Raw genomic sequence first — 461,373 nt, 5'->3', positions numbered from 1 at the left:
CTTATGGCATTGTTTAGAAATAGTTTTAAACAACTGCGTCTCTGCGCATGGACCATGCTCAACCCTTCGAAAACACCACATCTGACGGCTCGTTTCTGGACCCAATAATTAGATTGCTGGTTTCTCGTTAGCATGAAACAAGCCTGTGAAATTTGAGGGCGCATAGTGAGCGCTCTCGCCTTACCGGACGAAGTAAGAACCGATCCCAAGACCATCATGATTGAATCTCGGGCCTTTGATGCGCGACGCACCCAAACAAAACTCATTTTTTTGAACTGGAAAAATTGTGTTGTCATCATGGAGTGCCCGGCGGTTTCCTCGTCATCAGGCCCGTCCGCATCGTGTGTGCAGTTTGAATCGCTGGCAAAGGCGACACAGTATGAAATAGGAACATTCTGGACGCCAACCACGTTGTTCCGTCGTTCACGGCGAGTTTCTGGCTGTCAGAAACTGATCCCCTGGTTGATGCAAACTCATCGAAAACAATTGACATTAGGGCCGATCCGGTGCCGACAGACAAAGATGAGCCGGCCAAGACAATTGCCGAGTTCAATTAGTTCTCTTCGGAGGCAAAAGTCCCTGGCGCCACGCTACCCAACGTCCTGATCAAAGAACCGGGCCTATGGTCGCGATGACATTGTGCCAGATACGTCGACGCCGGGGCCAGTCCAGCACTTGCGACAAGACCACCGATGTTGATCGCGATACATAGTCCTGCTGCCGTTGGTAAATGGCCGCCGTGGTACCGCAGTCCTGAAGCAGAATGTTGTTTTCATAGTTCAAGTCAAAACTGCGCAGGTCGAGGTTCGACGATCCAATCAGACTGATCTTTCCGTCGATTGTCAGGGTTTTGGCATGTAGCAGGCCGCCATTGAACTCGTGGATCATACAGCCCGCTTCAAGCAGCTTGCGGTAGTAACTTCGGCTGGCCGCAGCCACGATCCAGCTGTCATTTACCTTTGGAAAGATCAATTCAACGCGCACGCCTCGATACGCAGCGGCGCACAACGCTTCCAACACCGTAGCGTCAGGCACGAAGTATGGCGTCGATAACGTGAGCTCGGCTTGCGCGCAGGCGATCAACGTTGAAAACAGTTGTGGGGTTGCCCCATGACGTTCTGTGGGGCCGTCCCCAACGACCTGCGCAGGAAATCCACCATCCACCCGATCAAAGCTTAGTTTGAAAGCGCTCAGATCTTCGCCTGTTGCTTGCATCCAGTCGCTGGCGAATAGCAATTGGTTTTGGGCAACGACCGGTCCTTCGAGCCTGAGCATAATATCAACCCAAGGAGCATATTTTGCTTTTATCAGGAACTCGGGATCAGCAGAGTTTCGACTGCCGCAATAGGTGACCTGACCATCAATGACCGTAATCTTGCGGTGATTTCGCAGGTCAAGCCTGCTGGTGAAGATCGTATGGATTGGCCGATCAAGCGGCAAAGCTACGGCAAGGTGGACCCCTGCGTCTTTCATGCGCTGCCAAAGGTCCGATTTAAGCAGCAACCGGGATCCTAGCCCGTCTGCCATTGCGCGGCACGTAACACCGCGCTGCGCCGCGCGGATCAAAGCTTCTGCGACCGCGGTGCCCGTATGGTCGGCAAGCCAGATGTAATAAAGTACATGGACATGATCGTTTGCAGCATCGATATCCGCGACAAGTCTTTCGCGTGTCTCGTTGGCGTCGGCCATAAGAATGGCCCGGTTTCCATCGACAGGATAAAACCCGTTGATCGAACTGGCATAGGAAAACCCGGAGTGAAAAATGGGATCGATCAATTGTGGAATAGCATCATTGTTCCCCATGTAATCCGATGCGTCACGGCGAATACTCTGAAAAATCTCTTTGTGGCTTTCGTCCGCGTGGCGACCCAGGTCAATTTCGCCAAACAAAAAGTAGATTGCGCTTCCGAAGCAGGGAACTATGACGATGACGATAAACCAAGCCAACCTGGCAGGCGGTGAAAAGTCGTCGCGCAGAAGAATGCGAATAGTGAACGTCAAGGCGAGGCCAATATGCAGCAGAAGGACCCAGGTCATTACGCGTGGTCCTTGTCGGGTCGGCCATCCGCGGCGGGATGCCGGGCATCGGAAACCTGAATTTCTTGGTCGAACAGATTGACGCCTCCCTTCACGCCAAAATCCAGTGTTGTAACGTTGTAGGCGAGCGAAATGGATTCCGCATCGAACCTGTCGTGAATGCGGACCACCGCATCGTTCATCGCCATTAAGTAATCTGTCTCACGAGTAAAGTTGATCCAGAACCGAACTTCGAAATTAAACGTCGAACTACCGATGCCGGTAAAGAAAAAATCGATCTTCTCGTCCTTCAGAAGACCTTCAACCTTTTGAATTTCGTTTAGCGTAACCTCTCGAACCTTGTGCAGATCATCACCGTATGAGACGCCTGATTTCAGGGTGACGCGCCGCTTTCCGTAGGTCGAGTAGTTTTTGAACGAGCCGGTATAGATCACCTGGTTCGGTATGAACACTAACTGACCGGACATCATCTTGATTTCGGTTGTGATTGGGCCGATGCGCTCGACCGTTCCGAAAGTACCATCAATTTCGACCCAATCTCCGATCCGAAAAGGGGCCTGAGTATTCAAAAGCAAACCCGCAAAACTATTGGCGGTAAGGTCCTTGACGGCAAAGCCGATCACGATTCCGACAACCCCGGCGCTGGCAAGCAGTTTTGTTAATGCGTCTTCCAATCCCAGAGCATCAATCGAAAGAAACGTTCCAAACAACAAGACGCCAATAAAGACAATTGTAGATATCACCGAGGCGAGATGCTGACGTCGTTTGGGTAGTTTCCGAAAAGAACGCAGGATTATGCGACGGCATATTGCAGCCAAAGCAAAAAAGGCAGCAAAGCACAAAACCCCTAGGATTAAATTTGGGGTAAAGGCGATCAGCGCCTTTTCCCACTGCTCGACCGTTTTCGACACAAAGTCGGCTATGTTCATTAATTTATTTCCTTGTCCCGTGCATTTTAGCCTAACAGACAATTAGGCCCTTGAATAACCAAGGCTGTGTTTACCCTCTGTTTTGGCGATTGGCAGAATGTGTCGGGCGATACTAACTTGAATTAGGGAAAAACCGTTGTCGCGCTGGCACTTAGATTCTCTTAACTGGCTAGACACCCTGCCGGAACGAGCGCAAGAGCAATTGCGGCAGCGAGCTTAGACAAGATGGTATGAGGATAAAGACACAATATTCAGTCCTGAGGTGGATCCTGAACAGGTTTACATTCTTGAAAAGGGTTTGACCCGCATTTTGCGTAACACCGCATCGGGTGGTGAATTTAAACCTGGTTTTGTCGAACCCAGAGAAGTTTTTGGAGAATTGCCAGTTCTCAACAACGCGTTTCGTGAAAGCTATGCCGTTGCAATCGGCAATTGTTGAGTTCTGAAACTACCAAGCCTTGTACTTAGAACTTATGAGCACGTTGCCGGATTTCAGCCTGGACGTGTCACGCCAACTTGGCAAACGATTGCAACGGATCGAAATCCGCGTCGAAGATTTGATATTCCGGAGTGCGGCATCCAGAAAAGCCCGCGTCATTGTCGTGACAACCACGCATTCCTGAAAAGTAGGTATCACTGATCCCAATCGCGCCAACGGCACCTCGGAACTTTGTTTCGCGTTCAGCGATTGCACTACGGTCTCTGCCAGTGTCGGTATTCCGGATGCGGGCGGAGACAAGGTTGCATATGCGCTCGACATCCTGATCGATCAAGCGGCGTCCTCTTTTGGGGGCTCTTTGGCACCGGTCATGAACGCCACGGCGTCGGACATCGTGTAGTCCTTGGGATCGATGGTGCAGAGCCTTTTACCCAGCCGGTGTACGTGAATACGGTCGGCAACCTCGAACACATGCGGCATGTTGTGGCTAATGAGTATGATCGGAATGCCACGCGCCCGCACATCTTGAATCAGCTCAAGCACCTTGCGACTTTCCTTGACCCCTAAAGCGGCCGTGGGTTCGTCCATGATGATGAACTTCGTTGCAAACGCAGCAGCGCGGGCAACGGCAACGCCTTGGCGCTGTCCGCCCGAGAGCGTCTCGACCGCCTGATTGATTGACTGGACGGTCATCAGGCCAAGCTCGGTCAGTTTTTCACGGGCGAACTTTTCCATTGCTGGCCTGTCGAGCTGGCGCAGGTACTTGCCCATGAAACCTTGTTTGCGGATCTCGCGACCCATGAACATGTTGTCCGCAATTGAAAGGGCAGGGGACATGGCAAGCTGCTGATAGACTATCTCAATCCCCATGTTCCGGGCGTCGATTGGAGAGGTGAAGTTGACCTTTTTGCCCTCGATCAGAATCTCGCCCTCATCCGGAATCGTAGCACCGCAGATCGCCTTGACTATTGAGGATTTGCCAGCGCCGTTATCTCCGATGACGGCAAGGATTTCCCCCTGTCTTAATTCAAAGTCGGAGTGGTCAATGGCGGTCACGTGGCCATAGCGTTTTACGATCCCGCGGCCCTTTACCACTGGTGTTGTGTCCGACATTAGCCCGATACCTTTCTGATCCACTGGTCGACCGCGACCGCAGCGATGATGAGAAGTCCGATAAGAAGGAAGGTCCATTGCGCGTCTGCGCCGAGCAACCTGAGTCCAAGAGTGAAAACACCGACGATCAGTGCACCAAAGAGCGATCCGAGAATGGATCCACGCCCGCCGAACAACGAAATACCTCCGATCACAACCGCAGTGATGCTTTCGATATTGGCCAATTGGCCAGAAGTCGGTGAAACAGATCCGATGCGACCGATCAGGGCCCAACCGGCAAATGCGCAAATCAGTCCGGACAACATATAGACGGACATGAGTGTCCGGTGAACGTTGACGCCGGAAAGCTCTGCAGCTTCAGGATCGTCGCCCACAGCATAGACATGCCGGCCCCAGGCGGTGTGCTTGAGCGCATAGGCCAACACAAAGATCAGAATGAGCATGAACATGACACCAACGGTAAAGGTCGCTCCGCCGATGCTGAATTTGGTGCCAAAAAATTGAAGAAACGGTGCGTTGGCCTCGATGTCTTGGCTGCGGATCGTCTCATTTGCAGAATACAGGAAGTTGGTAGCGAGAACGATCTGCCACATTCCAAGCGTGACAATGAACGGGGGCAGTTTAACCCGGCTGACAAGCCAACCGTTGAGTGCGCCGATCAGTGTACCGACTGCAAGACCGCACATCACGGCTATTGGGACCGGTATTCCATACCGGAATGAGAATTGACCCATGATGACCGAAGAAAAGACCATGATTGCGCCAACGCTCAGATCGATGCCAGCTGTCAGAATTACCAGGCTCTGCGCTGCAGCTACGATGCCGACGATCTGAACCTGTTGGAGGATCAGGGTCATTGCAAAAGGTGAGAAAAACTTTGAACCCAAAAGCAGACCAAAGATCAAAATCGCTCCGATAAGGACGATCAGTGGCACGAAGGACGGGTTTACATGGAGCAGGTGCTGCAAGTTTCCCAGCGCACCACGTCTGTTGTGCTCGAACTCTGCCACGGTCTCTGCTCGATTTGCAGCAGTTTCAAATTCCTGGGCATCTTGGTTTGCGTCAGACATATCTTCACCTTTTTCGCGACCAGATTCAGGGCCACGAGATCAGTTTACAGGAACTTTCGGTTCGTTTGCGAAAGGAATGGTGAGGCATCCAAAAACGCCTCACCCGACAAGTCTGAATTTAGCCCCAGCAGAGCTCCAGGCCTTCTGCGACTGAAATCGACTCAACACCGTCCACAGGTTGATCTGTGATGAGAGCGACACCTGTATCATAGAAATCTTTTCCAGGTGTGTTTTCAGGTTTCACGCCTTCTTCGGCCCATTTTTTCACTGCCTCCACACCCAGCGATGCCATCAAAAGAGGGTATTGCTGGCTTGTGGCGCCGATCACTCCGGCTTCTACATTCTGAACGCCAGGGCAGCCGCCATCGACGGATACGATAAGGACATCATTTTCACGGCCGATTGATTTCAAGGCTTCGTAGGCACCAGCTGCAGCTGGCTCATTGATCGTGTGAACGACGTTGATCGCTGAATCCTTGGCCAGAAGGTTCTCCATAGCACGGCGTCCACCTTCTTCGTTGCCGTCAGTTACATCACTGCCGACCAGACGTGCATCAGTTTCGTCGCCGATTACATTGGGGTCGGCAAGCTCCACCCCGAAACCATCCAAAAAGCCTTGGTTGCGCAGAACATCCACTGTCGGCTGGCTGACGTTCAGATCCAGCGTCGCGATTTTCGCATCCGCTGCCGCATCGCCCATTTTGGCTTTCGCCCATTGGCCGATCAACAAACCAGCCTTGTAGTTGTCAGTCGCAAAAGTCGCGTCCGCGGAATCGATCGGACTCAGCGGTGTGTCCAGCGCGATTACCAAAAGACCGGCGTCGCGTGCTTGCTGAACTGCTGGGACAATCGAACTTGTGTCAGAAGCGGTCAGAAGGATTCCCTTGGCTCCGTCGAGGATGCAAGTTTCGATGGCCTGAACCTGAGTTTCGTGGTCGCCATCAATTTTGCCGGCAAATGCCTTCAAAGTCATGCCAAGCTCTTCCGCTTTAGCAGTCGCGCCTTCTTTCATTTTTACAAAGAAGGGATTGGTGTCCGTTTTCGTGATCAGGCAGACAGTCTCACCGGCGGCCTGTGCAGAGGCCGCTGCCATCGTAAGCACGGTCGCGGATGCGGCAATCTTGAATAGATTTTTCATATTGTCCTCCCAAAATATTGTTGTTGCCTCGCGCGGTGTACCAGCGGGGCCTGCCTTCATCCTCCAACGAAGGTCTTGTTAAGGAAACTGTGATTCTGGTCTCGCTGTCAATAAATAAATAAAGTTTATTTATTAATTTGGTTGAGCACCTTTTCATAAGAAAACAAGGTGGTTATGTTCAGGTTTATGGAAAAAGAGGCGTTGAAAACACTGACCGGTGGAGTGAGTCAAAGCGGGGTTCGCGATCATAACGAACGTCTGATATTGACGGTTTTACAACGGCATGGACCAACCGCAGGCGCCGACGTCGCGCGTCTGACAGGCCTCTCTCCTCAGACGGTTTCAATTATTCTGCGCAAACTGGAAAAGGACGAGATTCTCAAGCGTGGTACTCCTTTGCGAGGGAAGGTGGGAAAGCCGTCAATTCCCATGGAGTTGAACCCGGAAGGCATCCTATCGGTAGGGATGAAGATCGGGCGGCGCAGCGCCGATCTGCTTTTAATCGACTTTCAAGGCAAGCCGCGTCACCAACTTTCCACAACCTATGACTACCCATTGCCAGAGGTAATTTTTGGCTTTCTTGAAACAGGTTTGGAAACGCTTCTTTCCCGCGAGCCTCAAAAGCTTCGCGACCGCGTATGCGGTATCGGGATCGGCACTCCGTTCGAGCTATGGAAATGGCACGACCTGTCCGGGCTCGCGGCCAGGAAATTCAGTTCGTGGAAGAACGTGAATTTTTTCTCCGAAGTTGCCAGGTTCAGCGATCTGCCGGTGTTTGTTGTTAACGACGCAACGGCGGCGTGTCATGCCGAGCACCTCTATGGTCGTGGGGCTGAATATCGCGACTATTTTTACTTCTTTATCGGTTCAATGATTGGTGGAGGCGTTGCATTGAATGGCACCGTTTTTGAGGGCAACCAAGGCAATGCGGGTGCCTTGGGCGCGATGCGCACAACTGGTCCATTGGGTGAAAGCCAGCAATTGATTGACACCGCCTCGCTGTTTTTGCTTGAAGACCGGTTGATCGAAGCAGGCGTCGATCCGGGTATTCTGTGGAATAAACCACAGGATTGGAGCAGTATTTCTCGATATGTCGAGCCGTGGATTGGTACTACAGCACAGGAACTGGCCAAGGCTGCCCTGTCTATTTGTGCGGTCATTGATTTTGAGGCCATCTTCATTGATGGAGCTTTTCCGCCGGACGTTCGGGAAGAACTGGTTTCAAGGGTTCGCCGTTATTTGGTCAATCAAGACAAACGCGGTCTGATCCCCCCTGTCGTTGAACCCGCTGCAGTTGGTGAGAACGCCCGCGGCATTGGGGCGGCAAGCAGCCCCATCTTCCGCCAGTTTCTGTTAAACACCAACGCAGGCCTTTCTGGGATGTAGCGAAAGCTCGGGGCGGAAGTCCGTCAAACTCTTTGCCAATCGCGTCCGTACCGAGAGAGCCTGCACTACCAACACCGCCATTGATGACGTCTTCGTAAAGGATCGGGTTTTCACCAGAGAGTGTGATCAGACCAATTTCGGTTGCATCGCAAACATTGAGTCGGATTGACGAGGCAGTTTGTTCTGGCATTCTCAAAAATTTGGGACAGGACCTGCAGAATAACTCCGCTAGACGTTGCATTCCAGATGGCTCATGCAGCGCTGAATGTAACTTCTTTCGCAGGTACTTTCGCACGCAGTTCACAAGGAACGGGAGGCAGCCGTTGATGCCTCCCGAGTGGTTCTTTTCTACTGTGACATTCCTCCTTCGGTCGAGATCTGTTCTTCGACGTGGGATTGGTTTGTTACGTCAGACCCCCTAGGAGGATATTCCTTGAATGTGGACAAGTGATTTTGGACGATTTTGGCGGCAGGGCCGAAAGCCCACATCTTGTTGCCCATCCACCTTGTATACATCCCGGACTCTTCCGCGGCTTTTTCGTACGGATCGCGGCGCAGGTTGAAGAGGAGCGGAGCGTTCAGCTCTTCTTTGGGGCCAGCCCAGCCTTCGGTTTGTATCGTGAAATGTGCTTTCCAGTCACCATGCCGTACAGCTTGCAGATCCGGACCTTCGTAGTAGATGATCTCGTCGCGGTTGCTGTCACCTTTGCCTGTTAGGAAAGACAACTGGTTGTAGCCATCCAGATGCACCTGATAGCCCTCATGGCCTTCAAGCAATGCGCCGGGCAAATCCTCGGGCCCACCAGCGGCAGCGACCAGTGTGGGCATCCAATCAAGCCCTGCAATGATCCCGTTGCTCACGGTTCCGGCGGGGATCTCACCAGGCCAGCGAATGATCGCGGGGACGCGAAAACCACCTTCCCAGGTTGTTCCCTTTTCACCGTGGAACGGTGTTGTTCCCCCATCGGGCCAAGTCATGGTTTCAGGGCCGTTATCGGATGTGAAGACAACAATTGTATTGTCAGAGACACCCAGCTCTTCCAACCGGGCCATGACTTTTCCCACGTTGTCGTCAAGTTCCTTCATTACAACGTCTTGCAGCCCGCGACCGTCGCCAAGCATAGCCTCGTATTCCGGGCTAAGGTGCGTCCAGACGTGCGCCCGTGCCGGCGCCATCCAGACAAAGAACGGCGTTTCGCTTTCAACGGCGCGGTCGATGAAATCCAGCGTATGTGCTGTAACTTCGTCATCCAGGGTCTTTTGCCGCTCGGGCGGGGCGGGGCCATCGTCGATGATGCGTTGCTTTCCGACCAAGCCCCAGCGCGGGTCTACGGTATTGTCCACTGTGTCGGTGGCGTAAGCGTGGATAATATTCCTTGGGCCAAAAGTGTTGTTGAATCTCTGATCGCTGGGCCAGTCCGGATCGGACGTGTATTCCATCGCATTCAGGTGATAGAGCCAGCCCCAATATTCGTCGAAACCCTTCACGGTCGGCAGAAACTTGTTCATGTCGCCCAGATGGTTTTTGCCGAATTGACCGGTTGTATAGCCAAGGGTCTTCAACATAATGGCCAAGGTCGGATCATCTTCGCTTAGACCCTTTTCTGGATCTCCGGGCAAGCCGACCGTATGCATCCCCGTACGAACCGGCAACTGACCCGTAATAAAGGCCGAACGCCCCGCTGTGCAGCTTGGTTGCGCATAATAGTCCGTCAGGCGCATGCCGTCGGCAGCCAATTGATCGAGGTTAGGGGTTTTGATGCTTTTGACACCCTGATGGTAACTGCCAAGGCTGGCCCACCCCACATCGTCGGCCATGATGACAAGGATATTGGGTTGGTCGGTTTCAGCCAAGGCAGGCGGAGCACAGACCGAAGTTGTGGCTACCGTGGCTGAAACCGCAATGGATCGAAGGTTGAACATTTTTACCTCTGCGGAAAAGAAGGACGACACCGGCAATGCGGCGAAGTGGGTAATGCTCAGGGATAGCGATCGAAACTTTGTTGCGGCAACAGTGCTTTACTAAGATTTCACATTATGAAAACTAAGGACCGAAACTTGAAATGATCTAGGTCGATTGATGAATGACAACGCCCTGACCGCCTTTCTGACATTGGCTGAAACAGGCAGTTTCCAAAATGCGGCCCGCGCGATGGGTGTGTCGAATGCCTCTTTGTCCCGCTACATCGGACAGGCTGAAGAACATACAGGGGTGGTATTGTTTCACCGAAGCCGCAACAGCAGTACGCTAACGCGGGCAGGTCAGGAGTTTCTGCCGATCGCCAGGGACTTGCAAGCAGACCAAAAGCGGTATGCGACCCGTGTGGCCAGCTTGCGTGAAAACGGCCCTGGCACATTGCGTATTGGGTGCGGGCCGCTAACGACAAGAGCTATGATCCTGCCAGTAATGCAATCCGTACGTGAACTTTTGCCTGATCTGCGTTTCAAAATTCTCGTAAGCGCGTATGCGCGTCCACTCGATTTATTGCAGGCGGGGCAGTTTGATGTTTTTGTAGGAGATCTGACCTACACACCTGAAGCCGACAATGTCGAAATCATGGTGATGGAAAAACAAGAGATCCAGTTCGTCGCACATAGAGATCATGAAATTCACAAAAGAGGTCCGAGCAATATAGCCCGGGTTTTCGAATATCCATTTGCCTCGCCACACCTGCACAAACATTGGAAGGCAACGCTAATTAGGTCATTGGGTGGCGACACCGAGGCTGCCAGCAGGGTCAATGCCTTGCCGGATGTCGAATGCGATGACTACAATTTCCTGACCGGATTGTTGGCGCAACCAGACTTCATCGTGGGAGGGATGCCGGATACTTTTGCGGAGCTGATAGACGCCAAGAAAGTAAAACCACTTTCTATGAAGCAGAACCTAACTTGGAACATCTGCGCGGCGCGCAAGTCCCAGAACACTTCGGCTGCTCTTGAAATCTGTTGGAATGAACTTGCTAAGCATCGGGCTTGAACGGTGACGTAAGGCCTGAAAAACGCCCAACCGAAATCCTTTTTTTTGGGGGGGGACACAGGGAGTCGCTTTGGTGACTAGGGTAGTTCTGCTGAAGTTCCGTTTTCCGCAGGTCGCAACATGCGGAAAACGTCCATTTGTAACGGACGCGGCGAGCATGCAAGCAATAACATGTGGGCCGCGAAAAATGGATGAGCGTGCTTCCTACACTCAAGTTTTGGCTTCGCTACCTCTTGCCCATCTGGTGGTTACCAATCCAGGCGCGCTGATCCCAGGTGGTGATTTCGCCTGTCATCCATCTCGTCACAGGTCCTTGGTCAGTCATGTTGGTTGTGAGGAAGTCGACGGTTTTCAGGATAGCGTTCTGCGCAAACTTGTACTCAAGAACCTTTAACTCGCCGCGCAGGACCTCTTGTTCCACCGAAACGACGGGTAACTCGCCCCAGCAAAGACCATCCATAACCAATGACTTTCTGGTGGTCGGGGTACTAGCGATCCAGATGTCCGGGCTGAACATGCGTTGATCCGTGCTTGACGGCTTTGAACTCTGTTCCACCACCTGGCGATATTGGGTCAGATCTTCCCGTCCCACGGTTGCCAACTTGGCCAACGGATGGCTGACATGACATACTGGCACGACCCTTTGAAAGCCGACGCCCAGACATTTGGAGTTGTGTGTATCTTTAGGTGCCCCACACATAAAAGCAGCGTCTGCATCGCCTGCCTTAAATGCCTCCAGAATAGAAGCTCTCGAAAGCTGCTCCACCCTGAGTTCGAGGCTAGGGAACGCATCATCTATGCCTAAAAGCAATCTTCGAACCCGATCCACCAACAAGCCATCTTCGATAACAAAGGAGAATTTGGGTTCGACTGACCCGCTCAGGACTTCGGCTTGCCCTTGAAGCATGTCCATGCTGTTTAGCACCGACTTTGCGTGTTTCAGCACTGAATCACCGGCTTCTGTCAACACGGGGCGATACCCATCCCTATGAAACAGGGACAGATCCAAGTCGATTTCCAGATTTGCGATCGTCGCACTGACGGCAGATTGTGCCTTGCCTAACTTTCGCGCGGCCGCCGAGAACGAACCACACTCAACTGGGGTTACAAAAGCGCGTAGTTGTTCGATTTCAGGCATTCGCAACTCCATCGGATTTTACTATGGAGTTTAACTTTCTATATCGGCTTTACCTCTTATTAAAGGTCGGCGGATCAACAGATAATTGTTTTGAGGACACACGATATGAAATCGCAATCACTACTGAGCTTGGCCTTGGCAATTTCATGCACGATTGCCGCCGGCGCAGCGACCTCGCAAACAACTGCTTGTGACACCGCTTTGGACATTGCCCTGCCAGCAATGTGTGAAGACGTAAGTGTCGGCCATCCAATTGAAGGGCTTGAGAACTTTCGTGAGCTGACAACCCCCGATGCGGGGGTTAAGCCCGGTGTGTTATTTCGGTCCGACCAGTTGGATGAGTTGTCGGATACCGCGATCGCAGAATTGAACGATCTCGGCATTGAGACGGTGGTCGATCTGCGGACCCCAGAAGAGTTGTATTCACATCCGAACGCGCAGATTCCTTCGGTGGATTTCACCGTTAGTCTGCCCATAGGGTCAGACCCGGCCGATATCGCCAAGATCATGCCTATCGAGATCGCAGCGCAGATCCGTCCGATGTGGTTTGACGGCAAGTTCAACGAAATCGATCAGCTGCTTGCGGAACACGATGTCGATCTGCGCCAGATCAGGATCGACCGCTACAGGGGCTTTGCGACCAAATTTGATCCACAGGTGTCGCGGTTCCTGCATCTGCTCACTGATGCGAACAACTTTCCGCTGCTCTTTCATTGCGCCGGAGGAAAGGACCGAACGGGATATATGGCCGCAGTCACAATGTTGATTTTGGGCTATTCTGAAGAGGATGTATTGCGCGACTACCTCACCACTAATGCCTTTACCTATGACGAATTGGAACAGCTTGTTGGAAATGGCCCACACTCCTTGCGCCCGGCTTTTGGGGCGCATCCCGAGCAAATCGAGGCGTCGCTACAGGCCGTCAAAGATGCGCACGGCTCTTTCGAAGCATACCGTCGCGATATTCTCGGTATCAGCGATGAAGAGGTCGAGGCGATCAGACAAAACCTGCTCGTTCAGAACTGAGAAACCCTTAAACCCCAGAAAAACCAAATTGAGGCCGCCGGTCCTCTGCCAAATCTGCAAGGACAAGGTCGGACGTGAGTTGTTTGGTCATTGTGCGCGTTGAGTCAGCCATGCAACGGGGCCTTCTGGGCTGGATCCGTTACTTTCGATTGCGGCAATGAATCCATTTGGCCAATGTGCCTTTGAGGCATACCTTGTGAAGGTAGTTCCCAAGTGAAGGTAAAGTTTCCATGAAGCCGCAGACGTTTGTTCTTGTTCACGGGCTTTGGCACGGCGGTTGGTGTTGGTCGCGTGTGGCCGAAATCCTGAGAAAACGGGGATATCGAGTGGAAACACCGACCAATACGGGGGTAGGGGAACGATCCCATTTGCTGACCAAGGATATCACGCTGGCAACATTCGTCGAGGATATCGTGCAACACGTGCATTTTGAGCAATTGCAGGATGTTGTTTTGGTTGGCCATAGCTTCGGAGGCGCGACCGTTACCGGCGTCGCTGACAGGATAGCAAACAAGATAGCAAAGCTGATCTACCTTGATGGTGCGATCCTTGAATCCGGTGAAACCTGGTTGGGTCTTTTGGCCCCTGAAATTGCGAAGGCGCGATCAGACATGGCGCAATCCAGCAGCGGTGGACTCACCCTGCCGCCTGCGAAACCAGGTGCTATGGGTGTGATCAAAGACGAAGACGTTGCGTTCATCAAAGACCGCCTCACGCCACATCCATTTGCCACGATGACAACCGCGTTGAGGCTTGACCGTCCTGCTGGCGATGGGATGGATGTTCACTACATCCAATGCGCTGATCCATCTTATCCACCCGCCAATCTTGCGCTCGTTCGGGCTCAGCAGAAAAACTGGCCAATTACGCAGATCGCAACCGGTCATGACGCAATGGTTCTTGCACCTTTGCTGGTGGCCGATGAGCTTGATCGGATTGCAAGTTCTGAAACGCAGCCTTCCTGTTCATAACTTGCCGTTCACTTGTCGGTGATGAAATTATTGCGCCCTGCCGAACTGCAGTCCGGCAGGGCGCTGAAGCAGGAAGTGAAATGTCAGGCCGCTTAATACCCTGCCGTGAAAGAAGCCCGTTCGAACCGCGCGTTCTGCGCTTCGTCCAGCAACGCGACAGCGAAATCCTCCATCGATATTTCCGAGTTGCCCTCTTCGTCGACCAAAAGGGTGTCGGCGCCGATCCTGTAGGTTCCACGGCGTTCGCCGGGCTGCAACAACGCTGAAGGGCTGGCATAGGTCCAATTCGCGTCGTCATTGCTGCGGCACAGCTCGGCCTGCGCGAACGAGGCACGCGCGGTGGGAACAACGCTTTCAGGCAGAAAATCCGGATCGGAAAGAACTGTATGCGGGCTTCCGCCAGGCAGGCGCAGGCGGGCTGCGCCGCCTACTATGATGATCCGGATACCTGCCCGAGAAGCGCCGTCCAAAATGCATTTTGTAAGGGAAACAACCTTGCCCTCGTGACCACTTGGGGACCGAAGAGAACTAATTGCAAGATCATGACCCGACATCGCGTCTGCAACGGCCGATGGGTCGCTGACGTTTACGATGTGCCCTTGTACGTTGTTGGGCAGCTTGGCGAGCCGCTCTTGATTTCTTACGGCGGCAGAGACCTGATGACCGCGTGCGACGGCCTCGGAGACAATGCGCGATCCGGCAGCGCCTGTTGCGCCAAAGACGATAATTTTCATTGGATTACCTTTGAGTTGCAAGAATTGAGACGGGGGGAGGGGATGATCGGGAAGAGGTTTGCCCCAGCGAGACGGCAGTCAAAACAATTCCTGCTCCAGCGATCTGCCAAATTGTAAGACTTTGGCCTAAAAGAACCCAACCGATCAGGACGGCGGACAATGGGCTGAGGAACCCAAGCGTCGAGACAGACGCCGGATTGATACGGGCAATACCGCGGAACCACAGGACGTACGTCAGAGCGGCCCCGATTATGCCCAGATAAGATACCCCGACGAGATTCCGTGCGCTCAGGACCGGCAATGGCGGCTCGAGCATTATTGCAAGCGGCAATAGCAACAGCCCTCCTGCTGTGAGTTGCCAGGCGGTAAATGTCAGCAGTTTGACCGGCGGTTGCCACTTCCGGGTCAATACCGTGCCAGCACCCATCGAAACTGCCCCGCCAATCCCGGCAGCCAGTCCAACGGGGTCCAGTGCTCCGCCACCGCCAAGTACCAGAAGGCCGACACCGGCAATACCCAACAACGCGGCAACGATTGCCGTGATCCCGATTTTGGAACCCAACAAAATCGACGCGAGAAAAACCACGAACAGCGGCTGCACTGCACCGACCGTTGCGGCGATGCCGCCGGGCAGCCGGTAGGCGGCCACAAACAGCAGAGACCAGAACAGGGTAAAGTTGAGCGCGCCAAGCACGAAAACACGGATCCACCAGACCCCATGCGGTAACTGGCGTGATAGGAACAGCAGCAACAGTCCGGCTGGTAAGGCCCGCAATGCGGCCATTGTGACCGGATAGCCTTCTGGCAGGAGCTCTGTCGTTACAAAATAGGTGCTGCCCCAGATTAGCGGTGCGATGGCCGTCAGCGCGACATCGAAACGGTGTTTCATGGCGAATCCTCATTTATCTTGACGTCAAGATAATAGTCAAAATCTTGACGTCAAGATAAAATCCGATTACCCATGAGACATGGATCATGTGGACCTTATCATTGCACAATGGAACAAGGCGCGACCGGACCTGGACGTCGGACCGATGGAAGCCATCGGCCGACTGGCACGCATTGCTGTGGACTTGCGAAGGGGGATGGAAAAGACTTGGAAGCTACACGGTCTAAACGCCGCCAGTTTCGACGTGCTTGCGACATTGCGGAGATCCGGAAAACCGGAAGGATTGTCCCCGGGCGAGCTGTTGGATCTGACGATGGTTACGTCCGGGACTATGACCAACCGGGTGGATCAGCTGGTCAAAGCAGGCTTGGTGGAGCGGGTTGTAAACCCAGAAGATGGGCGGGGGTTTCTCATTCGTCTCACCAAAAGCGGATTTGCGAGAATTGATGCCGCGGTCAGCGATCACGTAAAGACGCAACACCAATTGATGAGCGGTTTGTCTGAGGTGCAACGGGACGAGCTCAACCTACTCCTCAGAACGCTTTCTGCGGCATTGGAATAAAAGCTGGTTTGCGACATAATCCAGATCCGTCCTGACCTTAGTAAATTGGTCGCAATGATCGCGCTGTGAAAACCAAATTTAGTGCCGGATTTGGCCTTCCGCTCTACTTAATTTCAACCTGCAAAGTGCGGCCGGACCTTAAATCCCTGACGGCAGATTTCTCGGCGAAAGATGGACTGCCTAAGTGACATCCGGAGGGGTTTTCCAACCCGGCAAAAGCCCTCAATTTAGTGAAAGCTATTCCGTCCCTCGCTGAAATTGACTTCGCAGATGGATATCTGGTGATGGGAATGGAACTCTTTTGCTGAGGTGCTGCGGTACAAGAAGCACACCCATTAACGCCCAGAGAAAGTAGAGGAATGGAATTGTGTACACCACATTCCCAGCGATCATGATGAAATAGAGGTATGTCAGCAGCAAAATGAACAAGTGACGCTCGCCCACGCGTTTGACGGCGCTGAAAACGCACAGATATATGATCAACACACACCCGACCCATATGGGCATGAATAGTGCACCGCCCTCGACCATTACCGCCACCCAATCACTGTGTGCGGTTGCATCTTCGTTGTAAAAGGCGCGCACCCCCGCCATGTTTCTGGCTTGCCCGATGCCGGATCCGGTGAGGAAATGGTTTTGCATCCAATCCGAAATCAGCAACTCCCAATGCCGATAGCGCCAAAGTAGTGAATCGGTTGCCTCGACAGTTGAGGAAAAGGACGGGACCCACCCCAAGTAACTGAAAAGAGTGCGGAAAGAATCTAGTGCACGCAATACGATGCGTTCCGACATCAGAATCAACGGGCTGGCCAGTATCAAAACCGTTACAAAGAGGATCGCTCTGGGAACGATCTCACGCTTGGATGAAAGTACGTAATAAGCGCTTAGAATGGCCGCCAGAACCACGATGTTCTTCAAGGTCCCCGCCACGACCATTCCTGCGGCAATCAGCACCCCTGTTACCACAAGTTTTCGCCTACCGACCGAGTTGGGGATCAGTTGGACCCACAAGGCAACCCAACAAATCAATCCAAAACCAAGCAGATTTGACAGCACATTGGGTGTCAGCGCACCAGAGGCGCGGTCCTGTCCGTGGATATTTGCGGCGAGACCAAGATAAGACTGCCCAATTGCAATTGCTGCGTGTAACGCCGAGACAACTACAAAGCCGAACAAAAGGGAGGGCACATCGCGCTGTCCCATGGAATAGGCCATCACAAAAATGACGAACGAACCGGTAAACCGCAAAGCAGACTGAAAGGAGTCCTCAGAATGGTACTCTGTCAGCCCGCCTGTAAAGCTTGATATCCAGATCATCGCGATCCAAAGCGTCGCGGCAACAAAAGCCGTAAGGGACTTTGTGTTGAACCGAAGGCTACCTTCGAAGATCTTCACAAAGCTGACAACAAGGGCGGGCAACAGCAACAAAGCGCCCACTGCCAAGGGCAGCAGTCCTGTTGAACCTGCAAAGGCAATGATACCTATCAATCCTGCCCTATTGAGACTCATACTTAAACTGACTCCGATACGTTTCGATAAATCTTCAGAATACGCTCGGCCGCGTCCATTGGCCCGTTGGCGTGCGCCAGATATTGTGCACGCCGCTGTGCCCGATCAGCTTTCGGGTTGCGCACGATGTCTGCGATATGCGCGCAAAAGGCATCAACGTCAAATGGATCCAAAACTATGCTATCCGACACACCCTGGGTCTGCATGGGCACGTCACCAACGCGTGTTGATACCACTGGCAAACCGACCGCCAGGGCCTCCTTCACGGCGTTGGGCGAGCCTTCATGCTCGGAGGTGATAACTAACGCGTCCGCGGCATTGAAAAAGTAGGGCACCCGATCTCTGGGCTCATTACTTAGGTAAAGCGGTTCGCATTGGATGCCGTGCTCAGGCAGTTTGCCAACAATTTCTTCAAACCGGTCGAGGCGCTTTGCCGGTCTGTGGAGATTGTTGGCCGAGACGAAAAGAGGTCGGAAGGCAGACCCTTCGAGCCTTAGGACGTGGCGCGCTTGCCCTGCTTCGACGATCTGAAACTGTTCGGGATCAACGGCATTAGCAATCGTGACATCTTGCGGGCGGCGGATATCGGTGAAGCTGTCGTTTTTGAAGATGTTCACTGCAGTGCATCTGGACAGCAAACGTTCAAGGGTTTTCGAAAGACCCGTGGGGATGCGCAGGATGTTGGTTCCCCGCCCATTCAGGAAAGAGGTAACGTGCTTGTCGCGGCCAATTCCTGCGGCGACTGCAATCAGCCCGGTCAATACATGGTGCGTGTGAATGATGTCATACTGCCCCTTGAGCGAACGCAGTTTCGAAACCGCTTTAAGGTAGGCAGACTTCCCGCTGGATCCATCGATGACTTCCACGTCAATATCTGCCCCAAAGCCGCGTAGCGCTTCGATCTGTTCGCGAATAAATATCCCTTTTATCGGGTTATTTTCATTGGGCCAGGCATTGGTGACGTGCAAGATCTTCATGAAAGCCTCTTTGCAGTAGAAGGGTGGTTTTTCCGCGAGTGAACCACTGCGTAATCGGTGGCAAACAATGTGTTACTGATCATTGCTCTCAATCGTCCTGCCAATCTCCGGAGTTTAAGCTGTTCTTCAATCTCCAAAACCAGATCACCGCGATCGTGATGGCGTAGTGCAATGCAAGCCCCCAGGCAAAAATCTGGACCGTTTCCAGAACGCCCAACCCGGCCAGCGCACCTCCGGCCAATAAGCCTGAACTGACCATGGCGCGCTGCAAATGGATCTTAAGAATGGCCGCTTGACCGCCTGCGAAATTTAGAATGACCATTGCGGGATAGGTGATGAACTGGAAAAATAAGTAGACCGAAAGCGCCGAGGAAAGTTGTCCGGCAAGGCGCCATTCTTCGCCGAACACAAAACCGAAAGTGGGCTCGGCAAAAAACCACAAAAACACGGCACAGGGCGCGCCAACGGCGGCAGCGCGCAGCAGGACATATTTTATTGCCTTGACCGCCTCTTCCGAGCCACGGCGATCATGCCGAATAGAAGCCAACTCGGCATAAAGCACCCGACTAAGGCTTTGCCCAATCAAGTTAACCGGTAGCGAAAGACTCATGATAGCCAAGGATAACTGCCCTGCGGCAGCGGGTGTGTAGAGCGCCGAAACAAAAAGCACCGGTGCCTGTACACCGTAAGATGCCAGCAATTGCGCAGGCGTTCGGTAGACTAGATATGACTGGTAGCGCTTCATGGTTTTCCTGAGCCGTATCGGCGAGCGAAGCGCAGCGCGTAGATTTCTTCCGGCGCTGGAAAGGCGCCCAATATACCAAAGTCCCGCACAATAGCCCAAAAGCTGACCCAAGATCAGCCCGGGACCACTTGCAGTTAAAAAACCCAACGAGATTTTTGTACCTTCGCCAACCCCTGCCTTGGCAATCTGTGAGGTGGCGATCGAGTGATAGTCCTTGCGACGCAATGCCAGGAGCGTCAGAAGTTCGGTACACACAACGGCAATCACTAGACTGCCAGTTGCTATAGCCTCAAACCTCAACAATGGGTTTGAACTTCCGACGATCAGGAAAAATCCAAGCAGGCATAAACTGACGCTAACCACGGTCGAGATAAGCGAAACGGCCGCCAGTTCGAACGCGTGTTTCTCTGCTCGCGGAATGGGGATCGCTAAGTAAAAGCCCAAGCCCGCTGCGGGCGCTGCCGTCAGGCCGATCGCCAGGCACAGCGCCAGGATCCCATAGTCCTCGGGCGCGTAGATCCGTGTCAAAATGGGGAGGCTGAGCAGGCCGAGGACGCGCGCGCCCATCGCACCTGATGACATGCGGAGAATACCGCGACCAAGAGCGTTGACGTTCCCAATGCCCTGCCGCAGTGGCGGTTTTTTGCTGTTCATTGTTCCGATAAATGCAATTCCGATATCGGTTTGAAAGGCGGTGATGGGTCGGCCGAAACAGCGCTAGTCAATAATCTGGTTACTATGTCGAAGTTATTGCTGGCTGCTGTCAGTGTAGCTTTGCTTGCCAGTAGCTTGGAGCGATCAGCGACCGCCATTTCTGCGCTGACTTCCGGAGACAAGACAATGGCCTCTTCAAGATCAATCTTGCGATAGAAGCGGGCTGTTTTGATATGTGAAGGTGTCGACAAGACAGGGACTCCCATTGCCGAAGCGCAAATGCCGACGTGCAATTTGGTGGTCATCACAAGACCACACTCCTTTATACTGTCCAAAAAAGTGTCGAGGTTATCTTTGAAAACAACCGTTTCGTATTCTGACCCGACAATATCTTTGATAATCGGGATGCTGGCGCGTGCTTTTTCATTGTCGCAATCGATGAAAATCCGGTACCGCCAGTCGTTGCGTTTTTTTAGCTCTTTCAGCGTCTTAATAAAGAGGTCCTGACATTCAGGATCGGCAACTGCGTCTCCCATATGCACACCGATCAGATTGTCGTCGGATGAAATATGCTCGCGTTGCTGGGCTTCTGCAGAAAGGTGAGAAAACGCCAAGTCATCGCAGGTGTTTGCGAGCGATGCCTGACAATAGTCCTTAAAATACTCCAGAGATTCTGTATCGCGCAGCAAAGCCAATGAAACGTTCTGAGTAGGAATGGCGCGTACCGCGCGGGCCATCATCCCGTTTCCTAAGGGTCCAAAGCCGACGCCCAAAAAAATAACATTCTTACTCTTTGCGGCGGCTTTTAGGGCGCGGCGGTGCCGTTTGAAGTAGTTTCTGATATGCCATTTAAATTGGCCTTTGGCAGGGGGACAGAAATAGCCACCTCCAGCAAAGACTGTCAGGTCAGGCGTCTCTCCTCGCGCCAAAGGACGTGTCTCATTTTCTGGATCATAAACACTCTGCATTGCTTCGGGTAAGTTGGCCCGCAATACGTCACTGGAAGAAAATGAGTTTTTTATCAGGTTTAAAGTGATGCGCCACAGCAATACGTCGCCAAAATTTGGAGCAAAATAAGAAGCATGCAAAAGAATTTTTTTATGCCCGGTCAAGACGGTACCCCATAAAGAGCAGTTTGTTCGGGCCGGGATATAACGGCTTTCGTTCCCCTTGGACAGACGATTATCTTACAAAATTTCCGGTTTCGACGTTGGTTTAAACGCCCATAAATTTTCAGTTTGCACAACTTAGATTCAGGTCGTCACGACTTGCCTGTCGTATCATTGAAAAAGCAAAAGAATGCTGTTTAAAACAGTTTCTTTTTTAGCCAGTTCCGCGGTACCACCGAGTTAAGTTGGCCAAAGAATCCGTTCTGCGTTGGCTTCGCAGTTGCAATGCCGTGCCATCATAAACCTTGAGCCCTGCTGTCATTTGGGTATCACGCTGACGATAAGGCCGATGTCGCTGTTTGAGGCAATCAAAAAGGGCGAGAACTGCTAGCACTGCACCGCGATCCGGTTTTCGCTGCGGCACATGCCCTTAACGGATTCCAAGCAACTACAATTGAAGACGTCGATGACGTTCCGCGCTCGAATTTGCGCCCGTTCTCAAATGAGTCGGGCACAACGCCAAGCGATTGCCGTCGGTTCGTCCACTGCGAGATCGTTAAGAGCGTTCTATCCGCGTGCAACGCTCAGGTCAGCGATTTCAAACTTAAAGAACATCTCAGCTGCGCCGTTTCCGGTGCCGTTAAAGGGCGATCGATAATCCCATAAGAGTAGAGGCGCGCTCTACCCGGCAGCACCCTGTCGCCCGCGCCAATAGTCTGCGCGCCTTTGATTGTAATGCCAGTCTCATCTGCCCAATACTCCGTGGCATCCGAACTTAAATCTGGAAAACTAGTAACGAACTTATCTTCAACCTGATCATCCAAGAGATACCAGAGCGTACGCTCTCCAATTTCAGTGATGTCATATCGATTGCGACGGTTCTGGTATGGCGTTGCTACAGAGCCCAATTCGAGTTGTGCCTGCCCAAGGAGGATGCCCTTCACTCCATCACCCGTTACATCAACCCCCATATGTTCCCGGGGCTGAATCTGGAGGCTTTTGTCACCCGAACCGGTGCAGTTTAGTTGGGTTGAAACCCTGTACAATCCCCGACCGACGTCTTGTACAATTGGCGTACCCGAAAGAACCGCGCCCGTCGTCAAATCGACCTCAAAAGCACCGCGCGAGGCAGCAAAGCCACTCCCTCCGGTGAAATGAAGGATTGGATACTCAGCTGCAGCCGCAATAATAGAGAACGTAACTGTCTGCAATTCCTCGGCGGTCGTGGGTAGGTCAACAAATGTTAGACCATTTTGTCCTGCCCTTGCGGTCAGTTTAACCATCTCAAATTCTTTGGCTACTAAGGTACTGGCCGATAGAATTCCGGCATTCTCGTTCCACCCTTCGAAGGTCGGGGAATTGTCCAACAGGTTCCTGATCCCGCTCGCTGGGTGCCGCGCGAGTGTAGGTCGGTAGCCAGTATTTAAGCTTTGCACGGCATGGTGCCCAGCGATTTCACGTACTGAAAGATCCGCGATAGTGACATCAGCTGGACCAGACCGCCGTTTGATGCTGAGATACTCCACAGTAGTTTGTAGAAGGATACTGTGCCGACCAACAGTGACTGGCAATGAAGGGTTTCCGGGCATTCCGCTGATAGTCAAACTACCGAAGCCGTATGCCGCCACGGTGTATTCGACGATGTACCACTTTCCGATCGTTAGAACGTTTGCCTGCGCGACGTTTGAGTAAGAGCCATCAGGTGAATAGATGCGCACCCCTTTATCAACCAGGGCAGTGGAACCGTTTGTTGCCCAATGCGTCCCGCTCTCGCTGAAATCTCCGTCTGTAACGACATCCGGCCCGCGTACCAGGCTATCCGACTTATCCAACATCAAACCGACCCGCTGACCCGGGCCTGTTACCGGTGCGATGCCCGCACCATCTTGAAACAGAGTGCGCAAATCGGAGGGGTCGAACCACACCAACGGGTTCAGGCTACCAATCCCACGACGCGCACTGCGAACCGCCACGGATGGAATGGAGAAACCTATGTTAATCATTGTAACTGCCCATTTTAATTTCACTCATTGTTTGACACCTCGTTTCGTTGATTGAAGCCCGTTGCGCCCGGCTAAGGCCTATTGCGCGGGACATATCTTTAGGTTTCCAACATGTTGAGCATTGTAACTTCATTGCAGGAGTTTCCGCACTGCCATCAAACTTAGGGAGCAGCGTGATCAGAGATTTGGATCACACAGTTGCGCGCATTAGCTAGGTGTCGTGGCAGTTAGCCCTCGAAGTGCGGTTTCATTTCTTGGTTCCAGAGATGATTTCCGAACTTCGTTGCATTTCTGTTAGGCAATAGGTCTGTTTGGTTAGGAACAACGCAACATAGCTTGATAACAGATGCACTGCCGCCTGGGCCGAAATGAGCGAAACGCCGCGCGTGCCCTTTCTTCGCGTAGGTGATGGTCGGCTTGGTTGCCAAGCTTCGCGAGGAAAAGACCGTGACCATCGACGTGACCCAACTGACGGCACACAGGACCGCGACCAGCATGGCAGCGAAAAAGGGGGACACGACTGCCTGATTGGTAGACCCAGGGCGGCATGAACGCCAAACTGCATGTTGCCTGTGACAGCCAAGGCAAGCGCTAATGAATGCTTGCCAATGGCTTTTCAGCAGTTGCTCTCACTGAGATCGTCATCTGTTTGGTTAAGGTTTCTAACCTAAAAACTGTGACATCGACCGAAATTATCGCGGATTTGAACTAACCTTGGTAGTTTCATGGAGGTCGAACTGAAAACAGATGGACGCCAATCGCACTTTTATGAACATAAATTTCGATCAACTAGTAAGGGATCGGTTTGGGGCTATGTTTTGAAAGGAAAATTAGGCATTCAATCTTAAATTGAGTTCCTCTATTTCAGCCATTGATTTATATTCTGGCGTATCTCATCTGCTCGAAAAAAGCTGTCTTTCTCATATGGTGCAAATGAAAAAGTCTCCCATGACCGGTTTTGAAATAGCTTTGAAAGATCCTCGACGTCGAAACAGACCGGTGCATAGGAATTCTGGTGCAAAAACTGTGCGAGTTCGATTTGATGAGTATCTGCGCGTTCCAGATTTGGGACCGCGATGAAGGGAATTCGTTCCTCGAGCAAATAGTAAACCGTACCGGCACCGCAGTGCGTTATGAGAATGGCATCGCGATGACGGGACAAGAAATTTTTTTCTAGTGTGACCCAAGGATGATTGTGTGGCTGGTACGTCCCGGGACCAATTTGAGATAGAAACTCAAACTCCCCAAACCTATCGGCCAGTGTGTCCACTTTTTCAATCAAGCTATCAAAAGCGGTGGTTCCAACCGTAGTTACAAACTTCATAGCCGCCCCGAATAGCCGGCAGTGGGGAATAGTTCTAAAAGCGATTTATTTTGTACATAGAATAGGTTAGCGATCCGGTACATACACCTGCCGGTGGCCGATCTGCTGGAAAATCGGCTCCAAGTCTCCAAGTAAATCACTTTGCGCCCTCTAAGTCTGAAAACCAATGCAGGAACCACTGCAATACCTGGACCCGTTGATACAAGAACACGGCACTTAGAGGTGGCTGCTATATACAACAGTCGATTCAATGACCTGAAGGCCAAGGAAACGGATTGAAAGAACGATTTGGCTTCCTTTTCTCTCATTGGTTGTACCACGTGCTCAGCGGACGCGATGCCATTGGAAATACCAGAACGATCTACAATCGCAGTACAAAATGCTTCATCAAGCTCGAGCAACTTCACGAGGCGTGCCATTTGTTCCCTGTGCCCGCCTTCACCAAATACCAACAACACCTGATCGCCCTGACTATCTTCCTTTTTTCTTAGAAATCTTCTCACCGCCCTCAAATTCCTGACTTTTCTCAATCTTAATCAGAACTTTTTCGTCTTTAGTCAAAGTGAGGGATAGTGTCCATCGCATGCCGCAATGATCAGCCCCAATTCAGTGACCCAATTGGGGATTTTGCCTTTGGGGAAGTTGTTGTTTTTGAGGCTCAGCATGCCGCGTAGATCCCCGTTCAAACAACACCGTTTTCCCGGCGACATCGTATTTTACGCCATTCGTTGATAGCTGCGGTATCCGCTTTCCTACAGAGACGTTGTCGCTCCGCTGGCCGAACGTAGTGTCATGGTTGATCGCTCGATGGCGCATCGATGGGTGTGGACGTTTAGTCCGGAACTGACCAAGCACATCGACGTGCACCCGAAGCGTGCCAGCGACGATTGTCACGCGGATGCGCCTACATCCAGGTCTGCGGCACGTAGCAGTACTTACAGCGCCCTCAACGCGAAGCAAGTGATGGTGACCGAAGGCCTGCCGGACAACAAAACTATGTTTCTTGATGTTCCGGTTTGAATCGGTCCATTTCGGAAGACGATCCGGGCTGGTGTCCTAGTTGGCGTACTTTCCGGCCCGGAAACGCTCATCCCCTGGATAACCTTTCTTCCAGAGATGGTTCTTCACTAAACGGTCGATAACTTAGTCTGACGCAGGCAGTGCGGTGAAAAAAGTCAGACAAGTTGGCTATACTGTTGTTGATCCTGAGTTTTGGTTTTTTGGTCAGGGGCAATCTTGCTAGGTGATCCGGAAACATATACTTCCTCAATAGCGCGATCGTCTCCCATCATCTGCAAAACAAACAATTCCTCTTCAAGACTTCCAACGCGGTTCATGCGCAATTCCATGGCGGGGGTGCTGCGCGCGTTCAGAACGATGATATCTGCCTCGGTTCCGGGTTTCAGGTTCCCAATTTTGTCTTCCATCCCAAGAACGCAGGCATTTCCGAGTGTTGCCCAGTGGAAGGCCTGCAGTGGATGTAGGGCCAGCCCTTGCAATTGCAGGATCTTGTAACCCTCGTTGAGCGTCTGCAGCATCGAATAGCTGGTACCTGCACCCACATCCGTTGCAATTCCATTTGAGATACCACGCGCGTTCAGACCCCCGTGGTCAAAAAGGCCGCTTCCAAGGAACAGGTTTGATGTCGGACAAAACACAGGATGCGCGCCAGTTTCTGCCAGAGCGTCGATCTCACGTGGTTCCAGATGAATGGAGTGTCCTAGCAGTGTCTTTTGACCCAGCAAACCATAAGACTGGTAAACATCCAGATAGTCGCGCGCCTGCGGGTAAAGCTGCTTGGTAAAGGCGATCTCATCTTTGTTTTCTGATAGATGAGTCTGGATGTGACAATCCTTATGCTCCTTCGCCAGCGCCTGAGCCATTGCCATCTGATCCGGCGTGGACGTGATCGCAAACCGAGGGGTGATGACATAGCCGTTGCGACCCTTTCCATGCCAGTCGGCGATCAGGGCTTTGGTGTCATCGTACCCTGTTTGCGGTGTGTCCTGCAGCCCTTCGGGCGCATTGCGGTCCATCAGGACCTTGCCGCCGAGCATGCGCATGTTTCGTCTGGTTGCCTCGGTGAAAAAAGCATCCGCCGACGTCTTGTGGACCGAGCAATAGGCAACCGCCGTCGTCGTACCGTGGGTGACCAGCTGATCGAAGAACGCGCGCGCCATGAGCGCACTGTGTTCGTCTGAGGCAAAGCGGGTTTCTTCCGGGAAGGTGTAGTTGTTGAGCCAGTCCAAAAGCTGCGCGCCCCATGAAGCGATCACCTGTACTTGTGGGAAGTGGATATGCGTGTCGATGAAACCCGCCATCATCAGGTGGGGGCGATGGTCTGTCACCGGCGCGTCCCCGGCTTTCGCGCTGATCTCGGTAAAGGGACCGGTATCCTGGATGATCCCGTCCTGAATCAGCAGGGCACCGTCTTCGAGATACGTGTATGCGCCGGAATCTTCGCCGTTCTGGGGTTCGCGATGAAAGGTCAGCAGACGACCGCGAAGCAATCTCTGTGTCATGGAAGGTCTCATATGTTGGGGAGTGAAAACTAGGGGGCGGCTATTCGGCCGCCCCGCTATGGATCAGGCCTGTTGTGCAGGTGAGTCATCGTCGATCATATCGGGTTCATCCGGTACGATCACGCGATGCTGGATGTCCTCTTTGGGAGCGAACACCGGGTAGACGTAAAGGAATGCACCGATGATCAGATAGCCGATGGTGATCCCGTCGAATTGAGGCATCTGCAGCGTGTAGGAATGGATGATCCCAACCGAAGACATCAACGCGCCTGCAGCGGCAAACGCCCCTGCCATCCGGAAGCGGCCGTCAATCACGTCGGCCACGATTGCACCCCAGACCAGTCCTGTGATGATCGCACCCTGGCTCAAGGCAAGATGTCCCTCGTAGTGGGCACCTTCCATGAGAAGGGCTGCGGTCAGACCTTCATCGCCCAAGGAGGGCAGGCCTTCGACTCCGCTGCTGCGCAGTGCGTTCATCAGAGATCCCCACTTGACCATCAAGAAAGCCGAGATGTGGGGCAGGATCGCAAAGGATACGGCTGCCATGTGCATTGGTTTTACAGCCCAAGCCGTGTTGGTGATTAGGCTCACAGAAACAAAAACCAACACAGGTGCCGCAGCTGCAATCGGGATCAGGCCCGCGAGGAAGGACAGGAAGCCGAGGAAGGCGGCTGCTGCGATCACGAGGGCAACGCCAACGATATACCCTGCATGGGCATCCAGCCGTTTATAAGCGGGGTGACCGATGTAAACCGTCGTCGGGAAAGGCGAGCCAAAGAGAGCACCCAGCATTGTGCCCGCGCCATCCGTCACCTGGCACAGTCCAACAGGGTAATGATCCCCGGCAGCTTCGGCCGATTCCACGTTGTTCATCGTTTCGATGAAGTTGTAGATCTGCACCGGGATCAGCACCAGAAATAGCTCAGGGTTGGCGAACAGGTACTGAACACCGACGATAAGGTCACCGAAATAAGGAATTGGCGGGTAAAAGCCAATGCCGCTGACGTCGATTTTGGATTCACCAAGAATAATGGCAATTACTGTACCAGCAGCGATGGCGACAAGACCGGCAGGGATGTTGCCCGGCAGGCGGAAACGACCGATCAGACCCCAAAGGATAAACAGCAGCGAGGTAAAGCCGATGATGGGGTTCTCGAACACTTCGGCCAGCGGGACCGAACCGATGAAGACCAAGGCGATGCCGCAAAGCGTACCCAGCATACCTGCGCGTGGCGTGATCCGCTTGAGGTATGGGCCAACAATGGCACCCAATGCCGCAACGATGCCGCCCATGAAGCCAGCTCCGATGCCGACTTGCCAGGCAAGCATGGGGTCATTGGTTGCCCAATAGATAGGACCGATCACCCCAAACAGGTAGACGAACATAACCGGCGTCGAGATGCCATAGGGCAGGGCGGTTACATCTTTGCCCTGTTTGTAAGCCGCGTATTTGGCGAGATACGTATAAACTGTGACCCCCGCTAGGATCGCAATCGCGGCTCCAGGGACGATGCGGCCGAAAACAATGTCCGCGGGCATTTGGAAAACGAACTGGCAGACCCCAGACAGGATCAGCAAGTTGACAAGGTTGTCAGTAAACAGCGCCCAAAAAGCGCTGAAATCGCTGCGGGTAAACAGCTTGTATTCGTAGGTCCTCCCGTCCATGACGGTCTCCTCCTCTGATGTAACCGGAATGGCCCGACAGACGTCAGGCCGATCTCCCTTTCCGGTCGTGATAGTGGCCCTGCAGGGGCGCCTGGTTTGCCCCGGTCGGGGCGGTCGCGGCAGTTTCAGAGGTCAATTCAGCCATCACTTCGGCCACCACGAAGGTGGCAATGACGCTGGGCCGCTTGTCGCGGCTACCGCTAGCCCCGATGGGGCATTTCAAATGTTCGATAGACTGTCCGTCACAATGTTTGTGCGCCCAGTTCCGGAGTTTTACCCGCTTGGTGGCAGACCCGATCATCCCCACATACGCGGCGTCTTGACGCTCCAATGCTGCTGATGTCAGCAGGAAATCCAGCCCGTGATCGTGCGTCAGAACAATAAAGGCACTGCCAGCAGGCGCGCCCCAAACATCGGATTCCGGGATCGCGCTGACCCGGGTTTCGACACTTGCCGTGCAGAGTTCGATCTCTTCGGGTCGGGTGTCGACAAGGATGCAGCGCACCGGCAGGTGCTGAAGCTGAATGGCCAAAGCGCGTCCGACGTGGCCCGCGCCCATGACATAGACATGGGGCAATGCCTCTTCGCGCTGGGCGGCACGTTCAGTTGCGGCCCATTTGTCGGACGCGCGCATGCGGGTCAGTTTCAATTCGACCCGCCCACCGCAGCATTGTCCGATTTCCGGACCAAGCGGCACATCCAGATCCTGATGCAACACACCATCGCGCAGCATGTCCCGCGCGGCGTTGATGGCCATGAACTCAAGCTGGCCACCGCCGATGGTTCCCCACAACGCCCCTGGTGCCACGAACATCTCGGTCCCTTCGTTGCGCGGCGACGACCCGCGCACGCGGGTCAGCGCAACGCGGACCACGCTGTGCCGTGCGGACAGAAATTTGCTCAGGGAACCGGGGGCAGTCACGGCTCAGTGCCTTTCTTGCAGTCTTGCAACAGCCATCAGCACACGTTCGGGCGTGGCGGGCGCGTCAAGGCGCGGGCATTCGCGGTAATCGGCGACAGAGGCCACGGCCATCGACAGCGCTTCAAACACCGAAATGCCCAGCATGAACGGCGGTTCACCAACAGCCTTAGACCGTTTGATGGTGAGCTCGCGGTTTTCCGACCAGTCGGCGAGATTCACATTGAAGATGCGCGGGCGGTCTGATGCGAGCGGGATTTTGTATGTCGACGGAGCATGGGTGCGCAGACGGCCAGCATCGTCCCACCAAAGCTCTTCGGTGGTCAGCCATCCCATGCCCTGAATAAAGGCGCCTTCTACCTGACCCTTGTCGAGGACAGGATTCAGCGAGCGCCCGACGTCGTGCAGCACATCTGTACGTTCGACGCGGTACTCACCTGTCAGGGTGTCGATCGTCACTTCCGAGCACGACGCGCCATAGGCGTAGTAATAGAAAGGTCGCCCCTGACCCTTGGCCCGGTCCCAGTGGATTTTGGGGGTTTTGTAGAACCCGGCTGCCGACAGCTGTACACGCGCCAGATAGGCCTGCTTGATGAATGCATCGAAGGGCAGAACCTCTTGTCCGATGAACACCTGGTTAGCGTGAAAGGCCACTTCCTCTGGAGCAACGTTCCAGTTCTCGGCTGCGAACTTCACCAGACGCTCTTTGATCTGTTCCACCGCATTCAACGCGGCCATGCCGTTCAGATCGGTCCCGCTTGAGGCCGCAGTGGCCGAAGTGTTCGGAACTTTCTCGGTGGTTGTTTTGGTGATCTTGATCCGGCTGAAGTCAACCTGGAAGGCCTCGGCCACGACCTGCGCGACCTTGGTGTTGAGGCCTTGGCCCATTTCGGTGCCGCCGTGGTTCAGGTGGATCGAGCCGTCATTGTAGACATGCACCAGTGCGCCCGCCTGATTGTACCAAGTTGCGGTAAAGGAAATGCCGAACTTGACCGGTGTCAGCGCAATCCCCTTTTTCAGGATCGGCGAGGTCTTGTTGAACTCGATGATGTCCTGCCGACGCTGGCGATACTCGGACGTCTCTTCCAGCTCTCCGATCAGCCGGTCGAGAATGCTGTCTTCGACCTCCTGATGGTACGGGGTCACGTTGCGGTCTTCGGTGCCATAGAAGTTTACCTTGCGCACATCCAGCGGGTCCTGCCCGGTGGCATAGGCAATTTCTTCGATCATCCGCTCTGCCGCGATCACCCCCTGCGGCCCGCCAAATCCACGGAATGCAGTATTCGACACCGTGTTGGTTTTCATGGGACGGCTGTTCAGACGCACATTCGGATAGAAATAGGCGTTGTCCGCGTGGAAAAGTGCCCGGTCCGTAACGGGCCCCGAAAGATCGGCCGAGAACCCGCAGCGCGCGGCGAAGCTGCCTTCGACCGCCTGAATACGGCCAGAGTTGTCAAAGGCAACATCATAGTCGATTACGAAGTCATGGCGTTTGCCGGTGGCCGTCATGTCCTGATCCCGGTCAGGGCGGATTTTCACGGCGCGGTTCCATTTTTTGGCAGCCATGGCGGCAACAGCGCAGAAGAGGTTCATCTGGCTTTCTTTGCCGCCAAATCCGCCGCCCATGCGGCGCACATTGACCACAACGGCATTGGACGGCACCCCAAGAACATGGGCCACCATGTGCTGAGCCTCGGACGGGTGCTGCGTCGAACAATGCACGATCACGTCATCGTCTTCGCCCGGTATCGCAAATGCGATATGTCCTTCGAGGTACATATGGTCCTGACCGCCAACACTCATCCGGCCTTTGATCCGGTTCGGAGCCGCCGCCTGAGCTGGCGCGACGTCGCCGCGTTCCAACTTGAGGGGCGCCGTGACATGTGGATATCCAGCTTCCTGCGCGGCAATCGGGTCCAGCGCATGAGGCAGGGTCTCATATTCGATTTTTGCCAGCTCCGCTGCGCGGCGTGCGATGTCGCGGGTTTCGGCAACTACGGCGAACAATGGCTGCCCATGAAATTGAATCGCGTCGGTTGGAAATACCGGCTCATCGTTCAGATGCGTCGGGCTGATATCATTAGCCCCCGGCACGTCATCTGCGGTCAGCACACCGACGACCCCCGGCGCGGCCAGGACTTCGGTGAAATCGATGCCCAAGAGCTTGGCATGAGCGACGTCAGAGACGCCGAGATAGGCATGCAGCGCACCTTCCGGTAATGCAATGTCGTCGGTGTAATCGGCTTGCCCGGTGACGTGCTTGATCGCACTGTCGTGTTTGACGTTGGCGTGGGCCGATCCAATGATGGAAACGTTATCTTTCATTTTCGCCGCTCCTGATTAGGCACAAGCCAGTTGAACTGGGGTGTCTGTCTGCGTGTCATGTTCGAGGAAGAACCGACGCAACAGGTTTTGGGCGGTCAGCATTCGGTAGTCAGACGAGGCACGCCAATCGGTCAGAGGCGAGAAGTCCTGTGCCAGCGCCTCGGCGGCCGCTTCAAAGGTTTCGTGCGTCCAAAGTTGACCGTTCAACGCTGCTTCGGCAGTAGTGGCGCGCTTAGGCGTGGCAGCCATGCCGCCGAATGCGATGCGCGCATTGGTGATTTTACCGTCTGCAACCGTCATGTGGAGACCAGCGGCCACGGAGGAGATGTCCTCATCACGACGCTTTGAGATTTTGTAGGCTGCATTCAGATCGTCGGGCCCAGGCAGCGGCACACGGATACTTTCGACAAACTCATCGTGTTGGCGGTCCTGTTTGCCGTAGTCGATGAAGAAGTCAGCCAATGGCAGCGTCCGGCTTTCGGTGCCGCGCCGCAGCGTGATTTCCGCTCCAAGCGCAATAAGAACCGGTGGCGTGTCGCCGATAGGAGAGCCGTTGGCGATATTCCCGCCAACAGTTCCCATGTTCCGCACCTGCCACCCTGCGATGCGATCCCAGTAGGAGGACAGGTGTGGCAGGTGTACAGACAGGAGTTCTTGGCAATCGGTGTAGCTGGCGCCAGCACCAATCAGGAGGAGCGAACCCTGTCTTTCGACTGTTTTCAGATCTTCAAGATGACCGGTGAATATCGCAGGTCCAATGTTGCGCAGGAATTTGGTGACCCAAAGGCCGACATCGGTGGCTCCGGCTACGATTGTGGCTTTGGGATAGGTTTGCAGACATTCGGCAAGATCATCAACACTGCACGGAATAATGCTGAGGCTGTCCACTGGACCGGAGACGACGCGTCGCCCGTCCTTAAGGCCCGCCAGACGCGCGGTCATGGTTTCACGTTCGGTGTTCAGGTGATCTGATGCAGGTGTGCCATAGCGGCTGACGGCCACAGCGGCGCGGATGATTGGTTCATACCCGGTGCAGCGGCACAGGTTGCCTTGCAGCGCGGTTTCGACCTGCGCCTCGGTCGGCTCAGGTGTTTGCATCCATAGTGCATAAAGCGCCATGACGAAGCCCGGAGTGCAGAACCCGCACTGGCTGCCGTGGTGATCAATCATCGCCTGCTGAACCGGGTGCAAACGACCATCAGGGCCGGCCAGGTGTTCGACTGTTACGACATGACACCCGTCGACAGAAGCAAGAAATCGGATGCACGCATTCACCGGCATGTATACCAGACCGGCGTCACCAAGCCGTCCGACGAGTACGGTGCAAGCCCCGCAGTCACCTTCGGCGCAACCTTCCTTCGTACCTGTCAGGCGACGCTCCAGCCGCAGAAAATCCAGAAGTGTTTGATCTGCTGATACGTCTGGTACCGATACATCCTTACCATTGAGGATAAATTGGATGTCAGTGCGATGCGTCATGGAATTCTCCCTCTGCCCCTGCCTTCCGGTGGGTGGTCGAGGAAACCATAAAAGCAAAGATTGAGTCGGAAAATCGCCGCAAACGGCAAATACTTTCAACAGAACGTTGAAAAAGACTGCCCCATGACGCAATCTCTTTTCATCGGGAGGAATGAATGTCTTACATCGAAAGCCTGCGGGTCTTTGTCAGAGTAATGGAGCTCGGGAGCATCACGTCCGGTGGGCGCGATCTGCGGTTGACGCCGGCCGTCGCCAGCAAACGGTTGAAAGAGCTGGAAAACCATCTGGGCGTACGACTTTTCAACAGAACAACCCGTTCGATGACACCGACCGAAGTTGGAACCGTGTTTTATGATGAGGCCAAGGCCGTTCTGTTGGCGCTCGACCATGCCGAAGCGCGTGTCGCCAGCTTTTCGGACGCCCCGCGAGGCGCGATCCGCATCACCGCGCCGCTTGGGGTCGGGCGAAGAATCGTTGCACCGCTGGTTCCGGAATTCTCGGATCTCTATCCAGAAATCGAGATTCGCATGCGCTTGTCCGACCGAAAGGTGGATATCTTGGCCGACGGTCTGGATATCGCATTTTTTATTGGAGAGCCTGGTGATTCTACGATGAAACTGCGGAAGTTTGCGGATTGTGATCGTGTTCTGTGCGCTTCTCCCGAGTACTTATCCAAATTTGGTGTGCCCATCACACCCGATGACTTGTTGCACACACCGCACAACTGCCTCTTGTTGCGTTATCCAAGGTCGCCGGAATACTTTTGGACGCTTCGTACCGACATGGGGCCACGAAAGCTTGAGGTTCGCGGCAAGTATGATGCGGACGACGGTGATGTGCTGACGGATTGGGCCTTGGCCGGAAAGGGGGTCGTCAACAAGCCGCGCTTTGATGTGCGGGAGTATCTTGAGGATGGCCGGTTAGTCGAAGTCCTACCCGAGACGCCGCCGTTGGCAACGATTTTCGGGTGTCTGTATCCTCACAAAAAGCTTCAGGATCCGAAAGTACGTCTGTTTGTTGAGCATGTGGCGAAACACAGCAGAAGATTTTTCGCGTAACGCGTAGACACAAAAAAACTGGGCGAGAGAACCCAGTTATCTGTCAGATCTTTGATGAAAGGCGTCTATTGATCCCGAACTTCGCGCACCCACGCGATGATTTTCTGGCGCGCCTCGTCATCCATTTGAACCGCCGATGGCGGCGGCATTGCGTGGCTGATGCCGGCCTGCAAATAGATTTGGTCAGCCTGGCGGGCCACGTCACCCGGCGTTTCCAAGTAAACGTTCTTTGGTGCCCATTTCATTGTGCCGTAGACCGGCTCGCGTGCGTGGCACATTGAACAATTGCCCAGAACCGTGTCGTAGGCTTCGTCAAACCCCGCAGCTGACGCATATTTCTGCTCATATGGCGTCAGTTCGCGCGCTTCGGCATCTTCCCATGTTTCACCACTTCTGACCGAAGACAGCCAGGCGATGATGACCATCAGTAGGACCGTGACACCCCAAGTCCAGTGTGGGCCCTTCCCGGTTGCATGCATCGTGTTGAAATAGTGCCGGATAGTCACGCCTGTCAGAAAGATCAGGCTGGCGATGATCCACGAATACTCGGTGCCGAAGGCCAGCGGATAATGGTTCGACAGCATCAGGAAGACGACCGGCAAAGTCAGGTAGTTGTTATGTGTAGAGCGTACCTTGGCGATCTTCCCGTACTTGGCGTCCGGCGTACGTCCGGCCTTGAGATCTTCGACTACGATCCGCTGGTTCGGCATGATCTGAAAGAAGACGTTGGCCGTCATGATTGTCGCGGTGAAGGCACCAAGATGCAAAAGCGCGGCACGGCCCGTGAAGACTTGGTTATAGCCCCAGGACATGATCACCAGGATCACGAACAAAAGCAGCATCAGTACGGTCGGATGATCGCTCAACTTCGATTTACACATCTGGTCATAAAGCAGCCAGCCGATGGTCAGCGATCCGCCAGAGATCAGGATCCCCTGCCACAGCGCCAGATCCACCTTGGTCGGATCCAGAAGGAACAGCTCACCACCTACCCAGTAGATGATCATGAGCAACGCCGCACCCGAAAGCCACGTCGTATAACTCTGCCACTTGTGCCAGGTCAGATGCTCGGGCATCCGAGCAGGGGCCACCAGATATTTGACGGTATGATAAAACCCGCCCCCATGTACTTCCCATTCTTCGCCGTACGCCCCATCTGGCAGGGCGGGGTTCGGCTTCAGCATGAGGTCAAGCGCGATAAAGTAGAATGACGCACCAATCCACGCCATCGCTGTGATCACATGCAGCCAGCGGACGGAAAAGGCGATCCACTCCCAAATTACGGCCAGGTCATACATGGCTTAGCTCCTAAGATTCTTTAGTTCCGAGTACTCTATGCGAGACTGATTTATTCTGGTATTGCCGGTAAAGACCAAGCAGTATCAAAAAATGCAAAAAAATGTCCTACCTTGATAACATCAGAACTTTTGTCCGGGTCTACGAATTGGGCAGTATGTCCGCCGCAGGCCGGGACCTTCGGGTTTCACCGGCCGTAACCTCGGCACGAATATCGCAGCTGGAAGAGCATCTTGGCGTGCGCTTGTTTCAGCGCACGACCCGCAGCCTAACGCCGACTGAGCAGGGAAAGTCATTTTACCGTGGGGCGGCAGAGATACTTGAAGCGGTCGAAAGTGCCGAAGCTCAGATCGTCAACATTACGGAGAACTTGAAAGGGTCACTGTACGTCGCAGCGCCATTGGGTGTTGGACGACGATTAATAGCGCCGCAAGTGCCAAAGTTTCTCGCTGAGTATCCTGAGGTCAATGTCAGGTTGAGGCTGACGGACCGGAAGGTTGATCTGACCACTGAAGGTCTGGATCTTGCGTTCTTTCTTGGTCAGCCAGAGGACAGCAATTTGCGTATTCGCAAGATTGCTGATGTTGAAAGAGTGCTTTGTGCTTCTCCGAAATACATCAAAAAACATGGATTGCCTGAAAGCGGCGATGAAATTATCGCCGATCAGCATGAGTGTCTCAATTTGCGTTTTCCAGGTGCGACCGAATTTCAATGGCTTTTGCGAACCGATACGGGACCAAAACGATTCCGTGTCTCTGGTCGTTACGAGTCAGATGACGGTGATGTGCTGACGGATTGGGCGCTTGCCGGTCATGGTATTGCGTTGAAACCGATATTTGAGATTGCCCAGCATCTTAAGGCCGGAAATCTGGTCCCGGTCGCGGAAAAAACCCCGCCGGAACCGATTCAAATGGCGTGTCTCTTTACGCACCGCCGTATGCAAGACCCCAAAACGCGGCTTTTCATGGAGTTCATAATAGAGCGCATTGGATCTTCGATTGCCGCAACAAATACGTCCCGATAGGTCGCTCAGCTGCCGCGGTAGGTCGAGTACCCGAATGGCGAAAGAAGCAACGGCACGTGGTAATGCGAATGCTCGGACATGCCGAAACGGATCGGGACGACGTCGAGAAAACGCGGGCTCTCCGGCGGGGTGCCGGAGGCATCAAGGTATTCACCCGCATAGAAGATCAATTCGTATTCGCCTGTTGAAAACTCGGCCTCGGGCAGAATCTGTTCGTTGGTTCGGCCATCGTCGTTGGTGACAAGAGTTTTCAGCAACGTGCGGTTTGCGCCTACGATGCGAAATAGCTCGATTTTTAGCCCTTCGGCGGGGCACCCCCGTGCCGTATCCAGAACATGGGTTGTAAGGTAACCGGTCATTTGCGCTACTCCTTAAGTTATACGATTACTAATCTGTTTTCTTCCCAAGGGGCAAAGGCAGTCTAATCGAAGCTGCTTTCTGAATTTTTTGAAAAACATCTCAGATTATCTGGGGTATTGATCAAAAGAAGAAAAAGGAAATTGATGTGACGCGCTATCCACGAGACATGACCGGCTACGGTGGGCAAGTTCCAAAAGCCAACTGGCCCAACGAGGCCAAGATCGCGGTTCAGATTGTGCTGAATTATGAGGAAGGCGGCGAAAACAATGTCTTGCACGGCGATGCCGCGTCTGAGGCGTTCTTGTCGGAGATCACCGGTGCTGCCCCATGGTTAGGGCAAAGGCACTGGAATATGGAGTCGATTTACGAATATGGCAGCCGCGCCGGATTTTGGCGCGTGCATCACCTTTTACAGGATTTGCCAGTAACTGTTTATGGCGTTGCCACAGCATTGGCCCGGGCACCGGCGCAGGTCGCGGCGATGAAGCATGCCGGTTGGGAGATCGCCAGTCATGGCCTGAAGTGGATTGAACACAAGGATATGGACGCGGAAGAAGAGCGCGCCCAGATCCGAGAAGCAATTCGGCTGCACGCTGAGGTTACAGGCCAGCCGCCGCGTGGTTGGTACACAGGCCGTTGTTCGATGAATACGGTCGATCTGGCCGCTGAGGAAGGTGACTTTGCCTATATAGCCGACAGCTATTCGGACGATCTGCCGTTTTGGGTCAAAGCAGCGGGTAAAGATCAACTGATTATGCCCTACACGATGGATTGCAACGATATGCGTTTTGCGATCCAAGCCGGATACACAAACGGCGAACAGTTCGAAAGCTATCTGAAAGATAGCTTTGACATGCTCTATGCCGAGGGCGAAGCCGGCGCGCCGAAAATGCTTTCAATTGGACTGCACTGCCGTTTGATTGGTCGCCCAGGCCGCGCCATGGCTTTGAAACGTGCGCTGGACTACTTCAAGAAACATGACGGTGTCTGGTTTGCCACGCGCGAGCAGATCGCTGATCACTGGGCAAAAGAGCACCCGCCGAAGCAACGAATGACCCCGTCTGAAATGGACCAGTCAACTTTTGTGTCTGAATTTGGCGGAATGTTTGAGCACAGCCCGTGGATTGCCGAAGGGGCATATAACTTAGAGCTGGGGCCGACCCATGACAATGCCGCCGGTGTCCACAATGCGCTGGCGCGGGTGTTCCGTACAGCCACCTCCGAGCAACGTCTTGGAGTTCTGACAGCGCACCCGGATCTGGCAGGAAAGCTTGCCTCTGCTGGTCGCCTGACAAAGGAAAGCACGGCGGAACAAGCCGGTGCCGGTCTGGATATGTTGACCGACGAAGAACGCGCGACGTTCACGGCATTGAATGAGGCCTACACAACCAAATTTGGTTTCCCTTTTATCATTGCCGTTAAGGACAATACGAAAGCGAGCATTCTGGACGCGTTCCATCGCCGAATTGACAGCGATCGCGAAACTGAATTTGCCGAAGCCTGCCGGCAGGTTGAGCGGATTGCCGAACTGCGCCTGATTGAGAAGTTTTCAGAATGACGACCCCTCTGAAACTCCAACCATTGACGTCCGCGGCATTTGCACCGTTTGGCGATGTCATCGAAGTGGCAGGGCAAGCGGATAAATTCATCAACCAGGGCAAGTGCGCGCGGTATCACGACCGTGCGTCGCTGGATTTTCATGAAGGGCGCGCCGGAATCAGCGTGTTCCAGTCAGAGGCGTTCAGCCTGCCGATCAAATTAGAAATGGTTGAACGCCATCCAGATGGCAGCCAGGCGTTTTTGCCATTGTCGGAAAAGCCCTTTGTTGTCGTTGTGGCCCCAGACGAAGATGGAACTCCGGGGCAGCCAATCGCATTCAAAACAGCGCCCGGCCAGGGCGTGAACTATCATCGCAACACTTGGCATGGCGTGTTGACCCCACTTCATGCGCCCGGACTTTTTGCGGTGGTCGACCGAATTGGAGCCGGGCCCAACCTCGAAGAGCATTGGTTCGAGGAGGCTTTTGCAATCACGGAATGAGGTGCGTTTCCGGAAGAGGAGCCGACAACGTATCTCAAGGGAGGAAAGACCAAATGTCAGATGCATCCATCGGAACGCCGGAACAACTCCGCGATCCGAACTACAATCCGCCGCTGGTAAAGGCGGTGCCACTGGGAATTCAGCATGTGCTGGCGATGTTCGTGTCCAACGTAACGCCGGCCATTATCGTATGTGGCGCAGCCGGGTTCGGGTTCGGTTCAAACAGTCCCGATTTTCCGCAAATGATCTACATGATTCAGATGTCGATGTTCTTTGCAGGCGTCGCCACGCTGTTTCAATCCATTGGTGTGGGCCCCGTTGGTGCCCGGCTGCCTATCGTGCAGGGAACTTCGTTTGCCTTCATCCCGATCATGATTCCACTCGTGGTGGGAAAAGGCGTCGATGCCATTGCTGTTTTGATGGGCGGTGTTGTCGTCGGTGGTTTATTCCATGCTTTCCTCGGGCTGTTCATAGGCCGTATTCGCTTTGCGCTTCCGCCGCTGGTTACAGGTCTTGTGGTGACAATGATCGGTTTGGCGTTGGTAAAAGTGGGCGTTCAGTACGCTGCCGGCGGAGTACCTGCGATAGGAACTGAGGAATACGGCTCTGGTCTGAACTGGTTCATGGCGGGAATCGTGATCGTCGTAACCCTTGGTCTGAAGTTCTTTGCGCGGGGGATGCTGTCGGTGTCGGCCGTTCTGATTGGCTTGTTGGTCGGCTACGCAGTGGCCTTTGCTTTGGGTCAGGTCAACCTGGGCAACGTTGGTCGTGCAGCCTCGTTCGCCTTGCCGAACCCGCTGCACTTCGGAATTGAATTCTCGGTCGCCGCCATCATCGGTTTCTGTGCGATGTCCTTTGTCTCTGCGGTTGAAACTGTCGGCGATGTGTCAGGTATCACCAAAGGCGGTGCCGGACGCGAGGCAACGGACAAGGAGATTGAAGGAGCGACCTATGCTGATGGTATCGGCACCGCGATCTCTGGCCTTTTTGGTGCTTTGCCAAATACGTCGTTCAGTCAGAATGTTGGATTGATTGCTATGACCGGGGTCATGAGCCGTATGGTCGTTACCATCGGAGCAATCTTTCTTATTGTTTGCGGGCTGGTTCCAAAAATTGGCGCAATCATTTCGTCGATCCCGATCGAGGTTCTCGGCGGCGGTGTCATCGTTATGTTTGGAATGGTGGTTGCGGCAGGTGTTTCGATGCTGTCGGACGTGAACTGGAACCGCCGCAACATGGTGATCTTTGCGATTTCCTTGAGCCTTGGGTTGGGATTACAGCTGGAACCCGGTGCTCTTCAGTATCTGCCCGGTACATTTAAAGTCCTGGCGACTTCGGGTATTCTACCTGCTGCGGTCATCGCCATTATCCTGAACTTGGTGCTTCCCGAAGAGCTTTCTGACGAAGCCACGGAAGAGGTTTCAGGCGGTATGGCAGGACATGGCCTCGGCTCCATTGGAAAAGACGATCACGTCTGATGAAACGTGGCCGGTCCCTCGCAGGGGCCGCTGCAAAAAATTCAAAGCGGCGCGCTTTTGCGCGCCGCTTCTTTTTGTTACAGAACTTTTTCGCCGGGGTTTAATCTGCAGCCGTACGTATCGGTTCGAAACAGGCTGGGTTGTCACTGTTCTCCGTTAAAAATCGACCTTTATTGCGATCCCTTTTTGAACGGCAAGATCAACGACAGATGCAGCGACTGCGAGATCCTGAAGACCTACCCCCGTACCGTCGAACAGGGTGATCTGATCGCCCGATGTCCGACCCGGGTTTGTGCCGTTGATGACCGTGCCAAGCTGGGCAACATCGCTTTCTTTGATCAGGCCTTGCGCAACAGCGTGCTGTGCCTCACCGATGGTAACAGATTGAGCGACTTCGTCGGTAAACACCGCCGCTTTGACCAACAGAGCTGCCTCCACCTCTTGCTTGCCTGTGGTATCCGTTCCCATACAGGCGACATGAGTTCCGGGGCTGACATGTTCTGCCATCAGCGATGGCGCGAATGCCGAGGTGATCGAGATGATCACGTCTGCCTCGGACATGCCCTCAAGCTCGACGGCTTCAAATGGAACACCGGCTTCATTCGCCACTTTCTCGATATTCGGCAGCATCTCGGGGTGGTAATTCCAGCCTATGACCTTTTCAAACTTCCGTTGTTCCAGCGCCGCGCGGAGCTGAAAGGCTGCCTGGTGTCCTGCGCCGATCATACCGATGACCGTGGCGTCGGCACGGGCGAGGTGTTTGATCGATACCGAAGACGCGGCGGCGGTACGCAGGGCCGTTAGAAGGTTGCCGCCAACCATCGCCGAAGGCTTCCCCGTGTCGGGGTCGAAAAGAAACACCGTGGACTGGTGGTTGATCAGCCCGCGTTTTTCCAGATTGTTTGGCCAGTAGCCGCCCGCCTTCAGGCCAAGTGTCAGGCCGGCGCGGTCAAACCCACCTTTGAAACCATACAAAGCATCTTCATGCCCGATGGCTTCGCGCACGACGGGGAAGTTGTAGGCGTCGCCAGACGCCATTGCAGCAAAGACCTTTTCGACGGCGTCAAACGCCGCTTGGCGGGTCATCAGGTCAGCGATCTCGCGCTCGGGTACGATCAGCATATTTTTCTCCACTCAGAATTCGTGCGCCCGCGTGCTTTTCCCGAAGGGAGGGAAGGCACACGGGCGGCTATCAGGCTACATTCGAGCCAGATTTTCTTGCCTTGAATTTGCTCGGTTCAATAGGCGCGGCCGCGGGCAGACACGGGCCAGACGGCTTCGACCTTGCCGTTGCGAACGCCGACATACCAATCGTGTACGTTTGCGGTCGGGTCGCAGTGCCCCGGCACCAGCTTGAGCTTGTCGTTAACCTTGAGTGCACCGTTCGGGTCCATGACGACGCCATGTTCGTCCGAGCACTTGATGTACTCGACATCGTCGCGGCCAAAGACAACCGGTAGTCCACTGTCGACGGACTGGGCCTTGAGACCTGCATCGACGATGGCTTTGTCTGCCTTGGCATGGCTCATGACGCTGGTCAGGATGAAGAAAGCGTTTTCCCACTCGCCCTGATCAATCCGATTGCCGTCCTTGTCCAGAATACGGCCGTAATCAGCATCCATGAAAGCGTAAGACCCGCACTGCAGCTCGTTGTACACACCCGAGTTGGACTCGAAGTAGTAGGAACCAGTGCCGCCGCCCGAGACCAGTTCGCACTCAATGCCTTCTGCCTTGAGGCCCTCTACGGCGTCTTTCACCATCGCGATTGCGGTGTCGAGCTTCTCCTTGCGCGCCTCATAGGTGTCGAGGTGCTGCATTGCGCCCTGATAGGCTTGGATGCCTGCGAATTTCAGGTTTTCGGCAGCTTCAACCGCTTTGGCAATTTCGATCACTTCAGGCGTTGTAGTGACGCCGCACCGACCAGCACCGCAGTCGATTTCGATGAAGATCTCCAGTTGAGTTCCGTGATCGACGGCCGCTCCCGAAAGATCCGCGACGTTGTCCAGATCATCGACACAAACGATGATGCGGCTTCCCAGCTTTGGCAGGCTGGCCAGTCGGTCGATTTTGGCCGGGTCGCGCACCTGGTTCGAAACCAGAACGTCCTTGATGCCGCCGCGAACGAAAACTTCGGCCTCGGAAACCTTCTGACAGCAGACTCCGACAGCACCGCCGAGTTTCTCCTGCAGTTTGGCCACGTCTACCGACTTGTGCATTTTCCCGTGCACGCGGTGACGCATGCCGTGGGCCTTGGCATAATCGCCCATCTTCTTGATGTTGCGCTCAAGCGCATCGAGATCCAGCACCAGGCTAGGGGTCTGGATATCTGCTTCATCCATTCCGGGCTTGGCCGGAATGTCATAGCCTACTTCGAAATTGTCGAGATTGGTCATATCTTTCATTTCCGTATTCCTATGTCGGGATTGATGTCACGCGTTCAGCCAGGGCAGCTTGTCCAGATCGACGTTGCCCCCTGTTATGATCAGGCCGACACGCTTGCCTTTGAATGCGTCCGGGTTCTTCAGGATTGTGGCCAGCGGAACGGCCGAGGATGGTTCCATCACGATCCGCAGGTGTTTCCACGTCAGTTTCATCGCGTCGATGATCTCTTGCTCTGAGGCCGTGTAAATCTCGGATACGTGGTTCGACACAAAGTGCCACGTGAGGTCCTTCAGCGGCACCAGCAGCCCGTCGGCAATTGTCTTTGGTGCGTCATCCGCGATGATGTGCCCAGCCTTGAAGCTGCGAAAGGCATCGTCAGCCTGTTCCGGTTCAGCCGCAATAATCGCGGTTTCCGGGGCAAGGTTGGATAGGGTCAGGCAAGTGCCTGACACCATTCCACCGCCACCGATGGGTGCAACCACCGCGTCCAGGCCATCGGTTTGTTCGATGAACTCGCGCGAACATGTGCCTTGCCCGGCGATCACACGCGGATCGTTGTAGGGATGAACGAAATCGCCACCTGTGGCCGCCTGAACCTCGGCAAAGGTCGCTTCGCGCGACGAGGTGGAGGGCTCACATTCCGTGATCTTACCGCCATAGCGACGAACCGTATCTTTCTTTGCCTGTGGCGCAGTACGCGGCATGACCACGTTACAGGGAATGCCCCGTTTCATTGCAGCGTAGGACAGGCACGAGGCGTGGTTTCCCGAAGAATGTGTCGCGACGCCTTTCTTGGCCTGCTCGTCATCAAGGCCGAAGACCGCATTGGTCGCACCGCGTACCTTGAATGCGCCCGGTTCCTGAAAGTTCTCGCATTTGAAGAACAGTTGCGCCCCGGTCAGTTCGTTCAAATAGTCCGAGGTTCGGACCGGTGTGCGGCGGATGAAAGGTTCGATCCGATCATGCGCCGCGAGCATGTCCTCATACGTTGGGATGTACATGTTGTAATCCTTCATCATGCGGCGTCCTTCTGAACCGCCGCTGGATGACCACGATAGTATTCTTGCGCCGCGGCCACGCCCGAACCCAATTGAATGTTAAGGCCCAGATCGGCCATGCACATTTCAGCAGTGGCGATCCCGGACAGAGCCATAACGTCAGTCAGGCTGCCTAGGTGTCCGATGCGGAATACCTTGCCCGCAACCTCACCAAGGCCAACTCCGAACGCAACGCCGTATTTTTCGGCGGCATGGGTCACGATGTCCGTTGCGTTGAAGCCGTTCGGCGTGCGGATCGCGCTAACGGTATCAGAATACACCGACGGGTTGGCTGCACAAAGCTCCAGTCCCCAGGCGCCTACTGCCGCGCGAACACCTTCAGCAATACGGTTATGCCGGGCAAAAACGTTTTCCAGACCTTCACTCAGCAGCATATCACAGGCCTGATTGAGGCCGTTCATCAAGCCAACTGCAGGCGTGTAAGGATAGGCGTTATTGGCATAGCCCTTTGCCATGTCATGCACATCAAAGAAGGTGCGGGGAAGGGTGCCCGTTTTTGTTGCCTCCATTGCCTTCTGGCTGAAGCCGACAATGGCCAGACCCGCGGTCAGCATGAACCCTTTTTGCGAACCCGTAACGGCAACGTCGACACCCCATTCGTCAAAACGGAAGTCCATGGACGCGATTGACGAAACGCCATCAACGAACAGCATGGCCGGGTGTCCGGCAGCATTCAGTGCCTTGCGCACGGCCGCAATATCCGATTTCACACCGGTTGCCGTTTCGTTGTGTGTGGCAAGAACAACCTTGATCTCATGGTTTGTGTCGGCGCTTAGAATCTCTTCGTAACGATCGGCCGGCAGCCCTTCGCCCCAAGGGGTTTCGACAATCTCGACATTTAACCCGTGACGTTGGCACATGTCGATCCAGCGGTGGCTGAACATGCCATTGCGCGCGGCCAGAACCTTGTCGCCGGCGGAAAGGGTGTTGGTCAAAGCAGTTTCCCAGCCTCCGGTCCCAGTCGACGGGAAGATGAAGATTTCGGCGCTGTCGCTTTTCAGAATTTTCTGCACACCCGTGCGCGCGGGATGCAAGATCTGCCCGAACAGCGGCGAACGGTGGTCAATCGTGGGCATATCGCAAGCCTTGCGCAGGCTTTCAGGGATATTGGTCGGGCCCGGGATGAAAACGGGATTTTGAAAGCTCATGGGTGGTCTCCTTCCGTCGTTGACCACACAATAAACTCCTACCCATCAGCCCGATATATTTTTGAAAATTGCTTTCAAAACTCTCTAGCGAAGAATTAATTTATAGTTGTCAGTATTTTACATTTTTCATATGATGAATACGTCTTTCACTAAAGATTGGAGGGTTTTTATGGATTCTCAAGAAAATACTCGCGGAACCCGCCGCAAAGCCCGTGGGAGGCCACGGGGGTGGGACGATAAGACGGCGCAGAATACAATCAAATCCCTCGATCGGGCGATGGAAGTTTTTGAGTATCTGAGCGAGGAGCAGGGAAAGGCGTTGACCGCGCTGTCCGATGAAATGGGGCAGTCACCAGCCACTGTTTACCGAATACTCGTGACGCTTGAAGGCAGGGGGCTCGTCGAATTTGATCACGAAGAGCAAGTCTGGCACATCGGTCCGCGCGCGTTCGTAATTGGTTCACGTTTCCTGCGTCGAACCAGCCTTGTGGATCGGGCCAGACCAGTTATGCGAAAACTCATGGAGACCACTGGCGAGACCGCCAATCTAGGGGTGGAGAAAGAGGGCTTTGTGCTTTTTCTGAGTCAGGTGGAAACACATGCCAGCATTCGGGCGTTCTTTCCGCCTGGCACGTTGTCGCAAATGCACGCATCAGGGATCGGTAAAGCACTACTGGCCTTTATGGATGACGACAGGTTGAACCGGCTGTTAACCAACCTGGAACTGCAGGCTTTTACGGATAGATCGATTACTAATCCGGAAGCGTTGAAAAAGGATCTCGCGGCAGTAAGGGCGCAGGGCTTCTCAGTGGACAACGAAGAGAAGAATATGGGCATGCGATGTATTGCAGCGCCGGTCTTCGATATCAATCAAGAGGCGGTTGCAGGGATTTCAGTGTCCGGGCCGACAAGTCGCGTCAGCGAGAGTGAGATTGAAAGACTAAGCCGCCCCGTCATTGAGGCGGCTCAACAGTTGACGCTGGCGATCGGTGGAACGATTACTCCGCAGCAGCCCTGACGCGTCTGTGATGCGGGTAGGCGGCAGGCCCCGGTCGCAGTGCCATATGCCGATTCACATCTTTGTAAAGCAGATAACGGAACTTGCCCGGGCCACCTGCATAGCAAGCCTGTGGGCAGAACGCGCGCAGCCACATATAGTCACCTGCCTCTACCTCAACCCAGTCATTGTTCAGACGGTAGACCGCCTTGCCTTCCAGAACATATAGACCGTGTTCCATGACATGAGTTTCAAGAAAGGGGATGACGGCGCCGGGCTCAAACGTCACCACGGTCACATGCATATCGTGGCGCAAATCGCTGGGGTCTACAAATCGCGTTGTCGCCCACTTGCCATCTGTGCCTGGCATTGTTGTTGGAGCGATGTCGTTTTCGTTGAGAACAAGTACGTCGGGGGTATCGAGGCCCTCTACGGCTTCATAAGCCTTTCGGATCCAATGGAAACGCAGGATTTCGTCGCCTTGGTTTCGCAGGGTCCAGTCGCTCTCAGGTGGTAGATAGGCGTAGCCTCCTGGCGTCAGTTCATAGGTTGTGCCTTCCGCGACAAGTGTCGCGGTGCCTTCAACCACAAACAAAACACCTTCGGCCTCGGGATCGACCTCGGGGCGGTCAGAACCACCACCGGGTTGAACTTCCATGATGTATTGCGAAAAGGTTTCGGCAAACCCGCTGAGAGGACGCGAGATTACCCACAAACGTGTATCATCCCAAAACGGCAGAAAGCTGGTCACGATATCCCGCATCGTCCCCTTCGGGATCACGGCATAAGCCTCAGTAAAAACAGCGCGATCAGTCAACAGTTGTTCCTGACCAGGATGTCCACCGCTTGGTGCGAAATACTTGGTGCTCATGTATGCTCCTGAAGAAATACCATGCATTCAAAAATATGCGCCGGGCGGATTGTGTGGACCACCCGCAAAAATGCAGCAGCACTATTCGAAAAGATTTGAAAAATCCGCGTGGTCGAACGAATGGCACTACTCGGAGGTTCCAATCCGCAATCAGATGGTCGATGCCATGAATGCGCTAGTCTTCCAACCGGATCGACTGGCATCGCCGAGTGTGCATTAAGCATTCGGGGTGTGATAAGGTGGGGTGTCCAATTTATCTACCTTGCAGGTGCCGATGTCGAAAGTGCTTTGGCGGAAATTGGCGCCAGTGAGCAAGAGCTTCTCGACGAGTATTGAATATTGCCGCCGGTCCGCGATCTTACACTGGGCGCACAAAATCGCCGTAAGCAGACACAGTACCCTTCGGGTTCCGACACTTCCTAGGGCCCCAAATATGCCGGCAAGCGGAGCTCTGTGTCGGATCAAGACTGCCCGCGTATCAGGTTGGGCTGTCCATCAGTTCACTTTGATAACCGAAGAGTGCGGGCAATCCGCCTGTGTGCAGCAGAACGACCCTATCGCCCGGTTTGATTTTCCCGCCTTCAACCAAACTCAGCAAGCCAGCGAACGTTTTTGCAGAATATACCGGGTCGAGGAAGACCCCTTCGGAGCGGGCCATTTTCTTCAATGCAGAACGGGTTACTTCATTAACTTTGCCATACCCGGGCGGTAAGGCGTCATCAAATACTTCGATCTTTTCCTGAAGAAGTCCCGCGTCGATATTCAGCAGGTCCGCAAGTTTCTGTAGCACGATTTTCATTCGAGTCTGCTGCTTCTCACGATCCCTGCGCACGCATATCCCAAACACTGAAGCAGCGCAGTCTTCCAACGCTAACCCGGTCAGTAATCCCCCGTGTGTTGCTCCGCTGCCTGATGGGACAACGACCGCGTCGAAATCAGGCATTTGCTGATACAGTTCTTGTCCGGCAACGACATAGCCCAAGGCGCCCAAGGGCGGATGGCCCAGCCCCAGATGAATAACATACGGTTTGTGACCTTCGGTTTTCAGTTCATCTGCGCGCGCATGAAGGGCCGCATCCGCTCCGGCTTCGTCCTCACCTTCGGGGTAACTCATATGTTCGGCCCCCAAGATCTGAGCCAGGAGTACATTGCCGGACGAGTAGTACTCTGCGCCCATTTCAGGGACACGTTCTTCCAACTGCAGGACGGATTGCATACCCAGTTTGGCTGCCGCTGCGGCCGCAGATCGAACGAAGTTGGATTGAACGGCGCCAGTGATCAGAATGGTATCGGCACCTTGTTGACACGCATCTCCGAGATAGAATTCAAGCTGCCGTGTTTTGTTGCCACCAAAGCTAAGCCCAGTCAGATCATCACGTTTTAACCAGAGATCGATATCCAGTTCTGCCGACAAGTTGTCCAAACGCTCCAAAGGGGTTGGACCCGACATAAGTTTGGCACGTGGAAATCTGTGCAAATTGTTGTTTCGTGTCATCTTATGACCTTTAAGGTTAAGCCATTGAAAAAGCCCGATGGAACAGAACGCAGCAGGCAATTAAGGAAACCACGCGGATCACTGCGATGACGATCGGCTGTGGTAAGTAAGGGCCTGCTGCACGACCAATTACGCTGCCGATCAAAGTAATCGCAACGAACCCAATTAACTTCGGTTCATATGAGATTGCTTGGGCTTCGGACAAACTGTGCAACAAAAAAGCTATGCCGTATGCCACCAACGCTATCGGTTGAACCAGTTTCGCTACTTCCTTGGGGGAACGGCCTTTAGCAATCAGACCGAAAACCATAAGGGGGCCCGGTGTCGCCGCCCAAACCGTTGCAAGTCCGGACAGCCCAGTGACGACTGAAAACCCAGCGCCGCCAATTGAACTCCGCAATGGGAGCAGGGTCGCTATCAACCCGATCAGCAATAGGCAGGCCGTTAGCGCAAGAACAAAAGACTCGCTCAAAAGGGGATAAACGACGAGGCCAACGGCCACACCGACACAGCATCCGATGACCGCGGTGCGAATGAGCTGACGGTTGTTCCTGAGAATATGTCGGTCCGTCGCGACCACAGAAACAATAGTGTTCAGCAACAGCAAAACGGGAACTGCCGTCGCCGTGCCAAGCAAAATCATCATGGGCGGCCCCGCAATGATGCTGAAGCCGATCCCGACGCCGACTTGCAGCATTGCGCCAAGGCAGATGGCAATCATCAGGATGGACAGGTCAACGGGCACTCAAAACTCCTAAGGACCAAGGTAATGTTGCGCGGCCCCAGATATCCTGAGTTTCCGGCCATGGTCCATTCCATTCTCCTTCACTGAAGGTTCGGCGCCGTCAGCGCTGCCATGGCATCAGTCCGGAATATGGCGCTCGGGTCGTCACAGCGTGCGCCATTTGCGCCAGTGTGGTCAGGTCAAATACAGGGAACTTCAGTTCCTCCTGAAGACGAGATGCATAAGGCGGCAGGTCCGTGCATTCCAATACCAATGACCGAATGTTCGGAGCTTCAGAAACCAGACTACGAGCCGCATCCAAGACTTCGGCTTCGATCAGATCGGTATCCATTCGGGTCCGTGTGTTCCTTAAGATCACTTCGGCGAATTCTGAGGTGCCTTCCAATCCCTTCACCGCTACGGGGATACCCGCTGCGCCAACGCCTTCGAAGTGCCGAGCCGTCAATGCGGAGGCATCCGCAGTAAGCACGCCCACCGGCGCGCTGGCCCCGGTCATGTGAAACGCCAGCGGCACCTGGATCAGGCTAGAGGCAAAGACGGGTACCGAAACCGCAGCGGCCAGCTCTTTTTGAAACAAGGCCAAAAAACCGCAACTGCCGGTGATCGCCCGCACACCTTCGGCCTCAAGCCGCTTGGCGCCTTGGATGAACGGGGCCAGCAATTCGGGTGTAGGGTTGTTCAGCAATGTCGGGACAGTTACACCGTCGATCATTTCGTAAAGGACCGGGAATGGCAGGCTGGAAGGGTTCTTGATGTGACCTGGCGGTTTTGGGAAATAGCTTTCGAGGCACAGAACACCGATTGACGCCCCGCAAATGTTCTGACCACCGTTGTAGATTGGCATTGTCATCGGATCCTTCTGATTTGAAACTTTAAAACCGGGCCAGAGAAAACGGGGCCAGATCGATGTTTGGGCTGCGACCAGACACAATATCGGCGACAAGTTCGCCGGTCTTTGGGGCCATCATCAACCCGTAGTGAGAATGCCCGAACGCGGTAAAGAGCCCTTCCCTACCGTCAACTGGTCCAATCGCCGGTAAACTGTCTGGAAAGGATGGCCGCCGCCCCATCCAAAATTGTGCCTCTCCGGTATCAAGGCCCGGCACCATAGCTTTGGCCTGTTTGGTCAGTATTGCTTTCTTGCGCCGATCAGCAGGAGCATCGACGCTGGCAAATTCGGCTGTGCCAGCGACCCTCAGGCCACCCTGCATTGAACTTGCGACGACTTTTGCATCTACATCCATGACCGAATTGTTCAATTGGGTAGAGGGCGTCGGGAATTCGACATGGTAGCCCCGCTCGGCCACAAGCGGCACAGGCAATCCTAGTGGTTTCAGCAGGTCGGCAGACCAAACGCCAGCCGCGAGGATAACGTTAGCGGCACGCAGCGTGCCTTGCGAGGTTGCCAACTGCCAAGGGCCTTCTTCGGCCGCAGACAGACTGGTGATTTCTGTTCTGACAATTTCAGCGCCCTGTGCGCGCGCTTTTTCCGCCAGAACTGCCCCCACACGTCCCGGCGAAGTTACACGTGCCTGTCCTTTTATCACGATTGCGGCTTTGAACTCGTCTGACAGCGCAGGTTCGAGAAGACGCAACCCCGCACCATCGACAAGCTCCAGATCGCCTCCTTTTTCCTGACGGATCAGATATCCAAGCCCGTTCAGATCCGCCTGCTTCTGGTGACGAAAAGCGTGAATATAGTAGCTGTCGGTGATTAGGTTCTCGTGACCGGTGCCTTGAAGGTGACGACGATACAGGTCGATGGAAGGGCGGCACAAAAGCTCCATCGAGTCCGAGATTTCGCGCACTGACCTTTCGCCGGAGTTTCCCAGAAACCGCAGCCCCCAAGTGATCATTTTAGGCCAATAGCTGGGCCTGACCGAAAGCGCGCTTTTGGGGTCCAGCAGCATCCGGGGCAGTGATTTCCATATACCCGGCATCGCTTGAGGAATGATTGACCACGGCGAGACGACACCTGCATTGCCAAAGGATGTTTCCTGACCTGGTTCACCACGGTCAATCAACCGAACCGAAATGCCGCGTTCCTGTAACGACAAAGCGCAACAAATGCCGACGATCCCTGCGCCGATGATGGTCACTTTCTCTGTCATCGTTTCAGGCCGGTGAGTGACTGCGATTGCGGGCGATCAGTTGGGTGACAATGACCGGTGAGGCCACGGCCAGCGCGATCAGATCTGCCGTTAGACTAGGCGCAACAAAGATAATCCCCGCAATTGCCATCAGTATCCGCGACGCAATGTTCATGGGTTTCAGCCAATACCCCACAACTGCGGCCGATAGAGCAATGACACCGGCAATACAGCTTGTTGCGGTATAGGTGAATTCCCACAGGTTAAACCCGGTTGAGGACACAAACAGCAGAACTGGCGCGTAGACGAAGGCCATTGGGGCGATCACTTTACCTAGCCCAAGCGTAAAGGCCGACAATCCGGTTCGGAATGGGTTCGAGTTGGCAATGGCCGCCGCCGCATAAGCTGACGTACAAACCGGCGGCGTAATCTCGGACACCACGCCATAGTAGAGCACGAACAGATGGCTGGCGATTGGTGGAACGCCCAGTTGCGCCAAGGCAGGCTGCGCTACCGATACCAGCATGATATACAGCGCTGTGGTTGGTATGCCCGCACCCATCAGAATGCAGACGACGGCGATGAAGACCAGTGAGATGAACAATTGCAGGTCTTCCATCGCAAATAGCTGGAAGCTGCCGAACGAGATCATGTTGTACAGATCCGACGCCAGATTGCCTGCGCCCTGCGTCACCATGAACCCGATGCGGAACCCGATACCGGTCGTGTTGATCACACCCACCACGATACCTACCGCAGCAGCCGCAGCACCCACGGCCAGCGAGTACTTCACGCCCAGTTCGACCGCCTGCAGCATCTCGGGCACTTCGATCCGTTTCTGGGGGTTCAGTGTAGCGATCACTGACAGGCCGCAAAGAATGGCCGTCATGGTCAGATCGAATCCGCCATCAGAGAACTTCCAAAGCACGAACGCAAGGAACGCCGCAGCATAGATCAGTGTTGGCGGTTGCTTGATGCGCGACATGCCCGCAATCACGGCAAGCGAGATACCGCAAAAGGCGGACATGAACGGCGTGTAGCCCGTGAAAAGCACCACCAACAATCCGATCAAAGGAACAATATTGGCCCAACCCTCAGCCCAGACAGCCTTGAGCTGTGGTAGCTGCTCTTTCGCCAGACCTTTTAGGTTCAGCTTGCGCGCCATCAGGTGTACCACGGCGAAGACGCCGACATAGTGCAGGATGGCCGGGAAGATCGCCGCGATCACGATGGTGGTGTAGGGAACCTCGAGGAACTCGGCCATGATGAAGGCGGCCGCCCCCATTATCGGCGGAGTGATCTGCCCACCGGCCGACGACGCGGCCTCGACCCCGCCCGCAAAATGGCCGGGGTATCCAAGGCGCTTCATGTTGGGAATTGTCAGCGCGCCGGTCGAAACGGTGTTGGCCACCGAAGAGCCCGAGATCGTGCCGAAGAAGGCCGAGGATACCACCGACACTTTTGCCGGACCGCCGGTATAACGGCCCGCCAAAATCGTAGCGTTATCGATGAAAAGCTGTCCCAACCCCGTGCGCTGCGCGATCACGCCGAACAACACGAAGTGGAACACGATGGTCGAAACAACCCAAAGGGTGACGCCGTAGATGCCTTCTTGGGGGAAGTACATCGACGACACGAAAGTTTTGAAGTTTACGCCGGGATGCTGCAGCAGGCCAGGGAAGTACGGCCCGAGCAGGGCGTATGAGATAAAAACACAGATGATCAGAGGCAGCACCCAACCCAATGTGCGGCGCGCTATGTCCAGCACCAACAGGATGATGATCACGCCCAAAATCACGTCATAAGTGTTGGGGTTGCCCATGCGGAACGTCTGTTCCTCGATCCCCAGAAACGGAATGCCGCGCCACGCGACGCCTACATACAGGGCAGCCACGATCCCCAGCGCCATGAAGACTAGATCGTAAAGAGGGATGTTGCCTATGCGGAACCGGCTGACCTTAAGCGCATAGAGGCTTTTTGCACCGATAATCGGGATTGTCGCGTAGACCAGAATGAACAGCAGGGCCAGGTAGATGCCCATGTGCCAGTGATCAGCTGGAAGGCCAAATCCGGCCGTGAAGAATTCATAGAATGCAAAGATCAGGGCAACAACACGCAGAACCTTGCCGGTCGTCGGTGTAACCTGCCGGACGGCAGCACCTTCGTCGAATTGTTCTTCGATGGCAGCCAGTTCCTCGGCTGTCAGTTCGTGGTCATCAAGTTTCTGTGTCTCGGACATGATGGCCCCCCTGATTAAGCGTATTTAGAGTACCCGGTGCCCCAAAAGGGACACCGGACGTTTAAGCTGTTTAAGGCTGAATTACTGAAGAAGCCCGGCTTCTTTATAGAACTTTTCAGCGCCCGGATGCAGTGGAACACCCAGCGCCTCGACACCGTCCAGCGCTGTCTCAGCAGTGATCTGCTTGCCCTTAGCATGGCCGTTATCCAGCAGCTTGCGGGTGTTGTCATTCCACAGGGCTTTGGTCAGCTCATAGACCAGTTCGTCAGACAAATCTGAGGATACAACCAGCATCGCGCTGACCGCGGGGGTTTTGGTCTCGGCGTCGATGCCTTCATAGACACCGCCCGGAATGGCCGAGGGGATATAGGCTGGAATGATCTCGTTGATCTTCGCCAGATCTTCGTCGCTGAACGAATGCAGGTTCATACCTTTGGTCGAGGACAGTTGTACCATCGCGGCCACCGGCCAGCCTGCGGCATAGAAATAGGCGTCAAGCTGACCGTCGGCCAGACGCTCTGCGCTTTGGCTGTTGTTCAGTTCGGCCTCATCCATGTTGTCGCGGTTGACGCCCCAGGCGTCCAGCATTTGCAGAACCGCAACCTGCGTACCTGAACCCGCTTGTGCGATACCTACGCGCTTGCCTTCAAGGTCGCCCAGATTGCCAATTGTCTGGCCCGCTGGCAGCACCAGATGCAAGTCTTCGGGGAACAGATTAGCGACAATGCGCAGCTTTGGGTGGGGTTTGCCTTCGAACTTACCTTCACCCAGATACATTGAGCGGGTCACGTCGGCCGCGGCCAGACCGGCCTCAAGCTCTCCATTCTGAACGGCAGCATTGTTGAATACCGACGCAGTGGTGGATTGCGCAATCGCGATCAGGCCCGGAACCCCGCACTGGCCGCCTTCTTCGCAGGGGCGTGAGCCCGGAGGCGCGGAGATTCCATTTGCGATGGTTCCGCCGATGGGGAAGTAGGTGCCGCCAGCGCCACCGGTGCCAATACGGAAAAAAGTCGGGTTCTGCGCCAGCGCGGGTGCGGCCAACGCGCCCGCCAAGGCCAGACCAGCCAGGCATTTCACAAATTTCATTGTCATCTCCTTTGTTGGATCCTCGGATTTGGTTTGCCCAAACTTCGATCCTGCAAGCGTAGAGACAAATTACATAAATACAAATTTGTTATATTTCACAAAATTAAAGTTTTGCTTATGATCGGGATATGAACCTGACTCAGCTGACCGTATTTCGAGAGGTGATGGAAACCGGCTCCATCTCTCAAACCGCCAAAAAGCTAAACCGCACGCAGCCCGCGATTAGTCTTGCGTTGAAAAACCTTGAAAAGACTCTCGGCCTGACGTTGTTCGAACGTAAGGGACGGCGATTGGTACCTGTCCCCGAGGCGCATTATCTTTTAGCCGAAACTACGGGTATTCTGGACCGCCTTGCTACAATCTCGCACACGATGGAAGGGCTGATCAAAGGGCACGCCGGAAGCCTGAATATTGCAACGATGCCTGGCCCATCCGCCTTTTTGTTCCCACGTTTCATCAGCCAATCAGTAGGTGAAAACCCCGATATTCGTATCACACTTTCCACACGCAGTTCACCGCAGATCATGGAGCTTGCGGGGACTCAGAACATCGACTTCGGCTTTGCAGACTTCGAGCATTCGACCGGTAAAGAACCCCAGTATTCTGCCGAGTTAATCCGGGCGGATTGTTTTTGTGCGGTTGATCGCGAAAATCCTCTTTCGTCTTGCGATAGCCTGGCTCTATCGGATCTTGACGGTACGCCAATGGGTGGTCTGCATCCTTCACACCCGTTCCAACGCAAAGTTCGTCAGGTGTTTGAAGAGGTTGCTGCCGAATACAATCAGACCGTAACCTGCCAATACTTTCTGCCTCTCATCCCATTTGTCAGTTCGGGGCAGTGTTGCAGCATCGTTGATCCTCTGACAGTCGCGACCGAACGCGAACTTAATCTATCCAACGGAAAGCTCGTGTTTTTGCCCTTCGATAAACCGCTAAGATATGAGTATGCCATCCTCGAACCGGATCACCGGCCACCGTCCCAATTGGCCATACAGATAAAAGCAGGCTGGAAAGCCGAAGTGATGGGGAAATTGGAAGCGGTGAAAGCAAATCCGCGGGCGATCTGTGTTGACGAAGCGGCGGCCGAACAGAATTAAAACACTTATCTTAAGACCCGAAAGCTAAGGAAAGCGAGGGGGTCCTTTGACAACTTTACCGCAGGCCGACCAACGGGGGCTGTTGCGAAACTTTCAGGTCTTGGGATGACCAAAAGCTCGGTAATTGCCCGGCAAAGCGTTTCCATACTTGTTCATTATAATGTGACTGCGCCCCGGCCAATCGGACCATTCTGATTGTAAGTGCTTGTGCAGGCAGGGTGTCAACGCGAACAAGTTGCCCCTCGGCAAGCGAATTGGCTGCCAAAGAGTTAGGCAACCATGCGACGCCAATTCCATCCACGGCATATTGCAGCATCGCTAGCGTCAGCGCTGTCTCTGCTCGGGAGACGATTGTCGCCTTTTCAGGTAAGCGTGGCGCGACCAATCGGGAAAACACCTGCCCAAGGAAGACATCAGGCGGGTAGACGATCGCCGGAATGGTATCGCCTGCCATTTCCCAGCGCATTTCAGGGACGCAAACCGGGATCAGAGTATCAGTGCCTAGCGTCTTGGCCTCGAACGCATTTTCAAGGTCGTGCGCTCTGCCGTCCGAGATTGTGTACATGATCGCGAAGTCGACCTCTTTTGAGATCAGTTGCAACAGGCATTCGTCCTGATTTCCGGATCGCACCCGTACCGAGATATCGTTATTTGCGGTCAAAGCCCGGACAACTTTTGGTGAAACGGTTGTCGTGAGAGCATGTTGGCACACCAGGGACAGAGATTTGCTCGCCTGATCGCTCGCAGTTTTCATAGTATGTCGAAGTTTGTGCAGCCGCGTACTCAATTCACGCAGCTCAGGTTCCAAAGCCTGTACACCCGGCATCAGAGATACGGGTTTGCGGCGACGATCAAACAAGATCGCACCGATATTGTCTTCTATAAGCCGTATCCGACGGGTAAAGGCGGATTGGGTCAGTAACCGTTTGTCCGCAGCACGGGTCAGCGATCCGCTATCCAACACAGCCAGTATGTCATCGATCCATTCCAGACGCATAAGGGTCAGATACCTCAACTGTCAGCAATATGCAATTTCTGCAACATATGGCCCAAATTTCGAATTAGAAGCGCTGTATTTATGGGGGTAAGTTGTCGGAAATCAATATTAGGAGCCATGATATGCATCTCACCCGCTTCCCCCGCCTTCACCTCGCCCATCTCCCCACGCCCCTTGAACCGATGAAGCGGTTGTCAAAAGAACTGGGTGTGGAAATCTGGATCAAACGCGACGATTGCACCGGCATGTCAACCGGCGGCAACAAGACCCGCAAGCTGGAATTCCTGATGGCCGAGGCGGAAGCGCTGGGCGCGGACATGGTCATGACCCAAGGGGCCACTCAAACCAACCACGGTCGTCAAACTGCCGCTTTCGCCGCCAAGCTAGGACTTGATTGCCATATCCTGCTGGAAGACCGCACCGGCTATCAGGACGGAAACTACAACACCAACGGTAACGTTCTGCTGGACCATCTACACGGTGCGACAACCGAGAAGTTTCCCGGCGGTCACAACATGCCAGGCGAAATGGAGAAAGCCGCTGAGAAGAAGCGAGCCGAGGGCCGCAATGTCTATGTCATTCCCGGCGGCGGATCGAACCCGACCGGGGCGCTTGGCTATGTAAACGCGGCTTTCGAACTTTTGGGTCAAGCCAATGACAGTGGATTAAGAATAGATCGGCTGGTGCACGCAACCGGTTCGTCGGGGACGCAGGCCGGGTTGGTGACAGGAATGTGCGCTATGAACGCGCAGGTGCCGGTGCTGGGAATCGGAACAAGAGCACCTCAGCCAAAACAGGAACAAATGGTCTATGACCTCGCCTGTAAAACATCGGAAAAGCTGGGTTGCCCGGGGGTGGTAAAGCGTGAAGACGTGGTAGCCAATACCGACTATGTGGGCGAAGGCTATGGTCTGCCGACGGAAAGCGGCATCGAAGCGATCCAAATGTTTGCTGAATTGGAGGGTATTCTTTTGGACCCCTGTTACTCAGCAAAAGGTGCAGCAGGTCTGATAGATCTGGCGCGAAAGGGGGAATTCAAAGACCAGCGGGTTGTATTCCTCCACACTGGCGGCGCGGCGGCGCTGGGTGGGTATGACTTTGCATTCGATCACAAAAACCGATGGGTTAATATCTGAGCAATGACTTTGCGCCCAATCGGCATTCTTGGTGGGATGGGACCCGAGGCCACCATTCTCCTCCAGCGAAAGCTGTTAGAGGCGGTGCCGGTACGTGATGACCGCGATCACATCCCACTTTTGATTGATATGAATCCGCAGGTGCCATCGCGGATCGCTCATCTGATTGATGAGAGCGGAGAAGATCCGGGGCCAACGCTGGGCGCAATGGCCCGCCGCCTTCAAGGCGCCGGAGCTGCGGCACTGGCAATGCCCTGCAATACGGCACATCACTATGCCAATGCGATCACTGATGCTGTGAACATTCCCTTGCTAAATATGATTGAGTTGGCGGCGGATCACGCAGCTAGCCTGCTGGGATCAGGTGGTTGTGTCGGCATGCTTGCCTCACCCGCAGTTCGCCGTACATGCCTGTTCGAAACGGCTCTGCAAACGCGTGGGTTAACGGTCATCTGGCCTGTGGATGATCGCAAAGCGTTGGCAGCAATTCGCAAGATCAAAGTCGGCGGTCCGAGTAACGGGGCGCGCGAAATACTGCGAGCAGCCTCGAAAGAGTTGGTAAACGCAGGAGCTGATCTTCAACTTGTCGCCTGCTCGGAGTTTTCTCTTATTGCCGATAGCGTCGCGGACAAGAGCAAGGCCGTCGATACGATAGGTCTGTTGGTTGGCGCGATTGTTGAGTTTTCTCAAACGGGCCGACTTGGTGGGGTGGAATAGGAAGCCGCGCCTTCCTGAGCAGTGGGTTGCCAGGGATTTTCGCCGCTACAAACGCTCCCAAAGCTGATGTGCGGTCTGGTCAAAGGCGGCTGGATTGGAAAACGCCGAGATCGTCATTGTGGCGCACCACGCGTCGTCACCGATCGGTACCAGCAATCCCTGATCCAGTTCCGACGAAATCGCCGTCTCGGGCATCCAGGCAAATCCGCTGCCAGTCATCAAACGCCGCTTGATCGTTTCGACAAGACTATCGACATAGATCGTCTCGCTGTTTAGGGATTTCCGATCAATGGTGTTTTCAACGACCATCCCCAGAAACGAAGACCGGTCATAGGCCAGATACGGGATCGGCGGGCCATTCTGTCTGTTTAAATCCCACCCATTAGCGCGCGCCGGGTCAACAGCCGCAACAGGCACCAGACGGTCCTTTATTAGATCCTTCCGCTCAAATGCGGCCTCATCAATCATCGGCGAGACTGAATGATGATAATAACACAGCAGGATATCCACCGCTCCTTCGATCAGAAGATCACAACAGGTACTTAAGGAATCAGACAGGACACGCGTCCGCAGATCTGGGATTTGTTTCTGCAGCTCTTCTATGCGTGCTGCCAAAAAATTAACCGCGATGGTATGAAGCACCGAAAATCGGATGAACCGACTATCGCCTCGGTCTGCGTCCCGCAAGGATTGGCGGGATTCTGTCAGTTGAGAAATTGCCGTCAGGGCAACGGGCAGGAATTGTTTGCCGGCTTCAGTCAGTTGCACGGGGTATGTGGCTCGATTGACCAGAGGCAACCCAACCCAGCTTTCTAACGCCTTGATCCTACGGCTGAATGCGGATTGCGTGATATTCCGCTCGTCTGACGCGCGAGTGAAATTCAAGGTCCGGGCAAGACATTCGAAGTCACGTAGCCAATTCAGATCCAATGTGTGCTCCAACAAGTCAACAGACGCGCCACGTCAGCATACCGAAAACTATGCAAAGAAAGAATAGTTTGATGAAATGTTTGAATTGGCTCTCAGAAAAGCAATTGATCTAGACTTTTAGGCAGGGTCTGGCGGTTGGTCCTCTTTTTTTAGCCTTCCGTCCGAAGTTGCAGCCAACGGCACGTTGGCACGACCCTATTGCGCAATAGGAAAGTCGAACGACGGAAAAACGACGCCGAAATACGGCGCATTTCAACAGAGGAGAAGACCATGAGAACCAACCTAAAAACGCTCGGCATGGCGGCTGCGGTCAGCATTTATGCGATGCCGGCATTTGCGGCCGAAGAGGTCAAAATCGGTGTGCCATCCTGGACCGGAGCACAGGCCATCGCGCACGTGCTTGGCGCGGTCGTGGAAATGCGTATCGGTGGCAAAGTGGAATATGTGCCCGGCAACAACGCGACGATCTTTCAGGCGATGGATCAGGGTAAGGGCGATATCGACGTGCATCCCGATGTATGGCTGCCCAATCAGGAAAGTTTTACCAAGAAATACGTGGACGAAGCGGGCACGGTAACTTTGTCGTCGAACCCTTATGAGGGCAATCAGGGCTTCTGCGTCAGCAAGGATTTTGGTGAAGCCAACAACATCACCGACATCGCTGATCTTGGTCGCCCCGATGTTGCCGCACTGATGGACAGTGACGGCAATGGCAAAGGTGAGATGTGGATCGGTGCGCCTGGCTGGGCTTCGGCGAATGTGAACGAAGTCAAAACGCGCGACTATGGTCTGCTTGATTTTATCGAACCGGTACGTGCCGAGGAGAGCGTGAAAACTGCGCGGATCAAGGACAGCATCGCGAAAGGCGAAGGCTATGCCTTCTATTGCTACAAGCCACACGCGGTCTGGTTCATGTTTGACGTTCAGATGTTGAGCGAGCCGACTTTCGACCCGGAAAAATACGTGATGGTGCAGCCTTCAGACGATCCGGATTGGTACAATAAATCCAGTGTTGCCACCAAAGATGCTCTGAAGAATGTTCAGATTGCTTGGTCTAACACACTGCCAGATCGTTCCCCGGCGATTGCTGATTTCTTCGCAAATTTCGCCCTGACGGCGGATGATGTCAGCGGCTTTGCTTATGAAATCAGCGGCAAGGGCCGTGATCCGGCAGAGGTTGCACGCGAGTGGGTCGAGGCGAACCCTGATCGTGTCGACGCTTGGCTGGGCCTCTGATCAAGCTTCCAGAAACAGGGTGGCGGCATCTGTTGGCGCCGCCCAAAAGCAGATCTCTGGGGGACCTATGAGCGATACCGTTATTGAAATCTCGAATGTCTGGAAGATATTTGGGGGCAGGCCCGAGGTGGCGCTGCAGGCAATCCGTGACCGTGGATTGGACAAGGCCCAGGTTCTGGCCGAATACAACTGCGTTGTCGGCGTCGCTGATGTCAGCCTGTCGGTCAACCGGGGCGAGATTTTCTGCATCATGGGTTTGTCAGGCAGCGGGAAATCCACTCTGGTCCGCCATTTCAACAGGCTGTTGGAACCTACCGCCGGTAAGATCGAAATCGAGGGCACCGATGTAATGGCGCTGGGGCCGAAAGAGCTTCAGCAGTTTCGCAATAACAAGATTGGCATGGTGTTTCAGAACTTTGCGTTGATGCCGCATCGATCGGTATTGGACAATGTCGCAATGCCATTGGAAATCCGGCAGGTCAGCAAGAACGAACGCATGCGGCAAGCCGCTGCCATTCTCGACATCGTTGAACTGGGTGCCTGGGGATCAAAGTTCGCACATGAGCTGTCCGGTGGTATGCAGCAGCGCGTAGGCCTGGCTCGTGCACTGGCGGCCAACCCGGATGTGTTGTTGATGGACGAGCCGTTTTCGGCGCTGGACCCTTTGATCCGAAGGCAATTGCAGGATGAATTCATCCGCCTGAGCAAGATCCTGAAAAAGACCACGATCTTCATCACACACGATCTGGACGAGGCGGTTCGTATCGGCAATCGGATCGCGATCATGCGCGACGGTAAGGTGGTTCAGATCGGAACCGCTGAAGACATCGTCATGAACCCTGCCGATGACTATGTGGCCGACTTCGTTGCGGGTATATCGCGGCTCAAAGTTGTTCGCGCTCATGCGGTGATGCGGCCGATACCCGAACATGTTGCGGCGCATGGGCCGCTATCGGCAGATGCCCCTCGGGTGAATGAGGCCGAAAATTTAAGCACGCTGATCAATCTGGCGATCGACAACGGCAGCGCCATCCTGGTGGAGGACGGTGGCATTGATGTTGGTGTCATTACCCGTGCCGATCTGTTGCGCACCGTGATCGAAGGGACCGAAGTGTCATGAGTATCTCTGATGTGAACCCTCTGGAAGATACCGAAAGCGAAGCAGCCCAGGCCTATGCCGAAGAGCGGCGCGAAAACATCCGAACATTTGTGCGCACTAGTCCTGAATACTACATCCGCAACTTCGACAAGATTGGTGCATCGTCCCGCTTCACGCCGACCTTCAATTTGATGGCCGGGATATTTGGGCCGGTCTGGTTCGGGGCACGGGGTTTATGGTCATGGGCACTGCCGTTTCTGATCCTCGAAACAATCGCTTACGTGCAAATTGCGCGGGGAATGTTCGGCGACCTTGCCGCCGAGGCAATGGAGCGCATCGCATCGATTGAAGGGACGCTCGAGTTGCGACGTCAGCAGTTGGCTGCAGCCCTCGAAAGCAACTCGGACAAGATCGATGTCTATCAGCGAACAGTGGATTCGCTTGAAGAAAACATTGGCGGCATCCGGGCCGAAGCCGAGGCGATGGCCGCTGAAGGTCCTTACATCATTCTGACTGGTCTAGTCATTCTGATCATCGCCAAGCTGATACAGTCGCAGGTGGCAAATTGGGCGCTAGAGGCGCGGTTTTCCGATTGGCTGTCGGATCGTTCTATCCGCTCGGCTATGCCGGTGTCACAGATCGTATTCAGTGCGATATTCATGGCATTGATCGTTGCAGCAGCGATGATGCATTACAGTTTTCCGGGCCGCTTCTCGCTGCTTAGCCATTTCCCGACAGATCCCAATATTCGCCTGACCAGTATAAAATGGGTGGAAGATTTCATCGCTTGGTGCGTGCGTAATAGCGAGGCCTTCTTTGACGGGCTTACATTTGGTATCCGCACATTGCTGGATGCGCTAGAGGTCATACTGGTGCAGACGCCGTGGATCGTGATTGCAAGCCTTATTATTCTGTTGACCTGGCTGACTGCTGGCATCAGCACGGCGATTTATTCGGGTGCATTTCTGGCCTATATGGGCCTGCTGGGCTTCTGGGAAGGGGCCATGACTACGCTGGCCTTGCTGGGCACAGCGGCGTGCCTTTCGATTGTTATCGGTATTCCGCTGGGTATGTTCGCTGCTCGACGCCCTCGGTTTTATGCCTTTATCCAACCGATCATGGATTTCATGCAAACCATGCCGGCTTTTGTCTTCATGGTCCCCGTGATCGCGTTTTTCGGTGTTGGTAAGCCCGCGGCGGTTGTTGTCACAATGATCTTTGGCGGCACGCCAGTGGTGCGCCTGACCGTACTCGGGTTGCGTGGCGTTCCGGAAAGCGTGCGAGAGGCTGCGATCAGCTTTGGCGCCAACAAATGGTATCTGCTCACCAAAGTTGATCTGCCGCTGGCAAGCCCCTCTATTCGGGCAGGTATCAACCAGACAATCATGTTGTCACTGGCAATGGTTGTCGTCGCGTCGCTGATTGGGGCCAAAGGTCTGGGCGAGGACGTTCTGGAAGCGTTGCAGTATGCGAATGTTGGGCAAGGCATCCTTGCAGGGTTCTCAATCCTGTTCTGTGCCATGATCCTGGATCGCATCGTGCAGGGCGGCCGGAAATGACACCCGTTGTATTTGTCCATGGGTTCCTGGGCGGCAGTCGGCAATGGCAGGGACAGGTTGAGGCTATGGCGGCTTACAAGGTCATCACACTGGACCTGCCAGGCTTCGGTGAAAACGCGAAGCTTGATGCATTCTGCAGCATCTCAGGCTTTGCTGATTGGGTGCTGAACGAGTTGAAGATGCGCGGCATCGAAAAGTTCCACCTGGTTGGGCACTCGATGGGCGGAATGGTCGTGCAGGAAATGATTGCCAGAGTACCTGAGCGTGTTGACCGCTTAGTGCTATACGGCACCGGGTCGGTAGGCGTCTTGCCAGGGCGGTTTGAGACCATTGATACTTCAAAGACGCGCGCCCGTGAGGATGGACCACAAGCGACGGCGCGTCGGATTGCGGCAACCTGGTTTTTAGATCGCGAAAAGGCTGCGGCATATGAAGACTGCGCTGCGATTGCTGAGCAAAGCAGCCTGCAAACAATACTTACGGGTTTGGATGCTATGCATTGTTGGAGTGGCGTCGAACACCTGTCGGTTATTCCGACCAAGACGCTGGTTATCTGGGGGGATCGTGACCGGACCTACCCATGGAGCCAAACAGAAAAATTATGGCAGTCTATTCCAAACGCCAATCTTGCGGTAATCCCGGAATCCGCACATGCGACGCATCTGGAAAAAGCCGGGCTATTCAACAAAGTGCTGATTGATTTCCTTGATGCACAATGAATTGTTTTGTCAACGCAAGTACCTCAGCGGTTTTGGTGCCGTATGTGCCAGAATACATCGTATCTGGGGTTCGGAGAGTGAACTGCGAATTCAAAAAGGTTCTGGTTCCAATCTGTCCTGCAGGTCGATTTACAGGGCGAGATAGCCTATACCAGCAAACGCAACGAAACAGCCAAGCCACTGTCGTGGCACCATCTTTTCGCGCAAAATAGCCCATGCCAATACAACTGTCAGCAACCCAAAGACTGACGCCGCTACCGAGGCAAACTGTGCATTGGGCAGGCCGCCCGCTGCAGTCACGCTAAGGATGGCGATAGCATCCAAAACACCCATCACACATAGAAGAGGCAGGGCTTGCGGACCGGGCCAAATCGACCTTTTGGACGCCAAAGCGATCAAACCCAGGGCAAGGATTGCAGTCAGCCGAATGACCAAAGAGACCGAGTATTCGTTGCTTTGCTCTGTTGCATATTGTCCTAGCGCGAAGGCAGCGGCGAAACCAATTGCCGCAAGCAGCGACAATACCACCGTCGGGCCAGCTGCAGGGTAAGCCGTTGCGTCGCGTTCAGATTTGGCTGCCACAACGGAAACTCCAACACCGATCGCTATCACGGCAAGCCAGTGCAGCGGGCTGATGGTGGCACCGCGCCAGATCGCCAGTGAAACGGACAGAACCGGATAGCTCGCGACAAGTGGCGCAACCAGACGAACCGGACCACGCTGAAATGCTGCGTACATGCTTATGCCAGCCATAAGGTAACACCCACCTGCGGCGACCGCGCTGATCATTACGGTGCCGGAAATGGGATCAAGGCCTCCCAGCGTTGCGACCAGACCAAATTGCAGCACTGCACCTGAAATCAGCACAATCATAAGTGACGCAATTACGCTGACAGACTGACTGACATAGCGCACCGCCAGATCATGAATTCCCCAGCAAAGTGCCGCCAACAGGCCTAGGGCCAGAGCATTCATAGCGTCATCACCATCATCGGATTCATCTGAATCCGCCTCTGAACATGTCTACGTCAATATGTCACTGTTGATAAACTTATTTTCCTGTTATGCAATAATGTCGATGCCAAAGTTACAGAAAGGCAGCACATGAAACCCGCAATTGAGCAAATTGGTGGTGAGGCCCAACTGCGTGCTCTGGTCGAGCGATTTTATGACCGAATGGAAACGGATCCGGCGGTGCATTCGTTGCACAGGCTTCATTTCCGAGGGCATGGGCTGAACCACACCAGACAAGCTCAGTTCGAGTTTCTCAGTGGGTTTCTGGGTGGTCGGGCCTACTACCGCGAACGTTTCGGCCATATGGACCTGCGTGAAATCCATGCCCATGTTCCAATCCGGGAGGCCGACGCAGAGCTTTGGCTGGACACCTTCGATGCAGCTTTGGCGGATTGCGAGATGGCAGGTCCGGTTGTTGACAGAATGCGTGCGACGCTCCGCAGGGCCGCGCTGATGCTGGTCAACGACGTTCCCGACTGGCGGTTAGAAGCGGATGCCGGGCATGCGTGACAGACCTCTCGAGACGATCAAACAGGGTCGGGGTTTCCGATCAGAGTTGGCGTAAGGAAGCGTAGATTTTTGATGTCATTTTGAATTGATCGGCAGAGATATCGTCACTGTCACGTTCCATGACCAACGCCGTATTAGCAGATCCAAGCCAATCGACTGCGCATCGGTGATTGCCTTCATCATTCATCCATGCGCTGATCGTACCCTGGACGATTTCGGGATGAAACTGAACGCCCCAGGCAAGATCTCCGACACGTATCGCCTGCACCGGGCAACCTGTAGACTGTGCCAGGACAGTTGTTCCAGAAGGTAATTTTTCAGCGCCGACGCCGTGCCACTGAAGTACGCGGAACTGCCGGGGCAGGGCGGCGAATAAGGGATCTTGTTTGGCATTATTGGTCAGTTCGACAGGCAGTACACCGATTTCCGGGACTTGCATGCGGGTGCAGGTGCCACCAAGCGCATCTATCAACAGTTGATGTCCAAGACATATTCCGAAATACGGTCGGTTGAGATCACGTACCCATGTCCTGATGGCTTGCTTTTCAGAAACTAGCCAAGGGTAAGATTCAATTTCCCATACATCCATAGGACCACCCATCACGAGCAAGAGGTCAAAATCCTCCAGCTGCGGAATAGGTTGTCCATTATTAAGGTGTACGATCTGCATTTCGTCTTGGTGACCGACGATGTGATCGCAAAGCGCGCCGGGGCCCTCACCTGGTGAATGTTGAAATATGAGAACGTTCATAATTTGCCTCTTGAGGCTTGAAAAAGGGCCGCAGCTTGTGCCGCGGCCCAGAGATGCAGTACTTCACCCGGCTTAGATGTCCAATGTGTTGTCTTTTTCCCAACGTGAGAAATGCGACACGAAAGAATTCCACTCCTGATGTTTCATCTTAAGGAACGCGGATGAGAACTCGGCACCCATCATTGCCTTCAGTTCTTTGTCCTTGTCGTATTCACGCAACGCATCAAGCATGTTCAAAGGCAGTTTCGGAGCACCACGAACCTTATGACCTTCGGCATACATATCGATATCCCAGCGTTTGCCTGGATCTGCCTTGGACCGGATGCCGGATAGCCCAGCCGCGATGATGACGGCCTGTAGCAGATACGGGTTGGTTGCCCCGTCCGGTAGGCGCAGTTCGAACCGTCCGGGGCCGGGGACGCGGACCATGTGGGTTCGGTTGTTGCCCGTCCACGTCACAGTGTTGGGTGCCCAAGTTGCACCCGACATTGTCCTCGGTGCGTTGATGCGCTTGTAGCTGTTCACTGTGGGATTGGTGATCGCGGCCAGCGCCGAGGCGTGTTTCATAATGCCGCCCAGGAAGTGTTTGCCGCGTTCTCCCAGACCAACCTCTCCGGTTGGACCTTCGCCTTCGCCTGCAAACACGTTGGTTTTTGCGTCCGCGCCCGGCGCATCCCAGACCGAGATATGAGCGTGACAACCATTGCCAGTCAGGCCTTCGACCGGTTTCGGCATGAAGGTCGCCCGAAGCCCGTGCTTTTCGGCCACCGATTTGGTCATGAATTTGAAGAAGGAATGCTTGTCCGCCGTGCGAAGAACGTCGTCAAATTCCCAGTTCATCTCGAACTGGCCATTGGCGTCCTCGTGGTCGTTCTGATACGGTCCCCAACCCAGCTCCAACATGTAGTCGCAGATCTCGCGCACCACATCATAGCGACGCATAACTGCCTGCTGGTCGTAACAGGGCTTTTCGGCGGTATCGAACGGATCGCTGATTTGTTCGCCATCCGGGGTAAGCAGAAAGAACTCGGCCTCAATACCGGTTTTAACGTGCATTCCTTCGGCGGCGGCCTCGTCGATCAGGCGGCGCAGCACATTGCGCGGGGCTTGCGCGACATCGCTTCCTTCCATCACGCAGTTACCAGCAACCCAAGCCACTTCGGGCTTCCACGGTAGCTGAATGACCGAGGACGGATCAGGCACAGCAAGCATGTCAGGATGCGCTGGTGTCATGTCCAGCCACGTGGCAAAGCCGGCGAATCCCGCGCCGTCCTCCTGCATATCCGCGATAGCTTGCGCGGGCACGAGTTTGGCCCGTTGTCCACCGAACAAGTCGGTGAATGATATCATGAAGTATTTGACGCCTTTTTCTTTTGCGAAAGCTGCGAGATCTGTCGTCACGATTGCTTTCCTTTCCCTGTTGATTTTTTGTTTTTCAAAGTAAAATGCGGCCCCCATCAGGGAGCCGCGCAGCTTCGTTTCTAAAACCCTTCCTTACCCGGGTACCAACTGGTTCCTGCCAGTGGCACCCGCGCCATGGCGGCGGCCTCCATTGTCAGGGCACACAAATCTTCGGGCTCTAGGTTGTGCAGATGGTTGTGACCACAGGCGCGCGCGATCGTCTGCGCCTCAAGCGTCATAACCTTCAGATAGTTCCGCAGCCTGCGGCCCGCGTCGACTGGGTTCAGCCGTGCTGCCAAATCTGGGTCTTGCGTGGTGATACCCGCCGGGTCCTGGCCTTCATGCCAATCATCATATGCGCCGGTGGTGGTGCCTAGCTTCTGATACTCGGCCTCCCACTTGGGGTCGTTGTCGCCCAGAGCCACCAATGCGGCGGTGCCTATGGCGACCGCATCTGCGCCCAGTGCCAGCGCTTTAGCAACATCGGCACCGGTGCGGATACCGCCCGAGATGACCAGTTGTACCTCGCGGTGCACGCCCAGATCCTGCAGAGCCTGAACGGCGGGTCGGATACAGGACAGCGTCGGCAGCCCAACATGTTCGATGAACACGTCCTGCGTCGCGGCGGTGCCACCCTGCATGCCGTCCATCACCACAACATCTGCACCCGCCTTCACCGCCAAAGCAGTGTCGTAGTAGGGGCGTGTTGCACCGACCTTAACGTAGATCGGTACCTGCCAATCTGTGATTTCCCGCAACTCAAGGATCTTGATTTCAAGATCGTCCGGGCCGGTCCAGTCCGGATGGCGACAGGCGGAACGCTGGTCGATCCCCTTGGGCAGGGTGCGCATCTCGGCCACCCGGTCGCTGATCTTCTGCCCCAGCAGCATGCCGCCGCCGCCGGGCTTGGCACCCTGACCGACCACGATCTCGATCGCGTCCGCTTTGCGCAGGTCGTTGGGGTTCATGCCGTAGCGCGATGGCAGGTACTGATAAACCAGCTTGCTGGAATGACCACGTTCCTCAGGGGTCATGCCACCGTCTCCGGTGGTGGTCGATGTACCGGCTGCAGATGCACCACGGCCCAGAGCTTCCTTTGCCGGGCCGGACAAGGCACCAAAGCTCATCCCCGCGATAGTGATCGGAATATCTAGCTCAATCGGCTTTTTGGCAAAACGCGTGCCCAGCGTTACCGAGGTATCGCAGCGCTCTCGATAGCCTTCCAGCGGATAGCGCGACACTGACGCGCCCAGAAACAGAAGGTCGTCAAAGTGCGGCACCTTCCGCTTCGCTCCACCACCACGAATGTCATAGATGCCGGTCGCTGCAGCGCGACGGATTTCTGCATTGATCGGGTTGGAAAACGTCGCCGACTGAATCGGCAGGGTGCGGGGGATCTGATCGTCCATATCTTTCATACCCTTCTTCCTCAGTAGGCGGCGGAATTGTCGACGTCAAAGTTGTACAGCTGACGGGCAGAGCCGTAGCGTTTGAATTCTTCCGGCTTGGCATCGCTGCCTGCGCGAGCCAGTAAGTCCTTCAGGATGTCCAGATGCTCGGGCCGCATTTCCTTCTCGATGCAATCAGCGCCGAGGCTTTTGACCGCGCCACGTACGAACAGCCTTGCTTCGTAGAGTGAATCTCCCAGCGCATCACCTGCATCTCCGCAGACGACCAGGTTGCCGGCCTGTGCCATAAAGGCGGACATGTGGCCGATATTGCCATGTACGACAATGTCGATACCTTTCATCGAGATGCCGCAGCGCGAGCTGGCATTGCCCTTAATAACCAGTAAACCGCCGTGGCCCGTGGCCCCGGCATATTGGCTGGCATCGCCGTCTACTATTACTTGGCCGGACATCATGTTCTCGGCCACGCCCGGACCAACAGACCCCTCAACCTTGATGGTCGCCTGTTGATTCATCCCGGCGCAGTAATATCCGGTCGAACCTTTGACCGTCACTTCAATGGGTGCGTCCAGGCCGACAGCAATCGCATGACTGCCTTTGGGGTTCACGATTTCCCAGTTTGTTTGATTGGTCTCGGCGGATTGCGCTTGCAGGGACGAATTCAATCCGCGCAGCCCGTCTGCCTCTAGATCATAGGTCTGCATATCAGGCGGCCTTTTCGTGTGTTGTTGGGCTGTTGTTGTGGGACCAGAAATAAACAGTGGACGGTTCGGGCTCCCACACCCTCGCGTCTTCGATGCCGGGCAGGTTCACCAACGCTCGGTATTCGCTGCCAAAGGCCACGTACTGATCGGTTTCGGCCATCACAGCTGGCTTGCAGGCAATCGGGTCGCGCACGACGCCAAAGCCGTCTTTGGTGCCGACAACAAAGGTAAAGAAACCGTCAAGATCGTCGATGCTGGATTCCAGAGCTTCACCCAAAGTGGCGCCGTTCATCATTTTCCAAGTGAGGTATGCAGCACCAACTTCGGTGTCGTTCTCGGTCTGGATAACCACACCTTCGCGGCGCAGCTTTCGGCGCAACGAGTTGTGGTTGGATAGCGACCCGTTGTGGACCAGGCATTGATCGGATCCAGTATTGAAAGGGTGCGCGCCCATAGTTGTCACGGCAGATTCTGTTGCCATGCGGGTGTGGCCAATGCCATGGGTCCCGCTCATGCCGCTCAGATTGAAGCGGTCCGCAACATCCTTGGGCAAACCAACTTCCTTATAGATTTCGAGGCTGTCACCTCGGCTCATGATCCGAACCGAGGGGCGGATTTCGGCCAGCGCGGCGCGCGCGGCTTCGAACTGCCCGGCGGGAACTTCCAAAACAGTATGTGTATCGTTGTCTGTCTGACCAACCATCGAACCTAGGCTTTTGCCCAGCTCATCGGCCAAGCCGACAAAGTCGGTATCGGGGGTGGGGGACTGAACCGTTATCTTGGTTTTCCCATCCGTCTCTGCCCCGTAGATCGCAATACCGGCACTGTCGGGGCCACGATCTGTCATCGTGATTAGCATGTCTGTCAGCATATTGCCCAGTTGGGGCGCAAGAGACTGGTCTTTGAGGAATAATCCAACAATTCCGCACATGGCTGGCAGATCTCCTTGTGTGTTTCGTTATGATTCGACGGTACCAACAAATTTGCAGGACATCAATAATTGTAGGAAAGTTTTTTTCCTAAGAGGCAATGGGCGAGACCTCTGGTTTCTCGCCCATAGCAGGTTCTTTTAGAAGCTGGGTCAGTATCGCTCTAACTGGGCTTTCACTTTTTCTTCGTCACCAGTGTGGCGTGCCTTTTCCAGGTGTTCGCCTTCGCGGACAAACTGGATGCGATGCCAGCCAATCCAGAAAACGACACCTATGATGACCATCAGCACTTCGTAGCCTTGGAAGGGGTAGATAGGTCCAACCTCGGCAAGATCGACAGCCCAATTTGTATATCCGTTTGTAGACATGTCTCTCTCCTTTACTTCGCAGCCGCGCCTGCTCGGGCAGCCAGTTCCTGTTTGTCAGCTTCGATGATCGCGGCTTTTGCGTCCTCGTAGGCGTGGTGCTCGGCATAATCGAGGCCTTGCAGTTCAACTTCTTCCGGGATGCGCAGCACGCCCATGAAAGACTGAATCTTGGCCAGAGCCCATCCAGGCAGGAAGCCCAGAACAAAGAACATGATGACCGCGCCGGTGATCTGTCCGATCGGGTTGATCGTTGCATAACCTTCGTAAGGCGAAGACGGGACACCCCATAGGACAAACCCAGAGATCACCAGACCAACGAACCCGGCGTAACCGTGCACTGCAACGGCACCTACCGCGTCATCCAGCTTGAACCGACGTTCGACCCAATAGTGCAGCTTGTACACGATGACGACACCGATGGCGGCAATGATCATTGCCTGGATTGGGTGATACAGGTCGTTACCGGCCGAGGCGGTGATGATTCCGGCAAGCCCGCCCGAGAACGTCCAGAACGCATCACCTTTCGAGATCACATACGCTGCCATCAGACCGCCAGACAGCGACATGAGGAAGTTGAAGGTGATCGCCGACAGGGTCGTCGGAGCCAGATAGATGTTGGTTGCTGTCCAAGTTACGCCGGTGATTTGGCCGTCAATCGCCTCGGGCGAAATGGCAGGAACGTTGCAAGCGGCATAGAAGCCCCAGAACCCTGTATAGATCAGAAAGATTCCGATCGTCAGCAGCCACGGATTGTGCGGCGGGATGTCCCGCGGCGTGCCGTCCTTGGCAAATTTGCCAAGGCGCGGCCCCAGAACCATAATCACGCCAAGCGCGTAGCCCCCGGCAATGGCATGGATAACCCCAGAGGCGTAAGCATCATGGTAGCCTAGGATTCGTACCATCCAACCGCCATAGTGCCAGCCCCATGCGGCATCGATGATCCACCAGACCGATCCGATCATGACTGCATGAACCCAAAGGGCCGAAGATCTGATCCGTTCGATCACAGATCCCGAAACGATTGATGCGGCTGTCCATGAAAACAGTAGGAACGCTGCCCAGAAAACCCCTGTGATTCTGTCGCCGAGGTTTGTTGCCATCGTGTCGGCCCAGGGCAGGTTTGCAGCACCTGCTTCGGTGTCCAGCCCGCCCCAGAAGGGGAAGTTTGGGAACGCCCAATAGATCCACCATCCAAAGAAGAAAAACGTTACCGTTACCAGCGGGATGATCATGATGTTTTTCATCAATGTGTGCATGTGGTTACGGGCGCGGCTTGCCCCGACTTCGTACATGCAAAAGCCCACATGGATGAGGAACATGAAAACGACCGTTACCCAGTAGTAGAACTCGGTAAAGACCGTCGTGAGTGCATTTAGATTGCCATCCACTTCGTAGTCTCCCTGTTGTTGCAGCAGCAAGCCTCTCTCCGGAAACTTTCCTGCTGGGAAATATTGTCTACTCAGAGGACAATCTCGCGGGTCACCTGTCAATAGATATGTGGGGCAAACATCTTTAGAGCGGGCGTCGCAAGCGCAATTTTAAGGGTCGGTTTTGACCGCAAAACATTATAGACAAAAGGTTTTTTTGAGATCCTTTCTCCATCTTTAGGGTTCATTTTTTAAAGGCAAATATTCCCATCAGGAAAAAATTCTGCACACAAGTGTTGATTTTCAATCGGACATCGGCCTCAATATGGGCAACAAAAAAGCAATCAACGGGAGAGTTGCACCATGGCCATTCTTTGGAGGACGTCCGCCCTTGCGCAGCGCCACGCCGAAATCGGCGGCGAACTTGAGGACTGGAACGGTATGGGAACCGCATGGTTCTATGACCATAGCCCGGAACGTGCCAAAGCCGACTACGAAGCCATCCGAACCAAAGCTGGTCTCATGGATGTATCCGGCCTCAAAAAGGTCCACGTGGTCGGTGAAGATGCTGCCTATGTCATTGACCGCGTCACCACGCGCAATGTGGAAAAGATCATGCCGGGTCGGTCGACCTATGCCTCGATACTGAATGCCGAAGGCAAGTTCGTTGATGATTGCATCATTTATCGCTTATCGGTGAACACATGGCTTGTCGTGCATGGTACGGGGACAGGCATGGAGCAGCTGACATCGGTTGCGGCTGGAAAGAACTGCTCGGTCATTTTTGACGACGACATGCACGACATGTCGCTGCAGGGACCGGTGGCCGTTGATTTCCTGGCCAAGCACATTCCCGGAATTCGTGATCTGGCTTATTTTGGGATCATGCAAACCAAACTATACGGCTGTCCGGTCATGATTTCGCGGACCGGCTACACCGGTGAGCGTGGGTATGAGATTTTCTGTCAGGCCAAGCACGCCGTACACCTGTGGGACAACATTCTGGCCGAGGGCAAAGACATGGGCATCGTGCCGGTCCAGTTCTCGACGCTCGATCTGCTGCGCACCGAAAGCTATCTGCTGTTTTACCCCGGTGATAACTCGGAAACCTATCCGTTCGACGATGAAACATGCGGCGATACTCTTTGGGAACTGGGTTTGGAATTCACTGTGTCACCCGGGAAAACTGGCTTTATCGGAGCCGAGAACCACTATGCTTCGCAAGGCAAAGAACGGTTCAAGATCTACGGCGTCAAACTTGACGGCACGACCGCGGCAGATGAAGGCGCGGACCTGTTGCAAAACGGCGAAAAGGTCGGCGTTGTCACCTTCGGCATGTATTCCGAAATCAATGGGCACAATGTTGGTATCGCCCGTATGCCGGTCGCCTGTGCCTCACCCGGCACCCAGCTGACGGTCCGCAACGGTGATGGGACAGAAATAGCGGCGACTGCGGAAGAGATGCCGTTCTACGATCAGGACAAATCGATCAGAACCGCAAAGGGCTGAGTTTAAGGGGGCGCAACGGTCAAACCGAGGCGCCCTTTTCCTATTTGAGGGCACAATGTCAAAGTTCGAATTTCCCAAGTCAATCGCAAGCCGCCCGGTCTGGGGTACGCTAGAGGTTCGCTCAGGTGAACATCATCTCATAATCGCCGAGGCCGAAGGGGCCGAGGCGGTTCTTGGCATAGCGACACCCGATCTGATGGCTAAATCCCATCTGATCTTTCTTCCCAAAGGGTCGGATTTTTCTGAAAAACTACAAGCGCTGAACCCCGCTCAGTTCTACGAAGGTCCGTCCTATGAGGCCGCGCTGCCCCGTATTCGCCGTGTCCTGGAAGACGCGCATATGGGATTGCAGGTCTATTTGACTGGCACAGAGGGGATGATGGGCCAGGCCATGAACGAAGTGGTGGCTGTTGGACTTCCGCATACCGCAATTCAAACGGAACATCGCGGGTCGGTTGCGCGTCGGATGCAATGTGTGCATTGCAAGGGCATCACCGAAAACGTCGAAATTGATCCTTTTGTCTGCTCGCATTGCGGGCTGAACTTGTTTGTGCGCGACCACTATTCCCGCCGTCATGCCGCCTACCAAGGCGTCCGTGTCGATGCCGAGGATCATGGCAACGTGCCCGAGCCGAAAGGGATCTACGAATGAGCGGCGCCGAAAAAATCCAGGTCAAAGTGACTGAAATCACCCCGTTGAACGAACTGGTAACGCGATTCCGGTTTGAACGTGTTGACGGTGGACAATTGCCGACTTTTTCGGGCGGTGCGCATACCGTTGTCGAAATGCAGGACGGCGGTATCACCCGCTTGAATCCATATTCGCTGATGTCGGATCCGTTTGATCAGTCATCCTACACGATCTCTGTTCGCCGCGATGATAGTGGCAGGGGGGGATCGTTATTTATGCACCGTCAGGTCAAGCTCGGCGATGAAATGACTATCAGCTATCCGGTCAACCTGTTCTCGCTTGACCTTCGCGCCCGCAAACATCTGTTTCTGGCCGGTGGCATCGGGATCACTCCGTTTCTGGCCCAGATCAAACAGTTGGAATTGCTGCACGGTCATTGGGAATTGCACTATGCTTGCCGCAACCACGCACTGGCATCCTATGCGGATCAGCTTACAGACCGGCACCCGAATGAAACGCATCTGTATTACGACGATCAGAATCAGCAGATTGATCTGAAAAACCTGCTCAGCGGGCAACCTTTGGGCACGCATGTCTATGTCTGCGGCCCCAAGGGCATGATCGACCGGGTGCGCAATACTGCAGCCGCCGAAGGCTGGCCCGAGGACTGCGTGCATTACGAAGAGTTTCTGGCCCCACAGCCCGGCAAACCGTTCGAAGTGCGTCTGGCCGCGTCGGACAAGGTCGTGCATGTGGGCGAGAACGAAAGCCTTCTGGAAGCCATCGAACGCGAAGGTGTGGACGCGCCGTATCTGTGCCGCGGAGGGGCTTGTGGTCAGTGTGAAACCGTTGTGCTGGATCACGCTGGAAACTTTGTTCACCGCGATCACTGGCTGACTGACGAAGAAAAGGCAGCAGGCAAGAAAATCATGCCCTGCGTATCGCGTTTCGAGGGAAAGTCCCTCGTGCTGGACCGCTGAGAGGAGGCCCAACATGACCATTCAATTCAACGACGAATCCTTCCGCGACGACTATACGTTTCACAACTCGGAATGGGCGATCAAACGCTTTCCGTTCCCGTTCCACGAAGACAGCTACATGTATTCCGTCAACATGGAACAACATCGGGGTGGTCCCGAGGGCTCGGTCTATGAAATGCGGTTCGATGTTGATGAGCATTATGTCTCGGAAATGAAAGATCGGGCCATAGTTCTGGATCAGGACCCGCTGCGCTGTCAGTCGTTGCCGCATATGACATTGGCGGGTTGGGACTTGCTGGAACTGATCATGGTCAGCAAATCCGAGGACTACCCGGACCTGTTCGAGCTGCACCGCAACGGCAACCAGTGGCGCTGGATCAATAAGCCGCTGGGGATTGATCACAGCTTTACCTTCATGGACGAAACCACGCTGCCTTACGGGCCGATGGAATACATTACCCGTCAGGCACAGGGCGATTTCGCCGTGCTTGATCAGCGCGACGAGATGCTGTGGATGGACGCCGGAATGGTGACGACCCAAGCCGACTGGAGTCTGGATTTCGACATCGGTATGAACTTTTTTGAATGGCACGCGCCAGTTCCAAAAGCGCATGAGATGGGGATCTTTCAGCGCGCGCTGAAATTCCTGCTGAACATCCAACAGGGCGCACCGGCACGACGTCTGAACTGGACTATGACGGTAAACCCGTTGCTGGATACCAGCCCCGAGAACTATCACAAGTGGGGTATTCAAAAGACCACGCTGACGCCGGAAAACATTGCCCACAAGCAACATCTACGGGTCGAGTTGCAAACCTTTTTCCGCTTGCCGCGATCTAACGCGCTGGTGTTTCCGATCCGCTGCTATCTGTGCAGTTTTCAGGATCTGATGACCGTTCCCAAATGGGGTCGACGGCTGCACAGGGTCATTCGGGATCTTCCTGAAGAGTTAGCCACCTATAAGGGGTTTATCGACAACCGCCCGATGATGCTGGAATATCTCAGCCAGTATGATGACGGGCTGCCGACTTCTCCTGGAGTCTGGCCGGATTTGGAAACGGAACCGCCTCTGAAAAAGTAAGCTGGCCGAAGGAAATTTTCTAGCTGAAATGACTGACCCGGACAAAACGCCTTGGCTTATTTCGAGCGATGATGTTGCATTACATGACGCGCTTGCACTGCTTCGTGCGTCATTTCAGTATATGGATGGCAGGATAGACCCTCCGTCATCCATTCACCGTTTGTCCTTGGGTGCAATGCAGGCTCATTGTCAGGGCGATGGTGAAATCTGGGCTATCGGGCGGCCGCTTTATGCGTGCATGTTTCTAACACCCAAATCCAACAGCTTGTATCTGGGAAAGTTGGCCGTGAAAGAAGACATGCGGGGGCAGGGTATCTGCCGCGCGTTGGTTGATCATGCTGCATTCCGCGCGGCAGAGCTTGGTCTGCCAACTTTGGAGCTGGAAACGCGCGTGGAACTCTCTGAAAACCATCGTGTGTTTTCAAGGCTTGGATTTACGATCGTCGGTACAGGCAGTCACGAAGGCTACGAGAGACCAACGGATTTCTTGCTGCGAAAGCCAATCAGTTTGTCTGCGGATAACTAATCACCGAGATATAGCGCGCTGGTAGACTGACCAGCCGTTCCGGACCATGCGGTGCGTCGGCGTCAAAGAAAAGGGTATCCCCGGGCTTTAGTGGGTAAATCTGGTCGCCGTGGCGGTAATCCACCTCGCCTTCCAACATGTATATCGTTTCGATGCCTCCATGTTGGAAAGTTGGGAACACGTCGGACTCTGCAGTCAATGTGATCAGGTAGGGTTCGACAATCACACCTGATCCATTGGCACCGATATGTCCCAGTAGATTGTATTGGTGGTTGGCACGAGTGCCTTCGCGCTCCAGCTCAACGCCTTCACCTGCTTTTGTATGAACCGCCTCGCGACGTTCTTCAAATTGTCTGAAGAAGCTCGTCAAAGGAACCGAAAGCGCATCGGCGAGAGATTGCAGAGTCGTCAAGGAAGGAGACGTGTTTCCGTTTTCGATCTTTGATAGCATGCCAATCGACAATCCGGTCAGCTGGGCCAGTTCCGCGACTGTCACGTTTTGCTTTTTGCGAAATGCGCGAACTTCGCGGCCAATGGCAACTTCAAGAACTTTTTCTCTGCCACCCGAACGAACGGAATGTGGGTCCTGCGTCAGATTAACCGCCATTTCTTTGTCTTTTTTCTTCAATTTTACACTTTCAGTGTCTTGCTACACTTACCTTAACCGGTTCCGCAAGCAGGGGCGGCGCAGGCCCATTCCATTTCAGAAAATCGTAGTTCAATTTTTCCTGATAGTAAAATATTCATGCTGCCAGGGAAATGCCAGCGATAGAATTTACGCAGTTGGTGTTAACAACCCGCGTTTTGGATGGTGTGTTCTGTAGCTCCCTCAGGTCGACATCCTTGATGATCGCATTAAATCAAACATTGGAGATGGCGAGTGGATGATCGTGAGCAACTCGGGTGACACAGTGGCGGTTTTGGAAGACTCCGCAAAGGATCACGGCGCCCACTAATGACCTGCATGACCTGTCGGTATAACGGCTCGCGGCGCTGGATATTCCCAACTTTCTTTCAGATATAGACCCTGGAAAACTGGCCTATTTTGTAACGGCTACAGAAGCATAGTTCGGCTACGTGCGCCGAATCTCTAGAACCGGCAATTCGGGTGAGCGTGTGTACGTGATCTTTGCCGATGACGATGTGATACCCGACATCTGCAGCAAACTCGTCGAAGTCGGCGTCATGCGCTAGTCTTTCTCCGCGCTAGATAAAGCTATCATCGAAGCAGGTTCCATGCTCTTGCTCATGTCCGACCCGGTTCGCTTTCCTTGGTCCTGGATGCTTGATGACCTTCCGCTGCAGGCATTAGACACCGCTGACCGGGGGCGCTTTGCAGCGCCCGATGTCAGATCGACTCGGATGTGCTTTCGCTCGGAAGGTGCCGGTTCAGCAGGTGCAGGGCTACAAAGCTAATCACCGCACCAGACAGCAAATAGAGGCCGGCCGCCCAAAGGCCGAGCATCGCAGTCAGCCCTATAGCAACCAGCGGCGCAAAGGCCGCACCAATGATCCAGGACAGGTTAGTTGCCATTGCAGAGCCCGAGTAGCGATAGCGCGCCGGAAAACGTTTCGGTACGATGGCGCTTGCCTGCCCATATGCCAGACCCAGAACCATAAACCCGAAGATCAGAAATGCTGAAGGGTAGTGGGCCAGTAGACCGATCGTCAGGCTGAGTATAACAATCAGGACCGAGCTGAGCCGGATGACAAAGCGGCGGCTATAGCGATCCGCCAGCAAGCCCGAGACAAATACGGTCACGATCGCAAGGGCGCCGCCGATAAGCTGGACAGTCAACACCTCAGGGATTTCGTATCTTTCATAGATCGCAGCAAAGGCCAGCGGAAAAACGGTCATCATGTGAAACAGTGCATAGCTGGCTAACGGCAAGAACGCGCACAGCAGGATCGTGCGCCCCTCATTTCGAACCAGATCTCCAAGCGGCGCCGATTCAGTAACTTTCGGGTCAATGCCCAGATCGGAATTCAATAGCCGGACCCGCGCATAGAGTGAGACCACATTCACTGCCATTACCGCAAAGAACGCAAAGCGCCAGCCCCATTTGATGAATTCGTCTTCAGTCAGAAAGCCGGTCAGCACAAAAAAGATTGATGCCGCGACAACAAACCCGACGGGACCTCCCAATTGTGGAACCATAGCATATACACCCTTGCGATTGGCGGGTGCAGCATGTTGAAGCTGCAGGGTCAGACCGTCCCATGAACCGCCCAGCCCAAGCCCCTGCAGGATGCGCAACGCAGCCAACAGGACCGGCGCCAGCCAGCCGATTTTTTCATATCCGGGCAACAATCCGATCGCCACGGTTGAGGTTCCGAGCAACCCAAGCGCCAGTGTCACCTTTCCGGTCCGGCCGATCTTATACTGCAAGGTGCGTGCGGCAAGGCTGGCCACCGGGCGCGCCAGAAAGGCCAGCGAAAAGATTGCAAAGGATGCCAGCGTGCCGAACAGCGGGTCGAGCATTGGGAAAAAAAGCTTTGGAAAAACCAGCGCCGATGCAATGGCATAGACGAAGAACCCAAAGAAATCCGTCACCCGCGCCATGACGACGGTAGTGATTATTTCATCAACCGTCGCGGCATAGCGCGATGTGCTGTCAACGCTTGTCATGATATACTCCTGCACTGAGTATTCAGAAAACCCATCCTTGCCGAAACGCCGAAAAAAGGTAATTCTGTAAGTCATTATTTGTCGCATTGCAGCACGAGACGGAAAACAGCACAAGGGGCCTTGCAAGCAGAGGTAGTTGAAATGTCTCGCCAGCTTGAAGATTTTTCAGTCCATTACCGATCCGAGAGGGCCCGAATATGAAGCGCGCTTTCCCCGTGGCGATTGTGTTGTCGTTGGTTGCACTTGCAGGATGCGACATGGTCGTGCTGGACCCGTCCGGCGATGTCGCGACGCAGCAGGCCGACCTGATTATTTACTCCACGGTCCTGATGCTGATTGTGATCGTTCCGGTGATCGCACTGACTGTGTTCATCGGTTGGAAGTATCGCGAGTCGAACAAAGAGGCGAGCTACGAGCCGGATTGGGATCATTCCACCAGCCTAGAGATCATCATCTGGTCGGTTCCGCTGGCGATCATCATTTGTCTGGCCGGGCTGACCTTTGTGGCTACGCACAGGCTTGACCCATATCAGCCGTTACGCCGGATATCTGACGTCGAAAAGATTGATCCCGCTGTCGAGCCAATGGTGATCCAGGTTTCAGCGATGGATTGGAAGTGGCTGTTTATCTATCCCGAAGAAGGCATCGCAACAGTCAACGAGGTCGCCGCGGTAGTCGATCGCCCGATCAAGTTCGAGATCACCTCGACCACGGTTATGAACTCCTTTTTTGTGCCGGCGCTGGCAGGGCAGATTTATGCCATGTCCGGGATGCAGACTGAGTTGAATGCGGTGATCAACAAACCGGGTGTCTATGACGGGTTCTCGGCCAACTACAGCGGCGAAGGCTTCTCGCAGATGCGGTTCAAGTTCCACGGGCACGATCAGGTGGGGTTCGATGCTTGGGTCGAACAGGTGCGCGCGCAGGGTTCTGAACTGGATCGCGAAACACTTGCCAGCCTGAACCAACCCAGCATTTCCCACCCGGTGACGTACTACAATTCGGTTGAAACCGGACTTTGGGACAAGATCGTCAACCTGTGTATCGAGGACGACTCGCTTTGTCTCAACGACATGATGATGGTTGATGCACTGGGCGGTGGCGGCCTTGAGGGTCTTTGGAACCGTGAGATGTTCCGCGGCATCTGCTCAGCCGATGACCCCGGTGCTTTGATGGCGATGATCCGGCCAGAGATGCGTATCCGCGAAGATGAAATTATTGCTGCGATGACGCTGGTTCCTCCGGCGCCCGCAAACTGACCTGAAACGAATAAGAACTGGAAAGATAACGCTATGTCGCTATCTCACGAAGCCGCTGACGGTATCGCCCATGTTTCGGGTGTGGACCCATTCTGGGGCAAACTGTCTTGGGGCGTGTTTCCCTTCTACGAACCGATCGTGCTGGTCACGTTCATCGTTGTCTTGCTCGGCGGATTGGCCGTTGTCGGGGCTCTGACTTACTACCGCCTCTGGGGGTATCTCTGGAAAGAATGGTTCACCAGCATCGACCATAAGAAGATCGGGATCATGTATATGGTTCTGGGTCTGATCATGCTCCTTCGGGGCTTTGCCGATGCGTTGCTGATGCGGGGCCATCAGGCCATCGCAGCAAGCGGCGGAGAAGGGTATCTGAACGCGCACCACTATGACCAGATCTTTACCGCCCATGGCGTGATTATGATCTTTTTCGTGGCGATGCCTTTTGTCACCGGCTTTATGAATTACGTAATGCCGCTGCAGATTGGTGCCCGCGATGTGGCATTTCCATTCCTGAACAACCTGAGTTTCTGGCTGACCGTCTCGGGCGCAATCCTGATCATGCTGTCATTGTTCGTGGGCGAGTTCTCGACGGCGGGCTGGTTGGCCTATGCGCCGTTTTCGGGGCTGGAATACAGCCCCAGCGTTGGCATGGATTACTACCTCTGGTCGCTCAATATCGCCGGGATCGGCACAACGTTGTCGGGGATCAACCTTGTTGTGACGATCGTTAAGATGCGGGCACCGGGCATGACCTGGATGCGGATGCCGGTGTTTGTCTGGACGTCGTTGTGCACCAATATCCTGATAGTCGTGACCTTCCCGGTGCTGACGGCCACTTTGGCGCTGCTGACTGCCGACCGCTATCTGGGCACCCATTTCTTCACCAATGAACTGGGCGGCAATCCGATGATGTATGTGAATCTCATCTGGATTTGGGGTCACCCAGAGGTCTACATTCTGATCCTGCCGATTTTTGGAATATTCTCGGAAATCGTGCCGACCTTCACCGGCAAGCGGCTGTTTGGCTATACCTCGATGGTCTATGCGACCTGTGTGATCATGATCCTAAGCTATCTGGTCTGGCTGCACCACTTTTTCACCATGGGCGCAGGGGCCAATGTGAACGCCTTTTTCGGCATCACCACCATGATCATCTCGATCCCGACAGGGGCCAAGGTATTCAACTGGCTGTTCACCATGTACAAGGGTCGCATCCGGTTCGAGACACCAATGCTGTGGGTCATGGGCTTTATGCTGACCTTTGTGATCGGCGGTATGACCGGGGTACTGCTGGCGGTGCCGCCCGCCGATTACGTGCTGCATAATTCGCTGTTCCTGATTGCGCATTTCCACAATGTGATCATCGGGGGCGTGGTCTTTGGCATCTTTGCTGGCATCATCTACTGGTGGCCCAAAGCATTCGGTTTCAAGCTGGAGCCATTCTGGGGCAAGGTAAGTTTCTGGTGTTGGCTGATCGGGTTCTATCTGGCCTTCATGCCACTTTATGTGCTTGGCCTGATGGGCGTCACCCGCCGTCTGAGCCAGTTTGAAACCACCTTCTACTCGGTGTATTTTATCGTCGCTTTGATCGGTGCGCTGTTTGTAGCGGCCGGTATCGCGGCGTTTCTGGTCCAGATCTATGTCTCGATCCGCAACCGCGATGCGCTGCGCGATGTAACAGGCGATCCATGGGATGGGCGGACGCTGGAATGGTCGACGTCATCTCCGCCGCCCTATTACAATTTTGCTTTTACTCCACGGGTTCATGGCCTGGACGCCTTTACCCAGATGAAGCGTGAAGGTTTTGTTCGCCCGACCGAAGGTTTCGTACCGATTCACATGCCGCGCTATACCGCGACGGGTGTTGTCATGGCGGGTCTGATGACTGTCATGGGGTTCGCGCTGATTTGGCATATCTGGTGGCTGGCTGTCGTCAGTTTCGCCGCGACTTTGATCTATGGTATCGGGCACACCTACAACTATAATCGCGACTATTATGTTCCAGCCGACGAAGTGCGCGAGATCGAGGAACAGCGGACCCGGTTGCTGGCAGGAGCAGCAGAATAATGGCGCAGACAGACACCGAACAGTCGAATGAGTTCTTTGTCATAGAAGAGCCCCATCACGGGGACGATCACGAAGAGCATCACGAAACCGGAACCATGCTGGGGTTCTGGATCTACCTGATGAGCGATTGCCTGATCTTCGGCATCCTTTTCGCGACCTATGGGGTGCTGGGCCGTAACTATGCCGCCGGGCCGGCGCCTGCCGATCTGTTCGATATCCAGATGATACTGGTTGCGACCTTTGCGCTGCTGTTTTCCTCGATCACCTACGGGTTTGCAGTCTTGCGGATGGAAATGGACGATCTGCGCGGCACCGTGTTTTGGCTGATCGTCACCGTGCTATTCGGGGCCGGGTTTCTGTATCTGGAACTGCTGGAGTTCACCCACTTGTGGCACATCGGTGCGACCCCGATGGCCAGTGCCTTCCTTTCGTCGTTCTTCTTTCTGGTCGGGACCCACGGGTTGCATGTGCTGGGCGGAAGCATCTGGTTGATCGTTCTTTTGACGCAGCTTGGATTGCATGGGCTGACGCCCGAGAACCGGCGACGGGTGATGTGTCTGAGCCTGTTCTGGCATTTCCTCGACCTGATTTGGATCGGCGTCTTTTCCTTGGTTTACCTAACGGGAGTGCTGCTATGAGCGATCACGCAAAAGGGGCCGGGGGCACTTTCAAATCCTACGTTATAGGGTTTGGTTTGTCTGTTGTGCTGACGTTGATCCCGTTCTGGATCGTATTGGGCGATGTGGTGGAAAATACCGCCTGGGCGGTAGCGATCATCTTTGTCCTTGGTGCGACGCAGATGATGGTTCACATCCACTATTTCCTGCATGTGACGCTGAAGGTTGAGGCGGGGTGGCAGGTGATGTCACTGGGGCTGACACTTCTACTGCTGGTCATCGTGCTAGCCGGGTCAATCTGGGTCATGTTCAACCTTGAAGAAAACATGATGCCTGCCCATGAACAGATCGAGCGGGTGCGTAATCTGCCATGACCGATCAGGGCAGCGCTGGGCGGCCGCGCTGGCTTTCGGTCCTGTTACTGGTGCTTTGTGCGGCGTTGATCGTAGTGTTTGTCCTGCTGGGAAACTGGCAGATGCGACGCTTGGTGTGGAAACAGGATCTGATTGCGGCGGTCGAGACCCGCGCCTATGGCGCGCCCGTCACACCGCCGGTTACGTTTGACCCGGAACAGCATACCTATCTGCGCGTGGCGCTGCAGGGCAGCTATACCGACGACGAGGCTGTTCTGGTCAAAGCTGTGACCGAACTGGGTCCCGGTTACTGGGTGATGAACCCGATGCAGGGGCCGGCTGGTATCATTTGGGTCAATCGCGGCTTCGTGCCGCCTGGCCAGAAGGATCCGGCATTGTGGAGCGCTGCGCCTGAAACGATCTCGGGCCTGTTGCGCCCGACCGAACCGGATGGGACCTTGCTGGAACGCAATGATCCGGGTCTGGACCGTTGGGTATCGCGCGACACCGTGGCACTGTCCAACGCGCTGCAGCTTGGCCTTACGATGCCCTATTTCATCGATGCGGATCACACCGGTGCGCCCGAAGCCTGGCCCCGCGGGGGGTTGACGATTGTGCGGTTCCGGAACACGCATTTGGCGTATGCTTTGACCTGGTATGCGATGGCAGCGTTGTTTGCGATCGCGCTAGGTGGGATATTGTGGCAGGCCCACCGGGTGAGGCATGGTAGCTGACTGATGGCTGAGCGGCACACCCGCAATCCGGCACGCGAAAAAAGTTGGCTGGGCCTCTCTATAAATTCGCCTAATGTCCGGTGACGATTGCATCATCCGAACGCAGCTGCGCGCAATCTGGGTCAGGCGTATCTTTTTCGACCGGCGCTGAGACCGAGCAACCAATCCTCGACAATTAGCTGCTCTGGAAAAGCATTTTGAATAGGCCTTTTCAGCAAGTAGTACCCTGACTGAGTTCGCACTGATGCGCCCTGAACTGGTCTGACCAAAGCGCCGCTTTCAAGCAGAGGGTCAACCAGGTGAGCCCAGCCCAATGCAATTCCCAAACCATCCACCGCAGCCTGAATTGACAAAGGATAGGTGTTGAAGGCCACAGCCTGCTCCATGGATGACGTCGATACACCATTGCCGCTGAACCATGCGCGCCATGTCATCCATTCTGCGTGGGCGCTGGTGACTTCAATAAGGTCTAGTTCCGGCAACGCGGACAGATCCGCCGCATTTGGATTGCTTTTAAGGTATTCGGGGCTGCAAACCGGAAAAACGGTTTCTCCGAACAAAAGCTTTGCCTCGTATCCCGGCCAGTCCCCATCCCCACGCAGAATTGTCAGGTTCATTGAATCCGACAGGCATTCTGCGTCACTATCCGAAGACACCAGAGAGATACGGATACGGCCATTGGATTTGTTGAACTTGCGAAGTTGTGGCATCAGCCAAAGAGACGCAACAGAATTGGTCGCAGAGATCGAAACCGTATTGGCCTGATGTTTGGCCAGCATGTCACGGCTGACGTCCCGCATCATGTCCAGTGATTTTTCAACGGTTGCCAGCAAGATCGCCCCTTGCTGGGTAAGGGAAACAGAGCGATGCCCTCGTACAAACAACGGCACGTCATAGTGCTGTTCCAGCAAACGTACTTTGCGGCTGATTGCGGTTTCTGAGATGTTCAGAACCTTGCTTGCTTGCGCAAAACTCTGTGCCTTGGCCGCGGCCTCAAACGCTAACAAGTAGTCCAACGGCGGCAGAACTTTCCCGGTGACTTGCGCTTTTTTTGGCATTTGGGGGCAATTTCCCGAGCTGGACGAGGTTACGATCAAAAAAAGTTGCACGCATCTGTCGGCACTCGAACAGGCAACTGCCTGTTAAGATAGCAAAAAGTCAAATTAGCCTCAAGAAATTATGGTCAAGGCCCCTCAAATCTCTGTTCTGCGCCTTGGACGATCTTGGGCAGAATGCTCGAAGTCGGGGCCGGAAGAGTCCCTAACTTAAAATGAACGTCACTCAGGGAGCAAACATGAAACTTTCAAACCTACTTTCTGCTGCAACCTTGGCAGCAGTAGCGGGAACAGGTGCGATTGCTGAAGACAGCAGCGACCCAATCGTGATCCCAATTCACAACTGGTCCAGTCAGATCGTAATGTCCAACGTCGTTGGACTGATTTTCGAAGAGATGGGCAACAACGTCGAATATGTCACCACCGACAGTCAGGCGGTTTATGAATCAGTGCGTCTCGGGGATGTCGCGCTGGAAATGGAGGTCTGGGAAGGTGCTTTTGGTGCGTCTTATCGGGCTGCACTGGAAAAAGGTGGTCTGCATGACGCTGGCGATCACGACGCGGTCACGCGCGAGGATTGGTGGTATCCAATGTGGACCAAGGAATCCTGCCCCGGTCTGCCTGACTGGCAGGCACTGAACGATTGCGCACATCTTTTTGCCACGGCTGAAACCGGCGATAAAGGCCGCTATCTGGATGGGCCGGTCGACTGGTTGAAGCATGGTAAGGAACGCGCCGAAGCGCTGGATCTGAACTTTACCGTCATCAACGCGGGTTCCGCGGCGGCTCTTTGGGCTGAAATTGGCGCAGCTGAGGCCGACAAGAAACCGGTTCTCGTGTTTAACTGGACGCCAAACTTTGCCGAAGCTGTTTGGCCCGGTGAGTTTGTTGAATTCCCGGCATGGGAAGACGGATGCGACACAGACCCGGCCAAGGGACCCAACCCGGAGGCGCTGTATGACTGTGGCAACCCTGCTAAGGGTTACCTGAAAAAGGCTGCATGGGACGGGATGAAAGACAAATGGCCAGCCGCATATTGCACCCTGACCAAGATTTCTTTCACCAACCCTCAGATTGCTGAAATGGCGAAGCTGGTCGACACAGATGAGCTTGAGCCGGAAGAAGCGGCCGAGGAATGGCTGGACGCCAATCGCGACGTTGTTGATCCTTGGATCAGCGCCTGCAGCGCATAATCCGGTTACACAACCGAAACTGGCGCGGCCTTGTCTACCACATCGATGCAAGGCCGCGCTTAACAAGAAAGAAAGGCAGCCATGTCCGCCACCGCGCCCGTCATCTCAGCCAAAAATGTCTGGAAACTGTTTGGGCCCTCGCCAGAGAGCTATCTGAAATCCATACCCGCGGGTCGCAGCTTTGATGAGATCCGGTCAGATGGGTACATCGCCGGGGTCAAGGATGTCTCGATCGAAGTGGACCGGGGTGAGATGCTGGTCATCATGGGGTTGTCGGGATCGGGTAAATCGACGCTGGTGCGGTGCTTCTCACGCCTGCACGACATCACAGGTGGAACGATTGAGGTGGACGGTCAGGACATCATGAGCCTGAGCGAACGCGAGTTGATTGAACTGCGCCGCAACAAAATGGGCATGGTGTTCCAGTCCTTCGGATTGCTGCCGCATCGCACTGTTTTGGACAACGTGGCCTTCCCGCTGGAAATGCGTGGACAGGATCGCCACGACCGGCGCGAACGTGCGCTGGAAGTCATCAAACTGGTTGGCCTTGAAGGCCGGGAAGAATACTTCCCGCGCGAACTAAGTGGCGGCCAACAGCAACGGGTAGGTATCGCCCGATCCTTAGCTATCGAACCAGATATTTGGTTTCTTGATGAACCATTCTCGGCGCTTGATCCGCTGATCCGCCGTGAAATGCAGGATGAATTCCTGCGTCTGCAAGAGATGTTGGGCAAAACCATCGTCTTCATCACGCATGACTTTGACGAGGCGCTGCGCTTGGCCGACCGGATTGCCATCATGCGCAACGGAGCGGTCGAGCAATGTGACACCCCGGACCAGATCGTGATGAATCCCGCTACCGAATACGTGGCCAAGTTTACCGAGGACATCGACAAAGCCCGCGTCGTTCACGCGAAAGGGCTGGCAAAACCCGTAAACGGTCATGCGCTTGAAGGCGCCCCGATCAATGGTGCCTCAACCATTCACGAACTGGCGCGCGTATTGGTCAACGACGACAGGATCCTTTTGCCGGTCGCCAATGACAGAGGCGTTGTAACAGGCGTTCTGGACCGCAACACCGCGTTGAACGTTCTGCTTGGAGCCGAATGATGGCCACGCTGTCCACCGAAATACCGGACACATCCGATAGGACGTCTGGACGGACCAAAGTCCTTACGGCACTGCTTGTCACGGCCTTTGCGCTGATCCTTGCTAAGGCCGTGGGCATTCTGCCTGAATGGCTGAACCGAATTCCAGAAGCCGCAATACCGCCAACTGCACAGATTCTGGATGCAATCTTCAACTTCATTCAAAACGACCTCGGCCTGATCTATGTCACTCGCTTTATTGCAGAAGGCCCGTTGGAGTTCTTGCTGGATACGTCTGCGAACCTGCTGGAGGGCAAGCGGCGCTGGCCCTATCTGGGCCCGATCCCATGGTCCGCAATCGCCGCTGTGGCAGCAGTTGTCGGCTACGCTGTAGGTGGCTGGAGGCTCGCCGCGTTGGGGGCTGGAACCTTCATCTGGACCGCGGCAATCGGGCAATGGAAAATCGCCATGCAAACGATGTCCGTCATCGTGGTGGCGGCTCCTCTGGCATTTCTTCTGGGCTTGGTTCTGGGCATTGCCGCCTGGAAATACGGCTGGTTCGAACGGATGCTGAAGCCCATTCTGTCAGTGCTGCAAACCTTGCCTTTCTTCACGTACCTCTTGCCAGCGGTGATCTTCTTCAAGGTCGGACCAACAGCAGGGGCCGTCGCGACAATTACATTTGCCATCCCACCGATGATCCTGATGACCACTCTGGGCTTGAAGAAGGTCAGCCCCGAAGTGATTGAAGCCGGGCAGATGTCAGGCTGCACCCGTTGGCAGATGCTGCGCCACGTCTATGTTCCGGCTGCACGCACCGAGGTTCTGGTTGGCGTTAACCAAGTGATCATGTTGTGTCTGGCGATGGTGGTTTTGACCGCCTTTATCGGCATGCCCGGTCTTGGCGCCAAGCTGTTGGCAATGATGGGTAGCTTCAAACTCGGGCGGTCTTTTGAGATCGGTGTGACCATCGTGCTTCTGGCTGTAACCCTTGATCGGATGTCCAAGGCCTGGGTCGTCAAACAACCTGTTCATTTTGAACGTGGGACGCCGTGGTGGAAACGGCACCAAATCTCGCTGGTCGCTTTGGGTCTGTTCGTTGGGTTTACTTTGCTCGCGCAGATTTTCCCGATCCTGGCTGAAGTTGGCCGCAAGCAACATCTGAGCCAGGGCAAAGAAATCGACGTGGTGATCAAGTCCTTTCTGGCCATAGACGTAATCAAGGGAACAACCGAATGGTTGCGCTGGTTTCTGAACGTCAAGGTTCTGATCCCCTTCCGCAATACGCTGCTGGCTATACCCACACCCGCCTTTATCCTGTTGGTAGTTTCCTTCGCATATTGGGTTGGCGGGCGAAAACCTGGTATCTACGCTGCAATCTTCTTTACGATTGTCGCGTTCTCCGGCTGGTGGGATCGGTCGGTGATCACGCTGTACACAGTGATCTCGGCCGTCGCTCTGGCGACCCTGATCGGCATTCCGCTGGGTGTAGTCGCGGCTCGGTCACAACGTTGGTCCAAGAGCATCTTGTTGGCCTGCGACACCGCTCAAACTTTCCCAAGCTTCATCTACCTGATTCCGGCGATCATGCTGTTTGGCGTAAATGATGTGGCCGTTGTTTTCTCGATCCTGATCTTCGCAGCCGTGCCGCTGATCCGGTACACTATTATTGGCCTCAGCAGCGTGCCTCCAGAAATGACCGAGGCTGCTGATATGTCCGGCTCGACCCGGCGGCAAAAGCTGATGTCCGTGCAGTTCCCGCTGGCCCTGCCGACAATGGCGGTCGGGTTCAATCAGGCAATCATGTTCGCCTTTTTCATGGTCATCATCGCGGCCTTTATCGGCACACAGGACCTGGGACAGGAGCTGCAACGAACACTGGCGGGTACCGAACTTGGTAAGAACTTTGTTCTGGGCCTGAATGTCTCCCTAATGGCACTGACATTTGACATGGCGATCAGCAGTTGGGCCGAGAAACGTAAAAAGCGACTGGGGCTTGATTGAGATGACTAAGCGTCACAACACACGCACCGTTGCCCGTTTCGACGGCCCCGGATTTGTGCCGATGCGGATGGAAGGCCTGCCTGATGAACAGGTCTGGTGGAAGAATGTCAGCTTTGATGAGGAAACCGGGCAAGGAAGCTATCTGATGAAAATGGCTCCGGGTACCCGTTCAAATCCGCATATTCATCACGGGCCGGAAGAGTTCTTTGTGCTTGAAGGCGATCTGACTGATCACGATGGGTTTCGCTACCGCAGCGGGGATTTCGTCAGCCTGACAGCCGGGTCAAGCCACTATTCGCGAACCGATGCGGGATGCCTTTTGGTGGTCACGCATCGAGGTGCAACGGAATCCATTCAGGAAGGTGCATTATGAATGTGAAACCGGTATTCGAAGTTCCGTTCGAACGAAGCGGCGTTCTGGCCCCCGGCCTTCCGATCCTGCCGCACGGAACGGAACGTCACCCGGTCCCCGGAATGGGGTCGCGCGCTGTTCCGGTGTCCAAAGGGGATACAATCACGCTGCTGGACCGCGATGGAATGCAACCGGCCGAAATGGTCTTCTTTGCCCCTGACCGAAGTTCTGATGCAGCTATGCTGGGCACTGTGGGCCATGGGCGTCCCGACGGCTTGATAGCGACCTTGGCAAACGGTTCGCCCTCCGGCAAGAAAGTGTTGCGCGCCTTAGAAGTTGCCGGGTTCGATATTGGAAATGGCGATGCAATCCGGGCCTTTACGGACGGGTCGCGCCCCGGCGACATGGTGCATTTCGTTGCTGAAAATGATGGTCTTCTGATCGTCGCCGCACCGGGTGAGGCAATGCGCCCAGAAGGCAACAACCCACCCACAGATATCATCCTGTACATTCAACGTTCGGCGCCCGGTCTGGAAAAACCCGATGTGGGTCCGCCTGATCCGCTGGCCGATCCGCTAAAGGATATCAATATCCAGCCGGGCAACGCGAAGTCTTACGAGGTCAAGGCCGGAGAGTTCATTCAGATCGTGGATGTCCGTGGCCGCGAGTGCTCGGATTTTCAGGCGTTCAGCCGCCGCGCACTGGATCAGGGGATCGAGCGCGAGATCGACCCGACCACAACACGCAGCCTGATGGGCAGCCTCTATCCGCAACCGGGCATATTCTCGAAATACTGGTCGGTAGATCAGGAACCTCTGGTTGAGATCGTGCAGGATACGTGCGGGCGTCACGACACCTTTGGTCTCGCCTGCACCGCGCGATATTACGAAGATCTTGGTTATCCGGGCCATGTGAATTGCTCGGACAATATAAACAAGGATCTGGACCAGTATGGCATCAAGCCGCGCGGTGGTTGGCCTGCGATCAATTTCTTTTTCAACACGATGCTGGATGAAACCAACGCTATCGGAATGGACGATCCGTGGTCGCGACCGGGCGATTTCGTCCTGCTGCGCGCGCTGACCGATCTGGTCTGCGTCAGTACCGGTTGTCCATGCGACATTGACCCAGCAAATGGCTGGAACCCAACTGATATTCAGGTGCGAACCTACAAGGCGACCGAGGATTTCAAACGATCCTACGGCTACAGAAAATCTGCGGAGGCGGATGTGGAAGAAACCAAGAAAACAGCATTTCACGACTGCTTTGCGCGGCATACCCGTGATTTTGTCGAATACAACGGCTATTGGCTGCCCAACACGATGACCAATCATGGCGCCATTGCTGAATACTGGGCCTGCCGGGACAAGGTTGCCGTCATGGATCTTAGCCCATTGCGAAAATACGAGATCGTTGGACCTGACGCGGAAGAGTTGATGCAGCTCTGCGTGACCCGCAACATGAAGAAACTAAGCGTTGGTCAGGTCGTCTATACGGCCATGTGCTATGAACACGGCGGGATGATCGACGATGGCACAGTCTATCGGCTGGGTGAGACCAATTTCCGTTGGATTGGCGGCAATGACACCAGTGGCTTGTGGCTGCAGGAGCAAGCGCTCAAGCGAAACATGAACGTCTGGGTTCGCAATTCGACTGATCAATTGCACAACATTGCAGTACAGGGCCGACACAGCCGAGAAATCCTGTCAAAGATTTTCTGGACGCCGCCCCAGCAGCCCACGATCGAAGAACTGCCGTGGTTCCGGCTGACCGTTGCTCGGGTTGGTGATGTTCAGGGGACGTCAGTGGTTATTTCCCGGACTGGCTACTCTGGCGAGTTGGGATATGAGATCTTCTGTCACCCCAATGACGCGGTCGAGATATTTGATCGTGTCTGGGAGGTAGGTCAGGAGTATGGAGTTACTCCTCTAGGTCTTGCAGCGCTCGACATGCTGCGGATCGAAGGTGGTTTGATCTTTGCTGGGTCGGAATTCGATGACCAAACCGATCCTTTCGAGGCTGGTATCGGCTTTACGGTTCCGCTTAAGTCAAAGACCGATGATTTCATCGGTCGCACAGCGATTGAAGAACGCAAGGCTCATCCACACCGCAAGCTGGTTGGTTTTGAGGTCGAGGGCGGAACAATTCCGTCGCCGGGCGATTGTGTGCGTATCGGAAAGGCGCAGGTTGGTGAAATCACAAGTGCGATGAAATCGCCTGTTCTGGGCAAAGTTATCGCTTTGGGTCGGGTTGCGACTACGCACGCTATCGACGGCGGTGATATCGAAATCGGTCAGTTGGATGGGCAGCAAAAGCGGCTGAAAGCCAAAATCGTGCCGTTCCCTCATTTTGATCCGACAAAAGAGCGCGTGAAGGGCATCTACCATGAAACAAATGTCCCAGATGCAGCTGAGTGAAGTGCTGACCATTTACTTGGGGGCTACATCGGCAAATCGCGCCAAATGTCGAATACCTGTTCGAATAACCAACTGCGGGTGAACCGATGAATAGCGCGGCAGCGTTTATTGCTGGATCTTTAGTGGCGATGACGACGGCGCTTGCACCAACTATTGGTTTCACGGACGAATGTACCCGGGTTTCTTTGCTTGAAGATTACCTAACTACAGGTGCCGAGTCCGAAGGCGCAAATTGCGATACCTTTGTTGGCCTGAACAACTCCAAAGGCGTTTCCTGTTATTGGCAATTTCCCTTCCGGGACGTTGCCGCCTTAGCGGCCTTTGACGAGTTGTCGGGCGAAGTCACACATTGCAAAGGTGGTGACCAACTGCCCAGCGACACGCCTGTCAACCATCCGGATAGTTACATGTTGTTTGAACTGATCCATGCAGATGGAGTTTATCGAGTTGCTAAAAAAGACAAAAGTCAGCTGAACCGCACTTTGGTTTTTTTAAGCGCCGAATTCGGGTCCTGACGGCCTTGGTTGGTTTCGCTTAAAGCAATGTAAAAAGGTAAATTTTTGAAGATGCAGCCAAGGCCTGCTGTTCACGGAGGGGTCCATGGCCACAACGAACACTAGGCGAGTACCTCAGACACTTCATCTTTGACTTCTTTTTTGGGCGCTAGCATCAGGGCAATACTTGTCAGCCCGGTCAAAGTGATCATGACAGCGCCGCACAGAAATATTCCAACCTGAACAAAGATATGGCGTGCCTTAAAGGGCGCGACAACCATGTCGTCCCGTCCCGGCACGCTTAAAAATGCGATGGTGGCGATCAAACCGGCAGCGGTCAAAAATAGAAGGCTGCCCAGATCGGAACTAGTGTTCCCATCAAGTTGCTGCACCAGAAATGGCACCGACAGGGCGACTGTGAATACAGTGATCGCGATGACAAACCTGAGCAAAAGGCGATGAGCTTTAAACACAAACCAATTCATAGGCGGGAATAATTTGGGAAACCTGACTAACTAAGTCCTGCTCGTATCTTCGTCGCGTGACGTCAACAACAAAGCCAGGTGTCGTATCTTATCGCTTCGTTGAATCGCTTATCTCTTCTTCGAGAACCTCGCGCCAGAACCAAAAGAGATCAGTTAACAACTTAAGATTGCGTGCCGACAGGCATTCTACTATCGATAAGCCCATGAGCCGTTGCCTGCGATTGATTTACTTAACCAGCTTTTTACTAGTGCCTCACATGACAGTTGCTCTAGAGGCTACCGAAAATCCCGTTGAGATCGGCGAAAGCGGTGAAGCCTATCTGAAAGCGATAAGAATAAGCAGTGTCGATTCAGACGTAGCTTACTATGACCCCTCAAGACCACCGCCACCGATGCAGACGACACAGGAACCTCGTCCGCCGTCTGAGACAAATAGATGGTCAACAAAAGGCGGTGTGAATTTTCCGACAATGCTGATTTCCGCCGCGATCCTCATGGCAATCGCCTTTGTTTTTGTCCGCTACGGTAGCGGCTTTGCCGTTACACTGGGGCGCGAAGGCGAGAATACGGAAAGCGAGCGTGGGGGACGGTCACCGCATGCCGCGACAACGACGCCGTCAAGTCCGGGCAACTTGAATTTGATCCTGCGCATCGGGGATCGACGCGAAGCTTTGATCCAGTTGGCGCAAGCCGCCCTGAGTGCAGCGATTAAGGCCAATGGCGTGCTGCTGCAGCGCAGCTGGACCGCGCGCGACGCATTACGTCATCTTCCAAAGGACCAAAATTACCTCAGTGCGCTGCGCAATCTTGTTCTGGCAAGCGAAAGGGTGCATTTCGGAGGGCGTGATGTAAGTGAGGAAGATTTCCAGGCCCATGTTGCCGAGATCCGCCCGCTGTTGACTGAGATGCCCGAATGACGCATTCGGCCACCGAAGAAACACAACGTGGCTTCAGGAGTGAGACCCTGATTATTTTGGGTTTCGTGGCGCTGCTGCTGTTTACTGTCTTTTACGTCATATCCCAACGCCAGCAGGTTCTGAGAAGTTCTCCGTCGGGGTTTGACGGGCTGCGGATCTGGCTAAATTCAAATGAGGTAAGCGCGCAGAGTTTTCTGGGTGGGTGGCAGGTCGATCAGGAAACCGTTGGCCTGCTGGTGCTGCCGCTATTCGATACTTCCTTGGACGAAGACCGAGTTCATCCGCGCACTAAAGAGGAACTGCTGTTACAGCAGGATGAATACGATCTGCGGCTCGACGCTGTATTGGAAAAGGCTGTCCGGGTACCGACACTTCTGATCCTGCCGAAATGGCGCAGCGGGATGCGGCTGACCGGCCGGGCACATCCGGTTTTGCTAAGCCGGCAGCAGCAGATTGAAACCGTGCTAAAACAGTTGACCGGACAGAGGGACGCACAGATCGAATACGCGCGCGCGCCTTTCACGGATTTCGATTATTTTGACGCCGAAGACGTCCGGCATTCCGCTCAAATCTATGCGGCACAACTATTCACCAACGCCGACTGTTCTCCGCTGATTGGCAACTCAGACGCTATGCTTCTGGCCGAGTGCCCGCTGGCGAGAGGTGGCAGCGACGCGCGAGTGCTGGTGCTGTCGGACCCGGATTTGCTGAACAATCATGGGCTGCGCATTGGCGACAATGCAGCTATCGCGCACAATCTCCTGAGTTCTCTTGCGGCAGAACGCAACGTGATGATCGACTACAGCCGTGAAGTCTGGCTATCGGATCCCGCGGAGAGCGTGCGCTATGAACGCAGCTGGACCGATCTGAAGCAGTTTTTTGGACCGCCATTCCTGATGCTGTGGCTGGGTGGGGTCCTGGCGTTGGCGCTGTTTATCTGGCGTTCATGGCAACGCTATGGCCCGGTGCAGGCCGAGGATGACGACGATACAAGCGCAAAGTCGCTGGCAGTGCGCGCGCGGGCGCGCCTAATGCGGCTGTCAGATCAAGACGGAGCTTTGACCGGCGAATACGCAAAGGCACGGCTGGCGGCCTCAGCATCAGCCTTGTTTGGCCCGGCGCTTGCCCATCACTATGCCGAACCAAAGGTCTTTTTGGATTATGTAGCACGGCACAATCCGGATCTCTCTCGTAAGCTGGAAACGGTGTTGAAGACCATCCGGAACCTTCCACATCGGATTCCTGCGGCAGAGGCAATGCGCCATGTGGATGAACTTGAAGCGCTTTTGGAGCAGATAACGAATGACACTTGAAACATTACACGCGCGTTCTGAAGCTTTGCGTGCGGAGATCGGAAAAACGGTGCTAGGGCAGGAAGATGTGGTCGAACTGCTTCTGATCTCGCTTTTTGCGCGTGGTCATGTGCTGCTGGAAGGGCCGCCGGGCACTGCCAAAACTCTGTTGGCTCGCAGTTTTGCCGCAGCACTGGACTTGGAATTCGGGCGTATCCAATTCACCCCCGATTTGATGCCCGGTGATGTACTGGGCACCTCGATCTTCAATTTTCAGACCAATGATTTCGTCCTCACGCGGGGTCCAGTCTTTACTCAGGTGCTCCTTGCGGATGAGATTAACCGCGCTCCTCCCAAAACCCAGGCGGCGCTGTTGCAGGCAATGAACGAACGCACGGTTACCATTGATGGTAGCGATCATTCTTTGGGCAGCGAGTTCATTGTCGTGGCCACCCAGAATCCCATCGAGCAACAAGGCACCTATCCATTACCCGAGGCGCAGTTGGATCGGTTTCTTTTTAAGCTTGAAATCGACTTCCCTCCCGAAGCGATCGAGATCGCGATCCTGCGCCAGCATGCCAATGCCCCGATCGAAAGCGGTATGGAAACCGATGTACTGTCAAAGACCTTAGATGCAGCTGCTCTCGCGGAAAGCCGGGCGCTGATCGACAGTATCATTCTAGATGACGATATTCTCGCCTACATTCTGCGGCTGGTTCGGGCAACACGGGAAAGCGCTGAAATTGCTTTTGGCGCTTCTACCCGTGCTGCTGATGCATTGGCGGCGGCGACGCGGGCACAGGCCGGATTAAACGGGCGGGATTTCGCAATACCGGATGATGTCAAACGGCTTTTCGTACCGGCACTGCGCCATCGAGTGGTGTTGGGTGCCTCGGCCGAGATTGAAGGCCGGAGCTCTGCTATGGTTCTTGACAACATCCTCAACCAGATCGAGGCCCCCCGCTGATACGTCCGTCCACAAGATTGCTCAGTGCTGCCTGCGCCGCTCTTGTTCTGTCGGTTCTGAGTGTCGCAATTTTTGGCGGGCTACGCGAACTGGCGTTGGCACCATGGGTGCTGTTGGCACTGTTAATATCAGCGGATCTTCTGATGTCCTTTAGCCGTCGTAAGCAGTTGAATTTCGACATGCGGCCAGAAATCTTTGTCGGCGAATTGCAGGTGCTTAACTTGCATGTCCCTAACGCTCCGAAGGACCTGACGGCGCGGCTAAAATGGCCCAAAGGTTTGAGTGGTGCTGCCGAGGTCGAGTTCATGATCGGCCCGGATGGGACGGGATCAGCTGAGATTAACTGTCGTGGTGTACGGCGCGGTGTCTGGGCGTTTGAACATCTTTGGCTTCATTGGTCGTCACGCCTGAAGCTTTTTGATTTCGTGCCGCGATTGGAATTCACGCTAGAGGTCCGGGTGGTGCCCAATATTCGACTTATCCAGTCCGGCGAGATCGCCACGACTGTGCAGTCCACGCTTTATGGCGTGAAGGAAAACCGCGCCATCGGAGAAGGATCTGAATTTCACCAGCTTCGTGATTTCGTGCAAGGCATGGATGTGAAATCAATCGACTGGAAACGTTCGGCCAAGCGGCGGGGGCTTGTGGCCAAAGAGTTAAGGGCCGAGCGCAATCACCACGTCATCGTAGCGCTGGATAACGGTTACCTGATGCGCGAAGAGATTGCCGGTTTACCCAAGATCGACCACGCGATTACATCTGCTTTGGCCGTGGCTTGGGCGGCTGCAATCGGCGGCGATCTGGTAGGGTACTACGCCTATGACGTGCGCCCGCGATCCTTTGTGGCACCGCGGGCCGGGCGCCAGACCTTTGCACGCCTACGCAGTTGGACCAGCGAGCTGGACTATGTGGGCCATGAAACCAACCATACGCTGGCGCTGACTGAACTGAATGCCCGCACCCCAAAGCGCAGCCTGATCATTATTTTTACCGATTTCATCGACACGACCTCAGCAGAATTGCTGGTCGAGAACATCGCCATTCTGGCCAAGCGTCACTTGCTGATTTTCGTCACCATCCGTGATCCTGAGGTCGAAGCGTTGGTGGGGTCTGCACCCAAGGACTTGGATGGTGTTGCCACTCTGGTAGCGGCAAACCAGACCATCAGTGAACGTCGTCTGGTTCTGGAAAGATTGGCGAGGTTGGGGGTTACCGTGCTGGATGCGCGTCCGGATACGGTGACGGCCAAGTTGATCTCGACCTATCTGGAAATAAAAGCGCGGGAGTTGATCTGATGGCGGAAAGCGACCTCATCCGTTCGGCCCGGTTCCGAAAAGAGCGGGAAGCAGACTGGCAGCATTTAGAAACCTTGGTCGCCCAAGCTGAACGTGTGGGATTGCAGCGGATGGACTTCGCAGCCGCCCGCGATCTGGCCGCGCTTTACCGAAATGCGACCACATCGCTGGCGATTGCACGCGAAATCTCGTTGGACAAGGCGCTGCTGGACTATCTTGAGGCGCTGACTGCGCGCGCGTATCTGTCGGTTTATGCCCCTCAGGAACGTCTCGGCGGGCTTGTGCGCAAGTTTTTTGCAAGTGGGGCGCCGACTGCAGTGCGTCGGTCCTGGTTGTTCATCCTGATAGGTTTCTTGTGCATGGGGCTAGGGGTTTTAGCGGGGTATCAGCTGTTTCTGGAAAACCCGGCTTGGTATCATGTGTTCATGCCGCCGGAACTGGCCGGAGGTCGCGGACCCACATCGACCACTCAAGAACTGCGGCAAGTGATTTATGATCAGGATCCCAGCGCCACGGGACTTGGGGCCTTTGCCACGTTCCTTTTCTCGCACAACACGCGCATTGCGATCTTTGTGTTTGGGCTTGGGGTTTTCCTTTGTGTGCCGGCGGTCCTGCTGACCTTCTATAACGGGCTGTCGCTAGGGGCGTTTTACGCGTTGCACGTAGAGCGCGGACTGGGCAGCGATCTGGGCGGTTGGTTGTCTATCCACGGTGTGACCGAGCTGTCGGCGATCTGTATTGCCTGTGGCGGCGGCATTCAACTGGGCGCAGCTATCCTTTTTCCGGGGCAACGAAGCCGCCGCGCTGCTTTGCGCCATGCAGGGCGGGATGCGGTGAAGCTTGCGCTGGTGGCGGCTTTAATGCTGGTCGTCGCTGCCTTTGTCGAAGGGTTCGGCCGCCAGCTTATTCAGGACAAAAGCACCCGGTACGTGATTGGCTGGGGGTTGGGACTATGCTGGCTGGCTTGGTTCACCTTGGGCGGTAGGGCACGGAAATGAGGCTTTGGCGACGCAAACGTGAAACGGCGCCATCAGTGGGTGAGCTGATCCCACCTGAAGGCATACCTCTCTACCTAGAGGTAGCGGGGCTGGGGGTGCGGCTTGCTGCTCAGATCACGGATGTGGGCATCACGCTGATCGCCGCCGTCGCCGTGCTGGTTCTGTTTGTTTCTGTGGGGTATGGCGATCCGAGCACGCTGATCGCCATAGGCAGTCTGCTCTTTTTCATAATCAGGGTGCCCTATTACGTCATAGCCGAGTTGGCCTGGAATGGGCAGACTTTGGGCAAGCGTCTGATGAAGATCAAGGTTGTTTCACATGATGGCAAGTCGCTGAGCACCCATGCCCTGGTGCTTAGGAACCTGATGAAGGAGGCCGAGATCTTCCTTCCTGCAACCCTGCTGCTGACACTCGATGCCAAGTCTCCAGTTGCTACAGGGGGGGCTCTGGCCTGGATTCTGGGGGGGCTGCTTGTGCCGCTATTGAATCGACACAGACAGAGACTGGGCGACCTTATTGCGGGCACCCACGTGATCCATTTGCCGGTCCCGGTGTTGCTGACAGATCTGGCTCAGACGCCGGTCAAAGAGACGGCGTCAGCTAAAAGTTACACCTTTCTCGCTCATCAGCTTGATCACTATGGCGCATTCGAGTTGCAAGCCCTTGAAAAGCTCTTGCGGGCGCAGGAGAAGAACACCGTGTCGGTTCGGTCAAACAGCAACAGGGCCACCATAGAAAGCGTTGTCGAAAAGATCCGCCAAAAGATCAGTTACGCGAACAAAGTGCCCGAGGCGGAGCGGTTGAAGTTCCTAAGGGCTTTCTACAATGCGCAGCGTGAACACCTTGAAAAGCGCCAATTGTTCGGTGAGCGTCGCAAAGACAAACATTATGCGGCTGAAAACAACCGCCCGTGATTAAAACTGGCAACTGCCCTTTTTCTGACCAAAAATCGACTTGTAGTGGCCGTTTTCAAACTCAATTACGGGTGTCATAAGGATACTGCAGACAACTTTTAGACGATTTTCATGCAGTAGTAATACCACAAAAGAATAGTGAGGTTTCATAATGGCCAGCACGACAGAATACGGTGACAGAGAGTTTCTGGGCGTCGGAAGTATCGTGGGTGAGAGTTTTTCGATTCTCTTCAAGAATTTCATATCCGTCATCCTGTTGGCGCTGGTGCCAATGTTCTTGAGCTCACTTATTGCGGGCATGTTAGTAGGGGCGGATGTCGCCTTGGGTGTAGAAGAACCCGATTTCAGCACGTCTTCTAACGTGACGACCTGGGTGATGACGATTGTTCTACAAATTGTATTCTATGCCCTGACAACAGCCCTTCTGGTGCAACTGGCATATGATTCCAAACTCGGGCGTCCGCTACAGTTGGCACGCTATTTTTCGCCAGCTTTGCGTGCGGCTGTCCCCGTCGCGATCCTGACGACTGTCAGCAGTATTCTGGCCGGATTGGCGTCGATCGCTCTGATCATTCCCGGTTTATGGGTTTACGCAGTCTTTTCGGTGGTTGCGCCAGCCGTGGTGATCGAGGGGGCCGGGTTTGGCGGGCTTGGTCGCAGCGCGGCACTGACCAAAGGATATCGCTGGCCAATCTTCGGCGCTTTGCTGCTGATTGGTATTTGCGCCGGGATCGTCAATTTCCTCGCCGGTATTGGTGCTGGTCTGTTGGCTAGTGTCGGAAGCTGGGCAATGATGGTCGGGTTTTCGGTTATCGCAGCGCTTTCTGCGGGTTTGACCGGTATCTCGGTCGCTCTGATTTATGCCCGTCTGCGCGAGATCAAAGAAGGGGTGACCGTCGATCAGATTGCATCCGTGTTTGACTGACTTCCTGGATATCAGGGACGTCGAAAAGGATGCGATCACACTTTTTACGGCCGAAGGCACATACTTGCGCCTTCGGTCGCCCAAATCCAGAAAAGGCACAACCGCCTAGTTGCGACCCCCAGCCCGCATTTTTGCCCTATTCAAATGCTCGCACCGAACGTCTTCGATGACGGTCGGAACGCAAAGATAAGTTCCCAGATTTAGGTTCAGCCCAGAACACCATCGCTTTTGTGCAAATCTATTTTATGCGTCGATTTCTGTTCTAGAATTGAATTCGTGCCGCTCACGGGCACCCTCAAGTTAGAACAAACTGCACATTGAATGTAATTTTTCCAAGGATATTGGGGTTGTGAAAGCGCGCACTGGAACCGGGCCCGAAGGATGTTCGATCAAACCATTAATAAAACTACGGTGCCTGTGCGCGTTGGAAAAGACACGCCTATACATTGACGGCGACTCCCGCTAAGAGGCGGTCTTTAACCTTGGAAGATGCGTTGATTGCAATACCGCAAGGCTCGCATCCCCCGGCTGATACAAAGAACACCACCGTGAAACAGACCATCGCAGATGCGCTTGCCCGTAAGGGTTATGATACTTTGACACAAGTCCAGCAGGCCGTGACACAGCCCGGTCTGGAAGGACGCGATATGTTGGTGTCGGCGCAAACCGGATCGGGAAAGACAATCGGGTTCGGGTTGGCGATTGCACCACAGTTACTGGGCGAAGATGAGTCGTTCGGGGCTTCCGGCGCGCCGTTGGCTTTGGTCGTTGCGCCGACGCGTGAGTTGGCCATGCAGGTCAAGCGCGAGCTGAGCTGGCTGTACTCGGATGCTGGTGCGTTTCTGGCCTCGTGTGTTGGTGGCATGGATATGCGTGACGAGCGCCGCGCCCTGGCGCGCGGGGCGCATATTGTTGTCGCAACGCCGGGGCGGCTGCGCGATCATATCATGCGCGGTTCCATTGATCTGACCGCGATCCGGGCTGTGGTACTGGATGAAGCCGATGAAATGCTGGACCTTGGGTTTCGCGAGGATCTTGAATTCATTCTGGATGAAACCCCGGCCGAGCGACAAACGCTACTGTTCTCGGCCACTGTCCCGCGTGCCATTGCAAATCTGGCAACGCGCTATCAGCGCGACGCCGAACGCGTGAGTACGGTCAGTGAGAAAACGCAACATGCCGATATCGAATACCGTGCGATGATGGTTGCGCCGCGGGACGGCGATAACGCTATTATCAACGTGTTGCGGTATTATGAGGCACCCAACGCAATTGTTTTCTGTAATACACGCGCGATGGTGTCGCGACTAACGACGCGCCTTTCCAACCGCGGGTTTTCGGTGGTGGCTCTGTCTGGTGAGTTGACGCAGAGCGAACGATCTAATGCGCTGCAGTCGATGCGCGACGGGCGGGCCAGGGTTTGTGTGGCGACAGATGTCGCCGCGCGGGGGATCGATTTGCCAAACCTGGATTTGGTCGTCCATGCCGAATTGCCCAATAGTCACGAGACGCTTTTGCACCGCTCAGGGCGCACAGGTCGAGCTGGGCGAAAGGGCGTAAGTGCCCTGGTGGTAGAGCCATCTTCGCGAAAAAAGGCCGAGCGCATTCTGAAATTCGCAAAACTCACCGCTGATTGGGGTGTTGCACCGGCGGCAGACGACGTGAACGAACGTGATCAGGCGCGGATGTTCGCATCGGATGACTGGCAGGTCGAGATCACCGAGAGCGAGCGGGCGGCGGTTCAGCATCTGGTTGGGGAATTTACCGCCGAACAAATCGCGGCAGCGTATCTTCGTCAGTACAAATTGCGCCATTCAGCGCCGGAAGAGTTAGCCCCAGTGACGGCAGACCGCCCGAAACCGCGCGCCGCTTTTGGTCCCAGCGTTTGGTTCTCTTTATCTGAAGGCCGCAACCAAAACGCGTCGCCGCGTCATCTGTTGCCGATGATCTGCAAGGCGGGTGACCTGACCAAAGACGATATCGGGGCGATCCGTATTGCCGATGATGTGTCTTACGTCGAGATCCGCGAAGCTAGCGTTGCTGGCTTTCTGGCGGCTGTTGGCGCAGACATGAAAATAGAAGGCTCGAAAGACGTTGTTCGTTTAGATGGTGCGCCTGACGTGCCCGCGTTTGAACGTCCAAGGTCCAACCGAGCGCCGAAGGGAAAAACGCGTCCGCGCAAAGGGGACACCACCCCCGTAGATTGGAACGACGCGCCAGCGCCACGTAAACGGAAACCCATGCCCGAAGATCGCAAGCCGCATAAATCGGCGGAACACCGTTCCAAACCGAACCGATCGAAAGAACAGGGATCGGCACCGCGCAGGGACTCGTCTGCGTCCGGTTCAACGGGCGAGGTCGAAGCGAAATTCACCGCAACGAGCGCAAAGAAGAAATCCCACAAAGCGCCTGCAGGCAAAAGCAAAGACGCCAGCTTAAGGCCCGGCGGCAAAGCCACCAAAGGCCCGCCGCCGCCCAAGGGAAAACCCAGCAGCAAAAAAAATCGCGCGCGCGCTGCAGCGGCGAAATCGGGTAAAGGCGGAGACGCTCTACCGAAACGCCGTAAGACCTAGCGCCTTTGATGGTCCGGGTCGGCGTCAGCGGTCTAGCCCCGCTGACGCTCAGCCTTGATCGTCAACGATTTCGAGTATCCGGTTGCGCTGTATCTTGCCCGAAGGCCCCTTCGGCAGGTCCTGCAGAATGTGAACCTCGTCAGGGGATTTGAATCGACCCAGCTTGGTTTCACAAATCTCCAACAGAGTCAGTGATGTCAGCTCGGAACCATCCCGGATTTTGACTGCGGCCTCAACGGTTTCACCATAGCTGCGGCAGGGACGCGCGAAAGCTGCAGCTTCGACAACATCGGGATGGGAATACAGCGCCTCGTCAATCTCACGCGGGGCGATGTTTTCGCCGCCCTTTATGATCAACTCTTTCAAGCGGCCGGTGACATAGACGTATCCGTCCTCGTCCATACGCGCCAAATCACCGGTGCGTAGCCAACCATCCGTTGTGAAAGTGCCTGCGGTCGCATCGGCGTCTTTGAGGTATTCAAGCATCACATTTGGTCCGCGTATGACCAACTCACCTTCGGTTCCGTGCGGGACAGGCTGTTGGCTTGCGTCCAGAATTGCCGCGTCATTTCCGAATGCAACACCGGGCGAGCCGATCTTGCGCACGCCCGGTGGAAGCGGGTTCGACAGGATCTGCGCCGCGGTTTCCGTAAGCCCCATGGTTTCGACGATGGGAACCTCGAACCTCTCTTCAAATGCGCGTTGTACATCGGGTGCCAGCGCGGATGAGGCAGACCGCCCAAACCGCAACCTCTGGCGGGCTTGGGCATCCGGATTGGTGTCAGATTGCAGCAGATGAGAGATGATGGTCGGGACAACCGAAAACCATGTTGCCTGAGTTTTACCAAGATTGTCCCAGAACCGGCTGGTCGAAAACCGTTCGCACATGGCCAGGGAGCCGCCAGAGACGAGGGTTCCCATCACCGTCACGCAAAGCCCGTTGATGTGGTAGATCGGCAAGACGCAGAAACCGCGATCCGAATCTGTCAGTTCATGCGCGACAGCGGTGGTCCAGCCGCCCGCCAAAAGGCTGGAATGCGTATGAACGACACCTTTGGGCCGACCGGTTGTGCCCGAGGTGTACATAAGCAGGGCATGGTCTGCGGGCGCCAGATCATAAAGCTCGGTATCCGCGTTATCAGCTTCTTCGATCTGTAAAGGCGTAGTTACGGCAGAATCGGCTGTTCGGTTGAATAATTCCGCTTGATCCGGGTGCACGAATGCAAATCGCGCGCCGCTGTGTTCGAGGGCGTAGGCCACGGCACTGTCGCCCGCGACAAGATTGATCATAGTCGCCCGGAACCCACCGTAGAGAACGCCGAACAAAGCGATCAGCGCCTCGTGGCAATTGGGATAGATGAGTGCGACGCTTTCGCCCTTCTGCACGCCTAGGCGGGTCAACATGCTTGCCAAGTTTCGGGCCGAGTTGCGCAGCTCCGCCCAGTTCAGATCCTGAGTGCCATCGGGAAAAACGAACCCGGTTCCGCCCTGATCGGCCCTTAGGTCCAGCCAGTCGCGGACCGTTCCCTTTGGCGGTTCCATCATTGGCCGGCCTCCCTCCAATACGCGCCGAATACATCTTCGAGCGCGGGTTCGCGGGGGGGTATTTCACGCACAATTTTGGTGGTCTGGACGAAGTGCCGCCAATGCAGATTGGTATCAATGGAGTTTCCGCCCCAGCTGCCGCATCCCATCGAAAGAGAAAAGGGCATCCCATTATTGAAGCTACCACCGGTGGCAAAGGTATGCGCCTGATTGACGATCACCCGGCAGGTGGGTAGCTCGCGTCCCAGCTCAACGGCGCGCCCGTCGTCGCTGGTGTGGATACCGACCGAATGTCCGGTACCTTGATGGGCCAGAACGCGCCCTGCGGTGGCTTTCGCGGCGGCATAGTCCGAGGCCCGGTAGAGCGCCAGAACACGGCTCAGCTTCTCTCCGGAAAGGGGGTGATCAGGGCCGATTCCGTCGGTTTCTACTGCCAGAAATTTCGTACCTTCGGGGACTTTTCCTTCCATCCCCAATGCCTCAAGCATCTTGTCGGCATCCTGCGCGATAGCTGATCGGTTGAGGTGCCCGTCCGGCCAAAGACGCGCTATGATGCCATCGGCATCGGATGCAGGCACCAGAGCGCCGCCTTCTGCTGCCATTGCCGCAACAAAATCGTCGTAGACGGCGTCCACAACCACAACTGCGTTCTCGGACGAGCAGGAGGTTGCATTGTCAAAGCACTTTGAGGCTGTGATCTTTGTAGCGGCGGCTGCCAGATCGGCAGTTTCGTCGACGATCACAGTGACATTGCCCGCGCCGACCGCGACAGCGGGTGTGCCGCAGGACTGGGCCCGGTGGACATTGTTTTGGCTGCCAGTGCAGATCACCCGATCCGAGGTTTCCATCAGCCGTTGGGTTTTGGCCTTTGATCCTGGCCTTGGAATCATCTGGACCAGATCCCGGTCCAGCCCCAGCTTGTCAAATTCGGCGTGAATGAAACGTAGCAATAGTTCACAGGACGCCACACCCTTGGGCGAGGGGGCGACGACGATCGCGTTTCCCCCTTTCAGGGCATTGATGATGTTGTTGGCCGGGGTCGCGGCTGGATTGGTCGAAGGGACCACTGCGCCGATGACACCGATTGCACGAGCGATTTCAGTGATGCCTGTTTCGGGGTCATCGCTGATGATGCCATGTGTCTTTGCCCTTGCTATGTCGCGCAATAGGCCCAGGGTCTTACGGTGGTTTTTGGTGATCTTGTCGGGGACATTGCCCAGCCCGGTGGTTTCAACCGCCAACTCCGCCAGCGCCTGATTGCGTGCGGGTTCCATGATCGCCCAACCCGCTGCCAGTGCTGCTTTGTCATATAGCGCCTGACTGCCTGCTGCCTCGTAAGCTGCCTGAGCCTTGCGAGCCTGCGCCACGATCCGGTCAACTTCGGCATTTTCGGGGGTTATGTCGTTTGGAGCGTTCATTTTTGTCCTCGATTGGCTGCCCGGGGCGGGCGCAGCCCGCCCCGGTGGGGTCGTTCAGAGACCGGCAAGCAGTTCATTCAGCGTCTGTTGGCGCTGTGCCCACATCTCGATCACTTCCTCACGTGTCATGATGTGCATGGGCGAGCCGCCTGCCTCCATCTTCTTGGCAACGCGGGAATTGGCGAACATTTCGGGCACAGTTGCTGCCAGTTTCTCGATCACCTCAGGAGGTGTTCCCTTGGGCACCATCACACCCCGGAAGTTGACCGAGGAATTGTCGACGTCCAGCCCCTGTTCCATCATCGTCGGAACATCCGGCAGAAACGCGTTGCGTTCCAGATCAGCGACGCCGAGAATTTTCACATTGCCCGCCTCTTGCGCACGGAACGCATCGGACAAGTTGTTGATACCGCCCATGACTTCACCGGCGATGACGGCCTTCATGGCTGCTGCTCCACCGCCTTTGGTCGGGATATAGGCCATCTTGGTTCCGGCGGCCTTGTCGATCTGCAGCGCGGCAATATGGTGGCCCACAAACAGACCTGCGCCAGATACGGTCAGCTTGCCGGGGTTCTCTTTGGCAAAGGCCACGACATCGTCCATCGAGTTGAACTCGCTGTCGGCACCAACCACGAACACAGCCGGATCTGCACCCCAGTTTGCGATGGGTTCAAAGCTGTCCGCCGAATACTCGACACCACCCTTGATCGACTGAGCGATGAAGTGGGGCACGTTGTACGCGGCCAGTGTGTATCCGTCGGGGTCAGCTTGTGTGGCGAACCAGTTCCAACCGACGCGCCCGCCGGCACCAGGTTTGTTGATGATGGCAATCGGCATTCCCAGCGCATCCTCATTCCCGGCGGTCATGGTGACGATCCGCGCCTGAAAGTCGGTCGCCCCACCGGCGCCATAGCTGACCATCATCATCAGCGGTCGTTCGGGATATTCCTCGGCCATTGCCGCGCCAGTCAGGCCCGCCAGCGCCAGAGCTGCCCCTGCTATAAATCGTTTCATTTTGCGTTTCCTCCCTGATTAAGTTCACCCGCTTCCCATGCGGTCAGAACAGAATTTCTCTTGGTGTGTAGACGTTCAAAAGCATGGCAAAGAGCCCGTACATCACCGCCACAAAGACCGCGGTAATGGTCCCGCGTTTGACCCAGGTTTTGACCTCGGAATGGGGGGCGGGGTCATAGATCGACAGCAGGATAAAAAATGCGATGGTCGTCGCGGTGTAGAACCCCAGCGTTTTTGCCGCCCAGAACACATAGATCAGCATGATGATCAGACCGGGCAGCATGTTCACGAACATTGTTCGCGTCACGCCATTGCCGACCTTGGATAGTCCCATGACCGCTTTGCCAAAGGTCCATCCGGCCAACACTACAAAGACTGTTGCAATAAGGCGCGGAAACAGGAAAGCCTCAGCGGGTTGCTGCGTGTAGCTGACCCATGTGACCCAAAGACCAACTGCGAAGACCAGGCCTGACCCGAATATATGTTGCGACCGGTTCATGCCTGCGCCTCCTCTTTAGTGGTGTAGCGCCGGCTGCGCAGCTCCATCCAGACCGAGTAGGCGATTGAGGCCAGTACTACCGCGATCAGGAACAAGTTCAATCCACCGGTCATGAAGTACGACGCCTTGCCCACGGTCGCGTCAGCGATCATTCCGCCCTGGATAAAGTTGGCTTCGGCGATGGGGCCAAGGATCAGGCCAAGCACCAGCGGCGCAGCCGAGAAGCCAAAGCGCTCTAGGAAGAACATGCCGATGCCGAGGCACGCCATGACATAGACATCGCCCATTGAACCTTGGACCGAATAAGCGCCGAAAACCGAAAGCGCCAGAACGATTGCGGCCATGACAGATTGAGGAACCTGTGCGACTCGCGCCGCAAGACCCGCAACGTAAAGGCCGAAGATACACATCAGCACCTGCCCGATCAGCATGGAGTTAATGAAGGTCCAGGCGACATCGGGGTGATTGTCGAAAAGGTCCGAACCCGGGAAAATTCCGTGGATCAGCAACCCGCCCAACAACACAGCCGCGGTTGGGCTGCCGGGTATGGACAGCGTCAGCAGGGGCACAAGCGATGGGCCAACCATCGCGTTGTTGGCAGATTCCGCGGCGATTACGCCCTCGGAATGCCCCGTGCCGAACTTATCCTTTTCCGATGAAAACTTCTTTGTTTGATCATAGGCGACAAGGCCAGCTATCTGTCCTCCGACGCCAGGGATCAGGCCGATGATCGAGCCCGTCAGCGTCCCGATACTCAGCGCACGGGTGCGACTGAACAGTTCCTTGAACGCCGCCATGATTGAATGGCGTTGGACTTCGATCACTTCGGCACCAGTGTTGTGGCGGCCTTTGGCGAACATGGTCAGAACCTGCGGGATTGCAAACAGACCAATCAACGCGGCAATGATGTTGATGCCGCCGCCCAATGCGGGGTGAAAGATAAAGCGTTGTGCACCCATGATGTCGTCGAACCCAATTGTGGCCAGCCACAACCCGATACAGCCGGACAACAACCCTTTGACCACTGAAGCGGAATCCAGCGTCCCGATCACCGTGACCCCCAGAATAGCCAGCCAGAACAGGTGCGAGGGGCCAAACGCCAGCGCCCACTTTGCCAGAACCGGGGTCAGGAAAATCAGCAGAAGAACGCCGAAAATGCCGCCCACAGCCGAAGCTAGGAAGGACAGTTGCAACGCCCGCGCCCCCTGACCCTGTTTAGCCATCGTGTGGCCATCCAATGTGGTGGCGATATTCGCCGGTGCGCCAGGGATTTTTAGAAGGATAGCGCTGACGGCCCCACCGGCCACCGTCGAGGTATAAGCCGCCCCCAACAGGATCAGGCCCTGCGCGGCCTCAAGTTGGAAGGTGAACGGGATCAGCAGGGCCACCGCCATCGTTGGTGACAGGCCGGGGGTCGCGCCCAGAATTAGCCCTCCGATCGTGCCGCCTAAGAGCAGCAAAAACGATAGCGGCGTGAACACATCTCCGAAGTAGTAAATGAATTCCATTCAGGGCCTCCCAACCCGTCTGTTCGCACTTTCACTTTTGTTGACAAATCAGGTTAGGGGATGAAAATAGTATTGCAAATGTTTTCATAAATTCAGTCGGGAATGACGAAATTATGGCGAATTTTCAAAAAGATAAGGTGGACATAGTGGCTGTCGCAAAGGCTGCAAAGGTGTCACCGTCGACGGTTTCTCGCACCTTCAATCACCCCGATCTGGTGAACCCGACGACTCGCAAAAAGATCAACAAGGCAGTGCAGCGACTGGGCTATATCCGCAACCGCGCCGCACAAACAATGCATGGAAAACGGTCAGGGACAATTGGACTTGTTGTGCCCACAATCAACCACGCGATTTTTTCCGAGGTTATTCAGGCTTTCTCGGATTCGATCGACAAGGCAGGGTTCAGTCTTTTGCTGGCATCGCACGGTTATGATCTGGATCGGGAATACGCGATGGTCCGCAAGTTTCTTGAACATCGCGTGGACGGCGTGGCGCTGGTTGGGTTGGAACATTCCGATGCCACCAACCGGTTGATCAAGCAGCAAAAGATACCGGCGTTGGCAATCTGGAACTACGCACAGGACTCGCCCCTTCCTTGTGTGGGGGCGGACAACCATCTGGCCGGGCGCCTGGCAGCCGCGCATTTGTTGGAACTGGGGCACCGTGACATCGGATTGATCTTTCCGGAAACCCAAGGAAACGACCGCGCGCAGCACCGCCTTTCCGCCGTGCATGACGCGTTGGGCGAGCAGGGGGTTTCAGTGCCCGATGAACATGAAACCCAGGCGCCCTACAGTGTTTCTCAGGCCAAGCAAGCGGCGTTGGTGTTGTTGACGACGCCAAAACGACCTACGGCATTGTTGTGTGGGAATGACGTCATTGCACAGGGCGCACTGTTCGCTGCCCAAAAGCTTGGTTTGCGCGTGCCAGAGGATTTGTCGATAATAGGTATCGGAGATTTCAAGGGGTCAGCGGATGTTGAGCCCGGCCTTACGACCATCCGTATTCCTGCGGAAACCATCGGAGCGTTGGCAGGTGAGAAATTTACCGACTTCATTACGTCGGATAATCCCCAACATTTCAGCATCCGCTGCGAACTGGAATGTGTCGCCAGACAAACAACGCGTTTCCTGGCGACCTCATAGGCTAATGCAGAATAGCTGCGCCGTTAGGCGATGATCGCCTCAATCTTATCCAGTGTGGCCGCATTGACGGCAACGCCGTCGGTCTGTGCCTGACTCCGTTTGCTGCCGCGTCCATCCCCGGGCAGATGGGCGCCATTCTGAGCGCGGATCGCGCCAACCAACTCGCCGATCCCCGAAGCAAAAGCGTCACCAGAGGTTGCAGAAGGATCTATTGCGATGAAGAACTGCCCGGTTTTGGGTGGTCCGCCAGCGGTGCCGGAGAAGGGAGAGGCGTTAATGCCAAGGGTCGCTCCGGTCAAAGCCGCGGCCAGGACCTCGGTCAGCAGGGCAACACCGACACCTTTGTAACCGCCGGACGGCGCCATCGACCCCTTGAGGCCAACATTGGGGTCCGTGGTCGGGTTGCCATCCGCGTCCAGAGCCCAGCCAACCGGGATCGCCTTACCTTCGCGGGCGTGTTTCATGACCTCGCTTTTGGCAATCGTGCTGGCGCTTTGGTCGATCAGCAGTGCGGGCTGGCCGTCTGCGCCCGGTGCCGCGATCGAGAAAGGGTTGGTTCCGACGACGGGTTTCGCACCGCCCGAAGGCGCGATCGAGGCCGGAGCATTTGTGAACCCCAACCCCACCAAGCCGGCCTGCGCCAACCGGTATGTGTGGTATCCAAGGACACCGCAGTTGTAGCTGTTGCGGATAGACAGTGCCGCGATGCCCTGTTCCCGCGCGGCTGGGATAAGGGCCTCAAAACCCATATCAATTGCGGAATGGGCAAAACCGGTTGCTGCGTCCACGTTTACTGCGCCGGGGCGCGGACGCGACAGCTCTGGTTGGGCCGCGCCGTCCACTTTCCCACATTGCACGTGCTCACAATAGATCGGGATGTATGCCAGCCCGTGGCTTGCGACCCCATCCGCTTCGGTTGCCGCGGTCGCAACGGCCAATGGCCGGGCGTTGGCTTCTGAGGTTCCTGCGGCGACAAGCGCACGAAAGGCGAGATCTTCGATCTGCTCCAGGGTCAGGGTGCGGGTTTCAATCATAAGGGCCTCTTTAGTCGTTGTCGGATAAGCCCGCTCCGGCTCCGCGCAAGCGGGATTCCTCGGTGGCGGGGGCGTATGTACGATGGGCGAACCGGTTCAGCATGCGCCAATCAGTTGGATCAGGTTCCGCCCGTGTTCGATGGGGGACTGGTGCGGTCAGTTGGCCGCCCCTACGCACCGAAACCTGTTGTGGCCCATCCGAAAGTGGGACGTTCAGGGACAGGTCAAATCCGTCGGTTTCTACCTGTGCGCTGCCACAGTCAACACTCACGCAGGTCTGTAACACGCGCGCCGCATTTGCTGCGAATGGAAGCAGCAAGGCAGGCACAGCTACATTCTTTATTTCAATCGGGGCTGAGTTCAGTTGGTGCGCACAATCTGACAGCAATGCGCCAGTCACCAAAGGGCAAAGCTCGCTATCACTCTGCCATTCTCCGCTCAGATCGGCCGGGGAGTGTTGTTTAAGTGAGCGCGTCAATTCCAGTTGCAACACTCGAGCCAAAGCACCGGTACCGTTTTGGCCCCGTGCGCACAGCCAGCGCGTTGCTTTCGCGGCTTCCTCGGCCAACCCCCAGCTATATCCTGCACCACGCGCCGCGCGCTTTGCGGTGGCTTCGATCTCATTTAGCGAGACGTTCATGAAGATAGCTCCGGGTAAACCCACAAGTCTGCGGTGCTGGTATTCAGGTCTTCAGGATAGGGCGCGCCAGCGTACATGCAGATACGGACCCAGCGGTCCGAGCGCGGATCAAAATGTGTGGCACCGAAAAACGACAGCTTGGCCCGGAGCATATCTATGGGCATAACGTCGGCGCTTATCGTGTTGTCGCGAAGCTCGCCATACGGCGCTACAACGCCAATCTGCGCACGCCGCACCGTGTGGCGGTGCTCGGGATGGCGCAATAGGAACTCGGCTACGGGCTTGTCGTCTTGCCAACTCGCAAGGTCCGCGTAGGCCAGCGCGGCGTCTCTTGCCGGGGCGAGGGGCTGTTCATATTCGGCAATCGGTTCCTCGAACCGTTCACCAAGTCGCGGTTCCAGCTTTTCTTCGGACACGTACCAGGCGCGCGCGCAGTTCGCCTCGGCCGACCAGTCCATTTCCAGTGCCCAGCCAAAGCGATCGTGGATCGCGGCACGGAGTTGATCGACAGTCATGCCTCCATCAATAACCTGTGCCTGAGCATTCCCGTCAGCCATACAACCGGTCAAGCCATCCACCAGATCGCCATAGGGTTCCAGAATAAGCGACGCGAGAAGTTCCTGACCTTCTTCGCCAAGTGTGGTTTCTGACCAGCGGATGAGCCGATCCCACGGGCGGTCCTGCGTCAGATTATTTTGGTCCAGATAACCGGAAATGGCTGTTAGATCAGCATTCAGTGAGGCAATCTTTTCAATCTGGACCGGATGTTCGGATCGCCACCACGACATCGATAACTTGCTGCGGTCATAGATGTCCCGAAAGTGCCGCGTTTCGTCCTCTGATGCTGATTGCAGAGACCGAACACGAGCCAACGCCTCTTCGCGCGCCATGATCCAGTTGTTGAACAATACCGGGTGATTGACGATGAATGGAGCCATCCCCAATCCGGTTGAGTTTCCGATGCCCAGCCACTGTGCAATCTCGGGGTTCAGTTCCGCCGTCTGCATGCCGCCCTTGGCGAGGGCCATATGTTGCACCAGATCGCGGACAAATGTTCGCGTCAGGTAGACCGACAGCATTTCGGCCTGAAACGGTGCGTGCAGTTCTGGCCGGTTCGCTATCTTCTCGCGATCCGCGGCGCCGAACTTGCCCGATCCGTAAACGGCCGTCGTCCGCATCAGGTAGCCGACTTTATGGATTTGCTCCAAGTCGGGCTGTTGTCCGGCAGCCAACCTGTCTACCACGTGTTTCCACAAACGTACGGACCGGTTGGCGCGGGACAGTGACAGCTCGCTTTCGCTTACGCGCCCTGCTTCTTGCAAAGGAACGTTTTCTGACAGGCGTTGGATGTCCTGTTCCGTTGGGATGCCATCGAATAATGCGAAAGTAGCATCCCACGCCTCGGCGATCACCCGGTCCGACCGTTGTTCGGGTGGCAGGTCATGGGCAAACGCAACCAGTGAATAGGCACGGTCGGGGCCTTGCGCCGTATAGACTGCGTGGCCGACTCCGTTTTTGTCGATCTCAAAAACAGGACGCGTAAAGACCCAGTTCTCGCGCGCCATGCGCCGGGTCAGTTGTCGCATGAAGCTGAGTCTGCACTGATGCAGCGAGCCCAGCCGCGACAGGCGCATAACCTGCGCAGGATCGCGTCGCGGGATATCAGCACTGACGTGGTTCATGCGGTTTTTGGTCCAAAGTTCTGATCGAAAAAGCGGTACCAGTTTCCGCCCATGATGCCCGAGACTTCTTCGGCGTTCATGCCAATGTTGCGCAGCCCGGTTTCGATATTGCCGAAGTCGCGATTGTCCTCGAACCAGCTTGGCATCGGAGGAAAGCCTGGATTGCTGGCTGAACCTTCGCCGTAGTCGATTTCCTTGGTCCAGCGACCAACGCGCATCCACTCGACAATGCTGTCGGGTTGATCCTGACACAGGTCGGTGCCGATCCCCAGATTTTGTGCGCCGTATTTGTCAGCCGTACGGGCAATCATTTCGCAAAAGCTCTCCAGCGTGCAGTCGGACTTGTCCTTCAGGTGATGAGGGTAGACCGAAAAGCCCAACATCCCACCGTTTTCGGTCACAGCCCGGATCACCGCATCGCGCTTGTTGCGCAGGGCAGGGGACCATTCGTGCGGGTTGGCGTGCGTAATGGCGATGGGACGTTCGGAGATCTCGGCCGCTTCTATGGTCGAACGATCCGCCGAATGACTCATGTCCACGACAAGCCCAACGCGGTTCATCTCTTTGATGACCTGTTTGCCCATGCGGGTGATGCCGGTGTCTTCAGCTTCATAGCAGCCGGTCGCCAGCAGGGATTGGTTGTTATAAGTTAGCTGCATGAACCGCGCGCCCAGATCGTGCAGAATTTCCACCAGCCCGATATCGTCTTCTATGGGCGACGGGTTCTGGAAGCCAAAGAACACGGCCGTCCGCCCGGTTTCCCGAGCGATGTCGATGTCGCTGGCCCAACGGCCTTTCATGATCAGGTCTGGAAATTGCTCAAACCAGCGGTTCCACTTTTCAAAGTTCAGAACCGTTTCGCGAAAGTTCTCGTGGTACGAGATGGTGACGTGGATCGCGTCCACGCCTCCTTCGCGCAGTTGGCGGAAGATCTTCTCAGACCAATTGGCGTATTGCAGCCCGTCGATGCGCATCAGACCGGCGTTCCCGCGCTGATGTAAGCGGTTTTGACCGTGGTATAGAACTCAGCCGCTGCCTTGCCCTGTTCGCGTGGACCGTAAGAGCTGTCACCGCGGCCGCCGAAGGGCACGTGATAGTCGGTGCCCGCCGTCGGAAGGTTCACGGTCACGACGCCGGTGCGTGCGTTGCGGCGGAAGTGGGTCGCGCGGGCGAGGCTTTGCGTCACGATCCCCGACGTCAGCCCGAAATTGGTGTCGTTAACCACGCTCAGCGCTTCTTCATAGCTGCCAACTTTGATGACGCTTGTCAGCGGGGCAAACATCTCTTCGCGGTTGATACGCATATCGTTGTTGGTGTTCAGGAACACGCCGGGGGACATGTAGAAACCGTCATGCGGCATCTCAAGTCGCAGACCACCGCAGGCCAGCTCGGCACCTTCGGATTTACCCAGATCGACATAAGCCAAATTTTCGTTCAGTTGCTGTTCACTGACGACCGGCCCCATCTGAACGCCGTCTTCCAGCGCGTGGCCGACTTTCATGGCCTGCGCACCTGCGACAAGTTTTTCGACAAATGCATCGTGCACACCAGCATGAACAACCAGACGCGAGGATGCGGTACATTTTTGACCTGTCCCGCCAAAAGCCCCGCCCAATGCCAGCGTTACGGCCAGATCCAGATCAGCGTCATCCATAACGGCCAGTGCGTTCTTGGATCCCATCTCCATCTGAACCTTGGTCAGGTTCTGAATGGCAGCTGATGCGATGCCCTTTCCGACCGGAACCGAGCCGGTGAAGGATATCGCGTTGACCTTTGGGCTTTCTACCAGACGCTGCCCAATCGAACGGCCCGAGCCCATGACTAGGCTGAACAGACCTTTGGGGATGTCCTGCCGCTTGATGATTTCGGTCAAGGCCACAGCAGAGGCGGGCGTGATATTCGCCGGTTTCCAAACAACTGCGTTGCCGTAGCAAAGCGCCGGAGCAATCTTCCATGACGCGGTCGCGGTCGGAAAGTTCCACGGGCTGATGATGGCTACGACGCCTACGGCTTCGCGGCGCACGTCAATCTCGACGCCGGGACGTACGCTGTCGGCGTTCTCGCCGATCTGGCGCAGGCATTCGGCGGCGTAATAGGTGAAGAACTGACCAGCGCGATACACCTCGCCTTTGCCTTCGGCCAACGGCTTGCCCTCTTCGCGGGAAAGCAAGGTGCCCAGCTCTTCGGCGCGCGACATTAGTTCGTTGCCGATATTCATCAGGACGGCCTGCTTGCGCTCAGGCAGGTAGGCTTCCCATTCGGCTTGCGCAACGCGCGCCTGATCCAAAGTAGCCTCAAGCTGATCTGCACTGGCCTGTGCGAACATGCCGACCAGATCGCTCAGGTCCGAAGGGTTGCGGTTTTCAATCTCGGTTTCACCCGCCAGCCATTCGCCAGCGATCAGATTCAGTTTTGTCACGATGCGCCCCAGAGTCATAAAATTGGTCTGGCGCAGAATGGCTTTTTGAGTAGATATCAGTCAAACTCAAATAAATTGAGCAAACTTCAAAAAAGGTGAAGCTTGGCGATCAAGATTGAGACCTTGCGGTGTTTTTGCACCGTCGCCCAAACCGGCAACCTGATCGAGGCAGCCGACAGACTGGGGCGGACCCAGTCGGCGGTCTCGATGACCCTCAAGCAGTTTGAGGATCATCTTGGCAAAAAGCTCTTTGAAGGAGAGCGTAAGAATCAACTGTCGCCACTGGGTTTGCAAGTTTTCGAAGTGGCCCTGAAACAAGTTCGCCAGTTCGACCAGGCTGTCTTGGATATCTTGGCTGCGGCAAGTGCAGAACACGGCCTGCTGCGGATAGCAGCAGTTCCATCAGTCGCTGCGTTGGTCTTCCCAAAGGTACTGGCCTACATGACGCAACGCTTTCCCGGGGTGAAAGTCGAACTGCGCGATGCAGATACTCAGCAGGTTTTGGACGCGCTAATAGAAGGCAAGGCGGATATTGGTATCGCCTCAGGTCAGCACGCGCTAAACGGAGTTCGGTCGCTTCCGTTGTTCGAAGATCGGTTTGGGTTGGTTTGCGCCTCTGATCATCAGTTGATAAAACAGCCCATTACACCAACAATTGACGACGTTTTGGCGCTTCCATTTATCCGCAACGCGCTGTGTGATCTGATTCAATCACCCAAGTTCCGCGCCTCCGAAGCGCAGGCGGATGTTACTGTTCACAATACCCATTCCCTTATCACAATGGTCAAAACCGGAGATTGGGTGACGGTGTTGCCGCAATCGGTCGCCGATTTCATGCCCGAGGCGACAGCGTTTCGTGAAATTGCAGATCTGCCCGATCAGCGCCAGGTTTGTCTCTACGTTAATGAACACGCGCGGTTCAAGCATCTGACCGAAGAGGCCGTCGCTTACATTCTGGAACAGGGTGCTGCCTGACAGCCAGATAAAACTGCCCGGTTGTTTTTCGAAAAAACCGAAACATTTTTATGATAATCTCGAAAACGAATGCCTGGTGGACGCAACACTTGATGAGTGGCGCGTCTGCATGTTTGAATTTTTTTGCCGGGTCGGCGCATCGTGCCGCTGACCGAAAACTGGGGAAAGAACCGGCTTTTCGACTTTGTTTGCAAGGTGAAATACGGCCTTCGGGCACAGAACAATATCACCGCAGACGCCCAACATGGAGAAACAAATGAACAAACTAGCCACGTTACTGGGAGGCGCGTCCGCTGTGATCGCCGGACCCGCCCTTGCTGCTGATATTGTGATCGGCGTGCCAAACTGGCCTTCGGTGAATGCGACGGCACATATTTTGAAAGTTGCGATCGAACAGAACCTGGGCCTTGAAGTTGAACTTCAAAATGGCACAAACCCGATTGTGTTCGAAGCGATGGACTCAGGCGCCATGCACGTTCATCCCGAAGTGTGGATGCCGAACCAGCAAAACCTGCATGACACATACGTAAAAGATAAGGGGACCGTTACATTCAACGCGAATGGTGTCGAAGCCTTTCAGGGCATGTGCGTAGACAAGGCAACGGCCGAAGCACATGGCATCACGTCCATTGAGGACCTGACAAATCCCGACAATGCCGCGCTTTTCGACAGCAACGGTGACGGCCAGGGCGAACTTTGGATCGGCGCGCCAGGATGGGCGTCGACCAATGTCGAGAAAATTCGAGCAAAGTCCTATGGGTATGATCAGGTCTTTGAGCTGACAGAGATTGACGAGACAGTGGCTTATGCCAATCTCGACAACGCGATCAAGGCTGGCGACCCGTGGGTCGGCTTCTGTTACACGCCGCACTACGTGTTTGCCCTGCATGACATGCAGATCCTTGAAGAACCGGCTTATGATGCAGCCAAATGGAACGTGTTGCAGCCCACAGATGACCCGGACTGGCTGGAAAAATCCGAGGCCGGCGTTGCTTGGGACCTAGCGTATCTGCACTTGCACTTCGCAAAGTCGCTTGAGGACGAATACCCCGAAGTTGCAACCATGCTGGCCAATATGAAACTGGATACCGATACGGTTTCGGCAATGACATATGCATTGGTAATCGAAGGCAAAGAACCTTTGGCCTATGCCGAAGAATGGGTCGGTGCGAACGAAGATGCCGTTCTGGGTTGGATGTCAAATTGATTGACGCCGACCGGAACTGAAACTCTGGCAGGCCGTCGGGACAGCCCCGGCGGCCTGTTTTGCACCAAAGGGACAAAAATGACCGAAACAGTCGTTAAACTGACGGATGTCTGGAAAATCTTTGGCGCCCGCGCCGAAGAAGCCATGGAAGCCGTCCGGAACGAAGGCATTGGAAAGCCTGAAGTTCTAGAGAGATTCAATTGTGTCGTTGGCGTGCAGGGCGCGTCATTCGAAGTGCCAAGGGGCGAGATTTTTTGCATCATGGGGCTGTCAGGCTCTGGCAAATCAACGTTGGTACGGCACGTCAATCGCTTGATTGAACCGACCGCCGGAAAGATCGAAATCCTGGGGCAGGATGTGTCCAAGATTTCCGAGGCCGAGCTGCGTCGCATCCGTGCGATGCAAATTGGGATGGTGTTTCAACATATGGCGCTGATGCCGCACCGCTCGGTCCGCGATAATGTCGCCTACCCGCTGGAAATCCGCAAAGTGTCGAAATCGAAACGCTGGGCGGTTTCAGATCACGCCTTAGGATTGGTAGACCTGACAGGCTACGAAGATCGTCTTCCCAAAGAATTGTCGGGCGGCATGCAGCAACGTGTTGGGATTGCCCGCGCGCTGGCCTCGGACCCCGAGATCCTGCTGATGGATGAGCCGTTTTCAGCCCTTGATCCGCTGATCCGCCTGCAATTGCAGGACCAGTTCAAGGCACTGGTGGCACAATTGAAAAAGACGACGCTGTTCATCACGCACGATCTGGACGAGGCCATTCGCATAGGTCACCGCATTGCGATCATGAAAGACGGTGTCATTGTGCAGATCGGTACGCCGGAAGACATCGTCATGAACCCTGCAGACGACTACGTGCGAGAGTTCGTGCAGGGCATTTCCAAACTGAAACTGGTCAAGGCGCATTCAATCATGGAGCCGATCGAAAGTTACTCTGGCCCGACCGATGGTGCGCCGCGCGCGGATGAAGGGGCTGATCTGGATCAGTTAATCGACCTCGCCGTCAATACGGACTTGCCGGTCATCATCACCGATGCTGGCGCTGATGTAGGAGTGGTTACAAAACCGCGGCTACTGCGCGGAATTCAGGGGGGCAAAAATGACTGATGCAACCACAGAAGTAAAAGTCACGGCCGCCTCGGATATCGAAGTCGACCGCGAGGCGCTGGACCGCTCGATCCACGAATTTACCGGGCCAAACGGCGACTACTACGTCAACGCGTTTCATAAAATCCATGATGCGACCAGCGGTATTCCCAATACCTTCAACATCTGGGCGGCTGTTCTGGGGCCATTCTGGTCTGCGTCCCGCGCGATATGGGGAATGTTCTGGACGTTCCTGATCCTGGAAATCATAGCCTGGGTTCAGATTGGCCGCGGTGCCTGGGGCAACCCCGGCGCTGATTTGGCCGAACGGGCCGAGCGTCAGCAAGCTCGCGCGACCGAGCTGTTGGAACGCGCGGCTGCGGCGACCGAAAAGGCAGATATAGACCGGTTCAACAAACTGGCGGCTAATATCCAGAAGGCGGCGGATTCCAGTTTTGAAAAAGCCGCTGCCGCTCAGTCCGAAGCCGTGGGCATCATGGTCACGGGCCTGTTGATGCTTCTAGTCTTTAAGCTTGTTCAAGGGTTTTACGCGGACCGCGTGTACGAAAAACAGTACTCGAACTGGCGGATTGATCCGCTTAGCACCGAAAGCGGTCGTTCGGCCCGGAACACGGTTTTGGGCGCAGTTTTGGTGGCCGCAATTGGCCCGCTGATCGTGTACAAATTCACTGTAAACGCCTCACTTCCATTGTTGGACGCATTCCCCGAGCAGCAAGTTTCCGCAATGATATTGGGGGAAGGCAACGGAACGTTGTTCTCAAACCTTGCAAGCTGGATGGAGGCGCAGATTGATGCTGCTGCCGCAGCCGGAGGAGATGTTTTCGACGGCATCGTAGCCGGTGTACGATCGGTTTTGGATGCGTTGACTATTGCACTTATCGGCTCTCCATGGCCGGTTGTGATGCTGGTGATCTGCGTGACCGCGTGGCGCGCGGCTGGGCCGAGGGTGGCGATCTTCACCGCATCCTCGTTGGCATATATCGCGTTGCTTGGGTATTGGGACGTGGCAATGGAAACGGTGGCTCTTGTGGGCGCTGCCGTGTTGTTGTGTGTCGTGTTCGGTATTCCGCTGGGCATTTGGTTCGGCAAATCGAAGCGCGCCTATCGGGCAGCTGAGCCTGTTTTGGACCTGATGCAAACATTGCCTGCGTTTGTGTACCTGATCCCGATCATCGCTTTCTTTGGCACCGGCAATCCACCGGGCATTCTGGCAACGATCATCTTTGGGATGCCGCCGGTTATTCGTCTGACCGCGTTGGGAATGCGCGGGGTTCCGGACAGTATCAAAGAGGCCGCCGTGGCCTTTGGTGCCTCGAAATGGCAGCTACTCAAGGATGTCGAGATACCGCTAGCCTTGCCATCGATCATGACCGGCGTGAACCAGACCATTCTGATGTGCCTGTCGATGGTGGTGATTATCTCACTGATTGGTGGCGGTGGTCTGGGCAAGGAAATCCTCGAAGCATTGCAATACGCCGCCAAGGGTCCGGGACTGCTGGGTGGGTTTGCCATCCTCTTCCTGGCCATGGTCATGGACCGCATTGTGCAAGGTGCCTTCCGCCGAGAAGACGAAAAACTCTGAACGCACACGCCCCTGGTTCCACCGGGGGCGTTTTTCTTTGACCGGAGGCGCATATGACCGACCGCTATGAACAGTCCATGATGGACAATCTGTATTGGTGGGGAGTACCCACTTTGTTCCGATGCCCCAATCAGGGGCCGGATGGGCAGGACATCGCGTTGGTCGGGGTGCCACATTCAACCGGTAACGGCACAACCGAACGGGATCAGCATTTGGGTCCTCGTGCATTGCGGCATGTTTCGGCCGTACAGCGGCGGGTCCATTCGGTTTTTGAAATCGACCCGTGGAACAGTGCGCGAATTGCAGATGTTGGCGATGTTCCGTTTCCCCGCGCTAACGATAATGAAGACTGCATCGAACGTATCACCCGCTTTTATAAAGATATTGACGCGGCCGGTGCGCGCCCGGTGTCGATTGGCGGCGATCATTCCATCACCGGTGGCATCGTTCAGGCGCTGGGGGGTGGCAAACTGGCGGGAGGAGAGCCTGTCAGCTTCCTCCATCTGGATGCCCACACAGACGTATTCACCAAGGTTGATCATTTCTTGGGGGCCAAGAAATCAGCAGCCCATTGGGGCGCATATCTGGCCGATCAGGGACAGGTAGACCCCACGCGATCCATGCAGATCGGGCTGCGCGGCCACCCGCGCAGTCTGGACTGGCTGCAGCCGTCTTATGACTATGGCTACAACATCGTCACCATGCGCGAGTTCCGGCAGCGCGGGTTGGAGGATGTCGTGGCCCAGACCAAAGAGGTGCTGGGGGACCGCCCGGTCTATATCACCTTCGATCTGGATTGCCTCGACCCGACCGTTGCGCCCGCGGTGTCCAACTTGGAGCCGGGCGAAAAGGGGTTCGATATTGACGAGGCTGTCGGCATTCTGCGCGCGGCGCGCGGTCTGAACATCGTGGGTGGGGATGTCGTTTGTATGATGCCAACCAAGGACAGTCCGAACAACATCACCGCGCTGACGGCAGCGGCGGTGATGTTTGAAATGATCTCGATGATTGCCGAAAACGTCAGCTAGCGCCTTGCGTCCACGGCCTGCGCCAATACGCACAGCAATTCGAACATCAGTGAAATGCCCAGCCACGCGGTGCCTCCGTTCGGATCGAACGGGGGTGCAACCTCGACCAGATCAGCGCCAATCAGGTTAACACCGGACATCTGACGAATGACCTGTTGCGCCTGAAAGCTGTTTGGCCCGCCGATCTCGGGGGTTCCGGTGCCGGGCGCAAAGGTCGGGTCAACAAAGTCGATGTCATAGGTGCAATAGGTCGGTGCTTGCCCAACGATACCGCGCACCTCGGCCATCACATCCTTAATACCCCGGTCGAACAATTCCTCGATACGGATAATACGGATGCCCTGTGCCTCACCCCACTCGATGTCCTCGGTATTATAGGCGGTGCCCCGGATGCCCACCTGCACAAATCGCTTAGGATCGACCAAGCCTTCTTCGACGGCGCGCCGGAACGGAGTCCCGTGGGTAAACTTGTGGCCGCCAAAATAGCCGTCGAACAAGTCCGTGTGGCTGTCGAACTGGATCAGGCCAACAGGACCTTCAGAGGCAAGCGCGCGCAGAACGGGCAGGGTGGTCAGGTGATCCCCACCTGCGGTCAGCGGAACAATGCCTTTTGAGTGCAGGTCCACATAGAACTCTGTGACCCGGTTCAGAGTGTCGTGGATATCGACCGGATTGGGTGCCACGTCGCCAAGATCGGCGCAATTGACCATTGAGAACGGTGCGACGCCTGTGACCGGGTTCATTGCGCGGATCATTGTGGAAAAGTCCCGCAGTTGTCGCGGACCATGCCGCGCCCCGGGGCGATTAGTGGTGCCGCCATCCCATGGGATGCCGATCAGACCCACTTCGACGTCGGTTATGCGTTCGTGGTCCAGATTCAAGCTGGGAAGACGCATGAACGAAGGGATGCCGGCAAACCGGGCGAGTTCCATCGCCGATACCGGCTGAAAAAATGAATCAGTCATGGCGATATTCCTTGCGTGTTTCACGGCTGACCCTAGCGGCTGATTGCAGTGCTGGGAATGCCTTGTGGTTTTCAGATCAGAATGCGGAAACGTTTCCGGATTTCGGCTTCCTGTTCGGCGCTCAGATAATCTGGGTGATGACTGGCCAGAACCTCTTTGGCGTGGTGCCGGGCGAATGACCACGCGTCTTTGGCACCGTCGTTTTGCCACGTGCGAGGTTCCTGACGGTCCGCGAGTTCAGGGTAAAAGTAGTCGCGTTCCATGGCCGCATATGTCTGTTCGCTGCCCAGAAAGTGACCGTCGCCTAAAACCGAATGGCAGATGGCGTCGAAACCCAGGTTTTCTTTAGTTACCTCAATCCCGCGCAACGCGCGATAGGTGTGAGAGTGCATCTCGTTGTCCAGTACAAAGCCCTCGAAACTCGCGCCCAGTAGCGACGCGGTCATGCCCGAGCTTTCGTAGATCAGGTTTCCCCCGGCCAAGGCTGCCGCAAGGGATGTCATGCCTTTTTCAACGCCATATTGCGCGTCGATGGCCTTTGCGTCGGTCATAGATGCCGCCACGCCCGATGGCAGACCTAACCAGTTGGTAATCTGCGCCGAGGCCGCGTTCAAAACGGCGGTTTCCCCACTGCCGCCTGCAAACGACCCGGTTCTGAGGTCCACAATGAAGGGCCAGTTGGAAAACACCATCGGAAAGCCGGGCTTGATCGCGTTGACCATGACAAGACTGGCCAGTGTCTCGGCCAGTGACTGCGCCAAAAAACCGGCCAATGTAGCCGGAGCCGTGGCGCCCGCCTGCGCCGCCGTAATGCACGACATGGGGATGTTATGAGCGACGCATTCGTAGACTACGTCGACTGCATCCTCGCCGTAGCGCAGTGGTGAAATCACCGGGCTAATATGCGCTTTCAGAAAAGGGCGTTTGGCGAATTCACCCGGTCCCCCGGCGACGATGTCCAGCATCTCGACAATGGGTCTGACATGTTCAGCTAAGGTAAATGACGTCGCCACCGGTTTGGTGGTGTTGCGTACCAGTGCGTAGGCGGTGTTGACGTCCAGATCATATACATCGGGCACATCCGTTGCCACGCAACACCGTGTGAACCAGCTGACATTGGCCAGCGTGTCCTGCAATCGGGTGAAATCGTGTAGGTCCGCCAGAGTAGAGGGGCGATAAAGCCCACTGTCGATGTCCAGCGTCTGAACAGCCGCGCCGCCGGTGCCGAAATAAACGCGGTCGCCACCAACCTCAATCGAGCGATTTTCGTCCCGGCCATGAAACACAAAACTCTTAGGTGCTTCATCGATCGCGCGTTGAACCATTTCACGCGGGAACAGCAGCCGGTTCTGTTGCCCGTCCTTGGCACCTGCTGCCTTGAGGTCGGCAGCAAGCCTTTGTGGCACGTTTCCCATGCCCAAGTCTTCCAATAGCCGCAATGCGGTGTCGAATATCTGTTCGATTTCAGGTTGGCTCAGGGGTTTGTAAGTCCCACCCCTCTGGCCGGGCGGGCAGGGGTCGACGACGGGTTTGGCTGCCCGTTGGGCATGTCGCGCTTTTCGGCCGCTGCGTTTAGATCCGTCCGATGACATCCGGTCCCATCCCCTTGTTTGCTTTCCTGCACCGTAAGGGGCGGAACATCCCGGCATCAAAGTCGAATTGCCGTTTTCAGAATCCGAAATCGCAGTTTCGATTTTCCTGCACCCGCATCTGCACGGTTGTCGCACCAGTCTGTTCTTCCGCAAGACTTGGAGAGAACTAAACGGAGCAGAACGAATGAAGTCGCGTACCAAAGTTGTTGTGATCGGTGGTGGAATCGCGGGATGTTCCACCCTGTATCACCTTACGCAAGAGGGGTGGACCGATGTGGTTCTGGTCGAACGGAACGAACTAACCTCTGGTACGACATGGCATTCGGCCGCGCAGGTGACGAATTTTGGCATGAACCAGACGATGGTGGGGCTGAAATCTCATTCGATCCGCCTGTACAAAGAATTGGCCGACGATCCGGAATACCCGATCAATTATCACCATGGGGACGGTGGGATACGCCTGGCCAACACCGAAGGCCAGATGCAGGGTTACCACCACTTCGCATCCATGGCGCGTGGCATGGATGTGCATTTTGAGGTGATTGATGCCGAAGAATGCGCCCGCCGCCACCCTCTGATTTCGACCGACAATCTAATTGGTGGGCTGTGGGATCCGCTGGATGGCGATATCGACCCGGCTCAACTGTGTCAGGCTTTGGCGCGACGGGCTCGGAAGGCCGGTGCCGAAGTCTATCGGAATACGCCAGTTACAGGGCTGGTGCAGCACGGCGATGACACTTGGACTGTGCAGACCGAACATGGCGATATCGACTGTGATATCGTGGTCAATGCCTGTGGTTATCGGGTCAACGAGGTAGGGGCAATGATGGGTGTCCATCATCCGGTGTCTTCGATGGAGCACCAGTATTTCCTGACCGAAGAAATTTCTGCAATCCGCGATGCGGGCCATCGGATGCCTCTGCTGCGCTGCCCGATCAGCGACTATTACTGCCGACAGGAAAAGAACGGCCTGTTGCTTGGGTTTTATGAGCAGGACTGCAAGACCTGGGGTATGGATGGGATTGATCCGAACTTTGTAAACGCGCTTTGTCCCGACGATCTGGATCGTGTGACAGACGTGTTGGAAGGCGCATTCGCGCGGATGCCAGCATTGATGGAGGCCGGCATTCACACGGTCGTAAACGGGCCGATTACCTACACAATCGACGGGGCGCCGCTGGTGGGGCCTATCCCCGGCAAACGCAACGCGTTTTGCATCATCGGCCTTCGTGCGGGGCTGGGCGAAGGTGGCGGGCATGGGTGGTTGCTCGCCCAGCAAATTGTGCATGGTGAGGCGTGTTACGATACCTGGTGCCTCGACCCTCGTCGGTTTACAGGTCACGCCAATGTGGAATTGACAGCGCTGAAGGCCATCGAAGACTATCAAAACGAATTCCGGTTCCACTTTCCGCATGAACATCGTCCCGCGGGTCGCCTCGCCAAGACAACGCCTTTGACACCGGTGCTGGCGTCTGAAGGGGCTGAATTCACCGTGGTCAATGGTTGGGAGAGGGTGGATTACATCAAACCTTCGCCTGATTTTACGCCGACCCATAGTTTCGGTTTTGACGAAACTTTCGACGTGGTCGCCGCTGAGGTTAGAAACGTGCAAACGGGCGTTGGATTGGCCGAGGTGAACGGGTTCAATAGGATCGAAATCACAGGTGCAGACCGACATGCCTTTCTGGACAGGGTGTTCTGCGGGCCTGTCACCCGGCGCGAGGCGCGGGTAGGGCTGGGGTACCTGCTGAACCATCACGGTATGGTCAAGGCCGAGGCTACGGTCGCCAATCTTCCAGCCAGCGACCGGGGGCTGGCGCGTGTTTGGTATGGCTCGGCCGCGGCAAGTGAATTTCATGACATGGATTGGCTTCGTCAGAACATGCAAGGCGATGAAGATGTTCATCTGCGCAGCCTTACAAATGATCAAACCATACTTGTCCTCGCAGGCCCCAAAGCGCGGCTCGTTTTGTCAGCCTGCGCACGCGGCGATTGGTCGGCCGAGGTTTTCCCATGGCTCAATGTCCGGGAGTGCTTTGTTGGCATCGCCCCGGCCACGGTCATGAATCTCAGCTTTTCCGGTGAGTTGGCCTATGAGATCCATGTCCCCAACGCGTCGCTCTACGCGGCCTATCTTGCGTTGCGGCAGGCAGGAGAGGCGCACGGGATGAGACTGTTTGGCGCGCGGGCCGTGGAAACGATGCGGATGGAGAAAAGTTTCCTTCATTGGAAAGCCGACCTGATCACCGAATTCGATCCTTTTGAAACCGGCTTGGACAGGTTCGTCCGCTTAAACAAGGGCGATTTTGTCGGACGCGCAGCGTTGCTGAAAAGGCAATCGGATGGTCCACGAAAAAAGCTTGTTTCGCTTCAGATACTCTCAAAGTCCGGCCCTGCAAACCCCGGAGCTTCGCTGATGCAAGGGGATCAGGTTGTGGGCACCATCACGTCCGGCGAATGGGGGTACCGCACCGGGTTGAACCTTGCTCATGCATTTGTCGACCCCGCCTTCTCGGGTATCGGCCACGAAATGGAGTTGGACAGTTGCGGTCAGCGTGTGCGCGCAACTGTCATTCCGGCGTGCCCATATGATCCGGAATTTGCCCGGATGAAGGCATAAGCTTCACCCCGAGGTCAATTTCAGCATTGCCGTGGGGGCAAATCTTTGCTTGGCTAGTTTCGGACAAATCGAAACAATGATAGCTGCCAATGTCAAAATCGCTAAGCCTGAGATGGCTGGAAGTTTTCCAATTGATCGCCAAATCCGGGTCGATCCAACAGGTTGCGTCCGAAACAGGTCTGTCAATCAGCACAGTCTCGAACCACTTGCGCAGTTTGGAGAATGCGCTTGGCATTGAGTTGGTCGACCATGGGCGCAGACCCATGGGACTGACGCCCGCAGGCGAGGTCTTTTCGAGGTATGTCCGTGACGGTTTGACCGTTCTGAAACGCGGCGAGGCCGAAATCCGAACGGGCAATTGGCAACACGCAACCGATCTGCGGTTGGCGTTGATTGATGATTTCGACAACCAGATTGCCCCTGATATGGTTCGTTTTCTGGCGCAAGCTCTGCCGCGCTGCAATTTTCGCCACTTTACGCGTCCCAGCCACGAAATCCTTGCCAAGCTGCAGGAACATAAACTGGATGTGGGGGTTGCCACGCGACCACCGGGACGAACCGAAGGGTTGATCGAATACCCATTGATGCGCGATCCGTTCCTTGTCGTGCTTCCCAACAACTTTGACGGTTCGCCTGAAGAGTTGTTTCACCCGGACGCGGATTTACCCTTGCTGCGGTACTCCCGAGACTACGTCATCGGGAAACAAATTGAGATTCAATTGGCGCGTAGCAAGTTCAGTTTGCCGAACAGGTTCGAACTGGAGTGCAATCAGTCCATTATCGGTTTGGTGGCCCAGGGCAGTGGTTGGGCGATCACGACGGCTGCCTGTTTTCACCGGACCCAGCGGTTCCATAACAGCGTCAAGGCAATGCCATTTCCCGGCCGAAATTTCGTGCGAACCGTGTCCCTGTTCACGACCGAAGTTTATCCCGTGACGACCTCGGAACTGATCCAGAAGGTTATGGTGAAACTAATCCGCCAACATTTCACGCGACCGATGTGCGCAAAGCATCCTTGGTTGAAGGACGATTTTCGCACGATGGAGGGCGAAGCGGCTTAGCCGGAGACGGGCTTGCCAAGCGACGGTCGATTTACAACTCTCGTCGCCAGTTGTTCTCCCTCCCCGGCGGTTTGGTTTTCGACCATCTCAATCAATTGCAGGGCTGCTTTGTGTCCCATTTCACGGTGGGGGACATGCACTGTGGTCAGAGCTGGGGAGACGATCCGGGCCAGTTCGATATCATCGAAGCCCGTGATCGAAACATCGCCGGGTACATCAAGCCCCATTTTTTGCGCCTGCCGCAAAGCACCAACGGCTAACACGTCATTACCACATAGGATTGCTGTCGGCGGCGTGGTGGCGTTCATCAGGTCGCTAAAGGCTTTGGCGCCGTTTTCGATTTCATACGACGTTTCGATAACGGTCAGATTGCTGGCCTCAAGTCCACGATCGGCGACTGCTTCCCGGATGCCCTGAACCCTGAGACGGGCGCGGTCATTTCCGTCAACGCGAGCTGATATCACGCCAATCCGAGTGTGCCCCAACCCAATAACGTGACTGGCGAGGTCGAACATCGCCGCGCGATTGTCAAAACCGACCGAAGGCAGTTTGGAGTCCGGCAGATAAGACCAGGCGACCAAAGCGGGAATATTGCGCTGGTCCAGAAAGTCATAGATCTCGGGATCGCGGTCATGCCCGATTAGCAGCAACCCGTCAGCCCCACGCGCAATCAAGGTCCGGATTTGTTCTTCTTCGATTTCCGGTTTGTAGGCCGAACTTGAAACCAAAAGCGTATAGCCGCGCTGGTGCAGCTCCTCCTGAAAGGCCTGAAGGCCCCGCGCAAAAATCGCGTTTTCCATGGTTGGAATGATCGCGCCGATGGTGAACGACCGCTTGGCCGCCATTACGCGGGCTGCAAAGTTTGGCGTATACCCAAGCGCATCAACTGCGGACTGTACGCGTTCACGGGTCGCTTCGACCACCCGGTCCGGACTGTTGAGGCAACGCGACACAGTGGCCGTCGAAACACCTGCCATTTTTGCCACATCATCCAGTGTCGGCGCCGACCGGGGTTTCGCCATTTCCAAACTCGCAATTTGCTTTTGCTGATAACTCTAAACTCAACTGCGGTGAGAAGGAAGCAGATATGTAAGCGCTTGCATTTTGCATGTAAGCGCTTACAAATGACGTTGGGCCGAATCTGAAAAGGGAGTCCAAGAGATGTTTCTTGCTGCGTCCGCACTCGTGTTTGCCATCTATTTTGCGAACGTGGCGTTGGGGGCTTTTGCAAACAGCGCCTTTCTTGGTGACGTCGGAGAGATGTTGGTTCTGTTCGCGGCGTCGATCCTGTTCGTTGTCGCAATTCTAAAAAAGGAAGCCGCTCGCGACGCAAAAAGCGATGGCTGATTTTTTGCTTGGGAGGGCACTAAATGAAAAACGATAGAAATGAACTGGCGTCCGTCGAACGTCGTAACTTCCTGAAGCTCAGCGCTAGTGGTTCATTCACTGCTGCGCTGGTTGCAGGTGCCGGTGGCGTCCTGTGGTCGTCGGAAGCTGTGGCGCAGACAGCCAAAGAAGAAAGCGAGCGTGAAAAGGCCGCCGATCATGTAATGACGGTTGCAACCGCATATGTGTTGGGCGCTTCGCGCAGCTATCCGATCATGCAGCTTGACCTGAAAGAAAACATCCAGAACGCAACAAACGGCAAAGTATACGTCAAGCTTGCGCCTGGTGGCCAACTGGGTGCCGGTGGTGCTTTGGTGCAGAAGGTGCAGGGCGGGACGATTCAGGCGGCGCAGCATTCGCTGTCCAACTTCGCACCGTTCGCGTCGACCGTTGACCTTATCAACATGCCTTATCTGTGCGGTTCGAACCAGCGGTTCACCAACCTTGTGCATTCCGACACATGGCAGAACGAAGTTCACCCGAAAGTCGAGGCAGCCGGGTTCAAGGCACTGTTCTATGTGGTGATCGACCCGCGCGTCGTTGCCGTACGTCAGGGCGGTAACGCCATCATCACCCCCGGTGACATGAGCGGCGTGAAGTTCCGCGTTCCCGGCTCGAAAATGCTGCAGCAATACTACCGTATGGTCGGCGCGAACCCGACGCCTGTTGCATGGGGCGAGACGCCCTCGGCAATTAAACAAGGGGTTGCGGATGCGCTCGATCCGTCGGTCGGTGCACTGTACGTCTTTGGCTTCAAAGACATCCTCAGCCATGTGACCTTTACGCAGGCTGTGCCAGACAGTCAGGTCTATTCGTGTAACCTTGAATGGTTCAATTCGATGCCACCAGACGTTCAGGAAGGCATCATGTGGGGCTCGGAGATGACCAGCCACCAGAACCTCTCCAAAGTGCCGTCGGCCCGCGCCTATGCCATGGCCGAGCTTAATAAGGCCGGAGTGGAATTCCACTCGCTCAACGCAGATCAACTGGCCGAGTGGGAAAGTGTCGGCGGTTATCAAAACGCCGATTGGGATCCATTCAAGACAGAACTGGCCGGGTCGATGGACGCGTTTGAGAAACTGGTCGAGGCGGCCGGGACGCAAGGCAAGTACTACGTCCACGACGCCTGATCTTATCTGGTGGGCGTCTTTTGGGCGCCCGCAACCACTCAACAGCAGTCAGGCCTAAAAGGGCCCGAAGCAGAAGGCCACGCCTGACTGTTCTGTCGCCGAGGGAACCGATGACCTTACTAAAAAACATAGATCGCAACGCCGAGCGCTGGCTGCTGCTGGTGTTCTACGTGATGCTGGTCATCACCATGGCCATTGAGGTCCTTCGACGCGAAATCTTCGCTTATTCTTCGATCTGGGGCGAAGAGATCGTCCGGTACTCGTTCATCTATCTGGCCTGGATTGGTGCTGCGGCGGCGGTCAAGGAGCGGGCCCATATCCGCATTGATGTGGTGATGCACTACCTCGGGCCGCGACCGAAGGCCTTGCTCTATATCTTTGGCGACCTTGTGATGTTCGTGGTCGCTGTGATTGCGCTTTACTGGTCGTACGAGGCGGTTCACGTCTCGGCAAAGTTCGGATCAGTTACAGATGGCCTTCGGGTGTCGAAGGTCTGGTTCCTGATGGCTGTTCCGACCGGCTTTGCGCTGATGATCTGGCGCCTGATCCAATCGTTTTTACGCGATTTCAAATCCCTTCGCGACGGCACGCCCGTCTTCGAAGGCGACAAACTGTTTGACTGAGGGGAAACGGAATGCTCTGGAACTCTCTCAATCAAACGGTCGAGCTCGGCTGGGATTTTTACCTACCTGTCATCCTGTTCGTTGGCTTGATTGCCATGGCAGTTCCGGTCTGGGCCGCAATCGGTTCTGCCGCCATCGTCATGCTGATCATGTCCGGCGACCTTCCGCTGAGCCTTGTGGGCGAAAGCCTGTTTACCGGCATCGATGCTTTTGCCCTGACAGCTGTACCTTTGTTCATCCTGACCGGCGACGTGTTGGTCCGGACCGGCCTTTCGCGAAAGTTTCTTGATGTGGCCGAGGCGCTGACCTGCTTTACAAAAGGCGGGTTTGGCTCGGCTACCGTTCTTGTGTGCGGAATGTTCGCGGCCATTTCGGGTTCCGACGCCGCCGGTGCTGCTGCTGTGGGCCGTATGACCATCAATCGGTTGGTCGAAAGCGGCTATCCCCGTCCTTACGCCTGTGCGCTGGTTGCGGCTGGTGCCTGTACGGGCATCCTGATCCCGCCGTCCATTGCGTATATCATCATCGGCCTTGTGCTGGGTATATCCGCCTCGACCCTGTTTCTGGCAGCCCTGATACCCGGTCTTGCCATCCTGGTTTCAATCCTGATCACCAACCTCATAGTGAACCGCATTTATCACTATGAAGACGGCGGTATGATGACGTTGGGTGAGTGGCTGGCCAATCTGGGCAAGGCCCTGAAATCGGGCTGGTATGCGTTTATCGTGCCAGGGATTATCTTCTATGGCATCTTCTCAGGTCGTCTGACCCCGACCGAGGCTGGCGCCACCGCAGTGGTCGTGACCATCATCATGGGGTTCATTCTGCGTACGCTGACCCTGGCTGACTTTCCGTCGATGCTGGTCAGTTCGGCTAAGGTGAACGGCGTTATCCTTCCGATCATTGCCTTTTCGGCTCCGTTGGCCGAGGCGTTGGCGATCATGGGCGTGCCTCAAGGGTTTGTCGCCTCAATCACTTCGCTGACCGAAGATCCATACGTGTTGATCCTGCTGATGATCGGCATTCTGATCGCTGCTGGCTGCGTTATGGAAACGACGCCCAATATCGTGATCCTTGCTCCAATCCTGAAACCGCTGGCCGACAATATCGGCATGAACGAAATCCAGTTCTGCATCATGATGATCACCGCACTGGGCGTCGGCTTCATTACGCCGCCCCTTGGCCTTAACCTGTTCGTCGTATCTGGCATTACAGGTGAGTCCATTCTGAAGATTGCGGCCCGTGCGGTACCGTTCGTATTAACAATGCTGATCGTGGTTCTTCTGATAGCCTACGTTCCTGCGGTTTCGACCACATTGCTTCCTGAAATCTACCAATAGGACCTGTTGAATATGCCTCGCGACTATCTGAAAAAGGCGACCCTGACGGCTCAATCTCATGCCTCCGAAGTGCATGACACCGTGAAGACTATCCTTGCCGACATTGAGGTTGGTGGGGACGCTAAAGCGCTGGAATACGCAGTTAAATTCGACAAGTTTGATGGAAACGTGTTGATGACCGCAGACGAGATCGAGGCCGCCTGCGCGCTTGTCCCCGAAAGGCTCAAGGCGGATATTCGGTTTGCTCACGACAACGTTCGTCGATTTGCCGAAACCCAGAAAGCTACGGTGTCTGATGTTCAGATGGAGATCGTGCCGGGATTTGTCGCGGGCCAGAAGGCAATTCCCGTGGACGCGGCGGGCTGCTACGTGCCCGGTGGGCGTTACAGCCATATCGCCAGCGCCATTATGACCGTGACCACAGCCAAGGTTGCCGGGTGCCGCCACATCACGGCCTGTTCACCGCCACGCCCGGGCGAGGGTGTCGCGCCTGCGATTGTCTATGCGGCACATATCTGCGGAGCGGACAGTATTCTGGCGATGGGTGGCGTTCAGGGTGTCGCCGCCATGACCTATGGCCTGTTCGGTCTGCCGCGCGCCAACATCCTTGTCGGCCCGGGCAACCAGTTTGTGGCCGAGGCCAAGCGAATTCTATACGGCAAAGTTGGCATCGACATGATTGCCGGGCCGACAGACAGTTTGATCCTTGCAGACAAAACATCGGACCCGCACGTGGTTGCGACGGACTTGGTCAGCCAGGCAGAACATGGATACAACTCGCCGGTCTGGCTGGTGACGGATGATCGCGATCTTGCACTAAAGGTCATGGAATTGGTTCCGACACTGATCGATGATTTGCCCGAACTGAACCGGGAGAACGCCTTTGCTGCGTGGCGCGATTATGCGGAAGTCATCGTCTGCTCGGACCGCGAGGAAATGGCGGCCTGTTCGGACGAATACGCGCCTGAACACCTGACCGTACAGGCAGAGGATCTGGATTGGTGGCTGGGTCGTCTGACCTGCTATGGCTCGTTGTTTTTGGGTGAAGAAACCACGGTGTCTTATGGTGACAAGGCGACGGGTACGAACCACGTCCTGCCGACATCCGGGGCAGCCAGCTATACTGGTGGTTTGAGTGTTCACAAGTACATGAAGATCGTCACTTGGCAACGGGCAACGCGGGAAGGTTCGAAATCAATTGCTGAAGCAACTGCCCGTATTTCCCGACTGGAGGGCATGGAAGGGCACGCGCGGGCAGCAGACGTGCGCCTTGCCAAGTATTTCCCTGACGAACAGTTTGACCTGACAGCTGATGGATGATCCGCGCACGCTGTTTGACCTGACGGGACGGGTGGCGTGCGTGACTGGCGCAAGCTCGGGGCTGGGCCGTCGTGTGGCGCTGGTTCTGGCCTCTGCGGGCGCGCAAGTGGTCGGTGTCGCGCGTCGGCGTGAGGCTTTGGACAGTTTGCAGGCCGAAGGCGGTGATAGCGTGGCGACAGTCGTCGCGGACGTGGCGGATCGGTCGCGTGTTTCGACGCTTGCCAAAGAGATCGCAGCTGGTTTTGGGCCACCCGACATCATTGTGCATGCGGCTGGAATTAACACGCGTGAAGTAGCCGATGACGTCACCGGTGAGGGCTGGGACACAACCCTTGAGTTGAACCTGAGCGCTCCGTTCTTTCTGAGCCAGGCCTTGGTGCCCGCGATGAAGGAACGCGGATGGGGGCGGATCGTGAATTTCGCCTCGCTTCAGACGACGCGCGCTTTTCCCGGCGGTATCGCATATGGTGCCAGCAAAGCCGGGATCGGACAATTGACACGGGCTATGGCCGAGGCTTGGTCAGCTCACGGCATTACCGCAAACGCTATAGGGCCGGGGTTTTTTCCGACCGAGCTGACGCAGGCTGTGTTTGATGACGCCGACCGGGCAACTCGTAACGCGGCGCAAACCTGTATGAACCGGAACGGGCGGATGGAAGATATCGATGGTCCGATCCTGTTTTTATGCTCAAAGGCGTCCGATTACGTGACAGGACAAATTCTGATGGTCGACGGAGGATTTACGGCGAAATGAAAGCGCTTGTTTATCAAGGAGTTGAGCATCTTGTTTACGAGGATGTTCCGGATGCCGCACCCGATATCGGAGAGCAACTGATCCGGGTCGAAGCCGTGGGCATATGTGGCTCGGACATGCATGCCTATCTCGGCCACGATGCGCGCCGTCCGGCACCGCTTGTTCTTGGCCACGAAGCCGCAGGAACAATCGTCGGCGGATCCCGCGACGGAACACGTGTAACGATAAACCCGCTGGTGACGTGTGGTGTCTGTCTGGCGTGTGAAGCAGGCCGTGAAAACCTGTGCCCTAGTCGGCAGATCATCTCGATGCCACCGCGTGAAGGGGCCTTTGCCCAATATGTGGCGATGCCAGATGCAAATCTGGTTGAGGTACCGGACCACGTGACTTTTCAGCAAGCTGCCCTGGCTGAGCCATTGGCGGTTAGCTGGCACGCAGTTCGTCTGGGGCTTGAGGCGCTGCATCAGGGAATGGCGCGTGATGCACTGGTGATTGGCGGTGGCGCAATTGGGGTGGCCACAGCTTTGGCTCTGGCGTCTGGCGATTTCGACGATGTTGTCATTGTTGAGCCGAATGACGTGCGGCGCGCCTATTTGGAGAGTTTGGGCACTTTCAATGTCGTCGAATCCACTGATGATTTGTTTTCACTGGTCGTCGATGCAGTGGGGTATTCTGCAACTCGGGCCGCTGCGTCTCATCACGTGCAGCCGGGCGGCGTGATTGTGCATGTGGGGCTGGGCGAGGATGCGGGTGGTTTGGACATACGTCGTATGACCTTGCAGGAAATCACATTTATCGGCACCTATACATATACTGCCGAGGATTTTAGAAAAACCGCGCAGGCGATTTTCGACGGTCGTTTGGGTCTGTTGGACTGGGTCGAGGAAAGGGCCTTGTCTGATGCTGCCGACGCCTTTCGGGACTTGCGGAAGGGTGCGGTTGCAGCGCCCAAGATCATCCTCGCACCCTGGGACTAGACCAGGCAGAAACGGAGGTATTCATGTACAAAAAAATTCTCGTACCAATGGCGTTGGATCATGGGATTTCGCCGCACACCCTGGAAATCGCCAAAGCCTTGTCGGCAGAAGGGGCCGAGATTGTAGCCCTGCATGTCTACGAGATGCCTCAGGGTTCAGTTAGTGCCTATCTCGACAAGGATGTCGTTGCAGAAGGCTTTCGTGCGGCACGTAACTTGTTGCGGGAAAAAGTATCGGGGCTTGAAGGTGTTCAAGCTGAGATTGTCAAAGGTCACACCGCCCGAACGGTGATCGATTTTGCGACCCAAAACAAATTTGACTGCATCGTCATCGGTTCGCACCAACCAGGCGTCAGCGACTATTTTCTGGGATCGACCGCATCGCGCGTCGTCCGTCATGCGCCTTGCGCCGTGCATGTGCACCGCAGGCTTTAACCCGTAAATCGCGCCAAATGCGCCCTAAACAGGACGAACTATTCGGACATGAACATAGACAAAAAGATCACCGATGATCTGGTGGCCAACGACATTTCGTTTGTCACTACGGTCCCGTGCAAACAACTGGCCGGCGTCATTGACGAAATCGACGCACGTGAGGGTGTTTTTCACATCCCTTCGAACAAAGAAGATGAAGGTATGGGCCTGTGCGCTGGTGCCTGGATGGGCGGTAAGCGTCCTGCGATTATCATGCAGAACACGGCCATTGGCGTAACCATCAACACGTTAGCGACGTTGATCCAGTATTACCGGATGCCTTTGCCCATGCTGATCTCATACCGCGGAGAGTTGCGCGAACCCGTCGCCTGCCAGGTTGAAATGGCGGTCCATACCAAGGCGCTTTTGGCACAGATGAATATTCCGACCTACCACTTCCATCATCAATCGGATGTCGAGGAGCTGGATGCGATCCTGAAATACACCTTTATGTGCAACAAGCCGGTTGCGATCCTGACCGACGCCAATTTCTGGGGAGGCTATGGCGACCAATGATCCGTTCTGAGATTCTTAAAGAAATCGCCCCGATCCTGCGAGATCAACTGGTTGTCTGCAATATCGGCATACCCAGTCAAGAGCTGCACGCTATCGATGATCAACCCACCAATTTCTACATGCTGGGCACTATGGGTCTGGCTTCAAGCATTGGCCTGGGTCTGGCCTTGTCGCAGCCAAAACCGGTTATCGTGATCGATGGTGACGGGTCTATCCTGACTAATCTCGGTACCTTGCCGACCATTGCCAACAATGTGGCAGACAATTACATCTTGCTGATTGTCGACAACGGATCTTATGGATCGACTGGGGATCAGCCGACTTATGCGGGCAAGAAGACATCGCTGGCCGCTGTGGCGCAAGCTTGCGGCTGCGATAATGTGGTCGAGTGTCAGGCCGAGGAAACTGGCGCCGCGTTACAGGCAGCGCTAGACGGCGGCAAAATGACCATTATTGTCAGCAAGTGCGAAAGCGGTAATGCCAAAATGCCAGTTATCACGATGGACCCGGTAGTGATCCGCGACCGCTTTATGAAGGCTGTTCAGGCGTCCTAACTCAAACTGTCAACGCACGTTTCGCTTACGCCGTCCCTTCGGGGCGGCGTTTTTCGTGGCCGGTCGCCCTCCGTTTGATGCGGGTTCCTGAATGTGATGTGGCGCTACATAAAGTGCCTTTCAAACACATTTTAAGGAGTTTCATCGCAAGGGAGGAATTATGAAATTCAAAGTGTTTTCGCAACGCGCACTTATTGGCGCTGGCCTGTTGATGGTTGGCATAACATCGGCGCAGTCCCAGATCCGCGAGGAAAGTCAGGGCATGATTTTGCCGCGCAGTTTGCTGATCCTGACAACTATCATCTGCTACGACTCGTCAATCCGCAAACAATCCATTCGGTCACACTAGATGACATTCCACTGGACGCCAGTGATCAGGTACGCATTTTGTTGGTATAGACCCGAAAGCCAATGGCTCGATCCAGGCACGCGGGGATCTGGATCCGAATAGCCAAATGGCCTGGAACTGGGAGGTCGGCTACAAATTCGTTGTGATGGAAGGGGCCCTGCGCATCGGCGAGGAGGTTTATCCGCTGGTCTATCACGTGGGATTTTCGGAAAACGCGCGTGAGGTCGATATCCATTTGCCGCCGGATATCGGTGCCGAGGGCGATGTGGATCTGCACGTCAGTGTCGATGTTGCAAACCTGTTTGACGGGTCTTCGCAAATTGACATGCAAAGGCTCTCATCGGTCAAATTTAACCGCGAAGACGCTGCCAAGCTGGCCGACAATTACCCGACCATGCTGGCCCCGATATATCCGTAAGTTCGGATCAGCCAGAACGTGAAAGGTCCAAGAAGCCTCTCAGAACCGATAGGTTGCGCCGATCAGCGGGCCTGACTGTTCAAACGTGAAATCGTTGCCGTCAATTTCGTGATCGAAGGAGATATAGCGATAACCGCCGCGGATCACCCATCTGTCGTTGATTTCATAATCCGCAGTTAGCAAGACTTGCCACGTTTCGCTGTCGCTGCTGAAGCCGCCGTAGTCAAAAAAGCCTGTGCCGGACCACCTGTCGTTGAATGCGACGCGGGCTCTGACCCCGATGACAGGGTCTGTCCAGCTTTCATCAACATTGACGGACAGGCCGGGCGTCGTTCCCGGAAGAACGGTGAAATCGGTCTGTGTGCGAAACCAACGGAAGCCGCCGACCAAGTCCACATAGGAAGTATCTGTAGTATAAGCGCGGTACCCTACATAGCCGCTGAAAAATTGCGTTGTGAGAGAGGTTTCAAGACCAGAACTAGCCGGACCGGGTGTGTCATTGCTGAAAGAGACGTCCACATAGTTGTAATCGGCCAAAAGTGACCATCGCCCGTTCGATGCACCAAAGACGCCCATGAAGGCCAGATCGAGATTTTCTAGCGCGTCAGAGAAACTGAGCGTTCCATCGACAGTGCCCCGAGCTGTTTCTTGCGTAACCTCAGTTTCAGGCATGAACAGGTATATTGTCGCCTCATAAGACCAATCGGACTGCTGTGCCACAGTGGCCGTCGTCATTGGCATCCACGATGCCACGGCCATTGCGCTGATTGTTATTACCCTCTTAAAGTCCATTTGGTCCTCCGTTTGTTCCAATTCGGCAATCTGAATTGCTTGCTCATTTATTCAGCGGCTTCGCCGGACTGTTGCGCACGAGGCCCGACGCGGTTGATATCCGTTTCCGGAAAGAACTCGGACCAGACATGCCAGAAAACACCTGCTCGCAAGGTCTCGACGCGCTGTAACTTTCCCTGGTCGGACATCCCCCAGAAATCGCAGCGGGTGATGGGTTGACCTCTGTCATTGTACCAAACGCCCAGGCTTTCGTACTTTGGGTCCAGACTAACAACTACGTCGCGACCACCGACATTTGCGTTTATAATCCAATCGTTTTCGACTACGAAATCATCAGTCCAACAGGCGGCATCGTTACCGATTGTAATCCCCCAGACGTAGGTCTTGTTCGGCAACCGGTCGTCCGATCGGTCCATGTTGTCCATGACGGGCGCATCTTCCTGATGCTGGCGCGCTATCCCCCATCCAAATGTGATCTCGGTCACCATGTCCAGCAATCGCAAGAATGGGTTCGACGAAGGCTTGTTCAAATAGACTTCGCCATCGGGAAACGCTTTTTGAAATCCGCGGAACGTCATACGGTAAGTGGGCCAGGGTTGCATCCTTGCCTCAGGTCGCAGGGGGCAGGCGGGTCCGTCCGCGTCGGTATTGCGATCCGCCTCGCGAAACCCATAGATCTGCTGGATTGGCTCCCCGGTTTCATTGTCTCGCAGGATCAGGTTATTGCCATGTTGGGCCAGCACCTCGAGGTCCAACCGATTGCCATCGATGCGGGGGGTATATCCTTGCCCAAGATTGGCCATTGCGCAAAACGTCATGATGATATCTTGGCCACCCAGCCCGTCTGAATTGCCGGCCAGATGGGGCCGCATGATTTGCGCATCGGGATGCGCACGGGCGTGGCCGTTGTTTTCAATGACAATGACTGGGGCTGTTGGGCCGATGTATTTTCGCGCCTCTGCAATTGGAAAGAAGGCTGCGTCATTGAGTTGGTTCCTCAGCCCCAAATGGACCCACACATAAGGAAAGCCATACAGAACCAAGACCAGTAGTGCCGCGATAAACCACAGCCAGAACAGGCCGCCCCCCAGAATGAAGTGCGCAAGTGTTGCGACAGCAAAACCGCCCAAACCAACAGCGATCAGGCGGTATTCGTGGCGGATAAACCGAACCATGTTCTTGCGCTTAACCTTAAGCACCATTTGCGAAATGTCGCCAAGATCGCGGAAATAGATGAATCCGATACCCAGCGAGACAACCAGACCCAGAGCGAAAATAATGTTTCCTGCCATGTGGATATTCCAATAGTTCGAAGTTCAAAGCGCCTCGGGGGTTAATCTCCCGAACAAAGGGCGCTTATTTCTGCGCCGCGCCGCGCTTTATCATGAAGGCCTCGACGGCCTGCTGCGTTTCCGGGCGCAAATTGTCGATCCCTTCATAGGGCACGCCATAAGCGGGTGCCGTGTCGGGGAATTTCTCTTTGCGGGCCATATGGCGGCCAAGGATGCGTGCGAATTCCTGCCCTCCCCAGGCGCCAACCTCTGTCGAGACCGAGTATTCTTCGCGCGTGTCCCTGTAGAGGTCAAAGAACTTTGCAAGAATTGCGCTTTCCCCAGGTCCCGGCAGTTTCAACTTTAGCTGGTCTTTCACGACCGCCTCGGGCTTGTTCACCGAATAGACGATGACGTGATCGCGACGGGCCTTGGATTCGTCTGCAAACAATAGAGCGGCAGACTGGTCCACTCCATCTACCAGTCTATCCCGCGGAATGTACTGATCTGCTCCGGCAAAGCGGGACAACGTAGTGTAGAGGTCCGACACATGGATGATGCTGTTGAGCAATCCGTCCGCCTCGATCATACCGGGCCAGCGGATAAAGGCATCGACACGGATGCCGCCTTCGGTCGTGTCGCCCTTGCCACCTGCGTAGATCAGCGGAGTAAACCCGGATTGTGGTGCGTATTTTGTGAAATGACCATTGTCGCCCATGACGACGACCACGGTGTTTTCCGACATTCCCAGTTCATCGAGCCTGCCAAACAGATCGCCCAGCCATTGGTCCAGTAACTGCATTTTGTCCACGTAGAGACCGCCATTCACGCTTTCCGGGCCGGACCGTCCGGCGCGTGTGTTGTCCAGCGGGATCATCGGCCAGTATTGCAGGAAGAATGGGGCGTCCCCTCCTGCGAGACGTTCCAGTTCTTCTAGGGTCTTGTCCTGAAACGCCTGGTTCATCTCGTCATATTTTTCTGCGTTCCAGCGTTCGCCTGGCTCCATCCGAATTTCGCGGACTGGTCCATCGGTTTCGCCCTCAATCACGGTCATCATCGCAGCGGCATCAGGACGGAACCACCCATCGAGTGTATACTTGTCATCAAAGTCCCGGATCGCTACCGAGACCTGCTCTTTGATCGCGTCGTCATTGAAAATAGTCAGTTGCCCCTGCTGATGGATGGCGTGCTGAGCATAGTCGAACCCCTGATTCATGGCCCAGCTTTCCGAGATATCCCCCATGTGCCACTTACCCACATGGCTGGTGGCGTAGCCGGCTTGCTTCAGTACTTCGGCTAAGGTTACCTCATCCCCCGGCAAGCCAAAGCCGGCGATATCCACGGTCGTGTCGCCCATGCCCATACGCACCGGCAACCTGCCGGTCATTTGGGCTACGCGGGTCGGAGTGCACGAAGGTTCGGTATACATCCGAACCATTCTCATGGCCTGATCCGAAAAATCGTTGATGTTAGGCGTTTCGTAACCCCGCACTGCGTTCAACTCGGGGATTCCCATATCTCCAAAGCCCATATCATCGATCAATACGCTGACAATGTTCGGTGGTTTGCCGTTGTTCGTTTCCCGGAATGACGCGAGGGCGTCGTCGACGGCCGCATCATCCTTGGCCCATTGCGGGCCATGCTGTGCTTGAAGGATGTAAAACTCTGCATCGTGTTGAATGGGACTTTCCTGCGCAACAGCCGACGAGACAACGAGGCTAGTCACTACCACAATAAAACAATGCAAATTCATTTCTGTCCCCCCTGGTATGTCTACCGTACAGCGCGGTTCGACTATAATATTGAAACATTAGTATATTTGACGATGAAAAGCTACGCGCCGAAATCCGGGTAGTGACTGCCAATTAACTTTTTGCATGCGTCTTTATCGAGCCCGACGTTCACAGCACGTTTCTACCTCTTTCGGACCTACTCCTTTAGGTTTTGAAAAAGCATGCGGAATGAAAGAGCCCGGTGGCGTATTTGAGCTGAGTGTTTCGGTTGTCAGACATTCGGCCCGAATACTGACCATCCTGTCGCACGAACCAGTTCCTGAAATGCAATGCTGGCCAGATGCGAGTTACCCTTTGCATCCAGCCCGGGGCTCCAGGCTGTGACAGCGGCGATACCCGGAACAATACACAGAATACCACCTCCGACACCGCTTTTGGCGGGCAGCCCAACGCGGAATGCAAACTCGCCTGAAGCGTCGTAAGAACCGCACATCATCATCAGAGCAGTCACTCGGCGTGCGCGTTGTGCGGACAACACGGTTGACCCATCGGCCGGGTTCTGACCCGCAGCGGCCAAATAGCGGCCAGCCACCGCCAACTGACGACACGACATGGCAATGCTGCATTGGCGGAAATACAGCGACAGAACCTCTTCGACCGGCGATTTGAGGTTGCCCTCGGCTTCCATGAAATGTGCAAGTGCCCGATTTCTGGACCCTGTCCGCATCTCTGATTCTGCAACGGCCTTATCCACTTGGATCGACTCATCCTCGGCAAGCGTTCGGCACAGATTCAGTACGTCGTTCACCGCCTCATCTGCGCTTCGATCTTCAAGCAGAACGTCGGCCACGACAATGGCGCCGGGGTTGATGAACGGGTTTCTCGGGATCCCACGCTCATGTTCAAGCTGGACGATGGAATTGAACGGATCGCCTGAAGGCTCTCGGCCTACGCGCTGCCAAAGGGTCGCGCCTACACGTTGAAGGGCTTCTGTCAGCGAAAAGACCTTTGAGATGCTTTGTATCGAAAACAGCGTGTCCGCGTTTCCGGCCGATACAGGCACGCCGTTAATGGGCGCGACGGCGATGCCGAATTGGTTCAGGTCAACCGTGGCAAGCTCGGGAATGTACTGGGCAACCTTCCCGCGGTCAGACATACCTGCGACGCGGTCTGCGATGTCATCCAGAATGACCTGAAGCTCTCCGGTTTCAATTACGCTGGGGTTCGGCATGCGCCTCCTCCGTCCAGACCGAGTGATCTACGCCTTTGTCAAATTCAGGGAATTTGCTTGCCACAAACCGAGGTTCAAGGTTCTGCTTGCGCTGTGCGAAATAGTCCACGGTCAGTTTGTATACGGTGCCCGATAGCAGCACTATGGCGACGAGATTGATGGTTGCCATTATGCCCATGGCCGCGTCCGCAAAATTGAACACGGTGCTGACCGCTTGAACGGCGCCCCAGACAACCATGGCAAGACAGCCCAGACGTAAGGTATAGATGGGCACTTTGCCTTCCAGCTTCAGAAACGTCATTGCGTTTTCCGCGTACGAGTAGTTGCCCAGTATTGAGGTGAACCCAAAAAACACGATTGCAATCGCGATGAAATGGCGGCCAATTTCACCCAGATGGATTGCTGCCGCATCTTGAGTTAGCCGCATTCCAGTGGTGCCGTCAGGTTCGATGGCACCAGAGAGCAGGATCAACAAGGCGGTCGCCGTGGCGACCAGTATCGTATCCACGAAACAGCCAAACGCCTGCACAAAACCTTGGCTCGAAGGGTGGTGTGGTTCCGGTGTGGCAACAGCTGCGATGTTTGGAGCCGAGCCCATGCCCGCCTCGTTTGAAAACAACCCGCGTTTGATGCCGTTGAGTGCTGCAGCCATCACACCACCTGTGACACCACCTGCTGCTTCCTGAAGACCAAAAGCTCCGGCAACGATGGACCACAGCATTGCAGGCACCTGCGGCAGGTTCATTATGACAACGATACTGGCCAGCAACAGGTACAGCCCGGCCATGAGAGGCACGACGATTTCGGCAAATCGAGCGATGGTTCTGATACCGCCGAAGATCACCACAGCCGCCGCCGCCGCCAGTGCCAGACCTGCAATCAATTTGTTCAGCCCAAACGCACCTTCGAACGCCTCGGCGATCGAGTTGGATTGGACGGCGACAAAGACCAGGCCGAAACTGACGATCAGGCAGATCGAAAAGATCACACCAGCCCAAGGCGCATTCAGGGCGTTGGCCATGTAAAAAGCCGGACCACCACGGAACCGACCGTTTGAGGACGTAACCTTGTAGAGCTGTGCCAGTGTGCTTTCGGAATAGGCCGTGGCCATTCCGACGAGGGCCACAATCCACATCCAGAAGATTGCGCCGGGGCCGCCCAGGGTCAAAGCCACCGCGACACCGGCCAGGTTCCCGGTACCAACACGCGATGCAAGACTTACGGTTAGCGCCTGAAAAGGTGTAATTCCGCGTTTGTCAGTGGATTTGGACGAGGTCAGAACGCGGATCATTTCGCCGAAATGCAGAAACTGCAGCGCACCCAGACGAATGGTGAAAAATACGCCGACACCAAGCAGCCCGTAGATCAGGACGTAGTTCCAAAGAATAGAGTTAATGCCGTTAACAATTGCTTCCATCGTCCGCCTCCTAAGAACTCAGACCGTTCGAAAAAGCAGCTAAAATACGATGCTTATATCCTCATCATGCACGAAGGGAGGGATGTTGAGTCAAGCTTCAAGCCTGAAAATTGGAGAAACGGCGTGACATATATGATTGATTTAGCGATGAGAATTCGGGCGGATGACCGGTTGTGGCGCGACCTTGGCCACATGTTGGATTGTTTTCCTGAAGATCAGGAACATGCGGCGAAAAGGCTGTCGGGACGCAATTCGCCGCCGACAGCTGTTGTGTTAACCGCACCGGCATGTGGTGTGTATTACCTATTCGGCAGCCATCTGCGCCGAAGGGGTCGACATCGAAATCACACGCTCGTCTTGGGTCATGTCTTCCTCGATCCCATCAAACAGTGGTGTGGAAAGATAGCGCTCACCCGTGTCTGGCAACATCACCAGCAGAACCGAACCCTGCGGCGCTTGTTCGGCGACTTTCATAGCAACGGCAAACGTCGAGCCACCGGATATACCCGTGAAAATCCCTTCCTCTGATGCCAGCCGTCTGGACCATTCAATCCCCTCGGCACCAGGGACAGGGATCAATTCATCGTAGTAATCCTGATCGATCGCCTCTTGTAAAACCCATGGGATAAAATCTGGGGTCCAGCCCTGGATTGGGTGTGGTTCAAAATTCGGATGACTTTCAGTCGGCTGATGACCCTCATTGCGGGAGTTGACATAGCCGGACGACACAATCGCGGCGTTGGCAGGTTCTGTCAGGATGATATTCGTGCTGGGGCGCTCTTTTCGCAGAACCCGTGCGACACCCGATATTGTTCCGCCAGTTCCATAACCGGTGACCCAGTAGTCCAGCCGTTCACCATCGAAGTCTGCCATGATCTCGCGCGCGGTGGTGTTCTCGTGTATGTCGGCATTGGCCGACGTCTCGAATTGGCTCGCCAGAAACCATCCATTCTGTTCGGCCAGTTCCTTGGCTTTGACATACATGCCAAAGCCTTTTTGCGCCCGTGGCGTCAGCACGACCTTTGCCCCGAGAAAGCGCATCAGCTTACGACGCTCGACCGAGAAGCTGTCGGCCATTGTCACGACAAGCGGATAGCCTTTGGCTGCGCATACCATCGCAAGGCCGATCCCCGTGTTACCAGAAGTGGCCTCGACAACGGTTTGACCGGGTTTAAGTCGCCCGTCGCGTTCCGCCGCCTCGATAATGTTCAGCGCGAGACGATCCTTGACTGAACCCGCGGGATTGAAAGCCTCGAATTTCACATAGACCGTGACATGTGATGGGGCGATCCTGTTGATCCGGATACAGGGTGTGTCACCTACGGTTTCGAGAACACTATCATAAAGCCGATTGCGTCCTTCAGTTTGTCGAATTCCCATAGCGATACCCCTCTTTTGGTTGGTAACATCTGAGCCAGTTTATACTATTTTCGCGACTTCGGCGCTTTAAACATTTGGCTTGGGAATGAGCGACGGAGTCGCACGCTGGACCGTCAGTTCAGGATGCCTATAAGCTTCGGGATATGCCATGGGAACAAACGGGCCTGCGGGAATAACACCATTCCAGCTTCGGCCGAAGTACCCTTGTCGGCAGTGATCCAGTGAACTGCTGTTTGCCACCCCGGGCAGGTCATATACACGACAAAGCCAGCGCCAGAGATGCGGGTAGTCAAAGATCTTGGCGCCGTTCAGCTTCATTCGCACGTAGTAAACTGGGTCGTGGCGGTAGAGTGTCGGGAAAAGGCGCAGATCGGCTTCTGTAAATCGCTCCCCGGTTAGAAAAGGTCTGCCATCGCTGGCCAAGCGATCTTCCAGCTGCGCCAATGTCTTGAAGTAAGTCCCGAAACTGGTGGCATAGACGTCTTGATCAGACGAGAACCCGGCCTTGTATGCCCCGTTGTTGATTGCGACGTAGATTTGCTCGTTCAGTTCGTCAATTTCAGCCCGGTTCGCAGGATCATCCGGATATAGGTTGGGCCGGTTGGCTTCATTGCAGGAGCTGCCCAGCAGCGCCGCATTGCCATTCAGCATTCGAATGATCTCGGCGCTTTCATTGTTGACGATACGGCCGGCTATTTTGTCATACAGGATCGGAACTGAGCGTTCTTCTGATCCTTCAGCCCGATAGATTTCGCGAACCAACCTGAAACCTTGTCCCGTTGCGGTTTCCAAGGTGCATTCAGGCAACGTCGTCCCCGTTGCCGAAGCAACAAGCTCGGGGGCGAACTGCCAGTTGTTCGGACCCTCTGGGTCGTCTTCTGCGGTGCGATTGGGAAAGGCCACATCCATCGAAATGCTATCCCGCAGTCCCAATACGTTGCGGGCAAGCGTCACCCGATGGCACCACGGGCAATTGAGGACGACAAACAGGTGATATCGCCCAGGCTCGGCCGGAAACTCCGGGTCGCCGATCGCATGCCGAAAACCGCTGACGCCACGCACGAACTCTCCTTGTGCGCGGCGTTCTGCGGCATTCGCCTGATCTTCCTGTTTGGATTGATCGGTCATGCTTGGCCTTAACCTCTTAGCCGGTGGTGAAGGATGATTGGGACGGCAAGGTCTTCCTCATCGCTTAGGTGCCGTTTCAGAAAGGCCTCGATGGCCTGTGATGTATCGTGCAGGGTCCCGACCTCGGATCGGGCCTGAGCCTCATCCAGCTGAATGAGTTTGATCACACGATTGGCCGTCTTTGTGTATTGGTCAAGGACCAGATCGAGATCGGCATGGTCCTTCTCCAAAACCTCCAAACCGGCGTCAAAACGGGAATCCGCCTCAGAAAGTTCGGGGAAGTAGCTGTGATCCTCCCAACCGTGATGGCCGTGCAGGTTTGCGACAAGCGCGTTTCCATAATAAGACAGCCGCGCCGAATACTCTTCGGGGGACAGACCCTTTTCAAGATACTCCTCTGCATCGGTTCGCACTAGTCGGGCGAGGCGTCGAAACATCTGGTGAGCTGCAAGCCAATGACGGGTTTTCTCCGAGAAGCCGGGATGCGCTTCCCAATTGTCTCGAGGGTATTGGTCGAGCAAGATCTGCATCTCGCCCGGCATGTCGGCGGTTCGGATGTTGTATGTATCAAGCATGAGCTTACTCCTTTCCGCAAACATGTGTGGGCGGAAGGCGCATAGCGTTAGGCTCAGAAGTGCACAGTTGGTGTCTGTTACTGCACATCGGCTACTTTACGACGCGTCGGGTATTGGCTAGCGACCGGCGACCGATCGCACAATCTAAATGCCCGCGAATGGAGATAGCCATAGAGGGTTAGAGTTTTAGGGTGTCCGTGGCAGTTAACACATCTGGAAGCTGAACCGTGCCATCCAATTTTTTTGCTTGCGAACGGACCCCCTGCAATCGATGATTGCCCCTGTGGGCGAGGATTTTTGACTGGACAGTTTTTGACAATCTTGCTTGGTTGCGCTGCGCTGCACTCAATTTCCAGGAGGTTTCAATGCCCCAAGCATCCGACATCAACCGTCGCATAGTTCTTGCTGAACGCCCAAATGGTCAACCGGACAAAAACACGCTGCGGCTTGAAACCTCAGATATTCCGACGCCGGGCGACGGAGAGATGCTGGTGCGCACGGTGTACCTGTCGCTGGACCCTTACATGCGGGGTCGGATGAATGACGCAAAATCCTATGCTGAGCCCGTTGCGATCGGCGGCGTTATGACAGCCCAGGTTGTGGGGCAGGTTGTGACGTCAAACCTCGAAGGGTACGAAGCCGGCGACTACGTCCTGAACATGAGCGGTTGGCAGGACTATGCAACCTCAAATGGTGAGCAAGTCGTAAATCTGGGCAAGACGCCGGATAATCCGTCCTGGGCATTGGGTATTCTGGGGATGCCCGGCTACACGGCGTATGCGGGGTTGCTGAAGATCGGCGAGCCAAAGCCGGGCGAAACCGTTGTCGTGGCGGCCGCAGCTGGCCCGGTTGGGGCAACCGTGGGTCAGATCGCCAAGCTGAAAGGGTGTCGTGTAGTCGGTATCGCAGGTGGCCCGGAAAAATGCGAACACGTGGTAAAGAACCTTGGATTCGACGCATGTATAGACCACCGCGCGACTGATCTGGCAACGCAATTGCACGACGCTTGCCCTGATGGCATTGATGTCTATTTCGAGAATGTCGGCGGCAAAGTTTTGTATGCGGTCTTACCGCTTTTGAATCCTTTTGCGCGCGTTCCCGTCTGTGGCGTCGTTGCCTGGTACAACCTACCGGGCTTGCCGGATGGACCGGATATGAGCCCGGTGATCATGGGTACCTTGTTGCGGATGAAGGTCAAAATGCAGGGCTTCATCATTTTCGACAATTTCGGCCCCGAGGTGTATGCCGAGTTTGCTCGGGACATGTCAGGATGGCTGAAGGACGGATCAATTTCCTATAAAGAGCACGTGGTTGAAGGCCTTGAAAATGCTCCGGATGCATTCAACCAACTGCTGGCCGGGGACAATTTTGGCAAAATGGTTGTAAAGGTCGATTGAACCAGAGCGGAAGGTGGTGTTGATCCGGTCACGAGTGGTCCAAAGGCCTTGGGCCATTTGGGGTTATTTGAGCCGGGTCAGTTTTTTCAGGTCATTCGGAATGGGACTTCGCGCCGACTATCGAGGTCTTTGTGTGCCGGGGCGTGGGTGCGAGAAGCCAGATGGTACATTGGGTTGCTTTCGCTGCACAATTTGGTGGCGGCTGCAATTTCCAGCATGCCAAGCGAAGTATCAATCGCCTCGGGTGGCGACGTTGCTCAGCTACCATTCTTTGGACTGGACCAAACCATTTGCACCTGCTTCGGTTCAAAAAATGGTAACCTAACCCGGAAGCTCGCTGTCAGATTAGACTCGGCTCACTTTGTTTGAAACCGTACTTGCGTGCTGCTCTAAAGATCGATCGCATGGCGTTGATTGTTAGTTTGATCCGCGACATCTGACGCGCTGAGCGTTAGTTGGTTTCCGCTTCGAGTGCCCGAATGCGGTCTGTGATTTCTTCAACATGCGCCGGATCGCTAAAAATGCTTGTCAGCATCGCTTCCAAATTTGCATTTGGCCACGAATTTTTCAGTTCAGCGTACTTTCGAGCAGCATCCTTGGTCCGGCCCAAGGCGTGCAATGCCGCTGTTTGATATGCGAAGGACGGGGCGCTGATAGGATCGCCATATTCGGCTGCCTTGGCGAAAGAGTTCAGAGACTTTCGATAATTTCCAAGGTGGAAGTTTGCTGCACCGTAGATGTTTCGGTTCGCAAAACGTTGATTGCTTGGGCCAGAGTCTATGGCTCTCTCGGCGACCTCGGCAGCTTCTTCAAAATGCCCCGAGAACAATGCAATGGATCCATGGATGTCCAAAACATGTGCATCGTCGGGCGCAAGAATAACGGCTCTGCTGGAGATCCTCATCGCTTCGTCGAACTCATTGTTCGCGAATTTTACCCACGCGGCAGCAGACTGCGCCCAAGGATCCGATGGGGCCAGACGAAGTGCATCTGCCGCCATTGTATTAGCGCGTTCAAGAATTGCATCTTTATCTTTACCCGGCGGGGTTAATATTGCCAATGTGGCAAGGGCTTGCGCAGCTCCGGCGTAGCCGCCGAAATAGTCTGGTCCCAGTTCAATTGAACGGCGAAAGACTTCGACGACCAGCAATTGGCGGGGTCGGTCAAAGATCGGGAATATCATGTTTCTTGCCTGATCGGCCAAGTTCATCGCCTGCAAAGAAGAAGCTGACTGTTCGATAACCGCCTGACGTTGCAGCGACGCTAACGCCTGATCTTGCGGAAGGACTTCTTCTTGTTCTCCAAAATAATCCTTCAATGGACCAAATGCGACTGCAATGCCGATGCCCGTTCCCAGTATGAAAGACAGCGCTGCCCAGCCGACGGCACGACCGGAACGCGGTTTTTCTTCGGCCAGGGCAACTTCGACCCTTTCAAATCGCGGCCTGTAGCCGCCGGTATCAACGAAAATCCGCACCGGGTCCGAGCTTCCGACGGTGTCGTAATAGTGTTCAAGATTCTGTCGCAACCGCCGCGCATCCACGCGGACCACATTCTCGATATCTCCGGTTTCAGCAGGGTCGCGATCATATACATCCTGAGCGACTGTCTTACCCCGGATAAGATCACCGCGACCTTCGATTTCCTCCTTCACGATGTAACTCAGGAAGGCACAAAGGCGGTCCAAGTGAGAAAACAGCTCACTTTCGCAAACGGATCGTAGCGCTTTGGTTTTATCGATGTCACGGATATCTGGATCCATAAAAACCATTTACTTTGGCTGTCTTGCCATACGTATTCACACATTACTATGAACTCGAATTCGTTGTGAGTCACCCCTGTGTCACCGTGATTCCGTTACCAAAACGTAAAACCTTCGAAACACTGGCCTTGCATCGCAACCAATGCCGAAAGCACGTCGGCCGCAATTCCTTCGGCCCGGCAGTCGCGCTCGGCAAGCAAGGGAGTGCACGTTATGAATAAACACAAACGGTTACTGAAATACTCGGCATACTTGGTGGCTGGTATCACCTTTGGTATTTGGTTGGCCGCGCCGAATGGCGGCCTCAAGATCATTGGTGAAACCTTGGGCCCTTCGATGGCCTTGGCCCAGGAAGCGACACCCGAAGTGTCACCAGTCAAGGCGCGCGAGAGGGAGACGTACTACCCAAACAGTGAAGACCTGCAACCTGACGAAATGCGGGTCATTGCCTGCGGAACCGGGATGCCAACGACCCGAGCGGCGCAGGCAGCCGCGTGCTTCCTTGTCGAACTCGGGAATGGAGACAAGTTCCTTTTCGACATCGGATCGGGGTCCGCTGAACGCATTTCTTCTCTGCAAATCCCCTACAACTATCTCGACAAGGTTTTTATCGGGCACCTGCACACGGACCATTTCGGCGCTTTGCACGACCTGTTCATCGGTGGCGCGTTGATGGGGCGTAACGTTCCATTGCGGGTATGGGGTCCAAGCGGCGCTGTTCCAGAATTAGGAACAGCCTATGCGCTGGACCGCATGCAAGAGATGCTGTCCTGGGACCTCGCCGGTCGGGCCGGAAACATAGACTTTCGCGGCTACGTGATGGATGTGACCGAGTTTGATTACAAGCTTGAGAACGAGCCCATTTACGAAGAAAACGGCGTAGTCATTCGAACCTTTCCAGCGATCCATTCCATTGACGGTTCTGTAAGCTACGCATTGGAATGGAATGATCTGAAGTTTGTGTTTAGCTCGGACACGTACCCCAACAAGTGGTTCGTTGAATACGCCAAGGACGCTGATCTGGTGATCCATGAGTGTTTCATCGCTGTGCCGGAACTGGTCAGCAAGATGAAGTTCACACCGGAAGCGGCATTACAGGTGGGTACACAGGTTCACACTGCTCCTGAAGCCTTCGGCAAAGTCATGAGTGAGATCAAACCACGCATGGCGGTCGCTTATCATTTCTTCAATGACTTCGACACCGTCAACGGTGTTTATGAGCGTATACGGTCCACTTATGACGGCCCGCTCAGCTTGTCCGACGACTTCATGGTGTGGAATGTGACCAAGGACGACATTCGCGTACGGATGGCCGCTACCGAAGAGCGGACTTGGGCACCACCATTGGCAGCCCCGGCACAGCCGCCAAATGTGGATGACAAAACCGCAATGGCTGAAAAGCTTGGCGTAGAAACGCTGGACTTCAGTGACTTTGTCGCCGGTGGCGTTTGGGACGTCGAAGACGTTTTGCGACCGATCTACGAACAGGCCAGCGAAGCCTTGGGGCAGGACTTCCCGTACCCTGAGAAATCCGAACCCAAGTAGACACCCGCAACTCCACCGGCAGCGGTTAGTCTTGCTGTCCGGTCCCGGGCTCTGTGCTTCATGTTTACGGCATCCTCTTGGACCTTAATCCAGGAGCACAGAGCGCGACATGCTTCGGAGGATAATCCAATGACTTGGCTTAAGCGTTTGGCCTTCCTAGTAACGGCCACGGTTCTTCCTGTTACTTCGGCTGTTGCTGATTTGCTGCCTGCAAACAGTGCGGAGTCAGCGGCCAACTTTGCTGAAATCTCGGTCATGGACGATAGGGTGCGGGTCGCATTGGAAATCGACCTCTCGGATGTGCACGCGTTTTTGGCTGAAGCGCGTAAAGGCGAAGATCCGACGGCCAACCTTGCAGCGCGGACGGGCAAGGCATTCAAGGTTTCCGCTGACGGAACAGCGCTTGCTCCCGAAACACACACCCTCGAAATCCGGCCCAGAAATACACGAGTAACGGCGTTGAGACCCAGTTATGGTCGGACCAATCAGGATACTCGGTCAGCTAAGGTTCTCTACGTTGCCTTGGATTACCTTTTTGACCAAAAACCAAACGAAATTACGTTTACGCCCCCGCTCAACCAAGGCGAAATTCCATCCGCTTCAATCGGTGTGATCTTTGACCACCTAGGTGTGGCCGTGACTGACTATCGATACCTTTCACGGCCCGAGGTGTTCTATCCGGATTGGGACGACCCTTGGTACAGCCGGTTTGAAAACCCAAACCTGACGCGCCACCACAAATCCGCCCTGATGTCATTTGTAGCCGTTGAACCGCGCGAAGTTCGCCATGAGGTGATCTTTCGCCTGCGCGATCTGGAAGCGTGGACGAACCTTGATCTTGGCGAAGCGACCTCTTTGAACGGGGACGAGATGGCGCAGGTTTTTGAGCGCGCCATCGAACTGTTTGCTGACAGCAACCCAATGACCATTGATGGGAAACGCGTTCGTCCCGCTTCGGCAAAAGTCGAACAACTATCTGTCGGCGTTGAAGGTTTGAAGGTTCTTGAAAACCTTGAACATACCGACCGGGCGACTGCACTCATGGGGATAGTCCTGTCCTATCCGCAAGAGAAACTGCCCAATGAGCTCGCACTGGAATGGGAGCTGTTTACTGAAGACGTAACCACTATCCCGATTCAAGTCACCGATCCGGCGGGCGCTGTGCCCGGACAGGTGACCAGAGATTTCCCTGACATCGCTTGGAAGAACTATATTCTCAAATGGAATGAGCCTGAGGTCACGCCGGTAACGGTCGCATCTTTGAGATCCCTTCAGGTTCCAATTCCGGCCCTTGCTTTCATTGCGCTGGCCATCGCTCTTGCAGGCGTGGCGCTGAAATATCGTAACGGCCACTGGAAAAGTTGGGCGGTTGCCAGCCTGTCGTTTTGCCTTGTTTCGGTGGCTTTGAGTTCGGTGAGGTACGAGTTTTCCGTCCCGAACAAGACGATCTCCGATACAGCATCAGCAACCCAAATCACTGAGGCGTTGGTCTCAAACTTGGCGGTTGCCAGACTGGAAATAGACGACACGCGCTTAACAAACGCGCTGAATACAATCGTTACGCCCGAACAGATTGCGGACATCAAAACCGAAGCGCGCCGGGGATTGTCAGCCACCCTGCCGTCAGGGGCCGTTGCCAAAGTCGACGGGATTCAAAATCTGCTGGTCGAAACTGTTGAGCCGTTGTCAGAGGGCGGTGATCAAATCCTTGCCCGTTGGGACGCGGTCGTCAGCGGCGGTCACTGGGGGCACATGCATCAGCGGGTCATTTCTTATCGCGCGATGCTGGACGTCCAACACCATGACGGCGCGTGGTTGCTGTCGGGTTTAACAGTGCTCAGTGCCCGCATGAACGCTCAACCCGCATTCGCAGGAGGCAACTCATGAAACCTATTCTAATCCTGACAACATTGTTTGTTAGCTTGCTCAGCCAGCCAGCGCTTGCGCATTTTAAGTTGAACCAGAATGTGCGGATGCATCATGTGTTGCATTCAGAGGATGGGCTGGATGTCTATTTGCGTATGCCCATGTCTTATGTGGTAGCTGAATTGGTCGGGCCTGATGGGCCTGAGAAGTTGCCTGCTCCGGCGCCTTACACCTACAATCGGATCGAAGACGGTGCGCTGATGCACTATGTTGATCAAAAGGCGTTAAGCGCTGATCCACACGGGTTGGCGGCATTGGCCGCCGGTGATTTCCTTCTGTCAATCGATGGACAGATGCAACCCTCATCTGTCCTTGCTATGCGCCTACATCCTTTGGGGATTGAACCGGGATTTGCGACGTTGGCAGAGGCACAAAACGCACTGGCCAGCGGTGACGTGTTCGTCGCATCCAAGGAGACCTATGTCGGCGATGTGATGGTCGACCTGCACCTGCGGTATGCGATTGGACCAGTTGCAGCGTACAACCTTTCCCACATCGCCAATCCTGGCCTGACAGGGCAGGAGGACACCGCGAACCTGATCCTGGACTACAGAGGAGATACGGTCCGAACATATCGCGCTACAGGGCTGATGCATGAGTCCGTCAATGTGTCAGGGTCCGCGGCCGCGGCTGCCTCGACCTTTTTTGTCGAGGGCATTCGCCACATATTGGAAGGTCCAGATCATGTGCTGTTTGTGCTTTGTATGGTCATTGGGGCGCTCAATTTGCACAGCCTTCTGGCACGGGTCACCGGCTTCACCCTTGGTCATACAGTCACCCTGATCCTCGGCTTCTTCGGCTTTGCACCGACAGGTGCATGGTTTATCCCGACGGTCGAATTGGCGATTGCCCTATCCATCATCTATGCCGCCGTGATGGCCCTCAGACCGCCGGAACGCGGGCATGGAGACCTAAAAGCATTTGCCATAACCTCAGGCATTGGATTGCTGCACGGGTTTGGTTTTTCTTTTATGTTGCATCAGATATTGCGCGTCGATGCGCCGAATGTCTGGCACAGTCTGCTGGCCTTCAATGTCGGCGTGGAGGCTGGGCAAGTGATGATAGTGCTACTTGTCTGGCCTCTGGTGCTGTTTCTGCGCAAACAGCCAGGCCGCATATGGATCGGCTCACGCGCTGTGGTCGCCGTATGTGCCAGCCTGATCGCGATGGTCTGGGTGGTCGAGCGGGCAGAGTTCTTTCTGTGATGAAATTTACCGCGCACGATAGAGAATTTCAGAGAACAACGATCTTCGGAGCCACCGGCACATTGCGGATAGTCAGGACGAGGTGCTTAGCGAACGCAACTTCAAGGGAAAGACGATGAAGCGGATTCTATCCACTTCGGTCGAACCGCCGGCATTGAAATAGAGTTTGTTCAAGTCGCCCGGCGCACGTTTGGCGATTTCGTGTACGAACCGCGCAGCAGTCGAGTCGGTGTTGTTGAAGGGCGAGAAATTGGAAAGGCTCCGAGATTGCTCGGCCATTCCATCTCGCCGACCTGAGTGCACCACATGCCTCCCGGTCCACTGATTAAGCGTTCGCCTTTTTCGTTTACCACATGGATGCCGTTGGCGCTTTCGATAAAAGTGCGGTTGTTTTTGCCCAAAGCTTCCATCCCTTCCTACGGGTGCAGGAAGGGATCGTTGTCCCATTGTTTGGCGTTAAAGTTTTCCATGATGGGTCATGCTTTCTGCACTCATCACAATTGGGAATTCTTCGCGTACCTGAGCGTCCGAAGCGCCGAAATAGTTAGGGAAATGATTGTTTAGAATAGAATTGGCTTTGTCACGGGCACGGTCCAGCAGATCTGTTTTGCCTTCGTTTTCCCATGTGTCTGTACGCTCCCGATCCATAAGCCGCGGGTAGACGAACTCGCTGTTCATATAGTTTAGCGTGTGGGGGTTGCCGAGGAAATGACCAGGGTCGATGGCGCACTGGTGGATCACATCCACAGCCATGGTTTCATCCGTAACCTCTATCCCGCGTAACGATCGCAGGATCATTCCGCCCGCTTCATCATCGATGACCATACTTTCAAAGCTGCATCCCATGAGGCTGCCGATCATACCCCCGAACTCGCACAGGCGATTGGCGCCGGCATGAGCGGCAAGCGTGAATGTCAGCGCCTTTTCCAACCCGTATTGCGCGTCGGGTATTTTGGCATCGGTCATGCCTGCGCCAACGGACGTGGGAAGGCCATAGAAGTTGCCCATCTGAATGGCTGCCGCCCCGATGAGAGCCTGTTCGCCGCTGCCGCCGGTAAACGACCCGCTGCGCAAGTCAGTAATGAAGGGCCAGGCGGCAAAACAGACCGGACAGCCCGGCGTGATGAGGTTTACGATAGCGACACAGGCCAGCGTTTCGGCCACGGTTTGCACCAGCGTTCCCGCAAGCGTCGCGGGGGCTGTGGCCCCGGCTTGCGGAGGCACAGCCAGATCGACCGTCAGGCCAAGTTTGGCAGTATCAATCAGAATTTCCATGTTTTCCTTGCCAATCCGCAAGGGCGAAACCATGGGGCAGCCGCCAAAAATGACGCTTGGCTTCTTCATGAAAGCGCCTTCACCACCCTGAGCCAAATCAAACATTCGGATGGCATGCGGGATATGGCTGCGGTCGCGAAAGGTCAGACAGGCAGGCTTTTGGCTGCCTGCAAGCATTGCATATATAGTGTTCATATCGTGGGCGAAATCATCGGTCACATCAGTGGCCAAAACTGTGTCGCCCAGCATATGGATGTTGTCCAAACGGTCCACCAGGCGGGTGAAGTCATAGACATCGCGCAGGACCGAAGGGCGATAAGACTTCGTTTGTGAATCGAAGGTTGTGACGGCAGTGCCAGAGTTGGCGAAGTAAACGCTTTCTGCCGAGCAATGCATGTCGTCTTTGCCTTCTCGCTCTCCGCGGGCATGGACGTAAAACTCCTTGGCGGCGCCAGCCAGGATGTCTTCCATCAGGGCACGGGGGAAGCACAGCCGATTGAGGTCATTCATCACCGCGCCTTTGGGAAGCACCAGATCAAGCAGTTCTGGAAAATGGTCGGTAACGCCGGTGTTTTCCAGAACGGTTAAGGCCGCTTGGTGAATGTTCTCCATATCTGTTTGAGTTAGCGGTTTGTAGCGTCCGCCACTTAGACCCCCACGTACGGCCTCATTGCCCGTGGTTGCCTCTTGCACCTTTATGCGTGCGGCGCGCCCGCCGCCACCGCGACGGCGTGATTTTGCCTCAGCCATGACCGGCCATCCTTTGTTCTGGTTCCGGGCTGATCATGGTGAAATAGAAATCGTAAAAATCCTGGATCGAGGTTTCCATTTCGCCCAAGGGGCCCGGTTTGAAGTATTGAGAGTTTACGCCCGACTGGTTGTGGCGAATGATGCGCTCGTCATCCAAAGATGTGACATGCCAAAGCCAGGTCAGGTCTTCCTTGTTGTAATCCTGGGCTTCTTCAGCATCAGCGCGAACCAACCAGACCACCTGAATGTCGGTTTCCTGTAGGCCCCGCGGAATGAAGCGGTAGCCGACCATGTGATCCGAATAGATCAGGAACCAATTCAACGGGCCGACATCAAAGTCAGTTGCGCCACCGTCGAAACCTTTTAGGGTTCCAAGCAAAGGCGCAAGTGCTTCGCCCGTTTTGCTGCCAGTTTTATAGCCTTGATAGAGCGGGTAACGCCGATAGTACCCGCTCGTGAACGGGGTGGGCGCGGCCGCGCCGACAAGCGCCAATTCACCAGGTGTCAGGCCGACTTCCTCAGCCCTTGCTTTTAGCGGTTCGACCAATCCAGCCATGTCTTGCGGGGATTTCAGGCTATGAGAGCGAGAATACTCTTTGTGCGCTGGCCCGCAGTGATAGCACTCAAGATAATTCTCAACCGCCAGTTTCCAATTCGCGGGAACTGGAAAGGACGCCGTATGCGCCACTTTCAGATCGTTCAAGCCATAGGGTTCGACGAATGGTGAAAGCTGGCTGAGGACAGGATCAAGCGATGGCGTGTTTGCATCGGCACAGACAAAAATCAGGCCTTTGAAGACACTCACCTGAACGGGAAAGAGCCCGAATTTGGACGGGTCAAAGTGTTCCCCCATGTTGTGGCCTGCACGAAGTTTTCCCGATAGCTCATATGTCCAGGCGTGGTAGGGGCAAACAAGAACACGGGTGTTGCCGGACTGTTCGGTGCAAACGCGAGAACCCCGATGGCGACAGACATTCAAATGAGCGCGAATTTCGCCTTCGCGGTCGCGAACAACGATAATGCTCTCCGGGCCATAGTCGAACAGGAAGTAGTCACCGGGGTTTGGGATTTGGCTGACATGCCCGGCCCAAAGCCAGTTGCGGTTCCAGACTTGGGCAATGTCATAGTTATAGATGTCTTGCGAGGTATAAAAACCGCGCGGTAAGGCGTGGCCGTACTGGTGCGAGGCTATCAACGCATCCAACTCAAACGGTCGGCTGTTCATCACGTTTCCTCCAAATCGATTATCTCGCGGCGAAACCAGTCCTTGTCTGCTTCTGCCTTGGGGCGTTCAAAATCGCGAGCGGCGCGATGGCCCGCGAAAACTGCGTCGACGATCAGTCCAGGAGACGCGGCATCGCCAATAAGTTCGAGGGTCTTCAACCCGAGCCCACGCAAGCTGTTATAGAGCGCTGTTTCTCGATGGCGTTCGGTAACCAGAATTGTCGAGGCACTAGGAATACCTGTTTCGCGACCGGTAAAAGCACAACCGATGCGTGCCATGTCACCTTCAACCGCCGTCAGCACCTGATTGCAGCGAATGTCGATGCCTAGCTCGATCAGACGGGCCTGAATGCGAGGCTGCTCCAAAGTATTGACGGCGTAAGCTGAGACCAAACTCTCCGGCGTGACAAAGACCACCTGGTATCCTGCAGTCGCCAGCTTTTCGGCGATTACCCCTGCCAGATAAATGTGGTCATCATCATAGATCATCACCGGGCCATCCGGGGGCAAAAGGCCGTTCATGATGTCGTCAGGCGTCAGCACTTTGGCGGTTTGCTCGATCTGAGGCATATGGCGTTGCGTGCTACGGCCTATGCCGTCGGTGCGCCAATGGCTGCCGGTGGCCACAAAGACGTGTTCGACGCCAAGCTCTGCCACCTGATCGCCATCAAGTCTGCTGTTAGTGAACAATTGAACGTTGCCGCGCTGCTTTAGGTCATTCAGGCGATAGTCGACGACGCGGGACCAAGCTGCGAGGCCGGGAAGTTTGCTTTCCTTCGTAACCCGCCCGCCTAATTCGGCTGACGCCTCAGCCAAGGTCACCTGATATCCTCGCCTTGCCAACTGCGTAGCGCATTCAAGACCGGCAGGGCCACCGCCAATAACCAAAGTGTCCGCGTTGCTCTTCTTCGGCGCGATGATCTCGGGGTGCCAACCGCGTCGCCATTCCTCGCCCATCGTCGGGTTTTGAGTGCAGCGGATCGGGATGCCCAAATTGTCGGATGAGACGCAGATATTGCAGCCGATGCATTCGCGGATTTCGTCAATGCGGCCCTCTTCAATCTTTTTGGGAATGAACGGGTCCGCGATGGAAGGTCGCGCGGCTCCGATGAGGTCGACAATTCCCTTTTTGACCATCGACAGCATCATGTCGGGGGACGTCAGGCGACCGACACCAACCACAGGTTTGCGGGTGATCTGTTTGACGTGGGACAAAAACGCGTTCTGATATCCGTCTTCTGGCTGAAAACGGGTCGTCGCACTGTCATTGGACCAGTCGGCTACATTCACATCCCACAGGTCCGGGAGGTCAGACAAAAGTTCGACCACGGCGCGGCCTTCTTCCGCGGCCTGCATGCCGCTGACGCCCATCATCTCGTCAATGGCAAAACGGAACGCCACGGCGCAGCTGTCGCCCACCGCTTCGTGAGTATCCTCCAGCAGTTCGCGTGTCAGTCGCACCCGGTTTTCAAGAGACCCGCCGTATTCATCACAACGCTGGTTCATATGCGGCAGCATAAAATGCTGTGCCAGCGTCATGTTGTGGCCGGCATAGATGTAAATGATGTCGAACCCGGCGTCTTTCGCGCGCAAGGCGGCGTCGCGGTGCCAGCGGCGGAATTCGCGAATATCGGACTTATCCATGGCCTGCGCCTGCTTGGGATGCGTCGTGTCGACGGACATCTCGGAAGGTGCAAGAACCGGCGCGCGGGTAAGCAGGTTTTGTGCATGATTGCCATTGTGAACCAGCTGAATGGCCGCCAACGACCCATGCGCATGTACCGCATCCGTCATCAGCCGCAACGCGGGTACATCGCGCCCGTCCCATAGCCGCCCCTCGGCAAAAGGAGACAGGTCTGAGGTCGGGTGAATCTCGGTCTCCTGATTGGAAACCACCGCCCACCCGCCTTCGGCTTTCATCCCACGAACGGCGGCGTCCGCCCGCGGTCGGACATGCCCCAGCCCCGTGCAATGCGGCACCTGATAAAAGCGGTTTCTGGCTGTGACTGGCCCAATCTGAACCGGTTCAAAAAGCAGAGCATATGGGTTCGCGTTCGACATGTTCACGCGTTTTCCTGTATTTGGGATCCGGAGCCATAAGGCCCCGGAAATGTGGTTGTGTTAGAAGCCGGCTTTGATCCGTTCAAATTCGGCCAGCATTTTCGCCTCAAGCTCGGGGTTAACTGCGTCAAAGAACAAACTGCCTTCGAAGAAGCTCTTTGGATCCGAGAATCCATACGCTTCGATGTTGGCCTGATCGGCAACTTCGAACGCTTTTGCGTTGGAATGTGGGTAGCCCCAGTTGTCGATGATGTACTGACCGCTGGCAGGGTCAGTGAGCGCGTTCAACAGATCATAGACCTGATCGACAGGAGTTGTGGAAGACTTCAGATGCACGTAACCGCACGCCCAGGTCGCGATGCCCTTGTCGACATCACGCATCATAGCGGCAGGCACTTCGTTCCAGATCAGGTTCAGCTCGGACTGGTTCCAGGCCCAGCCCAACTCGATCTCACCACTGGTCATGGCCTGATCAAACTGACCCGCATCGGACCAGTAAAAGCGCATGTTTGGGTGGATCGAACGCAGGAAGTCTGATGCTTCCTTGAATTGCTCGTCGCTCAGATTGGTGTAATCGTCAGCATTTCCAGTAGCCAGCGCTGCCAGGGCATATGCAGACGACGCGGCATCCGGGATGGCGATCTTGCCAGCATAGGCTGGGTCCGCCAACAATTGCAGCGAGATGTCATCGCCTGAGATTTTGTCGGTGCGATATATAAGCCCTGTGTTTCCCCACTCGAACGGCAACATATAAAGCTGACCGTCCAAAACAATTGCGTCGACTTCTTTGATCTCGGGCAACACATCGGCCCAATTGGTCAGTTTGCTTTCGTCCAGAGGTTGGATCAAATCGGCCGCGACCCATTTTCTGACCGCGTCGGAACAAGGATGCGCCAGATCAGCCGTGAACCCCGAACTTAGTTTCGTAAAGGCTTCTTCCTGACTTCCGAAATAGGAATAGCTTGGCGCCTCATTCCCGTACTTTTCCATGTAGCTGGCAAAGAACCCGGGATCTTCATATCCCGACCAGTCAAAAACCGTTAAATCGGCGCCACCTGCTATGGCACTTCCCGTGCTTATTGCCGTCGCGCATGCGAAGGCCGCAATTCCCTGAAGTCTCATATTATCCTCCCACTGTATTATTTTGTGTCTGTACCAAGATCGATCACGCTTGCCCCCTGAAGCCCAAGCCAGACCGCGTCTCCGCGTTGGAAATCGACCGTGTGAAAATAGTTGGGAACCGATACCGAGATTGGTTTCTCAGTTCCCGCCACCTGAATGTGGTAGTGAATGTTCTCGCCATAGAAGGCCACGTTGCTGACAGTGCCCTGAACCGTTGATGGGTAGTCTTCGGGCCTTTGAGCAGTGATCTCCAATTGTTCCGGGCGAATACCGATGTTCATGTCTTTAGCGCTGGTTACAACGTTGGGATTTCTTTCGATCTCAATCCGCCCGAAGGCGGCTGCATCGATCGACAACATATCGCCGGATTCACCCAACAACTGGGCAGGCAGTATGTTCATTTCACCGATGAAACTGGCCACTTGCTGATCACAAGGACGGGCATAAAGCATTGTCGGTGTGTCTACCTGCTTGAGCCGTCCGTCGAACATCACACCGATGCGGTCGGACATGGTCATCGCCTCATATTGGTCGTGTGTGACCATCACGAAAGTGATGCCAAGGGATTGCTGCAGATTGCGCATTTCAAACTGCATCTGTTCGCGCAATTTCTTGTCGAGAGCGGACAAGGGCTCGTCCAGCAACAACACTTTGGGTCGCATGATCAGCGCGCGGGCAAGCGCCACCCTTTGCCGCTGCCCACCCGACAATTCACTTGCGCCGCGATCCTGAAGACCTCCAAGCTCGACCATTTCTAGGGCTTCGGCTACGCGTTGGTCGATCTCTGCTTTGGGGGCCTTGCCTCGTAATCCATAGGCCACGTTGTTCCCAACGTTCAGGTGCGGGAAAATGGCGTAACTTTGAAAGACCATGTTTGTTGGGCGGTTGTTGGCTGGGACACCTTCCATATCCTGACCATCGATCAGCACAGTGCCCTCGGTCGGTTCTTGGAAACCTGCGATCATCCGCAACACTGTGGTCTTGCCGCATCCCGATGGGCCGAGAAGCGAGAAAAACTCACCCTCTTTGAGGTCGAGATTGATATCGCTAGCCGCCAGGAACGTGCCATAGCGTTTCTCGACGCCCCTGAGTTCTATGATGTTACCGGTTGTCATTGGACCTCTGATGCGGATGAGCGGCGCCGGAAATACTCGGCCAGTACCAAAAGCAGAACCGATGTAAGCAGCAGGATAGAGCCCAAGGCCAAAACGTTTGGAAGCTTGGCCGGGAAACGAATTTGGCTCCAGATATAGACCGGCAGGGTTGGCTGGTTGCCGGACAGGAAAAAGGCCAGGACGAATTCGTCGAAGCTGACCGTAAATGTGACCAGCATGCTGGCTATGATACCGGGGGAAACAACCGGCAGTGTCACGCGGCGGAAGGTTTCGAACACGCCGACGCCCAGATCGTAAGATGCCTCTTCCAGCGACGCGTCAAAGTCATCAAAGGCAGACTTCAGGATCGAAACGGAAAACGGCAAGGCGAGGAACGTATGGCCCAGAACAACGGTCAGCAGAGATGGCTTGAGACCGAGAAACAGAAACAAAACCAGCATTGACGAAGCTACGATAATGCCCGGAATAACCAAAGGCAGCATCACCAGTCCTTCAGCTACACGCTGTCCCCGAAAACGATAGCGAACAAATGCACGAGCAGCAAAAAGCCCCATAGCGGTAGATAGAATTGCGACGACCGTGCCGACGCCCAGCGAATTCCAAAGGGCCTGGATCAGCGTATCCTGCTCGCCCAGTTTCCGATACCAGTCCAGCGTCCAACCCTTGATCGGAAAGGCAACGATTGTACCGCTGTTGAACGAGAACAAGGGTAGGAAAAGGACCGGCAAGTACAGAAAAACCAAATACAAGAAAGCGTAGGCTGTCAGGGTCGAAGGACGTCTCATCTGATCCGCCTCCCAAGCCGGGTCGCGGTAATGACAAACACAATTGCGACGAAGCCAACCGACAGCATTGCGATCAGCGACAACGTAGCTCCGAGAGGCCAATTGTTGGCGGCACCAAACTGCACCTGAATAAGATTGGCGATCATCTTCCCGTCCGATCCGCCGACGAGTGCGGGGGTCACATAGTCACCGACTGTGGGGATGAAGATGATCAGGCAAGCAGCAATGATCCCCGGTATCGTCAGCGGCAGCGTTACCCGCATAAAGCGTTGCAAAGGACTGTTGCCGAGGTCAGTCGCGGCCTCCAGCAGGCTTGGATCGATTTTCTGCAACGAGACATATATCGGCAGGATAGCAAAGGGTGCCCAGGCATGAGCGAGTGTCAGCACGACTGCGAATTCGTTGTAGAGCAGGAAGTCGAGTGGTTCGCTTATCAGACCAAGCGCCATAAGCGCGGAATTCATTACACCGTTGAACCCCAGAATGAGTTTCCAGGCAAACACGCGCAGCAGATAGCTGGACCAAAACGGAATGGTAATGAGCAGAAGCCAGATGGTCTTTTTCCGAGCTTTCATCGCGATGAAGTAAGCGATGGGATAGGCTAGTGCGACGGTGACTGCGGTAACGACACCGGCAATCCAGATTGACCTTAGCATCAGATGTCGAACCAGCGGATCAGCAAAAGCGTCGCGGTAGTTTCTCAGCGTCGGGGTCTTATCGAGCGTCACATAGGATTGGGTCCAGAAGGAATAAGCGATCAGAATCACCAATGGCGCCGCCACCAGAAAGCCTACGTAGGCTGTGGCTGGCGCGCTGAGGGTATAGCCCCGGGACGCTTCGCTACGAAAGATCACCCAACCTCCCTTCCCAAAAATTAAGAGCCATTAATGGACGATCGTCCATTAGATGTTGCGCCAGAAAGGTCTTTCGTGTCAATCTTCCAGTGAGCTGTCGCTGTGGGATTCTCGTAAGCCAATGGAAAAATTGAAAAAGTGCAAAACTCCAATGAAAAAAAACGTGGTTCTAAGCGGGATCCGGAAGCCAACAGGCAACTGCTGATCAACGCGACTCTGGACACGATTGCCGATATCGGAGTGACTGACACCTCGGTCAGCCGTATCTGTGAACGCTCCGGTCTGTCGCGCGGAATGATTCACTTGCATTTTGGCGGAAAGGACAAATTACTGACCGCGGCGGCCAAGTATTTCAGTGCTCAGTATTATGCCGAGATGGACAGATTGGCCGACCTAGGTTCGGATGCATCGCCCGAAGACCGAGTGATGGCTGTGATCGAGGCGGATCTGTCTGAAGTGCTACTCAATCCGCGGAGTACAAAAATCTGGCATGCATTCCGAGGCATCGCGAGCGCACACCCAGGCGTTGCCCGTTACAGCAGCACTCAGGATCACAGGCTTGTCGAGACATTGCAGCTTGCGTTCTCGGAGATAGCCCAAGAAAATGGGGGCGACGCAAACTTGGCAGACGATGCCACCAGCGGAACGTTGGCTTTGCTGGAAGGTATGTGGGTAATCTACCTTACCGATATGCAGGGATTTTCGCGACGTCGTTCTGTCAACCTGATAAGAAGATTCCTATGCGGACTTTTCCCGGGTAGGTTCAAATTGTGAGCCTCGAAGACGCTCAGATCTAAAATTAGAACAACCTCTTCTTGCCAAGCCGACCACTGTTATTCAAGAGTTCCCTGACCGGTGTCTCCGGCGGCTAGCAGCAACGTCTCGATGTCGCCCCATTACGCAACTACAGCGGCGTGCCTTATTTTCCGGGCATTTCTGTCGAAGCCGATCCGGAATAGAGTCTTTTCCAATCTTAAAACTTCGAAAATAATTTTCTTTTTTCAAACTGTCCGTATGGAACCCCAACTTCGTCCAGGTAGGCCGCGCTCTTGTCGCCCAAATTCGAGGCGATCGATACCGCTTTCCTACCGGTCGACCTTGCCCACCGCTGCCGTAGTGCGGCCCGTCTGAGGAGGCATTCGCTGCCGAGTAACATCTAGGTCGTACAAGTCAGAAAACGCGGAAAGCTGACTTTGCAAAGTTCAACCTAAGACGCAATTTCGATTATGATCAAGCAGTCAGTAAGCGGCGCTAAAACCCGAATTTTTGATGGATTTCTTTGTAGGCTGCCATCATATTTGTGACCCTAGGCATGTCCTAGGGTCACCGTTGGTTACACGAATACTATTCGGCTGGCATCGTTGATGTTTCTGGATCAATAGTTGATGCAACCCCGGCGGCCTCGCGGCGTCCATCGTTCCAGATCGCTTTGATCAACGCGATACACATCAGCGCCATCACGATAGAGAATGGTAGTGCGCCGATTACCATAGCGGTTTGGATTGCCCCGGTTCCGCCTGAGATCAGCAGACCACCAACCACCAATGCCAGCGCTGCACCCCAGAACATGATGTGCGGGCGTGCCTTGGGTCCTTCGTCACCGGCGGCGTTGATCGTGTTCACGATCAGAACGGCCGAGTCAGCAGAGGTTACAAGGAACGTCATCAGCAAGATCACGATGACAACCGCCATAGCCCAGGCAAGGAACTCTGCGATTGGCGCGAGCATGTACGTGGTCATGGCAAAGATCTTGTCGCCATTTGCCGCATCAAGGATCACACCATTTGCGCCGCCGTTCAGTTCCAAATCAATCGCTGTACCACCGGCCCAGGCGAACCAGACAAAGCACATCAGCGACGGCACGATCATCGCACCCAGCACGAACTCACGGATCGAGCGCCCGCGCGAGATGCGCGCAAGGAACAATCCGACGAAGGGTGCAAATGCGATCCACCAAGCCCAGTAAAACACCGGCCACCAGCCTTGCCATTGTGCCAACAGGAAGGATTCAGACCCTTCGACACCGTCCGACGCATAGACGTTGAAGCTGAGCCAAGGCAGAGCGACCAGATAGTCCCAAATGCCAACAAAGAATGCCTTAGCGCCAAAGAACGTAGCTCCAAACAGGATGAAGAATCCCAGCAAGAAGATCGACAACGCCATGTTGATGTTCGACAGCCATTTGATGCCTTTGCCAACACCGGACAACGCCGACAGCGTTGACGCACCCATGATGACCAGCAAGGCGACGATGATGCCCAACGTCGTAGCCGAGCCATCCGAATGTGCCAAACCGCCAATTCCGATACGCGTCAGGCCCGCCACGAATTGCTCAACACCAAAACCAAGCGTCTGTGCCACACCGAGGATAGTTGCAACGACAGCGACGATATCGATGAGGTGGCCGAGGTTGCCCGACAGCGCTTTGCCAAAGAGCGGCGTCAGAGACGAGCGGATCGTCAGGGGAAGCCCGCGGCGATAACTGAAGAACGCCAGCGCAAGGCCGGCAATCGCATAGCACGCCCAAGCGCCCAGACCCCAATGCAGATAGGACCAGACATAAGCCGTGCGCACATTGTCCGCGTCAAGGGCTGTTGTAACACCCTGAATAACTGACGGGTTGTTCTTGAAATGCGCGACGGGTTCCGCAACGGCCCATGTCAGCATCCCAACACCGATACCGGCACCGAACATCATCGAGAACCACGAGAAGTTCGAGAACTCGGGCTTTTCGCCCTGAACACCCAGGTTCAGACGTCCGGCCGCCGGCCAGATGGCCAAACCGATACAGACAATAACAAACCCGGTGACAACCCAGATGTACCACGCGGCAAACTGGGCCAGGATGGCTGCATTCCAGTCGCCCAGGATTCTGCCGGCCTGAGTTGGCCACACGATGCACCAGACAACTAACAAACTGATGATGATTTTACTTACAACTGTCACGTTTACGCTGAACCCCCGATAAAAACCGTTGTTAGCGGTCTTAATCGGAAGTTCTGAAAGAGGTGGCTTTATCGCCATAATCAACTTCTCCCTGACTTTGATATTCTTCTGGAACTGTCTGCTGGTTTTAGCCTGACCGCCCATATTGCCGGGAAACCACTGAGCCCAGCGATGCACACAAGTCGCATCACCGTTCTCACTGGGTCCGGGGATTCAAAAATTTGCTGAAATTCTCAGCTTTTAGCGCCAGCGTATGCATGCGAATTTCGTTAATCGCATGGCTGTCCGCTCTTATGGCCGCGGCCTTGTATTGTTATCATTGGCTCCCGTGTTTCTCTCACAGGGCTGCACTCGCGCCCATTGGCATAGTTTTTGGTATAAATTTTCTACCTTTTGCAGTAGCTGAGTAATTATGGATGACATTAACAGAGTTAATACCAATCTAAGCCGGAACCTTGTGGCGCTTTTTGCGTTCGAGATGGTCGCAAAACATGGAAACTTCACAAGTGCCGGAGACGCCCTCGGGCTGACCCAGTCCTCCATCTCGCAACGGATAAAAGGTCTGGAGGTTGATCTGGGCGTCGTCCTCTTCAAAAGAGAACACCGGGGCGTTTCACTGACCTACGAGGGTTTGAGGCTTTTGAATGTGGTCAGACCCGCAATGACGCAGATGAACTATGCGGTAAACTCTTTGCTGGAACGCAAAACTAAACCGAGTGTTCGAATCTCGGCTGACTTTGCGTTCTCAACATTCTGGCTGTTACCGCGTCTTGGTTATCTCCGAGAAGAGATCGGGGATGAAATTGAATTTCAGATTTTGGCCTCAAATGTGCCGCCCAGCCAGGATGATACCGATTGCGACATTCGTATCCATGTTGCGCCCAAAGACCGGATCAAACCTGATGAAATACTAGTCTTGGAAGAGATTGTCGCCGCTGTTTGCAGTCCTCAGCTATTAGAGAAGATTGGGCCAATCCAAAATCCCGCGGACTTGCTGGATGTTCAACTTTTGAGTCTGTCAAAACCTGCAACCGCAGAGTGGCAAACCTGGCAAGGATGGTTTGATAGTTTGGGCGTAACGGGCGAAAGAAAGAAAAATTATATCAGTTTCAACAACTATGACATGGTCACCCAGGCTGCTTTGTCTGGTGAAGGTGTCGCGTTGGGCTGGATTGGATTGATTGACGATCTGCTTAATAAGGGGTCACTGGTGACTGTTACGGACGATTTAGTCTTCAGCGACGCTGGTTATGTAATGTCACGAAGTCATACCAACTCGGGCAGGGGGCCCAGGCTTGTGTTCGACTGGATCGCGGATCAAGTTCTCGCAACATCTTCGAAATAGCGCGTCGTCGGATTGTTCGGTCAAACCTGCCGTTAAGTCAGGTCAATTCGAAAAACTACTGCAATTCTGCACGCCTCGAACCAGCATTGAAAACTCTTTCTTTTCGCGCTTTACGAAATTTCAAAAAATTGGTCGAGAATGTCGGTTACAGGCTGCGATGTGCCACAAACGCCCGACGCGGAGTACGGCAGTGTTGAGATCAATTTGGATAATGCTGTGCGAAAACATATCGGTAAGGCAATTCGATTGAATCATCTAAACCGATTTGGTTTCCAGCGGGAACAACCTGTCATATGCCAAAGTGAAAAAATAGGTATAGGCAACGACGAAAGACGTGACGACGATATCCGTCATTAGCGCTTCCAATAACCCAATGCCCAGCCACCAAGCGTAGATAGGAAGTGACGTTATTACCAACGAAACTTCAAACCCCATTGCATGCAGTATCCGCCCAACATGCGAGCGTTGACTGGCAACGCGCCCGGCACGGGCATCAATCCTGTCAAAAGCCCAGTTATAGATAAGATTTAGAGCCATGGCCTTGACTGCGAGGACCACTCCAAGCGCGCCGATTTCAGCAACCGGTTTGTCAAAAAAAGCTGCGCCGACAGGCACTAAGAAAGCCATCAACAACAGTTCAAAACTGATTGTATAGCGAAGACGATCCTTGCCCGTTCTTAAGGTGACTTTGTCCGACATTTCCAACTCCATTGTTGGATTGTGTTCTATTGAGGTTTTTAGATAATTATAGTTAACTACTATCTAAATATCAGATAGGTATACGATGCCGTCACCTGAGAGTTTGCAGGCCTTTGTACTGGCCGCAGAGCTTGGCTCCTTCTCTGCAGCCGCGCGGAAGATGAAGAAAGCCCAGTCTGCGGTATCAACTGCAATCGCCAACCTTGAAATTGATACGGATCTTCAGCTTTTTGACAGAAGCAGCAGGTCTCCGACGCTCACTCAGGCGGGCCAGTCGCTTTTACCATATGCCAGGGGCATTTTGCTCGGAAACCAGGAATTTCACGCCAAGGCGACATCGATGTCGGAAGGGATCGAGGACAATGTCAGCATTGCAGTCGAGCTGGGGGTCAACCTGATACCGATTTTGGATGTATTAAGCGATTTTTCAAATGAGTTTCCCGACGTCTCGCTTGAAATCCTGACCACTGGCCCAAACGATACGGCGACATTGCTAAAAGAGGGGCGTGCAACACTCGGCCTCATGACCGAACAGGAAAGTTACCCGACCGGTTTTCAGTTTCGAGGGGTCGGATATTCAGCATTGGTTCCGGTCTGTGGTACATCTCATCCGTTGGCAAAACTGGATCGTGTCGCTCACCGAGACCTCAGGCAATATCGGCAATTGGTTCTCAGAAGCCGTTCACGTGAAATCCCCGGCCAGGTCGGCGAAATCAAGAGCGCATCGATTTGGTATGCGGAAAACCCCCAAATGATCCTTGAGCTGGTTTTGCGTGGATTGGGATGGGCTGAATTGCCATTGCCAGTTGTCAGAGAATTGCTGAGATCGAACAAGCTGGCTCAAATGGAATACACGTTTCAGCAAAGCGATGCACTGGAAGGGATTGACCTTGTCTGGACAGAGCAACACGGTCTGGGCAAAGCAGGTCAGTGGGTGCAGAGCCAACTCGTTAATATTCCGCAAAACGTTTGGAAGGATTGAGCAAAAAGCGTTCCTCGCAATAGATCGGCCATTGAGGGCAAAGTTGCGCATCTGGGAAACTGTGAGGCTTGGTTCTGAAGGTCTGCTTCAGTCGTCGCTGCGGGTGCGAATTAGACGACCAACTGAACTCACATTACCCATCATCGGCACTCAAGTTTCAATCTTACTCATCGCGGAAAAAAGCGCGCATCGTATGCTTTCAATGTCGTCCGGGCGGCGAAAATTTTCAAAATGTAGCTTGTCGTGTTCCATCACCTCTTTCATTGCACGTTCGATGAGGTGTTCGCCTGTATCGGTTAGTTGCACAATCTTACTGCGACCATCGCTTGGGTTGGGGGCCCGTGTAACCAAACTTCTGCGCTCAAGGTCGACCAAAATATTGGCTGCACCACCTGTAGTCAGGAGCGCAGACTTACAGAGGTCTGATGGCGTAAGCTGGCGGGGTTTCGGCTGCGCCCGAAGCGCGACCAGAACTTCGAAAGCTGCGTGAGTGAGATCGAAACTGGCCAAGGCTTCCTCCGTGCGCGCCCGGATCAGTTCATTCAAACGGATCACCGAGAAAATAATGTCGGTTTCCGGCGAGGCTGCTTCAGGCCAGTTGAGCTTGATCCGCTCGAGAAGTGATCGAATTGGAACCTGGTCGGCCATGAGCATCCCCTTATTACGCCTTCAAGCGTAATTTACCTTTACAGAAAGGTAAACGATCATTATACCTTTATAGAAAGGTAAATGGGGGGCGTGTGAAATGTGCAATTTAGCGAACGCTTTGATCGATAATCTGCCCAAAGCAGAACTGCATGTTCATATCGAAGGAACCTTGGAACCCGAGATGATGCTGAAGTTGGCCCGTCGAAATAAGGTAACGCTGCCCTATGAGACGGTCGAGGACGTGCGAAGAGCTTACGAGTTCGACTGCCTCCAAGATTTTCTGGATCTGTACTACCTCGGAATGTCCGTGCTTGTTACTGAGCAGGACTTCTTTGACCTGACTTGGGCTTACCTGACCCGCGTGCATGCAGACCGTCTGACACATGTTGAACTGTTCTTTGACCCCCAGCCGCATATGGACAGAAACGTCGCCTTTGAAACTGTTGTCGAGGGGATCACACGCGCGCTTGAGGCAGGGGCAAGGGAGTTCGGTATTTCGTCCAAGCTGATCATGTGCATCGTGCGCCACCTGCCCGAAGAGCATGCTTTCACCGCTTTGGAAAGCGCGAAGAAGCATAAAGAGCACATCCACGGTTTCGGCATGGACAGCACAGAACGTGGCATCCCTCCTGCGACTTTTGAGCGTGTTTTCAAGGCGGCGCGGGAAGAGGGGTTTGTGCCCGTTGCCCATGTGGGCGAAGAAGGCACGTCGGAAAACGTCAAGGAAGCGCTCGACCTGCTCAGGATAGAGCGTGTGGATCATGGAAACCAAGCTCTGGATGATCCAGCGCTGGTGTCGCGCTTGGCTCGTCAGAAAACTCCGCTGACAATGTGCCCTATTTCCAACTGGCGGCTCAAAGTTATCCCGGATTTGACCAAGAGCCCGGTCAAAAAGGCGTTGGATGAAGGTCTTTTGGTAACAATCAACTCGGATGACCCGTCCTATTTCGGCGGCTATATCAATGACAATTATCGCGCCGTTCAGAAGAGCTTGAACCTCAGCGAAAAAGACGTCATCCAATTAGCCAAGAATTCCTTTGCTGCTTCGTTCTTGAACGCCTCCGAAAAACAGGCGCAGTTGGACAGGATCGACCATCAGGTCGAAACGCTGCAAAGAACCATGAGCTCATCCGGTTCATCGTCCAGACAATAGGGCATCACTTCGTGTCCGGTTTGATGTCGAGCAGCCTGGTCCCGTTCAGACAATCCATGCCCCTTACCTTGATGCGCCCGTCCGTGATCGCTTCGATCTGGACGCGCGCCGCTGCAATCGGGTTGGGGCGGTGAGGAGAGCGCAGTGCAAAGACGCCACGCGGGATGCTATCGCTCCGGCCGCCCCGATTCTGAATAAGCAGGTTCCTATCAACGCCTTCCAGCCAGTAAAGCACGAGGATAGTTTGCCCGGTTTCCAGGCCTAAAAGCCCTTGTGCAAACCGAGAACCCAAAACGATATCGCATCGTGGGCCATCGGCCTGCACATTGTTCGGGCAATCGCCCAACGACTGAAACGGTGTTTCGATATGGCCGATGAACGTCAGATCGAATGTCATTGTCCGCCCGTTCACTTCGAAGGTCTGTTTGCCAGCATGGTGTGAGTCAGCAGTGTCACAAGGATGACGCCCCCGCCTGCAAAACTGACCAGTGGCGGGATTTCCCCGAAGACCCCATAGGCGAAAAGCGGGGCCAGAACCGCCTCGGCCATTAGGATCATGCCCACCTCAGGTGCGGTGATGTATCGGGTGGCCACTTGCGACAGGACCCTCCCGAACGGCGCAGTGAACAATCCCATCACGGCCATGACCGCCCAAGTGCTTGCGCTATAGGTCGACGGTGTCGCCAGGAACACCATCACGATGGCAAGAAATAAACCGCCCATGCCGACACTCGCCATGCGGCTCACAGCCTGAAATCGACGCAAAAGCACCATGTTCAGCGAGACAAAGCTGACCGCGATCAGCGCCAGTGCATCTCCAAGAAGGTTACCTGATCCGAACGAACCGGACACGACGATGGCAATGCCGACCATCACCGCTGCAATGGCGATCCAGGTGGCGCGTCGTGTCACCTCACCCAGAAAGACCCAACTGAATAACGCGGCCAAGGCGGGGGATGTGCTGAGGATTACGATGGCATTGGCGACCGAAGTGTTCTTGAGGCTGAAGATCAAAGTAGTCGCGCTTCCCAGCATCAGTAGGCCTGAAACGATGACGGGCCAACCACTTGCCCTAAGTGTTCCGATCAGCCGCTTGTCCTCGCGCAGTTGAATGAAGATCGACATGGATAGGGCAGTGAACAGGCCAAATAGAAAGGCCGTGTCAAAGCCACTCACGCCGGACAGGCGAATGAAGATCGCGTCGAAACTCATCAGCGTGGCCCCGGCCAGAGCGATCAGGACGCCTGTCATCTGGGCACTACCGAATGGTGAGCGGATTGACGTGTCGGTCATGTTGCGGCTCCTAAAATCATACTGGCAAGTATGCATAATGATTCTTGAGGTGGAGTCAATATTGTCATACTTATTGGTATGATTACTTGAAGGGCCAGCTCATGGGCAAAATGGAAGCTAAACGAGAGCAAAAGCGCCACGCCATCCTTGAGGCTGCGGAACAAGCGTTTTTGACTGACGGGTTTTCAGACGCCAACATGGACGCTATTGCCGCGCAGGCCGGTGTGACCAAGCAAACGGTGTATCGCTATTATCCGTCCAAGGCTGACCTGTTCCGTGAAACCTTGAAAGCGATGGGTGCAAGGCATGATGACAACGCAAGCGATCATCTCGACCTTCCCGACACCCAGGAGGCGCTGCGCCGCTTTGCCGTCAGTTTCATGCAGGCCCACCTGACCAAAGAACACCTGTGCACCTTCCGTTTGCTTGTCTCGGAGAGTGCCCGTGCCCCTGAGATGATTCAGGCTTTCTTCTCGGTCGGCCCCGCCGGAACCGAAGAGCGATTGCGGCGGTTCTTTACTGAGCGGCTTCAAATCCATGATCCTGCCCACATGATCCGCTTATGGACCGCCATGTTGTTCGCATTTCAGGATGAGGCCCTGTTGGACGTGCGACATCCAACCAACGCGGAACTTGAGGATCATGCAACAAGGGCAACGCAAGTCTTCCTTTCTGGCATAACCACGCAATGATAAACCCGGAAGTAGAAGTGGGTTTTGTATCAGGTGCTGGAGGCCAGAATTATCCACATCTCGGAGTTTGCTAAGCTCGGCGATGAATGTCAGCTATGGATTGGTTCCTGACATCGGAAGCAGCGCGGCATCCTGCGGTATGAGGTCTGTGCCAACGTCGGGTTGTCGTTTTTGGTGGGCATGGCGGATCAGAGGATCAGTCATGGAAAATACCAAGTCTTCCTGCCATTCGCGCACTTCGGCCAGCCTGGAACAAGGGCCGCTTCGTAGGTCAGAAGCGGCCACTGAAACGTAAGCATGACTGGGCAATCTGGGTACGGTTTGAATTGGCAGAGAACTATCGCGACCTCGCGCTGTTCAACATGACAATCGATAGCAAGTTGCGGGGTCGCGACCTGGTAAAGATAAAGGTCGTTGATGTCATTGTATCTAGTCTAATGAAGGACCGGACTTCGGTCCTTCAGAGTGAGACGCAGAAACCTGTGCGCTTTGAGATAACCGAAGTGGCTGATCGGTGAATTTGCTATCCAAGCCCCAGAGCCTGCCCGTTTTCATCAAAAAAGTGTAGTTTGTCGGTTGGGAAGCGCAGACCAATCGTCGCCCCAGGCTTTAGGTCCGTATCTCCATTTAGGCGGACCGTAACTTTTTCTTCGCCGCCACTATCAACGATTAGGAAAGTATCTGCGCCCAAATACTCGATTACCTCAATGATACCATCGCTTTGGCCATCACCAGCTGCGACTACCTCAATATGCTCAGGCCGCACGCCGAGTTTGGTTGCGTTTCCTGATAGATCAAACCCACCACTACGACCGTGCTCCAGCTTGTAAGTGCCGCCTTCAATCGTGCAGGGCAGGATATTCATCTTTGGACTGCCGATGAATTGGGCCACGAACAGATTGGCAGGGCGCTCGTAAAGCTCTCGCGGAGTACCGACCTGCGCGATCTTCCCGTATTCCAGCACCACAATCCGGTCGGCGAGTGTCATGGCTTCTACCTGATCGTGCGTCACGTAGATCATTGTACGCTTGAGGCTTTGGTGAAGTTTGGCGATCTCATACCGCATCTCAACCCGAAGCGCTGCATCTAGGTTTGAAAGCGGCTCATCGAACAGGAACGCCGTCGGATCACGTACGATGGATCTTCCGATTGCCACCCGCTGCCGCTGACCGCCAGACAGGTCCTTTGGTCTGCGCTCAAGGAATGGTCCCAGCTTGAGAACCTCTGCGGCCCGGTTGACCTGTTCGGCTATCTCGGCCTTTGGAACACCGGCAACTTTCAGCGAGAACCCCATGTTCTCAGCAACCGTCAGGTGCGGGTACAGCGCATATGATTGGAACACCATCGTCAGCCCGCGTTTTGATGGCGGATGATCTGTAACGTCGCTGTCATTGATCAACAGAGACCCGCGCGAGATGTCTTCGAGCCCACCAATCATACGCAGCAAGGTAGACTTCCCGCAGCCGGACGGGCCGACGAAGACAATGAACTCACCCTCCTCGATCTTGAGATCTACGCCCTTGATGACCTGTGCCGAGCCGAACCATTTTTCGACTGATTTTAGTTCGATGCTACCCATCAGGCCCTCCCTGCCCAGTGAAGCCAGACAGCGGCTGTCCACGTGAATGCCTGGCCACCCGCAGGACTGCCGGTTTTTGGGTCGAAGTATTCTGCGAACCCATAACCGGATATCAGTTCGGCAGTTTTCTGGCGCAGCTGTTCTGCCTGTTGTGCATGCCCCATATCCGCCAGGCCAAACCCGATCATCATGTTCATGAAGGCCCAGGTCGGACCTCGCCAGTAACGACGTGCGTCGAATTTCGGCATATCCGGATCATAGCTTGGAACGGGGTAAGGCACAGTTTCCAGAACTGATTTCAATCCCTTAAGCATCCGATCAGACTCCATGCCAGCGTACCAACACAAGTATGACGCGTTGGAAATACTGTCGGCCATCTCCCCGGTATGCGCGTCACGGGAGTCGAAGCTCCCAAGGTCCTCGTTCCAAAGCGAGCGCGCGCCGGATTCCAGCGTTTCAATATCCTCACTCAGGCACTCGGCCTCCAGTCCGAGCTTCTCGCTGATCATCAGCAAGTCCCGTGCAGCACGAAGAGTGGTGAACGTCATAGTGGGATCGGCGACGCGGAACGGGTTCAGGGACAACAGGGCTTGCTGGTCCCATCCCGCATCTCTGCCGATCTGAACCAGCTTGATGTATCGGTCGTAATCGAACTTTGTAGGCCGGTCGTCGCTGTTCACGTGGCTGGTGTCGCGGCGCTGGTATTCCCCAACATCCGACGCATCCATGCGCGCCATGGAGTTGTCCCAATCAGGGGCGTTGTCGCGACCCGCCTCCCACGGATGGGTCGTGCACACGGCACCGAATTCATCAAGGCGCCATTTCATGATCCAACGATGCCACGCCAACAGTTTAGGGAATAGCTCCTTCATGCGAGTATCCCCAAACGCGGTATCCTGTTCCCAGATTTTACGAGCCATGGTCGCAGCAATGGGGGGTTGGATGATGCCCGAAGACGGGATCGGGCCATTGCATCCCCAAACATCGGGACCGGGGAAATACCCTTCATCCTGCTGGTGGAAAAGGATATGCGGAACCATGCCATCTGCCCATTGCCCGGTGAACAGCGTCTCGATCTCAGTCCAGGCGCGGTCGAGGTCGAACTGGGCAAAGCCAAGCGCGGCAATCGCGCTGTCCCAGTTCCACTGGTATGGGTACAGACCTTCGGTCGGGATGGTGTAGCCGCCGCGATCGTTGGCAATCAGGATATTGCGCGCCTCGCGGTCGGGGTTCGTATGTTGGTTCATCTGTGTCATCCTTTGACAGACCCCGCTGTGAGGCCCTTGGTCATGAAACGTTCAAGCCCCAGGAACAGCGCCATGATTGGAACGGTGGCGATCACCGCACCGGCCATCAGGTGCTGACGGGGAATTTCTGAGGAGTTCAGCATCGTGACCCCTCGGGTCAGAGTGAATTTCGACGGATCGTCCAGCAGCATGAAAGCCAGCAGGAATTCATTCCAAGCGATCATGAAGACATAAAGTGAAACCGACGCCAGCGCCGGCAAGCTAAGGGGCAGGGTGATCTTCCAGATCACCGCTAGACGCGACAGACCGTCCATCAGCCCGGCCTCTTCCACTTCGGTCGGAAGACCCCGGAAATATCCTTGCAGCATGTACAGTGCGACCGGGATTGTGGTGACCGGATAGATCATGACGATGCCGAGGATTGAGTTACGCAAGCCGGTCAGTGAGAAGGCGATATAGATCGGTAGCGCCAGAACGATCATCGGCACCATGTAGATCAACAGGATCGAACGCGAGAACGCCTTTTGACCCTGAAACCGGAATCGCGCCACCGCGTAAGCTCCGGGCACGCTGAACAGTAGCGTGATGAATACCGTCAGGACCGAGACGTAAAGAGACGTCCATAGGTAGGTCCCGAAATTGAAGTCACGGAACAGTTCGGTATAGCTGCGGAACAGGTCGGTGCCCTGGGACAGGTCGACCGAGAAGTCCAACGGGTTCTGCAACAATGCCTGTTGAGATTTCAGGCTGGTCATGACCATCACGTAGAACGGGATCACGACGATTGCCGTGAAGAAAATGTACCCGAACCCTGTGCAGAAGCGGATCACCGCCTCTTCGTATTCATGGCGCGTGAGCTCTCCGAATGGCGTTTCTTTCAGGATTGCCGCCAAGGAGAGGTGCATGACGACGGCCATGGCGATAACTGTGACCAAAACCGCCTGCAGGGATGTGTCCGAGCCGATCAGAACCGGGCCAAACCCGGTCAGCCCAGACAGGCCCAACAACGCCGATATGCCAAGGCGGGCCGGAGCACGCTGCGCGGGAAAGCGGACATATACCAAACCGGCGACCGCACCCCAGATCAGGCAGAGCAGAACTTGCGGGCGAAAAGCGGCCCCGGTTGAAAACGACATGGTGATGGCAACGGTGGTGGCGACCACTACTAGCCACAGCGCGCCCAAAACCGGAGCGGTAAGATACCCTTTGCGCATCACAGACCCTCCTCACGGCTGATGAAGCGGAAGAAGACAAAGCTGAAGGCGATCAGGCACATCAGGATCACGACGGCCACCGCCGCACCTGCACCGATGTTCGAGATCGCAAAGGCTTGTTCATAAACGTTCACGGTCAGCGTGCGGGTGCCCGCATTGCCGCCGGTCAGAAGGAAAATGTCGTCGAACTTGTTGAACGTCCAAATGAAGCGCAGCAGGAACAAGACCGACAGGATGCCCAGTAGTTGCGGGATGCTCAGCAGCCAGAATTTTTGGAACGGAGAGGCCCCGTCCATATCCGCCGCCTCATACATGCTGGAGTCGATTGACTGCATCCGGGCCAGAATGAACAGGAAGGACAGCGGGAAGTAGCGCCAGATCTCGAACACTGTGACCATGATCAGCGCCAGCGGGCGCTCACCGAAGAAATTAATCGGCTCGCTGCTCAGCCCCATCTGCACCAGCAAAGCGTTGGCCGATCCCGAGAAGGGATCGAAAAGCGTGACCCAGGTGAAAGCGACGGCGATGACAGGGGCGACATAGGGGAACAAGTAGAGGCCACGAATAAACCCCTGACCCCTAAAGCTTTTGTTCAACAGCAAAGCCGCGAACAAGCCCATGACCAAAGCGCCGATCGTGCCGAAGACCGTATAGAACAGCGTGACCCAGAGAACGCCCCAGAATTCCGAGCCGTCAAAGACGCGGGCAAAATTCTCGAGGCTGAATTCAAGGTTGGTCAGAACGTTTGGCCCGCTTCCGGTGAGGCGCGGTTCGGAGTCCTCGACGATTTCTTCGAATGCATCTGGATCGCCGTCGATTGTGACCGGGATGCGGACACGCTCACGTTGACCGCCATCTAAGGTTCCAAAATCACAGAACAAATCCTTCCCGTCCAGAACACAGGGTGCCGTGACCTCGCCCACAGCAACTCCGTCGGGCAGCACATCGGTCAGGGTCACGCCTTCGATGGCGAATTCCTGGCTGGAGTTCCTTAGACGGTATTCGATCCGCAGATCGTCACCAGAGCCGCGCAGGCTTTCACGGACAACCGGAGCAGGCGGGCGCAGGTCGGACAGGGTAAACGGCTTGAAGCTGATCCAGATGATCGCCAGCAAGGGCAGGATCACCACAAGCGACACGCTGATCACGGTCGGAGCCAGCAGCGCCCAGGCCAGACGCGCCTCGCGTTTGGCAAGAGCCCCGGTTCCGGTCGGTGGGGTGGCCGAAGACATGGGATACCTCGAAGGGTTGCGAGCAGCGGCGCGAACGCCGCTGCAGGTGCTGGTTGATTACTGAACTTTGGCCAGCTCTTCGTTCATGGCTGCAACTGCGGCAGCCGCGTCAATCTCATCATCGATATACTGCCGGACCACGCGGTTGATGGCCTGAGAGTTGATCATCTTCGACGCCAGCGCCAACTGACCCTCGGCCACGCCCCAGCGCTGTGCAACGTCCAGACCGCCCACGATCTCGTCGATCATCGCTTGGTCATAAAGCTCACCCAGGGGGGCCTTGCGGTCAACGCCTACAGGCAGCTCGGCCCATGCTTCGGAGAAGGCTGTCGGATTGTCGGCGTTGCCGCGACGAACAGGGAACTTGCCCTCTGGTGCAATCGCCAGAGTTTGGGTGTACCCGTCATCCATCGCGAATTTCACGAATTCCATCGCTGCATCAGTATCCGCATCGTTGGTAATGCCGAAATACCGCACGTCACCCCAGGCTGCGCCATCCGGGTTAGACGGACCAGAGAAATTGGTGACAATACCGGTCTTGCTCGCCAATTCGCTTGAGGTCGGATCGTCGCTAATTGTTGGCGGAGCGCTGTCACGCAATCCGGCCAGTTCATCCAGAATGAAGGGAGACCAAATGATCATTGCTGCCTTGCCGTCGAAATAGAGCTCTCGCGATTGCTTCCAGTACAGCTCACCCGGAGGCGACGCTTTTGAGATTGCTTTATAGAAATCGAGAACTTCAGTTGTCTTGGCCTCATCCAACGGCTGGAACCCATCAGTGCCAACCGGCGAGACGCCATTGGCGAGGAACACATGCTCCAGCACCTGGCTCATGAAGTTTTCATCGACTTTGGTCGCTGCAACGAAGCCATACATTTCAGGCGGGTTGTGCAGTTTCTCCAACGCCGCCAATACGCTGTCAAACGAGTTGGGCGCATCCAGCCCGGCTTCGTCAAACAGGTCTTTGCGGTAGACAACCATTTGCGTCCAACCATCGACAGGTACTGAGGCTGTTTCGCCATTAAAGGCCGCCATACCCAATGCGCCGGGTGCAAATGTGTCGGCGCCCAGCTCTTCGATCACCTCTGTCGCAGCTTCGGTGTCAAGGATACCTGCTTCGGCCCAGGGCAGCGCATATTGTAACGGATGATAGACGACATCAGGCAGATCTCCTGCTGCGAAGGCTGCGGTCGCTCGCGTGCCCAGATCGGTCTCGGTGACCGGGATCACCTCAACGGTGGTGCCGGTTTCCGCTTTGAATTGGTCCGCCATTTCCTGCTGCTTTGCGAGCCGCTCTGGTTGCTCCTCAGTTGTCCAGAAACGAATTGTGTCTGCCTGTGCCGACACGGCTGCCAGGGCCAGCGCCAGCGATGTGCCAAGCATCAGTCGAGATGCCTTTGGTGTAAGTTTCATGATCGGTCTCCTCCCCGATTTTCATTTTTGAATTGTGTAATTTTTCGCGCCAACTCTTCAGGTGTCAGGCGCGGTGGTCCATCGGATTCCCGTTCTAAAAGAACGGCTTCGCTCAGCTCACGAAGGCTTTCCGGTGCTTCTCCACGGGTTTGCCGTATGAGCATTTCAGCAAGGCGTTCGCCAGCCCGCTGTGAATCGACGCTGAATGTCGTAAGACCCGGGCTGACGTATTGGCTTTCGGGTATGCCGTCATACCCAAGGATCGAGACATCCTGACCGATTTGCAGGCCAAACTCGGCGCAAACAGTGTATGATCCCAATGCCGCCAGATCAGTCGCAAAGACGATCCCGGTCGGCGGACTCTCCAATTCCAGCAAAGCTCGCGCCTGGATTGCCCCTTCATCACGGGTGCGCGCGCCCTCGCGGATCAGTTCAGGATCGATAGGCAGGCCAGCGGCCCTCAGACCTTCGAGATAGCCATCGCGTCGAAGGTGGCTGTAGTTGAATTTCGGATCGCTGCCGACAAAGCCGATGCGACGATGGCCAAAGCCGCTCAAACGGCTGACGGCGCTACAGATTGCCGTCTCACCTGAGATATCAAACCAAGATGTATAGCTGTAAGTTTCCGCCTGCCCGTATCCTGTTCGACCATAGAGTATGAATGGAACATTCAACGCGCTTAGATACTTGATACGAGGGTCGTCGACTTCCGTCCTGGGCAGAATAAACCCATCCGCTTTGCGCTCTTCCACAAGGCGCCCCAGAACGTTGAGCATATCCTCTTCGGACTTGGCCGTTGAGATAGTCATCGTCCAATCGAATGCGCTGGCACCTTCGCAAGCGCCTGCCAGAAAGTCCTGCAGAAACGGATTATGCCGGTCCGGTTCCCCGCTGTTAATGACCATCGCAATTGCACGCACTTTCCCTGTGCGGATCGCCTGCGCGTGGCTAAGCGGGCGATAGCCCATCTTCCTTGCAGTAGTTTCGACCCGTTTTCTGGTGGAGTCTGAGATGTCGGAATACCCGTTCAAAGCGCGCGACACGGTGCTCTTTGAAAGACCGAGGTGATCAGCCAACTCGTCCAGCTTCACCCTTCGGGAGGAGGGATCGCGACGGAGCGAAGATTCGCGCTTCAGTAGACTGGGATTCGGTCTCATTTCACTATTTGTTCGCTCCGAAACCGGTTTCGGCAATGAAAAAAATCGAAAAACTCATCAGATTACTCTTTTGACCGCACTAAATGTCCGGTGCTCCGATGCTCACCTGTTCTCTAACAGTTCGAGGAATTTTACTTGTTTGATTGGCAAAGGATGCCCGCTGAACGTTTTCGAGGCGACCGGTCAGGTCAGGGATTATACCGGTTCGATGAAGCTCGTGTGCGCAATGTCTGCTTTTCACTGACCGGCTTGCTTCATTCGCAATTGCAGCGAACTTCCGCTTTTTGGCCAGGTGCCGATGTCTAAGCCACTAGGCCGCATGTGCCGCGTTGGTTTTTGGAAGTTTTCAAATCAGCCAAATGGGCCGAGAGCCCACCATCAAATCCGCTGAAAGTTGCGTTCTCGCCTGACAAAAGTTGGCATTCTAACCGGACAAGTTGCGATTCATACCGTACGGTAAAATTTCTGGAAAAGGTGGCTGTGCGGGCAGTTTCCAGCTATCCATTCTCCCCCAAATTTCCCTGAAAACAGGGAAGTTTACAGGGAAATGGTGTGTTTCAGGATTGTTCTGCGCCGCCATTTCTGGAGAAAGGCAGACATTTCAATTAGATGAAGGTGAATTCCCTAACTTGTGGAACAGGGAAATTCTTGATTTCGATCATGCGGGTTGTTTGGCTTTTAGGGGGAACTCGTGGGGATAAAGGAAGGCAGCCAGGTTTCAAAACTCAGCAGGGAAGAACTCTACAGTTTGGTCTGGCAAAAGCCTATCATTCGGTTAGCAGAGGAGTTCGGGCTTTCCGATCAGGGTCTGGCGAAAATCTGCAGAAAGTTTGAAATACCTCGGCCACCGCGCGGTTACTGGGCCAAACTTGAGGCGGGAAAGAAAGTCGAGCAAGCCCCTCTTCCAGCGCCCCCAGCCGGTTCCTCCAAGATTATCGTAATACGTTCAAGTGAACCGCAACCCGATGCCATCAAGGAGGCGCGCCAAGCGTCGAAGGCACTTGAGGAAAAGATTGAAGTTTTCCAGATCCCGGAAGATCTGCGGCGCTTGCACCCTGTTGTTGCCGGTTGGGTGGCGAAACACAAAGCGGATCAATCAAAACGACGCACAGAACGACGAAACTCGCGCAGTTCGTGGTACGTCCGGGATCCAATTTCAGATTTAACGGAGAAAGACAGCTACAGGTTCCGCGTTACCAATGCGTTTCTGAAGGCGGTTGAAAAGCATGGGTTTGCAGTCAAATCCAGCCACGTGAAAGGCTCAATCGAACTGGAGGTGTCAGGCGAGAAGCTCGAAGTAGCAATTGCACAAAAAATGATGCGCAAACTGAAGGCCGGTCCGGATGATGAGGGGTGGACGGCTTTTCCTGAACATCACCAAGCCGGGCTTTACCCGTCGGGTTTCCTACGGTTTTCCATAAAGGGCTGGGGTATTTCCCAAAAAGACTACATTGAGACCGAAAAACGCAAGGCGGATAAACTGCTGTTTAAACTCATCGCCCGCGTTTTGGCCGCCGAACCTGAGCTCCTAAAAAGACGGAAAGAGCACGAAGAGTGGCAACGAAAGTACGAACAAGAACGTGCAGAGCGCGCGGAGCGTGAGCGCTTAGAAAAGCTCGATGCCCAACGATCGGGCAGTTTGATTTCGAAAGCTCAGGACCGAAGCCTATCACGGCAAATCAGGAGCTTCATAGAAGAAGTTAGAGTTGCTTCGGCCAGCAGAGAGATTGTCGAAATTGACGGGAAATCTATTGACGAATGGCTGGAGTGGGCTGGGGCGAAAGCGGAAGAGTTGGATCCACTAAACAGCGTTGAGGACATTTTTGCACTTCCGAAGGATCCGTACAGCTTTGGTCGTTGGTAACGCGTGCAGAGCTCGGCACGATCGGTAAGCGCCATTATGTTGAATTCTGGTTGTGTGCTGCAGTAGGCCCAATCAGGCCCTGCAGAGGCGATGCGCGCGCTGCTCTATAGATAGCAAGATCGTCGAGACGAGCGATGAAAGTAAGTCGTGATGATCTCGTCCTGTGGCGTTCGGGCCGTCTACGTCTCCTGAGACCGGCGACAGCGTCACCGAAGACATTGAACAGGACGATATAGACGCCGGTTCAGCCTTTCGTTTTCCCGGTGAACCCTTGAAGACTTGGTTTGATGCAAAGCGACGATTGAACGAAGAGACCGGACTAAAACTGAACTTCAGCTACCAGACGCTTTGGCGCCTCATCGATTGGGGGCCAGACAGTATCCTTCTGATTGGACGTGACGGAGGCTGGATTGGGGGCGCTGGCGCAGAGGTGTGCTATGAAGCGCTGGTTTGGAGCAACGGACGAATCCTTACCTTGGGGCCGCCTCCAGAGACCCAGTAGGGCTATTGTGTTAAATCCCCCCGCTCGATTGGCGGTGTCTTAGACGAGGACGTACTCCGATCCTGATCACTGATCGCTGACTAGCGACAACAGGATGCATAACGGTTCCGGCTGCGGAAGTTTCAATCGCCCCGCTCCAAATTCCTGGATGAAACTGATCGCCTCAGTGCCATTTAGGCGTGCCATTTCAAGCGAGCGCTCGAGCGCGGAAATCTGGCCCTGCCAGAGTTCGATGGGCACGCCTTCAGGCTGCGAATTTCTGCGTCGTTGCAGTCTGAGCTCTCGGTTCCGGATTTCAATTTCGAATTGACTGGAAACGTGGGTGGCAAACTCTTCCAGCACCGGGAAGAGCTGTGCAACGCTATCGTGATAAAACTGATGCGCTTCAGCTCGTACGAGCTCCGACTGATTTGAGCGAAGTGCGGAGGCCACCTCAGGCTTTAGGAAGTTTGACATGGGCCTTCGGCCACGGGCCATCGCTTTGTCGGTAGACGCCGTAATTGGTTGAAGGCATTGGTCAACATCCTCAGCGTTCATGCGTTTCCACCCGTCTGAACTTCTTACAACCCCCTCTCGGATCAATCTTCCCGGAACTACAAGACGCACCCTGCGCTGTAGTGCGTGGAAAAGTGCTTGTAGAGCCTTCCGGTCTTCACGGAGCGAGCTTCTCTGTGCGTCAGTTGTCGCCCGGTCAAGAAGCGCCCTAGCTCCCGAAGACCAAAGGCCCGGCACCAGTTGATCTGGGAAAGGGTCAAGCGTCGAAACCGCTAGGAACGCAAGAGATCCGACTTTCCGAGCTGGGTGGCCTTCCGGAAGAATAACGCTCGTTTGCACAACCGGTGTATCGGGTCCGAACTGACTGCTGATGGCTTTTGCATATCCACTAAGCAAGGAATCATGGACAACGCTCCCATGGTCAAGGAAATGCAAGGGCCTGGCCGTTTCTTCGCCTTCATCCGTGAACACAGCCTTTCGTGGCGGAGTTCCAATATCTGAGCGCCGATATATGAAGGGAATATGATCGGACATCCAGTTATCACGGGAGGAAGCTGGCAGCTGAAATGGGCTGTCGCCCGCGCGTCCGGTGGCGACTTCACGATAGTACCACAACGTCCTGAAGCGATAGTCGTCTAACGTGTCACGGCGCGAACTCACGTCGAAATCATCAGATTTCCCAATGGCTTGAAGCCATGTCCCTAAGGCGCGTTCTTCTCTTCTGACGGGCGTGTCCTGCGGCCGCGCGATATCTTGCATCATAGCTGGAGCCGGGCAAGAAAGCGCTTGCCACTCAGAGAACGTTTTGACCGCCCGCTCTGTTGTATACGGATCTTGCTCTGTAAGTCGGGTCGCCAATCCGGTTTCGTTACCAGTAAGCCTCGCAATCGAACTGGGAACTTTTCGCGACTTTGCTGTTTTGCCCAGCAGGGCTTGAACCTGTTGCAGTTCGTCAGTGGAAAGTGGCGGCATCGGCGCATCAAACACGCCCAACGAAGCAACCATATCCGCAATTGCGGCTTCCTGCGAACCCTCGATAAGGATGCGCCATATATCGACAGTATTCTGCTTCCGGCTCCGCGATTTCGAGCCGCCAAGGCGGTCGATGCGGCCGATTAGCTGATCGATGCTGTCGATTTCCCAAGGCAGCGAGAAGAAAATGATACCCTGGGCGACGTGATGTAAATTCAGTCCGGCCTGCACCCAGTCACCCACAAGGAGCAGCCTGCTCTCGCCCGCGAGTAGCGGGGCGAGAGTTTCCTGAACCTCTCGAAGGTTAGCGACACCGTCGAGTTCACTTGTTGCAGGGCGCCGCATCACCGAAATCGCTCCTGCCAGATCAGGGAAATAACGAGGTAGTGTCGTGCGGAGCATATCGATCGTAGGGTTGTCGCCACAGACGACGATGAAGGCTCGGTCAGCTGCTGAATTCCATTGATCTGCAAGAATGTCGAGAAGTGCGTCGAGGCGGCTGTCCCCGGGGTCTTCGAGCGCGGCCAATCGCGCTCGTTCTGCCCTTTCGCCTAGATCTCCTTCCTGGATTGAAAGGTCCGTCAGAACGTTTCGCGCAGCCCTTGCGCTTCTCTGCAAAGCGCGTGCAGCAGTCCACAGCGGCCCCTGAAGACCTTTTTCCGGATCAGCGTCTTGCAGCAATCTGTCGGCAATTTCATACCGGGCCCGTTCAGACTCAATAGGTTGGATGCGTACCTCATGGTTACGGCGCCTAGGCAAGAACTCGCTCCATTGGTTCCGTCCGTTGCGGATCACTCTCCTGCCGGCAGCGGCTAGCAAGAAGCTTCGCGACCCTTGCTTTGTGTCGGCGCTATCTCCGATGAGCTCAATAGCGGCATTCTCGCGTTCCTCGAGAACATCACCGAGAGTACGGCCTTCCAATCCCGCCAACTGGCTGGCTTCCGGTTCAATCATCCGCAAGATCAATTCACGCCATGCCGGATCACCGAGGCGCGGAGTAGCAGAGAGTACGAGCGTTTGCCTGAAGTTGTCGGAGGCTTGTGACAACAGTTGGATCGTCTCGCGAGGCATGGTCTGCGGTTCGTCTACTACCAGCAGATCAAACAGAGTTGGGTCTGCAGAGATGGTGCGTGTGCCCTCACCCTGGCGGATCATCAGATCACGAGGCCTTGCAAGAGTAACAGCTGCCGTTTCGTCGGCGCTATTATCGATGGTGCCAGCAAGGGCAGGCATAATGTGCCCACGAACCCAGCATTCCTCCTGCCACTGCGACAAGAGGTTGTCGGGCGCAACGATCATCGTGCGATGCGTGGGATGCTGCCAGCGCAAAGCATTGACAATCATTAATGCCTGGACCGTTTTCCCGAGACCAACTTCATCTGACAAAAGGTATCTGACGTGGGTATCGCCGAGCACGCGCCGCACGGTTGAAAGCTGGTGAGGAAGAGGATCGGCGGCTACACCGAGAGCTCCGCAAAGGCCGATGCTTAGCGCCGAGGTCCTGCGGCGCAGTGCCTGAACTCCATTGACGAAACGAAGGTATTGATCTGTCACGCTGGCGCTCCATCGCGCATATCAAGGCGCGCTAACTTGTAACGGAGAGCAGTATAGCGAACGGCGCGGGCCGATCGCACATCTGACAAGGCTTTTGACAAAAGCCGTGGCCAGTCTTCCTCATATATTGTCGCTTCAGGTGACAGCCAAAATTGCACTAGGTTCCTCAGCTCAGCCCTGCCAATCCATCGCTGGCCAGGCCGACGGGATGCATCAACGTGGCACTCGTCAAGGAGGTCCACAAGATCGTTCTCGGTAAACTCGTCATAAGGTGCAATGGTCAGGGCTATCCAGCGTGAGTCCGGCAAGATGAACCGCCTGAACATCGGTAGTAGTGGCATTTCCTGTGCCTGCTTCAATGCCCTAAGCCAATCCTCTGCCGGGCGCGCCATATCGACTTCTTCGAACGCGTCGCGGTCGTTTTTCTCAAGATGAAGGCGAAGGTCTTCGTAGGCGTCGATCACGGCGAGATCCAAATCTCCGCCCACGTCTTCATCCCAGTGATGCACGGTTTCAGGTAATGTGGTCACTATTGCCCGAAAACGGTCAATCAGGCGGTCTCTGAAAAACATCCAGTCGGAATTGATTTCAATCCTCGGCAGGTCTTCACCTGTAAGGAGGCCCAAGGACTCCGCACATCGAAAGAGCGCTCCATGTTGAGACAAAATGGAAAGGTCTATTCCCGCCTCTGTTTTCCGCCAATCGGTACCGCAAAGCAATTCGATTACAGCCGCTTCGAGCTCGTCGAGAACGGAGAAGCGGCGCCAGTTGCTGATTAGGTGGTCCGCTTCGGCCAGTTGCCAAGCCAAAGTGGCCCGAGCAACATCGGTCAATCCTGCGCAGCCGTCACGGGAGGCGGCTTCACGCAACAGAGACGGCACATTGACCTTCTCTCCGGCCAGTTGTGCAAAGCTGAGCTGACGGTCGTCCGATACAACAATACCGGACCTCAGCGTCTCGTGCCGAGGGGAATCAGGCAAGAGCAGCCTCAGGTCGCCGCCTCCAGTAGCGTCAGCAAGGGGCAGTGGAGAGCCCGGGGTCGCAACGAGAGTCGAGAATGTTCTGTTTTCATTACTTTCGTCCAGCCAGAGCCCTGAAGCCGGGTCGTAGCGGAGGTCCTGGGGGGCGGGTGAAATAAGTGCATGGGCCGGGCGAAGACCTTGGACTTCCACGTTGAGGCGCAGGCCGCTCAAGGGCGCTTGATGCTCCAGCAATTGCGTCTTCAGGCGGCGCAGCGGTGGCGAACCTCCGGCAATGACGTGAGGTAGTCGCTCTATTGTGTCTTCGACTATGGAGATCTGCCGATCACCCGACGAAATGCGAAGGCAGACAGGCACCTGTTCCAATGCAACCGGCGAAGAGATTTTTATCTCCAGTCTGCCAAGTTCAAGGTCACGCAAAGTTGCCCTTGCCGGCTGAATACTGATGGATGCCGGTTCAATATCGGGAGGCTCAACGACCTCGAAAAGGATAGTGTCACCATCGTCGAGTTCGGGCGATGAGAACGTATGCTCTCCGGGAGAAGGCTGAAAAACAGCCCATTTCTTACCGCGCAGCTCGAGCCAATTCGCCGGATGCTTCTCGCCGTCGAGAAACGGAGTGAGGCCATGACTTCGTGCTGAAACAAGGATTGGAAACTGCGCAGAATAGCTTGGAGTAGCGCCAGGCATTGGAATACCGAGAACTAGTAGCTCTGGCTGCTTCGATAATAGCGTGAAACCATGCCGTCGCAGGTACTCAGCGTCGGCATCTGAATCGGTATCGAGACGACGAAACTCGGGCGAACCGGTTTGATCGGTGCGAATCCAATGTATGACGGTCGCACCTAGAGGAAGCACATCCCCCGGTACGACAGCGGTGGCAGTTTGCCCCTCTGACTCAACAAGAAAGAACGAAGCCTCGGCAGGCTGTAAATCTTCTAAGAGAGATTCTGCAGTTTCCTGTTGTGGGCGCAAGAAGGTGTCGCCTCGATACAAAGGAGACTCTGGCAAAAGGCCGAATGGACCCAACTCGATCTCACCGCCGGCAAGAAAGGAGCGCAATGAAATACTGTGTTCCGAGCCTGTTGCTCTTATTCGGTCTCCTTGAATCCGCAAACCTGCGACTACGTCTTCGCGCAGCCCTGCGCTCAGAACAGGTCCGCGAATTGCCAGATCTCGAGGTAAGCCGTCAGAAAGGCTTACTACGAACCGGGAAGATGGAATTCCTTTTGGACGTGAGATCCGTCGTGCGGTATTCCGCCGGGCTTCGGAAATTGCGCGGAACGATCGTGCGTCTTCATGGACATCCCTATCAATCCGTTGAAGAATACCAGCAGACATCCACCCCTCAGAATCGGGAATGAGCAGGCGCCGCATAACCTCGAGCGCGACATTTGTATTTCCAATCCAGTGCTCAAAGCGACGGCTGGCGTGTCCCGCGGCGAGCTTCTTGAGATACTCGATTGCACCTTCTGTATCTTCGAAAGAGATTCCTGCGCGAACAGCTCGCCGCAGTGCGTCTGTAATCTGGGGCTGAATCTCCAGGGGCACCAACGCGTTACCAATTGGCCACGCTATTAATGGAAAGTGTCGCTCCCACGGGCTGTCCCCAGGCCGAAACAGCTGAAAGCTCTTGGTGCCGAGTTCAAACAGCCGGGTGATCGCAGCCCGGAACTCTCCACCGGTCTCAACCGTCAGCTCCCGGGACAGCATCGGCCAGAAGTCCGTTCCTGTCCCACGGTAACGATAGCCAGTTTCGGCAGCCACCACTAACAATGGGAGGTAGCGCCAAGCCCATCTGGCCCCCCTCAATTGAGGGTCCTGCTCAATCTCAAGCGCCAGAGCAGCCCCGAGTTTCGAGAGAGCCTCTTGGTCCAGATCATGTTCTATGGCAAAAACCGGAAAGGCTCCGCGAACACTTGCCAGACCTGAGAAACGATCAGCAAGCGAAGCGTGGTGATCCTCCAGAGTTTTTTGGAACCACGTCATTCGCTCTCCTACACAAAAATCAAAAATTTTGCCGCTTCTTGCGGTTGAAAAATGGCGTAGCCTCGGCGAGAGTGTTCATCATTAAGTCTTTCTAGGTCAACGCCAATTTAGCAGAGAGCCCATTTAAAGCGTGAACACGGTCTCCCAGGAGTTTCGAGATTTGGTTGTGTCGGCAGATCTCGGGCCGACGGCCAGACGTATGATTGCCGACCTTTTACGCAGCATTGTTTATGCCCGGAAAGGCATCAGCCGGATCGCTGCTGTGGAGTGGGTGTCTCAGTTGATGAGCGTTGGTCCCTCCTCGGAAGCAATGTCTACAGTTGAGAGCGTGATCGATACATTGTGCAGCGTTCACGACATCGGCTTTGGGACAGTTCGTGGTGAAGCTGTCCTGGTATCGTTGCCCGAGCGGCGCATATCTCTGCCGGATGGCCGTACTATCACACTAGGGAGCCATGGTATCGGCGCCGGCAAGGGCCCTGATCTTCTTTTCCCGGTCGTAGAAGAGGGCGGAACAGAAACCCTGATCGACTTGCTGCGGGAGTTAGGCCGTAGCGACTTGCAGGGTGTCACCGAGTTGCTGCCATCGGAAGGCCGGTGGACGAAACCGGACCCTATGCCTGAGACTTTGAAGCTCGCGCTTCAACTGTGCGGTTCCTTCGACCCTGTGACGCAGGAGTGGTCGCTGAGCGAGCCGAATGCCAGGTTCCTGAACGAATGGTTCGGGATAGCGTTGTTGCCTGAGGATGCCGAAGGCACTCGGCCACACGATCCCAGCCAAGACAGAGTGATCAAAGCACCAGGCCAAGCCCGCCTCGTAGTCGAGGCAGGACCGGGGTCGGGTAAAACCCATGTTGCGTGTGAACGCGTAATTGCGCTTGTACAGGAGGAAGACCTTTCTCCCTCACGTATCCTGCTTCTGAGTTTCACGCGCATGGCGGTGGCAGAACTCAGAGAGCGGGTTTTGGTGCGGCTCGCTCAGGAGCCGAATGTAACCGCCGTTCAAATACGGACCTTCGACTCCTTCGCCTCACGTCTTCTTTCTGTCACAGGCGCCACGGGCGGGGCTACCTACGATGCCAACATAAGAGCCGCGGCCCAGCTGCTGCGTTCCGGTGATCCGCTGGTTGCAGATGCAATCGGCCAGCTTGAACACGTCATTATCGATGAGGCTCAGGACCTCGTGGGTGATAGAAAGGCGCTTTGCGATGCGCTGGTCGAACTGCTGCATCCGGAATGCGGTGTCACGATTCTTGGTGATTTTGCTCAGGCAATCTATGGCTACCAGGGCCGCAACAGGACTGAGTCCACTTTCCTCTCGGTGAAGGCAGATACAAATGCGTTCGAGACCTGTCGTCTGGAGCATGATCACCGGACCAGTAACAGCTCCCTGAAGCAGCTCTTTTCAGACGCTCGGGAGACACTGCGGAATGACCCTCGAGGTTCTCGTGATACGTACTTCGAGGTGCGCCGGAGAATACAGAACGCGGCTCTCGAGGCAGATGTAAAGAGCTTCACCACCCATCCGTCCACGACAAGCGGCCTGATCCTTACGCGGAGCCGCAACGCGCTCTTTACAGCGGCAGAGGCCCTGCGAGTGGAAGGCCGACAGTTTCGTATGCGCCTTCCCGATCGCCCTATTCGGATCGCGCCTTGGATCGGTGTGACACTTGGCGGACTTTCGGGGTCCGAGAGACTATCAAAAGATGCATTTGAGTTCCTACACAGTGCCGTTCATCCAGCAATTGACCAAGATTATGAGTCATGTTGGGAAATCCTTCTGGAGCTTGACGGAAGCGGTCGAGATAGCATCCTGATTGGCCATGTCGCGGAAGCGCTTGAGGATGCACCTTCGGAGCTACTTTGCGATTATGAAGGCAAACGTGGGCCATTGCTTTCAACGATCCACGCGGTAAAGGGTCGTGAAAATCAACGAGTGATGTTGCTTCTGACGCGTGCTCCATACGGCGACACGGTCGATTGGGGAGAGGAGGCGCGTACACTCTACGTCGGCTCGACACGTTCCTCTGCTGAACTGAGGACGTCATGGATCCATCCGGATAAGTATTATTCCACAGGCAAGCCCGAAAGGTACTGGGCGCCTCGCAAGGACAACAGATTGATTGAAATCGGTCTCGAGGGCGACCTAGAAAACTGGCAGGATTTTACTCGAGCAGTGCAGGTAAGTGATGCTCGGCTTGTGATCGAAGCGATCTGGCGGGCGGCGGCGGGCGGGGTTTCTGGTGAGACGTTCCTTGATTCCCAAGGCAGGTTGCTGGTTCGAGCTAAAGAAAACGATGCTGACGCAATTGGTTGCCTGTCTTCCGGTTTTATCGAAGCGCTGCGGTCCGTAAGTCAGACTAATTCGGATAGTCCAATGCCTGAGCGGATTTCTGGTTTTTCTGTTGTAGGAGCAACAACCGTTGTCGTTCCAGACCGCACGGGTAACGCACCATCTATTGGGTTGATGCCCCTGTTAGGCGGCTTTGCACAGGTGCCTCGCTGAAGCGAAAAAGATCTTGGAGAATGCGAATGAACGATGCCCGCGATACAATGCTTGAACGACTGAAAGTGGACCTCATCGGGCCGGAAGCAAACGACGAGGTAATCACCGACAGGCCGACGGATCGATATCTTACCGGCATTCTCTTTGCTCACAGAGCAACGATTTCTCCAGAAGAGGATGATGAGGCATCTGATGCCGACGACGCGGACTATGCCGGCACATCACTTGACGGGGTAAAGGCCGCATCAACTTTCAGGCCGAGCTCCATGGGCCTGTCGTTCGCGGTTCAGTCGCTGGGGAATGAGGCTTCATTGCGTGTCCGGGTTGAAGGAGCACGTTACCGAGCCGAGGAGCCTGCGAACGAGGATGAAGATACCCGCACTCGACGAGGAAAAGACTGGCGACGCGAGCCGCATGTAGCCGAGCTCGTTCTTCCACTCGACAAATTGCAATCTGGAGAAGTGCCGATAATCAGTCTGGCGGAACATGGGCTTTCTGGCGCAAGCCTTCATGTCCGTGCTGCACCCTGGTCAGATGTCCTTTTGATAACTCTGGCACTGACCAACGATACCAAGCCAGCGCGGGCAAAGAGCCGAGAGGCCAACGAAGAGGCCGCATTGTTTCAGGTTTCGCTGGCTGTTCAATGTGATCGGGAATGCCACCTTGTTCCAAAGCCAGATCGTCTGGTGGGAGCAAACCAAGAGGACGATGCAAAATCGGCGAGTCTGCTTTACAGGAATGTACAGCAGTGGGCTGTGGGGCACACGTGTTCCGCAACATGGAATGAGCCGGTCGACGGCACAATCCAGGAGATAAGAACCAGCTGGTTTCCGGAGGCGACGGTTCACGTTGTCAGCGCGGCGGGTGATGTCGAATTCAAAGGGGACAAAGTTCGTGCCGCGCTTAGTGCCCGCTGGCTCGCAACTCAGGACAGAATTGAGCTTTGCGGGTCCCTGAATGCGTTCGTGGATGCATATTCGGCATGGATTGCAAGGACCGCGGGTGGCGTTACCGGGCTTCCAGCGCAACTGGCTGAGCAAGGCGATCTTCACATGAGGCGTTGCCGTGCGGCAGAGGACCGTATGCGAAGAGGTATCTCACTTCTGGCCGAAGCGCCTGATGTTCTCGATGCCTTTCGCTTGGCCAATGCTGCACTTGCGCTTCAATACTCCTGGAGGGTCGAGCCCGACCCGCCTGACTTGTCATGGAGGCCTTTCCAGCTCGGTTTCGCGCTTCTGAGTTTGGAATCCCTTGCCAATGGCGCTTCGCCAGAGCGCGAGACAATGGACCTCCTCTGGTTCCCGACCGGAGGCGGGAAAACAGAAGCGTATTTGCTTCTCACAGCCTTTACTATATTCCTGCGGCGCCTCAGAGCCGCTGGTGATCCCAGTGGTGCGGGGGTGACCACTTTTATGAGGTACACACTTCGGCTCCTCACAATTCAGCAATTTGAAAGAGCCGCTGCGCTTATTTTGGCCTGCGAATTCATCCGGATCGGCAAGGCCGATGCAGGTATAAGTCAGATACCAAAGCACTTCGAAACTGATGCACCGATCTCTCTCGGTCTCTGGGTCGGAGAAGGGGCTACGCCAAACAGTGTGGCGGATGCCGAGAGAGCCCTTGCGAACAACGGCGAAAGCTCTCCCGCACAGTTGCGAACATGTCCTTGCTGTCACAAGCCTATGGAGTGGAAGCTTTCCGCCAATGGTGATCGGATCGAAGCACGTTGTAATTCGACGTCTTGCGAATTGGCCCAGTCGATAAGCCCAGTACCTGTCTGGACGGTTGACGAGGACGTGTATCGCGAGCAGCCGACGCTCATCATTGGAACGGTGGATAAATACGCACAGATTACGCGAAATCAGACATCGGGTCGTTTGTTCGGTATCGGAACTCCATCAGACCCACCGGAACTTATCATTCAGGATGAGTTGCATCTCATCTCAGGGCCCCTTGGAAGTCTCGCGGGCCTCTATGAAACCGCAATCGACGAACTGTGCCGGGGCACTTCAGGCTGTAGGCCAAAAATCATTGGGTCGACTGCAACAATCCGCCGTGCCGAAGCGCAGATCCGAGCGCTGTTTGATCGAAACTCCTTTCAGTTTCCCCCGCCGGGACTCGATCATACCAATTCCGGGTTTGCTGTTGAGGATCGCACTGTTCCGGGCCGCCGGTATGTTGGCATCTCTACGGTCGGACGCTCGGCCAAATTTACTCAGCAGGCGGTTGCTGCTTCGCTTTTGCAGGCGGCGACTGATCAAAGATTGGATGACAAGTCCCGCGACGGCTACTGGACGTTGGTGAACTATTTCAATTCGCTGCGAGAACTCGGAGGTGCTCTGGTTCTGATGCGAGACGACGCGGCACGAAGTATTCATGATTACGCTGCGCGCCATGGGAATGAGCCAGAGCGCGATGCTCAGACGCAAATCGAGTTGACGAGCCGTGTTCGCTCCAGTGAAATTCCTCGCTTCCTGAAAGACCTGGAGCGGCCATGGAATGATCCGGAGCATATCGATATCGTGTTGGCCAGCAACATGATCTCGGTTGGAATGGACGTCTCGCGTCTTGGCTTGATGTTGGTTAACGGACAACCGAAGACCATCGCAGAGTACATTCAGGCTACGAGCCGCGTTGGTCGCAGCAGCCGTGCCCCCGGCCTTGTGATTACCCTGTTCAACGCCGCAAAGTCTCGAGACCGCAGCCGGTATGAGACTTTCGCCAGCTGGCACCGCAGCCTTTATCGAGACGTCGAAGCAACAAGTGTCACACCCTTCGCCCCGCGCGCTCGAGACAGGGCACTTCATGCTCCGTATGTGGCGCTCGTTCGCCACCTCGTACAAGGGATGACAGACCCAGGAGCTATTGAGCAACATCAGAAAGACGCAGAGGACTTGCTTGAAAAAATCATTGATCGGATCGATCGAATCGATCCGTCCGAGGCTGAAGCTGCGCGACGGCAACTAGACACATTCCTAGACGACTGGTTCGACCATCAAGGTCTTAGCGAGTACTGGAGCGACCATAACGATGCGCTGTTAACCTCCGCGGAAGCTGCCGCTGAGCGCGGAAACAGAGCGCGCTTCAGCAAGCAAAAACCGACGCCAAATTCACTTCGGACGGTTGAGGCGTCGACACCATTCGTTCTCCTTAGCGGATCTCAAGACAGAGAGGCAAATCGATGAAACCTATTGGGAAGATTCGACGGAGCCAGGTTCTCTCTGGCAATGGCCCTGGGGCCATAATTGACTTTCGGGGTGAAGACGGAGCGCCAATTTCGGTGGTTGCAGCTGGTCTCGAGTCCTGGGATAAGCTCTCCACCAAACCAGGTCTGTTGAATGATCAGCGTATCAATCACGAGCCACTGCAGGCGCGTCTTCAAGTTCGGGGCTTCCGGTTGCCACCTGTAGGTGAGGAGCGGTTCGGCCAGTCCAAAAGGCCACGGCTTTTGCCAGCGTATCGTTTCCCCGACTGGCATGTATGCCCGAGTTGCAATCTTTTGCAGCGAAGCCGCTTTTGGGGCTCTGAGATCGAAAAGCCTGAACTCTACTGCACAAACTGCAGCACTGGCAGAGGGCGACGGATCAGAAAAGTCTACGCGGTGCCGGTAAGATTTGTCGTTACTTGCCCTGCCGGGCATCTCCAGGATTTTCCGTGGATGTCCTGGCCGAGACATCTGGAAAAGTGCTCAAGAAAGAAACCCTTAAAGCTTGTTGGCGATGGCGCCGGTCTGAAAGGCCTGAAAGTTCACTGTACTGAATGCAAACAGGAAAAAGATCTGGACGGGGCGCTGTCCCCGGGAGCGCTTGGAAAACTGCCCTGTGAAGGCAAGTCGCCATGGCTGAAATCTGAGGCAAAGGGCTGCAGTCATCAACCCGTCGCAATTCAGCGCGGTGCTTCCAATGCTTACTTTCCGGTCATTGCTTCGGCGTTGGATGTACCTCCTTTCGGCGGTTCATTCCGAGATATGCTTGAAGAATTCTGGGATGATTTGACATCCTTGGACGACCGCAATCAGCTTCCTCTGTATGTGAAGAAGAAGATCCACCCGGTTTGGCCTGATTCACAGGTTACTGCAGACGAACTCGCGGCAAAAATTCTGACTTTGCTCGTTTTGCTGGATGACCAAACCGGCGATCTTCGACCCAACGAGCATATGATGCTCTGTTCGGGGATGGCGGGTGATGAGCATTTCCCCGAGTTTCAAATAAGCCCACAGAGTCTGCCACCCGAGTTGACTGGTTATCTGAGTCACCTCGTGTCAGTCGAACGATTGCGCGAAGTCCGGGTGCTGCGAGGCTTTAGCCGGCTCAATGCTGTGGAGGCCAATGATAACAGTGCCTTTGTCGCCCCGCTTTCTGACACGAAACTGAACTGGCTTCCGGCAATTGAAGTTCGTGGAGAAGGAATCTTCCTAAACTTTGACGAGGAAGAGGTCTTACGTTGGGAGGCCCGGAAAGATGTTTCTGAACGGGCTAAAGAGGCGCACTCTGCGGCAGAAAGCGCGTGGCGCGAGCACAATGGAGACGATCGCCCGTTCCCTATGACGATCTCGCCACGATTCCTTTTGGCACACACGACCGCACATGCTCTTGCTGAGCAGCTGTCGCTGGACAGCGGGTATTCTACCGCTTCCATCAGAGAGCGTCTGTACGTTTCGTCTGGCCCTGGTGGAATGTGCGGCTTCCTTCTGTACACGTCGGCGCCGGATTCCGATGGCACACTTGGTGGGTTATCGCGAAAGGGGCGAACAAGTGAGTTGGGACCGCTTTTGGTTTCTGCCTTGCGTGATCTGGAATGGTGCTCATCTGATCCACTGTGCAGCAGCGGGATCCTGTCTTTATCGGAAGGCTCGGGTTCCGCGGCATGCCATTGCTGCACATTCCTTCCTGAAACTTCCTGCGAGCATTTCAATCGCCACCTTGATCGCGGCATGATTGTCGGCACCCCGGATCAGCCTGGAATCGGATTTTTCAGAAAACTTCTCGACGGGAGTGAGTGATTATGGCCCGCATGTATCCTTCTCAGCTTCCAAAACATGTTATCGAAAATCCAAAACTGTCTTCCGAAATTCGCGTTTACGAGAAGCTTCGCGATCTACTCGCAGGCGATTACAATATATATTACTCACGCTCATGGCATGAAGCGGACGCCGGCGGTGGCGAGTTTGATGGCGAGGCGGACTTCATCGTTGCGCATCGCGAGAATGGACTTCTTTTTCTTGAAGTTAAGGGTGGCCGCGTAAGCTGCCGCAAGGAAGATGGTCAATGGCTCAGTACTGATCGGGATGGATTCACGTTCAGAATCAAGAATCCGATTTCTCAGGCTCGGAGCAGTAAGCATCACTTTCTCAAGCGAATTAAGAAGCGTCTCGGCAGCCGTTTCCTACGAGTTCGTCATGGGGCAATCCTTCCGGGCAGCACTCGACCTTCACGGGCACTTGCTTCTGATGCACCGCTCGAAATCGTGGCCTTTGGTGACGACATAGAGAAACTCGATCGCTGGGTCGTGCGCCGAATGACAGAAGGGGCTGACGATCGAGAAGAGCCACTTGGCCTCGATGGGTTGAAGGCACTTGAAGAACTGCTGGCCAGCCACTTCGAACTTCATGCTCATATCGGTGGCAGTCTCGCGGACGACGCCAAGGAAATAGAACGCCTAACCGGCGAGCAGGCCTGGATACTTGACTCCCTGACTGACAACAATGAACTGGCGATTTCCGGCGGAGCAGGCAGTGGAAAGACCGTTCTGGCAATTGAAGCCGCCATCAGATTTGCAAAGGACGGACAGCGTACATTGTTGACCTGTTTCAACGCGCCACTGGCAAGCCATCTTCAAAACTCATGCAAAGATCAGGAGAACCTTGTAGTCGCCAGTTTCCACTCGCTATGTCGCAAGTTTGCTGAAGGGGCTTCCATTGAGTTGCCTGCGAACGCCGGGCAGGCATTGTTTGATACAATTCTGCCAGAAGCTTTGATGGAGGCAGTTGGTACTCGATCTGATCTCGGCTTCGATACAATCATTATTGATGAGGGTCAGGATTTCCGTGACTCTTGGTTAAACTCAATGCGCATGATCTTGAAAGATGCAGGGCAGCAGCGCTTCTATGTGTTTTTCGACGACAATCAGCGTCTTTTCTCGCAGGACGATAACTTCATCTCAGCTTTGCCGCAGTCGGCCATTCCACTTACGCGAAACCTCAGAAACACCCGGCGCATTCATGCACTTATTTCCAAGTGGTACGAGGGTCGGCGGTCAACGGCCATTGGCCCTGAAGGCGAACCGGTAGGCATAATGGAGTGTCGCTCAAGCGACGTCGCATTTTCCAAAGTGAATGAACGAATAGCTCGCTTGTTATCATCCTCCCAGGTTGGTGTTGGACAGATTGCCGTGCTCACGGGAAATTCGGCAGACTTGAGAGCGCCGCCTAGAAGAATTGCTGGCATCGAAACTTGCTCCGCGGATGGCCTGTTGCCTAACCATATAGTCTTCGACTCTGTCCGCAGATTCAAAGGTCTCTCCCGACCCTGCGTCTTTGTAATCGGCCTTGAAGAATTGCGAGATCCCGAGCTGATTTATGTCGCTACAAGCCGGGCCAATATTCTGCTTGAGCTGGCAGGGACGTCTGAGGACATCGCTCGAATAACCATGACTAAGGAAGATGAGGCTCGTAATACGGGTTAGTCTGCCTTTAGATATCCGCAGCGGGTCAGCCTTTCAATTTTTCAGCGCTGGCCTAGAGCGGTCGTTGAAACCATGTTTTGCCAACGGCCGCTTTCGGGCGTATCCCCAAACGATAAGGGCCGTTATGTTAAATTTGGAAGTAGCGCGTCTTTAAATGCATCGAATGGTTGTCCGTTAAGATGATCGAGCTGTGGTAGCAAATCTGACCCCTGTCAGATTGCTTGCAGCAATTTTAAGCAGGCGACTGTTTGTGAAATGGCAGCAACACTAGCCAAACTAAGAAACTCACCTGTATTGGTTCTTCAGGAGCCGTTTGAAACCGCACCAATCAATTCTTGGACGGTTGTGACGCTGCCCGTGTCGCCTCACTGACCGTGTATGTTCCAACTGGGTTGCTTTCTTTTGATTAATATCTCTTCGATTGCGCTCCTGGCTTCGTCAGGAATTACCTGAATTACGCTTACACCGATATCAGCGCTGTTTTCCAGGCATCCTCGCACTTTGTTGAGCTGGGCTCCTGTACTTTTGTGTTTTGAGAATAGATGCTGGCACAATCGCTCTCTTATGCTTTTTGATTTTCTTTGACCGATGTATTGAAGCCGCCAATCGTTGGTGCCTTGTGCTCTGGCCCAAAGAGCGTAGACGTTGCCACCCTCACTCAAAAGTTGCTTCAAAAAGGCCTCATTCGATCGTTGAGATGCCTTCATCCTCTCTGGCATGCTGCTGGTCAGGTTGTCTTTGTAGTCGATCTCGGCGACTCTTTTTTGATCGAAGAGAAAGTCTTCGGCTTTTGTGGCCGCAGCTTCCAGTACAGTTGTTAAGTCAATTTTCGTTTGGTCTCTTTCTGACATAGCCTCGAGCTTCATTACTGATGAGAACACAGTGTGGCCTGATCCGGTGGGTTCGTTTTGATTGTTAGTTGATGGCCGACTGAGATGTAACTCTGATCTTCGCAAGGCAATGTCGTGTGATCCTATGACGGACCATGTGTAAGGCCGTCATGTTGAGCAATCCTGATCGCGTATTGGTTTCAAGTTTTTTCCAAATCACCCGAAGCAGAGGTCTTTGCGACGAGTCGCGCTTTGCAGCTCCTATGCTTCGGCCAAAGTGGGTATAGAAAGCTCGAATCCGTTTACAAAAGGTGGTCGAAAAACTCGTTGAACTTCCCTGAGGTTGAAATCAATCCCCAGATTGCAAAAGTTATGTTTAAAAGCAGACTACTAATGGCCAGTGAACGTAAGCGCTGACTTGAAATATTTCTCATTTAATGCGTAATATACATATAATGTTACTGCTATTGTTGAAATCATTCGTAAATGTTTCTACATATCTCACGGGTGTAGCACTGCGGCGGAATGTTGAATGGTAGAACGCGATAAGAGAGCGAAGTTCGTGGAGCTCGCAGAGAACAGGGTCAATCGGGCGATCAAGGATTTACGACTTATCGGTAATCTCTCTAATCGCTCGGCCTACGAATTCACAGACGAGGATATCCGCAAGATCTTTCGAGCGCTTCAGAAAGAGCTCGACACTGCGAAGGGGCGATTTTCCCGAGGTGACAAGAGCGGCGACGATGGTTTTCGGATTGATTGAGGTGGGAGTAAAAAATGACTGAGGTTAGGCTGGAGTTTCTTGAGAACCAGGCAGGTGAGGTCGAAGGCTTGGGCCATGCCGGTATTGAGACATTCAGGGACACGCCATTCGTAAGCTGCAGTAAAGAAGCTGGACAGAACACACTGGACGCGGCTGATGGACGCCCTGTTCGCATGGTGCTGCGTGAGCATCAGGTCCCAGCCGGCGAAATCCCGGGAATCGACAAGCTCAGAGATACGATTTCTGTTTGTCTTAAGGCAGCCCGAGTATCCGGGAGTGATAAAGATCGCGACTTCTTCGAGAACGCCAATGAAGTAGTGTCAAACCTGTTCATACCAGTCTTGGAGATCGCTGACTATAACACAACCGGGCTGGAGGGGCCGCCTAACGACGCTTCGTCCAAGTTTCATGCGCTGGTCAAAAGCTCTGGCAAGAGCAATAAGTCTACTGAAACTTCCGGCGGTTCATTCGGGATCGGAAAAAACGCAACCTTTGCCGTTTCCGATCTCAGGACAGTTTTTTATTCCACGCTTTATGACACTCCAGATGGGGAAAAATTCGCATTACAAGGAAAAATCCAGCTGGTTTCACACAGGGATGCCGACGGTATTGAGCGGACTGCCAAGGGCTACTGGGGTCATCCGGAGCACTTTGAGGCGGTGGAAGATCCAAAACTGGTTCCGGCTTGGTTACGGCGCGACACAAAGGGAACCTCGGTTTTTTCCATCGGCTTCCGCGGGCGAGAAGGCTGGATTGACCGGATGACCGTTCCGCTACTGGCAAATTTCTTTGCTGCGGTTGAAGACGGCGACATTGAATTCGAGGTTGGGGACGGCACACGCATTGTGAATACCGAGACAGTGGCTGAATTGCTCGACGACCCGGTGATTGAAGAGGCTGGAGAAGAGGCTTCACATGGTGACGACATCCGACTCGCACGACAGCTATTCTGTTGTCGAAGATCAGAGGAATCAGTGAAAAAACGATTCCGCGTGGATGACCTCGGTGAATTCACAGCGAAAATCCTCGTTGAGGAAGGAATGCCGAAGCGTGTGGCGATCGTCCGCAACGGCATGCTTATCTCACAGTCGCTTGAACACTTCGGGGACAAATTTGCTCGGTTCCCCGGTGCGCGAGATTTCATAATGCTGGTCGAGCCTGCTGATAACGAAGCAAGTAAGGTTTTAAAGTCTTTAGAAAACCCGCAACATAACGCCTTTTCGGCTGGCCGCCTCGATGATCCCGCAAAGCAATCGAAAGTGACGCGGGCGATGAAACAACTCATCCATGAGATACGCAACCTGATCCGAGAGAATGCAGAAATCACCGGAGGTGAAGCGGTAAAGCTCGAGGAACTTGGAGAGTTCTTCGCTGACGCCGGCAGCGAAGAGGCGAAAGTGCCCTCTGCCGAAGACGATCCTGAAACTATAAGATTCACACCGGCAAAGCGCGTCCGTCCAAAGCCCAGAAAACCAGTTGCCAGGTATGTAGAAGGTGAAGAAGGAGGGGCCGGGCATGATGACGGAGCCGGAAGCATTGGAGCAGACGGCAAAGGTACTGGCTCGGGTGCTGGAGAAGGAGGAGAAGGGACGAGGGGACAGCAAAACGTCGTGCGACTCGCCACTGTTCGCAATGTCGAACAGAGCCCGCGGAGCAGAAAGATCTACTTTACTCCAGATGAGGCTGGAGACATCGAGCTCACGTTCCTCGCAACAGGTGTCTATGATGAGACGGAGCTCAGAATAGCTAACGCTTTCGGAATGGCAAATTGCTCAGCCAGAAGCGGGCGCGTTCAAGTAAGCGTTGATCAAGGCAGTCGCGTCGAGATCGAAGTGACATTTGATGACGACTACACTGGCCCGCTCGAGGTCTATGCGATCCGGAGCGCGAGCTGATGAAGATTGATCTGAACAGCCATTTTCCGCATCCTGTTTTGAGTGACGGAAACGACGATTTTCTGAGCGGAAGCTTTGATCTTCAGATCGCCGAGGTCCGCGAGTCTTCCGATGGCAACGTTGAAGTGGATTTTATCCCATTGCTCGGGGCATCCGACATAGAGAAGCTCATCGACAATGGGTCGGCACAAGTTGGTGCATTTATCCGCTGTCAGGATACGTTCTTTTCGGAATTGCGCGCGGCTGGCAATGCTCAGGGAACTTGGAGCTTTGATCGTGGTGCACTTCACGGCCGCGTCGAAGTAAAACCGGCAATCTGGCTAGTAAGACCAGTCAAGAACTGGTCGGCGAAAAGCCTCAATCCGGAATTTGGTGACGCCATCTCAATCCGTGGATCGGAGATCATCGGCCTCGCAAATGATATCGTATTTAGCATTGGCCGGGACAAGCTTCGCAAATTCGAGAGCATTTTTGAGCTTGTTCCATCCGATGACATTCCCAAAGGCCGTCTCAAACTCGACCTTTTGGCTGATTCAATTCGGATCCTTGCTCCTGTCGATCTGTTCAAGTCCATCGAACAGCTGCGAGGTAGCAAAGGAGGCAAATCGATACTGCTCAGTGCTGTATACATGCCAGTAGTCATGGAAGTTCTGGAGAGCATTCGCGGACAGGGAAACTCCGGATACGAAGACAGGCCCTGGTGCCGTGTATTTTCGGCGAAATGCGAGCACCTCGGTATCGACATTGAAAGGGCGCCTCTTCTGGAGAGCGCACAGCGGCTTCTGGGCTCTCCGGTAGATAAGCTAGGGGAATCATTCACGGAGATGATGGACAATGCCTAAACTAAAATACTTTGCTGACAGCACTCTTGCCGAGCTAAAAGCCAATGTTCCGTCCAACCTTGAAATATACCGTGACTCTGGTTTCGAAGATCAGGCTCATCTAAACGGATGGTCGATGGAACTATCCTCGGTTGAGGTGGATCCCGAAAAGTTGGGCAAGTTAGAGCTGTCGGGCGGCACCACAGCGGAGGCCAGAAACTCCCTGATCGTATTTGAGTCTTTCAAGGGGATGACGCCCGCGCTAGCGACTGAAGAGCGTGTCTGGGCGCGCCTTACGCATTTTGAATGCCTAGAATATGCCCGGAAACGGTGGCCCCTGAAAGACGAGCCAAAAGAGGCTGGTGGTTTGCTGGGCAGTCTGACTGGGGCGAAGCGGAAGGCGGCTGAACAGCGCAGAGAGGTGCATCATCAAAACGTCAGTCAGATTGAAACCCACTACTTTGCACGCGGCAGAACAGGGTATCGCGATGATCACGCAGTCTCGCGGCTGTGGTGGAACGCGTTCATCGCCTGGCGGGTTGATCCCGAGGATCAAATTGGTGTTTTGCAGGAGCTCCTACGTTTAGCTGACACAAGGCAGGCTCTTGTTGAACGTCCTATTCTAAGCAACAGGGTCGAGCTGCTGCGCGGTATTGTTAGGATTATGCGGATGCATCCCGATGTCTACGCAACAGGCAAGGCTTTTAACGAGTTCATGAAGGCGCTGAATTTGCGGGGCAGTGGGGTGCTATTTGAGACCCTCGCAGATCAGGATGCTGACAAGATACTCCTTAAGTGCCGTGATGACGCGCTTCGGAAATTGCAGAAAGCTAAGAAGGCGGCATAAGGAGCCTATCGCGAAATGTGGCTGGTACAAGTTGTTGTTATCAGCGCAGATCATTGGGTTCGTTGCTTAGTCCAGATAGCGTAGTCCAACTGTCGTTCAGACCATTTGCTTTCTTGTTCGGCTAGAATGGTTATCACGCCTAGCATCAGTGATCTGGCAAACTCTGGCGTGACCCGCACGGGTTTCAGATCGAGCGCCTTTGCGATGTAGCGCTGAACCATCCGGTCAGGTTTAATCAGGTTGTCGTTACCTGCGAGCATCCGAAAGTAGTCAAATGAAATACCGCTTCCCTGACCCGGAATGCAGCGGACCTGCTTTTCGACCGTTGTTAGCCGGTTATCGGTAATGTCCCAAAAATCTTCGATCCCGTTTGCCTGCAATGCTTCAGCATACTGGCGAACTGCTTCGGCCTTCAGAATGCCTGAGCGGGTGGACGTGCGCTGTCGATTGCCGAAGAGGTCAGCGGCCATCTGGTCCGGCGTCAGGCCATCAAACAGCGCCAGAAACTTACTGATGGTGTGCTCGCCGGTTGAGCGAGGCGCATCCGGCGCCAGCGACTTCGTCCAGCCCTGGCGTTCGCAAAACCGGGTCACCGTGTTTGCGGTAGAGGTGTATGTGACGCCAATCGAAAAAACCGCATCGATTACACAAAGGGGCAGGGAGGCGTAGAAGAACTCCGCGGGCAGGGGCAGCGGTTTCAACCCGGTTTCGATGATGTACTCAGCGAGCTGCTTTGTCTGTTTCTCAATGGTAGCGTCAGGTCTTCCCGCGGTTGTTTCTGAAATCAGCATATCAATTCCCTTGTCGTCGATCAGTGACATCGACAAATGCTCGCTGCAAGATGGAAGTCTACATAAAATGTCACTGATCGTCTGTAGACGGATCGGCGACATCCCGTGCCTTTGGGGGTCATGGATGTTCGTAACCGTCTCAGTGGAAACATGCGGCGTCTGCGCCGGTCGAAAGACTGGTCGCAGGAAGAGCTTGCGCATCAGTCCGGCATCCACAGAACCTACATCAGTGACCTCGAACGCGGAGCCAGAAATCCCACAATAGAAGTGGTGGACAAGATAGCTGTCGCGCTGGGCGTACCCTGCGGCGAGCTATTGGACTGAGCCTAAGCCGAATCACGTCAGGGTTGAGAGGCCGCGGTAGGGTCTCGAGTGAACCGTTTGCCCGGTGCGAAATCACGGCGAAACCGGCCTGAATGTCATTTTTTGTATAAGCCATTTATAATTCTGGCACCTCTACCAAAAAAAATTCTTGAATTTCCCACCGAACTTTCCTTTCTGGAGTTCAGTAAGACGCATCCACCGGGTGATCTTGCCTAACAACGGAAGCTGGCTGGTTTGCTGAACCTGTCGGATGTCGGGCTCAGACCCGGCAATTCCGTAAGCGCCTATGAGGCTGCTTACGCATCAACGGAGTTAAGCGGTGACTATCACCGCATGATATTTCGAAGTCGCCGGATGGTCCGGTGGCAAATGGTGTGTGAGGAGTAAAAGCCCATGCCTGATAAAACCGGGGAAAAAGAACCCCCTAACATGAGAGACCAAACTCTCGCAAAGGTAGACTGGTGCGATCCGGACTGTCTCTTTCACAATTCAGGTGATGCCTTGCATCACACTGAAGAAGAGATTGATCGCTTTCGGCAGACTATCAAAGACTATGCCGGAGCTCAGCCCGTCGTCATTGATGGAAGCGGTGAAATCATCGCGGGTCAGGGGCGTGTCGAAGCAGCGCAATCGCTGAATATCGACAAAATTCCCGCCCTGAGCTTAGTCGATCTGTCTGGCGACGATATGGATCACTACATCGAAGTCCTGAAGCAATTCAGTGACTGTGTCGGCTGGTCCGCTGAAATGCTGCAGGTTGATTTGCAGGATCTTTTGTCGATCAGAAAGGAAATGAAGGAAGACGCGATTTAGCATTCAGATTCCGCTATTCGCGGATCGTCTGTAAACTCGTCGCGTATGTAACCTGAGTTAGAAAAGCGAAGTGATCGGTGGGGGGCCTGCCGATCTAGTGCCGGAAGATTCCGGCCCTTCGCAGGGATCTGCTGATCCGGCCTCTTCCTGAAACAGCGCAGACCGGTTCTCCGAGCGGAGATCTGATCTCTGTCAGGGCGAGCCGGCTGCGCACATCTGAAAGGCCCCATAATGGCTGACATTAAAACCCTGCCGGAGGAAACCCGGCTGAAGATCGTCTATCGTAAAACGGATGATCTCATCCCCTATGCCGGCAATGCCCGGACGCATAGTGACAAGCAGATTGATCAGATCACAGCGTCGATCCGGCAGTTTGGCTTTACCAATCCAGTGTTGATCGACAAAAAAGGCGGTGTCATTGCCGGCCACGGTCGCGTCGCTGCAGCTAAACGACTTGGCACCACCGAAGTGCCGACCGTTGAACTGGCGCATTTGTCTGATGCAGAACGTCGTGCCTATGTCATTGCTGACAACAGACTGGCCGAACTGGCCGGCTGGGATCGCGACATCCTGAAAATCGAATTCCAGGCGCTGGATGAGTTAGAGCTGGATTTTGATCTGGAAATCACCGGCTTCGAAACGGCCGAACTGGATCTGCTGCTGGATAACGACAATGAAGAAACAGCAGACCCGGCCGATGAGGTGCCGGAACCTGCTGCAGAGCAGGCTATCACGAAGCCCGGTGATGTCTGGAATCTCGGCACGCACAGACTGATCTGCGGCGATGCACGTGATCCCGAGACATATGCAAGCCTGATGGGTGACGATCGTGCGCGCGCTGTCTTTACTGATCCGCCCTATAACGTCAAAATAGACGGCCATGTCTGTGGTTCCGGTGCCGTGAAACACCGTGAGTTTGCAATGGCAGCCGGTGAAATGGATGCCAGCACCTTTACAGCCTTCCTGGAAGCGTCGCTCCGAGCCATGGCGGGTGTCAGCGTTGACGGTGCCATTCACTTCGTCTGCATGGATTGGCGCCACATGCCGGAGCTGCAGTCAGCCGGATCCAAAACCTATTCAGAGCTCAAAAACCTGATCGTCTGGGCCAAGACCAATGGCGGCATGGGTACGTTTTATCGATCGCGACATGAACTGATCTATGTCTGGAAGGTCGGAACCGCTCCCCATCTCAATACCTTTAGACTGGGTGAGAAAGGCAGATACCGGACGAATGTCTGGGATTATCCCGGTGTGAACAGCTTTGGCAGCAATCAGAAAGATCTGGAACTGCACCCGACGGTTAAGCCAGTGGCGCTGGTGGCGGATGCGATCAGAGATGTCACTCGACGCGGTGATGTCGTGCTGGACGGCTTTGGCGGATCCGGCACGACCTTGATAGCTGCGGAACGCTGTGGCCGCAGAGCCCGCCTGGTGGAGCTCGACCCGATTTATTCGACGTTACCTGCCGCCGATTTATGGCGCAGACAGGGCAGCAAGCTGTTCTGGCCTCCACTGGTGAGACATATGCTGAGATGGCCGCTCATCGCGCTTTAGAGGCTATGGCTCCGGCGACGGAGGCTGCAGAATGAGTGATCAGACCAAAACTCAGGTGGGCTATATGCGCCCGCCTGAAACCAGCCGTTTCAAAAAGGGAAAATCCGGAAATCCAAAAGGCCGGCCCAAAAAGCAGGACGATATTCTGTCTCTGACGCAAAAAGTGCTGAAGCGTAAAGTCAGGCCGAAGGGTGCAGAGAAGCAGATGCCCATCAGCGAAGCCCTGATCCGCAAACTGCGGGAACTGGCTCTGTCCGGTGATCGGCGTGCCATGGACCTGCAGCGGCGTATCCTGGAAGAAGCCGGTGCCGCTCAGGCTGCTGAGTTTGATCCGAAGGAGAAAAAGCAGCGGATCCTGAACGCGCTCCGGAAGATGGGTGTCAATGTCATCGACGATGGAGGTGGAAATGACTGACACTTACGACATCGGCTATGGCAAACCTCCAAAATCCGGCCAGTGGAAGAAAGGTCAATCCGGCAATCCGAAAGGTCGGCCGAAGACCCGTTCCGATCTGGTGAAAGACGCTGCAGCGATCCTGTCGGAGCCTGTTGCAGCTCGCACACCGGATGGCCGGACTGTGTCGCTGGACGGATATGAAGCTGCCTACCTAGCGCTCTGTCAAAAAGGTCTTAAAGGTGACGTGCCGTCCCTGATCAAAGCGTTCAACATCATGCTGGAGGTGCAGCCGGAAATGGATGCCAGAGAAAACCAGGGCAAACAGCGCCGCGAAGAGATACTTGCCAGGCTGGAAAAATGGGTGTCGATGTCAGTCGTGCAAGGCGCGCATCTGCGGATACCAGCTGAAAAGTTGCGCCACTGATTTTAACGTCCAGACACGGCCTGGTTCAGGGACGGCGGTGTTATACCTGTCGCCCCTGTCGAACTTAGTCCCAGGGGGGGGCGACCGGGTATCAGCGATACCAGTCAGCCAGTCGCTCTATGGCCCGTATGCGGGCGTCAGCGTGGCTCAGCAGGGCCTGAATGGATCGTATCAGATCTTCAGCCTCTTCCGCACCTATCTGCGGGTGCTGGCCCTTCAGGGCCAGCGAGGCCGCATCCTCCAGATTGCCCGTCAGCTTCGCAAAAACAAAACTGAGCTGTTCCCGGGTTGCGTCGTCCACGGCGGCAGTACGGCTTGCCGTGCCATGGAAGTCGAGCGAATTCTGCACAACCTTCGGATGTATCGCAAAATCGCGACGAGCATCCTGATGAGCCTCAGGTCCCAACCTGCGTTAACTTCAGATTCACCCCAATGTTTCCAGAATGTTCTTGCTTCGCGGGACTCTGGTCGCCATAGTGACAAAAAAATTCCCCGCGAAAATCTGAAGCGCGGGAGCAGAGGGCGAGCAGAATGACCGAATTTGAATTGTTGTTGCAGAAAACCGGTCATTCGGTTTCTGATGCCGCAGAAATCCTGGGTTATTCGGAAAGTCACATCTACCGCTGGAAACGCGGAGAGGAAACCCCGCGTGAGGGGGTTATGAACCTGCTGCGGATGGAAGCCGAAGCGCGCCAGCCTGATACATCAGGCGCCGCATTTTCGTTCATTGACCTGTTTGCCGGTATCGGCGGCCTGCGAAAAGCAATGGAGAGCGCGGGCGGGCGCTGTGTGTTTACGTCGGAATGGGATAAATACGCCCAACAGACCTACGACGCCAACTTCGCGGATAACCGCGCCATCGCGGGCGACATCACTCAAATCGAGGCCGAAGCGATCCCGGAACATGACGTTTTGGTCGCCGGGTTTCCTTGTCAGCCGTTTTCGATTGCCGGCGTCTCGAAAAAGAACGCACTTGGCCGTGCCCACGGTTTTGATGACGAGACCCAGGGTACACTATTCTTCGATGTGCTGCGGATCCTGAAACATCACCGTCCGGCTGCATTCATGCTGGAAAATGTGAAAAACCTGCGCAGCCACGACAAGGGCCGGACCTTTGAAGTCATCATACGTAAGCTCCGGGATGAGCTGGGTTATTACGTGCCCGATCCCCGGGTGATTGATGCGGCCCATTTTGTGCCTCAACACCGGGAGCGGATCGTTATTGTGGGGTTCCGTGAGGAGGTACCGTTCAGCTTCGATGATGTTGCTCTGCCGGCACGCGGAGCGCGCCGAATGCGGGACATTCTGCATCCGGAGAACGGTCTGGAGAATCCTGAAGGGCATTTCACGCTCGGCAATGATGCCACCGTCAGTGAAAAATACACCCTGACCGACAAGCTTTGGAAATACCTGCAGGACTATGCGGCCAAACACAAAGCTAAGGGTAACGGGTTTGGCTTCGGCCTTGTAGACGGAGACAGCATCGCCAGAACTCTTTCCGCCCGCTACTACAAGGACGGCTCCGAAATCCTCGTGAGCCGGGGTGAAGGCAATAATCCCCGCCGTCTGACCCCGCGCGAATGTGCCCGGCTGATGGGGTATCCGGAAGATTTCCGGATACCGGTCTCGGATACACAGGCCTACAAGCAGTTTGGGAACTCGGTGGCCGTGCCGGTATTTGCCGAGGTGGCGCGAATTATGGAGCCGCATGTCCGCGTAATCCTGGAAGGGCAGGGGACGATACCTGTTCGCAAAGCTGGCTGACGTCCACGACCGGCAAACCCGCAGCCGCAACATGGCGGCAATCCGGGGTGCGGATACCAAACCGGAACTGATCATCCGGCGCGGGCTTCACGCCCGGGGTTTCCGCTATCGCCTGCACAACCGAAAACTGCCGGGGAGACCGGATCTGGTACTGCCAAAGTATCAGGCCGTGATCTTTGTAAACGGGTGCTTCTGGCATGGTCATCAATGCCCGCTGTTCAAATGGCCAAAAACACGCGAAGAGTTCTGGCGGGGCAAGATCGGCGGGAATGTGCAGCGGGATCAGAAAAACCTTGCTGCCCTGCGGGCGGCGGACTGGCGCGTGGCAATCGTGTGGGAATGTGCCCTGAAAGGAAAAGGCAGGCAAAACGTTGCGGATGTGATTGACACGCTCTCGCAATGGTTGTCCTGTGGCGACGCGGAGCTTGATATTGAGGGGCTCCGGTAGCCATTCAGGGAGCAGTTTTTGTCCGGGCACGGTTTTCTGTCGAAGTATTTTGTTGGTGCCGGTGCAAAAGTCCTGCGCGGCACGGAAGTTGATCCCAAAGTGTCCCATGGCCATGAGTTCCAGGGCGTTGATGTATTCCGGGCGTTTGTCGGAACCCCGGAAGACCGGGAAAAGATCCCGGTCACCTATATCTGGATCGATGACAGTGGAGAGGATCCCATCAGGCTGAACCTGACCGGCTCCTGGTACAACAGCCGAAGGCGGCAACCACACCGGACAGCGGAGTACAGGCTGTACTATCCGGCGGCTTCGGAACCGGTTGTTTATCGCGCGACTGCCGGAGACACACTGTTTCTCTGTATGACTGCCGAACGCCACGTACTGGCCATTCTCTGCCCGGCTGGCAGTTCAATCGAACAACAACTCCTGTGGTTGTTTGGGCTGGCATTGACCGGGAACTATGAGCTCAGCCAGCGCGACATTGGTAGTGAAGGGGGCAGGGATGTTGATTTTGCCGCCCGGATCATTCTGGATGCTCTGGGCATTGAGCCGGAGGACGTCGAACCGCCCGCCTTCGAGCGGCTCGTTCACAAGTTTGGTCTGGCGTTCCCGTCGACTGCGAAATTCTCGAAATTCGCGCGTGACAGCCTGTCCGGAATTGATCCCGTCGGGTCTCCGGACGAAGCCCTGCTGGCCTGGATGGAGCATGAAGAAGCACTGTTCCGTTACATGGAACGCGAGATCGTCGCGGATCGGTTAAAGACAGGGTTTTTCGATGAAAGTGGTGCTGATGTGGATGGCTTTCTGAAGTTCTCGCTTGGGGTTCAGAACCGCCGCAAGTCACGAGCCGGCTATGCGTTTGGTCATCATACAGAGGCCATTCTTCAGGCTCATAACCTGCACTACAAACGTGAGGCCACGACTGAAAAACGCAACGCAGCTGACTTCCTATTTCCGGGCGAAGAGGAATACGCAAATACCAGCTATCCGGAAACCGGTCTCACGATGCTCGGTGTGAAAACAACCTGCAAAGACCGATGGCGCCAGGTTCTCGCAGAAGCCCGTCGGATTTCTGAAAAACATCTGCTGACTCTTGAACCCGCAATTTCCCGTGCGCAGACAACAGAAATGCAGGCTCAGAACCTGCGCCTTGTTTTGCCGTACGGGCTGCACGGGACGTATCACGCAGACCAGCAAATCTGGTTGCTGAGTGTCACTGACTTTCTCGATCTGGTTCAGAAACGCGGATCTGGAGATGTGTTGCTATGACGGGTTCACCTGAAGCTCTCAACGCTGGACGCACAAGAGATGAATGGGATCAGGAGCTGAGACGGCTCGAAGCCAGCCTGGGCCTGACCGAGGGCTTTAAACCGCTTTATTGCCCATGGTCGACCCTTAAAACAGGGCAAGTAGCCTTTTTGTCGCTCAACCCTGGCAGGGCTCCAGAAAGGGCAGAGATGCGTGTGGTGTAAGATGAGCGCGGAAACTCGTATGAAGTTGAGCACGATACAACGAAATCGCCGCTCACAGATCAGTTCCTGAAGCTCTGCGCTTTGATTGGTGTTGCACCACATGATAGTAATCACCGGTGTCGTCGCTCCGTTTCGGAGCGGCGCATGGGGTGATCTCAGCACCGATCAGAAGCGACGTTCTCTGGGTGCCGGGTTGGAATTTTGGCGAGAGCCATTGGCACGCAAAAAGGTGCGTCTGGTGCCGACGTGTTCGACGGAAGCAACGAAGGTGGCCGCAGCTCTTTTAAAGGCTTCGCCGGATTGTGAAATGCTCGCAGGTTGGGGCAACATCAAACTTCGCCGGTTTCGGTCGCCGGACGGGCGGATTGTTGTCGGGCTCCCGCACCTTTCACGATTTAGGCTGGTCGGCAGGCCTGTGTCTGAGGCCGCGATCCTGCGGTTACTAGTCAACACGTGAACTCCGGCCCATTCCGGCCATTGATCACGCCCTGCCTCGCCGCAATGCAGCTTCACCAAACCGGCCATTCGCTGCACAAGCGAGATATGGAGGCGGTTAAAGTCTGGACCGCGGACTTCCCCGACATTGAATTTTGGAGCTTCGCTGACGCAGCATCCCTTTGCATCGTCCGCGCGTTCTATGTTGCGACGCGGCATAAGCCGTGAGACCGGACATGGGCGGGTATACGACAGGGGTTCCTGACCGTGCAGCTGGATCTACAGGCAATGGCCCGGATGATCGAGTGCAGGGTGGATCAGGTCGATGCCGAAGAACTAACGATCCAAGCGCCATTCCGGATGCGCCGCAGAGGCGTAGAGCTGAAACTGCACTTGGGCGATCCGCCTCCTGAGATCGATCGGATACTTGTTCGCAACATCATCAAGGCACACGATTGGTTGGCGATGATTTTAGATGGCAGAACGTTCTCTGAAATCGCTGAATTGGAAGGTACTTCCATACGCCGGGTGCAGGATGTGGTCGATCTCGCAATGCTGTCGCCTAACGTTCTGGATGCCATCGCTGCAGGCGAACAACCTGACAGCCTAACCACGGATTACCTGATCAAGTCGGGATTCCCGGCTATCTGGTCAGATCAGCACAAGGAGTTCTCTGCGCTCTGATCTACAGACCCTCCCAAAATCACCAAACTCGTAACGCCGGAATCGCGAACTGAGACTGCGGCCCGAAATCGACCATTGTGGAGCCTAAACTCGGGTCTCAGCTCGAATAGCCGAATGACAACCTTCAGAAAACACGCGGTAATAGGCGATCAAATATTCAGTGCGTGATTTTTTGGGAATATCATGGCTGGGGTGGTAGGATTCGAACCTACGATACACGGTACCAAAAACCGCTGCCTTACCACTTGGCTACACCCCAACGGTGAGGCGCTGTCTACGATTGTTGATCGGCGGGTTCAAGACCTTTCCGACAAAAAAATGAGTGCGGTTTGAAAAAAAACGAAAGGGGCCAATTACAGATCTGAGAGCCGCTTGTTTTTGTAGGAGTGGTGTTCAATTCTGCTGTGATCGGGTCCTTTTAGTTTGCCAAGAGGTTTGTGTCGCGATGGGGCGTACTTGGAACCTGTCCCTGTGGTAAGCGCGTTCTGAAACCCAATTGTTCGCAAAAGGTTAGGTGCGTGAAGGTCCCGTGTGGCGACCCGAGGTGGAAAAATTTGAAAGGAAGAGCATGAAGTTTTTACGTACGCCAGATACCCGGTTTGACGGCCTTTCAGAATACCCGTTTGCACCAAATTACACGCAAGTGGATGACACCGAAGGCGGACAATTGCGGGTGCATTATGTGGATGAAGGACCGATCGATGCCGATCCCGTATTGATGATGCATGGTGAACCTAGTTGGTCTTATCTTTACCGGCATATGGTTTCGGGATTCGCCGCACATGGTCATCGTGCTGTTGCGCCGGATCTGATTGGATTCGGACGCTCCGACAAGCCAACCGAACGAAGCGACTACACATATGAGCGGCACGTCGGTTGGATGGCTGAATGGCTGCGCAAGGCAAACCTTCGTAACATCACTTTGGTTTGTCAGGACTGGGGTGGGCTGATCGGGCTTCGTTTGTGGGCCGAGATGCCGGATCGGTTCGCGCGTATCGTCGTTGCCAACACTGCGCTGCCGACTGGCGATCAGCCAATGGGCGCTGCGTTCGAGAACTGGCGCAAGTTCAGTCAGGAGGTCCCGGTATTCCCAGCAGGTGGTATTCTGAAAGGGGGAACTGTTTCGCCCATGTCCGAAGACGTTATCGCAGCCTATGATGCCCCATTTCCAGATGAGAGTTACAAGGCCGGGGCACGGCAGTTTCCGATGCTGGTTCCGGCGACGCCTGACGATCCGTCCTCGGGTCCGAACCGGCAGGCGTGGGAAGTGATCCGGGGGCTACAGACGCCTGTTCTCACCGCATTCGGGGCCGATGATCAGGTCATGGCAGGGATTGATACTGTGTTCCAAAAGCTGTGCCCGGGAGCAGTGGGGCAGCCCCATGTGATCTTGCCGAATGCGGGGCATTTCTTGCAGGAAGACGTTGGTCCGGAACTGGTCAAACTGACCTGCGATTTTATCGCGCGTACATCCTGACCTGCAAAGGCTATTCTCGGATTTCGGCAGGGTCGACGCCCCAAAGGTTTGTTTTCTGCGCCCATCCGCGATATCCGCCCGCAGAAATCTGGCACCAGTCCAGCGAACAACTTCCCAGGCGCGCGACAACGCCCGTTTCAAACTGTGCGCTGATCGGCGTATTTGCGTCGGGGCTTGTGTAAACGGTCAGTAATTCGGCGTCGACCAACACCGTTCGAACACCTGACAAAAGGGCATAATGCACCCATCCTCCTGCTCCGTCACGGTCCTGAACCCTGCGCCAGTTCCCGTATTCTGCGGTGATCTGCAGCGGCATACCGCGCCGTTTGAAAACCCAGTCGATTCGGTGGGTCAGGGATGGGCCGCGGCGCACATTGCCTTCGGCGGCTTTCATCGAAACGAACCGTGGGAGGGGTAAGTTTGTAACGGGGCCACGTTTATCCTGCGCGCTGGCAGCCAAGCCACCAAACACCGTTAGGAAAACAGCGAATGCCGCCGAAACAAGGCGCTTTACGGGTAGAAAACCACTCACTTACTGTCTGCTCTTGTGCCTGTTGATCTTGCTTCGAAAAAAGGTCGACTCAATGCCTATGGGGTTCTTGTGCCCCGCCTTATCCTGCGCCACGATGACATGGCGCGCGAAGGTTTGCAAAGCAGTGGGAGTGCAGAGGTGTCAAGAGAACGTCTGAGTGTTGTCGTTACGCGACGGTTGCCCGAGGCGGTTGAAACCCGGTTAAGCGAATTGTTCGATGTGCAGTTGCGCGACGATGACAGTCCGATGACCCGCGAAGAATTGGTTGAGGCCGTGAAATCTGCTGATGTTCTGGTGCCAACCGTGACCGATACGATAGATGGAGGCTTGCTGGGGCAGGCGGGTGAAAACCTGCGCTTGATCGCGAACTATGGGGCGGGTGTCGACAATATCGACGTCGCGACCGCGCGACAGCGGGGTATTTTAGTGTCGAATACACCGGGCGTTCTGACCGACGACACGGCGGATATGACCATGGCGTTGATCCTTGCCGTGACTCGCCGAATTCCCGAGGGTCTGACCGTCATGCAGCAAGGCGATTGGGCAGGTTGGGCGCCTAATGCCTTGTTGGGTGGGCGTATCGGCGGGCGGCGCCTAGGTATTCTGGGCATGGGGCGTATCGGTCAGGCCGTGGCGCGCCGCGCCAGCGCTTTTGGTATGCAGGTGCATTATCATAACCGCCGCCGACTTCGTCCTGAAACGGAACAGGAAATGGAGGCTACGTATTGGGAAAGCCTCGACCAGATGGTTGCGCGGATGGATGTGATATCGATCCATTGCCCTTCCACACCGTCGACCTTCCACTTGATGAATGCGCGGCGACTAAAATTGCTGAAACCGACAGCCGTTATCGTCAATACGTCGCGGGGCGAGGTGATTGATGAAAACGCGCTAACCCGCCAGATACGCTCGGGTGATATCGCGGGGGCGGGGTTGGACGTCTACGAACACGGAACGGATGTGAACCCACGACTGCGGCAGTTGCCGAACGTGGTGCTACTGCCTCATATGGGGTCGGCCACGCTGGAGGGCCGGATCGAAATGGGCGAGAAAGTTATTATAAATATCAAGACTTTCGAGGACGGTCACCGCCCGCCGGATCAGGTGGTGCCGGCAATGCTTTGATGAGGCGTTTTCCGTGGTTTGATGCGGGCAGTGCCAATTTACATACGCAAATTTTCAGGAGGACACTATGAAACGAAGTCTGATTTCGGGAGTGTTTGTGTCGGCGATGGCGCTGGCCGGGTCATCGGTTGCTCAGGAAACGGCAGATGCGGTTGCGCCAGAAGGTGCGTCCGAGGGGCAGGTGCAAGGCCTTACCGAGGAAGTCGTTGCTGCGCTTGAAGCCAAGATGGCAGGGCAGCCTGTCACCTCCGAGAACTGGATGGTCGCAGCGGCAAATCCGCTAGCAGTCGAAGCAGGTGCGAAAGTTCTACGTGCAGGCGGGTCGGCGGCTGATGCTATGGTTGCCGTTCAGGTTGTACTCGGATTGGTCGAGCCGCAGTCGTCCGGGCTTGGTGGCGGTGCGTTTCTGGTCTGGTATGACGCTGCAACTGGCCAGTTGACGACACTGGACGGGCGCGAAACGGCTCCGTTGGAAGCAGATCACCGGCTATTTCACGATGAGAACGGTGAGCCGCTGAAGTTCTTTGATGCGGTTGTTGGTGGCTTGTCGGTAGGCACGCCCGGAACCCCGGCCTTGCTGGAAGAGGCGCACCGGCGTTGGGGCCGCAGCCCTTGGCCAAGCCTGTTTGCTGACGGCATCGCTTTGGCTGATGACGGTTTTCTGGTTTCTCCTCGCCTTGCTAGCCTGGTCGAGAAGGATGCCGATCGACTATCGCGTTTTCCTGTTACCGCCGAGTATTTTCTACCTGACGGCAAACCACTCGCGCAGGGGCAACGCCTGACCAACCCGGATTATGCTGAGACACTGCGGATATTGGCCGAAGAAGGCTCGGCCGGATTTTATGGCGGTGAAATTGCAGCTGGGATCGTTAGTACTGTGCGTAATGCCGAAGGCAACCCGGGCGTTTTGTCGGGAATTGATCTGGCGCTGTATCAGGTGATCGAGCGTGAACCGGTTTGCGCGTCCTATCGGACCTATGAGGTCTGCGGCATGGGCCCGCCATCTTCAGGTGCACTGACCGTCGGGCAGATATTGGGGATGCTGGACGGTTATGATCTGGCGGCAATGGGTCCCGAAGATGTAAACACCTGGCGCATGATCGGGGATGCCTCACGTCTGGCTTTCGCAGATCGCGGCCGTTACATGGCCGATCATGATTTTGTTCCCATGCCAACGCAGGGCTTGGTCGATCCTTCTTATCTGTCCGACCGCGGCGCGCTGTTAGGCGGCGAAGCGGCCCTGACAGAAGTGGCACCGGGCAATCCGGAATTTGACCATGCGTCAAACTGGGCCGACGATGTTTCGATCGAGTTGCCGTCGACGTCGCATATTTCGATCGTTGATCAATATGGCAACGTTCTGTCCATGACGACGACGATTGAGAACGGGTTTGGCTCTCGGCTGATGACAAACGGATTTTTGCTGAACAACGAACTTACAGACTTCTCGTTCAAAACACACAGTAACGGTGTGCCAATTGCCAACCGGCTGGAGCCAGGCAAACGTCCGCGTTCGTCCATGAGCCCGACAATTGTCATGCAAGACGGCGCGCCTGTTCTGGCTATCGGATCGCCGGGGGGCAGCCGTATCATCGGCTACGTTGCCAAGTCGATCATTGCCTGGGCGGATTGGGACATGAATGTGCAGCAAGCCCTTTCACTGCCACATCTCGTAAATCGCTTTGGCACTTATGATGTCGAAGTGGGAACCGCCGCCGAAGGGTTCTCGGACCCGCTAATCGAGTTGGGTTTTGAAGTGAACCCGCGCGACCTGACTTCGGGCCTGCACGCGATTGAGATCGGCGATGTCCTGGTCGGCGGCGCCGATCCACGTCGTGAAGGAATTGCGTTGGGCGAATAGCCCAGCGAACCATAGGAGACTGACATGGTACAGGCAGTTGCTTTGCCGCGAAACGAAGTGGGGATTGAGGCAACTGTCGGCATCCTGAAGCAAAAATTTGGTGACCGGTTGCAGACGGGGCAGGCTATTCGCGAACAGCATGGCCACACGACTACATGGATTGAAAACCAATTGCCGGATGCCGTGGTTTTTCCCCATTCCACGCAAGAGGTTTCCGAAATTGTAAAAACCTGCGCCACGCATAAGGTTCCGGTGATTGCGTTCGGTACCGGCACGTCGCTCGAGGGCCATGTGAACGCACCTGCTGGCGGTATTTCCGTGGACCTTACCCAGATGAACAAAGTCTTGGGTGTAAACCCGGGTGATCTGGATTGCGTTGTGCAGCCCGGTGTGACGCGCGAAGACTTGAATTCCCATCTGCGCGATCAGGGTCTGTTCTTCCCTATTGATCCCGGCGCGAATGCCTCGTTGGGCGGAATGGCGGCGACGCGGGCGTCGGGGACCAATGCAGTGCGCTATGGCACGATGAAGGACAATGTCCTTAGCCTTGAGGCGGTCATGCCTGATGGGCAAATCATCCGAACCGGGCACCGGGCGAAGAAGTCTTCGGCCGGGTATGACTTGACCCGACTGCTGATCGGGGCCGAAGGGACATTGGGTATCATAACCGAGCTCACCTTGCGCCTGCAGGGTATCCCCGAAGCGATCACCTCGGCCCGTTGTTCGTTCCCAACTGTGGACGCTGCCTGTCAGGCAGTCATGATGACGATCCAGTATGGCGTTCCGGTGGCTCGGATCGAGCTGCTGGATGAGATGTCGGTCAGGGCCGCCAACGCCTATTCTGGTCTGAGCCTGCCAGAAACGCCTCTGCTTCTATTAGAATTCCACGGGTCTGAAAATGGTGCGGTCGAGCAGGCCGAGACCTTTGGGCAGATCGCGGAAGAGTTTGGTGGGACCGATTTCGCGGCGACGTCAACGACCGAGGAGCGCAACAAACTGTGGCAGGCGCGGCATGACATGTATTGGGCCTGCCTGCAGCTGCGTCCGGGCGCGCGCGGTATTTCCACTGATGTCTGTGTCCCGATTTCGCGTTTGGCGGAATGTGTCACAGCGACTCAGAACAAAGCGCAGGAAATGGGTTTGATGGCTCCGATGGTTGGGCATGTTGGTGATGGTAATTTTCATAGTTTGCTGCTGATCGATATGCAAAACGAGGACGAGGTCAGCAAAGCTGACGAATTCGTCGGATGGCTGAATGATCTGGCGATCTCGATGGAGGGCACCTGCACTGGCGAACATGGAATCGGGCAGGGTAAACGTCCCTATTTGGTCAGGGAGCTTGGGCCGGGCGTTAAGTATATGGCTGCTATCAAAGCGGCACTGGACCCGGATAATATCATGAATCCCGGAAAGATTCTGCCAAACCCATAGGACCACGCATCCGCGGAATTTCCGCTTCCACGCCACAAGGGTGCCAAATTTTGCGGCTACCTTGGACTAAAGTGAGAAGTAAGAAATTTTGAGGTCAAAAATGGGCGCGCTAAGGTTCATTGGGTTTGCGTTAATTGTTGGTCTGGTTGTCGCGGGCCTTGACTATTTTCAGCAGGATAAAAAGTCGGGCGGTGGGCTTTCGATCAGCGGATACATTGAAACCATCTCGGCGCGGTTTGATCAAAGCCAAAAAGAGCGTGAGATTAAACAAGCGGCGCGTGAGCGCCAAAAGCTCTGGGACGCTGGTGCAAAATCGTATCTGCCATCGCCACCGGATGGTTGGGTGCAATATGCCCTGACCGATGCCGAGACCAAGGCAGTCTCCAGAGTCCTTTCAGAGTTCGGCCCAACGCCTCTTGTCAGTTCAATCAGCGGCCCGGCCGAATTGCTAAGGCTCAACACTGCCGGAAAAGATGGTGTGCTTCGTAAATTGGATGAGACAGGCACCGTTTACGAAAAAGCAGGCGAACTGGTCTGGCTGGATATTACGCTCAAGCCGCAAGCGGCACGAAACACAATGGCTGGTCTAGCGCTGAGCGCGCAGGATGCGTTTTTGGATGGGATGAAGGCTGAACAAGGCTATGCCGTGATCGATGGTGTAGCCTTCATCGAAACAACGGGCAATTTTCTGGATGACACCAAAGAGTCTAACTATCGCGCTTTCACTGGCCGTATCGGCTTTGATCAAGAGGTAGTCATTCGCCTTCACGCAGATGCCAGTGATGAGACGATCCGGGAGTTTCTTGGTATGGTCGATTATGCTGGCCTAAACGCAATGCTACCGCATCCAGCCTTGGTTGTTGGCAACGGAATCGAAGTCCCTCTGCTCCGACAGCCCGAGATCGCAGAAGAAATGCACGGTCTTTATGAAACGATGCAATTGGCGCAGCTTAAGATGGGTCAGGAAAAGCTAAAAAATCTGGATGTAACCGCGGTGTTGGTGAACACGTTGAGCAGTTCGGGTTTTAGCTCTGAGGGCGTCATGGACATAACCAATGGCGAAGTTTTTGAAAATCAGGAACTGTCGCAACTGTCTTACATTCGCACCCAAAACCTGCTGCTTGCATCCGCGCTGAGCGAGGCGGGCCCCGAAGTGGCCAGCACAGGTGGTATCGGTGGATTCCTAAAGGGGTTGATGAGCAAAGTGTCCCACACCAACGTTGACGTGGATGAATCCACGCCACAGGCCGCCCCTTCGCGCGAGGTCAAAGTCAGGAAGGGCAGCTCGGGTAAGTCAACTTGTGCAACTCTGGGCAGCAGCAAACGGTGTTCTGTCGGAGGCAACTGAAACCTTTGACAGCAAAAATTGACGATCTGCGCCATGCGCGGGTCGTTTTTTTTATATCACTGGTCGGATGAATGTCGCGCCGGGTCCTTCAAATGCGCCATATGGTGTCAACTGAATTCAAGGGGAGACGCCCGGTTATGAAAACCCAAGTCAAAGCACTGGTCGTTGGCGGCGGTGCCGTCGGCACCTCGATTGCATATCATCTGGCCAAGGCAGGCTGGGAAGATGTGATGTTGATTGAGCGGGACGAGCTGACATCTGGCTCGACCTGGCACGCAGCAGGCCTGTTGCCGCTATTCAACATGTCCTACGCGACGACCCACATCCACAAGTACTCGGTCGACTTTTACAAGCAGCTCGAGGAAGAAACCGGCCTGAACGCGGGTTTCGCCGTCGTTGGCAACCTGCGGATGGCGCAGACGCAAGAGCGCATGGACGAATACATGCTCTACGCGTCCACCGCGGAAACCTGTGATGTTGCATATGAGTGGCTGACACCGGAGCAGATCAAAGAGCGCTGGCCGCTGATCGAAACTTCGGACCTGAAAGGTGCGATCTACCACACCGAGGACGGCTACATTAACCCTGCCGACGTGACGCAGGCGATGGCCAAAGGGGCACGTCAGCGCGGTGTCGATATCGTGCGCAAGATGCAGGCCGATGCGTTCCATTGGAATGGCACCCATTGGGAAGTTACCTGCACCAAGATGGTCGAGAAGGGCGGCAACCTCGTTCCCTCAGACGAGCAGGTGGTAATCACGGCTGAGCATGTCGTGACCGCATCGGGCAACCACGCACAGCGCACCGCCAAAATGCTGGGCATCAAAATGCCCGCGATCCCAGTAGAACACACCTTCATCGTCATGGACAAAGACCCTGAGCTGGTCAAATGGCGCGAAGCTGGCAACCCCGAACACCCTGTTGTCCGGGATGCCGACAATGAATCTTACGCGCGCGAGGAACGTGGCGGCTGGATTCTGGGTATCTACGAACACGGCGCTCCTGCGCAGTTCGAACATGGTGTGCCGGACAGCTTCCGCGCCGATCTGTTCCCGCTGGATCTGGACCGGATTGCAGATCAGTACATGGCGATGGCCGAACGTGTGCCTTCCTGCGCCGAATCCGGTCTGAAAGACGATTTCAACGGCCCGATCTGCTACACCCCCGACGGCAACCCGCTGGTTGGCCCCGCACCCGGTCTGCGCAACATGTGGCTGGCCGAGGGCTTCAGCTTCGGTATCACCGCTGCGGGCGGCACCGGCTACTATCTGGCCCAAATGATGGTTGATGGCGAAGCTGAGATTGACATGGCCTCGCTGGACCCCAAACGTTACAGCAGCAACTGGATGACCACCGAGTTTGCGGCGCGCAAGAACGAAGAATGCTATGAGCACGTCTACATCCTCCACCACCCGGATGAAGAGCGTGAGGCGTGCCGTCCGCTGCGCACCGTACCGGCCTATGACCGTCAGAAAGCGCGTGGTGCCCAGTTTGGTTGGGTTAACGGCTGGGAGCGCCCGAACTACTTCGGTCCGCTGGATGCGCCCGAGAACTTCGACCATGACGCACGCTCGTTCCGCCGTGGTGGCTGGTGGCAATATGCAGTCGCAGAAGCCAAAGCAGTCCGCGAAGGCGTTGGCCTGATCGACGCGTCGGCCTTTACCAAGCATGTCGTCAAAGGCCCCGGTGCAACCCAGTTCCTGGATTGGTTCACCTGCAACAAGCTGCCCAAGGTCGGACGCATCAACCTGACTTACGCGCTGACCTCGCACGGCACCACCCGCACCGAATACACCATCGTCCGCAACGGCGAGAACAACTACTACATCGTCTCTGCCGGTGCCTGGACCGAATATGACGCCGACTATCTGCGCAAGGCGGCCGAGGACAAGATGGAGGAGTTCGGCTACATCGAGATCCAGGACGTGACCACTCAGTGGGGCGTCTTCGCGATCGCCGGACCCAAGTCGCGTGATGTTCTGAAAGAGGTCATCAAAGACGCCGATCCGGAAACCGCTCTGTCCAACAAGCGCTTCCCGTGGCTGTCGGCGCGCCAGATCGAACTGGGCATGTGCCCGGTCAACGCGATCCGTGTGGCCTATACCGGTGAACTGGGCTGGGAACTGCACCACCCGATCGAGATGCAGAACTACCTGTTCGACCTGCTGGAAAAAGCCGGTGAAAAGCATGGGATGAAGCTGGTCGGTGCCCGCGCCCAAAACTGGCTGCGGCAGGAGAAGTCCTATCGTGCGTTTGGCACTGAACTGGGCCGCGACGCGACCCCGTTGGAAGCCGACCTGCCGCGTTTCGTCGATCTGTCCAAGGACTTCTATGGCAAGGCCAAGCTGGAAGAGACCGGCGTGCGCGTGAAATGCTGCACCCTGCTGATCGACGGCCCGGACGATGCCGATCCGTGGGGCCGTGAGGCACTGTACACACCGGAAGGTGAGCGTGTAGGTCGTTTGACCTCGGGTGGCTACTCGGTGGCCTTCGAGAAATCCATCGGCATGGGTTACGTGAAGCCCGAGTTGGCGGTCGAAGGCACTAAGCTGAAGGTCAAGATTCAGGACAAATTGTGGGATGCGGTCGTGACCTGCGACAGCCCCTACGATCCGAAAAACGAAACTATCCGCAAGGACGGTTGATCAAACAAAGGCCCCGGAAAACTCCGGGGCCTTTTTGCTACGCGGATAACTCGTCAAAGCATTCCAGAGCTTTGGCGGCATACATCATCGACGGGCCTCCGCCCATTTGAATGGCCATGGCCAGAACGTCGGACACTTCCTCGCGGCCAGTTCCGGCTTTGACCAAAGCTTCGGTATGCAGAGTGATACACGGCTCGCAGCGGGCGGCAATGGACATGCCCAAGGCGATCAGCTCTTTGGTTTTGTAGTCTAGTGTACCGCCTTCTTTGACGGATTTTCCAAGCGCACCGAATGCACGCGCCGTATTAGGGATTGCTGCGTTGAGGTTGCGCAGATTGTTGCGCGTATCCGAAAGCTTCTCTTGCCAGTTCATTAGTGTTGGTCCTTTACATATATGTAACGTTGAATATGTGTAAGAACCTAGGCGGGCCTTGATTTCGATCAGGTGGCTCTTTTTTCAGTGACAAATGCCAGATTGTTGGCGGGCATCTCTACGATTTCAATCAAAGCCAGATTGCATTGACGCAGCAGTTCCAGAATTTCAACATCGCCCTTGTAACCGATCTCAGGGTCTTGCCGAATGAGCGCAGAGTGAAAGTTCCGATCGCCTTCGCTGGTTAAAATTCCAGCGCGCATGAACGGTCCGTAGAGAACAAGACGCCCGTTGGAATTCAGGGCTAGTGCGGCCTCGGTGATCATGGTCTTAGCTTCGGCCCAGCTGATCAGATGCAGCAGGTTTATCAACACGATCAGGTCCTGTCCGCCGTGGTGAGAATGCCAATCAGGTGTGGTCGCATTCAGCTCAATCGCAGGGGATACGTTCTCGATATTTTCTGCGTATGCGTTGATCGAGGCGCGCCGGTCCGGTTCAATCTCGCTGGGCTGCCAGTGAACGCCGGGCATCTTTTTGGCAAATGCCGCAACATGCTGACCCGTACCGCTGGCCAATTCCAAAGCTTTACCCGTCTTCGGCGCGAACTGTTCCAACAATTCACAAAGGGCAGCGGCATTCCGGCTGGCTGCTGGTGCTACCATCTTTCCCCCATCGGCCTCGGTCGCTACGCTGGCGTTCGAAGGGAGCTTGCGTTGGGTCATATACGGAGCCTTTCCGGTCTGAGCGCCGAAACGCTAATTGCATCCAGATCTGAAAGCGACCCTACCACTAAATCTGCCAACAGTTGCGACGCGGCTGGAGCCGTTTGAAAACCGTACCCGCCCTGCGCTGCCGACCAGATAAACGTCGGATCGGCAGGGTCAGGGCCCAGAACCAGCGTACCATCCGGCGCAAAACTACGGAGGCCTGCCCAGTTGGCTTCGACCCTTGTGACGGGCTCGGTCACGTGCTCTTCGTATCGCGCCAGACCTTCGGCCAGAACCATATCGTCCGCATAGGCATCATGAGGGAAGGTTGGGTCTGCTTCGCAAGGTGAAACGATTAGCTTTCCGGCATCCGGTTTGGCATACCAACCTTCGTTGACGCCCAACATCAGTGGCCAACCAGTCACGTCATGACCTGCAGGGGCGGGGATGCGGGCCATTGACCGGCGGCGAGGTTCTATACCGATCGGTGGGATGCCGGCCAAGGTTGCAATCTCATCCACCCACGCTCCTGCCGCGTTTACGACAGCCCTAGCCTCAAAAGCTTGCCCGGCATCGACAACCCAGTGCCCAGATTTGGTGATGTTTCTAACTTTTTGGCGGGGCAGCACCAGGCCGCCGTTGGCCCGGACCACACGTGCAAAATCTTGCATCATCCTGTCGGTATCGATGTCACAGGCCACGCTACTGGACGCCGCAAACCCAACGGTTCGTGGATTTAGTATTGGAACCCGCGAGATGGCCTCTTCGACCGAGATTTCTGAAAGAACAAGATCGGCTTGATCCTGAAGAAACTCATCTCGTTGATCATGCCCGGCGATCATCAACAACCCGCGTGGTGACAGGTAGCCATTCGATCGTAGATAAGCCTCGCTCGCTGCATTCAGGGCCATCACCGATGGTGGTCCGTAGCCCTTTTCGAACAACGCTGCCGATCGGCCGGAGGTGTGATATCCCAGCGCGTCTTCGGCTTCGAGGACGACGACATGTCCATGTTCGGACAGTCGCGCGCCTGCGCTTAAGCCGGCGATACCCCCACCGATGATCAGGAAATCGATCATGTTTGATACTCCGCTGGGGGCATACCCCTAAATGCATGGAAATGTGATCCGCTATCGTTCATGCGCAAAGCTTCGCATGCGTAACACTATTGGAAAAGAGGCGTAATTTCCGCAATGTAAACTTGAACCATAGAGATTGGCCTGTCTTTAGTGCGGCCAACATCGGAATCGGAGAAAAACGTGACACCGGCAGAGCTACACCCAATGGCCACGGGGCATATCCCCTCTTACGTCACGCAGGCGGATGGCAGTGACTTTTTGCTGACTTTCATGTTTATTTTTACCGTTCTGGTGATCGTGCTGATTGGCGTTGGCTATTTCACCCTGCATTCGATCCCTGAAAAAATCGCGCATGAATCAAACCACCCTCAGTTTCAGCTCGTGGGGATCCTGGCACTGTTGGCACTATTTACCCATAACGGTTTGTTTTGGGTAGCGGCCATTCTGGTGGCTGGCTTCCAGTTCCCGGACGTAGCGGCTCCCTTACGGGCAATTGCGGACGCGATCCGATCGCTGGGTAATAAAAGCACTGATAACCCCGCCGCCACAGCCCCTTCGCAGACCACCGCACAGCAGGAGCAGTAAAAAATGCTTGAGACACTGATGTGCGCGCTGGTCACCGTGCTGCCCGATTACCTGTTTCGTCGCTACGTACAGGGCAAACGCATAGGTCATGAAATCACGCTGTTCACCATGTGGTATGAACTGCGCTGGGGCCTGACCACCTGCGCCATTCTAGCGCTGACAGTGATCACCACGCTGTTTTACTTCCACCCTGCCAGCAAAACGGCGGCGTCCTATTTCCGTACGGTGACGATCCTGCCACAGCTTGGCGGGCGTGTGTCCGAGGTTTACGTCACCAACAACCAAATGGTTGTTGCGGGGCAGCCAATTTTCCGGATCGAGGATTTTACCCAGACGGCACAGGTAGAGGCCGCACATGCGCAGATTGCGCAAGTTCAAGCCTCACTGAAAGTAGCCGAAACCGATCTGGCCGAAGCCGAGGCAGGTATCGCTGGTGCGCGTGCTGCATTGGATCAGTCACTTGAGGATCTGGAACGTAACACCACCTTGCGCGACGAAGGTTCAAGCGCAGTGCGGTTGGCCGAAATCGATCGTCTGGAAAACCTTGTTGCCGAGCGTGAGGCGCAGCTGACCGCGTCGCAATCCCGCCGTGCCGCAGTCGTGCAACAGATCGAGGAACTGATCCCCGCCCAGCTAGCCAGTGCTAATGCACAACTTGATGCGGCGCTAACCGAGTTGGACAAAACAGTAGTCATCGCTGGTGTGACCGGTCGCGTTGAGCAATTTGGCCTTCAGGTGGGCGACTATGTTAGTCCTTTGCTGCGACCTGCTGGTATTCTGGTTCCGTCAAACTCGGGCCATGACCGGTTTCAGGCTGCGTTCAATCAGATGGCCGCTCAGGTCATCAAACCGGGCATGATCGGAGAGCTGGGTTGCATGACCAAGCCCTTCACTGTCATCCCGATGGTTGTGGTCGAGGTGCAGGATGTCATCCCGTCGGGCCAGATACGCCCCACGGATGAGCTGCGCGATGTCCAGGCCAACAAGGTGCCCGGCTCGATTTTGGTCTATATGGAGCCGCTGTACAAAAACATGGCCGATGACATACCGCCCGGCAGCAACTGTCTGGCCAATGTCTACACCGATAACCATGAACGGCTTGAGCATGAAGATCTGGGCTTCTGGCATGCCGCCGCCTTGCATGTGATCGACACAATCGGTGTTGTTCATGCTGCTGGCTTGCGCTTGCGTCTGATCCTGATGCCGGTGAATACGTTGGTTTTGACAGGGCATTGATCCATTCAAGCGCTTTGATTTCAGACCCGGCCTGCGTGAGGTCTAAACCGCTGGGCGGTTGGTTTTGTTATCTGACGCAAGGGACTCGTAAGCAAAAGCGAGAACGCAGGCAGCGAACGCCGCAACGAAACAGAAAACCAGAGTGAACGAGCCGGTTATGGCAAATACCGAACTGCCCAGGGCCATCCCGACGGTACCGCCCAGCAGCTGAAATGTCATCGAGATGCCGCTGGCCTGTCCGTGCAGAGCTTGCGGTACCGTTGACATGATGGCCCGCCTTGGGGGGACAAACAGAAATGGCACGCAACAACCCCAAAGGAAGTAGCCGATATAGATCAGCGCGGCGATGTCTAAATGCATTCCCAGTGCGACAACAAGTATGGCGATCGTACCCAGCGCTGTACCGGTCAGAGAAGGGCCGCGTGAGCCAAATTTGTCTGCAAGTTTCCCCGCCATTGGGGCAATGAAAATCTGCGGAAAAGCGATCGGCAACAGGGCGACCCCAGCAGTCAGCGGTGAAAACCCGAGCTTTGATTGAAAGTAGGACGCGCCGAACACGAACAAAGTAATCTTGCCGAATTGTGCGGTGAACAGGATCATGTTTGAAGCAGCAAACCCGGGGCCAGCAAAAAGGGATATGGCAATCAGAGGCGATGTTGCCCTCTGTTCGACGCGGATAAACAACAACAAAAACATAAAACCCGCTGACAGGGCCACAAGAACTTCGGGCTGTGCCCAGCCTCTGTCCGGGCCCTCCATGACGCCAAACACAATAGCCGCTAACCCCGTCACCAGTAGAATTAGGCCTTTCAGGTCGAACTCGCGCTCCCGTTGGTGTGGCGGATCCCGCCAGAAAGCCCATGCGACCAGAGCGACCACAAGCACGATTGGGGGGTTGACCCAGAAGATCCAGCGCCAAGACAGATATTCGGTCAGAACGCCTCCAACCAGTGGACCCATTGACAGGAATACTGTCCCGATCCCGCCATATAAACCTAGTGCCAGCCCGCGTTCGTTTTCGTCAAAAGACTGGATCAGAACCACCAGCGACAGCGGGAAAATCAGTGCTGCACCGATGCCTTGTGCGGCGCGCGCTGTTAGCAGTTCAAATCCGCTTTCGGCAAACCCTCCCAGCGCAGAGGATAAGCCGAAAATCAATAAACCCGCACTGAGCAAAACACGAATGCCCAGCACATCGCCCAATCGCCCTGCTGCGCCGGCAAAACAGGCCAACACCAGCAGATAGATATTCACCACCCAATGTGCTTCCAACAGAGACAGGCCAAGCTCATCGCGAATGGTTGGAAGCGCGACGCTGACGACCGTTTCGTCCAGCAAAATAACACCCAAGATGGCACCCATCGCGCCGAGTATCCACCAGCGGCTGTGGTCTTGGGCTTTGATCTCCATGAGATTTTTACGTTTCGTGTTTAGACAGGTAAAACATTAACCCCATCAGGTCCGTCGTGCCGGCACTCGTCAAGACAGTATTTAGTTAAGGTTAGGCGAGATGCTCGCATACAAACGAAAAAGGGCCAGCCTAGTGGCCAGCCCTTCAGCGTGTTCGTGTAAAGGTTTACTGCGGAATTTCGCCTTCCAAACCTTCAATGTAGAAGTTCATGCCTGCGAGTGTACCGTCATCGGCGGTTTCGCCTTCAGCCAACCAGTCGCTGCCGTCCTGCTTTTTGATCGGGCCGGTAAAGGGGTGATACTCACCCGCAGCCATGGCGGCCTTCAGCGCCAGCGCTTCTTCTTTGACATCGGCCGGAACGGCATCGGAGATCTCGCCGATTGCAACCATGCCTTCGCGGATGCCGTCCCATGTGTTGGCGGTTTCCCATGTGCCGTCCATGACGGCCTGAGTACGTGCGATGTAGTAGGGGGCCCAATCATCGATGATCGATGACACGCGCGGGAACGGAGCGTATTCGCTCATGTCCGAGGCCTGACCAAAGGTGACCACGTTGCCCGCTTCTTGCGCAGCTGCCTGCGGCGCTGTCGAGTCGGTGTGCTGCAGGATCACGTCCGCGCCCTGTTCGATCAGAACCGAAGCCGCGTCAGCCTCTTTCGCCGGATCAAACCAGGTGTAGGCCCAGATGATCTTGAACTCGACATCCGGGTTTACCTTTTTGGCGTGGAGGTAGGCTGAGTTTATGCCACGGATCACTTCGGGGATCGGATAGGAACCGATGTAACCGATGATGTTCGACTTGGTCATTTTACCGGCGATGTGGCCCTGAACTGCGCGACCTTCGTAGAAACGTGCCGAATAGACCGAGACGTTGTCGGCAGTCTTGTAACCGGTCGCATGCTCGAACTTAACGTCCGGGAACTTCTTGGCCACGTTAATGGTCGGGTCCATGTAGCCAAACGAGGTGGTAAAGATCAGGTCAGCGCCTTCCAGCGCCATCTGCGTCATCACACGCTCGGCGTCCGGGCCTTCGGGCACGGATTCGACGAACACGGTCTCGACCTTGTCGCCAAAGTGATCTTCCACGGCCAGGCGGCCTTTGTTGTGCTCATAGGTCCAGCCACCGTCGCCGACTGGGCCGACGTAAACGAAGCCGACCTTGGTTTTGTCTTCGGCCATGGCGCCTGTCGCCAGGCCCAGCGCCATGGCGGCACTTGCCAGAAGTGATGTGAATTTCATGTGGTTACTCCCCAAGTTGGTTCAATTGGCCCCGTCTAGTGCGAGGCGTGGAATGTCCGGCCCAGTGAGGCAGGTGCGCTGCTCTTGTCGGCCGAAAGGATCACAAGCACAAGGATCGTGATGATGTAGGGCGACATTGCCAGATACTCGACTGGAATAGCAACGCCCGCTGCCTGCAAATTAAGCTGCAACACTGTGATTCCGCCAAACAAATAAGCACCTAACAGGGCGCGCCATGGTTTCCATGATGCAAACACCACCAGCGCAAGGGCAATCCAGCCAACACCAGCGGTCATGCCCTCGGTCCACTGCGGAACACGGATCAGGCTGATATAGGCCCCACCAAGGCCCGCGCAGGCACCACCAAACAAGATCGCCAGGATACGGATCTTGATGACCTTGTAGCCAAGAGCATGCGCCGCGTCGTGGTTTTCACCTACCGCTCGCAGGATCAGACCAACGCGGGTGTATTTCAGCGTGGCCCAGACTGCAGCCGTTAGTGCGATGCCGACATAGAGGATCGGGTCGTGTTGGAACAGGATGGGGCCGATCACCGGGATATCGCTGATCACCGGGATATGGATGTCTCCCATACTGGGCGGTTTGACGCCCACGTAGCCTTGCCCAAGCAGGGCACTAAAACCAAGACCGAACAGGGTCAGGGCTAGACCACTGGCCACCTGGTTTGCCAGCGCAATTTGCGTAAGCAGGACGAATAGCAGGGACAGCACCGCGCCACCAATGGCCGCCGCGATGAAGCCAAGCCAGGGCGATCCTGTTTCGACCGAGATTGCAAAGCCGCTGATCGCACCGACAATCATCATACCCTCGACGCCGAGGTTCAGAACGCCAGCCTTTTCGACGACCAGCTCTCCGATCGCGGCCAGCAGAAGGGGGGTTGCGGCGACCATCAGCGAGGCCACCAGAAGTACGGGGTTGATTTCACCTAGATCCATGGGTCACGCCACCTCGTTACGAGCCGCACGGATGCGGTAGTTGGTCAAAAGATCAAAGGCCAGCAGGAAGAACAGAAGCATGCCCTGAAAGACTTGGATGGCTGCGGCAGGCAGGCCCAGCTGGGACTGCGCAATTTCACCACCGATGTAAGTCAGCGCCATCAGGCCACCAGCCAGCAGGATGCCCACCGGATGCAGGCGACCAAGAAAGGCTACGATAATCGCGGTGAAGCCATAGCCAACGTTAAAGTCGATGCTGACAACGCCGGAGGGGCCAGAGACCTCGAACATTCCCGCCAAACCGGCCAACGCACCGGACAGACCCAGACAGAACAGGATCAGCCGCGCCGGGTTCACACCCGCGAACTTCGCGGCCCGAGGCGCTTCACCCGTCAGACGAATGTGGAAACCCAGCATGTGACGGTTCAGCAGGATGTAGGCAAATATCACAGCGATCAGCGCTGTTACGACACCCCAATGCATCCCAGACCCTGCGATCAGCTCGGCGTTATATGCGCTTTCGTAAGATTGCAGGTTTCGCGAACCGGGAAAGCCGAACCCTTCGGGGTTTTTCAGCAGACCCAATGAGACAGACGCCAGCATCTGCTCTGCCACATAAACCAACATCAGCGAGACAAGGATCTCGTTTGTGCCGAAACGCACTTTTAGAAACGCCGGGATGGACGCCCACAACCAGCCGCCAAATGCGCCAGCGATCACCATGATGGGGAAAATGTAGAACGCGTCCAGAGGGTAAAAGGCCAGGCCAGCTCCGGCGCCAAAGATGGCGCCCATGATGTATTGCCCTTCGGCCCCAATGTTCCAGATACCGGCGCGGAACCCCAATGACAGGCCAATCGCGATCAGAACCAGCGGCGCGCCTTTTACCAACAACTGCGGGCGATAGTAGAACGCGAACTCGCCAAACAGCGGTTCCCAGAAAATCGTTCCAATGGCCTCGATCGGGTTCTTGCCCAATATGGCGAACAGGATGCCGCCGAAAACCATGGTTGCCAGCACGGCCACCAAAGGGGTCGCGTAGGACCACGCTTTGGACGGCTGCGGCCGTTTCTCCAACACAATCACTTGCTCATCCCCCCAGCATTTTCATTTTTTTGTAAGTATTTTCGCGGAAGGCGGACTGACGCATCAAACATGAGCCACCTCCATTCCGTGCGCGCCACCCATCATCAGGCCGATCTCGTCCACCGTTAGTCCTGTGGTTGTTCGCGGTGCGCTTAGCCGGCCTTCATTGAGCGCCGCAAAGCTGTCCGAGATCTCCATCAGTTCATCTAGATCCTGAGATATGCAGATGACTGCGGTACCTTTGGCAGCAAGATCCAGAATGGCCTGACGGATCGAGGCTGCGGCTGCGGCGTCCACTCCCCATGTCGGTTGATTCACAACCAATACGTCAGGGTTTTGCAGGACCTCACGTCCAATGACGAATTTCTGCAGGTTACCCCCTGACAGAGATCGTGCGGCGTTTTCCGGCCCGGGCGTGCGAACGTCAAAAGCACTGATAATTTTTTCAGCAAAGCTTTTGGTTTCTGTCCATTTGAGGAAGCCATTGTTCTCAAGCCCTTCTCGAACCGATCCGGTCAGCAAGGCGTTTTCGGTCAGGCTCATGTCGGGGGCGGCCGCGTGGCCCAAACGTTCCTCTGGCGCGGTCAGAACGCCCAGCTTGCGGCGCGCCGTCGGTCCCAGTTTGCCGATCGGCTGATCATTGAATTTGATCGCGTCCGGCGCAGTGACTATTTCGCCAGACAGCACCCCCAGCAATTCGTCCTGCCCGTTGCCGGCGACGCCGCCGATGCCCAGAACCTCGCCCTTACGGACGGTCAAATGAACGTTCTTCAGCGCAGTTCCGAATTCGGATGGTGACGGCACGGATAATCCGCTGACATCCAGCGCAACTTCACCAAATTCACGGCCGGACCGCTCTGGTGTTTGCAAGGTCGAACCCACCATCATCTCGGCCATGTCGCGGGCCGAAGTCTCAGACGGAACGCATTCGCCGACATTCTTGCCCAAGCGCAGGATCGTGGCGTGGTCGCAGAGTGTACGGATTTCTTCCAGCTTGTGCGAGATGTACAGGATCGAGGTACCCTCGGACCGCAATTTATTTAGCGTTTCAAATAGGATATCCACCTCTTGCGGCGTCAGAACCGATGTCGGTTCATCCATGATCAGCAGCTTTGGGTCCTGCAGCAGACAACGGATGATTTCGACCCGTTGGCGTTCGCCGGCAGACAAGTCGCCGACGGTGCGATAGGGATCCAGCGGCAGGCCGTAGGTTTCCGACACTTCACGGATACGCGACGCCAGATCGCTCATGGCTGGTGGATTTTCCATACCAAGCGCGATGTTTTCGGCAACGTTCAGCGCGTCGAACAGCGAGAAATGTTGGAAAACCATCGCGATCCCGTCAGCCCGCGCAGCACGGGGCTCTGGTGGGGCAAATGCCTGCCCACGCAGCAGCATGGTGCCGCTGTCTGGCTTAACCAGACCGTAGATCATTTTCACCAGGGTCGATTTGCCGGCGCCATTTTCACCTAGCAGAGCGTGAACCTCACCTTCGCCGATGTCAAAGGATACCTGATCATTGGCCACGACGCCGGGATAGGCTTTGGTCAGCCCTTGTAAGCTTAGAAGTGGAGTGGTCACGCGCTCAGGTCCTTCTTTATTTCAGTTTGCCGGGCAGGGCGCAAAATCTCTGCCGCGACACCAACTGCGATCATCTGCGGGTGTTTGCCCAAGGTTGGATCTCCGATTGGGCAGGTGATCCGACTTATCCGCTCGGGCGCATGTCCCAAAGCGGCCAACCGGGACCGGAACCGCGCCCACTTCGTAGCCGAGCCAATCAAGCCCGCAAAGCGGAAATCGTGCAAAAGCAGCCTGTTGCACAGTTCCAGATCCAGATTGTGTGAATAAGTAAGCACAAGATGTTCGGCATCGCGCGGCGCGTGGCGAACAAGCTCGGTTGGTTTGGTCGCCGGTAAAACGGTCACGCTGTCTGGCACGTTATCCGGAAAACGATCAATTCCTGTATCAACCCATGTGATTGAGAGATCGGGCAAGGGTGACAGAACGTCAACCAAAGCCCGGCCAACGTGACCGGCACCCCAAATCCACAGATTGCGCGTCGGTTTGTGAACCGGCTCGACCATCCAACCGTCAACCAGCTGCGGTTCGGGCGCAACACCCTGACCCCGCGCCTGCGACAACAAGCGCTTGACCGTCAGAGGCATATCACCACCCGACGCCGAGCGTGCAATGACTGCATCATCCAGCCGGTTGACGGCTTCCAGGTCATAGATTTCACTAAGTAAAGTTACCGCGCCGCCGCAACACTGGCCCATATCCGGGCCGAGCGCATGGTGGGTTTGGCGCGCAGGTGCAATCTGAGATCGGGCTGCTTCCGCCGCCTGATACTCCAGAGTGCCTCCGCCGATGGTTCCGTTTTGCCCGTCCTCCCAAACAAGCATCGCGGCCCCGACTTCGCGCGGGGATGATCCCTTGATTCCGGCAATAACCACCCGGATCACACGCCCATGGGTTTTGACCGCCTCCCTCAAAGCCTCTAGGTCAAATCCCATCAGGTTCCTCCTCTTACCCTTTGGACGCCGCGCCAGACCTCTTCGGCCGTGGCGGGGGCGTCCAATGCTGGATAACTGTCTCCGCAGGCGGCCACCGCATTTGACAGGGCAAGCCATGCGGATATGCCCAGCATGAACGGCGGCTCGCCTACAGCCTTGGAACGATAAATCGTATCTTCCCGGTTTTCGCCGCTCCACAGAGCTACGTTGAAAACGTCGGGTCGATCCGAGCAGGCGGGGATCTTGTAGGTCGACGGCGCATGTGTACGCAGGTTGCCCTTGCCATCCCAGACCAATTCTTCGGTGGTTAGCCAGCCCGCACCTTGCACGTATGCACCTTCGACCTGCCCGATATCCAATGCAGGGTTCAGTGACGCGCCTGCGTCATGGAGAATATCGGTGCGCAGAATGCGGTTTTCGCCGGTCAGTGTGTCGATCGCCACCTCGGTGATCGACGCACCATAGGCAAAGTAGAAAAACGGACGGCCCCGACCTTTGATCCGATCCCATTCGATCTTCGGAGTCTTGTAAAACCCTGTCGCGGACAGACTGATCCGACCCTGATAGGCCAGTGCGGCGGCTTCGGCGAACGTATAGCGTTCTTCTCCGACCGAGACATGACCGTTCGAGAACGTCACAGTCGATGGGTCAGCCTGATGCCGCTCCGCCAAGTAGTCTGCCATGCGGTCACGGATTGTGTCACAGGCTGCCTTGACGGCCATTCCGTTCAGGTCACTGCCCGAGGACGCCGCCGTAGCGGATGTGTTTGGCACTTTGGCCGTATCTGTCGCGGTGATCTTCACTAACTCCAGTGGAATGCCAAAGCGAGAGGCTGCGACCTGTGCAACCTTTTGGAACAGGCCCTGACCCATCTCAGTCCCGCCGTGGTTCAGGTGAACCGAGCCGTCCTGATACACATGCACCAGCGCACCGGCCTGGTTTAGATGAGTCAACGTGAACGAAATACCGAACTTGACCGGAGAAAAGGCGATGCCTTTCTTGATCACGCTATTTTCGTCGTTCCATTTCTGGATAGCAGCCTTACGCGCAGTATAGTCACTGGATTGCAGCAGTTTGGCGGACATGCCGTGCAGTTCGAAATCACTGACCTCCATCCCATAAGGCGTGGTGTTGCCGCCAGCGGGCAGGGGACGGACAGGGGCATTGCCCATCTCAACCGCGCCGCGACTGGTCAGATCCTCATGTGGATCAGGATGACCCAGCGGTTTTTCCTCGAACCTCTGGTCAGCCGTCGCATGCGCAGGTTCATAATAATTTCTGCGGCGCAGCTCGACCGGGTCTAACCCGAGTTCGTAGGCGGCGTGATCCATCACGCGTTCGATCCCGACCATCCCCTGGGGTCCGCCAAACCCGCGATACGCGGTGGCGGATTGGGTGTTGGTCTTCAGCCGATGGCTCTCGATCCGAGCATTCGGCAACAGGTACGCGTTGTCCGAATGCAGCATCGCACGGTCGGCAACAGGCAACGAAAGGTCCTGTGCCCAGCCGCAGATCGCATGATGCAGGAAGGAGACGCCCTGAATGTGGCCGTTTTCGTCGAAACCAGCCTTGTAAGAGATGCGGAACGCATGACGTTTGCCAGTGATGATCATGTCATCGTCGCGGTCGTAGCGCATCTTGCAGGCCTTGCCGGTCGCACGTGCTGCGACGGCACAGGACACGGCCAGAGCGTTGCCCTGACTTTCCTTGCCGCCGAAACCACCGCCCATCCTGCGGGTCTCGACTCGGATCGCATGCATGGGAACACCCAAGGCATCGGCCACTTTGTGCTGTATTTCAGTCGGATGCTGGGTTGAGGAATGAACAAGCATGTCCGCGCCTTCGTTGGGCACGGCCAGTGCGGCCTGACCTTCCAGATAGAAATGCTCCTGCCCACCCAGCTCAAATCCGCCTTCGATTATATGCGCTGACGCAGCAACGGCCGCATCCGCGTCACCCTTAGCGTAGATACGCGGGCCGTCTTCGAACCGGCTGTCGGCGGCCAACGCCTCTTCCACGGTCAGGATCGGCGTTTCCTCGGCGTAGTCGATCTGGCCCAAGCGAGCAGCCTTGCGCGCGGCCAGATGGCTATTGGCGATCACAAGAAAAACCGGTTGGCCGATATAGTGGATCGTGCCATCCGACAACAGCGGCTCGTCATGGATCGAGGGGGAGACGTCATTGGCAAAGGGCAGATCGTCTGCTGTCATCACCATGACGACCCCATCCGCAGCCTTTACTGCTGACAGATCCATAGACGTGATCTTTCCCTTGGCAATCGGGCTGAGACCAAAGGCCAAATGCAACGTTCCTTTGGGTGTTGGAATGTCATCCACATACCGGGCCGTCCCAGAAACATGCAGCGGCGCTGCGTCATGGGGGAGAGGTTTGGTCACGCTCATGCCTTCACCTCCAGCACGTTCGTGATTTCGCCGTGGTCTTCAAGGAAATATCTCTCAAGCATCGCCTTAGCGGTTTCCAACCGGTAGCTGGCCGAGGCTCGCATGTCCGACATAGGCGTAAAGTCGTCCGCAAAAGCGGGTAGGGCCGCTCTAACGGTTTCGAGCGACCAAGGTTTGCCAATTAATCCGGCTTCGACATTAGCGGCGCGCTTGGGAATGCCGGACATGCCGCCGAAAGCAATGCGCGCGTCTGCAACGGTGCCGTTCGAGACCGCAATGTTGAAACACCCGCATACAGCCGAGATATCCTGATCGAACCGCTTGCTGAGTTTATATGCTTTCAGGCGATCTTCCTGACGCGGAAAGCTGACCGCTTCAACAAATTCGCCCGGTGCGCGGTCCTGTTTGCCATAGTCGATGAAGAATTCGTCCAGGGGCATTGATCGGCGCTCGTCACCTTTGCGCAGATGCAGCGTTGCGCCCAGTGCGATCAGAGCAGGTGGGTTATCTCCTATGGGCGAACCGTTAGCGATATTGCCACCGACTGTCGCCGCATGGCGCACCTGAACGCTGGCGTAACGGCGGATCATTTCAGAATAGGACGGGTGTAGGTCAGCTAGTGTTTCGCTCATGCGGTTCATATCGACCATTGCGCCAAATCTGACTTCATGGTTCGTGACCGTGATCTCTTTCAGATCTTCGCAGCGGTTCAGAAAGATTACAGGGTCCAGATCGCGCAACTGTTTGGTCACCCATAGTCCCACATCGGTCGCGCCGGCGACCAGAGTGGCGTTCGGGTGTTCAGCATAGACTTTGGCCAGTTCGTCGGATGAGCCGGGCAGCATCGGCGAGGATGCCTGTGTCGCGACAGGCTTGTCCTTTACCCAAACCGGCACCGGTTGCTCTTCAACTGCCGCGGCAGCCCGAATGATTGGTGCGTAGCCGGTGCACCGGCACAGGTTCCCGGCAAGCTGCGTGTCATGATCCGTCGCTCCGTTCGCGTGGCTCGCAACCATCGACATTACGAAACCGGGTGTGCAAAAGCCGCATTGTGAACCATGCAGATCCACCATCGCCTGTTGGACCGGATGCGCCTCGCCATTGGGGCCACTTGCGCCCTCGACTGTGCGCACTGCTTTGCCGTGCAGCTGCGGCAGGAACAGGATGCACGAATTCAGCGCCTTGTGCCCGCTCTCATCGGTCACCATGACTGTGCAAGCCCCGCAATCGCCTTCGTTGCAGCCTTCCTTGGTGCCGGTCAGGTCGCGATCCTCTCGCAACCAGTCCAGCAGGGTCGCTGTCGGATCGACATCCGCCAGTTCCACTGTCTCTCCATTCAGAAGAAACGTGATATTCATTCGAGAAACCCGTCGCCTTACCCGGTTGCGCCCATGGGTGCCCTCCTTCGATGCGACGTAGAAAGAGCGGCGGGCGAATAGCTTGCCGTCAGATGTTAGAAAGTGCATGGGTTGTCTGGCAAGAAAAACTGCTTATTTGATACACAATTGAGTAGTGGTGCTGCGTGATTGTTATGTTCGTTTAATGATCATATGTTTGAAACTAAAGCGCTTTTTTCGCTTGTTTGCTGCCGAACTCCGAAGCACCTTCTGGAATATCCGAATAATCAACGCCCATCTTTTTGGCATTTAGATGCCAAGGTTCCTGCTTTTGCCCCGCGCCCAGCTGCGATAGCGTGTCGGTCATGAGCAGTACTTCTCGATTCATTCACCTCCGAGTTCACACCGAATATTCCCTGCTGGAAGGCGCCGTGCGGCTGAAGAAGCTGCCCGGTCTGTGTGAGAAGATGGAGATGCCGGCCGTCGCGGTGACGGATACCAACAGCATGTTCTCGGCTTTGGAGTTTTCGGTCACCGCCAGTGGGGCTGGAGTCCAACCGATCATGGGTTGTCAGGTTGATCTGACTTTCGTGCAGGCGCAACCAGGCGAAAAGCCCAAAATGCCGGCGCCGTTGGTTTTGCTGGCGCAGTCCGAAGTCGGATACGAGAACCTGATGAAGCTCAGCTCTTGCCTTTATGTGGACAAGGGCGGGCAGCTGCCACAGGTGACATTGGAGGAGCTTGCAGAGCGCTCAGACGGATTGATTTGCCTGTCCGGAGGCCCGGATGGTCCGGTTGGGATGCTGTTGCAGCAGGGCCAACGCCCCGCAGCCGAAGCCTTGGTGGATCGATTGGCATCTATGTTCCCCGATCGGCTTTATATCGAGCTTCAGCGCCATCCCGGTGAAGGCGGCCAGCCAGAGGCCGAGCGTCTGACTGAGCGCGGCCACGTCGAAATGGCCTATGCCAAAAACCTACCACTTGTGGCCACCAACGACGTTTATTTCCCGACCACGGATATGTATGAGGCGCATGACGCGCTGATCTGTATTTCCGAAGGTGCCTATGTTGACCAGCAGGAAGGCCGCCGCCGTCTGACTGCTCAGCACTATTTCAAATCGCAGCAGGAAATGGTGACCCTTTTCGCCGATCTGCCCGAAGCTATTGATAATACCGTGGAAATCGCGCAGCGTTGCGCTTTCATGGCCTACCGCCGCGACCCAATCCTGCCGAAATTCGCCGATGATGAGGTCGCCGAGTTACGCCGGATTGCGAACGAAGGATTGCAAAAACGTCTGGCGGTGATCCCACACGCGGTGACACCTGAAGAATACCAGGAACGTCTGGATTTCGAGCTCGACATCATCGAGGGCATGGGGTTCCCGGGCTATTTCCTGATCGTTGCTGATTTTATTCAATGGTCCAAGGATCAAGATATCCCGGTTGGACCGGGCCGGGGGTCTGGTGCGGGCTCTTTGGTGGCCTATGCCCTGACAATCACCGACCTTGACCCACTGCGTTATTCCCTGCTGTTCGAGCGTTTCCTAAACCCCGAGCGGGTTTCGATGCCCGATTTCGATATCGACTTTTGCATGGATCGCCGAGAAGAGGTGATCCGCTACGTGCAACAAAAATATGGCCGCGACAAGGTAGGGCAGATCATCACCTTTGGTGCGTTGCTGTCGAAAGCCGCCGTGCGCGATATCGGACGAGTTCTGCAGATGCCTTACGGGCAAGTGGACCGGTTGTCCAAAATGATCCCCGTCGAGGGAGTCAAACCTGTGTCGATCGAAAAGGCGCTGAAAGACGAACCCCGACTACGGGAAGAGGCGCGCAACGAAGAAGTCGTAGACCGTCTGCTCACCTATGGCCAACAGGTCGAAGGGTTGCTTCGGAACGCCTCGACCCACGCGGCAGGCGTGGTGATTGGGGATCGCCCCTTGGACGCTCTGGTACCGCTGTATCAGGACCCTAGATCCGATATGCCTGCGACCCAGTTCAACATGAAGTGGGTCGAACAGGCCGGGCTGGTAAAGTTCGACTTTCTGGGCCTAAAAACACTGACCGTGATCCAGAACGCGATGGATCTGATCTTCAAATCTGATCGCCCGTTGCATGTCGCTGCTGATGGTACGGAACTTTACGAACCCGCTGAAGGGGCGGAAAACCAAATCAACGCGATCCCTCTGGATGATGAGGCGACGTACAAACTTTATTCCGCGGCCAAGACTGTGGCCGTGTTCCAGGTGGAATCCTCGGGCATGATGGATGCGCTCAAGCGCATGAAGCCGACCTGTATCGAGGATATTGTCGCCCTAGTGGCGCTCTATCGTCCCGGTCCGATGGAGAACATTCCGACCTACTGCGAGGTGAAGAACGGGCTGCGCAAGATTGAATCCGTACACCCTTTGATTGACCATATCCTTGAAGAAACCCAAGGCATCATTGTCTATCAGGAACAGGTGATGCAGATCGCGCAGGTCATGGCGGGGTATTCCTTAGGAGGTGCTGACCTACTGCGCCGCGCGATGGGTAAGAAGATCAAAGAGGCCATGGATGCCGAGCGCCCGAAATTTGAAAAGGGTGCGGGCGAAAATGGAGTCGATGCGAAGAAAGCCAGCGAAGTCTTCGACTTGCTTGAAAAATTCGCCAACTACGGCTTCAACAAATCCCACGCTGCCGCCTATGCGGTTGTCAGTTACCAGACAGGCTGGCTGAAGGCGAACCACCCCGTCGAGTTCATGGCCGGTGTCATGAACTGCGATATCCACCTGACCGACAAGCTGGCTGTATACTTCGAAGAAGTGCGCAAAGGGCTGGAATTGCCGTATGTGCCGCCTTGCGTAAACCGCTCGCTGTCGACTTTCGATGTGGTCGACGGGCATCTCGTCTATGCATTAGGTGCACTAAAGAACGTAGGCGTCGAGGCGATGAATCTTGTGGTCGCCGGACGTGAGGAAAAGCCGTTTGTAAACCTGTTTGACTTCGCTCGTCGGGTCGATCTGAAGAAGGTCGGTAAGCGCCCGCTCGAGATGATGGCGCGGGCAGGGGCCTTTGATCAGCTCGATAAGAACCGCCGCCGTGTTTTCGAAAGCCTCGAGCAACTGGTGCAGTATTCGGCGGCGATCCATGACCAGAAGAACTCGAACCAGGTGTCGCTATTTGGCGAGGCGGGGGACGACCTGCCTGAACCGCGCCTGTCACCTTCGCCAGATTGGCTACCGGCCGAGCGTCTGAGTGAAGAGTTCAAGGCCATCGGTTTTTACCTTTCGGGCCACCCGCTGGACGATTATATGCCCGCGCTGAAGCGCAAGCAGGTTCTGACGTTGGACGAGGTGACCGAAAAGGCGCGTTCTGGTCCGTTGATTGCGAAGATGGCCGGTGTTGTCGCTGGGCGGCAGGAGCGCAAGTCCGCGCGCGGAAACCGGTTTGCGTTTGCTCAGTTGTCGGATCCGACAGGTGCCTACGAAGTAACGCTGTTTTCAGAAACGCTCGAAAAGTCACGAGAGTATCTGGAAACCGGGGCGCAGGTGGTTCTGACCGCCGAGGCGACGATGGAGGCTGACCAACTCAAACTGCTCGGCCGCTCGGTCGGCCCCGCAGATTCTCTGGTGGCAGAAGCAGGGGCAACGGGGCTGCGTATCTTTGTTGACGAAGTGCAGGCAGTTCCTACCGTCGCAAAGGTTCTTGAAGATGCCGCAGTCGCTGCCAAAGGGGCAGCGCGTGGACCGATCCAACTGTTGCTGCTGGACCCAAGCCTGCCGGGTGATGTCGAAATGGAGCTGGGTGTTGAGTTTCCGATTAACCCACAGATCAAGGGCGCGATAAAATCACTGGAAGGTATTTTGTCCGTAGAAGAGATATGACCCTCTTTGTTGCCAGACAGTTAGCACCCCGTTAGGCTGACGTAACAGAGATGTCTCTAGGTCATACTGCGGGAGGATGTTGATATGACAATTGCAGGTCTCAATTTCAGAAGAGTTTTGTTTGGAACGGTGGCATCGCTGGCCATGGTTTCAGCGTCAGTCGCGATGGCAGACGACAAGAAGAAAAAGAAAACCATCGAAGGCGCGCTGATCGGCGCGGGCGTTGGTGCGATTGTCGGTGACGGAAAAGGCGCGGCAATTGGTGGCGTGGCCGGAGCCATTATTGGACATAACTGGAAGTGATGGTGATGCAGCTAAAAAAACTTGGAATGTCAGTTTGCGCCGCAATTCTAGCGGCTCCGTGCGTGGTATCTGCCGATGAAGCTGCTGAGCAGATGGTGCAGGACGCATTGCCTGTGATGCACTACACCTGCGCCTCAATTGCCGAAGAGGCGGATGGTGACGAAGAATTTGTTGTGACTGTAGTCGCAAAGATGACGGCGCTATCTCTTCATAATCGCCAGATCAATATCGAAGAACATGCGGCCACAGATGAGGAAAAAGCCCAGTTGCGTGAAGCATTCATAGCAGCGTTGTCGGAAGGTTGCGCCTCGGATAAGGATGCCCTTTTGGGCGGCGTGGTCGACAACGCGGTGAAAACGTCGCTGGGCCTCTAAGATATCAATAGTGCGGCGGGCGTTCGTCGCCGAAAACAACACCGCCTGAACCTTCCTGCGCCCGCTCACCTTCGCGCCGCATCAACATCTCGACCCGGCGGGTCAGCAGGTCGATTTCGTCCTGCTGGCGGGTAACAACTGCGTTCAGCTCTTCAAGCGTGCGGGTCAGATGGGCGATCTGTTCTTCCAGATGCTGCATTGAATTCTCCTGTCTTGGGCCGGTCATAGCGACCGGGATGGTCCATGGCCAGCGAAAGCGCGCCTTGCCCCGATGCGGGGCATGGGATAGACCGCGCGCGGAACAAGGAAACTCCCAAGGACGCCCCACATGGCCAAGCCCAAGAAACAGCCCCGCCCCAAGGCAATTACGCCAAAAGGGTTCCGCGACTATTTCGGCCAGGAAGTCACGCAGCGCACCGAGATGCTGCGGGCTATTGCGGACGTCTATCATCGATACGGGTTCGACGCCCTGGAAAGCAGTGCAGTGGAAACTGTCGAGGCGCTGGGGAAATTCCTACCCGACGTGGATCGCCCGAACGAAGGCGTGTTTGCGTGGCAGGAGGTCGATGAAAACGACAAAGGCGACTGGATGGCCCTGCGCTATGACCTGACCGCGCCATTGGCCCGCGTCTATGCGCAGCACCGCAATGATCTGCCGACGCCCTATCGCCGCTATGCGATGGGGCCGGTATGGCGGAACGAAAAGCCCGGACCGGGTCGCTATCGTCAGTTTTATCAGTGTGATGCGGATACGGTGGGCACGGCCTCGATGGCCGCGGATGCCGAAATCTGCGCGATGCTGTCTGACACCTTGGAAACTGTTGGTATTCCACGCGGCGACTATCTGGTGCGGGTCAACAACCGCAAAGTCCTGAACGGGGTACTCGAGGCGATGGGCCTTGGTGATGACCTGGCTGCACGCGACAACGTTCTGCGTACCATCGATAAGTTCGACAAGGTGGGCGAACAGGGTGTGCGCGAGCTGCTGACCAAAGGCCGTCTGGATGCGTCAGGTGCGTTTATCGACGGTGTGGGCCTCAGCGATGATCAGGCCGAGCCAGTTATCGCTTTCCTGACTTCAAAGGCTGCGGATACGGCCGGTACATTGGCCAACCTGCGCGCCGCTGTTGGAGATAGTAAGATCGGTGCGGACGGAATTGCCGAGTTGGAGCAGATCGGCACCTTGTTGGATGCTGGTGGTTACGGCGCGGACCGGATCGAAATTGACCCTTCGGTTGTGCGCGGTTTGGGCTACTACACTGGCCCCGTCTACGAGGCCGAACTTACCTTCGAAATTTTTGACGAGAAAGGCCGAAAACGGCAATTCGGATCGGTTTCGGGCGGTGGACGGTATGACGATCTCGTCAAGCGGTTTACCGGACAGGAAGTGCCAGCAACCGGCATCTCTATCGGTGTCGACCGTCTGTTGGCCGCCCTGCGCGAAAAGGGCAGGATCGCCGCGCAGGCGACCGGCCCGGTTGTCGTCACAGTCATGGATCGCGACCGGATGGCCGACTATCAGGCGATGGTGGCCGAACTGCGCAACGCAGGCATCCGCGCCGAGGTCTATCTGGGCAACCCGAAGAACTTTGGCAATCAGCTAAAATATGCGGACAAGCGAAACTCTCCGATTGCAGTGATCGAAGGTGGTGACGAAAAGGCCAACGGGATTGTTCAGATCAAGGACCTGATCCTGGGCGCAAAGATTGCTGAAAGCGCCACGCTGGAGGAATGGAAAGAACGTCCCAGCCAATTCGAAGTGCCGCGTGGTGATCTGGTCGCCAAGGTGCGTGAAATTCTGGACAGTCAGGACTGAACCATGGCCAACCGTTCCCAGATACAGGCCCGTGCCGCGATGATGCGCGTCCGGTTCGAGGCCGCCGGAGCGCAGGTCGTGGATACGCCTCTGCTGCAACCGGCGGAAACGCTATTGGACCTTTATGGTGAGGATATTCGCGCCCGCGCCTATGTGACCTCGGACGCGTTGCGCGGTGAGCAGATGCTGCGCCCCGACTTCACCCTGCCTGTCGTGCAAATGCACATGACCGAAGGCGCCGAGCCGGCACGATATACCTATTCCGGTGAGGTCTTTCGTCGACAGGAACACGACCCGGATCGCTCGAACGAGTACATTCAAGTCGGGTATGAGGTGTTCGACCGCAACGATCCTGCCGGGGCGGATGCCGAGGTGTTCTCGCTGTTTGCCCTGCAGTTGCGTGGGCTGCCCCTTCGGGCGGCGACCGGGGATATTGGCATTCTGACTGCGGCCGTTCAGGGTCTGCGCACAACAGATCGGCGCAAGGCCGCGCTGATGCGCCATCTATGGCGCCCACGACGGTTCCGCGTCCTGCTGGATCGCTTCGCCGGGCGAAAGCCCGAGCCGGAACACCGCACAACGTTGTTGGATGCGGCTGACCCGATGAGCTTTGACGCTCCGATGATCGGCAAACGGCGCGCTGCCGAGATCGAGGCGCGCATCGAAGCCCTGCGCGAAGATCGCGAGACGCCGCCGATTTCCGATAATGAACTGGCAGGGCTGGAGTCTCTGCTGGCGGTTCGGGAAACCATGCCCTTCGCGCTGGAACAATTGCGCGATGTGGCGGTTGACTTGCCGCAGATCACACCTGCGCTGAACCGACTTGAGGCAAGGATCGCAGCCCTTCAGGCGCGCGGCGTTGATGTCGAGGACTTGGATTTTGAGGCTGCCTATGGGCGAACTTCGATGGAGTACTATGACGGGTTTGTCTTCGGGTTTTATGCCGAAGGTCGCCCCGGCTTACCGCCGATCGCCACAGGCGGGCGTTATGATGCGCTGACGCGACAGCTGGGCAACGGGGCCGAGATTCCGGCTGTAGGCGGTGTGTTGCGCCCGGACCTCATGCTGGAAATCGAGGAGGCCGCGCAATGAGCCTGAAACTGGGCGTGCCTTCAAAAGGCCGATTGATGGACAAGACCTTTTCGTGGTTCGAAAAGCGCGGCATTATCCTGTCGCGCAGCGGATCAGACCGGGAATACGCGGGCAAGGTAGAAGGGATCGATGGCGTCTCTCTGATCCTGTTGTCAGCGGGTGAAATCCCGCGCGAACTGGCTGCGGGCCGCATTCATCTTGGGGTCACCGGAACGGACCTGGTGCATGAGAAATTGCCGCGCTGGGAACAGCAGATTGAAGAGATATCTCAACTTGGTTTTGGCAAGGCGGATCTGATCATTGCCACACCGGCCTGTTGGGTCGATGTCGAAACCCTGGACGATCTGGACGCGGCGGCGGCGGCGTTTCGAAAAACGCACGGCCACCGATTGCGGATTGCGACCAAGTATCACCGTCTTGTGCGCGAGTTCCTGACTGATGCTGGTGTGGCCGACTATACACTGGTTGACAGTCAGGGTGCGACCGAAGGCACTGTGATGAACGAAACCGCCGAGGCGATTGCTGACATTACGTCGACGGGTGAGACCTTGCGGGCCAATCACCTGAAAATCCTGTCGGACGGCTTGATCTTGCAATCGCAGGCCACGCTATGGCGCAGTCGTGTTGCCGACTATGACGCGAGTGAAAAAAACGTTCTGTCCGAGCTTTTGAACCGCCTGAGCTGATCAAAGTACGCCAATTTCAGCCAATGCCCGATTTAGGTCGTCAGGCAGGGCGTCGTCTTGCGCGCGATTTTTTGGCAGATCGGCGGGTGTGTCTTCGGGTTTAAGGTACCGCCAACCCTGGAACGGTCGCTTCAGAGCATTCTGGGTACGGTGGACCTCGGGGTCCAGCACAATAGCGCAGCGGCGGATACCGTCTTCGCCGCGCACTTCGTCCATCCGAACGATGCGTTGACGGCATTGGATGACACCCTTGATGACCCAATAGATTGATCCACCGTTCAGAATCTCAGCCTCGCGTTTGGGCCACATCCGGGTGACGTGACGCGGCAGGCCGTCTTCGTAAAGCGGCTTGCGGCTGTCCTGCCATGCCATCAGAGTGTCGACGCTTTCCGACCCGACCGAAAGTTTTATGAGGTTTACGTACTTATCCACAGCTTTCCCACAGAGTCGTCCCACGACCGTCTATACATTGTAGCTCAAGAAAGGCTGTCATCAAGGTGTTGTGGTGAAGGTGTGATCTGGGATAGTCTGGATACCTCTTTCAGAACAGGGAATCACCAATGAGCCGCTTTGCCGCCCCCATCGCCGAGCAGATCTGGGACATGAAGTACCGTTTTAAACAGGCCGATGGCACACCCATTGACCAGACGGTTGAGGACAGCTGGCGGCGTATCGCTCGCGATCTTGCGCAGGTCGAAAATGACCCCGCGCATTGGGAACAGAAATTCTTTAACGCGCTGGAAGATTTTCAATACCTGCCCGCGGGCCGCATCACCGCGGGCGCGGGCACTGCGCGGCGTGTGACGCTGTTTAACTGCTTTGTGATGGGTACCGTGCCCGACAGCATGGGCGGGATCTTTGACATGCTGAAAGAGGCCGCGCTTACTATGCAGCAGGGTGGAGGGATCGGCTATGATTTCTCGACCATTCGCCCGCGCGGAGCGGATGTGCATGGGGTCGCGGCGGATGCATCTGGGCCTCTGAGCTTCATGGACGTTTGGGATGCTATGTGCCGGACGATCATGTCAGCGGGGTCTCGTCGTGGTGCGATGATGGCGACCATGCGCTGCGACCACCCTGATATTGAACAGTTCATCACCGCCAAATCCGATCCTGCCCGCCTGCGCATGTTCAACATGTCCGTTCTGGTGACCGATCCCTTTATGGAGGCAGTCAAGGCCGATGGCCCGTGGGAATTGGTGTTCGGCGACAAGGTTTACCACACGGTTCAGGCGCGCGATCTGTGGAACAAGATCATGCAGGCGACGTACGACTATGCTGAGCCAGGCGTGATCTTTATCGACCGGATCAACAAAGCCAACAACCTTAGCTATGCCGAAACCATCGCGGCGACGAACCCATGTGGCGAACAGCCATTGCCGCCCTACGGTGCGTGTCTGTTGGGGTCGATCAACCTGGCCCGCCTTGTGGCCGAACCGTTCGAGGATGCGGCCCATCTGGACGAGGCTGCCCTGCAAGAACTGGTCGCCACGGCCGTTCGTATGATGGACAACGTCGTTGACGCATCGAAATTCCCGCTGCCGGAACAGGCCGCAGAGGCGCAGGCCAAGCGTCGCATTGGGCTGGGTGTGACTGGTCTGGCGGATGCTCTGCTGATGCTTGGTCTGCGTTATGGATCGGACGAGGCGGCCCGTCAGACAGAGCGATGGTTGAAATCGATTGCCCGCGCCGCGTATCTGGCGTCGGTCGACCTGGCGAAGGAAAAGGGAGCGTTCCCCCTGTTCGACGCCGAGAAATATCTGGCCAGTGGCACAATGCAGCAGATGGACGACGACGTTCGCGATGCCATTCGCGAGCACGGTATTCGCAACGCTTTGCTGACGTCGATTGCGCCTACCGGGACTATTTCGCTCTATGCGGGGAACGTGTCCTCAGGGATCGAGCCTGTCTTTGCCTACGCTTATACTCGTAAAGTTCTGCAAAAGGATGGCTCTCGTACCGAAGAAGAGGTCGTGGATTACGCCGTGCAGATGTGGCGTGACAAGTTTGGCGACAAAGAGTTGCCAGATTATTTCGTCAATGCACAGACGCTTTCCCCGTCCGATCACGTCAAGATGCAGGCGGCGGCGCAGAAATGGATCGACAGCTCGATTTCGAAGACGATCAACTGTCCCGAGGATATCAGCTTTGACGCCTTCAAGGATGTCTACATGCAGGCCTGGGATCAGGGGTGCAAAGGATGTACGACATATCGCCCGAACGACGTGACCGGGTCGGTCCTGACCGTTTCGGAAAGCGAAGACAAAGCACCGGGTGAAAGCGCGGATGCACCCCATGCGGTCGATGGCGGTGAAGTCGTCTATATGTCCGAACCGTTGGATCGTCCGCAATCTTTGGAAGGTTCGACCTACAAGTTGAAATGGCCCGATAGCGAACACGCGATCTATTTGACGATCAACGATATTGTTATTGGTGGCCGTCGTCGTCCGTTCGAAGTGTTCATCAACTCGAAGAACATGGAGCATTATGCCTGGACACTGGCGCTGACCCGCATGATCTCGGCCGTGTTCCGCCGGGGTGGGGATGTATCCTTTGTGGTAGAAGAACTGAAAGCTGTGTTTGACCCACGCGGTGGCGCTTGGGTTCAGGGCAAGTATATCCCGTCGATCCTTGCCGCTATTGGTGGCGTGATCGAGCAGCACATGATCAATATTGGCTTTCTTGAGGGCGAAGGAATGGGACTCAAATCTGATCCGCAGGCGCAAGTTGTCAACATGGACGCGCCGCGTGGCAAAGCATGCCCATCATGCGGGCAGTTCGACATGGTGATGATTGAGGGCTGCATGACCTGTCGCAGTTGCGGTCACTCCAAATGTGGCTGAGACCCAGGCGGTTGGGTGGTGTAGACTGCCTGGGAAAGCTCACATCAGATTGCAATTTGACCAGTTTAAATTGCAATTCTGACCACCAAAACACTGCCACTGCAGAGAAACCGGCAGTGGCAATGATCATTTCCGAAATTCGATTTGATCAACTCTGTCGGTTCCGCAACGCCCGTAGACGTTGTTCGATAAATGCACTCCAAACTAACTTTATTCTCAACTCTTTCTAAAGTAATCACCCATGGTCCATTTTCGTCGAATTCATTCAGGCCTATTAATGCTTGGCTAGCTGCCTCGCCTTTGATTGGTAACGCCTCGTGTATAAGTTGCGACTATCGCGGGAAGTGAACGGGAACTTAGCAGCCTTACGCGATGAGCTAATTGCCTATGCGCAAGCGGCGCTAGATAACGCTCGCGTCAAGATTCCGAAGGGTTTAGAGGATATCCTATCGCCGTTTCCCGATCTTGTTGATGACCCCGTTACGCATTAACCCGCCATGTTGAATCGGATTACTCTGCATGGTTATCCGGGTGAGACGTTGACGGGTTTGGCGGTCGAGCATTTTGGTGCATTCGGGAAGCGGGATTGGCATGTCCCAGCTTTTCTGTTTCGTTTCCACAACCAAGAGTTTCAACACCTTGATCGTATCAACGAGCGCCTTCTCACGTTTCAAGAAGCGCGACATAACAACTAGAGCCTATGCTGGCCTTAAGAAAACCTGGCTATTTCCAGAATGCACTTTGCACCTCGGCCGCCCGTTCGCCAACTGGAGTTTGTACTTCAAGTTTCGCACCTGCGCCCCAGTGACCGGTATCGACCATGCCAATAGCAACGTTGGTTTCAAAATCCGGTGACCAGGCAGCGGACGTTACTTGACCGACCCGCTTTCCCTCTTTGAACAGTGGCCAAGCTGAACGAGCAGGGGGCACGGGATCACCAGGGATTGAAATCGCGCGGATTTGTCGGGTCGGGCCAGCTTCCGTCTCGCGCGCAAGTGCTTGCATGCCTATGTGGTCACTGTCCATGCTCGGTTTGCAGAATTTACCCAAACCACACTCCAGTGGTGAGTTTTCCATTGTCATGTCGTTGCCATAGCTCAACAGCCCGCCTTCGATCCTTTCGATCAGGTTTGGACATCCCGGGCGAACATTCAGATCAGCTCCGGCTTCGAAAAGTGCGTTCCACAGTGGCATGCCGTAGGCACCATTCTCGAGATAGATCTCATAGCCGCCCTGCTTTGAGTAGCCAGAGCGTGCCACCACAAAATTAGTGTCCTGAAACGCCAACCGCTTGTAACGGAAAAAGCGGATATCCAGAACCTCTTTGCCAAAGACACGCGCCATCAGGTCATCGGATTTTGGTCCCTGAACAGCCAATGGCGAGACGTCAGGCTCGAACACCCGCACATCCATGGCAGCACCAACGGCCAAACCTTTAATCCACAACAGCAGATCGCTATCGGCGATTGAGATCCACCAGCGATCTTCACTATGTTTAATCGCCACCGGATCGTTCAGCATACCGCCGTTTTCGTCGACAATTGGTACGTAATAGCACTGGTCGTCCTGCATTTTCTCCAGATTGCGAGGGGTCAACCGCCGCATCAAACGACTTGCATCCGGGCCGTTTAGTTCGATCTGGCGTTCACAAGACACATCCCAGACCTGCACATGCGATTTGAGATGACGGTAGTCGGCCTCGACGCTCTCGAATACCGTAGGCAGCAGCATCCGGTTGTAGACGGTGTAGGCGGTAACGCCCTTGTCTTCGACGCCTTCGGAAAAAGGTGTCTGGCGCAGGCGACGGGATTGGGACAGCAGGCGCATTTCAAAGGTCCATTGATTTGGCGCGATCCCGAAGCTGGAACTTCTGAATCTTACCGGTGGAGGTTTTGGGAAGAGTTTCGAAGACGACGGCTTTGGGGGCCTTGAACCCGGCCAGATGTTCGCGGCAGAACGCTATGATCTCGTCAGATGTTGCATCGGCACTTTCGCGCAATTCGACAAACGCGCAGGGGACTTCGCCCCATTTTTCGTGCGGCATCGCAACTACGGCAGCGGCCTGTACGGCCTCATGGCGGTAGAGTACGGCTTCGACCTCGACCGAAGAGATGTTTTCTCCACCGGAAATGATCACGTCTTTCAGGCGGTCACGTATCTGGATGTAGCCGTTTTCATGTAAGACAGCGCCGTCGCCGGACCAGAACCAACCGTCCTCAAAAGCTTTCGATGTGGCTTCGGCGTCCTTGTAGTATCCCGCCATCACCGTGTTTCCCCGAACGGCGATTTCGCCCTGTGTAACACCATCGCGTGCTATAGATGCGCCGCTGCTACGGTCGATCACCGTGACCTCTTCGACCATCGGAAAGGCAATGCCTTGCTGTGCTTGCAATTCAGCTTGCTCTGCTGGGCTAAGTTGGTTCCAGTCATCCTGCCAAAGACACTGTGAGATATGGCCGTAGGTCTCTGTCAGGCCGTAGACCTGCATGACATCCAGCCCCATCGAGCGGGTTTTTTCCAGTACCGAAGGCGGCGGCGGGGCACCTGCCGTCAAAACGCGGATCGCGGGATCGAAGGGGGCCGCGTCACTCTCGGCTTCGGCCAGCATTTGCAACACGATGGGCGCCGCGCCGAAATGTGTTACGCCATGGGCACGGATCGCGCCTAGAATAAGGTCTGCCGCTGGATAACGGGTAAAGACTACCGTTGCGCCAAGCATGGCCATCAGCCACGGGTGCCCCCAGCCGTTGCAGTGGAACATCGGCACCACTGACAAATAAACCGGGTAAGGCGGCATCTGCCAAGCCGTCCCTGTGCCGAGCGCCATCAGATAGGCCCCGCGATGGTGATAAACAACGCCTTTCGGGCGACCGGACGTACCGGACGTGTAGTTCAACGCAATGGCATCCCATTCATCATCGGGCAGCTCTATTGGTAACGGTGTGGCTTCAGTCAACGCGTCGTAGGTTTGACCACCAAGGCTCTCACCCTTAACCGCAGGATCGACGATCTCGACCACTGGCAAAGATCGGTCGAGAAGATCAAAAGCTTTGGACAGAAGCGGTACAAGCTCCTGATCCACGATCACCAGCTTCGTGTCCGCGTGATCCAGAATGTAGGCGATAGTTTCCGGCTCCAGCCGCGTGTTCAGCGTGTTGAGGACAGCGCCTGTCAAGGGTAGGGCAAAGTGCAACTCAAAGAGTTCCGGGACATTCGGGCTCAGCACCGAAACAGTATCGCCCTTCTGCACGCCAAGTTCGACCAGCCCACCGGCCACAGCGCGAATGCGGGTTGCAGTTTCGGCCCATGTTCTTTGAATGTCACCATAGATCACCGCCGTTCGCGCATCGTGCAAGTTTTCGGCGCGGCGCAGGAAGGATATCGGCGACAAGGGCACATGGTTGGCCCGCGTCTTTTGAAGAGCTTCGAATTGCTGACGCATCCCGGTTCCGCCTGAGTTAGCTGTTGGGCCGCACGCGGGCGGCGGTTTTGTTTGCAAAAGCTTCTAGGCGCGCACGGGCCGCAGGTTGGGTATTGACCACTCCGCCCACCACAGCCTCTGCATAGGCCGCATCCATGCCCGACATGTTGTTCAAGTGGCTGATTGCAGAGCAGATTGCAAAGTTGGTCAGCGGCAGGTTCTGCGCAATTTGTTCTGCCAACTCCATCGCCTTGGCCATGCTGCCGCCATCTTCGGTGATGTATTGTGCCAATCCCAGATCGACGGCTTCTTGCCCCTGATAGACGCGGCCAGTCAGGATCATGTCGATCATGCGGTACTTGCCGATCATGTCTGAAACCCTGATGGTCGCTCCGCCACCAGTGAAAATTCCGCGCTGGCCTTCGGGTAGAGCGAAGTACGTGCCGGGATCGATCACCCGGATATGTGCCGCGCTGGCCAGCTCTAACCCGCCGCCGACAACCGCGCCTTTCAGTGCAGCGATGATCGGAACGCCGCCGTATTCCATCTTGTTGAACGCCTCGTGCCAGCGCAGACAGACATGCATGAAGTCATCCGGGCTACGGTCGGCTTTCCAATGCTCGACGAGATCAAGTCCCGCGCAGAAATGGTCGCCTTCACCCGCGAGAACTACGGCTCTGACCCCAGCCATACGTGCGCCGCTGAAAAAGCGGATCAGTTCCTCGATTGTGGCCACATCCAACGCGTTACGCTTAGAAGGGCGGTTCAAAGTCACGACATACAGACCGTTTTCACGCTCGGAAATAGCCAGGTTTTCGTAAGTGACGGGGTTCACGACGTCATTCATAGGTCAGGTCCTCTCAAGGAGTTATTCAGGGAATGCCGCGTCAAGCAGGCTGCGCGAGCCGTTCATGATGCGTGTGTGTTCCGTTGTGCACTCGGGCAAGACGTGTTGGGCAAAGAAGAGCGCAGTCGCGATTTTCTGGGTCATGAATTGTGCATCCTGCCCGACGTCCAGCGCGGATTGCGCAGCCACGGCACCCTTTGCCAGTTTCCATCCCGCCGCCAACGTGCCTGCCAGCATCAGGAAGGGAACAGAGCCAGCAAAAGTTGCGTCGATATCCTTTCGGCTGTTTTCCAACATCCAGTCCAATGTGGTCTCAAACGCACGGCGGGCTTGTTTCAGGCTTGCCTCAATAGTTTGCGCGGTTGCATCGCCCTCAGCCAGTTCCATTTCAGTTGCTTTTATCCGAACTGCGAAATGGCGCGCGGTTTCACCGCCGTCGCGCATCACCTTGCGCCCCAGAAGGTCGTTGGCCTGAATGGCAGTGGTGCCTTCGTAAATCGGCAGAATGCGTGCGTCGCGGTAGTGCTGCGCGGCACCGGTTTCCTCGATAAAGCCCATGCCGCCATGGATTTGTACGCCCAGCGAGGCGACCTCAACTGCACGTTCCGAGCAGAAACCTTTGACCAGCGGAACCATGAATTCAGCCAGTGCAGTCATCTCTGGATTGTCTTGATGGTGTGCGATGTCCAGCAACCCAGCAGTCGCGGCGGCCATGGCCCGACCGCCTTCCGTCAAGCTGCGCATCCGCATGAGCATACGGCGCACATCCGGGTGTTCGATGATGGCGACAGCGTCTTTGGACTGACCATTCACCGGGCGGCTTTGCACCCGCTCGCGTGCATAGGCCAGAGCACGTTGGTAGGCCCGCTCAGACGTTGCAATACCTTGCACGCCAACGGAGAACCGCGCTGCGTTCATCATGATGAACATGTATTCCAACCCGCGATTTTCATCGCCGATCAGGAACCCTGTGGCATCTTTGTATTCCAGAACCGCCGTCGGACTGGCGCGAACACCCAGCTTGTGTTCGATGCTCACACAGTTGACCATATTCTCGGCTCCTACGGAGCCATCCACTTCCACAAGCTTTTGCGGCACGATGAACAGGCTTAGCCCCTTGGGTCCGGCAGGTGCGTCGGGTGTACGCGCCAATACCAAATGGATGATGTTCTCGGTCAGATCATGAGCGCCATACGTGATGAATATCTTCGTTCCTGAGACGCCATAATCGCCATCTGCACGTGGCACCGCCTTGGTCGCCACGCGCCCCAGATCGCTGCCCGCCTGTGGTTCCGTCAGGTTCATCGTGCCGGACCAGCGTCCAGCAATCAGCGGTTCAAGGTACATGGCTTTCTGATCATCCGAACCCGTCAGCAATAGCGCCTCAATGGCCCCATCAGTCAGGAGTGGGCAGAGGCCAAAGCTCATATCAGCGGCATTCAGCATTTCCACCGCTGCTGCGCCGACAGTTCGCGGCAACCCCATGCCACCGTATTCCACTGGGTGGGTCAGGGCCTGCCAACCCATCTCGACGAACTGTGCATAGGCCTGCGCGTCGCCCTCAGGCATAGTCACGCGCCCGTTGTCAAACCGGGCCCCCAAAGTGTCGCCAATATGAGATAGAGGCGCGATCTGCTCACTGCAGAACCGCGCATAGCCTTCGAGAACAGCACCAATATCCTCCAAGTCGTAGTCCGAATATGCGGCCAGCGACGACACCTTCTCCCAGTGGGACAAGTGCTCGACACAAAACATCAAATCCTGAACGGGCGGCTGATAGGACATTCCAGGTTCCCTGGCGGTCATTATGGTTTCGCGTCATCTATCTGCCCTAAGGATTGTCGATAAGCTCATTTCTTGACAAAATAGTATCCGATTACGCCAAGCAGAGATTCTTATGACCAGCAATGACCCCATCTCTCTGACGACGGTTTCAGCGGCATTTATTCAGGATTGGCTAGATGCACTTGGGTCTCGTTGCACTGTGGAAGAGATGGATTCGCTGCTTGAACGCTCGGGCCTTCAAACCAGTCCGATGGCACCAACTCAACGTGTCACACTCAATGAAATAGCCCGGCTGTATCAACTTGCCGCGCCCGAGGCCGGTGATGAAATGATGGGTCTCTGGAGCCGACCGATCAGGCCACGCGCATTGCAGCATCTTGTGACGGTTCAACGCGGAGCGAGCAGCCTGACCTCGGCTCTCTATCGGTTCTCGACGTTCTGGAACCTGCTTCTGGATGACTTCTATTTTGACTTGCGGAACAAACCGAACGAGGTGGAGCTGGCATTGGTGCCCTACTTGGGCGAGACTCAGCCGCAGCGTTTCGGCCACATGCTGATCCTGAAGCTGGCGCATGGGCTGCTATCCTGGCTCAGCGGATCTGAAACGCCGGTGCAAACGGTTTGCTTTGCCTTTGCCCGCCCGGAATTTGCAGCAGATTACTCGGTTGTCTTCCCATGCCCCGTCGAGTTCGATACCCCAGAAACCTGTATTCGCTTTGACCCACGCCAGTTCACCCGTTTGATAAGCCGCAGTCCTGCCGAGGCATCCGCGTTTCTTGAGCGCGCGCCGTTGGATTGGATTTTTACTGGTTCACGCGCCCATACAAATAGCCTTCGCGTCCGAGCATTTCTTTATGGAGCGACATGGCAGACTTGCCAGCTTCCGGATGCAGCCCGGGCTTTAAAAATGACGCCTCGGACCCTGAACAGGCGCTTGAAAGACGAAGGAACATCCTTTCAGGACATCAAAGATGCTCTACGCCGTGATATCGCGATCCGAGCACTGCAGCAAAGCACGGACAGTATAGATCAAATCGCGTTTGACACTGGCTTCTCGGCCCCGGCGAATTTCCATAGGGCTTTCCGAAAATGGACGAACCGGACGCCGGGATCATACCGGATGTGAGTTCGAGTTTCGTGGCAAACAGCGTTCTGTACAAGGCTACCTGCGAAAGTCACCGCAGACTGATACTTTAAATTCTGCGTCGCAGTTTCTCCAGCTCGTTGCCCAAAGCAGACTTCTGCAGCCAGCTTTCAAGACCCATGATACGATACGAAGCTGTTCTTCTCTACGACGCGTTATTCTTCTGCTTTGTAGTGCTTTAGAAACATCGTGACGCAGTCGTCCAATACATCTTTGGGCGTCGGGTTCTCTCCGAGGAAGAACTCCGGCCAGAAGAAGAAGTTTTTGACGAGGGCCAGAAGCTGGTTGGTGGCAAAAACCGGATCAGTTTTACGGATTACACCCGCGTCCATGGCTTCGCTGATCAGCCGCGTTATTGGGTAATCATGTGTTGCGGTTTCACTGAAGAATTGCCGGGACCGATCAAGGTCACGGATCAATTCTGAGATGACCATCCGATTTAAACCGATGGCCGTCTCGTCCGTTATAATCGCGATGTACCGCCACAGAGCGTCCTTCAGTTGTTCAACGAAGTCACGATCCGGGTCGTAGGGCACCGGCGCCATTATCCGGTTCTGCTCTACCATGATCTGTGAGATCGCCTCAAAAAGGGCTTCCTTGCTCTCAAAGTGATTGTAGAGCGTGCGACTCGACACGTTCGCTTTTTTGGCAATGGAGGTGGTCTTGGCCCCCAGAAACCCCTGTTCTTTGAACTCATCGATGGCCGCATCTATGATATCTTTTCTTTTCTTTTCAGTGCGTTTCACGATTTCAGCCTCAAAAAGTAAAATGATGTGTTTACAAAACACTGCTTGCCACCATAAGTAAACACAGCGATTTACTTTAGCAAGGCGCTAAGCTGCCGGACCCGGAAAGGACCAAGACTATGACAACCCAAAATTTCACCGCGGGCAAAAACGAAGTCACCTTCAAATCCTTTGGCGTGGATTTGGCGGGCGATCTCTACCTGCCCGAAGGCTTTGATGAGACCAAGACCTACAAAGCTATCGTGGGGGCCAGCCCGTTCCCGCAGGTCAAAGATCAAATCCCGGCTACTTACGGGCCGGAAATGGCCGCACGGGGCTTCATCTACCTTGGTTTTGACTACCTCGGCATGGGCTCTTCCCCCGCGCTCCCCGGGGAGCACAAGCAGTCCCGCTATATGTTCCGGTTAATCGAAAACACTTGGGACGCCGTGTCTTATCTTGGCACTCTGCCGTTCGTTGACGAGATTTACGGTCTTGGTGTTTGCCAAGGCGGCTCGATCATCGCATCCGCCGCCGTGACAGATCATCGGATCAAGAAGATCGCCATGGTGTCCGGCATGATGGCCGCTGATGGCTTCCAATGGACCGACCGTGATGTGGTTAACCAACAAATCGCAGCTTCGAACGCCTCAAAGCAAAAGATCTACGAAACAGGCGAACCAGACTACGTCGCTCCATTCGGTTTGAATGATGAGCAGTCCCGGGAAGACTTTGTCGGATCAGGTGTCAATCCGATGGCCGGAGAATCCTATGACTACTACGGACGTGATGGGGTCAAAGGCCCGGTTGCGGTTCCGACCTACACCAACATGCATATCGGAGATCAGGGCATGCAGTCTCTGATTTCCATTGGAGAAGCTTACGCCGACAAGATCGTGCAGCCGTCCCTGACCATCTACAGCAGCACGGCCTTTACCGCGCCATGCTCCACCCAGTTTGTCGCGAAGTTGACCAACGAACATGAGGAGTTGGCTTTCGATGAGTTCAGCCACGTGGACTTTTACTACAAGCCGGAGGCAGTGAAAGCGTCGACCGACGCAGTTGCCGAATTCTTTGGCAGATAAACAGATTAGGCAGAGGTTATTCCGCGACCTCTGCCATTTTGATTGATCGAGTGCCGGATCGCTTGTCAGTATCCGTATGCGCTTTGTCGTCACCGCATGTGCTTGTCGAAGAATTCGACCATGGTTTCGGGATGCTCACCGAAGAAATTGTAGCTAATGAAGCGCCGCGTATCGCCGTCCTCGATCCAGTGTAGTTTCTTGGTTTCGCCCGGGATCAGATCATAAGTGGTCTGAACGTCTTCGGGGATCGTCCAGACATCATCTTTGTTCTGCACAATGTACGTCGGCATGGTGACGTTTTTTGGCGTGAAGATGAGGGGTCATTTTACCCAGAGGCACGCCTCTGATTTTCTCAATCTCTTCGCCCAGAATATCGTGGAATGCGCCCAGCCCCATCGCGACCAAAGACACCTTCGACATGATATTGATGGACGCGGGCTGCGCGCAAACAAACGCCTTCACGTCTTCAAAGTACTCCGGTTTCTTGGTCATCGCGTGCATTGCGGCATTGCCACCGGCACAGGGATTGAACAGGCCGATTTTCATGTCTTTCAACTGACCCTGAGATTTGACGTAGTCGAAAGCCGCCAGAACATCTTTGTACTCATCGGAAAAGCCCTGACCCCAGGCATTGTCCGCTACACCGTCACTGTCACCGTGATTGCGGAGATCGTAGGCAAGGACGTTGTAGCCCGCGTCGTGCAAGGCTTTGTGGACCCTGCCAAACTTCACCTCGACATTCTGGAAGTCACTCCAGGGCTTCAGGTGACCGGGAAAGCCGTAGCGGTTCAGCGTCGCCGGGTGGTTGCAGATGATGAGCTTGTCGGAGCCTGCTGCCGGGATGAACCAGGCTGCTAGTTCGATACCACCCTCCGTGTGGAAGGTGACATCTTCGAACTCAAACCCATAGTCCTTTGGAGTTTCCAGAATAGGAGCGCGCTCACCATCTATTGATACAAGGCCGCGCGCCACGGCCTTGAGGGTCGCCAGTTGCTCTTCGGTTGGTTGGCCGCTCATATCGGTTCTCCTGATTTTAACAAGTTTCACGGTTCGGGGCCGGAGGGCCGGTCCCGTTCGAAAGGGGGCGGTGCGATCTGTGAGTGAGGTGGCTCAGATTTGGATTGGTATCTTGTCCGGGCGTTTCGTCAGTGCGGAGCGCCACTTGGCTGGCGTCTGATGTTCCCACTTCTGAAAAGCACGATAGAACGAGCCCTGATCTTCGTAGCCAAGCAAGTATGCAATCTCGCTGATGTCGAAATCCGGCTCAGCCAGATACTCACGTGCCAATTGATGCCGGGTGTCCGATAGAAGTGACCTGAAGCTGTGGCCTTCGTTCTTGAGGTGTCGCTGCAAAGAGCGTTCACTGATGGCCATTTCGCTGGCGATACTACGCAGTTCTGGACGACCAGCCGTCAGCGCGCGGCGCAGGTGCCAGCGCACCTGATCGGTCAGTGATGTGGTGTTCTCGGCCTTGTTCAAATCGGCGTCAAGCGCGGCGTCGAGCATCGCCAGAAGTTCGCTATTGTAACTGGTGAAGGGGATATCCAGATCGGCTTTGTCAAAGATCAGACGGGCGTGTGGCGCATTCCACGTGATCGGGCAATCGGACCAAGTCTCAAGCCCTTCGCTTGGTCTACGCCGTAGCTCGACCAGCTTGGGTTTGATCATATGCCCGGTTCCAGACCGCACCATGTTCACAAGGAATGTGAAGGTGGCATCCGTCAACACATCAGGCTCCGTCCGCTTGGCATAGGTCCAAGCCGTCGTCACAACACAGCCTTCGTCTCCGATAGCCACTTGGAACTCTTCGGGTGCGCAAAGTTCTTTGAAGCGTGCAACACGATGTAGGGCTTCCCCAATGTTTTTGGCATGGAATGCGACCAGAAAGGAGGGAGGCAGCGTCGGCCCATGCATGGTTTGTGTTATAGCCAACCCAATATCGTCGCCCCCGAGTTTCTGCAGCGCTTCCCACAACGCAAAGAGCCGCTTCGTGCTCATACGTGCCTCCGACGAGAACGTACTCGGAGGAAGTTTGGCCTCGTGCAGCAGTGCAGCGCGACTGATCGAGAGGGTCCCAAGAGCGTCCCAAAAGGTATCTGGAGTCTTTACCCGGTCAGGCGTTGGCATCAGTGTGGTCCTTTTTGTCCAACCACAACATAGTCCCTGACGCTGAAGAATTTTATAGCACCACCCGCCACATCATTTGCAGAACGCGCCATCGGTCGATCCTGCAATCCGTTACATCTTTGGTCATTAACCGGGAAGATTCAGTCAGCGCCTTTGATGTCGTGCTTGCCACCGAAGTCTCGGATCACTGTTTTTTGGTGCTTGGGCTAAAATGAAGCACCAATGCGACCTGCCACCAGCCAAATGAACTGGTCACAGAGAGTGGCAACTCCGAGCTCAAATTGTATTTTGCTGTACTTTGAACATATGTCGGCTCTGAAGAGGCGTGGCCTCATGACTTGCGAAAGCTGATAGGCCGGTCCTTATCCAAGTCCGATACGACATTGGCGGCCAAGGCATGCAGAGTTTCGACGTCGCGAATGAACTTCAGCCCTTGGCGGGTGAATACGTGTTCCCCGGGTTCCATATCTTTCCGGAGTTTGACGTGCATCTCTTTGGCCAGCAACGGGTTTGTCAGAGCATGGGTCAGAGCGTCATGCGCGACCATGGTGAACATCAGGGCGCCCATAATTCCGCCAGGTATGTGTCGCTCGGCGACGAGGCCGACATAGAACTCAAGGTCGTCGATCTTGTCGTCATAGAGATCCCTCAAGGCCGCGGCGACAACCTTTTCGCCTGTCACTTCTTCGAAGCTTTTTACCCGATGAAGTCCGAACCGTTCCCGGTAATCATTGTACCCCGCAAGGTCGGCCGCGCGCATTAGCTTAAGTGTACCGCGTTTAACAAGGCGAAGTGCTTGAGGCGTATTGCCCAAAGTCATCTTTCCAGCTGGCGTTTCGACAAAGTGGTTAAGTGCAGACTTTAAACCTTTGTCAGTCAGCCATGCGTTGTTGTGCCGGAAACTCGCGAAATTCCGGGCAGGTTTATCTTGATCATCCAGAAACGGAAAGACATCCGGTATCAACGAGTGCCAACGATAAAGCAGATTGAACTCGAAATGAATCCGGTTGGTACGGTACCAATCTTGGCCCTGGTCAAATCTTGGGGGTACCTTGAAGGGTAGATCCAAAGGTGAAATGTGCCGAACGTAGTCACTGATCACAATCTGTAGCAGTAGAACGATCATGACATTGCGGGCTTTTTCGAAAACCTCGTCATCATCAAAGGTGGGGTTTCCCTCGGCGATTTTGCGCGCGACCAGATTATGATGTCGCAGAAAGAGTATGTTGAAGAGTGAATTCCCAAGCGTCGAGTTTCCGTGCTCTAATCCGCAGGCAAACAACGAGTTATACCCTTCAGGATTGTTGATCGCGCTTGCAAATATCGTTCTCAGCAGTTTCTCGTCCTCGTAAAGATCGACAAACTTTGGATCAAATTTCAGAGGCGTTCGAGGCCTTGTGTCTTTTTGATCCTTCGGGACGGCAGGTGCGTCCTCCAGCAGCTTGGCCGGAAACTCCTCACCGTTGATCCATTGCGATTTCAGGGTGCCTTTGTGCAAACTTGCATCGTAACCGCTGTCAGTAGGCAAAAACCGCAGGATCTTTGTTTGCTCCGAATTCATGCCATAGATCTGGCAGAGGTCGATCTCGTGATTTGAGTCGTTTTCACGCTCTCTGTGGTGGTCCGGCCGATAACGCGCCTGCCCATTCTGCTGAACTTCAAGTCGGCCCCTCCGCAAGGTCCCGTCAGGTGTGACCTGCGTGTTTCCCGAACTGTCATATCGGAGTTTATGTGAGGTACGCAAAAAGCTGTCTGTAAACCACTGCGCAAAAGATGCGAACAGCAGGTTGGAGCGTACATCGTCAATCTGTGCGCCTGTGGGTACGGGTCGAAGGAAAAGGTGCTCAAGTTCGTCAAGGCTTGGGCGGGTACGCTCGGATCCCATTTGTGGCGGGAGGTGTCGACCTGTCCAATTGCGGGCCACCATACCCGTCCAATGAGGGTATGGTTTTCGCATTGAAAACGCATGCGGGCGCGGTGGAGTAACGTTTCCGAACACGCCAATTGTGAAGCGCGAGAATAAGTTGCGAACCCAGACCGGGCGCAATAGTCGTTGCCAAAGGCCGGGCGCAAACCTCTTAACTAGCCCCGCCAGGATGGATAAGAGCGGCGAAACCACAATGCTCACGATAACCCAGGGAACTTTAACAATAGCTTTCAGCGCATCCCAAATACTGCGCAGGACATCCAGGGGATAGCTGCGATTGCTATGTAAGTACGCTTTAATGCCGTAGGTAAAATCATTCATCGAAATACCTCCTGCCTGTTCCTGTTTCGGTTGGTCGCGAATGGGCCGGGGGAAACTCTGGAAGAGTAAATCCGGGTTGGGCGCAGATCCGTTGGAGCGACGGGTTGAAGTCTAGGGTGGCCGGAGGAACGGGCAAAATGCCTGAGGGTCGTTCTGCGCGTTGAATGTATGACGCAAACGCGTTTCCCGGTGATGGACGTGCACTTGCTTACGGGCGCGGAACAACTGCCCCACTGGCTCCATGTCTGGAAGCGTATTCCATGCGTTGAAGCGCAGAGCCGGAACCTGCGGTACGTGCCTAGGATACCAGCGATCGCGCCCGGCAAAATACCAGGGGTCCGAGCGGTTAGAGGCAGGTTGCAGCGTCAATGTGCCGACCGTCTGGAATTCCGAGATATCTTCATCCCAGACCAAATCGGTAAATTCGGTCGCCATGACTGCCTTACACGGATTTCCTTGCCCTGTGGCTGGCGTTGGAATTGCCCCAAATCTTGCAACCTGGATACACAAATCGAAAATCGCAGGTTCGCCCGCAACTTGCCACTCGTTGAACCACGCGCCTTGATCCTTTGCCGGCGAGCCCGATCCTGATGAGCGTGTCGACGCCTGGCTTTCCTGACGGGTGCGCAATGCGTATTTTATAAGGACATTACCCAGCCTGTACGGTCCAGCTGAGTAGTAGTCCTTTTCCGCCCAATTTTTCCGAGACTGTTGTGCGGTATAAAGCCGATCCAGTGCGGAAGACATGATGGCGCGCTGGCACAAAAAGACATCGCCATTCGATTTTTGCAGCAGTGAAAACGCCGACTTGACCGGTCTGCTCGCAAATCCGGTCAAATAACGTAACTGACGTGCATCCCGAAAAAAGAAACCTTGCCCGTCTTGATCTCTGCTTTCTGTATCCCCTTGGCGGATACCTTCAGAGAAAAGTAAATCCAGTTCAGGCGCTGTGTGGTCCAGCGTGTAGACATTTGGTACGTCAAAACCGGTTTTGATCTTGAGCGACAGCCGGCTAACCTTGATTAATTCTTTGTCTCTCAGAAAGTTGGGCCGGGCAATGACCTCGTAAGTGCCATTGCTCTGGAACAATCCGACCTGACATTCCTCGGGCAGGTTCTGAACGTCGGTAATGTCCAGGGTGCCTTCAACCAACCCTTTCGTATATCCCCAGTGTTTGTCTTCATGATCAGGGTCATTGCCGCTGCCTTTTGCATAGGCAAGACAGTCCTGGGAAAACGCAATCATGACGTCGTTAAAAAGTTCGCCCTCATCCGGGTCTCTGAATTCCGTGACAGGGACAAATGCGTCGTCCGCGCCGTCCGGGACTTTTGCAGCATCCGAATAATCCCGTTCGTGGCGTGATTTGGGCGCCCAGACCAGCCCCAGAAGCCTGCCAACTGCAATAAGAGTGATCACCACCCGTTCGATTAGCTGCTCAGATCCGGATTTTTTTTGACTGACCTTGTTCTTCTGGTCCTCCACAGTGAAAATCCCCCCTTCTAGTATTCTCCCATTTTTCAAATTTTCATAACAAGTTACGTGTTGCATGCGACCTGTCATCCCCAGATATGGGGATGCTGGCCCATGCACCCGCCAGCTAAATCACTTGAGGAAAATTGCACATCAAGCGCACCAATTGCGTACGGTTTGCCGTGCCGGTCTTTCCCAGAACCGTCTTGACCTGCGCATTGATAGTTTCGACCGAGCGGTCCCGCTGTTCGGCGATGGCTGGATTGGTCAGTCCGCTGCACACAAGTTCCAACACCTGCGCCTCGGCGCCCGTAAGCTGAAACGCGTTCTTGGCGCTTTTCACGTCAACCTGGATAGGAAGAGACGTGTCTCTGCTAATGAGAACGGCAAGGTGATTGTGCGTTGTTCCCTCTTCCAAAAGATCGGTGGGCGGCAGCAGTTCGAGACACAACGCGCCAGCCTTGCCCCGAGTGTTGACAAGAATGGCTTCCTTTCGCGGCCGCGCGCCAAATGCTCCATGATTTCGAAAATCCTGCAGAAGGTCGTCAAAGCGGCCCCGGTCGGCTTGATCATGCAAAACCAGCCTGGCGTCTCTGGACAGCCAAAATGCATCAAACTCATTCAGTTGTCGGTTGAATTCCTCGTTCTTTGCGACCACGCGTGAACCGGCATCGAGAATACAAATCCCAACGTTCAAGCGGTCGAAGGCCTTAAGAAATACGGCGTGCTCGGATTTGTACGCGTTCAGGGCGTTCGACAGTTCCATCGACTTCGCTAAATGCGGCAGGACGGCTGCCAATTCTGCCACCTCCTCGGGGGCAAGGTGGCCGCGTTCTTCACTCGTCTGTAAAGAAAATCGAGAGCGAAAAGGATTGTCGCGATCTAGAAGAGCCCCATAGCGATGGCGGATTCCATGGCTTAGCATTTCCTTTACATGGGGCGCTGCGAGATACTCGTCTTCGACTGGGTAGAGGTCCTGCTCGCTGACAAGTTCAACCCGATCTGGCGCCAAGTGGCCATATTGCAGCGACATTTGTTCGAATTCCAGCTGGTCGGAAAACTCAGATTTCTGATGTCGCTTAATGTAGTCCTCAAGAGCTTCGCGCCGATAATAACTGGAGAACATGACGGGTCGGAGTATGCGGGAAACGCCATGACCGCACCACTCCCAGATAATTACCCCATTTGCATTATAGCGCTCGGTAAGACGATTCAGTACTTCTGCCCAGGCAGCGGGCTCATGGGCGGAAGAGTAAGCCTGAAGAATAATCTCGGCAACGGCTGGATCCTTCATATGACAAGTTGCCTGATGTTAACAAAAAACCGTATAATTCAAGCAGCATCATACTTGTCATTTCGGAACAATCAAACTTTCTCGGCGCCGGGCAGACGACAACAGCGGATTTCGTTGCAGACGTTTCGCACCTGACTCATAAAGGTTGAGCTGATAAATGACGATTGGTGAGGCGCATTGGGGTTGAACTTCAACCGCGTCATCTCCGCCCCATGCCGCGCGCCGATGATAAGCTCGACGATCGGGAAAATGTCAGAAGTTTTGATAATCGGCAGGCTCCAAGCCAGCATAGAGCATGCCCCTTTTGCCGTGTACTCGCGCTGTTTTGGCGGATCAGAAGTTTGGTATTCTTCGTTCCCGTGTGTTCGAGCGCAGCTCAGGACATCGTATTGCAAGCGTATCGGGGCCGGCACTCTGTCGGGCAGGGCCGCTTGATCCTTGGGCGCGGCGACAGTGTAAATCCGTGTAAACTGCCAGGCATAGGCACCGGCCAACAGGACTAAGGCATTGAACTAGAGGATCACGAACCGAGCCGTCTATTGGGTTCCAGTCTGCGCGAATTCGAATATCAGCCCAACGCTGTGGTCGTAAATTTTCTTAATCAGACTGCAAGCTGTTCCGATAGCTGGCAAAATTCTGCCTCAACCACGTATCGTTCGAACCGTACGACTTCAGGAACCAGGCTCCTAGACCTACCCCAAACGTACCTGCACATTCTAGGAAGAACCAAATCAATGGGATGCTGCCAACAACAAATGTAATACAAAACAAGGCTATAAGCGATACGATGAACGTCACCACGCAGAATAGGAAGCCCAAGAAAAGGTCGGTCGGGATATTGCTGAGTGCAGACAGCAATCTGTTCCCTTCGAGTTTTTTTCATCGGTCATTTCAGCGTTCCACATTCACCGGAGCTATGACGGTACGGCGTTAACATTTTGAGAAAATTCAAGATCGGTGGGCTCAGGGGCTTTCAGCCCTGCTTGGACCAAACGTATCGGCCGCCGCAGGCAGCATAAGGTAAAAGTCCATTTTCGGTATTGAATTTCTCCAGGCCATACGAGGTGATCCAATTGGATCGCTCATTGAACAAGCTAGATGACCGGGTAGGCGCCCCAATATAAAAACAATTTGCCAGCACAAAGGAACGGAGCCAATAATTTAAAAACGAATAGAATTTCCTACCCGGTCAAAGCTACGATGCCACAACGTAAGCGGTGTGAAATCACCCAGACTGGTTAAAATTGCAGATATCTTTGCTGACGGTTCTACTACAGAGTTTTGACATTGACGCAGGTTGGGTCAGCGCATGGGTTTCGTCGCGAAGATTTTGCTGAGTGCAGTTATCGCGCTGCAACTGCGTGCAATTCTGCGAATTGCCGAAACGGACGGGTTGCGAGTCATAACTGACCTTTCCGGATCATCTGCGACACTTCGCTGTCAGTAAAATTCGCCGAAGCCGAAGCAAAAAAGACTTGGAGCTGTGCTTCCGGCGGGCTTCTCTTTTTCACAAAGGTTACAGTCGTGGATGTCCGAAAACGAATCCAAGGAAATATGCTGATTTTCCCCACCCGAAACATGGATGTGTTCAACTATTTATTTATTTTTCAGTTTGTTACGAAATCAAAGCCGGTGCAGCCAATGAATGAAAGCGTCTACGGATTCCGCATGTTTCGCACGCCGGGGTCTGGCCAGAAAATAACCGTACGACTGGAGTTCGACATCAGACAGGCGAACAAGTGTTCCTTCTTCCAGCTCGCGCATAACCAAGGCGTCGTTCAATGCGATACCCTGACCATCAATGACAGCTTGCACCCTGACATTAGGGTCGGGAATAATCAGTGTGTCCTTGCGTGTTTGATCTGGCAGACCGGCTGATGCAAGCCACTCGGACCAGGCGGTGCTACCGTCGTGATCACGTAACAGAGTGAATTCTGAAAAGGCGCGCTTCAGGCCGATCCTTTGAACTTTTTCAGCCGCTTTGGGATTTCCGACAGGCCAGCTTGGCATTGGCATGAAGGGTTCAATCTCAACATCATCCCAGGCCCCGTTTCCCCAGCGAATTGCAAGATCGACCCCCTGGCGCTCCAGATCGGTCAATTGCGTCATGGGTTGGATGCGAAGCTGGATGTCCGGGTGTTCCTGCATGAACTCCATAAGCCGAGGGGACAACCAGCGAGAGGCGAAATAGCTCGACATCCCAACAGTGAGTTGATTTGTATTGACGCCTTTGAAGGTCGCCAGTTCCGCCTCGATATTCCGAAAGAGAGGACGCGCGAGCGTCATAAGCCTGCTGCCTTCTTCAGTCAGAACGGCTCCGCGTGGTGATCTTTCGAACAGCTTCACACCCAAGTCAGCTTCCAGAACTTTTATCTGGTAGCTGATCGCGCCTTTGGTCATGTTCAAAATTTCGGCCGCATCGGAAAAGCTGCGATGTTGGCCGACCTCAACAAATAGGCGCAGCGTATCGTAATGCCTGAACGTGATTAGCATGCCAGGTATGTTTAAAAATTTTGAACGACACGTAAAGATAATTTCGATTGCCGTAGCAGCCCAGAAGAACAAAATCCGCTCGGGGACTTTGACAGGAGGCATCCGGTTTGGAAAACGTAGACGTGTCGGTGCAGCCCAATTTGCGGAGGGCGGTCAGACGGGGTCGATCGTCGCGCCAATCGAATGCTCAAGTCGTTGTTTCGCCCCGTGTACGAAGAATCCCGGTCTTTGAACTGCTGAACGACAATGCGCTCTTGGCGATCGAGGCGCAGGCCGATTGGATACTGGAAAACATCGGCGTCGAATTTCGAGGCGACACTGCAGCACTTGATCTGCTGGCAGCAGCAGGTGCCTCGGTGGAAGGCGAGCGGATCAAGTTTGTCCCGGGATTGGCACGGCAGCTATGTGCAACCGCTCCCGCGGAGTTTAAGCTTCATGCCCGCGATCCAGCCAACACTGTGACCCTTGGTGGAAACAACATTGTACTGATGCCGGGTTACGGTTCGCCTTTTGTAAGCGATCTGGAGAATGGTCGGCGCTATGCAACGCTGATTGACTTTCAAAACTTTGTCAAAATGACTTACTCTACGCCTTGGTTGCATCACTCTGGCGGTACGGTTTGCGAGCCGACGGACATTCCGGTCAACAAGCGACACCTTGATATGGTGTTTGCGCATCTGACCTTGTCGACCAAGCCCTTCATGGGCGGCGTGACTTCGCCCGAGCGTGCGCAGGACAGCATCGACATGGCCCGCATCGTCTTTGGCACTGACTTCATGGAAGAAAATGTGGTGATGCAGGGCAATATCAATGTCAATTCGCCCCTGATCTACGATGCTACGATGACTGGTGCGCTGCGGGTCTATGCGGCGTCCAATCAGTGCGTCTGTATTTCGCCCGCTATATTTGCGGGCGCGATGGGGCCGCTTTCTCCAGCTGCGGTTGCTGCCCAAACACTTGCCGAAGGCATGGTCGGCATTGCGTTGGCGCAATTGGTTCGTCCGGGCTGCCCGGTCGTCTTTGGCAGTTTTCATTCTACGATGAACCTCAAATCCGGGGCGCTGACATTCGGATCGCCCGAGGCCAATCTTGCAACGATGGCTGTGTCGCAACTTGGACGTCGTCTGGGTGTTCCGGTTCGGTCCGGAGGAGGGCAGATTTCCGGCTCAAACGCGCCGGACGGCCAGGCCATGCAAGACAGTACCGCTGCAATGTGGGCCACTTTGCTTTCGGGAACGCACCAGGTTTGGCATTCGGCAGGTTGGCTCGAGGGCGGGCTGGTGATGTCTTACGAGAAATTCATCATGGACCTGGACCATTGCGGGGCGATGATGACGTTGTTGCAGGGCTTCACAACGGATGACGAAGCCTTTGGTCGCGACGCGTATCTTGAGACGGGGCCGGGTGAAAATTTCCTGTCTACCCAGCACACCCTGCGGCATTACGCGACCGCGAATTTTCAACCCGACATTCCCGAGGCCGGCCCTTTTGAGACCTGGAGCGAGAATGGCAGCATGACGGCGGATCAACGCGCGACAGCGCGGTGGAAGCAAATGCTGACTGATTACACGCCACCGCCGATGGACGAATCCGTATGCACGGCGCTGAAGGAATTCGTTGCCACGCGCAAGGCATCGGCAGCCGACGAATGGTACTAGAAAGGATTGACCATGACAGAAGAACTAAGCCGCACATCCGCGCTTGCCTCTCGCCACACGGCTTTGGGTTCCGGGCTTGAGGATTGGAACGGCATGGGCACGGCCTGGACATACAAAACCGATCCCAATGATGAACACGATGCAGTTCGTGAGGCCGCAGGCATGTTTGACATGTCGCCGCTTAAGAAGGTGTTCGTGCGCGGCCCGGACGCAGCCTTGGTTCTTGACCATCTGACCACGCGTAACACAAGCCGTATCGCTCCGGGGTCGGCGGCTTATCTTTGTGTTCTGACGGATAAGGGCGGCATTGCCGATGATGCGATCATTTCGAACAACGGTGGCGATGAATGGATGATCGTCCATGGGTCCGGCGACACGATGGCGTTGCTTGAGGCATCGGCCGAAGGACGGGACGTACAGCTGGAATTCACTGACGACCTGCATGACCTGTCGGTTCAGGGCCCCAAATCCATGGATATCTTGAACGCCAATTGCGACATTGACCTGACTGACCTTGGGTATTTTCAGCACGCTCCTGCGAGACTATTCGGCCACGCTTGCCGCTTGTCGCGCACTGGATATTCGGGCGAACGCGGGTATGAGATCTTTGCTGACGCATCGGCGATAGGCGATATCTGGGACAAGCTTGTAGATGCCGGCGTCATGCCTTGTTCGTTCACTGCGCTTGACAAGGTTCGGATCGAAGCCGGTCTGTTGTTTTATGGCTATGACATGACCGAAGACAACACACCGTCCGAGGTTGGTCTTGAGTTCACAATCAGCAAGAACAAAGGCGATTTCCGCGGAAAAGAGGCGGCGCTGGCTGCAAAAGGCAACGAAGTCGTTAACAACGTCTGCCTGGATATCGATCATTCCGACATGGTCGCAGGCGGTGAAACACTGGCGCTGGGTGGTAAAGAGGTGGGCGTCGTAAACAGCCCATGTTTTTCACACCGGATGAACAAATCGCTGGCGCTGGCGCATATCAAACCTGGGATCGCTACCGGAACTGTTTTGAACTTAAGCGGCGATGGTTTTGAAACAACGGCAACCGTTGTCGAAAACCCAATCTACGATCCAAAGAAACTCAGAACACATGCATAACAACCGGCGGCCAGATTTTTGGGCCGCTGATGTATTTCAGGCTCCCGATAAACCTTCCATAAACATCGGGCCGCCTTTCCAGCGGGGAAATCCGAACGCGTTGATCATAACTACGTCGATATCTTCGGCCCGTTGGGCGATGCCCTCGTTCAAAATTGCATGACCTTCCGTTTGCATGCGGCCAAGGATGCGGGACATGATCTGATCAGGGCTGAAGGAAGTTCGGGTGATCCCCTTTCGACTGGATTCGGACAGGATAAGTGCTTGGACTTCCGGATCAGGCGTTCGGGATTTGCCGTCATAGATGTACCATCCGCGTCCCGATTTTTGTCCGAACCGGCCCATCTCACACAGTTTGTCGGCGATATCGACATAGCGTTCGTCCGATTTCCTTTCCGCTGCCTGGCGCTTGCGCATGGCCCACGCGATATCAAGCCCGGCCAGATCCTGCATCTGGTAGATGCCCATGGGCATCCCGAACGCAAGCATGGCCTCGTCAATTTCCCAAGGCAGTGCACCGTCTTCCAGCATGTATTCGCATTCGCGGCGATACGCCGACATGATACGGTTGGCGATAAAGCCATCGCAAACACCTGCCAGAACGCAGATTTTGCCCAATTGCTTGCCAAAGGCCACACAGCTGGCCAGAACTTCGTCGGACACGGTATCGGGTACCACGATCTCCAACAACTTCATGATATGTGCCGGTGAAAAGAAATGCAGCCCGATTGCTCGTGAGGGATGCTTTAATGTCTGTGACAACGCATTGACGTCCAGATAAGACGTGTTTGACGCTATGATCGCGTCAGGGCGCACAACCGCCTCGATTTTTGAGAAGACTTCTGCCTTAACCTCGAAATCCTCAAAGACGGCCTCGATGACCAGATCAGCATGGGCAAAAGCAGCGTTTTCTGCAGAAACCGTAAAGCTATCGAGCATTTTGTCATGTTTCTGCTGCGAGACCAATCCTCGGGATAAGCTGCCCGCAAGGATATCTGCAGTGCGTTTGAACCCCGCCTGCGCGGCGTCATCGTCACGTTCAACCAAAACCACTGATACCCCCCGCAGCAAGCATGCCGCGGCGATGCCTGCCCCCATAGTCCCACCGCCGACGACCCCGACGGTTTGAATTTGCGCGAGTTTCTGACCTTTCAGGCGTTCCAGAGATATGGTTCCGCGTTCTGCAAAAAATATGTGACGAAGTGCGGCGGATTGAGGGTCATCTTTGAGTTTAAGAAAGGTCTCTCTTTCTTGTTGCAGCGCCTCTTCGACGGTCAGGTTGAACCCTTTGCTAATGGCCTGTGCTGCTGCCACCGGTGATTTCTGTCCCTTTGCTCGTGCGGTAACTTTGGCGACCTTTTCGTCAAATGCAGCCTGATCAACGGGGAGGTTCACTGCTTTGCCAAGCGTTGAGGGCCGGACCGGATGACTCGCCAGATTATCGATAAAGGACAGTGCAAAAGGCGTAAGTGCACCTTCTGTTAGCGCGTCGATCAACCCGGCATGCAATGCGGCCTTTGCCTTTATGGGCTTGCCACCAGCAACCAATTCCAGCGCAAGTTCCGCGGAAACAAGACGGGGCAATTGCACTGTTCCGCCAGCGCCGGGGATCAGACCCAGATTGACTTCGGGAAGGCCCAACTGCGCTCCTACGTTAGCCACGCGGTATCGACAGGCCATTGCCAGCTCCAAGCCGCCACCGAGCACCGATCCGTGAAGAGCCGCCACCCAAGGTGTTTGAGCCGCTTCAATCAAGCGCAAAACATCCGGCAGATGCGGTTCTACCGGGGGTTTTCCGAATTCCCGTATATCGGCACCAGCTACAAATGTCCGTCCCGCGCAGGTCAGCAGAACCGCTTGAACGTTAGGGTCTCGTTCCGTTTCCTGTAAGACATCCAGCAAGCCCTGCCGAACTGCGTGTGAAGCGGCGTTCACCGGCGGGTTATCTATTGTCACGATGGCTATATTGTTCTGGCGTTTCAGAGTCAGTGGCATGGACAAACCCATTTTCAGTTTAACGGTATCTTCCTCAATGCAGGCGCATATCGGAAGGGCTGTTTCATTGGTTTTCGAGTTGTTACTGGAACGCTTGCAGCCCTGACGGGCCACGGCCCGGTATCAGCGTGTGCGCATCATGCGTTCCTTCATATGTGTTCACCGCCTCAAGTTTCATCACATGCTGTATGATCCGGTATTCGTCGTTCACGCCGTTACCACAGCGCATATCACGTGCTTCGCGCGCGATGTTCAAAGCCTTGCTGCAATTGTTGCGTTTCGTCAGGCTGATCAACTTGGCCGAGTTTTCATGACTGTCCGTCAAACGACGCATCTGGAGCGAACCTAAAAGGCTCAGCGAGAATTCAGTCTGCTTATCAGCCAGCTTTTTTTCGACCTCTGCCGGGTTGTATTTTACGTCACCCCGGTTGATGAATTCCTTGTTTCGGCTGGTGATGGTCATGAAACTGTCGGCATCAATCATTGTCAGATCGCCGATTGCAAACCAGCCATCGGCGTCAAATGCGCGTTCAGTTTCATCCAGCCGATTGAGGTAATCGCCAAACACTGATGTCCCCCGGACTTGCAATGCGCTTTCTTGGTCTGGTCTCAGAACGGTCACGTCATCAGATTCCGAGGGAAGATCCATTTCCCATCTGCGATCTGCACTTCTTGTGATGACAGCAAAGCGTTGCGCAGAAAGCCGCGGTAGATATGCGGCACACCTTTCCCCCCTGTTGACCGGTGATCACACCGTTTTGGTGTGGCGGCCGGGCGCTGCTTTGCGTTGCAGTTCAAGCATCTTTTCACGGTTCTTCTCAGCCTCGCGGAAAACCTGCATGGCGCCGCTTTCGTATTGCTTCGCCCATGTTTTTTTGTTCAGAGCACCGTACCAAGCAGCAGCCTGATGCGCGAAAAACGGGTTCCACATATGCGGTCGGCCAATCGCGACCAGATCCGCGCGGCGGGTGTGCAGGATGGTATTAACCTGTGCGCCTTCGGTGATTGCACCCACGGCCATAGTGGCAATCTTGGGCACGTTGCGCACCGTTTCAGCCAGATGAGCCTGGAACATACGGCCGTAGACGGGTTCTTGATCCGGGATGGTCTGGCCGGCGGAAACGTCGATCAGATCACAGCCCGCATCGCGGAACGCTACTGAAATGCCAATCAGGTCCGTTTCGGTCAGCCCGCCTTCTTTCCAGTCCGTGCCTGACACCCGCACTGCCATGGGCCGTTCGGACGGCCACACGTCGCGCATGGCCTCAAACACTTCCAACGGGTAACGCATACGATTTTCCAGACTTCCGCCATAATCGTCACACCGGATGTTGGTGAGCGGAGACAGGAACGATCCCAGCAAATAGCCATGCGCACAGTGGAGCTCGATCATGTCAAACCCGGCACGTGCCGCTCGCTCGGCGCCTTTTACGAAATCGGCCTTAATCCGATCCATCCCGGCTCGGTCCAATTCTGCCGGTATTTGGCTTAGCCCATCGAACCACGGGATCGAAGACGCGGATACCAACGGCCAATTCGCTGCCTCGTCCTTTAGCGGCTTGTCCATCTCCTCCCAGCCTAGCTGGGTTGATCCCTTGCGACCGGCATGCCCGATTTGCAAGGTGACTTTCGCGGCTGAGGTCGCGTGGATCATGTCCACGATGCCTTTCCACGCGGTTTCCTGTTCGTCGTTCCATATGCCCGGGCAACCTTGGGTAATGCGGGCATCCGCCGACGGGCAAGTCATTTCGGTATAGATCATCCCCATACCGCCATGTGCATGACCGACATAGTGCACTTTGTGCCAGTCATTGGGCACACCGTCATCATCGCAGCTATATTGCGCCATCGGTGACATAACCACGCGGTTCTCAAGCTCCATCTCGCGCAGCTTGAATTTAGAGAACATCGGGGTAGGGCGGGATTTGGTCAGATCCTCGCCGGTTTCGCGCAGATGGCGGGCATACCATTCGTCGTCAGCTTTGCGGACAAATTCGGGGTCTCGTACAATCAGATTGTCATAGGTGATGGATTTGGCGCGGCACATCACCACCATCGCGAACTGATATGGCTCCATATCCCAGGATCGGCTCATATGTTCGAACCAGGCCAAAGATACATCGGCGTTGTGCTGTATGATTTGGCAGGGCGTGCGGCGCGCGTCGTCATACGCTTGGAACGCCTTGTGCACATCGTCCTCGGCGTGCTCCAGTAGCGCGTCGGATAAAGCAATAGCGCATTCCATTGCCAGTTTGGTGCCTGATCCGATCGAGAAATGGGCGCTGGCCTTGGCGTCACCGAGAATGACGATGTTATCGACAAACCAGTTTTCGCAGAACACGCGCGGGAAGTTGCGCCAGTTTGAGCGGTTCAGAAGCAGGCGGTGCCCGTTCAGTTCCTCGGCAAAGATTGCTTCCAACTTGGCCCTTGAGCCTTCTTCGTCAAATTCTTCGAAGTCGTGGCCTTGCCATGTGGCTTCGTCCATTTCGAACACCCAGGTCGAATGCTCTTTTTCGTACTGATAGCAATGGGCGACCATGTGGCCATGTTCAGTCTCGCGGAAGAAATAGTTGAATTCCCCCATCGGGCGGGTCGATCCCATCCAGCAGAACCGGTTACTGCGCCATTTTGTTGTTGGTTGAAACCCGTCTTTGTTGGCCTCGCGAAGTGCTGAATTTACCCCATCGCCCGCGACGATTACGTCGGAATCGGCAAATTGGGTGCGGATGTTCGCTGCGTCAACCTCAATGCCGAAGGTCATCTTCACGCCCAACTCGGCGCAGCGTTCTTGCAGGATGGTCAACAGGGTTTGGCGCGAGGTTCCACAGAACCCGTTCCCGGCGCAGCGCATTTCCTCTCCTTTGAAATGAACGGCAACGTCATCCCAATAGGCGAATTTATCACGGATCCTTTCGAAAACAGGCTGGTCCCGGCTTAGAAATTCATCCAGCGTCTCATCAGAGAACACAACACCGAACCCGAACGTGTCGTCAGCCTGATTGCGCTCATAAACCTCAATCTCCCAATCAGGACGCGCCTTTTTTGTCAGAAGTGCGGTGTACAAGCCGCCTGGGCCACCCCCGATAATGCTGATTTTCATCTCAACTCCCTGGATATCGATCTCGGATTCGATATTATGTGTAATAACACATAATATGCATTTGTTTAAGCTTAAGGCAAATGTCATAATAGACTTATGAAGAAATTTCACGAACCCCGGACGAGGCCCGTTCATGAAGATTCAAGACGTTGATCCGCCAGAGTTTCATCTGACGGTCCTGAACCGTCAGATTAGGGAAATGATGAATGGCGTGCTGCGCAGGCACGGCCTGAAACTGGTTGAATGGCGTATGTTGCAGTGCCTCGCAGATGAGGGGTCACTGTCTGTCTGTGATTTGTCATCACTGGTTGTAGTCGAGCGAACCGCAACCGGCCGCCTTGTCGATCGCCTTGCCGAAAAAGGCCTTGTTCAAAAAAAGCAGATGCCCAACGACCGCCGCTTTTCGGTTGTGACCCTGCGACCTAAGGGACGCGAGTGGTTGGCAAAATGCAGTGGGGACGTAGACCACGCTCGCACGCAATTGTTTGCGGGCCTTGGTCAGGACGATATTCAGCAGTTTTTGGAGGTATTGCAGATACTGCAGCGAAACGCGGGGCTGGCAGCCATCCCGCGCCGAGCCAAGTCATAGCCGACGCGAGGCGCGCCGCCACCGCCGCTATTCGCCCTGCCAAAATCCGGCAAGGGCAAAACATGGAGTGGCGCCTCGTTCGAGATGTGGGAAAGGAATTCTGAAAATGGGCGGCTTCCGGGCCGAACTGCTGGGTTTCCCGAACGGTCAATTCTGCACGTTGCTCTGCACTCCCCACCTGAAGCCCAGACAAATTGGGGGCGATATCCCCCCCCAACCATGGCGTTTGGTGAATAGGTTCGCTCAAGCTCGGGTTTTTGAGAAGCGGAAATACTTCATGCGGACGCTTGCCCATAAAACAGTTCCGAGCGCATGTCATAAAGATCGTGGAAGAAGCGCAACTCAAGCGCCTTTTTCAGAAAGGCAACCCCGCTGGAACCGCCGGTGCCCTTCTGCATCCCGATCACACGCTCGACGGCAGTCGCGTGATCAAAACGCCAGCGCTGAAACAGGGATTCCACGTCCATCAGTTTTTCAGCCAAGGCGTACAGATCCCAATACTTTCCGGTGTTCTGATAGACTTCGACCCAGATTTTGACGATGCGCGGATCCCCTGAATAGGGCTGCGAATAGTCGCGCTCCAGCAGTTCCTGCGGAACGTCAAAGCCGACTCGGGCAAGCAGCGCCAGCACCTCATCGTAGAGCGACGGCTTGACCAAAGCGTCGTTTAACATCTCCATGACTTCGGGGTCATGCTCGTGCACTTTCAATGTCGATGTATCCTTGTTGCCCAGGATGAACTCGATTTGCCGATACCCGTAACTCTGGAAACCGGACGAATTGCCAAGTGCCGCGCGGAATTTCATGTAGTCCGCAGGCGTCATCGTCAGAAGTGTCTCCCATGCAACGATAAGTTGACGCTGAATGGCCTTGATGCGATCGATGTTCTTCATGGCTTCGCCGAAGTTATCTTCGCGAATAAAGCGACGCACTTCGCAGAGCTGATGGTGCATCAATTTTAGCCACAATTCGCTGACCTGGTGAATGATGATGAACAGCATTTCATCCGGTTCAGCAGGGTCCTGGAAGGTTTCTTGTAGATTCAGCAGGGATTTCAGCTGGAGAAAGTCGCCATAGCTGTTACGGTGTTTGGCCGCGAAATCGGTGACAAGGGTGTCCTCGATCCCCCTTTTCAGAAATTTCTCATCTTTCTTCTCGCTCATGGCGATGGCTCCTCAGGGGTTGGCTTGTTCTGCGCGTTTTCCGGAAACAGGGACTGAATCGACTGATAGGCGTCGGATGTCAGGTTTATATGTTCGGTCATCAGGTCGCGGGCTTTGCGTTCGTCCCGATCCAGAGTCGCCTCCATCAACGGTGTATGAACGGCGATCCCCATGACTTTCGAAAGTTTTTCGTTAACGACATCTCTGACTTCTGGCTGTTCCGCCGCAACCTGCTTCGCACGTACCAGGATGTAGCGATGATAGCGCGTGCGCTGCGTTTCGATCTGCTCCAACAGAGTATTCATCCAATGGGAGCCGCTGGCTGAAATCAGTGCTTCATGAAAACTTTGGTGCCGCGCCGCCCATTTTTCCGTCGCCTCGGATGTTGCGTCCAAACCGGGTGGTCTGTGCTTGGCCAATTGGTAATGACTGGCAACGATCCTCCCCTCCCAATCTTCATCCCCATAGCGGATCGAAGACACTAGCATTTCGGTTTCAATTAACAGGCGGGTTCTGTCGAGGTCCCGGAGTTCGTCCAGCGTAATCGGAGCCACGCGGAAGCCGTGATTGAAGGAATTAACAACCAGTTGCTCAGCGCTTAATCGGTTCAATGCCTCGCGCAGCGGTGTCGTCCCAAAGCCGAATTCACTTTGCAAAGCCGCAGCCTTGAGGCTTTGGCCGTCCGAAAGCTCACCCCGCAGAATCATCTGACGGAGCTGACCATATACTTCTTCGGCAGCAGATTTTCGCATGTTCCGTTATACACAAATTAGTACATTTTATATAATATGGACATAGAAACCTTATTGTGTAAAGCGTCATGGGGAAGATTTGAGCGCCAGACCCAAGGGAAAGATGATGCTGACAAGAGATGACTGCGCCGCGCTGGACTCACAGGATGCACTGGCTGCGTGTCGGGACGAATTTCAGTTGCCGGACGGGGTGATCTATCTCGACGGGAACTCCTTAGGGGCATTGCCCAAGCGCAGTGTCGACGTTCTGAGTCGAACAGTCGAAGACGAATGGGGTAACGGGTTGATCCGTAGCTGGGGGGCGGCTGACTGGTTCACACTGCCCGAGCGCCTTGGCGATCGTGTTGGTCGGTTGATCGGTGCCGCGCCTGGCCAGACCATCGTGTGTGATGGTACCTCGATCAATATCTACAAAGCCTTGCGTGCAGCCATGGCGCTGCGCCCGGATCGTAAGGTCATCGTGTCGGAAAAAGGCAGCTTTCCCACCGATCTTTATGTTTGCGAAGGAGCCATGACTTCGCAAGAGGGGGCGTCGCGCCGCTTGCTGGGTGTCGATTCCGACAGTCTCGAGGATCTGATTGATGAACAGGTTTCCGTCGTGCTGTTGTCCAACGTCGATTACCGGACAGGTAAATTGCTGGATATGGCGAAGATTACCAAGCTGGCTCATGATGCGGGTGCGTTGATCATCTGGGATCTATGCCATTCTGCCGGCGTCGTTCCGATGGAACTGGATGCGATCAAGGCCGATTTCGCGGTTGGTTGCACCTATAAATACCTCAATGGCGGCCCCGGATCGCCGGCATATATCTATGTCGCTGAACGTCATCATGACGCCGCGCATCAGCCGCTTTCCGGTTGGTGGGGTCATGCGGACCCGTTTGCGTTCAACCACGAGTTTGTACCGACCAAAGGCATTAAGCGTTTTCTCGTCGGAACCCAGAGTGCGCTGGCGCTGCGAGGTGTAGACGCCGCGTTGGAATTTTTCGACCGGGTTGATTTGAGGGCGATCCGCCGCAAGAGCCAATCTCTGTGTGACACATTCATAAAGCTTGTCGAAGAGCATCCGGTTCTTAGCGGGCTCGAAGTGGTATCGCCGCGCGATCCTGATGAGCGGGGCAGTCAGGTTTCGCTCTATTTCGAAAACGGTTACCCGGTTGTCAAAGCGATGATTGAGCAGGCCGTGATCGGAGATTTCCGCGAACCGGGCATCATGCGCTTTGGGCTGGCACCGTATTACCTGCGCTATGTTGACCTTTTTGACGCCGTCGAAGTGATGGCGGACTGCTTTGAGCGCAAGGTCTGGACTGAGAAGAAATACCGCGAACGCGAAACCGTCACGTGAATCCAATACTGGGCGGGGGCAGGGCATGCCAACGTCAGCTGCGCTCTGCATTCAAAAGCTTCCGGCTTAAAATATTTTCTCTTGAAATGGTTTTGTGGGTCCTTGTAGGATTGAGCCAACATCGGAGGGCCCATTGAGTATCGATCAGAAACACGTTGTGGTCAGCGGCGGCGGCAGCGGGGTTGGCGCTGAAATTGCGGCCCTGTTTGCAAGCCAAGGCGCTAACGTATCGATACTTGGTCGCCGTGCCGAGCAGTTGAACGAAGTCGCCGCACGGATCGACGGGCTTGCAGGCGTTTGTGACGTAACGGATCGCGCTTCGGTTGATCAAGCGCTGCAAGGCTGTATTGATCATCATGGGCCAGTACAGATCGCGATTGCCAATGCAGGCGCGGCGCCTAGCATGCCCTTTTCAAAGATGACGACAGAGGATTTTGAAAGCACGATTTCAGTCAATCTGACAGGCGTGTTCAACCTGTGGCAAGCCAGTCTGGGGAGTATGAAAGCAGCAGGATGGGGACGTCTGATAGCCATATCCTCGACCGCCGGCCTCAAAGGATATCCCTATGTCTCGGGGTATGTCGCCGCTAAACACGGGGTCGTGGGGCTGACCCGCGCCTTGGCCCTGGAACTGGCTCAGAGCGATATTACCGTCAACGCGATCTGTCCCGGCTTCACAGATACCCCGCTACTGGAGCGTTCGATAAAGACCATCATGGACAAGACTGGCCTGAGTGCAGAGGACGCTGCAAAGTCGCTTTTTAAGACAAATCCGCAACGCCGGTTCATCCAAACCGACGAGGTCGCCGGGACCGCGTTGTGGCTCTGCTCGGATGCGGCGCGCTCGGTCAACGGGCATTCGCTGACCCTGTCGGGGGGCGAAATCTAAGATCGAAGTGGGCCAAGGACCCGAGCCCCAAGGAAGGAAGGGCAATGAACGCCAACACTACGCACTTCAAATGCAAAATAGAAAACGGGATCGCAACAATCGCCTTGGATCGTCCGGACCGTAAGAACCCGCTGACCTTCGAAAGCTATGCCGAACTGCGCGATTGGTTCCGCGATCTGCATTACGACGACGAAGTAAAGGCGGTCGTATTTGCGTCGAACGGCGGCAATTTCAGCTCGGGTGGAGATGTGCATGACATCATCGGTCCACTGAACCGAATGAACATGAAAGAACTGCTTCGCTTTACCCGCATGACGGGCGATCTGGTGAAGGCCATGATTAACTGCGGCAAGCCGATCATCGCTGCTATAGATGGCGTTTGCGTCGGCGCCGGCGCCATCATAGCGATGGCATCGGACCTTCGGATTGCGACACCAGAAGCCAAGGTTGCCTTCCTGTTTACCCGTGTCGGGCTTGCAGGTTGCGATATGGGGGCCTGCGCCATTCTTCCCCGGATCATCGGTCAGGGCAGGGCGGCCGAATTGCTTTATACCGGGCGATCCATGTCCGCAGATGAGGGAGCCGCCTGGGGGTTTCACAACCGGATTGTGGACGCCGATCAGCTGGAAGGCGCGGCGTTGAAGCTGGCAGGCCAGATCGCGGCGGGTCCGAATTTCGGGCACATGATCACCAAGACCATGCTGGCGCAGGAATGGTCGATGTCGATTGAGCAGGCGATCGAGGCCGAAGCGCAGGCGCAGGCCATCTGCATGCAGACCGGAGATTTTGAACGCGCCTATAATGCGTTTGTCGCTAAAGAACGTCCGGTGTTCGAGGGAGACTGATCCATTGGACCGCGTATTTTTTCGATCTCTGGGCACTTCGGGCGGGAGCAATTTGAAATTGAGGATAGGCGGGCGTCGAAATGGCTGATCGAAGTTTTTTGCAGTGGCCGTTCTTGGACGATCGGCATCGGGATCTAGCAACCTCCCTTGAACGCTGGTGTGCGGACAATCTTAACGTAGTTCATGCTGAAATAGATGTTGCTTGTCGCAAGTTGGTCGCGGATCTGGGTGCAGCGGGATGGTTGGAGCATACGGGTGGTGAGCTGGATGTCCGGACGCTTTCGCTGATCCGGGAAACACTGGCCCGCCATGATGGCTTGGCGGACTTTTCCTTTGCGATGCAGGGGTTGGGAACCGGGGCGATCTCGTTATTTGGAACCGACGCGCAAAAGGGAGAGTGGCTGCCGCTGACACGAACCGGAAAGGCGATTGCCGCTTTTGCGCTGACCGAGCCGCAATCGGGATCAGACGTGGCCAATTCGACGATGACCGCCACGCTGGACGGTGATGATTATGTGTTGAACGGCGAAAAGACCTGGATCTCAAACGGGGGTATCGCGGACGTCTATACGCTGTTCGCCCGAACCGGAGAAGCGCCGGGGGCACGAGGATTGAGCGCATTTGTTGTACCCGCTGGGCTACCCGGGTTCGAAGTTGTCGAACGTCTGCAGGTTATTGCGCCGCATCCGTTGGCGACCTTACGATTTACGGATGTACGGATCCCCAAAACAGCCCTTCTCGGAGCGGCCGGTCAGGGGTTCAAAGTGGCGATGGCAACGCTGGATGTGTTTCGAACAACAGTGGCCGCCGCTGCACTGGGTTTCGCCCGCCGGGCGTTGGATGAAGCTTTGTACCGGGTCCACGCGCGCCAGGTGCAGGGTGCGCCGCTTTTCGAATTACAGATGGTGCAAGGTCATATCGCGGACATGGCAATGGATGTGGATGCGGCTGCCCTGCTTGTTTATCGGGCCGCCTGGGCCAAGGATAGCGGGGCCGCGCGGGTTACGCGAGAAGCGGCGATGGCAAAACTGTTTTCAACCGATCAGGCGCAACAAGTTATCGACAAGGCCGTGCAATTACACGGCGGCGATGGTGTCAAATACGGGCAGAAAGTCGAGGAATTGTATCGAGATATCCGTGCGTTGCGTATCTATGAGGGTGCTTCGGATGTTCAGCGTGTTGTGATCGCGCGCCAAACCATGGCCGCGTTTCAAGGAGGGAACTGAGAATGCTTGGACCGACCGCGCATACCGATACCTTTACCCGCAACAATCTACCTCCTGCAGACATGTGGCCCGAATTCAATCTTGAAGGGTTCGAATATCCGGAACGCCTCAATGTGGGGGTCCAATTGACCGATGCAATGGTTGAAAAGGGTTTTGGCGATCACACGGCGCTAATCGGAAATGGCAGACGGCGCACCTACAAAGAGCTTTCCGACTGGACCAACCGCCTGGCGCATGTGCTGGTCGACGACCTGGGTGTGAAACCCGGTAACAGGGTGCTGATCCGATCCGCCAACAATCCGGCGCTGGTAGCCTGCTGGCTGGCCGCAACAAAGGCGGGTGCAGTTGTGGTGAACTCAATGCCCATGTTGCGGGCCGCTGAGTTGAAGGCGATTGTAGACAAAGCCGAGATCACCCATGCACTGTGCGACATGCGGCTTATGGATGAGTTGGAGACTTGTGCAAAGGATTCTCGCTTTCTCAAATCCGTGATCGGGTTTGATGGCACGTCAAATCATGATGCCGAACTGGACCGGCTTGCGCTGGAAAAACCGGTGCGTTTCGACGCAGTCGAGACTGGGCGTGACGACGTGGCGCTACTGGGTTTTACGTCAGGTACAACCGGCGACCCCAAAGCCACGATGCATTTTCATCGTGATCTGCTGATCATAGCGGACGGATACGCCAAAGAGGTTCTGGGCGTGACCGAAAGGGATGTGTTCATTGGTTCGCCGCCGCTGGCTTTTACATTCGGTTTGGGCGGACTTGCGATTTTTCCGTTGCGTTTTGGCGCGGCGGCCACACTGCTGGAACAAGCCAGCCCGCCGAATATGGTTGAAATCATCGAGCAGTACAAAGCAACCGTCTGTTTCACAGCGCCAACTGCTTATCGTTTCATGTTGCAGGCGATGGAAGAGGGCGCTGATTTGTCTTCTCTGCGGGCGGCTGTCTCTGCTGGCGAAACTCTGCCAGCACCGGTCTATGACGCCTGGATCGAAAAGACCGGCAAGCCGATGCTGGATGGTATTGGTGCGACCGAGATGCTGCACATCTTTATATCAAACCGATTTGACGATCACCGCCCCGCTTGTACTGGTAAACCGGTAACCGGCTACGAGGTGCGCATTCTGGACGACGATGGCAACGATATGCCCGCTGGCGAGGTCGGAAGACTGGCGGTGCGCGGTCCGACCGGTTGTCGTTATCTGGCTGACGACCGACAAGCAATTTACGTGCAAAACGGCTGGAACGTGACTGGCGACAGCTTTGTGATGGACGAGGAAGGGTATCTACACTTTGCCGCCCGCAGCGACGATATGATTGTATCGTCTGGCTATAATATTGCCGGGCCCGAGGTCGAAGCCGCGCTGCTTTCACATTCGGCAGTGTCGGAATGTGGGGTGATCGCCGCCCCGGACGAGGCGCGCGGACAAATTGTACAGGCGCATGTAGTGCTGGCTGATGGCTATGACGCCAGCGATGAAACGATCAAGCTCCTGCAGGATCATGTCAAAGCAAGTATCGCTCCATACAAATATCCGCGAAGCATAAAGTTTTTGGATGCCCTCCCTAAAACGCAGACCGGAAAGATCCAAAGATTCCGCCTCAAACCCTGAGGCGGCAATCATCGCATCAAAGAACCACGTAAGGGCATTTTGCCCCCCTGGTACAGTTATCTTGGGCTGGCAGGATTGGCTTCAGGCGCGTTCCAGAATAATGGCCGCCCCTTGACCGACACCAATGCACATTGTGCACAGGGCATAGCGTTTTCCGCTGCGCCGCAAATGATGCGACGCTGACAGAACCAGCCGCGCACCGGTCATACCCAGTGGATGGCCCATTGCTATGGCACCGCCATTTGCGTTGACGTGTTCAGCATCATCAGCAATGCCCAGTTCTCGCAGACAGGCCAGCCCCTGACTGGCAAACGCCTCATTCAATTCGATGACATCCATATCTTCGATAGTCAGCCCAGTCCGCGCCAAAAGCTTGCGAACTGCCGGAACGGGGCCAATGCCCATAACACGCGGCTCAACCCCGGCTGAGGCGCTACCGACAACGCGGGCCATCGGCGTCAACCCATGGGTTTCGATGGCCTTTTCAGATGCCAGCAGCAGGGCCGCAGCCCCGTCATTCACACCCGAGGCATTGCCTGCCGTCACGCTCTTATCTGTTCCGTTAATCCCGCGAAGCACAGCCAGTTTTTCCAGTTGTGTGCTGGGCCGGGGATGTTCGTCTGTGTCAAACACAATCGGTTCGCCATGGCGCTGCGGGATCGAAATAGGCGCGAGTTCATCTGCAAACAGACCAGCCGCGTGCGCCGCCTGCCAGCGTCGTTGCGAGCGCAGCGCAAAGGCGTCCTGATCTGCGCGGCTTATGCCCCAATCTTCGGCGACATTGTCTGCGGTTTCCGGCATGCTGTCGATCCCGAAGGCTGCCTTCATCGCAGGATTCACAAAGCGCCAGCCAATCGTCGTATCGTGAATTTCAGCAGCACGGCTATAAGCGATATCACTTTTCGGCATCACAAACGGCGCCCGGGTCATGCTTTCCACTCCACCGGCGATGACGAGGTCATATTCTGCCGCCTTGATTCCGCGCGCAGATACAGACACCGCATCCATCCCCGAAGCGCAAAGCCGGTTCACCGTGAAGCCCGCCACCTCGACTGGTAGGCCGGCCAACAGCCCGGCCATCCGGGCGACGTTGCGGTTGTCTTCACCCGATTGATTGGCACAACCCAGCACGATCTCATCCAGCGCAGCCCAGTTGACGGACGAATTGCGCCCGACAAGAGACCGGATGACGTGTGCGGCGATGTCGTCGGGCCGGACCCGGGACAAAGAGCCCCCGTAACGTCCGATCGGAGTCCGAACTGCGTCGCAGATGAATGCTTCCATTGTTACCCCAGTTCAGACATTTGGCGCGATATAAGCTGTGGCCTCGATTTCAAGCAATGCCTCGTCTTCGACCAGATCCTTTATCATGATCATCGACATAGCGGGGAAATGCTTGCCCATTATCCTTCGGTAGGCTTGACCCACCTCCCGCTGCTTGGCGAGGTATTCAGCTTTGTCTTTAACAAACCATGTCAGACGGCCAATATCTTCGATTTCGCCCCCGGCCGCGCGGACAATTGTGACGATGTTGGACAGGGTTTGTTCCATCTGGCCGATAAAATCCTTGGCGACAAATTCCTGTTGAGCGTTCCAACCGATCTGACCGCCGACATGCAAGGTGCCGTCTGCCATTAACATGCCATTCGCATATCCAAGAGCCGGAGCCCAGCCTTCGGGTTGAATGGTTTGCGGTTTCATTCTTGTGGTCCCATTAGTTGTTCCAGTTTTTTCCTTACTGATTTGGGCCAAGGCGTCGATTTCGTGTTTGCATCAATACAGACCATCGTGTTGACGACCGTGAACCTCAACTGATTGTCGCACCATCCCTCGGTACGCAGTTGTAGGCTGGATTTCCCCAGCCGTTCGACAGAGACACACATGTCCAAAACGTCGCCATGTCGACTGACAGCGGAGAAAGTCGCCTCAAGCGCCACCGTTGGCCCCGCGTGGGTTTGGTGCATGTGCTCGAATGGCCATCCAATCTGATCGCTGAACAATGCTTCTATCGCATCGTTCACCATCTCGAAGTAACGCGGATAGAAAACTATCCCAGCCGGGTCGCAATGCCGGAACAGGATTTTTTGAGTTACTGAAAAAGGCGCACATGGCCCAGGCAATGGCCGCCTCCACGAATTTGTCACACTGGTTCATGGTATTCTATGTGTGCAGTCTGTAGTGTTCAAGCTTAGAAATTTTGAACTTAAAGTAAAGTGTTACAGCGCCGCCGCTCTTGCATGCAAATTTGGGTGATTTGGCTGGAGAACTGCAACTTAGTGACTATGCCCCACTTAAGTAGTCCGCCGTTACGTATAAGGAAATCGGAGAATTCGCGATAGGAAACAAGCGACAAAAGCCGGACGAGATTGTCACGAAGCTGCGGCAGATTGAGGTGCTTGTTGAGTAAGGAATGACGCGGTTCTATGCAATCCGCGAGGTTAGCATGGTCGCGCACTCGTCTCGGTATCGTTCACAGTTTTGAATTGGCTGGAACGTTCTTCCAACGCCTGATTGAAACTCAGAAGGCGGGTTTCTAGGGCTGTGGCTTCTTCTGGCGTCACATCCTGCAAAAGTTCGTCAATCCAGGACTTGTGTGCCACCGCCTGCCGTTGGAATTCTATTTGGCCTTTCCCTGTAAGGCAGACCCGAAAGGCTCGCCTGTCGCCTGGTACGGCCGTGCGTTCAGCCAGACCCTCCGCAGTCAGCCTGTCAATTATTCCAGTTACATTCCCATTGGACACGCGCAATAACCCTGAAAGTTCGCTCATCTTAAGGCCATCAGGATAGCGGGAAAGGGCGACCATCACATCAAAACGCGGCAAAGTCGTATCAAAATCCCGTTTCAAATTCTGCCGCAGCTGGGCCTCGATCATCCGTGAAGTTTTCAGAAACCGGAGCCAAAGGCGCAGATTTTCTTTTCCATCGCCAACGCTTGCCTGTTCTAGTTCCGGGTCCAAGAGTATTCCCCTAAGTTTGGCACAAGTTTTTGATATTTCGCGCTCTGATCTGCAGCTTAGCCGCAATCAAGTGACGCGAGAAGTTGCCCCAATTCAGCTACCCATAACTCTAAATATTTTTACTTAAATATTCAATGTCGATATTAAAGCGTTTTGGCCGCGAAGAGCCCATTCAGGCACTTGCTGTACCTGAGACTCCTGAAACCATGAATTTCTAGCTGAACTATCAGCAACCAGCCCTTCGTTTATTACGCAGAGAACGGCCGGAAAGAGCCCAACTTGTGTATTTGATTTCATAGCTGTTCGCGCCCGCAGTTCAGATTTTTCCGCGCGGGCATCATCTTGAACACGGCAACTGCCGTTCAAGACTGTGGTTGCGCAGTCATTAGCGGATGCCGGAAAGCGATTTCAGTCGACACTCCGGGCGGAAAGTATCCAGTCGCGGACAATCTTAGCCTCTGGCGTCAGCGGTCGGGATTTGGACCAGACCAGATAAAACCCCTTTCCGGTTCTCCACGTCCATTCTGGTCTCGCGGCCAGCATACCTTGCTGAATCAGCGGTTCGACAATGTGATGCCACCCGAAGGCAAATCCTTCACCCGCCATTGCCGCTTGCAGGACTAGAGCGTAATCGTTTAGGCGCAATCCACTGCGGGGCGTGACTTCGGTGATGCCGAATTCGCGAAACCATTGATCCCACGAAGGACGCACGCGAATGGGTTCTTCCAAATGAATGAGGCGTTGGTTCAGCAGGCCCGGTACGCTCCGGAGTGTCACTGCCGCAGCCATGACGAGGGGTGATGCGACGGGGTATATCACTTCGTCCGATATCAACTGCGCCTCGCAGTCCGGCCAATTGCCATCTCCGAGCCGTACCGCAAGGCTTATGGTTTCAACGGCCAGGTCCGGTTCTCGGTCACTGGATTGCAGACGCAGATCAATATCAGCGTGATTTTTCTGAAAAGACGCGATGCGGGGCATAAGCCAGTAATTGTTGAACGCCGAAGAGGCGCTGAGCGTGACGTGATCGTTGCTGGCAAACTGCCGGATCGACGCTGCGGAATGTGACAGCATCTCGAAGGCGCGGGTGACATCGGCAAACAGACGGGTTCCAGCGTTTGTCAAAGATATCCGACGATGGCTACGCCGGAATAAGACAGCACCAAGCGAAGTCTCCAACTGCTTGATTGAAGCACTGACCGCTGGTTGCTGCACGTTGAGCTCCTGCGCCGCTCGCGTGAACGATTGCAGTCGGGCGGCGGCTTCAAATACGACCAGATGGCGGGGTGAGCCCAGTTGTTTCCAGAGTTTTTGCATAATCTGTGTTTATGCTAAACATACAATTTTTCAAGCGTCACAACGCTGCAGTCCTAAAGGTAATATCATGCGAAACATTGGAGTGACTCATAATGGCTCGGCGCGCACGTCAATCCCGATCCCGCGGTTCTGAGACCGGTTCGGTTCCAGCTTTCCCCTATATTCAGCGTCATCTGGCTTATTTTGACCCTCTGAACGAAGAGGATATGGCCCGTCTCGAAGCGCAGGTTGACTGGATATTCGAAGATGTCGGGATCGCCTTTCGCGACGACCCCGAAGCGTTGGCGCTTTGGCAAAAGGAAGGTGCTCGGATCGATGGTGACATTGTTCGCGCCGATGCGTCGTGGATTCGTAGTTTGTGTTCGAAAGCGCCTAAAAGCTTCACTCAGGTTGCGCGCAACCCCGAGCGATCGGTTGTCATTGGTGACGGCAATCAGGTCTTTGCGCCGGTTTATGGTGCGCCTTTCGTTCGCGACCTGGAAGGAGGCCGTCGGTATGGAGATCTGGAGTCCTTCGAGAAGCTGGTTAAGCTAACTTATATGCACCCGAACCTGCATCACGGCGGGTTCGTGACCTGCGAACCCTGCGACGTGCCGGTCAGCAAGCGCCATTTGGACATGATGTTCACGCACATGACCATGAGCGACAAGCCGCATCTGGGTGCGATCACCGAGATGAGCCGTGCGCAAGACAGCGTCGACATGGCTGAGATCGTCTTTGGCGCAGACTTCATGGAAGAAAACTGCGTGATCATGGGCAACGTGAACACGAACTCGCCGCTACTGGTTGACCGGGTGGTGACAGAGTCGGCGCGGGTTTACTCGTCACGTGGTCAGGGTCTGATCGTGGTGCCGTTTATCTTGTCCGGCGCAATGGGTCCGGTCAGCACAGCCGCCAGCGTTGCTCAGGCGATGGCCGAAGCGATGATGGTATGCGCTTATGTGCAATTGTTACGCCCTGGCGCGCCCTTTGTGCTGGGTAACTTCCTGTCTTCAATGTCGTTGAAATCCGGTGCGCCAACTTTTGGCATGCCCGAGCCGGTGATCTCGAACTACACCATCGGCCAGTTGGCCCGCCGCGCGGGTCTGCCGTTGCGCTGTGGTGGCTCGCTGACGGCGTCCAAGATCGAAGACGCGCAGGCGGCTTATGAATCAGCAGACTCGATGCACTCGACCATGTTGGCCGGTGCCAACTTTGTTCTGCATTCAGCCGGATGGCTGGAAGGTGGCCTGTGTACCGGTTTTGAGAAGCTAATCATGGATGCAGATCGTCTGGGCAGTTATCAGAAGGTACTGAGTCAGGGTCTTGATACCAGCGACGAAGCCTTCGCTCGGGACGCGTATGGCGAGGTCGGGCCCGGCGGGCACTTCCTCGGCTGCGGTCACACGATGCGCAACTATCAGACCGCATTCTATGAACCTAAGCTCAGCGACAGCGAGAATGTGGAAAGCTGGGAGGAAGGCGGCGCCAAGGACATGCGCCGCCGCGCCTATGAGCGCTGGAACCAGATGCTCAACGAATACCAACCGCCCGCGATGGACGAGGCCAAGAAAGAAGAACTGACCGCCTATGTGGCGCGCCGCAAAGAGGAAATCCCGGATGCCTGGTATTAAGATTACCGGTGTTCGGGCGACCCCGGTCAATATCCCGTTGGAAAAACCGATGTGGTGGACCGGCGGGCATTATCCGGGCACGTCGAAAACCATCATCGAGGTTGAGACGGATCAGGGCCTCGTCGGTTTGGGTGAGGCTCCGTCGGTTGGTGTGGTAGAGGCAATTCGCGCCATGGGCGAACGTCTGATTGGCACGGACCCGCTGGATATAGCGGTCTGCGAAAGCTTATGCGTGCCGCCCTGGCAGATCGTGCAGAACACCGATGACAATTCGGTGGTGAAAGCCTTTGGCGCAATTGAAATTGCTCTTTGGGACCTGCGCGGCAAGGTGGCGGATGAGCCTCTCTATCGCTTGCTGGGCGGTGCGGTGCGCAAAGATATCCCCTTCACCGAGTATTTCGGGTACCGCGAAGGCGGCGAGATGAGCCCGGAGGCTGTCGTCGACTACTGCATCCGCATGCGCGAGGAACATGGCAGTACCATGTTCGAGGGCAAGTTGATCCTCGGTAACCCCGAGCTTGAGATCGACACGGTCAAGGCCCTGCGTCACGGTCTGGGCCGTGAGGCGATGATCCGTCTGGACAGTAACATGCAGTGGAGCCTGCCCACCGCCATGCGCGTCTTCCGCGAGATCGAGCCCTACAACATTCGCAACTACGAAGACCCGGTTGCCACTTTTGAGGAGATGGCGGAGCTGCGCCGTTACTTCACCATTCCGATCTCGACTCATGTGCCGGAAATCCGCAAGGCGGTAGCTTTGGGTGCACCCAATTACATCGTCACCAATTTCGCCGTGCTGGGTGGGATTTCCCTCGCTGTGAGGTTCATTGGCGCGTGTGAGGCGATGGGCATCGGCTTCTGGTGCTATTCTGGTGATGCCGGGATCGCCACTGCCGGATATCTGCACATGTCTGCGGCGATGCCGTGGATATCCGAACCCTCGCAATCGCTGTTCCGCTGGCAGATCGGCGACGTGATCGAAGGCGGGCCTTTCCGCCAGAAAAACAACGTGATTTCCGTGCCCGAGGGTCCCGGCCTTGGGGTTTCTCTGGATCGCTATGCCCTTGCCCATTGGCACAACCATCTGGTCGAGAACGGACCGCTTGACCACTTCCATGACCCCGCAATTCCCGGTCGTTTCCGCCGGTTGCCCCTCAACTGAGAGAGACTCAAAATGCCTGAGATTCAAAAAGACGAAACCACGTCTGGCAAAAAGCTTCCGTCCCACGCCAAGGTCGTTGTCATCGGCGGCGGCGTTGTGGGCTGTTCGATCCTATTCCACCTGGCCAAGTTCGGCTGGCAAGACGTTGTCCTGCTGGAACGCGATGAACTGACATCTGGTTCAAGTTGGCACGCAGCCGGTCAGATCCACACCATTAGCTCGGACCCCAACATCTCGCGTCTGCAGAGCTATACCATCGACCTCTATAAAGAAATCGAGGAAACCTCGGGCCATTCGGTCGGCATGCACATCACCGGTGGTTTCTACGCGGCTTCGACCAAGGAATGGTACGACTACCTCAAGCGGGAGCGCTCGAAAGCGCGTTACATGGGCCTGCATCAGGAATTCATCAGCCCGCAGGAACTGGCCGAGCGTCACCCGCTGATTGATCCCAAACACTACCACGCCGCCCTCTGGGACGAACAGGACGGTGATGTAGATCCGTCGGGCGCGACTTACGCTTTCGCGAAATCCGCCCGTCACCACGGCGCGCAATACTTCACCCATTGCGGTGTTACTTCGATGAGCCAGCGCCCCGATGGCAGTTGGGATCTGACCACCCCCAAAGGCGTTATCAACGCCGAGCAGGTTGTGAATTGCGGCGGCCTCTGGGCGCGCGAAGTGGGCCACATGTCGGGCATCCACCTGCCCGTACAGCCGATGGAGCACCACTACCTGATCACCGACGCGATCCCGATGATCAAAGAGCGAATGGAAAGCATGGGTGAAGCCGGTCGTCTGCCGGCGGGCATCGACTATGAGGCCAACATCTATTTCCGACAGGAACGCCATGGCATGCTGCTAGGCACCTACGAGCCGAAATCGACTCCATGGAAGGTCGACGGTACGCCATGGGATTTCGGGCACGAGCTGCTGCAACCCGACCTGGACCGCATCGCCGACCGTCTGGAAATGTCGTTCGAGCGTATCCCGGCTATTGGAGAATCCGGCATCAAGGACACCATTAATGGCCCGTTCACCTTTGGGCCCGATGGTAACCCGATGATTGGCCCTGTTCCGGGCATGAAGAACTACTGGGTCGCCGTGGGCGTCATGGCAGGCTTCTGTCAGGGCGGCGGTGTTGGCCTGACCATGGCCGAGTGGATGATTGACGGCGAACCTTCAATTGACGTCTGGGCGATGGACGTGGCGCGGTTTGGCGAGTTTGCAACGCCGGACTGGGGCACCATCAAGTCCTCGGAAAACTACGAGCGCCGCTTCGTGATGACCTTCCCGAACGAAACGCTGCCCAAGGGCCGGATGCAGAAGACCACCGCGCTCTATGATCGTCTGATCGACAAGGGTGCCGTGATGGGGCAGGGCTTTGGTCTGGAAAACGCGCTGTGGTTTGCTGACAACGCCGAGGACGCGCATGAAACCCCGACCTTCGAGCGCAACCGCAGTCACGACTATGTTGCGCGTGAAGTAAAAGCAGTACAAGAGGCCGTGGGCGGTATCGAGATCGCAAACTTCGCCAAGCATGAGTTCAAGGGCGCTGGCGCGCGTGACTACCTGAACCGCACTCTGGCCGGTTACGTCCCGAAACCGGGCCGTCTGGCGCTAACCCCGATGCTTACCGAGAAAGGCCGCCTCTATGGTGATCTGACCGTGGCCTGTCTGGGCGAGGACCACTTCATGCTGTTCGGATCGGGCGCAATGCAGGATGCGCATAGCCGCTGGTTCGAAAAGGACCTGCCTGCGGATGTGAGCTATGCCAATGTCTCGGATGACTGGCACGGGATTGCACTGTCCGGCCCCAAATCGCGCGAGCTGTTGGCGCGCATCACCCGCGACGACGTTAGCGCCGATGCCCTGAAGTTCCGCGATCTGCGTCAGACCTTCGTGGGCGGCGTGCCGGTGATCCTAAACCGTATCTCGTTCTCGGGTGAGCTGGGCTTTGAGATCTACTGCAAGCCGATGTACCTACTGCGTCTGGCCGAGGCGATCGAAGAGGATGGTGCCGATCTGGGCTATCGCTGGTACGGTGCACGCGCGCTAATGTCTTTGCGTCTAGAAAAGGGCTGGGGCGTCTGGACCACCGATTTCCGTCCTGACTTCAACGCGGTCGAATCCGGCATGAATGTATTCATCAACTGGAAGAAGGACTTTGTCGGTAAGGAAGCGACCCTGAAGTTCAAGGAAGATGGAGTTGCCCGCAAGCTGGTCACCCTGACCATCGACGTGGACGGCATCGATGTTTCGAACGATGAGGCGATCCTGAAAGACGGTGAAGCGGTCGGTTATGTCTCGTCCGGCGGCTACGGCCACCGCGTCGGCAAGTCTATGGCGATGGGCTATGTCGCCTCGGGCAGCGCGGCACCGGGAACCAAGCTACAGGTGGAAATCCTAGGCGAGTTCTATGATGCCGAAGTGCTGGGCGGTCCGCTGTACGATGCCAATGGTTCGAATATGAGGGCGTGAGAAAGGAAAACCAAAAATGGGTCGACCCGAGATCAATTTTGTACAGTCAAGCATCAGGTCAGTTGAACTCAACAGGTTCCTCTTTCTGATTATACCGGGCCTCTCGGCACTGGAATTGGGATCAGGGATCGACTCATTCGCGGCGGCCAACGTGGCCTCTGGCTGTTGTGTGTTCGAGGGCTCTGTTACAAAGCTCTAGCTATTGCCGCGCTTGGCATTAGCCCGTGGATGGTTTTCGGTCCCGACTAGTCAAAGACCAACTCATAATCTCCGTTAAGGGCGCGCAATATCCGCGACGGCACGAGTCTGCACAGTCTCGCTACCTGTTCGTTGCCATTGGGAAAATGCTGCTCGTCGCACCAAAGCTTGCTTCTGCGAAGCTGCAGTGCTGCGGCCTTCAAGCATAGCTACGGTGGCTCTAGGTTGATCGCGATGTCGCGAGTTTGCCCAGATCCCAGAAAATGTCGCTGCACCGAAGACTTGGGCAATGCCCATTTTCGGGCTGCAGTTACCTGTTCGATGCTGTGCTAGGAACGGATATTAAGTGACCTGCAATTCTGTATAGAGCTAGTTTCGACATGTCCGCACCATGTTTAAATCTACCAGGTTCAAACCCAAGGTTCCGACGGCAGGGGCCTCAAGTAGGTTTAAGGCCTCAGCAGAAGGTCATCATTTTTCGCTTTAGTCGACGTTTTCTGCCACCGCGAACCGACGGAACGCATATTGCATCGCGACCAACGCCAAAAGCCCGAACAAGGTCAATGTTATCCAACTGGCCAACCCCAATAGAACCCAAGAGGGTCTTATCGTTGTGAATGTGAATAGCCCGACGGCAGCCGAAGCCGCCGCAGCGGCAAAAATGGCAATCGACTTCGCAATGAACTCGACAAGTGATCGACCAAGAAATTCGAAGTCTGCTCGTCCCATCGGGAGGAGTTTTGTCGGAAACAAAAGATGTATAGTGTTCTCAACGGTATAGAGAAGCACGGTCAACGGGAATACAAAAGCCGCAAAGACCAGTGCATCGGGTATGCCGAGTCCATCTTGAAAGACGACGATGCTGACGATCATTGTCACAGCAACGACACAGGCCAGAACCACCTGAGTCACGAGCTGACCTGCGCAGATCCGCCATGGTGGGATGGGCAAGGTCTTGTAGACTTCCATCCGGCTCAGGTCGCCGCGAAAGTCGCAAACCAGTGTTCGAGGCAGGATGAACACAAAAAAGATGTAGAAAAACAACACGGCCCGCGAGTCCGTGACCGATATACCAGCCGCGGAAAGGACTGGCCCGACGCAGGCTGCCATACCAACAAACACGGCGACGACCCTGAATGAACTGCGAGCAACGTTGAGGGCCTGACGCCAGGCAATCGGCCCCAAACCACTTACAATCGGCGCTCGACGGACCGAAGGTATTTCGGTTCGTTCAGTGGCCCAGAACGATCCTCCTTGCTTTATGCGTTCCCATCGGTCGCTCTGTCGGGCGTTTTCCTTCAAGGCACGATCGGTCGTGCGCGCGTCGAGCTTGATTGCAAGGTGCAACAGCGCCGCGTTGATGAGAACCGCGATTGAGGCCCAAACGAATAGATGCGGAAAAAGCGATGGCGCTACGAAGAGTTCGGCAAACACGATGTAGGGTGACAGGATAATGGTACCGATCCACGAGTGGCGAAATTCGAACAGAAGGTCGAATAGGCTGCGTTCGGGCGTTGCCCAAGCGTAGACCACAGTGGCGGCTAAAGCGGCAGAAAGCAGCGCAATTGCGGGCCATCGAAACCGTGCAAACCTGCTGCCTTCCAGTGCTTGCCCAGTCATGCCGATGACAGCGCTGTTCAATTGAACGAAGACGAGCGTCAGGAGCGAGGCGATGAACGCAGTCAGAGCGGACCCCGTTTGCGCCTGCGCAAAGATGGTGATGAGTGCACTACTTAAGGTGGCACCAGCAACGTAGGCGCTGAATTTGTAGATGATCAGGTCGCGCCGGCGGAACGGCCCGGAAAAAAGAAAATTGATCTCTGTAGGCGAGAAATGAAACGTAGGGCCAGTGGACAACACGACCGTCAGCAGGGACATCGCAAGCATTCCGAGTGGCATGTAAGTGCTGATCTGCGCGCTTAGTGCTTGGCGATCCGAAGCGGCATCTGCCAAGAACCCCGTTTCCAGAGAGGAGCCGTTTGCAACCAGCAGCAGCCAAATGATCCCGCAAAAAGCAACGGAAAAGAGCAGACCGCGCAAAGTTGTCAATTGGATCAGACGCAGGCGAATGCCGCCACGCAGGCGCAACAAAAGAAGACGAAAAAGCGCGGAATCCATATTTTAAACTTCAGCCATTTCTTTGTCTTGGGTGATGCTGAAATACGCCTCTTCCAGGGCCGAGTTACTGTCGGTCTCGCCGACCTCGCTCAACACGTCGCTCATCGTGCCGAACCTGCGGCACTCACCAAGGTTCAACACCATAATATGCGTGCACAGGTTCTCGAAGAGGCTCAAAAGGTGCGAGCTGATGATGATGGCGGAACCAGAATGCGCACGTTCGCGGATCGCCTGCTGGATGCCCCGGATCCCCTGCGGGTCGAGCCCCGTCAGGGGCTCATCGAACAGGATCACCTTGGGATCGTGCAAAAAGGCACAGGCGATCGCTACCTTCTGGCGCATACCGCGAGACAAGTTATGGACGAGCGTATCGCGCTTATGTGCAAGCTCGAAAGACTCAAGAAGCGCTTCGGCGGTTTCCTCAAAATCTACAAGCTGGTAAGCCGCTGCAGTGAAGGCCAGGTGCTCCCAGACCGTCATGGTGTCAAAAAGCCGCGGATCATCAGGAATATAGCCGATGTTCCGTTTGGCTTCGATTGGCTCCCGTACAATGTCATGGCCCGCAACCAAGAGGCGCCCCGAGGTCGGAGGGACAATCCCACACAAGGCACGAAGGGTCGTCGTTTTGCCTGCACCGTTCGAACCGACCAGCCCTAGGATTTGGCCGGGTTCAACCGAAAAGCTAAGGTCTTTCACGGCCGTGAAGCCTTTGTATTGTTTGCTGAAGTTCGTGACTCTGATCATGTGCTCGTTGCTCGAGATTCTCTGGTTTCCGCCAGCCTGGCCGGATGACATAGGCTCCAACACCACTCACTTCATCGAAATTTTGGACTAATTCATGTCAATTCTAAGTCCAAAATTGATTTTCAAGTCGTTTACTATGCCGATAGCTGAATGAAACATTGGAAATACGCAGTTGGCGCACTGGGATGTACTAAAGGTTGCGTCGATTTGCTGTAGCAAAAGAAGTGGTGAGTTCTGACTGCTGACTTTCCAAAGCTGACATTCCGTTGTCACACCTGAATGTCTGCAAAGTCCGCAGAACGTGAATTTGACTATCCATTGGTTTCGCATATGCGGCGAATGGCAGGAATGCGGACCTGCAACTATAGCATCAATAAGCCAAGCTGAGTGTCTGCAGTGGGCCGATGAAAAGATGTGTTGGGTTCAGCCGTTGAACCGAATTGGAGCATCGCCTTCTGACCAAATTGTGTACTTGTTCATCACCAGCAAAAATTCTTCACTGCCCAGGAATTGGTCCAGCCAAGCCACTAAATTCGGCCACTTTTGTGTGTCAAACCAGGTCCGGTCTATATGTGCAAACTGGCGAACAAATGGTAGAAGCGCCAGATCGGCTAGGGTAGGGCGATCTCCGAAAAGCCAGGCCCGCCCAGTTAATCGCTCGTTGAGGTCGAGCAAGTAGCCAGACGCTTTCCTGCGTTCCTCGTTGACGTTTAAATCTGGATACCGCGTGGCGTATTTTGTGTGATCTAATGCAGACTTGAATGGTCCGTCATTTGCTGCAATGAGGTCCCAACCTTCCTGAGGCATGTCCAATAGCCGTTGCGGATCATTTTGTTGGAGCGCCCAGATCATGATTTCCAGGCTTTCATCTATGACTTTGTCAGGAAGTCGAAGCGCGGGCACTGTGCCGGAGGGCGATGTTTGTAAGAAGGCCTCTGGTTTGTCCCGCAAGAGAATTTCGCGCAGTTCAACTGTGACTTGTGAACTCGCCAATGAGAGTCGGGCCCTTATCGCGTATGGGCAGCGACGGAACGTCCATAAGATCGGGTAATCAGCCATACGAGGATCTATCTCCAATCTACCAGAGAGGTCAAACTTCCCATCGTATGCCAGTTGGTACTCCTGCTTCCGGGTTGTTGGCCCTGATATCAGGCACACACCTGAAGTACTCGAAACGCAGATATTGAACATCAGTTGCGTTTAGCTTTTGCGTCAAGGACCGACATGAAGGTTAGGTATTCGGAATGGCAAGAGGGCTACCTTGAGAATCGGCGAAATGCTTACGATGCAACGTCTGTCCTACGTGACACGTTGAACCGCCTCAATATTACCGACATCCAAGCGGTACTGAACGCAAAATACAGTCACGTCTGGCTCTTCTTCTTGTCATTTTGCAATAGTGACAAGTGTTTCCTGGCAGCAGATTTCTGAGAAAGGAGAATAGTCGCATAACCGAATGTGCGAGAACTGCTGAGAGACTGAGGGTTGGCGGTAAGTAAGGGTCGTCTGGAGTTCAGCAACGGACTTTCCTCCCGAAGTCTGATGAGAGAGAAATTGGAGTCGCACCTCATGCGACATTGCTTTGAGAATGCTTGTGATCTCTACGGCTTTACTTTCGATCTTTTCGTTCAAGACTTCCTGCACTAGTTACCTCGGCTTTCTCCGCGCAAACAGCATCTATTCTCATGGATTCAAGTGGGAGACGTATTTCCAACTCTGCCAGAGAACGTTTGTGGCGGAGAAACTTTATACACTAACTCTCGATGGATACCTCTGCATGGAGGGCACGACAATGCGATGCGCCACCGCTGCGCTCACGGCAGATTTCCTTGATGGCATTTAGATAAACTGTGCAGGCATTCCGCTACATGCAAAATTAAGCTGAAAAATTGGGCGAACTGGCGGCCTGATGAAGAGTTTAGTGGCCGTGGAATTGCGATCAATGAACCTTGGGCTCACTTGAGACCCTATGAACCAAAATCTGACTGTCGTTGTAGTCGAACAGAACAAAGAGCGTGCTTTTGCGATTGTTGATGCTCTCAAAGAGGCCGGAGACGTACAAGTCTCCGTAATCGGCAGTGTCTCCGGGTTGGCACGTAAAATTGCTACGCACAGCCCAGACCTTGTCCTGATCGATATCGACAACCCCTCACGCGATATGCTGGAAGAGTTGACCGTTGCCTCCGGTCCGATGGAGCGACCAGTGGCTATGTTCGTCTCGGGCGCTGCGGGCGGATTAGCGAAAGCCGCCGTTGAGGCCGGGGTATCAGCCTATGTAGTCGATGGCCTGCAAGCCGATCGCATCAAACCTGTGATCGATACCGCCATCGCCCGGTTTCAGGTACTTCGCCAGATGCGGACCGAACTGGCCGAGACCCGCCGTGCTTTGGAAGAACGCAAGGTGATTGACCGCGCCAAAGGGTTGTTGATGAAAGCCAGGGGTGTGTCTGAAGACGAGGCCTATGCCCTGATGCGCAAAACTGCGATGAATCAGAACCGCCGGGTTGCAGATGTGGCTGAAGCCTTGGTCACGGCTTCTGGGTTGTTGTCATGAGAACTGTAACCTTGCCCGTCGCCTATATGCCTTTGGTTGACGCGGCCCCGTTGATTGTCGCGCGCGAGATGGGGTTTGACCATGCCGAAGGCGTGTCGCTGGACCTGCGACCAGCCCCATCGTGGTCTTCATTGCGCGATATGCTGGCCTTTGGGCATGTGGACGCGGCGCATCTGTTGTCACCTGTTCCCGTTGCGATGGCCTTGGGTTTGGGCGGTATTGCGACGCCGCTGTCCGCCGTGTCTGTTCTATCCCTGAACGGCAACATCATAGGTGTTGGAACTCAATTGGCAGGGCGTCTGACCGATCAGGGCTATGGCTTCGATTTTACTGATGCAGCTGCAGCTGGGGCTGCGTTGGCAAAGGCTGCCGGTGACGTTTTGGTGTTCGGAGTGCCTTTTCCGTTTTCGATGCATGTCGAACTGCTGCGCTATTGGGTTGCGGGAACCGAACTGGCTTCGAAGCAGGTCGAAATCCGCACTGTCCCGCCTCCTCTGATGGCGCAGGCGCTTGCAGGTGGTGAGATCGATGCCTTCTGCGTGGGCGAGCCTTGGGGCTCCTTCGCCGTGGATGACAATGTTGGCGCGTTGCTGTTGCCCGGTAAGGCGATCTGGACCTGCGCACCTGAAAAGGTGTTGGCGGTTAGAAACGACTGGGCCGAAACTGAGCCGCATTTGCTGCGTAGCCTCTTGCGGGCCGTTTGGCGCGCGGGACGTTGGCTCTCAAACACGGACAGCCGAACAACCGCGTCCGAGATGCTATCGCGCAAAAACTACCTCAATGTCTCACCCGAACTAATCGACCGTGCATTAATGGGCGAATTCACAATCTCGGCGTGCGGCGAGCAACGCCATGTGGATGGGTTTGTCGAGTTCTTTGATGGCGCTGCCACCTTCCCATGGCGCAGCCAAGCCAAGTGGATCGCGCATCAGCTAGCACAACGGAACGGGATCGATGTCAGCACAGCCGAACGTCAGGCCGCCCGTGTCTTTCGCAGCGACCTCTATCGGCGCGAGTTGTTCGGACTGGGTGTTGAAACCCCCGGAGCGTCAGAGAAGCTGGAAGGGGCGCTTCCTGAGTCGACCACCGTAGCCTCGACAAACGGAAGCTTGATTCTGGCGCCGAACGTCTTCTTCGACCGTCGCATTTTCGAGCCAAAGGGGTAAGAGTGCACAAAATTTTTGCAGCGCAGCATAAAATCGCGCTGCATCGCAGAAAAATCACACTTTGACGCTCAAAATTGGGTGACGGCCCGGATCAAGGGTGACTTAATCGGGACATCGGAAGGCAACGACGCCCACCGACGGAATTCGCCCACAATCCAGGGCACCTTACAAGAGCAAAGCCGCTCGACCATCCGCCACCTCCTCCCGGCGGACTGTGTCGGCGGCTTTTTTTGTTTGCCCAAGAGGTTGGGCTGAACCGAAAGGGATCGAGATGAAAAAGCTTCTTTTAGGCCTCGTCGCAACGACTGCGCTTGTGTCTCCGGCACTGGCCGAACTGGAACTGGAAAAAGACGAACTGACTTTTGGCTTTATCAAACTTACGGATATGGCGCCGCTGGCTGTCGCTTACGAGAATGGGTACTTTCTGGACGAAGGCCTGTTCGTGACGCTGGAAGCACAAGCCAATTGGAAAGTCCTATTGGATGGCGTAATCGACGGGCAGCTTGACGGCGCACACATGCTGGCCGGACAGCCTTTGGCCGCGACTATCGGATACGGAACCGAGGCGCATATCATCACGCCCTTCTCAATGGACCTGAACGGCAACGGTATCACCGTGTCCAACGAAATCTGGGAAGAGATGAAACCGAACATCCCGGTGATGGAGGATGGTCGTCCCCAACACCCTGTAAGCGCCGAGGCGCTTGCTCCGGTCGTTGAGAAATACAGATCCGAAGGCAAGCCCTTTAACATGGGCATGGTCTTCCCAGTCTCGACCCACAATTACGAACTGCGCTATTGGCTGGCCGCGGGTGGGCTGCATCCGGGGTACTACAGCCCGGACAATGTAACCGGTCAGATCGGTGCGGATGTGTTTCTGTCGGTGACACCTCCGCCGCAGATGCCAGCCACGTTGGAGGCCGGTACAATCTATGGCTATTGCGTGGGTGAGCCGTGGAACCAGCAAGCGGTGTTCAAGGGCATCGGCGTTCCGGTTATTACCGATTACGAGCTGTGGAAGAACAACCCCGAGAAGGTGTTTGGCATCACCGCCGAGTTCGCAGAGGAATATCCGAACACCACGCTGGCAGTGACCAAAGCTCTGATCCGTGCCGCGCAGTGGCTGGATGAAAACGACAACGCCAACCGTCCAGAAGCGGTCGAAATCCTCAGCCGAGCAGAATACGTAGGCGCGGATTATGACGTCATCGCCAACTCGATGACCGGCACGTTCGAATACGAGAAAGGCGACAAGCGTGAAGTCCCTGATTTCAATGTGTTCTTCCGCTACAACGCGACCTATCCGTTCTACTCTGACGCCATCTGGTATCTGACCCAAATGCGCCGCTGGGGTCAGATCCCAGAAGCCAAGCCCGACAGCTGGTATGACGAGGTCGCCAAGTCCGTCTACAAGCCCGTGATCTATCTGGAAGCCGCGCGCCTGTTGGTCGACGAAGGGCTGGCGAACGAGGCCGACTTCCCCTGGGACAGCGATGGCTACAAAGCGCCGACCCCGGCCGAGGATATCATCGACGGCATCGCCTATGACGGCCGCGCCCCCAATGCCTATCTCGAAAGCCTGTCCATCGGTCTGAAGGGCGATCAGAAGATCGTCGGTTCGGACGTGCAAGGCTAATCCCGAAACGCCGCGCCCGGCATCGGTCGGGCGCGGGCCCAATAGTGCCCCGCCAACGCAAGGACACATAAGATGACAACGGTCGATCCCGAATTCAACGCAGACGCCGCTCGAGAGGCGCGTCGCGCCCGCCTGTTCACCCGCATAAACGCCGCCGACAAATGGTTTCAGGTTCTGGGTCTCAGCTGGGCCACGCCCGTCCTGAAGGCCGCTGCCGGAGACAACCCACGCGCTCAGATGGCCGAGATTTGGCGGTTGTTGATCGTTCCCCTGCTGTCGATCTGCGCCTTCTTGTTACTGTGGGGAACTTTGGCCCCCAAGGTGCAGACTTCTCTCGGCGCGGTTCCAGGACCGGCGCAGGTTTGGGAGGAAATGGTCAGCCTGAACGAGGATGCCAAGGCCAAAGCAGCAAAACGCGCGAAGTTCGAGGCTATGGTCGAGAAACGCAATCAGAAATTCATTGACGCCGGCCAGCCGGAGAAAGTGAAAGAGGTCGCCTTCACAGGTGCTCCGACCTACTACCAGCAAATCTGGACTTCGATCAAAACAGTGTTCTTTGGGTTTTTGATCGCCACTGTCATCGCGGTCCCACTTGGTATCGCGGCGGGCCTGTCCCCGACCGCAAATGCTGCGCTGAACCCGCTGATCCAGATCTTCAAACCGGTGTCACCTCTGGCCTGGTTGCCGATTGTCACCATGATCGTCTCGGCTGTTTACGTCACCAACGACGGCTGGTTCGCCAAATCCTTCCTGATCTCGGCCATCACAGTCACCCTGTGTTCGTTGTGGCCAACGTTGATCAACACATCGTTGGGTGTGGCATCCATCGACAAGGACTTGGTGAGTGTTTCCAAGGTGTTGAAAATGAATACCTATACGAAGATCACCAAGCTGGTGCTGCCCTCGGCCCTGCCACTGATCTTCACCGGCCTGCGCTTGTCGCTGGGCGTCGGCTGGATGGTTCTGATCGCGGCGGAAATGCTGGCGCAGAACCCCGGTCTGGGGAAGTTTGTCTGGGATGAATTCCAGAACGGCTCGTCCAGTTCACTCGCCAAGATCATGGTCGCGGTTTTCACCATCGGGATCATCGGCTTCCTGTTGGACCGGGTGATGTACGCGCTGCAATCCCTATTCACTTTCACGAACAACCGGTGAGCGCGATGAGCATCCTAAGTTTCAAAAACGCCTCAAAGTCCTTCGGCGAAGGCACCGCGCGCACAGATGTGCTGAAAGGCATCGATCTGGACGTGCAAGAGGGTGAGTTTCTAGTGATCCTCGGCTTTTCGGGTACTGGAAAAACCACCCTGATCAACCTGATGGCCGGGCTCGACAGTCCAACCAGCGGAGAAGTCACGTTCAAAGGCGCTCCAATCAAAGGTCCCGGCCCGGAACGCGGGGTGATCTTTCAAAATTACTCGCTGATGCCGTGGCTGACAGTCAGCGGCAACGTCGGGCTGGCGGTTGATACGGTTTTCCCGGATCTCAGCAAGACCGAGAAGGCCGCGAAGGTCGCGCACTATGTGCAGATGGTGGGTCTGAGCCACGCCGCAATGCGCCGCCCAGCCGAGTTGTCGGGCGGGATGCGCCAGCGCGTCAACGTGGCGCGCGCCTTATCGATGAACCCAGAAGTGCTGTTGTTGGACGAACCTCTGTCAGCGCTCGACGCGCTCACCCGCGCCAATCTGGCCGATGAGATCGAACATATTTGGGAAGCCGACAAGAAGACCTGCGTGCTGATCACCAATGACGTGGACGAGGCAATCATTCTGGCCGACCGGATCATTGCACTGAACCCCGATGGCACGCTGGGACAAGAGTTCCGCGTGACCATCCCGCGCCCACGTGACCGAGGGGCTATGAACAACAGCGAGACCTTCAAGCACCTGCGCGCAAAAGTTACCAAGTATCTGATGGATGTGGGGATTGAAGCCAAGGTGGAAGGCTCGCGCATCCTACCTGATGTGACACCAATCCACGGCGTCCCGACGGCCGTCGCGGACGCCCAGAAGGGCTTGATCGAGAACCGGTTCCTCGATTTCTCACAACTGCACAAGGTCTACCCGACGCCTAAAGGTCCGCTGACGGTGGTCGAGGATTTCGACCTGAAGATCGACAAGGGTGAGTTCATTTCTCTGATCGGCCATTCCGGCTGCGGCAAATCCACAGTTCTGACCATGGCCGCAGGTCTTAATGACATCTCCAAGGGCGCGATCAAGCTAGATGGCCGTCACGTCGAAGGCGCCGACCCGGAACGCGCTGTGGTGTTCCAATCGCCCAACCTTTTCCCCTGGCTGTCCGCCAAGGAAAACGTCGCGATTGGGGTCGACAAGGTCTATCCCAAGGCAAGCCTGGCCGAGCGGCAGGATGTGGTCGAATACTATCTGGAACGGGTCGGATTGGCCGATGCGATGGACAAATCCGCCTCTGACCTGTCGAACGGGATGAAGCAGCGTGTCGGTATCGCCCGCGCCTTTGCTCTGTCGCCCAAACTATTGCTGTTGGATGAGCCTTTCGGGATGCTCGACAGCCTCACACGCTGGGAATTGCAGGAAGTTCTGATGGAGGTCTGGTCCCGCACAAAGGTGACTGCGATCTGCGTCACCCATGATGTGGACGAGGCGATCCTGCTGGCCGACCGCGTAGTGATGATGACCAACGGCCCGCAGGCGACCATCGGTAAAATCACGAAGGTCGACTTGCCGCGTCCTCGGACACGAAAGGCTCTGTTGGAGCATCCGGATTACTACACCTACCGGCAAGAAGTTCTCGATTTCCTTGAAGAATACGAACACGGCGCCAAGCCGAAAACACCCGCCCCGAAGGCGATTGCAGCGGAGTGAAACCATGAAGCAAAGACTCGTTGTTATAGGCGCAGGCATGGCCTCGGGTCGGGTGCTGGAACACCTGACCGACGCTGCACCGGATGCGTTCGACATCACCCTGTTCAACGCTGAGCCGCGCGGGAACTACAACCGCATCATGCTCAGCCCGGTTCTGTCGGGTGAGAAGACCTATGAAGAGATCGTCACTCATGACGACACCTGGTATGCCGAGCGGGGAATCTCCTGCCGCTTTGGCGAGCAGGTGGCCAAGGTCGATCGTGAGATGAAGGTGGTCGAGGGCGAGAACGGACATGTTCCATACGACAAGCTGGTCGTCGCGACCGGGTCGAACCCGTTCATCATTCCTCTGCCTGGTCATGATCTAGATGGTGTGATTGCCTACCGCGATCTGGAAGATACCCAGCAGATGATGGACATGGGCCCGGACAACAAAGTCGTCGTGATTGGCGGAGGTTTGCTGGGTCTTGAAGCCGCCGCAGGCATGGCCGCGCATGGTGTTCAAGTTACCGTGGTGCACATCATGGGCCACCTGATGGAGCGTCAATTGGACGAAGCGGCAGGCTATCTGCTGAAGAAATCGCTGGAAGACAAAGGCATCAGGATTTGCCTGCAAGCGAATTCCAAGGAAATCCTCGGGGAAGACGGCAAGGTCCGCGCTCTGTTGCTGGATGACGGGACAGAGCTGCCCTGTGATCTGCTCGTCATGGCCGTCGGCATCCGCCCCAACACGGCTCTGGCACAAGAGGCCGGTCTGGCCACCGGGCGCGGCATTCATGTGGATGACCGGATGCTGACGTCGGACCCGGATGTCTACGCCGTGGGCGAATGCGTCGAACATGACGGAGAGGTATTCGGCCTAGTTGCACCGCTCTACGATCAGGCGAAGGTGGCGGCGCAGTCGTTGCTGGCGGAAGACGCTGCATTCGCGCAGAAAACCCTCTCGACCAAGCTGAAAGTCACCGGCTGCGATCTGTTCAGTGCGGGTGATTTCGCGGATGGGCCGGGGCGCGAGGATATCGTGTTCCGCGACCCTTCGCGCGGGGTCTACAAACGCCTTGTGATCGAAGAGGATCGTCTGGTTGGGGCCGTTTTGTATGGCGACACGGCGGATGGCAGTTGGTTTTTTGGTTTGATCAAGGACGGCACCAGTATCGAAGAGATGCGCGAGACGTTGATCTTCGGACCCGCCTATCAGGGGGGCGACACCGCGGACCCTCTCTCAGCCGTTGCAGCATTGCCGCCTGAGGCGGAGATTTGCGGCTGCAACGGCGTATGCAAAGGCGAGATTGTCGAGGCGATCAACGCAGGCGCGGACGATCTGGGCGCGGTTCGTTCAGGCACCAAGGCCAGTGCGTCCTGCGGCACCTGTACTGGACTGGTGGAACAGGTGTTACAGGTGACGCTAGGCGACAACTTCCGGATGCCAACCGCGCAACCGATTTGCGGTTGTACGGATCTGACCCACGAAGATGTGCGCCGCCTGATCAAAGGGCAGGAGCTGAAAAGCCAGGCGGCTGTTTGGCAGGAACTCGGCTGGTCCACGCCTAACGGCTGCCATGTCTGCCGTCCGGCGATTAACTACTACCTGCTGGCGGATTGGCCGCTGGACTACCAGGACGACCCACAAAGTCGGTTCGTCAACGAACGCAAACACGCCAACATCCAGAAAGACGGCACCTTCAGCGTTGTGCCGCGCATGTGGGGCGGCATCACCACCCCCGAAGAACTGCGCGCCATCGCAGATGCGGCCGACAAGTATGACGTACCAACTGTCAAGGTCACGGGTGGGCAGCGCATCGACCTGTTAGGCGTAAAGGGCGAGGACCTGCCCGCCATCTGGTCGGATCTGAACCAGGCCGGTCTGGTCTCGGGCCATGCCTATTCCAAGGGCCTGCGTACGGTCAAAACCTGTGTGGGTACCGATCATTGCCGGTTTGGCACGCAGGACAGCACAGGCCTCGGCATCAAGCTCGAGAAAATCCTGTGGGGGTCGTGGACACCGCACAAGCTGAAACTGGCGGTGTCGGGCTGCCCCCGCAACTGCGCCGAGGCAACTTGCAAGGATATCGGTGTTGTTTGCGTGGACTCCGGGTACCAGATCAGCATAGGCGGAGCCGCCGGTATGGACGTCAAAGAGACCGAACTACTGTGTCAGGTGCCCACTGAAGAGGAAGCAACCGAGGTCGTGATGGCCGTCACCCAAGCCTATCGCGAAGGTGGCAAGTATTTGGACCGCCTCTACAAATGGCTGGGTAAGGTCGGCATGGATTGGGTCAAGGCTCAGGTCGTGGACGACCTTGAAAACCGTGCCGCGTTGGTCGCCCGGTTTGAACTTTCGCAGAGCATCTTCCGCAAAGATCCATGGGCCGAACATGTGCAGGACAAGGCGCAGACCTACGCGCCGATTGCAGATTTCACACTGGAGGCCGCGGAATGAGCTGGATCGACATCGGACATATCGACGAGGTGCCGCTGCGCGGGGCGCGTCTTGTGAAAACCCATATCGGTTGCATCGCCGTTTTTCGAACAGCTGAGGCTGAGGTGTATGCGGCCACCAATAGTTGCCCGCACAAAGGTGGCCCTTTGTCCGAGGGCATCGTCCATGGCCAGTCAGTAACTTGCCCTTTGCACAACTGGGTTTTCGACCTGAACACGGGCGAGGCGCAGGGTACCGATGATGGCCGGATCACCACCTATCCGGTGCGTCTTGAAGACGGTCGTATCCTCCTGGACGACAGCGCAGTGACCCGGCGGAGTGCGGCCTGATGGACGGGACCGGTCTGCCCGAAATCCGCTCGACCTGTGCCTATTGCGGCGTTGGCTGCGGCGTGCTGCTGCGCCCTGACGGAGCCGGAGGGTTGGCGGTTCGCGGCGACCCGGAGCATCCGGCGAATTACGGGCGATTGTGCTCGAAAGGGTTGGCATTGGGCGAAACCGTAGGGCTAGACCACCGGTTGCTGGCCCCGCGAGCGTTCGGCCAGGACACCAGCTGGGATAACGCACTGCATCTGGTTGCCGATCGCTTTTCGTCCACGATCAGAGAGTTCGGACCGGACAGCGTAGCTTTTTACGTTTCGGGCCAATTGCTGACCGAGGACTACTATGTTGCTAACAAGTTGATGAAGGGCTTCATCGGCTCAGCCAATATCGACACCAATTCGCGGTTGTGTATGGCGTCAACTGTGGCCGGGCATAAACGCGCTTTCGGGACCGATACGGTGCCTGGAACTTATGAGGACCTGGATCAGGCCGACTTAGTTGTGCTGGTTGGTTCAAACCTTGCCTGGTGCCATCCCGTTCTCTACCAGCGGGTCCTAGCCGCACGCCAGGCGCGTGGCACAAAGATCGTGGTTGTTGACCCACGCCGCACAGCAAGCTGTGATCAGGCGGACCTGCATCTGGCTCTGCACCCAGGCAGCGACGTGGCGCTGTTCAACCGATTGCTAAGCAGAATTCACCAAACCGGTCATGTGTCCGCCGAATTTCTGAACCGCAGCGTTGGGTTCTTTGAAGCCCTTGAGCTGGCACAGCTTGATGATCCTGATGAGACGGGGCTCAGCCCCACTGAGATTGAGGCGTTTTGCGATCTGTGGATCGGTACCGAGCGGGTCGTTACGATCTTTAGTCAGGGTGTGAACCAGTCTTCCAGCGGAACCGATAAAGTCAACGCGATTTTGAATTGTCATCTAGCTACTGGACGGATTGGCCGCGAAGGAATGGGGCCGTTCTCTGTCACAGGTCAGCCTAACGCCATGGGCGGTCGAGAGGTGGGTGGTCTGGCCAATATGCTTGCGTGTCATCTGGACATTGAAAACCAAGACCATCGTCAGGCGGTTCAACAATTTTGGAATTCACCCAAGATACCTCAGAGGCAAGGATTGAAAGCGGTAGATCTGTTCCGTTCCATTGAAGACGGTAAGATCAAGGCGCTCTGGATCATCCACACCAACCCTGCGGCAACAATGCCAGACGCAGACAGAGTGACCACTGCGATCGAAAGCTGTCCTTTTACAGTTGTCAGTGATCTGACGGCGCAGACAGATACCGCGCGTATAGCAGACGTCTTGCTGCCAGCAGCGGGTTGGGCAGAAAAATCGGGAACTGTAACTAACTCAGATCGTACAATCAGCAGACAACGTGCCGTCTTAGCACCTCCGGGGCAAGCGCGTCCGGATTGGGATATCTTGGCCGAAGTGGGCCGTCGGATGGGGTGGGAAGAGGCATTTAGCTACGAGTCTCCAGCGCAGATTTTTAGAGAATACGCGAGCATGACTTCACTTGCGGCGTCTTTTGGCAGAGACTTCAACATTGCCAATTTTGCCAATATCGGTGACGAAGACTATGAAGCGTTGAGCCCTACACGGTGGCCGACTACATCTCGCGCTACAGACGGGCGGTTCTTTGACGATGGACAGTTTTTTCATCCTGATGGCAAGGCGCGTTTTGTTCCAGTTTCCAACAAACCACCCAAGCTAATAATCTGCGCAAAATACCCGTTTCTGTTAAACACCGGGCGGAATCGCGATCAGTGGCATACTTTGACACGGTCAGGCTTGTCGCCTCGTTTATCTGCCCATCTTTCCGAACCTTATGTAGACGTTAACCCAAAGGACGTTGATAAGTTGGGCCTTGGCGCCGCAGATTTGGTCCAACTCGACAGTTCAGTTGGAAGCGGTATCTTTCGACTTCGCATCACGGACGCTGTCGCGCCAGGTCAAGTGTTTGCTCCTATTCACTGGACGGGTGAAACTGCACCATCAGCCCGTGTGGATGCGCTTGTTCCAAGTGTGACTGATCCGTTTTCTGGACAGCCTGAAAGTAAGGCCACGGCTGTTTCTGTGCGACGTATGAATGCCTCCTGGTACGGTTTCGCCGTTTCCGTCGATGCGGCCTCGCCTACTGCAGAATACTGGGCAATGAGCAAAACGGACAAAGGTTACAGGATGGAATTAGCAGGGAAGCAAGACATCGACGATTGGGAAGGCAAAGCCCGCGAGTGGTTTGGACTATCCGATGCTGTAGTGACTTCAATCGAAGATTCCAAACGCGGCTCGCACAGGATCGCATTGTCTGACGGACAGCGCCTTTTGGCAGCGCTCTTTGTTTCCCGACAACCCATCACACTAATGCGAGAGTTTTTGGCAACTTTGCCTGAGGTCTCGCTCCATCAGATTCTGTCTGGCCGATCATCTGCTGCTTCTGAAGACTGTGGACCAATCGTCTGTTCATGTTTCGGGGTCGGACTAAAAACCATTATCGGCGCCATTCGCGACCAACGATTGATCGATGTGGGCGAAATCGGAGATGCCCTTCAAGCTGGAACGAACTGCGGTTCATGCCGGCCAGAGTTGGCTGACTTGGTCACCGAGTATTCGCAATTGAACCGCAAAAATCCGAAGAATTGCCTGCAAGAACAATAAGGTTACCCTCGGGGTATTCGAGCAGGGCTGCGGCCCACTTTGTTTGACTTAGGCTTGACGCGCATAAACCGCCGAAACCTTCAAAAAGCGCAAAATCATAAGGTGTTGAATTCAATGGGAGGCGAGTCTTAATAGTTCAGTCCCAATATTTACGTGATCCGACAAGCGCTGTCGGGTCACCTCATTTCCGAGACTGAGGTTGTAATAAAATCAGATGCTTAGAAATTATAACTATTGAAACTCTGGGGATCGTGAATTCTTAGCTGATGACCCAACCCCTCGATACGGGCAGTTTGGACGTAGAATCTGTTCTTGTTTCTTTTTTGGTTGGGTTGCAGTTCAAGGCTAGCTGAGCGGAGCCTTTGCGTAGCTCATCCCGTCAAACTGAGCGTTGTATTCGTAGAACGTCGCGTCACCGATCCCATGGTTTGCCTCGCTCAGTGCCCACGAGGACCCCGGAGCCATTTCGTTGCGTTGGGAGACATTAGTTGAGTGTTTTCGGAAGGATGGCCAGGTCGGGCACAAATGTTTGATACCTCAAATCGGCCTAGTCCTTGCGGAAACCTCGCGCCCCGATGACTTTTTTCTATATCACCAGACACAACTATCTCCGCTCATTGAAATGCAGAAAAAAAGCCCGGGGGCGGTCCGGGAAAATTCATGGCCCATACGCTGAAACAGGGTTTTAGTTATAAACAGCCTATTAGATGGCGAGAAATTTGCCGTTCTATTCCTCGGGATTCACGTCGCCGGTTGGTATGCTGTTAATTCTGAACAATGTTTCAAGGTACTGAGATTGCCGTCTTTCCCCGAAGCGCCCGTTGAACATCTGGGCAATCGTGCCGTCGGTGAACATGGAATACAGCGCCAGCGTGAAATCCTCGGGGAAGCCGCTGTTTTCGTTCGAAAGAACCAAGGCATAGGGTTCATAGGTCCCCCGCGAAGATCGCGTTTCATCTGCGGGGCAGTCATTGTCCGTGTTGTCGCGATAGGCGTCGATCGCCGCCCGAACCAGATCGACATCTCCGAAATATCTGTAAATCTCACCGTTGCAGAACGCCTCGGTGGCCAAGGTATGCGACTTAAAAGCCCTTGTGCATATACCGACGGACGAAGGCGCCAGTTCGGCGGCTTTGACAACTGACGGTCCGATGGTCGACCCGTCGAGGTATCCCCAAATTTCGAACTCAGGCTCTACTGGGTCCGGCTCGGGCCATATTTGCGGAGGCCAAACTTTGCGCTTCTTATCTTCGGTAGAGTCTGGCAACGCCAGGTCTGTTGTCATGGCATTCAGGATAGCATCGCAGGCAGTTTTCCAGTTTATACTTGGTTTTTTGCCAAACAACGACTTATCGGGTCGGCGAAGCCATTCCAAGCCAGTTGGGTTTTTGCGCTTGTCACAAAAGACAGGGTCCAACTCCGGAAACTGAACGCATCGACGTTCCAGTTCTTTCGCAAGCTTTTCCCGATAAACCCTTCTGGGATACCCCAGCTGAAAATACGACCCGTTTGCTAGATAAAGGATGGGGGAAAAAACAAACCGGTGCAGGCCTTCATCTGTTTGGTCGACATCTATTTCCGTGAAAGTTTGCATCCGTTTCAGGTTTACAGTGGTTGGGTCGCATAACAGATCCACTGTCCCAATATCGGCGGTGCAAGAATCGTAATTCTCGTCCTCATTTGTGCAATAACTGCCTTTGGACAAAAGGTCCGATCGTTGCCCGGCCGAGATTGGCACGGTGTCGAACGGACGATCAGAACGCACGAGCGCCTCGACACAAATATCCCAGAAAAACCCTCGGTATTTTTGGCTCTTTTTGTCTCTCCAGATAAAGGGCGGCACATCGGTGCGCGCGCCCATGATGACGTTTCGATCCTCGTTTACAACGGTCTCAGGCTGGGTATCTTGTCCAGCTGCAAGCGCGGGCATGCAGATCAGGCTCAGCAGGGCGACCTGGGCAATGGCTTTCATTTCTCAGCCCCCATAACGTCAGAAGACATGCCGTCTGCGGTCTCCTTCGGGGCACGATAGAACGCGCGTCGGGTAAGAACCTCGGACAGGCAGAACATCACCAAAGCCGCCAGAACAACGGTGTAAAGTGTCGCCCAGATCATCAGTCCGGCGTCAATATGGTCGAAAGGTCGCGGATAATCCTGAGAAGCTGCCAGAAACGACAGATAGCGCATGACAGGGGTTATGATCAGCATCATTAACACACCTATCGCGACCCAGATCAGACTGTCCTTAAACGACAACTCACGCCAGGTTTTGTCATTCGATTTCAGCCGGTCGCTAGAGGGATGCCCCTTGCGCTGTCTTTGCTCGCACCGCCCGGCATCCGTCCACAATCGCTGCCTTGCATCCAAAAGCACGATCACAAGAACCGCCAGACATGCCGCCCGGAAGGAAATCGGGCCCATGTATTCAAACCGCCAGCGGATCGAGGTCATGAACTCCTCGAATGTCATGCGCCAGGCTTCTGCTTCGGTGGTTCGGGTTTCCGTTAGCCATATCTGCACCGCGATGTTCAATGCTGTAGAAACCAAGAAGGCAATCAAAAACAGGCTTAAAGCCTGCGGTAGCCATCGCGTCCAGTGGTTGGGATAACGCATGTTTTCCCACTTTCTCTGGCCGTCCTCAGCGACCGAAGTCATGCGGACCCAACGAATTGTGATCGCAACGATTGTAGCGATGCAGTAGGTGTTGAATGCGTTGACCGAATACAGCCTGATCCTCAGATAGGTGTCGCTGTTGAGCAAGCCCCAAGTCAGGTTGAATTCCGCCCGCCCCGGCCACAGCACGGCCCAAGCGATCGTCCAGATCAGTACGATTGCCAGCGTCCAGAACAGCGCCAGGTTGTTGCCGCGACGCTGCATCAGTGGTTCGGTCTTGTTTTTGTAAAGGACGTCTACGAATTGCCGCAACCTTGCCCGCGCGCGGCGCTGGCTTTCGGTTGGAGCAGGGCGCTGATCATAGGGTTGAATAACATCCTGTTCGTCGTAAAGGGCAATCAACACGCAGAAGTCGCTGGCCAACTCATCAGCGGCGGTGGCCATCGCATCCCAGTCTTCATAAGTAAGATCGGGGTTGTTCGCAGCACTGAACAATTCGTTCTTGCGGCGGCGCAGTTCATTTTCGATTTCCTCGAAACGGTTTTTATCACCAGCCCCTGTGATCCGCAGCTTTTCATCCAGAAACCAGGCCGACGCCACAAGGATGACTTCGACATTCAGAATGAAGTCATCCAAATTGCCTAAAAAGGGCTTGGCCTTGACGTGCAGATCCATGACCCGTTTGCGCTCGGGTTCCGAAATCAGATATTCGCTGGAAAAGTCCTTCTCGCCATCCGTGAAGAAGCGTAGAACCTTGGCGTTCGACCGCAATGCGTCTGAGGTATCGATGACCCAGGTTGGAATTCCTGCAACGCGGTGCGCAAACATGCGCAGCCACTCATCCACGCGAACCAGCGACTTAATGGATGGCGCCAGCCCAACCATTATCAGGGCCAGCCCCATGGACACTTCGGGCGCTATATTGATGCCTGAATTGGTGTCTGCAGGCTCGGAACTCACAGCGGGTTTAAGGCTTTCTATCCAGAATTCGACCGCTGATGTTCCCATCGGCGCAAAACCTGTCGTCGGTTCGGATGAAGCGTCTGACAAAGGGGCGGTGCTTGTCGACGCCTCGGTCGGCAACGTGCTGGCTCCAATCTCAGGCAACAGGCTTTGACCGCCAATAAGTGGCAACAGAACCTCGGCATAGGCGCACAGGATCAGATAGAGGATGATTAGCGAAAGCGTGTAGATGAAATAGGCGTATGTAACCTGCCGACGCGCGCGCAATTTATCCGGCGTCAGGAACAAGACCAGCCGATCCAGACGCTTGCCGGTTTCATAGGAAATCCGGTTAAAACGTTCATGGGAGAACGCGATAATTATGCCGACGCCAAAAATCAGCGCGACAATGTCGTGCATACCGCCCGTAGACATGATGTCACATCACTATCTTATCGGCACGTTTCGCGCGAAGGATCACACCCCACCTGAGAATGCAGCGAAGAAGGGGAGGCTGCAAACATCGAAGCGAACAAAACGATTAATACCAAAGTTGATTTCACAGCAGAAACTCCGTCAAATCGGAAAATTAAATGTCGCGCATTTTAATGAATAATACTGATTCTTTCAACTTTTGACCGTGTGCCGGGAATTGAAACCGTTGTGCGGTCAGTTTGTTTAACCTCGATCGAGTTTTTTTGTAATGTTTTCCAATGGCTAATAACCATGTTTTTTGAGGCAATTCTTAGTCCCAATGGAAAACTAGTGAAATGTTTGGACCGGCTACGGTCATTGGATGTAAGCTTTCAACGGCTGCAAATCTCGCGACCCGGTCATTACGCTTATCCAAATGCTGCGCTTTCAAAAAAGACCAGCTACTTAGATTTTTGCATTTTTGAAACTCCAGAATCTGTGGTCTCTAACCGACCAAAAGAGGCAGTCCTTCATTTTGTTGGCGAGCAGAGAACGACCGCAATTGGTCCTAACCTGACCTCCACCATTTTTTGAAACTTCTCTTGGGCAACATGTCGCGACGCGCGAGATTCGGACGTTCAGCGTTAGACTGTCAATGACTGGTGGGTGGACGAAGTTGTCATTCGGTCCACCGCGAAACATGCGAGCATTCCAGATAGTTTGCTAGTAGCTGCGGTGGATACCCGATGACATCCGCGGGATTCTCACGTGGGTGCCACCTACCAATCTCAAGATCGTCCAACCTAATTGAATGACATCAATTTCTTTAACTTCGCCCGCATTCAACAATTAGATGGCTTGGGATTTAGAAACTGTTGGCGGAGGTGGGTTGCTGTAAGCTATGAACAACACCATTACAGCGACAAAAAGAACTTTCGTCATTATGATTTGTCCGTTGCAAGTACACCGTTGTTTGTCAATTCTGGCTCAACCAGAGATTATTCGAGGTAGATTTCGAATTTAGCTAGGAGCCCACTGCTGCCATTGATTTATCTTTAGTCTTTCGCTCGTGAAGCAGATTGCCAAGCGCGTAAACCGGACATTGGGCGTACTGACGACTAAAGGAGCGCGTGCGTAATTTAGCTGTCGCTTGGAAAATCGCGCCGCTTCCCCATCTACTAATATCCGTCTGGGTCGTTAGGGGTGTGCAGCAATGTGCTTTCAAACGCGTCGAGATCATCAGTCATTCGCAGCCAAAGTAACTTGCTTTGCTTGTTGACGTGAAAAGTCGGTTTGAAATCTTCCGGGTTTTCGAGCGACGCAGCGTAGAGGTGCATACCGCCCGGATAGTGATCGGCTTCAAATCCAATGGGTGACCCGCAGGTCCCGCAAAAGTGCCTGAAAACGCCTTTGGAACTTTCATAGGTGCGAGGTTTATCAGCGGTCCACTCAAAGGTCTCTATTGGCACACCGAACCACGCAACTACCGGCGCGGCACAATTCCGGCGGCAATCATCGCAGTGGCAATAGCATGCCCATGTTTGATCACCCCGGTAGATCCAGCTTGTTTTCTTACACAGACAATACCCACGTGTCGCCATTCGATTTTCCTCCAAACTTCCGGAAACATAGGATGCAGGCGAATTTTGAGATGGATATTTTGGGACGTTTCATCAGCAGAAAACGTCGCAACTCAGCTTCGGTTTGGGCTTTCTCTACGATGCGCCCTGAGTCGCCGAAGAGCCCTAAGCCGTCGTCTATCTAGCTTCTTTCCTGTGCATTTGCGGTGCGTCGCGAGCCTCGCAAACCGGATATTCAGAACTAGATTGCGTAGGGCCGATGTGCGGTCAAAGTGGATATTACCAGAATTTTGACTCGTGGCTTTGTCGCTTGCTTTATCGGACAGCGGCTACTCCAACTTCGCCGCCGTCCGATTGAAGAAAACCCGGTTACGCGGAAAGCTGGGAGTACGCGGTGACCAATATTGCGATGATCACTAGTTCAGCGACCAAAGGTGGCACAACTGCTTTATCAAACCCGTCCGCCAAAAATCCGACAATACGCCCGGCAGCTACAACCGTCATCAAGATCGCAACAGCCACATAGCCCATTGTCTGCCCGGTGGTCAGAGCGATCACTAGCAAAGCCACTGAGGCCAGAAACAGCCCGCCAATCACCGAACGGATTGTGCTTAGCCCGGCTGTGCCAACCGGTTCGATGGCAAAATTAGCAACCATGCGCCGAGGTGCAAACATCGACATGATGCCGAGACCAGACAGCATGAGGGTTGCGAGGATAACTAGGATGTTCAGTGTGGTTTCCATTTCACTACTCCTTTGATCTAGGCGAATTGGCGCAATGCCTGGTTTGCGTTGTCCTGAGTGGTGATGTCCGACACAGTCCCATCGATGCTCGCCTGATCCACGACCGGCCCGGTGGGATAACCGGTTTGGCTGGCATAGAAATGGCCGGTTTTGAACTCCGGGTTCAGTAACCCGTCCAGATACCGTTTCGCCCCGGTCTCAACGCTGTGCATCATCCCGAACAAAGGCATCAGAACGCCACCTAGATATTTGAAGACAATGCGTTTCATAAGCGGCAGGTCATCAAAGCCAGCCGTTCCGGCTGTGCCGCCCGGGCTCATGGTAACAAAGCGAACATGAGGGTGCTGGCGCGCCATCGCTCCCATCCAAAGGGTCGCGGTGAGCTTGGCATAGCCGTAGGTCTGCATCGGATCACCGTCGGGGCCAAATTTGCTGCCATCGGCGATTGATTTGAACTCGTCCACCGTCCCATCAGACAGGCCTGGGCGATTCATACCCATTTTGGGAATACCACGAGCCGCCTCGGACCCGGCATAGAGAATTGTAGACGTCACTAACTGGCGTTCTAACAATGCGTCGACCAGCACCACGTGGCCCAGAACATTCGTTGCGAAGATATTGGTCACGCCATCACTGGTGAGGCTGTTTGGTTGCCTCCCACCCGTGCCGCCTGCATTCAGGATTACCGCGTCGATCGGGGTGGAAAGTTTGGCTACGGCGGTGCGAACCGAAGCCGGGTCGGTCACGTCCATCAGCACTACTTCAAAGATCTTGCGTCCGGTCTCACGTTCCAGCGCTGACTTTGCGGCTTCCGCTTTAATTGGGTTACGGCAAGCCAGATAGACTTTGGATATACCGTTCTGAAGCGCAAGCTGCCGGGCTGCCTCGCGACCCAGTCCGGCATTTGCGCCGGTGATCAATACAGATTGTATTTGGTTCATCGGTTGTGGTCCTTGGGTTTGCGTTTGATTAGCCAAAGGTACTCCGACCGAAATTTGATCTGTAGATAGGTATTTCTGGACACCCTGCTTCAAAAATGAAACACAAGATGCATGTCGATCAAGGAAAGCCACTCTCTCAACTGGGATGACCTGAAGTATTTTCTTGCTGTTGCACGAACTGGGACATTGCGGGGTGGTGCCGATAGCATTCAGGTGAACCATACGACCCTGACCCGGAGGCTATCGGTTATGGAGGAACGCGTCGGAAGCCGCCTCTTTGATCGCTCAAAGCAAGGTTTGGCGCTGACCCAGCTTGGAGAAGACCTTATGCCTCACGCCGAACGTGTTGAGGCGGAAATGACAACTGCGTCTCGAATGATTGTCGGTCGTGATGCTCAACCTTCGGGCACAGTTTACATCACACTGCCCCATGGTCTGGCGATGACATCGTTGATGGAAGATTTTGCCACCTTCGCTGATCTCTACCCAGACATCATCCTGAACATGAATTTCACAAATGACGTTCGTGATTTGACACGACGGGAAGCGGACGTATCGCTCCGAGTTGCAAGTGAGGTGACGGACGATGTCGTGGGCCGGAAGCTCGTGCAGATGTCGCAGGCTGCCTATTGCACACGAGACTATGCTGAGCGGGTCACTGATAACGGTGGCGAGGGGCTGCACCTAATTGGTTGGCATGAGCCAGAAGAGGCGACCACAGCGGACTGGGTTAAGAACAGCTACTACCCCAAAGCAACGCTTAAACATCGTGTATCTGAACTTGTCCCACTGATCACGCTGACCGCGTCCGGGCTTGGCATGGCTTACCTTGCGTGCAATCTGGGAGACCGGCACCCGAACCTGATCCGAGCTCCGTTCCAGAAACCCATGCCCTACAGAAGCATCTGGTTACTGCTACACCGTGACTTGAAAAACACGGCCAGGGTCAGACTATTTGTGGATTTCTTGGCCGCGAGCGTCCAATCAAGGCGGAACGAATTCTGGGTCGCCGGAACAGAACTGCCTCAATAGAAGACATTCGCTGCAATTCGGTTCAGTCGCTGCTGGTTGTGCAAAATTGGCCGAAGTTAGGAACACATCCTAAACAACTCAATTTAGGTTCTTCTGACAAGACGTAGTAATCTAAGGTGGTACCCCACAAAGCTAAAACGATAGTTTTCGCAACTGTGAATTCGTAACGCGGTTCCATTTGGAAGGCCCACTATCACGTAGAACCCTATTCCCGATCCGGCGCGCAATTTCAGCTTGTCTCCGTCTTCAACGCCAAAAACCTCGTATTGCGCAAGAGATGCTGCCGTCGCGGATTGAGTTACGACAATAGCGCCTAGGAAAAATGTTACTAAGATTATGAAGATAATACGGCGCAAAACGTTTACTTGGCTGTATCCGCAACTGCAATCTTAGCCACTCTGATCATCAAGCGTAACTTCCTGACCAAAGTATGCGTGCGTCTAAACCGACTATTTAACAGAAATCTCTAAAGTAAGCCGCGATTAAGGTTGGGCTCGATACCAGTCTTGCGGACCAATCTGTCGTTCAACCGCCGACTAGTGCCAGCGGTTGAAGATTTGTACGCAGTGCCTAAGCGGTAAGCTGTGCGGCGGCCGACTTTCGTGGGTAGGGATCTCCTTGTTTATATGATCCCGCCGCGGTGAACAGAACATCGGTAGATGAGTTCAAACCGGTCTCGGCAGAGTCTTGCAACACGCCGATAATGAAGCCGATGCTCACCACTTGCATGGCCGTTGCATTGTCGATGCCAAACAAGCTGGCGGCCATTGGGATCAGCAACAGTGATCCTCCCGCTACGCCCGAAGCCCCGGTGGCAGCAATCGAGGCAATGATGCTCAGGAACACTGCCGAGATGAAATCAACCTGAATACCCAATGTATGGACGGTTGCCAGCGTCATGACAGTAATGGTTATCGCAGCGCCGGCCATGTTGATTGTAGCACCGATTGGAATTGTGACCGAGTAAGTCTCTTCATCCAAATCCATACGGCGGCAAAGTTCCATGTTCACAGGAATATTGGCCGCGGAACTGCGCATGAAGAAAGCGGTAATTCCCGACTCTTTAAGGCATGTGAAAACCAGCGGATATGGGTTCTTGCGGATGCGCAGGAACACGATCAGTGGGTTCACAACCAGCGCCATGAAAATCATGCAGCCAAGCAGCAACGCCAGAAGTTGGCCATAACTTGCAAGTGTTTCAAAGCCGGTCTCAGCAATCGTCGAAGCCACGATGCCGAAGATGCCAATTGGCGCTACCCGGATAATTGCTGCGACGATCTTGGTAATCGCGCCGTCCAGATCCGACATTAGGGTCTTGGTTGAGTCACTTGCGTGACGGAAAACAAGTCCCAGACCTACGGCCCAAGCTAGAATGCCGATGTAGTTGGCGGTTGCCAGAGCATTCACTGGATTATCCACGATTTTCAGCAAGATATTCTTGACCACCTCGGCAAGACCGTCGGGTGCATCCAAAAGCTCGGGTGTGCCGGTCAGATGCAAAGTGACCGGAAACATGTAGCTCGCTGCAACCGCAACCAGTGCAGCAGCGAAGGTTCCGATTATGTACAAAAGCACCACGGGGCCCATACGCGCCTCGCTGCCCTTTTTGTGGTTGGTGATCGCGGCGCAAACCAGGATCAGCACCAGAACGGGTGCAACGGCTTTCAATGCGTCGATGAAGAAGTCGCCAAGCAGGCCGACGGCTGACCCGGCAGCGGGCCAAACGATGGATAGCAGAACACCGGCGACCAGGCCGATGGTGATTTGGGTAACCAGGCTACCACGCAGAATAAAATTCATGGGGACCATCCTGTTTGAGTAGGGGCCATACGGGCGAAATTCACGCCCGCGGAGGCACGGTTGAAGTTTGAAGGCTGGTGGCTATTTGGAGGTCTTGGCGCAAAATTAAACGCCTCTAGGCGGCCTAGGTCTTTGTTGCGCTTCTCTGAAGTAGTTGTTTTTGCGATCAAAAGTGAATGATTTGCTGATGCATTACAAAGGCTTACCTAGCGTCAAGTTGCTCACACAATTCACTCAAATATAAATGTTTATTAATGAGTTTCCCAAATTGCTTGTACTCCAAATCGGCTTCTAACTTGCCCTTACGGTCAAATGGTGAGCCTGTAACTGGATTGGCAATGATGGTGTGATTAAGTCTCTTTTGGAACCGCGCAAACCCTTCGTTGACTGTCATAAGTCTTAGCAAGGAAAGCGCGCCGAAAACGTCCGTTTTGGGCTCGGAGTGGTCGTTAACCGCGCTTGGTGTAAGCGACCGCAATGCGGACGAATGCCGCCATTCGTTGCAGAATGGCACTCATTACCAGTCACAAATAATTCAGCTGTTTAGTTACCCAGAATAGGATTTCGGCAAGAACCCCGATTGCGCCTGCTTTTTCAGTCATTACCAATGCTGTTCCAGATGTACCAAAAGGTAGAGCTCCAAAATCGGAGCCGTCAGTTAACTCGATTAACACCGGAAAACTAGAAATACCGGCTAGCTCTCGTATTGAAGGAAGGCCTGAACGTAGATCCAGTGTCCCCTCGGCAGATCCGACCGGCAAAGCAACAATGATGCCGGAGAGCTCCGCGCCAGGCTGCGTACGCAGTGCCAACCTGATTTCGTCTCCGATATTCACATTTTGACGACTGGATTGCGGGAGGGAGGCCACAATGGCAAAATCCAATGGGTCAATAAAGGTTATCGCGCCTTGGAAAGTGGTGGCGCGGTTTCCGGGCCTTAGTGTGACAGCAGAAACAACGCCATTTCCGGGTGAATGAACCTCAGTCTCTTCAAGGCTCCATTTGGCTTGTTCCAACGCCATTTCAGCTTCGACAATTGCGGCGTCTCGACCATCAATAGTAGCAGAAATTCGACGCTCTAGTCCCTTCTTGCGCGCTTCAGCTGCTCGGATATTGGCGGTCAGTTGATCAATCGTTGCGACAGCTTCTTGAAGTTGAAAAGTTGTCGATGCGCCTCGTTCTTCTAATTGAATGATATCATCACGCCTTTGCTGCCCGAAGAGAAGCTGAGCATTCAAAGACTCGATTTCTGCCTCGGCTGCGGCGAGGTCAGTCACTAATTGGTCTGCCGAAGACTTAGCCGTTTCTAGAGAAGCCTCAAGGCGTGATACTTCAGAGGCAAATACATCTGGGTCAATTTTGAAGAGTAAATCGCCTTCGCTAACCGATTGATTGGCCTCAACAGCTACCTCGACAACTGTTCCCGATACGTTAGGTGCAATATTTGTCTCAATCCCTTGAACTGAAACTGGACCAGTGGGTGTCGTGTGATTGAGAGCTCCTATTACGACAAGAGCAATCACTGCTGCGCCAGCGTAGATAACCGTTTTCCAGAACCCGTTCCACGGGAGCCATTTAAGTTTAGAAAACACCAACCAAATCAAGCCGAAGTAAAGACTTAAGACGATGAGCATCAGTTAACCTCCGAAACAACGCCAGTTCGCTATCGCATTTACAAACGCCAAAGAACTCGAATTATAAGGCATAGACGTCTCGAAACATATTGTTTCCGTTCCAGCAGCCTTCTGTGAAACCGCCTCGTTCATGTAATTCTGAAAGTCCATTTCCAGCTCAGCCCACTTATTCCAGGAAATAGTTTTAGTGACCGCGATGCAAACAAGGTCGGCGTTTATTTTCGGTGCGATTTGTAGTTTCGCCGCTTCCTGAAGCTAAGCCCATCCAATAGGTTCGGTGCCATAAGTTGGGGAACGGTCCACTCACTTACCGTCCCCCGCCGAACTGGATGAAATTGTCCAGCACGGTTGACTTATAGCAAAGATACTTGATCGAATCTGGGGCTCAGACCGTCTCCATAAGCGTATCCGAAAGCACATCCTCGGAGAGCGCCCCCCGTGCACCTATTGCGACAAGCCTTGTTTCGGGTTTGCGGTCACCCCAAGCGCCATCACGTGCGATGTCCATACGTTTTCCAACGACCTGAACGAGAATGCGATGATCCGGATCCTCCTCACTAAAAACAAAACCCTTGAGGCGATACACATCGCCCGGAAGCTTTCGAATTGCGCTCCGGAGAGAAGATAAGCTGATCGGGCGTTCAGCTTTCATCATGGTTGTTGAGAAGCTGTCTGAGTGGTCAGAGGCGTGGCAACCACAATCCGGTCCATGTTCGTGATGATCGGGTATTTCTGTTTCGAGCTGTTCGGCGGCAAAGCGACCGACTGAAAGAAGTATATCCAGTGGGACGTCCGCATTGACAGCTTCGACCAAACGATAGCGACGGAAACGAGACCCGAGCCAATCGTGCACCCTTTGAACAGCAGCCCTGTCGACAAGATCGACCTTGTTCAAAATAACCATATCTGAAAACGCGATTTGACGTAGCTTCAGTTCCATTTGTTCTGGCGCAGCAAATAGCTGATCCGCATCGACCAGACACATAAGGCTGTCCAAGCGGATCATGTCCCGAAACTTCTGATCGGTAAATGTCATCGCAATTGACGACGGATCCGACACTCCACTTGCTTCAAGGACGATGTATTCCGGTTTCTCGGGCCGAGCGAGAACGGCTTCCACCGTTTCGATCAAGTCATCTCGTATCGAGCAGCAAACGCACCCATTCGCGAGGCTCATAACGTCATCTTCGAGGCCGACCACCAAGTCTGCATCGACGTTTATGGATCCAAAGTCATTTACAAGAACCGCAACCCGCAACCCGTGATTGCCTGTTAGGATCCGGTTCAAAAGTGTAGTCTTACCGGCTCCAAGAAAGCCGGTAAGGATCGTTACGGGGATCGCAGAAGTCGAACCAAATTCAATCATTGTTCGATCTCCTCTCAGTCTTCATCACGCGAGCCGATTACATCCGAAACTTTGATGGTAAAGTCCTGCGGCCAGTCCCCGCCGGGTGCTCGGAAAACGTCAGTTGGGTAGTATTCGCGTGGATCGATCTCCATATCTCGATACTTCTGGTCTTGCTGATCTGCTCGAGTGAGCCTCGGATTCGGTAATGTGATTTCATCCGGAAGCTCAATACGCCCGGCCTCTGCTGCCGCAGCCAGTTCGCGGAATGGTGGGACAGTGCCGGATTTTCCAGGCAGTGCAGCTTTCCTGTACCAGATCGCATCCTTGGTCACGTTAACAACGGCTACATCGAGACCCCATTGGAAAAGACCGTCGTAGTGGGCGCGAATACCAGCCAGCATTTCTGCATCGATGTCTTCGTCCTGGGTATAGTGTGTCACCATTCCCAAACGCGGCCTTGTGTCAGCAAAGAGCTTACCCACGGCATAGTGGGAGGTGTGATGCGTATCGATAGTGTAGTTAAAGAGATCCTGTGGGATACCGTATTTGTAGGTCATCAACTGACCAATATCCTGTCCCGACATTTCGGTTACAAAGACATCAACGCCTTCGCCGTATTTCCGTGAAAGCTCATCCGGGCGACCATCGCCGGTCCATACAAAGCTCAGCCCGTTCCAATCGAGCCGATAGCCAACCGCACCGTCCTTGGCATGGCTTCGAGGCCAAGACCGAACAGTCACGCCATCTTCGTCATAAACGATGCCGCCTTCCTGACGGAAATCAAACTCGTTGACTTCGATCTCGTAGCCGTCCCCAATCGGGAAAACATCAAAGGCCTCCAGATGCCACTTGAGCATCTGCTGCATGCCTTTGACCATTCCGGCTGTTCCAAGTTCGGGTGTTCGACCAGAGGGACCATGGATGCGTAGTGGCGTGTACCCGCCCGACCAAGCACGGAACGGATAAATATATGGAATGTCAGCGTAGTGGTCGACATGCAAATGAGAGATGAAGATGTCGTTGATCAGTTGCCCTGGCACTTGCATGGCAATGATGTTGCGGACACAACCAGATCCAAAATCGAAGAAGAAACGTTTTCCATTTCCCAATTCCACCATGATGCAAGTACCCGCCTGATCTTCGCGCGGCGGATATGGTGTTGAGCCACAGAATGAGATGCGCATCTCGTCTGGCCCCAATTCCTCACTCAGTGGAAAATAGTTCGCGTTTGAACCAGTCATGTATTTCGTAGGACGGAAGTACTCCGGCAAAGATATGCCGCCTGCGGGTCGACCACCATATGGGTTCTTGAGCGTCTCTCCTAGTGGGCCGTCTCCTTCGTGGGCCTCGGCACTTCCTGCCGCAAACCCAGCCGCTCCTGTTGCAGCCGCTCCGGTGGCCAAGCCCTTAAGAACACTCCGCCGCGACGGGTCTTCAATTTGATCTGACGCCTGAACCTGTTTGTCGTCCTGGTCTTTTCTATTGTCTTCCTTGGTCATGGATTGGTCCTCAGTTAGAAGTATCTCACAGGTTGCGCTTCAACATCCGGCGAAGCTCGTTGATGAGTTCAGATTTGATGTGGGCCCACTCGGCGCGCTCTGAGGCCGGGATCGATGCGTCTTTTGAAAACGCAGATGCTTTCTTCAGGTCTTCTATGACCTCGCCGAATAGCGCATCCGTTTCGATGCGCCTCGACAGCACATCGGAAAGTTCTGGAATTTCTTCAATCAAGTCCACCGTCACTGGAAAAATCCCGACATCCACTATCTATTCTCAAATCAAGATGAGTGCGGTTGACCGCAAAGGCCAAGTGAGTCACCGTGAGTTGGGGGTAAGTTGACATTGAACAAATCCAACGAATTGCCAATAAATCAAGATGTTGGACAACCTTCTCCGGAGCTCATCCGGGAAGCCCTGAGTCGAATTGTATCAAGCGACGGGTTTCAAGCTTCACCCCGACTCACGCAATTTCTAACCTACATAGTCGAGGAATCTCTATCTGGTCGAAGCACTCAGATTAGAGGCAAAGCTATCGCTGTTGAGGTCTATGGGCGGCGCATAGATGGTACTGGTGGTCAAAACCTGGTTCGCGTTGAGGCAAGGCGACTGCGTCGTCTTTTGCATCAGTTCTACGAAGATCACTGGGACGGCAGTGGCGTTCGCATTTTTGTTGACCCCGGCGGATACAAGCCGCGGTTTTCATACGAACCTACAAGTGAAGACCGCCTATCAAGTGAACTGCAGAGCGACAATCCAGTTGGCCGTTGGCGTTCGCGGCAACTGCTGCCTGCTGGACTGGGTGTTCTTGTATTAATCGCTGTGCTTGGCATCTGGATAAGCCAGGATAACAGAGAGGTTGTGCCAACAACTCGATCCATTGAACAAGCAGAACGTGTGGCGCTTGGTGAACAATCGTTGACAAGACTCCAGGCGGCCAACCTTGCGGATCAAGCCCGCGGCATGTTTTTCCCCGTTTTTGATGTCAAGCGTCAGCAAATAGCGCTGGGAATGTTCCAGCACGCTAGGGAACTCGACCCGGCTCTGTCCGACGGCTATGCCGGATCAGCGCAGGTCTTGGCGATCCTGGCGGTGTTGACGCCGGATGAAGCACAAAGGGATGATCTCTTCAATCAAGCCTCAGAAATGTCTGGAAAAGCGCTTGAATTGTCCCCGGCTGATGCGTGGGCAAACGGTGCAAATGGTTGGGTACTGGCCGTTAAAAACCAGCCAAACGAGGCATTGAAATACGCTAGAATATCCGTCGAACTGGCGCCGACGGATGGCCATATTCTCGACCTTGCAGGTATCACTGCTATCTTGGCGGATGCCCCGGAACTTGCTGCCGAGGTTAGCAACCCGGAGAGACCTAAATCAGGATCCGGTAGGTTTGGTGCGAGAAACATCTGGGGCGTGTCGCAACTTATGCTCGGGAACTACGAAAATGTTGTTGAAGCCTTTCAGGGAGCGCCAGCTGCCGGAGCGCCAGTCAGTGCTCCTTCGCTCTTATTCCAAGCCGTCGCGTACGATCAGTTGGGAAGTTCAGAAGAAGCACGACGGCTCGTTGCTGAAATGCGAAGAACATGGCCGGAGTTTCCGTCCGAGTTTCTCGCCGACAGGATTTTCCACAACGACGAAAATACACGGAATGTGATACTGGAGACACTGAGTAGGTATCGACCCGGGTAAAGTCCTCGTTAGCACCTCAAACCAGAGTTAAAGTTGCTTGCGTAGTCGAATTTCAGCGCGTTCCTAGTTGATACCACGGAAGTGTTGTCTGTTTCCAAATAATGGATCCGCTTTGGGCTCGGATCGGCCATTCAACGCGCCCGGTGTAAGCGCCTGCTATGCGGACTTTTTGCCAATGAGGTAAGGGTCGTCAACGGCTGCTCTGTGCGATGTGTGGCGCTGGTGAAAGGCGGGGACCGCTGATTGTAAATCCATTTTAGGGCAGCGCACGTATCTTAAATAAGAGCCGTTAGGAGATATCGTGCAAGTTGTTTGGTTCAAACGCGATTTGAGGGTGGAAGATCATCTGCCATTGTTGCATGCGTCGCGTGTTGGGCCAGTTCTGCCGCTCTATGTGGTTGAACCCGAGCTTTGGCAGCAGCCCGACGCCTCTGCGCGACAGTGGCGCTTTGTTGCAGAGACTCTCACTGAATTGCGCGCAAACCTAGGAAGACTTGGCCAACCTCTCGTAGTGCGCTTGGGAGAAATGACGTCGGTCTTGTCTGAATTGAGGAAACTTGACCAGATAGAGTGCCTTTGGTCGCACGAAGAGACAGGGAATGATTGGACTTTTCGTCGGGACCTTCGGGTTGCCGCATGGTGTAAGAAGCATGGTGTGCGACAGTTCGAAGTTCAAAATCATGGCGTGTTTCGCAGGCTCAAATCGCGCGATGGATGGGCGGAACGTTGGGATAGATTCATGCATCAGCCAATCTCGCCCCCTGTTGCGCTGGAACCGATTGAAGTAGAACCCGGTTTCATTCCAACTGAGCATGACCTCGGCTTGCGGGATGATTTGTGCGCGGCGCGACAAGTTGGTGGGCGGCGAGCAGGTTTAGAACGGCTAAACAGCTTTCTGACCCACCGCGGCGAACGCTATCAACGCGAAATGTCCAGTCCTTTAAAAGGGGCCATCGCGTGTTCGCGGCTCTCGCCCTATCTTGCTTGGGGCGCGCTTTCGATGCGCGAGGTGACGCAAGCGACAAAGAAGCAACAGCGGGCGTTGCCACCGCACGCAAAGGACTGGCACAAGTCCCTTCGATCTTTCTCTGGCCGATTGCATTGGCATTGCCACTTTATACAAAAGCTCGAGGATGAGCAGCGCATTGAGTTTGAGAATTTGCACCGGCTCAACGACGGGTTGCGGCCCCAAAAGCCAGACGCCGAGTTGTTGGCCGCATGGTCCAACGGCGAAACAGGCTATCCCTTTTTGGATGCTTGCATGCGATCATTGCACGCAACGGGGTGGCTTAACTTTCGGATGCGCGCAATGGTAATGGCCACGGCGAGTTATCATTTATGGCTTGATTGGCGGGCACCGGGTTTGCATTTGGCGCGCATGTTCACCGACTATGAACCGGGCATTCATTGGAACCAGGTACAGATGCAATCGGGAACCACCGGGATCAATTCCGTGCGTATCTATAATCCCGTCAAACAGGGCTATGATCAGGATCCTGAGGGCGTGTTCATTCGTACGTGGTTGCCGGAATTAGCGCATATCCCAGATCAGCATATCCACGAGCCCTGGACAGCAAGCAACGCGCAACAGATCATAGGAACCATCTATCCAGGGCGCGTTTTTGACCATCTCACAGCCGCGAAAACTGCCCGTGAACGTGTCTGGAGTATCCGGCGAAGCGCAGAGTTTCGCATTGAAGCACAAGCGATTTCTGCGAAACACGCAAGCCGAAAGCACAGACGGGTATCGCGCAAGAGTTCGCGTGGCGCGGAAAGTCAAACGCAGCTCAGTCTACCTTTTGGGGATCCGTCATGAAAATACGGAAGAAAGCCGACTTGCCGCAGAAAATCTGTCCTGCCTGTCAACGCCCTTTCACTTGGCGCAAGAAATGGGAAAAGGATTGGGATGAGGTGAAGTACTGCTCAAAAAAATGCAGGTCGGCCTCATGACTGAGATTTTTCCGGAACTAGCGGAAGCGGCCGAACCAATCGCTTTCAAACCCAGACGCGCCGATGGTCTAAAAAGGCTGCAGCAGTTCGCTGCACGCACCGGGCGGCATTATGTCCGGACACGCAACTATGACTTTGGCGCCGAACGACGCAGCAACGTCTCGGGCCTATCGCCTTGGCTAAGGCACCGCTTGATCACCGAGCAAGAGGTGCTTGAACGGGTTCTGGCCGCACACAGCGCCAGCGCATCAGAGAAGTTCGTCCAAGAAATTTTCTGGCGCACCTATTTCAAGGGTTGGCTGGAACAAAGGCCAAGCGTCTGGACTCAATACCAACGCGACCTCATCACCACGATTCAATCGCTCGAAAGTGATCCAGAGTTAAAGAGCCAGTTCAGAAGCGCGGTGACAGGCAATACTGGTATTGACTGTTTTGACCATTGGGCACGTGAACTGGTGACAAATGGCTATTTGCACAACCATGCACGCATGTGGTTCGCCTCAATTTGGATTTTCACGTTGCGCTTGCCGTGGCAGCTTGGTGCAGATTTCTTTCTGCGGCATCTAATGGATGGCGATCCCGCGTCGAACACGCTGAGCTGGCGCTGGGTTGGCGGTTTACACACCAAGGGCAGGATTTATCTGGCAAGACCGGACAACATCGCCAAATATACTGAAGGTCGGTTTCACCCCAAGGGTCTGACAATCTCCGCCGCGCCGCTGACAGAGCCGATAGAGCACCCGCACGTTCCTCTTTCATTGTCTCACATACGGTCGGATACTCCTTATCTTCTGCTCTTGACCGAGGAGGACCTATCTGGCGCTGCCCTTATGTCGTCTTCGCCCGCTCACGTGATCGGTCTTATGGCCACCCGTGGTCGTTCCCCAAATCCGATAGGAAACATCGCACGGGATTTTACAGCAGGCGCAATGAACGATGCTCTGGAACCCTTCGCGCAGATTGCGGAAACAGCCGAGGACTGGTCTGTCCCGCTGATCAAGGCGGCAAAGACTGCTGGTGTTTCGACCATTGCAACAGCTTATGCGCCTGTCGGCCCTGTACGATCCCGATTGGATCGCGCAGAACCTGTATTGAAAGGCGTCGGTATCACTATGCACCGGGTTGTTCGACAATATGATGCTGTTGCTTGGCCGCAGGCCAAAGCCGGATTTTTCGGTCTGAGAAAAAAGATCCCCTCAATTTTGAGCCAGATGAATCTGGCCGACTGACCAAATCACGCGAACCCCCATGTCTTCAGCCACCATTATTCTTCCAAACCAGCTTTTTGCCAAACACCCAGGTCTGGTCACTCGGCCCGATCATGTTGTGCTCTTTGAAGACCCGCTTTTCTTTGGTGATGCAATTTATCCAGCCACAATGCACAAGCAAAAGCTCTGGCTGCACCGGGCTTCTATGGCGCGGTATCGCGACGATCTGCTTGCGCAGGGATTCAAAGCGACGATCTGCAAATACGCGCCGAGGGCAGGGGCGTGCATGCGGTTGTTCGAGGACCTGCATCAGCGCGGCGTCAATCGAGTCGTCATGGCAGAACCGGTTGATTATATATGTGAAAAACGGCTGCATACGGCGGCGAAGAGCACCAACATCACGCTTGATCTTAAGCCTTCGCCTGGCTTTTTGAATACGCGGGCGGACAATCTTGCATGGTCGGCGGATCACAAACGTTGGTTCATGGCCGAGTTCTACAGAAGGCAGCGCCGCCGTTTGTCCATCTTAATGGATGGTGATCAACCACTTGGTGGCCAATGGAGCTTTGACGAAGACAACCGAAAGAAGGTACCCAAAGGGCAACTGGCCAGTTTGCCTTGGATCGACTGGCCCGCCCATGATGCGGTTGACGAAACCGCAAAGGCGCAAGTTCTGGCCGAGTTTCCGCACGCTTTGGGCGACCTGGACACGCTTTACTATCCGACATCACATAAAGCTGCGGCTGATTGGCTGGCACAGTTTCTGGAACGGCGTTTTGATCGCTTCGGCGACTACGAGGATGCCATTGTCGAAGGCGAAAACTGGCTTTGGCATGCCGTCCTTACGCCGGCTCTGAATATTGGGCTTTTGACGCCACTGCAAGTTTTGGACGGTGCTCTGGCGCACGCTGATCGAAAGGGCATTCCGCTAAACTCAGTCGAAGGGTTCATCCGACAGATCGTTGGCTGGCGCGAATTCATGCGCGCAACCTATGAAGACCTTGGCGTTCCGATGCGTACGACGAACCACTGGGGCCATACGCGCCCCATGCCTGACGCATTCTACCAAGGCACCACGGGAATTGATCCGCTGGATGATACGATCCAAAGAGTGCTTAAAACCGGATATTGTCACCACATTGAGCGGCTCATGGTTCTGGGTGGTTTTATGTTTTTGTGCGAGATCGATCCAGACGCCGTCTATCGCTGGTTTATGGAAATGTTCGTCGACAGTTACGATTGGGTGATGGTTCCCAACGCTTATGCAATGAGCCAGCACGCCGATGGCGGGCTGATTACAACAAAACCCTATTTTTCTGGATCAAATTACGTTCGCAAAATGAGCCATTGGGGCAAAGGGCCCTGGGCAGATGTATGGGATGGTCTTTATTGGCGTTTTATCTTGAAGCATGCCGATAGACTTTCCAGTAATCCGCGATGGGCCATGATGTGCCGTACAGCGCATCGTATGTCGCCAGAAGTCAAGCACAGGCATGTCGCGACGGCCGAAGCCTTTTTGCAACGGTTGGCGTGACCTCGGGATCTTTGGTAAGATTGGACCACGGTTGATGTCTCACCCAGAGCGCACCTTCAGTACAGGTTGAGCAAGCACCATGTCTGATCTGACTTAGTCGGGCTAAGTTCCTGGAAAATGTCAACTATCCACGCTTTGCAAGCCGACATAGACATAGAAATAGATTTTGACCGCTGCGTTCGTCGCTCAGGGCAAATAAACTTATTTTTCGCGGCAATCGTGAATCTCGCGTCAACTTTGACTGGTTTCAAGTTCCGAGGGGAATTTGAAACAGATTACAGGACTATGGGGAGCTCAAGCGTAATGCTAGCTCCTCTTTCGACTTGGTTGATTTCGACAATTCCTCCGTGGCGCTGCGCCACTGCAGAGACGATTGATAACCCCAATCCGCTGCCCTCGGAATACTCCAACTGAGAAAACCGATTGAATGCGACTTCGCTTTGGTCTGGCGAAAGGCCAGCTCCGTCATCCGCCACGGTTAGGTTGACGAATTTATTGTCACGCCGCAGCACAACTGAGATTTGGCTCAACTCTGGGCCACCGTGTTTGACTGCGTTGTCCAGCAGGTTCTTTAAAGCCTCAATCAGAAAGACCCGATCGCCGGATACCGTGATTGCCTTCTCAGGCATCGTGACATCAAACTCGATACCCTTTGCGAGGATGTGAACTCCCATCTCAGCGCAGGCCTCTTCCACGACCGAACGAAAGTCAATTTTATCCATTTGGTCTTGGTGCGTCGGCTGCCTGAGCCTCTCAAGTGACAACAGCTGTTCGGCCACTGTTGCTGAGTTTTTAGCCGCTGCAACAAGCTCTGAGATGCGTTTTTCTCGGTCGTCATCCGTTTTCGCATCTTGCAGCGCTTCGGCCATTGACTGCACGGCCGCCGCTGGATTCCGCAGTTGATGTGCAGCTTCGGATATAAACACTTGGTGGGCGTTGATACTTTTTTCCACCTGTCCAAAAAGCCGGTTCAGGGTTCTGACAACTCCTTGAACTTCGGCTGGAACAGGGCGCTTGATCTCACTGAGGTCATCTGGTGAACGCAGGTCAATTGCGTCCTGCAAATCCAACAAGGGCCTAAGGCCGCGCGCGACGCCGAACCACACCACAATGGCGAGGGTGGCAAGCAGAATTCCCATTAGAATTCCTGCGCGGATTGACAATTCATTCGCGAAAGCGTTGCGATCCGCCATACGTTGCCAGACTGTAACCGTCGCATCTCCGATTAGATTTTCAATGGTCACGCGTTCTGTCATCTTTAGAACGCGCACTGGTTCTTGGCGGTAGAGCGCTTCGAAAAACTGGGGCTTGTACACCTCTTGATCAGACGGGTTGGCGGCGGCAGGGGGGTAGGCATAGCCTGTCACATAGATGCCGCCGGGGCCCGTTACGTGGTAAAAAATCTCTCCGCCTGATGCGTCACGGATCATGCTGCGTGTCGTTGGTGACAGCGCATCACCTCCCGAAATCGCAACATCTCGCGATATTGCGAGACCTGCAGATAACAGGCTGTCGTCGAACAATTCCTGAGCCGTATTTTGCGCAATCATAAAGCGCCAAAGACCAAGCAGAGCGGCAATTAACACCAAGGGAGTTAGGATAAGAATGAAAAGTCTTAACCTGAGCGAGCCGTGATTGATCACTTCTGCACCTCAAGCAGATACCCCAGACCACGGGCTGTCTTTATTCTAATACCCAGATCTTGAAGACGTTTTCTCAGCCGCGATACATGAGGCTCGACGGCGGAGGCCTCGACATCGGCACCCACGCCGTAGACGTAATCCGTTAGTTGGCTTTTGGGAACAATTCTGCCCCTGCGTTCCAACAGGCACTCAAGCACCGCGATTTCCCGCCGCGGAATATCCATAACCTCGCCCTGTACACTTACCTGACGGGCAGCGCGGTCGAATTCCAGGCCGCCGATGCTCTCTTTTGCTCCGTAGTCGAGTTCCTTGCGTCGGGAAAGTGCCCGGATACGTGCTTCCAACTCGTCCATTTCGAATGGCTTAACCAGGTAATCATCGGCGCCCATATCTAACCCCGAAACCCGATCGCTTGTTTCGGCACGTGCCGTAAGCAAGATCACTGGTACGCCGTCACCACGATTGCGAAGAGACTTCAGGATCTCCAGTCCCGACTGTCCAGGCAAATTGATGTCCAGAACAACTAAGTCTGCGCCCTCTTGCGCAAGATACAAGTCAGCCTCATCGCCATCCAAAAGCACTTCTGCTGCATGACCCCGGTCACGTAGGCGATAGGCAATAGCTTTGGCGAGGGTCTCGTTGTCTTCGACGATGACGATCCGCATCGGGTCTCCTGCAAGTTTCGCGCAAGGTTGGCACTCCATGATTGCCAGATGGGAGGGGGAATCAACCCCACAGTTCTATTTGCGATCACGGTAGCGCGGAGGGCGTTGACGTGGTTGTCTGGTCAACAGGGAGGAACCAATGACCATTTCCAACTTCACCCGTCGCGCCGTCGTGGGGCTGATTGCCGCCGCCGGTATCGCAGCGCCTGCCGCCGCCGAGGTCGATTTCTCGGGCAAGACAGTTGAATGGGTCATCCCGTTCTCGGAAACGGGCGGGTCTGCCAAATGGGCCAACTTCTTTGCGCCGCTTCTATCCGAAGCGCTGCCAGGTCAACCGACCGTAGTGGTGAAATTCATGCCGGGCGCTGGTTCGACCAAGGGCGCAAACTGGTTCCAGGAGCAGAGCCATGACGACGGTACGCTGCTGTTTGGCACCTCCGGTTCAACTCAATTCCCATATCTGCTGAGCGATCCCCGCGTGCGCTATGAATACAACGACTGGATTCCAGTTATGGCGTCGGGAACCGGTGGTGTTGCCTATCTGAACGCCGAAGATGGAGCAAAGTTTGATGGCTCCGCGAACGCTCTGAAAGACACCAACTTCATTTATGGTTCGCAGGGCGCGACACGCCTCGACCTTGTGCCGCTGCTGGCCTGGCAAATGCTGGGTATGAACGTCGAGCCTGTCTTTGGTATCAAAGGCCGCGGCGATGGTCGTCTGATGTTCGAGCGCGGCGAAGCCAACATCGATTATCAGACCTCGTCCGGCTATCTGGGTGGATCGGCGCCGCTGGTTGAATCCGGTCAGGCTGTGCCGATGATGACCTGGGGTGCTCTGGATGCAGATGGTAATATCGTCCGTGACCCGACCTTCCCGGATATCCCGACTTTCAAAGAAGTGTGCGAGGCCACCGATGGCTGTGAAACCACCGGTGAGGCATGGGATGCGTGGAAAGCGTTCTTTGTAGCCGGGTTCCCCGTTCAGAAGCTGGCCTTCCTGCCGGGTGATACACCTCAGGAAGTGGTCGACGCATACACAGCTGCGTTCCAGGCTGTGACGGAGCGCGGCGACTTTGCCGATATCTCCTCGAAGCGCGTGGGCAAATACCCAGTGTTCGTAGGTGACGGCTCTAAAGCGGCACTGCAAACCGCGACAAACGTGGACGACAACGCCAAAGCCTACGTTCTGAACTGGCTCAAAGAAGCCTATGGTGTCGAGCTGAACTAAGCCCAAACACCACCGCGCGTGCCCCAATGTCGGGCGCGCGCTTTTCCAAACACAAGACAATTTATGAAAGGCGGCCGCTATGGAGGTTTTCGCCACAGCTGTTCCTGCGCTCAGTGACGCGTGGGGTCTGATCCTGCAACCTATCGTTCTGGGGTACCTTGTTCTTGGTGTCGTTATGGGACTGGCCGTAGGTGTTTTCCCGGGGCTTGGCGGTATTGCTGGTCTGTCCCTGTTGCTGCCTTTCATGTTCGGCATGGACCCGATCCTTGGATTGGCACTGATGATCGGAATGGTTGCCGTTGTTCCAACCTCTGACACCTTCGCATCAGTTCTTATGGGCATCCCCGGTAGCTCTGCCTCGCAGGCTACGGTGCTGGACGGCTTCCCGATGGCGAAAAAAGGCGAGGCCGCGCGAGCATTGTCAGCGGCCTTTGCTTCATCGCTGTTTGGCGGTTTGGTCGGCGCAACTTTTCTGACCATGTTCATCTTGGTCGCGCGTCCCATCGTTCTGGCATTCGGTCTGCCCGAGATGCTGATGATCACCATTCTTGGTTTGTCGATGGTCGCCATTCTCGCCGGACGTATCCCGTTGAAGGGTGTCGCCGCCGCAGGGCTGGGCCTGATGGTTGGCACGATTGGTGAGGCGGATGCAGGCGGCTCACTTCGTATGGCCACTTATGACATTCCTTACCTGACCGACGGTCTGAAATTGGTCATCGTTGGCTTGGGTATCTTTGCGGTGCCGGAAATCGTCTCGCTGCTGCGTCAAGACCGGTCCATTGCCAAGGGCGCTTCGCTAGGGGCTGGTTGGCTGGATGGCGTTAAAGACTGGGCTGCGAATATCTGGCTGTCGGTCCGCTGTTCGATCATCGGCGTGGTTGTCGGTGTCATCCCCGGCCTTGGTGGCTCGGTTGTCGACTGGATCGCTTATGGCCATTCAGTTCAATCGACCAAAGACAAAAGCAACTTCGGCAAAGGCGAAGTGCGTGGCGTTATCGGGCCTGAAAGCTCGAACAACGCTAAGGAGGGCGGGGGGCTTGTCCCAACGCTGCTGTTTGGTATCCCCGGCTCGGGTTCGATGGCGATCTTTATCGGCGCTGTTGCACTGTTGGGATCCGGCGATATCGAGGTCGGTCCTAGCATGCTCAAAGACAATCTCGACATTACCTATTCGATTGTCTGGCTGCTGGCTCTCGCCAACGTGGTGGGCACCATCCTATGTATCGCCGCCTCGGGCGGGATCGCCAAACTGACAACAATCCGCTTCACCTATCTGGCGCCGTTTTTGTTCATGCTGATCAGCTTCGCGGCATTCCAGTCCGGCCAAAACTTCGAAGACCTGCTGGCCCTGTTCGTCATCGGTCTGATCGGCATTTTCCTGCGCCGTTTCGACTGGTCGCGCCCGGCCTTTCTTATTGGGTTCGTGCTGTCGAACCCGGTTGAGAAATTCACCAACCAGGCGTTCCAGATTGCCTCTTTCCGCTTCCGCAAGAGCTTTGGCGAAGGCATGGAGTATGTCTTCAGCCCGATCGTTATCATACTGATCGTGGTCACCGTGGTTTCGGTCATTCTAGGCATTCGTCAAGCCAAGATGATCATGGCCGAAGGTGAGGTCAAATCCGGCAGCAAGCGCGCGCCGCTGATCTTCCTGTTGGTGATCATGGCCTATCTGATCGTGGCTTTGGTCAATGCCAACATGATCCCTGACTACAACATGACCGACAAGATCATCCCGCTGGTGATCGGCAGCGTGTCGCTGTTCTGCTGCGTCATTCTGTTGATCCAGATGATGCGGCGACCCGAGGGGGATGCAATCTTTGCCGACAAGGAAATTGCCGGCGAGGATGCAAGCGCGCCACATGGACTTTGGTCAACGCTCGCGTGGTTCGCAAGTCTGATCGCGGCCACCTGGGTTGTGGGGTTCATCCTCGCCCTGATCGGGTTCCTGATCGCATTCTTCCGCATTCGCGCTGGGTCCAGCTGGCAGATGACGCTGCTCCTGACGGCCTGCGGCATCGGTTTCATGTGCTTCATGGCTGGTGCCCTGAACCGGGATTTCCCGCCGGGTCTGCTGCAAGACATGGTGAACCTGCCATGGCCACTCAAGTAGGCGCTTCACGGTTGCCCGGCAGGCCAATCAGGCGGTCCGGGCAGCGCTGAATTCAGGAATTTCAACGGTTTGTAAAGGAGGGTTCGCAATGACCCAGACAGCAATCCCATATGTTTTCATGCGCGGCGGCACTTCCCGAGGGCCTTATTTTCGGCGCTCTGATCTGCCTGAAGATAGGGACACGCTGGCTGATGTGCTGGTCGCTGCCCTCGGGGCCGGGCAAGCGCTAAATATCGACGGGATTGGTGGTGGAAACGCAGTGACGACCAAAGTGGCGATGCTTTCAGTCAGCGAAGACGAATGGGCCGATATCGACTATTTCTTCGCTCAGGTTTCTGTTGATGAGAAGCTTGTCGATTTTAAACCCACCTGCGGAAACATCCTCTCAGGAGTTGGTCCAGCTGCGATCGAAATGGGATTGCTTCAGCCCAACGGCGATGAGACCGAAATCCGCATTCGCGCCGTCAATACAGGCGCTCGTGTCGTTGCCAAAGTGCAAACCCCGGGCGGAGAGTTGGTCTACGAGGGCGATGCGGAAATCGCGGGGGTTCCCGGTCATTCTGCACCCGTGCAACTGAGCTTTATGGGCGTTGTTGGCTCGGCAACAGGTGCATTTCTACCCACAGGAAAGTTGCGCGATACAGTGCAGGGGATCGAGCTGACGTGCATGGATGTCGCCATGCCGATGGCCATAGCCCGGGCAGCGGATTTTGGGCTGACAGGATATGAAAGCGCCGAAGAGCTGGATGCCAACCGTGCTTTCTTTGATCGAATGGAGGCCGTGCGGATCGAAGCCGGAAAACTGATGGGTATGGGGGACGTATCAAAATCGGTTACTCCCAAATTCGGCCTGATGGCACCCGCCAAGGAGGGTGGAACCCTTGCAGTTCGGTATTTCATGCCGTGGAAAACTCACCCAACTATGGCCGTCACGGGTGCGCAATGCATGGCATCTTGCGCCTTGACGCCCGGAACCGTGGCAGACGCGTCGCTTGATCGCCCGGATTCAAGCCCGGCTGAAGTTGTATTGGAGCACGCCTCGGGCAAGATCGACGTTCTGGTGGACTTCTCGAACGACGGGGAGTTCAATGTAATTTCCGCCGGTCTGGTGAGGACTGCGCGTAAATTGGCGGACGGGCATGTTTATGTGCCGGAATCTGAGTGGAACGGCAGTTGAAATGACAATTCTCATTAGGTATACTATGGTATACATCATGAGGATATCACGATGGACGACTATTCCGAATGCCTTGATATCGCGCGTCAGGAACTCAGGCTGGCGCAGTCGGTTCTGCGGAGGGACATCGCGGACTACCCGACACCGATTGCCGGGTGTGATGAGCAATTCAACCATTTGCTGGATCAACGAGAACGGGTTCGCAATGCGCTTGAAGCACTCGACACACGTCATTTTGTGCCGACGCCAAGAAAACTGAGCACCGAGTAGGGTATAGAAAGTCGATGAAAGTACACATTCTGGATGACTGGTTTGACACACTGCAGGGCCTGCCCTGTTTTGAAAAGCTATCTGGCCATAACGTGAAGGTCTGGACAGATCATGTCGATGATACCGGCGAATTGGCTGAACGCTTGCAGGAAGCTGAGGCGCTGGTGTTGTTTCGCGAACGCACCAAGGTCACCCGCGATTTGGTAGAAAAACTCCCAAACCTGAAGTTGATCAGTCAGCGCAGTGTATATCCACACGTCGATGTGCAGGCGTGCTCGGACAACGGAGTGCTGCTGTGTTCGAACATGCATGGCGGGACGCCCTCATATGCCGCAGCCGAACTGACATGGGCGCTGATCATGGCGGGGATGCGCGATTTGCCCGCGCAGATGGCCTCGGTCAAAGCGGGGCAGTGGCAGGCCGGAGTTGGCAAGACCCTGAGGGGGAGGAAACTGGGGCTGTATGGATATGGCCGTATCGCCCGCGCTGTTGCTGACTACGCCGAGGCGTTCGGGATGAATGTGGTCTGGTGGTCCTCGGACGAAGGTCGGGCGAGAGCGCATGCAGATGGCGTGCAGGTAGCCGCAAACCGCGAAGCGTTCTTTGCTCAAAGTGATGTTGTCTCAGTCCATGTTCGCCTGAAGCCAAACACACACGGCGTCATCACCGCGTCGGATTTCGCGCAGATGCAACCTGGAGCACTGTTTGTGAACACCTCCCGGGCCGGGCTGATTGCTCCGGGTGCTTTGTTGGACGCGCTGAACGCCGGTCGTCCGGAGAAGGCCGCAATTGATGTCTTCGATACCGAGCCGCTCATTGACCCGAATGACCCTTTGCTATCGCACCCTAACCTTATTGCGACACCGCATATCGGCTTTGTGACCGAGGACGAATTCGACCTGCAATTCTCAGACATTTTCGATCAGGTGAACGCATATGCTGCAGGCGCTCCCGTTCACATGATTAACCCCGAGGTTTTGACCAGCGCAGGATAAGGTTGGCTGCTATCGGCGCACCAATGATCACCAGCACAATCCTAGTCAGGTGGTGCGTGATCACAAAGCCCAGGTCCGCGCCCGAAACGATAGCCAGCACTGTCATCTCGGCCTGTCCGCCGGGGGCAAAGGCCAAGAAGGCCTCGACCGGCTGGCCGAGCCCCAACGTGGTGACAACGGCGGTGAAAGCGGCGGCCAAGATGGCAAGGACGATGACATAGGCGAAGCCCGCTGCAACCACCCGGCGGAGTTCGACCCAAGTGACGCCTACGAATTTCACGCCTATCCCGCACCCGATAAAGAACTGCGCTGCAAGGATAGCCTCGCGCGGCGGGCGGGTATGAATGAAATCACCCAGTGACAGAGCCGCTGTCAGGATCATTGGGCCGAGGATGGATGCACCGAACAGGCCGATCCGCTCACCGCCTTTCCAACCGACAAGGGCCGCCAGTACCATCAGCGCCAGTTCATGCAATGGGAGATCACGCGCAGGCTCTCCGATCGGGTTGGTGAGCTGGGCATCGTAGAACACTGTCAGAAACAGGGGGGCCAGCGTTACGATGATCAGCACGCGCGTACCGTGAATCAGGGAAAGTGTACGCGGGTTGGCGCCTGCTTCGGCGCCAAAGATGATCATGTCCTGCAATCCGCCTGGCATGGCGGCGTAAAAGGCGGTCGTGGTGTCAAACCCCCAGATCTTGCGAAAGAATGGCACGCCGACCAGTGCGATCAGCAGGATGAAGAATGGGACCAGCGCGATAGATGCGGCCATCTTCGGCAGCTCTGCAAAAAGGGCAGGGGTAATCGAAGCCCCAACTGCAACACCGAGTATAGTGCGCGCTGCAACCGAGACCTGACCAAAACCTTCCATAGGGGCATGCGCCAGGGCAGCGATCAGACATGCGCTCATTGGGCCGAACAGAAAGGGCAGCGGCAGATTCAACGCCCAGAATACTCCGGTGCCCAGCAGTGCAAGGGCCAGTGTCACGGCCCTCTTTGTCAGGAGAGGAGGTGTTTTGTCTTGGGTGGGCAAGGCGCGGCTTTCGGCAATATTGACTCGCTATGTATCCAAATGTATACAACTGGACGCAAGAAGACAAGTGAGCGTTCGATGACCATTCAAGACGACCCCTTACAGCCTGGCCCACAAGGCAATTCAGCGTATCAACGCCTGCTGGACGAGATTCGGGATGGCACACTGCTGCCTGGCGAACGTCTGCGCGAGATTGAGCTATCGGAACGACTGGGCGTCAGCCGCACCCCTGTGCGCGAGGCTATCCGTCAGTTAGAGGCCGACGGGCTAGTCACTCATGTGCCCCGGCAGGGCGCAACCGTACGCTGTCTCGATTACGCCGAAGTAATGGAACTCTATGAGATGCGCGCGGTGCTCGAGGGAACTGCAGCCCGTTTAGCAGCGCGTGCTGCATCGGATGTCGAGCTAGACGAGCTGAGCGTTTTGAATGATCGCTTGGCCGAGGCTGGTACCGGTTCGGAAGCGGCTCGGATAAACCGGATTTTCCACGCCACACTTTTGGACGCAGCAAAGAACCGGTTTCTTGCCAAGTCTATGTTGTCTTTGCAAAAAGCGCTGTTGATCCTTGGGCCATCGCAATTGCTGGACGGTGATCGGGCCGAGACAGCAGTGGCAGAGCATAAGCGGGTCATGGCTGCCTTAAAGGCCCGTGATGGCGCAGCGGCTGAAACAGAAATGCGCGCGCATATTCAGGCTGCACAACGGATGCGTATTCGGGCGTTGCAAGAACGCGACCGGACAACCGACAAAAATCAATAGGTAGACAGGATATGGCCACCCAAAAGGAAGCTTATGATATCGCTGTGATCGGCGGCGGGAATGCTGCCCTCTGCGCCGCGATGACTGCTGCCGAGGCAGGCGCCCGTGTTCTGATCCTCGAGACGGCACCAAAACCCTATCGTGGTGGAAACTCCCGCCATACACGCAATTTTCGTTGTATGCATGGCGCACCTCTCGGCCCGCTGATCGAAGAATACAGTGAAGATGAGTATCTTGAGGATCTGCTCAAGGTCACTGGCGGCAAAACCGACGAACATCTTGCTCGTCTCGCGATTCGAACCTCCGAGGAATGCCTGCCGTGGATGGAAGAACACGGCGTGCGGTTCCAACCTTCTCTGTCCGGGACACTGTCACTGGCGCGGACCAATGCGTTTTTTATGGGGGGCGGGAAGTCTCTGGTGAACGCCTATTACCGAACTGCGGCGGGTCTGGGTGTCGATGTTCTGTACGAAGCAGCTGTCACGCATCTGGAGTTGAACGGTGATCGGATCGAGTGGGTCGATTACAGCTATGAGGGCCAATCTCATCGCATCACACCCAAAGCCGTCATCGTTGCCTCAGGTGGGTTTCAGGCCGACACCGATTGGCTGACCCGTGCATGGGGAGAACCGGCAAAGAATTTCTTGATCCGGGGTACACCCTACAACCGTGGCGTGGTTCTGTCCGATCTGTTGGATCAAGGTGTGGACAGCGTCGGCGATCCGACGCAATGCCACGCCGTCGCCATTGACGGGCGTGCGCCGAAGTTCGATGGCGGTATCGTCACCCGCCTGGATTGTGTGCCGTTTTCAATCGTCGTGAACAAGAATGCCGAGCGGTTTTATGACGAGGGCGAAGATGTTTGGCCCAAGCGCTATGCGATCTGGGGACGTCTGGTGGCGGCCCAACCGGATCAAGTTGGCTATGTTATCATAGATGCTAAGTCTCTGAATCTGTTTATGCCGTCGGTCTTTCCACCGCTGAAGGCGGACACCCTGGAAGAACTGGCCGCAATGATGGATCTGCCCGCCGAAAAGCTTAAGGCGACCGTTGCTGAATTCAACGAAGCATGCGGCGATACCAGTGGATTTCATCCGACTGAGTTGGACGGGGTCACGACCTCGGGTCTGACACCGCCCAAGACGAACTGGGCGCGTCCGATCATGGAGCCTCCGTTTTATGGCTACTCGCTGCGCACCGGTGTGACCTTCACCTATCTGGGCCTGAAGGTCGACGACACGGCGCAATGTTCGACCGCCAACGGAAAGATCAAAAACCTTTGGGCCGCCGGCGAGACCATGGCCGGGTCGATCCTGGGGCAGGGGTATCTGGCCGGTTTCGGCATGACCATCGGAACCGTTTTTGGACGCATCGCAGGACGTGAGGCCGCCGCTTATGCAAACTGAACTTATCCAAGAAGCCCGCCGTCAGGCCGAGATTTGTAACGCTTGCCGCTATTGCGAGGGCTATTGTTCGGTCTTCCCGTCGCTGCACGCGGAACGCGCGTTCTCGGATGGAGACATCACGCAACTGGCCAACCTGTGCCACAACTGCCGGGGGTGTTACTACGCTTGTCAGTATACGGCGCCGCACGAGTTTGACCTAAACCTGCCGAAAGCTCTGGCTGAAGTGCGGCGGGACAGTTGGGAGAGCTTTGCTTGGCCGCAACCTTTTGCGCGGCGGTTCCATACGCATGGTGGCGCAATCGCGCTGGCCCTGGTCATCGGTTTTGCCCTGCTGTTCTGGGCAATTCGCGTTATCGGTTCCAGCGGAGGAGAGGGGTTCTATGCCGTCCTGTCCCACAATGCGATGGTCGCAATCTTTGCGCCCGCATTCTTGTTGCCACTCTTTAGCGTGGCTATCAGCCTGAAGCGCTATTGGGCGGAGGTCGGTGGCAAACCCATCCAAATGTCTGATCTGACTGCTGCGTTCAAACGCGCTGGCAAGATGCAAGACTTGGCCGCAGGCCACGGCGAGGGTTGCAATTTCGAAGACGAAGACCGCTTCAGTCAGGCCCGACGCCACATTCACCACGCCATCATGTACGGCTTCCTGCTGTGCTTTGCGTCGACCTCGGTGGCGACGGTTATGCACTACGGGTTCGGATTGCACGCGCCCTACGGGTTCTGGTCTCTGCCAAAACTCTTCGGGGTTTCCGGTGGTATTCTGCTGACATTAGGTTGTGCAGCCATGGTTCTGCTCAAGCAAAAGTCGGATCGCGAGCTCGGCGACGCGTCTGCATGGGGCGGTGAAATCGGCTTCGTCCTATTGCTCGGCTTTGTCGGGTTGAGCGGACTAGTCCTTTACGCCCTCGGTTCAACGATTCTGATGCCTGCACTGCTTGCCATCCACCTTGGATCTGTTCTGACCTTTTTCCTGTTAATACCTTTTACGAAGATGGCTCATGGCTTCTATCGGCTCGTGGCTTTGATCAGAGACGCGCAGCGGAAGAGAGAATTGTCAGTTATTTGCTAGCAAACATCCAACGCCAAGGGGTTAAAAGAAGTCGCAATTGAAGCGCATTTTGATGCCATTGCAGGCTTCGTTACAGCAGCCCGGGCGGCGTTCAACGTCCGGAACGTGTCGTTTGCTGTGATTGACAACGTCGGCACGAAAGGCAGCTTTGCCCGCCGTAGCAGGCGTTCATTGAATTCTGCCGAATTACCACTTCGAGCCCGATGTAGCTTTGAGCTTCCAGGCCGCTAACAAGAAGGTCAAAGGCTTTTAGCTTGCAAGCATTTCTTCGACGCACGCGTTAAATCGGTGTAACGCGCCTTCGAAACGTCCGAATAGATGGCTTGGATTGCCGCGTGAGGCAAAGCCGGATTGGATTTCTTCGCCCAATTCGAAATCCTCCATCAATGCTGTCACTGTGATTTTTTGGTTCTTGTCCCAATGTGCTTGCATCTCCTCCGTATCTGGCAAGGCACTTGGAACCAGCGTTGCCATACGGACATGGGTCAAGTCATGGGCAATGGGTTCGAAATGGAACCACATAACATGGTCCTGTTGCACCAAAAGCTGAGAGTTTGACATTAAGGTGAACACCATATTGGCATCCCGTCGTATTTCCCAATTGTCTTCGGGCATATCGCGCATATCCAGCATTGAAATCCGAGGCAGAATTGCGCGCATATGCGGACCAAACATCTGGTAGGTCAGCAGATTGTCGGGGAAATAGGGGCCTATCGTGTTCTTGTGGGCGACCCGGAAGTGATAAGCTTCCATGCCGCCTTCCATCAACAGCTTCCAGTTTGCTTTAATGTCAATCTCTTCGATCGCTGCGATGCGGTGTTGATCCAGTCCGATCCAATCCAGTTCTGTACTGATCCCCGCAAGCCAGCCATCAATATCCGGCATCTCAGCGAGATCTGGATCTGCAACGATCCAGATGAACCCATTTTTCTCAGCGCAGGGCAATCGACGCAGGCCGCGCTCAGCGCGTGGAAGGTCGGGAAAACCCTGCGCTTCTTGCGGCACCGCACGCAAATCACCTTCGTTGGTCCAACTCCAGGCGTGGTAGGGGCAAGTAAAGACGCGCTTGCAGCCCTTTGCCTCTCGTTCCAATTTCGCGCCGCGGTGACGGCAAACGTTAAGGAAAGCACGAACATTCCCATTTTCATCGCGTGTCAGCAAAACAGGTAAGTCTAAAAACCGTTTGGTCAGAAAAGCACGAGGCACTTCAAGCTCCGAGCTTTGCGCGACTATGACAGGGCGTCGCCTGAAGATCAAAGCCCGCTCACGCTCGAACCGTTCCGGGCTGGAGTAGCGTGAAATCGGGGAGTGCGCGATCGTATCATCCAGGAAAGCCGACTTCTGGTCCGCCAGTCCGATGATCTCTTTTATCAGTTCGATTTCTGTTTGTCTGTCCAACGCGCTGCCCCTCACTTACCGTTCGGTAAGTTAATTACCACTTGGTAAGCATAAGTTCATCTGATACGTAGCGTCACAAAAGGAGAGCGTTCCATGAACAGGCAAAACGATCCGAGGGTAGGCTATTTGACGGTCGCCTCGAAACAGTTTGCAACCCACGGCTATCATGGCGTAAGCCTTGCCGCCTTGGCCGGCGAAGCAGGTGTGTCAAAACAGGCCTTGCTACATTTCTTTGGAACGAAGCAAAAGCTGTACTCCGAGGTTCTATCCGGCCTCGCTAGCAGGCAATTTGCTGAAATCGAAGCGGCGAAACAGCCCGACCCAGTGATGCACCTAAAAACCTATCTCGATCGATTTCTGGCGTCCAACTTGTCGCTGCCCGATGACGCGCGTCTGACTGTTCGAGCGTTATTGGACGTTCACGCGAATGCCAAAGTTTGGCCTATGAAGGCTTATCTGGACAGGTTGATTGAGATCGCCAGCCATACCCCGGCTGGGCAGGAAGCAAGTGAAATCGAATTGCGCGCCCGGGTATTTCAACTGATCGGTGCGGTGCAGTATTTTGCCATATCAATGACCGCGATTGGGGGGATGTACGGAAAAACGAACGCCAGCGAATTGACTGCTCGTTTTTCCAAGCAAATCTCAGACACGGTAGACAGCTTGTTCGGGCCATCAAGCTGACGAGTGCAGAACGGAAGTGACCGTTCAGGGCTTGTCACTTTGCTTCGTGGGCTGACCGCAGGTGGGACAGTGATCAACCTGTGACATCGTTTCGGCATGAACGCGGTTTCGGATATGATCAGCGGCGCGGCGCGACAGGCCCAACTGCTTGCGAACTGCATCGATGTCTGCCTCGTCCGCCTCGCAGATATCGCCATCCTCTAACGCTTTACGAAACTCGCGCTCAAGGCTGGCTCGTCGGCGGTGCAACTGGTCGTTGAGACCGCTGGCGATGATCCCTGCAGGCAATGCAGCCATACCGATGCCAATCACCGTGATCGCAGCGCCGAAGATCTTACCGGCAACCGTCACGGGGGTCACGTCGCCATAGCCAACGGTCGTCAGCGTCGCCATCGCCCACCACATCGCTGCTGGGATCGAGCCGAATGCCTCTGGTTGCGCTTCGTGCTCTGCCAGCCAAGCACCGCTGGCGGCAAAGATCAGCATCACCATCAGGATGAAGAAGCCTGCAAAAAAGGCGCCGGCTTCTTCTTCGAACACGGCTAGCAACATGCCCAGTGCGGGCGAATACCGCGTGAGTTTGAGTAGCCGCAACATACGGAAGGTTCGCAGCAGACGGAGGTCAACCGGGAAAAACAGGTAAAGCAGCGCTGGCAATATCGCCAGTAGGTCGATGATAGCAATCGGGGAAACGGCCCAGGAAGCACGGGTTCTGTAATTTGGGTTTTCCGTCGCAACCCAGAGTCTGCCTGCGTACTCGATAACGAATACGAACAGAGACAGACTCTCAAAAACATTAAGCGCAAACCCCCAGCGGTCATAGATAGAGTCGACCGTCTCAAGGATGACGGCGGCGACGTTCAGCGTTATAAGGGCGATCAGCGCCAGTTCCAGCAACCAGGGGCCGGTGGCAGCCCGGTTCGGGCGTTCAAGCCACCAATAAACTCGTCTTCTAAGACCGCTCGAACCCGTCACTGCTTCACTCATGCCGAAACTTCGTCCAGGCGCGTATCAAGGGTATCGCGATTTGCGATAGCAAGGCTGTCCCCCAGATCAGATTTCCAACCAATGAGGGGACATGTGGGACGATATAGAAACAGGCGATTGCCAAAACGATCCCAAACACCCGGACATCCCAGCGCCCGAAGTCCGACGCCAAACGGTGTTCGATGACGTTCTGAAGCACCCAAAGCATGGCGATGTAGCCGGCAAGACCGAAACAGCCAATGGCGGCATACTCGGTTGGGTATGGCTCCCAAAACCCAACTTTGACCTCAGCTGCAAGAGCTACGCCGACCATGACGCCGCACAACATCAAGATCAGGTGCGCAAGCCACCAGGTGACCAAAGTTGACACCCTCTTGTCCTTTGGTTTGGCATTACCGACAAAGTCGAAATAGATCCAACACATGACGAACATCGAAACGCCGCCGATGACGAAGTTGACCAGCACGTCGGGCGAAACTTTGTAGATACCTTTTTCAGAAAGGGTAACGACAAGTTTAAAGAACCCTTCGCCTAAAACGATCAGTGTCAAAAGGGCAAACCGCTCGGCCATGTGGCCAAGGCGCGGGACGAAGCGCTCAAAGCGCAGAACAGTGACGCCGGGGATCATGTACATCGCCTGCGTGGCAACCATCGCGGCCGCAAACACCCAATACGCAAGTGGTGCGGGAAGAAACGCCGTGATCGCAAAGATCAATGCAAAGACCGAGAAATTGCGGATCTGCGCCGTCGACATCGACTCGCCTGATGAATTTGCCCGTCTGGCGCGATAATACAACGCCGCGATCATGGCCCGGTTTGCGGCAAAACCCAACGCAAAGAAAACCCAGCCTTTTCCGTCGATGGCCGGGATCGCTGCGGCCATGAACATCACCGTACAGATCATTACCGACATGATCAGGCGGTGCCAGAAATCAGTACTGACGTAGATCGAGTTGAAAATACTGAGCTCACCCCACGCGTACCAGAGCGTGATAAAGACCCCAGCGAACACAAGAAACCCATGCAGATCGAGGTGATGTGACAGATAGTTGCCCAGCAGGAATATCGTCACGACATGGATCAGGTCATAGAAAAGCTCGGCCCAGTGGACATGTTCATGCGCGTGGTCGAGGTCTTGATGATGTTGCGGCTTTCGCCACATGGGGTGGTCATGCAGTGCCATAAATTGGAAACTCTTGAAAGTTGATAGACTGTAGTGGCCGGCATGCGGCCACCTTGATTGAGTTGATATTTAAAGACGAAGGTTGTCGTGGAGACCATGAGCTTGCAACCCCCGTAACGGTTGTCAAGCGAGGGCATGCCGGAAGACACCCAGCTAACCTCGCGGCAATCATGCAACTCGGGCCGGTACTCACCGGCGTCACGCGGCCCTGTTATCTTGCAGATGTAACAGAATGCGGGCGTAGTTTTCTTCGCCTTGCGCGCCGGTTACAAGGTGACGTTGGTTGAACACCATTGCGGGCACGCCCTGAGTACCTTGGCCGATCCAGAACTGTTCTTTCTGGCGAACACTGTCGGCCCGTTTTTCGCTTTGGAACATGGCAAGCGCATTGGTGCGGTTCAGCCCGATGCCTGCGGCCGCGTCGGCGAGAACCTGCATGTCCGAGACGTCCTCGCGGCGGGTAAAGAAGGCCGCAAAAAGTGCCTGCTTCATCTCGTGGCCTTTTCCTAGTTCCGTTGCCCAGTCAATCAACTGATGCGCTCGGAAGGTGTTATACATCCGCATGTCATCGGCGTAATTGAACGTAAACCCCAGTGCTGCGCCTATCTCGGTGAGGTGGGCCCGCGCCTTGATCGATCCCTCTAAAGTGGTCCCGTATTTTGCCGCCAGGTGTTCGCGCAGATTCTCGCCACCCTCGGCCATCTGCGGGTTCAACTCGAATGGATGCCAATGGATATCTAGTGCGATCTGGGCGTCGCGCGCAGCCTTAGCAAGCTGGCGGTAGCCGATCACACACCACGGGCAGACAACATCCGATACGATATCTACGCGGATGGTGGGAGCGTCATGCACGGTTCAGTTTCCTTTCACATCGCTGGAAAATCGCGCGGCGTTTTCTTTGGCAAAGGCGCGGGAATCTGCGTTGGCATCCCAGAATTGGGGGTTGGCCTTTGGGATGGTCAAAGCCCGCTGCACGGCCGGCCGGGCATCAATGCGATCGAACCAAGCATTCAGATGCGGTAGGTCCGACACATCTACTTTTGCCCAGACGTATGCACGCGCCCAGGGGTACAGCATCATGTCGGCAATCGTGTATTCGTCGGCAGCGATCCAATCACGCCCGTCCAGACGCGAGTTCATCACCTCCATTAAGCGGCGGCTTTCGTCCACGTAGCGACGGATTGAAAACGGCTCTTCGTGGCCATTGGGCGCAGCAATGTGCTGGAAATACATCGCCTGTCCCATCATCGGTCCCACGTGCCCAACCTGAAACAGCATCCATTGCATTACTTCGGACCGTTTGACCGGGTCGGATGGCAGGAACTGTCCGTATTTCTCGGCCAAGTGCCATAAGATCGCACCGGATTCGAAAATCGCGCGGCCTTCCAAGCGGTCCTCAATCATTGGGATCTTTCCGTTCGGATTCAGCGCTAAATAGTCCGGCGCCTTTTGTTCCTGTTTGGAAAAGTTGATATGGGTCAGGTCGTAGGGGAGACCTGCCTCTTCCAGAAAAATGACCGGTTTGTAGCCGTTCATCGTGCCTGCGGTATACAGGTGAATATCAGGCTGGGACATGTGCGACCTCGAAAAAAGTGGTTTTCAGATGCGCGTCAAATCGAGCGAAATCGGCGTCGATTTCGGGGTTCTTCATAACATCGAAAGCAGCGAATGTCGGTAGGGCTTGCATGCTGAAGAACTTGGCGTTCAGATGTATCGGGCGCAGCAGATCGTCAACGCTTGCTCCGGCAAAGAACGGCTCGGCGTGGTTGTCGAATGCTTCTTTCGGCGCATTGAAGGTCACCGACAGCATGTATGTCTTGCCGTGCAGTGATCCACCCATGCCGTAATTGGCCTTTGGTGCGTCGGCGGTGCGACCGTCGCCTGCGCATAGGCGGCCATCCATCCCGGCTGTGTAGACCTCATCCATGTATTTCTTGAAAACCCATGGGACGCCCATCCAGTTTACCGGGAACTGCATGATGACCGTATCGGCCCAAACATGCGCCTCGACCTCTGAATTTGCGTCATAGGCTTCAGCAACGGTGGTCATGCGTATCTCGTGGCCCATTGCGGCCAACGTGTCGCGTGCGAGTTCGGCCAGGCTGGCGTTCAATTGTCCGGGGGCGAACTCATAAGGCTGAGTGCCGTTCACGATCAGGATTTTGCTCATGTCCATATCCTATATGTGCATTGTGTGAACCCCTTGACGTATGAGGGGGTTGGGAGCATTTGAGTGTTGAGGTAAAGAAAATCAACCAGTATACTTTTAGTAACCTTAAGCATGAGGAAAAGGATAACAATGCGGGCGCGGGTGGACGCAGATGTTAAAGGGCGCCGAATTGTGACAGAGGCCTGTCAGGAACCATGCCCAATTGAACGGGGCATGCGGATCATCGGCGGCAAATGGACCGGGTCCATACTATGGCACCTGAAGGATGGTCCGGTGCGCTTCAACGATCTTGCTCGGATGCTCGGTGGGGCCAGCAAAAAGATGATTGCCGAGCGGCTGCGCCAGCTAGAGGATCAAGGGCTGGTGAACCGACACGTGATGGATACCGCGCCGGTTTCCGTGCAGTATTCTATCACTGACCTTGGCCGCACTGCACTTGGGTTTCTCGACGAACTGCGAAAGTGGAGCGAGGAGTTGCCTAACGGCTTAAAGCGATGACTCTCGTCCGTATTCAAAGATCTCAAAGCCAGAGTTTTTCTGACCGCGTACCGAACGTGGTTTTCACCAATCTGCGGATTAAGTGATAAGGTTACCTGGAACGGTAATCCGAGAGTTTACTGTCCCGAAGAAAGTAATGCGAACAAATTTCTGTCGGTCGCTCAGTGCCATTTGAACCGGCAGGTGACGTAACAGCTGTCACGCAGACCACGACTTTTGTTGAACTAGGTTCTGGCATCCAAAGCAAACAGCTACTTTGGCGTCCACACTGCGGCAGCGGCTTTGCCAAGTAAGCGGCAGCAAAGGGCAGTCAACATGCATTGTGATTTCTTCTTTGTCCGCAGAATATGAGTTCTACCACCGCCGAATTTTGCGGTCGCGGCGAAAGTCCGGATTGATGAAGCTGCATTGCGGCGTGGCCTGACACAATGAACGTCTCTTACGGGCCGTGTGCTAGGGCAGGGTATTCTGTCCGATCAACCAAGTCCTAGCAAGACACGATGAACCGGAAGCGACGCGCGACTCTTATCCAGTGGCTCGAATTTTGTTTGCCACATAGACGGACATTCTGAACCAGTCGTAATTGGAGCACATATCTTTTACGAAACCTTGACAAGAACACGGTTTCGAATAATTTTAATCGCTAAAATATTTAGCCGGGTAGCGTTGAATGTATCTAGGATTGGATTTGGGAACGTCAGGTCTCCGCGGGATTCTGGTAGATGACACAGGACACGTTGTCGGTGATGCCGAAGTCAGCATTTCCACCTCGACGCCTAGGCCTGGTTGGTCTGAGCAGGATCCTTTGGATTGGACCAACGCTTGCGAAGAGGTTGTTGGAAAGCTCCGCATTGGCAACCAGCAAGCATTCTCAAAATTGCGAGGTATTGGCCTCAGCGGACACATGCACGGCGCTACACTACTGGATTCTGATGGCGAAATATTGAGGCCCTGCATTCTTTGGAACGATACTCGGTCAGCCGCCGAAGCGCGGACACTGGATCAAACACCAGAGATGCGCGCAATATCGGGAAACATCGTCTTTCCGGGGTTTACGGCGCCGAAACTCGAATGGTTGCGTGCGAATGAGCCGGATGTGTTCTCAAAGGTGGGCAAGGTGTTGCTGCCGAAAGATTATTTGCGATTTTGGCTTACTGGAGAATATGTCTCAGACATGTCTGACAGCGCGGGAACATCCTGGCTGGACGTTTACACTCGGCAGTGGTCAGAAAGGGCGCTGGCCATAGGTCACATGCGTGTCGAGCAGATGCCGCGCTTGGTCGAAGGCAGTGATCCGAGTGGAGAGTTGAAGGTCCGTTTGAGGCAGGAGTGGGGGCTTTCGAATCCGGTTGTCGTGGCTGGAGGTGCTGGCGACAATGCTGCCGCTGCCTGCGGGATCGGGAGCATCAACGACGGCACCGGTTTTGTCTCACTCGGAACCTCTGGCGTGTTGCTTGTAGCGCGGGAAGCCTATGCTCCTGATCCGGAAACCGCTGTGCACTGTTTTTGCCACGCAGTCCCGGATCGGTGGATTCAAATGGGCGTCATGCTTTCAGCAACGAACAGCATGAATTGGCTTGCTCGCAATTTGGGTGAACCTGTGGAGAAACTCGCTGCATCTTTGCCGGAAAAATTGAATAGACCTTCTGCGATCACGTTCTTGCCATATCTGTCAGGAGAACGGACACCGCATAACGATAGCCATATCCGAGGCGCGTTTTTGGGCGTGGACATCTCGTCGGAACCCGCTGAGTTGATCCAGTCTGTAATGGAGGGTGTTTCTTTTGGAATGAGAGATTGCCTGGAAGCACTGAAGAGCACCGGAACCCAGCCAAATAGCCTTATGGCAGTTGGAGGAGGTGCGCGATCTCGGTTCTGGCTGGAAACTTTGGCTACTGTTTTGCAAGTCCCGCTGGATTTGCCAAAGGGCAGCGAATTCGGTGCCGCAATGGGCGCTGCGCGCCTCGCGATATGTGCTGCCAACGGCGCTGAACCGGCGCAAGTCATGACGCCGCCGGAAATTCAGGAACGCATTGAACCACGCGGCGATCTGATTGACGCCTACGAAAACGAATACCGGAGATACAAGCAATTCTATCAGGCGCTTGCGCCGCTGGCAGTAAGATGAAACCAGAAACGGGTAAAGCCTCTGAGATTGAAGCTGCTATTATCATGGACGGGGATATGCGTGTTTCGGTCCTGAACTATGGGGCTATAACGCAGGGTTGGTGGTACAAGGATGTCCCGCTCATCCTTGGGTTCGAGGACCCAAATGAGTATCTCACCGATACGCGTTACCTGGGCGCAATTGTTGGGCGCGTTGCCAACCGGATCAGAGGCGCGACGTTTGACTTGGATGGTACCAGTTTTGAATTGAACGCCAACGAGGGCAAAAACACCCTGCATGGCGGCGGCGATGGGCTGTCTAAAAAGTTTTGGGAACTCGAACAGATTGCACAGAACGAGGTTTTGCTGAGCTACGTTTCTCACGATGGAGAGGGAGGCTTTCCGGGGAATATCAGGTTCGAAGTCAGGATCCGCCTACAGGGCTCACGCTTGGTCTATTCAATAACTGCACAGCCTGACCGGCCGACGCCTATAAGCATTACACAGCACAACTACTACACTTTGGGTGCTGCAGAAGGGGTAGACGAGCATAAGCTGACACTCGCTTCAATTTGGTATCTGGAAATCGACGATCAGGGTATTCCGTCGGGCAGAGTACTTGCGACCAACGAAAAAGGGTTGGATTTTTCAACGCCCAATACGATTGGAAGTGTGCCTGATGGGATTGATCACTATTTTTGCTTTGATCATGATCGCGGCGCTAAGGCTCCGGTGGCGGAACTCACTTCACCCTCTGGCCGTGCGTTGACAGTCTACTCTGACCAACCCGGAGCGCAGGTTTATTCGGGCTATAAGCTGACAAAACCGCGTCGCGCTTCGCGTGGTGTGTGTATCGAGCCATCGGGTTATCCCAATGCACCGAATATCTCGTCGTTTCCCTCAATCATCTATACTCCGGAGAACCCGTATCGGCAGGAACTTATTCTAGAAGTTTCTGAGGAATGACATGAGAGCAGTTTCGCTATTCTTGATTATAGGCTCAACAATCTCAGCGGTGGATGGTGCGCGCGCCCAATCGCTTGGTTCTCTGCCGGAGTTCCTTGAGCCCGACTTTGCAAGTGCTGAGCTGGGGCGTTTGCTGTTCTATGACCCGATTTTGTCTGGCAACAAGAATATTAGCTGCGCGACCTGTCATCATCCCAGGCTTGGCACGTCCGACGGTGTTTCCCTTGGTATAGGGGAAGGGGGAATTGGGTTGGGTCCAGAGCGGACATTGGACCCAGGGAATACCCCGGAACAACGTATTCCTCGAAACTCACCAGGGCTTTGGAACCTCGGAGCTAATGAGTTCACGACGTTTTTCCATGATGGGCGACTAGAGGCAGACCCAACGCAACCTGATGGTATCAGAACCCCGTTGGGTACTCATATGCGGTCTGGTTTCAATTCAGCGCTGGCCGCACAAGCCATGTTCCCGGTTTTGTCGCCAGACGAAATGGCGGGTCACTATTCTGAGAATGACGTGAGCAAAGCGGTTCGCCTCGGATTTCTGACTCAGCAAGGCGGTGCGTGGGATCTGATTGCAGAACGTGTTGCGGCCATTCCAGAGTACGAGCAGAGGTTTGAGGATATAGCGCCGGATGATGGAGTTACGTTCACGGCAATTGCCAACGTAATCGCAGACTTCATCGCGTTCGAGTGGCGCGCGGATAACAGCCTCTTCGATCGTGCGATGCGAGGTGAGGCTGAATTGTCAGAAGAGGCCGAAATTGGCATGGGCCTGTTCTATGGAAAGGCTGGCTGCAGCAACTGCCATTCGGGCTGGTTTCAGACGGATCACAAGTTTCATTCGATCGCAATGCCGCAAATCGGCCCGGGAAAGGCGGCGCGATTTGAAAACCATGTCAGGGACGATGGGCGTCTTCGCGTAACCGGCGATTCAAAAGACGCCTTTGCTTTTCGTACGCCATCTCTGCGCAACGTGACCCTGACTGCGCCATACGGACACAACGGAGCCTATGCTGAACTTGAGGATATAGTACGCCATCATCTGGACCCGTTGGCGTCCTTGCGAAACTACTCGATCGAGATGGCCACCTTGCCGGACTTCCCCGGCTCTGACGACCAAAGAGTAATGTCGGATAATCAGCACTTGGGTGCGATTGCCCAAAGCAACAGCTTGTCGAAAGTAAGCCTGACAGATCAGGAAATCGACGCTCTTCTCAGATTTCTGGCAAGCCTTGAAGACCCGGCAGAGCGGCTAGGTGTGCCCGACCAAGTTCCAAGCGGGTTGACGGTTGAAAAGTAATCAGCGGTGAAGACGTATGATTTGGTTGGGCTGATAGTCCAGCCACTCGCCTTTCGACCCATCCGGCCAGATCATACGAACCTGCACCTTGTCCTCACTCCCAAGCCCAATATGCTGAAACCCAGCGATACCACCAGCGTGACCGCCGCCGATTGTTAGCTCGCGGGTCTGAACACCCAGCGAGGTTTTGACTTCAATAAATCCACCAATTGCTGCGTGATTGGATTGATCCTGAGTGACATCAATCAATAGCCAGTTGCCACCCTGAGAAGTGTTCTGGCTGACTTCGAGCTCAGAACCTCGGTTGACGACCACCAGATCCAGCTTCCCATCGTTGTTAAGGTCAACAAGCGCCGCGCCGCGAGACTTAGCCATCGAGGCAGCACCGGCATCTGCTGCAGCTTCAATAAACTGACCTTCGGAGTTCTGTAGTAGTAGGTTATTGGGGTCGTTCAGAGCAGCATCGGGCATCTGTTCTACGTTTCCCTTGGCCACGAATATATCGTCCCGGCCGTCGTTGTTGACATCGCCAAACTGTGCGTGCCACCCGGTGGATGGCCTTCCGTCTCCACCGATATGCGGTCTATGAGCGGTCGTGCCCTTTTCGTAAGTTGCATCGCGCCAGGTCGGGCCGTTTGTCACTGGGTCAAAAATCTGGAGTTTCTGATCACCCATCGAAGTCAGATAAACTTCGGGAAATCCATCTCCTGTAAGGTCGCGAGAGGCGATCCCCATTCCCCAGATCGAAAATGGAAGCCAACCTTCGTCTTCCGAGTATTGCCGAGGCTCAGACTCCATCGCCCATAACTGCTCGTGACCGCCGCGAACATAGTAGTGACGGTCGTTGCTGACGCGAAGATCAGCGCGGCCAGTTCGGGCCCAGTCCGAAAACAAAATAGAAAGTGAGCAGTAGCCGGGCTCAAGATGAAGTGGCTCGTGATACAAGTCGTCTTCTGGGCGGTACAAAAGGGTTGGTCCGCAGGATTCAAAGGGACCTTCGGGATCAAACCGATCAACATAGGTGCCAAACGCCAAGGTCGGTAAAGTTTGCCCGCTTTCCCATGTCGCCGAGAACCCTGTGGTCCAGAGATCCTCCGACTGAAACCCGAGTTCAGTGAAAGGGCTGAATTGGCAGTCGGTATTGCCCCGAAGAAGCAGGTCTGCGCCGACACGCAAAATCGCCAGATCCACTACGCCGTCGCTATCAACGTCGAGAGGGTAGGCGCCGGTCACACCGGCCAGCGAAAGGTCTTCAGGCGTCTTTGCCTGAAATGCTATTTGTTCCTTCGAGGTATTGATGAACAGTTGAGACCGGTTGGAACCGCCAGCCAAAAAGAGTTCTGGCAGCGAGTCCCCATTGCAATCGAAAACGGCCACACCACCGCCAACAAAGTGCTCCCACCCGCCATCATAGACATGTTTTGGTACATCCACATTTTTAAACTCAAGAGCATCAGCGCCCGCATTCACACCTGTAGCCAAAGTCGCAATGATCGCAGACTCAAGACGCATTCGACGTCAGCTCCTTGACCTTGAGAATCGAGATTTGCTCAATTCCATAGGCTGCCGCCCCCTTGGCCCACATCATGTCACCCCAGTGATGAACTTTGATCTGGGGCAAAGGTGCATCGACATTCACAACGCCGTTTTGAATGCGGGCCATAACTTCGTTGGAACACAAATGCTCAAAGCTCATTTGTGCCCCCGAGACGATAATGCACTCTGGGTCATACAAGTTGATCAGGTTGGAAATCCCGAGGCCAAACATCTGACCTGCGCGGGCAAGCACTGATGAAGCTCTTTCGTCACCTGAGTTGGCGCGGTCATGTATGTCGGAAACGGTTTCCATGTCGTTGGTATGACCGGTGACTGTCATCTCGCGGATCAAAGCATAGTCGCCTACATAGGCTTCTAAACATCCGCGTTGACCGCATTGGCAAAGGGCTCCGTCAAGTTGAACTTTGGTGTGCCCAAACTCAGCGCCGCAGCCTCGTTCTCCTCGGTATAGGTTACCGTCCAATACGATGCCAAGGCCAACACCGTGTTCGATCGTAACAACGAGGAAGTTTTTTAAACCCTTACCCAAGCCAAAAAGCTGTTCGGCCTTGGCGACAAGATTGGCGTCGTTGTCAACGAATGCGGGGCAGGGGAGCTCACTTGAAAGCAAGTGGCTAAAATCAATGTTTCTCTCAGTAATCGAAGAAGACCAGTGGACAAAATTCTTGTTTGCATCGACCAGTCCAGCCACCCCGATAGAAACACCTGCCAAATGAGCGACAGAACTATCGATCTGTTTGCAGGTTTCTTCAAGAGCTTCGCGGATCGCCGATACAAATTCTTGCGGCGACATTCTGGCGTGATCCAAAGCATATTTATAGGATGCGACTTCGTGACCTTCAAAGTCGACCAAAATAACCGAGATCACTTGCCGAGCCACTTTTAGACCGGCCACAAGGTGCATCTGGCCGTCCAATTGCAGCAATACTCTGGGTCTGCCTCTCTTCCCCGACTTTGACTGTGCCTGGCTTTCAGTCTCTTTGACCAGCCCGGCCGAGATGAGATCAGCCGTGGCGGCGGTGACAGTCGCAGGGCTGGTTTGCAAGGCGGATGCAATATCGATCCGCGAGACGGCCCCCTTGGCTCTGATGTGCTCCAATACCCGCAGGCGGGTCGTATTTCTTTGTTCCAAAGAAACCGGAGAGGCTTTGCTTTTCAGCATCTTGTCCTCGCGAATCTTGCTGTTGGCCCAATCTATTTGAATTTGGGTGCCTCTTGTAGAGTAAATATTTTACCGGCTGAAATAAATATGGTATTCAAATCTGTGAGAGCCGCGAATCGAAATGCGATGGCTCGGCAAATGGGAGGAAATCATGAAAAGAATTCTCAGCTTTTCGGTTGTGGCCACTTTGTTGGCTTCGACCGCATTCGCAGAGCCAGTGGTCGGCGTAAGTTGGTCGAACTTTCAGGAAGAGCGTTGGAAAACGGATGAGGCGGCAATTAAATCGGCGCTTGAAGGAGGCGGTGCCGAGTATATTTCGGCAGACGCGCAATCGTCTTCTGCAAAGCAGCTATCGGACATTGAAAGCCTGATCGCCCAGGGCGTGGACGCGCTTATCATCCTGGCGCAGGACGCGCAGGCAATCGGACCAGCTGTTCAGGCTGCGGCGGACGAAGGTATTCCAGTCATTGCCTATGATCGCCTAATTGAGGACGACCGTGCGTTCTATCTGACGTTCGACAATGTGGAAGTCGGCAGAATGCAGGCCCGGGCTGTTTTTGAGGCCATGCCCAAGGGCAACTACGTGATGATCAAGGGCTCTCCTACTGATCCGAACGCAGATTTTTTGCGGGGTGGACAGCAGGAAATTATCGGAGCAGCAGTGGACAGCGGTGACATCGTAATCGTTGGTGAAGCCTATACCGATGGCTGGTTGCCCGCGAACGCGCAGCGGAACATGGAACAAATCCTGACCGCGAACGAAAACAACGTGGATGCTGTCGTTGCGTCGAATGACGGTACTGCAGGCGGTGTTGTTGCTGCGCTGACCGCACAGGGCATGGAAGGCATTCCGGTTTCCGGTCAGGACGGCGACCATGCAGCATTGAACCGTGTCGCACTGGGAACGCAGACGGTTTCGGTTTGGAAGGATGCTCGCGAACTTGGAAAGGCCGCTGGCGAAATTGCTGTTGCTTTGAGCGGTGGGACAAGCCCTGCCGAGGTCGAAGGTGCAGTGAGCTGGACGTCACCGGGTGGGACCGAGATGAACTCGGTTTTCCTAGCGCCTGTTCCAATCACTAAGGACAACCTGTCCGTGGTTGTAGATGCCGGATGGATCCCGCTGGAAGATCTTTGCCAAGGCGTTGAAAACGGACCTGCCCCTTGTAACTAAACCACTCAGCCCTGGGCCTCTTAGTCTGGGCCTGGGGCAAATGCTGAATATGAAAGATCGGAAATGACCGAAACTTCGTCTCAGCCGATACCTGAAAAAGCGAAACCCAGCCTGTTCCAGCAACTGGAACTGGACATGCGGCTTTTGGGAATGATCGGCGCGTTTGTCATCCTGTGTATCGGGTTCAACATCTTCACGGACGGACGGTTCTTGACACCTCGGAACCTGTTCAATCTCTCCATCCAGACGGTTTCAGTGGCCATTATGGCGTGCGGAATGGTGTTCATTATCGTCACGCGACACATCGACTTGTCGGTAGGAGCGCTGCTGGCAACAACCTCGGCCGTGATGGCAATGACGCAAACCGAGCTTTTGCCGCAAATACTTGGGATGGGTTTGAACAATCCTGCAACCTGGGCGATCACCATTGTAGTCGGGCTGTTTGTCGGCACGCTGATTGGTGCGTTTCATGGCTGGATGGTCGGCTATCTGACGATACCAGCGTTCATCGTTACGCTTGGTGGGTTTCTGGTTTGGCGAAACGTGGCGTGGTATTTGACCAGCGGCCAGACGATTGGTCCTCTGGATAGCACATTTCTGATGTTTGGCGGGACCAACGGAACATTGGGAACGACAACAAGCTGGCTGTTCGGCTTGTTTGCTACCGCAATCGCGATCTGGGCTTTGTGGAGTGGTCGACGCGCAAAAGCGTCACATGGTTTCCCGGTAAAACCTGTTTGGGCCGAGGCCACTCTGGCCGGGATAATCGCAATTGCTATCCTTGGGTACGTTTACATCGTAAACAGCTACGCCATTCCGACGCGCCGGCTGCAACGTATGTTCGAAGCGCGCGGCGAGACAATGCCAGAAGGTCTGGTTGTAGGATACGGCATACCAATTTCTGTCCTCATACTAATCATAGTAGCGGTTACCCTGACGATCGTGGCACGAAAAACCCGGTTTGGTCGGTACATCTTTGCCACTGGCGGCAACCCGGATGCGGCAGAGCTTTCAGGTATCAACACTCGGCTGCTGACCGTGAAAATCTTTGCTTTGATGGGCTTCTTGTGCGCCGTGTCCGCTGTGGTCGCCTCGGCGCGCCTTGCAAACCACTCAAACGACATTGGCACACTGGACGAGCTGCGCGTCATCGCCGCTGCAGTGATCGGAGGAACGGCATTGTCGGGCGGCATCGGTACCATCTATGGCGCGATCCTTGGTGCATTGATCATGCAGGCGCTACAATCGGGCATGGCAATGGTTGGCGTTGACGCGCCGTTTCAGAACATCGTCGTCGGCAGCGTCCTCGTGCTGGCCGTCTATATCGACATCGTCTACCGCAAGCGACTGGGGGCTAAGTGATGCAAGCTCAGGACACGCAAAAAGCACCTCCCAACTCCGGACGCGGTTCGGGCGCGCCGCCATTGGTCGAGATGCGCGATATTTCGGTTTCCTTCGGTGGGATCAAGGCCGTCGACCATGTGTCGGTCGATCTCTATCCGGGTGAAGTCGTTGGCCTGCTTGGCCATAATGGGGCCGGGAAGTCCACTCTGATCAAGGTTCTGTCCGGCGCCTATCAGATGGATCACGGTGAGATCCTGATTGATGGCAAGCCAGTCGAGATTGGCAATCCCCGCGACGCCCGGGCGAATAACATCGAAACGATCTACCAGACGCTCGCGTTGGCCGACAATCTGGATGCCACATCAAACCTGTTCCTGGGGCGCGAGATGACGACGCCTTTTGGCTTGGTCAATGACGCCGCGATGGAGGCTGAATGCCGCAAGATCATGGCGCAGCTCAACCCGAACTTTCAGAAGTTCAACGACCCGGTTTCCGCCCTGTCAGGTGGTCAAAGACAGTCTGTGGCGATTGCTCGGGCCGTTTATTTCAACGCCCGTATCCTGATCATGGACGAACCGACAGCGGCGCTGGGACCACATGAAACGAAGATGGTGGCGGACCTGATCCACCAGCTAAAGGCGCAAGGCATCGGGATATTTCTGATCGATCACGACGTGCATGCCGTCATGGAACTGTGCGACCGCGCCTCGGTCATGAAGAACGGAAAACTGGTTGGGACGGTCGATATCGCAGATGTCACTGATGACGATCTTTTGTCGATGATCATTCTCGGTAAGCAGCCAGGACAAAAAGCAGAGTAGGGGGCAGAAATGCCAAGTGGATTTTTTGAAGGGATCGAGAAGGTCCAGTTTGAAGGCATGGATAGCAAGAACCCGTTGGCCTTTCGTCACTACGACCCGGACGAGATCGTTATGGGCAAGCGTATGGAAGACCATCTGCGATTTGCAGTGGCATGGTGGCATTCCTTCGCGTGGGAGGGTGGGGATCCGTTTGGCGGTCCGACATTTGATCGTCCGTGGCATCCACAGGATGAGATGGATCGTGCCCGCCTGAAAGCGGATATTGCGTTCGAATTGTTCGAGATACTGGGCCAGCCATTCTTTTGCTGGCACGACGCTGATATCCGGCCCGAACAGGGAAATTTTGCCGATAACTTGCGAACATTAGAAGAAATCACCGACTATATCGGTGAAAAGATGCAAGTTTCTGGCACCAATCTGCTTTGGGGTACGGCCAATATGTTCAGTCATCGTCGTTGGATGTCTGGCGCCAGTACTAATCCTGATCCCGACGTTTTTGCATTCGCTGCAGCGACAGTGAAATCCTGTATGGATGCAACTCACAAACTGGGCGGCGAAAACTATGTTCTGTGGGGTGGTCGTGAGGGCTACGAAACTCTTCTGAACACGGACTTGAAAACCGAATTGGATCACATGGGCCGTTTCCTGAACATGGTCGTAGAGTACAAACACAAGATCGGGTTCAAAGGCGCCATTCTTGTGGAGCCGAAACCTCAGGAACCTTCCAAGCACCAATACGACTATGACGCAGCTACTTGCATCGGTTTTCTCAGGAAGTATGGGTTGGAGAACGAAGTGAAGCTAAATCTCGAGCAGGGCCACGCGATCCTTGCCGGGCATAGCTTTGAGCATGAAATTGCGGTTGCGGCTGCTGAAGGGATGCTGGGTTCGATTGATATGAACCGCAATGACTACCAATCTGGATGGGATACAGATCAGTTCCCGAACAATACACCGGAAGTTGCCCTAGCTTACTATTACATCCTGAAAGCTGGTGGTTTTGCCACCGGCGGCACAAATTTTGACGCCAAAATTCGCCGTCAATCGATTGACGCTGTCGATCTGGTGGCGGCTCATATCGGTGGAATGGACATATGCGCACGCGGTTTGAAAGCAGCGGCCGCTATGATTGAAGATGGGGGGTTGGAGGACTCACTGACTGAACGGTATTCAGGTTGGAATACACCAGATGCAGCGTCCATGTTGGGCAACAGCCTGGAAGAAATTTCCGCCCGAGTTTTACGTGATGGGATAAATCCCGATCCGAAATCAGGCCGACAGGAAATACTTGAGAATTACGTGAACAGCTTTGTGTAACCGCATTGGTGGGACACCTCTGGGCGCGATTGACGAAAAATTCCCAGAACCAGGCATTTGGCATTGTTTGTTTATTGTCTGGTTTGTCCGCAAAGTAGACGTTTAAGCATGTTGCAACGAATGACTGCATTGAGCCCGTTTCGGTCATTAGAAGAGCCGATGCAAAACGGTAAATTCAAGTGCCTGAGTTTGGCGCGTTTTCGCGAATCTTGAATATGTGCCATTCTCAGTTCTGGGCGATACCAGACAAAACTTGATTTAGATCTGGCGCCCGCGGCCTGGGAGGAGCCAGCTATGAACCTGAGACCTGACCCGACTTTTCACGCAACTCCGAAACTTGCCATGGAGGCACCGGCGGAAACGCTTGCCTTTACATTGATGCTCAGTCCGGACGGCTCACAGCCGGATGGCCTGGCCGTTGTGGATGTTGACCCGAAATCGAAGACCTACAGTCAGATCGTCCATCAGCTTATCATGCCCAACAAGGGTGACGAGTTTCACCACTTTGGCTGGAACGCGTGCTCTTCTGCGCTTTCGCCCCTGACCGGGTATGCCTTTCTGGAACGCAGGTACCTGATCGTACCGGGTATCCGGTCCTCGCGCATCTACGTGATCGACGTTAAGGAACCCCTGAAGGCGAAGATTCACAAAATCATCGAACCCGAAGAGGTGTTCGCCAAAACTGGTTATTCCCGCCCGCACACTATCCACTGCGGTCCCGAAGGGATTTATGTTTCGACACTCGGGGGCGGCGGTGCCGATGGCACGGATGGCCCTCCGGGCATTTTCATCATGGACTGCGAAACGTTTGATATCCTTGGCCGCTACGAGATGGACCGAGGTGAACAGGACAAGCATTATGATTTCTGGTGGAACCTTCCGCGCGACTACATGGTGAGTTCCGAATGGGGGCTGCCGCCACAGTTTGAAAACGGGATCGTGGCCGAGGATCTGCTGTCCAACAAATACGGTCACAAGATCCATTTTTGGAACCTGCGCGAACGCCGCAACGTCCAAACCATTGATCTGGGAGAGAACCACCAGATGGCTTTGGAGATCCGACCTGCTCATGATCCGGCAAAGGATTATGGTTTTTGCGGTGTTGTCGTGGATACAACAAACCTGCAGGGCGCAATTTTTACGTGGTGGCAGAAGGATGACGGAACTTTCGAGGCTAAAAAGACGATCACGATTGATCCGCGACCTGAGAAGGCCGAGAACCTTCCGCCTCTGTTGCAGGGATTTGAGGCCGTACCCCCATTGGTCACCGACATCGACCTGAGCCTGGACGACAAGTACCTCTACGTCGCCTGTTGGGGTCAGGGTGAAATGCACCAGTATGATGTCTCTGACCCGATGAACCCCAAGCTGACCGGCAAGGTCGAGCTTGGTGGGATTGCGCGCGGCGCGAAACACCCGAACGGCAAGGATTTTGTTTACGGCCCCCAGATGGTTGAGATCAGCCGGGACGGCAAACGGGTCTACTGGACTAACTCGCTCTATTCAACGTGGGACGATCAGTTCTACCCGGACCATGAGGGCGGGCAAATGGTCATGGCCAATGTCGGGGAAAACGGTGGTCTGGAACTGGACAAGGATTTCTATGTCGAGTTCCCCAAAGGCTATCGCAGCCACCAGATCCGCCTCGAAGGCGGAGACTGCTCAACAGATAGCTTCTGTTACCCGTCTGTCTGAAGCGTGGACGGATTAGACACGACAACAGCCCTGTGGTGGGCTGTTGTCGCCTCGGGCATCTATCACGGGGTCAATCCGGGTATGGGTTGGCCCCTGGCAGTGTCTGCGGCGCTGATGGACAAAAACCGCAACAGCCTGTTCCGGGCGTTGATCGCGCTGGCGGCCGGGCATCTCGTGGCGATGGGCGCCATTCTGTTTCCCTTTACTGCGCTGCTGTTTCTAGCCGAATGGCAGCGTGAGATTCAAATCTTCGCGGCCTGTCTCGTGATCGGATTGGGCGTCTATCTGTTGCTCAACCGGCGTCACCCGCGGATCCTTGCGCGAGTACCTCCGTCGCGGCTGGCGCTCTGGTCATTTTTGGCAGCGATGGCGCACGGAGCAGGGCTGATGTTGGTTCCTATATATTTGGGCATCTGTCGCACGATCGCTACGGACCCAGGACACGCAGCGGCGGCTGATCTGATGACCGGAAACGCCAAAATCGCTGTTGGTGTTGCCTTGGCCCACACGCTGGCCATGACAATCTCAGGCGGGTTGCTTGCCTTCGGAGTGTATCACTGGCTGGGCCTGAGATTCCTCTCGAAAGGGTGGTTCAATCTGGACGTAATATGGGCGCTGAGTCTGATCCTTGTGGGGTCGATTTCGCTGCTGTTTGTTCATTATGCTGTCTAACAGCAATGCCAGGCCGAAAAGGCCGCGGAGCCGTAGTTTGGTTTAAACAGCAGCAAACAGTTGCTTTGTCCGCATAGAGGTCATTCGCGATCTTTTTGGCAAACCTCCGCATCGAGCCCACTTTGACCGACGCTGCTCGATGCCCCAATGACACCAATGCGCAGGAACCAGACTTTGCAGAGTCCGGCTTGCGGCCCAAGGCAGAACATGAACGTTGCTTCGAAAATCGACGGTTTAGAAACACACCAACCCGCAAGGATAAGTAGTCTCAATCGTTATTCTGCCACAAGCGCGACAATTGCTTCTCGAGGCTGGGAAGGTTGGTTGTTTGCCTCGAACGGTTTGCCGAGCTTTCTACGATACACCAACGCGAACACGGGCGGGGTGAAATAGAAAGATACGACAGTCGACAACAGTACGCCTCCGGCGATGGCCACGGCGAATGGTGGCCAAAATGCTCCTCCACCTATGATTAGGGGCAGGAAACCGCCGAAGGTTGTGACCGTTGTCGAGATGATATGCCGACTTGAACCAGTCACAACGCGCGCCATGGCCGCTCGGTCACCTTGGCTTGCGTCAACGTCTTGTTGCAACCCGGTCAGAATTATGATCGCCGCGTTGATCGAAACCCCGATCGAGCCGATGACTCCGATGATCGCTGTTATTCCAAACGGGAATTGCATAACGGCCAGCGACAGCATTGAAAGGCCTGCAGACAACACGCACACGACCAAGGTCACAAGGGTCAGCCGGAACGAGTTAAAGGTCAGAACGATGGTCGCGATGGAGAGTGTGACAATCAAACCAACAGAGGCAAGAAGATTACCCACGGTGTTGGATCGGGCATCACTGTCGCCGCCTAAGGACATCGAATAGCCTTGCGGCAACAGAAACCCGGACGCATCAAGCGCCTCTAGTACGTCCTGCAAAGCCTCTTCGGGTAAAACACCAGGTACGATAAACGCTTGGATCGTGTTTTCGCGTACGCCATCCGTTCGGGTTATTACGCTTTCCGCAGGTTCGATTACCGGTCTGGCTAGTTCCGACAAAGGTACAGTGGGGAAAACTCCGGACGCAGATATGGCGGCAGCGTTCGGCAGTAGAATAGGCATACTTACAATGGCGCTTAGATCTGATCGCACCTCGTCACCTAAGCGAACGCGCACTGGCAACTGTTCGGTCCCTTCGATCAGTGATCCACCGGTGATGCCAACAAGCGCCGTGTCCAACTGACCAGCAATGTCCGCTACGTCCAGCCCCAGCAGGCGGGCTTTGACCTCATCAATCTCGAACCGGATTTGAGGGTTGCCGCCGTTCACACTAGCGCGCGCCTGGGTCACCAAATCGAGATTGGCCATGACTGAACGCACCTCGTCGCCCAGATTGCGCAATACCGTGATGTCCTGCCCCTGAATTTTAACTTCAACCGGTGCGGCGACCGGAGGGCCCTGAACAAGATTGCGAACGATGATCTGCGCGTCAGGAAAGTCGATATCCAGACGGCTCTGCAACGCTCCGACAAGGCGGGCCGCGTCGTCGGCCGTGTCGGTCGTGATCATGGCTTGAGCAAAACCGGGCTCGCGTGAACGGTTGCCAACGATGTTGTAGTAGAATGCCGGGCCGGACTCTCCGACAGTCCAGTAGACGCTCTTAACACCGTCATCGGCCAGTAGCATTTCGTCAATCTGGCGCGCGGTTGCTTCAGTGGTGGAAATTGATGTCCCACCCGGCATGTCGACCTCGATATAGAACTGGTTTCGGTCGACGCCAGGGAAGAATTGCGCGGTCAGCGTTGGAAAGGCCGCAAAGCCAAGCACAGGCAAGATCAATGCCAATGCGATGGATCGCACCGGATTGGCAACGGACAATCGAATTGAGGCCTCGAACAAGCGGGCAAGCAGCGGGATGCTGATACCACGGCTCAACATTCCTGCGTCGGGGCGATCGGACAGTAACCATCCCGCAATCGCTGGAGTCACCGTCAAGGCCACAACCAGGGACCAGACAAGCATAAGTACCACAGCGATCGCGATGGCACCCACAAAGTCGCCGGCGGGTCCCGGCAGCAAGATCATCGGTGTGAAAGCAAGCGCCGTTGTGACAGTCGATGCCAGCAATGGAGCGGCCAACCGGCGAACAGCGTCTCGCACGGCTGCAAGTCGCTCCATGCCATCCTGCAGACGACGTCGAATTTCATCGGTCATGACGATGGCTGCGTCAACGAGTAGACCGAGGGCAACAATCAGGCCCGTTACGGACATCTGATGAATTGGCAATCCAATCATGTTCATAGTCGCCAGAGTTGCCAATGAAACAACCGGCAATACTAAAGCCACAATCGCGGCCGCCCGAACCCCCAAGGTGACAAACAAGACCGCCACGACCAGAGCCACGCCAATGGCCATATTGATCCCAACCTCTGACAAACGATCCGTCGTGTACTGGCTTTGATCAAACAGCAATATTTCCTGCATGCCCAAAGGTACCGATGCGGCGCCGGCCTCAAGCTCCTCCCGAAGAAAGCCCGTCCAGCGGTCGATCTGTACGCCGTCCTGCGCCAGAACTCCTATCAAAACCGAGGGCTTTCCGTTGGCAAACGCGATTGACGATTGCGGTTCGCGCGCGCCCCGGTCTACGCTGGCAATATCTCTGAGCTGCACCACGGCGCCGTCTACGTTTTCTCGCAGGACGATGCTCCTAATGCGATCCAAACTCTCAATTTCTCCGCTGACGCCTATGGTCAGGTCGACATCGGATTGCAGCCGCCCAGACTGAACCTTTCCATCTGCTTCGGCGATCCGCTGGGAAATCTCGGCAGCGCCAAGCCCAAGCGCAGCGGCCTTATCCATATCGACACTTACGAGCACCTCTTCTTCCGGTTGACCGAAATAGTCCACTGCTCGTGTCGCAGGTATCGCGCGTAATCTGTCACCCAATGCTTCGGCATGACGCGACAACAAAGTTAGCGGGAAGTCGGGTTCCTCTGCTGCAACCGCGATAACAGCGGAATAGGCAGCAATACCCTCGGCATCAAACTCCGGCGGCAAAACTCCCGCCGGAAAGTTCTGGCGCGCATCTTCAACGGCGTCCCGAGCTTCGGCCCAAACCTGCTCAATAGTGGCTTCGTCAAGCGTTTCCAGCAATTCTACCGAAACGACCGACACGCCCGAGCGGGATACAGAACTGATCTCATCCACCTCGGCGATTTTCCGCAGCTCTTCTTCGATTTCTGCTGTCACCAGCGCTTCAACCCGTTCAGGGTCTGCACCTGGGAACTGTGTCGTTACCGTTGCGAAGAGGTTGGTGATCGTAGGATCTTCCTGCCGTCCAAGCGATAGGAACGAAGACAGGCCTGCAGACACAAGTACTAAAATGATCAGGGCAACCAACCGGGGGTGGCGAAATGTAAGAGTTTCCATCAGATCGCTCCGTTACTCGCCGGTGCTGAAGGCGACGCGCTGACCAACGCTGACTCGCTGCGGCCCCTGATCAATCAAGACGGTGCCTTCCGGAAACGCGCCACGCACGAAGACGCGGTCGTCTTCGGCATGCAGCACTTCGACAGTCGCCAAACGCACAGTCTTTTGCGCGTCGGCAACCAGCAGTGTCCATTGCCCGCGCGTTCCTTCCTTCAGTGATGTCGTGGGAACCCAGGTTCCCGCACTTTGGACAGGATCGAGCACATGAACACGTGCGGTTTGTCCGAAAGCAACGTCGGGAGCGTTCTTCAGATCGAACAGCGCGGTGCGGGTTCGGGTCACCGGGTCAATATCGGGCCGCAAGGTTGCAAGCTCAGCCTGATAGCTTTGACCTGCTATTTCGATCTCAACATCAGTCAGAAGCGCCGGATCAACATCGAGAGGAATACCGATCCGAACCTGCGGCGACACGACCTCGACCATGCCCAGAACCAGCTCGCCCGAGCGCAGAGTTTCACCGCCGTCCACGTGTCGCGCGGTTATTTGCCCGGCAAACGGGGCCTCAATACTGGATTTCTCGATCCGAACGGTTACGTCACGCAAGGCCGCATCCAACTCGCCAATTCGGGATGATAATTCATCCTGCTGAGAAACGGCCTCGTCCAAACGGGCTTGACTGGTAAAGCCTTCTTCAATGAGTTTCGCGTTTCGCTCGACCGTCTTTCTTGCAAATGCAAGCTGGGCAGCGATGGCATTGCGTGATGCTTTCAGACGGTCGCGTTCGACCTCCAGCAGTGCGATGTCCAGTGTCGCAAGAAGTTGACCCTTGGCAACCTCGTCACCCTCATCCACTAGAATTTGATCCAGCGTCCCGTTCAGCTCGAAAGAGATATCTGCTGAACGCTGAGGTTCGACCTGCCCGATGAAAACACGGTCGACTGTGTACGCGCTCTCGGACGTGATCGGCGTCACGGACACCGGGGTCACAGCGGCGGCATCCGGTGCGGGTACAGCGTCCGCTCTACGGGTTAACTCGGATGCGCCAAAGTAAACGGCGGCCGCTGCAACGGCTATAAAACTGACGGTCACTCCCAGACGCACAGTGCCGCCCAGCACACGTGCAAATAGGTTCGGTTTAGTCGCTTCAGTAGAAGAATTTGCAGGATTCGGCATTTGGGGACCTCATCAAGTTAGCGTCTCTAACATATGTTAGAAGTTCTCACTTTGACAAGAGATACGTGATCTGGCACATGTTGGATCATGAGCAGCACCGAAAAAAATCATCCGACAAGCAGACAAACGGCTGGTCTTTCCGTCAGCAAGAAAGCCTACCATCACGGCGATCTCCGCGCTGCACTGATCGAAGCAACCCGACAGTTGGTCGAAGAGAAAGGACCGGACAGCTTTTCTGTATCCGAGGCGTGCCGACGCGCGGGCGTATCAACCGCGGCACCTTACAAGCACTTCAAAGACAAGACAGAAATGTTGGTCGCTACTGTCCTTGAAGGAATGGATCGGCACCGAGACAATATGCTTGCCGCACTGGAAGGCGTTCCTGAAGGATCTCCCGAACGCATAACTGCCATAGGGATGGAGTATATTGCCTTCGCGTTAAATGAGCCCGGGATCTTCAGACTGAAATTTGGCGGCTTCACAGACCGCATCGCGGATCCCCGGCTGGAGGATGGCGGCCAGCAAAGTTTCGGGATTCTTTTGACTGAAGTAGCAAAGTGTCTCGGTGAACCGGGAATCACAGACGAAGTTCGCCGCCGTGGTTTTTTGTTGTGGAGTTTCGTGCACGGGCTGTCCTTCATTTTGCATGACAAAGGGCTTGCTGAGAAAGGCGAAGAGTTCGACCTTCATACCCTTCTTGAGGACGTTTCGGAAAGAATGCTGAGTTGAGCGTTCTCACTCCAATTTGTACTCAACCAAGCACTGATAGCAGACAATCTAAGCCGCTATCACGCCTACGCTTAATCGATTGCCCTGGTTCACACAGAAGACATTTTTGGAGATGCGCCGCGAATGTCCGCTAACCAGAATCGCAAGGTCTCGTCGTGAATGTCGGCTTCGGATTGAGCTAGTATTTCAAAGCGGGGTGTACGGCAAAAGCTTTGTTCCAAAGACCCCGTTTCGCAATTTGGAGTTCTGCAGGTTCGTTAGCTAGGAACGTCCGCTGGCGCTAAGATCGTCATTCCTACTCGATCCGCTACTGCCATGATCGCCGGAATGTCTGGCGGCCCATCTGGCGCCGGAATATCGGTCGTACCGTCAGGCATTGCTTCACCGGCTTCAGTAAAGAAAGTGTCATGCATCGCGCCAGGGGCGTTCACGCAGAGTAACCGGCCAGGCCGTTCCCCGATACACGTGAAGGCGTGCACTGCGCCGTCCGGAACTTTGACAAAATCACCACCTTTAACGGTGACTGTCTCTCCATTCAAAAAGAACTCGAATTCACCATCAAGCACATAGAAGCTCTCATCTTCGCCAGCATGATGATTGGGGGGCGCACCGGCACCCGGCGCCGTTTTTATCTCAACGATTGTGCAACGATCTCCGGTCTCACTAGGAAAGGCGTGAAAGGTCAAAAGGTTCCCAAGAAGATGATAAACTCGCGGGCGAGGTTCAGTCATTGCTGCGACTCCCTTTACTTGAAACATACTACTCTTATGATACATACATCTACTTATGAGACAAGTGTATCACAAAAGGCTTGAGCTTGGCACCTCGAACAAATCAAATCAACCGAACGCGAGAAGCACTTCTTTCGGCAGCACGTGACCTGATGTCGGAAGGCAAGGAAGTTACACTGGCAAAAGTCGCTGAACGCGCCAAAACCAGCCGTGCGACGGTCTATCGTTACTTTTCTGATCCAAGTGTCTTGGCTTTGGATGCGACGCTCGATCTTGAAGTCACTCCAACGTCAGAACTTCTCGAGGGGCTGGGTGACGTTAGCAGCCGTGTACATGTCGTCGCGCGCTACTATCTGGATTTTTCTCGGGTTCATGAGGCGCACTTCCGGCAGTTTCTGGCTGAATCACTCAAGGCATCGCTTGAGGATGGAACCGTAAAAATGCGCGGCGCAAGAAGAGTGGCGGCTTTTTCGGAAGCACTTGCGCCAGTTCACCCATTGATGGAGCCGAAGGAAATAGACGACCTGGCGAAGCGGTTGTCCATGACGACCGGCATGGAGCAACTTATTATACTTGAAGATATTTTGCGCGTGAGCGAGGCGGCTGGCTACCAACTTCAGGAAGGGTTGGTCGATGCTCTGTTGGATCGGTACTTGCCAACAAACTGAAGCAGAGTTTAGATGCCGGCTTTATCCTTAAACTGCTGGCAAATAGACACCAGTTTAACGTCCGTAATGGGCTGACTACAGTCCTTATTTTGAACTTTCAAATGTCCGGTTAGAGCCCAGAGCGACCAATGTTGCGATTGGTATCGGCGTCTGCTGCGCGCAGTAACACGGTTTTTTGAAAGCTGGGAAATAGCCCAAGGCGGTTCCAAATTAAGATAGGAAATTTGGCGTTCAGCTGTCGTTGTTTTGCTCTTCAATCGAAGGGAAAACTAGTAACTAGTGGGTGCCTGCAGTCATGCGGTTTTCACCAAGTGTTGCTACACTAAAAGATCACGAATATTGGCATCTAACTGCGCAGTGAAGCCCTTGTCACTGCCGGGGTTAGCAGCGCAATGGCCCCAAGGCGAATGATAGGGGCGGAGGATGGCATTAGGCATCAGGCCGGCCTCAATTTCATTGTCTTCTGGTGGAAAATAGAGGTCCTGCGCGCAAGGCATCAGGATGGCGCGAGCTTTGATGGCACCCAGTGCCAGTTTGAAATTCCCATTGTAAAGCGGCCCGACAGAAATATCGCCAGCTTGCCAAGTTGCAAGCTTGGCCAACAGGTCGTTGGCATCCCATCCCTGAACATGATCGCGTTCCCAATCCTGCAATAACTCCTCGATGGTTTGAAAGCCAAGCTGCCGATAAAGCCTCTCGCGATAGAACGTCTGAGAGAAGGCCCATCCTGCGTAAACTCGACCAAAGGCCTTCAGCCCCGCTTCAGGTGGGCTAACATAATTTCCGCCATTCCAATTTTGATCCGCGCAAAGGGCTGCCTTGACCCCTTCGAGGAAGACGAAATTATGCGGTGAAGTTCTGGCCGACGCGCAGAATGGAAGGATTGCCCGCACCATATCCGGGTATTGCGCTGCCCACTGGTAAGATTGACAGCCCGCCATTGACCAACCAGCGACTAGGGCGATTTTCTCGATCCCCAGGTGATCATGGATCAACCGGTGCTGGGCAGTAATATTGTCCCACATCTGCACCAGCGGAAAACGCGGGCCGTCCTGCGGCGCAGGCGCATTCGATGGAGACGACGAACGACCATTGCCGAACAGGTTCGGGCTGACGATAAAGTGCCGCGCTGGATCAATCGCGCGACCTGGGCCAAAGAACCCCTCGTTACGGGAATTTGTGCCTGTGTAAAACGTGGGCAGAACGATGACGTTGTCACGGGCGGCCGACATTGTGCCGTAGGTCTGATAGGCAAGCTTGGCATCCTCCAATACCTTGCCAGACAAAAGCGGAAAGTCGCCCAGCTCGTAAATCTCAAAATCCGGCACCACCTGTTCCTTTCCTGGCTTAGTAAAGCCGCAGATATTCCTGCACTTCCCAATCGGTGACCGATTGGTGATACCGCTCCCACTCGTCGTTTTTGTATTCGAGATAAGATTTACGCATCACCGGGCCCATTACATGTTCCGCCATGGCATCGCCACGCAAGGCCTCGATCGCGTTAAACAGGGTTCGCGGCAATCGGCGGATTCCGAGCTCGGCAAGTTCAGCTTCGGTCTTTGAATAAAGATCAAAATCCGTTGGTTCACCCGGGTCGATCTTATCTTTGATCCCCTTCACACTACAGCTCAGATGCATTGCCATTGCCAGATAGACGTTCATGGTCATGTCGCAGGCACGGTTTTCGATGCAGTGGCGGCTTTGTGGCAGGCGGAACTGGGCCGAGCGATTATTGAAGCCATAAGTGATATTGGTCGGGGCCCAGGTGACCGTGCCGCCTTCAAAACCTCCAACGCGCGGCACCAACCCGTTATAGGAATTCACGGTCGGACAGGTGATCGCCGTGATTGCTTCGGCATGCTGCATCAGCCCGCCAACGGCCCAGCGGCTTTCGTCGCTCCAGTTGCCATCGGGTGTCTCAAAAATGTTTTCGCCGGGGCGACTTTCATGCTGCATCGACATGTTGATATGCGCCCCGGACCGCCAGTCCCCCACAGTTGGCTTTGGCATGAAGGTCACAAACAGCCCTTGCTGCTTGGCCACCTCTTTCAACGTGATGCGCAGAAAAGCCAACCGGTCGGACATTTCCAGCAGGTTGGTGTAGTGGAAATCAAGCTCAAACTGGGAGTACGCACCCTCGGCCACCACGTCATGCAGGTTCCAGCCTAATCCTTCGATGATGTCGATCAGGGTTTTTAGGAATGGCATCGAGTCTATGGAATACTCAACATCATAGCCAAATGCTTGACGACGCGGACGAAGCCCGTCTGCAGGGTCATCGTCAAATGCCTTTACCGGCTGCCCGGCGTCGTCATATTTCATCACGATAAACTCGGGTTCTACCCCGGCGTAACCCGTGTACCCTTCCAGCGCGGCCTCGTGCATGGCGCGTTTCAGGGCTTGACGCGGACAAACGTTGTAAGGAGCGTCTTCCCAGTAGAGATCCGAGAAGATGATCGCCATCGATGTGTCCCACGGACAGACGTAGACGGCATCGAGATCCGGAACCACCACCTGATCGCTGTCGGCGGGGCTTAGCTCGGGCACGTACGAAATCGAATGCACCGCGAATTGTGGCCCTTTCCCAAGGCATAGCGGTTCAAAATCACTCATCGGTACGGGTTTTGTTTTTGGAATACCGTGCAGGTCAATCCAGGCGGCCATCACATATTTGACGCCAGCCTCTTCCAGATGCTGCCGTACTTCTGCGATACGCGGGCGGTTACGTTCGACAGCGTCGTGGAACGTTTCGTAGTAGATGCGGGTGCTGGCATTATCCTTGGGCATTCGGCGTCCTCCCATCGAATGGCAAACAGATTTGGTTCACCGAGGGTGACCCCTCAGCGTTAGTGCTGGTTTCGGTTGTTCTGTCGCTCAGCGATTAAGATGTTCAGCCGGGGACAAAATCGTCAGGGTCGATGCCCGGAACCTGCGTGATCCCGGCAAGCTGTTTCCAGTTGTGAGGGTAGGCGGCATAGAAGATCACGCATTTGCCGTCCGACTCGTAGGAAATGTGGTTGTCCTTTGGGACAAACAGCACGTCACCACGATTGCAAACATAGCTTTTGCCATCGCAAACCAGTCGGAATGTGCCCTCAAGGCAATAAATGATCTCGTCGCAGGTCAGATCCCACGGCACCTTGATGTTGTTCAAGACGTTGATGCCACCGCACATGGACTTGCTGAATTCGCTGGTCACCATCGGTTTGATGTAAGTGTCGCTGTCACCCATCGAGTCATAGCGATTTTGAACCAGATCGAATTTGAAAAGTTGAGGTGTGTCACCCATTTGGTCAGCCTTCCTGTGCCAGGTGTTTCAGTATGGATTCGTTCAATTCGACCTTGTAACCGTCGGGGTCTTCGCAAAAGGCGATGACCCTTGTGCCGTTTTTCATTGGCCCCGGTGGGCGGGTGATGTTTACCCCCGCCGCAGCCAGCTGTTCACACGCGGCATAAACATCCGGCGTTTCGATGCAGATGTGACCCCAGCCGTCGCCTTTGTCATACGGCGTGCCCTGATCCCAATTGGCGGTCAGCTCCAGCGTAGGAAACTCGGCCTCGGGCCCATAGCCGATAAAGGTATTGGTGAATTTGCCTTCGGGGTAGTCCGTGCGCCGCTGCACTTCCATACCCAGAATACCGCAATAGAAATCCAGTGACTTCTCCATGTCGGTGACCCGCATCATCGTATGGGCCAGACGAAACCCTTTGGATATGAACTTATTCATCGATATTGTTCCTTCTTGCTTAAGCACCGGCCACGTCGCGCTCGATCAGATCCTGGAAGGCGCGCACGCTGTCCTCCCAAGCGGGCGACAACAGGCCCCCATCCTCGGCGACCGGGGATTTGCGGCCTTCAAACATGCGTTCAACCATCTCGTGATCTTCCTTGTGGACATCCCACCAAAGGTTTCTGAGGGCTTGTATTTCCTCGGCGCTCAGCTCCTGACCTTCTGTCGTGTAGAGTGCACGGTACTGGCGCATTTTCCCGGGGCCGATGGGCACGTTCAGATAGACGCCCAGTTGGTCCGGGAAATAGCGGCCCAGAATGAAATTGGGGTACAGTGTCAGATAACGAGAGCTGACACCCAGACTGCCGGATGTTCCCAACTCTTCGTTCAGGTCCACGGCGCTGCCAATGCAGGTGCCATCGGTGATGGTGTAATGATTCTCCAATGGTTGATCAGTGGTTGAGGCATGGACAAACTGAACGTGGTAGGGCTCGATAAAGTTCTCCATGATCAGCTTCCAGTTGGTGCCAATCTCACCAAAGTCGAGCAGGCCAATTGGTTCCACTCTGGTGAAGTCCATCCCCTCTAGCCGGCTGATCAAAGGCGCGGCATAGTCTTCGAAATCAGGCGCGTTCCCGTCCAGATTGACGAAGATCCAGTCATGCCAGACATGCGTGCGTACGGGTTTGAGGCGATGATTTTTGATGTCAAAGCCGTCGAACTCCTGCTTGCCGGTTCCGGCAAAATGAGGTGCAGCCCGCAGACGGCCATCCAGGTCATAAGCCCAAGCGTGATAGGGGCATCGGATCAGCTTGCCGACGTTCTTAGGCTTGTCGACCAATGTCATGCACCGGTGCAGGCAAACGTTGTGAAAAACCTGGATATCGCCATCACGACCGCGCACCGCCAGCAGTGGCAAGTTTGCGCATGTGACCGGATGAGCGTCGCCGGGGTTTGCCATCTGATGGGCAAACCCGATGAATACCCAGTTCTTGGCCAAGACCGTCTGGCATTCCCGCTGCCAGAACTCTTCGCTGCGATATGCCCCGGCGGTCAGCCCGTGCTGAGGTCCTCCAACGGCATGGGCTCTATCCTCGGCAATTGTCATTTGTCCTCCCTTCGACACTGCCACCTGTACCCGTCAGTCCAACGACAGGCGCATGGTTTTTCCGTTTCTCGCGGTCTTCCTACTTGCCGGCTCTGTCTCGCCGCGCCGGGACCTGAGGTTTCGACTGCGAATATCGCATTTATCGCCTAGAAAACTTTCGATTTTCGCGACTAATTGGAATTTTTAGACAAGAATCAGAAATAATCTGGTCAAAAAGCGGCATAGTGATGCGAATTTCGAATAATGGGGTCGTGTGGATTGCGAGGGGCGCAATTCCAACGGGATTTTATAGGAAATTTGGTAATCGACTCGCGTCACCGTCCTTGGAATCTGCGGTGTCGAGGGCAAAGGATGTCGTTTTCTGCACTTCCCGCCACAGAATTCACAGGGGAGAATTGCGGATTTCGATGTCCTCACCTAGTCTCAGCTACGAATGCAGAAATCGAGCATCGGGTATATGGCAGTCAAAAAGCAATCAAACGTGCGCGCCACCGCACAGAGCATTAGGTCCCCAAAGGATGACTTGAACCAACAGATCATCCGGCTTTTGCAGCAAGATGGCAGGATGGCCTTTTCTGAGATTGCGCAGCAGTTGAACGTGTCCGAAGGAACCATCCGCAACAGGGTGAGCGGTCTGCGAGACAATAACATGTTGCGGATCGTCGCGATGTCGGATCCTGTGGCCACGGAGTACACAACCGACGCAATGATCGGGTTGAACGTGGCTGTTGGCGTGACCCCACGCCAGGTGGCGGAGCGGCTTGAAAAGAACCCTCGGGTTGTTTTCATTCTGTGGGTCGCGGGTCGATATGACCTGATTATCGAACTCGTCAGCGACGACGATGACGCACTAAGGGAATTTCTTGAACATGAAATCCACGCGAGTGACGATATTGCAAAGGCCGACGTTATGCCGGGGTTGAAGAACTTTAAGAACCAGTTCCTGCTAAAGCAGGATCTGAAGGAGTGATCAGGTAGCAGTCGATAAATGTTGCAAAAAATAGCTTTAAACTGCGTTTCCTTCTGCGAATTGATGCTTTGCGTTGGCGAGCAGTCATTCAGCTTAGGCGTGCGAACAGCAGCTTTGTCCGCGTTGCGGTTTTTCCAATCAAGCCTAGCGTGTGACCGGTTAGGGCCGAGCGCTGGGGCAGGGTATTCTGCTGATTAGTCAAGCCCAAGTAAGACACACTGTGCCGGCTTCCAGGTTGCGAAGAGGCTCATTAGCTTTCTGTTGCACGTCGACTTCTTGCGCCGTGGGAACACTCGAAAAGCGCTGTCGGATCACCTTAATGGTGAGACTGCAGTTGCAACAATATCAGCTAGTTAGAGGTTTGAATTTTTGAGACTCTAGAATTCGAGATTTTCTAACCAAACAATTTAATAGCAGTCCTTTGTTTAACGCGCAGAGAGTGACTGCAATGAGCCTAAAACCCACAAGATGGTGCATGCTGCTAGAATAACTGTGAAGCGCAGAAAGCGGACTTTGCAAAGTTCGCCCTGTGCCACGAACCAGTTATTTTACATCTCGCTGCAAGTCCGCGGTCGCGGCCAACATTGCCACCGTTCCTTGCAGGAGAAGTGCCGAAGTCGTTCGAATTCACATTCTTCACAAATGAGTTGTACTTCGATTGCCTGAACCCAGGGACTGGTCTCGGCTATTCACATTTGTGTCTTTCCTGAAATTAGAATCCGGCAAGCCAAGCCGCCGAGGCTAGAGGATGTACCCAGTGTTAGCTTGCTGCCGTAGGCGTTCAACAAGTCAACTGTTATGGCCAAACCCAAACCAGTGCCTCTAACAGAAGTGTCCAGCCGCCCTCCGGAATGCAGTACCCCTTCACGTGCATCTTCCGGAATTCCAGGTCCGTCATCCTCAATGCAAATCTCAATACCGCCCTCAACACGTTTGGCAGCTATGTGAGTTCTTGTCCGACACCATTTCAGAGCGTTGTCGAGGAGGTTTCCAATCACCTCTTCGATGTCTTGAGCGTCCATTCGGACTTGAAGCCCGCTCTCGCATTCTCTCGTTAAAGATTTTCCTTCACGCTCTGCCGTGACCGAGAACAATCTGGATAGCCTATTAACCGAATGAGTAAGATCAGTTCGAGAGTATGTAAGTTCAGCGGTATTTGACGCACGCATGCGTGCAAGGGAACGCTTGAGCTGAGCATCGATCCTGTTCAACGCGTCGTCGGCAGGTTGGGTATCCGCTCCGTTGTCCGACAAAGCCGTCAGTTCGTTTCGCAGTATAGCAGTCGGAGTTTTTAGCGCATGCGCCAAATCAGCCGCTTGCCGTCGGGAGCCAGATACAATCTCGCGGTTCCTGTGCAGCAATTGATTAAGGTCGTCGACAAGCGGCGAGACCTCTTCAGGATAGTCTTCCGGCCTAAGATCGTCTCCCTTGTCCCAGCGATGCGTCACGTCTGCGCGCAGCTTCCTGAGGGGGCCAACAATTGCAGACATTAACACCAACGAACCAGCAACTCCGATCAAGCCAACCAATCCAAAAACCGGCAGCAAGTTGTCCTGCGCAGCCCGGCGTTCGCTGATCAGCTCTCCTCTACTTTCAGCGACTATCACGCCCCATTCCGTTCCGTCTTCGAAGGTGATTTTCTGAAACACACTGCGTACGGACTCATTATTCGGGCCAGCGGTGTTCCAGACGACCGCCTCTCCACGTAAATCAGCAGGTTCGGAAATTGTTTCGTCAAAGAGCGACGCGGACGTAAATATGGCTCCGCTGCCATCCGTCACTTGCCAATACCTGCCGGAGTAGGGCGTTCCGTAAGCCGGGTCGAACATGAGATCACGCAGAGCTTCAGGGGCGTCTGTAGTTGCGCTCAGGCCTACAATAAGTTGTGTGTGCCTGTCGCGCAGCGTTTCATCAAACTGCTCCAGGACACGGGTGTTGATGTAGGAAAACACAACGAGCGTTCCGACCCCTACAGAAAGGGCGCCAGTCGCGAGGCCACCAAGCAACGCGCGTTGGCGAAGCGACAACATCAGTCGGTATCGATCATATAGCCGCGCCCTCTGACAGTTGTAATAAGTTCAGAGCCTAGTTTTTTGCGCAGCCGGGTTATGAAAACAGCAATGGTGTTGGAATCCCGATCGCCGTCGTATTCGTAAATGTGTTCTGACAACTCGGTACGCGAAACCATGCGTCCCATGTTGTGAGCAAGGTAGGTAAGAACGGCGATCTCTTGTGCGGTCAGATCCACAGGAATTCCACCAACACTGACGCGCCCGTTTCGCGTGTCGAGCGAGACATCCCCCATTTCGATCAAGGGGTTCAACTGACCGCTTTGTCTGCGCAGAATTGCACGCACACGTGCTGCCAACTCGGGCATGTGAAACGGCTTGGTCATGTAATCGTCCGCGCCGGCATCCAGGCCATCCACGCGCTCGCTCCACCCATCGCGAGCCGTTAAGATCAATACAGGTGTCTTTACGCCTGCACTACGCCACTCACGCAGGACTGAAATACCGTCGCGTTGTGGCAACCCGATGTCGAGGATGATCATGTCGTAAGGTTCGGTCGCGCCCAAGTGCAGCGCGTCTGTTCCATTGTTGGCCACATCTACGACACGACCTTCTGCACTTAGAAGTTTCTTGATCTGCTCGCATAGCTGCGGCTCATCTTCGGCCAGAAGTACTCTCATATTCAAAAACTACAGTCACAACGGTTTTGGTTTAAGCACTATTTTTAACGATCGCCTTTGCCGTTCCCGCCAGAATTCCCGCCGCCGTTGCCACCAGCGTTGCCGTTGCCACCAGCGTTGCCACCAGCGTTACCGTTGCCACCACCGTTACCACCAGCGTTGCCGTTACCACCAGCGTTGCCGTTACCACCAGCGTTGCCGTTACCACCAGCGTTGCCGTTACCACCAGCGTTGCCGTTGCCGCCACCATTACCACCAGCGTTGCCATTGCCACCAGCGTTGCCGCCACCGTTACCATTGACATTGCCGTTGTTTCCACGGCTCGCAGGAGTATTGCGACTGTTGCTAACGTTGGCAGGTGTCGAACGCGCTGCCTTCGATATTTGTCGACCAACACTGGATCGATTGGAAACGACCGTGCCGGTCTGGGCATTCACAATTACACTGACAATTTTTCCATCGGGCTTTTTGACAAGAATGCGATAGTAAATTTGATCAGCCTGAAACGCGCGGGCATCAACCGGGGTGCCACCAAAGGCTTTCTCGACGCCTTTGATAACCCGATTCAATCGGATGGTGCCCCCGGTCAGCGTCGCCTTGCGCAGTTCACCTTGCTTGAGCTCGCGTGTCTGGGCAGTCGCTTCCTCAATCGGCAAAGCAACCAGCAAACTTGCAACAACCAAGATCACCTTCGCACGCATGAATGTCCTCGTAATTCGCAGCTAGAGACTACGTCTTTCGACATGAACCGATGATGAACAAGCAGTTAGCCCTGCGTTCAAGCGCCCTCAAGTTAAATGGAAACGAACTTTGAAGATTCGTACGTGAATCGAGACTTTAGAACACAGAGAGCCGATTTAAAGAATTAACGTCCGCTGATTTCCCCTGAGGAGGCTGTTATGAAAACCACCAGTTTGGGACTGTTAAAAGCATCAACCTTGGCAATCGCATTGCTGGGATCAACTGCCATCGTGGCCACCATCGCCGCGCCGGATGTAGCCTTTGCGAAGGAAGGCAAAGGCAATGGCGGAGGAAATGGCAACGGTGGAGGAAACGACGGCGGAAACGGCAAGGGCGCCGACAATGGAAACGCCGGAGGAAAAGGCGGCGACAAAGGTAACTCAGCTAAAGGAGACCGTAGCGACCATAGTTCCGCCAGTAACAAAGGCGGAAAGAAAGGTGCAGACAAAAGCCGGAGCGGGCGAAATGCCGGTGAAACTTCTGCCGGCAAGTCAAAATCAAAGGCCTCACGCTCTGCTTCGGGCAACAGCGGTCGTTTTTCCTTAAGGGACATCTTTAGCGGAAAAGGTAAATCGAGAACGTTTACCACATCCAAGAAAGGTGGGACCGCTTCTGGAGGTAAGCAAAAGCAGAGAACGTACCAAAAAACGTCGAAAACCGTGATTGTGGAAGAATCCATTCGTCCTGCAGTCCGTACCAAGGGGAACACGATAGCTTCGCTGCTGGGTGCTCACCCGTCGGAACTGGGCGCATTGAACGCGGCCAACGCTAGCGAGACTGCACTGGCAAACGCAGCCCCCAATTCTCGCGTCGGTCGAATAGCAAATTACCGCGACACCGTGTTGGAAGGCGAGCCGCTTCGCGAGGAGCTTGCGGAGCAGTTGGAAGAACTCGCCGGATTGGAGCCACCGGAACGGCCCGTATCTGAGATCGAAGATGACTTAGAGGTTGCCCTCAACGACGTCCAGGAAAATCAGGAGCTTGTGGATGAGCTTGAACAAGCACTAGAAGACGCCGGTGGAACGGATCCTGAAATCGAAGAACAGCTCAAAGAAGCACGTGCAGATTTAGACAGTTCGGTCGAAGAAGCACAAGACCTGAACGACGAACGACAGGCCGCCGTTGAATACGAAGAAGCAACCGAGGAAGTACAGGAGCTTGTTGAGCTGGTTGATGAACAGGAGCTGGCTGAGCGGGAAGCTCTGGAAGCCGCAGCCAACAAACCCGTCACCGACGCAGTTGAAGAAGAGGTAAAAGCGTTGCTGGGTCTGTAACGAAAGATCCAGCCTCTTCTCGTCAATCAACTCGAAGTGCTGACCACTCACGGAAGCACTCAGCGCCGGGCCAGCCAAATGTTTCCCAAGACTGAGAAGCGGCTGGCCCGCAGTTCATTGAGTTCGCCAAAGGTTGCGTTATTTTCCCTGGGGCGCACAAAAAGAAACCCCGCCCCAAACCGGAGCGGGATTCAGTTATCAATTCCAATATTTTGGACGAATATCGGGAATTGTTTGAGAGTCTGCTGAACTGTCTTCAGACGTTGTTATGTGCCTCAAAAAGCCGCTTGTTTTTAACGATTTCTGTCAGTGCATTTTCTATAGGAGGGAAGCGACCGCTGCTCGACCTTGTCGTGGTTGACAAACGTTCCACGGCAACTTTGCCGGAGGTTTGCATCACAGTTGTTGGGCTGGACTCTTCAGTCACAAAGGCAGACTTAATCATGCGTTTCCCCTTGTCAGCGATCAAACGGTTTACCACTCGTTCGATCCAACGTGAGCACTATGCCCCAATTTGATTGAATACTTTGAGAACACATTGTTCACGTTCGGTTAATGTTGTTCGCGAAATAAAGACAAAAGGATAAAGCGGGCGACGAGGTGGACGAAGAGCACCCTAACCTGGCACTTTGGTTGGATCGTGCGATCACAATCGCAGCACATGGCCTCAGGTCGTAAACAATTTATCGTACAGGAAAGCGACTCTTCGCTGATGAACTCGCCAAGACCCATTCAAGGTCATATCTAGCCTACAAAGATAGAGAAGGTGCTCGTTATGAAAGAAATTATTGGAATTTTGGCGCTGGCACTGGCCGCTCAAGGTGCGTCACCTGCAAACGCAAATCCCAGTTTGTGGAGCCATAACACAGGGCAAGCTGGTGGAGTTGGCGCTACCGAGCCAATCCAAGTGAAATCCAAATCCGGACATTGTCCCCCAGGCTTGGCAAAAAAAGCAGTCCCGTGCGTACCGCCTGGACAGGCTAGAAAATACCGTCGTGGGGACTACATTTATAATGGGTATACACGAATTGATGATCCCAGCCGGTGGGGATTACGGCGCAATGGATATTACGTGCGAGCCGGAAACTACGTTTACGAAGTAAACCGCGAAACGCATCAAGTGTTGAACCTGATAGGGGCAATCGCCGATGTCCTGAATTAAGTTCATTCATAGTTTCTCGCACCAAATTCAGTTTGCAGTCATTCGGTCGAATTGTCAGATTCGAAGCGATGGGCTCGCGCAAGACCTCAGTTATGGAGAAGAATTCCTCTAAACTGCGTCTATGGTTAGCCTGAACGAGGCTTTGGTGAAGCTTTTCGCCACGGAGCTGTTTCTTTGTTTCTTAAGCAACTCGGGATTAGCAATGCTCAGCTGGGAACGTCCGGTTTGGGCCAAGACCGTTCATAAACAACCACTTAACCTGCGGCAGCTTTGTCTGCAGAGCAGACATTCCTTCTTGCGCGGCGAATGACTACTTCGAGCCCAATGCTGATTGTTTTTGGTAGTGTTGCGATCAGTTAGCCCGTCAGTCAATTGAGCGATCACCATCCTTATCTGCGGTAGAGAAATCCTTGTCCATTTGTGCCCTGAACTCACTTTCGGACACCGAACCGTTGCCATCGCCGTCTGCATCCAACGCGATTAATTCCCCTTTATCAATGGCTACGCCTTCCGCCTATGCTGGAGCGGCCACAGCAAGGATAGCTGTGAGCAAGAGAAACTGATTTTTCATAGGCTTTACCGCATTTAGCATGCAAAACGTGAGCCTTGGACAGCACCTACTGTGGCACCACCTGCGGTTAAGATATCCCTACCCGAAACGCCGTCCGCTGATGTGTAGCGCAGAGGCTTATCGTCGCTACGATCGCTTACTGAGGGACATGACTCGGTGGATCTACCATGATCATGCCGTCAAGCATTGATCCGACCTCGTAGCCCAAGAGATCTACATCCATTCTCATTGGGTCGCCGAACGCCCATGCACCAACTTGCCATTGCATCCGCATATGACCAACGTATTTCACGAGGTGGTCCAGGCCCGAGATGTTTTCGGCGAACAGCACTTGGCGAGAGTCGAATTTCTCAGGCATCACCCGTTGCAGGTATTGCAGAACGACGCCTGTGTTCCCGACGAAGTTGGGTCCGTGCGTGATAATATAGGTCTGGTCCCAATCAGCGGCGTCAATGCCTGCGCGTGCCGCAGTCACAGCATTGTGCAGCGCATTCAATTCAACCTGGGCTGCGCGCGTCATGTTCTTGGACCAATAGGGGCGGATGTCGTTGATGGCATCAGCGACCATTTGAGGGGTCAGGGTTTCTTTTGAGAGCGCTTCGGTCACAAAAGCGTTTGCCTTTTCCAGCATGGCAACCTGGTCGGCGAGTTCTTCCGGCGAAAGACCTATGCCATCGATTGCTGTCAGGAACGTCTCAATCTCGGTCTGAATTTTCGAAAAGTCGCTCATCCAGCGGATCTTTCCTGCGTCACCCTCGGGCCAGGGCGTAACGGAACCGATGATACCCAGCAACACATGCGCGACGGACTTGAACTGGTCATAGGCTGGTCCAACACGCGGGTACACCTTTTGTCCGTGCTCGGTTACCACCGTCACGTCCCGTGCGATGACCATAATCGGACGCGTTTCATCGGTAAGGGCCTCCCGTCCACGATAGTAGATATCGAGCATCGCCTTATCGAATGTGTCCGACGCTTTGAGAGCGTTTGAGTCGGCTTCTTGCGCATCGAGCGTCGTACCGGCAAGAACCATACTAGTCGCTGCTATCAGGACGTTTTGAAGGATTGTTCTGTTTTTGGACATTTGAGGTACCGCTGGCATTAGAATGCGGGCCTATACTAGCCGCAATACTTCTTGGGCGGAATAGCGCAAGGAGTCCGTTTGATAGGTGAGCGGCGCTTGTTGGAAACCTCACATTGAAGCTGGCAAACTTGAATTGGGACCCTTGCCAAAGAATGTCAGTTTCGTCCGCAGAGCAGTCGTTCGTGATAATTCTACGAACGTCTGCACCGAGCTCAAAACTACCAATGCTGAACAAAACATCAATGTCAGCTTTCATTGTATTAGTACCTAGGATAGGTTCTCAGTGTGAAGTTCGCTCGAACCATAACTGCAACACTTCTTGTTGTTCTGTTGGGCCTGATGACAGGGCTCGGCGACCGCGCGCACGTGATGCTAGAGAATTGCAATGGTGGGCATTGCGAAAGCCACGTGCATACGTCCGTAGTCGGTCACCATGTTAACCACGCCTCAGTTTCGCTAAGTGGAAGCGCACCACATGAGCCAGACGGCACCACGCACGAAGGATGTAATCCATTCCTTTGCAATGTCGCTGCGCTCACGGCGCAGGATTTCCAAGCGACACCTAACCAGCGCGTGATTGTAGCGGCGTGGCAAGCCTCAAGCCTCTCGACGCTCAATGAACCGGACAACCCGGACAGACCACCTAACGCTTAAAACAGATTTCCGACGCTGTTCACGGCAGTGAACACGTTCCAGCGTGCTGCGATTTAACTGCGGCACCGCTCTGTTACACAAGGTTAGGACCAGTTCATGAACCGAAAATATCTCCTGATCGGCACTTGCGCAGTGGTAGCCATCGCTGCCTATATCACCCTACGTGCCTCCCCAGTTGAGGACCCAGCGCAGTCGGCGCCTACCAAGGGCAATGCAATGGTGATCATTCAGATGCCGACGATCGAAGGAAACGCGGCCATCGGGCAGCGCATATTCGAAAACGCGTGCGCCGCATGCCACGGCAGCAACGCGGTAGGCGTTGAAGGCGTAGGGCCGCCGCTGATCCATGTTATTTACGAACCCAGCCATCATGCAGACGAGTCCTTTCAACGCGCTGTGGCAATGGGCGTCAGAAGTCACCACTGGCAGTTTGGCGATATGCCTCCGGTTGAAGGCTTGACCCGCGGTGACGTGGCTATGGTCGTCGACTACATCCGCGAAATCCAGCGCACCAATGGAATAAACTGAGGAACCCTCAATGAAGAAGCTCATCACATTTGGATTGATTTTCCTACTTGCTACAAACGCTTTTGCCCATTCGAGTGTGGACACCACCACACCCGAAAACGGCGCGACAGTTGCCGAAGTGCCCTCTGAGATCAGTTTCAATTTCGCGGATGATATTCGCCTGACAAAAGTCGACATGATCCATCAGGAGGCTCATACCGTCACACTCGATCTTGGAGACCAGACAAGTTTTGGGCGGGCCTTCGCGCTCCCGCTTCAAAGCATGGGTGAAGGCACCTATCGCATTGAATGGCGGGGCTTGGGTGCAGACGGACACGCCATGCAGGGCGAGTTCACTTTCAAAGTAGACTGAGCATGCCCGATATCTGGGGAATAGGCGCGATTTTGTCCAAGCTGGTGCTGTATATTGGCATTAGTGGTGCGACTGGTCTTTTGTTAATTCGGGCTACTTTTGCCGACTTGGTGTCGCCTCTGGGCGATATGATGCGTGGTCAGATTGCTCTTTTGGCGGGGCTTGCGCTTGCGGGCTCTGTCCTCGGGTTCATGCTGCGCGGTGCCGCCCTGACGGGCGGAGCCGACGGCATGACCGATCTGGAAATGCTCGGTCTATTGTGGCAGACCCCGGTTGGCGACGTTCTGGTATATCGGGTTGTCGGGGCGGTTTTGATAATCGTCGGGGTATTCATACCCCTAGTTGGCCAATGGATCGCGCTTGCCGGTGGAATGATCGCCCTGTGGTCATTCGCCCAGATCGGGCATGTGCCCGAGTTGGAGGTAACCGGCGTCCGTGTGCTATTGCTCTTGCACCTTCTGGGTGTTGCGTTTTGGATTGGCATAATTGGACCGTTGCGCGCCCTGTCGAAACGGCCAGAATATCTGAACAACGCGGCCATGTTGGGGCATCAGTTTGGTCAGGCGGCTTCGGTTATTGTCCCTGCGTTGATTTTGGCGGGATTGCTGATGACTTGGATGTTGCTTGGCGATATGTGGGCGTTAATGACAACGGGCTACGGGCAAACCCTGCTAATCAAACTCGCGCTCGTGGGCGCGGTCCTGATGTTAGCCGCCGCAAACAAACTGCGCTTCGTTCCGGCTATGCAATCCGGGGACAATAAAGCCGCCCGCCACTTGGTGCGCTCCATCGAAATCGAAGCTGTAATCATTCTGGTGGTCCTAGCAGCAATCGCGACGCTGACCAGCGTCCTGACTCTGCCGAATTGAGGTATCCAATGATCAAGCGGGACATTTTGATCGTTACGTTATTCGGCTTCGCAACGGGTGCAAGCGCCGATCACGAAATGGACGACCGGGATTTGAGCAATGGGCAAACCCTTTACGCCGAAGAATGCGCGTCCTGTCATGGCGTCAATCTCGAAGGGCAGCCAGATTGGCAGACACCTGACGACAACGGTGTTCTTCCTGCGCCGCCTCATGACGAGACCGGGCATACGTGGCACCACGACAATCAGCTTTTGTTCGAATACACCCGACTGGGAGGCGAGGCGTCGTTAGCCGCGCGTGGCGTCGACGGCTTTGCAAGTGGCATGCCCGGATTTGGAGATGTCCTCACCGATGACGATATTTGGGACATTCTCGCATATATCCGTTCCACTTGGCCTGAACGTGTTCAGGAAATTCAAGCGGGCCGCAATCCGCCGCATCAGTGACGCAATGTCGTGGAAATTGCCATAGGGTTTGGGTAAAGAAAGCTCACTTTGTCCGCGTTGCGGTCTTTCAGGCAATTGGTTTGGATGTCTTTTGCTTAAACTATTGGTTTACGCGAAGGAAGAAGGCGGCTCCGTAGTCATTTTCAATGACGTCGCTGCTTTGGCGGAGCTGCACTACGGCTCCTCTGCCGAGCCTCACCACGGTTTGAACAAAGACTTACCGCAACATTTCGCACGGCAATTGAGTAGGCGCTGTTTGGAAAACGCAATAGAAACCCTTTGTCGATTGGCCATCTTTTCGTCGTCCGCTTTGGGCTCGAACCAAACCTTCGATGCGGCTGACGCAAACGGCCGCTTTGGGCCGAGTGCTGGGGCAGGGCATTCCGCCGATCAACTAAACTCAAGTAAAACAATACTGCGCCGGTTTCCAGGTTGCGAAGATGCTCACTGGCGCTCCGTTTGACGTAGACTTTAAGCGCTTGAACTGTCGAAACATTCGAAAAAGCGCAAAATCTCAATTTATTGAATTCATTGGGAGACGAGTCTCAATAATTCGATCCCATTATTTACGTACTCCGACAAGCGCAACAGGAGTAGTTCATTTAACGTGTAAGATATGTTATGTAAAATATTTTTTTTATCCTACAACAGAAAGCTAAAGACTTAGGCCTATGGAACCCCGTAAATTTCCATACCTATTCTCAGGAGACTCCAAACCAATCTCTCTTCGATGCATGTGGTGCTACACCGAAGAGAGCGTGTGATGAGGTCCAGACCGAGCTGTATTCACCGCACAACCGCGACCTGTAAGTTACCTGACGCGGTGTTGGATAGACTATCGATTGCAACCCATTCAAACCAATATGAAATCATAGTGGATCACGGATTTGTCAACGCGCATTCAAGAAATTTAGTAGCGCCAGAATGACATTGTTCCTCACCGGTTTGCCACTGGTGGTCAATGTCCAAATCGGACAGTAACCTCTCACGTTGAATGCCGATACCGCAATCTGACGGCAGGCTCATAGTCAAACAAATGCCCGGGATCGGTCCGGATCATGCACTAGGCTAACTGACATTCTTGCCGCCTGTGACATCTGTTCGGAAGTCGCCTGAGACAAATGTCGGGCCATGTAAGCTAACGATCACCAGTGTCATGCCCTTACTCTTGCAAATAGCGAAACCAGGCAAATGGTGCCCCCAGGATGGAGGAGAAAGACACTGGGGCGACATCCATTTCGCATTGTATCGGACAGAAGTGCGAAAGACTAAAAAAGGTCAGGACCAGTCCCGCGCTGTCTATGTCCCGGAGTACCATAAAGCCGAGAATGGGGCCGGTATCGCAACAGAATGCAGCCGGTCTTGTATTCGCTAGATTTTCAATCGCAAACGGAAGCTGTCACGTCCTTCACAAAGTTGTCCAGTTCGGCCCCGGCGTTCGCACATAATGACGAGGCCGTGAACTGTGGGGACCGTGATGGTTCACAATTGCGCGGATGGCGCTTGCTGTACGCAACTTCCCCCATCCAAGCCTGTCTGGAGTCAGCGTTTCGGGCCGGTGCAACGGTTTGCCTCAAATTTTTTTGAATGGCTGCAATGTTGAATTGGATTTTTCGCGCATAGAATAAATGAGCGACAATGGCCAGTGTTGTGCAAAAGCAGTGCGCGCCGACAATCGCTACGGCGTACCGAAGCCTCTATTCCCCGCCCCTATCCATCAGAAAATCCGATGGATTGCACATGAAGCCAGCCTAAAGGCTGGCTCCGGATGTCCAACGCTAGCAAGACAAAAGTCAAATGAACAACCGCGGTCTCGATCCCCGGCATGGCCACCGCGAGCATGGTGAAAAGAGCAAAGCCAACAAGGGCAGTCACCGGCACCACCAAGACAAGTTGACACATAATCCGCCGCGCGATCATTCTCACAAAGTAGATGTCGGGTACGACAAAAAACGTTTAACAAGGGGTGGTGCCGTGCAGCAGCACAAGTGGGTTGGTTTGAGGAGAAGACATGCCGGTAACAGGACCGCCGCTGGCTGCATTTGCGGATTTAACTGATCTGTTTCGCCGTGGCTTGGCAGCAGATCCCAAGGCGATTGCGCTATACGCATTGGACGGGTCTTGGACTTGGAAGGAGTTGGATACCGCCTGCACGCAGCTAGCACTGAGGTATCTGAGCCTGGGACTCGCACCGGGGGACCGGGTGGCGTCTATCATGCCAAACTCGGCGGTTCTTGTGATCCATTATTTGGCCTGCATGCGGGCCGGATTGGTGGCTATGCCACTAAACTATCGCTATACGGCCTCGGATATCGACTATGCACTGGGATTGGCGACCCCAGCGGCGCTTTTGGTGCATGGCGAGCGAGCCAAAGATGTCGCTGCAGTTCCAAATGTGACACGATTGCCTGTGAGATTGATCTCGTATGCAGCTGAAATTGATGGAGCGCTCGCCTTAGAGGATCTGCTGGACGGAGAGAATAATGGAACGCTGCCAACAGTTGCTGCCGAAGCGCCGGCATTCATCTTTTTTACCTCCGGAACCACGGGCAAGCCGAAAGGGGTGACGCATAGTCATGCCAGCATGGGAAACATGGTGGCGAGCAATGCGCAAGGACTGGGTCTGGGCCCCGCGGATGTTGTACTACCGGCTTCTTGGATTTCACATACTGCCGGGTTGCGGCTGACGTTTGCAGGGCTTTGGGCCGGTGCCAGGACGAATGTTGTGCGGCGCTTTTCCCCGGATGAGCTCCTGGGACTGCTGCGGCAGACGCGGCCGACGGTTGCTCAAATCCTACCCGCGCCTTTGGCCTCATTGGTCACAGGGCATGGGGCGGTTCGTGATGACTTTCGCTCGTTAAAGACGTTGATGGCAGGTGGAGACAAGCCCTCGCGGAAGTTGGTCGATGCATTCGGGGCTGTTGCGGGTGTGCCAATTGGCGCGTTTTACGGGATGACGGAAATGGGCACATCGCATTCCAACACCCATGGAGGGACAGAAAAACTCGGCGCCGTTGGGTTGAACAATCCGGGCTATGTCTCGGTGCTTCGCGACGAAGCCGGTGAGGAAGCGCCTATAGGGATAGACGGGCGGCACTGGGTAAAGAGCCCCACGATGATGACGGAGTATTGGAAGAACCCCGAGGCGACGACGGCGGCGTTTCGGGATGGCTGGTTCGATACCGGCGATTTGATGCGCCGGGATGAAGATGGTTATTTCTGGTTCCGAGGGCGACAGAAACAGATCATCGTTCATGACGGCTCGAACATCAGCCCGGCTGAGGTGGAAGATGCGCTGACAGCGCACCCAGCCGTTACGGCAGCTGTGGTGGTTGGGGTGCGAGATGAAATGCATGGCGAGGATGTTTGGGCGTTTGTGAGCTTGGACAAAGGGATAGCCCCGGTACGTGCTGCAGAAATTATCGAATTTGCGCGAGAGCGGATAGGATACAAAGCACCGGATGTGGTCCGTATTATCGAAACCCTGCCTCTGACTATGGGGGGAAAGCTAGATCGGATGGCGTTGAAACGGTTGGCCGCGGAAGAGAGTGGTGCCGCGCACGTGCTGTGACGTGTTTTGTTGTCATCTTCGAAGTCCGCCCGGTCGATGATTGACCGACGTTAAACATTGCGGACTGGTCGGCCAGACTCTCCACTGCAACTTTTAAATGAATACAACCTAAAATTGCCCCGAACTGAACCACTGAGGTCTATGACGGATCAGCTGGGATTGCAGGACCACGCGCGTTAGGGCACGATGATTTTCCTATTTGGAAGGATGTTCATGCCCACGGCGAAACCTACCAACCCTTGGCTCATTTTGCTGGGCCTTGCGCTTGGTGTCAGCGTATCCAATGCCTTTGGCCGCTTTGCATACGGTTTAATTTTGCCATCAATGAAAAGTAGCCTCGGTTGGAGTCTTACTCAATCTGGTTGGCTAAACACCGCCAATTCGATTGGGTACATAGTGGGTTCGATTCTAACATTTTTATTGATCCGGCATTTTTCACCGTCGCGGCTGTTTGCAGGCGGTACTATTGCCACTGCTGTTTGCCTTCTCGCGACTGGATTTGATGAGAACCTCGTGTTTCAAACTGCTTGCCGTACATTGGTTGGATTGTTCGGCGCACTTTCATTTGTGTCGGGCGGCGTCCTGGCGGCGTCGCTGTTTCAGAATAGCGCTCGAAAGAATGCGCTGGCAATCGCCTTGTACTTTGGTGGTGGCGGTGGACTTGGTATCGCACTATGTGGCGCAACTCTTCCAACCTTTTTTGACGTATTCGGGGCCCAATCATGGGACTGGGCGTGGATCGGGATCGGCATAGCAGCTCTGACGATTTGCCCGTTCTCAGTTTGGGCGTCATCAAGATTGAGCGAAACCGAGCACGACGCTGCACTGCCTTCAATCCCACCGGTTCGCAGAATGCTTGGCCAACTTGGCGGGTATGCGCTGTTTGGAATGGGTTATATTGTCTACGTAACCTTCATCGCTGTCTGGATGAAGGAGCAGCATTCCAGCGTCCTGTTGACAACGGCAACGTGGATGATCCTTGGGTTCAGTATTATGGCGTCGCCATTTGTTTGGCGTGGAGTCTTGGCCCGCTTTGCATCGGGAACACCAATGGCTCTTATCCTAACTGGTGTCGCTTTTGGTTCAGCCCTGCCCATTCTTGTTTCGAATGGATATGGTTTGATTTTGTCTGCGCTGGTATTCGGATTGTCGGTCTTTATGCCGCCTACCGCCGTAACCAGCTTTGTGCGCCAAAATGTGGATCAACGGGATTGGGGCGCAACCATCAGTTTTTTCACAGTGGTCTTTGCTGTCTCACAGGCACTGGGACCTATCGGGGCTGGTATCATCGGGGATTTAACCGGAGAGATAGGAGACAGCCTTGTCGTGGCGTCTGCGGTCTTGCTGGTCGGTGCCCTTTGTGCTGCGGTACAAAAGCCGCTCAAACGTGAGGCAGCGTAACCAACATAGTCTGGTCCACGCTCAGAAACCGCGTTTTGTCCCCTAAAATAGGCTCGGTGACTTCTGAACGGTACAAAGGGAAGCCTTCCGGCCACTCCAACGCCGGTCGGGTTCAGGCAATTTCCTCATAATGCGGGACCCAGAATTTTGCATCTATCGCTGCTTTAAGGTCATTCTCTTTGGAATTAGGCGCAACCCCATCCAACTGTGCCTGTTGACCAACGGCAAAGGCGATCGCCTTGCTGACTTGGCGAATGTCTTCCACATCGGGCAGCAAGCTAGCGCTGCGATCGGACTTTGCAGGCGACAATGTGGCCAGAGCCTCGGCGGCGGCCATGAACATTCCGTCAGTGACCCGGCGCGCACCGGCGGCCAACACACCCAACCCCATTCCAGGGAAAATATAGGAATTATTGCACTGTGCGACGTGGTGCGTCTTACCGTTATAAACTACGGGATCAAACGGGCTGCCGGTAGCGACCATTGCGCGGCCATCTGACCAGTGAACAATATCCGCGGGCACGGCTTCAATTCTGGATGTTGGGTTCGAAAGTGGCAACACAACCGGGTGTTTTGTGTTAGCCGCCATCACACGAATGATCTCCTCTGAGAACAAGCCGGCCTGACCGCTGACACCAACCAAAATGTTGGGTTTGGCATGAGTTATCACATCCAGCAGTGAGATTTCATCATCGGACCAGCTTTCTACTTTGGTAAGGGGTTGGACAATTTGTTTTTGGAACGGCAGAAGGTCTGTCATCGCATCGGTCAACAAGCCGTTCCGGTCCACCATGTAGATACGCCCGCGCGCCTCGGTCTCAGATAATCCTTGGCGGATCATGAGTCGGACCAGTTGCTCGGCAATGCCCACTCCCGCTGACCCGGCCCCGAGGAACGCAATGGTAGCGTCCTTTAACGGAATATCCGTTACGTCGGAGGCGGCTAGCAAAGTACCGGCTGTAACCGCAGCGGTTCCCTGAATGTCATCATTGAAGGTACACAACTGATCGCGATAGCGCGCAAGAAGCGGTGCCGCGTGTTGTTGTGCAAAGTCCTCGAATTGAAGCAGTACATCTGGCCATTTGCGCTTAACTGCCTGCACAAATTGATCCACGAAATCGAAGTAGTCATCCCCGCTTACACGTTCATGCCTCCAGCCGATATAAAGGGGATCTTTCTGCCGTTCCTGATTGTTGGTGCCGACATCCAATACCACCGGGAGCGTTACAGAAGGGTCGATTCCCCCAGCAGCAGTATAAAGCGAGAGCTTACCGATCGGGATTCCCATGCCACCAGCACCCTGATCGCCCAATCCCAAAATTCGCTCTCCATCGGTGACAACAATCGCTTCAACGGAGGGCAAGACGACATTTTCAAGTATGTCGTCTATCCGGTCACGCTCGGGGTACGAGATTATCAATCCGCGTGGGTGGTCGTAGATCTCACTGAACTTTTTGCAGGCGTCACCCACAACAGGTGTGTAAATGATCGGCATCATCTCAGACAGGTGTCGTGCCAAAAGTGCATAAAACAGAACCTCGTTGTCATCTTGCAGACCACGAAGATAGATGTGCTTGTCCAGCGGCGTCTCCTCGCGTTCAAAGGCTGCATAGACACGATCTATCTGGGATTCGAGTGTTTCGATGTGTGGCGGAAGAAGGCCCAACAACCCGAGCTGTTCTCGTTCGTGCATTGAAAAGGCGGTGCCTTTGTTCAGGAGAGGGTTAGTCAAGTATTGTAAGTTTACAGGACTGGTATCGACCATAAGCTGTCCTTCCGGATTGGCACGCACAGGTTGCACGCATCTGTCCGGTAAGGTCAGCATTATACGGCGAAAATTGCAACGCGATTGCGGATCATGTGCGCGACTTCGATACCTGAAACAGGTGCGGGCTTAAAAGACTCTAAGCCGGGCATCGGGCGCGGTCGGCTTTTGATGAACCTGTGATCTTGTTCCACAAAGCCAAATAAGTTTCTCCGCCCGACTGTCTTGATCGGGATCGCACAACGAAATCGTTTTTTGTCGACAATTAATTTACGGTAGACCTTTGAATTCCAACATACGGGCGAAGAATTTTGTCGCAGCCAGTTTGTTTCGATGTGCTGAAAGCATGAAATCGAGTCTCTTACAGAGTTTTCCGACCGCTTGGAAGACACAAGCTCTTGATATATATACTGTAATACAGATCTCGCCGTTCGCCGGAACCAGTCGCATGGGTCTTTGCAGCGGCGTGATGCGTCAACGATTGCGGCAGGGTATCGTGTCAATCAGCGGTTTAGCGTGGCGGGATCAATCTTTCGGATTCTGTTCACCTGGGAAAGAAATCATGAGCCGACCTTCGCCCTGATATGACTGACGCGTCATTCACTAGTTAACAACGAAAGCGTCTATGGCAGAAAGTTTGAACGGTACCCGCGAAGCTGCATCTACAAATCCTCCGGTCTTTTCGGTGCCTCTAAACGGGCAACAGGCGCTGCATGATCACCGCCAGCGCCATGGCAAACATGCTATCATCGGCAACTGGTATCTCGACCGAGGCCGCTAATGGCGAAGCGCTTTCATAGAACTCAACGGCGCGGGGTTTTGCCAGCAGATTCGTGAAAGTGCTGGACCCGAACATGGTTGTTTCAATGAGGTCTAAAAATCCCCGTCGAGGTTGGTGTCACTCAGCCGCAGCACGTTAGCAGATCCATCGAAACCGGTTGCCGAAATGGACAAGGCCCCTGCCCCGTCTGCTGCTACGGATTATGCGCTCTGCGCCTCGGTTCCCGGCGGCAGCGTCAAGCTATTCCAGACCTCCGAAACCTCGCCCGCCTGATCAATCAGACCCGACCCGTTCTGATCGTCCAACCGGAACAAACGCTAGGTATTGCCTATCTGCGGCTGCCAGTTGAGCGCAAATACGGCCCCATCCGCCACAGTCAGGCAGCTCACATTCATCGTAGAAGACAACGCCATATCAGCCAAATTGAATGGCACAACTTCCCCGGACGAGACGGTTCTGTTTCCGTCAAAGCCGATTGACAAGGGCACCATACCCAAGTTCGTGCCGGTCAGATCCAGCCATTGGCATATCTCCACGTGTTCACGTGCAGTTGCCTGGCGCCGCCGCTCGGTTTCGGGAACGCAATAGTTGAAGATGTTCATTTCGCCCAACCAATCAGAAATTCTTATCGTAAAATCAGACAATACCAACGCAAAACTTATCAAATACCCTGCTCATCAATTGACAGTTCCGCGATTCCGTCGCATCTAGAATTTGAATCAGCCACTGGAACCTGAGTTCCGGAAGCGTTTGAGAAATCACAGTGAATTCAGAATTTTACCCGGGTTTCCGGAGCATGTTCCGCGCGTGTTCCCCGCCCGAACAGAAAGCAAATGGGACCGGGAATGACGAAGAAGCATATCGGTAAGAGCTCAAACGCAGCTGGCGGCTGGGGTGCCCTGAAAAGCGTTGGCCGTCAGCTTATGGGCAGCGGTAAGCCTTTGTCGGGCGCAAAAACCATGCTGAAGGCAAACCAGCCGGACGGTTTCGACTGCCCCGGCTGCGCTTGGGGCGATCCTGAGCATGGGTCGTCGTTCGAGTTCTGCGAAAATGGCGTCAAGGCCGTCGCTTGGGAGGCCACAAAAGCCCGAGTCACGCCCGAATTTTTCGCGCAACATAGTGTCACGGAATTGCGCGGCTGGACGGACTACGATCTGGAACATCAGGGGCGCCTGACTCATCCGGTGCGCTACAACCCCACAACCGATAAATACGAAAAGGTCGACTGGGACACCGCCTTTGCCGAGATCGGCGCGTCGCTAAACGCGCTGGACGATCCAAATCGGGCCGAGTTCTACACGTCCGGCCGGGCCAGCAACGAGGCGGCATTTCTGTATCAGATGTTCGTGCGCCTTTATGGTACAAACAATTTCCCGGATTGCTCGAATATGTGCCACGAGGCCAGCGGCGTGGCGCTCAACGAATCGATCGGTATCGGCAAAGGCACGGTTCTGCTTGAGGATTTTGAAAAGGCGGATGCGATCTTTGTGGTTGGCCAAAACCCCGGCACCAATCACCCGCGTATGCTGGCCGATCTGCGCAAGGCCAAACAACGGGGTGCGCGGGTTGTGGTATTCAATACGCTCAAGGAAAAAGGTCTACACCGCTTTGCCGACCCGCAGAATAAGCTCGAGATGATCCGCGGTGGGTCCGAAGCGACCTCGACTGATTACTACCGCCCGCGTCTGGGCGGCGACATGGCTATCTTTCGCGGCATGGCCAAGGTCTTGCTCGCGGCAGATGACACGGCAAAGGCTCAAGGAAAAACGCCGGTTCTGGATTATGCGTTCATTGCCGAACATGCGCACGGTTTCGACACCTATCGCGCGGTGGTCAATCAGACCTCGTGGACCCAGATCGAGGAACAATCCGGCCTGACCCGGACCCAGATCGAAGAGGCGGCGGCAATCTATATGGACGCAGACAGGGTCATCACCACATGGGCGATGGGAGTAACACAGCACAAACATTCCGTTCCGATGATCCGAGAGATCACCAATGTCATGTTGATGCGCGGCAATATTGGACGACCCGGCGCAGGGTTGTGCCCTGTACGCGGTCATTCCAACGTGCAGGGCGACCGAACAGTTGGCATCAACGAAAAGGCCCCTGCCCCACTGCTGGACGCGATGGAACGTGAGCTGGGTGTGCCTATGCCCCGCGACCCCGGCCACAATGTTCTGCATGCTATTGGCGCGATGCTCAATGGACAGGCCAAAGCGTTTATCGGGCTGGGCGGTAACTTTGCCCGTGCAACACCCGACAGCAAGCTGATCGCGCAGGCGCTTGGTGAGCTGGACCTGACGGTGAATGTGGCCACCAAGCTGAACCACGGTCATCTGCTGCCGGGTAAAAAGTCCTTCATCCTGCCCTGTCTGGGCCGCACCGAGATCGACCGAAACTCGGCAGGTGTGCGTCAGATTGTGACTGTCGAGGACTCGATGTCGATGGTGCATGGCTCGGGCGGGATTAATCTCCCAGCCTCGAAAGACCTGAAATCCGAGGTTCGCATCGTCGCGGGCATCGCCAAGGCAACAGTCGGCAGCGACGTGGTCGACTGGGATGCTCTGGCTGAAGACAATGACAAAATCCGCGACCTGATCGCCCGGGTTCTGCCCGCGTTTGCCAACTATAACGAAGCGGTGCGGAAACCACGCGGGTTCCACTTGTACAACAGCGCCGCTGTGCGGGATTGGAAGACCCCGACTGGCCGCGCCAATTTCTCCGCCACCGATCTGCCAGATCAGACCGAGTGGCAGCGCGCCCAAAGCCACGATCAGATCTTTGTGCTACAGACCTTCCGCTCGCATGACCAGTACAACACCACCGTTTACGGCATGGATGACCGCTACCGCGGTGTTTACGGAGAGCGTCAGGTAGTATTCATGCACCCCAAAGATGTCGCACAACTCGGTGCAGCAGCAGGCGACCGGGTGAATGTGGTCGGATGCCATGATGATGGTATTGAGCGGATTGCGCAGAACTTCCGACTGGTGCCCTATGACATTCCCCGCGGTTGCGTCGCGGGCTACTACCCCGAACTGAATGTGCTGGTGCCATATCAGTCCTTTGGCGACAAAAGTTTCACTCCCGCCTCCAAGTCTGTGGTGGTCCGGTTCGAATTGCAGGAGCAGTGAAGATGGACAACATGCTGAAGCAAACCATCACTGGCCTGCTGGAACGGAACCCGGATCATCTAAGTCCTCTGGCAGCCGGGATTATCGCGGCAGCCCATCATGGTCTTTCACAGGACAGCCGCAGCTTTGCGGCTATGCTGGGGGTTGCGCATGCGCTGGTGCTGCGGGAATGTGTGGCGTTGGCCGAAGACCTTCGGCTGATCGACCTTGTTGACCGCCATGACCGGTCTCAGCGCGTGTTCTTTTCGCTGACGGAACAAGGTCACAACACTCTTGCCAGAGTGCATTCGACATGACCGAGCTATTCCGGGAAAGCCTTGACGTTCATTTTCCCGCGTCACGGATGGTCACGGCCACTCGTTACCCTTACCAGGCGTCTCAGATCAGGGAACTGGCGCAAGAGGTCCCAGTAGCGGTCGTGTTCAACGGAACGACGGCGGCAGTGATGATGGCCTCACCTGCAGATATCCATGACTTTGTTCTGGGATTTGCCATGACCGAAGGCTTCATCGCGGGCCAAGATGACATCGCGGATTTTGAACAGGTCGCACACAAGACAGGGATTGAGGCGCGGTTCTGGTTGAAAGAGGCCGCGTCGGAACACGTCTCGGCCCGGCGACGCGCGATGATGGGGCCGGTGGGATGCGGGCTGTGCGGCATCGACAGTCTAGAACAGGTGACGCGACCCCTACCCTGTGTCGTGGATAGATCGCTGCGGATCGAGGCAGACGAAGTGGCACTCGCGCCCGAGTTTCTGCGTGATCATCAGCTCTTGCATGACCAGACACGGTCGGCCCATGCCGCCGGTTTTCTGATGCCGGGTAAGGGAATTGTCATGGCCCGCGAAGATGTCGGTCGCCATAACGCACTGGACAAGCTGATCGGTGCTTTGGTCCATGCCGGCATCAACCCTGTCAATGGGGCGGTGGTTATGACCTCACGTGTGTCGCTTGAGCTGGTCCAGAAAACAGCTGCTATGGGTTGCCCGATGCTGATTGCGGTATCCTCGCCAACGGCCATTGCAGTTGAACTTGCCGATCAGGCCGGCATTACACTGGTGGCGAATGCAAAACGGTCAGAATGTTGCGTGTTTACGCATGAATATCGCATATCGACCAAGCGCTGACCGTTTTTTGTGTACATTGTTGCAAGCGGCGCGCACCGGAGCAGAACAACACAGCTCTAGCGCGCGCAGGGCATAGCCAGCAGAAGGTTGAGCAACGGAGTCAGGATAAAAAAACATACGCCATGTCTTTGAATGGCAAAGCTCCGCCGTATTAGGTCCGGCGCACACAACTATTTAACTAATTTCTCTGGGTTGAGCTACCTTAGGTTGTATCACGGTGAGTCGCATACCGACCCGCCATTCATTCATCAAATCAAAAAGCGAGGTTCATATGGTTACCACTTTGGCCGCGGGTGATATTGCGTTTACAGGGTTCAATTCAGACAATCCCGATGAGTTCACGTTTGTTGCTTTGACCGACATCGAAGCCGGAACCGAGATCAAATTCACTGATAACGGCTGGTTCGCTGCCGGTGGTTTCCGAAGCAACGAGGGCGTATTCGTCTGGACCGCCCCAGCAAACATCGCTGCGGGTACGGTGATAAACCCCGCATTTACCGGGCCGAACTTCTCGGCCAGCGGTGATCAGATCCACGCGTATCAGGGTGACGAAGAAACACCCAGTTTTGTCGCGTCGGTTCATTTCAATGGGGACGGATTTGAGTCTGACGCAACATCGTCGAATACATCTGCGCTGCCCTCGGGGCTGACCGTCGGAACCAGCGCAATTGCCCTCACCGAAATCGACAACGGCGTTTATAAAGGCCCGCTTACCGGTACAAAGGCCGAGCTACAGGCAGCCATCAACGATCCCGCCAACTGGACAACCAGCAATACCAGGATTGACGATGTCGAACCAGCGGGGTTCACAGTCACAGATGCTGCGCCCTTGCCATCGGTCATCATCAACGATCTGGATCTTGCCGCCGATGAAGGTGGCATGACGGATGCATATGAAGTCACGTTGTCCAAAGCGCCCGATCAGCCGGTCACAATCACCATAGCCGCAGGGGCTGATCTTGATGCTGTGCCAACCGAACTGGTGTTTGACGCGTCAAACTTCGACCAGCCTCAACAAGTCGCGGTCGCCGCTGTTGACGACGATCTGCCCGAAGCGGCCGAGGTTGTCGACATTCAGCATACAGTCACCTCGAGCGATCCAGCCTTCGACGGCATTCTGGCCCCTGTTGTCGAGGTGTCCATCTCAGCCAGCGACATCGAAATTGTGTCGATCTATGAGATCCAGGGCGCAGGCCATGTGTCTGAATTTGTTCTGGCAGATGGCCAAACGGTTGCCGAATTCTTCGACGATTTGCCAACTGGAACTTCGAACGTTCTGGGCGATATGGTTTCAACCAGCGGCATCGTCACCGCTGTAGATTCCAACGGGTTCTATCTGCAAGATCCGGATGGCGATGGGAACGATGCGACGTCGGATGCGATTTTCGTGTTCACCGGATCAAGCCCGACCGTCACCGTGGGTGACGCCATTTCCGTGGGCGGTACCGTTGCCGAATTCTTTCCCGGCGGAACAGGCAGCGGCAATTTACCGACCACGCAACTGACCAACGTTTTTGACCTTGAAGTGCAATCATCGGGAAATGATTTGCCCGAGGCGGTTTTGATTGGCATTGACCCGGGTGAGCGGTCTGTTCCCAATCAAAGCATCGACGACGATGCGTTTGCCTCATTCGATCCAAACCAGGACGGTATCGATTTCTTCGAAAGTTTGGAGGGGATGCGTGTAACCGCCACCGATCTGCAGGCCGTCAGCGGAACCAACCGGTTCGGCGAAATCTTTGCAGTGGCCGATCAGGGCAGTGGCGCAACTGGTCTTTCTGAGCGTGGAACACTCAATATCTCACCAGATGACTTCAATCCGGAAAAAATCCAGATCGACGAAGACAGCGGCATTTTCGACTTTGATTTTCCGACCGTGAATGTCGGTGATCATCTTGGCGACGTCACAGGTGTGGTTGGCTATAGTTTCGGAAACTTCGAAATCCTACCAACTGAGGACTTTACACCGAATATCCAATCAGCCGGGTTGGAGCAGGAAACGACGACGCTGGCCGGTTCCACCAACGAATTGACTATTGCCACATACAACGTACTTAACCTCGATCCGAATGACGGTGACGGCGATCAGGACGTTGCCGACGGCCGGTTTGCGGCCATTGCCGAGCAGATAACCAACAACCTCAACAGCCCTGACATCATTGGTCTGCAAGAGGTGCAGGACAATTCGGGCTCGGACAATGACGGAACCGTCTCGGCATCCGAAACCCTGGCGGAACTGGCGGCAGCAATCCTGGCAGCGGGTGGTCCGGCTTATGAGGTGATTGACAACACCTTTATTGGGGATGGCACATCCGGCGGACAGCCCGGCGGCAATATCCGCACGGCCTTTCTATACAACCCTGATCGTGTCTCGTTAGTGGAAGGATCAGTTCAGACCATCGGAGGGCAAGGTGAAGGCGAAGCGTTTGAAGGGGCACGTCTGCCTCTGGTCGCTGATTTCGTATTCAACGGTGAAACCGTCACGGTGGTCAACAATCACTTTTCGTCCAAAGGTGGTTCTGCGCCTATTCTGGGAACTGAACAGGACTTTGCCGCTCGCCAAGAAGACGTTGATGTGAACGGCAGTCTGGATGAGCGCCAAGCCCAGAGCCAGGCCGTTCAGGATTTCGTCAACGGGCTGGGTGATGGTGCCAATGCTGTTGTGTTGGGTGACTTCAACGAGTTTGAATTTGTCTCACCCGTAGCTGACCTTGAGGCCAATACCGACCTCGTCAACCTAACAAACGATATTCCGGAAGACGAACGTTATAGCTTTGAGTTTCAGGGCAACAGCCAGTCGTTGGACCATATTCTCGTGTCCGAGGATCTGCATTCCGGGGCATTGGTTGATATCGTCCACGTCAATTCGGAGTTCGCCGCAACCAGCGGGCGCGCCTCGGATCACGATCCCATGGTGGCAAGCCTGTTCATACCTCAGACCCAGAATTTGGCGGTTGAGTTCGAAGCGGGCCGCTGGTTCACAACCAAGGCCTTTGAAAGCATCGATGGCGAAGTTGTAGATGTCGACAAGCTTGGTCCGGTTCGGAACAGCCTGACGTTTTCGGATGTGGGTATCAAGGTGGATGCGATCGATCCGACCAATTTGGAACTGGTTACGATCAAGCATGGCGCGATTGGCGTGTTCTCATTCGACGACGCATTGTTCCGCCGAGATGCCGCATTTGTCGACGGGGATGAAAGCCTCAGAATTGCGTTGGAGGACACGGACCTGGAAGCGGTGGAGTTCATCTTTAGCTTTGGCGACAGTCACGGCACCGGTGAAGTCGAAGTTGCCTTCTATGATGATGGGGTCCTTGTCGGCACCATGGTGGCGGATGCGGATGACGGGGACTTCTCGGGATCGCTGGGGCGCACGACCTTCGATGAAGTCGAGCTGTCAGCAATAGATGACACGATGTTTTCAGTCGACGAGTTTTCGTTCGAAGTGATCGACCAGAACATGATTGCATAAAGTAATACCACACGGGATCACCACAGTGCTTCCGTGTGGCTTTCGAAAAGCAGATTTAATTGCGTCATGAGCACCGGAGGCTTTGCCCATAGTATTTTAGCAAACATGACCAAATGAATGTGACGCGATGCAAAACACATTCGCGCAAGTCTGGTTTGGCTGCCAGTCACTCATGCCTCGCACGGCATTAAACAAGCGAGACCAACTGCCGTTCAGCACAAGTGTCGGGTATACTATGGTTGAAAGGTTCCCCTTATTGTGTTCGGATGCACCGTCCCGAGAGTTGTCAATTCTAGCCACGGTCGATTTTCGCCGACGGCGAAGGTCTAAATTGCAAGCTCAGTACGCAGAATCTTGTTCGCGGATCGCAGGTCCGGTGTTGGGATGTACCGGCTGCTTCACCCAGCTGGTTATCACCCGATGCTCTTGGTTCCAAATTACCACCTGATCTGTGCGACATTTGCAAACGATCGCGCCGTGCTAACGAGTTAGGCCACCAACGTGACGTCGGTCGGGTCCTGTTGAGTTTCAACAATCTGACATTCACTCAGTTTCTTAAAAATCCACCCAATTGGGTAGGAACTACAATGGTATACTTTGGTATATTGACCCAAAAAGATAGTTAAAAACCCACCCAAATAGACATGCTAAAGCAGTAGTAAACTACGTTGCGTCAAGAGGCAGGTCCGCGTTTCCTTGTCACCAATGCACCATAACGGGCATTGGTGACCAGTCCACAGCCGAGGACGTTAACAGATGACATTTCAGACTTCCCCTCCTCTTGATACCCCCGAAACCCTAGCAACAGGTACGGGGTTGGTCACCAATATTCAGTCCACCCCGGACCCTTCGAACTATGCCGAGGGACTGCGTCTGGAATTGCGGTCGTTGTGGCGAAACATTTTGCTGAAACGGGCACCACATGTGGCGACATGGGCCGAGACCTTGCCGCTGCAACCTATCCCCACCGGGCCCGAAGCGATACCACATCTGCAAGCTCTGTCGATCTGGTTCCAACTATTGCGCATCATCGATGAAAACGCTGAAGTTCGCGACCGCCGTCTGACAGAGACCCAAAGAGGGGCCGAGGCGGTAGAAGGCGGATTTGCAGAGGTGTTGTCGGACCTTTCCCTGACGAATACCCAAACGAAAAAGCTGACTGACAGCTTGAGCGTTGGTCCCACACTGACCGCGCATCCGACCGAGGCCAAGCGGGTCACTGTTCTGGAAATTCACCGACGGATTTACCGCAACCTTGTCAGTCTGGAAACGCAGCGCTGGACCCCGACCGAACGTGCCGAATTGCTGAATAGTCTGGAAGGTGAGATTGATCTGTTGTGGTTGACAGGCGAGCTTCGCCTGTCACGCCCAAGCCTGCACGACGAGATCGAATGGGGATTGCAATTCTTCCGTGATGCTATCTTTGATGCCGTCCCGCAAGTCATGGATCGGTTCGATCAGGCTTGCCTGCAAGTGTTAGGTCAGAGCCTTAGTGAAACTCCCGATATCCGCTTTCACAGCTGGATCGGAGGTGATCGGGACGGCAATCCGAATGTCACAACCGAGATGACCGCGTTTGCACTGAGACGAGGACGTGAAACGGTTCTAGGTCTCTATCGTCAGGCACTTGATCAAGCTGCAAGCAGGTTAAGTATCAGTGCACTCATACTGCCGCTACCCGAGCCCGACAGGGCGCGTTTACAAGAAATAGTCGATCGGTCTCCGGACGATGATCGCAATCGAAACGAACCGTTCCGGCAAGCTCTCAATGCAATCCGCCATCGACTAACAGTTGGCGGCTATGATCACATCTCGCAATTCGTAAGCGATCTTGACGCGCTTGATGCTGCATTATGCGCGGTCAATGCCGATATACTGGCGCGAAGGCACATTCGACCTCTGCGTCGGGCCGCGTCGGTTTTCGGATTCCGAACGGCAACCTTGGATATCCGACAAAACTCGACCGTTACAACCGATGTGCTGGCCGAAATCTGGTCGCAATCCGGGCAGGCTCCCGAATATGGCACGCCTGAATGGTCTGGTCGTTTGCGGGCCGAATTGGCAGATCAGAACCTGCCCTATCAAAACCGCGACGCGTTAAGTGATCAGGCGCAGGAACTGCTCGCTCTTTTGGCGTTGATGTATAGCATCCGTACCGGACCAGATCCCAAAGCGATCGGACCATTCATCCTGTCCATGACCCGTTCTGCCGACGATATTCTCGGCGTCTATCTTCTGGCCAGATATGGCGGGTTCGGGTCTGAAACTCTGGATATTTCAGTGGTCCCACTGTTCGAAACGATAGCCGATCTGCGAAATGCTCCGGCGATCCTGTTGGACGTTCTGGATGTTCCACTTGCCCGGCGCAGCCTGAAGTCCGACGGAAAGGTGATCGAGGTGATGCTTGGGTATTCGGACAGCGGCAAGGATGGCGGCTATTTCTGTTCAACCTGGGAGTTGGAGCGCGCGCAACGCAGGGTAGTCTCAGCGTTGGCCTCTCAGGGTTTCAAGGCCACTTTTTTCCACGGGCGAGGCGGTTCCGTCAGCCGCGGCGGAGCACCCACCGGACGCGCCATCGCCGCGCAACCCAGTGGAACAATTGCCGGACGCTTGCGCGTAACTGAACAGGGCGAGGTTGTGTCGACAAAATATGCCAACCGCGGCACAGCTGCTGCGCATCTGGAATTGCTGCTCTCAAGCACGCTGCGACATACCGCCAACCCCAGCGAAACCGCAACCCGGCCCGAATTTGACGACGCGTTGGATGCCTTGTCAGAACTGTCACAGACAGCTTATGTCTCGCTTCTGCAGATGCCGGGTTTTCTTGACTATTTCCAACAGGCCAGCCCAGTTGAGGAACTTGCTCGCCTAAAAATCGGATCCCGCCCTGCACGCCGCTTTGGTGCCGCCAGTCTGGATGACCTGCGTGCCATTCCATGGGTCTTTGCCTGGTCACAGAACCGGCACCTGATCACAGGCTGGTACGGATTCGGGGCTGCAATGGCAAGCTTCCGCAAATTTCGCGGCGCGCGCGGCGACGAAGTTCTGCAGGACATGTTTCAGCATTCCCGCCTATTCCGTCTTGCTGTCGATGAAATAGAGAAGTCGCTCTATCAGGCGGATATGGGTATCGCCACGCAGTACAGCGAGTTGGTCCATGATGAAGAGACCCGTCAACGCATCTCACGTGCAATCAATTCTGAATACGATATTGCCTGTGGCGCTGTGCAGTTTCTGACCGGCGGTCAAACCATCGGTCAACGGTTCCCTCGCCTTCGCGAACGCTTCGAACGCAAGCAGGTTGAACTAGCCCGCATTCACACGCTGCAAGTTCGACTGCTGCAACAGTTGCGAAACGAACCGTACGCAGGATCTGTTCCTGTTCCTCTTTTGCAATCCATGAATGCCATTTCCGCTGGCCTTGGCTGGACCGGATAATCCTGTAGTCACTGACCGGGCCGGCGGTCATGAAAAATCGGAAGACACGGCCGGAGGCGTCCATTACAGCGTGCAACTTGGTGTTCATGCCACCCTTGGCGTGTCCAATCAGACGTCCGCCCCCTTTTTCAGCCGCGGGTGTAAGGCTGCGCGATATGCCTTTAGCTAAATTGCGTCGATCATGAACGCCTTGTGATCAGAATGCTCGCCGGCCAGCCCTTCCATGATCCGGGTAAACTTCCCCTTGTCGCACCTACGTTTCTAACGGTCATAGGGAAGCTTGGATGGGCGGTACTCCCTTGAAGCGCCCGGCCATCTCAATCAATTGCGATTGATGAAGGTAGTGCCGTTCAACACTTTCCCGTCGTCCAAACGTGGCTTGCCATGACTTATCGGAAAGTACGGAGAAATAACCTTGCCTGGATCCAAAAGACATTTGCGCGTATTGACCTACTTCTCTTGCATCTTTCGGACCATCGAAAGTTTGGCCTTCTGTGGAAATAGGGGCAAAACCCAGTTCAATATAAAGTTCAGCCGACCTTCATTTATCACCGTCAACTTGCCTTCAAGCATTGCGTCATAGCCAATTTTGGCGGTCTCAGTAGCTGACATTCCCTTTTGATCGACTAGACCAGTTCCGCCCAAATCCGCAGTATCGGCAAAGCCCGTCTCAACATAGCCGGGTTCCAACGCTGTCACCGTCACTCGGTCGTCCTTCATTTCTTCCGCAAGTGCTTGACTAAAGCTTGAAACGAAGGCCTTTGTGGCAAAATACGTGGCTTGTAACGGCCCAGGCATATGCGCAGCTGTTGACGAAACGTTGAGGATCTTACCGCCACCCCGTGCCACCATGTCTCTGCCAAACATGTGGCAGAGAGCTACGAGCGCATCAACATTGAGATCGATCATCGCCTGATCGTCCTCCAACTTGCGCTCGATGAACTTCCCGTGCCCACCAAAGCCTGCGTTATTGATCAGCACATCGACCTCAATGCCGAGCTTGTTCACTGTATCATAAAGCTTGGCCGCCCCGCCCTTGGCGCCGAGATCTAGCGGAATCAAAGTGACGGCCGCCTGGTGTTGGGTCTCCAATTCGGTTTTGAGCGTTGCCAATTCCTTCTCACGCCGAGCCGTAATTACCACATCGCCGCCCTTGCTCGCGTGCAAACGTGCAAATTCTCTACCGATGCCAGAGGACGCGCCGGTGATCAGGGCTGTGTTGGGCATGGGAGATCTCCTTAGCTATGGCTTCGACGTTCGCAGCAATGTTGCGGATCTTCATATTGCATTTTTACTGTGTGAGCACGGCTGCGTTGGGCTGCAACCGATCACTGGCGGGAAAAACTGCGAACGTAAAGACTAAGCCCAAACCAGAAGTTTCACCATAGGTCGAGACTGTCTTTGGCTTCCAATTCGCCCGCATCGGACATGCGCTCAACTCTCTCGATTTTGTAAATCCAGTTTTCGCAAATAGGATGTGCCCAGTTCATTAAACAACTTGAATTGGAACATTGGCATGACGACTGAGCACTGGACCGTCGGTTCGTATTTGGCAAAAAGACTGCAAGAGGCTGGTATAAAAGACTATTTTGTAGTTCCCGGTGACTATAACTTGGTGCTGCTGGATGAGTTGCTGAGCAATAGAGATCTGCAAATGGTCAGTTGTTGCAACGAGCTAAACGCCGGTTATGCGGCAGACGGGTATGCCCGCGCCGCAGGAGGTCCGTCCGCGGTCGTCGTAACTTATTCAGTCGGCGGTTTGAGCCTGTTGAATGCAGTGGCAGGTGCTTATGCCGAGGACCTCCCGTTGATCGCGATTTCCGGTGGGCCGAACACAAACTCTGAGGCCGAATGGGAATACCTGCATCATACCCTTGGAGAGGTTGATTACGACTACCAGCGCGAGATGTTTGCTCGTGTTACTGCTGAGGCCGTCACGATCCATCATCCTTCGCTTGCCCCTGTCGCAATCGATAGGGCGATAGACACTGCAATGCTTCGGCGCAAACCGGTTTATATTGAAATCGCCTCGAACATCGCGGGTGCGGCGACGTCCGCGCCTGTACCCCGCAGTTTTGCAAGACAGCCAAACAGCGATCCAAACACACTGTCGGCCGCGGTAGCCAAAGTATCAGAGTTCCTGAATTCGGCAGAGCGGCCCGTGATTGTCGCAGGAAGCAAAGTGCGGGCTGGTCAGGCAGAGCAGTCTTTGCGCAATCTCGCCGCCGCCTGTGATTACGCACAGGCATCGATGCCAAATGCCAAGAGTTTCCTGATTGAAGCAAACCCAAATTTCATGGGAATATACTGGGGACCTGTAAGCACCCCGGGCTGCGGGGAAATTGTTGACGCCGCAGATGGGCTGTTGTTTGTCGGACCTGTTTTCACCGATTACACCACTACAGGTCACCAACTTGGTTTTGATCCTGGCAAAGCGGTCAAGGTGCATCCGACGTCCATTCAGTTTGGCGAAACTCACTTCAGCAATGTCCGAATGGATGAGTTTCTGGATGCATTGGCTGACAAGCTGACACCCAACAATGGTGCAATGGCGGCTTTCGAACGTGTCAAAACCCAGCAAAGCTTACCAAAACCCAATGCACCTGACACACCAGTCACCGTTCGCCAACTCTTTGCACGTGTTCAAAAGATGCTGGATGAGGACAGCACGCTGCTCGTCGAGACAGGGGATTCCTGGTTCAATGGAATGGAGATCGACCTTCCCGAGGGCACGCGGTTTGAGATACAAATGCAATATGGATCCATTGGTTGGTCCGTTGGCGCATCGTTGGGATATGCTTTAGGTAACAAAGAACGTCGGTTGATCTCGTGCATCGGAGACGGTTCGTTCCAACTTACCGCCCAAGAGATCTCGACCATGATCCGGTACGACGCGAAGCCGATTATCTTCCTGATCAACAATGGCGGCTACACAATCGAAGTTGAGATCCACGACGGCCCCTACAACACAATCAAGAATTGGGACTACGCTGGCTTGATCGACGTGTTCAGCGCAGGCGAGGGCAAAGCTCGGGGATGTAAGGTCGCAACTGAAGGTGAGTTGGACAATGCTATCAACACGGCCTTGGACCATGACGGTCTTTGCCTGATCGAAGTTCTGATCGACCGGGACGATTGCAACGTCAATCTTTTGCGATGGGGTAATCAGGTCGCGCGAAACAATGGTCGGCCCAATAGATGCAGATAGGACATTCCCTAAGGAAAAATCTGCCTTATCAATTGATTAAATCGTTAACTGCCATCTTTTAGCAGACCGGGGGAACTGACATGTTGAACGGTGCAATGCTCGTGTGGTTTCTGTTAACGGGTGCCAGCGTTGGGTTTGTCGTCTGGGATTCGATCAGCAACGGTGTGACAAGTTGGGTTCAGCGCGCGGCGTGGATTCTTGTAACGCTTTACACTGGTCCAATTGGCTTGTTTTTCTACTTGCTTGCGTGCCGTCGCCCTTTCCCGGGAGGTCACGATCAATATACCCGCGCCACTTGGAAACAAGGTATCAACAGCGAGATGCATTGCGTCGCAGGTGATGCCACGGGCATTATTGTTGCTGCAACGCTGGTTCATTTTCTTCACGTTTCGAATGGATGGGATATCGTGATCGAATACGTTTTCGGTTTCGTGTCCGGTTTGTTCATCTTCCAGGCGTTAATGATGATGCCAATGTTCGGGAGCTACGGACAGGCCGTTCGAAAGACGTTTTTTGCGGAAACGGTTTCGATGAACATGGTTATGACAGGAATGATCCCGACAATGGTCCTGCTCGCGGCCGCTTGGCCGGGGTCCGATGACCCTCTTACCCCACAATTCTGGTTCCGCATGAGCCTTGCCACCGTTGTCGGAGCGGTGATCGCTTTTCCGATAAACCGATGGTTGGTGGCGAACCACCTGAAGCACGGCTGCATGACGCTCCCCGGTGCTGATGGCCCGGCGTTTGCGCTCGGCCATGTTTCACCGGAACAAAACAAGATGGCAGGTCAGGATAACCACAAAATGGCAGGTCATCGTCACATGGAAATGAAAAGGTTACCCTTTAGAAACGCTGCGATGTGGGTTGTTTCGACCTACGCCTTGCTTATCGTAGCACTGTGGTTGACAGCAAAACTTGTACCGATCAGGTTTTGAGGCACGCGTGCTCGGCGTGAAGCGACCCCGAGAAAACCCTGCTGATCGTCTGTCTCACTAAGCCCGCTCGTGATTAGACTTGTCCAAACGACGGGGCCCTCTGACAAAACTGCCGAAAGTCCGGTCGCATTAACCGTCGACCGATCAGCTTGTCCGTTGTTTGTAATACGTGTCTTTGTGGACGATCATCCCATCGCGGTAAGTCAGGATATCAACGCTCAGGAATTCTTCCTTCGTGCCATCTTTATGCGTCGCAGTTCGCCGATATTCGCAATAGGCTTTGTCACCGGCAATTGCGCAGTCCAGTGTTTCCCAATGCACTTTTTCAACTTTTTCGAATAGCGCGGAGAAAGCGCCGCGGATCGTGGCGGCACCTTCAAGCCGAACGCCATGCTCATCGGGGCCCACCGCATGGTCAAAGGTAGCATCCTCAGCGAAATGCTTCATCACCGCGTCGATGTCGTTGGCGTTGAAGGCATCTCCGACAGAGTCGACAAGATCTCGGGTCAAAGCGGTCATGTGTGCGGTCCTTTTCCTTGAAGCATATTGCATGTGTGTTTGAAGAAGGGGCTTGCCCGGTCAGCAAGCGTGTTCAACTCGTCAAAATGATCAACGCAGGGCACAACATAGAGGCCCATTTGGCGGTCTTCGGTCTCGTATTTTTCGACATACATGCGCGCTTGACGGTGGAATTCATCCGTTTCCGCGCCACCAACAACAACCAGCTGCGGTGCATTTGTAACCGGGGGATGGTTGGTCATTGGGCTTTCGGCTTCTGCCTCTTCCGGAGTCATCCGGATGCCGGAATTGAGCGCCTCAGTCAGACGCACCGGTTCGAGGTAGCTGAGCGGTGAAACCGGGATGCCCGATTTGATCAGGTCTGCTGGAAGATCTGCTCTGAAAACAGGCCAATTGGTCGCCATCATCATCTGGGTTATGTGGCCGCCAGCCGAGTGGCCCATCACGGTGATACGGTCTGGATTGATGCCTAAATCGCGCGCGTTGCGCCAGATATAGTCAATCGCTTCGCGGATTTCTTCGGAAATACGCGTGATGGTTACCGATGGGCACAGGTCATAGCCAACGACAACAACATTGATACCCGACGCGACAAAGGGCGGTGCAATGAAGCTGTAGACCGATTTGTCGCCGCGCTGCCAGTAGCCGCCGTGCACATAAACCAGCGTCGGCGCATCCGCATCCTGACAACGGAAGACATCCAGCTTTTGTTTCTCGCCTTCTCCATAACGGATATCGAGGCTGCAATCGGTAGAGGCGCGCGCCGACTCGCTGTTGCTATTCCAACGCGGAATTACAGTGATTTCATAGTCCGGTCGTCCGGCCCGCAGGTTGTATTGTGCGTCGAACTCATCAGGGCTGAAGCGGGTGTGATAAGTCAGGTGATCGCTCATACTAAACCTCTACTTGCGGCGCGGAGAAGAACGCACCTTGGCAAATGACAAGTGGGGGAATACCCACGTGAGTGTAGTTGATGACGCGACCCAACAGTATTTCATGATCGACTGCGTCGACCCTGCCGTGGACCGTACATTCCAAGTGCGCCGAGGCACCGGGGATCAAGGGCGTCACGGTTCCAGGTATCCATTCAGTGTCGGCAAACCGGTTTTCGACATCACTGGCGAAGTGCATCGCAAGGTCTTTCTGCTCGGCCGACAGGATGTTGACCGCGAAATGATCCGAATTCGACAACGTCGGGAAGACCCTGCCTGATTTTGCGACACAGACCGAGATCACCGGCGGCTGCAATGAGACCGAAGTGAATGAATTGGCGGTCAGGCCCCACGGTTCTCCGTCCTCGTCAAAGGCGGCTACGATGGTAACACCCGTCGGAAAGGTGCCAAGTGCGCGGCGATAGTCCCGGACGTCCATCAGAGCACCCCTTCGTTCGCACAAGCTTTTTCCAGCGCAGCCCATTCATCAGGGTTTGTCCCGAAATGGCGCATAACGTGATCCTGATATGCGGGGCGTTCCGCCAGCCGCTGATACCAAGCCTCGACATTCGGCAAGGGCGGGCGGGCGACCTCGACGTTGAAATACCGATAGGCAACACACCCCAAGGGAATATCCGCCATGGTAAAGTTGTCGTCGCAGACATAGGCTTTGTCCGCGAGATGCTGATCCAGAATGGTCAGGGCGTTATGCGCTTCGTCGCGCAGCATGGCGATCTTTTCCGGGTCGCGCTGATCAGGTTGAGTACGCACGGTTGCAAAGAACAGGTAGATCACGGGCCCAAAGGCGCGGCTGGCCGACCACTCCATCCATTGATCCGCTATCGCACGGGTCTGAATGTCGGAAGGGCTCAGCGTTCCTTCGCCGTAGCGGTCACAGAGATAGCGCACGATGGCGAGGCTTTCCCACAGCGCAAAGTCTCCATCTCGGATCGCTGGGATCATCTTGTTCGGATTGATCATCGCGTACATTTCAGTGTCGAGCTTGCCAAAGCTGCCCCCGGCCAGTTGCAGCGTGTAGTCCAGCCCCAGCTCATTCGCTGCCCAAATCACCGGAATGACGTTCGACGAATAGGGACGCCCCCATATCTCAAGCATGTTCCAGCATCCTTTTCTGTGCGATGGATTGTGTGCCGAATTTCGGAACAACATGCTCGAACAGACGATGCCAGCTGGCGAGGATCTTTTCGTAAGGCACACCGGTATATTGCTGCATCAGCATGAGGTGATCGAGGCCGATGGTTTCCTGCCGTTCCGCAAACCGATCCGCAACATATTCAGCGTCGCCCACCACGATGATCCCGCGTTTGTTGAGGAAATCGAACCAGTCCATATCTTCATCCTCGGGCGTCATCTCTTCGCCCACGTCCAGATAGCCGTGCTTGGTCCATTCCCCCTTGGGGCGCGACCCGCCAAGGAATTCATAGTAGGCATTGATCGGACCACGGATCGTGTTCACTGCTTCTTCCATGCTTTCACCGACATAAAACGCCGTGCAGACACCGACACGCTCGCCAAGCTTCACCTCTCGCCCTTCGCGTTGCGACAAGGCTTGGCGATAGGGTTCCCAACAGGCCAGCGTCGCCTTGGGGCCAGCTGCCATCGAGATCACACCCCAACCGCGCTCCCCCGCCAATTTGAACGTGGGTGGTGCGTTCGACATCAGCCAGACCGGCGGATGAGGATTAGAATAGGGGCGCGGATGCACATACATCGCTTTGTATTCGCCATCTTCATCGTGATAACGTGGATCCAGAGGGTCAAAGAACCGGTTGCCCTCTTTCCAGCCGGGGACCGGGAACTGATAGAATTCACCGTGATGGGTGAACGCCTCGTTGGTCCAGGCTTTCAGGATGATCTCAAGGCTCTCCTGAAAAAGCCGCATGACCTTGGCATTGTCGCGCCGGTCTGCATCCTTGTTGAACTGGATGGTCGAGCGTTCGTTGATACCCTTGGCGACGCCGAAATCAAATCGGCCCAACGACATGTTATCAAGCATCGCGGCGTCTTCGGCGACGCGCAGCGGATGCCAATCGGGCAGGATGATGGGGGCTGTTCCGACCCGGAGTTTCTTGCAATGCGCGGCCACGTGGGTCCCCATTTGAATCGGGTTGGGTGGCGCATTCATATACCCGTTATGGGCAAAGTGATGCTCGGTGAACCACGCAGTTGTGAAACCCGCCTGCTCAGCCAGCGAACACTGTTCGAGGATCATCTCTAGTGTGCGCTTCCAGGGAATCGTCTCACCGGGACTAAAATTGGCAATCAAATCAAAGCGCATAGCATCCTCCCAGTCGGTAGAAAATCAGTTGATTTATTTCCCATATTTCAACTAAGTTGATTTGTTCTCGAAAAGTCAACCACAATCATTTATCTCAAAGATATGAAAAAAGACGTGTCTCAGACCGATGCCCAAAGGCTCGGCAGTGAAATTCGCGAAGTCCGCAAGGCGCGTGGACTGACGCTACAACTCCTGTCCGAGTCGGTTTCGTGTTCCAAAGCCTATCTCAGCAGGATTGAGCTTGGGACGGCCAAGGTATCAGAAGACCTGCTTGGCGAAATCAGCGATGCGCTTGCGGTTGACCCCAATTGGTTCTTTCCCAAACAGGAGGGCGACGGACCGCTGGAACGAAAGCACGTCGTGCGACGCGAAAACCGTAGGGCACTGTCAGCGATGTACACGCGCTCAACAGATGAATTGGGCTTTGAGGACGAATTGCTTTCAAGCACATTGTCCGGCCATTGTTATTTGATCCTATCAAGGTTCCGCCCCGGCGCAGGAGAGCCGCCCGAGCCGCTGGAAGGGTATTCATTCGAAGGTGAGCAACACGCCATCGTTCTAAGCGGTGAAGTTGAGCTGCGTCTCGGGGACGAGGTCATTTCATTGCGCGAAGGGGATAGCTTTTCCTATCCATCAATGATCGCGCACCGATTTCGCAACAAGACAGAGAAAGAAGCGACAATGGTCTGGGCAATGTCGCCTATACGCATTTCTTGGTGATATTGGCCTGCAGCAATTTATGCACGGAAAGCTCTAGTTTTTGGCGCTTTGAATACGACACGCAAATTACGCTATCATTACATCTGTATTGCTTAACCCACCAATCCGTCATGACGGGCAAACGGATGTAATGGAATGGACATCCCGTAGTCTCTCATCTGATAGGATTTGAAGATGGATGCCATATGAATTTCTATTTCAATTTACCGTTTGTGTGACGATCATTGGCGACACTTAGCCTTCATGTTCCAGGCAACACAAAATTCAAACTGCGGAAAGATATAAGCCTGAAGGTTTTTCGCGCGCCAATACAAGTGCGGCGGCTGCTTCAATGATGGTTTTCCAGCCGCCAAACAAAGCTTTGGCGGCTTCGGTGATGAAGAGGACGACGGTGAAAACTGGGACTACTTTCTTGGCGTCGGCGTTGGGTACAAGCCTGAGTATGAAGGCTATTAAAAACAAGAAACCAACCCCTTCCCTGCGTTCCAAATCATGTCTCGTGATCGATACTTTTGAGCCCCGATGATCTTGGCGCCTTCATAGTTCAACAAGAAAGGTTTAGCCTTGGACAACCGCAAGGCCGATGGTGTCAGTATTGAACGCAATTGGGTACTTTAAGCAAGAGCTCTAAACGTATGTATTGAATGATTTAATATTGAATGCCGCATGAGTTTCAAAGCCCGACCATCTGGCGATAATTGCAGAAAGGCTAAGTTATTGAGTTCCATTCGAGACGAGTCTCCAAAAAACTCGATCTCACCGTTTTCGTACTCGACAGCTTTCCGGCTACAGACTCAAATACCGTGTAACCAGTCGATTGGAAAAACGAACTTCAAAAACCAACAACCAACTTTATTGATCCCTACAAGAAACCAGCAAGGTTGACCCACGCGGGATCATCTACCATCCTATCTACGTATAGCTTCTTGTATTGTGCTAACTTGCACGTTTTTTTGGCAAGGTCGATGAAATGACCGATAATTCACAAAAGACCTACGTGCATGATACACACCGACTGCGCGAACCCGGACAAACCTTAAGGATAGTGCAACCTTTTCTTCGGGAAATGGGCATAACAAGGATCGCGAATCTGACCGGCCTGGATCGGATTGGCTTGCCAACAGTCATGGTTGCTCGACCAAACTCCCGGTCTGTTGCGGTGTCGCTTGGCAAAGGGCTGTCTTTGCAAGCAGCTCAAGCCTCAGGCGTAATGGAGGCGATTGAATCCTGGCATGCCGAACGCGTGCGACTGCCGCAACGGCTTGCCAGATATACAGAACTGATTGCTGAAGCGGCCGTTGTAGCTGTGGACCGTCTTCCGCGGGTTGCCGGCGCGCAATTTGATCCGAACGGAAACATGTTATGGGTCGAAGGTCGGGATTTGAACGGCCAAAGCTCTTGCTGGGTTCCTCTTGAGATGGTGGATACCGACTACACTTCCGCTCCGCTCGCTGGACAACGTGCCTTTCCCAGAACAACGAACGGCCTGGCTTCGGGCAATAACGTCGCCGAAGCGAGTTGCCACGCAATTTGCGAATTGATCGAGCGGGACGCAACGACACTGTGGTCACATCAAACCACGACAGCACGCATTGATCCCGCCACAGTCGACGACGAGCGATGTCAGGCAGCTATTGAAAAAGTAACGACTGCAGATTTGGAAATCGGGTTGTGGAACACCACGTCGGATATCGGAATTGCCAGTTTTCGCTGCGTAATTTGCGAAGCCGGCGGGCAACCCGGCCATATCGGTATTGGCGATGGTTGCCATCCGGACCGCGCAATAGCTTTGCTGCGTGCTGTGACTGAGGCCGCCCAGACAAGGTTAACCTATATCTCTGGTGCGCGTGATGATCTGGACCCGGAAGAATTCACCGACCATGCACAATCGGAGCGTTGTCAGTATGTTCGCAATCTGATTGACGCCGCCGCCCCGACAGAGAGTTTTCGGGACTGCCCGACGCATTCAACAGAGACGTTTGAAGGCGATCTGGCATTGCTGTCGAACAGGTTAGAGGCCGTCGGGATTTCTCAAATCGTGATCGTGGATCTTTCTCGGCCCGAATACGATCTTTCGGTGGTTAGGGCGGTTATCCCGGGCTTGGAAGCGCCACACGACGACGCGGATTATTTGCCGGGCCCAAGGGCATTGCAGATCAGGGGCGAAATCGCATGACCGTCGTCGTATTTGTGGGCCCTACCCTGCCCTCACAAGAGGTCAAGGCATATCTGGACGCTGTGGTCCTTCCCCCTGTTCAGCAAGGCGATGTATATCGTGTAGCCAGGAACCAGCCGCAAGCCATCGGGATCATAGATGGGTTCTTCGAAGGTGTGCCCTCGGTTTGGCACAAGGAAATCTTGTGGGCGATGGAGCAAGGGATACCGGTTTTTGGCAGCGCCAGCATGGGCGCTCTGCGCGCTGCGGAACTGGTCGATTTCGGAATGATCGGTGTTGGCGGGATATTTGAGGATTACCTAAGTGGCGTTTTACAGGATGACGATGAGGTTGCAGTTCTGCACAGCCCGGCAGAGTTGGGGTATCAGCCGCTCAGCGCACCGATGGTTTCCATCCGGGCCACTGTAAAAAAGGCACAGGCGCAAGGGATTTTACCTGCTGAAAGTGCCTCTGAAATTCTTGAGCATGCTAAATCCAAACACTACCGGCACCGCATCTGGCAAGACATCGGCCAAGAAGTAAACAAACTGCCTGGAGTTCAGGCCTTTCTGGATTGGCTGCCGAAGAACCAAGTTGATGCCAAGGCAGATGACGCCCGCACGATGCTGGCGCTAATAGCGGATTGCCTGTCGCAAGGCACCCTACCCTCAAACCCTGTTACCCGGACGGAACCGACATTGGTTTGGAAACAGTTACGCAATCGCATCGATTCCGACGTGGTCAAAAACAATGCCGTGATCGACGAATTGAGGTTGGACCCGCAACTTTATTCCGAGCTACGCGACCGGGCGGTGCTGAGTGTTATCGCGCAGGAAGAAGCAACCGTGCAGGATCAGCAACCTGATCGCGAAACCCTGATCCGGCAAATGACGGACCACAGGGCCAAAGCAGGATTGTCTCATAAAGCGCATTTGATGGAATGGCTGGATTCGAATGATCTGAACCTCGCGGGGTATGAAGACATGCTGGCGGATGCCGCCCGGATCGATGCGGCGGTCGCCGCGCGTTTACGCCAGTTGGACGGGCCACTGCTGGCCGAACTGAGACGAACCGGCAGATATGTCGAGTTACGAGATCGGGCAGTCGCCAAGAGTAATGCTGCCGTTGTGAATGGCCCCGTCTCGGGGGCGGATCGCCTGCGTATGGTTTTGTGGTACTTTGAAAATCGTCTTGGCACGGACGTCCCGGATAACCTTGACAGCTATGCGATCTCGCTTGGCCTAACCGGGCGTGCGGCGCTTGATGATCTTATCGAAGCTGAGTTTTTGTTTTGCGGCAGGAATTCTGGCGCGGGGGCCTCCCATGGCAAGGCGGCATCCGTCAGGCACGAAGGGTCGATTGATGAATGCACATGAGTCTTTAAACGACGAACCCGGCACACGGTTCCTGTTATACCCGCAATCGCCATTTCTGGAGCCGGGTGCTCAACCCGAACTGGTTGAGATTTCGGCTCCGCAGGGCAGCATCGGACCGGGCCCATCCGGCCCACGCATGTACACTGTAAACCCTGTCGGCAAAACCACACCTTACGGCGCCATTGTCCCCGGGCCAAATGGACCGGGTATGTATCTGCCTCCTTGGGACGGATACATCCAACCGCCCGCGATGCCCGATGAGCTTGGGAACTTCTTTCATATTGCCCCGTCGGACCCCTCATTTGAGGCGGCGCATTTGTTCGGGTCAGCTCACTTTACAATGGATGTTTGGCAAGGTTATTTCGACCGGCCGATCCCATGGCATTTCGCACGCGATTTCAACCGGCTGGAGCTATCGCTGCTGCCCAGCCTGGATAACGCCCATATTGGCTGGGGATTTCTGGAAACAGGCGGCACGCATGAGCATGGAAACGAGTACCGCCCGTATAGCCTGAATTTTGACGTCGTCGCCCACGAGATCGGCCATGCCATTATCTATAGCGTGATCGGTATGCCGTCAGACGGGGATGCGTCGGGCGAGTACTACGGTTTCCACGAATCCGCGGCTGATATGGTTGCCCTGCTTGCCTCGCTCCATTTTGGGTCGGTTGTCGAAGCGCTGCTGAAAAACACGCGGGGAAATCTGTACACGTTCAATCGATTGAACCGGTTTGCGGAGCTGGGTGAAAACGCGCAGATCCGGATTGCCGCAAACACACGCTCCATGTCCGAGTTTGCAGCAGGATGGTCCAGCGAACATGACCTGTCGGAACCGTTAACCGGCGCAATGTTTGACATATTTGTGGACATTTATCACGAACGCCTACTGGTGCATGGACTGATCTCGGCTGAAGAAGAACACCTGTCGGACCAGCTTGAGGACTCACCGGAGTACAGCGAGGTTATGCAGAGTATTTTTGACACCCGCTACGCTGAAAGTCCCGAAGGCTTCCGCATCGCCCTGCTCGAAGCACGCGACTATCTGGGAACCTATCTGGCCGATACGTGGGACCGGCTCGACGCGGACATGCTCAGCTATTTCGGCGTCGAAAAAGCACTGCTTGCTGTAGACCAGGAAATCACAGGCGGTGCATTCCGCAACATCATCGAAGGCAATTTCCGCATGCGTGATATTGGTCTGCAATCTGCCGGCCCACGTCTTCCCGATCCCGAGGAAGACAGCCATTCGAATTCGGTTCGCACGCAGGTGCCGGAATGACGTGAAAATCCTTTATTTTTAAGTGGTTTTGTGGCATGCAATCGGAAGAAGTTTTTGGAACGCATTTACTCGGATTTTTGGTTCGGGTTTTTTTAAGGGGGAGATGAGGATTCTGGCTTCGTCGATCCCATAATTGGGAGAGAGAGATATGGCTGAATCCTTGCTCAGTTTTTCAGAAGTGTTGATATATGGCCGTGAGCTCGAAGATTTAGAGTACAAACGCATTCCGTCACAGGGAAAGGGCGACAACAAGCATCTCGACAAACAATTCGGGGTGGCAAAAGGGGAGAAAGGTCCTCGGTTCGCCAAGATTTATGGCTTTGCCTTTGAGGGCACTTATTACGATATGCCGGAGCCGGTGATCTTTCTGGTTCATGGTAAAGGTGAGCTGGTCGCTGATCCCGATAAGCCTGCAGACGACGCATCCCGAGCGCCGCAAGACCCGAGTATTGGCGGCGTCGCAGCGGCCGACTATCAGGTCGCCGATGGCATCCGCGTCTGGCGGTACGACAAATCTGACCAGACCATGCGTATGGACGTGATGACCGGCCAGTTCGAACAAGTCCTGTTGGACATCTATTTCGGCTTTGACAGCCCGGCAATCAGCGGTGCCAAAGTCAGCGGAGCGAAAGTGAGTGGGGCTAAGGTCAGCGGTGCCAAAGTCAGTGGCGCGAAGGTGAGCGGTGCCAAAGTCAGCGGCGCAAAGGTACGCGGCGGCGACTAAATCCAATTTTCGAAAGTAAACTCAGGGGCACCGCGTTCCGGTGCCCCTTTGCATTTTAGAAACCAGCCTTTTTCAGACCTTCTACAAAGTGCTGCGTGTCTTCCTCTAGCCGATCTGGCTGAACGGTTGTCCACCGGGCCAGCGAAAAGTTCGGATGCGCCTCGCGATGTTTTTCCCGGATCAGGCGGGCCATGTCCGTTTGACCAAGCTGCGCATAACTCGCGGCCAGCATACGCTGCCCTTCGGTCGGGTTGTTCATCTTGTTGACCGTCTCAATGACGTCCTCATACCGTCTGAGATTGTAATACGCGCCGCCCAGATGCCAAAGGTATTGATCCGGGAAGTACGGATTCAGGCGCATTGCCTGCTGAAGATGCGTTATCGCCGTTTCGTTGTCGCCTGAATGGGCCAACGCATCGGCAAAGTCAGAATGCATATCCGCGTCATTTGGGTTTAACGCCAACGCCCTCTGATAGGATTGGATGGCTGCGTCATGCTCTTTGCGGTACAGGTGCACATAGCCCAATTCCCCAAACCCACGTGCATCGGTCGGATCGAGTTCAATTGCGCGTTGCGCCAATATCAACGCTTTCTCCAACGCCTGCGACGGCTCTTCGGTCCAAGAATAGCGCCAATCGATATTAAGTGTTCGAGACAGCGCCGCTGCTGCACGGGCATACCCTTCGTCCCGTTCAAGGGCCGATTGATAGAAATTCTGTGCCTTTCGGTTGTCGTTCCGCGTGTATTTGAAGATGTGATGCTGGCCTTGCAGGACCGAGCCGTATGCTTCCAGATTGGATGGTATCGCCTGAATCATTCGCTTCTTTTCATGCGATTCGATCATCACCGCAGTGGCGGCAACGATGCACTCCGTCACCTCATCAAGAATGTCGAAAATATCGTCAATTTTGCGATCGAACCGTTCGCCCCAGATCGTGCGCTCGGTATTGGCATCAATCAACTCGGCGGAAATCCTGATCCGACTGGCTGAACGACGAACGCTGCCGCGCGCGACATATTGGACGTTCAACTTCTGTGCAGCCTCCTTCGGTGGCATCGACTGTGTCTTGAAGAAAAACGACGAATTCCGGGCGATGACAAAAAGGTTCCGGAACTTGGACAGATTCATGATGATGTCGTCTGTCAATCCTTCGGCAATCCAACTGTCGGATTCATCCCCGCCAGAACTGCTGAAAGGCAGAATTGCCACCGATGGTGTATCAGGCCGCTCTAGGATGTCCCCCTGCAGATCCGGACGCATCGTGCCCGCCATGGTCGCGCCGGCCACTTCGCTGCGGACGCAATAGGTCGAGACAGGGTTCATGATGTTTTTGAGTTGCTTTGGTCCCAAAAACTCGTACCCAAAGCGCAGGCGATTGCAGACCTGGTCATACACGGCAGAGCTGACATAGACCCGTTCAGGCTCCGCTATCTCTTGCAACCGGGCCGCGATATTGACGTTGTCGCCATGAATGCCGCGCTCGTCGATCAGGATCTCGCCAAGGTGGATCCCGGCCCGAAACTTGATTCGCTGAGCCTGTTCGCGAGTTTTGTTCTGCTCGCTTGCGATCTGGTGCAATTCTACCCCAAACTCAACCGCACTAGTGGCAGTTTCAAACAGAGCAAGAATTCCGTCGCCGCGAACTTCGACCACCCGCCCGTTGTATTTTGCGCAAGAGGTTTCAAGCAAAGAAATTAATGCTTTCAATTCGTTATACGTATCCAGCTCATTCTCGCTCATAAGCCGGGAGTATCCTACGACATCAGCGAACAATACTGCGCCAAGCCGTTGAGTAATTGGAATGTCAGAAATTGTCGTACTCACAAGTGTTACTCTTTTTTCGGATTCAGTGCGGACCCATAACCAACATATATCAAAAATCGCTTTTGACGACCGAAGCTGTTTTGACCAGAACTGATCACGCTTATGAGATCCGAGGCGGCCAAGACCAGGCGGCGCAATCATTCGGCCCCAATGTCACGATTGTATTCGCATCCAGTTCCTGTGCCAGAACGTTTCGGCGAACCATCCACTCGGATTTCAGAATGCCCACGACAACCATGTCCTGAAACTCTCCTTCGGCAAACCATGCCTGACGCATCGTGCCTTCAATCTGGAACCCAATTTTGGCCACAAGATCGCGGCTGTGATGATTATCCTCACGATAATAAGATGTTATGCGGTTCAGCCCCAGTTGTCGAAACGCCAAATCCAACACCAAAGCAGATGCTCGAAGCCCAACACCAGATCTGCGCATCGCTTTGTTGACAAAGACTGCAACAACCGCATCGCGGTTAATTGTCGAGATAGACTCGAGCCCTGCCAGGCCAACAGCCTCACCCGCCGAGGACTCGACCACAAACCAACATTTGCAGCTGGCGTCTGAAGACGTAAACGCGTCTTTCCACCATTCCTCTGCGTGCGATGTATTGAGGGGCACGCGCGTCGTACGATCAAAGCGCGCAAGGTCTTCTACGTCCTGGAACCAACTCAGGACGGAATCCAGATCTGCCCTTTCCATCGGACGCAACCTGAACGTGTTTTTTGAATTGCTGCTCACGATAAATAGTACCTTTGAAAGAAATCAGTAAAATCTGTTCGGACACTAGCACAAATTTTCTAGAAATACGAAATGAGAATACAATATCTCAGCTTCTCTTTTTTTTGAGATTTGAGATTTTGATACGGAAGCCCAAGTTCAGGAACGAACTACTCAACGGCGAAGTCTCCTACATCCTGCGGGAAAAAGTACTTATCGAAGATTGGAGGAGATACTAAAGCACAAAGCGATCCCAAAATGCTCTTGGACATCATGCGCCAGCGCCTGAAACTATCGCCACGATGGATGAAAGGCCAATGATGCACTATCAATCAAACTGGGCTGGTCAGATGAGGCTGCTCAGAACTTTTGTGGCACCTCGACAGAGCAGAAAGTGGCCCATACCTGCGGTTGGGCCGTTGGCGTCTTTGCTGCAGTGCAGCCGCAAAACCAGCCGTTCACTGAACGCGCGGTACACCGGGGGCTATAATTTACGCGGTTCCAACCAAATCTGCCGTTCTACTTTTCTCAACCAACACTTACTCTTCGAGCGACTTGTATATCGTTAAATTCTTCAGAAACGCGACAATTTTGGTTTGTTCGCTTTCGCTGAGGTGTTTGTAAGCAGTGGTACTGTCTGAGGCCTCGCCTGCATGACTCATAATTGCCTCTTGCAAAGTAGTCGCCCGGCCATCGTGTAGCCAAGGTCCAGTTGCCCCGACACCCGCCAGTGATCGCGTCAGAAACATAGAGGCCCCCAACCCAAGAGGGTTATCGGGATCTGCTAAGTCGGAACCCATGTCGTGTCGTTTGAAGTCTGTGTACCATCGGGCCACTGGCTTACCTTCGGCATTCTGCTGCACTGCACCCAGGTGTTGGATTGAACCGTCCAGCAGCTTAATCCTGTTGTTGGGTTGATCTCCGGCCAAATTGAACGTGATTGCATTGACGTTGTTCAAGCCGTGATTATTCGGGTCAGTTCCGTCCGGAAAACTGCTATCGAAGAAACCCGGAGTTTCGCTGGGTTCTTTGAACACTGCTTCCCGAAAGCTCATCGCTGGAGTGTGGCAACTGGTGCAGCCGGTTTGAGCGAATAGCGCCTCTCCTGCCAGAATATCGGTTCTTTCGGACCCGGATAAATCAATCAAACCCAGATCGGCCAGTTCTATCTTCGTTACCGGCCGTTCGAGGGCGGCCATGTATATTGTAAGCGCTGTAACATCACCGACGGTCAACTCGTTCACCACGCCATCGAAATCGCCATCCTGGTCTCCGACAAGCTCGACGGCCTGCAATCCCAGTTCATTGTGCGCAGCATTCCTCGTGAATGCTCTGATCGTTGCATGATTACCTTTCCATCCAAACGGCTTGATCACGAGGTCCCGGTCGATGCCACTCAATCCGCTGGAATCCGTTTCGACGGAACATGGGTCTTTAGAAACACGCGTCAGTATGAGCGTTCCATAGTCTACGCCTTTGGACTCTAACTGAACTGAGGTGGGACCCGAAATGCAGGCAACCTGTTGGGCTGCATCACGTTGTCGATATAGATCTGCACTGATTTCCTCAGCAAGTCGCTGAGGGACACCAAGCGCAAACAAAGGGAGCGTATTTCTCTCAAGATATTTAGTTGGGTCGCCCGTATGCGCGGGATCCACAAGAACGTTCACCGCAACGTCACCCGCCCCATTGGCAATAGGCGCGTTGTGACAGGCAATACAAGATGTCGCGTTTGCCCCTCCTTCGCGCTTTGGAAAATGTGAAGCCCACTCAGATGGGTCTGCGAGATCAGCCCGGGGAACACGCGTAAAGCGACGGCCTTCGCCGATATTGGCACCGACCCCGCGAGCTGCGTCAAAGCTGAATTCGGTCAGTTCATCGCCTGCATCAAAGGCCCAAAGAAACGCTTTGGCTGCCCCTTCGGTTTGCATCACCTGCGAGAGTTCATGCTGATCGACGGGTGCAGGTTCCTCATCCGCCAAGACGGCCACAGGTGTTAGGCTTGCCATAACAAGGCACAAAATTCTTGGTCGCATATTGTGTCCACCTCTCGGTTGCGGGCCAGTCCAGTAGTGACGGCCGAAGGGGACTGATTGACATGTTTGGCGACCTGAAAACCATTGAACCCAAGCTGCGAAAGGTCGTTCTAAGCCAAAGTCATATGGACGTTTGGCACACAAAAACCTCATCGTGAACAACGCAATCTGAAGGCGTCGATCTTAAGCATTTTGGCCGTGCTACGCGTGTCTATGACTTTGGCTTATTCCACCAATAATCAGGCTCGCGTCCAGTATTCCGATCGAGTTTTTGACTGCATCCAGGCTTCACGGCATCAATCCAAGCCGCGCAAAACCTTACAAATAGGAAATGAAAATGCGTACTCTCTCGTTCCCTCACAGCCCTTTGATCCTAGCCACCCTGATCACCGCAGTGTCGTTTCAACCGCTCGATGCCAAGAGCATCTCGGTTGTTGACCCAAGCACGGGCGAAAGTACTGAGCTGTCAGAACTGGATTTCGCCTCGCTGACCGAAGAAGAACGCGTCGAGATCCGGGATCAGTTGGAAGAAAGGGGCGTTCGACCCCGAGGTCAAGTGCGCAACGCGATCGACATGTCTGAGGTTGAAGTCGTAGACCCGACAACCGGCGAGACCGTAGCACTGGGGGATATCGACCCCTCGACCCTGAGCCCCGAAGACCGACGGAACATTGGCGATCAACTGGCCGAACAAGGGGTGCCTACAGGCCGTAAGGGCCCTGACAATGACAGCGGAAACGCGGAGCCCGACAGCGAAACTTCTGAAACCGGCCAAAGGGGTCGCGGCGGAGAAGGTCGAGAAGGCCGCGGCGGTCCCCGCGGGTGACATCAAAGCAACTGCGCATCGGTTGACACGATGCGCGGTAACCCCTTAGCCAAAATGCAAAGGTACGGGAACTCCATGATGCGCAGATCACTCATCCTCGCAGGCACCGCGGCAATCATGTTTTTGCACTCGCCTGCCCAGGCGCAGGAATCCGTTGCTGATGATGTCATCGCGCGGATTGAGGCCGAAGGTTATTCGGTTGACGAGGTAAAACGGTCCTGGCTGGGTCGTATAGTCATCACTGCAAGCGATCATGATGAGTTGCGCGAAGTCGTGTTGAACCGCACTTCGGGAGAGATTTTGCGGGACCAAAGGTTCGTGAAGGACCCAAATGGCGACAAGCGACCCGCGTCGCAACCAAGTGAACCAGACGAACACGCCCCACTTGGTGAACCAAACGCACATGGCGGCCCCAAAGGAAAAAGCAAATCCGACGGCCCCAAAGATGCGGGCGGACATCGTGGCAAAGGCAAAAACGGTGGGTGATCCGACATGAGACAACCTGCTGAAACAGAATTGCCCTGCGCAGGGTGTCGCGCATGATGAATCGTGCCTGGGTTGTTTGGACCCTTGTCCTTATCCAGTGCCTATGTGGTGCGTATTTCGTGTGGGAAATCTTGGCATCTATTCTAGGCATCCCTTCGGTTCCGCTACGTTGGAATGTGCGAGAGCTTGTCGAAGCAGGTGCCAGTATTGGGCTGATACTTGGTGCTTTTCTGGGTGTCCGGCTTGCGCTCGTGGCGCGAAAAGCAACGCACCGCGCCGAAACTGCCCGCCGCATCACGTCCGGCGAGTTCACAACCGTCGTAGAAGCGTATTTTGAGAAGCTTGGCCTGACTGGCGCGGAAACAGAGATCGCCTGGCTTGTTCTGAAAGGCATGTCTATGGCTGAGATTGCCAATCTGAGGCAAACCCGCATTGGAACCGTCAAGGCCCAGTGTACTGCGATTTACAGAAAGGCGGGAGTGTCCGGCAAAAGCCAATTGATTTCACAGCTCGTGGAAGACCTTCTATTCTAAACATAAATTGGATCAGATGGCGCTATGGCACTCATTCGATATAGCGCATCAACTTCTCATCCAAATCCAGATTTCTGGTTTCGACAGTTTGTTCGCCTTGTTCGAGCTGTTAGCTTTCAAGCCCAAGATCCAAATTTCATCTCCAAATCAAAATTCTCACAGTTGGCATGCATCCAGACCGCGCAGTTGGCAATAAGAGATAACGAAGAAGCCAGAATTGTGCCGCTTCAAGGTATATTTTTAGACATTAGAAAATACTGACCGCTTTTGTATTTATCGCTCCTATCCGCATGAAACGGGTCGTTTCCATTTGATCGAATAAGTTATCAGAGTAAGGCAATTTGAAACTGGACCTGCCGAACATGACCAAAGCTCCCGATCTGACATTCGATTTAAAGTCGACCATGATGCTGTTGCTGCTTGCAGCTGTTTGGGGAGGTTCCTTTTTCTTCGGTGAGATTGCCCTGCGTGAGGTACCTCCACTCACTATTACGCTGCATCGCGTCCTTTGGGCTGTGCCTATCTTGGCGTTGCTTGTGCGGATAAAAGGCATTGCGGTTCCCAAGTCCCTTCGGGTTTGGGGTGCCTACTTGGTAATGGGCGCACTCAATAACGCCATACCATTTTCCCTGATCTTCTGGGGCCAAACGCAGATTGATAGCGGGCTTGCTTCCATTCTGAATGGAACAACCGCCATGTTCGCTGCCGTTGTCGCGGGTCTTTTGCTTCCAGATGAACCGTTGACGGCAAAGAAAATCATCGGTGCTGCGCTGGGAATAGCAGGCGTAGCTTTCATCATGGGGCCGAGGGCATTGACGGAATTTAACCCTAGTAACCTGGCCCAGCTCGCGATTCTTGGGGCAACGCTGTCTTACGCGTTTGCGGGCGTTTGGGGCAAAACGGCGTTAGGTGGACAGCCTCCACTCATGAATGCACTTGGCATGTTGATCGGCAGCACGGTTTTGATGATACCAATCGTTTTTGTGTTCGATGGTCCCCCAAATCTGTCTCTTTCCGCAGGCGTGTGGGGCGCTCTTATTGGCATGGCCGTCTTGTCGACAGCACTCGCGTACTTCCTCTACTTTGCCATTCTCGTACGCGCCGGTGCTGCCAATTTGCTGTTGGTCACATTGCTTATCCCGCCGTTCGCAATCGGGCTTGGAGTAATGTTTCTTGGCGAGCAAATGGGGTTGGAAGCATGGATTGGTTTCGCCATTATCGCATTTGGTTTCGCGGTGACTGACGGGCGTTTGTTTTCGTATTTTCTTCGAAAACATTAACAAACAAAGCGGTCATTGGTTCAAAATGCTGCATCACATGGAATGAGCTTGGTGCAGACTTCGGAACTGACGCGGCATGGGCCCCTGCTCTGTTATGCGAAAATCAACTGTCGGCGCATTCCGGGCGTGGCTCAAATAACGCGCTGTTTCATTTTAGCTTTCCCAAAGCAGCCTTTGAATAACTTTGCAAAATCCCGTCTTATGTTGCCTCTTCATACCGCTTCCTTTCTGCGTCCGTCGAGCTGCGCCACTCTGCGCGTAGAAGGTCCATTCGCCGGGGAATACATTCCTCAAGCACGTTGGCCTCAATGATCCGTTCGGTTCGAAAGTAGCGAAATCCGCCGCGCAACTCGCACCAGCCGGCGATGATGCGGCTGGCGTCCCGGTATCCCAGAAGTATGGGCCAGATCACCCGACTGGTCTTCCGGTCTGAGTGGTCTGAATAGGTTAGAGAAATCTTCTTACGGTGCCGAATGGCCAGACGTATAGCGGCTGCACCGAGCACTTCATCTGGCTGAACGACGGGCGCGACTGTTACGGCCGGTTGAAGAAAGGACGTCCGGTATTTGTCCGGTGTGACGGCTTCCAGCTTGGTGATCAGCTTCTCAGCCGCCAATGCAAGTTCGGGCTCACCTCGGGTTTGGACCCACAAAGCTCCGAGCGTTACGGCTTCGATCTCATCGGGGGTCAACATCAGCGGTGGCATATGAAAGCCGGGTTCCAACACATAGCCGACCCCGGCCTCGCCGTTGATAGGCACGCCCTGCCCGATCAGCGCAGCAACATCGCGGTAAACCGTTCGTTTTGTCACGCCCAATTCTTCACCAATTGACTGGGCAGAGATCGGCCCTTTGGCACGTCTCAGAATTTCGATGATTTCAAATAGCCTGTCGCCGCGCCGCATGTCATCTCCTTTCAATGACACAAATCATACTGACACCATGCTGACAACACGCTGTCAGCATAGGCGAGGTAGAAGCAGGAAGAACACCAGACAGGATACCAAATCATGAGACGTTTCACTGCCCTAGCGCTTGCCGCGTTCCTGCCCACAACACTCTTCGCCGAAACGGCGGAGCCAAGAGTCCTCGCACCAATCGTAGCCATGGGGGCCTATGTTGCGACCGACGACATGGAGGGGTCCGTGGCCTTCTACCGTAAGCTGTTCGACAGTGTCCCAGTAGTCGGGCTTCCGGATTTCGTGGCGTTCGACGTAGCTGGCGGCTGGTTCGCGGTTGTTTCGCGGAAGAAGTACGCGCCAGGATCTGAGCCAGGCTTCGGCGCGGTCCCCTTCCTGCAGGCTTCCGACCTCGAAGAGTTACGCGACCGCGCCACCGCCACCGGCATTGCCACACCTGAAATCATCGAAGAGCCGGGTATCCATTTGCTCAAGATAACGGACCCCAATGGCCAGTTGATCGAATTCTTCAAACTGACTGATCAGTGACGCGCCCATTACTAATCCTAAACTCAAAGGACATGCACCATGCAAATGAACTACTTTGTCGTCGGGACAAACAACATGGCCACTGCAACGCGCTTCTACGACAAGCTCTTCGCGCAATCAGGCTTGGAGCGCGTCTCGCCGACGGACAGAATGACATACTGGCTAGGACCAGATTTTGCCTTCGCTGCCGCGATCCCATTTGACGAGAACCCCGCAACGTTTGGTAATGGAACGATGGTGGGTTTTAGCGTCGGATCAAACGAAGAGGTGGAAAGACTACACTCCTTGGCTATTGCGCTTGGCGGAACGTGCGAAGGCGAACCGAAGCAACGTGGGCCACGTTTCTCTGCCTATGTCAGGGATCTGGACAGGAACAAGATTTGCCTCGCCGCGTAATTCAGTTTGGTGCGGCTTTCGCAACGGGCTTCGAACGGGTTCTCCAGAGCTGCCATTCGTGTGTTGCGCGACATGCCTACTTTCAGAGTTTTAGTGGCGCTGACATACTTAGCATTCCAGTTAAACAGAATATCAATCGAAAGGAACGCTCTGAACTCAGGGGCGGGAAACGACAAAGTTCGGTACGATCCCTGCCTTCTCGATCGCGGCTTCAACATCATGGCCTGCGAAAAACCCAAATCCTGAGATGAGAGCTGAAACCACACCGGCATTATGTGCGCCCAGAATGTCGGTGTGCAGGCTGTCGCCGACCATCAAAATTCGGGATTTGTCGATGTGCTCAAGGCGTTGGAAGGCAAGATCATAAATGTTGCCGAACGGCTTGCCAAAGAACTGAGGGGTGATACCTGTCCGGTCTGCCAACCGATGCGCGAAGAGACCAGGTTCTTTGGAGAATCCGTACTCGCGAGGGGCAACAATGTCAGGATTACCCACCAATACCGGGCGGGGACGCTCTAGCAAGGCAGCCTCCAACATTGCCTGTCTCGTTTCTGTCCAAGCCGCTGACCCAATCATCAAAAACCCGTCGACGGTTTCGTAGGGCTTTGGGTCATCCTCCAGATAGGTGAGTTGCAACGCCTCCAAATCGCGAAGACCCGCGCTGGGTGTCGCCATTAACCCCCAATGCAACCCACTTTGATCGCTTAGCTCTGATAGTAGCGTGGCCCGACTCGTGATTACGTCCTGCGGCGCGAAGTCGTATCCAAGCCTAGTGTACTTTTCCAAGAGGGTGGCGTGAGGATATCCCGCAGCATTCGATACAACGAGAACACGCTTGCCTGCGGCCTTCAATGACCTGACCCGCTCTGGCGTGTCCGGGATTGCCGTTTCACCGATATTCAGAACTCCGAAGGCGTCGAGAAGGAACACGTCGAACTCAGGAGCTATATCTTCCAGTGTCTCAACCTGGCGATAGCTTACTTCTGTAGGTATGGTTTCCGGAAGGCGGTGGCGTACTGCCTCGTAGGCATTAAACGCCTCTTGCGCTGAGAAATCGGTCAAATGATCGCCCCTCGCACTTTCGCCGAGACCCATTCACTGATCATAACCGCGACTAAAATTACGATCAGTATCAAGCTGACTTGCGGCCAAGCCAGAACGTTTAGCGAAGCTGAAAGTTGCAACCCTATTCCCCCGGCACCAACCAGCCCCAAGACAGTGGATTCGCGGATGTTGATATCCCAACGGAAGACAGCAATGCCTGCGAAAGCTGGTAGGATTTGCGGAACGATCCCGTAAGCCATGACCTGCCAGCGCGACGCACCGGTTGCCGTGATCGCCTCGACCTGCGTGTGATCAATTTCTTCTATGGCTTCATAAAGAAGCTTTGCGCAAAACCCTATTGAACGGATGGCGATTGCTACAACACCGGCAAAGACGCCAGGTCCAATAATTGCAATCAAGAGTAGCGCCCAGATCAGCGAGTTGATTGAGCGGGTCGAGACAATGACTAGCAGCGCTACGGGCCGTATGAATAGGGCTGAGGGTGTGGTGTTGCGGGCTGCCAGAAAGGCAACCGGCACAGCCAGGAACAAGGCAATGATTGTACCCAGCGTCGCTATGTTCAAGGTGTCCCAAATCGGGCGGCCCAGTTGAGTGATGTAGTCCCATTTCGGAGGCGTTGCACGGGTCCAGATATCGTTGGCAATGCGCGGTGCGTCCCAAACGAAAAACCACGTCGTCGACTCCGAGATGAGCTGCCAGCAGTAAACGAAGATCGCTACGCCCAATAACCAACCGAACCATCGAACCAAACTCTGACCGGTCGTACGCCGGCGCCAGATTTGCGTATCGTCGCGTTCAAGTACCGGCATTACTGAACCCTCGCCCGGATAACTCCCGAAAGGTATTCAAGAGCCATGACGATCCCGATGATAAGTATCAGAATGGCCGCAGCCGTGTCGTATTCATAGCGATCAAACGCAGTGTTCAGTGTCGCACCAATACCGCCAGCGCCCACGAGACCAAGAATTGCGCTTTCTCGGAAATTTATGTCGATCCGGTACATAGAAAGCCCTACAAGTCGCGGCATCACCTGAGGCTGAACTCCATAATTGATCCATTGCGGCCAACGTGCGCCGGAAGCCTTGATCGCCTCGGCCTGGACCTTGTCCATCGCCTCTATATCTTCGGCCAAGAGTTTTGAGAGAAACCCAATGGTCGCGAAAGAGAGTGTTAGAAACCCTGCCAGCGGACCAAAGCCGAAGATAGCCACTAGCAAAATCGCCACGATGATCTCTTGCAACGCCCTACTTATCGCGACAATGCCCCGGCAAATCATGTAGATTGGCAAGGGGGCAATATTGCGTGCGGCCCCCAGACCAATTGGGATCGAAATCACGATACCCACGACCGACGCAGCCACGGTCATAATGATACTCTCGAGCAGACCGCTCCAAATGTCTGACCACCGCGAAACGAAGTCCGGGCTGGTAAATGCCAGCACAAACGCCCACCCCCTGTCCAACCCTTCATAAACCCGGCCCCAATCAACTTCGATGGTCATGAAAGCTGCGATCAGATAGGCGAAAAACCCAAGAAACAATGCCCACCGGAGCAGTGGGTTTTTGACAAAGGCAGGCTTACGCCAGCCCTTTCCCAACATGTCGTCCAATTCTCGATGGCTCATTCTGCAGCCTCGACATCTTCATCTTCGTCCACTTTTTCGATTGTCGCTTCCCAGTCTTCCTCCCCATAAATTTCGGTCAGCTTCTCGGGGGTGAGGCCTGTTGGAAGGCCATCATATACAATCTCGCCAAAGCGGAGACCGACGACGCGAGGAACAAACATTTGGGCGAGTGCCACGTCATGGATATTGATGATCGCCGCCAATCCGCGCTCCTGACACAGCTCGGTGATTAGCCGCATGATCTGACGGCTGGTTTTAGGGTCGAGCGACGCAGTTGGTTCATCTACGAGCAACAGCTTCGGGTTTTGAATCAAGGCGCGGCAAATACCAACCCTTTGGCGTTGACCACCCGACAGTTCATCTGCCCGTTTATCCGCCATGTGTAACAGGCCAACCCGATCAAGCAATCGGAAGGCCTCATCTACATCTGGCTGGGGATACCGCCGCAGAAAGCTGCGCCAGAACCCGACGTAACCCAACCTGCCGGACAACACGTTTTCCATTACCGTCAGGCGTTCGACCAGGGCATATTCCTGAAAGATCATACCCATTTCACGACGCGCTTTCCGCAGCGCACCCGAGCCGAGCTTGGTCAGGTCCACGTCATCCAGAAGGACGCCGCCGCTTGTGGGTTCAACCAAACGGTTTATGCAACGGATCATGGTCGATTTGCCCGCGCCCGAGGGCCCAATCAACGCAAGAACCTGTCCCTTAGGCACCTCAAGATCAATAGCTTTCAAAGCCTGATCCCCAGTCTTGTATGTTTTCGTCAGCTTTTGAAGACGCAGCATGAATTGCCCCAGATTAGGGTGGACAGCGGGCCCGTTGAGGCCCGCCTGATTATTGGAGTATCACTGACACGCGTAGGAAACGCCATTTGCTGCATCAATCTTGCGAATGACGTCCCAGAATTCCTGGTAGGTCATTTCAAGAAATTGGCCTTCGTTCGACTTTGAAAACTCAGCCTCAAGTGTCGTGCCCTCCCAGTTGAAGCTGAAGAAGGCATTGCGGATTTTCTCCTGCAACTCGGGTGTCAGATTGTAAACAGTACCAAATCCAGTTGTTGGGAAAGTTTGCGATTTGTAGATCGTGATGACGTCATCTTCGTTGATCACATCACGCGAAATCATTCGCGATTTTACCGAGTTCGCAATTGAAGCCGCCAGGTAATCCTTGTTGGCAACACCCAGGATCGAATTATCGTGCTTACCCGAGTAGACAGGTTCGAAATCACGTTCCGGCAGAAGATCAAAGTCGCTTTTCAGGATTGCCGAGGGTGCTTTAAAGCCCGAGTTGGATGTCGGCGACGTAAACGCCAACTGCTTGCCCTTAATGTCCTCAACCTTTTCGATGCCCGAGCCCGGATAAGTAATGATTTCCATCTCATATCCGAAGTTACCATCCTTCGAAGCCATAATTGTAAATGGCCGGAACCCCGCACAGTTTACCGCCAGTGGATTGGAGCCTGTGTTGAAGCCCGCAATGTGCAGACGCCCCGAACGCATCGCTTCAATCTGGGCGGCGTTGTTCTGAACCGGAAAAAAGACGACGTCCTTGCCGGTTTCAGCCTTCAAATGTTCTAGAAAATCGGACCAAGCAGTTTTGTAAACGGCGGGATCTTCCACCGGCGTATAAGCAAAGATCAAGGTATCAGGATCTATTTGCTCGGAGGGTTCTGTTGGGATATCCGCGATCAAATCTCCGTCGGCGTCACAAAAACGCTCGTCCAAGTCACCGCGCGGACAATCCTGCGCCGACGCCGTTCCACTTAGCGACATTAGCGCAATTGCAGATGCACCAACCAATAGTTTGATATCAATCTTCATGTTTTCCTCCCAGTCATGCGCGGTCCTTTTTTTCGACCCGCTGTTAATCAGTCAAATTATGCCTACCCTGCGACGAGAACATCGACCTCGGCGCCCTCAATAGCGTTACGCAATTCTCCTGTTGGTTTTTTATCAGTGACAATGGAATCCAAACTACAAAGGTCTCCCACTTGAGACAGACCTTTGCGGCCGAATTTCCCGGAATCAATAAGAAGATGCCGTTTTTTGGCACGCGTCAGCATCATCCTTTTTACTGCAGCAAAGCCCCGCACTGTTTCTGAGGGCCCTTCCGTCGAGAAACCCGATGAACCGATCAAGCACCTGTCGACATTAAACCGAGATAGAAACTCAAGCGTCTCGGTTCCGATCGTGGCGGATTCAGCTGCCAAGTATTCACCTGGGCATAAAAGGATTTGAACGGGCCCTTGGCCCAGAGTCATCGCCACGGGAATTGAATTTGTAATCACCGTGCATGGGGTGCCGATATAGGCTAGTGCACGTGCCATCTCGATAGTGGTTGAGCCGGAATCGATCATAACCGTTTCACCGCCCTGAATCAGTTCCGCCGCGCTAACACCTATTCGCTCGCATTCATCAACTTGCGCGTTTGTTCGTTCATCCAAACCTGGATAATGCCCTTGGGTCGGAGCTGATGCACCCCCGTGGGCACGCGCGATAAGGCCGTCATTCGACAGGGCCTCGAAGTCCCTGCGCACCGTCTCAGTGGAGACATTGAACCGTTGGGCCAACTCGTTGATGCGAACGTGCGGGCGCAGCTTCAATTCCAGCAATATCTGCTGGCGCCGGTCGGATTTCTTGACCCGACCCTTGCCCTTATCAGTCATTTTGCCGCGTGTTTTGGTTTTGGACATCCGACGACCCGACTAGGTTTCGAGCTCTACCTTTGTGGGCTTTCGGGCATTTTGCAATAATTTTTGTTGCATAACCCACGGAAGGTTGTGAGAATTCCAGAGATTCCAAGTGTTTCAAAGCGCAGAGTAAGAATGCACAGGCTGATCAATTTCAGAATGGGAATTGGGAAAACGTCTTAATCCGCCAACTGGCCAATAAGACAGTATCCTCATGTATTTGATCGTGTGGCATTGGGGGAAAGCATGAGCGGCCGCAAAACGGCAGATCAGATTGCAGCGTTCAATGTACTTGGGCACGACGCGTCATTGGCTTTTGCCAGCAAAGCGAAACAGAAAAAGACCTGTCGCGATTACTGAAAAGTTTGACAGATGATCAGAAAGTTCAAACTGTCATGAAGAAGCTTCGAAAGGCTACATGAGGAAGGGCACAAAAGAACCGGGAAACTCGGACGTAGAAAGCTCAAAGGGAGGAAACAATGAGAAAATTGACTTACACTGCGGTTGGATCGGTGATTGCACTGACCGCGTCAATGTCGGCGGCACAGGCCGACAAGCTGACACTCTATTGTTCGGCGCAGGAAGATTGGTGCCAGCTCATGGCGCGAAGCTTTGAAGATGCGACTGGCATCGACGTCAATATGACCCGGAAATCCTCAGGCGAAACCTTTGCACAAATCCGAGCCGAAAGTTCGAACCCGAAGGGTGACGTTTGGTGGGGTGGCACGGGTGACCCTCATTTGCAGGCCGCCGAAGAAGGCCTGACGATGGAATACATGTCACCAATGCGCGACCAGCTTCACGATTGGGCGATATCTCAGGCGGAAAGCGCCGGCAACAAGACGATCGGTATTTACTCGGGTGCGCTTGGGTATGGCTACAATGCCGACCTTGTCGCCGCAAACAACCTGCCCGAACCCGCCTGCTGGAAAGACTTGCTGAAGCCCGAGTACAAGGGCCATGTTCAAATGGCGAACCCGAACTCGTCAGGCACGGCTTATACGACGCTGGCCTCAATGGTGCAGATCTTCGGCGAGGATGAAGGCTTTGAGTTCATGAAAGGCCTGCATTCGAACATCAATCAGTACACCAAGTCTGGTTCAGCACCCATCAAGGCCGCCGGTCGTGGCGAGAATACCATTGGTATTGTCTTCATGCATGATGCTGTGAAACAGGCCGTTTCGGGGTTCCCGATCAAAGTTATCGCACCATGCGAAGGCACCGGGTATGAAATTGGCTCAATGTCAATCATAGACGGAGCTCGCAACGAGGAAGAGGCGAAAAAGTTCTACGATTGGGCCCTGTCGCCCGAAGCTCAGAACCTTGCACTTCAAGTCAACGCCTTTCAGGTGCCATCAAACAAGGACGCGGAAACTTCGGACAGTGCGCCTGACATGAGCCAGATCAAGCTGATTGACTACGACTTTAAAAAGTATGGCTCCTCAGACGAACGGAAGCGTCTATTGCAGAAATGGGACGAAGAGGTTTCGACTCTGCCGCAATAAATGACTGACCAGAATTCAAAAACGACCCATCCGGTCCTGATCTTCTGGATCATCGCCGGGTGGGTCGGATTCTGCCTGTTGCCCTGGTACATGGTCGACGGCGGCCTGTGGTCGTTCGAGTGGCTTTTGGACGGCTACCCTTTCAATGAGGATTATGCCCCCGCTGCGTTTCTGATTGGGCAGGGTGAAAAACTCTGGCTGGCGCCGCTCCTGATCGCTCTGGCGCTGCCGCTTTTGGTGTTGAAACGCACCAAATCTGATCCACTTTACGCCCGCATTCTGATCCTGTCCGGCACGCTCGGCTTCGGCTGGTTGATCGCTCAGGGGTTCAGTATTGGCATAAGAGGATTCAATTTCGATTGGCTGGAAGCGTTGTTTGGCGACCTTGGCGATCGTCAGTTCGGCATGGGCTACGGCGCAATGATATGTGCCTCGAGCTTTCTGTTCCTGCTCACTCAGGGGATCGCAGCAAGAGGTGCCATTAACGGTGACGTCTTTGTTGTGAGCGCCATCGGCGGCGTGATTACAATCGTTACCGCATTTGTCTTTTTCCCAATTGCCAAAATGCTTTTCGCCGCCTTTATCACCGAAGATGGTGCGTATTCCATTGCGGTATTCTTCTCGAAGTTTTTCGATGATCGACTGTGGGGTCTGGGGTGTTTTCAGGGTGCGCGTTGTGGCGCGGCCTGGAATTCACTGTTCCTTGCCATCCTAGTTGGCGTCATCACCACCGTCCTAGGTCTTTGCTTTGCACTGGTCGTGACGCGTTCAGGCTTTCGTTACAAGCGTGCGCTGCGAGCTCTTACCGTTCTGCCAATAATCACCCCGCCGTTCGTGATCGGCCTGGCGCTAATCCTGCTTTTTGGCCTGTCCGGGTCTGTCACCCGGTTCGTTGCTGAACTATTCGGCACGCAACCGACACGGTGGCTTTACGGAATGCCGGGCATCCTGATTGCGCAGACACTCGCGTTCACACCAATTGCGTTCCTCGTACTGATCGGCGTGGTTGAAGGCGTCTCTCCTTCGATGGAGGAAGCTGCCCAGACCCTCCGGGCCAGCAGATGGCAGACCTTCAAGACCGTATCCTTACCCTTGATGCGCCCTGGTCTGGCTAATGCGTTTCTTCTGGGCTTCATTGAAAGCATGGCCGATTTTGGCAACCCGCTTGTATTGGGCGGCAATTTCGACGTGCTTTCGACCGAAATATTCTTTGCTATCGTCGGCGCTCAATACGATCAAGGTCGGGCGGCAGTTCTAGCCATGGTTCTGCTGTTCTTTACACTTTCATCCTTTTACGCACAGCGCGTCTGGCTGGGTAAGAAAAGCTACACCACTGTCACCGGCAAAGGCGATGCAGGCGTGCACCCACTGATGCCTGGCGGCCTGTCGGTCCCCGTGCTGGTCGTGGCCCTTGGTTGGGGTCTATTCACAATCATCGTCTATGCGATGATCGTCTATGGCAGCGTGGTTGAGCTATGGGGCGTCAACAACTCGCTTACACTCAAACACTATGTCACGGCTTTCTCCGTTCGCTTCGAAGAAGAGGGCATTCGCTGGACCGGGGCGGCTTGGGACAGTTTCTGGACCACCATCACCATCGCGGCCATTGCCGCACCTTTGACCGCCGCTGTTGGGTTGGTGACTGCCTACCTGCTGACCCGACAGAACTTTGCAGGCAAGAACGCATTTGAGTTCGGCACCATGCTGTCGTTCGCAATTCCCGGAACAGTGATCGGCGTCAGCTACATCCTTGCCTTCAACGTTCCGCCAATCGAAATAACTGGGACTGGCGTTATCCTGGTTGTCAGCTTCATCTTCCGCAATATGCCGGTCGGCGTTCGCGCGGGCATCGCGAGTATGTCGCAACTTGACCGCAGCCTGGATGAATCCTCGCTGACTCTTGGTGCCAACTCTTGGCAGACTTTTCGAAACGTCATCTTACCGCTGCTGCGCCCCGCGATACTTGCCGCGCTTGTCTACAGCTTTGTCCGTGCCATGACGGCGATCTCGGCGGTCATCTTTCTGGTTAGCGCTGAGTATGACATGGCAACCAGCTATATTATCGGTCGGGTCGAGAATAACGATTATGGCCTTGCTATCGCCTATTCGACAACGCTGATTTTCGTGATGCTCGCGGCAGTCGGCTTATTGCAACTTCTCGTCGGCCGGGTCCAAATCGGTCGACGTACGCAGCACGGAACGGAGAGATCGCCATGACCGACACCAAAATCGGTTCCAAGGCCGCGCCGGTATGCTTTGAGAACGTTTCGAAAGTGTTCGGCAAGGATGTAGTCGCCGTCGACAGCATCAATCTTCAAGTAGACGCAGGAAAACTCGTCACGTTGCTTGGTCCGTCAGGCTGCGGAAAAACAACGACGCTGCGCATGATTGCCGGGTTGGAGATGGCAAGCTCAGGCAAAATCCTGATTGGTGACCGAGACGTGACCAAACTGCCCGCCACCGACCGCGATGTTTCCATGGTGTTTCAATCATACGCATTGTTCCCTCATATGAGCGTGTTGGAAAACGTGATGTATGGGCTCACATTCTCGGGCTTTGCGAAGGATGAAGCGCGCAGTCGTGCGTTGTACGGGTTAGAGTTGGTTGGGCTTCAAGGATTCGACAGCCGCCTTCCCTCTGAGCTGTCCGGAGGCCAGCAACAGCGTGTTGCCGTTGCACGCGCGCTGGTTCTTGAGCCACAAGTCTTGCTGTTCGACGAGCCGTTGTCCAACCTCGATGCTAAGCTTCGTCGTCAGGTGCGCGAAGACATTCGGGCAATCCAGCAAGACCTTGGCTTGACGGTTGTTTACGTCACACATGATCAAGAGGAGGCGCTGGCGGTCTCGGATGAAATCGTCGTTATGCGCAACGCCGCTATCGCCCAGACGGGTACACCGCGGCAGCTTTACGACGCCCCGAATGACCGGTTTGTTGCCGATTTCATTGGCGAGGCAAACCTTCTGAGTTGCCAAGTCGTCAATATCGATGGTGACATGGCAACGATCGAAATCGAAGGTTATCGCCACATGCTCCCACACCGAGGTTTGTCCAAAGGGCCGGCTACTATCGCAGTGCGCCCCTCACGTCTGGTCATCGGTTCAGATCAGGGCATACCAGCTACGGTAGCCAAAGCGACGTATGTTGGAGTCCGGATGGAATACACGCTGACAGGTAAGTTTGGTCAGGTTTTTGCCGTCCACGATAACGTAGACGCACCGTTTGAACCCGGCGTTCAAATCAAGATGGGTTTTACGGACAAGGGTCCGGTGCTTTTGCCAGATTAAATGCCAAACCTATTTATCATCACACATCCCGAGGTCTCAGTTGATCCGGGTATCCCGATCACAGATTGGGGCCTAAATGCGACGGGCCGCAGACGCGCTACTGTATTTGCTTCTGGTAAATTCTTGTCGAATGTCACGCAAGTTTGGACCAGTTGCGAGCGAAAGGCCCAGGAAACGGGCGCAATTCTTGCCGAAGATCAAAAGCTGCCCGTTAGTTTCCACTTGGGTCTTGGTGAAAACGACCGCACCGCAACTGGTTATTTGCCTGAGGCCGATTTTGAGGCCGCAGCGGATGCTTTTTTCGCTCATCCTGAAGATAGTTATCGAGGTTGGGAAACAGCTGTCGAGGCGCAAAAGCGCGTTCATCAGACAGTCACCGAGATTATCCAGATGCATAAGGCCGGGGATATCGCGATCGTAACACACGGGGCGGTTGGTACATTGCTGTGGTGTAAACTCTCGGGTCGATCGATAGACCGCAGGTACGACCAGCCTTCACAAGGCCATTTCTGGCGGGCAGATATATCGACGCTAAAACCGCAATCAGGTTGGATATCGTTGGCCTAGACGTTAAGCGCTCCAGGCACTTTCAGCGATCTCAAGCAACGTCTCGAATACATCTGGCGTACCCACGATCACACGCCCGCCGTCCCGGATCATAACGTCAGCATTTTGATCCTCGATAACGCCACCCGCTTCAGAGACCAGCAGTTGCCCAGCAAGACAATCCCAGGCGTTCATATGTTCTTCTACGTAGCCCAGAAGACGCCCGGCAGCCACATAAGCCAAAGACAGGGCTCCGCTGGCGTTTCTGTGGAACATGGCCCCGTGTTCGACCAGATCCGCGATAACGGGTACGACATGGCGTGTTTCAATCCGGTTCGAATATCCCACAGCAACCGTTCCGTCCCGCAACGCCACGCCCGACGCGACGCGCATTCGTGATCCGTTTAGGATCGCTCCTTCCCCGCGCGTTGCGACAAAGGTCTCATCCACATTTGGGTCTCGGATCACGCCAATCGTTGTTTTCCCTTCGGTCACGCCAGCCAGAACAATGGTCCATGCAGGTATGCCATTAACGAAATTTGTTGTTCCATCGATTGGATCTATCACCCAGTCAAAGCCGCTTTCCCCCGTTACTGCGCCGTGCTCTTCCCCAAAAACTCCGTCTTCAGGCCACGCCTCTTCGATTCTTTGACGAATGAAGGTTTCAACATTTTTGTCCGCTTCGCTCACCCAGTCCTGAGCGCCTTTTTGATCGACAATAAGACTATCCCGATCTCCGAAGTAATTTTGGGCAATTACGCCAGCCTCCTCGCAGACTCCGATGGCAAAATCTCTGCGTTCTGAAAGTCGAGACATGGGCGGCCCTTTTCCGGTTGAAGAGTTGCCATGCAACATTGCAAGCTACGCGAATGCCTGGCAATCACGGAGTGGTTTCGCAGTCTTCAGGAGACTAGCACCCGTTTGGCGAACGAGTGTTATCCAAGTGACGGTGGACCTATGGCATCCTTCAAGCGCGCGCAGCATCAAAAGGCCGGAATTCTGTTGCGGCCGCCTGAAATGCTGGCATTGCGTTTTCTATCATTTCGTCAGTAGCCGTAAGGCAAATTCGAAAGTCCGTTGGTCGGTCGAAAACTGTTCCAGGCATCACGTAGACGCCACGCTTTTGTAGAAACTCAGCAAAGGCCTCGCTGTCACCGCCCGGGGCCCGCCCCCAAAGATAAAAGGTGCCTTCCGGCTTTGTCATCCCGTAACCCCATTGGCCGAGCGCGCCAAGCATACGTTCACGTCGGCGAGCCAACGCGGCAATGTCTATTGAAACGCTTTCAAGATCCGGCAAAGCGTAGATCAATGGGGCATCCGGGACATTCCAACCATCCGCCATTTGCACCGCAAATCGGAGAGTCTGAAGCTCTTTTCGTTCCGCTGCAGGCAGGGTTGGAGAGATAGCAAGGTAGCCAAGGCGCAGACCGGGTGCGAGGAGAATTTTCCCGTAAGAATAGTCGATCAGTGTGTACGGATAGACGGCAGCCGGGGTCGTAAAGCCAATGCCCTCAAACCGAATTCGGCGGTAGGGTTCGTCAGACAATATCCAAATTCGATGACCAACCTCGGCTGACTTTGCCTCGAGCAGGTCGGCGAGCTGTTGTAAATCAGTACGCGAGTATATGCGACCTGTCGGGTTGTGCGGCGTATTAACAACCACGATCTTGGTGCGCGGGGTTATCGCGCTGGCAATAGCTTCTAGGTCGAGATCAAAACTGTCCGGATCCAGAGGCACCTGTACCTCTTTGGCATCTGCTGCCGCCAGCATTGGCCCATAGCAGAACCAGCCCGGCAACGGCACGATACACTCATCTCCGGGCTCAAGCAGCATGGTGAAACACATCTTAATGGCCCCAAAGGCGCCCTTGGTTAGTGCGATGTCTTCCGCCTCGAACGGAAGACCCAACTCCTTAGACAAAGCTTCTGCCAGAAACGCACATTGGTCCGTTTCGTTGGTTTTGTATGCGAACCAGTCCACGCTCTGAGGCTCGGCGTGTATTTTCAGCGCATCGACGACACTGGGCAGAGGCATTTCGTGCGGATTACCAAAAGTGAAATCAGCAACAGCAGGCGTTTCCTTTACCGCAGCATTGTAGGTTGTAAAGAAAGCTTCAACTTTCTGGATGGAGTGCGCAGCAGCGTTTGCACGGCGGGCCGTCATGGACATTTAACTCTCCTTGCTAAGATGGCGTTTCGCGAGCACAGAAGGAATATTGTTAGGTCGAACAAAGATATCCGTTCTATAACATTTTCCAGCCTTTTTCGCCATTTAACTTGTGCAAGTTGGAGGCCTTTGTCGAAAGACTATTTCCATATTTGTCTCGGAACCGGCTTCCATATCAGCAATCCGCAACGTCTAAAGTCGGGCAATCTGGGCATCATCGCTTCGGCAATCGTGAACAGTGAAATTCAAATGCAACGATCAAATGGCTTTGAAACGGCAGGTATGGGCCCGAAGTATCTGTGCAGACACTTCTGGATAAGAACTCAATCCGACGGATACTGCGTTATAGGCGACTACTGCCTTTTTTAACGTCGGCCACATCTTTGTCCCAAAGCCAGAGTAGTAGACATGCGATCGTAATAATCCCCGAGTTGGGATATTCGGAGACCGTACAATGCGTGATGTGACCAATGGCGTCGTCGCAATTGTGGTAGTAACCATGATGGCAATAATGGTCGCTGCAATCACATATCAAGAGTTCTCTTGGTGGGTGTTCCCATTCAGTTTGTTGTTTTTTCAATTTTCGCCGGAATTCTGTGGGTGTGCTTCCTGAACCATCGCGAAGACAGATTCCGCCGCGCTTTCAAAGACAATTTTTCAGAGGAACCTTGGATGAGAGACAAGAGGTGGCGGACAGACCAAATGACGTCTCGAAGTAGACCAGAGTTCTGGGGAAGTCTGTCGGTGGCATTTATCCTGGGGCTGTTTGCCGTCTTTGGCTTTGTCACCTTGCAGTCAGGACTACCCGAAGGGAACTATTGGGTATTGCTCAACATCATTCCAATTGCCGGCGCGGCCTACTTTGCCCGCAACACCTATCTTGCTTGGAGAGCGTGGAGTTTTGAACGGTACGTTACCGTGACGTCCGAGACCCGCTCGGCATGGGTCGGCACAGAGTTCCTTGCAGTAATGAAGACGACGAAAGTTCAGCGAGTTGACCAAGTTGACGCGTGGCTGGAACACCTGAAAGTCGTGCGCCGAGAAGAAAGTGACGGGGTCACTTTTGAGAAAGTTATGGACCATAAACTAGCATGCCAAACGGAAGAGATGGATAGCGGCCAGATCAGAATCTCGGTCAACATCCCCAAGGAAAGCCCTGCGACTTCATGGAATGATGATGAGCAAGAACGATGGTGGGATTTGGTTATCGTAGTTGGTGCATCGGGCAAAAAGATCACTTTGAGGTACGAAGTACCCGTTGCCAGCCCAGCACAGTAACGAGTTTAGAGTGCTGGGCGCAGCCTGACCGGTACAAATGAAAGCGGATGCCTCGCGACCGGTAAGAAACGGTGAATTTGTCGCGTTTCACTGCCACCTGCGAGCTGGGTGTTACCCCAAAATGAGCGACGCAGGAGAGTATCTGTTTGGTCGAACTTGGGATTAAGACGACGCAGAAAATCTGCGCCAAACTCTACGGCCGAACCGCAGATCTGATCTCCGGCCTAAATTTCTCGATCCTTGACCAACGAGGCTATCTGCCACTTACGCAAAACAGCGGATTGCTCGTGCTCAAAGTGGTCAGAAAATTCTGAGAACGCACCTCAATTTTTGCGCAAAAAAACCCGCAGCCCCGCCGCATCTACACTTACTGGAGACTACGCAGCGCCGGGCCTGCTCAATACCAAGGCTCAGATCAGACGTGTGAGAATACACCTCTGTGCCTCACGTCAACAATGTTTGTCGCGATTTCCTCAAGACGTGCAACCACCGCACCTATGTCTTTCAATAGCATCTCGGCCATATCATAACTAAAGCCTTCCCTGATCACGATGCGCAAAACATGGATATCTTCGGCCCCTTCGGGCATTGAATAGGCAGGCACTTGCCATCCGTGACCCCGCAAAAGCTCAGACACGTGATAAACCGAGTACTGTTTCGAAGCCTTTACCTTGAACGCAAAGACCGGAATCGCGCTGCCATCGCTCAGAAGCTCGAATGGTTCCATATCTGCTATGCGTGCGGATAGAGTCTGTGCAATCTCACTCAGATTACCCATGACCTGAGTATATCCGCTCCGACCCAACCGCAGGAAGTTGTAGTACTGACCTACGATTTGATTGCCTGGGCGAGAAAAGTTCAGAGTGAAGGTGGGCATGTCACCACCCAAATAGTTGACATGGAATACAAGGTCTTCCGGCAAATCAGATTTGTCACGCCAGACAACCCAACCAACGCCCGGATAGACCAGCCCATACTTGTGGCCCGACACATTGATCGACTTGACAAGGGGCAAGCGGAAATCCCATTCCAGATCCGGTTGCAGGAAAGGCGCAACGAAACCGCCGCTGGCGGCATCGACATGCAGCGGAACGTCGAACCCCGTTTTTTTATTCGATGCTACTAAGGCGTCGTGTACCTCTTTGATCGGTTCATATTCACCGGTGAAGGTGGTCCCCAGAATTGCGACGATTCCGATGGTGTTTTCATCGATCTTGGAAATTGTGTCTTCGGGGTCGATCACATAACGATCTTCCGCCATCGGGACATACCGGGGTTCCACGTCCCAATATCTGCAGAACTTTTCCCAGACGACCTGAACGTTTGTGCCCAGAATGAGGTTTGGCTTGTCGGTGGGTTTTCCCTTTGCTTTCTGGCGAGCACGCCAGTTCCATTTCATCGCCATCCCGGCCAGCATCACGGCCTCACTCGACCCGATTGCGGATGATCCCGTAGCCTCGCCCGGCGCATTGAACAGATCTGCGACAATCTTGATGCAGCGCTCTTCGATCATCGCAGTGTTCGGATATTCATCCTTGTCGATCATATTCTTGTCGAAGGTTTCCGACATCAGTCGTTCCGCCTGCGGTTCCATCCATGTGGTGACGAAGGTCGCCAGATTCAGGCGTGCATTGCCGTCCAGCATTAGTTCGTCATGGATCAGACGATAGGCTGAATCCGCATCCATCTCATTTTCCGGCAGGCTGAATTTCGGAATGGGTTCACGCATGTAGCGCCCGCCATAGGCTGGCGTCAGCACCGATTCAGTATCCGAGGACGGGTTACGTTTCTTAGTCATGATTCTACCTTTTTTGCGTTTTGCAGCTCATGGTTCTGATCCCATTTGGGTTGGCGGAGCGCATAGATCAGGAATGGCACCGCCGAGACAAGCACGACACCCAACACCATCATTAGTTCGAAAGACAAGATCGACAGTCCGCCGACCGCAGGCGGGATAAACCCGATCCCAAAACAGGCAACAGCAGCTAGCAAGCCAATGCCTGCGATAAGCCACATTCCCGCATTGCCCCCGGGCACGCGATAGGCACGCTTTACCTCTGGGTGAGAGTAGCGCAACCGGATCGCGGCTGCATACATAAGCACGTACATCAGCGAATAGATCAGCACGGCAATTGACGTCAGGATCAGAAAGGCCGTGTTCACATCATCGACCAACAGGAAGGACATCGCGATCAGCGATATCAAGAAGGCCTGCAGGATCAACAGGTTTGTTGGCACACCCTTTTCGTTGACCTTCTGCGCCCAAACCGGCAGGTTGCCAGCCTGCCCCGCGGCCAGAATACCTTTGACAGGTCCGACGATCCAGGTGCTGACCTGACCGGCGGCACCAAAGGCGACCAGAACGGCTGCGACAGGTGTCAACCATACCAATCCGAAATGCGCGAAGAAGGCCGAAAACGCCTGCATTGCGCCGTTAATCTGATCAATCGAGGCCGCGGGAAGGATTGCGGCAACAGCCAAGCCCCCCAGCAGCGTCAGCACAAACCCAATGGCCGCGGCACTGAAAACAGCCAGTGGATAGGTACGGTGAACATTTTTGACCTCGCGCGCATGGCTGGCTGAAACCTCGACACCCACAAAACCAAAAATGAAGCTGAGAAACAGGACAAGATTTCCGGTTTCCCACAGGGACGGCACCCAATTCTCGGCCGTCAGCGCGGTGTCGATTTCCAGCGGATTTCCTTCACCTGCATAAACTGCGCCCAACCCAATCAGCACAACAGTCGGTAACAACACTCCAACGGAAACAGCAATACTGCTGATCAGGCCTGAGCTTTTTGACCCTCGAAAATTGGCGAATGTCGCCGACCAATAGACGATCAGAATAACAGAGACGATGAAGTACTTGTTTGCCCCCAAAGACGGATCGAACGCATAGGCCAGCGATGCCGCAACATAGGCCACAATCGAAGTGATCCCAAAAATGCTCTGTGCCCATTGAAGCCATACGGCGACAAATCCCGTTCTGGTACCAAAAGCGGCCTCAACCCAATGGAAGACACCGTTTTTAGGCCAACCAGTGGCCAGTTCCGCTGAAACCAGCGCCACTGGTATGAGATAGGCGACGATTGTGATGGCGTTGAAGACGACCATCTTCATTCCGGTCTGAGCCATCATTGGCATATTGCGCAGCGTCATGAACAATGCAGCAGTTATCAACGTCAGTGCGATGATACCGATCTGATGTTTGGTTTCGGTCAAAGAGATGTTCCCGGGTGTTCGATTTGGATTCCACTCGCCTCAGACGTCGTGCGCGATTTCCTGAAATTATGTTGGTTACGTAAATACAGGCAACTTCTGCATCTGTTCGCTGTCTAGCATGCAACGAATTAATTCAGTTTAATAGCGCCTCAGTGTTCATGACCTACCAGGTCAAACAATGATCCAGACAAATGGCGCCTCAGCCGACATAAGCATCGGTTTTTGGCACTTCCAACTCGCAAGAGCTGTTAGTAAACCCGGCTTACATAATGTTGCTGGAGGCTTCGGGCATAAGGGCATTACGACCCGGCGAAACTGGTTTTGGAACGAACAAATAGCAAGATGAGAATGACTCCCAGGTTTTAAAAGCCCGTTTTTCTCTCCGAAGCATCGTGGCCGCCGGACGCGTGAAATTGATTTAATTGAGTGCCCCTCTCAGCCTCACTAGAGGTACGGTTTCTCGGGCCTTGAATGGGCATTCAAGTACATCCGTGCGCACGAGAAACGGGTTGCGGTCACTGCCAGGAAAATAGGTTACCTCCCACTCGGTCACGCACAATATCAGCGCCAGTGTCATGCTCATAAAAGGCGACGAACCAGATAGGCAAAGCCCGGGAAAGACATGCTCGACGAGCTGGTGCGGATTGTTGAGAAACAAAGCTCCGATGGGTCTATTCTAGTCCAAATCAAGGCTGACTATACGCGGTTAATTTACCTTCGGTAAAAACAAGCCCCACCAATCCTGTACGATCGAACAGAATATGGACGGCCGGACTCACAGGATAGTGCGTCAGACTCGAGGTGAAAGCCGGCATGCATACGCGAACTCTACGAAGCAGGTGACATAGCTTGAATTTCTGGCGGGTCACGACGCAGCTTGGGTTTGCCAGCTTTCCGGAGCGTTAAATTAACTTTCTTCTAAAAATGTTTAAAAACTATAACTTGGTATCTTTTGTTAATGTTGCCAACAACAGAGCCCACCTGGATTTGGCCAACAGTGTTGTTTCGCTACGTAACTGCTGAACTCATGCAGCACGCACCAAAGTCAGACGACGGCGTCCCGCGTCAGGAATAGTACTGCGGACTAATTTCGTTGACTATCAAAAACGGCCACAATAAAGGTACAGGTATGAACAGGTTTGAACACGATGATACAGGAATGGATTTGATAGGCGCCTCAAAACCGGTCCGGATCGCGCATACACTCGAAGCGGACATACGGTCAGGCATGCTTAGCCGAGGCGATCCGTTGGACAGTGAAAGCGCGTTGGTCAAAAGGTTTTCGGTCAGTCGCAACACCATTCGCAAAAGCCTTGAAATTTTGAGCAGCAAAGGTCTGATCACCACCAAAAGTGGCATCGGATCTTTCGTAACGTTTGATGGCAAAACCATCGACGACCGGTCAGGCTGGAGCGTCGCACTGGCCTCAGGTGATATCCGGCTGGAAACACGCGTCTTGGCCCTGGCTCGTGGCCCGATCAGCATTTCCGATGCGCCGACACTGGACAGTTCTGAGTTTCTGGTCGTCGACCGCCTTCGGCTCCGAGCAGAAGATGGTGAGGGTGTCTCATTGGAACGTAGCCGGGTGCCTTGGCAGGACAGCTTCGCTGGTGTTCTGGATGAGGGTCTGGAAGCGGGATCCCTGACAGAGCTATTGCGGTCCAAGGGCTTGATAGTAGCCAGTGGTGACGAATGGGCCGGCGTCCTGCCTGCCCTGTCGGACGAGGACGCGCGGCTGATGCGGCGCAAAGCCGGGGAACCGATGTTGCGCCTGCGACGCCTGACACGCGGCGCCGATGGCTCTGTCATCGAATTTGTCGAAAGCATCCTGGATCCGGTCATGTTCGGCCTGCATATGGAGTTCTGAGACACAAATGTCGGGTCATGACCTTCAATTCGATCGTGCATGTGGCGCCCTGATTGGGATGGCTATCGGCGATGCGATGGGAATGCCATCCCAAACCCTGCCGCGCGCGGACATTATTCGCCACTACGGCAGGATCACGACGTTTGTCGATCCGTTCCCGGATCACCCCGTCTCGCATGGTTTGAAGGCCGCCCAAGTCACAGACGATACCGAACAGGCGTTCCTGTTGGCAGAACGTCTGATCGCGGACCAAGGTGCTTTGGACGAAACCCGATGGGCGCAAGACCTGTTGGGATGGGAGGCGGGCGTGCGCGAACGCGGCTTGCGCGACCTGCTTGGCCCCTCCTCCAAAGCTGCGCTAGACGGGATTTTGGCGGGGAAGCCAGCCGGCGAAACTGGCCGAAACGGTACGACAAACGGTGCCGCGATGCGCATTTCTCCGGTTGGGATCGCCTGCCCGATCAATCCAATGTCAGGTCTTCTGGATGCTGTCGAACTGGCTTGCAGGATGACCCACAATACCGGTGAAGCCATTGCCGGAGCGGCAGCCGTTGCCGCAGTGGTAAGCTGCGGCATTGAAGGATTGGCTTTCGACGCGGCCATCGAACCCGCGCTTCAGGCCGCAGCGATCGGTCAAAAACGCGGGTTCCCAGTTGGCGAGCAGGAAATGGCGCAGAGAATTTCTGCCGCACTTGCCGCCGCTGACACGGGGTTATCAGCAGAGGCCCTCGCCGACGGGATCGGAACATCTGTTGCTTCACATGAATCTGTCGCCGCTGCCTTTGGTGTTGTTCGGCTTGCAGGCTGCGACCCGTCGGAAGCAGCAAAAATAGCCGCAAACATCGGCGATGACACAGACACGATCGGAGCTATTGCCGGTGCAATGGCCGGGGCTTGTGTCGGCCAAAGCGGGATCGCCCCTAATGCCGTCAAAACGGTATTGGACGCAAATGATCTTCCTCTGGAAAAGATCGCGAGCGGCCTGTTGCGCTTAAGAACCAACAGCGAACAACGGATTGCCGACAATACGAGGGTTGAAAGATGACTATTCGTTTGTTGCAGATGTCCGGCGTTGTCGCAGACCTCCTCTACGAGGTAGAGCGCGTCCCGCTAGCAGGCGAAGAGGCCATTGTCCGGGGTTTTTCAATCAAACCGGGTGGCGGCTTCAACGCGATGGTTGCGGCAAAACGGGCGGGCATGATGGTGTGTTATGGCGGCACGATCGGTTCGGGACCGTTTGCGCAGCTTGTGCGCGAAGGACTCAACGCCGAAGGTATCCCCTTTCTACGAAGCCAGGACCTGACACGGGATCAGGGCTGCTGCAGTGTTCTGATCGACGCCGAAGGCGAGCGTACTTTCGTGGCCAGCGACGGCGCCGAAGGCCATGTCAGCGCCGAGGATCTGGATCAGATCGCCTTTGCTGAATTTGGCTGGACCCTGCTGTCCGGCTACGCGCTGCATTACAAGGGCTCGCGGGAAACGTTACGCAATTGGCTTGAGACTGAGAATACAATCCACAACCTTGTTTTCGACCCGTCCCCCGTCATCGCGTCAATCCCGGACCAAGCGCGCGACGCGGCCCTGACCCGGGCGCAATGGATCAGTACCAACACCCGCGAGGCCACCGTCCTGACCGGCCAGAACGACCCTGCCAAGGCCGCCCAAAACCTTGCCGCGTCCCGTCCGCCGGGCGGTGGTGCAGTGGTGCGCTGCGGCGCAGACGGGTGTTTTTTGGGCAATGGCGACACCGTCGAGCATATTCCGCCGTACCGCGTACAGGTGGTCGATACAAACGGAGCGGGCGACGCCCATGTCGGCAGTTTTGTCGCCCGGCTGGCAGCGGGTGACACGGCAATTCAGGCAGCCCGATATGCAAATGTCGCAGCCGCGATTTCAACGACACAAAAAGGCCCGGCGACAACACCGCTCAGCGCAGTGGTTACCGAGGTTCTGAATAAGAAAGAGGCCTGCTGATCGACAGGGTTTCCAATTGCGAATGACAGGGAGGTCAAAATGAACAAGCAATTTCTGATGGCAACAACCATTGCAGTATTCGGAACAGCCGCGGCCGCTGACGAAATACGGGTACTGAACTGGCAAGGATACGGCACCGATCTTGACTGGGCGGTCGGCGCCTTCGCGCAAGCAAGCGGCCATACCGTGGTGCATGAGTATTTCAATTCCGAACAGGAGATGCTCACCAAACTGCGGACAAATCCGGGCGCTTATGATGTGGTCTTGATCAACGCGGCCTTTACACCTCAGGCTCAGGAAGAAGGTCTGATCGGACCCATTGACGTCACACTAATTGAAAATCTCTCAGATGTGCCCCCAGACATAGCGGGCAATCCGGATCTGAACGCCGGTGGTGCGCTGCACGGAGTTCCGTGGACTTGGGGCCTTACTTCTTTTGCCGTCAATACTGGTGAATTTGATCAGACACCGGATTCGATCGAAGTGTTTTGGGACAAGGCACATGAGGGCAAAGTTTCGATCCGCGACGATGCGCTTGAAGCGGTGCAGTTTGCTGCCATTGCAACCGGTCAGGACATCAACAATATCAGCGATCTGGATGCCGTTCAGGCCAAGCTTGCCGAATTGATGCCGCAGATCAAAACCTATTGGGGATCAGAAAACGACTGGAACCAGTTCATGGCAGCGGGCGATCTGGATGTAGCAACCTTCTGGTCGGGGTCGGCAAGTCGGTCGATGGCTGCGGGCCTGCCGGTGCAGTTCGTTGTGCCCAAAGAGGGCGCTATCGGGTGGCTGGACGGATTGTCCATCCCCACCTCCTCGACCAAGAAAGAGGCGGCGCACCAGTTCATCGACTGGATGATCGATCCCGAATTCTACGTGAAATGGGCTGCCGAAGGAGCACCTGCCTCTGCCAATGCCAAAGCAGCGGCGGCACTGCCTGATGATGCATTCAACAAGCGTATTCTGGGCGATCCGGAGGTCGTCGCGCGGGTTCAATTCCAGCGGCCAGTTTCCGAAGATAACCGAAAAAAATACCTCGAACTGTGGCAAGGCCTGAAGGCGGCGCAGTAGGCAGATAGCCCGAATGAGGGAAGTGATCGAAGATGTCTAATGTCCTTGCAAATCAGGAACGACTGAAAATCTTCGGTCTGCTCTCTCCGGCCTATCTTTGGCTGACAGTGGCGATCTTTCTGCCGCTGTCGGCCATGCTGTACTTCAGTTTCCTGTCTGATGTACCGTTTGGCGACGCCGAGTGGACATACACGGCGGATAACTATCGGGCCTTTTTCCAGACCTCGACGTATGCCACGCTTTTGTGGAAATCTCTCAAACTTGGTTTGATGGTGACCTGCATCTCGGTGCTGGTCGGATTTCCGTGTGCCTATGTTTTGGCCAAGGCCATCAAGGGCCGATCACGCGAGGCGTTGTTCCTGCTGGTCATCCTGCCATTCTGGTCCAACTCGCTTGTGCGCATCTTTTCCTGGGCCATCGTTCTGCGCGGTAATGGCGTACTGGAACTCGGACTGAACGCGATCCTGCCTTTTGAAGTCGACGTAAATCTGATGTTCACCACTCCTGCCATCGTAATTGGGCTGGTGCATTCCTACCTGCCTTATGTGATCCTGACATCATACCTGGCCTTGCAGGCCATCGACGACAATCTGATCGATGCAGCCCGATCGATGGGCGCCAATAAGCTAACGATCCTGTGGCGCATCATCCTGCCGCTATCCTTACCCGGCTTGCTGGCTGGAGCGGTCCTGATTTTCGTGCCAGTCGTTGGCTCATTCATGGAGCCGCGCATTCTGGGCGGTCGGGTCGGCACTTATTTCGGCACCGTGATCGAGGATCAGTTCGTCGCGGTGTTCAATTGGCCGCTCGGCGCGGCGCTATCCTTCATCTTGCTGGCTGTCGTGCTTCTAATCCTCGCGGTTGCCAGCCCGGTTTTGAAGAGGGCACAGACATGAGCGGGCGTTTCCTGACCCTATTGGGAAAGACTTGGCTGGGTCTGATCCTGTTTTTTCTCTACGCGCCGATCATCGTAATGGCCTTCATGTCCTTCAACGCGTCGCAATATTACCAGCTGCCCTTCGAGTTTTCGCTAAAGTGGTACCAGGATCTGGCTGGCAACGATGAGATCATCGCCGCCGCAACTCGGTCCGTGCTAATTGCGCTTGTGACCACGGTCATCGCCACCATTCTAGGCACCGCCGCGTCGGTTGCGCTGTTCCGGTTCGAGTTTCGCGGCAAGCGGTTCCTACAGGTCATGCTGTTTCCCCCGATCGCCATTCCATGGCTCATCACAGGTACCGCCATGCTGATCTTCTTCTTTGGCGTCGGGCTGGGACGCGGAACGCCATCTGTGATCATCGGCCACGTAGCGCTGGCGCTGCCTTACGTCATCGTCGTCGTCAGCGCCCGGCTTGCGACCTTTGACGCAACGCTGGAGGAAGCGGCGCGCTCTCTTGGGGCCGATGCCTGGACGGTGACGCGACGTGTCACGCTGCCTTGGATTTCGTCCGGTGTCATCGCAGGGGCCTTGTTTGCCTTTGCGGTCAGCTTTGACCAATTCGTGGTGTCCTATTTCCTGTCCGAACCCGGCGACAGCACGCTACCAGTTTTGATTTACACCTCTATCCGCAAAGGGTTCACACCGGAAATCAACGCAATTTCCACGATCATAATTGTTGTTTCAATGGCCGTGATGCTGTTTGCCGCACGGTTCTCAAACTTCGGAGGAGAACGCTGATGGCCGAGGTTTCTGTCCAGAACGTCACTAAACATTTCGGAACGCTGAAGGCGCTCAATAATGTTACGATGGATTTCCCTGACGGGGGGTTCTTTGCGCTACTTGGACCGTCGGGCAGCGGCAAAACTACCCTGCTGCGCGCCATTGCAGGCTTTATTTTCACCGATGGCGGTTCGATCCGTATCGGGGATAAGTCGGTCGAGCACATCCCTGTCGAAAAACGCGACATCGGCATGATGTTTCAAAACTACGCGTTGTTCCCCAATATGACGGTGGCGGATAACGTCGGCTTCGGGTTGCGGGTCCGAAAGGTAGGGGCCGACGAAGAACGTCGCCGCGTCGGGGAGGCGTTGGAGCTTGTCCAGCTCGGCCAGCACGGGGACCGCAAACCGCATCAGCTGTCCGGCGGCCAACGTCAACGGGTCGCATTGGCCCGGGCCATGGTAACCAATCCGAAGGTACTGTTGTTGGATGAGCCGCTGTCGGCACTCGACAAGGCGCTGCGCGTTGACATGCAGATTGAACTCAAGCGAATTCAGCGTGAGATTGGTATCACCACCATCTTCGTGACGCATGACCAGGAAGAAGCTCTGACCCTCTCCGACAAAATAGGTATCCTCAAGAACGGCACCATGATCCAGGCCGGTCCCCCGCGCGAAGTTTACAGCAACCCTGCCGACGTCTTCACTGCCGAGTTCCTTGGCGAGGCCAATTTCTTATCAAAGGACGGAAAGGGCGTCCTCGGTCTGGATGCGGCCAGCATCAAGCTGCCCGCCGGCACCGGGACCAACGCGACTCTGGCGGTCCGGCCCGAAAGCATGAGCATCACAGTTGACGAGCCGCAGCAGGACGACATGTCGAAACTGCCCGCGACGCTCGAGCGCCGCATATTCGCCGGCGCAATGGCAACCTGTATACTCAATTGCGACGGGCAAGTGTTTAAGGTGATCGCACGTGATCAGGATATCCCCGAACTAAAAGAAGGTGGCCAAGTCTGGCTGAGCTGGAGGCCCGAAAAGACAATAGTGGTCCCCAGCGGTGGATAATAGACAGCAGAATGTTACATCGAAAATGCCGTGGTGCGCTGATCTGGATCGGTAGCCCGGATCAAGGACCAAGACATGCGTGCCGACGCATATATCCCAAAGCAGCCATTCAAACGTTGATTGGTCTGAATTCACGTGATGCAGTGCGGAATTGAGATTATTCAGGTTGTGAAAGACACATTCAACGGCGGTTGGACGGGGGTAAGATGCTGAACGATCAGAAAATCATAGTGTTCAATTCTATCGTCTTTGGACTGGTTGGCTCGGCTTTCCTGGTTTTTCCGCAGACACTGGCTGAATTCACGACAGGCAGCGCCCCTTCTTCACCTTCCGGTCTGATGGATATGCGCGCTGTTTACGGTGGGGTCGTTCTTGGATTTGGGGCAGTGTTGTATCATTTGGGACGTAGCCCGGAAACTCGAAGGCAGGGGTTGCTGGCGCTGATCGCCGTCCTTGGCGGCATGGCCATCGGTCGTGTTATAGGTTTTTTTGTCGATGGCCCCGGCAATTTCTTTATGTACACGTTTTTGGCTTACGAGGTTCTGTTCATATTGCTTTGTGTTCTTGCTCTGGGCAGAAAACCAACGGTGTAGTTGCAAGATCCTGCGCACGGATTGCGCCTTTACAATCCTTGTCGTCCGTCTCGTCCAGGTTCGTTCGGGTCGCTTGAAAACAATGCGATCTTGTTGCCTTGTGGGTCGCGAAGGTAACCGACATAGAAGTTCGGCCCATAGGATACTCGAAAGCCGGGCTGCCCCTCATCAAAGCCACCGGCGGCCAGTGCGGCGGCGTGAAGATCTCGGACCTGTTTTTGACTGCGCGCCTCAAATGCAACCATTGTCCCATTGCCTGCCGAAGCTGGACCCCCATCAAAAGGTGATTTGATGTAGAGCTCAGGCAGGGCCTGCGATTGGCCGGGTTGCTGGGGCAGCGAATAGCTCAGGTCGCCATGGTACTTTTCTTGCCTGTATCCGAGGGCCGGCAGAAAAGCAGAATAAAAGCGTTCCGCGCACTCGATGTCGTCAACGCCAAAAGTGAAGTATGCAATCATTCTGTGCACATCTTTTTGCAGATCGGGTTCTTCGAACGGAGAATTTGAACATCGTGTGGACAAGACCCCGTGCTCATCCGACCGACTATACAGTAACCATTTACTCGATTGTATCCCGGCTGAACTGATAGGGACAGTCGCCATGATCAGCGTTTTAGAACTGAACAGGATCCAGTCACGAAACAAAACCGGTAAATTTCCAATGCGGTATCTTGAAACCTTGGCAGCAATTGTATACCGGTGCATACAAATATGATCGAGCGGGTTGCCCAACGCCTCTCTACAGCAGCAGACCTATACAAAGCGGAAACAGCCATGAGCCAGTATTCAGATTATTTGGATGAAATTGAAACGCGTAAAGAACAAGGGCTTAGCCCAAAACCCATCGACGATGGTGCGCTGGTCGAAGAAATCATCGAACAAATCAAAGATACCGGTCATCCACATCGTGCAGATTCGCTGCATTTCCTGATTTACAACACGCTGCCTGGCACAACCAGCGCTGCAGGTGCGAAAGCAAAGTTCCTGAAGGCTATTATCCTCGGCGAAGTAACTGTCGAAGAAATCTCGCCCGAATTCGCATTCGAACTATTGTCGCATATGAAGGGCGGCCCGTCGGTTGAAGTGCTGCTGGATGTTGCTCTGGGCGACAAACAGGATATCGCGGTTCAGGCTGGCGAGGTCCTGAAAACTCAGGTCTTTCTGTACGAAGCGGACACGGATCGCCTGAAAGCAGCCTATGATGCAGGCAACAAAATTGCTGCAGACATCCTTGAGAGCTATTCCAAGGCAGAGTTTTTCACAAAGCTTCCCGACGTAGACGAAGAAATCAAAGTCGTCACCTATATCGCGGCAGAGGGTGACATTTCCACCGACCTTCTGTCACCGGGCAATCAGGCGCACTCGCGGTCTGACCGTGAGTTGCATGGCAAATGCCTGATCTCGGAAGCTGCACAAAAAGAAATCGAAGCGCTGAAGCTGCAACACCCCGACAAGCGCGTGATGTTGGTTGCCGAAAAAGGCACTATGGGTGTTGGATCTTCGCGGATGTCGGGTGTTAATAACGTGGCGCTTTGGACTGGCAAACAAGCCAGCCCCTACGTGCCTTTCGTCAATTTTGCACCGGTCGTGGCAGGCACCAACGGCATTTCGCCGATCTTCCTGACAACAGTCGGCGTCACCGGCGGGATTGGTGTCGACCTGAAGAACTGGGTCAAAAAAGTGGACGAGGATGGCAAAGCGATCCTAAACAACGACGGCAACCCGATCCTTGAGCAGCGCTATTCCGTCGAAACAGGCACCGTGCTGACTATCAACACGAAAGAGAAAAAGCTCTACAGCGCTGATGGCAGTCAGGAGCTGGTCGACATGGCAGGCTCTTTCACGCCGCAAAAGATGGAGTTCATGAAGGCTGGTGGATCCTACGCCATCGTCTTTGGCAAGAAGCTGCAAACATTTGCGTGCGAGGCACTGGGCGTCGAACTTAAATCAGCTTTCGCCCCGTCGAAGGAGATCAGTCACGAAGGTCAGGGCCTAACGGCCGTGGAAAAGATCTTCAACGCCAATGCCCGCGGAACAACGCCCGGCAAAACTCTGCATGCGGGCTCGGACGTACGCGTCAAGGTCAACATCGTCGGCTCTCAGGATACCACTGGTCTGATGACCAGCCAGGAGCTTGAGGCCATGGCGGCCACCGTGCTGTCACCCAGTGTCGATGGCGCATATCAATCTGGCTGTCACACGGCGTCGGTTTGGGATCTCAAGGCGCAGGCTAATACACCGCGTCTCATGGCGTTCATGCACAAGTTTGGCCTGATCACCGCGCGGGATCCCAAGGGTGTGTATCACTCGATGACAGACGTTATTCACAAGGTGCTGAATGACATCACTGTGGATGACTGGGCCATCATCATCGGCGGCGATAGCCACACACGGATGTCAAAAGGCGTAGCCTTTGGCGCTGACTCGGGCACGGTTGCGCTGGCGCTTGCCACGGGTGAGGCGACGATGCCAATCCCTGAATCTGTCAAGGTAACGTTCAAGGGCGAGATGGCCCCGCACATGGATTTCCGCGACGTGGTCCATGCCACGCAGGCGCAGATGTTGGCACAGCACGGTGACAACGTGTTCCAGGGACGGATTATCGAAGTGCACATTGGTACGCTTTTGGCGGACCAAGCCTTTACCTTCACCGACTGGACAGCCGAGATGAAGGCGAAGGCATCGATCTGTATTTCGAACGATGACACGCTGATAGAGTCATTGGAAATCGCCAAGTCCCGCATCAAGATCATGATCGAAAAGGGCATGGATAACGATGTTCAGATGTTGCAGGGTCTGATCGACATCGCCGACAAACGTATCGCCGAAATCCGCTCGGGCGAGAAACTGGCCCTGCGCCCTGACGACAATGCCAAGTACTTTGCCGAAGTCGTCGTGGATCTTGATCAGATTGTCGAACCGATGATCGCCGATCCGGATGTCAACAACGCCGATGTATCCAAGCGCTATACCCACGACACGATCCGCCCGATTTCTTACTACGCGGCGGAAAAGAAAGTGGATCTAGGCTTTGTGGGATCGTGCATGGTGCACAAGGGCGACATCAAGATCGTGGCCCAGATGCTGCGCAACCTCGAAGAGGAATACGGCAAGGTCGAGTTCAAGGCCCCGCTTGTTGTTGCCGCGCCGACTTACAATATCGTTGATGAGCTGAAGGAAGAAGGCGACTGGGCAATTCTCCAGAAGTATTCGGGCTTTGAGTTTGATGACCTCTTCCCCAAGCAAACCGCACGGACCGAGTACGAGAATATCCTCTATCTCGAGCGCCCGGGCTGCAATCTTTGCATGGGCAACCAGGAAAAAGCCGCCAAAGGTGACACCGTTCTGGCCACGTCCACTCGTTTGTTCCAGGGCCGTGTTGTGGCGGACAGCGAGACAAAGAAGGGTGAATCCCTTCTGGGCTCGACCCCGGTTGTTGTTCTGTCAGCTATTCTGGGTCGCACGCCGACTCTGGAAGAATACAAGGTGGCGGTCGACGGCATTGACCTGACCAAGTTCGCCCCGCCGATGGAAGCGCCCGGTACGACCC

Annotated in this window: 395 protein-coding genes, 1 tRNA gene and 4 pseudogenes (1 of these 400 only partly in view); 202 read left to right on the top strand and 198 right to left on the bottom strand. The window is 54.8% G+C overall.

Annotated features, from left to right (window positions below):
- Positions 1-606: 606 nt before the first annotated feature.
- A complete protein-coding gene (gene cls, locus ACR0AK_RS18085; protein WP_480794384.1) occupies positions 607-2,037 on the bottom strand; it encodes a cardiolipin synthase in 1,431 nt (476 codons plus the stop codon).
- Positions 2,037-2,966 (bottom strand): mechanosensitive ion channel family protein, encoded by a 930-nt coding sequence (locus tag ACR0AK_RS18080; RefSeq protein WP_480794383.1) that lies wholly within the window; start codon positions 2,964-2,966, stop codon positions 2,037-2,039. Before ACR0AK_RS18080 ends, cls begins: the two co-directional genes overlap by 1 nt.
- Positions 2,967-3,201: 235 nt before the next feature.
- Here ACR0AK_RS18080 and ACR0AK_RS18075 point away from each other — a divergent pair.
- Positions 3,202-3,405: pseudogene (locus ACR0AK_RS18075) on the top strand (cyclic nucleotide-binding domain-containing protein); the annotation flags it as partial.
- Positions 3,406-3,472: 67 nt separating this feature from the next.
- Here ACR0AK_RS18075 and ACR0AK_RS18070 read toward each other — a convergent pair.
- From ACR0AK_RS18070 to ACR0AK_RS18055, 4 genes are all read right to left on the bottom strand, one after another.
- The gene (locus ACR0AK_RS18070) at positions 3,473-3,739 is read right to left on the bottom strand and encodes a hypothetical protein (protein ID WP_480794382.1); all 267 of its coding nucleotides are present in this window, start codon (positions 3,737-3,739) and stop codon (positions 3,473-3,475) included.
- Complete coding sequence (locus ACR0AK_RS18065) at positions 3,736-4,518, bottom strand: ATP-binding cassette domain-containing protein (protein WP_480794381.1); 783 nt, start codon at positions 4,516-4,518, stop codon at positions 3,736-3,738. Before ACR0AK_RS18065 ends, ACR0AK_RS18070 begins: the two co-directional genes overlap by 4 nt.
- On the bottom strand, positions 4,518-5,588 hold the full coding sequence (locus tag ACR0AK_RS18060) for an ABC transporter permease (RefSeq protein ID WP_170560592.1): 1,071 nt from the start codon (positions 5,586-5,588) through the stop codon (positions 4,518-4,520). The genes ACR0AK_RS18065 and ACR0AK_RS18060 overlap by 1 nt, the downstream gene beginning before the upstream one ends.
- Positions 5,589-5,706: 118 nt before the next feature.
- Positions 5,707-6,726, bottom strand: coding sequence for a substrate-binding domain-containing protein (locus ACR0AK_RS18055; protein ID WP_480794380.1), 1,020 nt, complete (start codon positions 6,724-6,726; stop codon positions 5,707-5,709).
- Between the two features lie 186 nt (positions 6,727-6,912).
- Between ACR0AK_RS18055 and ACR0AK_RS18050 the strand changes: the two genes are divergently transcribed.
- Positions 6,913-8,112, top strand: coding sequence for an ROK family transcriptional regulator (locus tag ACR0AK_RS18050; RefSeq protein WP_480794379.1), 1,200 nt, complete (start codon positions 6,913-6,915; stop codon positions 8,110-8,112).
- A 348-nt stretch (positions 8,113-8,460) separates the two neighbouring features.
- Here the strand turns inward: ACR0AK_RS18050 and ACR0AK_RS18045 are convergent, their stop codons facing one another.
- A complete protein-coding gene (locus ACR0AK_RS18045) occupies positions 8,461-10,035 on the bottom strand; it encodes an arylsulfatase (protein WP_480794378.1) in 1,575 nt (524 codons plus the stop codon).
- 157 nt (positions 10,036-10,192) lie between these two features.
- Here ACR0AK_RS18045 and ACR0AK_RS18040 point away from each other — a divergent pair, with 157 nt between their 5' ends.
- Complete coding sequence (locus ACR0AK_RS18040; RefSeq protein ID WP_480794377.1) at positions 10,193-11,092, top strand: LysR family transcriptional regulator; 900 nt, start codon at positions 10,193-10,195, stop codon at positions 11,090-11,092.
- 226 nt (positions 11,093-11,318) lie between these two features.
- On the opposite strand, the gene ACR0AK_RS18035 is transcribed toward ACR0AK_RS18040, so the two are convergent.
- Positions 11,319-12,230 (bottom strand): LysR family transcriptional regulator, encoded by a 912-nt coding sequence (locus ACR0AK_RS18035; protein ID WP_480794376.1) that lies wholly within the window; start codon positions 12,228-12,230, stop codon positions 11,319-11,321.
- 105 nt (positions 12,231-12,335) lie between these two features.
- On the opposite strand from ACR0AK_RS18035, the gene ACR0AK_RS18030 reads away from it, so the two are divergent.
- Positions 12,336-13,256: a tyrosine-protein phosphatase gene (locus ACR0AK_RS18030; RefSeq protein WP_480794375.1), complete on the top strand. Its 921-nt coding sequence runs from the start codon at positions 12,336-12,338 to the stop codon at positions 13,254-13,256.
- A 230-nt stretch (positions 13,257-13,486) separates the two neighbouring features.
- The gene (locus tag ACR0AK_RS18025; protein ID WP_170560586.1) at positions 13,487-14,227 is read left to right on the top strand and encodes an alpha/beta hydrolase; all 741 of its coding nucleotides are present in this window, start codon (positions 13,487-13,489) and stop codon (positions 14,225-14,227) included.
- Between the two features lie 92 nt (positions 14,228-14,319).
- On the opposite strand, the gene ACR0AK_RS18020 is transcribed toward ACR0AK_RS18025, so the two are convergent.
- Together ACR0AK_RS18020 and ACR0AK_RS18015 are read right to left on the bottom strand one after the other, a co-directional pair.
- The gene (locus ACR0AK_RS18020; RefSeq protein WP_480794374.1) at positions 14,320-14,961 is read right to left on the bottom strand and encodes an NAD(P)-dependent oxidoreductase; all 642 of its coding nucleotides are present in this window, start codon (positions 14,959-14,961) and stop codon (positions 14,320-14,322) included.
- A 4-nt stretch (positions 14,962-14,965) separates the two neighbouring features.
- Positions 14,966-15,850, bottom strand: a complete 885-nt coding sequence (locus ACR0AK_RS18015; protein ID WP_480794373.1) for an EamA family transporter — start codon at positions 15,848-15,850, stop codon at positions 14,966-14,968.
- A gap of 79 nt (positions 15,851-15,929) precedes the next feature.
- Here ACR0AK_RS18015 and ACR0AK_RS18010 point away from each other — a divergent pair, with 79 nt between their 5' ends.
- Positions 15,930-16,412, top strand: a complete 483-nt coding sequence (locus tag ACR0AK_RS18010; RefSeq protein ID WP_170560583.1) for a MarR family winged helix-turn-helix transcriptional regulator — start codon at positions 15,930-15,932, stop codon at positions 16,410-16,412.
- Between the two features lie 237 nt (positions 16,413-16,649).
- On the opposite strand, the gene ACR0AK_RS18005 is transcribed toward ACR0AK_RS18010, so the two are convergent.
- The 5 genes from ACR0AK_RS18005 to ACR0AK_RS17985 form a co-directional block, all read right to left on the bottom strand.
- Positions 16,650-17,921 (bottom strand): O-antigen ligase family protein, encoded by a 1,272-nt coding sequence (locus ACR0AK_RS18005; protein ID WP_480794372.1) that lies wholly within the window; start codon positions 17,919-17,921, stop codon positions 16,650-16,652.
- Between the two features lie 2 nt (positions 17,922-17,923).
- Positions 17,924-18,898 (bottom strand): glycosyltransferase, encoded by a 975-nt coding sequence (locus ACR0AK_RS18000; protein ID WP_480794371.1) that lies wholly within the window; start codon positions 18,896-18,898, stop codon positions 17,924-17,926.
- An 88-nt stretch (positions 18,899-18,986) separates the two neighbouring features.
- Positions 18,987-20,297: an oligosaccharide flippase family protein gene (locus tag ACR0AK_RS17995; RefSeq protein WP_480794370.1), complete on the bottom strand. Its 1,311-nt coding sequence runs from the start codon at positions 20,295-20,297 to the stop codon at positions 18,987-18,989.
- A complete protein-coding gene (locus ACR0AK_RS17990) occupies positions 20,294-21,409 on the bottom strand; it encodes a polysaccharide pyruvyl transferase family protein (RefSeq protein ID WP_480794369.1) in 1,116 nt (371 codons plus the stop codon). The genes ACR0AK_RS17995 and ACR0AK_RS17990 overlap by 4 nt, the downstream gene beginning before the upstream one ends.
- Before the next feature lie 581 nt (positions 21,410-21,990).
- A complete protein-coding gene (locus ACR0AK_RS17985) occupies positions 21,991-23,409 on the bottom strand; it encodes a phage head spike fiber domain-containing protein (protein WP_480794368.1) in 1,419 nt (472 codons plus the stop codon).
- Between the two features lie 405 nt (positions 23,410-23,814).
- On the opposite strand from ACR0AK_RS17985, the pseudogene ACR0AK_RS17980 reads away from it, so the two are divergent.
- A pseudogene (locus ACR0AK_RS17980) lies at positions 23,815-23,998 on the top strand (IS5/IS1182 family transposase); the annotation flags it as partial.
- A gap of 270 nt (positions 23,999-24,268) precedes the next feature.
- On the opposite strand, the gene pssE reads toward ACR0AK_RS17980, so the two are convergent.
- Together pssE and pssD are read right to left on the bottom strand one after the other, a co-directional pair.
- Positions 24,269-24,733, bottom strand: coding sequence for a PssE/Cps14G family polysaccharide biosynthesis glycosyltransferase (gene pssE / locus ACR0AK_RS17975; RefSeq protein ID WP_480794367.1), 465 nt, complete (start codon positions 24,731-24,733; stop codon positions 24,269-24,271).
- Positions 24,730-25,236 (bottom strand): PssD/Cps14F family polysaccharide biosynthesis glycosyltransferase, encoded by a 507-nt coding sequence (gene pssD / locus ACR0AK_RS17970; protein WP_480794366.1) that lies wholly within the window; start codon positions 25,234-25,236, stop codon positions 24,730-24,732. Before pssD ends, pssE begins: the two co-directional genes overlap by 4 nt.
- Positions 25,237-25,525: 289 nt before the next feature.
- Here pssD and ACR0AK_RS17965 point away from each other — a divergent pair, with 289 nt between their 5' ends.
- Complete coding sequence (locus ACR0AK_RS17965) at positions 25,526-25,753, top strand: hypothetical protein (RefSeq protein ID WP_480794365.1); 228 nt, start codon at positions 25,526-25,528, stop codon at positions 25,751-25,753.
- Between the two features lie 155 nt (positions 25,754-25,908).
- Here the strand turns inward: ACR0AK_RS17965 and guaD are convergent, their stop codons facing one another.
- The 5 genes from guaD to xdhA (ACR0AK_RS17940) all read right to left on the bottom strand — a co-directional run bounded on the left by guaD (position 25,909) and on the right by xdhA (ACR0AK_RS17940) (position 33,643).
- Entirely contained in the window at positions 25,909-27,255 is a 1,347-nt protein-coding gene (gene guaD / locus ACR0AK_RS17960) for a guanine deaminase (RefSeq protein WP_480794364.1), read from the bottom strand.
- A 63-nt stretch (positions 27,256-27,318) separates the two neighbouring features.
- Positions 27,319-28,920: a xanthine/uracil/vitamin C permease gene (locus ACR0AK_RS17955; protein WP_480794363.1), complete on the bottom strand. Its 1,602-nt coding sequence runs from the start codon at positions 28,918-28,920 to the stop codon at positions 27,319-27,321.
- Between the two features lie 43 nt (positions 28,921-28,963).
- Positions 28,964-29,842 carry a xanthine dehydrogenase accessory protein XdhC gene (gene xdhC, locus ACR0AK_RS17950; protein WP_480794362.1) on the bottom strand — a complete coding sequence of 293 codons (879 nt, stop codon included), beginning with the start codon at positions 29,840-29,842 and terminating at the stop codon, positions 28,964-28,966.
- A gap of 3 nt (positions 29,843-29,845) precedes the next feature.
- Positions 29,846-32,164: a xanthine dehydrogenase molybdopterin binding subunit gene (gene xdhB / locus ACR0AK_RS17945; RefSeq protein ID WP_480794361.1), complete on the bottom strand. Its 2,319-nt coding sequence runs from the start codon at positions 32,162-32,164 to the stop codon at positions 29,846-29,848.
- Between the two features lie 15 nt (positions 32,165-32,179).
- Positions 32,180-33,643 (bottom strand): xanthine dehydrogenase small subunit, encoded by a 1,464-nt coding sequence (gene xdhA / locus ACR0AK_RS17940; protein WP_480794360.1) that lies wholly within the window; start codon positions 33,641-33,643, stop codon positions 32,180-32,182.
- Between the two features lie 155 nt (positions 33,644-33,798).
- On the opposite strand from xdhA (ACR0AK_RS17940), the gene ACR0AK_RS17935 reads away from it, so the two are divergent.
- Positions 33,799-34,701, top strand: coding sequence for a LysR family transcriptional regulator (locus tag ACR0AK_RS17935; RefSeq protein WP_170560570.1), 903 nt, complete (start codon positions 33,799-33,801; stop codon positions 34,699-34,701).
- A gap of 65 nt (positions 34,702-34,766) precedes the next feature.
- Here ACR0AK_RS17935 and ACR0AK_RS17930 read toward each other — a convergent pair whose 3' ends face one another.
- Complete coding sequence (locus ACR0AK_RS17930) at positions 34,767-35,999, bottom strand: urate hydroxylase PuuD (RefSeq protein WP_170560569.1); 1,233 nt, start codon at positions 35,997-35,999, stop codon at positions 34,767-34,769.
- A gap of 101 nt (positions 36,000-36,100) precedes the next feature.
- On the opposite strand from ACR0AK_RS17930, the gene ACR0AK_RS17925 reads away from it, so the two are divergent.
- The gene (locus ACR0AK_RS17925; RefSeq protein WP_480794359.1) at positions 36,101-37,021 is read left to right on the top strand and encodes a LysR family transcriptional regulator; all 921 of its coding nucleotides are present in this window, start codon (positions 36,101-36,103) and stop codon (positions 37,019-37,021) included.
- Between the two features lie 5 nt (positions 37,022-37,026).
- Here the strand turns inward: ACR0AK_RS17925 and uraH are convergent, their stop codons facing one another.
- Entirely contained in the window at positions 37,027-37,380 is a 354-nt protein-coding gene (gene uraH / locus ACR0AK_RS17920) for a hydroxyisourate hydrolase (protein ID WP_480794358.1), read from the bottom strand.
- 146 nt (positions 37,381-37,526) lie between these two features.
- Between uraH and puuE the strand changes: the two genes are divergently transcribed.
- From puuE to ACR0AK_RS17905, 3 genes are read left to right on the top strand one after another with little or no spacing between them, the layout of a single operon-like run.
- On the top strand, positions 37,527-38,939 hold the full coding sequence (gene puuE / locus ACR0AK_RS17915; RefSeq protein ID WP_480794357.1) for an allantoinase PuuE: 1,413 nt from the start codon (positions 37,527-37,529) through the stop codon (positions 38,937-38,939).
- Positions 38,936-39,421, top strand: coding sequence for an ureidoglycolate lyase (locus ACR0AK_RS17910; RefSeq protein ID WP_480794356.1), 486 nt, complete (start codon positions 38,936-38,938; stop codon positions 39,419-39,421). Before puuE ends, ACR0AK_RS17910 begins: the two co-directional genes overlap by 4 nt.
- 53 nt (positions 39,422-39,474) lie before the next feature.
- On the top strand, positions 39,475-40,899 hold the full coding sequence (locus ACR0AK_RS17905; protein WP_170560565.1) for a uracil-xanthine permease family protein: 1,425 nt from the start codon (positions 39,475-39,477) through the stop codon (positions 40,897-40,899).
- Between the two features lie 156 nt (positions 40,900-41,055).
- On the opposite strand, the gene bhcD is transcribed toward ACR0AK_RS17905, so the two are convergent.
- From bhcD to bhcA, 4 genes are all read right to left on the bottom strand, one after another.
- Complete coding sequence (bhcD, locus tag ACR0AK_RS17900) at positions 41,056-42,021, bottom strand: iminosuccinate reductase BhcD (protein ID WP_480794355.1); 966 nt, start codon at positions 42,019-42,021, stop codon at positions 41,056-41,058.
- A 116-nt stretch (positions 42,022-42,137) separates the two neighbouring features.
- Positions 42,138-43,301: a 3-hydroxy-D-aspartate aldolase BhcC gene (bhcC, locus tag ACR0AK_RS17895; protein WP_480794354.1), complete on the bottom strand. Its 1,164-nt coding sequence runs from the start codon at positions 43,299-43,301 to the stop codon at positions 42,138-42,140.
- A gap of 27 nt (positions 43,302-43,328) precedes the next feature.
- Positions 43,329-44,297 carry a beta-hydroxyaspartate dehydratase BhcB gene (gene bhcB, locus ACR0AK_RS17890; RefSeq protein ID WP_480794353.1) on the bottom strand — a complete coding sequence of 323 codons (969 nt, stop codon included), beginning with the start codon at positions 44,295-44,297 and terminating at the stop codon, positions 43,329-43,331.
- On the bottom strand, positions 44,297-45,487 hold the full coding sequence (bhcA, locus tag ACR0AK_RS17885; RefSeq protein WP_480794352.1) for an L-aspartate--glyoxylate aminotransferase BhcA: 1,191 nt from the start codon (positions 45,485-45,487) through the stop codon (positions 44,297-44,299). The genes bhcB and bhcA overlap by 1 nt, the downstream gene beginning before the upstream one ends.
- Positions 45,488-45,656: 169 nt before the next feature.
- On the opposite strand from bhcA, the gene bhcR reads away from it, so the two are divergent.
- Positions 45,657-46,505 (top strand): HTH-type transcriptional regulator BhcR, encoded by an 849-nt coding sequence (gene bhcR, locus ACR0AK_RS17880; RefSeq protein ID WP_480794534.1) that lies wholly within the window; start codon positions 45,657-45,659, stop codon positions 46,503-46,505.
- On the opposite strand, the gene ACR0AK_RS17875 is transcribed toward bhcR, so the two are convergent.
- Entirely contained in the window at positions 46,486-47,355 is an 870-nt protein-coding gene (locus tag ACR0AK_RS17875) for a bifunctional allantoicase/(S)-ureidoglycine aminohydrolase (RefSeq protein WP_480794351.1), read from the bottom strand. The two genes, bhcR and ACR0AK_RS17875, sit on opposite strands and share 20 nt — an antisense overlap.
- Positions 47,356-47,475: 120 nt before the next feature.
- Here ACR0AK_RS17875 and ACR0AK_RS17870 point away from each other — a divergent pair, with 120 nt between their 5' ends.
- Positions 47,476-47,691, top strand: a complete 216-nt coding sequence (locus ACR0AK_RS17870) for a hypothetical protein (protein WP_480794350.1) — start codon at positions 47,476-47,478, stop codon at positions 47,689-47,691.
- Positions 47,692-47,833: 142 nt separating this feature from the next.
- On the opposite strand, the gene ACR0AK_RS17865 is transcribed toward ACR0AK_RS17870, so the two are convergent.
- The 6 genes from ACR0AK_RS17865 to ACR0AK_RS17840 all read right to left on the bottom strand — a co-directional run bounded on the left by ACR0AK_RS17865 (position 47,834) and on the right by ACR0AK_RS17840 (position 55,013).
- Positions 47,834-48,805 carry a D-cysteine desulfhydrase family protein gene (locus tag ACR0AK_RS17865; RefSeq protein WP_480794349.1) on the bottom strand — a complete coding sequence of 324 codons (972 nt, stop codon included), beginning with the start codon at positions 48,803-48,805 and terminating at the stop codon, positions 47,834-47,836.
- A gap of 61 nt (positions 48,806-48,866) precedes the next feature.
- A complete protein-coding gene (locus ACR0AK_RS17860; protein WP_480794348.1) occupies positions 48,867-49,595 on the bottom strand; it encodes a TSUP family transporter in 729 nt (242 codons plus the stop codon).
- A 100-nt stretch (positions 49,596-49,695) separates the two neighbouring features.
- Positions 49,696-50,445: an aspartate/glutamate racemase family protein gene (locus ACR0AK_RS17855; RefSeq protein ID WP_480794347.1), complete on the bottom strand. Its 750-nt coding sequence runs from the start codon at positions 50,443-50,445 to the stop codon at positions 49,696-49,698.
- Positions 50,446-50,467: 22 nt separating this feature from the next.
- Positions 50,468-51,706, bottom strand: a complete 1,239-nt coding sequence (locus ACR0AK_RS17850) for an NAD(P)/FAD-dependent oxidoreductase (protein ID WP_480794346.1) — start codon at positions 51,704-51,706, stop codon at positions 50,468-50,470.
- 4 nt (positions 51,707-51,710) lie between these two features.
- A complete protein-coding gene (locus ACR0AK_RS17845) occupies positions 51,711-53,924 on the bottom strand; it encodes a TRAP transporter permease (protein ID WP_480794345.1) in 2,214 nt (737 codons plus the stop codon).
- A gap of 81 nt (positions 53,925-54,005) precedes the next feature.
- Positions 54,006-55,013: a TAXI family TRAP transporter solute-binding subunit gene (locus tag ACR0AK_RS17840; protein ID WP_170560554.1), complete on the bottom strand. Its 1,008-nt coding sequence runs from the start codon at positions 55,011-55,013 to the stop codon at positions 54,006-54,008.
- A 128-nt stretch (positions 55,014-55,141) separates the two neighbouring features.
- Between ACR0AK_RS17840 and ACR0AK_RS17835 the strand changes: the two genes are divergently transcribed.
- Positions 55,142-56,110, top strand: a complete 969-nt coding sequence (locus ACR0AK_RS17835; RefSeq protein ID WP_480794344.1) for a LysR family transcriptional regulator — start codon at positions 55,142-55,144, stop codon at positions 56,108-56,110.
- 55 nt (positions 56,111-56,165) lie between these two features.
- Here the strand turns inward: ACR0AK_RS17835 and ACR0AK_RS17830 are convergent, their stop codons facing one another.
- Positions 56,166-57,125, bottom strand: a complete 960-nt coding sequence (locus ACR0AK_RS17830; RefSeq protein ID WP_480794343.1) for a LysR family transcriptional regulator — start codon at positions 57,123-57,125, stop codon at positions 56,166-56,168.
- A gap of 104 nt (positions 57,126-57,229) precedes the next feature.
- Between ACR0AK_RS17830 and cuyA the strand changes: the two genes are divergently transcribed.
- Together cuyA and cuyB are read left to right on the top strand one after the other, a co-directional pair.
- Positions 57,230-58,243 (top strand): D-cysteate sulfo-lyase, encoded by a 1,014-nt coding sequence (gene cuyA, locus ACR0AK_RS17825; RefSeq protein WP_480794342.1) that lies wholly within the window; start codon positions 57,230-57,232, stop codon positions 58,241-58,243.
- Positions 58,244-58,246: 3 nt separating this feature from the next.
- The gene (cuyB, locus tag ACR0AK_RS17820; RefSeq protein ID WP_480794341.1) at positions 58,247-58,960 is read left to right on the top strand and encodes a cysteate racemase; all 714 of its coding nucleotides are present in this window, start codon (positions 58,247-58,249) and stop codon (positions 58,958-58,960) included.
- Between the two features lie 45 nt (positions 58,961-59,005).
- Here the strand turns inward: cuyB and ACR0AK_RS17815 are convergent, their stop codons facing one another.
- Positions 59,006-59,890, bottom strand: coding sequence for a LysR family transcriptional regulator (locus ACR0AK_RS17815; RefSeq protein ID WP_480794340.1), 885 nt, complete (start codon positions 59,888-59,890; stop codon positions 59,006-59,008).
- Positions 59,891-60,160: 270 nt separating this feature from the next.
- On the opposite strand from ACR0AK_RS17815, the gene ACR0AK_RS17810 reads away from it, so the two are divergent.
- The 4 genes from ACR0AK_RS17810 (at position 60,161) to ACR0AK_RS17795 (ending at position 64,503) form a co-directional block, all read left to right on the top strand.
- Entirely contained in the window at positions 60,161-61,126 is a 966-nt protein-coding gene (locus ACR0AK_RS17810; protein WP_170560549.1) for an ABC transporter substrate-binding protein, read from the top strand.
- Positions 61,127-61,193: 67 nt separating this feature from the next.
- Positions 61,194-62,246 carry a quaternary amine ABC transporter ATP-binding protein gene (locus ACR0AK_RS17805; RefSeq protein ID WP_480794339.1) on the top strand — a complete coding sequence of 351 codons (1,053 nt, stop codon included), beginning with the start codon at positions 61,194-61,196 and terminating at the stop codon, positions 62,244-62,246.
- Positions 62,243-63,784, top strand: coding sequence for an ABC transporter permease (locus ACR0AK_RS17800; protein WP_480794338.1), 1,542 nt, complete (start codon positions 62,243-62,245; stop codon positions 63,782-63,784). Before ACR0AK_RS17805 ends, ACR0AK_RS17800 begins: the two co-directional genes overlap by 4 nt.
- Entirely contained in the window at positions 63,781-64,503 is a 723-nt protein-coding gene (locus tag ACR0AK_RS17795) for an alpha/beta fold hydrolase (RefSeq protein ID WP_480794337.1), read from the top strand. The genes ACR0AK_RS17800 and ACR0AK_RS17795 overlap by 4 nt, the downstream gene beginning before the upstream one ends.
- A gap of 129 nt (positions 64,504-64,632) precedes the next feature.
- Here ACR0AK_RS17795 and ACR0AK_RS17790 read toward each other — a convergent pair whose 3' ends face one another.
- The gene (locus ACR0AK_RS17790; RefSeq protein ID WP_170560545.1) at positions 64,633-65,478 is read right to left on the bottom strand and encodes a DMT family transporter; all 846 of its coding nucleotides are present in this window, start codon (positions 65,476-65,478) and stop codon (positions 64,633-64,635) included.
- A gap of 129 nt (positions 65,479-65,607) precedes the next feature.
- Between ACR0AK_RS17790 and ACR0AK_RS17785 the strand changes: the two genes are divergently transcribed.
- A complete protein-coding gene (locus ACR0AK_RS17785; protein WP_480794336.1) occupies positions 65,608-66,027 on the top strand; it encodes a group II truncated hemoglobin in 420 nt (139 codons plus the stop codon).
- 40 nt (positions 66,028-66,067) lie between these two features.
- Here the strand turns inward: ACR0AK_RS17785 and ACR0AK_RS17780 are convergent, their stop codons facing one another.
- The 7 genes from ACR0AK_RS17780 to ACR0AK_RS17750 form a co-directional block, all read right to left on the bottom strand.
- Positions 66,068-66,778: a type 1 glutamine amidotransferase gene (locus ACR0AK_RS17780; protein WP_480794335.1), complete on the bottom strand. Its 711-nt coding sequence runs from the start codon at positions 66,776-66,778 to the stop codon at positions 66,068-66,070.
- A 72-nt stretch (positions 66,779-66,850) separates the two neighbouring features.
- Entirely contained in the window at positions 66,851-68,179 is a 1,329-nt protein-coding gene (gene glnT, locus ACR0AK_RS17775; protein ID WP_170560542.1) for a type III glutamate--ammonia ligase, read from the bottom strand.
- 80 nt (positions 68,180-68,259) lie between these two features.
- Positions 68,260-69,588, bottom strand: coding sequence for an FMN-binding glutamate synthase family protein (locus ACR0AK_RS17770; protein ID WP_170560779.1), 1,329 nt, complete (start codon positions 69,586-69,588; stop codon positions 68,260-68,262).
- Between the two features lie 20 nt (positions 69,589-69,608).
- On the bottom strand, positions 69,609-70,292 hold the full coding sequence (locus tag ACR0AK_RS17765) for a GltB/FmdC/FwdC-like GXGXG domain-containing protein (RefSeq protein WP_170560541.1): 684 nt from the start codon (positions 70,290-70,292) through the stop codon (positions 69,609-69,611).
- A gap of 1 nt (position 70,293) precedes the next feature.
- Entirely contained in the window at positions 70,294-71,223 is a 930-nt protein-coding gene (locus tag ACR0AK_RS17760) for a class II glutamine amidotransferase (protein ID WP_480794334.1), read from the bottom strand.
- Positions 71,224-71,373: 150 nt separating this feature from the next.
- A complete protein-coding gene (locus ACR0AK_RS17755) occupies positions 71,374-71,589 on the bottom strand; it encodes a hypothetical protein (RefSeq protein WP_170560539.1) in 216 nt (71 codons plus the stop codon).
- A gap of 11 nt (positions 71,590-71,600) precedes the next feature.
- Positions 71,601-72,977 (bottom strand): ammonium transporter, encoded by a 1,377-nt coding sequence (locus ACR0AK_RS17750; RefSeq protein WP_480794533.1) that lies wholly within the window; start codon positions 72,975-72,977, stop codon positions 71,601-71,603.
- A gap of 342 nt (positions 72,978-73,319) precedes the next feature.
- On the opposite strand from ACR0AK_RS17750, the gene ACR0AK_RS17745 reads away from it, so the two are divergent.
- From ACR0AK_RS17745 to ACR0AK_RS17725, 5 genes are read left to right on the top strand one after another with little or no spacing between them, the layout of a single operon-like run.
- Positions 73,320-74,465: an aminomethyl transferase family protein gene (locus tag ACR0AK_RS17745; protein WP_480794333.1), complete on the top strand. Its 1,146-nt coding sequence runs from the start codon at positions 73,320-73,322 to the stop codon at positions 74,463-74,465.
- Positions 74,466-74,520: 55 nt separating this feature from the next.
- Positions 74,521-75,117, top strand: coding sequence for a dimethylamine monooxygenase subunit DmmA family protein (locus ACR0AK_RS17740; protein ID WP_170560537.1), 597 nt, complete (start codon positions 74,521-74,523; stop codon positions 75,115-75,117).
- Positions 75,114-76,076: a PDR/VanB family oxidoreductase gene (locus ACR0AK_RS17735; RefSeq protein ID WP_480794332.1), complete on the top strand. Its 963-nt coding sequence runs from the start codon at positions 75,114-75,116 to the stop codon at positions 76,074-76,076. Before ACR0AK_RS17740 ends, ACR0AK_RS17735 begins: the two co-directional genes overlap by 4 nt.
- 13 nt (positions 76,077-76,089) lie before the next feature.
- A complete protein-coding gene (locus ACR0AK_RS17730) occupies positions 76,090-77,157 on the top strand; it encodes a heme-dependent oxidative N-demethylase family protein (protein WP_170560535.1) in 1,068 nt (355 codons plus the stop codon).
- A gap of 28 nt (positions 77,158-77,185) precedes the next feature.
- Positions 77,186-77,683 carry a GNAT family N-acetyltransferase gene (locus tag ACR0AK_RS17725; RefSeq protein ID WP_170560534.1) on the top strand — a complete coding sequence of 166 codons (498 nt, stop codon included), beginning with the start codon at positions 77,186-77,188 and terminating at the stop codon, positions 77,681-77,683.
- On the opposite strand, the gene ACR0AK_RS17720 is transcribed toward ACR0AK_RS17725, so the two are convergent.
- Complete coding sequence (locus ACR0AK_RS17720) at positions 77,661-78,290, bottom strand: helix-turn-helix domain-containing protein (RefSeq protein ID WP_170560533.1); 630 nt, start codon at positions 78,288-78,290, stop codon at positions 77,661-77,663. The genes ACR0AK_RS17725 and ACR0AK_RS17720 overlap by 23 nt on opposite strands.
- Before the next feature lie 741 nt (positions 78,291-79,031).
- The gene (locus ACR0AK_RS17715; RefSeq protein WP_480794331.1) at positions 79,032-80,312 is read right to left on the bottom strand and encodes an MFS transporter; all 1,281 of its coding nucleotides are present in this window, start codon (positions 80,310-80,312) and stop codon (positions 79,032-79,034) included.
- Positions 80,313-80,509: 197 nt separating this feature from the next.
- On the opposite strand from ACR0AK_RS17715, the gene cyoA reads away from it, so the two are divergent.
- The 5 genes from cyoA to ACR0AK_RS17690 are packed head-to-tail and all read left to right on the top strand — an operon-like array spanning position 80,510 to position 85,342.
- Complete coding sequence (gene cyoA, locus ACR0AK_RS17710; protein ID WP_480794330.1) at positions 80,510-81,571, top strand: ubiquinol oxidase subunit II; 1,062 nt, start codon at positions 80,510-80,512, stop codon at positions 81,569-81,571.
- A gap of 33 nt (positions 81,572-81,604) precedes the next feature.
- On the top strand, positions 81,605-83,638 hold the full coding sequence (cyoB, locus tag ACR0AK_RS17705) for a cytochrome o ubiquinol oxidase subunit I (RefSeq protein WP_480794329.1): 2,034 nt from the start codon (positions 81,605-81,607) through the stop codon (positions 83,636-83,638).
- Positions 83,638-84,276 (top strand): cytochrome o ubiquinol oxidase subunit III, encoded by a 639-nt coding sequence (gene cyoC / locus ACR0AK_RS17700; protein WP_480794328.1) that lies wholly within the window; start codon positions 83,638-83,640, stop codon positions 84,274-84,276. The genes cyoB and cyoC overlap by 1 nt, the downstream gene beginning before the upstream one ends.
- Entirely contained in the window at positions 84,273-84,629 is a 357-nt protein-coding gene (cyoD, locus tag ACR0AK_RS17695; protein ID WP_480794327.1) for a cytochrome o ubiquinol oxidase subunit IV, read from the top strand. Before cyoC ends, cyoD begins: the two co-directional genes overlap by 4 nt.
- A complete protein-coding gene (locus ACR0AK_RS17690; protein WP_480794326.1) occupies positions 84,626-85,342 on the top strand; it encodes an SURF1 family protein in 717 nt (238 codons plus the stop codon). Before cyoD ends, ACR0AK_RS17690 begins: the two co-directional genes overlap by 4 nt.
- Before the next feature lie 122 nt (positions 85,343-85,464).
- Here the strand turns inward: ACR0AK_RS17690 and ACR0AK_RS17685 are convergent, their stop codons facing one another.
- Positions 85,465-86,400, bottom strand: a complete 936-nt coding sequence (locus ACR0AK_RS17685; protein WP_480794325.1) for a LysR substrate-binding domain-containing protein — start codon at positions 86,398-86,400, stop codon at positions 85,465-85,467.
- A 236-nt stretch (positions 86,401-86,636) separates the two neighbouring features.
- On the opposite strand from ACR0AK_RS17685, the gene ACR0AK_RS17680 reads away from it, so the two are divergent.
- From ACR0AK_RS17680 to ACR0AK_RS17655, 6 genes are all read left to right on the top strand, one after another.
- The gene (locus tag ACR0AK_RS17680; RefSeq protein WP_170560525.1) at positions 86,637-87,590 is read left to right on the top strand and encodes an ABC transporter substrate-binding protein; all 954 of its coding nucleotides are present in this window, start codon (positions 86,637-86,639) and stop codon (positions 87,588-87,590) included.
- 81 nt (positions 87,591-87,671) lie between these two features.
- On the top strand, positions 87,672-88,700 hold the full coding sequence (locus ACR0AK_RS17675; RefSeq protein WP_480794324.1) for a quaternary amine ABC transporter ATP-binding protein: 1,029 nt from the start codon (positions 87,672-87,674) through the stop codon (positions 88,698-88,700).
- Positions 88,700-90,682 carry an ABC transporter permease gene (locus tag ACR0AK_RS17670; RefSeq protein WP_480794323.1) on the top strand — a complete coding sequence of 661 codons (1,983 nt, stop codon included), beginning with the start codon at positions 88,700-88,702 and terminating at the stop codon, positions 90,680-90,682. Before ACR0AK_RS17675 ends, ACR0AK_RS17670 begins: the two co-directional genes overlap by 1 nt.
- A 1-nt stretch (position 90,683) precedes the next feature.
- Positions 90,684-91,055: a cupin domain-containing protein gene (locus ACR0AK_RS17665; protein ID WP_480794322.1), complete on the top strand. Its 372-nt coding sequence runs from the start codon at positions 90,684-90,686 to the stop codon at positions 91,053-91,055.
- Entirely contained in the window at positions 91,052-93,451 is a 2,400-nt protein-coding gene (locus ACR0AK_RS17660) for a trimethylamine N-oxide demethylase (RefSeq protein WP_480794321.1), read from the top strand. Before ACR0AK_RS17665 ends, ACR0AK_RS17660 begins: the two co-directional genes overlap by 4 nt.
- An 86-nt stretch (positions 93,452-93,537) precedes the next feature.
- On the top strand, positions 93,538-93,966 hold the full coding sequence (locus tag ACR0AK_RS17655) for a hypothetical protein (RefSeq protein WP_480794320.1): 429 nt from the start codon (positions 93,538-93,540) through the stop codon (positions 93,964-93,966).
- A gap of 101 nt (positions 93,967-94,067) precedes the next feature.
- On the opposite strand, the gene ACR0AK_RS17650 is transcribed toward ACR0AK_RS17655, so the two are convergent.
- Positions 94,068-94,430: a hypothetical protein gene (locus ACR0AK_RS17650; protein WP_480794319.1), complete on the bottom strand. Its 363-nt coding sequence runs from the start codon at positions 94,428-94,430 to the stop codon at positions 94,068-94,070.
- Positions 94,431-94,687: 257 nt separating this feature from the next.
- Here ACR0AK_RS17650 and ACR0AK_RS17645 point away from each other — a divergent pair, with 257 nt between their 5' ends.
- The 8 genes from ACR0AK_RS17645 (at position 94,688) to ACR0AK_RS17610 (ending at position 104,311) form a co-directional block, all read left to right on the top strand.
- A complete protein-coding gene (locus tag ACR0AK_RS17645; protein ID WP_254452972.1) occupies positions 94,688-95,347 on the top strand; it encodes a DUF4129 domain-containing protein in 660 nt (219 codons plus the stop codon).
- Positions 95,344-96,660 (top strand): hypothetical protein, encoded by a 1,317-nt coding sequence (locus ACR0AK_RS17640; RefSeq protein ID WP_170560517.1) that lies wholly within the window; start codon positions 95,344-95,346, stop codon positions 96,658-96,660. The genes ACR0AK_RS17645 and ACR0AK_RS17640 overlap by 4 nt, the downstream gene beginning before the upstream one ends.
- The gene (locus ACR0AK_RS17635) at positions 96,650-97,606 is read left to right on the top strand and encodes an AAA family ATPase (RefSeq protein ID WP_170560516.1); all 957 of its coding nucleotides are present in this window, start codon (positions 96,650-96,652) and stop codon (positions 97,604-97,606) included. Before ACR0AK_RS17640 ends, ACR0AK_RS17635 begins: the two co-directional genes overlap by 11 nt.
- Before the next feature lie 17 nt (positions 97,607-97,623).
- On the top strand, positions 97,624-98,901 hold the full coding sequence (locus ACR0AK_RS17630) for a DUF58 domain-containing protein (protein ID WP_480794318.1): 1,278 nt from the start codon (positions 97,624-97,626) through the stop codon (positions 98,899-98,901).
- Positions 98,901-99,899, top strand: a complete 999-nt coding sequence (locus ACR0AK_RS17625; RefSeq protein ID WP_480794317.1) for a stage II sporulation protein M — start codon at positions 98,901-98,903, stop codon at positions 99,897-99,899. Before ACR0AK_RS17630 ends, ACR0AK_RS17625 begins: the two co-directional genes overlap by 1 nt.
- Positions 99,896-100,813, top strand: coding sequence for an RDD family protein (locus ACR0AK_RS17620; RefSeq protein WP_480794316.1), 918 nt, complete (start codon positions 99,896-99,898; stop codon positions 100,811-100,813). The genes ACR0AK_RS17625 and ACR0AK_RS17620 overlap by 4 nt, the downstream gene beginning before the upstream one ends.
- Before the next feature lie 151 nt (positions 100,814-100,964).
- Positions 100,965-101,738, top strand: coding sequence for a DUF7847 domain-containing protein (locus ACR0AK_RS17615; RefSeq protein ID WP_480794315.1), 774 nt, complete (start codon positions 100,965-100,967; stop codon positions 101,736-101,738).
- A gap of 548 nt (positions 101,739-102,286) precedes the next feature.
- Complete coding sequence (locus tag ACR0AK_RS17610; RefSeq protein WP_480794314.1) at positions 102,287-104,311, top strand: DEAD/DEAH box helicase; 2,025 nt, start codon at positions 102,287-102,289, stop codon at positions 104,309-104,311.
- A gap of 48 nt (positions 104,312-104,359) precedes the next feature.
- On the opposite strand, the gene ACR0AK_RS17605 is transcribed toward ACR0AK_RS17610, so the two are convergent.
- The 5 genes from ACR0AK_RS17605 to ACR0AK_RS17585 are packed head-to-tail and all read right to left on the bottom strand — an operon-like array spanning position 104,360 to position 110,295.
- Positions 104,360-105,856: an AMP-binding protein gene (locus ACR0AK_RS17605; RefSeq protein ID WP_480794313.1), complete on the bottom strand. Its 1,497-nt coding sequence runs from the start codon at positions 105,854-105,856 to the stop codon at positions 104,360-104,362.
- Positions 105,853-107,274: an acylating sulfoacetaldehyde dehydrogenase gene (gene sauS / locus ACR0AK_RS17600; protein ID WP_480794312.1), complete on the bottom strand. Its 1,422-nt coding sequence runs from the start codon at positions 107,272-107,274 to the stop codon at positions 105,853-105,855. Before sauS ends, ACR0AK_RS17605 begins: the two co-directional genes overlap by 4 nt.
- A gap of 54 nt (positions 107,275-107,328) precedes the next feature.
- The gene (locus tag ACR0AK_RS17595; protein ID WP_480794311.1) at positions 107,329-108,288 is read right to left on the bottom strand and encodes a tripartite tricarboxylate transporter substrate binding protein; all 960 of its coding nucleotides are present in this window, start codon (positions 108,286-108,288) and stop codon (positions 107,329-107,331) included.
- A 43-nt stretch (positions 108,289-108,331) separates the two neighbouring features.
- Positions 108,332-108,787, bottom strand: coding sequence for a tripartite tricarboxylate transporter TctB family protein (locus ACR0AK_RS17590; RefSeq protein WP_480794310.1), 456 nt, complete (start codon positions 108,785-108,787; stop codon positions 108,332-108,334).
- Positions 108,784-110,295 carry a tripartite tricarboxylate transporter permease gene (locus ACR0AK_RS17585; RefSeq protein ID WP_170560503.1) on the bottom strand — a complete coding sequence of 504 codons (1,512 nt, stop codon included), beginning with the start codon at positions 110,293-110,295 and terminating at the stop codon, positions 108,784-108,786. Before ACR0AK_RS17585 ends, ACR0AK_RS17590 begins: the two co-directional genes overlap by 4 nt.
- A gap of 113 nt (positions 110,296-110,408) precedes the next feature.
- On the opposite strand from ACR0AK_RS17585, the gene ACR0AK_RS17580 reads away from it, so the two are divergent.
- Positions 110,409-111,440 (top strand): LacI family DNA-binding transcriptional regulator, encoded by a 1,032-nt coding sequence (locus ACR0AK_RS17580; protein WP_480794309.1) that lies wholly within the window; start codon positions 110,409-110,411, stop codon positions 111,438-111,440.
- A 23-nt stretch (positions 111,441-111,463) separates the two neighbouring features.
- Here ACR0AK_RS17580 and ACR0AK_RS17575 read toward each other — a convergent pair whose 3' ends face one another.
- From ACR0AK_RS17575 to ACR0AK_RS17555, 5 genes are read right to left on the bottom strand one after another with little or no spacing between them, the layout of a single operon-like run.
- Complete coding sequence (locus ACR0AK_RS17575; protein WP_480794308.1) at positions 111,464-112,474, bottom strand: Ldh family oxidoreductase; 1,011 nt, start codon at positions 112,472-112,474, stop codon at positions 111,464-111,466.
- Positions 112,475-112,484: 10 nt separating this feature from the next.
- Positions 112,485-113,114, bottom strand: coding sequence for a DUF3726 domain-containing protein (locus tag ACR0AK_RS17570; RefSeq protein ID WP_480794307.1), 630 nt, complete (start codon positions 113,112-113,114; stop codon positions 112,485-112,487).
- Positions 113,111-114,796 (bottom strand): hypothetical protein, encoded by a 1,686-nt coding sequence (locus ACR0AK_RS17565; protein ID WP_480794306.1) that lies wholly within the window; start codon positions 114,794-114,796, stop codon positions 113,111-113,113. Before ACR0AK_RS17565 ends, ACR0AK_RS17570 begins: the two co-directional genes overlap by 4 nt.
- Positions 114,793-115,770, bottom strand: coding sequence for a membrane dipeptidase (locus ACR0AK_RS17560; RefSeq protein ID WP_480794305.1), 978 nt, complete (start codon positions 115,768-115,770; stop codon positions 114,793-114,795). Before ACR0AK_RS17560 ends, ACR0AK_RS17565 begins: the two co-directional genes overlap by 4 nt.
- Entirely contained in the window at positions 115,770-117,233 is a 1,464-nt protein-coding gene (locus ACR0AK_RS17555; protein ID WP_480794304.1) for an aldehyde dehydrogenase family protein, read from the bottom strand. Before ACR0AK_RS17555 ends, ACR0AK_RS17560 begins: the two co-directional genes overlap by 1 nt.
- Positions 117,234-117,317: 84 nt before the next feature.
- Here ACR0AK_RS17555 and ACR0AK_RS17550 point away from each other — a divergent pair, with 84 nt between their 5' ends.
- The 5 genes from ACR0AK_RS17550 to ACR0AK_RS17530 all read left to right on the top strand — a co-directional run bounded on the left by ACR0AK_RS17550 (position 117,318) and on the right by ACR0AK_RS17530 (position 123,123).
- Positions 117,318-118,190: a LysR family transcriptional regulator gene (locus ACR0AK_RS17550; protein ID WP_480794303.1), complete on the top strand. Its 873-nt coding sequence runs from the start codon at positions 117,318-117,320 to the stop codon at positions 118,188-118,190.
- Between the two features lie 256 nt (positions 118,191-118,446).
- Positions 118,447-119,397, top strand: a complete 951-nt coding sequence (locus ACR0AK_RS17545) for an ABC transporter substrate-binding protein (protein ID WP_217356542.1) — start codon at positions 118,447-118,449, stop codon at positions 119,395-119,397.
- Positions 119,398-119,475: 78 nt separating this feature from the next.
- A complete protein-coding gene (locus ACR0AK_RS17540; RefSeq protein WP_170560487.1) occupies positions 119,476-120,513 on the top strand; it encodes a quaternary amine ABC transporter ATP-binding protein in 1,038 nt (345 codons plus the stop codon).
- The gene (locus tag ACR0AK_RS17535) at positions 120,506-122,095 is read left to right on the top strand and encodes an ABC transporter permease (RefSeq protein WP_480794302.1); all 1,590 of its coding nucleotides are present in this window, start codon (positions 120,506-120,508) and stop codon (positions 122,093-122,095) included. The genes ACR0AK_RS17540 and ACR0AK_RS17535 overlap by 8 nt, the downstream gene beginning before the upstream one ends.
- A gap of 53 nt (positions 122,096-122,148) precedes the next feature.
- Positions 122,149-123,123, top strand: a complete 975-nt coding sequence (locus tag ACR0AK_RS17530) for an arginase family protein (RefSeq protein ID WP_480794301.1) — start codon at positions 122,149-122,151, stop codon at positions 123,121-123,123.
- On the opposite strand, the gene ACR0AK_RS17525 is transcribed toward ACR0AK_RS17530, so the two are convergent.
- Both ACR0AK_RS17525 and ACR0AK_RS17520 read right to left on the bottom strand, forming a co-directional pair.
- Entirely contained in the window at positions 123,120-124,088 is a 969-nt protein-coding gene (locus ACR0AK_RS17525) for an agmatinase (protein ID WP_480794300.1), read from the bottom strand. The two genes, ACR0AK_RS17530 and ACR0AK_RS17525, sit on opposite strands and share 4 nt — an antisense overlap.
- Positions 124,089-124,159: 71 nt before the next feature.
- Positions 124,160-125,680, bottom strand: a complete 1,521-nt coding sequence (locus tag ACR0AK_RS17520) for a trimethylamine methyltransferase family protein (protein ID WP_480794299.1) — start codon at positions 125,678-125,680, stop codon at positions 124,160-124,162.
- Positions 125,681-125,864: 184 nt separating this feature from the next.
- Here ACR0AK_RS17520 and ACR0AK_RS17515 point away from each other — a divergent pair, with 184 nt between their 5' ends.
- Both ACR0AK_RS17515 and ACR0AK_RS17510 read left to right on the top strand, forming a co-directional pair.
- A complete protein-coding gene (locus ACR0AK_RS17515) occupies positions 125,865-128,300 on the top strand; it encodes a GcvT family protein (RefSeq protein WP_480794298.1) in 2,436 nt (811 codons plus the stop codon).
- Positions 128,301-128,389: 89 nt separating this feature from the next.
- Positions 128,390-129,361: a LysR family transcriptional regulator gene (locus tag ACR0AK_RS17510; RefSeq protein ID WP_170560475.1), complete on the top strand. Its 972-nt coding sequence runs from the start codon at positions 128,390-128,392 to the stop codon at positions 129,359-129,361.
- Here ACR0AK_RS17510 and ACR0AK_RS17505 read toward each other — a convergent pair.
- Positions 129,358-130,383 carry a LacI family DNA-binding transcriptional regulator gene (locus ACR0AK_RS17505; RefSeq protein ID WP_480794297.1) on the bottom strand — a complete coding sequence of 342 codons (1,026 nt, stop codon included), beginning with the start codon at positions 130,381-130,383 and terminating at the stop codon, positions 129,358-129,360. The genes ACR0AK_RS17510 and ACR0AK_RS17505 overlap by 4 nt on opposite strands.
- Positions 130,384-130,522: 139 nt before the next feature.
- On the opposite strand from ACR0AK_RS17505, the gene ACR0AK_RS17500 reads away from it, so the two are divergent.
- The 12 genes from ACR0AK_RS17500 (at position 130,523) to ACR0AK_RS17445 (ending at position 139,201) form a co-directional block, all read left to right on the top strand.
- Positions 130,523-130,708 carry a hypothetical protein gene (locus tag ACR0AK_RS17500; protein WP_480794296.1) on the top strand — a complete coding sequence of 62 codons (186 nt, stop codon included), beginning with the start codon at positions 130,523-130,525 and terminating at the stop codon, positions 130,706-130,708.
- 23 nt (positions 130,709-130,731) lie between these two features.
- Positions 130,732-131,877 carry a TRAP transporter substrate-binding protein gene (locus ACR0AK_RS17495; protein WP_480794295.1) on the top strand — a complete coding sequence of 382 codons (1,146 nt, stop codon included), beginning with the start codon at positions 130,732-130,734 and terminating at the stop codon, positions 131,875-131,877.
- Between the two features lie 110 nt (positions 131,878-131,987).
- Entirely contained in the window at positions 131,988-132,500 is a 513-nt protein-coding gene (locus ACR0AK_RS17490; protein WP_170560469.1) for a TRAP transporter small permease, read from the top strand.
- 11 nt (positions 132,501-132,511) lie between these two features.
- Positions 132,512-133,840, top strand: coding sequence for a TRAP transporter large permease (locus tag ACR0AK_RS17485; protein ID WP_170560467.1), 1,329 nt, complete (start codon positions 132,512-132,514; stop codon positions 133,838-133,840).
- 12 nt (positions 133,841-133,852) lie between these two features.
- On the top strand, positions 133,853-135,160 hold the full coding sequence (hisD, locus tag ACR0AK_RS17480) for a histidinol dehydrogenase (RefSeq protein ID WP_170560465.1): 1,308 nt from the start codon (positions 133,853-133,855) through the stop codon (positions 135,158-135,160).
- Positions 135,153-135,914: an SDR family NAD(P)-dependent oxidoreductase gene (locus ACR0AK_RS17475; protein ID WP_480794294.1), complete on the top strand. Its 762-nt coding sequence runs from the start codon at positions 135,153-135,155 to the stop codon at positions 135,912-135,914. Before hisD ends, ACR0AK_RS17475 begins: the two co-directional genes overlap by 8 nt.
- The gene (locus tag ACR0AK_RS17470) at positions 135,911-136,891 is read left to right on the top strand and encodes a zinc-dependent alcohol dehydrogenase (protein WP_480794293.1); all 981 of its coding nucleotides are present in this window, start codon (positions 135,911-135,913) and stop codon (positions 136,889-136,891) included. The genes ACR0AK_RS17475 and ACR0AK_RS17470 overlap by 4 nt, the downstream gene beginning before the upstream one ends.
- Before the next feature lie 23 nt (positions 136,892-136,914).
- Positions 136,915-137,325: a universal stress protein gene (locus ACR0AK_RS17465; protein WP_170560458.1), complete on the top strand. Its 411-nt coding sequence runs from the start codon at positions 136,915-136,917 to the stop codon at positions 137,323-137,325.
- Positions 137,326-137,373: 48 nt separating this feature from the next.
- The gene (locus ACR0AK_RS17460) at positions 137,374-137,880 is read left to right on the top strand and encodes a sulfopyruvate decarboxylase subunit alpha (RefSeq protein WP_170560456.1); all 507 of its coding nucleotides are present in this window, start codon (positions 137,374-137,376) and stop codon (positions 137,878-137,880) included.
- A complete protein-coding gene (comE, locus tag ACR0AK_RS17455; protein ID WP_480794292.1) occupies positions 137,877-138,434 on the top strand; it encodes a sulfopyruvate decarboxylase subunit beta in 558 nt (185 codons plus the stop codon). The genes ACR0AK_RS17460 and comE overlap by 4 nt, the downstream gene beginning before the upstream one ends.
- A gap of 160 nt (positions 138,435-138,594) precedes the next feature.
- Positions 138,595-138,783 carry a hypothetical protein gene (locus ACR0AK_RS17450; RefSeq protein ID WP_480794291.1) on the top strand — a complete coding sequence of 63 codons (189 nt, stop codon included), beginning with the start codon at positions 138,595-138,597 and terminating at the stop codon, positions 138,781-138,783.
- A gap of 46 nt (positions 138,784-138,829) precedes the next feature.
- On the top strand, positions 138,830-139,201 hold the full coding sequence (locus ACR0AK_RS17445; protein WP_480794532.1) for an MbnP family protein: 372 nt from the start codon (positions 138,830-138,832) through the stop codon (positions 139,199-139,201).
- 39 nt (positions 139,202-139,240) lie between these two features.
- Here the strand turns inward: ACR0AK_RS17445 and ACR0AK_RS17440 are convergent, their stop codons facing one another.
- The 8 genes from ACR0AK_RS17440 to ACR0AK_RS17405 form a co-directional block, all read right to left on the bottom strand.
- Positions 139,241-139,993 (bottom strand): outer membrane protein, encoded by a 753-nt coding sequence (locus ACR0AK_RS17440; RefSeq protein ID WP_170560448.1) that lies wholly within the window; start codon positions 139,991-139,993, stop codon positions 139,241-139,243.
- A 47-nt stretch (positions 139,994-140,040) separates the two neighbouring features.
- Entirely contained in the window at positions 140,041-141,285 is a 1,245-nt protein-coding gene (locus tag ACR0AK_RS17435) for a DUF3179 domain-containing (seleno)protein (protein ID WP_480794290.1), read from the bottom strand.
- Positions 141,286-141,349: 64 nt separating this feature from the next.
- Positions 141,350-143,017, bottom strand: a complete 1,668-nt coding sequence (locus ACR0AK_RS17430) for a sulfatase-like hydrolase/transferase (RefSeq protein WP_170560444.1) — start codon at positions 143,015-143,017, stop codon at positions 141,350-141,352.
- Between the two features lie 251 nt (positions 143,018-143,268).
- Complete coding sequence (locus tag ACR0AK_RS17425; protein ID WP_170560442.1) at positions 143,269-144,228, bottom strand: glutaminase; 960 nt, start codon at positions 144,226-144,228, stop codon at positions 143,269-143,271.
- The gene (locus ACR0AK_RS17420) at positions 144,206-145,645 is read right to left on the bottom strand and encodes an alanine/glycine:cation symporter family protein (protein ID WP_480794289.1); all 1,440 of its coding nucleotides are present in this window, start codon (positions 145,643-145,645) and stop codon (positions 144,206-144,208) included. The genes ACR0AK_RS17425 and ACR0AK_RS17420 overlap by 23 nt, the downstream gene beginning before the upstream one ends.
- A gap of 303 nt (positions 145,646-145,948) precedes the next feature.
- The gene (gene cysK, locus ACR0AK_RS17415; RefSeq protein WP_480794288.1) at positions 145,949-147,025 is read right to left on the bottom strand and encodes a cysteine synthase A; all 1,077 of its coding nucleotides are present in this window, start codon (positions 147,023-147,025) and stop codon (positions 145,949-145,951) included.
- A gap of 66 nt (positions 147,026-147,091) precedes the next feature.
- Entirely contained in the window at positions 147,092-148,153 is a 1,062-nt protein-coding gene (locus tag ACR0AK_RS17410) for a glutathione S-transferase C-terminal domain-containing protein (protein WP_480794287.1), read from the bottom strand.
- 8 nt (positions 148,154-148,161) lie between these two features.
- Positions 148,162-148,728 (bottom strand): hemerythrin domain-containing protein, encoded by a 567-nt coding sequence (locus tag ACR0AK_RS17405; RefSeq protein WP_480794286.1) that lies wholly within the window; start codon positions 148,726-148,728, stop codon positions 148,162-148,164.
- A gap of 365 nt (positions 148,729-149,093) precedes the next feature.
- On the opposite strand from ACR0AK_RS17405, the gene ACR0AK_RS17400 reads away from it, so the two are divergent.
- Complete coding sequence (locus ACR0AK_RS17400; RefSeq protein WP_480794285.1) at positions 149,094-150,125, top strand: NADP-dependent oxidoreductase; 1,032 nt, start codon at positions 149,094-149,096, stop codon at positions 150,123-150,125.
- A gap of 451 nt (positions 150,126-150,576) precedes the next feature.
- Here ACR0AK_RS17400 and ACR0AK_RS17395 read toward each other — a convergent pair whose 3' ends face one another.
- Positions 150,577-151,896, bottom strand: a complete 1,320-nt coding sequence (locus tag ACR0AK_RS17395) for a tetratricopeptide repeat protein (protein ID WP_480794284.1) — start codon at positions 151,894-151,896, stop codon at positions 150,577-150,579.
- Positions 151,897-152,100: 204 nt separating this feature from the next.
- On the opposite strand from ACR0AK_RS17395, the gene gntH (ACR0AK_RS17390) reads away from it, so the two are divergent.
- From gntH (ACR0AK_RS17390) to ACR0AK_RS17380, 3 genes are all read left to right on the top strand, one after another.
- Positions 152,101-153,432, top strand: coding sequence for a guanitoxin biosynthesis MBL fold metallo-hydrolase GntH (gene gntH, locus ACR0AK_RS17390; protein WP_480794283.1), 1,332 nt, complete (start codon positions 152,101-152,103; stop codon positions 153,430-153,432).
- Positions 153,433-153,561: 129 nt separating this feature from the next.
- On the top strand, positions 153,562-155,319 hold the full coding sequence (locus ACR0AK_RS17385; protein ID WP_480794282.1) for a hypothetical protein: 1,758 nt from the start codon (positions 153,562-153,564) through the stop codon (positions 155,317-155,319).
- On the top strand, positions 155,316-156,563 hold the full coding sequence (locus ACR0AK_RS17380; RefSeq protein ID WP_480794281.1) for a HupE/UreJ family protein: 1,248 nt from the start codon (positions 155,316-155,318) through the stop codon (positions 156,561-156,563). Before ACR0AK_RS17385 ends, ACR0AK_RS17380 begins: the two co-directional genes overlap by 4 nt.
- A 72-nt stretch (positions 156,564-156,635) precedes the next feature.
- Here the strand turns inward: ACR0AK_RS17380 and ACR0AK_RS17375 are convergent, their stop codons facing one another.
- The 8 genes from ACR0AK_RS17375 to ACR0AK_RS17340 all read right to left on the bottom strand — a co-directional run bounded on the left by ACR0AK_RS17375 (position 156,636) and on the right by ACR0AK_RS17340 (position 165,749).
- Positions 156,636-156,842, bottom strand: a complete 207-nt coding sequence (locus ACR0AK_RS17375; RefSeq protein WP_480794280.1) for a hypothetical protein — start codon at positions 156,840-156,842, stop codon at positions 156,636-156,638.
- A 177-nt stretch (positions 156,843-157,019) separates the two neighbouring features.
- Positions 157,020-158,588: a trimethylamine methyltransferase family protein gene (locus ACR0AK_RS17370; RefSeq protein WP_480794279.1), complete on the bottom strand. Its 1,569-nt coding sequence runs from the start codon at positions 158,586-158,588 to the stop codon at positions 157,020-157,022.
- A complete protein-coding gene (locus tag ACR0AK_RS17365) occupies positions 158,581-159,813 on the bottom strand; it encodes an aromatic ring-hydroxylating oxygenase subunit alpha (protein WP_480794278.1) in 1,233 nt (410 codons plus the stop codon). The genes ACR0AK_RS17370 and ACR0AK_RS17365 overlap by 8 nt, the downstream gene beginning before the upstream one ends.
- Entirely contained in the window at positions 159,813-161,873 is a 2,061-nt protein-coding gene (locus tag ACR0AK_RS17360; RefSeq protein WP_480794277.1) for an oxidoreductase, read from the bottom strand. The genes ACR0AK_RS17365 and ACR0AK_RS17360 overlap by 1 nt, the downstream gene beginning before the upstream one ends.
- 60 nt (positions 161,874-161,933) lie before the next feature.
- Complete coding sequence (locus tag ACR0AK_RS17355) at positions 161,934-162,995, bottom strand: ABC transporter substrate-binding protein (protein ID WP_170560409.1); 1,062 nt, start codon at positions 162,993-162,995, stop codon at positions 161,934-161,936.
- Between the two features lie 17 nt (positions 162,996-163,012).
- On the bottom strand, positions 163,013-164,110 hold the full coding sequence (locus tag ACR0AK_RS17350) for an ABC transporter ATP-binding protein (RefSeq protein ID WP_480794276.1): 1,098 nt from the start codon (positions 164,108-164,110) through the stop codon (positions 163,013-163,015).
- Positions 164,107-164,895, bottom strand: coding sequence for an ABC transporter permease (locus ACR0AK_RS17345; protein ID WP_480794275.1), 789 nt, complete (start codon positions 164,893-164,895; stop codon positions 164,107-164,109). Before ACR0AK_RS17345 ends, ACR0AK_RS17350 begins: the two co-directional genes overlap by 4 nt.
- Positions 164,892-165,749, bottom strand: coding sequence for an ABC transporter permease (locus ACR0AK_RS17340; protein WP_480794274.1), 858 nt, complete (start codon positions 165,747-165,749; stop codon positions 164,892-164,894). The genes ACR0AK_RS17345 and ACR0AK_RS17340 overlap by 4 nt, the downstream gene beginning before the upstream one ends.
- Before the next feature lie 138 nt (positions 165,750-165,887).
- Between ACR0AK_RS17340 and ACR0AK_RS17335 the strand changes: the two genes are divergently transcribed.
- Complete coding sequence (locus ACR0AK_RS17335; protein ID WP_480794273.1) at positions 165,888-166,523, top strand: TetR family transcriptional regulator C-terminal domain-containing protein; 636 nt, start codon at positions 165,888-165,890, stop codon at positions 166,521-166,523.
- A 570-nt stretch (positions 166,524-167,093) separates the two neighbouring features.
- Here ACR0AK_RS17335 and ACR0AK_RS17330 read toward each other — a convergent pair.
- Positions 167,094-168,773, bottom strand: a complete 1,680-nt coding sequence (locus tag ACR0AK_RS17330; RefSeq protein WP_480794272.1) for a BCCT family transporter — start codon at positions 168,771-168,773, stop codon at positions 167,094-167,096.
- A 334-nt stretch (positions 168,774-169,107) separates the two neighbouring features.
- On the opposite strand from ACR0AK_RS17330, the gene ACR0AK_RS17325 reads away from it, so the two are divergent.
- Positions 169,108-170,040 carry a LysR family transcriptional regulator gene (locus ACR0AK_RS17325; protein WP_480794271.1) on the top strand — a complete coding sequence of 311 codons (933 nt, stop codon included), beginning with the start codon at positions 169,108-169,110 and terminating at the stop codon, positions 170,038-170,040.
- Positions 170,041-170,295: 255 nt separating this feature from the next.
- Here the strand turns inward: ACR0AK_RS17325 and ACR0AK_RS17320 are convergent, their stop codons facing one another.
- Positions 170,296-170,739, bottom strand: a complete 444-nt coding sequence (locus ACR0AK_RS17320) for a PACE efflux transporter (protein ID WP_480794270.1) — start codon at positions 170,737-170,739, stop codon at positions 170,296-170,298.
- Between the two features lie 103 nt (positions 170,740-170,842).
- On the opposite strand from ACR0AK_RS17320, the gene ACR0AK_RS17315 reads away from it, so the two are divergent.
- Entirely contained in the window at positions 170,843-171,721 is an 879-nt protein-coding gene (locus tag ACR0AK_RS17315; protein WP_480794269.1) for a LysR family transcriptional regulator, read from the top strand.
- A gap of 150 nt (positions 171,722-171,871) precedes the next feature.
- Here the strand turns inward: ACR0AK_RS17315 and ACR0AK_RS17310 are convergent, their stop codons facing one another.
- Entirely contained in the window at positions 171,872-172,369 is a 498-nt protein-coding gene (locus tag ACR0AK_RS17310) for a MarR family winged helix-turn-helix transcriptional regulator (RefSeq protein ID WP_480794268.1), read from the bottom strand.
- A 118-nt stretch (positions 172,370-172,487) separates the two neighbouring features.
- On the opposite strand from ACR0AK_RS17310, the gene ACR0AK_RS17305 reads away from it, so the two are divergent.
- On the top strand, positions 172,488-173,522 hold the full coding sequence (locus ACR0AK_RS17305; protein ID WP_480794267.1) for an adenosine deaminase: 1,035 nt from the start codon (positions 172,488-172,490) through the stop codon (positions 173,520-173,522).
- Positions 173,523-173,526: 4 nt separating this feature from the next.
- On the opposite strand, the gene ACR0AK_RS17300 is transcribed toward ACR0AK_RS17305, so the two are convergent.
- Positions 173,527-173,919, bottom strand: a complete 393-nt coding sequence (locus ACR0AK_RS17300; protein ID WP_480794266.1) for an SAM-dependent methyltransferase — start codon at positions 173,917-173,919, stop codon at positions 173,527-173,529.
- 11 nt (positions 173,920-173,930) lie between these two features.
- A complete protein-coding gene (locus ACR0AK_RS17295; protein WP_480794265.1) occupies positions 173,931-174,815 on the bottom strand; it encodes a DMT family transporter in 885 nt (294 codons plus the stop codon).
- A gap of 101 nt (positions 174,816-174,916) precedes the next feature.
- Here ACR0AK_RS17295 and ACR0AK_RS17290 point away from each other — a divergent pair, with 101 nt between their 5' ends.
- Positions 174,917-175,507, top strand: a complete 591-nt coding sequence (locus ACR0AK_RS17290; RefSeq protein ID WP_480794264.1) for a TetR/AcrR family transcriptional regulator — start codon at positions 174,917-174,919, stop codon at positions 175,505-175,507.
- 523 nt (positions 175,508-176,030) lie between these two features.
- Here ACR0AK_RS17290 and ACR0AK_RS17285 read toward each other — a convergent pair.
- The 6 genes from ACR0AK_RS17285 to ACR0AK_RS17260 are packed head-to-tail and all read right to left on the bottom strand — an operon-like array spanning position 176,031 to position 183,349.
- Complete coding sequence (locus tag ACR0AK_RS17285; protein WP_480794263.1) at positions 176,031-177,086, bottom strand: ABC transporter ATP-binding protein; 1,056 nt, start codon at positions 177,084-177,086, stop codon at positions 176,031-176,033.
- Positions 177,086-178,333: an MGH1-like glycoside hydrolase domain-containing protein gene (locus ACR0AK_RS17280; protein WP_480794262.1), complete on the bottom strand. Its 1,248-nt coding sequence runs from the start codon at positions 178,331-178,333 to the stop codon at positions 177,086-177,088. Before ACR0AK_RS17280 ends, ACR0AK_RS17285 begins: the two co-directional genes overlap by 1 nt.
- Positions 178,334-178,338: 5 nt before the next feature.
- Complete coding sequence (locus ACR0AK_RS17275) at positions 178,339-179,547, bottom strand: carbohydrate ABC transporter permease (protein WP_480794261.1); 1,209 nt, start codon at positions 179,545-179,547, stop codon at positions 178,339-178,341.
- Positions 179,547-180,779, bottom strand: coding sequence for a carbohydrate ABC transporter permease (locus ACR0AK_RS17270; protein WP_480794260.1), 1,233 nt, complete (start codon positions 180,777-180,779; stop codon positions 179,547-179,549). Before ACR0AK_RS17270 ends, ACR0AK_RS17275 begins: the two co-directional genes overlap by 1 nt.
- 57 nt (positions 180,780-180,836) lie before the next feature.
- Positions 180,837-182,192 (bottom strand): ABC transporter substrate-binding protein, encoded by a 1,356-nt coding sequence (locus ACR0AK_RS17265; RefSeq protein ID WP_480794259.1) that lies wholly within the window; start codon positions 182,190-182,192, stop codon positions 180,837-180,839.
- A complete protein-coding gene (locus tag ACR0AK_RS17260) occupies positions 182,189-183,349 on the bottom strand; it encodes a LacI family DNA-binding transcriptional regulator (protein ID WP_480794258.1) in 1,161 nt (386 codons plus the stop codon). Before ACR0AK_RS17260 ends, ACR0AK_RS17265 begins: the two co-directional genes overlap by 4 nt.
- Before the next feature lie 691 nt (positions 183,350-184,040).
- On the opposite strand from ACR0AK_RS17260, the gene ACR0AK_RS17255 reads away from it, so the two are divergent.
- Complete coding sequence (locus ACR0AK_RS17255) at positions 184,041-185,213, top strand: hypothetical protein (protein ID WP_480794257.1); 1,173 nt, start codon at positions 184,041-184,043, stop codon at positions 185,211-185,213.
- 568 nt (positions 185,214-185,781) lie between these two features.
- On the opposite strand, the gene ACR0AK_RS17250 is transcribed toward ACR0AK_RS17255, so the two are convergent.
- Both ACR0AK_RS17250 and ACR0AK_RS17245 read right to left on the bottom strand, forming a co-directional pair.
- The gene (locus ACR0AK_RS17250; protein WP_480794256.1) at positions 185,782-188,736 is read right to left on the bottom strand and encodes an SNF2-related protein; all 2,955 of its coding nucleotides are present in this window, start codon (positions 188,734-188,736) and stop codon (positions 185,782-185,784) included.
- The gene (locus ACR0AK_RS17245) at positions 188,733-191,705 is read right to left on the bottom strand and encodes a hypothetical protein (protein WP_480794255.1); all 2,973 of its coding nucleotides are present in this window, start codon (positions 191,703-191,705) and stop codon (positions 188,733-188,735) included. The genes ACR0AK_RS17250 and ACR0AK_RS17245 overlap by 4 nt, the downstream gene beginning before the upstream one ends.
- A 199-nt stretch (positions 191,706-191,904) precedes the next feature.
- Here ACR0AK_RS17245 and ACR0AK_RS17240 point away from each other — a divergent pair, with 199 nt between their 5' ends.
- Genes ACR0AK_RS17240 through ACR0AK_RS17225 form a run of 4 tightly spaced genes read left to right on the top strand, consistent with a single transcriptional unit; the run spans position 191,905 to position 200,895 of the window.
- The gene (locus ACR0AK_RS17240; protein WP_480794254.1) at positions 191,905-194,211 is read left to right on the top strand and encodes a UvrD-helicase domain-containing protein; all 2,307 of its coding nucleotides are present in this window, start codon (positions 191,905-191,907) and stop codon (positions 194,209-194,211) included.
- A 26-nt stretch (positions 194,212-194,237) separates the two neighbouring features.
- Complete coding sequence (locus ACR0AK_RS17235) at positions 194,238-197,396, top strand: helicase-related protein (RefSeq protein WP_480794253.1); 3,159 nt, start codon at positions 194,238-194,240, stop codon at positions 197,394-197,396.
- On the top strand, positions 197,393-199,213 hold the full coding sequence (drmB, locus tag ACR0AK_RS17230; RefSeq protein WP_480794252.1) for a DrmB family protein: 1,821 nt from the start codon (positions 197,393-197,395) through the stop codon (positions 199,211-199,213). Before ACR0AK_RS17235 ends, drmB begins: the two co-directional genes overlap by 4 nt.
- Positions 199,214-199,215: 2 nt before the next feature.
- Entirely contained in the window at positions 199,216-200,895 is a 1,680-nt protein-coding gene (locus ACR0AK_RS17225) for a nuclease-related domain-containing DEAD/DEAH box helicase (protein WP_480794251.1), read from the top strand.
- Between the two features lie 365 nt (positions 200,896-201,260).
- Here the strand turns inward: ACR0AK_RS17225 and ACR0AK_RS17220 are convergent, their stop codons facing one another.
- Positions 201,261-201,761, bottom strand: a complete 501-nt coding sequence (locus tag ACR0AK_RS17220; RefSeq protein WP_480794250.1) for a GIY-YIG nuclease family protein — start codon at positions 201,759-201,761, stop codon at positions 201,261-201,263.
- A gap of 496 nt (positions 201,762-202,257) precedes the next feature.
- On the opposite strand from ACR0AK_RS17220, the gene ACR0AK_RS17215 reads away from it, so the two are divergent.
- Genes ACR0AK_RS17215 through ACR0AK_RS17200 form a run of 4 tightly spaced genes read left to right on the top strand, consistent with a single transcriptional unit; the run spans position 202,258 to position 206,051 of the window.
- Positions 202,258-202,488, top strand: a complete 231-nt coding sequence (locus tag ACR0AK_RS17215) for a hypothetical protein (protein WP_480794249.1) — start codon at positions 202,258-202,260, stop codon at positions 202,486-202,488.
- Positions 202,489-202,502: 14 nt separating this feature from the next.
- Positions 202,503-204,383, top strand: a complete 1,881-nt coding sequence (locus ACR0AK_RS17210; RefSeq protein WP_480794248.1) for an HU family DNA-binding protein — start codon at positions 202,503-202,505, stop codon at positions 204,381-204,383.
- Positions 204,383-205,225, top strand: a complete 843-nt coding sequence (locus ACR0AK_RS17205) for a hypothetical protein (protein ID WP_480794247.1) — start codon at positions 204,383-204,385, stop codon at positions 205,223-205,225. Before ACR0AK_RS17210 ends, ACR0AK_RS17205 begins: the two co-directional genes overlap by 1 nt.
- Positions 205,218-206,051: a DUF6339 family protein gene (locus ACR0AK_RS17200; protein WP_480794246.1), complete on the top strand. Its 834-nt coding sequence runs from the start codon at positions 205,218-205,220 to the stop codon at positions 206,049-206,051. Before ACR0AK_RS17205 ends, ACR0AK_RS17200 begins: the two co-directional genes overlap by 8 nt.
- A gap of 50 nt (positions 206,052-206,101) precedes the next feature.
- Here ACR0AK_RS17200 and ACR0AK_RS17195 read toward each other — a convergent pair whose 3' ends face one another.
- Complete coding sequence (locus ACR0AK_RS17195; protein ID WP_480794245.1) at positions 206,102-206,872, bottom strand: hypothetical protein; 771 nt, start codon at positions 206,870-206,872, stop codon at positions 206,102-206,104.
- Between the two features lie 90 nt (positions 206,873-206,962).
- On the opposite strand from ACR0AK_RS17195, the gene ACR0AK_RS17190 reads away from it, so the two are divergent.
- From ACR0AK_RS17190 to ACR0AK_RS17170, 5 genes are all read left to right on the top strand, one after another.
- Positions 206,963-207,166, top strand: a complete 204-nt coding sequence (locus tag ACR0AK_RS17190) for a helix-turn-helix domain-containing protein (protein WP_239337603.1) — start codon at positions 206,963-206,965, stop codon at positions 207,164-207,166.
- A 393-nt stretch (positions 207,167-207,559) separates the two neighbouring features.
- The gene (locus ACR0AK_RS17185; RefSeq protein WP_480794244.1) at positions 207,560-207,979 is read left to right on the top strand and encodes a ParB N-terminal domain-containing protein; all 420 of its coding nucleotides are present in this window, start codon (positions 207,560-207,562) and stop codon (positions 207,977-207,979) included.
- Positions 207,980-208,210: 231 nt separating this feature from the next.
- Positions 208,211-209,533, top strand: coding sequence for a site-specific DNA-methyltransferase (locus tag ACR0AK_RS17180; protein WP_480794243.1), 1,323 nt, complete (start codon positions 208,211-208,213; stop codon positions 209,531-209,533).
- A gap of 31 nt (positions 209,534-209,564) precedes the next feature.
- Positions 209,565-209,948, top strand: a complete 384-nt coding sequence (locus ACR0AK_RS17175) for a DUF5681 domain-containing protein (RefSeq protein WP_480794242.1) — start codon at positions 209,565-209,567, stop codon at positions 209,946-209,948.
- Positions 209,941-210,354 carry a DUF5681 domain-containing protein gene (locus ACR0AK_RS17170; protein ID WP_480794241.1) on the top strand — a complete coding sequence of 138 codons (414 nt, stop codon included), beginning with the start codon at positions 209,941-209,943 and terminating at the stop codon, positions 210,352-210,354. Before ACR0AK_RS17175 ends, ACR0AK_RS17170 begins: the two co-directional genes overlap by 8 nt.
- A 91-nt stretch (positions 210,355-210,445) precedes the next feature.
- Here the strand turns inward: ACR0AK_RS17170 and ACR0AK_RS17165 are convergent, their stop codons facing one another.
- The gene (locus ACR0AK_RS17165) at positions 210,446-210,703 is read right to left on the bottom strand and encodes a hypothetical protein (protein WP_480794240.1); all 258 of its coding nucleotides are present in this window, start codon (positions 210,701-210,703) and stop codon (positions 210,446-210,448) included.
- Between the two features lie 182 nt (positions 210,704-210,885).
- On the opposite strand from ACR0AK_RS17165, the gene dcm reads away from it, so the two are divergent.
- The 4 genes from dcm to ACR0AK_RS17145 all read left to right on the top strand — a co-directional run bounded on the left by dcm (position 210,886) and on the right by ACR0AK_RS17145 (position 215,157).
- Positions 210,886-212,118, top strand: a complete 1,233-nt coding sequence (gene dcm / locus ACR0AK_RS17160; protein WP_480794239.1) for a DNA (cytosine-5-)-methyltransferase — start codon at positions 210,886-210,888, stop codon at positions 212,116-212,118.
- Between the two features lie 31 nt (positions 212,119-212,149).
- A complete protein-coding gene (locus ACR0AK_RS17155) occupies positions 212,150-212,566 on the top strand; it encodes a very short patch repair endonuclease (protein WP_480794238.1) in 417 nt (138 codons plus the stop codon).
- An 18-nt stretch (positions 212,567-212,584) separates the two neighbouring features.
- Positions 212,585-213,835, top strand: a complete 1,251-nt coding sequence (locus ACR0AK_RS17150) for a type II restriction endonuclease (RefSeq protein WP_480794237.1) — start codon at positions 212,585-212,587, stop codon at positions 213,833-213,835.
- Between the two features lie 905 nt (positions 213,836-214,740).
- Positions 214,741-215,157 carry a hypothetical protein gene (locus ACR0AK_RS17145; protein ID WP_480794236.1) on the top strand — a complete coding sequence of 139 codons (417 nt, stop codon included), beginning with the start codon at positions 214,741-214,743 and terminating at the stop codon, positions 215,155-215,157.
- Between the two features lie 184 nt (positions 215,158-215,341).
- Here the strand turns inward: ACR0AK_RS17145 and ACR0AK_RS17140 are convergent.
- Positions 215,342-215,416: transfer RNA gene (locus ACR0AK_RS17140), tRNA-Gln, on the bottom strand.
- Positions 215,417-215,725: 309 nt separating this feature from the next.
- On the opposite strand from ACR0AK_RS17140, the gene ACR0AK_RS17135 reads away from it, so the two are divergent.
- Complete coding sequence (locus tag ACR0AK_RS17135) at positions 215,726-216,634, top strand: haloalkane dehalogenase (RefSeq protein WP_480794235.1); 909 nt, start codon at positions 215,726-215,728, stop codon at positions 216,632-216,634.
- Positions 216,635-216,644: 10 nt separating this feature from the next.
- Here ACR0AK_RS17135 and ACR0AK_RS17130 read toward each other — a convergent pair whose 3' ends face one another.
- Positions 216,645-217,166 (bottom strand): SH3 domain-containing protein, encoded by a 522-nt coding sequence (locus ACR0AK_RS17130; RefSeq protein WP_480794234.1) that lies wholly within the window; start codon positions 217,164-217,166, stop codon positions 216,645-216,647.
- A gap of 138 nt (positions 217,167-217,304) precedes the next feature.
- Between ACR0AK_RS17130 and ACR0AK_RS17125 the strand changes: the two genes are divergently transcribed.
- From ACR0AK_RS17125 to ACR0AK_RS17105, 5 genes are all read left to right on the top strand, one after another.
- A complete protein-coding gene (locus ACR0AK_RS17125; protein WP_480794531.1) occupies positions 217,305-218,291 on the top strand; it encodes a 2-hydroxyacid dehydrogenase in 987 nt (328 codons plus the stop codon).
- Between the two features lie 67 nt (positions 218,292-218,358).
- Positions 218,359-220,152: a gamma-glutamyltransferase gene (gene ggt / locus ACR0AK_RS17120; protein ID WP_480794233.1), complete on the top strand. Its 1,794-nt coding sequence runs from the start codon at positions 218,359-218,361 to the stop codon at positions 220,150-220,152.
- Between the two features lie 24 nt (positions 220,153-220,176).
- Complete coding sequence (locus tag ACR0AK_RS17115) at positions 220,177-221,583, top strand: FAD-binding oxidoreductase (RefSeq protein ID WP_480794232.1); 1,407 nt, start codon at positions 220,177-220,179, stop codon at positions 221,581-221,583.
- A gap of 100 nt (positions 221,584-221,683) precedes the next feature.
- The gene (locus ACR0AK_RS17110) at positions 221,684-222,931 is read left to right on the top strand and encodes a hypothetical protein (protein WP_480794231.1); all 1,248 of its coding nucleotides are present in this window, start codon (positions 221,684-221,686) and stop codon (positions 222,929-222,931) included.
- Positions 222,932-223,068: 137 nt separating this feature from the next.
- Positions 223,069-225,576, top strand: coding sequence for a GcvT family protein (locus ACR0AK_RS17105; RefSeq protein WP_480794230.1), 2,508 nt, complete (start codon positions 223,069-223,071; stop codon positions 225,574-225,576).
- Positions 225,577-225,613: 37 nt separating this feature from the next.
- On the opposite strand, the gene ACR0AK_RS17100 is transcribed toward ACR0AK_RS17105, so the two are convergent.
- From ACR0AK_RS17100 to ACR0AK_RS17090, 3 genes are all read right to left on the bottom strand, one after another.
- Positions 225,614-225,949 carry a carboxymuconolactone decarboxylase family protein gene (locus ACR0AK_RS17100; protein ID WP_480794229.1) on the bottom strand — a complete coding sequence of 112 codons (336 nt, stop codon included), beginning with the start codon at positions 225,947-225,949 and terminating at the stop codon, positions 225,614-225,616.
- Positions 225,950-226,017: 68 nt separating this feature from the next.
- Positions 226,018-226,671 (bottom strand): DUF938 domain-containing protein, encoded by a 654-nt coding sequence (locus tag ACR0AK_RS17095; RefSeq protein ID WP_480794228.1) that lies wholly within the window; start codon positions 226,669-226,671, stop codon positions 226,018-226,020.
- Complete coding sequence (locus tag ACR0AK_RS17090) at positions 226,668-227,735, bottom strand: NAD(P)/FAD-dependent oxidoreductase (protein WP_480794227.1); 1,068 nt, start codon at positions 227,733-227,735, stop codon at positions 226,668-226,670. The genes ACR0AK_RS17095 and ACR0AK_RS17090 overlap by 4 nt, the downstream gene beginning before the upstream one ends.
- A 180-nt stretch (positions 227,736-227,915) precedes the next feature.
- Between ACR0AK_RS17090 and ACR0AK_RS17085 the strand changes: the two genes are divergently transcribed.
- Positions 227,916-228,320: a hypothetical protein gene (locus ACR0AK_RS17085; RefSeq protein ID WP_480794226.1), complete on the top strand. Its 405-nt coding sequence runs from the start codon at positions 227,916-227,918 to the stop codon at positions 228,318-228,320.
- A 3-nt stretch (positions 228,321-228,323) separates the two neighbouring features.
- Complete coding sequence (locus ACR0AK_RS17080; protein ID WP_170560350.1) at positions 228,324-229,556, top strand: HlyD family secretion protein; 1,233 nt, start codon at positions 228,324-228,326, stop codon at positions 229,554-229,556.
- 42 nt (positions 229,557-229,598) lie between these two features.
- On the opposite strand, the gene ACR0AK_RS17075 is transcribed toward ACR0AK_RS17080, so the two are convergent.
- The 9 genes from ACR0AK_RS17075 to ACR0AK_RS17035 form a co-directional block, all read right to left on the bottom strand.
- Complete coding sequence (locus tag ACR0AK_RS17075) at positions 229,599-230,966, bottom strand: MFS transporter (protein WP_480794225.1); 1,368 nt, start codon at positions 230,964-230,966, stop codon at positions 229,599-229,601.
- Positions 230,967-231,132: 166 nt separating this feature from the next.
- The gene (locus ACR0AK_RS17070; RefSeq protein WP_170560346.1) at positions 231,133-232,206 is read right to left on the bottom strand and encodes a BMP family ABC transporter substrate-binding protein; all 1,074 of its coding nucleotides are present in this window, start codon (positions 232,204-232,206) and stop codon (positions 231,133-231,135) included.
- Positions 232,207-232,241: 35 nt separating this feature from the next.
- Entirely contained in the window at positions 232,242-233,162 is a 921-nt protein-coding gene (locus ACR0AK_RS17065; protein WP_480794224.1) for an ABC transporter permease, read from the bottom strand.
- Between the two features lie 3 nt (positions 233,163-233,165).
- Positions 233,166-234,248, bottom strand: coding sequence for an ABC transporter permease (locus ACR0AK_RS17060; RefSeq protein WP_480794223.1), 1,083 nt, complete (start codon positions 234,246-234,248; stop codon positions 233,166-233,168).
- A 63-nt stretch (positions 234,249-234,311) separates the two neighbouring features.
- Positions 234,312-235,829, bottom strand: coding sequence for an ABC transporter ATP-binding protein (locus ACR0AK_RS17055; RefSeq protein ID WP_480794222.1), 1,518 nt, complete (start codon positions 235,827-235,829; stop codon positions 234,312-234,314).
- Complete coding sequence (gene xdhC, locus ACR0AK_RS17050) at positions 235,826-236,761, bottom strand: xanthine dehydrogenase accessory protein XdhC (protein WP_170560338.1); 936 nt, start codon at positions 236,759-236,761, stop codon at positions 235,826-235,828. The genes ACR0AK_RS17055 and xdhC (ACR0AK_RS17050) overlap by 4 nt, the downstream gene beginning before the upstream one ends.
- The gene (gene xdhB, locus ACR0AK_RS17045) at positions 236,761-239,163 is read right to left on the bottom strand and encodes a xanthine dehydrogenase molybdopterin binding subunit (RefSeq protein WP_480794221.1); all 2,403 of its coding nucleotides are present in this window, start codon (positions 239,161-239,163) and stop codon (positions 236,761-236,763) included. The genes xdhC (ACR0AK_RS17050) and xdhB (ACR0AK_RS17045) overlap by 1 nt, the downstream gene beginning before the upstream one ends.
- On the bottom strand, positions 239,160-240,521 hold the full coding sequence (xdhA, locus tag ACR0AK_RS17040) for a xanthine dehydrogenase small subunit (RefSeq protein WP_480794220.1): 1,362 nt from the start codon (positions 240,519-240,521) through the stop codon (positions 239,160-239,162). The genes xdhB (ACR0AK_RS17045) and xdhA (ACR0AK_RS17040) overlap by 4 nt, the downstream gene beginning before the upstream one ends.
- Before the next feature lie 202 nt (positions 240,522-240,723).
- Positions 240,724-240,867, bottom strand: coding sequence for a hypothetical protein (locus ACR0AK_RS17035; protein ID WP_480794219.1), 144 nt, complete (start codon positions 240,865-240,867; stop codon positions 240,724-240,726).
- Between ACR0AK_RS17035 and dnaE the strand changes: the two genes are divergently transcribed.
- The 3 genes from dnaE to ACR0AK_RS17020 all read left to right on the top strand — a co-directional run bounded on the left by dnaE (position 240,866) and on the right by ACR0AK_RS17020 (position 245,043).
- Positions 240,866-244,366 (top strand): DNA polymerase III subunit alpha, encoded by a 3,501-nt coding sequence (gene dnaE / locus ACR0AK_RS17030; protein WP_480794218.1) that lies wholly within the window; start codon positions 240,866-240,868, stop codon positions 244,364-244,366. The two genes, ACR0AK_RS17035 and dnaE, sit on opposite strands and share 2 nt — an antisense overlap.
- Positions 244,367-244,450: 84 nt before the next feature.
- Positions 244,451-244,669, top strand: a complete 219-nt coding sequence (locus tag ACR0AK_RS17025) for a YMGG-like glycine zipper-containing protein (protein WP_170560328.1) — start codon at positions 244,451-244,453, stop codon at positions 244,667-244,669.
- A 5-nt stretch (positions 244,670-244,674) separates the two neighbouring features.
- Positions 244,675-245,043, top strand: coding sequence for a hypothetical protein (locus ACR0AK_RS17020; RefSeq protein WP_480794217.1), 369 nt, complete (start codon positions 244,675-244,677; stop codon positions 245,041-245,043).
- 4 nt (positions 245,044-245,047) lie between these two features.
- Here ACR0AK_RS17020 and ACR0AK_RS17015 read toward each other — a convergent pair whose 3' ends face one another.
- Positions 245,048-245,242 (bottom strand): SlyX family protein, encoded by a 195-nt coding sequence (locus ACR0AK_RS17015; RefSeq protein ID WP_170560324.1) that lies wholly within the window; start codon positions 245,240-245,242, stop codon positions 245,048-245,050.
- Positions 245,243-245,371: 129 nt separating this feature from the next.
- Here ACR0AK_RS17015 and hisS point away from each other — a divergent pair, with 129 nt between their 5' ends.
- The 3 genes from hisS to hisG are packed head-to-tail and all read left to right on the top strand — an operon-like array spanning position 245,372 to position 248,637.
- Positions 245,372-246,859: a histidine--tRNA ligase gene (gene hisS / locus ACR0AK_RS17010; protein WP_170560322.1), complete on the top strand. Its 1,488-nt coding sequence runs from the start codon at positions 245,372-245,374 to the stop codon at positions 246,857-246,859.
- Between the two features lie 3 nt (positions 246,860-246,862).
- Positions 246,863-247,951 carry an ATP phosphoribosyltransferase regulatory subunit gene (locus tag ACR0AK_RS17005; protein ID WP_170560320.1) on the top strand — a complete coding sequence of 363 codons (1,089 nt, stop codon included), beginning with the start codon at positions 246,863-246,865 and terminating at the stop codon, positions 247,949-247,951.
- Positions 247,948-248,637 (top strand): ATP phosphoribosyltransferase, encoded by a 690-nt coding sequence (gene hisG, locus ACR0AK_RS17000; RefSeq protein ID WP_170560318.1) that lies wholly within the window; start codon positions 247,948-247,950, stop codon positions 248,635-248,637. Before ACR0AK_RS17005 ends, hisG begins: the two co-directional genes overlap by 4 nt.
- Here hisG and ACR0AK_RS16995 read toward each other — a convergent pair whose 3' ends face one another.
- Positions 248,638-249,069, bottom strand: coding sequence for a DUF1489 family protein (locus tag ACR0AK_RS16995; protein WP_170560316.1), 432 nt, complete (start codon positions 249,067-249,069; stop codon positions 248,638-248,640).
- Positions 249,070-249,197: 128 nt separating this feature from the next.
- Between ACR0AK_RS16995 and ACR0AK_RS16990 the strand changes: the two genes are divergently transcribed.
- On the top strand, positions 249,198-251,480 hold the full coding sequence (locus tag ACR0AK_RS16990; protein ID WP_170560314.1) for an adenosylcobalamin-dependent ribonucleoside-diphosphate reductase: 2,283 nt from the start codon (positions 249,198-249,200) through the stop codon (positions 251,478-251,480).
- Between the two features lie 446 nt (positions 251,481-251,926).
- On the opposite strand, the gene ACR0AK_RS16985 is transcribed toward ACR0AK_RS16990, so the two are convergent.
- From ACR0AK_RS16985 to ACR0AK_RS16965, 5 genes are read right to left on the bottom strand one after another with little or no spacing between them, the layout of a single operon-like run.
- Positions 251,927-252,166 carry a hypothetical protein gene (locus ACR0AK_RS16985; protein ID WP_480794216.1) on the bottom strand — a complete coding sequence of 80 codons (240 nt, stop codon included), beginning with the start codon at positions 252,164-252,166 and terminating at the stop codon, positions 251,927-251,929.
- A gap of 37 nt (positions 252,167-252,203) precedes the next feature.
- Positions 252,204-253,307: a dimethylsulfoniopropionate demethylase gene (locus tag ACR0AK_RS16980; RefSeq protein WP_480794215.1), complete on the bottom strand. Its 1,104-nt coding sequence runs from the start codon at positions 253,305-253,307 to the stop codon at positions 252,204-252,206.
- A 1-nt stretch (position 253,308) separates the two neighbouring features.
- Positions 253,309-254,922 (bottom strand): AMP-binding protein, encoded by a 1,614-nt coding sequence (locus ACR0AK_RS16975; protein ID WP_480794214.1) that lies wholly within the window; start codon positions 254,920-254,922, stop codon positions 253,309-253,311.
- Between the two features lie 16 nt (positions 254,923-254,938).
- Positions 254,939-255,748: a methylthioacryloyl-CoA hydratase gene (gene dmdD / locus ACR0AK_RS16970; protein WP_480794213.1), complete on the bottom strand. Its 810-nt coding sequence runs from the start codon at positions 255,746-255,748 to the stop codon at positions 254,939-254,941.
- 21 nt (positions 255,749-255,769) lie between these two features.
- Positions 255,770-257,533 carry an acyl-CoA dehydrogenase family protein gene (locus ACR0AK_RS16965; RefSeq protein ID WP_480794212.1) on the bottom strand — a complete coding sequence of 588 codons (1,764 nt, stop codon included), beginning with the start codon at positions 257,531-257,533 and terminating at the stop codon, positions 255,770-255,772.
- Between the two features lie 112 nt (positions 257,534-257,645).
- On the opposite strand from ACR0AK_RS16965, the gene ACR0AK_RS16960 reads away from it, so the two are divergent.
- On the top strand, positions 257,646-258,659 hold the full coding sequence (locus ACR0AK_RS16960) for an AraC family transcriptional regulator (RefSeq protein WP_480794211.1): 1,014 nt from the start codon (positions 257,646-257,648) through the stop codon (positions 258,657-258,659).
- A gap of 173 nt (positions 258,660-258,832) precedes the next feature.
- Here ACR0AK_RS16960 and ACR0AK_RS16955 read toward each other — a convergent pair whose 3' ends face one another.
- Positions 258,833-259,423, bottom strand: coding sequence for a TetR/AcrR family transcriptional regulator (locus ACR0AK_RS16955; protein WP_170560303.1), 591 nt, complete (start codon positions 259,421-259,423; stop codon positions 258,833-258,835).
- A 119-nt stretch (positions 259,424-259,542) separates the two neighbouring features.
- On the opposite strand from ACR0AK_RS16955, the gene ACR0AK_RS16950 reads away from it, so the two are divergent.
- On the top strand, positions 259,543-260,487 hold the full coding sequence (locus ACR0AK_RS16950) for an alpha/beta hydrolase (protein ID WP_480794210.1): 945 nt from the start codon (positions 259,543-259,545) through the stop codon (positions 260,485-260,487).
- A gap of 89 nt (positions 260,488-260,576) precedes the next feature.
- Here the strand turns inward: ACR0AK_RS16950 and ACR0AK_RS16945 are convergent, their stop codons facing one another.
- The 8 genes from ACR0AK_RS16945 to ACR0AK_RS16910 form a co-directional block, all read right to left on the bottom strand.
- Positions 260,577-260,777 (bottom strand): hypothetical protein, encoded by a 201-nt coding sequence (locus tag ACR0AK_RS16945; protein WP_480794209.1) that lies wholly within the window; start codon positions 260,775-260,777, stop codon positions 260,577-260,579.
- On the bottom strand, positions 260,746-261,504 hold the full coding sequence (locus tag ACR0AK_RS16940; RefSeq protein ID WP_480794208.1) for an alpha/beta hydrolase: 759 nt from the start codon (positions 261,502-261,504) through the stop codon (positions 260,746-260,748). The genes ACR0AK_RS16945 and ACR0AK_RS16940 overlap by 32 nt, the downstream gene beginning before the upstream one ends.
- Before the next feature lie 93 nt (positions 261,505-261,597).
- Positions 261,598-262,614 (bottom strand): AraC family transcriptional regulator, encoded by a 1,017-nt coding sequence (locus ACR0AK_RS16935; RefSeq protein ID WP_480794207.1) that lies wholly within the window; start codon positions 262,612-262,614, stop codon positions 261,598-261,600.
- 331 nt (positions 262,615-262,945) lie between these two features.
- Positions 262,946-264,862, bottom strand: coding sequence for a peroxidase family protein (locus tag ACR0AK_RS16930; RefSeq protein WP_480794206.1), 1,917 nt, complete (start codon positions 264,860-264,862; stop codon positions 262,946-262,948).
- Between the two features lie 111 nt (positions 264,863-264,973).
- Complete coding sequence (locus ACR0AK_RS16925) at positions 264,974-266,344, bottom strand: catalase family protein (protein WP_480794205.1); 1,371 nt, start codon at positions 266,342-266,344, stop codon at positions 264,974-264,976.
- Between the two features lie 115 nt (positions 266,345-266,459).
- Positions 266,460-267,626, bottom strand: a complete 1,167-nt coding sequence (locus ACR0AK_RS16920) for a helix-turn-helix transcriptional regulator (RefSeq protein ID WP_480794204.1) — start codon at positions 267,624-267,626, stop codon at positions 266,460-266,462.
- A gap of 71 nt (positions 267,627-267,697) precedes the next feature.
- Positions 267,698-267,916: a hypothetical protein gene (locus tag ACR0AK_RS16915; RefSeq protein WP_480794203.1), complete on the bottom strand. Its 219-nt coding sequence runs from the start codon at positions 267,914-267,916 to the stop codon at positions 267,698-267,700.
- A 1,333-nt stretch (positions 267,917-269,249) separates the two neighbouring features.
- Positions 269,250-270,119 carry a LysR substrate-binding domain-containing protein gene (locus tag ACR0AK_RS16910; protein WP_480794202.1) on the bottom strand — a complete coding sequence of 290 codons (870 nt, stop codon included), beginning with the start codon at positions 270,117-270,119 and terminating at the stop codon, positions 269,250-269,252.
- 107 nt (positions 270,120-270,226) lie between these two features.
- Between ACR0AK_RS16910 and ACR0AK_RS16905 the strand changes: the two genes are divergently transcribed.
- Together ACR0AK_RS16905 and ACR0AK_RS16900 are read left to right on the top strand one after the other, a co-directional pair.
- On the top strand, positions 270,227-271,777 hold the full coding sequence (locus ACR0AK_RS16905; protein WP_480794201.1) for a trimethylamine methyltransferase family protein: 1,551 nt from the start codon (positions 270,227-270,229) through the stop codon (positions 271,775-271,777).
- A 12-nt stretch (positions 271,778-271,789) separates the two neighbouring features.
- Entirely contained in the window at positions 271,790-272,881 is a 1,092-nt protein-coding gene (locus ACR0AK_RS16900) for an aminomethyl transferase family protein (RefSeq protein WP_480794200.1), read from the top strand.
- Between the two features lie 36 nt (positions 272,882-272,917).
- On the opposite strand, the gene ACR0AK_RS16895 is transcribed toward ACR0AK_RS16900, so the two are convergent.
- The 3 genes from ACR0AK_RS16895 to ACR0AK_RS16885 all read right to left on the bottom strand — a co-directional run bounded on the left by ACR0AK_RS16895 (position 272,918) and on the right by ACR0AK_RS16885 (position 277,976).
- Positions 272,918-274,876 (bottom strand): FAD-dependent oxidoreductase, encoded by a 1,959-nt coding sequence (locus ACR0AK_RS16895; protein WP_480794199.1) that lies wholly within the window; start codon positions 274,874-274,876, stop codon positions 272,918-272,920.
- 82 nt (positions 274,877-274,958) lie between these two features.
- Entirely contained in the window at positions 274,959-275,525 is a 567-nt protein-coding gene (locus tag ACR0AK_RS16890; protein WP_480794198.1) for an acyl-CoA dehydrogenase family protein, read from the bottom strand.
- Between the two features lie 99 nt (positions 275,526-275,624).
- Entirely contained in the window at positions 275,625-277,976 is a 2,352-nt protein-coding gene (locus ACR0AK_RS16885; protein WP_480794197.1) for an oxidoreductase, read from the bottom strand.
- 133 nt (positions 277,977-278,109) lie between these two features.
- Here ACR0AK_RS16885 and ACR0AK_RS16880 point away from each other — a divergent pair, with 133 nt between their 5' ends.
- Positions 278,110-278,565: a MarR family winged helix-turn-helix transcriptional regulator gene (locus ACR0AK_RS16880; protein WP_480794196.1), complete on the top strand. Its 456-nt coding sequence runs from the start codon at positions 278,110-278,112 to the stop codon at positions 278,563-278,565.
- A 275-nt stretch (positions 278,566-278,840) separates the two neighbouring features.
- On the opposite strand, the gene ACR0AK_RS16875 is transcribed toward ACR0AK_RS16880, so the two are convergent.
- Complete coding sequence (locus tag ACR0AK_RS16875; RefSeq protein WP_170560274.1) at positions 278,841-279,728, bottom strand: tryptophan 2,3-dioxygenase; 888 nt, start codon at positions 279,726-279,728, stop codon at positions 278,841-278,843.
- Complete coding sequence (locus ACR0AK_RS16870) at positions 279,725-280,480, bottom strand: GntR family transcriptional regulator (protein WP_480794195.1); 756 nt, start codon at positions 280,478-280,480, stop codon at positions 279,725-279,727. Before ACR0AK_RS16870 ends, ACR0AK_RS16875 begins: the two co-directional genes overlap by 4 nt.
- Positions 280,481-280,586: 106 nt before the next feature.
- Here ACR0AK_RS16870 and kynU point away from each other — a divergent pair, with 106 nt between their 5' ends.
- The 5 genes from kynU to ACR0AK_RS16845 all read left to right on the top strand — a co-directional run bounded on the left by kynU (position 280,587) and on the right by ACR0AK_RS16845 (position 286,401).
- Positions 280,587-281,825 carry a kynureninase gene (gene kynU / locus ACR0AK_RS16865; protein WP_480794194.1) on the top strand — a complete coding sequence of 413 codons (1,239 nt, stop codon included), beginning with the start codon at positions 280,587-280,589 and terminating at the stop codon, positions 281,823-281,825.
- A 133-nt stretch (positions 281,826-281,958) separates the two neighbouring features.
- On the top strand, positions 281,959-282,714 hold the full coding sequence (locus ACR0AK_RS16860; RefSeq protein WP_480794193.1) for an SDR family NAD(P)-dependent oxidoreductase: 756 nt from the start codon (positions 281,959-281,961) through the stop codon (positions 282,712-282,714).
- 44 nt (positions 282,715-282,758) lie between these two features.
- The gene (locus ACR0AK_RS16855) at positions 282,759-283,559 is read left to right on the top strand and encodes an enoyl-CoA hydratase family protein (RefSeq protein WP_480794192.1); all 801 of its coding nucleotides are present in this window, start codon (positions 282,759-282,761) and stop codon (positions 283,557-283,559) included.
- A gap of 80 nt (positions 283,560-283,639) precedes the next feature.
- Positions 283,640-284,785 (top strand): acyl-CoA dehydrogenase family protein, encoded by a 1,146-nt coding sequence (locus ACR0AK_RS16850; RefSeq protein WP_170560263.1) that lies wholly within the window; start codon positions 283,640-283,642, stop codon positions 284,783-284,785.
- A 2-nt stretch (positions 284,786-284,787) separates the two neighbouring features.
- Positions 284,788-286,401 carry an AMP-binding protein gene (locus tag ACR0AK_RS16845; protein WP_480794191.1) on the top strand — a complete coding sequence of 538 codons (1,614 nt, stop codon included), beginning with the start codon at positions 284,788-284,790 and terminating at the stop codon, positions 286,399-286,401.
- A gap of 81 nt (positions 286,402-286,482) precedes the next feature.
- Here the strand turns inward: ACR0AK_RS16845 and pcaF are convergent, their stop codons facing one another.
- The 5 genes from pcaF to ACR0AK_RS16820 all read right to left on the bottom strand — a co-directional run bounded on the left by pcaF (position 286,483) and on the right by ACR0AK_RS16820 (position 290,675).
- Entirely contained in the window at positions 286,483-287,685 is a 1,203-nt protein-coding gene (gene pcaF, locus ACR0AK_RS16840) for a 3-oxoadipyl-CoA thiolase (protein ID WP_480794190.1), read from the bottom strand.
- A gap of 12 nt (positions 287,686-287,697) precedes the next feature.
- Positions 287,698-288,102, bottom strand: a complete 405-nt coding sequence (locus ACR0AK_RS16835) for a RidA family protein (protein WP_480794189.1) — start codon at positions 288,100-288,102, stop codon at positions 287,698-287,700.
- Positions 288,099-288,521 (bottom strand): acyl-CoA thioesterase, encoded by a 423-nt coding sequence (locus ACR0AK_RS16830; RefSeq protein WP_254452969.1) that lies wholly within the window; start codon positions 288,519-288,521, stop codon positions 288,099-288,101. The genes ACR0AK_RS16835 and ACR0AK_RS16830 overlap by 4 nt, the downstream gene beginning before the upstream one ends.
- 318 nt (positions 288,522-288,839) lie before the next feature.
- A complete protein-coding gene (locus ACR0AK_RS16825) occupies positions 288,840-289,364 on the bottom strand; it encodes a MarR family winged helix-turn-helix transcriptional regulator (protein WP_480794530.1) in 525 nt (174 codons plus the stop codon).
- Positions 289,365-289,766: 402 nt separating this feature from the next.
- A complete protein-coding gene (locus ACR0AK_RS16820; protein ID WP_480794188.1) occupies positions 289,767-290,675 on the bottom strand; it encodes a LysR substrate-binding domain-containing protein in 909 nt (302 codons plus the stop codon).
- Between the two features lie 92 nt (positions 290,676-290,767).
- On the opposite strand from ACR0AK_RS16820, the gene ACR0AK_RS16815 reads away from it, so the two are divergent.
- Genes ACR0AK_RS16815 through ACR0AK_RS16805 form a run of 3 tightly spaced genes read left to right on the top strand, consistent with a single transcriptional unit; the run spans position 290,768 to position 295,931 of the window.
- Positions 290,768-292,288 carry a trimethylamine methyltransferase family protein gene (locus ACR0AK_RS16815; protein WP_170560253.1) on the top strand — a complete coding sequence of 507 codons (1,521 nt, stop codon included), beginning with the start codon at positions 290,768-290,770 and terminating at the stop codon, positions 292,286-292,288.
- A complete protein-coding gene (locus ACR0AK_RS16810; protein ID WP_480794187.1) occupies positions 292,275-293,450 on the top strand; it encodes a mandelate racemase/muconate lactonizing enzyme family protein in 1,176 nt (391 codons plus the stop codon). Before ACR0AK_RS16815 ends, ACR0AK_RS16810 begins: the two co-directional genes overlap by 14 nt.
- 12 nt (positions 293,451-293,462) lie before the next feature.
- Complete coding sequence (locus ACR0AK_RS16805; protein ID WP_480794186.1) at positions 293,463-295,931, top strand: GcvT family protein; 2,469 nt, start codon at positions 293,463-293,465, stop codon at positions 295,929-295,931.
- 681 nt (positions 295,932-296,612) lie between these two features.
- Here the strand turns inward: ACR0AK_RS16805 and ACR0AK_RS16800 are convergent.
- From ACR0AK_RS16800 to ACR0AK_RS16790, 3 genes are all read right to left on the bottom strand, one after another.
- A complete protein-coding gene (locus ACR0AK_RS16800) occupies positions 296,613-298,247 on the bottom strand; it encodes a hypothetical protein (protein WP_480794185.1) in 1,635 nt (544 codons plus the stop codon).
- A 3-nt stretch (positions 298,248-298,250) separates the two neighbouring features.
- Positions 298,251-298,991: an ABC transporter ATP-binding protein gene (locus tag ACR0AK_RS16795; RefSeq protein ID WP_480794184.1), complete on the bottom strand. Its 741-nt coding sequence runs from the start codon at positions 298,989-298,991 to the stop codon at positions 298,251-298,253.
- 423 nt (positions 298,992-299,414) lie between these two features.
- On the bottom strand, positions 299,415-300,050 hold the full coding sequence (locus ACR0AK_RS16790) for a glutathione S-transferase (RefSeq protein ID WP_480794183.1): 636 nt from the start codon (positions 300,048-300,050) through the stop codon (positions 299,415-299,417).
- A gap of 910 nt (positions 300,051-300,960) precedes the next feature.
- Between ACR0AK_RS16790 and ACR0AK_RS16785 the strand changes: the two genes are divergently transcribed.
- The 8 genes from ACR0AK_RS16785 to ACR0AK_RS16750 all read left to right on the top strand — a co-directional run bounded on the left by ACR0AK_RS16785 (position 300,961) and on the right by ACR0AK_RS16750 (position 312,610).
- Complete coding sequence (locus ACR0AK_RS16785; protein ID WP_480794182.1) at positions 300,961-301,545, top strand: ANTAR domain-containing response regulator; 585 nt, start codon at positions 300,961-300,963, stop codon at positions 301,543-301,545.
- A complete protein-coding gene (locus ACR0AK_RS16780; protein WP_480794181.1) occupies positions 301,542-302,711 on the top strand; it encodes an ABC transporter substrate-binding protein in 1,170 nt (389 codons plus the stop codon). Before ACR0AK_RS16785 ends, ACR0AK_RS16780 begins: the two co-directional genes overlap by 4 nt.
- Positions 302,712-302,982: 271 nt before the next feature.
- Positions 302,983-304,347 carry a CmpA/NrtA family ABC transporter substrate-binding protein gene (locus ACR0AK_RS16775; RefSeq protein WP_480794180.1) on the top strand — a complete coding sequence of 455 codons (1,365 nt, stop codon included), beginning with the start codon at positions 302,983-302,985 and terminating at the stop codon, positions 304,345-304,347.
- A gap of 72 nt (positions 304,348-304,419) precedes the next feature.
- Positions 304,420-305,502, top strand: a complete 1,083-nt coding sequence (locus ACR0AK_RS16770) for an ABC transporter permease (protein WP_480794179.1) — start codon at positions 304,420-304,422, stop codon at positions 305,500-305,502.
- Between the two features lie 5 nt (positions 305,503-305,507).
- Complete coding sequence (locus ACR0AK_RS16765; protein ID WP_480794178.1) at positions 305,508-307,187, top strand: ABC transporter ATP-binding protein; 1,680 nt, start codon at positions 305,508-305,510, stop codon at positions 307,185-307,187.
- 4 nt (positions 307,188-307,191) lie between these two features.
- Positions 307,192-309,627, top strand: coding sequence for a nitrite reductase large subunit NirB (nirB, locus tag ACR0AK_RS16760; protein WP_480794177.1), 2,436 nt, complete (start codon positions 307,192-307,194; stop codon positions 309,625-309,627).
- Complete coding sequence (nirD, locus tag ACR0AK_RS16755; protein WP_170560230.1) at positions 309,624-309,956, top strand: nitrite reductase small subunit NirD; 333 nt, start codon at positions 309,624-309,626, stop codon at positions 309,954-309,956. Before nirB ends, nirD begins: the two co-directional genes overlap by 4 nt.
- Positions 309,956-312,610: a molybdopterin-dependent oxidoreductase gene (locus ACR0AK_RS16750; RefSeq protein WP_480794176.1), complete on the top strand. Its 2,655-nt coding sequence runs from the start codon at positions 309,956-309,958 to the stop codon at positions 312,608-312,610. The genes nirD and ACR0AK_RS16750 overlap by 1 nt, the downstream gene beginning before the upstream one ends.
- Before the next feature lie 727 nt (positions 312,611-313,337).
- On the opposite strand, the gene ACR0AK_RS16745 is transcribed toward ACR0AK_RS16750, so the two are convergent.
- From ACR0AK_RS16745 to ACR0AK_RS16725, 5 genes are all read right to left on the bottom strand, one after another.
- Positions 313,338-314,582 (bottom strand): hypothetical protein, encoded by a 1,245-nt coding sequence (locus ACR0AK_RS16745; protein WP_480794175.1) that lies wholly within the window; start codon positions 314,580-314,582, stop codon positions 313,338-313,340.
- Positions 314,579-316,600, bottom strand: a complete 2,022-nt coding sequence (locus ACR0AK_RS16740; protein ID WP_480794174.1) for a hypothetical protein — start codon at positions 316,598-316,600, stop codon at positions 314,579-314,581. The genes ACR0AK_RS16745 and ACR0AK_RS16740 overlap by 4 nt, the downstream gene beginning before the upstream one ends.
- 1,157 nt (positions 316,601-317,757) lie before the next feature.
- Positions 317,758-318,180 (bottom strand): GFA family protein, encoded by a 423-nt coding sequence (locus tag ACR0AK_RS16735; protein WP_480794173.1) that lies wholly within the window; start codon positions 318,178-318,180, stop codon positions 317,758-317,760.
- 348 nt (positions 318,181-318,528) lie between these two features.
- Positions 318,529-318,903, bottom strand: a complete 375-nt coding sequence (locus tag ACR0AK_RS16730) for a DUF4345 family protein (RefSeq protein ID WP_170560222.1) — start codon at positions 318,901-318,903, stop codon at positions 318,529-318,531.
- Positions 318,904-318,920: 17 nt separating this feature from the next.
- Positions 318,921-319,844, bottom strand: coding sequence for an SDR family NAD(P)-dependent oxidoreductase (locus ACR0AK_RS16725; protein WP_170560219.1), 924 nt, complete (start codon positions 319,842-319,844; stop codon positions 318,921-318,923).
- A 111-nt stretch (positions 319,845-319,955) separates the two neighbouring features.
- On the opposite strand from ACR0AK_RS16725, the gene ACR0AK_RS16720 reads away from it, so the two are divergent.
- On the top strand, positions 319,956-320,876 hold the full coding sequence (locus tag ACR0AK_RS16720; protein ID WP_170560217.1) for a LysR family transcriptional regulator: 921 nt from the start codon (positions 319,956-319,958) through the stop codon (positions 320,874-320,876).
- A gap of 570 nt (positions 320,877-321,446) precedes the next feature.
- On the opposite strand, the gene sstT is transcribed toward ACR0AK_RS16720, so the two are convergent.
- The 5 genes from sstT to ACR0AK_RS16695 form a co-directional block, all read right to left on the bottom strand.
- Positions 321,447-322,676: a serine/threonine transporter SstT gene (gene sstT / locus ACR0AK_RS16715; protein WP_480794172.1), complete on the bottom strand. Its 1,230-nt coding sequence runs from the start codon at positions 322,674-322,676 to the stop codon at positions 321,447-321,449.
- Between the two features lie 524 nt (positions 322,677-323,200).
- A complete protein-coding gene (locus tag ACR0AK_RS16710) occupies positions 323,201-324,310 on the bottom strand; it encodes an HlyD family secretion protein (protein WP_480794171.1) in 1,110 nt (369 codons plus the stop codon).
- Positions 324,311-324,695: 385 nt separating this feature from the next.
- A complete protein-coding gene (locus tag ACR0AK_RS16705; RefSeq protein ID WP_480794170.1) occupies positions 324,696-325,676 on the bottom strand; it encodes a CobW family GTP-binding protein in 981 nt (326 codons plus the stop codon).
- A gap of 14 nt (positions 325,677-325,690) precedes the next feature.
- Positions 325,691-327,157, bottom strand: coding sequence for a guanitoxin biosynthesis MBL fold metallo-hydrolase GntH (gene gntH / locus ACR0AK_RS16700; RefSeq protein WP_480794169.1), 1,467 nt, complete (start codon positions 327,155-327,157; stop codon positions 325,691-325,693).
- A 25-nt stretch (positions 327,158-327,182) separates the two neighbouring features.
- Positions 327,183-327,401 (bottom strand): hypothetical protein, encoded by a 219-nt coding sequence (locus ACR0AK_RS16695; protein WP_480794168.1) that lies wholly within the window; start codon positions 327,399-327,401, stop codon positions 327,183-327,185.
- A gap of 93 nt (positions 327,402-327,494) precedes the next feature.
- Between ACR0AK_RS16695 and ACR0AK_RS16690 the strand changes: the two genes are divergently transcribed.
- The 6 genes and pseudogenes from ACR0AK_RS16690 (at position 327,495) to ACR0AK_RS16665 (ending at position 333,536) form a co-directional block, all read left to right on the top strand.
- Positions 327,495-328,844 (top strand): hypothetical protein, encoded by a 1,350-nt coding sequence (locus tag ACR0AK_RS16690; RefSeq protein ID WP_480794167.1) that lies wholly within the window; start codon positions 327,495-327,497, stop codon positions 328,842-328,844.
- A gap of 301 nt (positions 328,845-329,145) precedes the next feature.
- Positions 329,146-329,523 (top strand): annotated as a pseudogene (locus ACR0AK_RS16685) (deoxyribodipyrimidine photo-lyase); the annotation flags it as partial.
- Between the two features lie 60 nt (positions 329,524-329,583).
- Complete coding sequence (locus ACR0AK_RS16680; protein WP_480794529.1) at positions 329,584-330,660, top strand: FAD-binding domain-containing protein; 1,077 nt, start codon at positions 329,584-329,586, stop codon at positions 330,658-330,660.
- On the top strand, positions 330,657-330,794 hold the full coding sequence (locus tag ACR0AK_RS16675) for a DUF2256 domain-containing protein (protein WP_480794166.1): 138 nt from the start codon (positions 330,657-330,659) through the stop codon (positions 330,792-330,794). The genes ACR0AK_RS16680 and ACR0AK_RS16675 overlap by 4 nt, the downstream gene beginning before the upstream one ends.
- Positions 330,791-332,023 carry an FAD-binding domain-containing protein gene (locus tag ACR0AK_RS16670; RefSeq protein WP_480794165.1) on the top strand — a complete coding sequence of 411 codons (1,233 nt, stop codon included), beginning with the start codon at positions 330,791-330,793 and terminating at the stop codon, positions 332,021-332,023. Before ACR0AK_RS16675 ends, ACR0AK_RS16670 begins: the two co-directional genes overlap by 4 nt.
- A 19-nt stretch (positions 332,024-332,042) precedes the next feature.
- Positions 332,043-333,536, top strand: a complete 1,494-nt coding sequence (locus ACR0AK_RS16665) for a cryptochrome/photolyase family protein (protein ID WP_480794164.1) — start codon at positions 332,043-332,045, stop codon at positions 333,534-333,536.
- A gap of 275 nt (positions 333,537-333,811) precedes the next feature.
- Here the strand turns inward: ACR0AK_RS16665 and ACR0AK_RS16660 are convergent, their stop codons facing one another.
- Positions 333,812-335,122: a sensor histidine kinase gene (locus ACR0AK_RS16660; protein WP_480794528.1), complete on the bottom strand. Its 1,311-nt coding sequence runs from the start codon at positions 335,120-335,122 to the stop codon at positions 333,812-333,814.
- A gap of 53 nt (positions 335,123-335,175) precedes the next feature.
- Positions 335,176-335,844 (bottom strand): response regulator transcription factor, encoded by a 669-nt coding sequence (locus ACR0AK_RS16655; RefSeq protein WP_480794163.1) that lies wholly within the window; start codon positions 335,842-335,844, stop codon positions 335,176-335,178.
- 139 nt (positions 335,845-335,983) lie between these two features.
- Here ACR0AK_RS16655 and ACR0AK_RS16650 point away from each other — a divergent pair, with 139 nt between their 5' ends.
- From ACR0AK_RS16650 to ACR0AK_RS16630, 5 genes are all read left to right on the top strand, one after another.
- The gene (locus tag ACR0AK_RS16650; RefSeq protein WP_170560195.1) at positions 335,984-337,072 is read left to right on the top strand and encodes a type 2 periplasmic-binding domain-containing protein; all 1,089 of its coding nucleotides are present in this window, start codon (positions 335,984-335,986) and stop codon (positions 337,070-337,072) included.
- Between the two features lie 79 nt (positions 337,073-337,151).
- Complete coding sequence (locus ACR0AK_RS16645; RefSeq protein ID WP_480794162.1) at positions 337,152-339,182, top strand: tripartite tricarboxylate transporter permease; 2,031 nt, start codon at positions 337,152-337,154, stop codon at positions 339,180-339,182.
- An 88-nt stretch (positions 339,183-339,270) separates the two neighbouring features.
- Positions 339,271-340,359: a 4-oxalomesaconate tautomerase gene (locus ACR0AK_RS16640; protein ID WP_480794161.1), complete on the top strand. Its 1,089-nt coding sequence runs from the start codon at positions 339,271-339,273 to the stop codon at positions 340,357-340,359.
- A 51-nt stretch (positions 340,360-340,410) separates the two neighbouring features.
- Entirely contained in the window at positions 340,411-340,629 is a 219-nt protein-coding gene (locus tag ACR0AK_RS16635) for a hypothetical protein (RefSeq protein ID WP_170560189.1), read from the top strand.
- Positions 340,630-340,643: 14 nt separating this feature from the next.
- Positions 340,644-341,624 carry a D-2-hydroxyacid dehydrogenase family protein gene (locus tag ACR0AK_RS16630; protein ID WP_480794160.1) on the top strand — a complete coding sequence of 327 codons (981 nt, stop codon included), beginning with the start codon at positions 340,644-340,646 and terminating at the stop codon, positions 341,622-341,624.
- Here the strand turns inward: ACR0AK_RS16630 and ACR0AK_RS16625 are convergent.
- Complete coding sequence (locus ACR0AK_RS16625) at positions 341,593-342,612, bottom strand: AbrB family transcriptional regulator (RefSeq protein WP_480794159.1); 1,020 nt, start codon at positions 342,610-342,612, stop codon at positions 341,593-341,595. The genes ACR0AK_RS16630 and ACR0AK_RS16625 overlap by 32 nt on opposite strands.
- 123 nt (positions 342,613-342,735) lie before the next feature.
- Between ACR0AK_RS16625 and ACR0AK_RS16620 the strand changes: the two genes are divergently transcribed.
- Genes ACR0AK_RS16620 through tcuB form a run of 3 tightly spaced genes read left to right on the top strand, consistent with a single transcriptional unit; the run spans position 342,736 to position 345,891 of the window.
- Entirely contained in the window at positions 342,736-343,416 is a 681-nt protein-coding gene (locus tag ACR0AK_RS16620) for a GntR family transcriptional regulator (RefSeq protein ID WP_170560183.1), read from the top strand.
- 11 nt (positions 343,417-343,427) lie between these two features.
- A complete protein-coding gene (gene tcuA, locus ACR0AK_RS16615; protein ID WP_480794158.1) occupies positions 343,428-344,822 on the top strand; it encodes an FAD-dependent tricarballylate dehydrogenase TcuA in 1,395 nt (464 codons plus the stop codon).
- Positions 344,812-345,891: a tricarballylate utilization 4Fe-4S protein TcuB gene (gene tcuB / locus ACR0AK_RS16610; protein WP_480794157.1), complete on the top strand. Its 1,080-nt coding sequence runs from the start codon at positions 344,812-344,814 to the stop codon at positions 345,889-345,891. The genes tcuA and tcuB overlap by 11 nt, the downstream gene beginning before the upstream one ends.
- Before the next feature lie 249 nt (positions 345,892-346,140).
- Here tcuB and ACR0AK_RS16605 read toward each other — a convergent pair whose 3' ends face one another.
- Entirely contained in the window at positions 346,141-347,289 is a 1,149-nt protein-coding gene (locus tag ACR0AK_RS16605) for an aromatic ring-hydroxylating oxygenase subunit alpha (protein WP_480794156.1), read from the bottom strand.
- Between the two features lie 93 nt (positions 347,290-347,382).
- Between ACR0AK_RS16605 and ACR0AK_RS16600 the strand changes: the two genes are divergently transcribed.
- Positions 347,383-347,973 carry a TetR/AcrR family transcriptional regulator gene (locus ACR0AK_RS16600; RefSeq protein WP_170560177.1) on the top strand — a complete coding sequence of 197 codons (591 nt, stop codon included), beginning with the start codon at positions 347,383-347,385 and terminating at the stop codon, positions 347,971-347,973.
- 24 nt (positions 347,974-347,997) lie between these two features.
- Here the strand turns inward: ACR0AK_RS16600 and ACR0AK_RS16595 are convergent, their stop codons facing one another.
- The 5 genes from ACR0AK_RS16595 to ACR0AK_RS16575 all read right to left on the bottom strand — a co-directional run bounded on the left by ACR0AK_RS16595 (position 347,998) and on the right by ACR0AK_RS16575 (position 352,313).
- On the bottom strand, positions 347,998-348,960 hold the full coding sequence (locus ACR0AK_RS16595) for an ion transporter (RefSeq protein ID WP_174822471.1): 963 nt from the start codon (positions 348,958-348,960) through the stop codon (positions 347,998-348,000).
- Entirely contained in the window at positions 348,953-350,143 is a 1,191-nt protein-coding gene (locus ACR0AK_RS16590) for a low temperature requirement protein A (protein ID WP_480794155.1), read from the bottom strand. The genes ACR0AK_RS16595 and ACR0AK_RS16590 overlap by 8 nt, the downstream gene beginning before the upstream one ends.
- Before the next feature lie 198 nt (positions 350,144-350,341).
- Positions 350,342-350,995 carry a DsbA family oxidoreductase gene (locus tag ACR0AK_RS16585; RefSeq protein ID WP_480794154.1) on the bottom strand — a complete coding sequence of 218 codons (654 nt, stop codon included), beginning with the start codon at positions 350,993-350,995 and terminating at the stop codon, positions 350,342-350,344.
- A 3-nt stretch (positions 350,996-350,998) separates the two neighbouring features.
- Positions 350,999-351,718: a glutathione S-transferase family protein gene (locus tag ACR0AK_RS16580; protein ID WP_480794153.1), complete on the bottom strand. Its 720-nt coding sequence runs from the start codon at positions 351,716-351,718 to the stop codon at positions 350,999-351,001.
- The gene (locus tag ACR0AK_RS16575) at positions 351,705-352,313 is read right to left on the bottom strand and encodes an NAD(P)H-dependent oxidoreductase (RefSeq protein ID WP_480794152.1); all 609 of its coding nucleotides are present in this window, start codon (positions 352,311-352,313) and stop codon (positions 351,705-351,707) included. Before ACR0AK_RS16575 ends, ACR0AK_RS16580 begins: the two co-directional genes overlap by 14 nt.
- 111 nt (positions 352,314-352,424) lie before the next feature.
- Between ACR0AK_RS16575 and ACR0AK_RS16570 the strand changes: the two genes are divergently transcribed.
- The 4 genes from ACR0AK_RS16570 (at position 352,425) to ACR0AK_RS16555 (ending at position 357,186) form a co-directional block, all read left to right on the top strand.
- On the top strand, positions 352,425-352,811 hold the full coding sequence (locus tag ACR0AK_RS16570) for a winged helix-turn-helix transcriptional regulator (RefSeq protein WP_480794151.1): 387 nt from the start codon (positions 352,425-352,427) through the stop codon (positions 352,809-352,811).
- A 670-nt stretch (positions 352,812-353,481) separates the two neighbouring features.
- The gene (gene xylB, locus ACR0AK_RS16565) at positions 353,482-354,939 is read left to right on the top strand and encodes a xylulokinase (protein ID WP_480794150.1); all 1,458 of its coding nucleotides are present in this window, start codon (positions 353,482-353,484) and stop codon (positions 354,937-354,939) included.
- Positions 354,936-355,883, top strand: a complete 948-nt coding sequence (locus ACR0AK_RS16560) for an aldose epimerase family protein (RefSeq protein WP_480794149.1) — start codon at positions 354,936-354,938, stop codon at positions 355,881-355,883. Before xylB ends, ACR0AK_RS16560 begins: the two co-directional genes overlap by 4 nt.
- A 1-nt stretch (position 355,884) precedes the next feature.
- Positions 355,885-357,186 carry a cytochrome-c peroxidase gene (locus tag ACR0AK_RS16555; RefSeq protein ID WP_480794148.1) on the top strand — a complete coding sequence of 434 codons (1,302 nt, stop codon included), beginning with the start codon at positions 355,885-355,887 and terminating at the stop codon, positions 357,184-357,186.
- Here the strand turns inward: ACR0AK_RS16555 and ACR0AK_RS16550 are convergent, their stop codons facing one another.
- Together ACR0AK_RS16550 and ACR0AK_RS16545 are read right to left on the bottom strand one after the other, a co-directional pair.
- Positions 357,187-358,698, bottom strand: a complete 1,512-nt coding sequence (locus ACR0AK_RS16550) for a CRTAC1 family protein (protein WP_480794147.1) — start codon at positions 358,696-358,698, stop codon at positions 357,187-357,189.
- A complete protein-coding gene (locus ACR0AK_RS16545) occupies positions 358,688-359,905 on the bottom strand; it encodes an ROK family transcriptional regulator (RefSeq protein ID WP_480794146.1) in 1,218 nt (405 codons plus the stop codon). The genes ACR0AK_RS16550 and ACR0AK_RS16545 overlap by 11 nt, the downstream gene beginning before the upstream one ends.
- 151 nt (positions 359,906-360,056) lie before the next feature.
- On the opposite strand from ACR0AK_RS16545, the gene xylF reads away from it, so the two are divergent.
- The 6 genes from xylF (at position 360,057) to ACR0AK_RS16515 (ending at position 366,925) form a co-directional block, all read left to right on the top strand.
- Positions 360,057-361,076 (top strand): D-xylose ABC transporter substrate-binding protein, encoded by a 1,020-nt coding sequence (gene xylF / locus ACR0AK_RS16540; RefSeq protein WP_480794145.1) that lies wholly within the window; start codon positions 360,057-360,059, stop codon positions 361,074-361,076.
- Between the two features lie 63 nt (positions 361,077-361,139).
- Complete coding sequence (locus ACR0AK_RS16535) at positions 361,140-362,438, top strand: sugar ABC transporter permease (RefSeq protein WP_170332141.1); 1,299 nt, start codon at positions 361,140-361,142, stop codon at positions 362,436-362,438.
- Positions 362,438-363,241: an ATP-binding cassette domain-containing protein gene (locus ACR0AK_RS16530; protein WP_480794144.1), complete on the top strand. Its 804-nt coding sequence runs from the start codon at positions 362,438-362,440 to the stop codon at positions 363,239-363,241. Before ACR0AK_RS16535 ends, ACR0AK_RS16530 begins: the two co-directional genes overlap by 1 nt.
- Before the next feature lie 9 nt (positions 363,242-363,250).
- Positions 363,251-364,558: a xylose isomerase gene (gene xylA, locus ACR0AK_RS16525; RefSeq protein ID WP_480794143.1), complete on the top strand. Its 1,308-nt coding sequence runs from the start codon at positions 363,251-363,253 to the stop codon at positions 364,556-364,558.
- A 294-nt stretch (positions 364,559-364,852) separates the two neighbouring features.
- Positions 364,853-366,253 carry a selenium-binding protein SBP56-related protein gene (locus ACR0AK_RS16520; protein WP_480794142.1) on the top strand — a complete coding sequence of 467 codons (1,401 nt, stop codon included), beginning with the start codon at positions 364,853-364,855 and terminating at the stop codon, positions 366,251-366,253.
- A gap of 3 nt (positions 366,254-366,256) precedes the next feature.
- The gene (locus tag ACR0AK_RS16515) at positions 366,257-366,925 is read left to right on the top strand and encodes a hypothetical protein (RefSeq protein ID WP_480794141.1); all 669 of its coding nucleotides are present in this window, start codon (positions 366,257-366,259) and stop codon (positions 366,923-366,925) included.
- Positions 366,926-367,200: 275 nt separating this feature from the next.
- Here the strand turns inward: ACR0AK_RS16515 and ACR0AK_RS16510 are convergent, their stop codons facing one another.
- Positions 367,201-370,344, bottom strand: a complete 3,144-nt coding sequence (locus ACR0AK_RS16510; RefSeq protein WP_480794140.1) for an efflux RND transporter permease subunit — start codon at positions 370,342-370,344, stop codon at positions 367,201-367,203.
- A 12-nt stretch (positions 370,345-370,356) separates the two neighbouring features.
- Positions 370,357-371,517: an efflux RND transporter periplasmic adaptor subunit gene (locus tag ACR0AK_RS16505; protein ID WP_480794139.1), complete on the bottom strand. Its 1,161-nt coding sequence runs from the start codon at positions 371,515-371,517 to the stop codon at positions 370,357-370,359.
- An 87-nt stretch (positions 371,518-371,604) separates the two neighbouring features.
- On the opposite strand from ACR0AK_RS16505, the gene ACR0AK_RS16500 reads away from it, so the two are divergent.
- Positions 371,605-372,246: a TetR/AcrR family transcriptional regulator gene (locus ACR0AK_RS16500; protein WP_480794138.1), complete on the top strand. Its 642-nt coding sequence runs from the start codon at positions 371,605-371,607 to the stop codon at positions 372,244-372,246.
- A 257-nt stretch (positions 372,247-372,503) separates the two neighbouring features.
- Here the strand turns inward: ACR0AK_RS16500 and ACR0AK_RS16495 are convergent, their stop codons facing one another.
- On the bottom strand, positions 372,504-372,977 hold the full coding sequence (locus ACR0AK_RS16495) for a cupin domain-containing protein (RefSeq protein ID WP_480794137.1): 474 nt from the start codon (positions 372,975-372,977) through the stop codon (positions 372,504-372,506).
- Between the two features lie 80 nt (positions 372,978-373,057).
- Between ACR0AK_RS16495 and ACR0AK_RS16490 the strand changes: the two genes are divergently transcribed.
- The gene (locus ACR0AK_RS16490; protein WP_480794136.1) at positions 373,058-373,645 is read left to right on the top strand and encodes a TetR/AcrR family transcriptional regulator; all 588 of its coding nucleotides are present in this window, start codon (positions 373,058-373,060) and stop codon (positions 373,643-373,645) included.
- Positions 373,646-373,962: 317 nt separating this feature from the next.
- Here the strand turns inward: ACR0AK_RS16490 and ACR0AK_RS16485 are convergent, their stop codons facing one another.
- The 5 genes from ACR0AK_RS16485 to ACR0AK_RS16465 all read right to left on the bottom strand — a co-directional run bounded on the left by ACR0AK_RS16485 (position 373,963) and on the right by ACR0AK_RS16465 (position 378,484).
- Positions 373,963-374,973: an alpha/beta fold hydrolase gene (locus tag ACR0AK_RS16485; protein WP_480794135.1), complete on the bottom strand. Its 1,011-nt coding sequence runs from the start codon at positions 374,971-374,973 to the stop codon at positions 373,963-373,965.
- A 19-nt stretch (positions 374,974-374,992) separates the two neighbouring features.
- On the bottom strand, positions 374,993-376,432 hold the full coding sequence (locus ACR0AK_RS16480; protein ID WP_480794134.1) for a glutamine synthetase family protein: 1,440 nt from the start codon (positions 376,430-376,432) through the stop codon (positions 374,993-374,995).
- Between the two features lie 103 nt (positions 376,433-376,535).
- Positions 376,536-376,934 (bottom strand): cupin domain-containing protein, encoded by a 399-nt coding sequence (locus ACR0AK_RS16475; RefSeq protein WP_108859955.1) that lies wholly within the window; start codon positions 376,932-376,934, stop codon positions 376,536-376,538.
- A 4-nt stretch (positions 376,935-376,938) separates the two neighbouring features.
- The gene (gloA, locus tag ACR0AK_RS16470; RefSeq protein WP_480794133.1) at positions 376,939-377,373 is read right to left on the bottom strand and encodes a lactoylglutathione lyase; all 435 of its coding nucleotides are present in this window, start codon (positions 377,371-377,373) and stop codon (positions 376,939-376,941) included.
- A gap of 19 nt (positions 377,374-377,392) precedes the next feature.
- Positions 377,393-378,484, bottom strand: coding sequence for an aromatic ring-hydroxylating oxygenase subunit alpha (locus tag ACR0AK_RS16465; RefSeq protein WP_480794132.1), 1,092 nt, complete (start codon positions 378,482-378,484; stop codon positions 377,393-377,395).
- A 457-nt stretch (positions 378,485-378,941) separates the two neighbouring features.
- Between ACR0AK_RS16465 and ACR0AK_RS16460 the strand changes: the two genes are divergently transcribed.
- Positions 378,942-379,454, top strand: coding sequence for an Lrp/AsnC family transcriptional regulator (locus ACR0AK_RS16460; RefSeq protein ID WP_480794131.1), 513 nt, complete (start codon positions 378,942-378,944; stop codon positions 379,452-379,454).
- A 689-nt stretch (positions 379,455-380,143) separates the two neighbouring features.
- On the opposite strand, the gene ACR0AK_RS16455 is transcribed toward ACR0AK_RS16460, so the two are convergent.
- From ACR0AK_RS16455 to ACR0AK_RS16445, 3 genes are read right to left on the bottom strand one after another with little or no spacing between them, the layout of a single operon-like run.
- Positions 380,144-381,484 (bottom strand): sensor histidine kinase, encoded by a 1,341-nt coding sequence (locus ACR0AK_RS16455; protein WP_480794130.1) that lies wholly within the window; start codon positions 381,482-381,484, stop codon positions 380,144-380,146.
- Positions 381,484-382,143 (bottom strand): response regulator transcription factor, encoded by a 660-nt coding sequence (locus tag ACR0AK_RS16450; protein ID WP_480794129.1) that lies wholly within the window; start codon positions 382,141-382,143, stop codon positions 381,484-381,486. Before ACR0AK_RS16450 ends, ACR0AK_RS16455 begins: the two co-directional genes overlap by 1 nt.
- Positions 382,144-382,187: 44 nt before the next feature.
- Positions 382,188-382,844 carry a PepSY domain-containing protein gene (locus tag ACR0AK_RS16445; protein WP_480794128.1) on the bottom strand — a complete coding sequence of 219 codons (657 nt, stop codon included), beginning with the start codon at positions 382,842-382,844 and terminating at the stop codon, positions 382,188-382,190.
- A gap of 198 nt (positions 382,845-383,042) precedes the next feature.
- Between ACR0AK_RS16445 and ACR0AK_RS16440 the strand changes: the two genes are divergently transcribed.
- Positions 383,043-384,158 carry a hypothetical protein gene (locus tag ACR0AK_RS16440; RefSeq protein ID WP_480794127.1) on the top strand — a complete coding sequence of 372 codons (1,116 nt, stop codon included), beginning with the start codon at positions 383,043-383,045 and terminating at the stop codon, positions 384,156-384,158.
- Positions 384,159-384,414: 256 nt separating this feature from the next.
- On the opposite strand, the gene ACR0AK_RS16435 is transcribed toward ACR0AK_RS16440, so the two are convergent.
- Positions 384,415-384,603 (bottom strand): hypothetical protein, encoded by a 189-nt coding sequence (locus ACR0AK_RS16435; RefSeq protein ID WP_480794126.1) that lies wholly within the window; start codon positions 384,601-384,603, stop codon positions 384,415-384,417.
- A gap of 330 nt (positions 384,604-384,933) precedes the next feature.
- On the opposite strand from ACR0AK_RS16435, the gene ACR0AK_RS16430 reads away from it, so the two are divergent.
- Positions 384,934-385,320 carry a hypothetical protein gene (locus ACR0AK_RS16430; RefSeq protein ID WP_480794125.1) on the top strand — a complete coding sequence of 129 codons (387 nt, stop codon included), beginning with the start codon at positions 384,934-384,936 and terminating at the stop codon, positions 385,318-385,320.
- Between the two features lie 707 nt (positions 385,321-386,027).
- Here the strand turns inward: ACR0AK_RS16430 and ACR0AK_RS16425 are convergent.
- A complete protein-coding gene (locus ACR0AK_RS16425) occupies positions 386,028-386,975 on the bottom strand; it encodes a hypothetical protein (protein ID WP_480794124.1) in 948 nt (315 codons plus the stop codon).
- Between the two features lie 750 nt (positions 386,976-387,725).
- Between ACR0AK_RS16425 and ACR0AK_RS16420 the strand changes: the two genes are divergently transcribed.
- The 8 genes from ACR0AK_RS16420 to ACR0AK_RS16385 all read left to right on the top strand — a co-directional run bounded on the left by ACR0AK_RS16420 (position 387,726) and on the right by ACR0AK_RS16385 (position 394,796).
- Positions 387,726-388,157 carry a c-type cytochrome gene (locus ACR0AK_RS16420; RefSeq protein ID WP_170560120.1) on the top strand — a complete coding sequence of 144 codons (432 nt, stop codon included), beginning with the start codon at positions 387,726-387,728 and terminating at the stop codon, positions 388,155-388,157.
- Between the two features lie 10 nt (positions 388,158-388,167).
- Positions 388,168-388,509, top strand: a complete 342-nt coding sequence (locus tag ACR0AK_RS16415) for a copper resistance CopC family protein (RefSeq protein ID WP_480794123.1) — start codon at positions 388,168-388,170, stop codon at positions 388,507-388,509.
- Positions 388,510-388,511: 2 nt separating this feature from the next.
- Positions 388,512-389,378, top strand: coding sequence for a copper resistance D family protein (locus ACR0AK_RS16410; protein ID WP_480794122.1), 867 nt, complete (start codon positions 388,512-388,514; stop codon positions 389,376-389,378).
- A gap of 8 nt (positions 389,379-389,386) precedes the next feature.
- Positions 389,387-389,824, top strand: a complete 438-nt coding sequence (locus ACR0AK_RS16405; RefSeq protein WP_480794121.1) for a c-type cytochrome — start codon at positions 389,387-389,389, stop codon at positions 389,822-389,824.
- 28 nt (positions 389,825-389,852) lie between these two features.
- Positions 389,853-390,287 carry a hypothetical protein gene (locus ACR0AK_RS16400; protein WP_480794120.1) on the top strand — a complete coding sequence of 145 codons (435 nt, stop codon included), beginning with the start codon at positions 389,853-389,855 and terminating at the stop codon, positions 390,285-390,287.
- Positions 390,288-390,968: 681 nt separating this feature from the next.
- Positions 390,969-391,199 carry a DUF1173 family protein gene (locus ACR0AK_RS16395; RefSeq protein WP_480794527.1) on the top strand — a complete coding sequence of 77 codons (231 nt, stop codon included), beginning with the start codon at positions 390,969-390,971 and terminating at the stop codon, positions 391,197-391,199.
- 636 nt (positions 391,200-391,835) lie between these two features.
- The gene (locus ACR0AK_RS16390) at positions 391,836-393,395 is read left to right on the top strand and encodes a class I adenylate-forming enzyme family protein (RefSeq protein WP_480794119.1); all 1,560 of its coding nucleotides are present in this window, start codon (positions 391,836-391,838) and stop codon (positions 393,393-393,395) included.
- Between the two features lie 186 nt (positions 393,396-393,581).
- The gene (locus ACR0AK_RS16385) at positions 393,582-394,796 is read left to right on the top strand and encodes a YbfB/YjiJ family MFS transporter (RefSeq protein WP_480794118.1); all 1,215 of its coding nucleotides are present in this window, start codon (positions 393,582-393,584) and stop codon (positions 394,794-394,796) included.
- A 112-nt stretch (positions 394,797-394,908) separates the two neighbouring features.
- On the opposite strand, the gene ACR0AK_RS16380 is transcribed toward ACR0AK_RS16385, so the two are convergent.
- The 3 genes from ACR0AK_RS16380 to ACR0AK_RS16370 all read right to left on the bottom strand — a co-directional run bounded on the left by ACR0AK_RS16380 (position 394,909) and on the right by ACR0AK_RS16370 (position 397,944).
- The gene (locus ACR0AK_RS16380) at positions 394,909-396,561 is read right to left on the bottom strand and encodes an NAD-dependent malic enzyme (protein WP_480794117.1); all 1,653 of its coding nucleotides are present in this window, start codon (positions 396,559-396,561) and stop codon (positions 394,909-394,911) included.
- 691 nt (positions 396,562-397,252) lie between these two features.
- Complete coding sequence (locus tag ACR0AK_RS16375) at positions 397,253-397,417, bottom strand: hypothetical protein (RefSeq protein ID WP_480794116.1); 165 nt, start codon at positions 397,415-397,417, stop codon at positions 397,253-397,255.
- A gap of 242 nt (positions 397,418-397,659) precedes the next feature.
- Positions 397,660-397,944 (bottom strand): hypothetical protein, encoded by a 285-nt coding sequence (locus tag ACR0AK_RS16370; protein ID WP_480794115.1) that lies wholly within the window; start codon positions 397,942-397,944, stop codon positions 397,660-397,662.
- Positions 397,945-398,187: 243 nt separating this feature from the next.
- Between ACR0AK_RS16370 and ACR0AK_RS16365 the strand changes: the two genes are divergently transcribed.
- The 5 genes from ACR0AK_RS16365 (at position 398,188) to ACR0AK_RS16345 (ending at position 408,515) form a co-directional block, all read left to right on the top strand.
- The gene (locus ACR0AK_RS16365) at positions 398,188-400,479 is read left to right on the top strand and encodes an FdhF/YdeP family oxidoreductase (RefSeq protein WP_480794114.1); all 2,292 of its coding nucleotides are present in this window, start codon (positions 398,188-398,190) and stop codon (positions 400,477-400,479) included.
- A gap of 2 nt (positions 400,480-400,481) precedes the next feature.
- Positions 400,482-400,775 carry a hypothetical protein gene (locus ACR0AK_RS16360; protein ID WP_480794113.1) on the top strand — a complete coding sequence of 98 codons (294 nt, stop codon included), beginning with the start codon at positions 400,482-400,484 and terminating at the stop codon, positions 400,773-400,775.
- On the top strand, positions 400,772-401,605 hold the full coding sequence (fdhD, locus tag ACR0AK_RS16355; RefSeq protein WP_480794112.1) for a formate dehydrogenase accessory sulfurtransferase FdhD: 834 nt from the start codon (positions 400,772-400,774) through the stop codon (positions 401,603-401,605). Before ACR0AK_RS16360 ends, fdhD begins: the two co-directional genes overlap by 4 nt.
- A gap of 271 nt (positions 401,606-401,876) precedes the next feature.
- A complete protein-coding gene (locus ACR0AK_RS16350; protein ID WP_480794111.1) occupies positions 401,877-405,077 on the top strand; it encodes an endonuclease/exonuclease/phosphatase family protein in 3,201 nt (1,066 codons plus the stop codon).
- A gap of 756 nt (positions 405,078-405,833) precedes the next feature.
- Complete coding sequence (locus ACR0AK_RS16345; protein ID WP_480794110.1) at positions 405,834-408,515, top strand: phosphoenolpyruvate carboxylase; 2,682 nt, start codon at positions 405,834-405,836, stop codon at positions 408,513-408,515.
- Positions 408,516-408,519: 4 nt separating this feature from the next.
- Here ACR0AK_RS16345 and ACR0AK_RS16340 read toward each other — a convergent pair.
- Both ACR0AK_RS16340 and ACR0AK_RS16335 read right to left on the bottom strand, forming a co-directional pair.
- Positions 408,520-408,944, bottom strand: a pseudogene (locus ACR0AK_RS16340) (transposase family protein); the annotation flags it as partial.
- Positions 408,945-408,965: 21 nt separating this feature from the next.
- Positions 408,966-409,742 (bottom strand): SDR family NAD(P)-dependent oxidoreductase, encoded by a 777-nt coding sequence (locus tag ACR0AK_RS16335; RefSeq protein ID WP_480794109.1) that lies wholly within the window; start codon positions 409,740-409,742, stop codon positions 408,966-408,968.
- A 289-nt stretch (positions 409,743-410,031) separates the two neighbouring features.
- Here ACR0AK_RS16335 and ACR0AK_RS16330 point away from each other — a divergent pair, with 289 nt between their 5' ends.
- Both ACR0AK_RS16330 and ACR0AK_RS16325 read left to right on the top strand, forming a co-directional pair.
- Positions 410,032-411,723, top strand: coding sequence for a thiamine pyrophosphate-binding protein (locus tag ACR0AK_RS16330; RefSeq protein ID WP_480794108.1), 1,692 nt, complete (start codon positions 410,032-410,034; stop codon positions 411,721-411,723).
- Between the two features lie 80 nt (positions 411,724-411,803).
- Complete coding sequence (locus ACR0AK_RS16325; protein WP_480794107.1) at positions 411,804-412,658, top strand: DUF4396 domain-containing protein; 855 nt, start codon at positions 411,804-411,806, stop codon at positions 412,656-412,658.
- Positions 412,659-412,802: 144 nt separating this feature from the next.
- Here the strand turns inward: ACR0AK_RS16325 and ACR0AK_RS16320 are convergent, their stop codons facing one another.
- The 5 genes from ACR0AK_RS16320 to ACR0AK_RS16300 are packed head-to-tail and all read right to left on the bottom strand — an operon-like array spanning position 412,803 to position 416,408.
- A complete protein-coding gene (locus ACR0AK_RS16320) occupies positions 412,803-413,177 on the bottom strand; it encodes a nuclear transport factor 2 family protein (RefSeq protein ID WP_480794106.1) in 375 nt (124 codons plus the stop codon).
- Positions 413,174-414,070: an alpha/beta hydrolase gene (locus tag ACR0AK_RS16315; protein ID WP_480794105.1), complete on the bottom strand. Its 897-nt coding sequence runs from the start codon at positions 414,068-414,070 to the stop codon at positions 413,174-413,176. Before ACR0AK_RS16315 ends, ACR0AK_RS16320 begins: the two co-directional genes overlap by 4 nt.
- A gap of 1 nt (position 414,071) precedes the next feature.
- On the bottom strand, positions 414,072-414,548 hold the full coding sequence (locus tag ACR0AK_RS16310; protein WP_480794104.1) for a flavin reductase family protein: 477 nt from the start codon (positions 414,546-414,548) through the stop codon (positions 414,072-414,074).
- Positions 414,548-415,225: a glutathione S-transferase family protein gene (locus tag ACR0AK_RS16305; protein ID WP_480794103.1), complete on the bottom strand. Its 678-nt coding sequence runs from the start codon at positions 415,223-415,225 to the stop codon at positions 414,548-414,550. The genes ACR0AK_RS16310 and ACR0AK_RS16305 overlap by 1 nt, the downstream gene beginning before the upstream one ends.
- A complete protein-coding gene (locus ACR0AK_RS16300; protein ID WP_480794102.1) occupies positions 415,218-416,408 on the bottom strand; it encodes an LLM class flavin-dependent oxidoreductase in 1,191 nt (396 codons plus the stop codon). The genes ACR0AK_RS16305 and ACR0AK_RS16300 overlap by 8 nt, the downstream gene beginning before the upstream one ends.
- Positions 416,409-416,522: 114 nt before the next feature.
- Here ACR0AK_RS16300 and ACR0AK_RS16295 point away from each other — a divergent pair, with 114 nt between their 5' ends.
- Entirely contained in the window at positions 416,523-417,128 is a 606-nt protein-coding gene (locus ACR0AK_RS16295) for a helix-turn-helix domain-containing protein (RefSeq protein WP_480794101.1), read from the top strand.
- A 264-nt stretch (positions 417,129-417,392) separates the two neighbouring features.
- On the opposite strand, the gene ACR0AK_RS16290 is transcribed toward ACR0AK_RS16295, so the two are convergent.
- The gene (locus tag ACR0AK_RS16290; protein ID WP_480794100.1) at positions 417,393-417,617 is read right to left on the bottom strand and encodes a hypothetical protein; all 225 of its coding nucleotides are present in this window, start codon (positions 417,615-417,617) and stop codon (positions 417,393-417,395) included.
- Positions 417,618-418,098: 481 nt separating this feature from the next.
- Here ACR0AK_RS16290 and ACR0AK_RS16285 point away from each other — a divergent pair, with 481 nt between their 5' ends.
- The 4 genes from ACR0AK_RS16285 (at position 418,099) to ACR0AK_RS16270 (ending at position 422,662) form a co-directional block, all read left to right on the top strand.
- Positions 418,099-419,304 (top strand): YcaO-like family protein, encoded by a 1,206-nt coding sequence (locus ACR0AK_RS16285; protein ID WP_480794099.1) that lies wholly within the window; start codon positions 418,099-418,101, stop codon positions 419,302-419,304.
- Complete coding sequence (locus ACR0AK_RS16280; RefSeq protein WP_480794098.1) at positions 419,301-420,659, top strand: TfuA-like protein; 1,359 nt, start codon at positions 419,301-419,303, stop codon at positions 420,657-420,659. The genes ACR0AK_RS16285 and ACR0AK_RS16280 overlap by 4 nt, the downstream gene beginning before the upstream one ends.
- On the top strand, positions 420,646-421,938 hold the full coding sequence (locus ACR0AK_RS16275; RefSeq protein ID WP_480794097.1) for a gluzincin family metallopeptidase: 1,293 nt from the start codon (positions 420,646-420,648) through the stop codon (positions 421,936-421,938). Before ACR0AK_RS16280 ends, ACR0AK_RS16275 begins: the two co-directional genes overlap by 14 nt.
- Before the next feature lie 148 nt (positions 421,939-422,086).
- Entirely contained in the window at positions 422,087-422,662 is a 576-nt protein-coding gene (locus tag ACR0AK_RS16270; protein WP_170560071.1) for a pentapeptide repeat-containing protein, read from the top strand.
- Positions 422,663-422,717: 55 nt separating this feature from the next.
- Here ACR0AK_RS16270 and ACR0AK_RS16265 read toward each other — a convergent pair whose 3' ends face one another.
- The 3 genes from ACR0AK_RS16265 to ACR0AK_RS16255 all read right to left on the bottom strand — a co-directional run bounded on the left by ACR0AK_RS16265 (position 422,718) and on the right by ACR0AK_RS16255 (position 427,211).
- On the bottom strand, positions 422,718-424,487 hold the full coding sequence (locus ACR0AK_RS16265) for an adenylate/guanylate cyclase domain-containing protein (RefSeq protein ID WP_480794096.1): 1,770 nt from the start codon (positions 424,485-424,487) through the stop codon (positions 422,718-422,720).
- 100 nt (positions 424,488-424,587) lie between these two features.
- Complete coding sequence (locus ACR0AK_RS16260; protein ID WP_480794095.1) at positions 424,588-425,184, bottom strand: GNAT family N-acetyltransferase; 597 nt, start codon at positions 425,182-425,184, stop codon at positions 424,588-424,590.
- Positions 425,185-425,741: 557 nt separating this feature from the next.
- Positions 425,742-427,211 (bottom strand): di-heme oxidoredictase family protein, encoded by a 1,470-nt coding sequence (locus ACR0AK_RS16255; protein ID WP_480794094.1) that lies wholly within the window; start codon positions 427,209-427,211, stop codon positions 425,742-425,744.
- Positions 427,212-427,575: 364 nt separating this feature from the next.
- Here ACR0AK_RS16255 and ACR0AK_RS16250 point away from each other — a divergent pair, with 364 nt between their 5' ends.
- The 5 genes from ACR0AK_RS16250 (at position 427,576) to ACR0AK_RS16230 (ending at position 430,363) form a co-directional block, all read left to right on the top strand.
- A complete protein-coding gene (locus ACR0AK_RS16250; protein ID WP_480794093.1) occupies positions 427,576-428,064 on the top strand; it encodes a hypothetical protein in 489 nt (162 codons plus the stop codon).
- Positions 428,065-428,142: 78 nt separating this feature from the next.
- The gene (locus ACR0AK_RS16245) at positions 428,143-428,550 is read left to right on the top strand and encodes a hypothetical protein (protein WP_480794092.1); all 408 of its coding nucleotides are present in this window, start codon (positions 428,143-428,145) and stop codon (positions 428,548-428,550) included.
- Positions 428,551-428,603: 53 nt separating this feature from the next.
- Positions 428,604-429,083, top strand: a complete 480-nt coding sequence (locus ACR0AK_RS16240; protein ID WP_480794091.1) for a helix-turn-helix transcriptional regulator — start codon at positions 428,604-428,606, stop codon at positions 429,081-429,083.
- Positions 429,084-429,107: 24 nt separating this feature from the next.
- The gene (locus ACR0AK_RS16235; protein ID WP_480794090.1) at positions 429,108-429,344 is read left to right on the top strand and encodes a hypothetical protein; all 237 of its coding nucleotides are present in this window, start codon (positions 429,108-429,110) and stop codon (positions 429,342-429,344) included.
- An 80-nt stretch (positions 429,345-429,424) separates the two neighbouring features.
- On the top strand, positions 429,425-430,363 hold the full coding sequence (locus tag ACR0AK_RS16230; RefSeq protein WP_480794089.1) for a DMT family transporter: 939 nt from the start codon (positions 429,425-429,427) through the stop codon (positions 430,361-430,363).
- Positions 430,364-430,562: 199 nt separating this feature from the next.
- Here ACR0AK_RS16230 and ACR0AK_RS16225 read toward each other — a convergent pair whose 3' ends face one another.
- A complete protein-coding gene (locus ACR0AK_RS16225) occupies positions 430,563-431,267 on the bottom strand; it encodes a helix-turn-helix transcriptional regulator (protein WP_480794088.1) in 705 nt (234 codons plus the stop codon).
- A 105-nt stretch (positions 431,268-431,372) separates the two neighbouring features.
- On the opposite strand from ACR0AK_RS16225, the gene ACR0AK_RS16220 reads away from it, so the two are divergent.
- Together ACR0AK_RS16220 and ACR0AK_RS16215 are read left to right on the top strand one after the other, a co-directional pair.
- A complete protein-coding gene (locus ACR0AK_RS16220; RefSeq protein ID WP_480794087.1) occupies positions 431,373-431,810 on the top strand; it encodes a VOC family protein in 438 nt (145 codons plus the stop codon).
- Between the two features lie 45 nt (positions 431,811-431,855).
- Complete coding sequence (locus ACR0AK_RS16215) at positions 431,856-432,206, top strand: VOC family protein (RefSeq protein ID WP_480794086.1); 351 nt, start codon at positions 431,856-431,858, stop codon at positions 432,204-432,206.
- Positions 432,207-432,362: 156 nt separating this feature from the next.
- Here the strand turns inward: ACR0AK_RS16215 and ACR0AK_RS16210 are convergent, their stop codons facing one another.
- From ACR0AK_RS16210 to ACR0AK_RS16185, 6 genes are all read right to left on the bottom strand, one after another.
- Positions 432,363-433,301, bottom strand: a complete 939-nt coding sequence (locus ACR0AK_RS16210) for an HAD-IIA family hydrolase (protein WP_170560053.1) — start codon at positions 433,299-433,301, stop codon at positions 432,363-432,365.
- A complete protein-coding gene (phnE, locus tag ACR0AK_RS16205) occupies positions 433,265-434,080 on the bottom strand; it encodes a phosphonate ABC transporter, permease protein PhnE (protein WP_170560051.1) in 816 nt (271 codons plus the stop codon). The genes ACR0AK_RS16210 and phnE (ACR0AK_RS16205) overlap by 37 nt, the downstream gene beginning before the upstream one ends.
- Positions 434,080-434,895: a phosphonate ABC transporter, permease protein PhnE gene (gene phnE, locus ACR0AK_RS16200; RefSeq protein WP_480794085.1), complete on the bottom strand. Its 816-nt coding sequence runs from the start codon at positions 434,893-434,895 to the stop codon at positions 434,080-434,082. The genes phnE (ACR0AK_RS16205) and phnE (ACR0AK_RS16200) overlap by 1 nt, the downstream gene beginning before the upstream one ends.
- Positions 434,892-435,686 (bottom strand): phosphonate ABC transporter ATP-binding protein, encoded by a 795-nt coding sequence (phnC, locus tag ACR0AK_RS16195; RefSeq protein ID WP_170560047.1) that lies wholly within the window; start codon positions 435,684-435,686, stop codon positions 434,892-434,894. Before phnC ends, phnE (ACR0AK_RS16200) begins: the two co-directional genes overlap by 4 nt.
- A 60-nt stretch (positions 435,687-435,746) precedes the next feature.
- The gene (gene phnD, locus ACR0AK_RS16190; RefSeq protein ID WP_480794084.1) at positions 435,747-436,721 is read right to left on the bottom strand and encodes a phosphate/phosphite/phosphonate ABC transporter substrate-binding protein; all 975 of its coding nucleotides are present in this window, start codon (positions 436,719-436,721) and stop codon (positions 435,747-435,749) included.
- Positions 436,722-436,783: 62 nt separating this feature from the next.
- The gene (locus ACR0AK_RS16185; RefSeq protein WP_480794083.1) at positions 436,784-437,593 is read right to left on the bottom strand and encodes a DeoR/GlpR family DNA-binding transcription regulator; all 810 of its coding nucleotides are present in this window, start codon (positions 437,591-437,593) and stop codon (positions 436,784-436,786) included.
- 476 nt (positions 437,594-438,069) lie between these two features.
- Here ACR0AK_RS16185 and ACR0AK_RS16180 point away from each other — a divergent pair, with 476 nt between their 5' ends.
- From ACR0AK_RS16180 to ACR0AK_RS16165, 4 genes are read left to right on the top strand one after another with little or no spacing between them, the layout of a single operon-like run.
- Positions 438,070-439,095: an ABC transporter substrate-binding protein gene (locus tag ACR0AK_RS16180; protein WP_480794082.1), complete on the top strand. Its 1,026-nt coding sequence runs from the start codon at positions 438,070-438,072 to the stop codon at positions 439,093-439,095.
- Positions 439,096-441,312 carry an ABC transporter permease gene (locus ACR0AK_RS16175; protein ID WP_480794081.1) on the top strand — a complete coding sequence of 739 codons (2,217 nt, stop codon included), beginning with the start codon at positions 439,096-439,098 and terminating at the stop codon, positions 441,310-441,312. It abuts the gene before it with no gap.
- On the top strand, positions 441,309-442,379 hold the full coding sequence (locus tag ACR0AK_RS16170; protein ID WP_480794080.1) for an ABC transporter ATP-binding protein: 1,071 nt from the start codon (positions 441,309-441,311) through the stop codon (positions 442,377-442,379). The genes ACR0AK_RS16175 and ACR0AK_RS16170 overlap by 4 nt, the downstream gene beginning before the upstream one ends.
- Positions 442,380-442,946, top strand: coding sequence for a histidine phosphatase family protein (locus ACR0AK_RS16165; RefSeq protein ID WP_480794079.1), 567 nt, complete (start codon positions 442,380-442,382; stop codon positions 442,944-442,946).
- A gap of 3 nt (positions 442,947-442,949) precedes the next feature.
- Here ACR0AK_RS16165 and ACR0AK_RS16160 read toward each other — a convergent pair whose 3' ends face one another.
- Positions 442,950-443,741: an inositol monophosphatase family protein gene (locus tag ACR0AK_RS16160; protein ID WP_480794078.1), complete on the bottom strand. Its 792-nt coding sequence runs from the start codon at positions 443,739-443,741 to the stop codon at positions 442,950-442,952.
- 151 nt (positions 443,742-443,892) lie between these two features.
- On the bottom strand, positions 443,893-445,095 hold the full coding sequence (locus ACR0AK_RS16155) for an aminotransferase class I/II-fold pyridoxal phosphate-dependent enzyme (RefSeq protein ID WP_480794077.1): 1,203 nt from the start codon (positions 445,093-445,095) through the stop codon (positions 443,893-443,895).
- A 741-nt stretch (positions 445,096-445,836) separates the two neighbouring features.
- Here ACR0AK_RS16155 and ACR0AK_RS16150 point away from each other — a divergent pair.
- A complete protein-coding gene (locus tag ACR0AK_RS16150) occupies positions 445,837-446,370 on the top strand; it encodes a hypothetical protein (RefSeq protein ID WP_480794076.1) in 534 nt (177 codons plus the stop codon).
- 415 nt (positions 446,371-446,785) lie between these two features.
- Here ACR0AK_RS16150 and gad read toward each other — a convergent pair whose 3' ends face one another.
- Both gad and ACR0AK_RS16140 read right to left on the bottom strand, forming a co-directional pair.
- Positions 446,786-448,168 (bottom strand): glutamate decarboxylase, encoded by a 1,383-nt coding sequence (gad, locus tag ACR0AK_RS16145; RefSeq protein WP_480794075.1) that lies wholly within the window; start codon positions 448,166-448,168, stop codon positions 446,786-446,788.
- Complete coding sequence (locus ACR0AK_RS16140; RefSeq protein WP_480794074.1) at positions 448,165-449,592, bottom strand: amino acid permease; 1,428 nt, start codon at positions 449,590-449,592, stop codon at positions 448,165-448,167. The genes gad and ACR0AK_RS16140 overlap by 4 nt, the downstream gene beginning before the upstream one ends.
- Before the next feature lie 1,129 nt (positions 449,593-450,721).
- Here ACR0AK_RS16140 and ACR0AK_RS16135 point away from each other — a divergent pair.
- From ACR0AK_RS16135 to ACR0AK_RS16100, 8 genes are all read left to right on the top strand, one after another.
- Positions 450,722-451,459: a GntR family transcriptional regulator gene (locus tag ACR0AK_RS16135; RefSeq protein ID WP_480794073.1), complete on the top strand. Its 738-nt coding sequence runs from the start codon at positions 450,722-450,724 to the stop codon at positions 451,457-451,459.
- 7 nt (positions 451,460-451,466) lie between these two features.
- Positions 451,467-452,504, top strand: a complete 1,038-nt coding sequence (locus ACR0AK_RS16130; protein ID WP_480794072.1) for an ADP-ribosylglycohydrolase family protein — start codon at positions 451,467-451,469, stop codon at positions 452,502-452,504.
- A complete protein-coding gene (locus tag ACR0AK_RS16125; protein WP_480794071.1) occupies positions 452,501-453,433 on the top strand; it encodes a PfkB family carbohydrate kinase in 933 nt (310 codons plus the stop codon). The genes ACR0AK_RS16130 and ACR0AK_RS16125 overlap by 4 nt, the downstream gene beginning before the upstream one ends.
- Before the next feature lie 39 nt (positions 453,434-453,472).
- The gene (locus ACR0AK_RS16120; RefSeq protein ID WP_480794070.1) at positions 453,473-454,507 is read left to right on the top strand and encodes an ABC transporter substrate-binding protein; all 1,035 of its coding nucleotides are present in this window, start codon (positions 453,473-453,475) and stop codon (positions 454,505-454,507) included.
- A gap of 32 nt (positions 454,508-454,539) precedes the next feature.
- A complete protein-coding gene (locus ACR0AK_RS16115) occupies positions 454,540-455,403 on the top strand; it encodes an ABC transporter permease (RefSeq protein ID WP_480794069.1) in 864 nt (287 codons plus the stop codon).
- A complete protein-coding gene (locus ACR0AK_RS16110; RefSeq protein ID WP_170560011.1) occupies positions 455,400-456,185 on the top strand; it encodes an ABC transporter permease in 786 nt (261 codons plus the stop codon). Before ACR0AK_RS16115 ends, ACR0AK_RS16110 begins: the two co-directional genes overlap by 4 nt.
- Entirely contained in the window at positions 456,185-457,231 is a 1,047-nt protein-coding gene (locus ACR0AK_RS16105) for an ABC transporter ATP-binding protein (protein WP_480794068.1), read from the top strand. Before ACR0AK_RS16110 ends, ACR0AK_RS16105 begins: the two co-directional genes overlap by 1 nt.
- A gap of 206 nt (positions 457,232-457,437) precedes the next feature.
- On the top strand, positions 457,438-457,824 hold the full coding sequence (locus ACR0AK_RS16100; RefSeq protein ID WP_480794067.1) for a DUF4345 domain-containing protein: 387 nt from the start codon (positions 457,438-457,440) through the stop codon (positions 457,822-457,824).
- Positions 457,825-457,853: 29 nt separating this feature from the next.
- Here the strand turns inward: ACR0AK_RS16100 and ACR0AK_RS16095 are convergent, their stop codons facing one another.
- A complete protein-coding gene (locus ACR0AK_RS16095) occupies positions 457,854-458,282 on the bottom strand; it encodes a VOC family protein (RefSeq protein ID WP_480794526.1) in 429 nt (142 codons plus the stop codon).
- 315 nt (positions 458,283-458,597) lie between these two features.
- On the opposite strand from ACR0AK_RS16095, the gene ACR0AK_RS16090 reads away from it, so the two are divergent.
- Positions 458,598-461,373, top strand: the 5' portion of a protein-coding gene (locus ACR0AK_RS16090; protein WP_480794066.1) for a bifunctional aconitate hydratase 2/2-methylisocitrate dehydratase. 17 nt of this gene lie beyond the right edge of the window; only the first 2,776 of its 2,793 coding nucleotides appear in the window; it begins with the start codon at positions 458,598-458,600; its stop codon lies beyond the right edge, outside the window.

It is taken from the genome of Ruegeria sp. BI12 (genome assembly GCF_056537985.1).
Note: the sequence above shows the minus strand (reverse complement) of the source record. Positions and strands in the feature narration are given on the sequence as shown.

Excerpts from the sequence above, each read along its gene's own strand:
- ACR0AK_RS18025 (WP_170560586.1), top strand. The coding sequence starts at position 13,487 with ATGAAGCCGCAGACGTTTGTTCTTGTTCACGGGCTTTGGCACGGCGGT.
- ACR0AK_RS16430 (WP_480794125.1), top strand. The coding sequence starts at position 384,934 with ATGAAAGAAATTATTGGAATTTTGGCGCTGGCACTGGCCGCTCAAGGT.
- bhcB (WP_480794353.1), bottom strand. The coding sequence starts at position 44,297 with ATGAAGGATTACAACATGTACATCCCAACGTATGAGGACATGCTCGCG.
- ACR0AK_RS17760 (WP_480794334.1), bottom strand. The coding sequence starts at position 71,223 with ATGTGCGGAATTGTTGGATTATTCCTCAAAGACCAGTCTCTTGCGCCC.
- ACR0AK_RS16590 (WP_480794155.1), bottom strand. The coding sequence starts at position 350,143 with ATGGCACTGCATGACCACCCCATGTGGCGAAAGCCGCAACATCATCAA.
- ACR0AK_RS17075 (WP_480794225.1), bottom strand. The coding sequence starts at position 230,966 with ATGGAGATCAAAGCCCAAGACCACAGCCGCTGGTGGATACTCGGCGCG.
- ACR0AK_RS16250 (WP_480794093.1), top strand. The coding sequence starts at position 427,576 with ATGCGTACTCTCTCGTTCCCTCACAGCCCTTTGATCCTAGCCACCCTG.
- ACR0AK_RS17730 (WP_170560535.1), top strand. The coding sequence starts at position 76,090 with ATGACCATTCAATTCAACGACGAATCCTTCCGCGACGACTATACGTTT.
- ACR0AK_RS16365 (WP_480794114.1), top strand. The coding sequence starts at position 398,188 with ATGACGAAGAAGCATATCGGTAAGAGCTCAAACGCAGCTGGCGGCTGG.
- ACR0AK_RS16750 (WP_480794176.1), top strand. The coding sequence starts at position 309,956 with ATGGACGGGACCGGTCTGCCCGAAATCCGCTCGACCTGTGCCTATTGC.
- ACR0AK_RS17290 (WP_480794264.1), top strand. The coding sequence starts at position 174,917 with ATGGGCAAAATGGAAGCTAAACGAGAGCAAAAGCGCCACGCCATCCTT.
- ACR0AK_RS17785 (WP_480794336.1), top strand. The coding sequence starts at position 65,608 with ATGAAACCCGCAATTGAGCAAATTGGTGGTGAGGCCCAACTGCGTGCT.
- ACR0AK_RS18020 (WP_480794374.1), bottom strand. The coding sequence starts at position 14,961 with ATGAAAATTATCGTCTTTGGCGCAACAGGCGCTGCCGGATCGCGCATT.
- ACR0AK_RS16575 (WP_480794152.1), bottom strand. The coding sequence starts at position 352,313 with ATGAGCAAAATCCTGATCGTGAACGGCACTCAGCCTTATGAGTTCGCC.
- ACR0AK_RS17240 (WP_480794254.1), top strand. The coding sequence starts at position 191,905 with ATGATTGCCGACCTTTTACGCAGCATTGTTTATGCCCGGAAAGGCATC.
- ACR0AK_RS16800 (WP_480794185.1), bottom strand. The coding sequence starts at position 298,247 with ATGGATTCCGCGCTTTTTCGTCTTCTTTTGTTGCGCCTGCGTGGCGGC.
- ACR0AK_RS16255 (WP_480794094.1), bottom strand. The coding sequence starts at position 427,211 with ATGGCAAGCCTAACACCTGTGGCCGTCTTGGCGGATGAGGAACCTGCA.
- ACR0AK_RS16890 (WP_480794198.1), bottom strand. The coding sequence starts at position 275,525 with ATGGATCTTCCCTCGGAATCTGATGACGTGACCGTTCTGAGACCAGAC.
- ACR0AK_RS16220 (WP_480794087.1), top strand. The coding sequence starts at position 431,373 with ATGAGACGTTTCACTGCCCTAGCGCTTGCCGCGTTCCTGCCCACAACA.
- ACR0AK_RS17020 (WP_480794217.1), top strand. The coding sequence starts at position 244,675 with ATGCAGCTAAAAAAACTTGGAATGTCAGTTTGCGCCGCAATTCTAGCG.
- ACR0AK_RS17720 (WP_170560533.1), bottom strand. The coding sequence starts at position 78,290 with ATGGCGGTTAATCTGACGCAGGACCCACATTCCGTTCGTTCGGGTGGC.
- ACR0AK_RS17490 (WP_170560469.1), top strand. The coding sequence starts at position 131,988 with ATGACCTTACTAAAAAACATAGATCGCAACGCCGAGCGCTGGCTGCTG.
- ACR0AK_RS16235 (WP_480794090.1), top strand. The coding sequence starts at position 429,108 with ATGGCACTCATTCGATATAGCGCATCAACTTCTCATCCAAATCCAGAT.
- gntH (WP_480794283.1), top strand. The coding sequence starts at position 152,101 with ATGAATAAACACAAACGGTTACTGAAATACTCGGCATACTTGGTGGCT.
- ACR0AK_RS16535 (WP_170332141.1), top strand. The coding sequence starts at position 361,140 with ATGACCGAAACTTCGTCTCAGCCGATACCTGAAAAAGCGAAACCCAGC.
- ACR0AK_RS16105 (WP_480794068.1), top strand. The coding sequence starts at position 456,185 with ATGGCCGAGGTTTCTGTCCAGAACGTCACTAAACATTTCGGAACGCTG.
- ACR0AK_RS17025 (WP_170560328.1), top strand. The coding sequence starts at position 244,451 with ATGACAATTGCAGGTCTCAATTTCAGAAGAGTTTTGTTTGGAACGGTG.
- ACR0AK_RS17580 (WP_480794309.1), top strand. The coding sequence starts at position 110,409 with ATGGCGAATTTTCAAAAAGATAAGGTGGACATAGTGGCTGTCGCAAAG.
- dcm (WP_480794239.1), top strand. The coding sequence starts at position 210,886 with ATGACCGAATTTGAATTGTTGTTGCAGAAAACCGGTCATTCGGTTTCT.
- ACR0AK_RS17660 (WP_480794321.1), top strand. The coding sequence starts at position 91,052 with ATGAATGTGAAACCGGTATTCGAAGTTCCGTTCGAACGAAGCGGCGTT.
- ACR0AK_RS17670 (WP_480794323.1), top strand. The coding sequence starts at position 88,700 with ATGGCCACGCTGTCCACCGAAATACCGGACACATCCGATAGGACGTCT.
- cuyB (WP_480794341.1), top strand. The coding sequence starts at position 58,247 with ATGACTTTGCGCCCAATCGGCATTCTTGGTGGGATGGGACCCGAGGCC.
- ACR0AK_RS16280 (WP_480794098.1), top strand. The coding sequence starts at position 419,301 with ATGACCGTCGTCGTATTTGTGGGCCCTACCCTGCCCTCACAAGAGGTC.
- ACR0AK_RS17215 (WP_480794249.1), top strand. The coding sequence starts at position 202,258 with ATGGTAGAACGCGATAAGAGAGCGAAGTTCGTGGAGCTCGCAGAGAAC.
- ACR0AK_RS17080 (WP_170560350.1), top strand. The coding sequence starts at position 228,324 with ATGCTTGAGACACTGATGTGCGCGCTGGTCACCGTGCTGCCCGATTAC.
- ACR0AK_RS18060 (WP_170560592.1), bottom strand. The coding sequence starts at position 5,588 with ATGTCTGACGCAAACCAAGATGCCCAGGAATTTGAAACTGCTGCAAAT.
- ACR0AK_RS16325 (WP_480794107.1), top strand. The coding sequence starts at position 411,804 with ATGTTGAACGGTGCAATGCTCGTGTGGTTTCTGTTAACGGGTGCCAGC.
- ACR0AK_RS16480 (WP_480794134.1), bottom strand. The coding sequence starts at position 376,432 with ATGCCCAAGGATAATGCCAGCACCCGCATCTACTACGAAACGTTCCAC.
- ACR0AK_RS17585 (WP_170560503.1), bottom strand. The coding sequence starts at position 110,295 with ATGGAATTCATTTACTACTTCGGAGATGTGTTCACGCCGCTATCGTTT.
- ACR0AK_RS16420 (WP_170560120.1), top strand. The coding sequence starts at position 387,726 with ATGAACCGAAAATATCTCCTGATCGGCACTTGCGCAGTGGTAGCCATC.
- ACR0AK_RS16765 (WP_480794178.1), top strand. The coding sequence starts at position 305,508 with ATGAGCATCCTAAGTTTCAAAAACGCCTCAAAGTCCTTCGGCGAAGGC.
- ACR0AK_RS18055 (WP_480794380.1), bottom strand. The coding sequence starts at position 6,726 with ATGAAAAATCTATTCAAGATTGCCGCATCCGCGACCGTGCTTACGATG.
- ACR0AK_RS17995 (WP_480794370.1), bottom strand. The coding sequence starts at position 20,297 with ATGAACAGCAAAAAACCGCCACTGCGGCAGGGCATTGGGAACGTCAAC.
- ACR0AK_RS17765 (WP_170560541.1), bottom strand. The coding sequence starts at position 70,292 with ATGCAGACCTATGATCTAGAGGCAGACGGGCTGCGCGGATTGAATTCG.
- ACR0AK_RS17180 (WP_480794243.1), top strand. The coding sequence starts at position 208,211 with ATGGCTGACATTAAAACCCTGCCGGAGGAAACCCGGCTGAAGATCGTC.
- ACR0AK_RS16375 (WP_480794116.1), bottom strand. The coding sequence starts at position 397,417 with ATGTTCGGGTCCAGCACTTTCACGAATCTGCTGGCAAAACCCCGCGCC.
- bhcA (WP_480794352.1), bottom strand. The coding sequence starts at position 45,487 with ATGAGCTTTCAAAATCCCGTTTTCATCCCGGGCCCGACCAATATCCCT.
- ACR0AK_RS17470 (WP_480794293.1), top strand. The coding sequence starts at position 135,911 with ATGAAAGCGCTTGTTTATCAAGGAGTTGAGCATCTTGTTTACGAGGAT.
- sstT (WP_480794172.1), bottom strand. The coding sequence starts at position 322,676 with ATGAATTTTATTCTGCGTGGTAGCCTGGTTACCCAAATCACCATCGGC.
- ACR0AK_RS16380 (WP_480794117.1), bottom strand. The coding sequence starts at position 396,561 with ATGGTCGATACCAGTCCTGTAAACTTACAATACTTGACTAACCCTCTC.
- ACR0AK_RS16100 (WP_480794067.1), top strand. The coding sequence starts at position 457,438 with ATGCTGAACGATCAGAAAATCATAGTGTTCAATTCTATCGTCTTTGGA.
- ACR0AK_RS17170 (WP_480794241.1), top strand. The coding sequence starts at position 209,941 with ATGACTGACACTTACGACATCGGCTATGGCAAACCTCCAAAATCCGGC.
- ACR0AK_RS17485 (WP_170560467.1), top strand. The coding sequence starts at position 132,512 with ATGCTCTGGAACTCTCTCAATCAAACGGTCGAGCTCGGCTGGGATTTT.
- ACR0AK_RS17440 (WP_170560448.1), bottom strand. The coding sequence starts at position 139,993 with ATGGACTTTAAGAGGGTAATAACAATCAGCGCAATGGCCGTGGCATCG.
- ACR0AK_RS16655 (WP_480794163.1), bottom strand. The coding sequence starts at position 335,844 with ATGCGGATCGTCATCGTCGAAGACAACGAGACCCTCGCCAAAGCTATT.
- ACR0AK_RS17410 (WP_480794287.1), bottom strand. The coding sequence starts at position 148,153 with ATGACCGATCAATCCAAACAGGAAGATCAGGCGAATGCCGCAGAACGC.
- ACR0AK_RS17320 (WP_480794270.1), bottom strand. The coding sequence starts at position 170,739 with ATGTCGGACAAAGTCACCTTAAGAACGGGCAAGGATCGTCTTCGCTAT.
- xdhA (WP_480794220.1), bottom strand. The coding sequence starts at position 240,521 with ATGAATATCACGTTTCTTCTGAATGGAGAGACAGTGGAACTGGCGGAT.
- bhcD (WP_480794355.1), bottom strand. The coding sequence starts at position 42,021 with ATGCTGATCGTACCCGAGCGCGAGATCGCTGACCTGATGACCCGCCAA.
- ACR0AK_RS16670 (WP_480794165.1), top strand. The coding sequence starts at position 330,791 with ATGACTGAGATTTTTCCGGAACTAGCGGAAGCGGCCGAACCAATCGCT.
- ACR0AK_RS18010 (WP_170560583.1), top strand. The coding sequence starts at position 15,930 with ATGGATCATGTGGACCTTATCATTGCACAATGGAACAAGGCGCGACCG.
- ACR0AK_RS16770 (WP_480794179.1), top strand. The coding sequence starts at position 304,420 with ATGACAACGGTCGATCCCGAATTCAACGCAGACGCCGCTCGAGAGGCG.
- ACR0AK_RS16570 (WP_480794151.1), top strand. The coding sequence starts at position 352,425 with ATGAGGAAAAGGATAACAATGCGGGCGCGGGTGGACGCAGATGTTAAA.
- ACR0AK_RS16170 (WP_480794080.1), top strand. The coding sequence starts at position 441,309 with ATGACCGACACCAAAATCGGTTCCAAGGCCGCGCCGGTATGCTTTGAG.
- ACR0AK_RS17430 (WP_170560444.1), bottom strand. The coding sequence starts at position 143,017 with ATGAATTTGCATTGTTTTATTGTGGTAGTGACTAGCCTCGTTGTCTCG.
- ACR0AK_RS16875 (WP_170560274.1), bottom strand. The coding sequence starts at position 279,728 with ATGAGCGAGAAGAAAGATGAGAAATTTCTGAAAAGGGGGATCGAGGAC.
- ACR0AK_RS17740 (WP_170560537.1), top strand. The coding sequence starts at position 74,521 with ATGTCAAAGTTCGAATTTCCCAAGTCAATCGCAAGCCGCCCGGTCTGG.
- ACR0AK_RS17725 (WP_170560534.1), top strand. The coding sequence starts at position 77,186 with ATGACTGACCCGGACAAAACGCCTTGGCTTATTTCGAGCGATGATGTT.
- ACR0AK_RS17175 (WP_480794242.1), top strand. The coding sequence starts at position 209,565 with ATGAGTGATCAGACCAAAACTCAGGTGGGCTATATGCGCCCGCCTGAA.
- ACR0AK_RS16885 (WP_480794197.1), bottom strand. The coding sequence starts at position 277,976 with ATGAAAATCAGCATTATCGGGGGTGGCCCAGGCGGCTTGTACACCGCA.
- ggt (WP_480794233.1), top strand. The coding sequence starts at position 218,359 with ATGAAACGAAGTCTGATTTCGGGAGTGTTTGTGTCGGCGATGGCGCTG.
- phnC (WP_170560047.1), bottom strand. The coding sequence starts at position 435,686 with ATGCTGCGTCTTCAAAAGCTGACGAAAACATACAAGACTGGGGATCAG.
- ACR0AK_RS17270 (WP_480794260.1), bottom strand. The coding sequence starts at position 180,779 with ATGTCTTCGGCCACCCCACCGACCGGAACCGGGGCTCTTGCCAAACGC.
- ACR0AK_RS17090 (WP_480794227.1), bottom strand. The coding sequence starts at position 227,735 with ATGATCGATTTCCTGATCATCGGTGGGGGTATCGCCGGCTTAAGCGCA.
- ACR0AK_RS16390 (WP_480794119.1), top strand. The coding sequence starts at position 391,836 with ATGCCGGTAACAGGACCGCCGCTGGCTGCATTTGCGGATTTAACTGAT.
- ACR0AK_RS16815 (WP_170560253.1), top strand. The coding sequence starts at position 290,768 with ATGGCTCGGCGCGCACGTCAATCCCGATCCCGCGGTTCTGAGACCGGT.
- ACR0AK_RS17770 (WP_170560779.1), bottom strand. The coding sequence starts at position 69,588 with ATGGACGATCAGATCCCCCGCACCCTGCCGATTCAGTCGGCGACGTTT.
- ACR0AK_RS17535 (WP_480794302.1), top strand. The coding sequence starts at position 120,506 with ATGACTGATGCAACCACAGAAGTAAAAGTCACGGCCGCCTCGGATATC.
- dnaE (WP_480794218.1), top strand. The coding sequence starts at position 240,866 with ATGAGCAGTACTTCTCGATTCATTCACCTCCGAGTTCACACCGAATAT.
- comE (WP_480794292.1), top strand. The coding sequence starts at position 137,877 with ATGATCCGTTCTGAGATTCTTAAAGAAATCGCCCCGATCCTGCGAGAT.
- ACR0AK_RS16260 (WP_480794095.1), bottom strand. The coding sequence starts at position 425,184 with ATGGAAAGGGCAGATCTGGATTCCGTCCTGAGTTGGTTCCAGGACGTA.
- ACR0AK_RS17500 (WP_480794296.1), top strand. The coding sequence starts at position 130,523 with ATGTTTCTTGCTGCGTCCGCACTCGTGTTTGCCATCTATTTTGCGAAC.
- ACR0AK_RS16310 (WP_480794104.1), bottom strand. The coding sequence starts at position 414,548 with ATGGACGTCCGGGACTATCGCCGCGCACTTGGCACCTTTCCGACGGGT.
- ACR0AK_RS17850 (WP_480794346.1), bottom strand. The coding sequence starts at position 51,706 with ATGACAGAGAAAGTGACCATCATCGGCGCAGGGATCGTCGGCATTTGT.
- ACR0AK_RS17615 (WP_480794315.1), top strand. The coding sequence starts at position 100,965 with ATGGCCAGCACGACAGAATACGGTGACAGAGAGTTTCTGGGCGTCGGA.
- ACR0AK_RS16880 (WP_480794196.1), top strand. The coding sequence starts at position 278,110 with ATGAAGATTCAAGACGTTGATCCGCCAGAGTTTCATCTGACGGTCCTG.
- ACR0AK_RS17650 (WP_480794319.1), bottom strand. The coding sequence starts at position 94,430 with ATGAATTGGTTTGTGTTTAAAGCTCATCGCCTTTTGCTCAGGTTTGTC.
- ACR0AK_RS17510 (WP_170560475.1), top strand. The coding sequence starts at position 128,390 with ATGTCAAAATCGCTAAGCCTGAGATGGCTGGAAGTTTTCCAATTGATC.
- ACR0AK_RS17275 (WP_480794261.1), bottom strand. The coding sequence starts at position 179,547 with ATGCGCAAAGGGTATCTTACCGCTCCGGTTTTGGGCGCGCTGTGGCTA.
- ACR0AK_RS17190 (WP_239337603.1), top strand. The coding sequence starts at position 206,963 with ATGGATGTTCGTAACCGTCTCAGTGGAAACATGCGGCGTCTGCGCCGG.
- ACR0AK_RS16710 (WP_480794171.1), bottom strand. The coding sequence starts at position 324,310 with ATGCTCATCGTCTTAAGTCTTTACTTCGGCTTGATTTGGTTGGTGTTT.
- cyoD (WP_480794327.1), top strand. The coding sequence starts at position 84,273 with ATGAGCGATCACGCAAAAGGGGCCGGGGGCACTTTCAAATCCTACGTT.
- ACR0AK_RS17505 (WP_480794297.1), bottom strand. The coding sequence starts at position 130,383 with ATGGCGAAACCCCGGTCGGCGCCGACACTGGATGATGTGGCAAAAATG.
- ACR0AK_RS17560 (WP_480794305.1), bottom strand. The coding sequence starts at position 115,770 with ATGCGCATCGACGGGCTGCAATACGCCAATTGGTCTGAGAAGATCTTC.
- ACR0AK_RS17565 (WP_480794306.1), bottom strand. The coding sequence starts at position 114,796 with ATGAACCACGTCAGTGCTGATATCCCGCGACGCGATCCTGCGCAGGTT.
- ACR0AK_RS17065 (WP_480794224.1), bottom strand. The coding sequence starts at position 233,162 with ATGGATCTAGGTGAAATCAACCCCGTACTTCTGGTGGCCTCGCTGATG.
- ACR0AK_RS18035 (WP_480794376.1), bottom strand. The coding sequence starts at position 12,230 with ATGCCTGAAATCGAACAACTACGCGCTTTTGTAACCCCAGTTGAGTGT.
- ACR0AK_RS16985 (WP_480794216.1), bottom strand. The coding sequence starts at position 252,166 with ATGTCGCGCTTCTTGAAACGTGAGAAGGCGCTCGTTGATACGATCAAG.
- ACR0AK_RS16370 (WP_480794115.1), bottom strand. The coding sequence starts at position 397,944 with ATGAACATCTTCAACTATTGCGTTCCCGAAACCGAGCGGCGGCGCCAG.
- pcaF (WP_480794190.1), bottom strand. The coding sequence starts at position 287,685 with ATGGAAGCATTCATCTGCGACGCAGTTCGGACTCCGATCGGACGTTAC.
- ACR0AK_RS18050 (WP_480794379.1), top strand. The coding sequence starts at position 6,913 with ATGGAAAAAGAGGCGTTGAAAACACTGACCGGTGGAGTGAGTCAAAGC.
- ACR0AK_RS16680 (WP_480794529.1), top strand. The coding sequence starts at position 329,584 with ATGCATCAGCCAATCTCGCCCCCTGTTGCGCTGGAACCGATTGAAGTA.
- ACR0AK_RS17575 (WP_480794308.1), bottom strand. The coding sequence starts at position 112,474 with ATGATTGAAACCCGCACCCTGACCCTGGAGCAGATCGAAGATCTCGCC.
- ACR0AK_RS16630 (WP_480794160.1), top strand. The coding sequence starts at position 340,644 with ATGAAAGTACACATTCTGGATGACTGGTTTGACACACTGCAGGGCCTG.
- ACR0AK_RS17195 (WP_480794245.1), bottom strand. The coding sequence starts at position 206,872 with ATGTCACTGATCGACGACAAGGGAATTGATATGCTGATTTCAGAAACA.
- ACR0AK_RS17925 (WP_480794359.1), top strand. The coding sequence starts at position 36,101 with ATGTCCTACCTTGATAACATCAGAACTTTTGTCCGGGTCTACGAATTG.
- phnE (WP_480794085.1), bottom strand. The coding sequence starts at position 434,895 with ATGAGCCATCGAGAATTGGACGACATGTTGGGAAAGGGCTGGCGTAAG.
- ACR0AK_RS16155 (WP_480794077.1), bottom strand. The coding sequence starts at position 445,095 with ATGTCCATGACGGCCCGCCGTGCAAACGCTGCTGCGCACTCCATCCAG.
- ACR0AK_RS16555 (WP_480794148.1), top strand. The coding sequence starts at position 355,885 with ATGAGAGCAGTTTCGCTATTCTTGATTATAGGCTCAACAATCTCAGCG.
- ACR0AK_RS17325 (WP_480794271.1), top strand. The coding sequence starts at position 169,108 with ATGGATGACATTAACAGAGTTAATACCAATCTAAGCCGGAACCTTGTG.
- ACR0AK_RS16130 (WP_480794072.1), top strand. The coding sequence starts at position 451,467 with ATGTCGGGTCATGACCTTCAATTCGATCGTGCATGTGGCGCCCTGATT.
- ACR0AK_RS17375 (WP_480794280.1), bottom strand. The coding sequence starts at position 156,842 with ATGGCCGAGCAATCTCGGAGCCTTTCCAATTTCTCGCCCTTCAACAAC.
- uraH (WP_480794358.1), bottom strand. The coding sequence starts at position 37,380 with ATGACCGGTTACCTTACAACCCATGTTCTGGATACGGCACGGGGGTGC.
- xdhB (WP_480794221.1), bottom strand. The coding sequence starts at position 239,163 with ATGAGCGTGACCAAACCTCTCCCCCATGACGCAGCGCCGCTGCATGTT.
- hisS (WP_170560322.1), top strand. The coding sequence starts at position 245,372 with ATGGCCAAGCCCAAGAAACAGCCCCGCCCCAAGGCAATTACGCCAAAA.
- ACR0AK_RS16735 (WP_480794173.1), bottom strand. The coding sequence starts at position 318,180 with ATGGCGACACGTGGGTATTGTCTGTGTAAGAAAACAAGCTGGATCTAC.
- ACR0AK_RS17100 (WP_480794229.1), bottom strand. The coding sequence starts at position 225,949 with ATGAACTGGCAAGAGAAGCTTTCGGATACGCGCAACAATCTGCGCAAC.
- ACR0AK_RS16435 (WP_480794126.1), bottom strand. The coding sequence starts at position 384,603 with ATGATTAAGTCTGCCTTTGTGACTGAAGAGTCCAGCCCAACAACTGTG.
- ACR0AK_RS16500 (WP_480794138.1), top strand. The coding sequence starts at position 371,605 with ATGAGCAGCACCGAAAAAAATCATCCGACAAGCAGACAAACGGCTGGT.
- ACR0AK_RS16410 (WP_480794122.1), top strand. The coding sequence starts at position 388,512 with ATGCCCGATATCTGGGGAATAGGCGCGATTTTGTCCAAGCTGGTGCTG.
- ACR0AK_RS16335 (WP_480794109.1), bottom strand. The coding sequence starts at position 409,742 with ATGCCCAACACAGCCCTGATCACCGGCGCGTCCTCTGGCATCGGTAGA.
- cysK (WP_480794288.1), bottom strand. The coding sequence starts at position 147,025 with ATGGGAATTCGACAAACTGAAGGACGCAATCGGCTTTATGATAGTGTT.
- ACR0AK_RS16650 (WP_170560195.1), top strand. The coding sequence starts at position 335,984 with ATGACCATTTCCAACTTCACCCGTCGCGCCGTCGTGGGGCTGATTGCC.
- ACR0AK_RS17625 (WP_480794317.1), top strand. The coding sequence starts at position 98,901 with ATGGCGGAAAGCGACCTCATCCGTTCGGCCCGGTTCCGAAAAGAGCGG.
- ACR0AK_RS17420 (WP_480794289.1), bottom strand. The coding sequence starts at position 145,645 with ATGGAAGCAATTGTTAACGGCATTAACTCTATTCTTTGGAACTACGTC.
- ACR0AK_RS16175 (WP_480794081.1), top strand. The coding sequence starts at position 439,096 with ATGACTGACCAGAATTCAAAAACGACCCATCCGGTCCTGATCTTCTGG.
- ACR0AK_RS17935 (WP_170560570.1), top strand. The coding sequence starts at position 33,799 with ATGTCTTACATCGAAAGCCTGCGGGTCTTTGTCAGAGTAATGGAGCTC.
- ACR0AK_RS16720 (WP_170560217.1), top strand. The coding sequence starts at position 319,956 with ATGTCGATCAAGGAAAGCCACTCTCTCAACTGGGATGACCTGAAGTAT.
- ACR0AK_RS16530 (WP_480794144.1), top strand. The coding sequence starts at position 362,438 with ATGCAAGCTCAGGACACGCAAAAAGCACCTCCCAACTCCGGACGCGGT.
- ACR0AK_RS17595 (WP_480794311.1), bottom strand. The coding sequence starts at position 108,288 with ATGAAACGATTTATAGCAGGGGCAGCTCTGGCGCTGGCGGGCCTGACT.
- xylF (WP_480794145.1), top strand. The coding sequence starts at position 360,057 with ATGAAAAGAATTCTCAGCTTTTCGGTTGTGGCCACTTTGTTGGCTTCG.
- ACR0AK_RS17280 (WP_480794262.1), bottom strand. The coding sequence starts at position 178,333 with ATGAACCAACATACGAACCCCGACCGCGAGGCGCGCAATATCCTGATT.
- ACR0AK_RS17745 (WP_480794333.1), top strand. The coding sequence starts at position 73,320 with ATGGCCATTCTTTGGAGGACGTCCGCCCTTGCGCAGCGCCACGCCGAA.
- ACR0AK_RS16935 (WP_480794207.1), bottom strand. The coding sequence starts at position 262,614 with ATGCCAACGCCTGACCGGGTAAAGACTCCAGATACCTTTTGGGACGCT.
- xdhA (WP_480794360.1), bottom strand. The coding sequence starts at position 33,643 with ATGACGCATCGCACTGACATCCAATTTATCCTCAATGGTAAGGATGTA.
- ACR0AK_RS16545 (WP_480794146.1), bottom strand. The coding sequence starts at position 359,905 with ATGCTGAAAAGCAAAGCCTCTCCGGTTTCTTTGGAACAAAGAAATACG.
- ACR0AK_RS17300 (WP_480794266.1), bottom strand. The coding sequence starts at position 173,919 with ATGACATTCGATCTGACGTTCATCGGCCATATCGAAACACCGTTTCAG.
- ACR0AK_RS17210 (WP_480794248.1), top strand. The coding sequence starts at position 202,503 with ATGACTGAGGTTAGGCTGGAGTTTCTTGAGAACCAGGCAGGTGAGGTC.
- ACR0AK_RS17735 (WP_480794332.1), top strand. The coding sequence starts at position 75,114 with ATGAGCGGCGCCGAAAAAATCCAGGTCAAAGTGACTGAAATCACCCCG.
- ACR0AK_RS16810 (WP_480794187.1), top strand. The coding sequence starts at position 292,275 with ATGCCTGGTATTAAGATTACCGGTGTTCGGGCGACCCCGGTCAATATC.
- ACR0AK_RS16780 (WP_480794181.1), top strand. The coding sequence starts at position 301,542 with ATGAGAACTGTAACCTTGCCCGTCGCCTATATGCCTTTGGTTGACGCG.
- ACR0AK_RS16705 (WP_480794170.1), bottom strand. The coding sequence starts at position 325,676 with ATGATTGAATTTGGTTCGACTTCTGCGATCCCCGTAACGATCCTTACC.
- ACR0AK_RS16300 (WP_480794102.1), bottom strand. The coding sequence starts at position 416,408 with ATGCGCTTTGATTTGATTGCCAATTTTAGTCCCGGTGAGACGATTCCC.
- ACR0AK_RS17665 (WP_480794322.1), top strand. The coding sequence starts at position 90,684 with ATGACTAAGCGTCACAACACACGCACCGTTGCCCGTTTCGACGGCCCC.
- ACR0AK_RS17365 (WP_480794278.1), bottom strand. The coding sequence starts at position 159,813 with ATGAACAGCCGACCGTTTGAGTTGGATGCGTTGATAGCCTCGCACCAG.
- drmB (WP_480794252.1), top strand. The coding sequence starts at position 197,393 with ATGAAACCTATTGGGAAGATTCGACGGAGCCAGGTTCTCTCTGGCAAT.
- ACR0AK_RS16360 (WP_480794113.1), top strand. The coding sequence starts at position 400,482 with ATGGACAACATGCTGAAGCAAACCATCACTGGCCTGCTGGAACGGAAC.
- ACR0AK_RS17015 (WP_170560324.1), bottom strand. The coding sequence starts at position 245,242 with ATGCAGCATCTGGAAGAACAGATCGCCCATCTGACCCGCACGCTTGAA.
- ACR0AK_RS16495 (WP_480794137.1), bottom strand. The coding sequence starts at position 372,977 with ATGACTGAACCTCGCCCGCGAGTTTATCATCTTCTTGGGAACCTTTTG.
- ACR0AK_RS17395 (WP_480794284.1), bottom strand. The coding sequence starts at position 151,896 with ATGGTTTTTATGGATCCAGATATCCGTGACATCGATAAAACCAAAGCG.
- ACR0AK_RS16110 (WP_170560011.1), top strand. The coding sequence starts at position 455,400 with ATGAGCGGGCGTTTCCTGACCCTATTGGGAAAGACTTGGCTGGGTCTG.
- ACR0AK_RS16425 (WP_480794124.1), bottom strand. The coding sequence starts at position 386,975 with ATGTCCAAAAACAGAACAATCCTTCAAAACGTCCTGATAGCAGCGACT.
- ACR0AK_RS16285 (WP_480794099.1), top strand. The coding sequence starts at position 418,099 with ATGACCGATAATTCACAAAAGACCTACGTGCATGATACACACCGACTG.
- ACR0AK_RS16455 (WP_480794130.1), bottom strand. The coding sequence starts at position 381,484 with ATGTTGTCGCTTCGCCAACGCGCGTTGCTTGGTGGCCTCGCGACTGGC.
- ACR0AK_RS16445 (WP_480794128.1), bottom strand. The coding sequence starts at position 382,844 with ATGCGTGCGAAGGTGATCTTGGTTGTTGCAAGTTTGCTGGTTGCTTTG.
- ACR0AK_RS17310 (WP_480794268.1), bottom strand. The coding sequence starts at position 172,369 with ATGGCCGACCAGGTTCCAATTCGATCACTTCTCGAGCGGATCAAGCTC.
- ACR0AK_RS17355 (WP_170560409.1), bottom strand. The coding sequence starts at position 162,995 with ATGAGACTTCAGGGAATTGCGGCCTTCGCATGCGCGACGGCAATAAGC.
- ACR0AK_RS16775 (WP_480794180.1), top strand. The coding sequence starts at position 302,983 with ATGAAAAAGCTTCTTTTAGGCCTCGTCGCAACGACTGCGCTTGTGTCT.
- pssE (WP_480794367.1), bottom strand. The coding sequence starts at position 24,733 with ATGAAGTTTGTAACTACGGTTGGAACCACCGCTTTTGATAGCTTGATT.
- cyoA (WP_480794330.1), top strand. The coding sequence starts at position 80,510 with ATGAAGCGCGCTTTCCCCGTGGCGATTGTGTTGTCGTTGGTTGCACTT.
- ACR0AK_RS17515 (WP_480794298.1), top strand. The coding sequence starts at position 125,865 with ATGAAGTCGCGTACCAAAGTTGTTGTGATCGGTGGTGGAATCGCGGGA.
- ACR0AK_RS17345 (WP_480794275.1), bottom strand. The coding sequence starts at position 164,895 with ATGAGACGTCCTTCGACCCTGACAGCCTACGCTTTCTTGTATTTGGTT.
- ACR0AK_RS17590 (WP_480794310.1), bottom strand. The coding sequence starts at position 108,787 with ATGAACCGGTCGCAACATATATTCGGGTCAGGCCTGGTCTTCGCAGTT.
- ACR0AK_RS17780 (WP_480794335.1), bottom strand. The coding sequence starts at position 66,778 with ATGAACGTTCTCATATTTCAACATTCACCAGGTGAGGGCCCCGGCGCG.
- ACR0AK_RS17540 (WP_170560487.1), top strand. The coding sequence starts at position 119,476 with ATGACCGAAACAGTCGTTAAACTGACGGATGTCTGGAAAATCTTTGGC.
- ACR0AK_RS17425 (WP_170560442.1), bottom strand. The coding sequence starts at position 144,228 with ATGCCGAACCCCAGCGTAATTGAAACCGGAGAGCTTCAGGTCATTCTG.
- ACR0AK_RS18040 (WP_480794377.1), top strand. The coding sequence starts at position 10,193 with ATGAATGACAACGCCCTGACCGCCTTTCTGACATTGGCTGAAACAGGC.
- ACR0AK_RS17810 (WP_170560549.1), top strand. The coding sequence starts at position 60,161 with ATGAGAACCAACCTAAAAACGCTCGGCATGGCGGCTGCGGTCAGCATT.
- ACR0AK_RS16645 (WP_480794162.1), top strand. The coding sequence starts at position 337,152 with ATGGAGGTTTTCGCCACAGCTGTTCCTGCGCTCAGTGACGCGTGGGGT.
- ACR0AK_RS16980 (WP_480794215.1), bottom strand. The coding sequence starts at position 253,307 with ATGCGCCTGCTGTCCCAATCCCGTCGCCTGCGCCAGACACCTTTTTCC.
- ACR0AK_RS16270 (WP_170560071.1), top strand. The coding sequence starts at position 422,087 with ATGGCTGAATCCTTGCTCAGTTTTTCAGAAGTGTTGATATATGGCCGT.
- ACR0AK_RS17570 (WP_480794307.1), bottom strand. The coding sequence starts at position 113,114 with ATGAACGTCTCGCTAAATGAGATCGAAGCCACCGCAAAGCGCGCGGCG.
- ACR0AK_RS16550 (WP_480794147.1), bottom strand. The coding sequence starts at position 358,698 with ATGCGTCTTGAGTCTGCGATCATTGCGACTTTGGCTACAGGTGTGAAT.
- ACR0AK_RS16855 (WP_480794192.1), top strand. The coding sequence starts at position 282,759 with ATGAACGCCAACACTACGCACTTCAAATGCAAAATAGAAAACGGGATC.
- ACR0AK_RS16520 (WP_480794142.1), top strand. The coding sequence starts at position 364,853 with ATGAACCTGAGACCTGACCCGACTTTTCACGCAACTCCGAAACTTGCC.
- ACR0AK_RS17450 (WP_480794291.1), top strand. The coding sequence starts at position 138,595 with ATGAAATTCAAAGTGTTTTCGCAACGCGCACTTATTGGCGCTGGCCTG.
- ACR0AK_RS16745 (WP_480794175.1), bottom strand. The coding sequence starts at position 314,582 with ATGAAAGCCATTGCCCAGGTCGCCCTGCTGAGCCTGATCTGCATGCCC.
- kynU (WP_480794194.1), top strand. The coding sequence starts at position 280,587 with ATGCTGACAAGAGATGACTGCGCCGCGCTGGACTCACAGGATGCACTG.
- ACR0AK_RS17360 (WP_480794277.1), bottom strand. The coding sequence starts at position 161,873 with ATGTCGAACGCGAACCCATATGCTCTGCTTTTTGAACCGGTTCAGATT.
- ACR0AK_RS18005 (WP_480794372.1), bottom strand. The coding sequence starts at position 17,921 with ATGAGTCTCAATAGGGCAGGATTGATAGGTATCATTGCCTTTGCAGGT.
- fdhD (WP_480794112.1), top strand. The coding sequence starts at position 400,772 with ATGACCGAGCTATTCCGGGAAAGCCTTGACGTTCATTTTCCCGCGTCA.
- ACR0AK_RS17260 (WP_480794258.1), bottom strand. The coding sequence starts at position 183,349 with ATGAGACCGAATCCCAGTCTACTGAAGCGCGAATCTTCGCTCCGTCGC.
- ACR0AK_RS16580 (WP_480794153.1), bottom strand. The coding sequence starts at position 351,718 with ATGTCCCAGCCTGATATTCACCTGTATACCGCAGGCACGATGAACGGC.
- ACR0AK_RS17870 (WP_480794350.1), top strand. The coding sequence starts at position 47,476 with ATGGCACTACTCGGAGGTTCCAATCCGCAATCAGATGGTCGATGCCAT.
- ACR0AK_RS17520 (WP_480794299.1), bottom strand. The coding sequence starts at position 125,680 with ATGTCATCGGACGGATCTAAACGCAGCGGCCGAAAAGCGCGACATGCC.
- ACR0AK_RS17640 (WP_170560517.1), top strand. The coding sequence starts at position 95,344 with ATGACGCATTCGGCCACCGAAGAAACACAACGTGGCTTCAGGAGTGAG.
- ACR0AK_RS17715 (WP_480794331.1), bottom strand. The coding sequence starts at position 80,312 with ATGACAAGCGTTGACAGCACATCGCGCTATGCCGCGACGGTTGATGAA.
- ACR0AK_RS16930 (WP_480794206.1), bottom strand. The coding sequence starts at position 264,862 with ATGAATGATTTTACCTACGGCATTAAAGCGTACTTACATAGCAATCGC.
- ACR0AK_RS16210 (WP_170560053.1), bottom strand. The coding sequence starts at position 433,301 with ATGGGTCTCGGCGAAAGTGCGAGGGGCGATCATTTGACCGATTTCTCA.
- ACR0AK_RS16315 (WP_480794105.1), bottom strand. The coding sequence starts at position 414,070 with ATGAGCGATCACCTGACTTATCACACCCGCTTCAGCCCTGATGAGTTC.
- ACR0AK_RS17265 (WP_480794259.1), bottom strand. The coding sequence starts at position 182,192 with ATGAAACTTACACCAAAGGCATCTCGACTGATGCTTGGCACATCGCTG.
- ACR0AK_RS16330 (WP_480794108.1), top strand. The coding sequence starts at position 410,032 with ATGACGACTGAGCACTGGACCGTCGGTTCGTATTTGGCAAAAAGACTG.
- hisD (WP_170560465.1), top strand. The coding sequence starts at position 133,853 with ATGCCTCGCGACTATCTGAAAAAGGCGACCCTGACGGCTCAATCTCAT.
- ACR0AK_RS17905 (WP_170560565.1), top strand. The coding sequence starts at position 39,475 with ATGTCAGATGCATCCATCGGAACGCCGGAACAACTCCGCGATCCGAAC.
- ACR0AK_RS16665 (WP_480794164.1), top strand. The coding sequence starts at position 332,043 with ATGTCTTCAGCCACCATTATTCTTCCAAACCAGCTTTTTGCCAAACAC.
- ACR0AK_RS16345 (WP_480794110.1), top strand. The coding sequence starts at position 405,834 with ATGACATTTCAGACTTCCCCTCCTCTTGATACCCCCGAAACCCTAGCA.
- ACR0AK_RS17370 (WP_480794279.1), bottom strand. The coding sequence starts at position 158,588 with ATGGCTGAGGCAAAATCACGCCGTCGCGGTGGCGGCGGGCGCGCCGCA.
- ACR0AK_RS16785 (WP_480794182.1), top strand. The coding sequence starts at position 300,961 with ATGAACCAAAATCTGACTGTCGTTGTAGTCGAACAGAACAAAGAGCGT.
- ACR0AK_RS17835 (WP_480794344.1), top strand. The coding sequence starts at position 55,142 with ATGAACCTGACTCAGCTGACCGTATTTCGAGAGGTGATGGAAACCGGC.
- ACR0AK_RS16910 (WP_480794202.1), bottom strand. The coding sequence starts at position 270,119 with ATGCTAATCACGTTCAGGCATTACGATACGCTGCGCCTATTTGTTGAG.
- cyoB (WP_480794329.1), top strand. The coding sequence starts at position 81,605 with ATGTCGCTATCTCACGAAGCCGCTGACGGTATCGCCCATGTTTCGGGT.
- ACR0AK_RS18065 (WP_480794381.1), bottom strand. The coding sequence starts at position 4,518 with ATGTCGGACACAACACCAGTGGTAAAGGGCCGCGGGATCGTAAAACGC.
- phnD (WP_480794084.1), bottom strand. The coding sequence starts at position 436,721 with ATGAAGATTGATATCAAACTATTGGTTGGTGCATCTGCAATTGCGCTA.
- ACR0AK_RS17205 (WP_480794247.1), top strand. The coding sequence starts at position 204,383 with ATGAAGATTGATCTGAACAGCCATTTTCCGCATCCTGTTTTGAGTGAC.
- ACR0AK_RS18030 (WP_480794375.1), top strand. The coding sequence starts at position 12,336 with ATGAAATCGCAATCACTACTGAGCTTGGCCTTGGCAATTTCATGCACG.
- ACR0AK_RS16920 (WP_480794204.1), bottom strand. The coding sequence starts at position 267,626 with ATGAAGGATCCAGCCGTTGCCGAGATTATTCTTCAGGCTTACTCTTCC.
- ACR0AK_RS17655 (WP_480794320.1), top strand. The coding sequence starts at position 93,538 with ATGAATAGCGCGGCAGCGTTTATTGCTGGATCTTTAGTGGCGATGACG.
- ACR0AK_RS18045 (WP_480794378.1), bottom strand. The coding sequence starts at position 10,035 with ATGTTCAACCTTCGATCCATTGCGGTTTCAGCCACGGTAGCCACAACT.
- ACR0AK_RS17685 (WP_480794325.1), bottom strand. The coding sequence starts at position 86,400 with ATGCCAAAAAAAGCGCAAGTCACCGGGAAAGTTCTGCCGCCGTTGGAC.
- ACR0AK_RS16965 (WP_480794212.1), bottom strand. The coding sequence starts at position 257,533 with ATGTCCTATCAGCCGCCCGTTCAGGATTTGATGTTTTGTGTCGAGCAC.
- ACR0AK_RS17235 (WP_480794253.1), top strand. The coding sequence starts at position 194,238 with ATGAACGATGCCCGCGATACAATGCTTGAACGACTGAAAGTGGACCTC.
- ACR0AK_RS17475 (WP_480794294.1), top strand. The coding sequence starts at position 135,153 with ATGGATGATCCGCGCACGCTGTTTGACCTGACGGGACGGGTGGCGTGC.
- ACR0AK_RS16305 (WP_480794103.1), bottom strand. The coding sequence starts at position 415,225 with ATGCTTGAGATATGGGGGCGTCCCTATTCGTCGAACGTCATTCCGGTG.
- ACR0AK_RS16990 (WP_170560314.1), top strand. The coding sequence starts at position 249,198 with ATGAGCCGCTTTGCCGCCCCCATCGCCGAGCAGATCTGGGACATGAAG.
- ACR0AK_RS17675 (WP_480794324.1), top strand. The coding sequence starts at position 87,672 with ATGTCCGCCACCGCGCCCGTCATCTCAGCCAAAAATGTCTGGAAACTG.
- ACR0AK_RS16635 (WP_170560189.1), top strand. The coding sequence starts at position 340,411 with ATGGACGACTATTCCGAATGCCTTGATATCGCGCGTCAGGAACTCAGG.
- ACR0AK_RS16620 (WP_170560183.1), top strand. The coding sequence starts at position 342,736 with ATGACCATTCAAGACGACCCCTTACAGCCTGGCCCACAAGGCAATTCA.
- ACR0AK_RS17295 (WP_480794265.1), bottom strand. The coding sequence starts at position 174,815 with ATGACCGACACGTCAATCCGCTCACCATTCGGTAGTGCCCAGATGACA.
- ACR0AK_RS17135 (WP_480794235.1), top strand. The coding sequence starts at position 215,726 with ATGAAGTTTTTACGTACGCCAGATACCCGGTTTGACGGCCTTTCAGAA.
- ACR0AK_RS17095 (WP_480794228.1), bottom strand. The coding sequence starts at position 226,671 with ATGACCCAACGCAAGCTCCCTTCGAACGCCAGCGTAGCGACCGAGGCC.
- ACR0AK_RS17965 (WP_480794365.1), top strand. The coding sequence starts at position 25,526 with ATGGTTGATCGCTCGATGGCGCATCGATGGGTGTGGACGTTTAGTCCG.
- gntH (WP_480794169.1), bottom strand. The coding sequence starts at position 327,157 with ATGACCAAGGAAGACAATAGAAAAGACCAGGACGACAAACAGGTTCAG.
- ACR0AK_RS17465 (WP_170560458.1), top strand. The coding sequence starts at position 136,915 with ATGTACAAAAAAATTCTCGTACCAATGGCGTTGGATCATGGGATTTCG.
- cls (WP_480794384.1), bottom strand. The coding sequence starts at position 2,037 with ATGACCTGGGTCCTTCTGCTGCATATTGGCCTCGCCTTGACGTTCACT.
- ACR0AK_RS17910 (WP_480794356.1), top strand. The coding sequence starts at position 38,936 with ATGACGACCCCTCTGAAACTCCAACCATTGACGTCCGCGGCATTTGCA.
- ACR0AK_RS18000 (WP_480794371.1), bottom strand. The coding sequence starts at position 18,898 with ATGAAGATCTTGCACGTCACCAATGCCTGGCCCAATGAAAATAACCCG.
- ACR0AK_RS17035 (WP_480794219.1), bottom strand. The coding sequence starts at position 240,867 with ATGACCGACACGCTATCGCAGCTGGGCGCGGGGCAAAAGCAGGAACCT.
- ACR0AK_RS16415 (WP_480794123.1), top strand. The coding sequence starts at position 388,168 with ATGAAGAAGCTCATCACATTTGGATTGATTTTCCTACTTGCTACAAAC.
- ACR0AK_RS17645 (WP_254452972.1), top strand. The coding sequence starts at position 94,688 with ATGACAGTTGCTCTAGAGGCTACCGAAAATCCCGTTGAGATCGGCGAA.
- ACR0AK_RS16595 (WP_174822471.1), bottom strand. The coding sequence starts at position 348,960 with ATGAGTGAAGCAGTGACGGGTTCGAGCGGTCTTAGAAGACGAGTTTAT.
- ACR0AK_RS17845 (WP_480794345.1), bottom strand. The coding sequence starts at position 53,924 with ATGTCCGAGACACAGAAACTTGATGACCACGAACTGACAGCCGAGGAA.
- ACR0AK_RS16960 (WP_480794211.1), top strand. The coding sequence starts at position 257,646 with ATGACCAGCAATGACCCCATCTCTCTGACGACGGTTTCAGCGGCATTT.
- ACR0AK_RS16870 (WP_480794195.1), bottom strand. The coding sequence starts at position 280,480 with ATGCGAAAATCTGCTGCCGAAGAAGTATATGGTCAGCTCCGTCAGATG.
- ACR0AK_RS16640 (WP_480794161.1), top strand. The coding sequence starts at position 339,271 with ATGACCCAGACAGCAATCCCATATGTTTTCATGCGCGGCGGCACTTCC.
- ACR0AK_RS17805 (WP_480794339.1), top strand. The coding sequence starts at position 61,194 with ATGAGCGATACCGTTATTGAAATCTCGAATGTCTGGAAGATATTTGGG.
- xylA (WP_480794143.1), top strand. The coding sequence starts at position 363,251 with ATGCCAAGTGGATTTTTTGAAGGGATCGAGAAGGTCCAGTTTGAAGGC.
- ACR0AK_RS16730 (WP_170560222.1), bottom strand. The coding sequence starts at position 318,903 with ATGGAAACCACACTGAACATCCTAGTTATCCTCGCAACCCTCATGCTG.
- ACR0AK_RS16240 (WP_480794091.1), top strand. The coding sequence starts at position 428,604 with ATGATGAATCGTGCCTGGGTTGTTTGGACCCTTGTCCTTATCCAGTGC.
- ACR0AK_RS17865 (WP_480794349.1), bottom strand. The coding sequence starts at position 48,805 with ATGTCGGGTCCAACCCCTTTGGAGCGTTTGGACAACTTGTCGGCAGAA.
- ACR0AK_RS17795 (WP_480794337.1), top strand. The coding sequence starts at position 63,781 with ATGACACCCGTTGTATTTGTCCATGGGTTCCTGGGCGGCAGTCGGCAA.
- ACR0AK_RS16850 (WP_170560263.1), top strand. The coding sequence starts at position 283,640 with ATGGCTGATCGAAGTTTTTTGCAGTGGCCGTTCTTGGACGATCGGCAT.
- ACR0AK_RS16275 (WP_480794097.1), top strand. The coding sequence starts at position 420,646 with ATGAATGCACATGAGTCTTTAAACGACGAACCCGGCACACGGTTCCTG.
- ACR0AK_RS17930 (WP_170560569.1), bottom strand. The coding sequence starts at position 35,999 with ATGTATGACCTGGCCGTAATTTGGGAGTGGATCGCCTTTTCCGTCCGC.
- ACR0AK_RS16900 (WP_480794200.1), top strand. The coding sequence starts at position 271,790 with ATGACAGAAGAACTAAGCCGCACATCCGCGCTTGCCTCTCGCCACACG.
- ACR0AK_RS17200 (WP_480794246.1), top strand. The coding sequence starts at position 205,218 with ATGCCTAAACTAAAATACTTTGCTGACAGCACTCTTGCCGAGCTAAAA.
- ACR0AK_RS16790 (WP_480794183.1), bottom strand. The coding sequence starts at position 300,050 with ATGGCTGATTACCCGATCTTATGGACGTTCCGTCGCTGCCCATACGCG.
- ACR0AK_RS17800 (WP_480794338.1), top strand. The coding sequence starts at position 62,243 with ATGAGTATCTCTGATGTGAACCCTCTGGAAGATACCGAAAGCGAAGCA.
- ACR0AK_RS17005 (WP_170560320.1), top strand. The coding sequence starts at position 246,863 with ATGGCCAACCGTTCCCAGATACAGGCCCGTGCCGCGATGATGCGCGTC.
- ACR0AK_RS16180 (WP_480794082.1), top strand. The coding sequence starts at position 438,070 with ATGAGAAAATTGACTTACACTGCGGTTGGATCGGTGATTGCACTGACC.
- dmdD (WP_480794213.1), bottom strand. The coding sequence starts at position 255,748 with ATGAATGACGTCGTGAACCCCGTCACTTACGAAAACCTGGCTATTTCC.
- ACR0AK_RS17955 (WP_480794363.1), bottom strand. The coding sequence starts at position 28,920 with ATGGACGGGAGGACCTACGAATACAAGCTGTTTACCCGCAGCGATTTC.
- xdhB (WP_480794361.1), bottom strand. The coding sequence starts at position 32,164 with ATGAAAGATAACGTTTCCATCATTGGATCGGCCCACGCCAACGTCAAA.
- ACR0AK_RS17530 (WP_480794301.1), top strand. The coding sequence starts at position 122,149 with ATGACCGACCGCTATGAACAGTCCATGATGGACAATCTGTATTGGTGG.
- ACR0AK_RS17875 (WP_480794351.1), bottom strand. The coding sequence starts at position 47,355 with ATGAGCACCAAGTATTTCGCACCAAGCGGTGGACATCCTGGTCAGGAA.
- ACR0AK_RS17545 (WP_217356542.1), top strand. The coding sequence starts at position 118,447 with ATGAACAAACTAGCCACGTTACTGGGAGGCGCGTCCGCTGTGATCGCC.
- ACR0AK_RS17790 (WP_170560545.1), bottom strand. The coding sequence starts at position 65,478 with ATGAATGCTCTGGCCCTAGGCCTGTTGGCGGCACTTTGCTGGGGAATT.
- ACR0AK_RS17185 (WP_480794244.1), top strand. The coding sequence starts at position 207,560 with ATGCCTGATAAAACCGGGGAAAAAGAACCCCCTAACATGAGAGACCAA.
- ACR0AK_RS16120 (WP_480794070.1), top strand. The coding sequence starts at position 453,473 with ATGAACAAGCAATTTCTGATGGCAACAACCATTGCAGTATTCGGAACA.
- ACR0AK_RS17680 (WP_170560525.1), top strand. The coding sequence starts at position 86,637 with ATGAAACTTTCAAACCTACTTTCTGCTGCAACCTTGGCAGCAGTAGCG.
- cyoC (WP_480794328.1), top strand. The coding sequence starts at position 83,638 with ATGGCGCAGACAGACACCGAACAGTCGAATGAGTTCTTTGTCATAGAA.
- ACR0AK_RS17840 (WP_170560554.1), bottom strand. The coding sequence starts at position 55,013 with ATGAAATTTGTGAAATGCCTGGCTGGTCTGGCCTTGGCGGGCGCGTTG.
- phnE (WP_170560051.1), bottom strand. The coding sequence starts at position 434,080 with ATGCCGGTACTTGAACGCGACGATACGCAAATCTGGCGCCGGCGTACG.
- ACR0AK_RS16895 (WP_480794199.1), bottom strand. The coding sequence starts at position 274,876 with ATGCCACTGACTCTGAAACGCCAGAACAATATAGCCATCGTGACAATA.
- ACR0AK_RS17350 (WP_480794276.1), bottom strand. The coding sequence starts at position 164,110 with ATGACAACCGGTAACATCATAGAACTCAGGGGCGTCGAGAAACGCTAT.
- ACR0AK_RS16510 (WP_480794140.1), bottom strand. The coding sequence starts at position 370,344 with ATGGAAACTCTTACATTTCGCCACCCCCGGTTGGTTGCCCTGATCATT.
- ACR0AK_RS16440 (WP_480794127.1), top strand. The coding sequence starts at position 383,043 with ATGAAAACCACCAGTTTGGGACTGTTAAAAGCATCAACCTTGGCAATC.
- xylB (WP_480794150.1), top strand. The coding sequence starts at position 353,482 with ATGTATCTAGGATTGGATTTGGGAACGTCAGGTCTCCGCGGGATTCTG.
- ACR0AK_RS16135 (WP_480794073.1), top strand. The coding sequence starts at position 450,722 with ATGAACAGGTTTGAACACGATGATACAGGAATGGATTTGATAGGCGCC.
- gad (WP_480794075.1), bottom strand. The coding sequence starts at position 448,168 with ATGACTAAGAAACGTAACCCGTCCTCGGATACTGAATCGGTGCTGACG.
- ACR0AK_RS17555 (WP_480794304.1), bottom strand. The coding sequence starts at position 117,233 with ATGACTCTGGGGCGCATCGTGACAAAACTGAATCTGATCGCTGGCGAA.
- ACR0AK_RS16675 (WP_480794166.1), top strand. The coding sequence starts at position 330,657 with ATGAAAATACGGAAGAAAGCCGACTTGCCGCAGAAAATCTGTCCTGCC.
- ACR0AK_RS17855 (WP_480794347.1), bottom strand. The coding sequence starts at position 50,445 with ATGACAATGCCAATCTACAACGGTGGTCAGAACATTTGCGGGGCGTCA.
- ACR0AK_RS17380 (WP_480794281.1), top strand. The coding sequence starts at position 155,316 with ATGAAACCTATTCTAATCCTGACAACATTGTTTGTTAGCTTGCTCAGC.
- ACR0AK_RS16160 (WP_480794078.1), bottom strand. The coding sequence starts at position 443,741 with ATGTCTCGACTTTCAGAACGCAGAGATTTTGCCATCGGAGTCTGCGAG.
- ACR0AK_RS18015 (WP_480794373.1), bottom strand. The coding sequence starts at position 15,850 with ATGAAACACCGTTTCGATGTCGCGCTGACGGCCATCGCACCGCTAATC.
- ACR0AK_RS16095 (WP_480794526.1), bottom strand. The coding sequence starts at position 458,282 with ATGATTGCATACTTCACTTTTGGCGTTGACGACATCGAGTGCGCGGAA.
- hisG (WP_170560318.1), top strand. The coding sequence starts at position 247,948 with ATGAGCCTGAAACTGGGCGTGCCTTCAAAAGGCCGATTGATGGACAAG.
- ACR0AK_RS16940 (WP_480794208.1), bottom strand. The coding sequence starts at position 261,504 with ATGAGCGGCCAACCAACCGAAGAGCAACTGGCGACCCTCAAGGCCGTG.
- ACR0AK_RS16915 (WP_480794203.1), bottom strand. The coding sequence starts at position 267,916 with ATGCTGGCTTGGAGCCTGCCGATTATCAAAACTTCTGACATTTTCCCG.
- ACR0AK_RS16125 (WP_480794071.1), top strand. The coding sequence starts at position 452,501 with ATGACTATTCGTTTGTTGCAGATGTCCGGCGTTGTCGCAGACCTCCTC.
- ACR0AK_RS16820 (WP_480794188.1), bottom strand. The coding sequence starts at position 290,675 with ATGCAAAAACTCTGGAAACAACTGGGCTCACCCCGCCATCTGGTCGTA.
- ACR0AK_RS16115 (WP_480794069.1), top strand. The coding sequence starts at position 454,540 with ATGTCTAATGTCCTTGCAAATCAGGAACGACTGAAAATCTTCGGTCTG.
- ACR0AK_RS17435 (WP_480794290.1), bottom strand. The coding sequence starts at position 141,285 with ATGGCAGGAAACATTATTTTCGCTCTGGGTCTGGTTGTCTCGCTGGGT.
- ACR0AK_RS16795 (WP_480794184.1), bottom strand. The coding sequence starts at position 298,991 with ATGATCAGAGTCACGAACTTCAGCAAACAATACAAAGGCTTCACGGCC.
- ACR0AK_RS16185 (WP_480794083.1), bottom strand. The coding sequence starts at position 437,593 with ATGTCCAAAACCAAAACACGCGGCAAAATGACTGATAAGGGCAAGGGT.
- ACR0AK_RS17245 (WP_480794255.1), bottom strand. The coding sequence starts at position 191,705 with ATGACGTGGTTCCAAAAAACTCTGGAGGATCACCACGCTTCGCTTGCT.
- ACR0AK_RS17605 (WP_480794313.1), bottom strand. The coding sequence starts at position 105,856 with ATGATGGAACCGCCAAAGGGAACGGTCCGCGACTGGCTGGACCTAAGG.
- ACR0AK_RS16465 (WP_480794132.1), bottom strand. The coding sequence starts at position 378,484 with ATGACAATTGCCGAGGATAGAGCCCATGCCGTTGGAGGACCTCAGCAC.
- ACR0AK_RS17070 (WP_170560346.1), bottom strand. The coding sequence starts at position 232,206 with ATGAAATTCACATCACTTCTGGCAAGTGCCGCCATGGCGCTGGGCCTG.
- ACR0AK_RS16975 (WP_480794214.1), bottom strand. The coding sequence starts at position 254,922 with ATGCGTCAGCAATTCGAAGCTCTTCAAAAGACGCGGGCCAACCATGTG.
- ACR0AK_RS16460 (WP_480794131.1), top strand. The coding sequence starts at position 378,942 with ATGGCAGTCAAAAAGCAATCAAACGTGCGCGCCACCGCACAGAGCATT.
- ACR0AK_RS17525 (WP_480794300.1), bottom strand. The coding sequence starts at position 124,088 with ATGACTGATTCATTTTTTCAGCCGGTATCGGCGATGGAACTCGCCCGG.
- ACR0AK_RS16215 (WP_480794086.1), top strand. The coding sequence starts at position 431,856 with ATGAACTACTTTGTCGTCGGGACAAACAACATGGCCACTGCAACGCGC.
- ACR0AK_RS16560 (WP_480794149.1), top strand. The coding sequence starts at position 354,936 with ATGAAACCAGAAACGGGTAAAGCCTCTGAGATTGAAGCTGCTATTATC.
- ACR0AK_RS18080 (WP_480794383.1), bottom strand. The coding sequence starts at position 2,966 with ATGAACATAGCCGACTTTGTGTCGAAAACGGTCGAGCAGTGGGAAAAG.
- ACR0AK_RS16350 (WP_480794111.1), top strand. The coding sequence starts at position 401,877 with ATGGTTACCACTTTGGCCGCGGGTGATATTGCGTTTACAGGGTTCAAT.
- ACR0AK_RS16835 (WP_480794189.1), bottom strand. The coding sequence starts at position 288,102 with ATGAAACCGCAAACCATTCAACCCGAAGGCTGGGCTCCGGCTCTTGGA.
- ACR0AK_RS16950 (WP_480794210.1), top strand. The coding sequence starts at position 259,543 with ATGACAACCCAAAATTTCACCGCGGGCAAAAACGAAGTCACCTTCAAA.
- ACR0AK_RS17385 (WP_480794282.1), top strand. The coding sequence starts at position 153,562 with ATGACTTGGCTTAAGCGTTTGGCCTTCCTAGTAACGGCCACGGTTCTT.
- guaD (WP_480794364.1), bottom strand. The coding sequence starts at position 27,255 with ATGACACAGAGATTGCTTCGCGGTCGTCTGCTGACCTTTCATCGCGAA.
- sauS (WP_480794312.1), bottom strand. The coding sequence starts at position 107,274 with ATGAACGCTCCAAACGACATAACCCCCGAAAATGCCGAAGTTGACCGG.
- ACR0AK_RS16320 (WP_480794106.1), bottom strand. The coding sequence starts at position 413,177 with ATGACCGCTTTGACCCGAGATCTTGTCGACTCTGTCGGAGATGCCTTC.
- ACR0AK_RS17460 (WP_170560456.1), top strand. The coding sequence starts at position 137,374 with ATGAACATAGACAAAAAGATCACCGATGATCTGGTGGCCAACGACATT.
- bhcC (WP_480794354.1), bottom strand. The coding sequence starts at position 43,301 with ATGAAAGATATGACCAATCTCGACAATTTCGAAGTAGGCTATGACATT.
- ACR0AK_RS16225 (WP_480794088.1), bottom strand. The coding sequence starts at position 431,267 with ATGCGGCGCGGCGACAGGCTATTTGAAATCATCGAAATTCTGAGACGT.
- xdhC (WP_170560338.1), bottom strand. The coding sequence starts at position 236,761 with ATGGGATTTGACCTAGAGGCTTTGAGGGAGGCGGTCAAAACCCATGGG.
- ACR0AK_RS17690 (WP_480794326.1), top strand. The coding sequence starts at position 84,626 with ATGACCGATCAGGGCAGCGCTGGGCGGCCGCGCTGGCTTTCGGTCCTG.
- ACR0AK_RS16945 (WP_480794209.1), bottom strand. The coding sequence starts at position 260,777 with ATGCCGACGTACATTGTGCAGAACAAAGATGATGTCTGGACGATCCCC.
- ACR0AK_RS17285 (WP_480794263.1), bottom strand. The coding sequence starts at position 177,086 with ATGGGTAGCATCGAACTAAAATCAGTCGAAAAATGGTTCGGCTCGGCA.
- ACR0AK_RS17985 (WP_480794368.1), bottom strand. The coding sequence starts at position 23,409 with ATGATTAACATAGGTTTCTCCATTCCATCCGTGGCGGTTCGCAGTGCG.
- ACR0AK_RS17755 (WP_170560539.1), bottom strand. The coding sequence starts at position 71,589 with ATGTCTACAAACGGATATACAAATTGGGCTGTCGATCTTGCCGAGGTT.
- ACR0AK_RS17105 (WP_480794230.1), top strand. The coding sequence starts at position 223,069 with ATGAAAACCCAAGTCAAAGCACTGGTCGTTGGCGGCGGTGCCGTCGGC.
- ACR0AK_RS16845 (WP_480794191.1), top strand. The coding sequence starts at position 284,788 with ATGCTTGGACCGACCGCGCATACCGATACCTTTACCCGCAACAATCTA.
- tcuA (WP_480794158.1), top strand. The coding sequence starts at position 343,428 with ATGGCCACCCAAAAGGAAGCTTATGATATCGCTGTGATCGGCGGCGGG.
- ACR0AK_RS16405 (WP_480794121.1), top strand. The coding sequence starts at position 389,387 with ATGATCAAGCGGGACATTTTGATCGTTACGTTATTCGGCTTCGCAACG.
- ACR0AK_RS16805 (WP_480794186.1), top strand. The coding sequence starts at position 293,463 with ATGCCTGAGATTCAAAAAGACGAAACCACGTCTGGCAAAAAGCTTCCG.
- ACR0AK_RS17495 (WP_480794295.1), top strand. The coding sequence starts at position 130,732 with ATGAAAAACGATAGAAATGAACTGGCGTCCGTCGAACGTCGTAACTTC.
- gloA (WP_480794133.1), bottom strand. The coding sequence starts at position 377,373 with ATGAATAAGTTCATATCCAAAGGGTTTCGTCTGGCCCATACGATGATG.
- ACR0AK_RS16600 (WP_170560177.1), top strand. The coding sequence starts at position 347,383 with ATGAACAGGCAAAACGATCCGAGGGTAGGCTATTTGACGGTCGCCTCG.
- nirB (WP_480794177.1), top strand. The coding sequence starts at position 307,192 with ATGAAGCAAAGACTCGTTGTTATAGGCGCAGGCATGGCCTCGGGTCGG.
- ACR0AK_RS17225 (WP_480794251.1), top strand. The coding sequence starts at position 199,216 with ATGGCCCGCATGTATCCTTCTCAGCTTCCAAAACATGTTATCGAAAAT.
- ACR0AK_RS16165 (WP_480794079.1), top strand. The coding sequence starts at position 442,380 with ATGCCAAACCTATTTATCATCACACATCCCGAGGTCTCAGTTGATCCG.
- bhcR (WP_480794534.1), top strand. The coding sequence starts at position 45,657 with ATGGATTCTCAAGAAAATACTCGCGGAACCCGCCGCAAAGCCCGTGGG.
- ACR0AK_RS17635 (WP_170560516.1), top strand. The coding sequence starts at position 96,650 with ATGACACTTGAAACATTACACGCGCGTTCTGAAGCTTTGCGTGCGGAG.
- cuyA (WP_480794342.1), top strand. The coding sequence starts at position 57,230 with ATGCATCTCACCCGCTTCCCCCGCCTTCACCTCGCCCATCTCCCCACG.
- ACR0AK_RS17405 (WP_480794286.1), bottom strand. The coding sequence starts at position 148,728 with ATGCTTGATACATACAACATCCGAACCGCCGACATGCCGGGCGAGATG.
- nirD (WP_170560230.1), top strand. The coding sequence starts at position 309,624 with ATGAGCTGGATCGACATCGGACATATCGACGAGGTGCCGCTGCGCGGG.
- ACR0AK_RS16475 (WP_108859955.1), bottom strand. The coding sequence starts at position 376,934 with ATGGGTGACACACCTCAACTTTTCAAATTCGATCTGGTTCAAAATCGC.
- ACR0AK_RS17330 (WP_480794272.1), bottom strand. The coding sequence starts at position 168,773 with ATGGCGATAAAGCCACCTCTTTCAGAACTTCCGATTAAGACCGCTAAC.
- ACR0AK_RS17155 (WP_480794238.1), top strand. The coding sequence starts at position 212,150 with ATGGCGGCAATCCGGGGTGCGGATACCAAACCGGAACTGATCATCCGG.
- ACR0AK_RS17115 (WP_480794232.1), top strand. The coding sequence starts at position 220,177 with ATGGTACAGGCAGTTGCTTTGCCGCGAAACGAAGTGGGGATTGAGGCA.
- ACR0AK_RS16725 (WP_170560219.1), bottom strand. The coding sequence starts at position 319,844 with ATGAACCAAATACAATCTGTATTGATCACCGGCGCAAATGCCGGACTG.
- ACR0AK_RS16450 (WP_480794129.1), bottom strand. The coding sequence starts at position 382,143 with ATGAGAGTACTTCTGGCCGAAGATGAGCCGCAGCTATGCGAGCAGATC.
- ACR0AK_RS17110 (WP_480794231.1), top strand. The coding sequence starts at position 221,684 with ATGGGCGCGCTAAGGTTCATTGGGTTTGCGTTAATTGTTGGTCTGGTT.
- ACR0AK_RS17220 (WP_480794250.1), bottom strand. The coding sequence starts at position 201,761 with ATGAAGCTCGAGGCTATGTCAGAAAGAGACCAAACGAAAATTGACTTA.
- ACR0AK_RS16245 (WP_480794092.1), top strand. The coding sequence starts at position 428,143 with ATGCGCAGATCACTCATCCTCGCAGGCACCGCGGCAATCATGTTTTTG.
- ACR0AK_RS16385 (WP_480794118.1), top strand. The coding sequence starts at position 393,582 with ATGATTTTCCTATTTGGAAGGATGTTCATGCCCACGGCGAAACCTACC.
- tcuB (WP_480794157.1), top strand. The coding sequence starts at position 344,812 with ATGCAAACTGAACTTATCCAAGAAGCCCGCCGTCAGGCCGAGATTTGT.
- ACR0AK_RS16740 (WP_480794174.1), bottom strand. The coding sequence starts at position 316,600 with ATGTCTACGGGCGGTATGCACGACATTGTCGCGCTGATTTTTGGCGTC.
- ACR0AK_RS17620 (WP_480794316.1), top strand. The coding sequence starts at position 99,896 with ATGAGGCTTTGGCGACGCAAACGTGAAACGGCGCCATCAGTGGGTGAG.
- ACR0AK_RS16505 (WP_480794139.1), bottom strand. The coding sequence starts at position 371,517 with ATGCCGAATCCTGCAAATTCTTCTACTGAAGCGACTAAACCGAACCTA.
- ACR0AK_RS17400 (WP_480794285.1), top strand. The coding sequence starts at position 149,094 with ATGCCCCAAGCATCCGACATCAACCGTCGCATAGTTCTTGCTGAACGC.